At 52.8% G+C, this 416,827-nt stretch carries 449 protein-coding genes, 8 tRNA genes, 2 rRNA genes, 4 riboswitches and 2 other annotated features (2 of these 465 cut by a window edge); of the genes, 317 read left to right on the top strand and 142 right to left on the bottom strand.

The features are described from left to right. The 30 genes from AC13H5_RS14540 to AC13H5_RS14395 all read left to right on the top strand — a co-directional run. Nucleotides 1-1,264, top strand: a 23S ribosomal RNA gene (locus tag AC13H5_RS14540); it begins 1,650 nt to the left of the window's first position. A 96-nt stretch (nt 1,265-1,360) separates the two neighbouring features. After that, nucleotides 1,361-1,476, top strand: a 5S ribosomal RNA gene (gene rrf, locus AC13H5_RS14535). A gap of 8 nt (nt 1,477-1,484) precedes the next feature. Further along, nucleotides 1,485-1,559, top strand: a tRNA-Asn gene (locus AC13H5_RS14530). A gap of 6 nt (nt 1,560-1,565) precedes the next feature. Next, a tRNA-Glu gene (locus AC13H5_RS14525) sits at nt 1,566-1,640 on the top strand. Between the two features lie 3 nt (nt 1,641-1,643). Next, nucleotides 1,644-1,719: transfer RNA gene (locus AC13H5_RS14520), tRNA-Val, on the top strand. Nucleotides 1,720-1,747: 28 nt separating this feature from the next. After that, nucleotides 1,748-1,820 (top strand) — tRNA-Thr (locus AC13H5_RS14515). 6 nt (nt 1,821-1,826) lie between these two features. Next, a tRNA-Tyr gene (locus tag AC13H5_RS14510) sits at nt 1,827-1,910 on the top strand. Between the two features lie 5 nt (nt 1,911-1,915). Next, nucleotides 1,916-1,988, top strand: a tRNA-Lys gene (locus AC13H5_RS14505). 8 nt (nt 1,989-1,996) lie between these two features. Continuing rightward, nucleotides 1,997-2,071: transfer RNA gene (locus AC13H5_RS14500), tRNA-Gly, on the top strand. Between the two features lie 15 nt (nt 2,072-2,086). After that, a tRNA-Ala gene (locus tag AC13H5_RS14495) sits at nt 2,087-2,162 on the top strand. A 201-nt stretch (nt 2,163-2,363) separates the two neighbouring features. Beyond that, a complete protein-coding gene (gene rocF / locus AC13H5_RS14490; protein WP_052090198.1) occupies nt 2,364-3,266 on the top strand; it encodes an arginase in 903 nt (300 codons plus the stop codon). A 139-nt stretch (nt 3,267-3,405) separates the two neighbouring features. Continuing rightward, a complete protein-coding gene (sigW, locus tag AC13H5_RS14485) occupies nt 3,406-3,981 on the top strand; it encodes an RNA polymerase sigma factor SigW (protein WP_034779769.1) in 576 nt (191 codons plus the stop codon). Beyond that, nucleotides 3,978-4,613 (top strand): bactofilin family protein, encoded by a 636-nt coding sequence (locus tag AC13H5_RS14480; protein ID WP_034779766.1) that lies wholly within the window; start codon nt 3,978-3,980, stop codon nt 4,611-4,613. The genes sigW and AC13H5_RS14480 overlap by 4 nt, the downstream gene beginning before the upstream one ends. Before the next feature lie 135 nt (nt 4,614-4,748). Beyond that, a complete protein-coding gene (gene cdaA / locus AC13H5_RS14475) occupies nt 4,749-5,609 on the top strand; it encodes a diadenylate cyclase CdaA (RefSeq protein WP_034779763.1) in 861 nt (286 codons plus the stop codon). Further along, nucleotides 5,610-6,890, top strand: a complete 1,281-nt coding sequence (locus AC13H5_RS14470; RefSeq protein WP_483546099.1) for a CdaR family protein — start codon at nt 5,610-5,612, stop codon at nt 6,888-6,890. It abuts the gene before it with no gap. A 35-nt stretch (nt 6,891-6,925) separates the two neighbouring features. Next, nucleotides 6,926-8,284 (top strand): phosphoglucosamine mutase, encoded by a 1,359-nt coding sequence (glmM, locus tag AC13H5_RS14465; protein ID WP_034779759.1) that lies wholly within the window; start codon nt 6,926-6,928, stop codon nt 8,282-8,284. Nucleotides 8,285-8,642: 358 nt separating this feature from the next. Then, a complete protein-coding gene (gene glmS / locus AC13H5_RS14460) occupies nt 8,643-10,439 on the top strand; it encodes a glutamine--fructose-6-phosphate transaminase (isomerizing) (protein ID WP_214709088.1) in 1,797 nt (598 codons plus the stop codon). Nucleotides 10,440-10,656: 217 nt separating this feature from the next. Next, entirely contained in the window at nt 10,657-11,838 is a 1,182-nt protein-coding gene (locus AC13H5_RS14455) for an MFS transporter (protein WP_404583655.1), read from the top strand. 152 nt (nt 11,839-11,990) lie between these two features. Continuing rightward, nucleotides 11,991-12,551, top strand: coding sequence for a hypothetical protein (locus AC13H5_RS14450; RefSeq protein WP_214796435.1), 561 nt, complete (start codon nt 11,991-11,993; stop codon nt 12,549-12,551). Nucleotides 12,552-12,682: 131 nt separating this feature from the next. Beyond that, nucleotides 12,683-13,243, top strand: a complete 561-nt coding sequence (locus AC13H5_RS14445; protein WP_483546098.1) for a YdhK family protein — start codon at nt 12,683-12,685, stop codon at nt 13,241-13,243. A gap of 113 nt (nt 13,244-13,356) precedes the next feature. After that, nucleotides 13,357-13,836: a DUF2975 domain-containing protein gene (locus AC13H5_RS14440; RefSeq protein ID WP_483546097.1), complete on the top strand. Its 480-nt coding sequence runs from the start codon at nt 13,357-13,359 to the stop codon at nt 13,834-13,836. Nucleotides 13,837-13,846: 10 nt separating this feature from the next. Next, nucleotides 13,847-14,053, top strand: coding sequence for a helix-turn-helix domain-containing protein (locus AC13H5_RS14435; protein ID WP_255177522.1), 207 nt, complete (start codon nt 13,847-13,849; stop codon nt 14,051-14,053). A gap of 96 nt (nt 14,054-14,149) precedes the next feature. Further along, nucleotides 14,150-14,836 (top strand): DUF975 family protein, encoded by a 687-nt coding sequence (locus tag AC13H5_RS14430; protein WP_483546096.1) that lies wholly within the window; start codon nt 14,150-14,152, stop codon nt 14,834-14,836. A 68-nt stretch (nt 14,837-14,904) separates the two neighbouring features. Further along, nucleotides 14,905-15,837, top strand: coding sequence for an NAD(P)/FAD-dependent oxidoreductase (locus tag AC13H5_RS14425; protein WP_483546095.1), 933 nt, complete (start codon nt 14,905-14,907; stop codon nt 15,835-15,837). Between the two features lie 72 nt (nt 15,838-15,909). Then, nucleotides 15,910-16,383: a YfbM family protein gene (locus AC13H5_RS14420; protein ID WP_483546094.1), complete on the top strand. Its 474-nt coding sequence runs from the start codon at nt 15,910-15,912 to the stop codon at nt 16,381-16,383. Further along, the gene (locus tag AC13H5_RS14415) at nt 16,371-16,874 is read left to right on the top strand and encodes a GNAT family N-acetyltransferase (protein ID WP_483546093.1); all 504 of its coding nucleotides are present in this window, start codon (nt 16,371-16,373) and stop codon (nt 16,872-16,874) included. Before AC13H5_RS14420 ends, AC13H5_RS14415 begins: the two co-directional genes overlap by 13 nt. An 85-nt stretch (nt 16,875-16,959) precedes the next feature. Continuing rightward, nucleotides 16,960-17,403: a MarR family winged helix-turn-helix transcriptional regulator gene (locus tag AC13H5_RS14410; protein ID WP_021065862.1), complete on the top strand. Its 444-nt coding sequence runs from the start codon at nt 16,960-16,962 to the stop codon at nt 17,401-17,403. Between the two features lie 3 nt (nt 17,404-17,406). Further along, on the top strand, nt 17,407-20,061 hold the full coding sequence (locus tag AC13H5_RS14405) for an MMPL family transporter (RefSeq protein ID WP_483546092.1): 2,655 nt from the start codon (nt 17,407-17,409) through the stop codon (nt 20,059-20,061). Between the two features lie 102 nt (nt 20,062-20,163). Further along, nucleotides 20,164-20,448, top strand: a complete 285-nt coding sequence (locus tag AC13H5_RS14400) for a putative quinol monooxygenase (RefSeq protein WP_214796447.1) — start codon at nt 20,164-20,166, stop codon at nt 20,446-20,448. Nucleotides 20,449-20,462: 14 nt separating this feature from the next. Then, nucleotides 20,463-21,347, top strand: coding sequence for a VOC family protein (locus tag AC13H5_RS14395; RefSeq protein WP_483546091.1), 885 nt, complete (start codon nt 20,463-20,465; stop codon nt 21,345-21,347). A 19-nt stretch (nt 21,348-21,366) separates the two neighbouring features. Here the strand turns inward: AC13H5_RS14395 and AC13H5_RS14390 are convergent, their stop codons facing one another. The 6 genes from AC13H5_RS14390 to AC13H5_RS14365 all read right to left on the bottom strand — a co-directional run bounded on the left by AC13H5_RS14390 (nt 21,367) and on the right by AC13H5_RS14365 (nt 25,970). Then, nucleotides 21,367-23,196 (bottom strand): LTA synthase family protein, encoded by a 1,830-nt coding sequence (locus tag AC13H5_RS14390; protein ID WP_483546090.1) that lies wholly within the window; start codon nt 23,194-23,196, stop codon nt 21,367-21,369. A 113-nt stretch (nt 23,197-23,309) separates the two neighbouring features. After that, a complete protein-coding gene (locus tag AC13H5_RS14385) occupies nt 23,310-23,708 on the bottom strand; it encodes a VOC family protein (RefSeq protein WP_483546089.1) in 399 nt (132 codons plus the stop codon). Further along, nucleotides 23,705-24,130 carry a VOC family protein gene (locus tag AC13H5_RS14380; RefSeq protein ID WP_214796455.1) on the bottom strand — a complete coding sequence of 142 codons (426 nt, stop codon included), beginning with the start codon at nt 24,128-24,130 and terminating at the stop codon, nt 23,705-23,707. The genes AC13H5_RS14385 and AC13H5_RS14380 overlap by 4 nt, the downstream gene beginning before the upstream one ends. A 512-nt stretch (nt 24,131-24,642) precedes the next feature. Next, nucleotides 24,643-24,909: a hypothetical protein gene (locus tag AC13H5_RS14375; RefSeq protein ID WP_483546088.1), complete on the bottom strand. Its 267-nt coding sequence runs from the start codon at nt 24,907-24,909 to the stop codon at nt 24,643-24,645. A 64-nt stretch (nt 24,910-24,973) separates the two neighbouring features. Further along, nucleotides 24,974-25,462, bottom strand: coding sequence for an energy coupling factor transporter S component ThiW (thiW, locus tag AC13H5_RS14370; protein WP_034779720.1), 489 nt, complete (start codon nt 25,460-25,462; stop codon nt 24,974-24,976). 64 nt (nt 25,463-25,526) lie between these two features. Beyond that, a riboswitch (TPP riboswitch) is annotated at nt 25,527-25,625 on the bottom strand. Nucleotides 25,626-25,649: 24 nt separating this feature from the next. Further along, nucleotides 25,650-25,970 carry a hypothetical protein gene (locus AC13H5_RS14365; protein ID WP_214796461.1) on the bottom strand — a complete coding sequence of 107 codons (321 nt, stop codon included), beginning with the start codon at nt 25,968-25,970 and terminating at the stop codon, nt 25,650-25,652. A gap of 42 nt (nt 25,971-26,012) precedes the next feature. Between AC13H5_RS14365 and AC13H5_RS14360 the strand changes: the two genes are divergently transcribed. Beyond that, nucleotides 26,013-26,981: a phosphotransferase family protein gene (locus AC13H5_RS14360; protein WP_483546087.1), complete on the top strand. Its 969-nt coding sequence runs from the start codon at nt 26,013-26,015 to the stop codon at nt 26,979-26,981. Between the two features lies 1 nt (nt 26,982). On the opposite strand, the gene AC13H5_RS14355 is transcribed toward AC13H5_RS14360, so the two are convergent. Further along, nucleotides 26,983-27,729 carry a hypothetical protein gene (locus AC13H5_RS14355; RefSeq protein WP_483546086.1) on the bottom strand — a complete coding sequence of 249 codons (747 nt, stop codon included), beginning with the start codon at nt 27,727-27,729 and terminating at the stop codon, nt 26,983-26,985. A gap of 92 nt (nt 27,730-27,821) precedes the next feature. Next, nucleotides 27,822-28,514: a hypothetical protein gene (locus tag AC13H5_RS14350; protein ID WP_483546085.1), complete on the bottom strand. Its 693-nt coding sequence runs from the start codon at nt 28,512-28,514 to the stop codon at nt 27,822-27,824. A gap of 98 nt (nt 28,515-28,612) precedes the next feature. On the opposite strand from AC13H5_RS14350, the gene AC13H5_RS14345 reads away from it, so the two are divergent. From AC13H5_RS14345 to AC13H5_RS14300, 10 genes are all read left to right on the top strand, one after another. Next, entirely contained in the window at nt 28,613-29,533 is a 921-nt protein-coding gene (locus AC13H5_RS14345) for an AAA family ATPase (RefSeq protein ID WP_483546084.1), read from the top strand. Nucleotides 29,534-29,535: 2 nt separating this feature from the next. Beyond that, on the top strand, nt 29,536-30,588 hold the full coding sequence (locus tag AC13H5_RS14340; protein WP_483546083.1) for a DUF58 domain-containing protein: 1,053 nt from the start codon (nt 29,536-29,538) through the stop codon (nt 30,586-30,588). 64 nt (nt 30,589-30,652) lie between these two features. Then, nucleotides 30,653-31,192 carry a ribonuclease FAU-1 family protein gene (locus tag AC13H5_RS14335; protein ID WP_483546082.1) on the top strand — a complete coding sequence of 180 codons (540 nt, stop codon included), beginning with the start codon at nt 30,653-30,655 and terminating at the stop codon, nt 31,190-31,192. 48 nt (nt 31,193-31,240) lie between these two features. Then, a complete protein-coding gene (locus AC13H5_RS14330) occupies nt 31,241-32,368 on the top strand; it encodes a tetratricopeptide repeat protein (protein ID WP_483546081.1) in 1,128 nt (375 codons plus the stop codon). A gap of 136 nt (nt 32,369-32,504) precedes the next feature. After that, nucleotides 32,505-32,936 carry a MarR family winged helix-turn-helix transcriptional regulator gene (locus AC13H5_RS14325; RefSeq protein ID WP_034779705.1) on the top strand — a complete coding sequence of 144 codons (432 nt, stop codon included), beginning with the start codon at nt 32,505-32,507 and terminating at the stop codon, nt 32,934-32,936. Between the two features lie 40 nt (nt 32,937-32,976). Beyond that, nucleotides 32,977-33,969 carry a ring-cleaving dioxygenase gene (locus tag AC13H5_RS14320; protein ID WP_034779704.1) on the top strand — a complete coding sequence of 331 codons (993 nt, stop codon included), beginning with the start codon at nt 32,977-32,979 and terminating at the stop codon, nt 33,967-33,969. Continuing rightward, a complete protein-coding gene (locus AC13H5_RS14315) occupies nt 33,966-34,595 on the top strand; it encodes an NADPH-dependent FMN reductase (RefSeq protein WP_034779702.1) in 630 nt (209 codons plus the stop codon). Before AC13H5_RS14320 ends, AC13H5_RS14315 begins: the two co-directional genes overlap by 4 nt. Before the next feature lie 92 nt (nt 34,596-34,687). After that, a complete protein-coding gene (locus tag AC13H5_RS14310; RefSeq protein ID WP_483546080.1) occupies nt 34,688-35,164 on the top strand; it encodes a hypothetical protein in 477 nt (158 codons plus the stop codon). Nucleotides 35,165-35,224: 60 nt separating this feature from the next. After that, nucleotides 35,225-36,292, top strand: a complete 1,068-nt coding sequence (locus AC13H5_RS14305) for a saccharopine dehydrogenase family protein (RefSeq protein ID WP_483546079.1) — start codon at nt 35,225-35,227, stop codon at nt 36,290-36,292. A 67-nt stretch (nt 36,293-36,359) separates the two neighbouring features. After that, the gene (locus AC13H5_RS14300; protein WP_034779697.1) at nt 36,360-37,157 is read left to right on the top strand and encodes a GNAT family N-acetyltransferase; all 798 of its coding nucleotides are present in this window, start codon (nt 36,360-36,362) and stop codon (nt 37,155-37,157) included. 31 nt (nt 37,158-37,188) lie between these two features. Here the strand turns inward: AC13H5_RS14300 and AC13H5_RS14295 are convergent, their stop codons facing one another. Both AC13H5_RS14295 and AC13H5_RS14290 read right to left on the bottom strand, forming a co-directional pair. Then, entirely contained in the window at nt 37,189-37,974 is a 786-nt protein-coding gene (locus tag AC13H5_RS14295; protein ID WP_034779695.1) for an SDR family oxidoreductase, read from the bottom strand. A gap of 85 nt (nt 37,975-38,059) precedes the next feature. Next, a complete protein-coding gene (locus AC13H5_RS14290; protein WP_034779691.1) occupies nt 38,060-38,374 on the bottom strand; it encodes a hypothetical protein in 315 nt (104 codons plus the stop codon). A 147-nt stretch (nt 38,375-38,521) separates the two neighbouring features. On the opposite strand from AC13H5_RS14290, the gene AC13H5_RS14285 reads away from it, so the two are divergent. The 4 genes from AC13H5_RS14285 to AC13H5_RS14270 all read left to right on the top strand — a co-directional run bounded on the left by AC13H5_RS14285 (nt 38,522) and on the right by AC13H5_RS14270 (nt 41,191). Further along, entirely contained in the window at nt 38,522-38,827 is a 306-nt protein-coding gene (locus tag AC13H5_RS14285; RefSeq protein ID WP_483546078.1) for a hypothetical protein, read from the top strand. 66 nt (nt 38,828-38,893) lie between these two features. Beyond that, nucleotides 38,894-39,907 (top strand): S66 family peptidase, encoded by a 1,014-nt coding sequence (locus tag AC13H5_RS14280; RefSeq protein WP_483546077.1) that lies wholly within the window; start codon nt 38,894-38,896, stop codon nt 39,905-39,907. Next, on the top strand, nt 39,907-40,509 hold the full coding sequence (locus tag AC13H5_RS14275; RefSeq protein WP_483546076.1) for an NUDIX hydrolase: 603 nt from the start codon (nt 39,907-39,909) through the stop codon (nt 40,507-40,509). Before AC13H5_RS14280 ends, AC13H5_RS14275 begins: the two co-directional genes overlap by 1 nt. A 94-nt stretch (nt 40,510-40,603) precedes the next feature. Continuing rightward, nucleotides 40,604-41,191 carry a GNAT family N-acetyltransferase gene (locus tag AC13H5_RS14270; RefSeq protein WP_214753431.1) on the top strand — a complete coding sequence of 196 codons (588 nt, stop codon included), beginning with the start codon at nt 40,604-40,606 and terminating at the stop codon, nt 41,189-41,191. On the opposite strand, the gene AC13H5_RS14265 is transcribed toward AC13H5_RS14270, so the two are convergent. Beyond that, nucleotides 41,172-41,636, bottom strand: a complete 465-nt coding sequence (locus AC13H5_RS14265; RefSeq protein WP_034779680.1) for a GNAT family N-acetyltransferase — start codon at nt 41,634-41,636, stop codon at nt 41,172-41,174. The genes AC13H5_RS14270 and AC13H5_RS14265 overlap by 20 nt on opposite strands. 70 nt (nt 41,637-41,706) lie before the next feature. On the opposite strand from AC13H5_RS14265, the gene AC13H5_RS14260 reads away from it, so the two are divergent. From AC13H5_RS14260 to AC13H5_RS14250, 3 genes are all read left to right on the top strand, one after another. After that, nucleotides 41,707-42,507, top strand: coding sequence for a GNAT family N-acetyltransferase (locus tag AC13H5_RS14260; protein ID WP_483546075.1), 801 nt, complete (start codon nt 41,707-41,709; stop codon nt 42,505-42,507). Next, nucleotides 42,504-42,686: a hypothetical protein gene (locus AC13H5_RS14255; RefSeq protein WP_152567766.1), complete on the top strand. Its 183-nt coding sequence runs from the start codon at nt 42,504-42,506 to the stop codon at nt 42,684-42,686. Before AC13H5_RS14260 ends, AC13H5_RS14255 begins: the two co-directional genes overlap by 4 nt. A gap of 181 nt (nt 42,687-42,867) precedes the next feature. Next, nucleotides 42,868-43,860 (top strand): M23 family metallopeptidase, encoded by a 993-nt coding sequence (locus AC13H5_RS14250; protein WP_483546074.1) that lies wholly within the window; start codon nt 42,868-42,870, stop codon nt 43,858-43,860. A 39-nt stretch (nt 43,861-43,899) separates the two neighbouring features. On the opposite strand, the gene AC13H5_RS14245 is transcribed toward AC13H5_RS14250, so the two are convergent. Beyond that, on the bottom strand, nt 43,900-44,367 hold the full coding sequence (locus tag AC13H5_RS14245) for a helix-turn-helix transcriptional regulator (RefSeq protein ID WP_215189252.1): 468 nt from the start codon (nt 44,365-44,367) through the stop codon (nt 43,900-43,902). 139 nt (nt 44,368-44,506) lie between these two features. Further along, entirely contained in the window at nt 44,507-45,049 is a 543-nt protein-coding gene (locus AC13H5_RS14240) for a TraR/DksA C4-type zinc finger protein (RefSeq protein ID WP_034779670.1), read from the bottom strand. 155 nt (nt 45,050-45,204) lie between these two features. Here AC13H5_RS14240 and AC13H5_RS14235 point away from each other — a divergent pair, with 155 nt between their 5' ends. The 4 genes from AC13H5_RS14235 (at nt 45,205) to AC13H5_RS14220 (ending at nt 47,036) form a co-directional block, all read left to right on the top strand. Further along, entirely contained in the window at nt 45,205-45,729 is a 525-nt protein-coding gene (locus AC13H5_RS14235) for a GrpB family protein (RefSeq protein ID WP_214753434.1), read from the top strand. A gap of 55 nt (nt 45,730-45,784) precedes the next feature. Further along, entirely contained in the window at nt 45,785-46,102 is a 318-nt protein-coding gene (locus tag AC13H5_RS14230) for a hypothetical protein (protein WP_214753435.1), read from the top strand. Continuing rightward, entirely contained in the window at nt 46,099-46,563 is a 465-nt protein-coding gene (locus tag AC13H5_RS14225) for a GNAT family N-acetyltransferase (RefSeq protein WP_483546073.1), read from the top strand. Before AC13H5_RS14230 ends, AC13H5_RS14225 begins: the two co-directional genes overlap by 4 nt. A 170-nt stretch (nt 46,564-46,733) precedes the next feature. Next, nucleotides 46,734-47,036 (top strand): hypothetical protein, encoded by a 303-nt coding sequence (locus AC13H5_RS14220; RefSeq protein WP_034779662.1) that lies wholly within the window; start codon nt 46,734-46,736, stop codon nt 47,034-47,036. A gap of 24 nt (nt 47,037-47,060) precedes the next feature. On the opposite strand, the gene AC13H5_RS14215 is transcribed toward AC13H5_RS14220, so the two are convergent. The 3 genes from AC13H5_RS14215 to AC13H5_RS14205 all read right to left on the bottom strand — a co-directional run bounded on the left by AC13H5_RS14215 (nt 47,061) and on the right by AC13H5_RS14205 (nt 50,498). Next, nucleotides 47,061-47,918, bottom strand: a complete 858-nt coding sequence (locus AC13H5_RS14215; protein WP_483546072.1) for a pirin family protein — start codon at nt 47,916-47,918, stop codon at nt 47,061-47,063. Nucleotides 47,919-48,042: 124 nt separating this feature from the next. Further along, nucleotides 48,043-49,314, bottom strand: a complete 1,272-nt coding sequence (locus tag AC13H5_RS14210; protein WP_483546071.1) for a hypothetical protein — start codon at nt 49,312-49,314, stop codon at nt 48,043-48,045. A gap of 287 nt (nt 49,315-49,601) precedes the next feature. Beyond that, nucleotides 49,602-50,498: an aldo/keto reductase gene (locus AC13H5_RS14205; RefSeq protein WP_233004879.1), complete on the bottom strand. Its 897-nt coding sequence runs from the start codon at nt 50,496-50,498 to the stop codon at nt 49,602-49,604. Between the two features lie 153 nt (nt 50,499-50,651). Here AC13H5_RS14205 and AC13H5_RS14200 point away from each other — a divergent pair, with 153 nt between their 5' ends. From AC13H5_RS14200 to AC13H5_RS14185, 4 genes are all read left to right on the top strand, one after another. Further along, entirely contained in the window at nt 50,652-51,263 is a 612-nt protein-coding gene (locus tag AC13H5_RS14200) for a protein kinase family protein (protein ID WP_483546070.1), read from the top strand. A gap of 83 nt (nt 51,264-51,346) precedes the next feature. Continuing rightward, a complete protein-coding gene (locus AC13H5_RS14195; protein WP_034779654.1) occupies nt 51,347-51,676 on the top strand; it encodes a four-helix bundle copper-binding protein in 330 nt (109 codons plus the stop codon). Nucleotides 51,677-51,789: 113 nt separating this feature from the next. Next, entirely contained in the window at nt 51,790-52,302 is a 513-nt protein-coding gene (locus AC13H5_RS14190; protein ID WP_034779652.1) for a GNAT family N-acetyltransferase, read from the top strand. A 66-nt stretch (nt 52,303-52,368) separates the two neighbouring features. After that, on the top strand, nt 52,369-52,707 hold the full coding sequence (locus AC13H5_RS14185; protein ID WP_483546069.1) for a zinc ribbon domain-containing protein YjdM: 339 nt from the start codon (nt 52,369-52,371) through the stop codon (nt 52,705-52,707). A gap of 45 nt (nt 52,708-52,752) precedes the next feature. On the opposite strand, the gene AC13H5_RS14180 is transcribed toward AC13H5_RS14185, so the two are convergent. Next, nucleotides 52,753-54,210: an aldehyde dehydrogenase family protein gene (locus tag AC13H5_RS14180; protein WP_215189258.1), complete on the bottom strand. Its 1,458-nt coding sequence runs from the start codon at nt 54,208-54,210 to the stop codon at nt 52,753-52,755. Nucleotides 54,211-54,380: 170 nt separating this feature from the next. On the opposite strand from AC13H5_RS14180, the gene AC13H5_RS14175 reads away from it, so the two are divergent. The 4 genes from AC13H5_RS14175 to AC13H5_RS14160 all read left to right on the top strand — a co-directional run bounded on the left by AC13H5_RS14175 (nt 54,381) and on the right by AC13H5_RS14160 (nt 56,817). Then, the gene (locus tag AC13H5_RS14175; RefSeq protein WP_214709184.1) at nt 54,381-54,734 is read left to right on the top strand and encodes a PadR family transcriptional regulator; all 354 of its coding nucleotides are present in this window, start codon (nt 54,381-54,383) and stop codon (nt 54,732-54,734) included. Then, nucleotides 54,709-55,464: an HAAS domain-containing protein gene (locus AC13H5_RS14170; protein WP_483546068.1), complete on the top strand. Its 756-nt coding sequence runs from the start codon at nt 54,709-54,711 to the stop codon at nt 55,462-55,464. The genes AC13H5_RS14175 and AC13H5_RS14170 overlap by 26 nt, the downstream gene beginning before the upstream one ends. Before the next feature lie 112 nt (nt 55,465-55,576). Continuing rightward, entirely contained in the window at nt 55,577-55,807 is a 231-nt protein-coding gene (locus tag AC13H5_RS14165; protein ID WP_214753442.1) for a hypothetical protein, read from the top strand. Between the two features lie 59 nt (nt 55,808-55,866). Next, the gene (locus AC13H5_RS14160; protein WP_483546067.1) at nt 55,867-56,817 is read left to right on the top strand and encodes an alpha/beta hydrolase; all 951 of its coding nucleotides are present in this window, start codon (nt 55,867-55,869) and stop codon (nt 56,815-56,817) included. 30 nt (nt 56,818-56,847) lie between these two features. Here the strand turns inward: AC13H5_RS14160 and AC13H5_RS14155 are convergent, their stop codons facing one another. The 3 genes from AC13H5_RS14155 to AC13H5_RS14145 all read right to left on the bottom strand — a co-directional run bounded on the left by AC13H5_RS14155 (nt 56,848) and on the right by AC13H5_RS14145 (nt 59,110). Then, entirely contained in the window at nt 56,848-57,690 is an 843-nt protein-coding gene (locus AC13H5_RS14155) for an IS3 family transposase (protein WP_483546066.1), read from the bottom strand. Further along, entirely contained in the window at nt 57,687-58,196 is a 510-nt protein-coding gene (locus AC13H5_RS14150) for a helix-turn-helix domain-containing protein (protein ID WP_483546065.1), read from the bottom strand. Before AC13H5_RS14150 ends, AC13H5_RS14155 begins: the two co-directional genes overlap by 4 nt. A 71-nt stretch (nt 58,197-58,267) precedes the next feature. Further along, a complete protein-coding gene (locus AC13H5_RS14145) occupies nt 58,268-59,110 on the bottom strand; it encodes a GNAT family N-acetyltransferase (RefSeq protein WP_483546064.1) in 843 nt (280 codons plus the stop codon). Between the two features lie 72 nt (nt 59,111-59,182). Here AC13H5_RS14145 and AC13H5_RS14140 point away from each other — a divergent pair, with 72 nt between their 5' ends. Beyond that, a complete protein-coding gene (locus tag AC13H5_RS14140) occupies nt 59,183-59,893 on the top strand; it encodes a YjjG family noncanonical pyrimidine nucleotidase (RefSeq protein WP_034779634.1) in 711 nt (236 codons plus the stop codon). Here the strand turns inward: AC13H5_RS14140 and AC13H5_RS14135 are convergent. Beyond that, nucleotides 59,864-60,310: an NUDIX hydrolase gene (locus AC13H5_RS14135; RefSeq protein WP_021065918.1), complete on the bottom strand. Its 447-nt coding sequence runs from the start codon at nt 60,308-60,310 to the stop codon at nt 59,864-59,866. The two genes, AC13H5_RS14140 and AC13H5_RS14135, sit on opposite strands and share 30 nt — an antisense overlap. A 53-nt stretch (nt 60,311-60,363) precedes the next feature. On the opposite strand from AC13H5_RS14135, the gene AC13H5_RS14130 reads away from it, so the two are divergent. The 3 genes from AC13H5_RS14130 to AC13H5_RS14120 are packed head-to-tail and all read left to right on the top strand — an operon-like array spanning nt 60,364 to nt 62,003. Continuing rightward, on the top strand, nt 60,364-60,966 hold the full coding sequence (locus AC13H5_RS14130) for a pentapeptide repeat-containing protein (protein ID WP_483546063.1): 603 nt from the start codon (nt 60,364-60,366) through the stop codon (nt 60,964-60,966). Beyond that, nucleotides 60,963-61,802 (top strand): aminoglycoside 6-adenylyltransferase, encoded by an 840-nt coding sequence (locus AC13H5_RS14125; RefSeq protein ID WP_214753451.1) that lies wholly within the window; start codon nt 60,963-60,965, stop codon nt 61,800-61,802. The genes AC13H5_RS14130 and AC13H5_RS14125 overlap by 4 nt, the downstream gene beginning before the upstream one ends. Before the next feature lie 48 nt (nt 61,803-61,850). Then, a complete protein-coding gene (locus AC13H5_RS14120; protein ID WP_034779628.1) occupies nt 61,851-62,003 on the top strand; it encodes a hypothetical protein in 153 nt (50 codons plus the stop codon). A gap of 12 nt (nt 62,004-62,015) precedes the next feature. On the opposite strand, the gene AC13H5_RS14115 is transcribed toward AC13H5_RS14120, so the two are convergent. Next, nucleotides 62,016-62,417: an ion channel gene (locus tag AC13H5_RS14115; RefSeq protein ID WP_084592883.1), complete on the bottom strand. Its 402-nt coding sequence runs from the start codon at nt 62,415-62,417 to the stop codon at nt 62,016-62,018. Nucleotides 62,418-62,521: 104 nt separating this feature from the next. Here AC13H5_RS14115 and AC13H5_RS14110 point away from each other — a divergent pair, with 104 nt between their 5' ends. From AC13H5_RS14110 to AC13H5_RS14045, 14 genes are all read left to right on the top strand, one after another. After that, nucleotides 62,522-63,349, top strand: coding sequence for a glycoside hydrolase family 191 protein (locus AC13H5_RS14110; protein WP_235420226.1), 828 nt, complete (start codon nt 62,522-62,524; stop codon nt 63,347-63,349). 159 nt (nt 63,350-63,508) lie between these two features. Continuing rightward, nucleotides 63,509-64,678 carry a GAF domain-containing protein gene (locus tag AC13H5_RS14105; RefSeq protein WP_214753453.1) on the top strand — a complete coding sequence of 390 codons (1,170 nt, stop codon included), beginning with the start codon at nt 63,509-63,511 and terminating at the stop codon, nt 64,676-64,678. A gap of 4 nt (nt 64,679-64,682) precedes the next feature. Beyond that, on the top strand, nt 64,683-65,621 hold the full coding sequence (locus AC13H5_RS14100; protein ID WP_215189271.1) for a tetratricopeptide repeat protein: 939 nt from the start codon (nt 64,683-64,685) through the stop codon (nt 65,619-65,621). Next, a complete protein-coding gene (locus tag AC13H5_RS14095; RefSeq protein ID WP_483546062.1) occupies nt 65,603-67,450 on the top strand; it encodes a DUF2194 domain-containing protein in 1,848 nt (615 codons plus the stop codon). The genes AC13H5_RS14100 and AC13H5_RS14095 overlap by 19 nt, the downstream gene beginning before the upstream one ends. Further along, nucleotides 67,447-68,865 carry a GT4 family glycosyltransferase PelF gene (gene pelF / locus AC13H5_RS14090; RefSeq protein WP_483546061.1) on the top strand — a complete coding sequence of 473 codons (1,419 nt, stop codon included), beginning with the start codon at nt 67,447-67,449 and terminating at the stop codon, nt 68,863-68,865. The genes AC13H5_RS14095 and pelF overlap by 4 nt, the downstream gene beginning before the upstream one ends. Continuing rightward, nucleotides 68,846-70,294 (top strand): exopolysaccharide Pel transporter PelG, encoded by a 1,449-nt coding sequence (gene pelG / locus AC13H5_RS14085; protein ID WP_483546060.1) that lies wholly within the window; start codon nt 68,846-68,848, stop codon nt 70,292-70,294. Before pelF ends, pelG begins: the two co-directional genes overlap by 20 nt. 61 nt (nt 70,295-70,355) lie before the next feature. Beyond that, a riboswitch (TPP riboswitch) is annotated at nt 70,356-70,460 on the top strand. Between the two features lie 82 nt (nt 70,461-70,542). Beyond that, nucleotides 70,543-71,217 (top strand): thiaminase II, encoded by a 675-nt coding sequence (gene tenA, locus AC13H5_RS14080; protein WP_483546059.1) that lies wholly within the window; start codon nt 70,543-70,545, stop codon nt 71,215-71,217. Then, on the top strand, nt 71,214-72,002 hold the full coding sequence (gene thiM / locus AC13H5_RS14075) for a hydroxyethylthiazole kinase (protein WP_483546058.1): 789 nt from the start codon (nt 71,214-71,216) through the stop codon (nt 72,000-72,002). Before tenA ends, thiM begins: the two co-directional genes overlap by 4 nt. Next, nucleotides 72,002-72,838, top strand: coding sequence for a bifunctional hydroxymethylpyrimidine kinase/phosphomethylpyrimidine kinase (gene thiD, locus AC13H5_RS14070; RefSeq protein WP_214753467.1), 837 nt, complete (start codon nt 72,002-72,004; stop codon nt 72,836-72,838). The genes thiM and thiD overlap by 1 nt, the downstream gene beginning before the upstream one ends. After that, nucleotides 72,810-73,448 (top strand): thiamine phosphate synthase, encoded by a 639-nt coding sequence (gene thiE, locus AC13H5_RS14065; RefSeq protein WP_483546057.1) that lies wholly within the window; start codon nt 72,810-72,812, stop codon nt 73,446-73,448. Before thiD ends, thiE begins: the two co-directional genes overlap by 29 nt. Nucleotides 73,449-73,471: 23 nt before the next feature. Beyond that, nucleotides 73,472-74,104: an SDR family oxidoreductase gene (locus AC13H5_RS14060; protein ID WP_034779608.1), complete on the top strand. Its 633-nt coding sequence runs from the start codon at nt 73,472-73,474 to the stop codon at nt 74,102-74,104. Nucleotides 74,105-74,237: 133 nt separating this feature from the next. Then, nucleotides 74,238-75,803 (top strand): diguanylate cyclase domain-containing protein, encoded by a 1,566-nt coding sequence (locus AC13H5_RS14055; RefSeq protein ID WP_483546056.1) that lies wholly within the window; start codon nt 74,238-74,240, stop codon nt 75,801-75,803. A 45-nt stretch (nt 75,804-75,848) separates the two neighbouring features. Beyond that, nucleotides 75,849-76,298, top strand: a complete 450-nt coding sequence (locus AC13H5_RS14050; RefSeq protein ID WP_021065934.1) for an OsmC family protein — start codon at nt 75,849-75,851, stop codon at nt 76,296-76,298. 88 nt (nt 76,299-76,386) lie between these two features. Next, entirely contained in the window at nt 76,387-76,824 is a 438-nt protein-coding gene (locus AC13H5_RS14045; protein WP_483546055.1) for an N-acetyltransferase family protein, read from the top strand. Here AC13H5_RS14045 and AC13H5_RS14040 read toward each other — a convergent pair whose 3' ends face one another. Beyond that, entirely contained in the window at nt 76,825-77,271 is a 447-nt protein-coding gene (locus AC13H5_RS14040) for a DUF4385 domain-containing protein (protein WP_483546054.1), read from the bottom strand. A gap of 67 nt (nt 77,272-77,338) precedes the next feature. Between AC13H5_RS14040 and AC13H5_RS14035 the strand changes: the two genes are divergently transcribed. Then, on the top strand, nt 77,339-77,887 hold the full coding sequence (locus tag AC13H5_RS14035) for a GNAT family N-acetyltransferase (RefSeq protein WP_483546053.1): 549 nt from the start codon (nt 77,339-77,341) through the stop codon (nt 77,885-77,887). Nucleotides 77,888-77,928: 41 nt separating this feature from the next. On the opposite strand, the gene AC13H5_RS14030 is transcribed toward AC13H5_RS14035, so the two are convergent. Further along, entirely contained in the window at nt 77,929-79,326 is a 1,398-nt protein-coding gene (locus AC13H5_RS14030) for a 6-phospho-beta-glucosidase (protein WP_483546052.1), read from the bottom strand. Between the two features lie 204 nt (nt 79,327-79,530). Between AC13H5_RS14030 and AC13H5_RS14025 the strand changes: the two genes are divergently transcribed. Continuing rightward, nucleotides 79,531-80,400 (top strand): MurR/RpiR family transcriptional regulator, encoded by an 870-nt coding sequence (locus tag AC13H5_RS14025; protein ID WP_034779583.1) that lies wholly within the window; start codon nt 79,531-79,533, stop codon nt 80,398-80,400. 30 nt (nt 80,401-80,430) lie between these two features. Here the strand turns inward: AC13H5_RS14025 and kynB are convergent, their stop codons facing one another. The 4 genes from kynB to AC13H5_RS14005 all read right to left on the bottom strand — a co-directional run bounded on the left by kynB (nt 80,431) and on the right by AC13H5_RS14005 (nt 84,833). Next, a complete protein-coding gene (kynB, locus tag AC13H5_RS14020) occupies nt 80,431-81,054 on the bottom strand; it encodes an arylformamidase (RefSeq protein WP_483546051.1) in 624 nt (207 codons plus the stop codon). A gap of 14 nt (nt 81,055-81,068) precedes the next feature. After that, the gene (kynA, locus tag AC13H5_RS14015) at nt 81,069-81,908 is read right to left on the bottom strand and encodes a tryptophan 2,3-dioxygenase (protein ID WP_214753495.1); all 840 of its coding nucleotides are present in this window, start codon (nt 81,906-81,908) and stop codon (nt 81,069-81,071) included. Between the two features lie 11 nt (nt 81,909-81,919). Beyond that, nucleotides 81,920-83,197, bottom strand: coding sequence for a kynureninase (kynU, locus tag AC13H5_RS14010; protein WP_483546050.1), 1,278 nt, complete (start codon nt 83,195-83,197; stop codon nt 81,920-81,922). Nucleotides 83,198-83,318: 121 nt separating this feature from the next. Next, nucleotides 83,319-84,833: a BCCT family transporter gene (locus AC13H5_RS14005; RefSeq protein WP_034779574.1), complete on the bottom strand. Its 1,515-nt coding sequence runs from the start codon at nt 84,831-84,833 to the stop codon at nt 83,319-83,321. A gap of 164 nt (nt 84,834-84,997) precedes the next feature. Here AC13H5_RS14005 and AC13H5_RS14000 point away from each other — a divergent pair, with 164 nt between their 5' ends. Beyond that, complete coding sequence (locus AC13H5_RS14000) at nt 84,998-85,852, top strand: HAD family hydrolase (protein WP_138858645.1); 855 nt, start codon at nt 84,998-85,000, stop codon at nt 85,850-85,852. A 558-nt stretch (nt 85,853-86,410) separates the two neighbouring features. Here AC13H5_RS14000 and AC13H5_RS13995 read toward each other — a convergent pair. Continuing rightward, entirely contained in the window at nt 86,411-86,743 is a 333-nt protein-coding gene (locus tag AC13H5_RS13995; protein WP_214796541.1) for a hypothetical protein, read from the bottom strand. 97 nt (nt 86,744-86,840) lie between these two features. Here AC13H5_RS13995 and AC13H5_RS13990 point away from each other — a divergent pair, with 97 nt between their 5' ends. Next, nucleotides 86,841-87,002 carry a hypothetical protein gene (locus AC13H5_RS13990; protein WP_214803240.1) on the top strand — a complete coding sequence of 54 codons (162 nt, stop codon included), beginning with the start codon at nt 86,841-86,843 and terminating at the stop codon, nt 87,000-87,002. A gap of 15 nt (nt 87,003-87,017) precedes the next feature. On the opposite strand, the gene abc-f is transcribed toward AC13H5_RS13990, so the two are convergent. After that, nucleotides 87,018-88,856 carry a ribosomal protection-like ABC-F family protein gene (abc-f, locus tag AC13H5_RS13985; protein WP_483546049.1) on the bottom strand — a complete coding sequence of 613 codons (1,839 nt, stop codon included), beginning with the start codon at nt 88,854-88,856 and terminating at the stop codon, nt 87,018-87,020. 327 nt (nt 88,857-89,183) lie between these two features. On the opposite strand from abc-f, the gene AC13H5_RS13980 reads away from it, so the two are divergent. Further along, nucleotides 89,184-90,101, top strand: coding sequence for a DMT family transporter (locus tag AC13H5_RS13980; protein WP_214796545.1), 918 nt, complete (start codon nt 89,184-89,186; stop codon nt 90,099-90,101). Between the two features lie 37 nt (nt 90,102-90,138). On the opposite strand, the gene AC13H5_RS13975 is transcribed toward AC13H5_RS13980, so the two are convergent. The 5 genes from AC13H5_RS13975 to AC13H5_RS13955 all read right to left on the bottom strand — a co-directional run bounded on the left by AC13H5_RS13975 (nt 90,139) and on the right by AC13H5_RS13955 (nt 92,973). Further along, nucleotides 90,139-90,324 (bottom strand): hypothetical protein, encoded by a 186-nt coding sequence (locus AC13H5_RS13975; RefSeq protein ID WP_021065953.1) that lies wholly within the window; start codon nt 90,322-90,324, stop codon nt 90,139-90,141. A 15-nt stretch (nt 90,325-90,339) separates the two neighbouring features. Further along, the gene (locus tag AC13H5_RS13970; RefSeq protein ID WP_215189295.1) at nt 90,340-91,251 is read right to left on the bottom strand and encodes a Gfo/Idh/MocA family protein; all 912 of its coding nucleotides are present in this window, start codon (nt 91,249-91,251) and stop codon (nt 90,340-90,342) included. A gap of 84 nt (nt 91,252-91,335) precedes the next feature. Further along, nucleotides 91,336-92,049 carry an anti-sigma factor gene (locus tag AC13H5_RS13965; RefSeq protein ID WP_034779530.1) on the bottom strand — a complete coding sequence of 238 codons (714 nt, stop codon included), beginning with the start codon at nt 92,047-92,049 and terminating at the stop codon, nt 91,336-91,338. After that, complete coding sequence (locus AC13H5_RS13960) at nt 92,046-92,606, bottom strand: RNA polymerase sigma factor (RefSeq protein ID WP_214796550.1); 561 nt, start codon at nt 92,604-92,606, stop codon at nt 92,046-92,048. Before AC13H5_RS13960 ends, AC13H5_RS13965 begins: the two co-directional genes overlap by 4 nt. A 115-nt stretch (nt 92,607-92,721) precedes the next feature. Continuing rightward, nucleotides 92,722-92,973: a hypothetical protein gene (locus tag AC13H5_RS13955; RefSeq protein WP_029594531.1), complete on the bottom strand. Its 252-nt coding sequence runs from the start codon at nt 92,971-92,973 to the stop codon at nt 92,722-92,724. A 62-nt stretch (nt 92,974-93,035) separates the two neighbouring features. Here AC13H5_RS13955 and AC13H5_RS13950 point away from each other — a divergent pair, with 62 nt between their 5' ends. Beyond that, entirely contained in the window at nt 93,036-93,824 is a 789-nt protein-coding gene (locus AC13H5_RS13950) for an HAD family hydrolase (RefSeq protein ID WP_215192243.1), read from the top strand. A gap of 6 nt (nt 93,825-93,830) precedes the next feature. On the opposite strand, the gene AC13H5_RS13945 is transcribed toward AC13H5_RS13950, so the two are convergent. Together AC13H5_RS13945 and AC13H5_RS13940 are read right to left on the bottom strand one after the other, a co-directional pair. Next, nucleotides 93,831-94,103 carry a sigma factor gene (locus AC13H5_RS13945; protein ID WP_215192242.1) on the bottom strand — a complete coding sequence of 91 codons (273 nt, stop codon included), beginning with the start codon at nt 94,101-94,103 and terminating at the stop codon, nt 93,831-93,833. 164 nt (nt 94,104-94,267) lie between these two features. Continuing rightward, entirely contained in the window at nt 94,268-94,483 is a 216-nt protein-coding gene (locus AC13H5_RS13940) for a hypothetical protein (RefSeq protein WP_235420224.1), read from the bottom strand. A gap of 130 nt (nt 94,484-94,613) precedes the next feature. On the opposite strand from AC13H5_RS13940, the gene AC13H5_RS13935 reads away from it, so the two are divergent. The 4 genes from AC13H5_RS13935 (at nt 94,614) to AC13H5_RS13920 (ending at nt 97,101) form a co-directional block, all read left to right on the top strand. Further along, on the top strand, nt 94,614-94,847 hold the full coding sequence (locus AC13H5_RS13935; protein WP_029594535.1) for a hypothetical protein: 234 nt from the start codon (nt 94,614-94,616) through the stop codon (nt 94,845-94,847). Next, nucleotides 94,844-95,044, top strand: coding sequence for a helix-hairpin-helix domain-containing protein (locus tag AC13H5_RS13930; protein ID WP_029594536.1), 201 nt, complete (start codon nt 94,844-94,846; stop codon nt 95,042-95,044). The genes AC13H5_RS13935 and AC13H5_RS13930 overlap by 4 nt, the downstream gene beginning before the upstream one ends. Before the next feature lie 155 nt (nt 95,045-95,199). Beyond that, entirely contained in the window at nt 95,200-96,660 is a 1,461-nt protein-coding gene (locus AC13H5_RS13925) for a UDP-N-acetylmuramoyl-L-alanyl-D-glutamate--2,6-diaminopimelate ligase (RefSeq protein WP_214823393.1), read from the top strand. A gap of 96 nt (nt 96,661-96,756) precedes the next feature. Continuing rightward, nucleotides 96,757-97,101, top strand: a complete 345-nt coding sequence (locus tag AC13H5_RS13920; protein ID WP_034779525.1) for a YflT domain-containing protein — start codon at nt 96,757-96,759, stop codon at nt 97,099-97,101. Nucleotides 97,102-97,159: 58 nt separating this feature from the next. Here the strand turns inward: AC13H5_RS13920 and AC13H5_RS13915 are convergent, their stop codons facing one another. Further along, the gene (locus AC13H5_RS13915; protein ID WP_138858656.1) at nt 97,160-98,155 is read right to left on the bottom strand and encodes an MDR family oxidoreductase; all 996 of its coding nucleotides are present in this window, start codon (nt 98,153-98,155) and stop codon (nt 97,160-97,162) included. A gap of 146 nt (nt 98,156-98,301) precedes the next feature. Here AC13H5_RS13915 and AC13H5_RS13910 point away from each other — a divergent pair, with 146 nt between their 5' ends. Further along, the gene (locus AC13H5_RS13910) at nt 98,302-98,730 is read left to right on the top strand and encodes a hypothetical protein (protein ID WP_483546048.1); all 429 of its coding nucleotides are present in this window, start codon (nt 98,302-98,304) and stop codon (nt 98,728-98,730) included. A 22-nt stretch (nt 98,731-98,752) separates the two neighbouring features. Here AC13H5_RS13910 and AC13H5_RS13905 read toward each other — a convergent pair whose 3' ends face one another. The 6 genes from AC13H5_RS13905 to mgtE all read right to left on the bottom strand — a co-directional run bounded on the left by AC13H5_RS13905 (nt 98,753) and on the right by mgtE (nt 104,569). Next, complete coding sequence (locus AC13H5_RS13905; protein WP_034779520.1) at nt 98,753-98,959, bottom strand: hypothetical protein; 207 nt, start codon at nt 98,957-98,959, stop codon at nt 98,753-98,755. Nucleotides 98,960-99,047: 88 nt separating this feature from the next. Further along, on the bottom strand, nt 99,048-99,752 hold the full coding sequence (locus AC13H5_RS13900) for an SDR family NAD(P)-dependent oxidoreductase (protein ID WP_483546047.1): 705 nt from the start codon (nt 99,750-99,752) through the stop codon (nt 99,048-99,050). 11 nt (nt 99,753-99,763) lie between these two features. After that, a complete protein-coding gene (locus AC13H5_RS13895; RefSeq protein WP_214823390.1) occupies nt 99,764-100,150 on the bottom strand; it encodes a GNAT family N-acetyltransferase in 387 nt (128 codons plus the stop codon). Beyond that, a complete protein-coding gene (locus AC13H5_RS13890; protein ID WP_483546046.1) occupies nt 100,150-101,175 on the bottom strand; it encodes a serine hydrolase domain-containing protein in 1,026 nt (341 codons plus the stop codon). The genes AC13H5_RS13895 and AC13H5_RS13890 overlap by 1 nt, the downstream gene beginning before the upstream one ends. Nucleotides 101,176-101,282: 107 nt before the next feature. Continuing rightward, the gene (locus AC13H5_RS13885) at nt 101,283-103,067 is read right to left on the bottom strand and encodes a solute:sodium symporter family transporter (RefSeq protein WP_214823388.1); all 1,785 of its coding nucleotides are present in this window, start codon (nt 103,065-103,067) and stop codon (nt 101,283-101,285) included. A 143-nt stretch (nt 103,068-103,210) separates the two neighbouring features. Next, the gene (mgtE, locus tag AC13H5_RS13880; RefSeq protein WP_483546045.1) at nt 103,211-104,569 is read right to left on the bottom strand and encodes a magnesium transporter; all 1,359 of its coding nucleotides are present in this window, start codon (nt 104,567-104,569) and stop codon (nt 103,211-103,213) included. Between the two features lie 342 nt (nt 104,570-104,911). Between mgtE and arcA the strand changes: the two genes are divergently transcribed. The 8 genes from arcA to cydC all read left to right on the top strand — a co-directional run bounded on the left by arcA (nt 104,912) and on the right by cydC (nt 116,598). Then, the gene (gene arcA, locus AC13H5_RS13875) at nt 104,912-106,141 is read left to right on the top strand and encodes an arginine deiminase (RefSeq protein ID WP_034780161.1); all 1,230 of its coding nucleotides are present in this window, start codon (nt 104,912-104,914) and stop codon (nt 106,139-106,141) included. Between the two features lie 16 nt (nt 106,142-106,157). After that, on the top strand, nt 106,158-107,186 hold the full coding sequence (gene argF / locus AC13H5_RS13870) for an ornithine carbamoyltransferase (protein ID WP_214753539.1): 1,029 nt from the start codon (nt 106,158-106,160) through the stop codon (nt 107,184-107,186). A gap of 54 nt (nt 107,187-107,240) precedes the next feature. Continuing rightward, the gene (gene arcD, locus AC13H5_RS13865; protein ID WP_214753541.1) at nt 107,241-108,716 is read left to right on the top strand and encodes an arginine-ornithine antiporter; all 1,476 of its coding nucleotides are present in this window, start codon (nt 107,241-107,243) and stop codon (nt 108,714-108,716) included. Nucleotides 108,717-108,731: 15 nt separating this feature from the next. Further along, nucleotides 108,732-109,694, top strand: coding sequence for a carbamate kinase (arcC, locus tag AC13H5_RS13860; RefSeq protein ID WP_214753543.1), 963 nt, complete (start codon nt 108,732-108,734; stop codon nt 109,692-109,694). 179 nt (nt 109,695-109,873) lie between these two features. Beyond that, a complete protein-coding gene (locus AC13H5_RS13855) occupies nt 109,874-112,216 on the top strand; it encodes a glycoside hydrolase family 31 protein (protein ID WP_483546044.1) in 2,343 nt (780 codons plus the stop codon). 131 nt (nt 112,217-112,347) lie between these two features. Continuing rightward, nucleotides 112,348-113,037: a Crp/Fnr family transcriptional regulator gene (locus AC13H5_RS13850; protein ID WP_029594559.1), complete on the top strand. Its 690-nt coding sequence runs from the start codon at nt 112,348-112,350 to the stop codon at nt 113,035-113,037. 124 nt (nt 113,038-113,161) lie between these two features. Then, complete coding sequence (cydD, locus tag AC13H5_RS13845; protein ID WP_483546043.1) at nt 113,162-114,886, top strand: thiol reductant ABC exporter subunit CydD; 1,725 nt, start codon at nt 113,162-113,164, stop codon at nt 114,884-114,886. Next, the gene (cydC, locus tag AC13H5_RS13840) at nt 114,883-116,598 is read left to right on the top strand and encodes a thiol reductant ABC exporter subunit CydC (protein WP_483546042.1); all 1,716 of its coding nucleotides are present in this window, start codon (nt 114,883-114,885) and stop codon (nt 116,596-116,598) included. The genes cydD and cydC overlap by 4 nt, the downstream gene beginning before the upstream one ends. Before the next feature lie 247 nt (nt 116,599-116,845). Here the strand turns inward: cydC and AC13H5_RS13835 are convergent, their stop codons facing one another. The 3 genes from AC13H5_RS13835 to AC13H5_RS13825 all read right to left on the bottom strand — a co-directional run bounded on the left by AC13H5_RS13835 (nt 116,846) and on the right by AC13H5_RS13825 (nt 119,013). Continuing rightward, complete coding sequence (locus tag AC13H5_RS13835) at nt 116,846-117,370, bottom strand: hypothetical protein (RefSeq protein ID WP_138858668.1); 525 nt, start codon at nt 117,368-117,370, stop codon at nt 116,846-116,848. 146 nt (nt 117,371-117,516) lie between these two features. Beyond that, nucleotides 117,517-118,587, bottom strand: coding sequence for a GGDEF domain-containing protein (locus tag AC13H5_RS13830; protein WP_483546041.1), 1,071 nt, complete (start codon nt 118,585-118,587; stop codon nt 117,517-117,519). A 90-nt stretch (nt 118,588-118,677) separates the two neighbouring features. Next, complete coding sequence (locus AC13H5_RS13825) at nt 118,678-119,013, bottom strand: hypothetical protein (protein WP_029594566.1); 336 nt, start codon at nt 119,011-119,013, stop codon at nt 118,678-118,680. Between the two features lie 88 nt (nt 119,014-119,101). Here AC13H5_RS13825 and AC13H5_RS13820 point away from each other — a divergent pair, with 88 nt between their 5' ends. The 6 genes from AC13H5_RS13820 to AC13H5_RS13795 all read left to right on the top strand — a co-directional run bounded on the left by AC13H5_RS13820 (nt 119,102) and on the right by AC13H5_RS13795 (nt 123,218). Then, complete coding sequence (locus AC13H5_RS13820) at nt 119,102-119,284, top strand: hypothetical protein (RefSeq protein WP_029594567.1); 183 nt, start codon at nt 119,102-119,104, stop codon at nt 119,282-119,284. 81 nt (nt 119,285-119,365) lie between these two features. After that, complete coding sequence (msrA, locus tag AC13H5_RS13815; RefSeq protein ID WP_029594568.1) at nt 119,366-120,316, top strand: peptide-methionine (S)-S-oxide reductase MsrA; 951 nt, start codon at nt 119,366-119,368, stop codon at nt 120,314-120,316. Nucleotides 120,317-120,329: 13 nt separating this feature from the next. Next, a complete protein-coding gene (locus AC13H5_RS13810) occupies nt 120,330-121,625 on the top strand; it encodes a DUF2252 domain-containing protein (protein WP_483546040.1) in 1,296 nt (431 codons plus the stop codon). A gap of 68 nt (nt 121,626-121,693) precedes the next feature. After that, nucleotides 121,694-121,966, top strand: coding sequence for a DUF5327 family protein (locus tag AC13H5_RS13805; RefSeq protein ID WP_483546039.1), 273 nt, complete (start codon nt 121,694-121,696; stop codon nt 121,964-121,966). A gap of 104 nt (nt 121,967-122,070) precedes the next feature. Beyond that, nucleotides 122,071-122,436 carry a rhodanese-like domain-containing protein gene (locus AC13H5_RS13800; RefSeq protein ID WP_035385631.1) on the top strand — a complete coding sequence of 122 codons (366 nt, stop codon included), beginning with the start codon at nt 122,071-122,073 and terminating at the stop codon, nt 122,434-122,436. Nucleotides 122,437-122,585: 149 nt separating this feature from the next. After that, nucleotides 122,586-123,218: an HAD family hydrolase gene (locus AC13H5_RS13795; protein ID WP_215189326.1), complete on the top strand. Its 633-nt coding sequence runs from the start codon at nt 122,586-122,588 to the stop codon at nt 123,216-123,218. A gap of 37 nt (nt 123,219-123,255) precedes the next feature. Here the strand turns inward: AC13H5_RS13795 and AC13H5_RS13790 are convergent, their stop codons facing one another. Further along, entirely contained in the window at nt 123,256-124,668 is a 1,413-nt protein-coding gene (locus AC13H5_RS13790) for an NAD-dependent succinate-semialdehyde dehydrogenase (RefSeq protein ID WP_215189328.1), read from the bottom strand. Between the two features lie 88 nt (nt 124,669-124,756). Here AC13H5_RS13790 and AC13H5_RS13785 point away from each other — a divergent pair, with 88 nt between their 5' ends. Next, a complete protein-coding gene (locus tag AC13H5_RS13785; RefSeq protein ID WP_034779488.1) occupies nt 124,757-125,272 on the top strand; it encodes a glycerol-3-phosphate acyltransferase in 516 nt (171 codons plus the stop codon). Further along, nucleotides 125,265-126,857 (top strand): GNAT family N-acetyltransferase, encoded by a 1,593-nt coding sequence (locus AC13H5_RS13780; RefSeq protein ID WP_483546038.1) that lies wholly within the window; start codon nt 125,265-125,267, stop codon nt 126,855-126,857. Before AC13H5_RS13785 ends, AC13H5_RS13780 begins: the two co-directional genes overlap by 8 nt. Here the strand turns inward: AC13H5_RS13780 and AC13H5_RS13775 are convergent. Next, nucleotides 126,796-128,433, bottom strand: a complete 1,638-nt coding sequence (locus AC13H5_RS13775; RefSeq protein WP_034779485.1) for an ABC1 kinase family protein — start codon at nt 128,431-128,433, stop codon at nt 126,796-126,798. The two genes, AC13H5_RS13780 and AC13H5_RS13775, sit on opposite strands and share 62 nt — an antisense overlap. A 94-nt stretch (nt 128,434-128,527) precedes the next feature. On the opposite strand from AC13H5_RS13775, the gene AC13H5_RS13770 reads away from it, so the two are divergent. From AC13H5_RS13770 to AC13H5_RS13760, 3 genes are all read left to right on the top strand, one after another. Then, nucleotides 128,528-129,133 (top strand): trimeric intracellular cation channel family protein, encoded by a 606-nt coding sequence (locus AC13H5_RS13770; protein ID WP_034779483.1) that lies wholly within the window; start codon nt 128,528-128,530, stop codon nt 129,131-129,133. Nucleotides 129,134-129,146: 13 nt separating this feature from the next. Then, nucleotides 129,147-129,512, top strand: a complete 366-nt coding sequence (locus AC13H5_RS13765) for a DUF423 domain-containing protein (RefSeq protein WP_483546037.1) — start codon at nt 129,147-129,149, stop codon at nt 129,510-129,512. A 461-nt stretch (nt 129,513-129,973) separates the two neighbouring features. Continuing rightward, nucleotides 129,974-131,509, top strand: a complete 1,536-nt coding sequence (locus tag AC13H5_RS13760; protein WP_483546036.1) for a murein hydrolase activator EnvC family protein — start codon at nt 129,974-129,976, stop codon at nt 131,507-131,509. A gap of 95 nt (nt 131,510-131,604) precedes the next feature. On the opposite strand, the gene AC13H5_RS13755 is transcribed toward AC13H5_RS13760, so the two are convergent. Beyond that, the gene (locus tag AC13H5_RS13755) at nt 131,605-132,966 is read right to left on the bottom strand and encodes an amino acid permease (protein ID WP_483546035.1); all 1,362 of its coding nucleotides are present in this window, start codon (nt 132,964-132,966) and stop codon (nt 131,605-131,607) included. Between the two features lie 196 nt (nt 132,967-133,162). Beyond that, nucleotides 133,163-133,392, top strand: a binding site (T-box leader). Between the two features lie 50 nt (nt 133,393-133,442). Continuing rightward, nucleotides 133,443-133,667: a binding site (T-box leader), on the top strand. Nucleotides 133,668-133,723: 56 nt separating this feature from the next. Between AC13H5_RS13755 and trpD the strand changes: the two genes are divergently transcribed. Genes trpD through trpA form a run of 5 tightly spaced genes read left to right on the top strand, consistent with a single transcriptional unit; the run spans nt 133,724 to nt 137,958 of the window. After that, nucleotides 133,724-134,713 (top strand): anthranilate phosphoribosyltransferase, encoded by a 990-nt coding sequence (trpD, locus tag AC13H5_RS13750; protein ID WP_483546034.1) that lies wholly within the window; start codon nt 133,724-133,726, stop codon nt 134,711-134,713. Then, entirely contained in the window at nt 134,710-135,471 is a 762-nt protein-coding gene (trpC, locus tag AC13H5_RS13745; RefSeq protein WP_483546033.1) for an indole-3-glycerol phosphate synthase TrpC, read from the top strand. The genes trpD and trpC overlap by 4 nt, the downstream gene beginning before the upstream one ends. After that, nucleotides 135,447-136,019, top strand: coding sequence for a phosphoribosylanthranilate isomerase (locus AC13H5_RS13740; RefSeq protein WP_034779471.1), 573 nt, complete (start codon nt 135,447-135,449; stop codon nt 136,017-136,019). The genes trpC and AC13H5_RS13740 overlap by 25 nt, the downstream gene beginning before the upstream one ends. Beyond that, complete coding sequence (trpB, locus tag AC13H5_RS13735) at nt 136,001-137,182, top strand: tryptophan synthase subunit beta (protein WP_214753571.1); 1,182 nt, start codon at nt 136,001-136,003, stop codon at nt 137,180-137,182. Before AC13H5_RS13740 ends, trpB begins: the two co-directional genes overlap by 19 nt. Next, nucleotides 137,182-137,958: a tryptophan synthase subunit alpha gene (gene trpA / locus AC13H5_RS13730; RefSeq protein WP_214753825.1), complete on the top strand. Its 777-nt coding sequence runs from the start codon at nt 137,182-137,184 to the stop codon at nt 137,956-137,958. The genes trpB and trpA overlap by 1 nt, the downstream gene beginning before the upstream one ends. Before the next feature lie 26 nt (nt 137,959-137,984). On the opposite strand, the gene AC13H5_RS13725 is transcribed toward trpA, so the two are convergent. Together AC13H5_RS13725 and AC13H5_RS13720 are read right to left on the bottom strand one after the other, a co-directional pair. Beyond that, nucleotides 137,985-138,428 (bottom strand): Hsp20/alpha crystallin family protein, encoded by a 444-nt coding sequence (locus tag AC13H5_RS13725; RefSeq protein WP_483546032.1) that lies wholly within the window; start codon nt 138,426-138,428, stop codon nt 137,985-137,987. A 114-nt stretch (nt 138,429-138,542) separates the two neighbouring features. After that, nucleotides 138,543-140,039, bottom strand: a complete 1,497-nt coding sequence (locus tag AC13H5_RS13720; RefSeq protein WP_483546031.1) for a potassium/proton antiporter — start codon at nt 140,037-140,039, stop codon at nt 138,543-138,545. Nucleotides 140,040-140,194: 155 nt separating this feature from the next. Here AC13H5_RS13720 and AC13H5_RS13715 point away from each other — a divergent pair, with 155 nt between their 5' ends. Further along, on the top strand, nt 140,195-141,130 hold the full coding sequence (locus AC13H5_RS13715) for an ATP-grasp domain-containing protein (RefSeq protein WP_034779459.1): 936 nt from the start codon (nt 140,195-140,197) through the stop codon (nt 141,128-141,130). A 239-nt stretch (nt 141,131-141,369) separates the two neighbouring features. Here AC13H5_RS13715 and hemQ read toward each other — a convergent pair whose 3' ends face one another. Then, nucleotides 141,370-142,149: a hydrogen peroxide-dependent heme synthase gene (hemQ, locus tag AC13H5_RS13710; protein ID WP_034779456.1), complete on the bottom strand. Its 780-nt coding sequence runs from the start codon at nt 142,147-142,149 to the stop codon at nt 141,370-141,372. 338 nt (nt 142,150-142,487) lie between these two features. Between hemQ and pta the strand changes: the two genes are divergently transcribed. The 4 genes from pta (at nt 142,488) to AC13H5_RS13690 (ending at nt 144,774) form a co-directional block, all read left to right on the top strand. Further along, on the top strand, nt 142,488-143,477 hold the full coding sequence (pta, locus tag AC13H5_RS13705) for a phosphate acetyltransferase (RefSeq protein ID WP_034779454.1): 990 nt from the start codon (nt 142,488-142,490) through the stop codon (nt 143,475-143,477). A gap of 77 nt (nt 143,478-143,554) precedes the next feature. After that, nucleotides 143,555-144,274 (top strand): DUF2711 family protein, encoded by a 720-nt coding sequence (locus AC13H5_RS13700; RefSeq protein WP_215192831.1) that lies wholly within the window; start codon nt 143,555-143,557, stop codon nt 144,272-144,274. 36 nt (nt 144,275-144,310) lie between these two features. Further along, complete coding sequence (locus AC13H5_RS13695; RefSeq protein ID WP_215189344.1) at nt 144,311-144,610, top strand: rhodanese-like domain-containing protein; 300 nt, start codon at nt 144,311-144,313, stop codon at nt 144,608-144,610. After that, nucleotides 144,607-144,774, top strand: coding sequence for a hypothetical protein (locus AC13H5_RS13690; protein WP_200881507.1), 168 nt, complete (start codon nt 144,607-144,609; stop codon nt 144,772-144,774). The genes AC13H5_RS13695 and AC13H5_RS13690 overlap by 4 nt, the downstream gene beginning before the upstream one ends. Before the next feature lie 36 nt (nt 144,775-144,810). Here AC13H5_RS13690 and folE2 read toward each other — a convergent pair whose 3' ends face one another. After that, nucleotides 144,811-145,719 carry a GTP cyclohydrolase FolE2 gene (gene folE2 / locus AC13H5_RS13685; protein WP_021066012.1) on the bottom strand — a complete coding sequence of 303 codons (909 nt, stop codon included), beginning with the start codon at nt 145,717-145,719 and terminating at the stop codon, nt 144,811-144,813. A gap of 256 nt (nt 145,720-145,975) precedes the next feature. Here folE2 and AC13H5_RS13680 point away from each other — a divergent pair, with 256 nt between their 5' ends. Further along, entirely contained in the window at nt 145,976-146,809 is an 834-nt protein-coding gene (locus AC13H5_RS13680; protein WP_034779447.1) for a TerC family protein, read from the top strand. Nucleotides 146,810-146,845: 36 nt separating this feature from the next. On the opposite strand, the gene AC13H5_RS13675 is transcribed toward AC13H5_RS13680, so the two are convergent. From AC13H5_RS13675 to AC13H5_RS13660, 4 genes are read right to left on the bottom strand one after another with little or no spacing between them, the layout of a single operon-like run. After that, nucleotides 146,846-147,379 (bottom strand): 1,2-dihydroxy-3-keto-5-methylthiopentene dioxygenase, encoded by a 534-nt coding sequence (locus AC13H5_RS13675; protein ID WP_021066014.1) that lies wholly within the window; start codon nt 147,377-147,379, stop codon nt 146,846-146,848. Between the two features lie 13 nt (nt 147,380-147,392). Continuing rightward, entirely contained in the window at nt 147,393-148,010 is a 618-nt protein-coding gene (locus AC13H5_RS13670) for a methylthioribulose 1-phosphate dehydratase (protein ID WP_215192833.1), read from the bottom strand. Further along, nucleotides 148,007-148,657: a 2-hydroxy-3-keto-5-methylthiopentenyl-1-phosphate phosphatase gene (locus AC13H5_RS13665; protein WP_214753581.1), complete on the bottom strand. Its 651-nt coding sequence runs from the start codon at nt 148,655-148,657 to the stop codon at nt 148,007-148,009. The genes AC13H5_RS13670 and AC13H5_RS13665 overlap by 4 nt, the downstream gene beginning before the upstream one ends. Beyond that, nucleotides 148,654-149,811: a 2,3-diketo-5-methylthiopentyl-1-phosphate enolase gene (locus AC13H5_RS13660; RefSeq protein WP_483546030.1), complete on the bottom strand. Its 1,158-nt coding sequence runs from the start codon at nt 149,809-149,811 to the stop codon at nt 148,654-148,656. The genes AC13H5_RS13665 and AC13H5_RS13660 overlap by 4 nt, the downstream gene beginning before the upstream one ends. Nucleotides 149,812-149,881: 70 nt before the next feature. Beyond that, a riboswitch (SAM riboswitch) is annotated at nt 149,882-149,983 on the bottom strand. Between the two features lie 205 nt (nt 149,984-150,188). Further along, nucleotides 150,189-150,291: riboswitch (SAM riboswitch) on the top strand. Between the two features lie 81 nt (nt 150,292-150,372). On the opposite strand from AC13H5_RS13660, the gene mtnK reads away from it, so the two are divergent. The 5 genes from mtnK to AC13H5_RS13635 are packed head-to-tail and all read left to right on the top strand — an operon-like array spanning nt 150,373 to nt 156,003. Then, nucleotides 150,373-151,527, top strand: coding sequence for an S-methyl-5-thioribose kinase (gene mtnK / locus AC13H5_RS13655; protein WP_034779435.1), 1,155 nt, complete (start codon nt 150,373-150,375; stop codon nt 151,525-151,527). Next, nucleotides 151,524-152,558: an S-methyl-5-thioribose-1-phosphate isomerase gene (mtnA, locus tag AC13H5_RS13650; RefSeq protein WP_034779432.1), complete on the top strand. Its 1,035-nt coding sequence runs from the start codon at nt 151,524-151,526 to the stop codon at nt 152,556-152,558. Before mtnK ends, mtnA begins: the two co-directional genes overlap by 4 nt. Continuing rightward, nucleotides 152,551-153,627, top strand: a complete 1,077-nt coding sequence (locus AC13H5_RS13645; RefSeq protein WP_483546029.1) for a sugar ABC transporter substrate-binding protein — start codon at nt 152,551-152,553, stop codon at nt 153,625-153,627. Before mtnA ends, AC13H5_RS13645 begins: the two co-directional genes overlap by 8 nt. Continuing rightward, on the top strand, nt 153,627-155,000 hold the full coding sequence (locus AC13H5_RS13640; RefSeq protein WP_483546028.1) for a sugar ABC transporter ATP-binding protein: 1,374 nt from the start codon (nt 153,627-153,629) through the stop codon (nt 154,998-155,000). Before AC13H5_RS13645 ends, AC13H5_RS13640 begins: the two co-directional genes overlap by 1 nt. A gap of 1 nt (nt 155,001) precedes the next feature. Next, on the top strand, nt 155,002-156,003 hold the full coding sequence (locus tag AC13H5_RS13635) for an ABC transporter permease (protein WP_483546027.1): 1,002 nt from the start codon (nt 155,002-155,004) through the stop codon (nt 156,001-156,003). A gap of 9 nt (nt 156,004-156,012) precedes the next feature. Here the strand turns inward: AC13H5_RS13635 and AC13H5_RS13630 are convergent, their stop codons facing one another. Next, complete coding sequence (locus AC13H5_RS13630; protein WP_483546026.1) at nt 156,013-156,498, bottom strand: GNAT family N-acetyltransferase; 486 nt, start codon at nt 156,496-156,498, stop codon at nt 156,013-156,015. A gap of 79 nt (nt 156,499-156,577) precedes the next feature. Between AC13H5_RS13630 and AC13H5_RS13625 the strand changes: the two genes are divergently transcribed. After that, complete coding sequence (locus tag AC13H5_RS13625) at nt 156,578-156,958, top strand: VOC family protein (RefSeq protein ID WP_034779425.1); 381 nt, start codon at nt 156,578-156,580, stop codon at nt 156,956-156,958. Between the two features lie 28 nt (nt 156,959-156,986). Here the strand turns inward: AC13H5_RS13625 and AC13H5_RS13620 are convergent, their stop codons facing one another. After that, entirely contained in the window at nt 156,987-157,292 is a 306-nt protein-coding gene (locus AC13H5_RS13620) for a winged helix-turn-helix transcriptional regulator (RefSeq protein WP_138858700.1), read from the bottom strand. Between the two features lie 117 nt (nt 157,293-157,409). Here AC13H5_RS13620 and AC13H5_RS13615 point away from each other — a divergent pair, with 117 nt between their 5' ends. The 7 genes from AC13H5_RS13615 to AC13H5_RS13585 all read left to right on the top strand — a co-directional run bounded on the left by AC13H5_RS13615 (nt 157,410) and on the right by AC13H5_RS13585 (nt 162,589). Then, complete coding sequence (locus AC13H5_RS13615) at nt 157,410-157,901, top strand: lactoylglutathione lyase family protein (RefSeq protein WP_021066026.1); 492 nt, start codon at nt 157,410-157,412, stop codon at nt 157,899-157,901. A gap of 2 nt (nt 157,902-157,903) precedes the next feature. Next, nucleotides 157,904-158,884, top strand: a complete 981-nt coding sequence (locus tag AC13H5_RS13610) for a zinc-binding dehydrogenase (protein WP_483546025.1) — start codon at nt 157,904-157,906, stop codon at nt 158,882-158,884. A gap of 49 nt (nt 158,885-158,933) precedes the next feature. Beyond that, a complete protein-coding gene (locus AC13H5_RS13605) occupies nt 158,934-160,043 on the top strand; it encodes a threonine aldolase family protein (protein WP_483546024.1) in 1,110 nt (369 codons plus the stop codon). Between the two features lie 168 nt (nt 160,044-160,211). Beyond that, complete coding sequence (locus AC13H5_RS13600; protein ID WP_483546023.1) at nt 160,212-161,408, top strand: NAD(P)/FAD-dependent oxidoreductase; 1,197 nt, start codon at nt 160,212-160,214, stop codon at nt 161,406-161,408. 18 nt (nt 161,409-161,426) lie between these two features. Further along, the gene (locus tag AC13H5_RS13595) at nt 161,427-161,984 is read left to right on the top strand and encodes a hypothetical protein (protein WP_483546022.1); all 558 of its coding nucleotides are present in this window, start codon (nt 161,427-161,429) and stop codon (nt 161,982-161,984) included. A 79-nt stretch (nt 161,985-162,063) separates the two neighbouring features. Beyond that, complete coding sequence (locus tag AC13H5_RS13590) at nt 162,064-162,186, top strand: helix-turn-helix domain-containing protein (protein ID WP_256440861.1); 123 nt, start codon at nt 162,064-162,066, stop codon at nt 162,184-162,186. Between the two features lie 31 nt (nt 162,187-162,217). Beyond that, nucleotides 162,218-162,589, top strand: coding sequence for a YidH family protein (locus AC13H5_RS13585; RefSeq protein ID WP_021066029.1), 372 nt, complete (start codon nt 162,218-162,220; stop codon nt 162,587-162,589). 44 nt (nt 162,590-162,633) lie between these two features. On the opposite strand, the gene AC13H5_RS13580 is transcribed toward AC13H5_RS13585, so the two are convergent. The 5 genes from AC13H5_RS13580 to AC13H5_RS13560 form a co-directional block, all read right to left on the bottom strand. Further along, nucleotides 162,634-163,134, bottom strand: coding sequence for an SRPBCC family protein (locus AC13H5_RS13580; protein WP_214753603.1), 501 nt, complete (start codon nt 163,132-163,134; stop codon nt 162,634-162,636). Between the two features lie 77 nt (nt 163,135-163,211). Further along, nucleotides 163,212-165,503 carry a bifunctional glutamate--cysteine ligase GshA/glutathione synthetase GshB gene (gene gshAB, locus AC13H5_RS13575; RefSeq protein WP_483546021.1) on the bottom strand — a complete coding sequence of 764 codons (2,292 nt, stop codon included), beginning with the start codon at nt 165,501-165,503 and terminating at the stop codon, nt 163,212-163,214. Further along, nucleotides 165,487-166,836 (bottom strand): MATE family efflux transporter, encoded by a 1,350-nt coding sequence (locus tag AC13H5_RS13570; RefSeq protein WP_483546020.1) that lies wholly within the window; start codon nt 166,834-166,836, stop codon nt 165,487-165,489. The genes gshAB and AC13H5_RS13570 overlap by 17 nt, the downstream gene beginning before the upstream one ends. A gap of 112 nt (nt 166,837-166,948) precedes the next feature. Next, nucleotides 166,949-167,413, bottom strand: a complete 465-nt coding sequence (locus AC13H5_RS13565) for a hypothetical protein (protein ID WP_214753608.1) — start codon at nt 167,411-167,413, stop codon at nt 166,949-166,951. Next, nucleotides 167,410-167,619 (bottom strand): helix-turn-helix transcriptional regulator, encoded by a 210-nt coding sequence (locus tag AC13H5_RS13560; protein ID WP_021066034.1) that lies wholly within the window; start codon nt 167,617-167,619, stop codon nt 167,410-167,412. Before AC13H5_RS13560 ends, AC13H5_RS13565 begins: the two co-directional genes overlap by 4 nt. Nucleotides 167,620-167,738: 119 nt before the next feature. On the opposite strand from AC13H5_RS13560, the gene AC13H5_RS13555 reads away from it, so the two are divergent. Next, nucleotides 167,739-168,671, top strand: a complete 933-nt coding sequence (locus tag AC13H5_RS13555) for a ring-cleaving dioxygenase (protein ID WP_214753610.1) — start codon at nt 167,739-167,741, stop codon at nt 168,669-168,671. A gap of 22 nt (nt 168,672-168,693) precedes the next feature. Here AC13H5_RS13555 and AC13H5_RS13550 read toward each other — a convergent pair whose 3' ends face one another. Beyond that, a complete protein-coding gene (locus tag AC13H5_RS13550; protein ID WP_021066036.1) occupies nt 168,694-169,134 on the bottom strand; it encodes an RrF2 family transcriptional regulator in 441 nt (146 codons plus the stop codon). Between the two features lie 190 nt (nt 169,135-169,324). Here AC13H5_RS13550 and AC13H5_RS13545 point away from each other — a divergent pair, with 190 nt between their 5' ends. After that, on the top strand, nt 169,325-170,425 hold the full coding sequence (locus AC13H5_RS13545; protein ID WP_483546019.1) for a globin domain-containing protein: 1,101 nt from the start codon (nt 169,325-169,327) through the stop codon (nt 170,423-170,425). Nucleotides 170,426-170,481: 56 nt separating this feature from the next. Here AC13H5_RS13545 and AC13H5_RS13540 read toward each other — a convergent pair whose 3' ends face one another. The 5 genes from AC13H5_RS13540 to AC13H5_RS13520 form a co-directional block, all read right to left on the bottom strand. Next, nucleotides 170,482-170,991 carry a hypothetical protein gene (locus AC13H5_RS13540; protein ID WP_483546018.1) on the bottom strand — a complete coding sequence of 170 codons (510 nt, stop codon included), beginning with the start codon at nt 170,989-170,991 and terminating at the stop codon, nt 170,482-170,484. Between the two features lie 61 nt (nt 170,992-171,052). Beyond that, the gene (locus tag AC13H5_RS13535; RefSeq protein ID WP_021066039.1) at nt 171,053-171,466 is read right to left on the bottom strand and encodes a DUF350 domain-containing protein; all 414 of its coding nucleotides are present in this window, start codon (nt 171,464-171,466) and stop codon (nt 171,053-171,055) included. A gap of 3 nt (nt 171,467-171,469) precedes the next feature. Continuing rightward, nucleotides 171,470-172,693, bottom strand: coding sequence for a glutathionylspermidine synthase family protein (locus AC13H5_RS13530; RefSeq protein ID WP_483546017.1), 1,224 nt, complete (start codon nt 172,691-172,693; stop codon nt 171,470-171,472). After that, complete coding sequence (locus AC13H5_RS13525) at nt 172,690-173,055, bottom strand: hypothetical protein (protein ID WP_021066041.1); 366 nt, start codon at nt 173,053-173,055, stop codon at nt 172,690-172,692. Before AC13H5_RS13525 ends, AC13H5_RS13530 begins: the two co-directional genes overlap by 4 nt. Next, entirely contained in the window at nt 173,052-173,510 is a 459-nt protein-coding gene (locus tag AC13H5_RS13520) for a hypothetical protein (protein WP_021066042.1), read from the bottom strand. Before AC13H5_RS13520 ends, AC13H5_RS13525 begins: the two co-directional genes overlap by 4 nt. A gap of 103 nt (nt 173,511-173,613) precedes the next feature. Here AC13H5_RS13520 and AC13H5_RS13515 point away from each other — a divergent pair, with 103 nt between their 5' ends. The 5 genes from AC13H5_RS13515 to amyS all read left to right on the top strand — a co-directional run bounded on the left by AC13H5_RS13515 (nt 173,614) and on the right by amyS (nt 178,458). Then, nucleotides 173,614-174,645 carry an ion channel gene (locus AC13H5_RS13515; RefSeq protein WP_483546016.1) on the top strand — a complete coding sequence of 344 codons (1,032 nt, stop codon included), beginning with the start codon at nt 173,614-173,616 and terminating at the stop codon, nt 174,643-174,645. After that, nucleotides 174,645-175,772 (top strand): YfbR-like 5'-deoxynucleotidase, encoded by a 1,128-nt coding sequence (locus AC13H5_RS13510; protein ID WP_214753623.1) that lies wholly within the window; start codon nt 174,645-174,647, stop codon nt 175,770-175,772. The genes AC13H5_RS13515 and AC13H5_RS13510 overlap by 1 nt, the downstream gene beginning before the upstream one ends. A 113-nt stretch (nt 175,773-175,885) precedes the next feature. Beyond that, nucleotides 175,886-176,218 carry a PadR family transcriptional regulator gene (locus AC13H5_RS13505; protein ID WP_214796623.1) on the top strand — a complete coding sequence of 111 codons (333 nt, stop codon included), beginning with the start codon at nt 175,886-175,888 and terminating at the stop codon, nt 176,216-176,218. Continuing rightward, on the top strand, nt 176,215-176,742 hold the full coding sequence (locus AC13H5_RS13500; protein WP_214796625.1) for a DUF2812 domain-containing protein: 528 nt from the start codon (nt 176,215-176,217) through the stop codon (nt 176,740-176,742). The genes AC13H5_RS13505 and AC13H5_RS13500 overlap by 4 nt, the downstream gene beginning before the upstream one ends. Before the next feature lie 198 nt (nt 176,743-176,940). Next, nucleotides 176,941-178,458, top strand: coding sequence for an alpha-amylase (gene amyS / locus AC13H5_RS13495; RefSeq protein WP_251131319.1), 1,518 nt, complete (start codon nt 176,941-176,943; stop codon nt 178,456-178,458). Between the two features lie 27 nt (nt 178,459-178,485). Here the strand turns inward: amyS and AC13H5_RS13490 are convergent, their stop codons facing one another. Further along, nucleotides 178,486-179,316 (bottom strand): lipoate--protein ligase family protein, encoded by an 831-nt coding sequence (locus AC13H5_RS13490; protein ID WP_214796629.1) that lies wholly within the window; start codon nt 179,314-179,316, stop codon nt 178,486-178,488. Between the two features lie 18 nt (nt 179,317-179,334). Beyond that, on the bottom strand, nt 179,335-180,234 hold the full coding sequence (lipA, locus tag AC13H5_RS13485) for a lipoyl synthase (protein ID WP_371743440.1): 900 nt from the start codon (nt 180,232-180,234) through the stop codon (nt 179,335-179,337). Between the two features lie 327 nt (nt 180,235-180,561). Between lipA and AC13H5_RS13480 the strand changes: the two genes are divergently transcribed. Next, nucleotides 180,562-182,511, top strand: a complete 1,950-nt coding sequence (locus tag AC13H5_RS13480) for a glycoside hydrolase family 3 protein (RefSeq protein ID WP_483546015.1) — start codon at nt 180,562-180,564, stop codon at nt 182,509-182,511. 51 nt (nt 182,512-182,562) lie between these two features. Here the strand turns inward: AC13H5_RS13480 and AC13H5_RS13475 are convergent, their stop codons facing one another. Together AC13H5_RS13475 and AC13H5_RS13470 are read right to left on the bottom strand one after the other, a co-directional pair. Beyond that, a complete protein-coding gene (locus AC13H5_RS13475; protein WP_215189394.1) occupies nt 182,563-183,408 on the bottom strand; it encodes a DegV family protein in 846 nt (281 codons plus the stop codon). Nucleotides 183,409-183,412: 4 nt separating this feature from the next. Next, nucleotides 183,413-184,261 carry a lipoate--protein ligase family protein gene (locus AC13H5_RS13470; protein WP_214711072.1) on the bottom strand — a complete coding sequence of 283 codons (849 nt, stop codon included), beginning with the start codon at nt 184,259-184,261 and terminating at the stop codon, nt 183,413-183,415. A 100-nt stretch (nt 184,262-184,361) separates the two neighbouring features. Between AC13H5_RS13470 and AC13H5_RS13465 the strand changes: the two genes are divergently transcribed. The 3 genes from AC13H5_RS13465 to AC13H5_RS13455 all read left to right on the top strand — a co-directional run bounded on the left by AC13H5_RS13465 (nt 184,362) and on the right by AC13H5_RS13455 (nt 187,711). After that, complete coding sequence (locus tag AC13H5_RS13465; protein WP_138858727.1) at nt 184,362-185,657, top strand: HD domain-containing protein; 1,296 nt, start codon at nt 184,362-184,364, stop codon at nt 185,655-185,657. A gap of 23 nt (nt 185,658-185,680) precedes the next feature. Then, nucleotides 185,681-187,267: a Na/Pi cotransporter family protein gene (locus AC13H5_RS13460; protein ID WP_483546014.1), complete on the top strand. Its 1,587-nt coding sequence runs from the start codon at nt 185,681-185,683 to the stop codon at nt 187,265-187,267. Between the two features lie 132 nt (nt 187,268-187,399). Further along, entirely contained in the window at nt 187,400-187,711 is a 312-nt protein-coding gene (locus tag AC13H5_RS13455; RefSeq protein WP_138858729.1) for a hypothetical protein, read from the top strand. 52 nt (nt 187,712-187,763) lie between these two features. Here AC13H5_RS13455 and AC13H5_RS13450 read toward each other — a convergent pair whose 3' ends face one another. Further along, nucleotides 187,764-187,952, bottom strand: coding sequence for a 2-hydroxymuconate tautomerase (locus AC13H5_RS13450; protein ID WP_012727443.1), 189 nt, complete (start codon nt 187,950-187,952; stop codon nt 187,764-187,766). A gap of 164 nt (nt 187,953-188,116) precedes the next feature. On the opposite strand from AC13H5_RS13450, the gene ypfJ reads away from it, so the two are divergent. The 9 genes from ypfJ to AC13H5_RS13405 all read left to right on the top strand — a co-directional run bounded on the left by ypfJ (nt 188,117) and on the right by AC13H5_RS13405 (nt 196,481). Then, a complete protein-coding gene (ypfJ, locus tag AC13H5_RS13445) occupies nt 188,117-188,971 on the top strand; it encodes a KPN_02809 family neutral zinc metallopeptidase (protein WP_138858731.1) in 855 nt (284 codons plus the stop codon). Between the two features lie 107 nt (nt 188,972-189,078). Further along, nucleotides 189,079-189,927 carry a MurR/RpiR family transcriptional regulator gene (locus AC13H5_RS13440; RefSeq protein ID WP_034779356.1) on the top strand — a complete coding sequence of 283 codons (849 nt, stop codon included), beginning with the start codon at nt 189,079-189,081 and terminating at the stop codon, nt 189,925-189,927. Next, nucleotides 189,924-190,379: a GNAT family N-acetyltransferase gene (locus AC13H5_RS13435; protein ID WP_483546013.1), complete on the top strand. Its 456-nt coding sequence runs from the start codon at nt 189,924-189,926 to the stop codon at nt 190,377-190,379. The genes AC13H5_RS13440 and AC13H5_RS13435 overlap by 4 nt, the downstream gene beginning before the upstream one ends. Before the next feature lie 144 nt (nt 190,380-190,523). After that, the gene (gene murQ / locus AC13H5_RS13430) at nt 190,524-191,417 is read left to right on the top strand and encodes an N-acetylmuramic acid 6-phosphate etherase (RefSeq protein ID WP_483546012.1); all 894 of its coding nucleotides are present in this window, start codon (nt 190,524-190,526) and stop codon (nt 191,415-191,417) included. 12 nt (nt 191,418-191,429) lie between these two features. Next, nucleotides 191,430-192,803 carry a PTS transporter subunit EIIC gene (locus AC13H5_RS13425; RefSeq protein WP_034779348.1) on the top strand — a complete coding sequence of 458 codons (1,374 nt, stop codon included), beginning with the start codon at nt 191,430-191,432 and terminating at the stop codon, nt 192,801-192,803. 52 nt (nt 192,804-192,855) lie between these two features. Beyond that, complete coding sequence (locus tag AC13H5_RS13420; RefSeq protein WP_483546011.1) at nt 192,856-193,908, top strand: DUF871 domain-containing protein; 1,053 nt, start codon at nt 192,856-192,858, stop codon at nt 193,906-193,908. Between the two features lie 57 nt (nt 193,909-193,965). Continuing rightward, nucleotides 193,966-194,469, top strand: coding sequence for a YwhD family protein (locus AC13H5_RS13415; RefSeq protein ID WP_214753637.1), 504 nt, complete (start codon nt 193,966-193,968; stop codon nt 194,467-194,469). 157 nt (nt 194,470-194,626) lie between these two features. Further along, nucleotides 194,627-195,889: a dicarboxylate/amino acid:cation symporter gene (locus AC13H5_RS13410; protein WP_034779341.1), complete on the top strand. Its 1,263-nt coding sequence runs from the start codon at nt 194,627-194,629 to the stop codon at nt 195,887-195,889. A gap of 58 nt (nt 195,890-195,947) precedes the next feature. After that, entirely contained in the window at nt 195,948-196,481 is a 534-nt protein-coding gene (locus tag AC13H5_RS13405; RefSeq protein ID WP_483546010.1) for a TVP38/TMEM64 family protein, read from the top strand. On the opposite strand, the gene cls is transcribed toward AC13H5_RS13405, so the two are convergent. After that, nucleotides 196,457-197,986, bottom strand: a complete 1,530-nt coding sequence (cls, locus tag AC13H5_RS13400; RefSeq protein ID WP_483546009.1) for a cardiolipin synthase — start codon at nt 197,984-197,986, stop codon at nt 196,457-196,459. The genes AC13H5_RS13405 and cls overlap by 25 nt on opposite strands. Before the next feature lie 130 nt (nt 197,987-198,116). Here cls and AC13H5_RS13395 point away from each other — a divergent pair, with 130 nt between their 5' ends. Next, a complete protein-coding gene (locus tag AC13H5_RS13395; protein WP_214753641.1) occupies nt 198,117-198,263 on the top strand; it encodes a hypothetical protein in 147 nt (48 codons plus the stop codon). Between the two features lie 39 nt (nt 198,264-198,302). Here the strand turns inward: AC13H5_RS13395 and AC13H5_RS13390 are convergent, their stop codons facing one another. Beyond that, nucleotides 198,303-199,223 (bottom strand): EAL domain-containing protein, encoded by a 921-nt coding sequence (locus AC13H5_RS13390; RefSeq protein WP_251131287.1) that lies wholly within the window; start codon nt 199,221-199,223, stop codon nt 198,303-198,305. A gap of 205 nt (nt 199,224-199,428) precedes the next feature. On the opposite strand from AC13H5_RS13390, the gene speE reads away from it, so the two are divergent. The 4 genes from speE (at nt 199,429) to AC13H5_RS13370 (ending at nt 202,661) form a co-directional block, all read left to right on the top strand. After that, complete coding sequence (speE, locus tag AC13H5_RS13385; protein WP_138858739.1) at nt 199,429-200,268, top strand: polyamine aminopropyltransferase; 840 nt, start codon at nt 199,429-199,431, stop codon at nt 200,266-200,268. Next, complete coding sequence (speB, locus tag AC13H5_RS13380; RefSeq protein WP_483546008.1) at nt 200,265-201,146, top strand: agmatinase; 882 nt, start codon at nt 200,265-200,267, stop codon at nt 201,144-201,146. The genes speE and speB overlap by 4 nt, the downstream gene beginning before the upstream one ends. 2 nt (nt 201,147-201,148) lie before the next feature. Then, nucleotides 201,149-201,517: a Na-translocating system protein MpsC family protein gene (locus AC13H5_RS13375; protein WP_034779329.1), complete on the top strand. Its 369-nt coding sequence runs from the start codon at nt 201,149-201,151 to the stop codon at nt 201,515-201,517. Nucleotides 201,518-201,710: 193 nt separating this feature from the next. Continuing rightward, the gene (locus tag AC13H5_RS13370) at nt 201,711-202,661 is read left to right on the top strand and encodes a sodium-dependent bicarbonate transport family permease (RefSeq protein WP_483546007.1); all 951 of its coding nucleotides are present in this window, start codon (nt 201,711-201,713) and stop codon (nt 202,659-202,661) included. A 36-nt stretch (nt 202,662-202,697) separates the two neighbouring features. Here AC13H5_RS13370 and AC13H5_RS13365 read toward each other — a convergent pair whose 3' ends face one another. After that, nucleotides 202,698-203,450 (bottom strand): homing endonuclease associated repeat-containing protein, encoded by a 753-nt coding sequence (locus tag AC13H5_RS13365; protein WP_034779320.1) that lies wholly within the window; start codon nt 203,448-203,450, stop codon nt 202,698-202,700. Between the two features lie 418 nt (nt 203,451-203,868). On the opposite strand from AC13H5_RS13365, the gene AC13H5_RS13360 reads away from it, so the two are divergent. The 6 genes from AC13H5_RS13360 to AC13H5_RS13335 are packed head-to-tail and all read left to right on the top strand — an operon-like array spanning nt 203,869 to nt 210,116. Beyond that, nucleotides 203,869-205,788, top strand: a complete 1,920-nt coding sequence (locus AC13H5_RS13360) for a polysaccharide biosynthesis protein (RefSeq protein ID WP_483546006.1) — start codon at nt 203,869-203,871, stop codon at nt 205,786-205,788. Between the two features lie 27 nt (nt 205,789-205,815). Further along, a complete protein-coding gene (locus AC13H5_RS13355; RefSeq protein WP_138858742.1) occupies nt 205,816-206,670 on the top strand; it encodes an NAD-dependent epimerase/dehydratase family protein in 855 nt (284 codons plus the stop codon). Next, nucleotides 206,667-207,809 carry a DegT/DnrJ/EryC1/StrS family aminotransferase gene (locus AC13H5_RS13350; RefSeq protein ID WP_214711082.1) on the top strand — a complete coding sequence of 381 codons (1,143 nt, stop codon included), beginning with the start codon at nt 206,667-206,669 and terminating at the stop codon, nt 207,807-207,809. The genes AC13H5_RS13355 and AC13H5_RS13350 overlap by 4 nt, the downstream gene beginning before the upstream one ends. A 12-nt stretch (nt 207,810-207,821) precedes the next feature. Continuing rightward, nucleotides 207,822-208,406 carry a hypothetical protein gene (locus AC13H5_RS13345; RefSeq protein WP_034779310.1) on the top strand — a complete coding sequence of 195 codons (585 nt, stop codon included), beginning with the start codon at nt 207,822-207,824 and terminating at the stop codon, nt 208,404-208,406. Nucleotides 208,407-208,425: 19 nt separating this feature from the next. Beyond that, nucleotides 208,426-209,427, top strand: coding sequence for a polysaccharide deacetylase family protein (locus tag AC13H5_RS13340; protein ID WP_483546005.1), 1,002 nt, complete (start codon nt 208,426-208,428; stop codon nt 209,425-209,427). 35 nt (nt 209,428-209,462) lie between these two features. Then, complete coding sequence (locus tag AC13H5_RS13335; protein ID WP_483546004.1) at nt 209,463-210,116, top strand: hypothetical protein; 654 nt, start codon at nt 209,463-209,465, stop codon at nt 210,114-210,116. A gap of 26 nt (nt 210,117-210,142) precedes the next feature. On the opposite strand, the gene AC13H5_RS13330 is transcribed toward AC13H5_RS13335, so the two are convergent. After that, complete coding sequence (locus AC13H5_RS13330; protein WP_483546003.1) at nt 210,143-210,907, bottom strand: MerR family transcriptional regulator; 765 nt, start codon at nt 210,905-210,907, stop codon at nt 210,143-210,145. Nucleotides 210,908-210,954: 47 nt separating this feature from the next. After that, nucleotides 210,955-211,419, bottom strand: coding sequence for a GNAT family N-acetyltransferase (locus AC13H5_RS13325; protein ID WP_214753658.1), 465 nt, complete (start codon nt 211,417-211,419; stop codon nt 210,955-210,957). Nucleotides 211,420-211,633: 214 nt separating this feature from the next. Between AC13H5_RS13325 and AC13H5_RS13320 the strand changes: the two genes are divergently transcribed. The 6 genes from AC13H5_RS13320 (at nt 211,634) to AC13H5_RS13295 (ending at nt 217,820) form a co-directional block, all read left to right on the top strand. After that, complete coding sequence (locus tag AC13H5_RS13320; protein ID WP_285800903.1) at nt 211,634-213,343, top strand: glycoside hydrolase family 13 protein; 1,710 nt, start codon at nt 211,634-211,636, stop codon at nt 213,341-213,343. A gap of 127 nt (nt 213,344-213,470) precedes the next feature. Next, nucleotides 213,471-213,890 carry a YwiB family protein gene (locus AC13H5_RS13315; RefSeq protein ID WP_214796667.1) on the top strand — a complete coding sequence of 140 codons (420 nt, stop codon included), beginning with the start codon at nt 213,471-213,473 and terminating at the stop codon, nt 213,888-213,890. Beyond that, nucleotides 213,887-214,315, top strand: a complete 429-nt coding sequence (locus AC13H5_RS13310; protein ID WP_034779296.1) for a hypothetical protein — start codon at nt 213,887-213,889, stop codon at nt 214,313-214,315. Before AC13H5_RS13315 ends, AC13H5_RS13310 begins: the two co-directional genes overlap by 4 nt. Nucleotides 214,316-214,361: 46 nt before the next feature. Then, complete coding sequence (locus tag AC13H5_RS13305) at nt 214,362-214,877, top strand: GNAT family N-acetyltransferase (protein ID WP_214796669.1); 516 nt, start codon at nt 214,362-214,364, stop codon at nt 214,875-214,877. 6 nt (nt 214,878-214,883) lie between these two features. Beyond that, nucleotides 214,884-215,600: a hypothetical protein gene (locus AC13H5_RS13300; RefSeq protein WP_034779293.1), complete on the top strand. Its 717-nt coding sequence runs from the start codon at nt 214,884-214,886 to the stop codon at nt 215,598-215,600. A 90-nt stretch (nt 215,601-215,690) separates the two neighbouring features. Further along, nucleotides 215,691-217,820, top strand: a complete 2,130-nt coding sequence (locus tag AC13H5_RS13295; RefSeq protein WP_483546002.1) for a (Fe-S)-binding protein — start codon at nt 215,691-215,693, stop codon at nt 217,818-217,820. A gap of 40 nt (nt 217,821-217,860) precedes the next feature. Here the strand turns inward: AC13H5_RS13295 and AC13H5_RS13290 are convergent, their stop codons facing one another. Further along, nucleotides 217,861-219,159 carry a methyl-accepting chemotaxis protein gene (locus tag AC13H5_RS13290; RefSeq protein WP_483546001.1) on the bottom strand — a complete coding sequence of 433 codons (1,299 nt, stop codon included), beginning with the start codon at nt 219,157-219,159 and terminating at the stop codon, nt 217,861-217,863. A gap of 173 nt (nt 219,160-219,332) precedes the next feature. Here AC13H5_RS13290 and AC13H5_RS13285 point away from each other — a divergent pair, with 173 nt between their 5' ends. The 5 genes from AC13H5_RS13285 (at nt 219,333) to AC13H5_RS13265 (ending at nt 224,601) form a co-directional block, all read left to right on the top strand. Continuing rightward, entirely contained in the window at nt 219,333-220,652 is a 1,320-nt protein-coding gene (locus tag AC13H5_RS13285) for a hypothetical protein (protein WP_483546000.1), read from the top strand. An 80-nt stretch (nt 220,653-220,732) separates the two neighbouring features. After that, nucleotides 220,733-221,212, top strand: coding sequence for a DNA-directed RNA polymerase subunit delta (rpoE, locus tag AC13H5_RS13280; protein ID WP_021066088.1), 480 nt, complete (start codon nt 220,733-220,735; stop codon nt 221,210-221,212). 234 nt (nt 221,213-221,446) lie between these two features. Further along, nucleotides 221,447-223,042 carry a CTP synthase gene (locus tag AC13H5_RS13275; RefSeq protein ID WP_034779284.1) on the top strand — a complete coding sequence of 532 codons (1,596 nt, stop codon included), beginning with the start codon at nt 221,447-221,449 and terminating at the stop codon, nt 223,040-223,042. Between the two features lie 136 nt (nt 223,043-223,178). Further along, complete coding sequence (locus AC13H5_RS13270) at nt 223,179-224,009, top strand: TVP38/TMEM64 family protein (RefSeq protein ID WP_483545999.1); 831 nt, start codon at nt 223,179-223,181, stop codon at nt 224,007-224,009. Between the two features lie 43 nt (nt 224,010-224,052). Beyond that, on the top strand, nt 224,053-224,601 hold the full coding sequence (locus tag AC13H5_RS13265; RefSeq protein WP_483545998.1) for a GNAT family N-acetyltransferase: 549 nt from the start codon (nt 224,053-224,055) through the stop codon (nt 224,599-224,601). A 14-nt stretch (nt 224,602-224,615) separates the two neighbouring features. On the opposite strand, the gene AC13H5_RS13260 is transcribed toward AC13H5_RS13265, so the two are convergent. From AC13H5_RS13260 to AC13H5_RS13250, 3 genes are all read right to left on the bottom strand, one after another. Continuing rightward, entirely contained in the window at nt 224,616-225,284 is a 669-nt protein-coding gene (locus tag AC13H5_RS13260) for a helix-turn-helix transcriptional regulator (protein ID WP_214823354.1), read from the bottom strand. 114 nt (nt 225,285-225,398) lie between these two features. Continuing rightward, nucleotides 225,399-225,611, bottom strand: a complete 213-nt coding sequence (locus tag AC13H5_RS13255) for a hypothetical protein (RefSeq protein WP_034779277.1) — start codon at nt 225,609-225,611, stop codon at nt 225,399-225,401. Nucleotides 225,612-225,877: 266 nt separating this feature from the next. Then, nucleotides 225,878-226,993, bottom strand: coding sequence for an NADH-dependent flavin oxidoreductase (locus tag AC13H5_RS13250; protein ID WP_233004765.1), 1,116 nt, complete (start codon nt 226,991-226,993; stop codon nt 225,878-225,880). Between the two features lie 260 nt (nt 226,994-227,253). Between AC13H5_RS13250 and AC13H5_RS13245 the strand changes: the two genes are divergently transcribed. Beyond that, complete coding sequence (locus AC13H5_RS13245) at nt 227,254-228,909, top strand: glycerol-3-phosphate dehydrogenase/oxidase (protein ID WP_034779272.1); 1,656 nt, start codon at nt 227,254-227,256, stop codon at nt 228,907-228,909. A gap of 37 nt (nt 228,910-228,946) precedes the next feature. On the opposite strand, the gene AC13H5_RS13240 is transcribed toward AC13H5_RS13245, so the two are convergent. Beyond that, the gene (locus tag AC13H5_RS13240; RefSeq protein WP_483545997.1) at nt 228,947-229,369 is read right to left on the bottom strand and encodes a hypothetical protein; all 423 of its coding nucleotides are present in this window, start codon (nt 229,367-229,369) and stop codon (nt 228,947-228,949) included. Nucleotides 229,370-229,481: 112 nt separating this feature from the next. Here AC13H5_RS13240 and AC13H5_RS13235 point away from each other — a divergent pair, with 112 nt between their 5' ends. The 9 genes from AC13H5_RS13235 (at nt 229,482) to AC13H5_RS13195 (ending at nt 237,001) form a co-directional block, all read left to right on the top strand. Continuing rightward, nucleotides 229,482-229,832: a YxeA family protein gene (locus AC13H5_RS13235; protein ID WP_034779268.1), complete on the top strand. Its 351-nt coding sequence runs from the start codon at nt 229,482-229,484 to the stop codon at nt 229,830-229,832. 80 nt (nt 229,833-229,912) lie between these two features. Continuing rightward, nucleotides 229,913-230,272: a response regulator gene (locus tag AC13H5_RS13230; protein ID WP_034779266.1), complete on the top strand. Its 360-nt coding sequence runs from the start codon at nt 229,913-229,915 to the stop codon at nt 230,270-230,272. A gap of 160 nt (nt 230,273-230,432) precedes the next feature. Then, on the top strand, nt 230,433-231,287 hold the full coding sequence (fba, locus tag AC13H5_RS13225) for a class II fructose-1,6-bisphosphate aldolase (protein ID WP_021066099.1): 855 nt from the start codon (nt 230,433-230,435) through the stop codon (nt 231,285-231,287). Between the two features lie 98 nt (nt 231,288-231,385). Further along, nucleotides 231,386-232,216, top strand: a complete 831-nt coding sequence (locus tag AC13H5_RS13220; protein WP_034779264.1) for a hypothetical protein — start codon at nt 231,386-231,388, stop codon at nt 232,214-232,216. A 79-nt stretch (nt 232,217-232,295) separates the two neighbouring features. Then, nucleotides 232,296-232,946, top strand: a complete 651-nt coding sequence (gene fsa, locus AC13H5_RS13215; RefSeq protein WP_034779261.1) for a fructose-6-phosphate aldolase — start codon at nt 232,296-232,298, stop codon at nt 232,944-232,946. A gap of 26 nt (nt 232,947-232,972) precedes the next feature. Further along, nucleotides 232,973-234,226: a UDP-N-acetylglucosamine 1-carboxyvinyltransferase gene (gene murA, locus AC13H5_RS13210; RefSeq protein WP_483545996.1), complete on the top strand. Its 1,254-nt coding sequence runs from the start codon at nt 232,973-232,975 to the stop codon at nt 234,224-234,226. Between the two features lie 17 nt (nt 234,227-234,243). Further along, on the top strand, nt 234,244-235,212 hold the full coding sequence (gene glpX / locus AC13H5_RS13205) for a class II fructose-bisphosphatase (RefSeq protein WP_029594665.1): 969 nt from the start codon (nt 234,244-234,246) through the stop codon (nt 235,210-235,212). A gap of 102 nt (nt 235,213-235,314) precedes the next feature. Next, nucleotides 235,315-236,241: an ATP-binding cassette domain-containing protein gene (locus AC13H5_RS13200; RefSeq protein WP_483545995.1), complete on the top strand. Its 927-nt coding sequence runs from the start codon at nt 235,315-235,317 to the stop codon at nt 236,239-236,241. Next, nucleotides 236,231-237,001: an ABC transporter permease gene (locus AC13H5_RS13195; RefSeq protein ID WP_138858765.1), complete on the top strand. Its 771-nt coding sequence runs from the start codon at nt 236,231-236,233 to the stop codon at nt 236,999-237,001. Before AC13H5_RS13200 ends, AC13H5_RS13195 begins: the two co-directional genes overlap by 11 nt. A gap of 10 nt (nt 237,002-237,011) precedes the next feature. Here AC13H5_RS13195 and AC13H5_RS13190 read toward each other — a convergent pair whose 3' ends face one another. After that, on the bottom strand, nt 237,012-237,410 hold the full coding sequence (locus AC13H5_RS13190; RefSeq protein WP_214796689.1) for a hypothetical protein: 399 nt from the start codon (nt 237,408-237,410) through the stop codon (nt 237,012-237,014). A gap of 118 nt (nt 237,411-237,528) precedes the next feature. On the opposite strand from AC13H5_RS13190, the gene AC13H5_RS13185 reads away from it, so the two are divergent. After that, nucleotides 237,529-238,026 carry a DUF421 domain-containing protein gene (locus AC13H5_RS13185; RefSeq protein WP_483545994.1) on the top strand — a complete coding sequence of 166 codons (498 nt, stop codon included), beginning with the start codon at nt 237,529-237,531 and terminating at the stop codon, nt 238,024-238,026. Nucleotides 238,027-238,058: 32 nt separating this feature from the next. Here the strand turns inward: AC13H5_RS13185 and AC13H5_RS13180 are convergent, their stop codons facing one another. Beyond that, the gene (locus AC13H5_RS13180) at nt 238,059-238,760 is read right to left on the bottom strand and encodes a C40 family peptidase (protein ID WP_034779250.1); all 702 of its coding nucleotides are present in this window, start codon (nt 238,758-238,760) and stop codon (nt 238,059-238,061) included. Nucleotides 238,761-239,138: 378 nt separating this feature from the next. On the opposite strand from AC13H5_RS13180, the gene rho reads away from it, so the two are divergent. From rho to AC13H5_RS13130, 10 genes are all read left to right on the top strand, one after another. Then, complete coding sequence (rho, locus tag AC13H5_RS13175) at nt 239,139-240,479, top strand: transcription termination factor Rho (protein WP_214753683.1); 1,341 nt, start codon at nt 239,139-239,141, stop codon at nt 240,477-240,479. Between the two features lie 82 nt (nt 240,480-240,561). Next, entirely contained in the window at nt 240,562-240,804 is a 243-nt protein-coding gene (locus AC13H5_RS13170; protein WP_021066109.1) for a type B 50S ribosomal protein L31, read from the top strand. Between the two features lie 99 nt (nt 240,805-240,903). Next, nucleotides 240,904-242,127: a cation:proton antiporter gene (locus AC13H5_RS13165; RefSeq protein WP_034779247.1), complete on the top strand. Its 1,224-nt coding sequence runs from the start codon at nt 240,904-240,906 to the stop codon at nt 242,125-242,127. A 116-nt stretch (nt 242,128-242,243) separates the two neighbouring features. Next, the gene (locus AC13H5_RS13160; protein ID WP_483545993.1) at nt 242,244-242,855 is read left to right on the top strand and encodes a thymidine kinase; all 612 of its coding nucleotides are present in this window, start codon (nt 242,244-242,246) and stop codon (nt 242,853-242,855) included. Nucleotides 242,856-242,934: 79 nt separating this feature from the next. Further along, the gene (gene prfA, locus AC13H5_RS13155) at nt 242,935-244,005 is read left to right on the top strand and encodes a peptide chain release factor 1 (protein WP_034780138.1); all 1,071 of its coding nucleotides are present in this window, start codon (nt 242,935-242,937) and stop codon (nt 244,003-244,005) included. Beyond that, nucleotides 244,005-244,877 carry a peptide chain release factor N(5)-glutamine methyltransferase gene (gene prmC / locus AC13H5_RS13150; RefSeq protein ID WP_483545992.1) on the top strand — a complete coding sequence of 291 codons (873 nt, stop codon included), beginning with the start codon at nt 244,005-244,007 and terminating at the stop codon, nt 244,875-244,877. Before prfA ends, prmC begins: the two co-directional genes overlap by 1 nt. Continuing rightward, nucleotides 244,843-245,853 (top strand): L-threonylcarbamoyladenylate synthase, encoded by a 1,011-nt coding sequence (locus AC13H5_RS13145; protein ID WP_138858770.1) that lies wholly within the window; start codon nt 244,843-244,845, stop codon nt 245,851-245,853. The genes prmC and AC13H5_RS13145 overlap by 35 nt, the downstream gene beginning before the upstream one ends. 22 nt (nt 245,854-245,875) lie before the next feature. Continuing rightward, a complete protein-coding gene (locus tag AC13H5_RS13140) occupies nt 245,876-246,376 on the top strand; it encodes a low molecular weight protein arginine phosphatase (protein WP_034779240.1) in 501 nt (166 codons plus the stop codon). Between the two features lie 4 nt (nt 246,377-246,380). Continuing rightward, nucleotides 246,381-246,821 carry a ribose 5-phosphate isomerase B gene (rpiB, locus tag AC13H5_RS13135; RefSeq protein WP_021066115.1) on the top strand — a complete coding sequence of 147 codons (441 nt, stop codon included), beginning with the start codon at nt 246,381-246,383 and terminating at the stop codon, nt 246,819-246,821. Next, nucleotides 246,818-247,360, top strand: a complete 543-nt coding sequence (locus AC13H5_RS13130) for a TIGR01440 family protein (RefSeq protein ID WP_152567762.1) — start codon at nt 246,818-246,820, stop codon at nt 247,358-247,360. Before rpiB ends, AC13H5_RS13130 begins: the two co-directional genes overlap by 4 nt. A gap of 37 nt (nt 247,361-247,397) precedes the next feature. On the opposite strand, the gene AC13H5_RS13125 is transcribed toward AC13H5_RS13130, so the two are convergent. Continuing rightward, entirely contained in the window at nt 247,398-248,183 is a 786-nt protein-coding gene (locus AC13H5_RS13125; RefSeq protein ID WP_214708450.1) for an alpha/beta hydrolase, read from the bottom strand. 129 nt (nt 248,184-248,312) lie between these two features. Between AC13H5_RS13125 and glyA the strand changes: the two genes are divergently transcribed. From glyA to AC13H5_RS13075, 10 genes are all read left to right on the top strand, one after another. Then, the gene (glyA, locus tag AC13H5_RS13120) at nt 248,313-249,566 is read left to right on the top strand and encodes a serine hydroxymethyltransferase (RefSeq protein ID WP_214796696.1); all 1,254 of its coding nucleotides are present in this window, start codon (nt 248,313-248,315) and stop codon (nt 249,564-249,566) included. A 3-nt stretch (nt 249,567-249,569) separates the two neighbouring features. After that, the gene (locus AC13H5_RS13115; RefSeq protein ID WP_483545991.1) at nt 249,570-250,496 is read left to right on the top strand and encodes a hypothetical protein; all 927 of its coding nucleotides are present in this window, start codon (nt 249,570-249,572) and stop codon (nt 250,494-250,496) included. 146 nt (nt 250,497-250,642) lie between these two features. After that, nucleotides 250,643-250,879, top strand: a complete 237-nt coding sequence (locus tag AC13H5_RS13110) for a hypothetical protein (protein WP_034779230.1) — start codon at nt 250,643-250,645, stop codon at nt 250,877-250,879. A gap of 72 nt (nt 250,880-250,951) precedes the next feature. Beyond that, on the top strand, nt 250,952-251,629 hold the full coding sequence (locus AC13H5_RS13105) for a response regulator transcription factor (RefSeq protein ID WP_138858777.1): 678 nt from the start codon (nt 250,952-250,954) through the stop codon (nt 251,627-251,629). Nucleotide 251,630: 1 nt separating this feature from the next. Beyond that, complete coding sequence (locus AC13H5_RS13100; RefSeq protein WP_483545990.1) at nt 251,631-252,869, top strand: sensor histidine kinase; 1,239 nt, start codon at nt 251,631-251,633, stop codon at nt 252,867-252,869. 116 nt (nt 252,870-252,985) lie between these two features. After that, nucleotides 252,986-253,714, top strand: coding sequence for a hypothetical protein (locus AC13H5_RS13095; protein ID WP_483545989.1), 729 nt, complete (start codon nt 252,986-252,988; stop codon nt 253,712-253,714). Between the two features lie 128 nt (nt 253,715-253,842). Continuing rightward, complete coding sequence (locus AC13H5_RS13090) at nt 253,843-255,072, top strand: hypothetical protein (protein ID WP_483545988.1); 1,230 nt, start codon at nt 253,843-253,845, stop codon at nt 255,070-255,072. A gap of 362 nt (nt 255,073-255,434) precedes the next feature. Next, complete coding sequence (locus tag AC13H5_RS13085) at nt 255,435-256,829, top strand: glycoside hydrolase family 191 protein (protein ID WP_483545987.1); 1,395 nt, start codon at nt 255,435-255,437, stop codon at nt 256,827-256,829. A gap of 143 nt (nt 256,830-256,972) precedes the next feature. Next, nucleotides 256,973-257,602 (top strand): uracil phosphoribosyltransferase, encoded by a 630-nt coding sequence (upp, locus tag AC13H5_RS13080; RefSeq protein WP_021066126.1) that lies wholly within the window; start codon nt 256,973-256,975, stop codon nt 257,600-257,602. A 155-nt stretch (nt 257,603-257,757) separates the two neighbouring features. After that, nucleotides 257,758-258,909, top strand: a complete 1,152-nt coding sequence (locus AC13H5_RS13075) for a GGDEF domain-containing protein (RefSeq protein WP_483545986.1) — start codon at nt 257,758-257,760, stop codon at nt 258,907-258,909. A 60-nt stretch (nt 258,910-258,969) separates the two neighbouring features. On the opposite strand, the gene AC13H5_RS13070 is transcribed toward AC13H5_RS13075, so the two are convergent. From AC13H5_RS13070 to AC13H5_RS13055, 4 genes are all read right to left on the bottom strand, one after another. Further along, entirely contained in the window at nt 258,970-260,556 is a 1,587-nt protein-coding gene (locus tag AC13H5_RS13070) for an ABC transporter permease/substrate-binding protein (protein ID WP_483545985.1), read from the bottom strand. Then, nucleotides 260,553-261,677 carry an ABC transporter ATP-binding protein gene (locus AC13H5_RS13065; protein WP_483545984.1) on the bottom strand — a complete coding sequence of 375 codons (1,125 nt, stop codon included), beginning with the start codon at nt 261,675-261,677 and terminating at the stop codon, nt 260,553-260,555. The genes AC13H5_RS13070 and AC13H5_RS13065 overlap by 4 nt, the downstream gene beginning before the upstream one ends. A 187-nt stretch (nt 261,678-261,864) precedes the next feature. Further along, complete coding sequence (locus tag AC13H5_RS13060; RefSeq protein WP_483545983.1) at nt 261,865-263,187, bottom strand: (Fe-S)-binding protein; 1,323 nt, start codon at nt 263,185-263,187, stop codon at nt 261,865-261,867. Beyond that, nucleotides 263,184-264,584: an FAD-binding oxidoreductase gene (locus tag AC13H5_RS13055; protein ID WP_483546563.1), complete on the bottom strand. Its 1,401-nt coding sequence runs from the start codon at nt 264,582-264,584 to the stop codon at nt 263,184-263,186. The genes AC13H5_RS13060 and AC13H5_RS13055 overlap by 4 nt, the downstream gene beginning before the upstream one ends. Before the next feature lie 646 nt (nt 264,585-265,230). Here AC13H5_RS13055 and AC13H5_RS13050 point away from each other — a divergent pair. From AC13H5_RS13050 to AC13H5_RS12975, 16 genes are all read left to right on the top strand, one after another. Continuing rightward, the gene (locus AC13H5_RS13050) at nt 265,231-265,458 is read left to right on the top strand and encodes a hypothetical protein (protein WP_029594686.1); all 228 of its coding nucleotides are present in this window, start codon (nt 265,231-265,233) and stop codon (nt 265,456-265,458) included. After that, on the top strand, nt 265,455-265,868 hold the full coding sequence (locus AC13H5_RS13045; protein ID WP_029594687.1) for an ATP synthase subunit I: 414 nt from the start codon (nt 265,455-265,457) through the stop codon (nt 265,866-265,868). The genes AC13H5_RS13050 and AC13H5_RS13045 overlap by 4 nt, the downstream gene beginning before the upstream one ends. Beyond that, nucleotides 265,868-266,605 (top strand): F0F1 ATP synthase subunit A, encoded by a 738-nt coding sequence (atpB, locus tag AC13H5_RS13040; protein ID WP_021066134.1) that lies wholly within the window; start codon nt 265,868-265,870, stop codon nt 266,603-266,605. The genes AC13H5_RS13045 and atpB overlap by 1 nt, the downstream gene beginning before the upstream one ends. Before the next feature lie 78 nt (nt 266,606-266,683). Beyond that, entirely contained in the window at nt 266,684-266,896 is a 213-nt protein-coding gene (gene atpE / locus AC13H5_RS13035) for a F0F1 ATP synthase subunit C (RefSeq protein ID WP_024370837.1), read from the top strand. Nucleotides 266,897-266,967: 71 nt separating this feature from the next. Continuing rightward, nucleotides 266,968-267,495: a F0F1 ATP synthase subunit B gene (gene atpF, locus AC13H5_RS13030; protein WP_021066136.1), complete on the top strand. Its 528-nt coding sequence runs from the start codon at nt 266,968-266,970 to the stop codon at nt 267,493-267,495. Next, nucleotides 267,495-268,028, top strand: a complete 534-nt coding sequence (locus AC13H5_RS13025) for a F0F1 ATP synthase subunit delta (RefSeq protein ID WP_021066137.1) — start codon at nt 267,495-267,497, stop codon at nt 268,026-268,028. The genes atpF and AC13H5_RS13025 overlap by 1 nt, the downstream gene beginning before the upstream one ends. An 18-nt stretch (nt 268,029-268,046) precedes the next feature. Next, entirely contained in the window at nt 268,047-269,555 is a 1,509-nt protein-coding gene (atpA, locus tag AC13H5_RS13020; RefSeq protein WP_029594689.1) for a F0F1 ATP synthase subunit alpha, read from the top strand. Between the two features lie 36 nt (nt 269,556-269,591). Then, nucleotides 269,592-270,449: an ATP synthase F1 subunit gamma gene (gene atpG / locus AC13H5_RS13015; RefSeq protein WP_483545982.1), complete on the top strand. Its 858-nt coding sequence runs from the start codon at nt 269,592-269,594 to the stop codon at nt 270,447-270,449. Nucleotides 270,450-270,483: 34 nt separating this feature from the next. Then, on the top strand, nt 270,484-271,902 hold the full coding sequence (gene atpD / locus AC13H5_RS13010; RefSeq protein ID WP_021066140.1) for a F0F1 ATP synthase subunit beta: 1,419 nt from the start codon (nt 270,484-270,486) through the stop codon (nt 271,900-271,902). Between the two features lie 28 nt (nt 271,903-271,930). After that, nucleotides 271,931-272,341, top strand: a complete 411-nt coding sequence (locus AC13H5_RS13005) for a F0F1 ATP synthase subunit epsilon (protein WP_021066141.1) — start codon at nt 271,931-271,933, stop codon at nt 272,339-272,341. 174 nt (nt 272,342-272,515) lie between these two features. Continuing rightward, nucleotides 272,516-273,712, top strand: a complete 1,197-nt coding sequence (locus AC13H5_RS13000; RefSeq protein ID WP_483545981.1) for an EAL and HDOD domain-containing protein — start codon at nt 272,516-272,518, stop codon at nt 273,710-273,712. A 198-nt stretch (nt 273,713-273,910) separates the two neighbouring features. Further along, nucleotides 273,911-274,129 (top strand): DUF1146 family protein, encoded by a 219-nt coding sequence (locus AC13H5_RS12995; protein WP_021066143.1) that lies wholly within the window; start codon nt 273,911-273,913, stop codon nt 274,127-274,129. 244 nt (nt 274,130-274,373) lie between these two features. Next, nucleotides 274,374-275,675: a UDP-N-acetylglucosamine 1-carboxyvinyltransferase gene (gene murA, locus AC13H5_RS12990; protein WP_029594691.1), complete on the top strand. Its 1,302-nt coding sequence runs from the start codon at nt 274,374-274,376 to the stop codon at nt 275,673-275,675. Between the two features lie 77 nt (nt 275,676-275,752). Continuing rightward, nucleotides 275,753-276,739, top strand: a complete 987-nt coding sequence (gene mreB / locus AC13H5_RS12985) for a rod shape-determining protein (protein ID WP_021066145.1) — start codon at nt 275,753-275,755, stop codon at nt 276,737-276,739. A gap of 102 nt (nt 276,740-276,841) precedes the next feature. Then, on the top strand, nt 276,842-277,255 hold the full coding sequence (locus AC13H5_RS12980) for a DUF4275 family protein (RefSeq protein WP_483545980.1): 414 nt from the start codon (nt 276,842-276,844) through the stop codon (nt 277,253-277,255). Between the two features lie 20 nt (nt 277,256-277,275). After that, nucleotides 277,276-278,037, top strand: coding sequence for an SDR family oxidoreductase (locus AC13H5_RS12975; protein ID WP_483545979.1), 762 nt, complete (start codon nt 277,276-277,278; stop codon nt 278,035-278,037). 338 nt (nt 278,038-278,375) lie between these two features. Here the strand turns inward: AC13H5_RS12975 and AC13H5_RS12970 are convergent, their stop codons facing one another. Together AC13H5_RS12970 and AC13H5_RS12965 are read right to left on the bottom strand one after the other, a co-directional pair. Continuing rightward, nucleotides 278,376-279,155: a response regulator gene (locus tag AC13H5_RS12970; RefSeq protein ID WP_483545978.1), complete on the bottom strand. Its 780-nt coding sequence runs from the start codon at nt 279,153-279,155 to the stop codon at nt 278,376-278,378. After that, nucleotides 279,136-280,947 (bottom strand): sensor histidine kinase, encoded by a 1,812-nt coding sequence (locus AC13H5_RS12965; protein ID WP_483545977.1) that lies wholly within the window; start codon nt 280,945-280,947, stop codon nt 279,136-279,138. The genes AC13H5_RS12970 and AC13H5_RS12965 overlap by 20 nt, the downstream gene beginning before the upstream one ends. Before the next feature lie 181 nt (nt 280,948-281,128). Between AC13H5_RS12965 and AC13H5_RS12960 the strand changes: the two genes are divergently transcribed. From AC13H5_RS12960 to AC13H5_RS12945, 4 genes are all read left to right on the top strand, one after another. Continuing rightward, the gene (locus tag AC13H5_RS12960; protein WP_483545976.1) at nt 281,129-283,060 is read left to right on the top strand and encodes a sensor histidine kinase; all 1,932 of its coding nucleotides are present in this window, start codon (nt 281,129-281,131) and stop codon (nt 283,058-283,060) included. 121 nt (nt 283,061-283,181) lie between these two features. Continuing rightward, nucleotides 283,182-283,955, top strand: a complete 774-nt coding sequence (locus AC13H5_RS12955) for a flagellar hook-basal body protein (RefSeq protein ID WP_131471423.1) — start codon at nt 283,182-283,184, stop codon at nt 283,953-283,955. 11 nt (nt 283,956-283,966) lie between these two features. Next, a complete protein-coding gene (locus AC13H5_RS12950; RefSeq protein WP_483545975.1) occupies nt 283,967-284,746 on the top strand; it encodes a flagellar hook-basal body protein in 780 nt (259 codons plus the stop codon). A gap of 64 nt (nt 284,747-284,810) precedes the next feature. Beyond that, nucleotides 284,811-285,908, top strand: coding sequence for a glycerate kinase family protein (locus tag AC13H5_RS12945; protein WP_483545974.1), 1,098 nt, complete (start codon nt 284,811-284,813; stop codon nt 285,906-285,908). Between the two features lie 27 nt (nt 285,909-285,935). Here AC13H5_RS12945 and mscL read toward each other — a convergent pair whose 3' ends face one another. Beyond that, the gene (gene mscL, locus AC13H5_RS12940) at nt 285,936-286,313 is read right to left on the bottom strand and encodes a large-conductance mechanosensitive channel protein MscL (RefSeq protein ID WP_483545973.1); all 378 of its coding nucleotides are present in this window, start codon (nt 286,311-286,313) and stop codon (nt 285,936-285,938) included. A gap of 206 nt (nt 286,314-286,519) precedes the next feature. Here mscL and AC13H5_RS12935 point away from each other — a divergent pair, with 206 nt between their 5' ends. From AC13H5_RS12935 to AC13H5_RS12910, 6 genes are all read left to right on the top strand, one after another. After that, entirely contained in the window at nt 286,520-286,771 is a 252-nt protein-coding gene (locus AC13H5_RS12935; protein ID WP_029594701.1) for a DNA-directed RNA polymerase subunit beta, read from the top strand. A gap of 13 nt (nt 286,772-286,784) precedes the next feature. After that, the gene (gene fabZ, locus AC13H5_RS12930) at nt 286,785-287,207 is read left to right on the top strand and encodes a 3-hydroxyacyl-ACP dehydratase FabZ (protein WP_021066156.1); all 423 of its coding nucleotides are present in this window, start codon (nt 286,785-286,787) and stop codon (nt 287,205-287,207) included. 12 nt (nt 287,208-287,219) lie between these two features. After that, nucleotides 287,220-287,669, top strand: coding sequence for a hypothetical protein (locus AC13H5_RS12925; protein WP_034779196.1), 450 nt, complete (start codon nt 287,220-287,222; stop codon nt 287,667-287,669). Nucleotides 287,670-287,766: 97 nt separating this feature from the next. Then, nucleotides 287,767-289,506, top strand: a complete 1,740-nt coding sequence (locus tag AC13H5_RS12920; RefSeq protein WP_483545972.1) for a methyl-accepting chemotaxis protein — start codon at nt 287,767-287,769, stop codon at nt 289,504-289,506. Between the two features lie 63 nt (nt 289,507-289,569). After that, nucleotides 289,570-290,619, top strand: a complete 1,050-nt coding sequence (locus AC13H5_RS12915; protein ID WP_483545971.1) for a C45 family autoproteolytic acyltransferase/hydrolase — start codon at nt 289,570-289,572, stop codon at nt 290,617-290,619. 115 nt (nt 290,620-290,734) lie between these two features. Next, nucleotides 290,735-291,013, top strand: coding sequence for a hypothetical protein (locus AC13H5_RS12910; RefSeq protein ID WP_214708496.1), 279 nt, complete (start codon nt 290,735-290,737; stop codon nt 291,011-291,013). 2 nt (nt 291,014-291,015) lie between these two features. On the opposite strand, the gene AC13H5_RS12905 is transcribed toward AC13H5_RS12910, so the two are convergent. Continuing rightward, nucleotides 291,016-291,642: a class I SAM-dependent methyltransferase gene (locus tag AC13H5_RS12905; RefSeq protein ID WP_483545970.1), complete on the bottom strand. Its 627-nt coding sequence runs from the start codon at nt 291,640-291,642 to the stop codon at nt 291,016-291,018. Between the two features lie 74 nt (nt 291,643-291,716). On the opposite strand from AC13H5_RS12905, the gene AC13H5_RS12900 reads away from it, so the two are divergent. From AC13H5_RS12900 to AC13H5_RS12870, 7 genes are all read left to right on the top strand, one after another. Continuing rightward, nucleotides 291,717-293,204: a cryptochrome/photolyase family protein gene (locus AC13H5_RS12900; protein ID WP_483545969.1), complete on the top strand. Its 1,488-nt coding sequence runs from the start codon at nt 291,717-291,719 to the stop codon at nt 293,202-293,204. A 200-nt stretch (nt 293,205-293,404) separates the two neighbouring features. Beyond that, a complete protein-coding gene (locus AC13H5_RS12895) occupies nt 293,405-293,992 on the top strand; it encodes a glycerol-3-phosphate responsive antiterminator (RefSeq protein WP_483545968.1) in 588 nt (195 codons plus the stop codon). Then, nucleotides 293,989-295,080, top strand: coding sequence for an ABC transporter ATP-binding protein (locus AC13H5_RS12890; RefSeq protein WP_034779187.1), 1,092 nt, complete (start codon nt 293,989-293,991; stop codon nt 295,078-295,080). The genes AC13H5_RS12895 and AC13H5_RS12890 overlap by 4 nt, the downstream gene beginning before the upstream one ends. Continuing rightward, on the top strand, nt 295,077-295,982 hold the full coding sequence (locus tag AC13H5_RS12885; RefSeq protein WP_034779185.1) for a carbohydrate ABC transporter permease: 906 nt from the start codon (nt 295,077-295,079) through the stop codon (nt 295,980-295,982). The genes AC13H5_RS12890 and AC13H5_RS12885 overlap by 4 nt, the downstream gene beginning before the upstream one ends. Further along, a complete protein-coding gene (locus AC13H5_RS12880; protein WP_483545967.1) occupies nt 295,979-296,788 on the top strand; it encodes a carbohydrate ABC transporter permease in 810 nt (269 codons plus the stop codon). Before AC13H5_RS12885 ends, AC13H5_RS12880 begins: the two co-directional genes overlap by 4 nt. A gap of 15 nt (nt 296,789-296,803) precedes the next feature. Beyond that, nucleotides 296,804-298,111 (top strand): ABC transporter substrate-binding protein, encoded by a 1,308-nt coding sequence (locus tag AC13H5_RS12875; RefSeq protein ID WP_483545966.1) that lies wholly within the window; start codon nt 296,804-296,806, stop codon nt 298,109-298,111. 1 nt (nt 298,112) lies between these two features. After that, nucleotides 298,113-298,802 (top strand): glycerophosphodiester phosphodiesterase, encoded by a 690-nt coding sequence (locus AC13H5_RS12870; protein WP_214825262.1) that lies wholly within the window; start codon nt 298,113-298,115, stop codon nt 298,800-298,802. Between the two features lie 35 nt (nt 298,803-298,837). Here the strand turns inward: AC13H5_RS12870 and AC13H5_RS12865 are convergent, their stop codons facing one another. Further along, nucleotides 298,838-300,115, bottom strand: a complete 1,278-nt coding sequence (locus tag AC13H5_RS12865; protein ID WP_214825264.1) for a glycoside hydrolase family 32 protein — start codon at nt 300,113-300,115, stop codon at nt 298,838-298,840. Then, entirely contained in the window at nt 300,112-302,451 is a 2,340-nt protein-coding gene (locus AC13H5_RS12860) for a glycoside hydrolase family 65 protein (RefSeq protein ID WP_483546562.1), read from the bottom strand. Before AC13H5_RS12860 ends, AC13H5_RS12865 begins: the two co-directional genes overlap by 4 nt. Nucleotides 302,452-302,622: 171 nt before the next feature. Between AC13H5_RS12860 and AC13H5_RS12855 the strand changes: the two genes are divergently transcribed. Continuing rightward, entirely contained in the window at nt 302,623-303,336 is a 714-nt protein-coding gene (locus AC13H5_RS12855) for a DUF1189 domain-containing protein (protein ID WP_483545965.1), read from the top strand. On the opposite strand, the gene AC13H5_RS12850 is transcribed toward AC13H5_RS12855, so the two are convergent. Beyond that, complete coding sequence (locus AC13H5_RS12850) at nt 303,337-304,353, bottom strand: LacI family DNA-binding transcriptional regulator (RefSeq protein ID WP_034779173.1); 1,017 nt, start codon at nt 304,351-304,353, stop codon at nt 303,337-303,339. It abuts the gene before it with no gap. Nucleotides 304,354-304,583: 230 nt separating this feature from the next. Between AC13H5_RS12850 and AC13H5_RS12845 the strand changes: the two genes are divergently transcribed. The 5 genes from AC13H5_RS12845 to AC13H5_RS12825 are packed head-to-tail and all read left to right on the top strand — an operon-like array spanning nt 304,584 to nt 310,056. Then, on the top strand, nt 304,584-305,861 hold the full coding sequence (locus tag AC13H5_RS12845) for an ABC transporter substrate-binding protein (RefSeq protein WP_034779172.1): 1,278 nt from the start codon (nt 304,584-304,586) through the stop codon (nt 305,859-305,861). Nucleotides 305,862-305,921: 60 nt separating this feature from the next. Further along, entirely contained in the window at nt 305,922-306,887 is a 966-nt protein-coding gene (locus tag AC13H5_RS12840) for a carbohydrate ABC transporter permease (protein ID WP_034779170.1), read from the top strand. 12 nt (nt 306,888-306,899) lie between these two features. Beyond that, nucleotides 306,900-307,724, top strand: coding sequence for a carbohydrate ABC transporter permease (locus AC13H5_RS12835; protein ID WP_084592872.1), 825 nt, complete (start codon nt 306,900-306,902; stop codon nt 307,722-307,724). Nucleotides 307,725-307,735: 11 nt separating this feature from the next. Further along, nucleotides 307,736-308,386, top strand: coding sequence for a beta-phosphoglucomutase (gene pgmB / locus AC13H5_RS12830; protein WP_034779166.1), 651 nt, complete (start codon nt 307,736-307,738; stop codon nt 308,384-308,386). Between the two features lie 56 nt (nt 308,387-308,442). Then, a complete protein-coding gene (locus AC13H5_RS12825) occupies nt 308,443-310,056 on the top strand; it encodes an alpha,alpha-phosphotrehalase (RefSeq protein WP_034779164.1) in 1,614 nt (537 codons plus the stop codon). Nucleotides 310,057-310,067: 11 nt separating this feature from the next. On the opposite strand, the gene AC13H5_RS12820 is transcribed toward AC13H5_RS12825, so the two are convergent. Further along, nucleotides 310,068-310,220 (bottom strand): hypothetical protein, encoded by a 153-nt coding sequence (locus tag AC13H5_RS12820; RefSeq protein ID WP_198662218.1) that lies wholly within the window; start codon nt 310,218-310,220, stop codon nt 310,068-310,070. A 49-nt stretch (nt 310,221-310,269) separates the two neighbouring features. Next, nucleotides 310,270-310,416 carry a hypothetical protein gene (locus AC13H5_RS12815; RefSeq protein WP_167491745.1) on the bottom strand — a complete coding sequence of 49 codons (147 nt, stop codon included), beginning with the start codon at nt 310,414-310,416 and terminating at the stop codon, nt 310,270-310,272. 246 nt (nt 310,417-310,662) lie between these two features. Here AC13H5_RS12815 and AC13H5_RS12810 point away from each other — a divergent pair, with 246 nt between their 5' ends. After that, entirely contained in the window at nt 310,663-312,105 is a 1,443-nt protein-coding gene (locus AC13H5_RS12810; protein WP_483545964.1) for a carbon starvation CstA family protein, read from the top strand. Between the two features lie 30 nt (nt 312,106-312,135). On the opposite strand, the gene AC13H5_RS12805 is transcribed toward AC13H5_RS12810, so the two are convergent. The 4 genes from AC13H5_RS12805 to AC13H5_RS12790 form a co-directional block, all read right to left on the bottom strand. Next, nucleotides 312,136-313,311, bottom strand: a complete 1,176-nt coding sequence (locus AC13H5_RS12805; protein ID WP_483545963.1) for a sensor histidine kinase — start codon at nt 313,309-313,311, stop codon at nt 312,136-312,138. A gap of 204 nt (nt 313,312-313,515) precedes the next feature. After that, nucleotides 313,516-314,232 carry a peptidoglycan DD-metalloendopeptidase family protein gene (locus AC13H5_RS12800; RefSeq protein ID WP_483545962.1) on the bottom strand — a complete coding sequence of 239 codons (717 nt, stop codon included), beginning with the start codon at nt 314,230-314,232 and terminating at the stop codon, nt 313,516-313,518. Between the two features lie 436 nt (nt 314,233-314,668). Continuing rightward, on the bottom strand, nt 314,669-315,250 hold the full coding sequence (locus tag AC13H5_RS12795; RefSeq protein ID WP_483545961.1) for a YdhK family protein: 582 nt from the start codon (nt 315,248-315,250) through the stop codon (nt 314,669-314,671). 26 nt (nt 315,251-315,276) lie between these two features. Further along, a complete protein-coding gene (locus AC13H5_RS12790) occupies nt 315,277-316,776 on the bottom strand; it encodes a multicopper oxidase family protein (protein WP_483545960.1) in 1,500 nt (499 codons plus the stop codon). Nucleotides 316,777-317,059: 283 nt separating this feature from the next. On the opposite strand from AC13H5_RS12790, the gene AC13H5_RS12785 reads away from it, so the two are divergent. Together AC13H5_RS12785 and AC13H5_RS12780 are read left to right on the top strand one after the other, a co-directional pair. Further along, a complete protein-coding gene (locus AC13H5_RS12785; protein WP_483546561.1) occupies nt 317,060-318,916 on the top strand; it encodes a heavy metal translocating P-type ATPase in 1,857 nt (618 codons plus the stop codon). Between the two features lie 59 nt (nt 318,917-318,975). After that, on the top strand, nt 318,976-319,932 hold the full coding sequence (locus tag AC13H5_RS12780; RefSeq protein ID WP_483545959.1) for a F510_1955 family glycosylhydrolase: 957 nt from the start codon (nt 318,976-318,978) through the stop codon (nt 319,930-319,932). A 37-nt stretch (nt 319,933-319,969) separates the two neighbouring features. On the opposite strand, the gene AC13H5_RS12775 is transcribed toward AC13H5_RS12780, so the two are convergent. Genes AC13H5_RS12775 through AC13H5_RS12765 form a run of 3 tightly spaced genes read right to left on the bottom strand, consistent with a single transcriptional unit; the run spans nt 319,970 to nt 323,541 of the window. Continuing rightward, nucleotides 319,970-321,364: a sensor histidine kinase gene (locus AC13H5_RS12775; protein ID WP_483545958.1), complete on the bottom strand. Its 1,395-nt coding sequence runs from the start codon at nt 321,362-321,364 to the stop codon at nt 319,970-319,972. Beyond that, on the bottom strand, nt 321,361-322,038 hold the full coding sequence (locus tag AC13H5_RS12770; protein WP_483545957.1) for a response regulator transcription factor: 678 nt from the start codon (nt 322,036-322,038) through the stop codon (nt 321,361-321,363). Before AC13H5_RS12770 ends, AC13H5_RS12775 begins: the two co-directional genes overlap by 4 nt. 54 nt (nt 322,039-322,092) lie before the next feature. Then, nucleotides 322,093-323,541, bottom strand: coding sequence for a UDP-N-acetylmuramoyl-L-alanyl-D-glutamate--2,6-diaminopimelate ligase (locus tag AC13H5_RS12765; protein ID WP_483545956.1), 1,449 nt, complete (start codon nt 323,539-323,541; stop codon nt 322,093-322,095). A gap of 175 nt (nt 323,542-323,716) precedes the next feature. On the opposite strand from AC13H5_RS12765, the gene AC13H5_RS12760 reads away from it, so the two are divergent. Continuing rightward, nucleotides 323,717-324,220, top strand: a complete 504-nt coding sequence (locus tag AC13H5_RS12760; protein WP_052090174.1) for a DUF305 domain-containing protein — start codon at nt 323,717-323,719, stop codon at nt 324,218-324,220. Between the two features lie 13 nt (nt 324,221-324,233). Here AC13H5_RS12760 and AC13H5_RS12755 read toward each other — a convergent pair whose 3' ends face one another. The 3 genes from AC13H5_RS12755 to AC13H5_RS12745 all read right to left on the bottom strand — a co-directional run bounded on the left by AC13H5_RS12755 (nt 324,234) and on the right by AC13H5_RS12745 (nt 326,000). Beyond that, on the bottom strand, nt 324,234-324,437 hold the full coding sequence (locus tag AC13H5_RS12755; RefSeq protein ID WP_483545955.1) for a hypothetical protein: 204 nt from the start codon (nt 324,435-324,437) through the stop codon (nt 324,234-324,236). Nucleotides 324,438-324,760: 323 nt separating this feature from the next. After that, nucleotides 324,761-325,741, bottom strand: coding sequence for an aldo/keto reductase (locus AC13H5_RS12750; protein WP_483545954.1), 981 nt, complete (start codon nt 325,739-325,741; stop codon nt 324,761-324,763). Nucleotides 325,742-325,754: 13 nt separating this feature from the next. Then, nucleotides 325,755-326,000 carry a hypothetical protein gene (locus AC13H5_RS12745; RefSeq protein ID WP_483545953.1) on the bottom strand — a complete coding sequence of 82 codons (246 nt, stop codon included), beginning with the start codon at nt 325,998-326,000 and terminating at the stop codon, nt 325,755-325,757. Nucleotides 326,001-326,157: 157 nt separating this feature from the next. Between AC13H5_RS12745 and AC13H5_RS12740 the strand changes: the two genes are divergently transcribed. Together AC13H5_RS12740 and AC13H5_RS12735 are read left to right on the top strand one after the other, a co-directional pair. Further along, nucleotides 326,158-327,039, top strand: a complete 882-nt coding sequence (locus tag AC13H5_RS12740; protein WP_483545952.1) for an AraC family transcriptional regulator — start codon at nt 326,158-326,160, stop codon at nt 327,037-327,039. Nucleotides 327,040-327,184: 145 nt separating this feature from the next. Next, nucleotides 327,185-328,021 (top strand): Cof-type HAD-IIB family hydrolase, encoded by an 837-nt coding sequence (locus AC13H5_RS12735; RefSeq protein WP_214753766.1) that lies wholly within the window; start codon nt 327,185-327,187, stop codon nt 328,019-328,021. Nucleotides 328,022-328,042: 21 nt separating this feature from the next. Here AC13H5_RS12735 and AC13H5_RS12730 read toward each other — a convergent pair whose 3' ends face one another. Further along, on the bottom strand, nt 328,043-328,477 hold the full coding sequence (locus tag AC13H5_RS12730; protein ID WP_483545951.1) for an Rrf2 family transcriptional regulator: 435 nt from the start codon (nt 328,475-328,477) through the stop codon (nt 328,043-328,045). Nucleotides 328,478-328,624: 147 nt separating this feature from the next. Between AC13H5_RS12730 and AC13H5_RS12725 the strand changes: the two genes are divergently transcribed. Both AC13H5_RS12725 and AC13H5_RS12720 read left to right on the top strand, forming a co-directional pair. Beyond that, nucleotides 328,625-329,485, top strand: a complete 861-nt coding sequence (locus tag AC13H5_RS12725; protein ID WP_483545950.1) for an SDR family oxidoreductase — start codon at nt 328,625-328,627, stop codon at nt 329,483-329,485. 155 nt (nt 329,486-329,640) lie between these two features. After that, nucleotides 329,641-329,817, top strand: coding sequence for a hypothetical protein (locus tag AC13H5_RS12720; RefSeq protein ID WP_167491749.1), 177 nt, complete (start codon nt 329,641-329,643; stop codon nt 329,815-329,817). 36 nt (nt 329,818-329,853) lie between these two features. Here the strand turns inward: AC13H5_RS12720 and AC13H5_RS12715 are convergent, their stop codons facing one another. Further along, a complete protein-coding gene (locus AC13H5_RS12715) occupies nt 329,854-331,380 on the bottom strand; it encodes a methyl-accepting chemotaxis protein (protein WP_483545949.1) in 1,527 nt (508 codons plus the stop codon). Nucleotides 331,381-331,493: 113 nt separating this feature from the next. Further along, complete coding sequence (locus AC13H5_RS12710) at nt 331,494-332,168, bottom strand: TVP38/TMEM64 family protein (RefSeq protein ID WP_233004713.1); 675 nt, start codon at nt 332,166-332,168, stop codon at nt 331,494-331,496. A 179-nt stretch (nt 332,169-332,347) separates the two neighbouring features. On the opposite strand from AC13H5_RS12710, the gene AC13H5_RS12705 reads away from it, so the two are divergent. After that, complete coding sequence (locus AC13H5_RS12705) at nt 332,348-334,057, top strand: methyl-accepting chemotaxis protein (RefSeq protein ID WP_483545948.1); 1,710 nt, start codon at nt 332,348-332,350, stop codon at nt 334,055-334,057. Between the two features lie 40 nt (nt 334,058-334,097). Here AC13H5_RS12705 and AC13H5_RS12700 read toward each other — a convergent pair whose 3' ends face one another. Next, on the bottom strand, nt 334,098-334,520 hold the full coding sequence (locus tag AC13H5_RS12700) for a DUF1801 domain-containing protein (RefSeq protein WP_483545947.1): 423 nt from the start codon (nt 334,518-334,520) through the stop codon (nt 334,098-334,100). After that, nucleotides 334,520-334,876: a DUF2200 domain-containing protein gene (locus AC13H5_RS12695; protein WP_215189518.1), complete on the bottom strand. Its 357-nt coding sequence runs from the start codon at nt 334,874-334,876 to the stop codon at nt 334,520-334,522. Before AC13H5_RS12695 ends, AC13H5_RS12700 begins: the two co-directional genes overlap by 1 nt. 142 nt (nt 334,877-335,018) lie before the next feature. Between AC13H5_RS12695 and AC13H5_RS12690 the strand changes: the two genes are divergently transcribed. After that, nucleotides 335,019-335,471, top strand: coding sequence for a MarR family winged helix-turn-helix transcriptional regulator (locus tag AC13H5_RS12690; protein ID WP_483545946.1), 453 nt, complete (start codon nt 335,019-335,021; stop codon nt 335,469-335,471). Between the two features lie 11 nt (nt 335,472-335,482). Further along, nucleotides 335,483-336,001, top strand: a complete 519-nt coding sequence (gene paiA / locus AC13H5_RS12685) for a spermidine/spermine N(1)-acetyltransferase (RefSeq protein ID WP_483545945.1) — start codon at nt 335,483-335,485, stop codon at nt 335,999-336,001. On the opposite strand, the gene AC13H5_RS12680 is transcribed toward paiA, so the two are convergent. Continuing rightward, nucleotides 335,976-336,662 (bottom strand): haloacid dehalogenase type II, encoded by a 687-nt coding sequence (locus AC13H5_RS12680; RefSeq protein ID WP_483545944.1) that lies wholly within the window; start codon nt 336,660-336,662, stop codon nt 335,976-335,978. The genes paiA and AC13H5_RS12680 overlap by 26 nt on opposite strands. A gap of 10 nt (nt 336,663-336,672) precedes the next feature. Continuing rightward, on the bottom strand, nt 336,673-337,353 hold the full coding sequence (locus AC13H5_RS12675; RefSeq protein ID WP_483545943.1) for a Crp/Fnr family transcriptional regulator: 681 nt from the start codon (nt 337,351-337,353) through the stop codon (nt 336,673-336,675). A gap of 80 nt (nt 337,354-337,433) precedes the next feature. Here AC13H5_RS12675 and AC13H5_RS12670 point away from each other — a divergent pair, with 80 nt between their 5' ends. Then, entirely contained in the window at nt 337,434-337,661 is a 228-nt protein-coding gene (locus tag AC13H5_RS12670) for a glutaredoxin domain-containing protein (protein WP_483545942.1), read from the top strand. A gap of 36 nt (nt 337,662-337,697) precedes the next feature. Here the strand turns inward: AC13H5_RS12670 and AC13H5_RS12665 are convergent, their stop codons facing one another. From AC13H5_RS12665 to AC13H5_RS12655, 3 genes are all read right to left on the bottom strand, one after another. Then, entirely contained in the window at nt 337,698-338,018 is a 321-nt protein-coding gene (locus AC13H5_RS12665; RefSeq protein WP_483545941.1) for a thioredoxin family protein, read from the bottom strand. A 13-nt stretch (nt 338,019-338,031) separates the two neighbouring features. After that, on the bottom strand, nt 338,032-338,454 hold the full coding sequence (locus AC13H5_RS12660; protein WP_483545940.1) for a hypothetical protein: 423 nt from the start codon (nt 338,452-338,454) through the stop codon (nt 338,032-338,034). Between the two features lie 109 nt (nt 338,455-338,563). Beyond that, nucleotides 338,564-339,070, bottom strand: coding sequence for a peroxiredoxin family protein (locus AC13H5_RS12655; RefSeq protein ID WP_483545939.1), 507 nt, complete (start codon nt 339,068-339,070; stop codon nt 338,564-338,566). 96 nt (nt 339,071-339,166) lie between these two features. Here AC13H5_RS12655 and AC13H5_RS12650 point away from each other — a divergent pair, with 96 nt between their 5' ends. Further along, the gene (locus tag AC13H5_RS12650) at nt 339,167-339,763 is read left to right on the top strand and encodes an FMN-binding negative transcriptional regulator (RefSeq protein WP_483545938.1); all 597 of its coding nucleotides are present in this window, start codon (nt 339,167-339,169) and stop codon (nt 339,761-339,763) included. Nucleotides 339,764-339,812: 49 nt separating this feature from the next. On the opposite strand, the gene AC13H5_RS12645 is transcribed toward AC13H5_RS12650, so the two are convergent. Together AC13H5_RS12645 and AC13H5_RS12640 are read right to left on the bottom strand one after the other, a co-directional pair. Further along, nucleotides 339,813-340,433, bottom strand: coding sequence for a YesL family protein (locus AC13H5_RS12645; RefSeq protein WP_483545937.1), 621 nt, complete (start codon nt 340,431-340,433; stop codon nt 339,813-339,815). Between the two features lie 27 nt (nt 340,434-340,460). Further along, the gene (locus AC13H5_RS12640; RefSeq protein WP_483545936.1) at nt 340,461-341,585 is read right to left on the bottom strand and encodes a substrate-binding domain-containing protein; all 1,125 of its coding nucleotides are present in this window, start codon (nt 341,583-341,585) and stop codon (nt 340,461-340,463) included. 367 nt (nt 341,586-341,952) lie between these two features. Between AC13H5_RS12640 and AC13H5_RS12635 the strand changes: the two genes are divergently transcribed. From AC13H5_RS12635 to AC13H5_RS12535, 21 genes are all read left to right on the top strand, one after another. After that, nucleotides 341,953-343,302 (top strand): ABC transporter substrate-binding protein, encoded by a 1,350-nt coding sequence (locus AC13H5_RS12635; protein ID WP_483545935.1) that lies wholly within the window; start codon nt 341,953-341,955, stop codon nt 343,300-343,302. Between the two features lie 68 nt (nt 343,303-343,370). Further along, nucleotides 343,371-344,267, top strand: a complete 897-nt coding sequence (locus tag AC13H5_RS12630) for a carbohydrate ABC transporter permease (RefSeq protein ID WP_021066211.1) — start codon at nt 343,371-343,373, stop codon at nt 344,265-344,267. 72 nt (nt 344,268-344,339) lie between these two features. Next, the gene (locus tag AC13H5_RS12625) at nt 344,340-345,182 is read left to right on the top strand and encodes a carbohydrate ABC transporter permease (protein ID WP_031200025.1); all 843 of its coding nucleotides are present in this window, start codon (nt 344,340-344,342) and stop codon (nt 345,180-345,182) included. A gap of 68 nt (nt 345,183-345,250) precedes the next feature. After that, on the top strand, nt 345,251-346,651 hold the full coding sequence (locus tag AC13H5_RS12620) for a family 43 glycosylhydrolase (RefSeq protein ID WP_483545934.1): 1,401 nt from the start codon (nt 345,251-345,253) through the stop codon (nt 346,649-346,651). Between the two features lie 16 nt (nt 346,652-346,667). Next, nucleotides 346,668-347,978, top strand: a complete 1,311-nt coding sequence (locus AC13H5_RS12615; protein ID WP_483545933.1) for a family 43 glycosylhydrolase — start codon at nt 346,668-346,670, stop codon at nt 347,976-347,978. A gap of 280 nt (nt 347,979-348,258) precedes the next feature. Beyond that, nucleotides 348,259-349,956 (top strand): ribulokinase, encoded by a 1,698-nt coding sequence (gene araB / locus AC13H5_RS12610; RefSeq protein WP_483545932.1) that lies wholly within the window; start codon nt 348,259-348,261, stop codon nt 349,954-349,956. After that, nucleotides 349,950-350,648, top strand: coding sequence for an L-ribulose-5-phosphate 4-epimerase (gene araD / locus AC13H5_RS12605; RefSeq protein ID WP_483545931.1), 699 nt, complete (start codon nt 349,950-349,952; stop codon nt 350,646-350,648). The genes araB and araD overlap by 7 nt, the downstream gene beginning before the upstream one ends. A 34-nt stretch (nt 350,649-350,682) precedes the next feature. Further along, nucleotides 350,683-352,170 carry an L-arabinose isomerase gene (araA, locus tag AC13H5_RS12600; protein ID WP_483545930.1) on the top strand — a complete coding sequence of 496 codons (1,488 nt, stop codon included), beginning with the start codon at nt 350,683-350,685 and terminating at the stop codon, nt 352,168-352,170. Between the two features lie 44 nt (nt 352,171-352,214). Beyond that, nucleotides 352,215-353,738, top strand: a complete 1,524-nt coding sequence (locus AC13H5_RS12595) for an alpha-N-arabinofuranosidase (protein WP_483545929.1) — start codon at nt 352,215-352,217, stop codon at nt 353,736-353,738. 1 nt (nt 353,739) lies between these two features. Then, complete coding sequence (locus tag AC13H5_RS12590; RefSeq protein WP_483545928.1) at nt 353,740-353,979, top strand: DUF6171 family protein; 240 nt, start codon at nt 353,740-353,742, stop codon at nt 353,977-353,979. Between the two features lie 15 nt (nt 353,980-353,994). Further along, a complete protein-coding gene (locus tag AC13H5_RS12585) occupies nt 353,995-354,999 on the top strand; it encodes an aldose epimerase family protein (RefSeq protein WP_483545927.1) in 1,005 nt (334 codons plus the stop codon). Next, on the top strand, nt 354,996-356,165 hold the full coding sequence (locus AC13H5_RS12580; protein WP_483545926.1) for a sn-glycerol-1-phosphate dehydrogenase: 1,170 nt from the start codon (nt 354,996-354,998) through the stop codon (nt 356,163-356,165). Before AC13H5_RS12585 ends, AC13H5_RS12580 begins: the two co-directional genes overlap by 4 nt. After that, the gene (locus AC13H5_RS12575) at nt 356,162-357,109 is read left to right on the top strand and encodes a glycoside hydrolase family 43 protein (protein WP_483545925.1); all 948 of its coding nucleotides are present in this window, start codon (nt 356,162-356,164) and stop codon (nt 357,107-357,109) included. Before AC13H5_RS12580 ends, AC13H5_RS12575 begins: the two co-directional genes overlap by 4 nt. After that, complete coding sequence (locus AC13H5_RS12570) at nt 357,106-358,050, top strand: glycoside hydrolase family 43 protein (protein ID WP_483545924.1); 945 nt, start codon at nt 357,106-357,108, stop codon at nt 358,048-358,050. The genes AC13H5_RS12575 and AC13H5_RS12570 overlap by 4 nt, the downstream gene beginning before the upstream one ends. A 190-nt stretch (nt 358,051-358,240) precedes the next feature. Beyond that, nucleotides 358,241-359,221: a LacI family DNA-binding transcriptional regulator gene (locus tag AC13H5_RS12565; protein WP_214753788.1), complete on the top strand. Its 981-nt coding sequence runs from the start codon at nt 358,241-358,243 to the stop codon at nt 359,219-359,221. Between the two features lie 158 nt (nt 359,222-359,379). Continuing rightward, nucleotides 359,380-360,621, top strand: coding sequence for an MFS transporter (locus AC13H5_RS12560; RefSeq protein ID WP_058764688.1), 1,242 nt, complete (start codon nt 359,380-359,382; stop codon nt 360,619-360,621). 17 nt (nt 360,622-360,638) lie between these two features. After that, a complete protein-coding gene (locus AC13H5_RS12555; RefSeq protein ID WP_483545923.1) occupies nt 360,639-362,123 on the top strand; it encodes a glycoside hydrolase family 32 protein in 1,485 nt (494 codons plus the stop codon). 77 nt (nt 362,124-362,200) lie between these two features. Beyond that, a complete protein-coding gene (locus tag AC13H5_RS12550; RefSeq protein ID WP_483545922.1) occupies nt 362,201-363,178 on the top strand; it encodes a carbohydrate kinase family protein in 978 nt (325 codons plus the stop codon). Between the two features lie 135 nt (nt 363,179-363,313). Continuing rightward, entirely contained in the window at nt 363,314-364,351 is a 1,038-nt protein-coding gene (locus tag AC13H5_RS12545; RefSeq protein ID WP_483545921.1) for an iron-siderophore ABC transporter substrate-binding protein, read from the top strand. A 10-nt stretch (nt 364,352-364,361) separates the two neighbouring features. Then, a complete protein-coding gene (locus tag AC13H5_RS12540) occupies nt 364,362-365,375 on the top strand; it encodes a FecCD family ABC transporter permease (protein WP_470295451.1) in 1,014 nt (337 codons plus the stop codon). Beyond that, a complete protein-coding gene (locus AC13H5_RS12535; RefSeq protein WP_483545920.1) occupies nt 365,372-366,403 on the top strand; it encodes a FecCD family ABC transporter permease in 1,032 nt (343 codons plus the stop codon). The genes AC13H5_RS12540 and AC13H5_RS12535 overlap by 4 nt, the downstream gene beginning before the upstream one ends. 46 nt (nt 366,404-366,449) lie before the next feature. On the opposite strand, the gene AC13H5_RS12530 is transcribed toward AC13H5_RS12535, so the two are convergent. Beyond that, the gene (locus tag AC13H5_RS12530; RefSeq protein ID WP_058764679.1) at nt 366,450-367,199 is read right to left on the bottom strand and encodes an SDR family oxidoreductase; all 750 of its coding nucleotides are present in this window, start codon (nt 367,197-367,199) and stop codon (nt 366,450-366,452) included. A gap of 137 nt (nt 367,200-367,336) precedes the next feature. Between AC13H5_RS12530 and AC13H5_RS12525 the strand changes: the two genes are divergently transcribed. Beyond that, nucleotides 367,337-367,909, top strand: coding sequence for a TetR/AcrR family transcriptional regulator (locus AC13H5_RS12525; protein WP_483546560.1), 573 nt, complete (start codon nt 367,337-367,339; stop codon nt 367,907-367,909). On the opposite strand, the gene AC13H5_RS12520 is transcribed toward AC13H5_RS12525, so the two are convergent. Then, a complete protein-coding gene (locus AC13H5_RS12520; RefSeq protein ID WP_483545919.1) occupies nt 367,906-368,784 on the bottom strand; it encodes a LysR family transcriptional regulator in 879 nt (292 codons plus the stop codon). The two genes, AC13H5_RS12525 and AC13H5_RS12520, sit on opposite strands and share 4 nt — an antisense overlap. Before the next feature lie 104 nt (nt 368,785-368,888). On the opposite strand from AC13H5_RS12520, the gene AC13H5_RS12515 reads away from it, so the two are divergent. From AC13H5_RS12515 to AC13H5_RS12500, 4 genes are all read left to right on the top strand, one after another. Next, on the top strand, nt 368,889-369,620 hold the full coding sequence (locus AC13H5_RS12515) for an SDR family oxidoreductase (protein WP_483545918.1): 732 nt from the start codon (nt 368,889-368,891) through the stop codon (nt 369,618-369,620). Further along, the gene (locus AC13H5_RS12510; RefSeq protein ID WP_483545917.1) at nt 369,620-370,180 is read left to right on the top strand and encodes a sugar O-acetyltransferase; all 561 of its coding nucleotides are present in this window, start codon (nt 369,620-369,622) and stop codon (nt 370,178-370,180) included. Before AC13H5_RS12515 ends, AC13H5_RS12510 begins: the two co-directional genes overlap by 1 nt. Continuing rightward, nucleotides 370,177-370,608 carry a cyclophilin-like fold protein gene (locus AC13H5_RS12505; RefSeq protein WP_483545916.1) on the top strand — a complete coding sequence of 144 codons (432 nt, stop codon included), beginning with the start codon at nt 370,177-370,179 and terminating at the stop codon, nt 370,606-370,608. The genes AC13H5_RS12510 and AC13H5_RS12505 overlap by 4 nt, the downstream gene beginning before the upstream one ends. 133 nt (nt 370,609-370,741) lie before the next feature. Next, nucleotides 370,742-371,140 carry a cytidine deaminase gene (locus tag AC13H5_RS12500; RefSeq protein ID WP_483545915.1) on the top strand — a complete coding sequence of 133 codons (399 nt, stop codon included), beginning with the start codon at nt 370,742-370,744 and terminating at the stop codon, nt 371,138-371,140. A gap of 51 nt (nt 371,141-371,191) precedes the next feature. Here AC13H5_RS12500 and AC13H5_RS12495 read toward each other — a convergent pair whose 3' ends face one another. The 3 genes from AC13H5_RS12495 to AC13H5_RS12485 form a co-directional block, all read right to left on the bottom strand. Further along, nucleotides 371,192-372,130, bottom strand: a complete 939-nt coding sequence (locus tag AC13H5_RS12495; protein WP_483545914.1) for a M23 family metallopeptidase — start codon at nt 372,128-372,130, stop codon at nt 371,192-371,194. A 99-nt stretch (nt 372,131-372,229) separates the two neighbouring features. After that, complete coding sequence (locus tag AC13H5_RS12490; protein WP_483545913.1) at nt 372,230-372,946, bottom strand: polysaccharide deacetylase family protein; 717 nt, start codon at nt 372,944-372,946, stop codon at nt 372,230-372,232. A 129-nt stretch (nt 372,947-373,075) separates the two neighbouring features. Then, entirely contained in the window at nt 373,076-373,834 is a 759-nt protein-coding gene (locus tag AC13H5_RS12485) for an MBL fold metallo-hydrolase (protein ID WP_483545912.1), read from the bottom strand. Between the two features lie 118 nt (nt 373,835-373,952). On the opposite strand from AC13H5_RS12485, the gene AC13H5_RS12480 reads away from it, so the two are divergent. Further along, entirely contained in the window at nt 373,953-374,360 is a 408-nt protein-coding gene (locus tag AC13H5_RS12480; RefSeq protein ID WP_214753810.1) for an Lrp/AsnC family transcriptional regulator, read from the top strand. 38 nt (nt 374,361-374,398) lie between these two features. Here the strand turns inward: AC13H5_RS12480 and AC13H5_RS12475 are convergent, their stop codons facing one another. Next, entirely contained in the window at nt 374,399-375,118 is a 720-nt protein-coding gene (locus tag AC13H5_RS12475) for a GntR family transcriptional regulator (RefSeq protein WP_021066242.1), read from the bottom strand. 146 nt (nt 375,119-375,264) lie between these two features. Here AC13H5_RS12475 and AC13H5_RS12470 point away from each other — a divergent pair, with 146 nt between their 5' ends. Continuing rightward, nucleotides 375,265-376,614: a 6-phospho-alpha-glucosidase gene (locus tag AC13H5_RS12470; RefSeq protein ID WP_483545911.1), complete on the top strand. Its 1,350-nt coding sequence runs from the start codon at nt 375,265-375,267 to the stop codon at nt 376,612-376,614. A 71-nt stretch (nt 376,615-376,685) separates the two neighbouring features. Continuing rightward, complete coding sequence (locus tag AC13H5_RS12465; protein ID WP_483545910.1) at nt 376,686-378,239, top strand: PTS transporter subunit EIIC; 1,554 nt, start codon at nt 376,686-376,688, stop codon at nt 378,237-378,239. 51 nt (nt 378,240-378,290) lie between these two features. On the opposite strand, the gene AC13H5_RS12460 is transcribed toward AC13H5_RS12465, so the two are convergent. Together AC13H5_RS12460 and AC13H5_RS12455 are read right to left on the bottom strand one after the other, a co-directional pair. After that, the gene (locus AC13H5_RS12460; protein ID WP_034779086.1) at nt 378,291-378,560 is read right to left on the bottom strand and encodes a hypothetical protein; all 270 of its coding nucleotides are present in this window, start codon (nt 378,558-378,560) and stop codon (nt 378,291-378,293) included. Between the two features lie 84 nt (nt 378,561-378,644). Beyond that, a complete protein-coding gene (locus AC13H5_RS12455) occupies nt 378,645-379,535 on the bottom strand; it encodes a helix-turn-helix transcriptional regulator (protein ID WP_483545909.1) in 891 nt (296 codons plus the stop codon). A 75-nt stretch (nt 379,536-379,610) separates the two neighbouring features. Here AC13H5_RS12455 and AC13H5_RS12450 point away from each other — a divergent pair, with 75 nt between their 5' ends. Next, complete coding sequence (locus AC13H5_RS12450) at nt 379,611-380,129, top strand: dihydrofolate reductase family protein (protein ID WP_483545908.1); 519 nt, start codon at nt 379,611-379,613, stop codon at nt 380,127-380,129. A 36-nt stretch (nt 380,130-380,165) separates the two neighbouring features. Here AC13H5_RS12450 and gntK read toward each other — a convergent pair whose 3' ends face one another. The 3 genes from gntK to gnd (AC13H5_RS12435) form a co-directional block, all read right to left on the bottom strand. Beyond that, nucleotides 380,166-381,671 carry a gluconokinase gene (gntK, locus tag AC13H5_RS12445; RefSeq protein WP_483545907.1) on the bottom strand — a complete coding sequence of 502 codons (1,506 nt, stop codon included), beginning with the start codon at nt 381,669-381,671 and terminating at the stop codon, nt 380,166-380,168. Between the two features lie 11 nt (nt 381,672-381,682). Continuing rightward, nucleotides 381,683-383,026 (bottom strand): GntT/GntP/DsdX family permease, encoded by a 1,344-nt coding sequence (locus tag AC13H5_RS12440; protein WP_214792320.1) that lies wholly within the window; start codon nt 383,024-383,026, stop codon nt 381,683-381,685. A gap of 83 nt (nt 383,027-383,109) precedes the next feature. Next, nucleotides 383,110-383,994, bottom strand: a complete 885-nt coding sequence (gene gnd / locus AC13H5_RS12435; protein WP_483545906.1) for a phosphogluconate dehydrogenase (NAD(+)-dependent, decarboxylating) — start codon at nt 383,992-383,994, stop codon at nt 383,110-383,112. Between the two features lie 126 nt (nt 383,995-384,120). On the opposite strand from gnd (AC13H5_RS12435), the gene AC13H5_RS12430 reads away from it, so the two are divergent. Then, on the top strand, nt 384,121-384,969 hold the full coding sequence (locus AC13H5_RS12430; RefSeq protein WP_034779080.1) for a MurR/RpiR family transcriptional regulator: 849 nt from the start codon (nt 384,121-384,123) through the stop codon (nt 384,967-384,969). A gap of 29 nt (nt 384,970-384,998) precedes the next feature. Here AC13H5_RS12430 and AC13H5_RS12425 read toward each other — a convergent pair whose 3' ends face one another. Continuing rightward, entirely contained in the window at nt 384,999-385,877 is an 879-nt protein-coding gene (locus AC13H5_RS12425) for a manganese catalase (RefSeq protein WP_483545905.1), read from the bottom strand. 201 nt (nt 385,878-386,078) lie between these two features. On the opposite strand from AC13H5_RS12425, the gene AC13H5_RS12420 reads away from it, so the two are divergent. The 5 genes from AC13H5_RS12420 (at nt 386,079) to AC13H5_RS12400 (ending at nt 389,333) form a co-directional block, all read left to right on the top strand. Next, the gene (locus AC13H5_RS12420) at nt 386,079-386,474 is read left to right on the top strand and encodes a hypothetical protein (RefSeq protein WP_483545904.1); all 396 of its coding nucleotides are present in this window, start codon (nt 386,079-386,081) and stop codon (nt 386,472-386,474) included. A gap of 267 nt (nt 386,475-386,741) precedes the next feature. Next, entirely contained in the window at nt 386,742-387,128 is a 387-nt protein-coding gene (locus AC13H5_RS12415; RefSeq protein ID WP_215189567.1) for a DUF2512 family protein, read from the top strand. 14 nt (nt 387,129-387,142) lie between these two features. Continuing rightward, the gene (locus tag AC13H5_RS12410) at nt 387,143-387,343 is read left to right on the top strand and encodes a spore coat protein (RefSeq protein ID WP_214708958.1); all 201 of its coding nucleotides are present in this window, start codon (nt 387,143-387,145) and stop codon (nt 387,341-387,343) included. Between the two features lie 13 nt (nt 387,344-387,356). Then, a complete protein-coding gene (locus AC13H5_RS12405) occupies nt 387,357-387,653 on the top strand; it encodes a spore coat protein (RefSeq protein WP_483545903.1) in 297 nt (98 codons plus the stop codon). 87 nt (nt 387,654-387,740) lie between these two features. Further along, nucleotides 387,741-389,333, top strand: coding sequence for an FMN-binding glutamate synthase family protein (locus AC13H5_RS12400; protein ID WP_483545902.1), 1,593 nt, complete (start codon nt 387,741-387,743; stop codon nt 389,331-389,333). 18 nt (nt 389,334-389,351) lie between these two features. On the opposite strand, the gene AC13H5_RS12395 is transcribed toward AC13H5_RS12400, so the two are convergent. After that, complete coding sequence (locus AC13H5_RS12395; protein WP_483545901.1) at nt 389,352-390,338, bottom strand: metallophosphoesterase family protein; 987 nt, start codon at nt 390,336-390,338, stop codon at nt 389,352-389,354. Between the two features lie 119 nt (nt 390,339-390,457). Here AC13H5_RS12395 and AC13H5_RS12390 point away from each other — a divergent pair, with 119 nt between their 5' ends. Continuing rightward, nucleotides 390,458-391,072 carry a flavodoxin family protein gene (locus AC13H5_RS12390; protein ID WP_483545900.1) on the top strand — a complete coding sequence of 205 codons (615 nt, stop codon included), beginning with the start codon at nt 390,458-390,460 and terminating at the stop codon, nt 391,070-391,072. 31 nt (nt 391,073-391,103) lie between these two features. Here AC13H5_RS12390 and AC13H5_RS12385 read toward each other — a convergent pair whose 3' ends face one another. From AC13H5_RS12385 to AC13H5_RS12375, 3 genes are all read right to left on the bottom strand, one after another. Then, a complete protein-coding gene (locus AC13H5_RS12385; RefSeq protein WP_483545899.1) occupies nt 391,104-391,637 on the bottom strand; it encodes a hypothetical protein in 534 nt (177 codons plus the stop codon). 316 nt (nt 391,638-391,953) lie between these two features. Further along, complete coding sequence (gene gnd / locus AC13H5_RS12380; protein WP_483545898.1) at nt 391,954-392,835, bottom strand: phosphogluconate dehydrogenase (NAD(+)-dependent, decarboxylating); 882 nt, start codon at nt 392,833-392,835, stop codon at nt 391,954-391,956. A 61-nt stretch (nt 392,836-392,896) separates the two neighbouring features. Next, nucleotides 392,897-393,109, bottom strand: coding sequence for a hypothetical protein (locus AC13H5_RS12375; RefSeq protein ID WP_034779072.1), 213 nt, complete (start codon nt 393,107-393,109; stop codon nt 392,897-392,899). A 434-nt stretch (nt 393,110-393,543) separates the two neighbouring features. Here AC13H5_RS12375 and AC13H5_RS12370 point away from each other — a divergent pair, with 434 nt between their 5' ends. From AC13H5_RS12370 to AC13H5_RS12350, 5 genes are all read left to right on the top strand, one after another. Then, entirely contained in the window at nt 393,544-394,497 is a 954-nt protein-coding gene (locus AC13H5_RS12370) for an LCP family glycopolymer transferase (protein ID WP_483545897.1), read from the top strand. 70 nt (nt 394,498-394,567) lie between these two features. Next, nucleotides 394,568-395,413, top strand: coding sequence for a YihY/virulence factor BrkB family protein (locus tag AC13H5_RS12365; protein WP_483545896.1), 846 nt, complete (start codon nt 394,568-394,570; stop codon nt 395,411-395,413). Between the two features lie 103 nt (nt 395,414-395,516). Then, nucleotides 395,517-396,440, top strand: coding sequence for an LCP family glycopolymer transferase (locus tag AC13H5_RS12360; protein WP_483545895.1), 924 nt, complete (start codon nt 395,517-395,519; stop codon nt 396,438-396,440). An 81-nt stretch (nt 396,441-396,521) separates the two neighbouring features. Further along, entirely contained in the window at nt 396,522-397,721 is a 1,200-nt protein-coding gene (locus tag AC13H5_RS12355; RefSeq protein WP_483545894.1) for an alpha-amylase family glycosyl hydrolase, read from the top strand. A gap of 125 nt (nt 397,722-397,846) precedes the next feature. Beyond that, nucleotides 397,847-398,197 carry a hypothetical protein gene (locus tag AC13H5_RS12350; protein ID WP_214830334.1) on the top strand — a complete coding sequence of 117 codons (351 nt, stop codon included), beginning with the start codon at nt 397,847-397,849 and terminating at the stop codon, nt 398,195-398,197. 24 nt (nt 398,198-398,221) lie between these two features. Here AC13H5_RS12350 and galE read toward each other — a convergent pair whose 3' ends face one another. Continuing rightward, the gene (galE, locus tag AC13H5_RS12345; RefSeq protein ID WP_483545893.1) at nt 398,222-399,238 is read right to left on the bottom strand and encodes a UDP-glucose 4-epimerase GalE; all 1,017 of its coding nucleotides are present in this window, start codon (nt 399,236-399,238) and stop codon (nt 398,222-398,224) included. A 32-nt stretch (nt 399,239-399,270) separates the two neighbouring features. Then, a complete protein-coding gene (locus AC13H5_RS12340) occupies nt 399,271-400,503 on the bottom strand; it encodes a flagellar basal body-associated FliL family protein (protein WP_483545892.1) in 1,233 nt (410 codons plus the stop codon). A gap of 195 nt (nt 400,504-400,698) precedes the next feature. Between AC13H5_RS12340 and AC13H5_RS12335 the strand changes: the two genes are divergently transcribed. From AC13H5_RS12335 to AC13H5_RS12250, 18 genes are all read left to right on the top strand, one after another. Further along, nucleotides 400,699-401,424: a YveK family protein gene (locus AC13H5_RS12335; RefSeq protein ID WP_483545891.1), complete on the top strand. Its 726-nt coding sequence runs from the start codon at nt 400,699-400,701 to the stop codon at nt 401,422-401,424. After that, nucleotides 401,417-402,133: a CpsD/CapB family tyrosine-protein kinase gene (locus AC13H5_RS12330; protein WP_483545890.1), complete on the top strand. Its 717-nt coding sequence runs from the start codon at nt 401,417-401,419 to the stop codon at nt 402,131-402,133. The genes AC13H5_RS12335 and AC13H5_RS12330 overlap by 8 nt, the downstream gene beginning before the upstream one ends. Before the next feature lie 14 nt (nt 402,134-402,147). Then, a complete protein-coding gene (locus AC13H5_RS12325) occupies nt 402,148-402,915 on the top strand; it encodes a tyrosine-protein phosphatase (RefSeq protein WP_483545889.1) in 768 nt (255 codons plus the stop codon). Nucleotides 402,916-403,135: 220 nt separating this feature from the next. Further along, nucleotides 403,136-404,035, top strand: coding sequence for a UTP--glucose-1-phosphate uridylyltransferase GalU (gene galU / locus AC13H5_RS12320; protein WP_483545888.1), 900 nt, complete (start codon nt 403,136-403,138; stop codon nt 404,033-404,035). 15 nt (nt 404,036-404,050) lie between these two features. Beyond that, entirely contained in the window at nt 404,051-405,943 is a 1,893-nt protein-coding gene (locus AC13H5_RS12315; RefSeq protein ID WP_483545887.1) for a polysaccharide biosynthesis protein, read from the top strand. Nucleotides 405,944-405,960: 17 nt separating this feature from the next. Then, nucleotides 405,961-406,602, top strand: coding sequence for a sugar transferase (locus AC13H5_RS12310; protein WP_483545886.1), 642 nt, complete (start codon nt 405,961-405,963; stop codon nt 406,600-406,602). 72 nt (nt 406,603-406,674) lie between these two features. Beyond that, nucleotides 406,675-407,442 carry a glycosyltransferase family 2 protein gene (locus AC13H5_RS12305; protein WP_483545885.1) on the top strand — a complete coding sequence of 256 codons (768 nt, stop codon included), beginning with the start codon at nt 406,675-406,677 and terminating at the stop codon, nt 407,440-407,442. Nucleotides 407,443-407,495: 53 nt separating this feature from the next. Continuing rightward, nucleotides 407,496-408,104 (top strand): acyltransferase, encoded by a 609-nt coding sequence (locus tag AC13H5_RS12300; RefSeq protein WP_483545884.1) that lies wholly within the window; start codon nt 407,496-407,498, stop codon nt 408,102-408,104. Then, complete coding sequence (rfbF, locus tag AC13H5_RS12295) at nt 408,101-408,877, top strand: glucose-1-phosphate cytidylyltransferase (RefSeq protein WP_483545883.1); 777 nt, start codon at nt 408,101-408,103, stop codon at nt 408,875-408,877. The genes AC13H5_RS12300 and rfbF overlap by 4 nt, the downstream gene beginning before the upstream one ends. Before the next feature lies 1 nt (nt 408,878). Further along, complete coding sequence (rfbG, locus tag AC13H5_RS12290) at nt 408,879-409,937, top strand: CDP-glucose 4,6-dehydratase (protein WP_483545882.1); 1,059 nt, start codon at nt 408,879-408,881, stop codon at nt 409,935-409,937. Nucleotides 409,938-409,941: 4 nt separating this feature from the next. Then, entirely contained in the window at nt 409,942-410,886 is a 945-nt protein-coding gene (locus AC13H5_RS12285) for an NAD-dependent epimerase/dehydratase family protein (protein WP_483545881.1), read from the top strand. Further along, a complete protein-coding gene (rfbC, locus tag AC13H5_RS12280; RefSeq protein ID WP_483545880.1) occupies nt 410,876-411,466 on the top strand; it encodes a dTDP-4-dehydrorhamnose 3,5-epimerase in 591 nt (196 codons plus the stop codon). The genes AC13H5_RS12285 and rfbC overlap by 11 nt, the downstream gene beginning before the upstream one ends. Further along, nucleotides 411,456-412,277: a hypothetical protein gene (locus tag AC13H5_RS12275; protein WP_483545879.1), complete on the top strand. Its 822-nt coding sequence runs from the start codon at nt 411,456-411,458 to the stop codon at nt 412,275-412,277. The genes rfbC and AC13H5_RS12275 overlap by 11 nt, the downstream gene beginning before the upstream one ends. Nucleotides 412,278-412,291: 14 nt before the next feature. Beyond that, nucleotides 412,292-413,329, top strand: coding sequence for a glycosyltransferase family 4 protein (locus tag AC13H5_RS12270; protein ID WP_483545878.1), 1,038 nt, complete (start codon nt 412,292-412,294; stop codon nt 413,327-413,329). Nucleotides 413,330-413,344: 15 nt separating this feature from the next. Further along, entirely contained in the window at nt 413,345-414,265 is a 921-nt protein-coding gene (locus AC13H5_RS12265; protein ID WP_483545877.1) for a D-glucuronyl C5-epimerase family protein, read from the top strand. A 33-nt stretch (nt 414,266-414,298) separates the two neighbouring features. Beyond that, nucleotides 414,299-415,408 carry a glycosyltransferase family 1 protein gene (locus AC13H5_RS12260; RefSeq protein ID WP_483545876.1) on the top strand — a complete coding sequence of 370 codons (1,110 nt, stop codon included), beginning with the start codon at nt 414,299-414,301 and terminating at the stop codon, nt 415,406-415,408. Between the two features lie 29 nt (nt 415,409-415,437). After that, a complete protein-coding gene (locus tag AC13H5_RS12255; protein ID WP_483545875.1) occupies nt 415,438-416,691 on the top strand; it encodes an O-antigen ligase family protein in 1,254 nt (417 codons plus the stop codon). 7 nt (nt 416,692-416,698) lie between these two features. Next, nucleotides 416,699-416,827: the beginning of an acyltransferase gene (locus AC13H5_RS12250; protein WP_483545874.1), read on the top strand. 432 nt of this gene lie beyond the right edge of the window; 129 of the gene's 561 nt are visible here — the first part of the coding sequence; it begins with the start codon at nt 416,699-416,701; the stop codon falls past the right edge of the window.

Here is a 416,827-nt window from a genome sequence, read left to right as displayed (position 1 = left end):
AACCGACACAGGTAGGCGAGATGAGAATTCTAAGACGCGCGGGATAACTCTCGTTAAGGAACTCGGCAAAATGGTCCCGTAACTTCGGGAGAAGGGACGCTTATGGCAACATAAGCCGCAGTGAATAGGCCCAAACGACTGTTTAGCAAAAACACAGGTCTCTGCTAAATCGCAAGATGAAGTATAGGGGCTGACGCCTGCCCGGTGCTGGAAGGTTAAGGGGATGTGTCATCGCAAGAGAAGCACTGAACCGAAGCCCCAGTAAACGGCGGCCGTAACTATAACGGTCCTAAGGTAGCGAAATTCCTTGTCGGGTAAGTTCCGACCCGCACGAAAGGCGTAACGATTTGGGCACTGTCTCAACGAGAGACCCGGTGAAATCATAGTACCTGTGAAGATGCAGGTTACCCGCGACAGGACGGAAAGACCCCATGGAGCTTTACTACAGCCTGATATTGAGGCTTTGTACGCGATGTACAGGATAGGTGGGAGTTTGTGAAGCCGGAGCGCCAGCTTCGGTGGAGACACCCTTGGGATACCACCCTTTGCGTATAGAGTCTCTAACTCGCAGCCGTGATCCGGCTGGAGGACCGTGTCAGGTGGGTAGTTTGACTGGGGCGGTCGCCTCCTAAACAGTAACGGAGGCGCCCAAAGGTTCCCTCAGAATGGTTGGAAATCATTCGAAGAGTGCAAAGGCAGAAGGGAGCTTGACTGCGAGACCTACAAGTCGAGCAGGGACGAAAGTCGGGCTTAGTGATCCGGTGGTTCCGCATGGAAGGGCCATCGCTCAACGGATAAAAGCTACCCTGGGGATAACAGGCTGATCTCCCCCAAGAGTCCACATCGACGGGGAGGTTTGGCACCTCGATGTCGGCTCATCGCATCCTGGGGCTGGAGTAGGTCCCAAGGGTTGGGCTGTTCGCCCATTAAAGCGGTACGCGAGCTGGGTTCAGAACGTCGTGAGACAGTTCGGTCCCTATCCGTCGTGGGCGCAGGAAATTTGAGGAGAGCTGTCCTTAGTACGAGAGGACCGGGATGGACGCACCGCTGGTGTACCAGTTGTTCCGCCAGGAGCATCGCTGGGTAGCTACGTGCGGACGGGATAAGTGCTGAAAGCATCTAAGCATGAAGCCCCCTCCGAGATGAGATTTCCCTTTGAGCAATCAAGAAAGACCCCTCAGAGACGATGAGGTAGATAGGTCATGGGTGGAAGCACGGCGACGTGTGGAGCTGAATGATACTAATCGGTCGAGGCTTTGATCTAGTCTAACGGTTTGCATGAATTGATGAGTCTTCAGTTTTCAGGGAACAACCCTGAAATGGATTGACACGCCCTTGAGGCGATGTTAATATTCTTTTGTCTGGTGGCGATAGCGAAGCGGCCACACCCGTTCCCATGCCGAACACGGAAGTTAAGCGCTTCAGCGCCGAAAGTAGTTGGGGGTCTCCCCCTGTGAGGATAGGACGCTGCCAGGCAAAATCGTTCCGCAATAGCTCAGTGGTAGAGCAACCGGCTGTTAACCGGTAGGTCGTAGGTTCAAATCCTACTTGCGGAGCCATATTAAGGCCCGTTGGTCAAGCGGTTAAGACACCGCCCTTTCACGGCGGTAACACGGGTTCGAATCCCGTACGGGTCACCATTTGGAGGATTAGCTCAGCTGGGAGAGCACCTGCCTTACAAGCAGGGGGTCGGCGGTTCGATCCCGTCATCCTCCACCATTTAATTTTAACCAATCAAACCATATATGCCGGTGTAGCTCAGTTGGTAGAGCATCTGACTTGTAATCAGAGGGTCGAGGGTTCGAATCCTTTCGCCGGCACTCCTTGGGGGGGTAGCGAAGTGGCTAAACGCGGCGGACTGTAAATCCGCTCCCTCGGGTTCGGCGGTTCGAATCCGCCCCCCCCCACCAGGTTTGAGCCATTAGCTCAGTTGGTAGAGCATCTGACTTTTAATCAGAGGGTCGCAGGTTCGAGCCCTGCATGGCTCATTTTTTATGCGGAAGTAGTTCAGTGGTAGAATACGACCTTGCCAAGGTCGGGGTCGCGGGTTCGAATCCCGTCTTCCGCTCCATATTATTCCCTTTAAGGGGCCTTAGCTCAGCTGGGAGAGCGCCTGCCTTGCACGCAGGAGGTCAGCGGTTCGATCCCGCTAGGCTCCACCATTTGTTTTTTTCTTAAGTTACTTATGACTTAAGTTTTTTTTTGCCTAAATCCATGAACCATTCACTTGAGAGTACAGAGAAAGGCAGCCTGCCACCATTCAGGCTGCCTTTTTGTATGTTTATTCATCATGGTGTGAAGTTGAACCACGACTTTGGTAGCGTTTACAATGAAGGTATTAAACGTTCAAGGGGGAAATGGGGATGAATTGGTCATATATTGAAGTACCGCTTCGCTATGGACAGGGGAAACATGGCGTAGAGCAAGGTCCATCAAAGTTACGCACACTTGGATTGGAGACATTATTACCGGCCTCAACGAAGCAACAGACGATTCGAGTGTTACCTGAATCTGAAATGATCAACAGTGAAGAGCATTTGAAACGCGTAGACGGGGTGTTATACACGGTCCAAGAACTGGCAGAAGTCGTCGATATCGAGATACAGGCGAAACGATTCCCATTGATCGTTGGGGGCGATCACAGCATGGCAATCGGGACGCTGGCGGGTCTTGCCAAAACAGGACCGTACGGCGTCATCTGGGTCGACGCACATGCTGATTTGAATACGGGAGAAACGTCTCCATCGGGCAATATTCATGGCATGCCGCTTGCTGCGGCGATGGGAATGGGAGATATTCGCTTGACTGAAGTCGGCGGACGTGAACCCAAACTCGCGCCTGAGCACTTGGTCTATATGGCGCTTCGAGACATCGATGAAGGTGAGATTCGAGAAATCAATCGTCTTGGCATTAAAGTCATCACGGTCGAAGAAATTCGGACGCGGGGCGTCGACGTCATGATGGAAGAAGCACTCGCTTATTTGCGCGCACGTGTCGATCGCTTCTATCTCAGTTTCGACATGGACAGCTTGGACGCGAAACTTGTGCCAGGTACCGGGACGCCGGTCGATCAAGGTCTGACGGCCGCGGAAGGAAAAGCGATCTTGGCCGAAGCGATGAAGGCAGACGATCTGATTGCGATTGAGTTGGTTGAATTGAATCCGGCGCTTGACCATGAGGATACGACGGCCCAGTTGGCGTTTGAGTTGTGCGAGACGATTTTGAAATCCAAAGAAAACCTGTTATTGGAAGGTGAAACTGTCTGATGACCTTACAGTTTCCAAGTCCCTTTGCTACAATGGACTTGGAAACTTTTTTTGTTGTTACGATTTTTTTGAAACCTACATAGAAAACGATTCGTATAGAAAGATGACCGCATAGGTTGCGGAGAGGGGAAGTGGATTGATGGAACGGCTGACCACCCGTTTAGTAGACGAATTGAGGTCGGGGAATCATGATTCGTTTGCTGAGCTGGTAGAACTGTACAAGGATGGTGTCTTTGCTGTCGCTTATAAGATATTATATGATCGTGGCGAAGCGGAAGACGCAGCCCAGGAGACGTTCATTCGGGCGTATACCCGGATTGATACGTACGATCCTCAGTACAAGTTCAAGACGTGGCTCTATCGCATTGCGACGAATGTCGCAATCGATCGTCTCAGAAAACGAAAGCCGGAGTATTCGATGGATGCCGAGATTGCTGGCACCGACGGCTTGACCTATCAGGACCATTTGGCTGATGAAGCACCCCAACCCGATGCCCAAGTCGTTCATCGCGAAATTCGAGGCGAGATGCATGAAGCGATCAAGCAGTTGCCCGATAAGTATCGGATTCCGCTCCTGCTGAAGTACGTGGATGATTTATCGCTCAAAGAAATCAGCGTCATGATCGATATGCCGGTCGCTACGGTTAAAACAAGGATCTTCCGGGGAAGAGAAATGTTAAAGACAATCTTTCAAAACAGGGAGGGGTTCAATTGACTCCTGAAGAAAAAGTACAACAATATTTGGAAGATGGCATCCTGCCCGAAGAATCTGACGAACTACGTCACTTGTTGGAGGACGACGACTTATATGAAGCGTACCTTCAATACGAACGAATAGATGCCGAACTGAAGGCCTTACCACGGCCGAAACTATCCGATGATTTTACAGCCCGTGTGATGGCATCTCTACCGGACGCGAAAGCACGGGTCGAGGTCACACCGGTGACTCGATTTGAAGAAAAAGTCCAGACGAAACGCAAACCACCATCCAAATGGATGACGTGGTTCCGTAAGCATCCAGGACTGATGGCGGCCGCCTTATTCTTCAGTTTGATGTCGAGCGCGACACTCGGCCTATGGAACGAATCGACAGAGACGATGACGTACACGAAAGTGCCGGGCATCGTTGTCACGTCAAACGAGGTCGTTATCCCGGAAGGCGTTACCGTCGAGCGGGATATCACAGTCCAAGGCGGGGACCTTCGAATTGAAGGGACCGTCAATGGGAACGCGACGGCTGTAAATGGTCGGGCTTATCTGGCTAGCGCTGGAGAAGTCACGGGAGAACTTGAGCAGATCGATCGGATGTTTGAGTGGATGTGGTATTCGTTCAAACAAATCTTCTAACGGAGACGCCGGAGACGGCGTCTTTTTGTGTTCGTTTCAATCTGGTTTCGTTTTATTGTCTAGCGATGCGCGGTTTCGGAAATGTGATATAATGTAATTTGCACGAATTGGCTAGGTAGTTGAGGAGGGGAGCATTTGCCGCTACTTGAACAGGTATCATTCTTATCATTTTTTAGTCTTTCAGAGAACGTACATTGGTACGATTATTTGAATGACGTTTTAGATATTGTCGTCGTCACGTATGTCATCTATAAATTGATGATGATTGTACGTGGGACAAAAGCGGTCCAATTGATTAAAGGGATTTCCATCATCCTTGTCAGCTGGTTCCTCAGTGGGTTCTTTGGGTTGAAGACGTTACAGTTCTTATTGAATCAAATCATCACATATGGACTACTTGGGATCATTATCATCTTCCAACCAGAACTCCGAAGAGGACTCGAGCATTTAGGACGAACAAGTAATTTGTTCGGCCGAACGAGCACGAGCGATGAGGATAAGCAACGTCAAATGATCGAAGCGATCGTCAGTTCGGCGCAATACATGTCAAAACGTCGCATCGGCGCATTGATTGCGATTGAACGCGATACGGGCTTGAATGAGTACGTCGAGACCGGGATTCGCATGGATTCGCACATCACATCACAACTGATTATCAACCTGTTCATTCCGAACACCCCGCTGCATGACGGGGCGATGATTATCCAGGACGGGAAAATTGCGGCCGCGGCTTGTTATTTGCCGTTGTCCGAGAGCCCGCACATCGATAAAGCGTTAGGGACACGACACCGGGCCGCCATCGGGGTCAGTGAAGTGACTGATAGCGTGACCCTCACCGTCTCTGAAGAAACAGGCGCCGTGTCACTCGCGATTGCCGGTCGTCTGTATCGAGAGTTGGATGAGGAGGCACTTCGCAGTAAGTTGATCCAAGAACTCGTTATTGAAGAAAAAGAGACGACGCTCTCGTTCTTTAATAAAAAAGGGGGGGACAAGTAAGTGATTGATCAGTGGTTACAACATAAATGGTTTCTCCGCATCATCGCACTTGCTTTAGCCATCCTGCTTTATTTCATGGTCGCCGAAACGAGTTCGTCGACCAACTCCACGAATGCCCTCCCGATCGTCGGACAAAGTTCGATGACGCTCGACGTTCCCGTCGAAGTGTTCTTCGATGAGGTGCAGTACGTGGCATATAACGTTCCAGAAGAAATGAACGTTGAACTTCAAGGACCATCTAGCAGTTTAACGATGACGAAATTGGTGAAAGATTATCAAGTCTTCGTCGATTTAACGAATCTCGGGACCGGCTTCCACCGTGTTCCGGTTGAGGCACGCGGCTTTGGCGGAGACGTCAACGTCAAGCTCGAACGGGATACAGTAGAAATTTACATCGACCGTAAACAGACAATTGAAGTTCCCGTATCGGTCAACCTTTTGAACAAAGAGCAGTTGCCAGAAGGGAAAGTGGTCGGTGACGCCGATATTGAACCGGCAACGGTGAAAGTCTCGGGCGGTGCCAGTCGGATTCAAAACGTCAAAGAGATCACGTTGAACGTCGATGTCGCCAACCAAAGTCAAACGTTCACGCGAGAATTGACGCCGACGATTTTAGATGCGAACGGCAATCCGCTCAACGTGACTGTTGAACCGAACATCATCAGTGTGTCGGTCCCGGTCTACGAACAAAGTGCCGTCTTCCCGATCGAAGCAGTCACGACTGGTGAAGTGGCCGACGATTACAGACTGGTCGATACGTTGCTTGAAGAGACGGAAGTCCGTGTCTTTGCGCCACAAGACGTGCTCGATGCAATCGACACCGTGGAGACGGAGCCGATTGATTTAGACGGCATCGACAAGACCGAGAAAGTGACCGCGAATCTCGCTTTGCCAGAAGGCGCTTCATCGCTTGCGACAAAGCAAGTGGAAGTCCAATTGCTCGTCCGGGCTGCAGATGAGACGCGAGACGACACAGGCGAATTGACGGAACGGGTTCGCTTGACGGTCCCTGTGACCGTGCGGGGGTATGACCGGACCAACTTTACGCTCCAAGCTCCTGAAGTGATTGGAGTAACGTTGTCCGGGAAGCGATCCCTGTTGGAAAACATCACGTCGAACAGTGTGAGTGTGACCTTGGATTTGACAGGTCTCCCGAGCGGACTGCATGGGGTCGACGTCGATTATGAAGTACCAAAAGGTGTGACCGTCGTCTCACCGAAAACGATCGACATTGAGTTGACGAGTGTCGATGAACAAACCGAAACGTCCTCGATTCAATGAGGCGTTCAATCATACAAAAGTGAGGAATTGAATTCATGGGTAAATATTTTGGAACTGATGGAGTCCGCGGTGTCGCGAACTCAGAATTGACAGCAGAATTAGCATATCGTTTAGGGCGTGCGGGCGGTTACGTGTTATCGAAACACTTGCCAGCCGGCGAACAGCCAAAAGTTTTGATTGGCCGTGACACACGCATTTCAGGCCACATGCTTGAAGGTGCACTCATCGCGGGTCTCCTATCAATCGGAGCCGAAGTGATGCGTCTCGGCGTCATCTCGACGCCAGGTGTCGCTTATTTGACGAAGTCGCTTGATGCAACAGCCGGTGTCATGATCTCGGCATCGCACAACCCGGTCGCGGATAACGGCATCAAGTTCTTTGGTAGCGACGGCTTTAAGCTCGATGACGCGACAGAAGCGGAAATCGAAGCGATTTTGGATGCGGCGGAAGACACGTTGCCACGCCCGGTCGGGAAAGACCTCGGCTTTGTCTCGGATTACTATGAAGGTGCACAGAAGTACCTTCAAATGTTGAAACAGACGGTCGACGAAGATTTCGACGGTCTCCATATCGCCCTCGACTGCGCCCATGGTGCGACGAGCGGATTGGCAGCCCGTTTATTTGCTGACCTCGAAGCGAACGTCTCGACGATCGGGAACTCGCCGAACGGCTTGAACATTAACGAAGGTGTCGGTTCGACTCACCCAGAGCACTTGGCGCAATTCGTTCGTGATAAAGGAGCGGACATGGGTCTCGCTTTTGATGGCGATGGCGACCGCTTGATTGCGATTGATGAGAACGGCGATATCGTCGACGGCGATAAAATCATGTACATTTGCGGGAAGTACTTGAGCGAGAAAGGTCGTCTCAAAGACAACACGATCGTTGCGACGGTCATGAGTAACCTCGGATTCCATAAAGCTGTTGAAGATGCTGGTATGACGGCGCTTCAGACGGCAGTCGGTGACCGTTACGTCGTCGAAGAGATGAAAAAACACAACTACACACTCGGTGGCGAGCAGTCGGGTCACCTCATCTTTCTCGACCACTCGACGACAGGAGACGGTATGCTCTCTGGCGTTCAACTCGCCCAAATCGTGAAGACGACAGGCCGCAAGCTGTCAGAACTCGCGGCTGAGATGCCGGTCTATCCACAAAAACTCGTCAACATCCGTGTCACGGATAAGAATGAAGCGATGAACGGCGACCGTGTGCTCGCGACGATTCAAGAAGCGGAAGCAGAAATGAACGGCAACGGCCGTATCCTCGTCCGCGCCTCTGGTACGGAGCCGCTCGTACGCGTCATGGCGGAAGCACCAACTTCGGAAGAATGTGACCGTTATGTCGAACGAATCGCACAAGTTGTCCGCGAAGATTACGGCTTAGAAGGATAATTCTGTCGAAATAGGGAATAAAACAAGGGAATCCGTCCTCGGGTTCCCTTTTTGTTTCCGTTTTGTCACTGTGAAATTATGTGATTTTCTTGACGAATGGAGGTGTGATTTGTACTATTAAGAGCGTGACCTTAGAAACGGAAGGACACCCAGTACGAAACAAGCGCCAGAACTCTTCGGAGTTGACGAGGTTGGAGGTTATCGAGTTTTCGGCGGATGCCTCCTAGTCGCCTGTCACGACTACAAGCAAACCCTCAAAACGCCCGGGCGACCGGACGGCCAAAGGGGAGCGCGTTGACAGCTCTTAGAAAAAGCCCGTTTCCTTTTTCGAGAAATCGAATATAGAGGAGATTTTTGTATGTGTGGAATTGTAGGAATGATTGGGAATACCGGAGCGAAGGAAATCCTTCTCAAAGGTCTTGAAAAACTCGAGTACCGCGGTTACGACTCGGCAGGTCTTGCTTTGATGCATGATAACGTGAACGTGCATAAAGAAGTCGGCCGGATTGCTGCGCTACGCGAAGTCGTCCCAGCAGAAGTAGATGGCACGATTGGAATCGGCCACACACGATGGGCAACACACGGGGTGCCGAGCGTGCCGAACGCCCACCCGCACCAGAGCACGACGGGCCGCTTCACGCTCGTCCACAACGGTGTCATCGAGAACGACGAACAGATCAAGGCGACACTTGACGTGCCGTTCCTCTCGGAGACGGACACGGAAGTCATCGTCCAGTTGATGGAGAAGAACTTCGTCGAACTCGGCGACGTCGAGGCAGCGTTCCGCAAGACGTTGTCTGAGCTCCACGGCTCTTATGCGATCGCGATGATCGACTCGGAGGACAAAGAACGCCTCTATATCGGCAAGAACAAGTCACCACTCCTCGTCGGACTCGGCGACGGCACGTTCAACGTCGTGGCGTCTGACGCGATGGCGATGCTCCAAGTGACGGACCAGTACCTTGAGCTCCACGACGGCGAGATCGTCATCTTGACGCGCGAATCGGCGACGATCAAGACACTCGACGGCGACGTCCTCGAACGTGCCCCGTATACGGCCGAGATCGATGCGTCAGACATCGAGAAAGGCACGTACGCGCACTATATGTTGAAAGAGATGGACGAGCAACCGGCCGTCATCCGCAACATCATCCAGCACTACCAGAACGACGCCGGTGACATCGAGCTCACGGAAGGCGTGCGCTCGCTCGTCTCAGAAGCGGACCGCATCTATATCGTCGCTTGCGGTACGAGCTACCACGCTGGTCTCGTCGGCAAGCAATTGATCGAGCGCGTCGCAGGTGTGCCGACAGAAGTGCACGTCGCTTCAGAATTCGGTTACAACATGCCGCTCCTCACGGAGAAGCCGTTGTTCCTCTTCATCTCACAATCAGGTGAGACAGCGGACAGCCGGGCCGTCCTCGTCGAAGTGAAGAAGCGCGGCTACAAGGCGCTCACACTCACGAACGTTGCCGGTTCGACGCTCTCACGTGAAGCGAACGAGACGATGCTCCTCCACGCCGGCCCGGAGATCGCGGTCGCATCGACGAAAGCATACACGGCCCAAATCGCCGTGCTCGCCATCCTCGCCTACGACATCGCTCGTGCGAACGGCAAGAAGCTTCCGTTTGACCTCATGACAGAGCTCGCGCGTGTCGCGACGATCATGGACTCGGTCATGGCTCAAAAAGAAATCTTTGAGCAATTGGCAGACAAGTTCTTGAAAGAGTCACGCAACGCGTTCTTCCTCGGTCGCGGCATGGACTCATACGTCGGTCTCGAAGGTGCCCTCAAGCTCAAAGAGATCTCGTATATCCAAGCAGAAGGCTACCCAGGTGGTGAGCTCAAGCACGGACCGATCGCCTTGATCGAAGACGGCACACCGGTCATCACGCTCGTCTCGCAACCGAACACGCACCTCAACATCCGTGGAAACATCAAGGAAGTTGTCGCCCGTGGCGCCGTTGCTTGCACGATCTCGATGGAAGGCATGGAACACGAGAGTGATTCATTCGTCTTGCCGCGTGTCGAGCCACTGCTCACGCCGCTCGTGACGGTATTACCGCTTCAACTCATCTCGTATTACGCGGCTCTTGCGCGTGATTGCGATGTCGACAAGCCACGTAACTTGGCGAAATCAGTCACAGTCGAATAAACGGTAGGCCAAGATCTTTCGGGATCTTGGCTTTTTTTGTTGTGATTTACGTCATGCGAACCGGCTTGTATACTGAAGGTATAACGACTAAGGAGAGAACGCCATGCGAATCCAACTAGTTAACACATTCATCCTGCCGGAGGACGTGCGTTCATAAGTTGGCCACCTCCTCCGATGATTCACTGTATCGGAACAAACTATCGGAGGAACCATACAATTGAAGATTCAACAGCTTTACTATGCGGTCACGAGTTCGCGCTCGCTCATCATACAGATGGTGTTCACGTTGAACGCCATCTATTATGTGACGACCGCCGAGTTGAATGCGTTACAACTCGTCTTGATTGGAACGATTTTAGAAGTATCAATTTTACTATTCGAGCTGCCCACCGGTCTCGTCGCCGATTTATATGGACGGAAGCGGTCAATGGTCATCGGCATCGGTTTGATTGGACTGGCCCATTTGCTAGAAGGGGGCATCCCTGAATTTTGGGCCATCGCGGTCGCGTCAGCGCTATGGGGTATCGGCTGGACGTTCATCAGCGGGGCCGAACAGGCATGGATTGCCGATGAGATGGGGAATGACGGGTTAGAACAAGTGTTTTTGCGAGGCGCTCAATATAGTTCGCTCGGCCGCTTCGTCGGAATCGGGCTTGCCGTGCTCCTCGCCGAAGTCACGTCCGTCCAAACGACAATCGTGCTCGCCGGTGGGATGTTGGTCATGCTCGCGATCATCGCATGGCGCGTCTTGCCAGAGACGCGGTTCGAACCGATCACGCGGGCCGATACGTCGAACCTCGTGCAAGCAAAACGGACGGTTCGGGACGGATACACCCATATCCGTGGCAATTCGATTCTCGTCGGCTTGGCTGCCATCACGCTCGTCTGGGGTCTCGCTAGTGAAGGATTCGACCGGTTATGGGGCGCGCATTTGATTGAGACGTTCCAGTTGTCGGAACAGGCGGCCGTGTATTGGTTCGGCTTGTTCTATGCCGTCGCGTTTCTATTCAACATGCTGGTGTTGAAAGGTGTCGAGCTATACGTCAAAGGACGCTATGCGACGACCTTGTTTTGGTTCAATGTGCTGCTCATCGTTGCGATGCTTGCTTTCGCTTGGGTCGGACAGTTTTGGGTGGCCGTGTTGCTGTATTGGACGATTGCGGCACTGCGCAACGTGCACTACCCGCTCATGAGCGTCATGACGAACGAGCGGCTCCCGTCGAAAGGCCGGGCGACGATTTTGTCGATGTTCGGTCAGGTCGACGCGTTCGGTCAAGTCGCCGGGGGACCGTTGATTGGACTGCTCGCCCTGTACACGTCGATTCAAGGAGGGCTCGGGGCAGCGGCGCTCTTGCTCCTCCCGATGTTGGTTTTCTTGAGAAAAATCAAGCACCATTGAGGCAAAGACCGTCCCGTGATTCGTTCGGGGACGGTCTTTTTGTGACGATGTGAGGAATTCTACAGTCAAGCGCCATATTAAATGATAGAACTCGTTTGATTATTAGAAAAGTGGTCAATAGGATAGTAGAGCATATAAAGGGGATGAACATCATGAATATTGTTCATGGAGGTCACCGGACGCATTGGGCAATCGGGTTGTTGATCGGTTTAGGGTCGTTCCTGCTCAGCAGTTTCCTCTTCAGTCTCTTTATTGAAACCGGTGTGCTCGTCACGTTCCTCACCGGTGTCGTCGGCAGCGTCCTGTTGTTCTTATTGCTCGGTCACCGTGAACACTTGATTCGAAATGTCGGATTGAGCACGATTGGCATGGTCGCCGCCATCTTGCTCGGGTTTGCGGTCGGCGAAACGTTCACGGCCATCTTCCCATCACTCGGTGACACGTACGGAAACACGGCATTCCTGATTATGGTGACGACGGCCTTCGGTACGATGCTCGGTGTCATCGTGTACGGGAAGAAGGCACTCGGCTTCTTCCTATTGGCCAGCTTCGTCACGGCACTCGTGTTGACCGTTTTGATTGAAGTCACGAACGTGATGCAAGGCCAATTTTGGCAAGGGGTCGATTTGAATTACGTGCTCATCGTGACGACAATCGGAGCGGTGGCCGGTTTCGCGCTCGGACTATTCGAGGATGTGAAGCATGCGCATTAATTAGAAGATCGCCGCGAGGCGGTCTTTTAATGTGTCAAAGCGATAACAAATCATCGCATCGGTCTCAAAAACGTCTCATCACCTTGGTAGCAGGGTAACGTATACACATAAAGACGTAAGGGAGAGATTCGATGAGACAGAAAAAATGGATGACGGGTTTGAGCGCAATATTGCTCGCGACGACTTTGGCAGCTTGTGGGGATGCCGAGGAAGAACAGACGAACGATTCGACAGAAGAACATTCGGACCATTCGATGATGGACCATTCGGGATCAGGGGAGGTGCCGAGCGGGTTAAATGAAGCGACAGATCCGACGTTCCCGGTCGGGTCGACCGCGATGATGACGGCCGACCATATGCCGGGCATGGATGGCACCGAAGCGACAATCGTCGGTGCATATGACACGACCGTCTATTCGGTTTCTTATACCTCGACGGATGGGGGTGACCCGGTCGAAGATCATAAGTGGGTCATCCATGAAGAACTCGACAATCCAGGTGAGGCACCGTTAGAAGAAGGGGCCAAAGCCACTCTGGCCACGGACCACATGGACGGGATGGACGGCGCCGAGGCGACGATTGATTCGGCCGAACAGACGACGGTGTATATGGTCGACTTCACCACAAACGACGGGGAAGACGTCACGAACCATAAATGGGTCACAGAAGATGAACTCGAAGCCATGAACTAAGGATGAACCTCAGAGAAATCTGAGGTTTTTATTTATTTACGATGGTTATTTATTGATAAACGATAAAAGTGAGGTTATGATGAAGCTATCAAACGAAGTGAGGTGGCTTCATCATGAAACGAGAGACGTTTTTTTTACGGTTGGCCGTATTCGTTCTGGCTGTCCCGATTGTGGCGGCCTGCTTGTTTTTGCTTCCGTACATTTGGCGCGAGGCGGTCGAGAGCGGGAGTTGGATTGAGGACTCAATTCGCCCGATTGTGATTGGCATGTACGTATCGGCCATCCCGTTCTTCCTTGCGCTGTTCCAAGCGTTCATGTTGCTACGGTTGATTGACCGCGACGAAGGGTTCTCGTATCGGGCTGTCCAATCACTCCGCACAATCAAGTATTGTGCGTTGACGATCACGGCCGTTTATATCGGGACGCTCCCGTTCTTCTACTGGTTCGCCGAGCGAGATGATGCGCCTGGGTTCCTTCTCATCGGGCTCGTCTTTGTGTTTGCCGCGTTCGTCGTCGCCGTATTCGCGGAACTGTTACAGAAACTATTGAAGCGTGCCATCGACATGAAGCAAGAAAATGATTTGACGGTCTGAGGTGAGATAGATGGCGATTATCGTAAATCTTGACGTAATGTTGGCGAAACGAAAGATGAGTGTGACCGAGCTGTCTGAAAAAGTCGGTATCACGATGGCAAACTTGTCGATCTTAAAGACGGGCAAAGCGAAAGCGATTCGTTTCTCGACGCTTGAAGCAATCTGTCAGGCGCTCGCCTGTCAGCCGGGCGACATTTTAGAATATCGGGAAGAGTGATGGACAGGGCGATCGCCCTGTTTTTTTGTGGAGTTTGAAACATTTTCCATCACGTTGCGTATAAGACAGGAAAGAAGAACGAAAAGGGGAAACAAGATGATTCAGACATGGAATGAACGGGCGCACAAAGCGTTAAAAGGAAAGGCAGGGCTATTACTCATCTGGTCGTTCGCCTGCTCTGTGATGTTAGAATTGGGGTTGATGGCAGACCCGACTTATTACGGTTTGACGGTGGAGTCACTGCCGCTGACCGTGCTTAGTTTAGGTGGCATCTTAGTTTATATCGCCCTTTATCCGGTTAACGTCGGATACAACTGGCTCATCTTAAAGACGGTACGAGATCAGCCGATTCGCTGGAGTGATGTGTTCGACCCGTTTCGTCACCGCTATGGAAAACATTTGCTCGCAACAATTCTCGTCATATTGTTCCAAGTACTATGGACATTGTTGCTAGTCGTACCAGGAATCATAAAGTATTTCTCGTATGCGTTCACATACTTCATCTTACGCGACGAACCAGAACTGTCTGCTACAGAGGCAATCACAAAATCGAGAACGATGATGCGCGGACGAAAGTGGGATGCGTTCAAACTTATTTTGCCATTCGTTCCGATGTATCTTATCGGTTTGATTTTTTATATGCAACTTGATTTAGTCATCCTCGGGTCATGGATTTTCCTTGTCGCACTAGCACTCATCCGCCCGTTCATCGTCAGCCGTTTCGCCGTCATGTATGAAGACGCGCGTATCGAGTATGGCGAGCAGTGGAATCGCTCGGCGTGAAGCGCATCGGTTCCGGCGTATGACTCCTCGGCCATGATACAATCTTCCTGACAGAAGGGGGAATGGACATGAACATCGGTATTATTGGTGCCGGACTGAGCGGGATTGTCGCAGCACGCGACCTTGTGCGTCACGGCCATACAGTTGAATTGATTGAGAAGAGTCGGAGCGTCGGGGGACGCTTGGCGACGAGGCGGATCGGAGACGGCAAAGCCGATCACGGAGCTGTCTATTTCACCGTACGAGGGGAAGCGCTCAAACAAGATGTCGCCGACTGGCAGACGAGAGGGTGGGTGAACGTCTGGTACGCCGACCCGTATCCGCGCTACGTCGCCGTCGACGGGATGAACGCCCTGGCCAAACGGTTGGCTGACGGCTTGACCGTCCATTTGAACGAGCGGGTCGAGACGGTCACGACCCGAGATGGTCAGGTCAGTGTCAAGACGGATGTGACGACGCGACAGTATGACCGTCTCCTCATCACGTCGCCGCTCCCGCAGACGCTCGACTTGCTCGCAGATTTTCCGGTCGATGCGGCGTTACGTGAATTGACGTACGCCCCGACGTTTGTCGGCTTGTTCGAGTTCAGAAGCGAGATTAGCATCGGTCCGGACGGGATTCTCGATACAGACTTGGCGCCGGGTATCTTGAAAGTCATCAACAACCGCCAAAAAGGAATCTCGGCGACCGAACTCGTCAGCGTCTACATGGACGAGTCGTGGAGCGAGGAATGGTATGAACGAGCGGACGAAGACACGCTTCGTGAGATTGAGCGCCTGTTGCAAACGGTGACAGGTTCAGCCGTGATTCAATCGAGACAGTTGAAACGGTGGCGCTACGCGCAGGCGACCGACGTCTGGAACGGGCCTTACCATCGATTGCGTGACGAGCCGATTTTCTTGGCCGGTGACGTCTTCCTCGAACCGGATGACGCTTCAGGCCGGACTCGGTTCGAGAGCGCGTACGTCTCAGGACTCCGTGTCGCGGAAGCGATGCGCTAAACCTTCTTCGGAAGGTTTTTTTCATGACCGTGCCGAATAGTCAGACATATGAATTGGAGAGGGGAATCAGACATGGGGATGGTTGGCGCATACATGCGGGTATCGGCCGAAGAGTTGACAGCACTGCTTCAAGAGCCGGAGCGTTTCGAGCAACTGTTAGAAGATGAGGAACGACAGACCGATATCGATAAGGCGTGGCACGGCCTTTACTTTTTATTGACCGGGGCGACCGATTTGAACGAGATCGACCGTCATTCGCTCGGCAAGGCAGTCTTCGGAGGGAATGTCATCGACGAAGAGACGGGCATCGCCTATTTGATGCCGGGAGAAGTCGAGGACTTGTCGACCCGGCTTCAATACATCGAGCTGGAGGCGCTAGAAGCGCGTTACGATGTCACGACGATGAATGAGCAGGAACTGTATCCGTTTGAACGTGAGTGGGGACTCGAGGAAAAACAGTATTTATTGGACCAGTTCGATGAGTTGAAACGTGTCTTCGCCCAGGCGTCGAGACAGCGGGAGGCGCTCGTCACATGGATCGGGTAAACGTAAAGGCGTTGCGTCTTCAAGATGAGGCGTTGCTGTATGTGTTCGAGTGCGCGAATCGCATACATTTCGAACGCTCGGTCCCGAGCCGTGGCGACACCTACTATGAGCCGGAATCATTCCATCAGGCGTTGCAGCAACTATTGAGCGAGCAGACGAACGGGGACGGGTACTATTATTTGATGTGGCGCGACGACACAATCGTTGGGCGTCTGAACGTTCATCATACCGATGCCGACACTGGCGAGGTCGGTTACCGGGTCGGAGCGGAGCATGGGGGACGCGGGTATGCCACGGCGGCCCTGCGACAATTGCTGACGTTCGAGTTGCCTGGATTCAAACGATTGAGAGCCGAGACGACGAGCGACAACGTGGCGTCCCAGCGCGTATTAGTGCGTGCCGGCTTTATCCGTGACGGCGAGGCACGACAGCTGGAATGGGAAGGAAGAACGCTGACGTTTTATACATATGTGTATCCACTCGACCGGTGAAGGAACGACTTCATCGGTCGTTTTAGTTGACGGTTGATAGTTTAGGACATAAACTATCTTTATCTAGTTTAGGGGGTAAACCAAAATGAAAGAATTGATGCGGGAAGCCGTCCAGTTGTTCGAAGAGGTCATGTTCCAAGGTGCGGAGCATGTCATCGAGGCAATGGACGGGGACGTCTGGCATGATTATTCGCGGGAACAACTGCAGCTACTCAAGCTGCTCGAACAGTTCGGTCCGATTCAAGCCGGGCAATTGGCCCAAAAACAAGGAGTTCATAAGAGCGCCGTCTCCAACCGGTTAAAAAAGCTCGTCGACAAAGAGCTCGTCGTCAGTCGACGCGGGCATGACCAGCGCGAGCGGTTGATTGAGTTGACGGAAGCCGGACATCGCATCGTCGAAGAAGCGGATGCGGCCGTCTACCGTTACGTCGAATCGTTGCTCGACGGAAACATCGAAGAGACAGAAATCGAACAGTTCGTCCGGACGTTCCGGAAAATTAAACAGCTGCTTCGAATTGGGGAGGAATAACACGTGCATAAAATCATCCAATGGCGCTGGGGCATCTTAATCGGTCTCATCGTCTTGACGGCCGCCTTGTTTGTGGTGGCGCCGAACTTGACGAAGCAGGCCGAACAAGCCGGAAGCTTCCAATTATCCGAGGACATGGATTCGCAGCGGGCGCAGGACATCTTGAACGCCGCCGGGAAGAGCGATAAGACAATCTCGCTCGTCTATGAGTTCGAAACGCTCGGTGACGCCGAACGGGTCAATATTTCCCGCGTCATCGACGAGATGAAACAAAACGACACGGTCGTCAAAGACGTACTCGACCCGTTTGAAAGTGAAGAGACGGAAGCACAGCTCGTCTCGGAGGACGGCCGCATCGTGCTCGTCCCAATCACGGTCGAAGGGTCGATGGAAGACATCAACGCCTTCGCGGACGACGTGCGGGCGAACATCCTCCCGGAAGACGAGACCGTCTACATCACAGGTGAAGAAATCATCAACAACGATGTGAACTTGAGTGCGCAGGAAGGCTTGAAGAAGACGGAAATCATCACGGTCGTGCTCATTTTCGGACTGCTCCTGCTCGTGTTCCGCTCAATCGTGACGCCGTTCATCCCGCTCATCGCGGTCGGATTCACGTATTTATTGAGCCAATCGTTCGTCGCATTCTTCGTCGATTGGTTTGGCTTCCCGGTCTCGAACTACACGCAGATTTTCCTCGTGGCCATCTTGTTCGGGATTGGAACTGACTATTGTATTTTGCTGCTCAGCCGGTATAAAGAAGAGCTCGGCGCGGGCCACGCGATTGAAGATGCCATCGTCAACACGTACAAGACAGCAGGGCGGACAGTCCTCATCAGCGGTCTTGCCGTGTTCGTCGGCTTTGCGGCCATCGGTTTCGCCGATTTCCCAATCTTCAAATCAGCCGTCGCTGTCGCGGTCGGGATTGCCGTGCTCTTGCTCATTCTCTTCACGGTCGTGCCGTTCTTTATGGCGACGCTCAAGCATCGTTTGTTCTGGCCATCGAAGAAGGCGGGCGAACATCACGACAGCCGTCTCTGGGCCGGATTCAGCCGTCTGTCGGTCAATCGACCGTTCGTTTCGATTCTCGTCGTCGCGTTGATCACCGTACCGGTGTTGTTCACGTACGACGATGCCCGATCGTTCAATACGGTCGATGAGATTGGTGACGATTATGATTCCGTGCGCGGCCTCAACTTGATTTCAGAAGGATTCGGACAAGGGGAGTCGCTGCCGGTCCAAGTCATTTTGAAACAAGATGGCACGCTGTCCGAAACGGACATTCCGTACATCGAGAAGTTCTCGAGTGAACTTGAAAACGTCGACGGGGTGAGCGGCGTCCGTTCCGTGACGCGTCCGACCGGTGACGTCATCGATGACTTTTACGTCGACACCCAGCTCGAACAAGTGAGCGCAGGACTGACGGAAGCCGAGACTGGTCTCGGTGACGTTCAGGCCGGACTCGCGCAAGTCGAATCTGGGCTTAACGCCGTCGTTGGCCAATTACCGGCCGGTTCAACGAATGCCGGCGCCCCGCTCGCGGAAGCGGCAGCGGGACTTGGTCAATTGAACGCTCAGCTCGGTCTGATTGGCCAAGGACTCACGGCGACGCAAAATATTCCGGCGACGGTGGCACAACTGCAACAGGTGTCTGGTGGTCTCAGTCAGATTGAAGCAGGCATTACGGAAGCAGCGTCTACGTTGACGGCACAAGGCGCCCAAGCCGGAGAACTCGGAACGGGTCTCGGACAACTCGCCGCGGGTGTCGGTGAAGCGAACGCAGGGCTCGCTCAAATCGAGACCGGTATCAATGAAGCGGCGGCATTCCTATCAGACCTGAGTAGCTCGGACAGCCTGCGCGATACGGGCGTCTATCTACCGGAAGGGACGCTCACGTCAGAGGAGTTCGCTCCAGCTGTCGAACGCTACGTATTTGACGACGGGACGGCGACACAGCTCGAGGTCATCCTCGAGATGGACCCATATTCGCCGGAAGCGATTGACACGGTCGAGACCGTGAAAGCGACGATGGACCGGGTCGTCACCGATACGCCGTTCGCGGAGGCGACAATCGGATATGCCGGGATTTCGAGCATTAACAGCGACTTGAATGAGACGTCGACGAACGACTTCAATCGGACGGTCGCCATCATGCTCGTGACGCTGTTCATCGTCTTGACGATGTTGTTCCGTTCGATGGTCATGCCGCTCTATATGATCGGCTCGCTCTTACTGACGTATTACACGTCGGCGGCCATCACGGAGCTCATCTTCGTCGAAGGACTCGGTTATGACGGCATCAGTTGGGCCGTTCCGTTCTTCGGGTTCGTCATGTTAATCGCCCTCGGCATCGACTATTCGATTTTCCTGCTCGATCGGTTCCGCGAAGAGTCGATCAACGGGATGACGGTTCGCGATGCGCTCGTCCATTCGATGACGAAGATGGGGACGGTCATCATGACCGCGGCCGTCATCCTCGCCGGAACGTTCGGGGCGATGATCCCGTCTGGCGTGCTCAGTCTCGTCCAGATTGCGACGATCGTTATCACCGGACTGTTGTTATACGGATTGATTGTGTTGCCGCTGCTCATCCCTGCGATCACGGTATCGTTCGGGGACGGAGTATGGTGGCCGTTCAAACCGAAACAGAAGAAGTAAGCACAAGCGGGTGTCTCCTCATGAGACACTCGCTTTTTGGGATAGATCGGTTTCGTTTAGGGAACAGGTGAACGAATAGACTTTTAGAAGGAGGAATCGCATATGGCAATTACAATTACCGCTATCTTGAAGGCACATCCGGGGAAAGAAGACGAGTTACGGCAAGCGCTCGATGAGGTCATTCCTCCGTCGCGACAAGAGGAGGGGTGCCTGACGTATGTGCTCCATGAGTCAATCGATGCCCCGGGCACGTTCGTGTTCTATGAAAAGTACGAAGACGAGACGGCGCTTGACCATCACATCAACTCACCGCATTACCAAGCATACCGAAAGACAGCTGAGACGCTACTCGCCGTCCGTGACGTGTATCGTCTGCGTGAAGTCTGAAAGGAGAAAGGATTATGATTACTCAACCGATTATCCCGTGTATTTGGTTCGAAGGCGACGTCGAGGCGATTGCGGAGTGGTACGTGTCGAAATTTCCTGATTCATTCGTCGACTATACGACGAAACTGAGCGATACGCCTTCGGGTGAGACGACGGTTGTGACCGTCTCGCTGGCGGGACAATTCTTTCAACTGCTCGGGGCGGGTCCGTTGAAGGAGCGCAACCCGTCCATCTCGTACATGGTCACGTTTCCGACGTCGGAAGAAGTGGAGACGCTGTGGAACGAGCTTGTGGAGGGGGCAGAGGTGCTCATGCCGCTCGACACGTATGATTTTAGCGAGCGCTACGGCTGGTTAAAAGACAAACACGGTGTCTCTTGGCAAGTCATGCATAGCGGCGGGATGGACATCCAGACCGTGACCCCATGCTTTTTGTTCGTCGGGGACGTCTTCGGCCGCGCTGAGGCGGCGATGAATGACTGGATTTCTATCTTCCCGGATTCTTACGTGCTCGAAGACCATATGATTCGTTACGAGGCGACAGACGGTCCAGAGTTGGAAGGGAAGCTCAATTACGCCCGCTTCGTCTTGTCCGGACGCGAGTTCGTCGCCATGGACAGCGCGGAGAATCATCAATTCGCCTTCAATGAGATGCAGTCGCTGATCGCGTTTTGTGAGACGCAAGCCGAGATTGACGAGTACTGGGCCAAGCTGTCGGCCGTCCCGGAAGCGGAACAGTGCGGCTGGCTCCAAGACCGGTATGGTGTCTCCTGGCAAATCGTGCCTTGGGAGATGGAAGAGATGCTGACGACCGGTACAAAGGAGCAGCTGGCGCGCGTGACGCAAGCGTTCTTACCGATGAAGAAAATCGATGTCGCCGCGTTACGAAACGTCTACTGACCAAAACAAGCCGTCCCGATTATTTCGGGGCGGCTTGTTTGTCGTTTGGTGTGAAGTCGGACAGTGCGTCCTTCTCAATCATTGTATCGGATAACCGAAGCTGTTCGGCGGCCTCGTCAATGTATGGTTCACATGCTTGAAGCGGTAAGTCATCACCGGTCTCGACCGAATAACACATGCCGCTGCCGACCGGATCTGTCAAATCCGGGACGAAATAAAGGTCGTCGTAGCGGAACGAGCCGTTCCGGAACACGGTCAAATTGGGCTCATCGTCGAGAAGCGAACTTCCAAGCATGTACGTCGGTGTCATCCCGAGCAAATCGAGGATAGTCGGGGCCAAATCGACTTGACCGCCGCTCGTCTGCACCGTCTGACCTCGTTCGAGTCCGGCCGGTTTGATGAATAACGGGACGGAGCGATCGAGCTGGAACAAATCGACCGTGGAGTCGGCATCTGCATTTACGGCCATCTCGCCACCGGTAGCGGTCAATCCGCTGTCATGGTCGCCATAAAAGACGACCAAGGCGTCGTCCCACGTTCCGTTGGCTTTCAGTCGTTCAATCATGAGACCGACGGCGGCATCGGTGTAGTGGACGGTATGATAATAGTCTTGGAGGAGCGGGTCCTCGTATTCCGATAGATCCAACCGTTTCTCCTCGTCCGGAATCTCATACGGCGTATGGCTCGTCAACGCGACCATGAAGGAATAGAACGGCTCGTCCAACGTGTCCAAGTGGTCGACCGATGTCGTCAGGAACTCCTTGTCGCCGACGGCCATGCCGATGACCGGATCGGCCGGATAATCGTCTTGGTGGAAGAAGTGGTTGTAGCCAATCTGCTCGTAGAAGTTGGCGCGATTCCAAAACTCCTTGTCGAACGCATGCATCGCGGCCGTATCATAGCCGGCTCGTCGCAACTGTGCAGGCAACGCGTCAAACGTGTTCGTCGCATACTGCGTATACACCGAACCTGATTTGACGGGATAGAGCGAGGCGTTGACGGTAAATTCCGCATCGGACGTCCGGCCCTCGTGCGTCTGATGATAAAAATTCGGGAAATACAGCATCTCATCACGAAGCGCGTTCAAATTCGGCGTCAGTTCTTGCCCGCTGACCGTCTGGCCGATCACGGACGCTTGGAACGACTCGAGCTGGACGACGATGACGTTCGTATCGGCTGTGGCGTCAACCGGTTCGGTCGCTAACGCTTCGATTTGGCTGAGCTCTTGTTCTGTTAGGTCGCCACCGAGATGAAGGGCGTCCTGAATGCCGCGGAATGTATCGAGGCCGTGATAGCCCCAAAAGCCGAGCTGATAATACTCGCGCATATTTGAAATCGGGCTTTTCCGGTGATCTGTTTCGGCGTAATGAACAACGGTCGGGACGGTAAAGACGATGAAGCCGACAAGAAAACCGGTGACTGCCAAACGGCGACCGAGACGTTTCGGTTCCGTGATGGGGTGTCGCTTCATATAGAGGAGGACAGCCGCGTAGACGAGCAAGTCCGTGAACAAGATGAAGTCGGGCGCTTGAATCAGTGTCAGAAAGCCGCCCCCGACGTCTCCCATCTGGCCGATATCAGACAGTAGGGTGGCCGACAGCAAGTTACCGAAATAGCGGTAGTACCAGACGTCCGAGATGAGCAACGTGCTGTGCAGAAACAGCGACGTGAACAAAATCAAGCGGCGCGTCTGTTGTTTTATGAGTAGCGCCCAACTCGTCATCATCAAGATGGTCGCTAGATTGATGAACAAAAAGCGCAGGTCGAACGCGCTCGCCGTCAACAGACTGAATAGGAACAGCTTGGCGAGGGAGAGCGATAAGTAACTCCAATAATCGAGATATTTCATGAAAGACCTCCAAACGGTACGGACAAAGTGTGTTCTCTGTCATGTACCTGTTCGAAGACGGCGAAAAACATGAGGGTGTGCGATTTTGGCAATAAAAAAAGCGAGGCAGCGCCTCACTTGATTAAGAACGTGTCCCGGAGCTCGATAATCGTGCCTTCCGGAGCTTTTAATTTACTCAAATGACCGTCAACGACGAAGTAGATGTTCCCGCCGTGCTTTGGTAGGAACGTCACGCCAATGTCCTCAAGCCGCCTTACTTCCGCTTCGAGGTCATCGACATAAAGCGCGAAGTGGACCGGTCCGGCCACGTGCTTCGAATAAGGCGACAACGTCTCGTCGACTTTTGCCGTTTGAAGCTCGATATAAAAGTCACCGAGTTTGAGCCAGCTGTTGAACGCTCGGGTGTGGAAGTCGGGTGACTCTTGGACGAGCTCGAAGCCGAGCGCCTCATAGAATCGTTTGGACGCCTCGTAATCGGGCGTTTGGATGCAGAGATGGTGGATTTGTTTCATTGGGTCTGTCCTTTCAATTGTGCTTGTCTAATCTGGTCTCGATGGAAGGGCGAATCGGCTGATTCTGACGTCAGACTGATGACGTTGCCATCCGGGTCCAATACATCAAAACAACTCATCCCGCCAAAATCTTGAAGTCGGCCAGGTTTCAAGCCGGCGCGTTCAAATGTGTCATGGATGGATTGAATGTCGTCGCAGACGATGTTGAAGCTGACGTGTTCGTCACCGTTTCGGTCGCTGAACGTCGTCGAAGCAACGTTTTTCGTTTCAATCAATCCGAGTTGGGTCGCCCCGTCTGGGAAATGGACGCCGATGCCACCTTCCCAACGTCCGATTTCAGATATGTGAAAGTGGGTTTGATACCATTCCAATGATCGGATTAAATTTGTTACAGGAATAAAGATACTGCCGATACGAAACATCGCTTTGCCCCCCTTATTTTCTTTCAGTGTAGCGAACGGCTCACTGAAAATATAGGTGGGAAGAAACTTTTTGAGCTGTGATTTTTATGAACAAGGTAAGGAGATAATGATAATGCAAATTCACTAAAAATCGAAGGAAGACGACTAGACCCGGTTCAACTTACAACATCACTAACGTATTGAGTAGTAAGAAAAGAAGGAAACCAGCGCCTGAAAAGATTAATACGCCTAATAATATGTTCCCTTTTTCGTCTTTAAATTTTTTGACATACAGCACGGAAAAAATAAGCAGTACCGCCAACAGAGTGGTCAAAGAAAGAAAGAGCAATGTAATCGAGTGATTCGATATGATTCCAAAATTGAAAAAGAATTCAGAGATGAAGATGAATAGAAAAATTAAAGTCCCGACTAACAATGAGTAAAAATAAGGATTGCGATTAATGTCCATAACTAAACACTCCTTCTTCACTAGAGTTATAAAACCATCACATCACGTCAAACAGGGACAGCCGTCATAAATCGGCTGTCCCTGCTTTTGTGGACGTTGTATTTTGGACAGCACTGCCCGCTTTGAAAAAGAGAACGATCGCGGCCACTCCGAAAATCGAGATGAACACGTTTTGGAGCAGAATATCGACGAACATCGGCTCGCTGGAAAACGTGCCCGTCGCAATCTGAGCATTCCAGCGGGTGAACGTGGCGATGCGTTCAAGCGTATACAACAGACCGGACATGAACAGGCAAGCGGTGGCAGCCAGTAATAGCGTCAATCGATTCAAGAAATGACCTCCCAGTATGTGTTATCCTGATTTTACCATTTTTTTTAGCGGGGGGAACTCCTATTTATCGTTTCGCCGTGAGCGGTCGCAATTGTTTGACCCGAGCCAAAACAATCCAGCCGAGCACGGCCCCAGTCACACTCGAGGCAAGGAAGGCTGGGAAGAAGAACAGCGCCCCGAACTCGCTCCCCATCAACACCTTGGCGTACGGGACGGCGACGAGCGAAGCGATGAGGCCGGTCCCGATGACTTCACCAAATGCGGCGAAGGCTACGCGGTTCGTCTTCATATAGAAGACCCCGGCCAAAAGCGCCCCAATCATACCTCCGGGAAAGGCCAAGAGCGACCCGGTACCGGTCATGACACGGACGATTCCGGTCACGAACGCAACGAGAACGGCCCCGATCGGCCCGACGGTGACGGCGGCGATGACGTTCACCATATGTTGAATCGGATAGGCACGGGCGACACCGGTCGGAATCGAGATGAACAGGGAACCGATGACGGCGATGGCGATGAGCATCGCCATCCAAGTGAGTTGTTGAATACGCATAGATAGTCTCCTTTCAAAATGAAAACGCCACTTCTCCAAGTGGAAAAGTGGCGTGGAAAGACAGACGAATCCCACACCACTTCCCTACGCTGGTATGAGCCAGATCAGGTTCGAAGGGTCCGGCGCATGCCGTCTCAGCCCGAAGGCTCCCCTAGTGGTCGTTTATTAACATGAGTATAGCATACCGTCATTTGACGCGGTCGAGCTTTCGTGGTCGGAACGTGACATAGATGATGCCGACGAACAGACCGTACAACAAAAGGGAGAAGACGAGATTGATCAGCCACGGGAGTGTCCCCATGAACACGGCGACGGACGCGTTTTGAAACCAGACGAGCGAGAGCGACAGCCCGACAAAGCTGAGAACGAGCGTTGTCCAAAAGCCGACATCTCGGCGCTTGAACAGACGCCAAACGAGCAGCCCGATGATGAGACTGACGATGGCCGTCGCCCCTAAGTACATATACAAGATGGCATCGACCGGGTATGAGTAATATACAACGTCCATATCGTTTCCTCCTAGGAGATGATGAAAGAAAGGGTGAACAGGATGAGACAGGCAATCCCATGGCGTGACCGATCGTTTCGTGAACGGTTCGAACGATGGATTGAGGCAAACGTGCCGAATGCGAGGTGGCACGTGATCAAAGATACCGATTTGACGTACTTGCTTGTTGGCGCGCTCGATAAGGAACGTTACTACGCCAAAGCGGTGACCGATATCAGCCGCGGCGAGGCCGGATTGTCGGCGTTTCTGGCCGAGCGGCATCCTGATTTCGTGCCTGACGTCATCGCCATCGATTCAGCCCGGAACTGGTTGCTCATGCGAGACATCGACGGAGAGGCGCTACGTGAACGACCGGACGTGAGTCGATACGAAGCGGCGTTGCGTCAATACGCACAGCTGCAGCGACAGGAGATCGACCAGATCGAGACCTACTTGTCTTACGGCATCCCGGACCGCCGACCGGCCAAGTTGAAGGACGAAATCCGCACGTATTTACCTGAGCTCTGCGTCGGGCTCGAGCAATACAAAGCCGAGGCCATGCTCGCGCTTCAAGATGAATTGATCGCCATGTGCGATGAGCTGGCGACCGGGATGCCGATGAGTCTCGAGCACGGTGATTTGCACGGCGGCAACATCTTCTGGCGGGAACGGACGAATGATTTGTGTATCCTCGACTGGGGCGACGCGACCGTCACGCATCCGTTTTTCAGCGTGCGCGTGTTTTGGAACGCGCTGTACGACTTATTGCCGGAAGAAGACGAGGTCGCCTGGTATGAACAGATTCAAACGATGCGTACGGTTTACTTGGAAGCGTGGAGCGGCGTCGCACCCAAGGACGTACTTTGGCGTCATCTATTGATCGCCGAAGAGCTCGGTTGCGTCTATCGTGCCTTGTCGTGGCATGTGTATGTGACGAGGTACCGGTACGATGTAGCTGAGTCGAGCGATAAGCCGGCGCAATGGCTCAATTTGCTACTCGAGTACCGGGACTTGAAACGACGCTTCCCATAAGTCATTCATGTTTCTCGAGTAGGTTTTCATAATCCGTCTCGCTCCAAAACAGCGGAGCAATCGACTCCGGCCCTTTGAAGATCTCACCGTCCCGGTCATAGACGATGGCATAGCCACCCTCGACCTCAAAGACGATCAAATCGGCCTTCACTTCCTTGACCCCGTTCCCAGCGATGATGACGTTCTCGAGCGGGTCACGCGCGACTTGCACGCCCCATTCGTCGAGCTCGACGATGAGTGCGGACGTATAAGCGTGACGGTTATAGAGCGCCTGAAACTCGTCTTCGGTCAAAACGACGTCCGTCGGTGGGGCACTCGTCCCATATTTTCGTTTCTCGATTTCTTCGACGAATTGGAGGAACGACGCCTCTTGCCAAAACAGCGGCGCGACCGACTCGGGGCCGTTGGCGATGTCTCCGTTCGCGCTCTCATAGACGGTGGCGTACGTGCCGTCGTCAAGTTTGAACGGATGAATGTCGGCGTATGTATGATGGATGCCGTCGCCGGCGATGACGACGTGCTCGAACGTCTCGCGGAACGGGGTGAGTCCATCGTTCTCGAGTGCCGTCAAGAGCGGCGCTACTTTTTCGTATTGGTCGAAGACGTCCTTAAAATCTTCTCGCGTCCAAGCGGTGATGTCTTCGGACGACGGCTCATTTGTATCGGCTGGGACGATGGGTTGCTCAACGGAATCGGTGCACCCGGTCAATAAAAACACACTGAATCCGAGTAGGCCTAGGCGTTTCATCAATCAAACCTCCTAAGAAAGTTACATTTTTTTCCTGTTATCAATGAGCGTAGCATGTTTGCCAGTCATTGAGAACCCGGGTACTTTCTCGCTCAGGGTTGCCGCTTCAAGTAACGGTCGAGTGCCTCGTGAAATCGTTGTTGCTGCTCGAACGGGATGTCATGATCGGATGCGGGACCATAGCGAATCAGATGATAGAGCGAGGCGTCGATATCTGTCAGCTCGATGCGTTCGAACCAGTCGACGACCGTCTCATTCGTCCGAAGTTTTAACTCAGGGGCGAGCGACGCGTTGAACGTGATCAGCCAATCCCTCAGTTCGATATTCGTGAGCATCGGGAACGTCCGTGCCTCAATCGATGTGTCCGCGTTGAGAGACAGTGGCGCCAAGGCATTCTGTCTACTAGAGAACGTGAATCCTTTTCCCCGTCGACGACGCAGCCATCTACGCACGCCATAGACGGTCAACCCGATGGCGGCAAGGAAGGCGAACAATGTGCCGAGTCCGCCTGGGGCATCACCATTCCCGCGACCGAACTTGAATTTGAGCATCTTTTCCTTCGGGCGAGGGTCTCCCTCAAATTTGGGCCCTGTCGTTTTCCCCATATCGATGCCGCCTGTTTGCCGCTTATCCTCTTCTTCTCTGTTCACTTCCGTCACGTTAATTGGAGCAGGTGTATTGATTGTTTGGAACCAACTGAACGTCTCCTTGCTGATAAAGACGAACATCACTACGAGACAAGCTGTCACAACAAGGAACCCTATAAATCGAGATGACCACTTCATCCTTTCCCTCCTTATCGGAATGTTCAGACTATTTATTGTCTATATTACCATAAACAGGTAAACTTCGAATAAGACATCTACCAACGGAGGGGAACGAAATGGGAATCGAAGCGGTCATCAAACAGTTGAATGAAGTGTATTTGGGGAAAGGTGAAGTCGTCCGGCTCTGCTGCACGGCGCTTCTCGCCGAAGGGCACATCTTGCTCGAGGACGTACCTGGAACGGGGAAGACGTTGCTCGCCAAAGCGATTGCCGGCAGTTTGGACGGGTCATTCTCGCGCATCCAATTTACGGCCGATTTGCTCCCGTCCGACGTCATCGGGACCGACTACTTCAATATGCAGACGCAAGGATTTGACCATCGCCAAGGTCCGATTTTCGCGAACATCGTCCTGATTGATGAAATCAATCGAGCCGTCCCACGCACCCAGTCGGCGCTGCTCGAAGCGATGGAGGAACGACAAGTCTCAATCGGCGGGAAGACGTATCCGATGCCGAAACCGTTCTTTGTCATCGCGACGCAGAACCCGATTGAATCGGCCGGGACGTTCCCGCTCCCAGACGCGCAACTCGACCGGTTCCTCATCTCGATTCCGGTCGGCTATCCGGAAGCCGCCGAAGAGCGAGAACTGTTGTTGCAAGTGTTGACCGAGACCCGCAAACAAATCGAGGCCGTGACGTCACTCGCCTCGCTGCAAGAAGCGCAGGCTGAGACGAGACAAGTCGCGATTCAAGACGATGTCCTCGATTACATGCTCGGTCTCGTCCATGCGACCCGGGGGCATGCGTCCGTCGAGGTCGGAGTCAGCCCACGCGGCGCGATCGCATTGCTCCGTGCTTGTCAAAGCTATGCCTATTTGGCCGGCCGGCTGTATGTCATCCCAGAAGACGTCAAAGCCGTGGCGCCGTATGTGCTCGCCCATCGCATCATGTTAACACTTGAAGGCGGCATCAAGTCGACGAAAGCGAACGTCGTCGCGCACATTTTAGACACCGTCCCCGTACCGGTCGAGGGCTGACGATGACACTCTCCACACACGCATGGTTACAGCGACGGCTCCTGCCCGTATATATCGTGAGCGGAGTCATGCTCGTGTTTTTCCCGTACGTCTACGGATTCGGCTATCTATGTTTCATTGTCGCGAGTGCGATTTGGATGCTCGAGCGGACGCGGCAACAACTCGAGCGGCACATCGATCTCCAGTTCACGCAATACGAAGAACTGCTGTTTGTCGGGGACGAGAGTCGGCTCGTATTGGTTGTCGATGGGGTGGGCGAGTTGGACCGGCTCGGACTGCCACTTCGCATTCGTTTGAAGGCGAGCTCGGGAATCAGCTTTCCGGCGCATGACCGGATCCCGAGCGTGCTCGACTATGAGGTCGATGTCGGTCAGGCCCGACATGAATTGATTGTGCGCGCCGAGTATCGCGGTCCAGCTACGTTTGAGGAATGCGTCATCGCCGTCACGCTCCCGTTTCGACTAGGGACGTATTTGTATGAGCGGCCGGTTGATACGCAATGGACCGTCCTCCCGTCACTCCTCTTGCACCCACCGGTCGGGACGAAGCGGCTAGCGCTCGGGGAACGACCACTCTTGGCGTCACCGCTTCGAAATCCGTTGCAGCTGATTGGATCGAAACCGTATGAAGGGGAACCGGTCAAGGAGATCGACTGGTATGCGACGGCAAAACTCGGACGATTGCAGTCGAAAGTGTTTCAACAGACGACGCTCGATACGTTCACGTTCGCCGTGGATTTGAACGGACCATCCGGTTACACGCTCCATCATGATTTCGAATCGCTGATCAGCCAAGTCGCTTTCGTCACGTCACGTTTGTTGAAAGAGGACTGCAAGATTGAGTTATTCTTGAATCGTTTTGAAGAAGATGGGACGATGGTTCATATCCGGCTTCAAGAAGGCGAGCGCGGCATACGATTCATCTTGTTGCAGTTGGCGACCATTCACCCGGGCAATCGCTTCATTTCGACTGACGCCTTTACGCGGATGGTCGAACGGAAACGGTTGAAGCAAAGCCATCTCGTTTGGTTCAATCAGCATAATTTGTACGATTGAACAGGGGAATGTCGGATTTTGACGAACTCTATAGTTATGAACTGGGTCAAAAGGAGAGAGACATATGCCAAAACGGAAATTTGCCAATCGTCGAGACTGGGAACGGATCTTGCAACATCGCTACGCGCAAATGGAGGTACATGATGACCGTTTCTCCGGGACCGTCGCCTTGTTTCAAATCGACGCGGTCCGCGCACCGCAATATAAGATGCACAAGGGAGAGGAGTTCATCGTCGCCGACGCTGGCTACGCCTGGCTCCAATATTTCCCGGACGACGAGCCGTTCGGTGTGACTGTCATGTTCAATGACCAAGGCCACATCGTCCAATGGTACATCGATATCGTCGAAGCCATCGGATATGAGGATGAGATTCCGTACATGGACGACCTCTTGCTCGATATCCTCATCTTCCCGAATGGGGATGTCGTCCGTAAAGACGAGGATGAATTTGAGGAAGCGACAAAGGCTGGCGAACTGGCGCCGGAACTCGTCGAGAAAGGATGGCGAGATTTCAAAGAGACGCTCGATCGGATCGAACATCGTGACTTCGTCTACTTCGAGTTGGCGAACGAGCATTATACCGAATTGAAGCAAAAACTTTGAACGGCCTGTTCCCTTTGGTACAGTGAAAGAAAAAACAGGGGGACGAATATGAAAATTATCAATATCGAGACGTGGTCGCGCAAGAAGCACTATGAGTTCTTCAAGGCGTTCGACGCCCCGCATTTCAACGTGACGGCGAGCGTTGATGTGACGAAGTTACATACGCATGCCAAACGGACCGGTCAATCTTTTTTTAAGCTGTTCTTATACGGTGCCGTCAAGACGGCGAATGCCATCCCGGAGCTTCGCTACCGCATCCGCGGCGACGAGGTCATCGAGCATGACGTCGTGCATCCGTCCTTTACTGTCATGATGGACGATGACGTCTTCAATTTTTGCACGGCAACGTACAAAGACGCGTTCCCGGACTTCATGGAAGAAGTGACGGCCCGGATGAGCGGAGCGAAACGGGAAGTCGTCGTCGGTGATGATGAGCCGGACAGTCTGCTTTACATCACGAGCGTGCCTTGGGTCACGTTCACGAGCATCAGCCACCCGACACACGACCAACAGCATGATACGGTGCCGCGCATCGCCTGGGGCAAGTTCACGGAGACCGGTGACCGGATGACGATGCCGCTCTCGGTCCAAGCGCATCATGCCCTCGTCGATGGTGTCCATGTCGGTCGCTATTACGAGTTGTTGCAAGCGTGGCTTGACGACTTGAGTGACTTGCAAGTTCAAACCCCAGAGGAGAAGGGGCTCGACGAAGCGATTCGTCTCCGCGAGAACGGAGAGCTCGAACGGGCAAAGCAGCTGTTGCTCATGTTGCTCCGACAAGACGAGAAGAACCCACGCCTCCATGCCCATTGCGCCTGGTGTTATGACTCGCTCGGCGAAGAGCGGCAAGCCGTCCCGCATTATGAACGGGCAATCCGGCTCGGCCTCGCCGGCGAAGAGCTCCGGGAGACGTATATCGGACTCGGCAGCACGTATCGGGCGCTCGGCCGCTACGAGGACGCTGAGGCGTTGTTCGCCAAGGCGATTGAACAGTTCCCAGACATCGGGGCGCTCAAAGTATTTCAAGCGATGACCCATTATAATCTCGGGCGCCACACTGAAGCGACCGGTACGTTGCTCGAACTGCTCGCAAGCCCGGAGCCGGATGACAGCATTAAACGGTATCGTCGCGCCATCGCGTTTTATGCGCGTAACTTGGACGAGACGTATGACTGAAACGACAAGACGAGGCAACTCGTCTTTTTTTTGAGACGAATTGATTGACCCATCAAATTTAGCGTGTTATATTTATCTCGAATTAAAGATAATGAAATTTAAAGTATTGTTTTCTCTCAGCAGAGGAGGGGAACAGATGAAACAATCCAACACATTAAAAGCCATCACGGTGTTGCTTCGGGCCTCGCAATCGATTCAAGACGTGGTCAAGCATGAAGTCGCCGAGTACGGGCTGAATCCGACCGAGTTCTCGGTCCTGGAATTGCTGTACCATAAAGGCGACCAACCGATTCAAATGATCGGCAAAAAAGTATTACTGACGAGCGGGAGCATGACGTATATCGTCGACCGGCTCGAAGCGAAAGGTTACTTGATTCGCAAAGCGTGTCCGAGCGACCGTCGCGTCACGTATGCGGCACTGACTGAGGAAGGACAGACACTCATGTCATGCATCTTTCCAGCCCACGAAAAACGAATGGACGAGTTGTTCGATGGACTCGAACTAAATGAAACGATCACTCAATTGAAGACGATCGGCAAACGCGCCGAAGCGTCAAAAATTTTTTAATTAATTATCTCGAAATCAAGATTTTGAAGGAGCGATTTTAATGAACCATGTAAAAGGTATTCACCACGTGACGGCGATTACGAGCAGCGCCGAGAAGAACTATGACTTCTTCACGAACGTCCTTGGGATGCGTCTCGTCAAAAAGACGGTCAACCAAGACGACATTCAGACGTACCACTTATTTTTCGCCGATGACAAAGGCAGCGCTGGAACAGACATGACGTTCTTTGATTTCCCGGGCATCCCAAAAGGCGTGCACGGGACGAACGAGATCGCCAAGACGTCGTTCCGCGTCCCGACCGACGAGGCGCTCACGTATTGGGAACGTCGCTTCAATCGCCTCGGCGTGAAGCATGAAGGCATCACCGAGCAGTTCGGCAAGAAAACGCTCGCGTTCGTCGACTTTGACGAACAGGCGTACCAGCTCATCTCGGATGAGTTCAACGTCGGCGTCGCGTCAGGCGAACCGTGGCAAAACGGCCCGGTCCCGCTCGAGTACGCCATCACGGGCCTCGGTCCAATCTTCATCCGTATCGCGGACTTTACGTATTTCAAACAAGTGATGGAGCAAGTCATGTTGTTCGAAGAAATCGGGCAAGAAGGTGACGCGCATCTCTTTGAAGGAGGTGAGGGTGGAAACGGAGCGCAAGTCGTCGTCATTCATGACGAAACGTCACCAGTCGCGCGCCAAGGGTTCGGAACCGTGCATCACGTCGCTTTCCGTGTCGATGACCGCAGTGTCCTCGATGAATGGACGGCACGCTTGCAACAGTTCGGGTTACCGACGTCAGGCTATGTCGACCGCTTCTTCTTCGAATCGTCTTATGCACGAGTCGCGCCGCAAATCCTGTTCGAATGGGCAACGGACGGACCAGGATTCATGGGCGATGAACCGTATGAGACGGTCGGTGAAAAATTGTCACTCCCGCCGTTCTTAGAACCGAAGCGGGAACAGATTGAAGCGATGGTTCGACCGATTGATACGGTCAGAAGCACAAAAACGTTTGAGAAAGAATATGAGGGCATGAAATGAGCTTTTTAAATCGTTTGTTCGGTAAACAAGAGGAACCAACCAACTCACAAGGAGGAACTAACATGTTGAAAATTGGAATCGTACTCGGATCGACTCGTGAAGGACGTGTCAGCCCGCAAGTCGGAGAATGGGTGAAAGAACTCGCGGACAAACGCGGTGACGCCAACTATGAAATCATCGATATCGCAGACTATAGCCTCCCGCTTCTCGGCGAGCCAGGCGGCGACGCAACAGGTGCCGGCGCATGGTCTGAGAAAATCGCGGAGATGGACGGCTTCGTCTTCATCGTCCAAGAATACAACCACTCGATCACAGGTGCGCTCAAAAACGCCCTCGACTACTTACGCAACGAATGGCATAACAAAGCAGCCGGCATCGTCTCATACGGTTCGGTCGGCGGTGCGCGTGCGACGGAGCACTTACGCGGCGTGTTGAGCGAGCTCTTGATCGCCCACGTCCGTGTCCATCCAGCGCTCTCGCTCTTCACAGATTTCGAGAACGGCACACATTTCGCACCGAAAGACGTACAAGTCCAATCGGTCAACGACATGCTCGACCAGCTCGTCCCATGGACAGAAGCGATGCAGACGGTCCGCACGAAAGCGGCAGAAGCTGCGAACAACTAAAAGTATTTGGCCAGCCTTTAAACAGGCTGGTTTTTTTGTGCGCTTTTTTTACGGGTCATGTAAAGTTGGAGTAGAAGAAGGGGGGAATGAGCGTGTGGGCTCGGAAAATTGTCGCGGCGTCGCTCACGGCCCCGATTTATGCACTCTTGTTGGCGTGTTGGGTCGTCATCCCGCAATATCCGGACAGCGGTGGGGTGAGCGATACGGTGAATGGGCTATTGATGTTGACGGCCGCCTATCTGGCAGTTAGTTTCCCGGTCATCGTCACGTACGGCGTGTTCACGTCGGTGTTCAGCGATTGGGTGACACGCCGGATGTCGAAGCGGTTCGGGCCGCTCGTCTCGTTTGGGTTACATATCGGGTTCGGGCTCGTCTTGCACTGGCTCAGTTTAGGGGCGGCGCTATTATATTGGGCGATTGATCGCTACTTGACATATAAGGGCTGTCGGTTCGGGACAAGGCAGGTGTGGTCGAGTCTCGTCATCCCCGTCGGTGTCATAGTGACGGCTGTTGGCATCGTCTATTTGATTGGTGTGATGCAAGACGTGATGCATCGGTTACACGGGTGAAAGTTGGCAGGATAGGGAACAAAGAAAAGACATGTTTGTAGAGTTGAAGGAGGAATCGTGATGAAATGGATGATTTATGGGGCGAACGGATATACTGGTGAGTTGATTGCCCGGCAAGCAGTAAAAGAAGGGATGACACCTGTGCTCGCGGGTCGGCGTGCGGACGCGATTGCCAAGCTCGGGGAAGAGCTCGCGTGTGAGACGCGCGTCTTTAACATGTCGTTCGATAAGGCGACACGCCAATTGGAAGACATCGACCTCGTGTTACACTGTGCCGGACCGTTCGCCGATACGAGTCGGCCGATGGTCGAGGCGTGCCTCGCCACGAAGACGCATTACTTGGATATTACCGGGGAAATTGAAGTGTTCGAATACATCCACTCGAAGAAACGGGCCAAGCTTGCGCAAGAGGCGGGCGTGTTGCTTTGTTCGGGTGTCGGCTTCGACGTCATCCCGACCGACTGTGTGGCCCGCAAGTTGAAAGAGCTGATGCCGGACGCGACGAATCTAGCCCTTGGCTTCTCGGCGGCCGCCGGTATCTCACGCGGGACGCTGAAAACAGCCATCCGCGGACTCGGGTCGAGCAGTGCCGAACGGAAAGATGGCGAACTGACACCATTCCCGCTCGGGGCGAAACGCCGTCACATCGATTTCGGACGCGGCAAGAAAACGGCACTTGCGATTCCATGGGGGGATGTCTCGACCGCCTATTATACGACTGGTATCCCGAACATCACGACGTGGGTCCCGGTCCCGACGGCTTACGCTTACGGGGCGCGTCTCTTATCTTGGTTCGGCCCGATTCTTGGTAGCGACGCGGTGCAAGGAAAGCTGCTCCGTTACGTTGATGAGCACGTGAGCGGACCGGATGAGTCGGAGCGGGAGCAATCATCGACGTATGTCTGGGGCGAGGCGACGGACGCTTCGGGTCGCAAAGTGATCGTTCGCATCAAGACGGCGAGCACGTATGCCTTCACCGTGTACGGCGCACTTGAGGTCGTGAAGCGTCTTGTCGGATCGGGCCGGGTCATTCCAGGCAGCTTCACACCGGCGATGCTGTTCGGGTCGCACTTCATCGAAGAAATCGAAGGATCGTCGTCATTTGTCGTCGATGAGGTCCGGCTGTAACGGAATCACAATCTGTTCGCAATCGAAGTGTGGTAAACTCAGGGGAGATTAGTGGGGAGGGAACGAGATGAGACGCTTAGAACTAGCCAGGCGGATCGAACGCATCAAAGCGGAAGGGACGTCTGCCTATATTCGGCATCGTAAACAGACCCCTCCCTATGAAGGTTCGGAATTGATTGTCGAAAACAAGGGTCACGTCTTCCGGATGGGCAATACGAGTTTCGCGGTCGGCTTCGGGTTGAATCGACCGACCAGTTTTTACGATTTGCACCAGATGGAGAAGTGGGTGCGCGGGAAGAACGTGTCCCGCCTACATATCGAAGTCTGTCCACTCGCGGACATGTCGCTCCTTCGGTTGCTGCAAGAACGAAACTATACGCTCGACCACTTCCTCGACGTCTGGTTGCTCGACGTGAATGCGTTCGTGTTCCCATCAGATGAACCGGACGCGGTCGAACGGGTGAACGCCGATAACGTAAACGAATGGGCCCGGGCCATCGCGGCTGGCTTTGCCGAGACTGGGACGGTCATGCAAGAGACGATTGATACCGCGAAAGGTTTCTACGCGCTGCCCGAAAACCAGGCGTTTCTCGTCCGCGAAGGCGAGACGGCTGTCGCCGGCGGTATTCTTGCCATCCAGGACGGGATGGGGGAATTGTTTTTGACGAGCACAATCCCAGCTTACCGAAACAAAGGTTACCAGACACAGCTCATCTTGGAGCGGATCGCCGCCGCGAAAGCAGCGGGTTGTCAGTACGTGACCGTCACAACGAAAGTCGATACGGCCTCGGGCCGCAATATGGAGCGTTTAGGTTTTATCCCGTTCTATCAGAAAGCGGTCATGAAAAGCCCGATCCTCAAATAAACAGGTCGCCCCGCGGGGCGACCTGTTGTCGTTAAAGCAAAGATTCGGCGCCGTCGACGTACACCTCGGAACCGGTGACGTGGCTCGACATGTTGCTCGCGAAGAACAACACGACGTCCGCGACTTGTTTGGCCGTGCCTGACTTGCCGGCGAGCGGCTGATTCCCTTCCGGGTACTCAATCGGGATGACGACTTCCTCAAGCAAGGCGTCGTCTCGGTTCGTCGAGTCATCGATGTTCGTATCGATGGCGCCGGGACAAATCGAGTTGACGCGAATGCCGAACTGGGCGAGCTCGGCTGCAGCCATTTTGGCGAATCCGGTCTGTCCGGCTTTTGTCGTCGCATAGCCGCTGAAACCGAAGTTTTTGAAATAACGGTTCCCGTTGATGGATGACGTGATGATGATGCTGCCGCCTCGTTCCTTTAAGTAAGGGATGGCATGTTTCACCGTCAAGAACGTGCCCGTCAAGTTCGTCTCGACGACACCGTTCCAATCCTCGAGCGACAAATGCTCGATCGGCGTGATCGTCCCGTTACGACCCGCGTTCGCGAAGACAATGTCGACACGGCCGAAACGTTCGACTGTTTGTTCGTACGCCCGTTTCATCTCGTTTTCGTTCCCGACGTCGGCACTGATGCCGATGGCCCGTTCTTCTCCGATCAGACTCGCGAGTTGCTGGGCATCTTCCAATTTTAAGTCGATGATGGCGACTTTCGCCCCCGCCTGGACGAACCGGATGACGGCGGCGCGTCCGATTCCGGATGCCGCGCCTGTGATGAACGCGACTTTCCCCGATAACAATGTATTTGAAATCATTCAATTCGCTCCTTTCAGCTTCCTGTTCTCATATTCCACCGTTCTATGAAAACTATGCTCGTTTTCTGAAAAAAAGCCGTGTCGCTTAATCCGGTGTTACATGGATTGACACGGCAATCTTGAGTTTTGCGTCCCGGTCGAGCTCCACCGTGACGACTTGACCAACTCGGAGTTCTTGCACGTCGTCCGCACTCCCGGTTACTTCGGTCTGATCGTTGATTAAAATCGTCTGCAACTTCACCTCACTGCCTGAGACGTCACTCGGACCAATCATCAATTGCGGGATATCGATTTGCTCAATCCGTCCCTCGATTTGATGGTCGTCCCATGTACTAATCCAATACACTGCCACTAAACAAAGACCGATAAATGCCAGAGCAAAGATGAGTCGGGTTCTCATGGTGTTCCTCCTCTGTGTCATTCCGGTACGATGGTTTCCATTAGTTATTTACCCGGATTACAGGAATCCTATAGGGTTCTTTTGACAGGAATTTGAATCGGTGATGCGGAATAAAACAAGACAATTTGATGAGTGGAGGCGCTGACGATGATTCTAGTCGGGCTGGTTAGTTTGATCATTTCAGGATTGGTGGCGTTCGGATGGTGGACAATCGGTTTTCCGCGGCGACGCATATGGGGCGGACTGATGATGTTAGGTGTCGCATTCATCTGCTCGCCATTCTTGCTTGTCTTGAGCGGAGAACGGTTTGGATTCAATGGCATCATCGCGGGATTGGTCGGATTATTTTGTATCGTGGCGGGCGGATTCTTCTTTCTTGTGCTCGGTTGGATTGGTCGCCCGCAGAAAATTCGAAAGGTACGGACACTCTCGGAAGACCCTGATTTGTTTTAGGATAGGTTGTCAGCCGACTCTTGGAACCCGTACAGTGAATGAAACGAACGTGAGGGAGCGATGATGTTGGGGACAAGTAAACAACCGCTGGCGTTACGGGCAGGGGACATAATTGGAATCATCACGCCCTCGTTTCCGGCACCGGTCCGTTTTCCGGAACGGTATGCGCGAGGAATTGAACAGCTAAAGCGGATGGGATTTCTCGTTCGAGAAGGACGGTGCACGCACCGTTCAGAAGGATACCGCTCGGCCTCGATCCGAGAACGGGCCGAGGAGTTCAATGAACTGCTGCGTGATGATGACGTGAAAGCGATCATCAGCACGATTGGGGGAACGAACTCGAACTCACTCTTACCGTATATCGATTACGAGGCGTTGCGACAACATCCGAAAATTATCATGGGGTATAGCGATGTCACAGCACTCCTCCTCGCCTGCTATACGGAGACGGGCGTGACGACGTTCTACGGTCCAGCCATCGTCCCGTCGTTCGGGGAATACGAGACGATGTTTGCGGACGGGGAGCGCTACGTGCGAGAGGTACTCTGTTTGGAGCGGACGGCGCCTTACACACTCGACGTTCCCCGAGAGTGGACCGAGGAGATGATCGATTGGTCGACGCAGGACCGAGAGAAAAATTTCCGCCCGAATGATGGCTGGCTCACTCTTCGAGAAGGTCAGGCTCGTGGCAAGTTGATTGGTGGGAACATGAATACGATGACCGGCTTCTTGAAATCGGACTATTTCCCAGACTTGGACGGGGTCATCCTGTTTTTAGAAGACTCGTTCAAGACGATGGCAGACGAGGAACGTTCCCTCAGTATGCTCAAACTGGCCGGAGTGTTCAATCAAATCAATGGACTCATCATCGGGAAACATGAACATTTCGATGCGGCCGGCGCACCGTTCACGTTTGAGGAGCTGTTGCTCGAAGTGCTTGGAGACGTCGACTTCCCGATTTTGACGAACGTCGATATCGGGCATACGTTTCCGTCACACGTGTTCCCCATCGGCATCGATGTCGAACTCGATGCGACGTCAGGGACAATCACATTTTTAGAGGATGGAGTGACGCGATAATGGAATTCATCACGGTCGTAGACCACCGGCGGAAGAAAGTTGGCTTGAAGTCACGCGCCGATGTACACCGGGACGGGGACTGGCATGAGACGTTCCATTGTTGGATGACGGCCCACGACCGTCTCTTCCTGCAACTTCGAAGCGAACGGAAGGCAGATTTTCCCGGATTGTTCGATATCACGGCAGCCGGGCATTTGGCGGCCGGAGAGACCGTTCGGGACGGGGTGCGGGAGATTCATGAAGAGCTCGGGCTCGACCTGACGTTCGATCAACTGACTCCGCTCGGCGTCTTCGAAGACGTGATCGAGACAGGGACATTTTTGGATCGAGAGTTCGCCCATACATATGTCTACGCGTACGCGGGAGAACCGTTTACATTAGATGAGACGGAAGTGGGCGATGTCGTCACGGTCGATTTTGCGGCGTTCCGGTCGCTCTTGGCCGGGAAGCATGCGGAGGTTGAGTCGATCTCGGCAATCTCAGGGGAGACGCGGACCATGACGAAGCAAGATCTCGTGCCCCATCCGACAAGCTACTGGGAGCAAGTTTTGACAGGCCTTGAAGAGTTGACTTCAAGCGATCGAGGCGGGTCTCATGATTGATTTTATTTGGCAACTGCTGAACGTATTGCTCGTGCTCGGTTTAGGTAGTCTTTTGGTTTGGTGTTTTCGCAAGTGAAGAGGGGGGAATGACGAGATGAACGTTGAACGTACAGATACACCGCTCCAGATTGAGACCGGACGGTTATACTTGCGGGCACCTCGCGCCGGGGAAGATGCCCGTATCGTCAACGAGGCGATTCGGGAGTCGCATGATGAACTGAAGCGCTGGCTTCCGTTCGCGCAAGAAGTGCCGACGTTATCCGAGACAGAAGAAAACTTGAAGCGGGCACAGGAACTCTATGTAACAGGCGAGAGTTTTCGGTATCTCATCTTTTTACGGGAGACGGGGACGTTCGTCGGGACGGTCAGCCTGTTTGGGATTGACTGGGACGTACGGAAGGCTGCAGTCGGCTATTGGCTTCACACGGAACACACCGGCCACGGTTATATGAGCGAGGCGGTCGAGGCGATCGTCCGTTTCGGATTCGCCCACTTCAGCTTCCAGCGGATTGAAATCCAATGCGAGTCGACCAATGAAGGAAGTCGAATGATTCCGGAACGGCTCGGCTTTCAGTTGGAAGGCACGCTCCGAAACGAGGACTTGTCTGCTGACGGAAAACGCTTGACGGACACGGCCGTCTACAGCATCTTACCCGGCGAACTTATACCTGCAGCGACATGATGCGTTGGGGTCCGACCGGTCCGTCGATCAAGCGGCCGGTGTCGACGAAGCCGACAGTTTGATAGAGCGAGAAGGCCGGCTCATTTTTGAGATTGACTGACAGGACGACCTCGTGTTTATCGGTGAAGTGCTCCCGGACATAACTTGGCAAGAGACGGAGCGCCGCTTTGGCGTGGCCGTTTCCTTGAGCCGGATGATTGATGGAAAACATCGAGAGCAATAACGCATCTCGCGCCTCCGTGTAAGAGGCGACCCGTTCCGTGTCGTGTAGCAGAAAGAAGCCAACGGGCTCATCGGTCGTGATGACGACAGGGTACACCCCGTCTGGCAACTGCGAATCGAGATCTGTTGGGAGCGTCGTATACTTCTCTTGGTCGAGCGGTAGGGAAAATGTCTCCAAGACAGGCCAATGGGCGTCACGGAGTGGTTCGAGTTTGATTGACATCCGGATTCCTCCTCGGTGTAAGTTGACTCTTCTAGTATACTGAACTCTAACTCGAAAGGAACTGAACTCGATGGCAAGACCAGTCATTTCTTATATCCAAAATCCGCCGCTCGCAGATCTTTACCGTGCTTTCATGGATGGTTTTTCCGATTATATGATTCATTTTGACATGGATGAGACTCGATTTGAGGCGGTGTTCCTCGTCCGCGATCAAAACCAGCCATCCCGTTCCGTCGTCGCATATGCGGACGATCGTCCTGTTGCCGTTATGTTGAGCGGCGTGGCGCACCTGGCTTCGGGGTGGGTCACTCGTTGCGGTGGCTTGGCGGTCGCCCCTGGCTATCGACACCTCGGCATCGCGAACGAGTTGATGCGCCGCTTCGATGAACAAGCGATGGGCACACGCCTGCTTGAAGTCATCCAAGGGAACGAACCAGCGCTCACGCTTTATGAACGGCTCGGCTATGAAACAGTTCGAGAAATTATTTACTTCCAATCTGTACCGACCGAGACGGAGGCGTCGCTCGAACCGGAACCGATCACCGAGCTATTCGAGACGTATTATCCGTCTGCGACCCACCGACCGATTTGGCAAGTCGACGTTCGTACGACCCAACAACAAGCTGAGCTTGTGCGAGTCCGTGAGGGCGAGACGACAGGAGCCCTCCTTTTCCGAGGCGATTTGCTCCTTGATGTGTTTGGTCGGGATGAAGATGCGGAATGGTTGTTGCGAGCGGCAGCAGCGGCCGGTCCGATTAAACTGACGCTCACTTCGGATCGTCCGGCCTTGATCGAGGCAGCCCGCCGACTCGGATTCGTGCAGGACGCCATCGCTCAATTCGAGATGGTCAAACCGGGAGGTATCGTGTGATGCATCGTTTTTTGCCCGTCCTGATGGTGCTGCTGATTGTCGGGAATTTGTTCACAATCCTCGGACTGACGACGAACTTGTCGTCAGCCAGCACCCGGTTCTTTTTAATCGGTGGCCCGGCCTTGACCGTCTGCGCCGCCCTCAGTATTGTCATAATCGTATTGAAACGAAAACGATGACCGCGATAGGACATATGAAGTTTGAGTGAAGTTTGTGGAGGGTCGATTCACCGTTTTGACATGTTCGACATACAAATGAAATGCTTCATATATTGAACTTTTCAAACATGGATGCTATATTCGCACTTGTAGCTTTTTATATAGCTAGCGAATCATCCTATTTGGAGGTTTTTATCAATATATGTGGAAACAACTACTCGTAACCGTCGGTACAGGCGTCCTGATTTTTTCAGGGACTTCAGCCGTATCGGCGGATCAACTTACCCCGCAAGACCTCGTCAAGGCGACGAAATCGCTCGAACAGACCGAACAGCGGCTTCATACCTCAAAACAATCGGTCGTGAAAGCCAAACGCCGCGCTGAAGCGGTGGAAGCAAAAAAGAACGCGATTCAAAAGAAGATTGATCGTGCCAACGCGAAACTCGCGTCATACGAGACGGCGCTGAATCCCGAGACGGATGATCCATCCCTGTTCAAACAAGTGTTATCGACTGTGCTTCCGAGCGCGAAAGCGGAAGCGGCGGCATCTGAAAAGACCGAGGCTGACTTGAAAGAGAAACAAGCGGCGACGACTCGGTCGTTAGAAAAATTAGAGAACGAACAGGCCAAAGTGGACGCAGAGCACAAGAAAGCCCGCTCGACCCATTCAGCCGCCTACAAGCAATTGAAACATCGGGCCGCCGAGTTGAAAGATTTGAAACGACAAGCGGCAGCGTTAGCGCCTGAGAAGTTCATGATGCCGGCGACCGGTCGTCTGTCACAAGGCTACGGCGCTGCGAGCGGACAGTTCGGGTACACGTTCCATAACGGACTCGATATCGCCGCGAACGTCGGCACACCGATTTACGCGGCCGCGGCCGGAACGGTCACCGACGTCAAGTCAGGTGGTCCTTACGGCAAGCACGTCTTCATCGAGCACGAAATCGATGGTCAGAAATGGACCACGGTCTACGCGCACATGCATAAAATCGAAGTGAAAAAAGGACAGGCGTTGCTCCAAGGCGAAGGCATCGGCCAAATCGGCAACACCGGCAACTCGTCAGGTCCTCACCTCCATTTCGAAGTGCATAAAGGCGAATATGCCTATTCATCCAGTTCGGCCGGAAACACGGTCAACCCGATGGACGTCGCCGAAGTACTCGGTGGCGCGTCGCCCATTAAAGCCACTTATTGACGCAACGAAATTCGTTGCGTCATTTTTTGTGTCATTTCTTCAAGCCTGCTCATCATGTGTCGTTCGCAGTTCGAACAGCTTTTGAAACGCCTCGTCGCGGTCGAACGTGCTGAACCAGCGAAAGTCGTCGTGGTCGAGAATCCGGTAATGTTGACTGACCATATTCTGTTGAATCCGATATTTCCCTTGATGCTCGATCGTCGTCCACCAGACGTGTCCGCCCAACGTCTTCGTCGCCAACGTTGAATCGGTATGCGCGACGAGGCGAATGAACTCGATCGGTTGATCCCCAATCAACGAATGGAGATAAGAGCTTTGATTGAACAAGGCGCAGATGGCGACGGTCGTCGTCCAGTTCGCGTTCAGGCGTCGCTTCTCGATTTGAATCAATGTCTTTTTTGAGATACCGACGAGCGTACAGAGTTCTTCTTGGGATAATCCTTGTTCCGTCCGAATCAGTTTGAGTTTGCTGGAAATCAGCTCAGAAAACGTTTCTTTTGTATGCATAAATTCTCCTAAGATGTATTTTTACACATCGTATCATGTGGCTTGAAAACAGGGAAGATATAGGATGGGGAAAACAGCTGTTTATGGTCATGAAAAAGCGGAAGGAGATGGACTCCTTCCGCTCACGCAATAGCCTACGTTATTCTCGTGTCGGGTCGTGATTGCCTTCGCTATCAGCAATCGTATCCGAGCTCCCGAAATCCTCGACTTGACTGAACGCGTCGGTGCTTTGGCCAGGCTCATCCGTCCCATCGAGCTGTTTGCGGGCGGCTGTCTCGGACGGATTGAGCACGTCTTCTTCGACCGGGCGTTCACGGTCGGTCTGATGCTCGTCTTCTTCTTGTTCACGCGCATGCTTGATGCAGAGTGTCGCTTCCGGGATCACCTCTAGGCGGTCCAACTCGATGTCTTCCCCGCACACCTCACACTTTCCATACGTGCCTTTCTCGATGGCGAGCAGTGCCTTGTCAACATCGCTCAAAAAATCTTCATCGAGTTCCGTGAGCGCTTGGTCGCGTTCACGCAAAAAGAGCTCTTCCCCGGAATCGGCCGGGTGATTATCATAGTGCGACAGTTCCCCTTCGTCATATACCTCTTCCCGATTTTCCATATATCCTTCGGTCTTCGCTTTTTCTTTTAATAGACGCTCCTTGAACGTATCGATCTGCTTCTGTGTCAACATACGGTTCACTCTCCAGTTCTGTTTTCATTAGTATTAGCATTTCCCATTTTGAGTCGTGACAAACCTTCCCGTCGGCGGGGTCCGTTTCTAAACGATTCGGAAAACGGGTATGATGACAGAGAAGGAACGAATTAGGCGAAGGAGGAATTAGGACGATGAGAAAAGTAGAAGTCATCCCATATGACCCGATATGGGCGACGAAATTCGAAGAAGAGGCGGCCAAGCTCAAGCGATTGTTCGAAGACGAACTCGTCGCGATTCATCACATTGGCAGTACGTCGGTTCCCGGGCTCGACGCGAAGCCGATTATCGACATCATGCCGGTCGTGCGGCAAATCGAGCGAATCGACGACTGGATCGGTCATATGGAAGCGCTCGGTTATCGGAGTTTTGGCGAACACGGCATCCCGAGACGCCGTTTCTTTGCGAAAGGCGAGGAGGTTCGGACTTTCCACGTCCATATGTTCGAGGACGGGGATGACGGCGTCATCCGGCATCTCGCCTTTCGTGACTACTTGGTCACATTCCCGGACGTGCGGGACGAGTATGCGGCGCTCAAGCAGCAGTTGGCGAGCCAACATCCGGACGATATCGAAAGTTACATCCAAGGGAAACAAGACTGGGTATCGGCGACGGAGCGGGCGGCTACAATATGGTATGGATCCAGAAAACAAATTTGAAACCTTTTTCCATTTCCCCTCGTAAAGAATGGTAATTATTTAAGGGGGGAACGGAATGAAACAATTTCTTGGCAAGTGTATCGAGTACGCGTTCGTCGCCGTCGTGTTCGTGGGTTTGTTTTTCGGACTGCGTTACGGAGTCAGTCACTTCGTCTTAACAGCCGAGGAGTCTTATTTCTATGTCTTTCTCGGCACCGCGTTTATCGTCTTTCCGGCCTCGCTATTCGTAGGTTACTGGCTGGCCCGTCCCATTCAGCGCCGTTTGAGCGGAAGAGAGACCGTCAGTTCGAACCACACGTTGCGCGGGTATGAAAAACCGCACGGGGTCACTGAGACACGAGACTATGGGAACGAGGGATCGGGATCGTTATGATGCAGTTGAAACGAACCGGCGATGCGGCATTGATTGCGACGTTGAATCGTCCCATCCATGAGCATCATCTTCAACTCGCACCGGCTTTCTTTGCATCTTACGATCACGCGGCGATGGAAACGGCGTTTTCGGAGATGATGGCACGGGACGATTATCATTTCTTCACGGCAGAGGTCGATGCTGACGTCATCGGATACGTCTGTTTTCAAGAGCGGGTGAGTGAGGCGAACGCATTTCGGCAAGCAGTGCGCACGCTGTACGTGCATCAAATCAGTATTAACCCGGAAGCGAAGCGAAAAGGGTATGGACGTTTGATCATGGATGAATTGGAACGCTTTGCCATCACGCACGGGTTCCCATCTATCGAATTGGATTATTGGTCGGTGAACGAAGCGGCTGCGGCTTTTTATGAACAGGTCGGATTCCGAGCGAAACGTCAAGTCGTCGTGAAGCAGCTGTAGAACGGAGAGACCGGCCATCCTGTTCCACGGGACATTCGATTTCTTGAGCGCGGGAGATACGGTACCGGATTTTGTGCCAGCCATCTCATCGGCACTTTTGATTGGTCTCGTGCTCGTCTTGGCACGCCGCTATGATGCGCAATTTTTGAAAGTGGAATGAGGAGGATTTGATGGAGACAGTCATTTTAGTCATCGGTGTCATCGGGACGATTTCGCTCATGTTATTCATGTCGAACCAATGGTTGGGTTATGGCAAAGGCAACATCGTCATGACGCTAGACGAGCATTATACGAATCTGAATGAGTATGTGCCGGCAATCTTGACGAAACTGTATGAAGACGGGAAGTCGGCCCATTATCTCGGCGACCGGAAGTTTGAAGTGGACGGGAAACGCTACGTCCTCGTCGAGCGGACCGTCCCGATTGGTCGGGTTCCGACACAACAGACGGTGCTCATGCCGGACAAACAATAAGCCGCGCCTCAGGCGCGGCTTATTTTATTTGACGGCCGGGGGACCGAACACACCGGCGTGATAGTCGCGGAACGCTTGGCGAATCTCATCCTCGGTGTTCATGACGAACGGGCCGTGAGCGATATAGTCTTCTCGAATCGGTTTGCCTGAATAGACAAGCAGTTTCGTGCGTGACGTTGCTTTTATGCGGAGTCCGCTCTCACCCTCGGCCGTCTCGTCGAACGTGAGCGTCGCTACGTGCGTCTTCTCGAGCGGTGTCGCGGACGTCCCGAGTTCGACCGAACCGGCGAGCATATAGACGAAGGCGTTATGATTCACGGGGATGACGTGCTCATAGACTTCACCTTCCTTTAAGCTGACTTCACTCATCGTGATCGGGACAAGGCTGTCCATCGGGCCTGTCGCACCGGCGACCTCACCCGAATAGACACGGACTTGTCCACCGTCGATTGGCACGACCGGGGCGTCTTCGACGTACACGTTTTGATAAGACGTCGTCGTCGTTTTGAGCGCTTTCGGTAAATTGAGCCATAGTTGCAGCGTATGAATCAAGTCGTCGTCGACGGCCTCCTCGGCGTGTCGGGCCGCCCAGCCCGCGTTCATGTACTGGACGTCTCCGGCATCTAAAATCGAATGGCCGCCATGGTTGTCGATATGTTCGAGTCGTCCGTCAATCACGTAGGTGATCGTTTGGAAACCGCGATGCGGGTGGTCCGAGAACGTGCCGCGTTTGAACCAGTCCTCGGCCATCAAGATGAACGGGTCGAACTCGTTTTTTCGCTCAGGGGGCAAGACCCAACCTTGTTGTACGTGTGGATATCCAGGTTGCTTATAAGCGACGGGCCAATGTGTGGCGACGTCGCGCTCGAATCGTTTCGTCATCGAATCCTCTCCTTTACACCGTTTGCTGTCATTGTCGCATAGCGACCGATGGATGCTTTCTGATTTTGCCTAGAAAACGTGCAAAGACAGACCGGTTCATACCGGTCTGTCTTTAGGAAAGGGGTTAGCCCTGTTGCTTATTGAATAAGTCGTGCCAACGTTCGGCATCGGCGCGGAGCAGTTTGAAGTGTGACCCTGTCAACGTATTCGTCAAAAAGACATCGTCTCCGTTATAGCTGACATCGAACGTCTGCGCACAAATACCCTCGAAAACGGTCAAATAGGGAGTCGGGGCCGGGGTCCCGGCCGTGGCGACAGCTTTCGAACGATCGATCGCTTGGAACACGAATTGGACGGCCTCGGCATTGGCGTGATGCAAGAACGATGCGTCCTTGGATTCCGTTCCGAGCAGCGCCAAGTCATGTGTCACGACATGCCGGCGGTGGGCAAATTGTTGGCGCATCTTCGTTTTCAACCGATCGCCGCGAAGCAACGTTTCTTCTCGATAGGTGATTGAAACGACTTGTTTATGCGGTTTCCCGTCACGGATGAATGAAAAGCTGAACAAAGGATAACGCTCATTCGGGATGAGTGTCGTCGGGAGCGTGCTCGCTTGACGAGCGCCAAGCATGCGGTCGAACCTCGCGTCTTTCGGTCGAAGCACATCCCCATATAAGGTTTGATCAGATGACAAATGAAGCCCGTATTGTTTTGTATCTTGAGACACCTCGGTACCTAAGGCGAGAGAGAGGAAAGGTTGTCGCGATGCTTCGTTAATCGGCAACGTGACCGTCTCATATGCTTCTGGGGATTCGAACGTGAATTCGAAAGAGCCATTGAACGGCATCGTCACGTGAACGAGCGTCTGCTCAAGCCCGTTCCGTTTTGGATATGGTTCGTTGCCGACCGGTTTGGTCATCTCTTCTGTGAAATGGATCCGTTCGTGCGGTTGGGCGTTTCGTAGTTTTGACGTTGCCGAAGACGGGACAGCGTGGTCACGATACGCAATGAGACTGTTCGGCAACGTGTCGATTTGTTTCATATACGTGATCGCCTCGGCTTGGCACTGGACGTAGGCTTGATTGTCCACTTCAAAAAAAGTGGCGGTCGGAAAGACATCGGTCGAGGATGTCGTGATCAGCGGTTGGGTCAATGTGACCGTCCCGATCAAGTGACGTTCTCCGTCAGGAATACGGGATAGCGCGTCCTCTGGATAACAAGCATCGAGGACGTTCGTCCGATCGGACTCGGTCATTTCGATTTGTTGTCCTGATGGCAGGGTAGCGCGACCTTGATAGTACTCTGGAGCTGTATGTAAACGAAAGGCATGTTCTTCTTCACATCCAAAAAGGACGAACAACATGGCGAGCGTACAAAGAATCAAGTACTTTTTCACGGGGGTGCACTCCTTTGATGATTAACTTTCATCATTTTAGCACCATTTTTTTGTGACTTTAGTCTTAGGAAAATTAATGTGTTTTTTTAAAAAAAAATCAAAAAACCCGCTCAACTTGAACTGAGCGGGCTTGTTTTACACTTATGGATATGAAATGGAATTTCACTCTCGTGAACATGTCGATTTTTGACGAATGAACCGTTGAATGGCCACGTTCTTGAAAATGATGAAATTATTAAAAAAAACAAGGATGGAACTAATCAGGGTTTATTTGTTTATTTTTACCTTCAATCGACGTCGCGGCCGCGGGCTGCCTTCAAAATTTCGAACCATTCTTCACGGGTGAGCTCGATATCGAGCGCGCCGACGGCGGTCTTGACTCGGTCAATTTTCCCAGATCCGACGATCGGCATGATCTTGGCAGGGTGTTTCAAAAGCCATGCGTAAACGACTGCATCGATGCCGCTCGCTTCGTGGCGGTCACTAATGTCTTCGAGTTTCTCGCGAAGCGGCGCATACTGTGACTCGGTGAACAGTTGACCGCCGGCGAGCGGGCTCCACGCCATGAGCGGCATCCGCTTCTCGTGGCATAGGTCGACAGAACCATCTTCGAAGTGTTTCAGTTGCATCGGTGAAAGTTCGAGCTGATTCGTCACGAGCTGGAACGGCAAGCGTGACTGGAGCAACTGTTGGGTTGCCGGTACGTGGTTCGAGACACCGAACGTCCGGACTTTTCCACTTCGTTGTAACGTAATGAATGCCTCAGCGACTTCGTCCGGGTCCATGAGCGGATCGGGACGATGGATCAACAGCGTGTCAATCTGGTCGATGGCGAGCTCTTTGAGTGAACGCTCGGCTTGATGGATGATATGCTCTTTCGTCGTATCATAATGGTTGATTGTTTGGCCTGGGTTGAAAGAACCTGTCAGTTTAATGCCAGTCTTCGTCACAATCTCGATTTGATCGCGAAGTGAAGGATTGAGGCGAAGTGCTTCCCCGAATAGTCCTTCACACGTATAGCCACCGTATATATCGGCGTGGTCGAACGTCGTGATTCCAAGTTCGATACATTGCTCGATGAACGTGAGACGTTCCTGCGGGCTCATATCCCATTCAGCGAGACGCCACATGCCGTGGATGATCCGTGAGAATGATAAGTCTTCTGTCAGTTCGATACGTTGCATGATTGATTCCTCCTCATTGTCTGTCGCTTTCATTATAGAGATAATCGGGGGATGCGTCACTTATTGGGCGTATCGGACGGACGCGGACCGAGTCAAATGAAAGTGATTTCAGTTATGATAGGAAAGAGATGAACCGAAAAAGAGGAGTGCTCTATGAATCATTATGAACAATATGCGGGCGTCACGTTTGAGCGACACGGGCAAGACACGCGTGTGACCGCCTATCATCCTGACCTCGAACTGCACGGGATCGGGCGCAGTGCTGCCGTGTTCCGCATAAAATCTACACGACTCGTCATTAAAGTGTTTTTCCCTGGCTATACGCACATCGCGGCTGAGGAAGCCGTGATCTATCGGAAGCTCGAGGGATTGCCTCAATTCCCGGGTCTGTACGAAGCGGGTCCGAACTATATCGTCATCGACTATATCGAAGGGAAGACACTGTTTGAATGTTTGATTGAAGGCATTTGGATCGACCCCGCGTATATCAGGCAAGTCGATGAGGCGCTCATAGCGGCCCGGCGACTTGGGTTGACCCCGTCCGATGTCCATTTGCGCAACCTCATCCTCACGCCGGACGGCCGGCTCTATTTGATTGACTTGGCGCGATTCCGACAAGGGCAACAAGTCGATCACCAATGGGAAGATTTGAAGCGGATGTATCGGCTCTACCGCCTCCGTTTCATGCCGAAGCGGTATTCGGAGCGCTGGTTGAACGGTGTCGCCTACCTATATCGTACGTTCGTGAACGACCCGAGACGTTAGGCGACGGTCGTTTTTCTTTTGAAGATTAGGGAACAACAGTAACGTATTGTCGTTGTGTAGTCATTCAAAAGGAGGACGAATACATGGCTCATCGAATTTATGCGAACGAACTGGAAACGTTGCACGATTGCGTGGAGACGTGCAATTACTGTCTTGAATCTTGTCTCGAGGAACATGACGTGAAGATGATGGTCGACTGTATCCGACTCGATCGTGAGTGCGCTGCAATCTGTTCATTCCTCGCCGAGGCGATGACACGGGATTCGGCGTTCGTACCGGAACTGGCCCGGGCTTGTGCGGTCGTCTGTAAGGCGTGTGCCCAAGAGTGTGAGAAACATAAGCACGAACATTGTCAGGAATGTGCGCGCGTCTGTTTCGAGTGCGCATCGATGTGTGACCGTTTGGCAGCCTAAGGTAAAAAAGTCAGTCGAAACGGCTGACTTTTTTTGTGGCAGCAAATCGTTACGTGTATTTTGAAATTGAGATAAGTATAATAAAGAAAACTTATAGAAAGTATGGTGTCCTCATGATTCGCAACTGCCGTCGAGACGACCTTCAAGCCGTTTTACATATTTACAATGACGCAATCGTCAACAGTACAGCTGTTTACCATTACGAGCCGGTGACGCTTCAAAATCGCGTCGCTTGGTACGAAGACAAAAAAGCGTCCGGGCTCCCGATCATCGTATGGGAGGAAGGCGATGTCGTCATGGGCTTTGCCACGTTCGGCCCGTTCCGTCCATGGCCGGCCTATCAGTATACGGTCGAGCACTCGGTGTACGTGCATCCCGGCTATCGGGGGAAAGGGATCGGGAATAAATTGCTCCGTGAAATCATCCGCATCGGTGAAGAACGGGAAGTGAAGACGATGATTGGTGGGATCGATGCCGCCAATATCGCGAGCGTCAAAGCACATGAAAAGTTAGGGTTCGTCCATTCAGGCACGATTAAAAAAGCCGGCTACAAGTTTGGCAAATGGCTGGATTTATCGTTTTATCAGCTCGATTTGAAAGGCCCCGAGACTCCGCAAGAAGGCTGACCGCTAGCTGTCGAACTTCTAAAATTGCGGTATACTGGGAACAGTGTATCGAATGGAGGAATCAGTATGACAGAATTACCGAATTGCCCGAAGTGTCAATCGTCTTACGTGTATGAGGACGGGAGCTTGCTCGTCTGTCCGGAATGCGCCTACGAGTGGTCGCCGAGCGAGGTAGCCGAAGCGGAAGCAGACGCGCAAATCAAAGATGCGAACGGAAATGTGCTCCAAGACGGAGACACAGTCACGGTCATCAAAGATTTGAAGGTGAAAGGGACGTCGCTCGTCGTCAAACAAGGCACGAAAGTGAAAGGGATCCGTCTCGTCGACGGGGACCATGACATCGACTGCAAGATTGAGGGCTTTGGCGCGATGAAGCTCAAGTCGGAGTTCGTGAAGAAAATCTAAAAAAAGCGTGTTGATCCGTTCGCGGACCAACACGTTTTTTGCTGTTTATGAGAAAAATGGTTTGTATTCCCGGCGTTCGTGCATGACGGATACCCATTGGAGCGTCGTGAACTCCTCGAGCACCCACTCGCCGTTGAAGCGGCCAAGACCCGAATCTTTCTCTCCGCCGAACGGCAAGTGCGGTTCATCGTTCACCGATTGGTCGTTGACGTGAATCATCCCGGTCTCGACTTGGCGTGCGAACTCGGTCGCACGGTAAATCGAACCGTGGACGGCACCACTCAGTCCGTATGGCAACTCGTTCGAGAGTTTCAGCGCCTCGGCGTCGTCCTTGAACGACAGAATGACGGCGACCGGTCCGAAAATCTCATTTTTCGCAAGCGGCATGTCGTTCGTGACACCGCTCACGACGGTCGGCTCGAGCACGTTCCCGTCAGCGTTGCCGCCGACCTGGAGCGTCGCACCGGCGTCGACCGTCTGCTTGATTTGATCGAGGATGCGGTCGACTTGATCGTGATCGATGAGCGGCCCGACTTGTGTGTCTGATTCGTTCGGGTTGCCAAACTTCAAGGCACGGACTCGCTCAACGAATTTTTTGAGGAATTCATCGTGAATCGACTCGGCGACAAGGATTCGGTTCGTCGACATACAGATTTGCCCTTGGTGATAGAATTTCGAATAGACGGCCGATTCCACGGCACGGTCGATGTCGGCGTCGTCTAAGACGACGAAGACGTTATTCCCGCCGAGTTCGAGCGCTGTCTTTTTCAACAGGCGTCCGGCCTTCTCGGCGATCCCTTTGCCGACCTCGGTCGAACCGGTGAACGAGATGAGTTTTGGCACCGGGTGCTCGACGATGGCGTCCCCAATCTCCGAACCGCGACCGACGACGATGTTCAAGACGCCTTTCGGAAGACCCGCTTCTTCAAATAGCGAGGCGAAGAGGAGACCTCCTGTGACCGGTGTCGCCGTCGCTGGTTTGACGACGACGGTGTTCCCCGTCGCGAGGGCGGAGACGATTGAGCGGACCGCGAGGTGGAACGGGAAGTTCCATGGACTGATGACGCCGATGACGCCGAGCGGTTTCCGATAGACCCGGTTCTCTTTGTTCGGGACGATTGAAGGCTTGATGAGCCCGTCCATGCGGAACGGGAACGTCGCCGCTTCCTTGATGATCGCCATCGAGGCTAAAAATTCGCCTTCTGCTTTGATGCGCGTGCTGCCCGACTCTTTGACGAGCCAGTCGATGATGTCATCTTTATGCTGCAACGTCACTTCGGCGAACTTCTCAATCAAGGCCCGGCGATTTTGTGGCAGCATCGTCGCCCATTCGGTTTGTGCTTCTTTCGCAACGGCATAAGCCTTGTCGAGATCAGACTCGTCGGCCGACCGGATGGCGAACAATGTCTCATCCGTGAACGGGTTGGTGTTATCGATCGATTTGTCGCTTGACCCTTCGACCCATTGGCCATCAATGTACATCTTTGTAAAATCGGTATGCATATTCAAACACTCCTTTATCTTTTTGCTTCACCTTAAGAAGTATTCACCTGATTTGAAAAAATAAACCTCTCGATGCGCAACTAACTTGTTTTACAAAGTAGTTGCAATTGGTAGTGCCTTCCATTACTATTGTGTATAACAAGTTAGTTTAACGAAAGTGAGGTCACGCCATGGCGATGAGTCAAATGTTAAAAGGATTGCTCGAAGGTTGCCTGTTGGCCATCATCGATAAAGGAGAGACGTACGGCTATGAGATGTCGGAGAAGTTGCAAACGTATGGCTTCACGATGGTGAGCGAGGGCAGTATTTACCCGGTCCTGTTACGGATGAAGAAAGAAGGGTGGGTCGAGACGGTCCAAAAGGCGTTGCCATCAGGGGGACCGAAACGAAAATATTACATTTTGACGGAGGCGGGGCACCAAGAGTTGCTGGCCTTCAAACAACGTTGGGCGGAAGTGTCAAGCGGCGTCGACCGCGTACTCGGAGAGGGGAATGAAGATGGAACTTTCAAAAAAGAGTCGTGATTTTTTGGATGATTTAGCGGTATATCTCATGTCGAGCGGGAAGTCGGAAGGGGAAGTGCAAGACGTTGTCGCCGAGCTGAAAGACCACCTCGAGGAGGCGGAACGCGCAGGCAAAAGCGTGGACGATGTCGTCGGCCAGAGCCCGAAAGCCTACATGCAACACCTCGGAAGCGAGATGACGTTTGACGTGAAGGGATTCGTCAAAATTGTTACGATGATCATTCCGAACGTGTTCGCCTACATCATCATCGCCAACTTCATTCAAGGCGAGATGACATTCTCGACGGTCCAGTTGATTGGGTTCCCGCTCATCGCCGTCCTGTTCTTGCTGGCCGCCTCACAAGCGTTCCGCCACATGTCGGTCCGTTCGAAAGAAAGCAAATTTAAAAATGGGGCGACGTACATCACGCTCGCCGCGATGCCGATGACATTGTTCCTCGGACTGATGGTACTCGACATCTTCGTCGAGACCCCGACGATCGTGTTCGGTCCAACCGGTCAACTCGTTTTGCTCGGTCTCGCCGTCGTCACGTTGCTCACCGTCTCTGTGTGGACGAAGACATGGATCAATCTGATCATTCCGATTCTCTTATTTGGGCCGCAATACGCGTTCGCCCAGACAAGCTTGCCGCTCGAGCAACAACTGATTTTCTCGATGCTGATTCTGTTCGTCGGGATGGGGGTCTTCTTGTTCGTCTGGTGGAAAAAGAATCAACGGGGGCAAACCTGATGCTCGGACGAATCATCTTCGTCGCTCTTTTATGTCTGCCGTGGGTTTTTTTCGTGACAGCGGGGGCAATGCGCTTGGTTATCTCGTGATTCCGGCCGTGATGTGGTGGAGCGTGTGGCAATTTGGCCGGCGTGGATGGTTGCGTTGGATCATTTTTACGCTCATCATCTCGCACTTGATTTCCATGACCATGATCGGGTACATCGATGGGGCATGGGATTACTTTTTCAAGCCGTTCGGCCAATCCATCGTCATGAACATATGGACCGTCGTGTTCGCGAGTGGGGTCGTTGTAGTATGTGTGAACCGTTGGGCTTTCGAAAAAGCACGTGAATCTGCTTAAGGTCGAACGCGGCTGGGAATAGGCAACTGTACGCCTAAAAGAGAAAGAAGGGATTCCCGTTGCCAGTCAATCCGACGATTCAATTTTATTTGAACCAGTTTCAAAATCAAATCTCGACCACATATGACCAATTGGATCCGCTCGAATTAAGACGACAAGAAGACGCAATGATGACCCGGTTTCAACATAGAGAGCATGTATATCACGTCGAGAATCGCTCGATTATGCTTCCGAATCGCTCACTGCCAATCCGCGTCTATCGGTCGGGTCGAACGATCGCGCCAGCACTCGTCTATTTTCATGGTGGCGGATATGTCACGGGCAGTCTCGACACCCATGACGCGATATGTCGGACGATCGCGAACGAGGCCGACTGCACCGTCATCTCGGTCGGCTACCGACTCGCTCCGGAGCATAAGTTTCCGACAGCCGTCTACGATAGCTATGAGGCGCTCGTTTGGATTGCGGATCACGCCTCGGAACTTGAAATCGATGCCGAGCGCATCGCCGTCGGCGGAGACAGTGCCGGCGGGACACTCGCCACGGTCAGCGCCTTGATGGCGATTGAACGAGGTCGCCCCCTCGTCATGCATCAGCTGCTGTTTTACCCGGTTACCGGGACCGAGGAGAACTTGCCGCTGTCATTGATTGATTACGCGAACGGTTATCTGCTCGATGAAGGGCTCATCCGGTGGTTCCAGCAACAATATTTCCATGATGAGTCGGAATTGATGCATCCGTACGCCTCGCCGATTTTTTCGGACCACTTAGGGGACCTTCCCCCGACGACGTTGTTGACGGCCGAATACGACCCGCTCCGCGACCTCGGACGCGCATACGCCAACAAATTGATTAGCCTCGGTGTCCCGGTGACGTATCAAAATTACGATGGCTTGATTCACGGCTTCGTCAACTATTACACGTATGTCCCAGAAGCGAGACGAGCCGTCAAAGAAGCAGCACAGGCGCTCGGAACGGCATTCATAAAAAAAACTCGTCCATTGAACTGAACCGAAAAAGTTAGACACTAAATAGTTTCGTTAGGCGACCTTTAGAACCTGCGTCCGGTATTCCACCGGGCTCAGGTTTTTTAGTCGTTTCTTGATGCGACGATGATTGTAGTACTCGATGTATCGCTCGAGCTCCTGTTTGAAATGGGTCATATCTTCGAACTTCCTGAGATAAAGGAGCTCGGACTTGAGCACGGCGAAGAAACTCTCGATGGCCGCGTTGTCGAGACAGTTGCCCTTTCGGGACATACTCTGGGTGATGCCGTGTTCGCGCAGCTTCGCCGTGAACGCTCGGAACTGGTATTGCCAGCCCTGGTCAGAATGGAGGATTGGCCTTCCATCGCCGTCGAGTCTTGCGATGGCTTGGTCCAACATCTCGCCGACGAACGGATACCTAGGACTGTCTGACATCGAATAGGCGATGATTTCCCGGTTTGCCAGGTCCATCATCGGTGAGAGATAGAGTTTCTCCCCGAAAAGATGGAACTCGGTGACATCGGTCACCCACTTCTGGTTTAGGCCTGTGGCCTTAAAATCCCGTTCGAGGAGGTTCGGTGCGATTGTTCCGACCTCTCCCTTGTAGGACCGATATTTCTTCATGCGGACGAGGCACTTGAGACCGAGCTCGTCCATGAGACGCAATACGGTCTTCGGGTCGTGTCTGAAACCTCGGCGCTCGAGGAGCGCATGGATGCGACGATAGCCACAACGTCCTTCGTGTTCGTGGAAGAGGGCCTGGATCGCTTCCTTCACGTCCGCGTACTTGTCATCGGCCGTCAGGCGCGTCCGCCAATAGTAGTAGACGCTTCGAGCCATATCGAGCACCTGGAGGAGCCCCGGTACAGGATAGGTGGCCCGTAGCTCGTCGATCACTTGGGCCTTGATCCGGTTCGTCGCGCATCCTCTTCTTGAACCAAGGCTTTCAATTTTTTTAACGCGGCGTTCTCCATCTCGAGGTACTCGACCCGTTCCTTGAGTTTCTCAACTTCTGTCATCTCATCGGGATTCTTTTTCTTACGTTTCGCCATCGGGGCACGTCCTTTCGCTTTGGCTACCAGCCCCTCGACTCCTTTCCGTTCGTACGCGGACCGCCAATTGGAGATCATTCCGGGGGAGGAGATGCGGTACTTCAGGGCCGCATCCAAGTGGGACAGCCCATTGGTCGCCATGTCGTTTAGTACCTCCAGTTTAAACGCCGGCGAGTGGACTGTATAGGAAGGATCGAAGATTTCCTCCCCCCAACGCGCATAGAGATGCGACCAGGTACGCACCTGGCTATACGAGATCCCGAACTCCTGCGACAAAACTTCAAATCCGTCCCTTCCCGTGAAGTAGCGCTGGGCGATTTGGACTTTCAATGCCTTTGAATATTTGGTCATAAAAAACACCCCATAAAAGTTGGATTTTCATGTCCAACTTTTATGGGGCAGTTCACATGAGGCGAGTTTTTTTATGCTTTCGATAAGCTTGGGAAGCGACAGTCTTCCGGGAAGAGCTGTTCTTCATTCATGCGAATCATCCATTGCCCGTCCCGGGATGGGCGCTGTTCCACACCGTCCAGCTCAGGCGTGAATTCGAAGACGATCTCGGTGATGCCTTCGAAAGAGAGTCGGGCCACAACGTCACGCATGTCGACAGGCCGAGATGACAGTACCGCGAATAACTTCAGACGCGTGCCTTCAATCAAATAGATGACGTGCACATCGTCGGAGCGATAAACGTCTTTGTTCATGCCTTGATAGTAGTGGAACATCCAAATATGCATGTCGTCCGTCGCATAGAGGCGTGGCGAAAACGGGAGCGACTCCAGCTTGAAACGACGCCACTGCTCGGCATCGACATCGACACGTTCGAGTGGAGCCGCAGATCCCGATACTGAAACGAATAGCTCCGGTTCAAGTTGGACGGAGAACCCCTGTTGCTCGTAAAATGGTTCAACCCCTTCGTCACAAGCCAAAAAATAAGGCAAGCCATCGGCGTCATGCTGTTTGAACACATGCTTGAAAATACGGGTGGCAAGTCCTAGTCCTTGTCGGTCCTCGTCCGTCATGACTGTCCCAATCTGATACGCCTCGCGAGCGGTTCCGTCAGCCACGATCGTCATCCGGCTCATGCCGACGTTCGAGATGACATTCCGATAAAACGTCAATGAGTAACAACGATAGCGGTCGGTCCATTCGCCGGCCATGTACCATTCACCAAAATCGATGCCGAACATCTCATCGGCCAAATAGAAAAATGACGCGAATTCTTCCCCTGAATACTCGAGATTGCTGATAGGTCGTTTAGCCATATGACTCACTCCTTGTTTTGAACTTCTCGGTCCGTTCCTGTACATTAGAGGCAGAGAGGGGTAATACAGATTATGAAACGATATGAAGCTATTTTATTCGATGTCGACGATACGTTGCTCGACTTTAAACAGAGCGAGCACGTCGCCTTGGAGCAGTTGCTCGCGGCACACAACGTTCGGATGACGGATGAATTGAAACAACAGTATGTGACGATCAATAACGGATTATGGCGCGCGTTCGAGCGCGGCGAGGTCGGACGGGAAGACGTCTTGATGGGCCGGCACACGCAACTGTTCGACACGCTCGGCATCACGATCGATGCACATGAAGTCGAACAGCGTTATCGCGACCATTTGCACGCCGGGGTGCACATCATCGATGGGGCACTCGAACTCGTCCGTACGCTCAGTGAACAGTATCCGCTCTATATCGTCACGAACGGGGTGACGGAGACTCAGTTCAAGCGGCTCGAAGCCTCGGGACTGCTCCCTTACTTCCAAGACGTGTTCGTCTCGGACGCGACCGGTTCACAAAAGCCAATGAAACCATTTTTTGACTATGTATTTGACCGGGTTCCGAATGTGGCACCGGAACGCGGGCTCATCGTCGGTGACTCGCTGACGGCAGATATCGCCGGCGGGCGCATGTATGGGCTCGACACGTGCTGGTACAATCCGCACGAGATTGCGGCGTCGGTCGAGACGACGTATGAAATTCAAGACTTGCACGAATTGAAGTCGATTCTATCAAGCTCAGCGATCGATAAAGTGGGGCGGCAATGATTGCGGCAACGCATAGAGTGTCTCCGGGAAGAGTTTCAAGTCCCGGAGCGCGTCGAGCGGCTGCCAACGATAGATGAGGTGATCGCCTTCCGGTCCGTGGAAGTCTCCATGCCGGAGCGGGAGGTCACCCGATACATAAAAGTACATGCCAATCTCGTGGACCGTGCGTTCCAAATACGTGAAGAAATTTTCGGACACGAAAGCGAACGTCGTTCCCGTCAGTGTCGCTTCGAGTTCTTCTTGCAGTTCACGCGTCAAGGCAAGCTCGGCCTCTTCGCCGATGCCGACACGACCGCCCGGTAACGCCCAAAAGTCATCGTTCACGTTCCGATGAACGAGCAAATGACCGTCCTGGACCCAGATGCCGGCGACGCGATAATTGAACGTGCCGTGCTCGGTCGGAAATACGATATCCATCTTCATCACTCCATTCCTTAAGCTACATCAAGTATACGCCAAGGAGGCAGGTCATGTTTCAATCAAATGAGAGTTATAAAAGCGAGGACTTCCGCGACGAGACGCTCCGTGACATCCAACTCACGCAGACGACGTTCGAGAACTGTCGCTTCACCTATATCGATGCGACCGAGTTTGAGACCGAACAGTGTCGTTTCATCAACTGTGACTTCACCGATTCGAAGTGGAACGCCTCGCGCCACAGCGGCAGCTCATTCCTGAATTGTCAGTTCAACGGGGCGAATCTGTTTTTGAGCGAGTTCGATCAGTGCAAGATGACGGGTTCGTCGTTCGAGTCATGCACGTTTGAAGGGGTCGTCGTGCGTGAAGGAGATTGGTCGTTCGTCAATCTGCGTCACGCCCCGCTCCGGAAGATGGATTGGTCCGGTGTCCGGTTGACGGAGGCGGATTTATACGGTGCGGATTTGAAAGAATCACGCTGGACGAACGCCGTCTTGTCCCGCGCCGTGTTGCAACACGCGGATTGCACGGGGGCCGATTTTGTAGGGGCGGAGATGGATGGGGTCGATTTCTCGGACGTCATTCTGAAACAAGCGACGCTTGACGTCATGCAGGCCGTCCAAGTCGCCCGCTCGCTCGGGGCGAACGTCATATGACCAATGAGCAAGTGCTCGAGCACTTGACGGCCATGGCCGCGGAGCGGGAAGACGTCCGCGTCCTCGTCTTGAACGGGTCGCTCGTCAATCCGCACGTAAAACCAGACCGTTTTCAAGACGTCGATGTTACTTGTTTCGTCGAAGACGTGACCGCGTTCATCGAGGACCGTTCGTGGATGGCGCCGCTCGGGGACGTCTTGATTATGCAGACGCCGGACGAGGTGCCAGGAGGCGACGAATATGAGCGTTTCGCGTTTCTCGTCCAGTTTGCAGCCGGTCATCGCGTCGATTTGACCGTCCGTCCTATGCGTGACGTGCAGGAAGCGATTCACGCTGACTCACTCAGTCTCGTCCTCATTGATAAAGACGAGATTGCCGGTCAACCGATCCCATCTGATGACACGTACCGCATCAAACGACCGAGCCGATTCGACTATGAGCAGTGTTGGAACGAGTTTTGGTGGGTGTCGCTTTACGTCGTCAAAGGTATCAAGCGGGGTCAACTGTTATACGCTTTCGACCATGTGACGATCATGCGAACGATGCTCCGGCAGATGCTTGTATGGGACGTTGGCTTTGCGACAAACTTTACGGCGAACGGAGGAAAGTCCGGGGATGGGCTTGAGAAGCATCTGGCCCCTGAAGTATGGCAGGCTTATCTTGATACATACACTTTGGTCGAAGTGACAGCGATGGAAACGGCCCATGCGACGTTGGTGGAACAATTTGAACGTGTCAGTCGCCGCGTGGCCGACCAAGCCGGATATCCGTTTGCGGAGATGGAAGCCCGACGAATTCGTGACGCCTTTTCGACGCTTTGGTGTTCAAACGATTAGTTTTCGGTTGAGTCGGGAAAAGCCCCTCTATAGAAGGGGGAATGACGCTTGAATCCGTATACGACGTTCATCGCGCTCCTAGTGGGGAGTTTACTTTTATTTGTCGGCATCCGGACGAAAAAATGGCCGATTTTAGTCGTGGCCTTATTTCCGCTTGGACTTGTCGCCTTCAACATGTATTTGCTGATTACTGGACGTTAGAAGACTGTTTCTTCAGTCTTCTTTTTTGTATATCGATTTTACAAAAAATGCTGTCGGCAACAAAATCCCGATAGCCGCTTCGAGCAAGGCGAACAACCGGGCCGGACCGATTGGCAGCAGGTCGCCGAATCCGATAGACAGCAACGTGACCCCGCTGAAGTAAAGCAGATTGCGCCAGTTCGGATCGACCGCGTTCATCGTCTCGAGTGACGTCACCAATATGACGCCATCGCGTGAGAGCGCGTAGTAAATCAAGGCAAACCCGATCATGACGCCGAGTAGGCTGACGAACAAGTGGCTGAACAAGCGCATGTCGAAGCCGGTCTGTCTATACGTTTGGCGCCGAAAGAAGGTAAACACGTTCAAGCCGACGAATAATAGGGCAATCGTCAATAAAATGGTATTCACGCCCATTTCCCCCTTCTGTGACAGTCTATACTATGTTGTTTCCCTGATCGTTCACCGTCAAACGGACCGATTCACACCAAGACGGATTCATTCAACAAGGAGGTGTCCGAGTGCGACGATGTTTAGTGAGCGGCTTATTGTTCGTCTTCTTTTTAGGAGGATGTACGACGAAAGAGCCGTTTGATTTTGATGAGATCCATTCCTATAAGATTTTTTATAACATGCCGACCGAGGCGATCATTGAAGACATGGCCCGATACGACCTCGTCATCATCGAACCGATTTGGTATACGCCGGAACAGATTGAGACGATCCGCTCGAACGGGACGAAAGTGCTCGGCTATATTAACGTGATGGAAGCAGATACGTGGAATCGTGCGCTCATCGGCCAAATGGACAAAGACGATTTCTTCTATCGGGACGGGGAACGCATCTATTTCCCGAAATGGGATTCGTATTTGACGGATATCAGCTCGTCCGATTTCCGTAAAATTTTAATCCGTGAAATTCAAAAACAAGTCATCAATAAACATCTGGACGGAATTTTCCTCGACACGGTCGGTGATATCGATGACGTCCACCTCGATTATCCGGACGACTTAGAAGAACAGCTGGCTGGGCTCGAGGCCTTTTTACAAGCGATTGAAAAGGCATATCCGGGCGTCCCAGTCGTCCAAAACTGGGGCATCGAGACGCTTGAACGAACGAGTGCGCCTTACGTGGAAGGCTTCATGTGGGAAGGTTTTAACTACACGGAAATCACGTCCGACTCTTGGTCGATGGAGATGCTCGATCGAATGAACGCGATTCAAGACGAATACGGAATCGCTGTCCTCACCGTCTCAGACCAAGAAGAGGCGACAAGTCGGGATATGGCCGAAGCGAACGGATTCATCCATTATCACGAACCAACTTATTACAATACGTGGGATTTTTAGGGGGTAATTAGGGTAAGGGAAGATAAGGACTATGTATACCTGTCCGAGGGCAGGGGACCATCCCGCATTAAAAACTGAAGAGATGTTATCCATGAGGAGGGGATTATCATTCTGTACGCTCAAGACCGTCCATGGCTCAAATGGGTCGAGATTCTTGTCGTGTTCGCACTATTGATCGGAATCGATTTATTCTTCAGCCTAGGCACGATTCAAAATGAACTGAACTTGTTTTATGTGGCCGCCATCCTGTTCGCGCTCAGGTATGGAACGATTTTCGGCTTAATCAGTTTCGGCATTTTGCTCCTCTATAAAGTGTTATACACCGGCTTAATGGGAGGAGACATCTTCCTGTTGTTCTACGATACAAACTCACTTCTTACACTGTTTTACTACTTCGCCATCACTGTCATCGTCGGGTTGTTCAGCACCTCATTTCGAGAGCGTTACGAAATCAGCCAGTTCCGCAACGAAGAACTGAAAGATGAAAACACGTATTTGAAAGAGACCGTCGATTTACTCAACACTTCGCAAACCACACTTCGTCAAAAACTACTTCAATCCGAGTACAGCTTGAACCAATTGTATGAACTGGCCGTATCGCTTGATTTGCCGCATCCAGAATTGATTCGGAGCGAGACGATTCGTCTATTGAAAAAAACGTTCCTGGCGAGTGACGTCGCCATTTACCACGTCGACCGTTCCCAGAAGTCGATGCGCCTCTTGATTCGCCAAACGGACAAGAAAGAGTTTCCGCAAACGATTTTTCTCGATGAGGCATCGAGTATGTTCAAACGGTTCTTCCAAGTGCAAGAGACGACGCTCCGTCAACTCGACGACGAAGACACGGACCCGATGTTGCTCGCACCGATCATCGTGGACGGGATGACCCGAGAAGTCGTCGTCATCAAACGGTTGCCGCTTCGAAAATTGACGACCGATGACTTGCACGTTCTCAACATCCTCTTCTCGTGGATTGGCACACGCATTCAAAATGCCGAGAACCTGATTCGTAAAGAGCAGCACGAGAAGATGCATAAAGGCACCTCATTTTATAAGAAAGAAGCGTTCACAGAACTCGTCGCCATCCAAGAACAAAAGAAGATTCACCATGGACAGCCGTATATCGTCCTCGAATATCCGCTCGGGTATGAGCCTGTCTCACTCGAGAGTATCGAGGCCATCGTCCATTCATATTTACGGGAGATCGATGTCGTCGGGTACGACCCTGATGAGAACAAGCTGTTGCTCTTACTCCCAGGAACGAGTGAAGAACACCGTCAACGGATCTATGACCGGATCGAAGGGATTTTGATCCAGAAGGGAGTGTGACGAGATGGAGTCTACCATTCGTCTCGTATTGATCGGGATTTATGTCGTTCATGCACTGCTCGCCTTCGGATTATTGATCGCGTTGAAACGAAGAATGAAAGCGCCGGATTATGGCGTCGCGGTGGCGGCCCTCAGCTTCGGTCTGTTCTTACCGTTTTTGGCCGAACTTGCCGTCTATGCGGTGTATCGGCTTGCTGAACGGTTCGGTCGGAGCGGTCTGATTGAAGACTATGACGACTATATCGACTTCAAGGTCGTCAACTATGAACAGATTCGTCATGAAGCGAGCAGCAGCACCAATCTGTTACCGCTCACCGACGCCATCAACTCGAAAGATCCGGCTATCCGCAAACACTCGATTTTGACGCACGTCAACCAGTCGATTGACCAGCAAGGCAAGTATTTGCAGATGGGACTTGAGAGCACGGACAGCGAGACTGTCCACTACGCCGCGGCGACAATGAACATCTTGATCGATCAATATGAACAAGAATTGAAACACGCCAAACGCGAGTACGACTTAGGTAACCCAGACACGATTCGACGGCTTGCGACGATTTATAAACGCATGATCCATAGTGAACTCATCACCGAGGTCATGTTGAAGGACAAGCGAGGCGCATGGCTGGAAGAATTATTGAAAGCGAAGACGCTCTATCCGCCTTCGCCCTGGATTTACGAGGACTTGAACGAGATTTATCTCACGTTAGAGCGCCCCAAAGAGCAATTGAACATTTTAAAAGAGTACGTCCATCATTTCCCGGAACGCATCGAGGCTCATCTGATGCTTATCAATTACTATTATGAGCGCGAACGTTGGAACGAAGTGAAGGCGGTCATGTTTATGATGCAGACCCAATTCTCACTGGAGGACGTACCGTATGAGTACCGACTGTTGTTTGAAGAATGGAGTGACACGACATCATGGAAAAACGAACTGTAATCTCATTCTCGCTCTTCATCGTCTTATTTTTAGTCGTCGTCGGTGCGATTCAATACTTACGGATCCACTCGCTACACACGTTGTTGCCAAACGTCGCCGAGCAACAGATGAACATCGACCAGTTGAAGAGTGATGCCTCGGCAAAAGCGGGTGAGCATCAGCTTCAAGTTTATCTCGTCCGGGATGAAGGCGATTTGGCGGTCGAAACGGCAGACAACCTGCTGTACGGTCTGCAGTATGCGAAACTTGACGTTCGCGAAGTGAACCCAGGCGCCGTCGGGTCGATTGCGCCATCTCCATACACCATCATCATTTTCACGGGTGAAGATACGACAAGATGGCCGTTCGTGGAAATGAAACGTTATGTCGAACAAGGCGGGAACCTCGTCTTTGCGAATCGGTTTAAAGATCCGGCATGGAACGCGTTGACCGGCATCGAAGAAATCGGTGAGTACGTACCGGACGTGTATGGTCTAAATTTTGAAGAGACGATTTTCCCTGGGTACGTTGACTTGAACCCACCGGACGACTTATTTGTCCATAGCGTCGTCGATTTTGCGATTGCAGACGAGGCCAACGTCATGTTGTCGGCCGAAGGATTCCCGATCCTTTGGGAATACGGTGTCGGCGAAGGGAACGTCCTTTATTGGAATACGACGATCACCAACCAAAAGATGATCCGCGGTCTGTTCGTTCAGACGCTCGGCACGATGCCACCGGCGTTCGTCACGGCACAAGCAGCGATCAAGCTCATGTACATCGATGATTTCCCGGCACCGGTCATGGACGGAAAGATGAAAGACGTGTCCGCGACCCCGCTCGATAAATCGGTCAAAGATTTCTTCGCCGAGGATTGGTGGGAAGATATGGTCGATTTGGCGAAAGACGACGACTTGATTTACACGGGTGCCATGATTGGGACATATGAAGAGGAGATGGAGCTCGTCGACGAACAGTTGATCAAACGGGGTGAGTTCCCAATGCTCTACTTTGGTCGCAAACTGATCGCCCACGGTGGGGAAATCGGACTCCATGGCTATAACCACCAGTCGCTCGTCACGGCCGATGAACCGATTGACCCGACGTACGGGTATATCCCCTGGCAAGATAAAGACGAGATGAAACGGTCATTGCTTCAAGCCGAGTCCGTGTTTGCGAACTATTTCCCGGCCGAGACGCTCAAGTCATACGTCCCGCCGTCGAACGCGCTCAACCGGACTGGGGTCGATGCGATCGCCGAAGCGTTACCAGAACTGCGCACGATTGCTTCGCTCTACACGGGGGAGCCGGAGAGCGGGGACTTCGTCCAAGAATTCGAATTTGATGCGACGCATCCGAACTTGTACCATTTCCCGCGTGTGACAAGCGATTACGGGGAAGAGCGCGGATCGATTTTCCAAATGGTCGATGCAATCGCCAACTTCGGTGTGTTTTCCCACTTCATTCACCCGGATGATGTCATCGACCCAGACCGGGCCTTCGGGCGGGACTGGGATACGATGTACGCGAGCCTTCGCAAAATCGTCCATGACGTGAAAGATCAATATCCTCACCTCGAGGCGTATACGCAACATTATGCGACCGAAAAGATGATCACATACCAACAAGCTGATTTGAATGTCACTTTTGATGAGTCGACCGTCTATTTGGCTGGGGAAGGTCTCGTCAACCCCTCTCATTTCACGATTCGCCTCAAACCGGGCCAATCACTTGAGACGGGAGAGTTTGACTTTGGGACGGTTGAACAATGGGAAGCCGACCGTCCGCTCTATCTCATCAAACTGACATCGGCGAACGCTGAAATCGCCATCAAGGGGGAAGCGCAATGAGAATCGGACTCGTATTAGAGGGCAGTTATCCATACGTGAGCGGAGGCGTCTCAAGTTGGACGCAGACGTTGATTGAGGCGATGCCCGAAGTGTCGTTTGAAATCATTTCGATTCAACCGACAGAGAAGCGTCCGGAAGACATGAAATATGTGTTCCCGCCGAACGTTTCAGGGATCACTCACTTGTATTTGAGCGACGTGGGCGAGCGAGCGAAAGGGCGATTGAAGTGGGGCACTGAGGACGAACAGAACGTATCGGACTGGCTCATGTTGAAAAGTCCGAACCGGCAAGCGCTTCGTTTGCTTGGGAAAGAAGTGCCTTCAAGTCAGGCGTTTTTCGCAAGCGAGTTCTTTTGGAAAAATGTCAAGGCGGCTTACGCCGAGGAAATGAACGGAGGTTCGTTCATCGACTATTTCTGGATGTGGCAGAGTATGTACACTCCGATTTTACGGGTGCTCCATCAACCGCTCCCGAAAGTCGACCTCGTTCATTCCGTGTCAACGGGTTATGCCGGTGTGGTCGCGTCCTACATGAAGGAGACGCAAGGGATTCCGTTCATCTTGACGGAGCACGGCATCTACTCGCGGGAACGCGAAGAGGAGATTCTACAGTCGTATTGGATTCCAGCGCCGTATAAGCCGAGGTGGGTCCGTTTCTTTCACCATTTGTCGCGCGAGGCCTATAACGCGGCCGATGAGATCATCACCTTGTTCGAGCGAAATCGCGAATATCAAGAATGGATCGGCGCCCCGAGTGAGAAGACGAAAATCATCGCCAACGGCATCGCCGATCGACAAATCCAGGCGACGGTCGACCGTCCGGAGCACGATCTCTTTCAAATCGGGGCCATCGTCCGCTTGGTGCCAATCAAAGATTTGAAGACGATGATTTACGCCGCCAAGATTTTGCAGGAGCGGCATCGTCTGTTCAAGCTGACGATCATGGGACCGCTCGATGAGGATGAGGAATATGCGGAAGAGTGCCGGTTGCTCATCGAACAGAGCGGGCTGACCGATTATGTCGAGCTCGCTGGAAAGGTTGATGTCCAAGCCTATTTGCCGAAGTTTGATTTACTTCTGTTGACGAGTATCTCGGAAGGTCAACCGCTCGCGATTCTTGAAGGCATGGCAGCCGGCATCCCGTGGGTCGCGACCGATGTCGGGGCTTGTTCCGAGCTCCTGTATGGACGAGAAGACGACCCGTTCGGTCCAGCCGGGTTTATCGTGCCCCCGGTTCATCCGGAAGCGGTCGCGGACAAGGTCGAGTGGATGATGGATTATCCGCAGGAGCGGATGCGGTTCGGTAAGAACGGGCGGGAGCGGGTCCGCCAATACTATCGTCTCCAACAAGTCGTGGACCGCTACAAAGCCATCTATGAAACGAGGAGGGAACAGTATGGCGGGCATCGGGTTTAAGCTGCAGAAGTTGTTCCAAGAAGACTACTATTCGTCCAGGTTGAAGGCGTACACGTTCTCGGGCCTCGTCACATCCGGACCGTGGTTGATCGTCATCTTGGTCGTCGGGACGATTCAATGGTTGGCGTTCCAAATGCCGACGTTATCGCTCGCCGAACGGACGCTTTTCATGATCTCGGTCTCGTACGCGTTCATCTTCTCGCAAATCTTGTTCAGCTTCCAACAGCTCGTCGTCACCCGATATGTGGCGGACTTGTTTTACGAGAAGAAAGCGCATGAAATTTTCCCGGTCTTCACCGGGATGCTCAAAGTGACGATCCTCGCCGCGACGATTCTGTACAGTATCTTTTGGCTATTGTCGCCGCTCGATTTTCTGTACAAACTGACGTTGTTCGTTTTATTCATGACGATTAACGTCATCTGGGTCATGTTCTTGTTTTTAAGTGCCGCCAAGTATTATCAAGCGGTGGCCTATAGCTTCCTGCTCGGCGGACTCATCTCGGTCGGGAGCGTCTATGCGATTAGCCGTCTCATGGTCGACCCGTCGAGTCTCGAGCTGTTGCTCGGTTTCACGGTCGGGATGATTGTGACGTTGTTCGGGTTGTTCTTCGCGATGCTCCGGACGTTCCCGCTCCGTTACGCGGTGAAAGAGTTCTCGTACTTCAAGTACTTCGACCGCTATCCAGACTTGTTCGCCATCGGCGTGTTGTACGTGCTCGGGATTTGGGTCACGAATTTCATCATCTGGTTCGGTGAAGGACGTGTGATCATCGCGGACTCGTTCTTGTTCAACCCGTATTATGACACGGCCATCTTTTGGTCGTACTTGACGATCATCCCGACGCAACTCCTGTTCGTCGTCGCCGTCGAGACCCGGTTTTATGAGCGCTACCGTACGTTTTATGGATTGATTAACTACGGCGGGGCGCTCCATCAAATCGAGAAAGCGAAACAGACGATGACGTCGGTGCTGAAAAATGAGTTGATTCGACTCGCGCGGAGCCAAGGCGTCGTGACGTTGTTCGCCATCCTCATGGCAGGCGTGTTCGTCAGTTGGAGCGGCGTCCCGGATGAGATCGGTCAAATCTTTCGGATGACGACGCTCGCGGCGTTCGCGAACGCGATGATTCTCATCTTGACGTTGTTGTTGCTCTATTTCGAGGATCGACGCGGGGCATTGTTCGTCAATATCTCGTTCTTCACGTTGAATGCGTTGTTCACGCTCTTGCTCTTGCCGCGCGGCATCGATTGGTACGGCGTTGGCTTTGCTGTCAGCACGACAATCACGTTCTTCTTGGCCGGCCTGCGTTTGATCTATTACATGGGCAAAGTCGATTATTACGTGTTCGCGGCCTCGAATCGACGCAAGCTCGGTACCGAACGGTTCTCCCAAATGGGGACGTTGTTGAACCGTCGCTTCTCGCGATAAAGGGTTTTCAACATGGAAAAAGACTGATATGATGTGGTCGTAGACGACCGAATTTCATAATGTTTACCACTAGGGGAGTCGCGTGACGCGGCTGAGATGGACGAGGTCCAGACCCTTTGAACCTGATCTAGTTCACGCTAGCGTAGGGAAGTGGGCGAACCGATTGTTCTCGTACACTTTGTGTAAATCCGACGCCGCTTCCGTTATGGGAGGCGGCGTCTTTTTTGATCACAAAGGAGGATACATGAATGACATTCACCGCACATCTTCGACAAGAGGCAGATGCCTTGTTTCAAGCCAGCTTTGACCATCCGTTCGTCCGCGAGCTCGGAACAGGCGAACTCGACGAGGCGAAATTTAGGCATTACGTCATGCAAGATTCATACTATTTGAACCAGTTCTCCAAAGTACAGGCGAAAGGCGCGACCCTCGCCCCGAACATGGAAGTCGCGAGCCGCTTTTTGACGCATGCGCTCCATACCATCGAAGCAGAGCATGCGTTGCACCGTGAGTTTTTCACCTTGCTCAACGTGACGGAGGCGGAGTGTGCGACGTTTGAGCCGGCCCCGACGGCTTACGCCTATGCGCTCCATATGCAACAGGCCGGTCCGACGCTCGGTGATGTGCTCGCTTCGATTTTGCCGTGCTACTGGGTCTATTATGAGATCGGGGAGCGATTGAAAGATGCGACACCCGATCATCCGATCTATGCGACGTGGATTGCGACGTACGGTTCGGAATGGTTCCGCGATCTCGTCGAGGAACAGCTTGAACGGCTCGACGTGCTCGCCGGACAAGCGACAGCGGAAGAACGGGTCCGGTATGAACAGCTGTTCTTGAAGAGTTGTTATTATGAACATGCGTTTTGGGAAATGGCGTGGACGCTCGAGTCGTGGGATTTACCGGCGGGGGTGACACGATGAAGCGCGACTTATGGGACAAAGTCAGAGCCGAACGGCCACTCATCCATAACATTACGAATATCGTCGTCGCTAACTTTTCGGCGAACGGGTTGCTCGCCATCGGCGCTGCGCCGGTGATGGCGTCAGCCGTCGAAGAAGTCGCGGACATGGCGTCTGCGAGCGATGCGCTCGTACTCAATATCGGCACACTCGATGCGACGACGGAACGTACGATGATTCGAGCCGGACAGGCGGCGAATGAATCGAGCCGGCCGGTCGTCTTCGATCCGGTCGGTGTCGGGGCGACCGCGTTTCGACGCGACGTCGCTACATCCATTTTGCAACATGTCCGCGTGACGGTCATCCGAGGCAATGCCGGAGAAATTGCGACGTTGATGGATGTCGCTACAAATTCGCGCGGAGTGGACGCGGGTGATGAACGGAACGATTTGAATCAAATCGCACGCGCGGCGGCACGACGCTACAACTGTGTCGTTGCCGTGACCGGAGAGACGGATGTCGTCAGCGACGGGGACGCGACGATTGAAATCAAAGGCGGCACCGCAGCAATGGCCCGGACGACAGGGACCGGTTGTTTACTCAGTACGGTCGTCGGTGCGTTCCTTGCGGTCGAATCCGACGCGTTGACGGCCACGGCGACAGCGCTCGCCGGATATGCGCGGTGCGGCGAACTGGCTACCGCTTTGGCGGATGGACCGGGCGACTTCCCTGTTCATTTCTTGAATGAACTCGGCAAGATGACAGCCGTCGAGTTGCCGAGCGACCGCATTGAGGTGGTGTCATGATGCGGCCGCAAGTATTGACGATTGCCGGTTCGGACTCTGGCGGGGGAGCAGGAATCCAAGCCGATTTGAAGACGTTTCAAGAGCTAGAGGTGTTCGGGACGAGCGTTCTGACGGCCGTCACCGCTCAAAATACGCGCGGGGTGCATGGGGTCGAAGCGGTGTCGCCGGAACTCATCACGCAACAACTCGATGCAATCGGTTCGGACTTTTCGATCGCAGCATGTAAGACCGGGATGTTATTTGATGCGGCGCGCATCGAGGCAGTCGCTACCGGGGTGAAACGTCATGTCTTCAACCGACTCGTCGTCGACCCGGTCATGATTGCGAAAGGAGGGGCCCCGCTTTTACAGGACACGGCGGTCGATGCGCTCAAGACCTCCTTGTTGCCACTCGCGACAGTCGTCACGCCGAACGTGCCGGAAGCGGAAGTGCTGACCGGGTTGACGATTCGATCGTTTAATGATCGTCTCGAGGCGGCTCGGCGGATGTTAGCGTACGGCGTGCGCGCGGTTATTTTAAAAGGCGGCCATCTCGAAGGTGAAACTGCCGAAGACTTGATCATGATGGAGTCGGAAGTGTTCCTTCTCTCGGCCCCGCGCATCCAGACGAGCGATACGCACGGTACCGGTTGTACATTTTCGGCGGCGCTTACAGCGGAACTTGCCAAAGGTCGTTCTATCATGGAGGCGGCGGTGACGGCGAAGCGGTTCATTCAAAGCGCCATCACCCATGGCCTCGAGATCGGCGCCGGACACGGACCGACGAACCATTGGGCATATGTGGCGTATGGAGAGGAGGGTGTGACGATTGAATCCATCAAGGCGGGCACTCGCTGAACAGTTGCGGCTTTACTTCGTATGCGGGACACCGAACACGAAAGACATGTTACGGACGGTCGAAATGGCACTCCAATGTGGCGTGACATGTTTTCAATTTCGTGAAAAAGGTAAAGAGGCACTGTATGGGGATAAAAAAGAAGCGATGGCAAGGACCCTGCAAGCACTTTGTCGTTCGTACGACGTCCCGTTCATCATCAACGACGATGTCGAACTGGCGGCGCGCATTGATGCGGACGGCGTGCATATCGGACAAGACGATGCCGAGGCCGCAATCGTTCGGGAGCGGATTGGTCCAGATAAGTGGCTCGGTGTCTCGGTCCACACGCTCGAAGAAGTGGCAGCAGCCATCGAGCATGCGGATTATGTAGGTATTGGCCCAATTTACCCGACGACTTCGAAAGAAGATGCCGGGGCAGTGAACGGGACGACACTCATCCGCCAAGTCCGAGCCATGTACCGAGAGCTGCCAATCGTGGGGATTGGCGGCATTTTACCGGAACATGTCCCGATGATTCGGCAAGATGGGGCGGACGGCGTCGCCGTCATCTCAGCCATCGCTTCTGCACCGGATGTGGCCATAGCCACACGGCGTTTCGCTTGTCTCTGAATTCAAATCGAGGAGGAAGACAGATGAACGTATTTGTAATAGGCGCGAATGGACAGATTGGAAAACAGCTCGTGGAACGATTGCACGAGGAAGGGAAACACCAAGTCACGGCGATGGTTCGAAAACAAGAGCAACTCGATGACTTCACATCAAAAGGCTATCAGGCCGTCCTAGGCGACCTCGAAGGTGACGTCTCGTCACTTGAACAAGCAATGTCTGGCATGGACGTGGTCGTCTTCGCAGCCGGTTCAGGTGGTAGCACCGGAGCCGACAAGACGCTCCTGATCGACCTTGACGGCGCGGCGAAAAGCATTGAGGCTGCCAAGAACGGGAATGTGAAACAGTTCGTCATGGTGAGCGCATTGAAAGCAGAAGATCGTTCGGCATGGCCGGAAGAGATGAAACCATATTATGTGGCGAAGCACCATGCGGATCGTCTGCTCGAGGAGAGTGGGCTTACGTATACGATCGTCCGTCCGGGCGCTCTCACAGATGACGCCGGTACCGGCAAAGTGAAGACGGGCGACGTATCGACGGGTGAGATTCCGCGTGCAGACGTGGCGGCCTTCTTGGCACATCTCATTGGTCATGACGCAGCCCACAATCAAGCGATTGACCTCGTCAAAGGTGACACGGCGATTGAGGACACATTATAAACGAGATGACGACAGCGAGCGGACTTGGTTCCGCTCGCTTTTTGTATGGATGTGTCCGTGAAATCGACAAAGGAATCGCTTCGACCGATAGAGAAAGTAAGAGATGGATTTGTTAGAAGAAAGGGGTCTATCCATGACCGCATTATTTCTCTATATGGCCGTTTACTTGCTTCCGGCTTTTCTATTGAGTCACCTCGCTCTTGACGTATTGCTCCGCAACCCGCGCCAAGTCGAGCATCGGTTGCTCAGTCTGTTCGTGTTCGGTTATGCGATGCTGTTCTTGGCCGAGTTCGGGCGTCATTTGTCCCCGATCGAAGCGAGTCCGGCCTTCGTGACGTATTGGTTCGGTAACGCCGGAATTTTGATTTTCGTCTGTTCGGTCCACTTCATTGTCAAAGTGACGGGCGTCGGGGCGAAGTTACCGAGATGGATTTATCCGTATGCCATTTATTTGCCGCTCGTCCCGGTCGCCTTGACGTTCATCCGTCAAGAGAACATCTTGAACAGTCAGCGGTTCGACCAAGTCGGTGTCTGGATTTATCCTGAGTTCAACGCGTCTTATTTGACGACGATGACCGTCGGTAACGTGTTTCATTTTCTTGTGATCCTATTATTGATGTATGCCCTTAAGCGGTCCGAGCGCTTCGAGCATCAACGGGTGCTGCGCATGCTCATTTGGACGGCCGTCGCCGTTCTTGTCTGGGACATCGTCTTCGGATACGTCCAGCTCCGCGGAATCATGCCGCCTTACGCGTATATGTACGGTGGACTTGTCTGGGCGGTCGCGCTCGTCGTCGCGATGAATCGACTTGATTTCCTAGCGTCTTACGTCAAACGGTATGGCACGCTCTATAACTTGAACCCGTCGGCGATTCTGCTCGTCGATGATCAGGGACAGATTGAGAGTGCGAATCCGGCCGCGCGCACATTGTTTCATACGGTCCGTGTCGTCAATGAACGTTTTGTCGATTTGTTGCCCGAGAAAAAGCGGGACGAATGGAGTGCGCATTACGACCAACATTTCCATGCGCAAAAAAAGTTTCTCGAGTTCGAGACGAAGATTCAGACAAAATCAGGACAAGAACGGTACGTCGTCATCGATGGTGATTTCGTCTATATCGATCAAAAAATACACGGCATGATTTTGATTCGAGACGTCCATTCGTTCAAAGAAGCCGAACAGTCGATTCGCTTCTTCGCCTATCATGACCCGCTCACGAAACTCGCGAACCGTCGGGCGTTTTATGAGCAGGCCGACCAGGCATTACTGCAAGCGGACACGGTCGCGCTTGTCGTCATCGACCTCGACGGCTTTAAAGGAATCAACGACACGTACGGCCACCAAGTCGGCGATGATTTTCTCATTCATCTCGGTGAGTTGCTTGAGATGGCGACGCCGGAAGCGGGACTAGCCTCGCGCGTCGGCGGGGATGAGTTCTATATTTATGTGCCGAACGTCGATGCAGATGACATCGTTGCGTTCGTCGAGCGCTTGCAGTTGCTGCTGACGGAGCGGCCGTTCCGGCTCGGACGGGAGACGATTCCGATTCGAGCGAGCATCGGGGTCAGTGTCGCACCGGATCAAGGGGCGGACTTGGACACGCTCATTCATAAAGCTGATCAGGCGATGTATCAAATCAAGCAACACGGTAAAAACGACTATGCGATTTATGACGAAGTGTTACACGGACCGAAATAACGGGAACGAGAATGAAGATGGCAATTTGATAGAGGAGGAGACGAGATGACTGAAAAACCGTTAGTAACGATGCGAGCCGAAGGGGAAGCGACGAGTGTGAAGACGACGGTGCATGTGCGTGACCTCGAACCGTTCGTCGTCGATGAACCGGAACGTCTCGGTGGGACGGACGCCGGTCCGAACCCGCTCGAATATTTACTCGGAGCATTGTCGTCGTGTACGACGATCATGATTGCCTATGTGGCGCAAGATCAAGATTTCAACTATGACGGGGTGACGTTCGTGACCGAAGGAACGCTCGACCCGCGCGGCTTCCAAGGCGTTGAAGGAGTACGGACGTATTTTGAGAAAGTACACGTCAACATCGTCCTCGATACGACCGAATCGGATGAACGGATTGCGGCGCTCCAGAAAGGCGTCGAGGCTCGTTGTCCAATCCACAATTTAATGCATGCGGCCGACGTCGACATCACGGCGACGTGGACACGGAAGTGAGGATGGGGCGACCCATCCTTTTTTTGATGTAGACAGGAATGTTTGCCGATGAGCACGAACAAAAAGAGACGTGAGAAAGGAGGTTGTCATGGATATTCGCCCGATGACACAGCAAGACGCCCGCGCGATTCAAGCGTGGACGTACGAGGCACCGTATGATTTCTATAACCAAGAAGCTTCAGCGGAAGGGCTGGATGAACTGATGGCGTATCAGGCCGTCCATGACGAGGCGTTGATCGGTTTCTATTGTCTCGGCACGTATGCACAAGTGCCGAACGATACATACGTCTACGATGACACATGCGTCGACCTCGGGCTCGGCATGCATCCGGATCGAACGGGACGGGGACACGGGCGAACGTTCGTCCGGTTGGTGATGCAAGAAGCGGCACACGAAGGTAAACCGCTCCGGTTGACGGTGGCCGCGTTCAATGAGCGGGCCATCCATCTCTATGAGCAGCTCGGGTTTCAACAGGTCACTTCGTTTGAAAAAGGGGCGACCCGTTTTATCGTCATGACCCGATAATCAGCCGTACTGTTTCTGATGGGCTTTCTTTCGCTTCAAATAGTCCTCGTCCGCCCGAAGCTGATCCCATCGCTCTTTGAAGATGCGGGCCGATTCCGCTTTCTCCTCGTCGATTTGTCGGTCGTGGAGATCTCCGTCGTCCTTATATTTTCGTCCGCCTTTATAGTTGGCGTAACGTCTCGCCCGGGTATAGCCCATCTGGATGAATTTGCGGGCCATATCCATTCCGACGAAATCATCGTTGGCCCGGTATTTTTCGAATAGCTCCATGATCTCATCGGCGGACTGTTCGGCGATGTCAGGCGTCTTGAAGCGCCAATGGGGGAGAATCTCACTTTTATACGGTTCGACGAGCAGGACGCCTTGTTCACCTCGTCCGACCCGATACAGCTCCGGTTGTTTACGGAAATCAATCGTTTCAAAATCTAAATCATAATCAAATGGCATCGTGATCCCTCCTCATGGATTCATTCCCGGAACGAATCCGAGGGAAACGACAGAAAGGAAGAACAAGATGATTCAACTTGATACAGACCGGCTCCGGTTGCGGGCGTTTCAGCTCGAGGACGCTGAACAGATGTTTCACTATGCGAAAGACGAGCGGGTCGGACCGAAAGCAGGCTGGGCGCCGCACCAATCGGTCGAGGAGACGCGTGACGTCATCCGGCTGTTCCAGCAAGACCAAGACGTCTGGGCCATCACACTGAAAAAGACAGGTGAGGTGATCGGCAGCCTCGGGTTGCACGACCGCCGGCCGGACCCTGAGATTCAGCATGACCGGCAGCGCGAGATCGGGTATGTTCTCAGCCCGGACCATTGGGGGCAAGGGTACATCCCGGAAGCCGTCCACGAAGTGATGCGGCACGGTTTTGACGACCTCGGACTCGAACGCATCTGGTGCGGTCATTTCGACTTCAACGATCAGTCGCGCCGCGTCGTCGAAAAGACAGGCTTCACGTACGCGTTCACGACGTCTCAGCAGTTGACGCGCTTAGATGGGCGCACTGTGCAGAGCCTCATTTATGTCGTGACGAAAGAGGAGTACGAACGTGTTAAAGCGTGAAGAAAAGCCAGCGTGTCGATTTGCGACGCGCTGGCTTTTATTTATGCGTGCTCGACAGGTTGGAGCGCTTGAACGACTTCGTCTTTGATCGTGACGCCGCTCGCTTCGAGTTCGGCGATTTTATCGGCGAACTGAGGCAAGTAATCTTTATGGGCGATGAGCAGTTCATCGAGCACCCGTTTCGCAGTCTCGCCGCTCGGGATAAGCGGATTGATGATGAACGCTTGAAGGGCGAGCCCGTAGTCACCGGTCACGGCCGCTTCTTCGACGCACAGCTCCATGTTCTTCATAACTTGGAGCCATCCTTTTTCAGCCGGGGCGAGCGCGCCGAACGCGATTGGTTTCGCACCGGTCGCGCCGATATAGGCGGACACTTCGACGACATCGTCTGGAGCGAGGTCAGGGACGGCCCCGTTGTTCTTCGTCGAGACGACGATGTGTGTGTTCTTATTGGCGTAAATCGAGGCGATCGTCTCACACGCCGCGTCCGAATAGTGAGCACCGCCGCGTTTAGACAGTTGCTCCGGTTTATGGTCGAGGTTCGGGTCTTTGTACAGCTCGAATAGCTCCGCTTCCGTCTGCTTCACTTGCTCGGCCCGCGTGCCGACGGCCGGGTCCCGATATTCCTCGAGCATGTGGGCGAGCATTTCCTCGGCACGATAGTAATACCGGTGATAGCCGCAAGGGATCATGTTCATCTGTTGCAGTTGTTCTTGGAAGAACGGCATGTCGTGAATGTTGGCGGGAATCCCCGAATCGCCGTCGTACATCTTGTCGATGATGTCACGTGTCACGTCTTGTCCGCTCACGTCGTGGACGCGGTGCCAGTGGAAATGGTTCAACCCGGCGAACGAATAGATCAAGTCCTCTGGCTTCTTGCCGATCAGTTCCGGTTCAGCCATCATCGCATTGACCGGCACGTTGCACAGTCCGATAACTTTGTCCCATTTGCCGTAACGGATGACCGCGTCGGTCACCATTCCGCTCGGGTTCGTGAAGTTGACGAGCCAGGCGTCCGGACAGAGCTGTTTCATGTCTTCGACGATATCGAGGATGACAGGAATGGTACGGAACGCCTTCAAGATACCGCCGGCCCCGTTCGTCTCTTGGCCGACCATACCGTACGAGAGCGGAATCCGTTCGTCTTTGATGCGGGCGTCGAGCAAACCGACACGGAACTGTGTCGTGACAAAGTCGGCATCTTGTAACGCTTCTCGACGGTCGAGCGTCAGATGCACTTTAACGTCATACGGAGAAGCGTCCCACATCCGTTGCGCCATCTGTCCGACGATGTCGAGTTTGTCTTTCCCGGCCTCGATATCGACGAGCCAAATCTCACGAATCGGTAACTCTTCGTAACGCTTGATGAACCCTTCCATCAATTCTGGTGTGTAGCTGCTGCCGCCCCCGATGGTGACGAGCTTGATTCCGGTTGTCATTTCAATCTCCTCCTCATTTGTTCACAAAAAAAGTTCTGGATGTGTAAATATATTTGCTGGCTGAATGCAACTTCTCATGTCCATTTCAGTATAAAATAAAGAAAAATGAACACAATAGATTTGAAGATAACTCCGAAAGCGTTTACAAAAAGAAACATATAGACATTTATTTTTGTGAATTCAATTCACGAGAGGAGACCGGACATGCTATTGACCGAGAAAATGAAGCAAGACCTGTTCTCTAAATCAGAACGGGCCGTCATCGACTATTTGTTCGTCGAGCGGGAGCGGATCCACGACAAGACGATGAAACAAATCGCCGAGGCGACGTATACGCACCCATCGATGTTAAGTCGCATCGCCACGAAACTGGAGTTTGCGGGTTGGCTCGAGTTGAAGGAACAGTTTTTGGAGGAAATCGAGTATTTGAATCGTCACTTCTCGGATATCGATGCCAATGAGCCATTCTCGGCTAAGGATAACTTGATGGTTGTGGCGAACAAGCTGGCGGCCCTCAAACAGATGACGATCGAGGACACGCTGTCGTTGCTCGATCATGAGGCATACGAGCAAGCCGTAACGATGTTGAGTGAAGCGCGCCATATCAAGGTCTTTTCTGTCATCCATAATTTGTTGCTTTGTCACGACTTCAAGTCAAAGATGAACCGGATCGGCAAGCAAGTCAGCCTCTGTGAATTCGATGCCGAATTCGAGGCGGCCAACTCGGACGAAACGACGTGTGCGCTCCTGATCTCCTATACGGGAGAAAGTGATTATACGGTCGGACTTATTCCTTACTTAAAAAAACAACGTGTGCCGGTGCTCGCCTTGACGAGTCTAGGGGAGAATGCCATCTCGAACCAGGCGGATTGTACGCTCCGTTTGACGACCCGTGAACGCCTCTACTCGAAAATCGGGAGCTTCACGACGAACGATTCGATTCATTGCCTGCTCGACTTGTTGTACGCTGGTGTGTTCTCGACAGACTATGAGGCGAACATGGCTTACAAAGTGCAAATCTCGAAACGGTTCGACCATCGTAAAAGTTCGAGTGAGGTCATGCAGGAAGACTGAAAACACCCCTTCGAGCGAAGGGGTGTTTGTTCAATCGAGCGAACGCAAGAGAGCGCGCACCGGACTGCCGTCTCCTTTGACAATCGGGAGCGGCACGGCGTTCAATTCGTAATCACCAGGGGCGATATGGTCGAGGACGAGACCTTCGAGAATGTGGACCCCGTTGCGGGCGAGTGCATGATGCGCCGCCATCTCTTTACTGTCGATTGCGTCGACCGACGGCAAATCGAGACCGATCAAGTAAATCCCAAGTTCGCCGAGACGATCAGCAAGTGACGGCGTGAGTTCAGGGATGTGGCTCGGGAACTCCTGCTTGTTCGGCCAGCCGTCCGTCTTTAAAATCAATCGTTCGACGCCGGTCAAGTCAAAGTCGTCCAAGTCCGTCGCTTCGATCCGTTCGCGGGCAGGGAGATGAATGACTCGGGCCGGACCGATATAGAGCCCGGGATCAAGGTCGATGACGCGCTGTCCGGCGTCGTCGAAATGGAACGGGGCATCGATATGCGTCCCGGTATGCAGGCTCATCGTCACTTTCCCGACGTTGACCGAACCGCTGGCGGCCATCGGCCAAGCGATCTCGTAACAGAATGCCGTGTCGCCCGGCCATGTCGTGATCGTGTCTTCAAGCGGTTGCGAAACATCAATCCATGTCATCGTGTTCGTCCTCCTCACAGTTTTGTCCGGACGGTCCAAAGTTCAGGGAAGAAACGGTGGTCGAGGACGCGGCGCAAGTAATTGACGCCTGACGATCCACCCGTCCCCATCTTTTGACCGATAATCCGTTCGACGGTGCTCATATGGTTGAAGCGCCACATCTGCTGTTGGCTGCCGATATCGAGCAGTTTCTCACCGAGCTCATACAAGTCCCAATACTTGTCCACGTCCCGGTACACATCGGCCCAAGCCGCTTCGACGCTCTCGTTCCATTCCCAGTCTTTCGTGACGTCCCGGTTGAGCACGGCGTCATCGATGGCAAGGCCACGGCGGTGCATTTCGCGAACGGTCATGTCATAGATGCTCGGTGCCTGAAGCGACGACTCGAGAAGCGGATACAGTTTCTCGTCATGGGCGTAGACGCTAAGCGTGCGTGCGTTTTTAAAGCCGAGGGCGAACTCGATTTGGCGGTTCTGGTACGATTGAAATCCAGAAGACGAACCGAGTTTGTCGCGGAACTCCAAATACTCGGCCGGAGTCAACGTCGCGAGGACGCTCCACGACTGGATGAGCTGTTGTTGAATCTTCGAGACACGGGCGAGCATCTTGAACGAACGCTCGAGCTCTCCCGTCTCGATGGCGGTCACGGCTGCCGTCAGTTCATGCAAAATCAATTTCATCCACAGCTCACTCGTCTGATGGATGATGATGAACAGCATCTCGTCATGATGGTCCGATAAGCGGTGCTGACTCGATAAAATCGGGTCGAGTTGCAAATAGTCACCGTACGACATGTCTTTCGAAAAGTCTGTCTGAATCGATTGCTCGACTTTGTGTTCAATCCGTTCACTCATATTGTTTCTCCTTAGGCCACGACTTCGCGGACGTTCTCGAACGCCTCGTATTCTTTGTTTTCCATAATTGTCTGTAACGTCATCACGACATCATACACATCGGTGAACGTGTTGTAGAGCGCGACCGGTGCGAGTCGGATGATGTTCGGGGCCCGGAAGTCCGGGATGACGCGATGCTGTTTGAGCGCTTTACAAATGCGGGCCGCCTCAGGGTGTTCGAGACTCAAATGGGCACCACGCTGTGTCTCGTTGCGCGGACTGCCGATAACGAAGCCGTATGGTGCGAGCACTTCGTCAATCAGTGCGGTCATATACGTCGTCAAGGCGAGCGATTTTTCGCGGATGGCGTCCATCCCGATTTCGTTGAACATCTCGAGGGCACCAAGTTGCGGAGCCAGGCTCAAAACGTGCGGCGTCCCGATTTGGAACGCACCGGCGTCATCGGCCGGCGTCATCGTATGATCCATGTCGAACTGTTTATCTTTGCGTGAACCGAACCAACCGGCCAGGCCAGGCGTTGTCCCAAAGTGATGCTCGTGAACGAATAGACCGCCGACGCTGCCAGGTCCGCCATTCAAATGCTTATAGTTGCACCAGTAGGCAAAGTCGACACCCCAGTCGTGGAATGCGTGTGGGATGGCGCCGACCGAATGGCAGGCGTCCAAGCCGATCAAGATATCCCGTTCATGCGCCGCCTTGGCGAGACGGGCCATATCGAGGATTTGTCCGCTGCGATAGAGGACGGTCGGCAAGACGATCAAGGCGATGTCGTCTGTCATCGCTGCGATGATGTCTTCTTCCTTCAAGTAGCGTCCGTCCGGGCTCGAGACTTGGACCAAATGTTCGCTCGGGTCGAGTCCACGGAGCTCGAGTTGACTCTTCAAGGCGTAGATGTCAGATGGGAAGGTGAGCGTGTCGGCTAAAATCTTCGTCCGCTTGCCTTCCGGTTTAAAGAATGAGGCGACGAGTTGGTGCAAGTTGACCGTCGTCGACCCGGTGACCATCACTTCCTCGGCTCTGGCTCCGACGAGCGGGGCGTTAAGTGCGGCCAATTGTTCTGACAAGTTGAACCATGGGTGGCGTCCCGACATCCAGCCATCAATCCCGAGCTCTTTCCAATCGCTCAGTGATTCGAGTAACGTCCGTTCGGCCCGTTTCGATAACAGGCCAAGCGAGTTACCGTCCATATAAATACCGTCTTGCGGCAAATAAAATTCTCCCCGGTATGGTGCGAGCGAGTCGCTGGCGTCGCGTGTTTCCGCGTACGCCCGTGTGAAATCTTGAGCCATATCGTTTCCCCCTTTGACTTGCGTGTCATGCTGACAAAAGCGTAGCAATCGCCTTTGCACGTGTCAATATGGAGGGACGCATCCCCAAAAGAAAAGGCCGCCTTTGAGGCGACCCCAATTCCTATTTGATTTTACGGACATTTTCTTTGCGTAATAGACTGAACAGCGTGTACACCATCAGAATCAAGATGACGGTGAACGGGAGGGCGGAGATGAGTGAAGCGGTCTGCAATCCCTCGAGCCCGCTCGCGATCAATAGAACGGCGGCGATTCCGCCGAGCAAAATGCCCCAAACGATTCGGACAGTGAGCGGTGGATTCAAACTACCATTCGTCGTCATACTGCTGATGATGTACGTCGCCGAATCGGCTGACGTGATCAAGAAAGTAAGAATCAACAGAATCGACAAGACGGATAAAACAAAGCTGAACGGCAATTCGGCAAACGTGACGAACAAGGCACTCGTCACATCGGCATCGACCGCTTGCGCAATCGATGTTCCTTCGAATAGGTCGAGGTGAAGGGCCGTTCCGCCGAACACGGCAATCCATAAGAGCGCGATGAACGGTGGCACGATGAGCACCCCGACGATAAACTCACGAATCGTTCGGCCACGTGAGACGCGGGCGACGAATGCACCGACGAACGGCGACCAAGCGATGGCCCATGCCCAGTAGAAGATGGTCCAATCACGCACCCACGTCCCTTGCTGGTATGGCTGCAAACGAAGACTGTAGCGGATAAAGTTCTGTAAGTAATCCCCTAACCCAAGCGTGAACGTCTCTAAAATAAAGATGGTCGGGCCGGCAAAGAACACGAATACCATCAATACGAGCGCGGTCCCGAGGTTGATATTACTGAGCCATTTGATGCCGCGGTCGAGACCGGTCGTCGTCGAAGTCAAAAACAAGACGGTCAAAACAACGATAATCAATACTTGGACGAGCGCTGTGTTCGGCAACCCGAAGACACTGTTCAAACCACCGTTGATTTGGAGCACACCGAGACCGAGTGACGTGGCGACACCCATGACGGTCGCGATGACGGCTAAAATATCAATCGTTTGATTGAGCGGCTGTTTATAAGCCCGGTCTTTAATGAGCGGAGACAGACTCGTCGAAATAAGGCCGTCCGCATTTCGGCGGAACTGGAAATACGCGATAATCAAGCCGACGATGGCGAAGACGGACCATTGGCTGACGCCCCAATGGAAGAAGGAATATGCCATGGCCAATCGAGCTCCTTCGACGGTCAGCTCGGTCGTATCCGCATACGGAGGGGTGATGAAATGGCTCATCGGTTCGGCAACGCCCCAAAAGACGAGTCCGACCCCGAAACCAGCGGAGAACAGCATCCCGATCCAAGTAAAGAACGGGTATTGCGGACGGTCCTGGTCCGTCCCGAGCCGAATCTTCCCGTATTTACTGAACGCGAGGAAGACGAGGAAGACGACGAACAAAAAGACGGCAAGTAAGTAAAACCAACCGAACGAACGGGTCGTGAAGTTGAAGATGTTCCCGGCAATCGTCGCGAACAACGTCGGACGAATCGCGCCAAACAGGACGAGGAGAGCGATGAGACTCGCCGAAATGTAGAACACGCGATTCAAGCGTGGCTTTTCAGGTGAAGTGTTCATGAGGACTCCTTTCCAAACGCACAAATTATTATTTAGGACTAATAAATATTTCCCTATTTGCGTGAAAGGAAAACGCCTATATGCCAGAATGGTGTCTTCTTTGCGTTGAGATGGATGAATTCGGGGAATGGAATGATGAGACGTGTTTGAAAGGAGATTGGAACATGAAATTGATTGCCATCGATTTAGACGGGACGTTATTGTCTCGAACTGGTGTCATCACAGAAACGAACCAAGACGCAATCCGGCGTCGCCAAGCCGAGGGAGATTTGGTCGCCATCTCTTCGGGCCGATCGATTCACGATATCGAAGAGTTGCTGCGACGGAGCAGATTGACTTGTCCAATCTTGTCCGGGAACGGGGCGATCGCTTTCTATGAGAACGAACGCATTTATTACCACGCGCTCCCGAAAGACGTCGTACAGGAGTTATGGGATGTGGCCCATGAGCACGGAGCGTACGTCGAATTTTATACGAATGCCGGGGTGAAAGTACTCCGTTCGGGTACCGATTTACTGAAGGGCGAGTTGGATGAGGTGTTGCCGCACGACCAATCGTTCTCACGGGAATGGGGCGAGCGGGAGATTGAAATTCAAAACGAACAGTTCGGGCTGACATATGTTGATGCGATCGAGGACATCGACTTTGAGGCCGACGAAGTGTACAAAGTCTTTGTCTATTCGTTCGATCGGCGCAAACTGCACGAGCTCCGGAAACTGTATGAGCCTCGGACCGACATTTTGATCACGACGGCAGGCTGGACGAAAATCGAGATCGGTCATCCGAATGCGAGCAAAGGGATGGCCTTGACGCAGTTGGCAGAGCATCACGGCATTCCACAAGCGGATATTGTGGCCATCGGGGACAATTTGAACGACATCTCGATGTTCGAAGTGGCGGAAACGAGGATTGCGATGGGGAACGCCGTCGATCCGTTGAAAGACATCAGTACCCATATCACGAAGGATGTTGAGGATGATGGCGTCGCCTATGCGCTCGACCATTATATCGACGACTAAATTTTGGAGAAATGGTGAACAGGGATTCGATGTCACGTAAAACGGTTAATGTATTAGTGTAGTGCTCATTCAACGTGTTGAGCTGAAAGGGGGCAACGGATGAAACGAAGATTCAATCGTTGTTTGACTGAGGCCGGCTCGGTGAAACGAGAGACAAGTTGGTTGAAAGACCGGCGGACTAGGTGATCTCCTGATTCAAACTGTCGTCCACCTGACCTCGAGCGAGAGGTGAGGGGCAGACAAAAAGGATATGTGGGAGGCAAAACGTCTAGGAAGCTCGGTGTTTCAAAACAGGTGGGCATGATGAGGTTCATGATGGATTTCAACCTTATTACGTCGAAACGCAGTCATGGCCGTTTTGGAGGCAATGTCTCTGTGCAGGGCCAGATTGATGTTCAGACGAACGAACGCTCCGAAATCGCGTTCTGAACCGCGTCCATTTTCTAGCACGTATCGATTGATTGCATGGGACGGTCGGCCGGGAACTTTCTCGGTCGGGTGAAAGTCCGCTCTACTAGAAACGCTCACCGTTAAGCGCCACAGACGTGGCGCTTTTTCTTATGGGGCGAACGTGGCGACCCGGTCCGGTTGTTTGCCATCTGCTCGTTCAAACTTCACACGATGGCCGTCTGCGGCCTGTTCGACCTGAAACGTGTAAGCGGCGTCAGGTTCGTCTTCGAACGTCAAATCATAGACGTAGCCGCTTAAGGAAAGGGTACCGTCAATCGAATAGGTTTCCGCCGAAATGTTATAATGAGTCGCAAGATACTGCTCCAAAGCCCGCTCGCGTTCTTTAATTTCGGTCGAGTAGCGGACGTAGAGGAACGTAGCGGCCGTGATGGTGACGACGAGGGTGAATCGGAGAATCGTCTCCCAGTTTCGTTTTGGCATGAGCGCGTCTCCTTTCCATATCTGTAAATAAGAATTTCAAAATATTTTACGAAAAATTCTGACAAATTACAAGAAAAAATTGTAGAGGAGTGACGACATGCCGAAAATATATTGGCTCGGGACGTTCGTGAGCGGATTGATCCTCATAATGATGGGGGAAACGGGTGCTGTCCCACGTATCGTGCCCTATTTTTTGATGGCGCTTGGCGTGACGGGCTTTCTTGTCCAAGCTTGGTTCGAACAAAAACGACGCCGCTAAGGGCGTCGTTTTTGATTAAATCGATTCGAGCAACTGATTCAACAATGTGTCGATGTCTGCTTGGAGCGCATCGGCTTGTTGCTGCAACGTCATTAATTCTTCTAAATCGTTCGTCTCATTCATCTGGTGCAGGAGTGCTTGATGTGCTGCTTCGAGATCGGTCAGGCGAGCTTCATCAACTGAGGTGTCGTGAGTCGTTTCTTGCTTCGGTTTTACGAGTTTCGGTTTAGGAACGGCGACCTCTGTGGTCATTTCATGTTGCCGTTTCTCGAGCGCATACGACACGTTTCCCGGGAAATGTGTCGCTGTCCCATCAAGCCAATACGTGATCGGGAACAGCTTGTTCAAGAAGTAGCGGTCGTGTGAGACGGCGACGAGCGTGCCGGTAAAACGGTCGAGTGCGTCTTCGAGTGCCTCACGCGCTTCGATGTCGAGATGGTTCGTCGGTTCGTCTAACACGAGCACGTTGATGTCCTCGTGCATGAGGATGGCGAGCATGAGCCGCATCTTCTCACCGCCGCTCAAATCTTTGACCGGTTTGAAGACGCTCGCGCCATAGAAGAGGAATTGGGCCAGCAATTGACGGGCCTTCCCTTCATCGACAGCGATGCGGTCACGGAACGCCTCGATGAGCCGATGGGAGTCATCAAAGTCGATGTGTTGGGACAAGTAGCCGATTTGGGCCCGTTCCGCTCGTCGCACCTCGCCTGTCGCCGGTTCGAGGTGACCGAGCAATACTTTCAACAGGGTCGACTTGCCGCTCCCATTTGGGCCGACGATGGCGATGCGTTCGCCATGACCGGCGTAGAACGAGACGTGTTCGAAGACGGTCCGGTCGTAAGTGACCGTCACGTCGGTCGCCTCGAACACATCGCGTCCGGTCCGCCCCTGAGCCGTGAACTGAATGTCCGGTTGAACGGCCTCGAGTCGTGGCTTTTTGATCGTCTCGATGCGGGCGAGCGCTTTCTCCATCGATTTGGCGCGCCGATAAAACTTCTCGTTCGGTGGATTGCCTTCGTTCGCCCACTGTCTTAGCTGTCGAATCGTTTCCTTCATCTTCTTGATTTTCTTTTGTTGCTCCGTATAGGCATGGAATTGATCGAGCAACTTCTTTTCTTTTTGGGCGACGAACGCGCTGTAGTTGCCATCAAAACTACCCAACTCCCCGTCCTCACATTCGACGATGCGTGTGGCGACGGCGTCGAGAAACACGCGGTCGTGTGAGACGAGGAGAAGCGTGGACGGACTGTCACGCAGGAATGACTCGAGCCAAGTCATCGCTTCTAAATCGAGATGGTTCGTCGGTTCGTCGAGGATGAGCAGTTCCGGCTCTTGGAGCAACGCCAAGGCGAGCCCGACTTTGGTCCGTTCTCCGCCGCTGAGTGTGTCGAATGGGCGGTCGACGAAACTTGTGAGCCGTAATCCATCGATCATCGCATTCACTTTCGAATCGATGGCATAGCCGCCGCCGTTCTCATAGCGCATCTGCAGGGCGCCGTACGTCTCGAGGAGTGAGTCGATGTCGTCACTTGAGATCATCTGTTCCTCGAGTCGTCGCATCTCGTCACCGAGTCTCGTCAACTCGGCGAACGCGGTATAGAGTACGTCTCGCCCTGATTTACCGGGATGGGCAGGAATCTGGGCCAAATAGCCAATCGTCAGCCGTTGTTTTCGATAGATCGTCCCTTCGTCGGGCGAATCGGCGCCGACGATGAGGTGTAGGAGTGTCGTCTTGCCGCTCCCGTTCCGTCCGACGAGCCCGATTCGCTCGCCTGCGTTTACCTGAAGATTGGCATCGATTAAGACGGCGTGGCCGCCGAATTGTTTTTGAATATGTTGTAATTCGATTAACATAGATGGTTCCTCCTAAAGTAGAGGCCTATCAAAAAAAACCGAGCGCAAAGAAGCGCTCGGCAAGAAAGAGAGGCGCTTTGTCGTATTTCAGCAATGTCTAAAAAAGGACAGACGGGTCCTGTGGTTACGCGACATCGTGAAAAATCGCACGCAAAATGTACAAATGTTCTGTTGACCAATGCGTACGTCCGACAAAGTTCACCTTTCTCCCTCCTTTCAATCATCATTAGAGTTATTGTAAGCGATTTCGGTCAGTTCGACAACTAGAGAGACAGGAATTTCAGGAAACGGTGTCGTATTGTTTAGGCATCAGAAAGGAGAGACGCTATGCGCAAGGAATGGCTCGGTGCTATCAGTTTAACGCTCGCCGCCAGCATTTGGGGCGGGATGTACGTCGTCAGTAAGTATGCGCTCGGCTATATCGAACCGTTCACGCTCGTCTGGATGCGCTACGCCGTCGCCTTTGTCGTTCTGTTTATAATGTGGTGGGCATTCGGACGCGAGCAGATTACCAGGAGCGCCTGGAAGTGGATCGCGCTCGTCGGCGTCATCGGATACGTTGCCTCGATTTCGTTTCAGTTCATTGGCACGAAACTATCCGACGCCCATACGGGATCGCTTGTGACGGCGGCGACGCCGGCGTTCATGGTGATCTTCGCCCGGTTGATCTTGAAAGAGCGGCTCACACCTGTCAAAATCGGGTCACTTCTGTTGGCGACGCTCGGGGTCATCATCGTCGTCGGCTGGCACGTCGAAGGCACGTATTTCATCGGTAGCCTCGTCTTGGTCGGTGCCGCCATCACGTGGGCGCTCATGTCCATCTATGTGAAAATCGCTTCCGAGACGATGTCGTCGTTAACGATCACGACGTTCGCCATCGGCATCGCCTTCGTATTGATGACGCCGCTCATGGGAATGGAAGTGGCCGCATCCGGTTTGCCGGATATGACCACGGTGTTGTGGCTCAGTGTGTTATACGTTGGCATCATTTCGACGGCCGGGGCGTTCTTCTTTTGGAACAAAGGGATCGAACTCATGGATGCGAGCGTCGGGTCGCTGTTTTTCTTCTTCCAACCGCTCGTCGGGGGTTACCTCGGCTGGCTCGTCCTCGACGAACGGCTCGACCGCAACTTCTTCATCGGTGCCGCCTGCATCATCACGGCCGTCACCTGGTCGACACTCACCGAACGACGGCAAAAGCGTGTCCGCGAGACACGTCAAGCTGAGGAGCGCCATATCTTATAACCAAAGACGACCGACCCGCTCTGGGCCGATCGTCTTTTTAAAATCCGTGATGATCGAGTTTGTCTTCGTCGCGCTTCATCTCGAGTTCGAGCCGCTGAATCGCGAGTTTCTCTTGCTCGATTTTGAGTCGAAGTTCTTCTAAACGCGCCTTCCGTGTCTTGTTGAACGTGTCTGCGGCGATGGACACGACGACGATGACCATGATGTAGAAAAAGAAATCCATTTGATACGCCTCCTTTCAGTGTGAGCCGAACAAATCCGTCACCAGCTGTTGTGTGAGGAGCGCCTCACGACCGTCCGTCATGATGGCCGTATCCTCGGTTACTGCCGAGATAAAGTGGTCGATCGCCCCTTGGAAGCCTCGTTGGGTCAGGAGCGTGTCCCATGACCCGAACGTCTTCGTTGAATGGGCGCCGTGCTCGAACCGTTGAAGCGTCACCATCTCATCGACCGTCACGCGAAGTCCGTCCCGGATGGCACTCAGCCCTTCGTGATTGGTCCCGGCCTTGCGGTGCATCGATGTCGTGTGCAGTCCGTATTCGTCTTGCCAGATATGGCGCGCGAAGTGGAGACCGTTCGCCTCGGTCGTCGCGATTTGGCCCGTCACTAAGCGCAACTCGCTTCCGGCGAAGTACCGGAGCGTGTCGACGACATGCAAATAATCGTCGAGCAACGTGAACTGATAGTCGTGGCCGCGCAATCCGTCCCCGCGATGCTTGACGAAGTCGAGCGTGTGGAATGGGGCTGCTTCTTTCACGTGCTGATACATCGGGGCGAACCGGCGATTGAAGCCAACCATGAGCTTCCGGTTCGTCTGCTCGGCCAGCTCGACGAGACGTTCCGCCTGTTCGATTGTCGCAGCGAGTGGTTTATCGACATACACATCGACACCGTTTGCGAGCAGATAAGAGACGACGTCGAAATGCGTCTCGGTCGAACTGTGGACGAACGCCGCGTCGACGGCTGCCGCGAGCTCGGGCAGTCCCGTGAATGATTCCATCCGGTGGGCTCGACAGATCGCCTCACGTTTGGCGACGGTCGGGGAATAGGCACCGACGAGTTCGAACGACGTGCTGTTCGTTAAAATCGGTAAGTACGCTTTCTGAGCGATGCCGCCGAGACCGACGACACCAATTTTAGGCTGACGCATATGTACCACTCCTTTTCTATCATCATAACGAAAAAAGAACCGAATGACACGTACGCGCGGTGCGTCAGGTCATTCGGTCCTTGCTTATAGGCTGGCACTGAGCACGATGTCGCCCTCGGGTGCCGTGTTGCCCCGTTCGGGTTCTTTCGTGACAGCAACGGTATCCCAGTCCATCTCTGATTCGGTCGAATCGAGCGTATAGATGACGGTCCCGTTCCCTTTGTCGTCCGTAACGAACGCCCCGGTCGGAATCGGCGAGCCGTCTTTTAACAACCAAACTTGATACACTTCGTTCGCTTCGAGCGCATCGAGTCCGTTCGTCTGGACGATGAGCTGGCGCTGGCCGTCCTGTTCGGCGAGGTAAGCCACGCCTTCCGATTCGCCTTCGAGCGGGACGGTCTCGGTCAAGGCGATGCCGCTCGGGTCATCTTGGTTCAAGAGCAGGTAGCCGTTCCCGATCAAGGAGAGCATGAGTGCGGCTGCGAGAGCGAGCGCTCCCCATGGCGTCTTCTGGTTCTTCTTCGTGGCAGTGAACGGTGTGATCGGGGTCGGTTCGTCTGGTTTCGACGCTGTCTCCGTATCGTCTTCTGCGAACACGTTGTCGAGGATGCGTGCCTTCATCCCGCTCGGTGGTTCAGCCGGTTCAGAGAGGAACGCGACGCCGCCGACGAGGGCCTCGAGTTGTTCGAGCTCTTCTTGACACGATTGACATGTCGCGAGATGCGCTTCGAACCGGATGCGTTCGTCTTCCGTCAAATGCTGGTTGAAATAATCAATCAATTGGTCACAAGCGTTCATCGTTCCACCTCCTTATCGATCAAATCATGGGATAGATGCCTTCGTAACTGTTTCAACGCTAATCGAATCCTTCCTTTTACGGTGCCGAGCGGGATGCCACACGCATCGGCGATCTTTTGTTGGCTGAGCCCTTGGAAATACATGAGACGGACGACTTGTTGTTGCTCGACCGGAAGCTCGGCCATCGCCGTCTCGATTTGCGTTCGCTCTTCTTGCCATTCGACCTCGGTCTCGACGGACGGGGCCGGGGACGGGATGGCTTCAGCGTAAGACTCGTCTAGTTGCAGGTCGGGTTTTCGTTTGCGAATCAAGTCGATCGTGACGTGACGGCTCATCGTGAACAGCCACGATTTGAATTTTCCTTTTGAGTCATCATATACGCCGCCGCCGCGCCACAGCTTGATGAATACTTCCTGCATCGCTTCTTCGGCGAGGTCGCGGTCTTTCGTCAACTGCATGACAAAGGCATACAGGATTCGTTCATAGCGATCATAAAGTGCCTCGAGCGCTTGTTTGTCTTTTTGCCTGACGCGCTCGTACAATTCAATATCAGTCATGGCTGTCTCCTTTATCCATAAGGGAATCCCTTGTATTGATCTAACGGATGAAACCGTGAAATGGATGCCTATTTGAGGTGACTATTTTGTGAACGGTCGTTATGTAGTCCCGTGTTTAACGGGAGCATGTCGATGTCGCGTCGCCGAGTCGGTGAAAGAGTTTCAAATTCAAGGCACTGAGCAGTCGATACGTCACGTAACTAAACAGCATTGCTGTGAGGAATGTGATGAGAAGCGCAAATCCGTTCGGGAGCCATTGTTGCCAAAATGAATATGTCCGTATGCCGAACAAAAAGGCGAAGACAAGTCCGAACCCGATCACGATTCCGCTATACTGACAGTAGTAGCGGCTTAAACGATTTTTCATGTTGCACGTCCTTTCTCCTTTTACTATACGAGAAGGGGTATGGCGACACAAGGAGGATGACGATGAAACGATTTACAAAGGAAGGTCGGACGCTCATCTGTTTTGATTTCGACGAGACGTACTTCCCGCATGCTTGCTCTGTTGACCAGTTAATACGATTGCGCCAACTCGAAGATTTTCTCGATATGTACTCGCATCGCTTATCGACGATGTGGGTGACGGGGAGTTCGCTCGAGACGATTATGGAGAAAGTGAAGCGGGCCGAGATGCGTTACTTCCCACATCGAATCGCGGCGAGTCTCGGGACAGAGCTGTATCAAGTGACGGCGTCCGGGCAACTAGAGCTTGATCCCGGTTATTCGTCACGTTTTCCCGATGATTTTTCAGACCGCGTCACCCAAGTCGTCGACAGGCTAGGGCGAACACTCACGATTGAACCACAGACGAATCTTGGCACAAGCGGCTGGATGCACAATTATTATTACTTCGGCGAGAGCGAGGATGAGCTCGAGCATATTCGTTCGAGTGCCGGTGACTTCGGGATTGCGGTCAACATCAGTCGTTGCAACCCGCTCGCCGGGGATCCGGCAGACGCCTACGATATCGATTTCATCCCACGAGGGGCGGGGAAAGTCGCTGCAGTCGACTACGTGTGCGACCGATATACGTTTCAAACCGAGCACGCCTACGCGTTCGGGGACAGTGGGAACGATTTAGGAATGTTGAGGTATGTCGGCAACGGCTATGTGCTTGGTAACGGGACGGAAGAAGCCAAACGAGAACATGGTCGTGTCACCGAGGGCATGTATGCGGATGGGATTCTAGAAGTGTTGCATCGAGCGATGCGATAGACGAACTCAAGCGCTGGCGACTAGACGTAGCGCTGCGGTCTCCACCCGCTCGAACAAATGCGTTCTCAGCCGATAAGTCGTCAAATCGAGCGGCAGACGCCGTTTCCAAAGCTCGGTGAACACCTCGGATAGGACGGCCTCGGCCAAGTCGGCTCGCGTCGTCAAGCGGAGGGCGAGCGAATATAAGATGCGCTCATAACGGTCGTACAGCAGTTCGAGCGCGGAAGTGTCGCGGTTTACTATGTGTGCGTATAAATCGTGATCGGATATGAATGACATGGTGGACTCCTTTTGAAATGAGACTATCTCGGGTTAAGTTGCGGGAAAATGACGTAACCTTCTTATTTCACTTATAAGGTGAGCGTAAACGGTTACTTGCTGATTCGAGCACATTCAAAAAACACCCGAGGTCCGCGTCTAGCGGCCAGGCGGGTGTTTTTGGGTTAAAACGACGTATAACAGTGAGGGCATGTCTGGGTGTTCCCACCGGACCGTTTGAACGTTTTCTTACAGTTCGGACACGTGACGGTCTCGGTGTCTTGGCCGAACAGGCTGCCGCGGTTGAATAAGACATTTCGCAAATTTGGCAAGGCTTTGGCGGCATAAATCATGGAGATGAATAGGACGATGGCCAAAACGGCCAACATGACATATGTCATAACGGGCGTACCCCTTTCGCAAAAGATTCATTTCTTCTAGCATACGGCAAATCGCTCGAACGCACACCTCTAGACTGGAGTTACGAACAAATGTTCGATATAATAAAGGTAACAAAAGGAGGGAGATCAGATGAGGCAAGAGGTCATGCGTTGGATGCGGAACGGACAAGTCGTAGAAATGGTGTATATCGATCGGAACGGGGTCATTTCAAAGCGACGCGTCAAACTGATGAAGCTGCAAGGCGATCGACTTGTCGCGTGGGATATACGCAAGAAGGCCCGTCGGACATTTTGTATGGAACGTGTCCTCGCCTGTCTCCCGACGATCGAACGAGATTCAGGACGAGAGGAGGGAATTGGATGACACCACTTCCGAAATGTTCGGCGCCGGCCGAACGGGCGCTCAAGGCCGCCTATATCGATACGCTCGAACAGTTGGCCACGTATACGAAGCAAGAGATTGCGGCCTTACATGGGGTCGGGCCAAGTGTGCTACGAATCTTGGAAACCGCGCTTCATGAGCAAGGACTTCGGTTCACCGACAGCGAAATACATTCCTAGTCCCGTCCTGGACTAGGAATTTTTTGGTTGGGCGATTGCATTGCACGTAAAAAGGGAAGTAATATATTTGTCATCTCCATTACAGCCTAATATCTAGTACCATGACGATAAGGTTTGCGAACCTAGCGACACCCATGAGAAAGGAAGTACACAGCATGAGGACGAAACGTTTATCCGCCATTCTAGAAAATGAGATGGATGACATCGAACGCGATCCATGGGTGACCGGAATTGAGACAGATTCCAGAAAGGTCAGTCCAGGGAATTTATTTATCTGTATCCGCGGTTATACGGTGGACGGACATGAATTCGCTGAGGACGCCGTCTCCAAAGGAGCGGTTGCTGTCATCTCGGAATACCCGCTTGATCTTGAGGTGCCGAACCTTGTCGTCGCGGACACGAAGCGGACAGCCGGCGTGGTGGCCAGTGCCTTTTATGACCACCCCTCACATCGGATGCGTATTTACGGTGTCACCGGTACGAATGGCAAAACGACGACCGCGACATTGACATATGATCTATTTCGTCTGTCCGGACGGCCGGTCGGGATTGTCAGTACGATTGGAGCACGTTATAAAGATCAAACATTAAAAACACCAAATACGACGCCGGAAGCCGTCGTCTTACATCGTATTTTGGCCGAGATGGCGGATGCCGGCGTGACCGACTGTGTCGTCGAAGTCTCCTCGCATGCAATGATGGAAGGACGTGTCGAAGGCGTCCGATTTCACGCGGCGGCGTTCACGAACTTGACGCATGACCACTTGGATTACCATCGCTCAATGGACGAGTACGCCCGGGCCAAAGCCCGATTATTCGAACAAGTCGAAACGACAGACGGGGACGCCATTATTTTGAACGCCGAAGACCCGGCCAGTAAAACGATGGCCGCCTTTGCCCCGACCCGTCGACGTATCATGTATAGCACGCATGCGGACGTACCGGCCGATATCCAAGTCATTTGGCATGACCAAACGGTAGTCGTCAAAATGAACGCACTGACGATTGAGGCGCCGGTCCGCTTCATGGGCGCATTCAACGCCGCCAACCTGGCTGCGGCCATCGGTCTCGTCTCGACGTCGGAACTGATGTTGCGCTCCATCATCGCCAACGTGCCAGGACTCACGCTTCCAAAAGGTCGTCTCGAGCGACTTGATACGGAAGATGGCGAGATTTATATCGACTATGCCCATACGCCGGACGGACTCGAAAAATGTTTGTCGACGCTTCAGCAAGGTGAGCGAGAGCTCGTGGTCGTCTTGAGCGCGGCCGGAGACCGAGATCCGACGAAGCGGGCAGAGATGGGTCGAATCGCGAGCCGCTATTCAGACGATTTAATCGTGACGGTACATGACGTGCGGACGGAAGACCCGAGGCACATCATCGACGGATTGCTCGAAGGTGTTGATTCGAACACGCATTACGTGACGTTCGAGGAACGGCGAGATGCTTTGCGCCATGCAGCGCAACAAGCGCTCGTCGGGAAACGGATCGTCGTCGTCGGAAAAGGTCATGACCATGTCGAACGAGTCGGACAAGAGTCGATTCCATTCAACGAATCGGACATTTTGCTCGATGAATTAAAAAAATTAAAAGGCCAAGAACCGGCCGTTTAACGAAACGATGACAGCTGTCATCGTTTTTTAATGTGTAAATTTTGCAAAAGAAGGTAATTACTCTTACTGTAACGCTATCGAAGGAGGGAACTACACATGTCAGTTTTGTACAAAGAGTTTACAAATGATGAAGAAGTTGTGACCGCCATTCAATCGATGAAAGCGAAAGGGATTGAAGACAAGCACATTTATGTCATCACCCATGACGATGACCGGACCGATCGTGTGGCCGATAACGCCGACGCGAATACGGTGACGGCATCAGACGTCGGCCTGGGGACGGCCGCGAAAAATGTGTTCCGTAAAAAAGGGGACGAGCTTCGAGCCCAATTCGAACAGCTCGGCTTCTCATCGACCGAAGCGGATCAACTCGAGAAAAAATTAGACCAAGGCAAGGTGATCGTCGTCGTCAAAGACGCACCAGCCGGATTCACGTTATAATTCCACCACCATGGAGAATACAGAGACAGGGCTGAATCGATGGATTCAGCCCTGTTTGTTAGTCATGGATCCGAACGACGGTCCGGCCGCTCAGTTCGCCGCGCATCATCGCCTCAGCGTGGCGAGGGACGTCATGCAACGGAATCTCATGAATCATATGGTTGAGCACGTTAGAATCAAGCAGCTCATCCAGTCGTTCCCACGCCTTCAGGCGCCGTACGATGGGTTGCATGACCGAGTCGATGCCGATTAATTTGACGCCGCGCAAAATAAACGGATAAACAGTTGTTGGAAGGTCGGAACCGCCGACAAGTCCGCAAGCTGCAACGGCACCTTCATAACGCGTTTGACTCAAAATATTCGCAAGAGTGGCCCCGCCAATCGAATCGATTGCCGCGTCAAACCGCTGTCGAGCTAACGGACGAACCGCTCCCTCAAGCTCGTGTCGATCGATGACGGTGTCAACGCCAAGTGCTTGCAAGTAAGGGGAGTCTGTTTTTCCTGTGGATGCGATGACGTGATAGCCAAGTTTATGAAGTAAGATAATCGAAAAACTGCCTACGCCTCCAGTTGCACCTGTAACTAGCACTTCTTCCCCCGGTCGAACGCCAGCGGACTCAAGCGCATCGATTGAAAGCATAGCTGTCAATCCAGGTGTCCCGATCGTGATGGCATCACGCATGTCCATACCTTTAGGCAGTTTTACAAGCCAGTTTCCGGGAACTTGTGCAAATTGACTGAATCCGCCGAAATGTCGTTCGCCGATCCCGAAACCGGTGGCGATGACTTCATCGCCGGCTTTGAAGTCGAGATGATCGGACTCGACGACTTTGCCGACAAATTCACATCCAGGGATGAACGGGTATTGGTTAATAATTTTTCCGGGTTCGGTAAGACCGAGGGCGTCCTTATAATTGAGTGCGGAATAATGAACCTCGACGAGGACGTTACCGTCTTCTTCTTTTGGAAGCGCGTCGAGTTTGACGTCCGTCACCTTGGCGTGAAGATGGTCATCCGTCTTGTCGAGGACGAGTGCTTGAAATGATTCGTTCATGGTCAATTGGCCCCTTTCGCTGATACGTATTCTATTCCTTTGTTATGATTCCCTACCTGCCAAAATATATACACGAATGTTTCGTTCTAACAGGGAGTGGAATGGTACAATGAAAGAGATTCAACTAGAGTGAGGAGGAATGAAGCATGCGGCACGACGACTATGAGTTTGATGAAGAAGTAGAAGAAGGCGAATTGTTTAACGTATACGACATTCTGCCACCGGATGGTACCATTCTTGAGATGGCAACGGCCGAAGAGATGGTACGTGCGGCGGAACTCGAGGCGACACATAATGCGCTCGAGCGAATCCAAGACTCAAACTTTCAGTTGTCAGGGGTAACCTTTAAAGAGTTGCTGGCAGAGTTCGAACGATACGAGCAAGAATCGATGGAATTCTGGACAGGCGTTTATAGCCGATTGCGCATTCCATGGGCATGGACGATTCGAATCGATGTGGCCAACGGTCCGATTCACGTCGTCAATGACCGCGACATCTTTATCGATGAAGCGGACTTCGAAGAGTATGATTTCGAGGAATATGCTGATGATGATTACGAAGAAGAAGACAATTAATGAATCCAAAAACGTCTTTCCCTTATTCGGGGAAAGACGTTTTTTTGCTGTCGAGGAGAGCAACACGGATGCGCGTTACTTCTGTCGCTCCGAACCAAAGCCCGACGCTACATAAGATGGCGACACCGCTCACCATCGCTCCGACAATCGCCGTGTCCCCAATCATCGTGAACGACAATCCGAGACTGAACAAGCCGAAAAATAATAATCCTCCTGCAATCGTCTTCATGACTTAGCCACCCTTTCTCGTTTCATCTGTCTCTAGTGTAGGCGGTTGAGCCTAAAAAGGGTGGCTGAATTTTATACCAGGTGAAAAATCAGTCTAGGTCATACACCGAATACGTCTTGCCATTCTCGAACGGCTCGTCTAGCAAGTGTTTCGCCAAAATGTGAGCGACCGTCTCAGGGGTGCGCAATCGTCCTTCCGTCACATAGGAGCGGAACTGTTCAACGTCACGGAACGCGTCTTCTGACGAGGCCCGAATGCTTTCCTGCATCGCGGTGTCCATGACGCCTGGATTGAACAAGGCGACTTTGTCGTCCGTATCGGTCAATTCAAGGGCGACCGTCTCGGTGAAATGATCGAGCCCGGCTTTCGTCGCACAATAGGCACTCCAGCCCGAGATGGGGCGCTTGGCGGCCCCAGAGGTCACATGGATGAGCGAGACGGGCAAGTCGTATGCGAGCACCGCGTTCGTCAAGAGCATCGGGGCGAGCAAGTTGGCTTGGACGTGGGCGATAAGCTGCGCAGCATCCAATTGACCGGCCCGGTGAATCGGTTCAATCAACGCCGCATTTTGGACGACGAGCAAGGACGTCGCCGTCTCGATGAGCGGATTCATCTGTCCAATCGCGGCCAGTGTGCTTGTCGGATCAGCTAAGTCGACCTTGACGTGACGGAACGAGGCATCGGTCGCCTGCGTCCGTGAAAAATTGACGACCTCGTAATCACGCTTCAATAGTTCCTCGGCGATGGCACGGCCGAGGCCGCGCGATGCACCGGTCACAATAGCTAGTTTCATGGCAGTTCCTCCTATTCGTGAATCGTCTTCCGATATCCGTAAAACGGGCGGAAATTCAATTTCTCGTAGTACGTGTGGGATGAAGCGCTCGCGAGCATCTCGAGGCGCGTTTCGGGATAGAGCGCATGCACGTGTGACAACAACTGCTCGCCAATCCCGAGGCGACGGTGCGAGGCCGCGATGAGCAGTTCGCACACGTACAGGCTCACGGTTGTGTCGGTCAACCCACGCAAGTAGGCAATCACCAGTCCTTCTGACTCGACGACATAGGCGACGTTCGATTGCCGCCACGCCTGTTTCGTCAAGTCATGTTGTCGGACGAGTTGACTCCAACCTTCCGCTTCATTCAATGCTTGAATCTGTTCAAAATCGGCTTCTTCATAAGGACGAATGACCATCAACCTTCACCTACTTTCATTTCAATGGCTTTCATGAGGTCGAACGCACCATCTGACTCGTTCGAACAGACGACCGAGACGATGTCTGTGGCCGGATAGTACGCAGAATGAAAACTGACGCCGGGGTCATAGCCCATGACATGATATTTAAACACGTGTCGCTTCGCGTTCAGTTGAATCCACAGACCGTAGCCATAATGTGCGCCTTTATCGTTTACCTTCACATGAGGAGTCAGCAGTCGTGATGTCATCTCCTCATCAAGTAGGCGATGAGCGAGCAAGGCGCTCCAAAGTTTGGCCATATCTTGTGCTGTCACGAACGCGCCGCCGTCCGCTCCGCCTTTGACGGGAATCGAATAGTGGTTCGTCCGCCACGAGCCGTCCGCGTTGTCGATATACCCGAGCGCCGTATTCGCCGGCAAGGCATCGAGCGAGAAGTACCCCGAATCGTTCATGTCGGCCAGCTTGAACACGAATCGTTCGATATAGTCCGAGAACGTCAACCCGCTCGCTTGTTCGACGATGAGGCCGAGCAAGATATAACCGGCATTATTATATTGAAACACGCCTCGTTCTTGTCGCATCGGCTCGTGTTGGAACATCGGGAGAAAGTCACGTAGCTGCCGGATGTGATACATCGGTCGTTGCCGCCACAATTCCTCGAAATCGTCCATGACAGACTCGTCGAAATAGTCTGGGATCCCGGACGTGTGGGTGAGCAACTGTTCAACTGTCACACCAGGGTCAAATCGGGGGAAGTCGATGTCCAAACTCTCGCGGAGTGTCGACGTAAACGCCAATTTTCCTTGTTCGACGAACTGGCAGATGGCGATCGCTGTGAACAGCTTACAGCCTGAAGCGATGCCGAAGCGGGTCGACGTTTGATTTTCGATTTGTTCGGCCCGATTCGCGTATCCTTGCTGAAGTTCGAACAGGATGTCGTCTTGTCGCATGACGAGCGCCGACCCAGAAAAATCAGGTTTGATGGGAAGGTCAGTAAAGTGGTCGTCCAAAAGCTTGTTCATCGGGCACCTCCGGAGGATTGTCTAGTGTTTTTAGCATAGCACAAGGCCGATCAATCCCTAACCAGGCAAAAAAATGTCTCCTCTGCCACTGGCAAAGGAGACGCTGTTCATTCACCGATTGCTTCTTCTTCACGCTCGGTGTCTGTCGTATCGAGATTGTTCAAGTATGCCTCATAACGCGGCAACCAGTAGCGATACGATGTCCAGACGAGCCCGCTCGTCGTCGCGACCAAAGCGAGTGTCGCTGGCCAGAACCAGCTCGACACGATCCCGTCCGCATAGGCGAGACCGATTGGTGAGAAGACGAAGTAGACGAACACCATCGAAGCAATCAGGATGATTGACGTCGAGATGGCATGGCGCCAAGGTTTGACGCGACCGAGGTCGATGCGAATCGGATTGATGTGTTGCATCGGACGAACTTTCGCGAACACGAGCATGATGGCCGTCTCGAGGACGAACAAAATCCCGTAAATGTGAATGAAGTTAATGCCGAGGTCGAAGCCGAACCACTGCTCCGTTCCCCAAACGAGGAAGTAATACGTGACGACGTGGAAGCCGATGACGAGTTTCGCGGCGATCGGTGGCACCCGCTTCACGAGCATCCCGATTAAGACGATGACGAGAATCGGGATGTTGAAGAAGCCGGTGAAACGGCGAATCAAGTCCCAAAGGCCGTCCGGTGCATACATCAAGTTTGGAGCGACGAAGAACGAGACGAGCGCGACGAACGTCCCGAACCATTTACTGACCCGAATCAAGTCTTTGTCTGATGCGTCTGGTTTAAACTTCGGCTTGTAAATATCGAGCACGAATAAGGTAGCGATACTATTCAACAGCGAGTTGAACGAGCTGAACACGGCACCGAGCAAGACGGCGAGGAAAAAGCCCATGAGCCACATCGGCAACAAGTCGGCAATCAAGCTCGGATAAGCGAGGTCGGCCTTGTCGACGTTCGTGCCATACAAATGGAATGCGATAATCCCCGGCAGCAACATGAAAATCGGGACGAGCAATTTCAAATAGCCGGTGAAAAGCACTCCTTTTTGACCTTCGGCCAAGTTCTTCGCCCCGAGTGCCCGTTGGATGACATATTGGTTGAGTGCCCAATAAAATAAGTTCGCAAAAATCATCCCCGTGAAGATGGACAAGAACGGAACGGAATCGTTCTCTGAACCGATCGCGTTTAGTTTCTCCGGATTCTCGGTTGCGATCGTCTTCATCCCATCGACAAGATTGCCGTCACCGAGCGCGATAAAACCAAGCGTCGGGACGAGGAATCCGATGATAATCAAGCCAATTCCGTTCAACGTGTCAGAAACGGCAACCGCACGGAGGCCTCCGAAAATGGCATACACGGCACCGATAATCCCGATGAACCAAATGACCATCCAGAGTGATTGCTCGAAGCTGATCCCGAGCAGGGCTGGTACGTCAAACAGTTGCAGGACGGCCAAGCCGCCTGAATAGAGCATCGATGGAATCGTGACGCACATATAGCCGAACAAGAACAACAGGACCGTCAAGCGGCGGACGTCCTCGTCATACCGCTGGCTCAAAAACTCGGGAATCGTTGAAATTCCGATGCCGAGAAAACGTGGAAGTAAGAAGAGGGCCATGATGATGGCGGCGATGCCGGCCGTGACTTCCCATGCCATAGCGGACATATTGCCGGCAAACGATTGGCCGTTCAAGCCGATCAATTGCTCGGCCGACAAGTTGGTCAATAAAAGCGATCCGGCGATGAATAGACCGGTGAGACCACGTCCAGCCAAGAAATAATCGTCGGCACTCTCGACTTTTCCTTTCGTCATGCGGTATGACACGTATGCGACGAGACCCATGAAGAGAGCCCCTGTGATCAATATGTAAACAACTTGTTGAATGGTCAACGAATATCCCTCCCTCAATCTCTTCTTATTTATAAGTACTTTTCATGAATACCCGTCCTAAATCATGATTATTTCCCATTTTCTCTTTTGTAAAAGAACTGTAATAAATATCACGACAAAAAAGACACCTGAGATGTCAGGTGTCAGAAAAAGCGTAGCAACGAAGTCGCGACCGTGAAATAAATGATCAAGCCGAGGTTGTCGACGACCGTCGTGATGAACGGACCCGACGCCACGGCCGGATCAAGTTTCAATCGATTGATGAGGAGCGGCACGAGCGTCCCGACGATGGTCGCCACGCTGAGTGACGCAAAGATCGACAGACCGACGATCATCCCGATTAAGGCACTGTCATACAAAACGGTGATGACCCCAAAGATGACGACCATGCAGGCGAGACCGAGCAAGACGCCCGTCCCGAACTCACGGCGAATCATCTTCAACACGTTCTTTCGATTGATCGTCCCGAGTGCGATTGAACGGACGGCGACGACGAGGGACTGGGTGGCGGCGTTCCCGGCCGAACCCATGACGAGCGGCATGAAGACAGCGAGCAGGACGATCGCTTCGAGTGTATCCTCGAAGCCACCAATCGTCGACGCGGTGATCATCCCGAGAAACATGAGGCTGATAATCCAAGGGGCCCGTTTCATCGCCGCTTCGACCGGTCCCATGTTGATGTCGGACGATCCTTTTGTCGCTGACAGCTCCTCAAAGTCCTCGGTCGTCTCCCGTTCGATGACATCCATGACATCGTCGACCGTGATAATTCCGAGCAAGTGGTCCTCGCTGTCGATGACAGGCAGGGCCAATAGATCATATTTTTGAACGGTCCGCGCCAAGTCCTCTTGGTCGGCGAGGACGTGGGCCGATACGACGCGTCGGCCCATGATATCCGCAATTTGCACATCGAGCGGCGAGACAATCAAATCGCGTAGCGAGACGACGCCGACGAGCCGGCGATCGGTGTCGATGACATACAGGTAATAGATTGTCTCGGCTTCCGGTCCAAGTTCGCGCAAGTCTTCGAGCGTCGCACCGACGCTCTTGTCCGCTTTCAACACGATAAACTCGGTCGTCATGATGGCGCCGGCCGTATCGTCCGGATAGCGCATTAAGTCTTTGACTTCGGTCGCCTCGGTCTCGTCCATCAACTCGAACAGTTCGTTCATGAAATCGTCCGGGAGCTCGGTCATCAAGTCGGCGGCGTTATCCGAGAACATGTCGTTCAACACGCGTACGGCGAACGGACGTGGCATCTCTTGGATGAACTGTTCTTGTTCATCGAGTTCGAGCTTTTCAAATAGGTCGGTGAACGCTTCCGGGGACAAGGCATCGTAGACGAACTGGCGACCCGGTTGCTCGAGCTCAATGAAGAGGTCGGCTTGTTCGCCCGGATGGAGTGTGAGAAACACGTCGCGGAAATCGACCGGGTCCCCTTTTTGGATGAGCGCTGTCACTTGGGCTTCATGACGGGCGCGTTCTGTACGTTCGATTGCCATCGACTCACTTCCTTTTCACATCATTTGTCTATATTATGTCACGACTTTAGTCGGGCTCAAACAAAATCAAAAAAATGTTATGAATTTTTTTCACAATCTATACAGTGTGTATACGTCTCTCTCCTCCGATTTGAGGGGACGCACCGTTTCTCGAGTGGTTGTTCATTCATGCCACGTCATCATCTATGCACTTTAGTGTGGAATCCACCACAGTCCAAACGTCGGACTTGCCCACCTCGGAAATGGGTAAGTTGATAATGTAAGGGTAGAAACACACCCGAATCACAAGGAGGAAGCGAGATGATATCGATGACGGATCAACAAACCGCACGGGATACAACGCTGAAACATCCGATCCACGTGTATTCAGAAATTGGTGAACTTAGGACGGTACTATTGAAACGACCAGGACGTGAACTCGAAAATTTGACCCCAGAATATTTGGAACGACTCTTGTTCGACGACATTCCTCATCTTCCGGTCATTCAAAAAGAACATGACTACTTTGCGAGCGTGCTCCAAAATCGTGGCGTCGAAGTACTCTATCTAGAAAATTTGATGGCGGAAACGTTATCACTACCAGGGGTGCGCGAACGATTCGTCGCCGATATCTTGGCGGAGTCAAAATCGAATATCAACGGCTCGTACGAGACACTTAAAGAATATTTGCTCGCCTACGACAACGAAAAATTGATTGAAACCGTTATGGCCGGCATTCGCAAGTCTGAGATTAAGCCAGAGAAACGGCGCCACTTGCACGAGATGATTGAGGACACATACCCGTTCTATCTCGACCCGATGCCGAACTTATATTTCACTCGTGACCCATCGGCAGCCATCGGGAACGGGCTATCCATCAACCGGATGAAAGAGCCGGCTCGCCGCCGCGAATCGTTGTTCACGCAATATATTATGCGCTATCATCCGCGATTCGCGAAACACGACATCCCGATCTGGTCGGACCGCGACTACCGCTTCGCGATGGAAGGTGGAGATGAACTCGTTCTCTCGAAAGAAGTCGTCGCCATCGGAATTTCCGAGCGGACGACGGCCCAAGGGATTGAACGGGTCGCTCTCAACTTGTTGAAAAACGGCGGCACGTTCAAGAAAGTCATCGCCATCGAGATTCCGAAGTCGCGCGCGTTCATGCACCTCGATACGGTCTTCACGATGGTCGACCATGACAAGTTCACGATTCACCCGTTCATCCAAGGGCCAGGAGGCAAGATGAACATCTTTGAACTGACGTTGAACGCCGAGGGTGAACTTCACATCACCCAGCATACGGATCTGTTGAACGTGTTGAAAGCCGCACTCGGTCTCGATGAGATTGTCTTGATCCCATGTGGGGGCGGAGACCCGATCGCCGCTGCCCGCGAACAATGGAACGATGGGTCGAACACACTCGCGATTGCTCCAGGCGTCGTCGTCACGTACGACCGTAACTACGTCTCGAACGAGTTGCTTCGCTCAGAAGGCGTCGAAGTCATCGAGATCATGTCGAGTGAATTGTCGCGTGGCCGTGGGGGCCCACGCTGCATGAGCTGTCCGATTATCCGCAAAGACATTTAACGAGGAGGAAACGAGCATGTCTACAACGTACAACTTTGATTTGAAAGGCCGTCATTTTCTATCATTGAACGATTTTTCAGGGGATGAGTTGAACTATTTGATCGATTTATCGGCCGCCTTCAAACGTCAAAAGAAACAAGGCGTCCCGCATCGAATCTGTGAAGGAAAGAATGTGGCGCTGTTGTTTGAGAAACCTTCGACGCGGACGCGTTGTGCGTTCACTGTGGCGGCCATCGATCTAGGCATGCATCCGGAATACCTCGGGAAATCGGATATCCAGTTTGGCAAAAAAGAATCGGTGCGCGACACGGCGATCGTGCTCGGGCGTATGTTTGACGGCATCCAATTCCGCGGCTTCGCCCATGACACGGTCGAAGGGCTGGCCAAAGACGCCGGTGTCCCGGTATGGAACGGGTTGACGGATTTGTATCATCCAACGCAAATCTTGGCCGACTTCTTGACCGTCAAAGAACAGAAAGGCGAGTTGTCTGGCATTCGCTTCGTCTATGTCGGCGATGGACGCAACAATATGGGCAACACACTCTTGATTGGTGGTGCCAAAGTTGGGATGGACATGCGTATCTGTGCACCGAAATCGCTTTGGCCGTCGGATGAAGTCGTCGATTTTGCCCGCTCGGTCGCTGCTGAGACAGGGGCGAAGATCACGTTGACCGAAAGCATCGACGAAGCGGTCGCCGACGCCGACGTCATCTACACGGACGTCTGGGTGTCGATGGGCGAAGAGGCCGAGTTCGCCGAGCGCATCAAACTGCTTCACCCGTATCAAGTGAACATGGACATGCTCACGAAGACGAATAATCCGGACGTCATGTTCCTCCACTGTCTGCCTGCCTTCCACGACTTGGAGACCGAAGTCGGCCGGGCGATCCATGCGGAGTACGGATTGAGCGAGATGGAAGTCACGGATGAAGTGTTCCGGAGCCGTCACTCCTTCGTCTTTGACGAAGCCGAGAACCGGATGCATACGATTAAAGCGGTGATGGCCGCGACGCTCACCGACACGAACGAATGGCTTGAACGCTGACGGATGGGAGGGGATCTCCCCTCCGGCCCGTACTAAACGAAAGGGATGAGTTCAATGTCTACGAAAATAGCGCATGACTCAAGTGGAACGGCTGGCGTGCAACCAGAGAAGAAAGATCGACGTTTAGGGCTCGGGGCGCTGACGGCACTCGTCGTCGGTTCAATGATCGGCGGCGGCGCCTTCAACTTGGCGGCCGACTTGGCCCAAGGTGCGAACGCGGGAGCGATTTTGATTGGGTGGGTCATCACCGGAATCGGGATTATCGCCCTCGGACTCAGTTTTCAAAATTTGACGATGCGTCGTCCGGATCTCGATGGTGGTGTGTACAGTTATGCCCGTGCCGGCTTCGGTCAGTTTGTCGGGTTCAACTCGGCGTGGGGCTACTGGCTATCCGCGTGGCTCGGCAACGTCGCCTATGCGACGCTTCTGTTCAGTTCGGTCGGCTATTTCTTCCCAATCTTTGAAGGCGGTCAAAACATCGCTTCGATCATTGGTGCCTCGATTATGCTATGGCTCGTGCATTCGTTGATTTTACGTGGTATCCACGAAGCGTCGATGATTAACATCATCACGACGATTGCCAAACTCGTACCGATTTTTGCTTTCATCACCATCACCTTATTCTTCTTCAACCTCGATAATTTCACGTTCGATTTCTGGGGACAGGGTGGTTTCTCATGGGGTAGTGTGAGAGACCAGGTCGTCTCGACGATGCTCGTCACACTATGGGTGTTCATCGGGGTCGAAGGGGCGGTCGTCTTATCTGGACGGGCCCGCAAGCGCTCGGACGTCGGGAAAGCGACGGTCATCGGATTGCTCGGGACGCTCATCATCTATCTGCTCATCTCGGTCATGTCGCTCGGTCTCATGAATCCAGAGAACGTGGCGAACGCCTCGCAACCGGCGATGGCGTACTTGCTCGAGTCAGCGGTCGGACCGTGGGGCGCGATGCTCATCAATGGCGGTCTCGTCATATCAGTTCTCGGAGCATGGCTCGGCTGGACGTTGCTCGCCGCTGAGATCCCATTCGTAGCCGGGAAAGACGGCGTGTTCCCGAAATGGTTCACGAAAGAGAACAAAAACAATGCGCCGGCCAACGCGCTTTGGCTCACGAACGGGTTGATCCAGCTGTTCCTCTTCACGTTCCTGTTCTCGGATGCGGCGTATAATTTCGCGTTCTCGCTCGCCTCGAGCGCCATCTTGATCCCGTACGTCTTCTCGGCCTTCTATCAAGTCAAGGTCGCGAAGAACGGCATCGGCTACAATGCCGGTGAGCGTCGGACCCGCGACCTCATCATCGGAGCCGTCGCCTCGATTTACGGGATTTGGCTCATCTATGCGGCCGGAATCGACTATCTGCTCTTGACGACGTTACTGTACGCACCAGGTACGTTGCTCTACATCAAGGCGCAACGTGAGAACGGCATCAAGACGTTGACGAAGACGGAGTGGATCGTGGCCGGTGTCTTGACCGCGCTCGCCATCTTGGCCGTCGTGCGCATCGTCTCAGGAAATATCTCAGTCTTTTGATCGGGGGAAACCAATATGCGGAATAAACGAGTAGTCATCGCACTAGGTGGAAATGCGATTCAACAAGGTAAAGATGCGACGGCCGAGGCTCAAATTCGAGCCGTTGAGGCGACGGCGGAATCACTGGCCGCGCTTGTCGCCGAAGGGATTGAGGTCATCATCACCCATGGCAACGGGCCGCAAGTCGGAAATTTGATGTTGCAGCAGGCTGCGTCGGACAGTCCGGCGACGCCGGCCTTGCCGCTCGACGTTTGCGGGGCGATGACACAAGGGATGATTGGCTATTGGTTCGAGAACGCCCTCACGAAAGCACTGAGATCTCGTGGTTTGGAACGTTCGGTCGCACCGATCGTCACGCGGTCGGTCGTCGACCCGAACGATAGTGCCTTCAGTCACCCGACGAAGCCGATTGGTCCTTTCTATGACGAGGCGGAAGCGCAGCAGCTTGAACGGACGACCGGTTATGTGTTCAAAGAAGACGCCGGTCGCGGCTATCGCCGCGTGGTCCCGAGCCCGTTTCCAGTGGCGATTCTTGAGCACGCGGTCATCCGTGACCTCGTCGCCCATGAGCACATCGTCGTCGCCTCTGGCGGCGGGGGGATTCCTGTCATCGATACAGCCGATGGCTATATCGGCGTCGAGGCGGTCATCGATAAAGATTTTGCCGCTGCGAAACTCGCCGATCTCGTCGACGCCGACATGCTCCTCATCTTGACGGCCGTCGAGCACGTGTTCGTCGATTTCGGGACACCGTCGGCCCGGGCGCTCGAGGAGACGACGAAAGAACAACTCGAGACGTTTATCGCCGAAGGCCAGTTCGCACCGGGCAGCATGTTGCCGAAAGTTCGGGCCGCCCTTCAATTCGCCGAATCAGGACACGACCGGGTTGCCGTCATCACGTCGCTCGAACAAGCCCTTGCGGCGGTCCGAGGTGAGGTCGGGACGCGCGTCCGACTCGCCGCGACGCTCCAACAATAAGCTCAACGCCACAGACATCAGCGTCTGTGGCTTTTTTCCTGAATTGGCAGCTCGTCGTTTTTTATGGTCCGACATGGGGAAGGAATGTTGTATGTCGATTTAGACATTGTTATCATTTCGAGTGTAAACGTTTGCACAATTTAGAAGGGAAGTGACGAAGAGCGGCAACGCTCGAGCTTATGCGTCTATTTGAAGAGGAGAACGTCTATACGCAACAAATGAAACCGCAGGCAGATGATCGGGCAATCGTCCAAGGGAGCTGCTATCGCTTCACGGTACTGACGAGCCAACTGATTCGGATGGAGTATGCCGAGGATGGGGTGTTCGAAGACCGGCCGACCCAAGTCGTCTTTAACCGGGCGTTCGCAGTCCCAGAGTTTCGCGTGATTGAGGATGAGACGGAATTGCAAATCATCACGGAGCACGTCCACCTCTACTACACGAAAGGGCCGTTCGCGCCGAACACGCTTTACGTCGACGTGAAAGGGAACTTCAGTACGTATTATAGCCGCTATACGTTTAACGGACCGGAGCGGACGTTGAAAGGGACGGCGCGAACGCTCGACCACGTCGACGGGGCGACCGAACTCGGTGAAGGCATCGCCTCGAAACAAGGGTATGCCGTCATCGATGACTCTGATTCGTTCATCATGACCGAGGACCGTTTCGTCGAACCGCGGCGTAAACATATCCATGACTTGTACTACTTCGGGTATGGGCATGAGTATAAGCGCGCACTCCGTGACTTCTATCAATTGACCGGCCCGACGCCGCTGTTGCCACGAAAAGCGCTCGGCAACTGGTGGAGCCGCTATTGGCGCTACGACGAGACGGAATATAAAGAACTCATGCGTCGGTTTAAGACAGAAGACATCCCATTCTCGGTCAGCGTCATCGACATGGATTGGCACGTCACCGACGTCCCGGAAGAATACGGGAGCGGATGGACGGGCTACTCATGGAACAAGAACTTGTTCCCGGACCCGAAAGGATTCTTGACGTGGCTCAAGCAAGAAGGGTTGCTCGTCACGTTGAACTTGCATCCGGCGGATGGTGTGCGTGCCTTCGAAGACCAATATGTGGCGATGGCCGAGGCGATGGGCATCGATCCGTCCCAAGGCGACCGCATCCCGTTCGACTTTTCCGATAAACGCTTCATTCAAGCCTATTTCGAGCAGATGCATCATCCGCATGAAGACGATGGCGTCGATTTCTGGTGGATCGACTGGCAACAAGGCTCGACGTCGAAAATGGAAGGGCTCGACCCGCTCTGGATGCTGAACCACTATCATGCGGCCGACATCGCCCGGGATGGCGATCGACCAATCATCTTCTCCCGTTATTCGGGCCCGGGCAGTCACCGCTATCCGGTCGGTTTCTCGGGAGACACGTTGATTTCGTGGGCGTCGCTCGCGTTCCAGCCGTACTTTACGGCGACCGCTTCCAATATCGGCTATGGTTGGTGGAGTCACGATATCGGTGGCCATTACCGAGGCTCAAAAGACGATGAGCTCGCCGCACGATGGGTCGCGTTCGGTGTGTTCAGTCCAATCATGCGCCTGCACTCGACGTTCAGTACGTTCAACGGGAAAGAGCCGTGGCGCTTCGGTCTCGAGGCGGAGCGGTCGATGAAGACGTTCTTGCGTCTGCGCCATCAATTGATCCCGTACATCTATACGATGAACTGGCGGAACCACGCGGGTGCCTTGCCGCTCATCTTACCGATGTATTATGAACATCCGGACGAGGACGCGGCGTATGAGGTACCGAACGAATACTACTTCGGCAGTGAGCTCATCGTCTCTCCAATCGTCGAGCCGATGAATAAACAGCTCCACGTGGCGGCGACGAACGTCTGGCTACCGAAAGGCGACTGGTTCGACTTCTTCACGGGTCATCGCTACAGCGGAGACAAATCGGTTCGCATGTTCCGTGGGCTCGAAGATCAGGCGGTGTTCGCGAAAGCAGGGGCCATCATCCCGATGGCACGGCATTACTCGGGTCGTAACGATACAGATAACCCGGTCGAATTGGAAGTTCTCGTCTTCCCGGGCGCGTCGAATACGTTCACGCTCTATGAAGACAACGGGTCGGACCGTGACTATGAGACGGGTGCTTACGCTGAGACGACGTTCACGCTTGATTGGGAGGAACGGAAACTCCACATTCACGTTACAGGTGACCGGACCGTCTTGCCGTCTGACCGTAACGTCACGTTACTCCTCCGAGGTGTGACCGGTTCTGGTGAATACAATCGAGAGACCCAGACACTGCGCCTCGAACTCGGTCCGATTGATGAAGAGATGACGGTGTCTCTCCCGGTCGAACTGACGGCGAACGATCACCGGCTCGATCGTTTGTATCGTTTCTTGGACCGCGCCGAGATTTCTTATGATTTAAAAGACAAGTTGTATCGATCGGCGGCAGCGAAGACGCGGCTCGAGGCATGGCTGTTCGATTTGCACGCGCTTGAACTCGACCGTGACCTGCAAGATGCGATCATGGAGTTGATGCTCGATTGAATAACGTGCTGTGACGAAGAGGGTGAAAGCCCCTCTTTTTTTTTGTCAGAAAATCGTTGGATTTTGTAAGCGTTTTCAAATTGAATCCAACTATACTAAAAGGAGAGGCAAGATAGATTGGAGGGTTCAACATGAAACCGAAATGGACCGTAGACGACTTGCGGCAACTCGATGTATTCACCAAATGTACCGCCCGTGAGCTCGAGGCACTGTTGCCCCATGTCTATTGTCGAACGTACCGGAAAGGACAGCTCTTATTCATGGAAGGCGATCCTCGGGAGCGCGTCTACTTTTTAATCAGCGGTTACGTGAAGCTCGAGCGCAACAACGAGACGGCGACCCATCAATATACGGACTACTTGAAACCGAAGCAACTGTTCCCGTATCGCGGCTTGATGACGGAACCGTATTATCAACATTCGGCGGAGGCGTTGACCGATATCGAGGTCATCTATATGCCGACGGACCGATTCGAACAACTCGTCTCTCGGAACGCGTCGATGTTACTCCATATCGTCGGACAGATGAATCGGATTCTCGACTTGCACGAACGACGGGTGCAGGATATCATCACTCCGAGTGCGACCGAACGCGTGCTCAACACGATCCATTACTTGATTGAAGACCTCGGGGAACCGGAAGCAGAGGGGGTTCGCGTCCGGTGTCCGTTCACGACGATTGAAATCTCACGCTTATCCGGTACGTCACGGGAGACCGTGTCGAACATCTTATCGCGCTTACGAAAAGAAGAGGTGCTTCACTTCGATGCGCGTGAATTGATGATTGGCCATCCCGAATACTTTGAACAGTCGACGGTATGACGCCACGTGATATACGCGGCGTCTTTTGCATGTCTGGCTAAGCGAAGCGTTCGCCATGGTCGTGTGCATCAGTTATAATTAGTGAGAATCCTCACAAAGAAAAGTTTTGGATAGTATAGAAAGGATGAACGCAGTGAAACGACTGCAAGCTCTCGCTTTAGCTGAAAAACGCCATATCGTCGGACTCGTCATCGCCGCGGTGATGATCGGATTGTCGATTTTGGCGCAGGCGTATTTAATCGTCGATATCGTCGACCAGGTCTTTTTAAAAAATGCATCGTTTGAAAGCATCATCCCGGCGCTCGGCTGGCTCATTCTCGCCCTCGTCACGCGTGCTTTGTTCGGCTACATGTCAGGACGAATCGGAGCTAGTCTAGCGGAGAAAGCGAAACGGACACTCCGTTTGCAGTTGCTTGACCGTTATACATCGAATCCGATCGAGACATCTTTGTCCGGCCAGTCCGGAAAGAAAGTCAGCGTCTTCATGGACGCAGTCGATGAAGTCGACGCCTACTTCAGCCAATATTGGCCGCAAGTCATTCAAACGTCGATCATTCCGCTGCTCATTCTCGTCGTCGTCTTCAGCCAACATTGGATCTCGGGCATCATCATGATGGTGACGGCGCCGTTCATCCCAATCTTTTTCATTATCATCGGGATTGCGACGCAGAAAAAATCCGAACAACAGATGGAGAAGATGAACCAGTTCTCCGGAAAGTTCTTGGACGTGTTGCAAGGATTGACGACGTTGAAACTCTACGGTCGGACCGAGCGTGAGGCGCAAGCGATTGAAAAGAGCAGTCTCGACTTCCGCGACGCGACGATGGTCGTCTTGAAGACGGCGTTCTTGTCGGGTCTCATGCTCGAGTTCATCTCGATGCTCAGCACAGGGGTCGTGGCGCTCGAAGTGGCGCTGCAAATGGTCGTCTGGCAGAACTTGACGTTCTTCTCCGGCTTTTTGATTCTCGTTTTGGCTCCGGAATACTATTTGGCCATCAAAGACCTCGGCGGTGCGTTCCATACCGGACGCGGCAGCATGGGGGCGGCCGATCGTATTTTCGAGGCGCTCGACGCACCGGATGAACGTCTGCAGTGGGGCGACCGGACGTTGACGAGCCGGACACCCGACCTCGAGCTCGACGAAGCATCATTCGCCTATGAAGGGGGGCGTTTCACGCTCCAGCCTTTAAGCGGCGTGGTTCCTGCCGGTGCCCACGTGGCGCTCGTCGGGGCGAGCGGGTCCGGGAAGACAACCGTCTTGAACGTGTTATCAGGGCTCGTCAAACCTGACAGCGGACGTGTCCTCGTGGACGGTGCACCCCTCGAGACGTACACCGATACGTCATGGTATGACACGATTGGCTATATCTCACAAAACCCGTATTTGTTCGCCGGCACCGTCGCCGATAATATCGGCCTCGGTGAGGCGGCGGACGAAGCGAAGATTCTCGAGGCGGCGACGGCAGCCGGGTTGAACGATGTCATCGCTCAGTTGCCGAACGGTCTTCATACCGAACTCGGTGAAGGGGGTTACGGCTTATCCGGAGGCGAACGGCAGCGGCTCGCCTTGGCCCGGGCCTTCTTAAAACGTCCCGGCATCATCTTGTTCGATGAACCGACGACCGGACTTGATTTAGTGACCGAACAAATCGTTCGGCGCTCAATCGATGAGTTGTCACGTGAGTCAACGCTCGTCACGGTCGCGCATCGTCTGCATACGATCAAACAAGCCGATGCGATTTGGTTCATGGACGAAGGGCGTCTCGTCGCCCAAGGAACACATGACGAACTGCTCAGCGTTCCGCAATACGCTGACTTATTCACGCTACAGAAAGGGGTGAGAGGATGAATTCCCTTTGGACGATCACGAAATGGATGATGCGAGAGAAAAAGGATATCATCCTCTCGATCTTCTTTGGTTATGTCGCTGGCATCGCAGCCGTCGCTTTGTTCGCGGCGAGCGGATACCTCGTCTCACGGGCTGGGCTCGTGCCGCCGCTGTATGCGCTCATGGTGCCCGTCGTTTTGATTAAACTGTTCGGTGTGATTCGGGCGAGTGCTCGCTATCAGGAGCGTCTCGCCTCGCACCGGGCGACGTTCACGATTTTGAGCGAACTCCGGGTCCGATTTTATCGTCAACTCGAGCCGCTCGTCCCGAGCATCTTTGCCAAATATCGGAGTGGGGACTTGCTCGCTCGCGTCGTCGGTGACGTCGAGAGCTTGCAGAACTATTTTTTACGGGTGTTCTACCCGCCGATTATCTTGGTACTCGTCTTCTTGAGCACGATTTTCTTCGTCACATACTTCTCGGTCTGGGTCAGCGTTTGGATCTTGTTCGGCGTCTTCGTGACCGGTTTTTTGATCCCGGCCTTCTTCGCCCGTGTCCGTGCCAAGCATGACCGGGAACTCCGTACCTTGCGAGGAGACCTGTCGAGTGGGATGACGGAGATGATGTACGGCTATCGCGACCTGTTGTTGCACCATCGGCTTGGTCAAACGCGCAACGAACTGCTTGAACAGAGCGACCGCTACGCCGATGCCCAAAAACGAGATGTGACGAACCAGTTCTTCAACTCCTCGCTCGTCGTGGCGGCGTCCTTACTCGTCTCATGGGGTGTTTTGGCCATCGGGGCCTATCTTGTCGTCGACGGGGAATTAAATGGCCTCTTCTTGGCCATGCTCATCATGATGTCGCTCACCGCGTTTGAGAACGCGACACCGATGGCAGTCTTCCCAGGCCACTTTGCTGACAGCAAGCAAGCGGCCGATCGAATGCTCGAAGTGGTCGAGCCGAGTGAAGCGATTGTCGTTGCCGAGTCGGCCCGTACCGACGTAGCGCTCGAGACAGCACCTGACGTATCGTTCGAACGCGTGAGCTATCGCTACCCGGACACGTTCCGTGACGTGCTGAGCGGCGTCGACGTGACGTTAAGAGGCGGTTCAAAGACCGTTATCGTCGGACCGAGCGGCTCAGGGAAATCGACACTACTTCAACTGTTGCTCGCTTTTGTCAGACCTGAGTCTGGTGAGATCCGATTGAATGGACAGCGGTTGGACGATGTGACCCAAGCATCGGTCTGGCGTGAAGCCAGCGTCGTCCTTCAAGAGAACCACTTCTTCTTCGGGACGGTGCGAGAGAACCTGGAGCTCGCCGGTAATTTCTCGGACGCTGAGATGGAAGCGGCGCTCGCGAGTGTCCGCCTCGGTTTCTCGCTCGACGAGCCCGTCTTTGAGAAAGGGGCGAACTTATCGGGCGGCGAGCGGCAACGTCTTGCCATCGCCCGAGCCTTGTTGAAGAATGGATTGCTCTGGATACTTGACGAAGCGACATCGGCGCTCGATGCGCGGACCGAGGCGGACGTGTTCGCCGAGATTTTGCGTCAAGCCGATGAAGCGACGCTCGTCATGGTCAGCCATCGTCTGACTGGGCTCGAACGTTTCGATCACATCATCGTCATGGAGTCCGGACGCATCGTCGAGACCGGATCGTATGATGAACTGATGCACGCACACGGTGTGTTTTATGGATTGAAACAAATCGAACAAGATATCTTTGCATGAAAAAACGAGCGGCTCCGTCGGAGAGCCGCTCGTTTTTTTGGATGGCAAATTTGGGTGCAACAAATGGGGGTTGTCGCATTGCTTTCAAAAAGAGTGTCGTGGAGGGGAATCCACGTGACGTATTGGTTTGGGGAACGTTTACGTCAAGCTTTGGGAGCTACAACTAAAGTATAAGTGATAACGATTCTCATTGTCAATTAGTAGATTGTACAAAAAAACCGCAAACCAAACTGTTTGCGGATCGTTGTCAGCTCGACGGTACGCCCTTACGAAGCGTGAAGCGAAGTAAGCTGAACAAGTAACGAGTATAGAAGAGCGCGAACGCATAAAATACCGCGATGGCAGAAGCACCGAGTTCAACACCTGGAATGTTCATCAAGAACTCGAGGATGAGAATCGACAGCAAGAAAATATAAAGACCTGCATCAAGATAGAGCGGCATCAATTTTCCGCGTTGGTGCCAGAACGTCCGGACGAGTGGTGCGACGATCATCCCGATGATGCGTTCCGCGAACCCGATGCTGAGCACGGCAATCATGAAGGCGGCGACCGTCTCGAACGATACGAGTTCTGAGAAGGCGAACATGGAGATGAGTAGGAGCGGACCGATAAAAATCATCATCGAGAGGGACGTGCGTAAAAAGATAAACAAGTTCCGTTTCATCGTATCGACTCCCCCGAAGAGCGACTGCCGGAACGTCTTGCCACGTTGATAGTCGAGGATGAACGATCCCACAAACATCAAACCGAATAGTGATAACAATACTGTCATGAAATGTGTTTCCCCTTTTTCTGTCCAAATCTATGATCACTGTAAGGATAGTCGAATCAAAGTCTAGCCTAGTGTACCGATTCACTAGTTGAAAGTAAAGCGGGAAAACTGCGGGAAATCGCAATCTTTTGCGAACATGAGGCGCTTTACGACGCCAGAATGAATCGATTTCGTCCCGATTCCTTTGCGTGGTATAACGCTTCGTCGGCATGTTTCAACACGCTGTCGACTTCGATATCGTTCGAATGGCAGGCCCCGAGCGAAACGGTGATATGCAGCGTCCCCGCGCTCGTCTCGAACGGGAAAGTCGAGACTTTTTCTCGTATAGATTCAGCGAGGCGAGTCACTTCATCTCGATTGGCGTTCGGCATGATGATTAAAAATTCTTCTCCGCCGAAGCGGCCGACGAGATGACGCTCTTCACTCTCGGCGACGAGCAACATGCCGAGCTCCCGCAAGACGTCGTCCCCGACGTCATGACCGTACGTGTCGTTCACGCGCTTGAAGTGGTCGATGTCGACGAGGATCAAGGCGTATTCTTTGGCTTCGACGTTCAAGTTGGCCATCGCCTCGTTCAATAGACGCCGGTTGGCGATGCCGGTCAACGCGTCGGTCCGGGCGAGTTGTTGCTGATGTTGGACGTTCTCGAAGTGGCGACGCAACTCTTGGAGCAAACGATACGCGGCACAGGCGCCGCCGTACGCCATGACGATGTAGGCGAGAATGACAGGATAGAACAGTTCGAGCGGCAACGCATAATAGATGGCCGCACCGAAGACGGTGACACTGATCGTCGTGAAGACGAGTAACGTGTTGCGAGTGTTATCGAGTTTTAGCCGCAATAGACTGATGGGAAGGACGAGTCCGATCATCGTCAAGACCGCCAAATAAAAGCCGATGTACGCCCCGTCGGTCACCATGAAAAATCGGGCGGTCAGAAAGATGACGGCAGCGACAACCCCGCTGACCCACCCGCCGAACAAGACGGCAAGCGAGATGGGGATGGAGCGCAAGTCGATCAAAATCCCTTCGAGCGGCAGTGCGTTCGCGAGTAAAATCAAGGCGACGATCCCTGTCTGGACGCCAAGCAGGATTCGACCTTTCAACGGTGACTTCGGTGTCAGACGCGGACGATTGCGGAACGGAAGAAATGAGATCGTGAAGAGGGTGAATAGGATACACAAGTTCAGAAAAAACGAGTTGATGATGGTTAGCATGGCTGCATCCCCTTGCGTGAAATGGAAATAATTAGTTTCAGTTTAGCATATTCAAACAGCGTTGACTGCTTATGGAGGAGTGCAATGTGTTCACCAGTCACGCCATTCTTCCGTCACGTCTTCGTCAGTCTCATAACCGGCTAGAATCGCCCCGGCTTGAATGAAATCGTACAGTTCCTCACGCTCGACCGTCTCGATGAAATGGTCGTGCTCGGTATCGAGCTCGTTCAAGCGCAACACGACGTCGCGGACCGCTGCTAAGACGCTTGCTTCCGTTCCGTCTGCATGTGTCAATGCGGTCACGTACCGTCGGAGCGCGGCGTCAACGGCAAAGATGATCTCGACGGTATACACGTCATCGCCTTCATTCATCCGGTCTTCCCACATCAGTGTCGGGCGATTGGCCCATAACCGTTCAACCTCCATACTAAGTGCCTCCTTCGAAATGAAACATCATCTTCCTCTCTATCATAGCAAACAAATTTGGTATGATAGAAAGAAAGGGGGACTGTCCGTGCGGTATTGGGATCATTTTAAGCGAGCGTTTATTCCGATCGCGCTCATCTTGATCGGGTTGGCCATCTTTTATACATTATCGGCTCGAGGGAATATGGCGTTGACTATTCTCGGGGCGCTTATCGTCGGCGTCATCTTATTTTTAGTGATGCGGCACATGAATCAGGTCGAGGAAGACTAAGACGAGAACACGTTCGTGGTTCTCGTTTTTTGTTGTCGACGAGATTTTTTGGGTACACTACATAGTAAGGAGGGATTTATTATGGCAAAAGCTACATTTGCGGGAGGCTGTTTTTGGTGCATGGTCAAACCGTTTCATAAATACGAAGGGGTCGAGCGCGTCATTTCCGGTTACACGGGCGGGCACGTCGACAACCCGACCTATCAACAAGTCTGTTCGGAGACGACCGGTCACCTTGAGGCGATCGAGGTCACGTTTGACCCGGAAGTCATTTCATATGAGGAACTGTTGCGCATCTATTGGCGTCAAATCGACCCGACCGATGGCGGCGGACAATTCAACGACCGCGGTGAGTCTTATCGACCGGCCATCTTCTATCATTCGGAAGAACAGCGCGTGGCAGCGGAACGTTCAAAGCAAGAAATCGAGGACTCAGGTCGATTCGACCGACCGATTGAAGTCGAGATTCGTCCCGCGAAAACGTTTTGGGAAGCCGAAGACTATCATCAAGACTACTATAAGAAAAATCCGTTCCGCTACGAAATGTATCGGGTCGGTTCAGGCCGTGCCAAGTTTGTGAAAGAGGCGTGGAGCGACAAGAAAATTCAGAAAGAACTGAAAGACCGCTTGACGCCGATCCAATATAAAGTCACGCAAGAGAACGGGACCGAGCCCCCGTTTCAAAATGAGTATTGGGACGAGGAACGAGAAGGATTGTATGTCGACGTGATTGATGGTACGCCGCTCTTCACGTCGCGCGACAAGTTCCAGTCGAATTGCGGCTGGCCGAGCTTCGCCCGTCCAATCGAGGAAAAGCGTATCGACATGAACATGGACACGACGCACCATATGGTCCGGACTGAAGTCCGCTCGAAGGGAGCCGACAGTCACCTCGGTCACTTATTCGATGACGGCCCGAAAGAACTAGGGGGTCTGCGCTACTGCATCAACTCGGCAGCACTCCGTTTCATTCCAAAAGAAGAGTTAGAGTCTGCAGGTTATGGAGAGTACAAGCACTTATTCGATGCGTGAAGGGGAGAAGGTCATGTTCACATCCGTCAAACAACAGATCCGTCGTGAGACGCTCGCGACCGTCTTGGATTACTACGACAAATCGATTCGAAACTTGTCTGAAGCGGCTAGAGATGAGAAGTACAACAAGATGAGCGCGACCCCGTTCTCGTTTTTCCGGGGGAGCTCCCACTTGTTCTATTATGACTTTGCGAAAGTGCCGCTCGCGTTCGATACCGACGCGTCTCATCCGACGTTCATTCAAGGGGACTTGCATTTTGAAAACTTCGGTGTGTTCGAGGATGGGGCCGGAACCATCATTTATGACGTGAACGATTTTGACGAGGCGTATCTCGGGTCTTATTTGTTTGACGTCCTTCGCATGGCGATCTCGGTCGATTTGTTTGCCGCGGAGTCAGGATTTGATGCGAGACGAGCCATTGAGACGTATGCAGAGACATACGCGCTTGCGATGGAACGCTATGCGAATGGGAAGGATGAAGATGTCCAATTCACGAAAGCGAACACGTGCAAAGCAATCAAGAAAGTGATTAAAAAGGCAGAGAAGAAGAAAGACGCATTCATGGCGGAGCGAACGGAAGTCCGGGATGAGGAGCGTTACTTCGCGACAAGTGACGACCTCGTCCCGGTCAGCCCGAAGACTGCCAAACAAATCAAACAGGCATGGCCTGACTATTTGGCATCCTTGTCGGAAAAGCATCGTCACCACGCCGACCATTATGAGATTAAAGACATCGCCATCAAACGGGAGAGCGGTACCGCTTCAATCGGGCTCGAACGGTATTATATTTTGATTGAAGGTGCGGACGCTGAACATGACGAGGATATCATTCTCGAAATGAAGCAGGCGCAATCAGCTGTCCCGTCTCTCTTCTTGCCGACGCATCCATTGTTTGAGGACGGGCTGTCCCATCAAGGAGCCCGCGTCATCGCGGCCCAGCGTGCCATGGTGCACAGTCGTGACCCGTATCTCGGCTACTTGACGATGGACGGGAACGAGTATTACGTGCGGCAACGGTCACCTTATAAGCGGAAAGTGAAAGCGAAGCACATCAAGAATGAGGAATCGCTCATCGAGACGTTGAAAGTACAGGCGGAGATCACGGCCAAAATTCATGCGCGAGCGGATGCGGATGCGAACGTGCTCGACTACGAGGCGAGTGAACGGATTGCGGCTGCCATCGGGGCGTCGCGACCGCTATTCATTCGTCAAATCTCGCGTTGGTCCCAATTTTACGCCAATCAAGTCAGGTTCGACTTTGAGGCGTTCCAATCTTGGCTTAAGACGCGTGCGGAGACCCACGTCTGACGAGCATCGGACTTGCGGTCGGCCCCACGTTTGCCTCAGAATGGAACGGTAAAGGATGTGTGCGACGTATGATTACAGAACAACAGGTCATCATGCAAATGAAACAAGTGATGCGCCAAATTGAACAGTCGAGCGGAGAGACCCAGAAACGCCATTTGGCCAAACTGATGGGGTATTGCGAGCTGTTGCTCGCCGATTCGGCTCCAACGCAGTCCACTGCGGCTCCCGTGGCCCAACCGACCGAGGCGAAACCGCCGCTTGATCGGCAGATGGCAGCGTTTCTCGGGATTCCTTTAGAAGAGGAAGACAAACCGAAAACCGATTCATTGCTCGACTTCTAAGCTGTGCCCCGGGGCACAGCTTTTTTTGCGAGCGTTCGCGTTGACTTATATACCATAGGGGGTATAATGGGGTTAACTAAACTATACCTAACGGAGGCGTGACTATGCTTGATTTCTTGTTTGTCGCAGTAGTGATCGGATTGATTTATTTTTGGTGGACGAAGCGAAACAGCGTCAAAACAGTTTCGACGGATGAATTGAAACGGAAGATTGCCGAAGAGCGAAACATTCAACTGCTCGACGTTCGTGAACCACACGAATACCGGGGCGGGCATATCAAGCAAGCGAAAAATGTGCCGTTATCGGGATTCGGGAACGCGAGTGCCCAATATCCGAAAGATAAAGAACGTCCGGTCTACGTCATCTGTCAAAGCGGGATGCGAAGTCAACGGGCCGCGGCCATGTTGAAAAGCGCGGGTTATACGGACGTCTACTCGGTCAAAGGCGGTATGAGTTTCTGGCGCGGCTGACAGTTCTCGGTTGAACATTTGTTCAGCCGTTTTTTTATGGACTCTGAATTTCACTTTTAGAGGTGAGATTTGCGTGTGACGTTTCCGCTTTCGGAATTGAGGGGATTCTGCTACGGTAGGAGCATAGGAAAGAGAGAGGGGATACAGACATGGCAGTCATTTTATTTGATATCGATGGGACGCTCGTTGACACGACCGGACCGATGACGCAAGCAATCCACGAGGCGTTGGAGCAACTTCCACATTTACCGAAACCGAGCGAGGAAGCGGTCCGATCGGGATACGGATTGGCCGGTAACGCATTTTGGGAGCACGTCATCCCGGAGGCGACAATCGAGGAGATCCGCCAAATTCGCAAACTTCGTCATGAGACGCTCGAACGAGCGATGGAAGGCCAACACGTCTTGTTCGACGGGATTTACGAGATGCTCGAGGCGCTCCACGCGAAAGGGCACACGTTGACGACCGCGAGTAACTGCGGGGTCCATTATTTGAACCTCATGCTCGACTCGCAAAATATCCGCCAGTTTATGACGGCTCCAGAATGTCTTGAATCCGTGAGCGGGGAGAAGAAAGCCGACATTTTGACGGCGCATCGTCTCCGTCACGGCGATAACGACTATGTGATGGTCGGGGATCGTAAATCTGACGTCGAAGCGGCACGAGCGCATGACTTTCCGGTCGTCTTGACCGGTTTCGGCTTCGGCAACGAAGACGAGTGGGCGCTCGCCGATCATGTGATCGCGACGCCGAACGATTTGATCGCCTTGGTCGAAAAATAAAAAAACCGGTTGAACGCGCGACGTTCAACCGGTTTTTTTAGAGTCCAAGCGAAATATATTTTACTTCTAAAAACTCTTCGATGCCGTGGTGCCCACCTTCGCGGCCGAGACCGCTCTGTTTCCAGCCACCGAACGGGGCTTGCGGCGTTGAGGGGAGGCCGTCATTGACGCCGACGATGCCGTATTCGAGCGCTTCGGCCAAATAGAGGGCCTCGTTGATGTCTTGCGTGAATACATAGGCGGCAAGGCCGAACGGGGTCGCGTTCGCCCGTTCAATCACTTCCTCGAGCGAGTCAAACGACGCAATCGGGGCGACAGGACCGAACGTCTCCTCGTTCATGCACAGCATATCCTCATTCGCATAGCGGACGACTGCCGGCCGGACGAACAATCCGTCGAGCTGTTCGCCACCCGTGATTTCCCCGCCCCGGATTTGGGCGTCTTCCAAGTGCTTCATCACTTTCTCGACCGCGGCCTCGTCGATGAGCGGGCCGATATCCGTCCCTTCGTCGAGTCCGTTCCCGACTTCGAGCGCCGCGACGGCCTCAATGAATTTTTCAGAGAACGCATCGACGATGGATTGCTCGACATAAATCCGGTTGGCGCAGACACACGTCTGTCCGCCGTTACGGAATTTCGTCGCGACCGCTTGCGGGACAGCCTTGTCGAGATCTGCCTGTGCCGTGACGATGAGCGGGGCGTGACCACCGAGCTCGAGCGAGATTTTCTTCATCGTATCGGCGGCGCCGCGCATGAGCGTCTTGCCGACCTCGGTCGAACCGGTGAACGTCAATTTGCGGACACGGGGGTCGTGTTGCCACGTGTTCACGATGTCAGAAGCTTTCCCGGTGACAAGATTGATGACACCGGGTGGGAAGCCTGCTTTCTCAGCCAGTTTGACGAGTTCGATCGCCGTCAATGGTGTCGCTGATGCCGGTTTCAATACGACGGTACAACCTGCGGCAAGCGCCGGCGCCAATTTTCGGGTGATCATGGCGGCCGGGAAGTTCCATGGGGTGATGGCGGCGACGACGCCGACCGGTTGTTTAATGGCAAAGATGCGTTTCTTGTTTGACGATGCCGGAATCGTCTCGCCGTACACGCGCCGACCTTCCGCGGCGTACCACTCGATGAAGCCGTTCGCATAGCGGACTTCGCCGATCGCTTCTTGGAGCGGCTTGCCTTGCTCTTCGACCATCGTCCGAGCGATGGCTTCCGTATGTTCATCGATCAGGCGGTTCCATTCGAGCAGGAGGGCGCCTCGTTCTTCTGCCGTTTTCTCTTGCCAGTCCTTCAAGGCGTCGTGGGCGGCATCGACAGCCTGTTTCGCTTCGGCGGTGTCGCTCTTTGTCACCGTGGCCATAATGTTGCCGGTCGCGGGATTCCGCACCTCGATCGTGTCCGATGTATCAATCCATTCTCCGTTGATGAAATTGTTCTCCACTCGCATCTTGATTTCTCCTTTCGTCTAGGTGCACATTAAGAAGGTACCCGATTTCAAAAATCATACACAATTTTACAACGGGGGAGGGATCGCTATGTGGGTCATCATCTTGGGCTATGTCGTCGGCAGTATACTCGGCGGTCGTGTATACGGCAGGTGGAACGGTCAAGACTTGGCAACGAGTGGGTCGGGAAATACCGGTGCCCGCAATGCGTTACGGATCGGCGGGAAGCGAGCGTTCTTGTTCGTTTACGGATTCGACGTCTTGAAGACGGTACTCGTCTTGTCGATCAGCGGTCCATATTTTTTTGAGACCGGGCTCGCCTTGACGCTCGGGCACATTTATCCGATGTGGCATATTCGCACCGGTGGGAAGGGGTACGCCGTATTTTCTGGAATTATATTAGCGTACAGCCCGCTATGGTTTTTAGCAGGACTTGCCATGTTGCTCATTCTCATCAAACTGACGCGTAACTCGCGCGAGACGGGGCTCGTCATGCTCATGCTCTTGCCGCTCGCGGCCTGGGGGGACGCAACAGATGTCGGTGTGGCCAGTTTGACGATGATTTTGATCATGTACCATCATATAAGGGGGAAACAACGTGCTTGAATTTCGAAGAGCGACGCCGGGGGATGCGGAAGCGATTCATCGATTGAACTATGAGACGTTTGTCGAAGAAATCCCGCAACACCATCCGAACGCGGAGCGACGACTCGTCGATCGCTTCCATGATACGAATACATACTGGATTGGGTTGGCGGACGGACAGCTTGTCGCCATGTGTGCCATCCGTGACGAGCGACCGTTCTCACTCGAACAAAAAGGGGTGACGTTACCACCGGGGGAATGGATTGAAGTCCGGCTATTGGCGGTGACGCCCGCCTATCGGAACACGCGGACGTTTGCCGGTCTCATGCGTGGGATGCTCTTGGAAGCGACAGAGCGGGGCGTCGAAGGGATTGTCATCAGTGGCACCGTACGTGAACAGAAGTTGTATCGACGCTTCGGATTTACCCCGTTCGCAGAACCGGTCGGGACGGTGGAAGCGTTATACGTGCCGATGAAGCTGACCCGCTCTGGGTTTATGCAATCCGAGACCGCACGAACGTTGCGTCCGAAGCAACTCCTCGCCGGTCCTGTCGAACTGTCATCCCGCGTTCGCTCCGCCTTGGCCATGCAGCCGTTATCACACCGGTCAGTCGAGGCCAGCCGTTTGCTCCATTCGGTCCAGCTGAAGTTAAGCGCCCTCATCAAGTTACCTCATATTTACACGTTACTCGGGAGCGGGACGATCGCGAACGATGCAGTTGCCGCCCAGTTGACTGGACAAGGGATGATTCTCGATACAGGTGAGTTCGGTCGACGACTCATCGACCATGCCAACCGGGCCGGGCTTGAATTTGAGGTCTTGTCGCTCTCTGGGGGGCAGCGCATTGACGTCCAGCAACTCGAGCGGCAACGGCCGGATTGGATTTGGACGGTCCACTGCGAGACGTCGACGGGGAGAATGGTCGACTTGGAGGCGTTGCGTCACTATGCACGCAAGTGTGAAACGGTAATTGCGATTGATGCGATCAGCGCAGTCGGTACGCTTGAGACGGACTATGCCTTTGCGGACATGGTGACGTTCGTGTCGGGAAAGGCGCTTCGCAATGCACCGGGATTGGCGTTTGTCGCGATGAGACATCGAGCCGTCCCGAACCCGTCGATTTCACGCTATTTGGACTTGGCGGGCTATGACCCGATTGCCTTCACGCAATCGGTCCCGCTCATTCAAGCAATGGACATCGCGTTGGACGAACTGACAGACGCGGAGATTGGGACGCATCAATCAAAACTCGATGTGTTCGTGAATGAACTTTTGCGCCGAGGCGCACCGGTTAAAATCGGAGACGACCAAGCACCGGGTATTTTTTCGCTCACGTTACCGGAACATCTTTCCTCGCTTGAACTGGGGCGCCAGTTGATGTTCCAGGGCTATCAAGTGCAATATGAGAGCGCCTATTTACGGCGTGCGAACTGCCTCCAAGTCTCCACGATGGGATGGACGACCGAGCGGGATTTGCAGCAAGTCGCCGCCTATATCGGGACGTGGCTCCAGAAAAAAACCGCCACTCGAGAGAGTGACGGGGTCAAACACGGAAATCTTGGCGTGCCAAATGACGAATCTTACGACCGAGGCGTCTTGAGTTGAAGTAGGCGACGACGGCGACGACCCCACCTGACCAAAACAGCCACTCGTCAGGCCGGATATAGCCGAACAGGCCGACGACGAGGCCGAGGATGATGACCCCTGAGTTGAACGTCTGGCGGTGGAGCAGTTCTTTGGACTCGAGGTCGCGTTGGAACATCGCCTGCTCGGACAGGCGCTTCCGGGTCGGTTCTTTCAAATAGTTATCGAGCAGCGGCGGGACGTTCAGTAACTTCTTCCCGTAGTTGAGCGCCGTCATGACGTAACGGTTCTGAATCGTCGTCCCATCGGACTCGAGCCATTGGATCACGATCGGTTTACCGAGCGTGAACAAATCGATTTTCGGGTCGAGGATTTGCAGAATCCCGAGCAGCGTCGAAGCGGCCCGACCGAAGAAGGCGAACTCGGCCGGCAGTTGGATCGGCTCGTTTTTGACGAGCAGTTGGATATCTTGCAACACTTTTTCGATCAGCTTCGTATCGACCGTATCGATATCGGTCTCTAAATAGAACGTGACCGCTTTTTCAAGCGCTTGACGAATGTTGTGCTTGTTCGCCGTCGGCAACAGAAAACGCAAGTCTTCAAGACCGTCGACGACACCGTCATAATCGAGCGAGATGAACGCCTGCAAGATTTTACGGATCGTCGCCATGTCTTGGGCAGTCGATGACCCGACCATTCCGAAGTCGAGCAGGATGATCGTCCCGTCGGCCCGGATTTGGACGTTACCGGGGTGGGGGTCGGCGTGGAATTGCCCACCGAACAACAGTTGCTCGGCTGCCATCGTGAACAACCGTTCGGCAAGTGCGGAGCGGTCGATATTATTTTCTTTTAAGAAAGCGAGGTCGGTGATGCGGCGGGCTTCGACCCAATCCATCGTCAACACCCGATTCGTACAAAGGTGGTCATAATAGTCCGGGATGTACACGTCGGGGTTATCGGCGTATTTCGCTTTGAAATAATGGGCGTTCTTCAATTCGGTTTGGAAATTTAACTCGTCCCCGATGACAAAAATCATTTGGCGATATAAGCTATCTAAGTCGGTCGATTTTGCCAGCGATGTCCGCTTGAGCATCGTCGTGACGATTCGCATCGCTTTGAAGTCGGTCCGAATGATTTTTTCGATATCCGGACGTTGGATTTTCAGCGCGACACGCTTCCCGGTTTCCAGGAGTGTGGCGCCGTACACTTCCCCAATCGAGGCAGAGGCGACGGCGTCGATGCCGACGTCCTTCACGACTTGGGTGTACGGGACGCCCCATTCTGCTTCCAAGATGGCGCGAGACTTGTCCCAGCCCGATGTCGGGACGCGGTCGACAAGCTCGGATAACTCGTTCAATACGGACGGAGGCAACAAGTCGGCCCGAATCGATAGAAACTGCCCGAGCTTGATCAACAGCCCCTCGAGCCGGAGCGCGTTCCGTTTATACTCGCGGGCAAGGTTCAACATGAGCGCCTCGTACTCTTCGGTCGACGCGAGACCTTGCTGCTGTTTGCGGGAGAATGCATAAATTTTAATGATGAATCGGGCGAACATCGTGACGATAATCCATATGCGGAACAAGGCGATTCGTTTCATAAAAGTACCGACATCCTTTACAAGCAGTCGCTCGACTGATCTGATTTTTTGTATCTTAACTTTACCACAGAATGCTTTCAAGAAAGGGCAAGGGATGTTTATGGAGTGGGAATTACTCAACGTCGTCGGAACAATCGCATTCGCGGCGAGCGGTGCCATCATCGCGATGGACGAGAAATATGATATTTTTGGGGTGTGGTTGCTCGCTTTTACGACGGCTTTCGGTGGCGGTGCCATCCGAAACGTCTTGCTCGGGAACCCTGTCAGCTTGATTTGGCAACAAAACGATCTCTTCATCCTTTGTTTTCTTGTCGCGTTGCTCATCTTCCTGTTGCCGAGTGTCGTTTTGCCCCATTGGGAACGCTGGGGTGTCATCGTCGATGCCATCGGGCTCGTGGCTTTCGCGTTTCAAGGCGCACAAGTTGCCATCAAGCTGGATTTACCATTGTCGGCAGCGATTGCGGCTGCCGTCCTGACAGGTGTCGGTGGGGGGGTCGTCCGTGATTTATTGGCCGGCCGGAAACCGCTCGTCCTCCAGTCTGAAGTGTACGCGATGTGGGCGATCATCATCGCGGTCGTCACGTATTATTTTCGGCTTGAAGGGGGACTCCCCGTCTACACGTTACTCGTTGTCGTCGCGGCGCTTCGAGTGATATCCTACTATCGGAAGTGGAATTTACCTGCACGGAAAGTGCGATAAGGGGGAAATTAGTATGAAACTATTGCTCATCATCGGCGCCGCCTTAATGGCGCTCGGCGTCGCGCTCGGTGCGTTCGGGGCCCATGCTTTGAAAGAACGTCTGGCACCGAACATGCTCGCCAACTGGCAGACCGGCGTGCTCTACCATATGATTCACGCCATCGGCATCATCGCGTTAGCGAGCATCTTGATGAAAGTGAGCGTTAGCCAGTTCAACACAGCAGGCTGGCTCATGTTTGCGGGAATTCTCTTTTTCTCAGGCAGTCTATACGTCATGGCATTGACTGGAATTACGAAGCTCGGGGCGGTCACGCCAATTGGTGGCGTCTTGTTTATCGCAGCCTGGGTGTTCGTCATCATCGGTGCGCTCAAACTGTAATCAAACGTTAACGTGTGATTAACAGTCGTCGTGTAACATTCTAAGTGTGAGACCCCTCGTCTTCACACGACAACGAACAATTGGCCCGGTTGGCTTCTTCGCCTTGAGCGAGACACCAACCGGGCCCTTTTTTACGTTTTTTGGGAATGGTTAGACTTAGAAAAACGACTGGATAACGTTATTTAAATATAAGGTCAATGATTTCCTATTTTCAACTATTGTTACAAAAGTGTTTCGAGAAAAGAAAAGTGAAAAAATGTTGAAATATAAAGGAGTGGGGAGCTACATGAGGTCTTCGCATCATCAGTCGTAATAAAAGTGAAATATAACTTTAACAGGAAAACATTCGACACTTCGATATAATTAGTCGTGTTGAAACTAAAAAATTAATCGTTTTTGTTACATAGCAAAACGACTGACCTTAAATAGAACGTGAACGCCAACCCCTTAAACTAGAAAGGATGTCCCCATTGATCAATTGGAAACGCACCGTCTCGACACTTACGCTTAGCGCGCTTCTTCTTGGGACGCACTCGGTGGCTGATGCCTCGACGTCAATCAAGGAGAAACAAGAACAGCAGAAAAAAGTGCAAGAGCAACGAAATAACGTCAAACAGAACCAATCGAACACGTCTTCAAAAATCAAGCAAAACAAAAATGAAATCTCGAAAGTCCAAACGGAAGTCAACAAGATGGATGCCCAGCTTCAAGATATCATCAACGATGTCGCGGCAAAACGCCAAGAAATCAAGCGGACTGAATTGAAGATTGAAGACCTTGAGAAAGATATTAAAGGTTACGAGAAGAAGATGAAAGCCCAAGAAGAGATGATGAAAGAGCGCATGGCCACGATGCAAACGAACGGCGGCGGCTCAATCAACTGGGCGGAGTTTATCTTCGGTTCGAAAAACTTCTCGGACTTGATCACACGCATGATCACGGCCGGAACGATTCAACGGAGCGACCAAGAGTTGTTTGAAGATTACGAAGCGACGCGCCAATCGTTAAAAGAAGCGCAAGCCTCACTCAAAGAAGAGCGTGCTTCGCTCTTGAAACAACAAAAAGCGCTTGAAGTGCGCCAAGCTCAACTCGAGAAGAAGATGAAAGAGCGCGAAGCCCGCATCAAAGAGCTCGAGAAGAAGAATATTAAGTTTGAATCGCAAATCTTCGACCTTCAAGAAATCGAAGCGACGTTAATCGCCCAAGAAGAAGCGATTGCGGCTGAAATTGAAGCACAGCGTCGTGAGGAAGAAGAAGCACGTCGTCGCGCTGAAGAAGCGGCTCGTCAAGAAGCGGCACGCAAGGCTGAAGAAGCTCGTCAAGCGGAAGCGGCTCAAGCGGCAGCAGCAGCGCGTCAAGCAGAAGAAGCAAGAGCGGCAGCGGCTAAAGCCGAGGCAGAACGAGCAGCAGCTCAAAAACAGCAGAACAGTAACAATAATACCCAGTCATCTGCATCTTCAAACCAGACGACACAAAATAATACACCAGCGCCAAAGCCGGCAGCACCGAAACCAGCACCTGCACCAGCGCCAAAACCGAAACCAGCACCGACTGCACCGACGACATCAGCACCAGCACCATCTGGCGCGATGTTCATTCAACCGACAACGGGTCGTTTCTCACAAGGATGGGGACCGGCAAGCGGTCAATTCGGCTACTCGTTCCATAACGGTGTCGACATTGCAGGACCTGTCGAGACGCCAATCCGTGCCTCGGCAACCGGAACGGTCATCCGTGCCGGCTGGGGTGGAGCATATGGGAATCACGTCATGATCGCCCACGTCATCAACGGACAAGTATGGACAACGGTCTATGCTCACTTGAACTCGGTCTCAGTCAGTGCCGGTCAACGTGTGACGCAAGGATCAAACATCGGTGGACTTGGTAACACGGGTAACTCTTCAGGCCCGCACCTTCACTTCGAGATCCATCAAGGCAACTACTCGTACTCGGGAACGGACGCGGGAAGCACAGTTAACCCACGTCAGTTCTTCTGATGAATATACGAGGACCCGTCAATCGTGACAGGTCCTCGTTTTGTGCTCGATGAAACCAAAAACAAGCGCCTCTCCGCAATGGAGAGGCGCTTGTTTCAGTTGGCTTGTTCGATATCGTCTGATTGATTGTTCGCTTTACGGAACCGTTCACGGACAAGATAGATGATGGTCAATCCGACCAACCATGGAATCCCGAACTTGAGCAAAATGTTGAAATCGGTGAACCATGTCGTGATCATGAGGCTGAGCAACAGCCCGGCACCGAGTAACGGCAAGAACGGGTAACCGATCATGCGGACCGGTAATTTGCGCCCGGTCCATTTTTTGCGGAAGAACAAATGCGAGACGAACACCATGAACCATGTGAAAATCGCTCCGAACATCGAGATCCCCATGAGGAACGGATACGACGATTCCATGAACACTTGAAGCAGCGCCGCGAGAATGATTCCGCCTGTCGAGACGAGCAAGGCGGGCAATGGAATCCCGCTAGTGCTGACTTTTTTAAAGAGACGCGGAGCATCACCAGCTTCGGCGAGGGAATACATCATTCGCGTTGAAGCATAGAGCTGAGCGTTCATCGCTGACAAGGCAGCGATCAAGATGACAAAGTTTAAAATGCCGGCTGCGCCAGGCACGTCGAACTGCTGCATGACGAGAACGAATGGGCTTTGATCAATCCCGGCCTGCTGCCAAGGGATGAGCATGAGCATGATGCCAATCGTGATGAGATAAAAGAACGTCAAGCGGAACACGGTCGCGCGCAACGCTTTCGGGACGGCACGGTCCGGGTCTTTCGCTTCGCCGGCCGTGACGGCGACGAGCTCGGTCCCGAGGAAACTGAAGAGGGAGATGAAAATCGTCACCCACATCCCGTAAAACCCGAAGGCGAAGAAACCTTCATCACCGGTCGTGATCGATTCGATTGGTGAACCGGGTTGACCGAACAGCGTGGCTGCCCCGAGCACGATGAAGAGGATGATGGCGGTCACTTTGATGAACGATAACCAGTATTCGGTCGTCCCGAACGTATGGACGTGCCGGGCGTTCACATAGATGAGCAAACCGCCGAATACGGCGACCCAGACGAATCCGTTCACATCGGGGAACCAGTAGCGCATATAGATGGCGATCGCGCTCACTTCGACGCCGATGGCGAGGACGTTGGCGACCCAGTACGAGTAGCGGACCAAAAAGCCGGCGAGTGGATGGACATATCGCTCGGCAATCGTGCCGAATGAGCCTGAGGTCGGATGGGCGACCGTCATCTCGGCGAGACAGCCCATCAGTAAGAGGACGATGAACGCCCCGATGGCGTAACTGACGAGCACGCTCGGTCCTGCCGTTTGGATGGCGAGCCCGCTTCCGAGGAAGAGGCCCGTCCCGATGGCGCTACCGAGCGAAATCATCGTCAACTGCCGTGTAGACAGTTCACGTTTTAATTTGCTAGTTTCCAAAGTTGATTCTCCTTTAGTTGAGTGAAGTGTTGTTGGGGACGACTATAGCAGACAAAAAAATCGGGTGTCAACTCGCGAAATCGTAAAAAGCGGTATCGATTCGGCCGCACCTATAGAAGCAAAGTTTTTTTTGCACGCTTTTGTTTGACAGGAAGTTTCCTGCCCTGTATAGTACGAGTTAACTTAACTGAAACGAATAAAGGCGTCGACGAAGAGAAGTAACGACGGTCCCCGTATGACAGAGAGCTGATGGTTGGTGTGAATCAGTATGCGGGACGTCGCGAATGGACTTCCGAGCTCTAAACCGAAACTTTTAGTAGGCTTTAGCGGGTCACCCACCGTTACCATGGGAAAGCGGATGATTGTCCGTGAAGTGGGTTCTACGGAACCAACGAAGGTGGCACCACGGGGTTACTCGTCCTTCTCATAGCGCAAGCTATGAGTCGGGCGGGTAACCCTTTTTCGTTTCAACGCATAATAAATCAGTGATTGAGAAGAGTAGCGTGAACAAGTCTCGTCAAGAGAGCCGGGGGTGGTGGGATCCTGGCCGAGACATTTACGTGAATGGGCTCATGAGAGCATGGCTGAATCAAGTAGGTCATGACGGCTTCCCCCGTTATCGGGATACGATGTGATAGCATCGGAAAGTGGGATCAATCGATCCAACGAGAGGTGGCACCGCGGTCCATACCGTCCTCCATACGACAGACGTCGTATGGAGTTTTTTTATACCCAAAATGCTTGAGGAGGAACGGACATGTTAACACGACTATTGACGAACCCATTGACGACGAATGAAATGAAACGGGCGGCGGCCGAGTTGTTCCAAGCCGACGAAGCGCAAATCGCCGAGGTGTTACTCGCCATGAAAGCGCGCGGTGAGACGGCCGAGGAGATGGCCGGACTCGCTGACTACATCCGTGAGGCGGCAACGTTCCCCGAGACGGCGCTTCCTGTGCTCGACGTCTGTGGCACGGGCGGCGACGGGGCGAACACGTTCAATATCAGCTCGACGGTCGCGTTCGTCTTGGCGGGGCTCGATATCCCGGTCGCCAAACATGGGAATCGCAGCGTGTCGAGCCGGTCAGGCAGTGCCGACGTCCTCGAGTCATTGAATATCCCGATCGTCCAAAGTCATGAGGCGATGCTCGCCGACCTCGAGCGGACGAACTTGAGCTTCTTGTTCGCCCAACACATCCATCCGGTCATGAAACATGTCATGCCGGTCCGGAAACGACTCGCCACGGCGACCATCTTCAATCAAATCGGCCCGTTGACGAACCCGCTCAAGCCGAAGCGGCAATTGATCGGCGTGTACCATCCATCGCTCATCGAGAAGATGGCGACGGCGATGCGCCACCTCGGCGTCGAGCGCGGCATGGTCGTCCATGGGGCAGGCGGGCTGGATGAAGCGAGTCTCGCCGGCAGAAACGACGTCTTGTTCTTCAACGGCGACAAAGTGGCCCGTTACACCGTCGACCCGCGCGACGTCGGATTGATGCGAGCGCCGCTGTCGGCCTTGCAAGGCGGGACACCGGCTGAGAATGCCGAGACGCTCCTGGCCGTCTTGAACGGAGAGCAGGGACCGGCGCGCGACGTTGTCTTATTGAACGCCGCACTCGCCCTCTGTACGTACGGGACGGTCCAGACGCTTCGCGAAGGCGTCGCCGTCGCAATGGCAAGCATCGATGAAGGGCACGCCATCCGCGTACTCAAACAATTACAACGAACGGAGGTTGGCGCATGAGCTACTTGACGAAAATCATCGGAACGAAAATCGAAGAGGTCAATCAAATGGAAGACATCGAGGTGGCGAAGACGACACCGATCTCGCTACAGCGATTGATGGGGGAAGGGTTTCATGTCATCGCGGAGATTAAACGGGCTTCCCCGTCGAAAGGGTTGATTCGCGGCGAAATGGACGTCGCGAGCCGGGCCCGGACGTATGAACGGGCGGGAGCGACAATGATTTCCGTCTTGACGGACGCGACGTATTTTCAAGGTTCGTTCGACGACTTGCGCGACGTCGCGGCCGCCGTTGAAATCCCGGTCCTCTGTAAAGATTTCATCATCGACGAACGGCAACTCGACCGGGCCAAAGCGGCCGGGGCGAGTGCAGCACTGTTGATTGTCGCGGCGCTTCATCCGAGCCGGCTCCATACGTTAAAACAGTATGCGCGGTCCATCGGCCTCGACGTCCTCGTCGAAGTGCACGATGAGGCCGAGCTTCAGACGGCACTCGAACTCGGCGATGTGTTGATCGGCATCAATAATCGGAACTTGAAGACGTTCGAGGTATCGCTCGATACATCGGTCGACTTGATGACGAAGTATCCCGGTGTCGCGTTCGTCAGCGAGAGCGGTGTCAGCACAGGCGAGGCGGCCCGTCGGTTACAGACAGCCGGAGCCCGGGCGATTCTTGTCGGAGAGGCGCTCATGCGACAGGACGACCCGACAGCCTTGATCGAGGAGTTGACGTCATGTTCGTTAAAATATGTGGACTGACGACCGAGGCCAGTGTCGTCACGGCGGTAGAGGCGGGAGCGGACGCCATCGGGTTCGTGTTTGCGGATAGCCCGCGCCAAATCGATATCGCGACGGCGCAGCGGTTGCGACGGTTGATTCCAAATGAAGTTCGGGTCGTCGGCGTGTTTCTCGACCCGACAGTTGAAGAAGTCGAAGCTGCCGTCGCTTGTGGTTTGACCGACATTCAACTGCACCGTCGGACGCGTCCGCTTGAAGCGTTCCGTCAGTTCGAGCTTCCGCTCATCGAAGCGGATCACCAGTCGGAGGCTGACGTCATTTTACTCGACGCGCCGACACCGGGCAGTGGGCAGGCGCTCGATTGGGAGACGCTGGAACGTCCGGAGCGAACGTTTTGGCTCGCCGGTGGATTGACAGTCGACAATGTCGGCGCGGCGATTCGCGCCATGCGACCGGACGGCGTCGACGTCTCGAGCGGTGTGGAAACGAATGGACAGAAAGATCATGATAAAATTCGCGCGTTCATCGGACGCGCCAAGGAGGAAACACGATGTATACACAACCAGTGAACGGAAAGTTCGGCCCCTATGGAGGGAAATATATACCGGAGACGCTCATGCAAGCGGTCGAAGAGCTCGAAGTGGCGTACGAGGAAGCGAAACAAGACCCTGAGTTCCAGGAACGCTTCAACGATCTCCTCAGTGAGTATGTAGGACGGGAAACGCCACTCTATTATGCGGAGAACATGAGTCGCCGTCTTGGGACGAACGTCTATTTAAAACGAGAAGATTTGAACCATACCGGTGCCCATAAAATCAACAACACAATCGGTCAGGCACTCCTCGCCAAACGAATGGGCAAACGAAAAGTCGTCGCCGAGACAGGGGCCGGGCAGCATGGTGTCGCCACGGCGACGGTATGTGCGCTCCTCAATCTCGAATGTACGATTTTCATGGGTGAGGTCGACGTCGAACGTCAAGAATTGAACGTGTTTCGGATGGAGCTACTCGGTGCGACCGTCGTTCCCGTCAAGTCGGGGAGCCGAACGCTGAAAGATGCCGTCAACGAGGCGCTCCGTTACTGGGTCAAACACGTCGATGACACGCATTACGTGATGGGGTCGGTGCTCGGACCGCACCCGTTCCCGACGATGGTCCGCGATTTCCAAAGCGTCATCGGGACGGAGACGCGTCGCCAAGTACTCGAGAAGACAGGTCGTCTCCCTGACGCGGTCGTCGCTTGTGTCGGTGGCGGGAGCAACGCGATGGGCATGTTCTATCCGTTCTTGAATGACGAAACGGTCGCCTTATACGGTGTCGAGGCAGCAGGGAGCGGTGTCGATACGGACAAGCATGCGGCGACGCTCACGAAAGGTGAGGTCGGGGTGCTCCACGGGTCGCTCATGTACGTCTTGCAAGACGCGGCCGGACAAATCCAGGAAGCGCACTCGATCTCGGCCGGGCTCGATTATCCGGGCGTCGGACCAGAGCACAGCTTCTTAAAAGACATTGAGCGGGTTCGCTACGCGGCGGTAACGGACGCAGACGCACTCGCGGCCTGCATGACGCTCAGTCGCCAAGAAGGGATTATCCCGGCACTCGAGTCATCGCATGCGCTCGCCTATGCGGAAACGCTCGCCCAAACGATGGACGCGGATGACGTGCTCGTCATCTGTCTATCTGGTCGCGGGGATAAAGATGTTCATACGATTCGAGAAAGGGTGACACAATGATGCGATTAGATGAAGCGATTCGACAGCGGAGTGAAGGGACGGCGTTCGTCCCGTACATTATGGCCGGGGACGACGGTCTCGACAGCTTGATCCCGACGATCGAACGGTTGGAGGCGATGGGTGCGACGGCGATCGAGCTCGGTATCCCGTTTTCCGATCCGGTAGCGGACGGCCCCATCATTGAGGCGGCTGGAATGCGCGCCCTCGAACAAGGGGTGACGTTGACGGACGTGTTGGACCGTTTAATAGAAGGAACGGGTCGTTTTTCGGTCCCGATCGTCCTGATGACGTACTTGAATCCGGTGTTCCGGTTCGGGGTCGAGCGCTTCTTCGAGCGAGCGGCAGCGTCTGGGGTCAGCGGCGTCATCATTCCCGATTTGCCGTTTGAAGAGAGCCTCGATTTGTTCGCCGGCATCGATCGTCACGAGGTCGCGGTCGTACCGCTCGTCACGTTGACGAGCAGTCAGGCTCGCATCGACACGATTTTAAGCCAGGCGGAAGGATTCGTCTATGCGGTGACGCTCAAAGGGACGACCGGGAAAACGGACGTGTTCCCGGAGGAGTTACTCGACCACTTGCGTTCGTTGACGGAGCGGTCACCGGTACCGGTGCTCGCCGGATTCGGTGTCCATCGCGCCGATCAGGTTCGGACGCTCGGGGCAGCCTGTGACGGGGTCGTCGTCGGCAGTTTTATCGTCGAGGCGCTCCATGCGGGACGTGAACAAGACGTGGCCGCGTTGATTGCATCGGCGCGGACGGTCAGCGTAAAAAAATAAGGATCGTGCCTCGGCACGATCCTTATTCATTCCTCGATTTCGATGGTGCGGGTGCTCGAGCCGTCATCGGCTTTCGGTACGGTCAAGTGGAGCACGCCGTCTGACAGTTTCGCTTTGATGGCGTCTTCTTTCACGTTCGGCAGATAGAGTGAACGTTGCATCGACGTGACGCGGCGTTCCCGATAGACGTAGTCCTTGTCTTCTTCCTTCTCTTCACGTTGGTCGACCGAGAGGATGAGATAATCTTTGTCGTAGCGGATGTGAATATTATCTTTTTTGATACCTGGCATCTCGGCCTCGATGACGTATTGACCATCCTGGTCCCGGACGTCGAGTTTAAACGAGTCGAGGAACGACGTCGCCCCGTCTTTCGGGTCGAACAGATGATTCATCCGGTCAAAGACATCTCCGAACAAGTCTTTGCGCAATCGATCGAGTTCATTCTTTTGGAATGGCGTCAAATCGAACATACAAATTCCCCCTTCAAAAAAACGGACAGAGTAGAAGTGTTGTCACTTTTACTCTGTCCGTTTTTAGCTAAGGATAAACGTAATCGACGTGACAGTTCGATGAAGAAACGAGAGTCACAATTCGACGCGTTCTAACCCGTCCTCCCCGAATTTTCGGTCGAGTTGGTCATGGCGATACGTCGAGGCGAGGACGTACAACAAGTCACCGGGTTCGATTTTTGTCTGTCCCGTCGGTGGGATGAGATAGTCTTGACGGACGATCGCATTCACGACCGTGTTCGGTGGCAAGGTGATATCAGCGAGCGTCTTGCCAATCATCGAGGATTCCTCGGTCGCCACGTAAGGGACGAGCTGATGCTGCGACTGTTTGCTCGATACGAGAGCGATCGTATACGGCGAGCGGATTTTATCCGGCCCGAGCAAATTGAGTTTCGCCGCGAGCGGTGTCAACGTCGTTCCTTGAATCAAGGCGCTTGTCACGACAACGAAGAAGACGGCATTGAAGATAATCTGACTGTTGTCGATTCCGGCGATGAGCGGGAACGTGGCAAGGACGATCGGGACGGCGCCTTTCAGTCCGGCCCAAGAGATGAATAACTTCTCTTTGTTCGTAAAATCCATAGTGATCGTCGATAAATAAACGGCGATCGGCCGGGCGATGAACATGAGGATGAACGAAATCAACAAGCCTTTCCAGATGAGATCAGGGTCAAGCAACTGTCTCGGGAAGACGAGCAAGCCAAGAATGACGAACATGATGATTTGCATGATCCAGGCGAGCGCCTCGGAAAATTGAACGATCGTTACTTCGTGGGCCGTATGCGCATTTCCGACGATCATCGCGGCGAGGTAGACCGCGAGCAGACCGCTGCCCGCAAAGTAGGCAGCGACGCCGTACGTCATGAACGCCATCGAAATCATTAGGACCGCATGGAGACCACTCGACTCGAGTCGTAAGTGATTGAGCATGAGACGGGATAAGTTCCCGAGCATGTAACCGACGAACGCCCCGACGATAATCTGTAGGACGAACATCCAGAGACCGTCCCAAATCGTCGTGTCGGGTTTTAACATGAAATCGAGGGCGAGAATCGTCAAGAACATTGCCATTGGGTCATTCGTGCCGGACTCGGCTTCGAGTGTCGCGCCGACTTTCGGCGAGATATTCTTTCCTTTAAAGGCGGCGAAGACGGCAGCCGCATCGGTTGAACCGATGATCGCGCCGAACAGGAAAGATTCAATCCAGTCGAAACCAAATACGAAACGAACGGCCACGGCGATAAGTCCGGTCGTCAACAAGACGCCGATCGTGGCGAGCGAAGCGGACGGAGCAAGCACACTTCGAATCGACGACCATTTCGTTTGCAGTCCACCCTCGAACAAAATGACGACGAGTGCGGCAACACCGATCATTTGAGCGAGATTGGTGTCGTCGAAGAAAATCAGGCCGGTGATATCGCTACCCATCAGCATGCCAATGCCCATAAACAGGATCAAGGCAGGCAAGCCGAAACGAGTCGATACGCGTGTGGCTAACACGCCGGCGACAAGGAGCAGACCAAATAAAAGAATCAAAAAATCGGTACTCAAAATCGGTGCGGTCAAACACATCACTTCCTTCTTCACGTTAATAGTCGCATTGTATTATTAAGTTCATTATACCATGAAATGGTTATGAATTAAGAATCAACGCACTGTCGATTATGCAGATTGGAATAATCGGATATGGATGTGGTAAAGTAAGGACAATCAAAAGGGGGATTCACATGGCCAAAATTCACGTACTCCACGAAAACAACGAATGGACGGACCATCTCGTCCGACGACTCGAGGAATTATCACTTCCATATGAACTGTGGCATCTCGATCAAGGCATCATCGACATCGCGGCCGAGCCGCCCGAAGGCGTCTTCTATAACCGGATGAGTGCGTCGTCGCACACACGGGGGCATCGGTACGCGCCGGAGTTGACGGAAGGTGTGCTCGCTTGGCTCGAGGCGTACGGACGGACCGTCTTCAACGGCACACGCGCGATTCGGCTCGAAGTGAGCAAGGTCAATCAGTATACGGCGCTCCGCCAAGAGGGAATTCGGGTGCCGAAGACGATTGCGGCCGTCGGGAAAGCCCAAATCATCGAGGCGGCCGAGAAGCTCGGGATGACGCCATTCATCACGAAGCACAACCGGGCCGGTAAAGGGCTCGGGGTTCAGTTGTTTCATTCCGTTGATGCGTTGAAGGCATACGTGAACGGACCGACGTTCGAGGAATCGATTGACGGGATTACGCTCATCCAACAATATATCGAGGCGCCGAAACCATACATCACGCGCTGTGAGTTCATCGGTGGCAAGTTCGTTTACGCGGTGCGAGTCGATACGTCAGACGGTTTCGAACTCTGCCCGGCCGACGCCTGCTCGATTGAAGACCAGTTTTGCCCGGTCGGCGAGACGCCACCGGCGAAGTTCGAGATCGTCGCCGGTTTCGACGACCCGATTATCAAGCAGCTAGAGGCGTTTCTGAAGAACAATCACATTGCCGTTGCTGGAATTGAAATCATCGAAGACGAGGATGGAAACGTGTACGCGTATGACGTCAACACGAACACGAACTACAACTCGGACGCCGAAGCGAAAGCAGGGCAGTACGGGATGCTCGAACTCGCGACGTTCCTAGGGGACGCCTTGACGGTCACGACTAAATAAAGACAGAAGAAAGGGTCAGGCTTTTGCCTGACCCTTTCGCTGTGTATGTTGTAATTGCTGTTCAAATCGAAGTTGGACTAGTTCTGCCGTCGGTGCCATTCGTTCAATGAACGAATCTAAACGTTTCGCCGTGTCTCGATCTGATTCCTTGAACACGCGCATCGTTGTTCACCTCATTGATCATTGTAATGTTGCTTCTACAACAATGATTCCCGAGGGCGTGATGGCGTAAACCTCGTTCAGCCGAGGAATGTACCCAGTTCTTCTTTAGGAAGGATATTCCCGACGTAAAAGTCACCGAACTCGCCATATTTGGCACTGACTTCGTCAAAGCGCATCTCATAGACGATCTTCTTGAATTGGAGCGAGTCTTCAGCGAACAACGTGACGCCCCATTCCCAACCGTCGAAACCAGTCGAGCCGCCGATGAACTGTTGAATCTTACCGGCATAGCTGCGGCCGATCATGCTGTGGCGATACATGAGGTCTTTGCGCTCATCCATCGACAACGTATACCAGTTGTCCCCATCGCGACGAGCCTTGCTCATCGGGTAGAAGCAGATGTGGGCCGCTTTCGGGAGTGTCGGATAGAGGCGGGCCCGGATGTGAGGGTTCTCGTACGGGTCACCGTCTCCTGAACCACGGTACATGCCGAGTTCGATCACGGAAACGTATGAATAGCTTGGAATCATATAATCGTACAATTTCGTCTTGCGGAGGGCGAGTTCGACTTGCTCGAGCTCTTTGAACGTCGGACGAAGGACCATCAAGACGACGTCCGCCTTTTGGCCAAGGATTGAATAGAAGGCGTGGCTTCCTTCACCGCGTGTCTCGACATCTTCGAGTGAGCCGAGGAAGGCGACGAACTCGTCAATCATCTCTTGGCGGGCGGTTGGATCGACTGCTTTTAAACGAGTCCAATCGATGGATCGGAAATCATGGAGCGTATACCAACCGTCTAACGTGGCGGCTGCGTGTTGCGTATCGGTTGTCGGTGTTGGTGCTGGACGTTCTGACATTAAAAAAACTCCTTTCGAGACTAGGCTTCGCTGACTATTTTACCATACACGAATCACCGCCTGGCAAATTTGACGCCGTTGTGAGGGTAGTCACACTTCGAGCTGGGTAAAGAGGTAAAGAGCAGTTTTTATGAAAACGGCTTCACAACGGGCTGTATCAGTCGAAAACGACAAACTGTTCTATCCATATAATGATTGATTTCAAGCGATTTATGACGAAATGGGCAGAATAGTTTATTTTAAAAAACGTACTGTGTATAATAAAACTCGCATATGGACGAGAGCGTCCGAGAGAGAAAAAATCCGATTTCTTCTAATCGAAAAGGAGTTCATTCACTATGAAACTATTTGACACGTTGAAACAAAAAGTCAGCCCGATTCGCCCGACCATCGTCTTCCCAGAAGGCGTTGACGAGCGCGTCCTCGGCGCCGCTGTTCGTTTGAAGAATGACGGCATGGTCGAACCAATCGTCATCGGACCAAAAGCTGAGCTTGAAGCGGTCGCTGCGAAGCATGGCTTTGACATCTCAGGTTTGACGCAATACGACCCAGCGACGTACGAAGACATCGACACACTCGTCGAGTCGTTCGTCGAACGCCGTAAAGGTAAAGCGACACCGGAACAAGCACGTGAATTGTTGTCGTCAGACGTGAACTACTTCGGTACGATGCTCGTCCACACAGGAAAAGCAGAAGGTCTCGTCTCAGGCGCGATGCATGCGACAGCCGACACGGTTCGTCCGGCCCTTCAAATCATCAAGATGCAAACAGGCATCAAAAAGACGTCAGGCGTCTTCATCATGGTACGTGACGACGAGCAGTACGTCTTCTCGGACTGCGCGATCAACATCGCACCGGACGCGGCTGACCTCGCCGAAAACGCCTACTTGTCAGCGTTGACAGCGAAGACGTTCGGCATCGAGCCGCAAGTCGCGCTCCTCAGCTTCTCGACAAAAGGTTCAGCGAAGTCGCCAGAGACGGAGAAAGTCATCGAAGCGACACGTCTCGCCAAAGAGAAGGCACCGAACCTTCCAATCGACGGCGAACTTCAATTCGATGCGGCGTTCGTCCCGAGCGTGGCGGCGAAGAAAGCACCAGGCTCTGAAGTAGCCGGAAATGCGAACGTCTTCGTCTTCCCAAGCCTCGAAGCCGGAAACATCGGCTACAAGATGGTTCAACGTTTCGGCGGATTCGAAGCGATCGGACCGATCCTTCAAGGTCTCAACAAGCCAGTCAACGACTTGTCGCGTGGCTGTAACGAAGAGGACGTCTATAAATTGACGCTCATCACAGCGGCACAAGCGATCGACGAGCGCAACGAAGCGTAAGTCAAAAGCATCCTTCCTGAGCGGGGGATGCTTTTTTTGTGGTCCCATTGTAAACTATTGGAAAAGGGGGCGAGGAAATGGATGAAGTGGAAGGCATCATCACATTGCCGGAAGGGCATCGGTACGCCATGTTCGGTGGCGGAGATGATTATCCGATCAAAACGTATTACGAAGGGGTGTTCGAAACAGTATTCGTCGTGTTTCATCCGTTTCTAGTCCCGAAAGACGACCCGACCGCGGTTGACCGTTATGTCGAGATGGATAAAAACGAGGTCGAACAGCAATTTCGGGCCATCACATGGGCAGATATGCGTCGCCGACTTGGCTTCGATGACATCAAACGCATCGATCACGCGCTTCGGACGATGATTGGGGCGCTGAAACCGCACGCCGAAGATCAAGAAGGTGCGAATCGAATCATCGAATTTTGCGATAGCGAGAACGTAATTCCACCGGGCGAAGGGGAACTGTCTGATCTTTTAGAGAATCAGATGTTACGAGCACTTCTTGAGATGGGAGAAGAGTGGATGTGGAGCGGGGACGAGTTCTGCACGGAACGGCATCTTATCAACATTCGGGAGACGCTAACCTCCGATACGTGGGGGATGCGGCATCGGACGTTCTTTGGACATCAACATGATTGGCTCATCGTACCGCCTTGGGATAGCCATTTCACGTTGATTTGCGGCAGCCGAGCATGGGCCGAGCAGGTGGTCGAGCGGTGCGAACTCGAAGGGTTCTATTGTGATGAAAACACGACAATCAATTGGAGTTTGTTTCATCGAAAACTGAGGTAAACTAGTAAGGGACAACACTTTTAAGGGGGAACCACCATGCAAAACATCCACGCAACCGAATTACGTGAAAAACTCGAGAACGGCGAATCGCTCCACATCATCGACGTCCGCGAACAAGATGAGTACGATGCGGGTCATATCCCGAACGTACCGCTCTATCCGCTGTCTGAATTTCCTGGCGTGACGGACAAGCTCGCGAAAGACAACGTCTATCACGTCATCTGTCGCTCAGGCGGCCGCAGTGTGACAGCATGTGATTATTTGGAGTCAGCAGGCTACAAGGTCATCAACGTCGAGGGCGGCATGCTCGCTTGGGACGGTGACGTCGAAGCGTGATGCTCGACAATCCATGGGTCGTCATCCCGCTGTTGATCGCGCTCTACTTGACCGTCTACACGTTCGTCAAACGAGTCGATGGGGACAAGTGGCGGCTCGTCTGGGCGGTCTGGATCATCGTCATCGTCATGATGTTGACGATTCGACTCGTCCAAAGCCTATAGAAAAACGAGTGAAGCCCGCGTAGGCTTCACTCGTTTTTAGTTATCGCGCTTATCAAATGTGATCGAAGCGATCGCATCGTGTTGGTGAATCGACTCTTCGTTGCGGCATTCGACGAAGAAATTGACGACTTGTTTCATTTCGTACAAGTCAGCCGCGATCAAGCGGACCATGTCTTCAACGAAACGCGGGTTTTCGTACGCAATTTCTGTCGCACGTTTCTCGTCCGGACGTTTGAGGACAGGGTGAAGCGGGGCCGATGCGTTCGACTCAGCTGCCTCAAGAAGCGCGAGACGCCAGTCGAAACCGTCGAGCGATGCTTCATCGAGACCGGCTTCGATCGTGATGTAGCCGCGTTGGTTGTGGGCACTGTATTCACTGATTTCTTTCGAGCATGGGCAGAGCGTCGTCACGTTGATGACGAGACCGACCGTCACGCTCGCCATACCTGTCTCTAAGTTATACGTCACGTTGTGCATGACGTCCGCGTTCATAAGACCGCTGAGACCTGTCGCCGGGGCTTTGCGGCTAAAGAACCATGGGTAACGGACCGTCAATTGACCTTCCGTCTGTTCCATGCGCTCGGCGAGTTCTTGCGCGAACTCGATGAGCGAGCGGTTCGATAACGTCCAGCCTTGCGTATGGTACGCGTCGAGCTGTTCTGTGAGACGCGACATGTTGATGCCTTTACGGTCTTGGACGAGCGATGTCGTCAACTCGAATGTGGCGACCGTCGCTTGGATGCCGTCTGGCGTCTCGATGTTGACCGGGTGTTTGACGTTTGAGATGCCGACGCTGTCGAGCGCGAACAAGAAGTTTTTTGGTGTGTTTTGTAGATCGACCATTTTATCTTTTTCAGTTGGCTTCGTGCCTTTGATCGGCGGGACCGAACCGAATAATTTATGTCGTTCTGCTTTAGTAGGTAAAGCGACATGGCTTGTAGACATAATCGGATTCTCCTTTTTTGAGAGGGCAAATGACTGCCACTCGTTCTTGTTAGGATTTTATCACGAAATGTACATCGACCGGGTACCATTTTGCTCTTTGAACATGCTTTGAACGTGCTCACAAATGAAAAAACTTCAGCAATTGAAGAAAAGAAGATTGATTTCAATCTAAATGGGGAATAAAATGTTCCTGTGAACTTAAAATATAGATCACTGTTAAATATGAAGGAACACAACAGAAAAAGGGGATGTTTTAATGGATTGGCAGTTAATCCTGCAGTACGCCTGGATCATCGTCGTACTCGTCGGTCTTGAAGGGCTGCTTTCTGCAGACAACGCGCTCGTCTTGGCGGTCATGGTCAAGCACTTGCCACGGACAGAGCAGAAGAAGGCACTATTTTACGGATTACTCGGAGCGTTCGTTTTCCGCTTCATCGCTTTGTTCTTGATCTCGTTCTTGATCAACGTCTGGCAAGTCCAGGCGCTCGGTGCGCTTTATTTGATCGGGATGAGTGCGCGGCATCTGTATATGACCTATAAGGCCCGTAAGATGGATCCGAAACAAGACCTCGCCGCTGAGGCGAAAGAAGAGACGGCCATCACGGAGAAGCCGGTCACGAAGAAAGAGTTCTGGTGGACGGTTGCTAAAGTCGAGTTCGCCGATATCGCCTTCGCGGTCGATTCGATTCTCGCAGCAGTCGCGCTCGCGGTCAGCTTGCCGCCACTCGGGCTCGGTGAGATCGGCGGCATCGACTCTGGTCAGTTCTTCGTCGTCTTGACAGGTGGACTCATCGGGGTCATCTTGATGCGTTTCGCCGCACGTATTTTCGTCAAGTTGTTGCATCAACGCCCATCACTCGAAACAGCTGCTTTCATCATCGTCGGCTGGGTCGGCGTGAAGTTGACGGTGCTCGTCCTCGAACACCCTGGCTTCAAGAAATTGATTGCCGGCACACCGTTCGAATTCATGGGTCTTCCGGACGGATTCGTCCACTCGACGGCGTGGACCGTGTTCTTCTGGTCGGTCATGGTCGGGATTGCGGCATGGGGTTGGTTCTCTTCAAAACCGACAGCCGCTGCCAAACATTAAAAAATGGTCTCTCGCCTTTGGGCGAGAGACCATTTTTCATGCTGTCACGTCTTGTTTCTCGTAAATCGGCACCCATCCCTCGGTCGTCACAAAGATGCGGACGGCGACGACTTTGCGGTCGTCTTGGAGCGTGAAGTAGTGGCGTGTGTTCACCGGCACCGAGATGAGGTCACCCGGGTTAAGCTCGATGTTGAAGTAGCCGCGCTCGGCGTCATCGATGGCGAAGATGCCATGGCCACTGACGATGAAGCGGACCTCGTCATCTGTGTGATGATGTTCCTTTTGGAAGTTGACGAGCAGTTCGTCCAAGTTCGGCGTCGCATCCGACAACGAGATGACGTCTGCCGTCTCATAGCCACGGCGCTCCGACACGTCACGAATCTCGTCACGGAACGTCGACAAGATCGCTTGTTTGTCCTCGTCCGTCAACTGATAGTTCTCTTGCAGGTTTTCCGGGAGCTTTGTGATATCCCACTGCTCATATAAAATCCCGCGTGACTCTAAAAAGGCACTCACTTCAGTTTGATCGACGTAACGTTCTTCGGTTTGTTGGAAATAGACAGTTGCCATGGTTGGTTCCTCCTTATGAATGGACGCCTAGGGCGCGTAGTTTTAACGTATAGCTGAACAAGAACTCGTAAGCCTCTAAATAACGTTTGGCCGCGGCCGGGGTCTCGCCCCAGACGGTGATGCCGTGATTGCGGATGAGGACGGCGCCGGCGTTTGCCCGGATATGAGGGGCGAAGGCGGCTGCGAGCGTCGGGATGTCCGCATGGTTCTCGATAATCGGTACGCGGACGACCGCATCCTCGTCCCAGAAGCCGAGCGCCTTGATGATCTCTTGGCCGGTGAAGACGACTTCGCCGGTGGCGGCATGGAGCTCGGAGATGACATTATTGTCGACCGTATGGACGTGGAGCGAACACGTCGCGTCCGTCCGATTGAACACTTCGACGTGAAGCAGCGTCTCGGCGGATGGACGACCGTTCTGTTTGCCAATCAAGCGTCCGGCCGCATCGACGTGAACAAAGTCGTCCGGTGTTCGTTTTCGTTTATCGCGTCCGCTCGCCGTGACGAGAAATTCGAGCGGGTCATCGGAAACGCGAATCGCCAAATTCCCACTCGTTCCGGGGAACCAGTCGCGGGCGGCGAGTTCGTCTTTAATGTCGGCCAGTTCGAGCCAACGTGCGGCAAGGCTCATACGGCAACCTCCTTCAAGTGATGGGTGATGTCGTCAAACGTCTCGAACGGGGCGTAACGGATGCCTGCGTCTTCGCAGAGCGTGATGAGTTGACCTCGGGCGTAGACGAAGTCGGCACGCTTCGCGACCTCGAAGTCGGTCACCGAGTCGCCGATGACGATCAAGCGATCGGCGGGATTGACAAGGCGGCGAGCGAGCGTCGGCTTGCAACAGCCGCAATCGTTCGTACATTGTTCATCGCAAGCGTGCGGCCAAGCGACGGTGACCGTCTCAGCGGAGAAGTCGGCGACGTTGCAGTAGATATGCTCGGGGGCGACATGCCCGTCCAAGACCGGTTGCACGAAGAAGTCCATCCCGCCGCTGACGACGTCAAACTTCCAGCCATGGACCCGAACTTCTTCTAAAAATGCCGGGAACCCTTGGCGGAGCGTGATGCGCTCCAACAAATAATCACGGTAAGCCGGGGCGGCCTCGCTCGGCAACAGTCGAAACATTTGACCGACCCCGGATCGGATGGAAATCCGTTGCTCGAGGACCGCGTCTTTCAACTCGACCCAAGCCGGCGGGGCGAACGCCTTCATCAACGCGATGATATTGTCTTCCGCCGTAATCGTCCCGTCAAAGTCGCAGAGGATATGGGCCGTCATCGTGACGCCCACGCCTTCAACGCGGTATCGAGCTCGTCCGTCTGCCCTTCGGTTTGACCGAGTACGTGAGCGATGGCTTGTCGGAACGCACGAGCCCCGGCGGCTGCACCGTCCGGATGACCGTGAATGCCACCGCCGGCGTTGATGACGACATCCGTCCCGAAGTCCCGAATGATATCGGCGACGAGTCCCGGATGAATCCCCGCGGACGGGACCGGCAAAATCGGCTTCGACCAATGTGGTTCGGCACTCTGGTCACGAATCACGAACGTCTCGTCGCGCGGTGTCGCAAGTGAGCCGTACGGTGACGGGAAGAGCGTCAAATCGGCCCCGGCGAGGCGAGGGAGTTTACCGAGCAAAAGCGAATGACTGATTGATCCGGTCAAGGCGCCGGCAAAGGCCGGATGTGCCAAGATCGGGACGTGGATATCCGGATCGTTCGCGAGTTCGCGCAGTGCGTCGAGACCGTACGTATAGACGTTGAACAGGAGCGCCGTCGCACCGGCCTCGATGAGACGGAGCGCCTGGTCACGCAGACCGAACACGGGGCCGCTCAGCGTGATGGCGTACAGGACGCGTTTCCCGGTCGCCTCGAAGTGGGCTTGAATGACGTCCGCTCCGATCCGGGCCCGTTCAAGCGACGGGGTGAGCGGGTTGTCGTATAAAATCTCGTCGTCTTTGACGATATCGATGCCACCGGCGAACTGATCGCGGAGTTGCTGCTCGAGAAACGCGAGGTCACGGCCGATGACGCCTTTGAAGATGCTCATGACGAGCGGGCGATCCTGAACGCCGAGCAACTCACGAATCCCGTCGACACCGAACTTGGCGCCTTTGAAATCAGAGGCGAGCGTCTCCGGCAACGTCAAATCGATTAATCGGACCGAATCATCGAGGGACAGTTTCCCGAACGTCGTCGTCAAGATGGATGAAAAGTCAGGGCTGACATTATGTAACGGATAGCGGATCGTGAAGCGGCTCGTCGTGTCCGTATGTGTGGTTGATACGACCTCACCTCGGAACGCCTGTAACTGCTCTTGCTCTAAGTGAGGCAAGTCCGTCCATGTGCCGACGGTCAACTCGAGGGCGATCTTGTTGGCGACGGTCGCGACCGCGTCCGTCCGTTTGATTTCATATGTGGCAGTGATACTCATATGGTTCCTCCTTCCAGGCAAACAAAAATGACCCCATGCCGAGGCAAGAGGTCATCATAAAAAAAATGAACTCTTATCTCTCAGCTTACGCTGCAAGAATTAGCACCGTGCCATCTCTGGTCGGTTGCTGCGACATCATCGGGCTTGTCCCTCCGTCTGCTCTTGATAAGAATGTGATTTGAAGTTGTGAAATTTAATTGAATTTTTGCACAGAATCGTCACATCGTCAATTCCTTTTTTTCCAAAAAAAATATTTTGGAAAGTTGTTTCCATATATGCACAAAAAAAGACGAAGTTGCATCGGGAAATTGCCGTTGACAATCGTGACGTCGAGTCCGTAATATTCAGCACATAAGTTCACCGAATCGAATAAACCACTCTTATCGCGAGTTGGCAGAGGGAATTGGCCCGATGACGCCGCAGCAACCGACCACTAGGCACGGTGCTACATCCACCAGACGAATGTCTGACAGATGAGAGGAACAACCAGTTTGGCTGTGCCTCTTTCTCGCGGAGAAAGGGGCTTTTTTTGTGGGCAACGTACAGGAAGGGGAAAACATTATGTCATATCAACCATTTACAGAACAGACCGTCGTCGAGCATGTGAAAACGTTGGGGTTAATCGAAGACGGAGGCATCACGCATTGCGAGGAGATTGGGGACGGCAATTTGAACCTCGTTTTCCGCATCCGACAAGGCGAAACGAGTCTCATCGTCAAACAAGCGCTCCCATATGCGAAAGTCGTCGGCGAAAGTTGGCCGCTCACACTTGAACGGGCGTGGATCGAGCAGTTGGCGTTGCGCGAATTCGCCAACGTCGTCCCTCGTTTCGTGCCAGTCGTGCTTGGCAGTGACCGCCCGCTCGCCTACACGATTTTAGAGGACCTGTCAGATTTTGAGATTGTTCGGACTGGCTATTTGGAAGGGAAAACGTATCCTGAACTGGCCCGCCATGTCGGTGAATTTTTAGGCGAGACGCTGTTCGCGACGTCGGATTACGCGGCCGGGCCGATCGCGAAGAAGCGGATTGAACGTGACTATTACAACCCGGAACTGTGTGACATCACCGAGAAACTCATCTTCACCGACCCGTTCAAAGACGCGGAGTCGAACAACATCGAGACGGCGCTGCGAGAAGATGTCGAACGCCTTTGGCAAGACCAAGCGCTCAAAGTCGAGGTGACGAAACTGAAAGTCGGCTTTGTCACGAAACATGAGGCACTCCTGCATGGAGACTTACATACGGGCAGCATCTTCGCGACTCAACAAGAGACGAAAATCATCGATCCAGAGTTCGCGTTTTACGGACCGTTCGGCTTCGACCTCGGCCAAATCATCGCCCATTTGACGCTGTCGACGTTCCATGACCCGCTCAAACGCTTCGAGCGTTTCACGGACGTCTTGACGGTGTGGGAGACGTTCGAGAAGACGTTTCGGGCCAATTTTGAACGCGCCGTCGAGCCGTTCAACACGGACGGTTTCGTCGACGAGTTGTTGCGGACGATTTTCAGCGACACGATCGGCTACGCCGGTTGCGAACTCATTCGCCGTGCCGTCGGACTGGCCGGTGTCGCCGATCTCGAGACGTTGCCGGAAGCGACGCGGCTCGAACGAAAACGTGACGCGCTCGCCCTCGGGACGGCGCTCATTAAAGAACGCCACAGCGTCGAATCGATTGACGACTTGGTGACACTCCTGTCGGGGGTGCGCGTATGACGGTCCAAAACATCCGTTTCCATTCACAGACAGACGAACTCATCGTATTGGATCAGACGTTGTTGCCGCATGAAGAGCGGTACGTGACGATTGAGACGCTCGAACAGGCCGAACATGCCATCGAGACGCTCCAAGTCCGCGGCGCCCCGGCCATCGCATACTTCGGGGCGTTCGTCCTCGCCAAAGAGGCGGGCCGGTTAGTCGACGATCCGGACTTTACGCGTCGGCTCGACCTCGTCGGACGCCGCTTGATCGCGACCCGGCCGACGGCGGTCAATCTGCAAAACGTGATCGAATCGCTCCTTGATTTAAATGTCGGGGACGACTTCGAGGCGATTGCCGAGGAAATCAAACGCCGCGCCATCGCTTTGTACGACCGGGACGTCGATACGTACCGGGCCATCGGCGAGCATGCACTGACGGTGTTGCCGGCCGGGGGGAACGTGTTGACGATTTGCAACGCCGGTGCCATCGCGACATCGCGTTACGGGACGGCGCTCGCCCCGTTTTACGTTGGAAAAGAACGCGGTGTATCCTTCAACGTCTTCGCCTGTGAGACGCGGCCGCTCCTGCAAGGGGCACGCCTCACCGTCTGGGAGCTCGACCGGGCCGATATCGACGTGACGCTCATCACGGACAATATGGCGGCTTGGACGATTCAGTCGAAACGAGTCGATGCCATCATCGTCGGAGCCGACCGCATTACACGGACGGGGCACGTCGCCAATAAAATCGGGACGTTGCAGCTCGCCGTCCTCGCCAAGCATTACGGCATTCCGTTCTACGTCGCTGCGCCGCATTCGACGTTCGATTTGACGGCGGATGACACGATTGAAATCGAGGAGCGGAACCCGTCAGAAGTCACACATATCGGTGGTCAACCGACGGCGCCCGTCGGCATCACCGTCTTCAATCCGGCGTTCGACGTCACGACGCCCGATCTCATCACCGGACTCATCACCGAGGCGGGTGTGTTCGAACCGACAGAGGCCGCCATCACACATCATGTAGGGGGAACGATTCATGTCTAAAAAACTCTTGATTTTGTTATTCACATTCGTCTTGGCGCTCGTCGGTTGCACGAACGAGCAAGCGGCCCCATCGAAGCCGGCCGAGAAGACGGCAGAGACGAAACCCGTCTCGGTCTCGAACGGGACGTTGCCAAAAGATATCGATGTCGCCCTCATCATGCAGATGTCGATCGGGACGTTCTCGTCGCAGTATATCAATGGGGTGACGGAACAAGTCGAATCGTTCGGCGGCAACGTGAAAGTGTACAACGCCGACAACGATCTGTCGAAGATGGCGAGTTACGTCGACACGGCGACGACGCAAGGCGTCGATGTCATCTTGATTGACCATGGCCGCGCCGATGCATTGAAAGAACCGGTCCAACGCGCACTCGACAAAGGCATCAAAGTCGTCGCGTTCGACAATGATTTGACGAACGACGGGGTGACGGTCATCGACCAGGACGACTATTCGCTCGCTTGGCGTTCGCTCAAGGCACTGGCCGAAGATTTGGACGGCGAAGGCAAAATCGTCACGATTTGGGTCGGTGGCTTCACACCGATGGAACGACGCCACACGATTTATGATGCGTTCTTGAAACGCTACCCGGGCATCACGGAAGTCGCCAAGTTCGGTTCGGCGACGAACAATACGGCGCTCGACACACAGAGCCAGATGGAAGCGATCTTGAAGAAGTATCCGGAAGGCGAGATTGATGCCGTATTCGCGATGTGGGACGAGTTCGCCAAAGGGGCGAGCCGTGCCATCAAACAGGCCGGACGCGATGAAATCGCCGTCTATGGCATCGATTTGAGTGACGAAGACCTTCAACTCATGCAAGAGGACGGCAGCCCGTGGAAAGTGACGGCGGCGACGGATCCGGCTGAAATCGGACGGATCCAAGTCCGTTACGCGTATCAAAAACTGGCGGGTGAAGAGACGCCGTCGATTCATTCAGTCGATCCGTATCTCGTCGACCGTGACGTCTTGCGGGACGAAAAAGTGACGATGGACGACCTCGGCCAATACGTCCCGAACTGGGGCGTGTCAGACGCGGCCTGGTCGGACTGGATGAAAGGGACGGACTGATGTTACGGCTGGAACGCGTCACGAAACGTTATGGCGACGTCACCGTGCTCGACGATGTCAACTTCACGCTCCGACGTGGCGAGATTCATGGCTTGCTTGGATTGAACGGGGCCGGAAAGAGCACGCTCGTGAAGCTGTTGAGTGGCGCCATCACCCCCACATCCGGGACGATCGAGCTCGATGAGACACCGGTCACATTCACACCGGCCGAGGCGATACGCCGTGGGATCATCACGGTGTCGCAAGAAGTCGATGACGCCCTCTATCTCGATTTACCGATTTATGAAAACGTCGTGCCGTGGCAGGCGGTCGAACGGATTCGTCCTCGTGAGCTAAAACAGCGAGCGGCCACCTACTTGGAGCGCGTCGGACTGGATCTTGATGTGACCGAACCGGTCGGACGATTCCCGCTCAGCGTCAAGCAACGTGTCTTGATTGCCCGGGCGCTCGCGAGTGATGCGGCTTACCTCTTGCTCGACGAACCGACGGCCGCACTGTCGACAGATGATGCGACGTCACTGCTCAAATTACTGCAGTCGCTCGCAGAGGACGGTGTCGGCATTCTTCTCATCACGCACCGGTCGGACGAACTGTCGCGCGTCACCACGACGACGACGTTCCTCCGGGACGGGCGCATCGCTTACGAAGGGCCATTTCAGGCATTGTCAGAACAGGAGATCCATACGTATTTGAGCGGATCCGACATGGCAGAAGCGGTAGTGAAAGCCGTTCCGGAAACCGAGATGCGGATTCAGGCAGAGCTCACGTTACCGACGTTCGGGACGAAGCTTTCGTTCACGGCGTATAAAGGTGAAGTCGTCGGCATCGGCGGCGTCACTGGGAGCGGGAAGACGGAGTTGATCGAGGCGCTATTCGGTCTCTCCGGCGTTGAACAACAGATGACGTTGGAGGGGAAACCAATCAAGATTCGTGAACCACGTCAGGCGGTCCGGTCCGGGTTCGCCCTCGTACCGGAAGAACGCCGGAAACAGGGGCTTTTCCTCGACGATTCGATTGAACGGAACGTCCTCGCGATTGAAGGGAAGGCGAACGCAATCACACGCGTCTTGGCCTCGCTGCGAGTGAGATACGACCAGGTCGGGCAACCGGTCCGAGAGCTGAGCGGGGGGAATCAACAAAAAGTCGTCCTCAGCAAATGGCTCCTCGAGGACCGGGACGTCTATTTGCTAGACGAACCGACGAAAGGCGTCGACGTGACGGCGAAACGGGATATTTATGAACTAGTCACCCGCCTCGCGAAAAGTGGAAAGACTGTCATCTTTACGTCGAGTGAACCGCATGAACTAGAATTGATCGCCAACCGGACGCTTTGGCTCGACCGCGGCCGTTGGCAACAGAAAGGAGGGGTTTAACATGGCCCAACTCGTCATCAAACAACGCACGAAACGCTTCAGTGGCATCGGTCAATACGGGACGTTGTTCGCGATTCTCGCACTCATCGCCGTCTTCGGCGTGACGAACGACCAATTTTTGACGTACGCGAACTTCAGCGACATCATCAAGTCCGTGTCAATCGTCTCGCTGCTCGCCCTCGGGGTGACGTTCTCGCTCATCGTCGGCGGATTCGACTTATCGGTCGGCTCGACGGCGAGCCTCGCGACAATCGGGGCGGCGTCGAGTCTCGTGTTACATAGTCAAGAACTGCTCGTCGCTTTGCTCGTCCCGATTGTACTCGGCGTGCTCGTCGGGCTGTTGAACGCGCTCGTGACGATCAAGTTCCGGTTACCGGACTTGCTCGCGACGCTCGCCATCATGTACGTCATCAACGGGGTCCAATTGACGTATACGAAAGGTTTTTCAATCTACGACAACATGCCGATTGAAGGAGGGACGGCACCGGGACGTTTCATCCCGTCGTTCCTCTTCATCGGCCAAGGTTCGATCGGTCCTGTCCCGTTCGTCGCCATCTTGATGATTCTCTTCTTCGCCGGGGCCCATCTATTTTTGACGTATTCGAAGACGGGACGCGAATTTTATTACGTCGGCTCGAACGTGGAGGCGGCCCGCCGCTCCGGCATCGCCATCACGCGTATCAAGCTGTACGCGTACGTGTTGAGTGGTCTGTTCGCGGCCATCGGCGGCATCATCTTGGCGTCACGCATCGGTACCGGACAAGTATCGGCCGGGGCACCGCTGTTGATGGACGCCGTCGCGGCCGCCTATATCGGCTACGCCGTCTTCGGGACCGGACGACCGAACGTCGTCGGTACGTTGATCGGTGCCATCTTGATTGGGATTTTGCTGAACGGACTGACGATGTGGGACGTGCCATATTACGCCCAAGACATCGTCAAAGGCACAATTTTGATAGCGGCGCTCGGCTTGTCATACATCCAAAAGAAGCAGCTCACATAGGAAAAGTCCTCAGAACGGTTGGTTCTGAGGACTTTCTTGACGTTCCATTTGGATGAAGGTGAACGTGCTACCGTTCGTCGGTTGTTGAAACGAACCGGTCTGCGTGAACCCGCACGCCTCATAGACACGGATTGCCCGCACGTTGAAGGCGGCGACGGACAAGGTGATGCGATGAGGTGAGTACGTCGCTTTGACGAAGTCGAGAATCGATGTGACGAACGCTCGTCCGTTCCCGTTCCCGGTCAAATCGGGCTTCATGCCGAGCCCGATATCGACCGTCTCGGCATCCGCTTGCGCGACGCTCACGAAGCCGACCAATTCCTCGTCTGAGGTGATGGCGAACGCCGACTGTTCGCGCTGTTCGACGTCTAAAAATTCGGCCAAATCGTCCTGGTCGGCCTCCATATCATAAAACGCATAATCGCCTTCGTAATGCCACGTGTAGGCGATCGTTTCCGCCTGTGGCTGGGTCAGGACAGCGAATTGATGGGTCATTTGAATTTCCTCGTTTCACGAGCAGGATGTAGTGCTACACTCATCATAGCACCACCAACTTGGAAAATGAGGTGATTACATGGGAATCAAGCTAGATATGATTGGCATCGTCGTCGAAGACATGAAACGGGCGCTCGATTTTTACCGTTTGCTCGGCCTGTCGATCCCGGAAGCGATGGATGGGGAAGCGCACGTCGAAATCGATGACGGCGGTGTCCGGCTCGCCTTCGATACGGTCGAAGTGGCGGAGTCGGTGTATGGAGAATGGAAACCGGCGACGGGGCACCGGGTCGAACTTGCTTTCTTGTGCGATAGTCGGGATGAACTGGATGCGCGCTATGAAGCGATCGTCGGACAGGGCCATGCCTCGCACCGCGAACCGTGGGATGCGTTTTGGGGACAACGTTACGCCATCGTCATCGATCCGGACGGAAACCTGATCAGCCTATTCGCAGCATGACAAAACCCGCGCCGGATTCGGCGCGGGTTTATTCGTCGTGTGTCTCGCCCCAAGAGCAGAGCGCCTTCATGGCTGGTTGCAGGCTGAGTGCGTCCTCGGTGAGCGAGTATTCGACGTGAAGCTGTTTCTCGGTCGAATAGTCGATGCGGCGGACCATGCCAAGTTGTTCGAGTTCACGGAGTTGGTCGGTCAACACTTTACGGCTGACGTCGGGGATGGCGCGCTGAATCTCCGAGAAGCGGCGCGGGCCGTTCTCGAGCGTACAGTACACTTGAGGCCGCCATTTACCGCCGATGATATCGAGCGCCTTATTGACGGGGAACGGGGTCGTCATGTTCAATTCGCCTCGCTTTCGGGTAGTTACTTGAATGTGCGTACTATTTTTATTGCTTCGATGAAGGTATCGTATCGTTATCCAACAAATTGAGCAAACAAAAAGGAGCGGATGACAGTGACTTATCCACGTACATTCTCACATATCGGACTATCGGTCCCGAGTGTGACCGAAGCAGTGAAATTTTATGAGGACGTGATGGGCTGGTACACCATCATGCAACCATCAGACGTCGTCGAAGACGACTCGCCGATCGGTGTCATGTGCACGGACGTATTCGGACCGGGCTGGGGCAGCTTCAGAATCGCCCACATGTCGACGGGTGATAAGATTGGCATCGAGCTGTTCGAGTTCCCAAACAATGAGAAGCCGGAGAATAATTTCGAGTTTTGGAAGACGGGTATTTTCCACTATTGCGTCCAAGACCCGGACATCGAAGGACTCGTCGAGAAAATCGTCGCCCATGGCGGAAAACAACGGATGCCAATTCGGGAATATTACCCGGGCGATAAACCGTACCGGATGGTGTATTGTGAAGACCCGTTCGGCAACCTCGTCGAAATCTACTCGCATTCCTATGAACTGACGTATTCGGAAGGAGCGTATTGAGCATGAAGGCTTGGCTACTTGATCAACCTGGATTAGAACATCTACACATCGGTGAGGTGGAGCGGCCGACACCAGATGCGGGCGAACTGCTCATCAAAGTCGAAGCGGTCGCGTTGAACCCGGTCGACTATAAAGTCGGCACGAACGGCAACCCGAACTGGTCGTACCCACACATTCTCGGCGTCGACCTCGTCGGGGAAGTCGTCGAAGTCGGTTCGAGCATCGCCAATATCATTACCGGTTCACGTGTCGCCGTCCATACGAGTCTTGGAAACAACGGCGGCTTCGCCGAGTATGCGGTCGTCGATGCGCGTGCTTGCGCCGTCGTCCCGCCTGATGTAAGCGATGAGGCCGCTGCGGCCATCCTCTGTGCCGGCATGACAGCGTATGAGGCTATCATGCAGAAGTTGAACACGCGCGACAAAGAGACGATTCTCGTCCACGCCGGAGCGGGAGGAGTCGGTGGTTACGCGATTCAACTCGCCAAAAAACTTGGGCTTAAAGTGTTCACGACCGCATCGCCGGAAAACTTTGACTGGGTCACATCACTCGGTGCCGATGTCGCCATCGACTACAACGTCGAGGACGTGACGGAGAAAATCATGGAACTGACAGACGGTCGCGGTGTCGACCTGATTTTGAACACGGTCGGACGCGATGTGGCGACGGCCGATCTCGACCGGCTCGCATTCAGTGGACAGCTCGCTTATATCGCCGGTCCACCTGACATGTCGAACATGAAAGGGTTCACGCTGTCACCGTCGATTCATGAAGTCGCCCTTGGTGCGGCCCATGCGAGTGAGAACGAGCTGGCCATCCGTAACTTGTCGTATATGGCCGAAGAGATGATGAAGCTGCTCGAGGCGGGTGAATTGAACGACCTCGTCACGGATGTGTTGCCATTTGAGCAGTTAAAAGATGGTTTGGAACAGTTACAAACACGAAAAGTACGCGGCAAATTAATCGTCCGCATGCGCGGCTAACTGATGGCCTCCTGTCTATGGACAGGGGGCTTCTTGTGGAGGGGATGACATGGATTTACGGACATCGTATCAACAGACGTCACATCAGCTGAGTGGTCACGGTCGACGGACCGTCGGCGTGTTGCAACAGGCGTTCGCTGAGGTCGACCCGAATCAGGCGAGCGATCACTACGGGACGGGCGAGGTCATCATGCGGTTCGAGCAAAAAATGGCGCAAGAACTGGGCATGGAGGATGCGATTTTCTTCCCGAGCGGCACGATGGCACAACAAATCGCCTTACGGATTTGGGCGGACGAGACCGAAAATCGAAACGTCGCCTATCATCCGCTCTGTCACTTGGAGATTCACGAACAGGACGGGTTGAAGGAGTTGCATCACCTCGAACCGATTTTAATTGGGGACGACGACCGGTTGATGACGCTCGACGAAGTGAGGGCGTTACCGGACGTCGCTTGCCTGTTGATCGAGTTGCCGCAACGGGAACTCGGGGGCTATTTGCCCCCGTTTAAAGAGCTTGAGACAATCAGTCAGTATTGCCGGGAGCGGGGGATTCGTCTGCATCTCGACGGAGCACGCCTTCTCGAGACGCTCCCGTATTATGGGAAGACGGCGGAGGACGTATGCGCGCTGTTCGATAGCGTCTACGTCTCATTCTACAAAGGCATCGGCGGTATTGCAGGTGCCATCTTAGCGGGACCTAAACCATTCTGTGCCGAGGCGAGAATATGGAAGCGGCGTTACGGCGGTGATTTGATCGGACTATATCCATACATCATCCCGGCCGACTATTACTACGAGCTACGGAAAGACAAGATGGGGACGTATGTCGAACAAGCCAAAGCTCTCGCGCACCGGTTCAATGCGCTTGACGGGGTGTGGACGACACCGGACGTGCCAGTGACGAATATGTTCCATCTTCATATGAACGGCAGTACGGAAGCTGTTTCAAGTTGGATCGAACGTGTCCAGACGGAGACAGGCATCGGCATCACTGGTTATGTCGTGCCGCATGACGGATATTGTTCGACCGAGATCAGTATCGGTGACGGCTTTTTAGAGGTTGACACGGCGCGGCTCGACAGATTGTTCGAGGTACTTTCCATCAACAATAACAACCTCCCATCGAGGAACGATTTTTCGAGTACAGATAAAAAATAGAGAGGCAGAGTGAGAATCATTAACCCTATTATACCCCCTATGGTATAATAGGGTTAATCCATATCGTCCGTGGAAAGATTTATCTTATTAAATGTATACGCTTTCAATTCGGGTGAAGATGTGGGGGAATTCACTGGTTATCATTTATAGAAATGAAAGGGGAACTGCATGATGCGTACACATTATCGAGTCGTCATCGTCGGAGCCGGTACCGGAGGGATCAGCGTCGCCGCTCGCCTGCTTCGCGAAAAACATCATTTAGGCGATGAAGTTTTGTTGATTGATCCTGAAACGAAACACTACTATCAGCCGCTTTGGACGCTCGTCGGAGCAGGCGCAGTAGAAAAAGAAGAGTCGGAGCGGGACATGGCGACACTTATCCCAAAAGGTGCGAAGTGGCTTCAGGACAAGGTGGTCAGCTTCGACCCAGAAACCAATCAGGTCGAAACCGCCGTCAATGGGACGATTCACTACGATTACTTGGTCGTCGCGTCGGGGATTGAGATCGATTGGGGTCGAATCAAAGGGTTAGAAGCAGCGCTCGGCACGAAACAAGTATGCAGCAACTACTCGTATAAACACGTCGACTACACGTGGGATACCCTTAGGGGTTTTGAGGGCGGTACCGCGTTGTTCACGCACCCGGCATCACCCGTGAAGTGTGGCGGAGCCCCACAAAAAATCATGTACTTGGCAGAAGACTATTTTGTGAAAACAGGTGTCCGTGATCACAGTAAAATCGTCTTCGGGTCGGCCAACCCGGCCATCTTTGACGTTGTTAAGTATCGGGAGGCGCTCGAAAAAGTACTCGAACGAAAACGGATTGATACACATTTCCGCGTCAATCTAATCGAGATTCAAGCGGATGACAAACTGGCCGTCTTCGAGAATTTGGATAGTGGTGAAACGTTCGAAGTGCGCTATGACATGATTCATGTCACGCCACCGATGCAAGCACCGGCATTCATTCGAGAGAGCAAGCTTGCAGACGCGGGTGGATGGGTCGATGTCGATATGTACACGCTTCAACATAAACAATATAAAAACGTCTTCGGACTCGGCGACTGTACGAATTTACCAACGTCGAAGACAGGGGCTGCGATTCGGAAACAAGCGCCCGTCGTCGCTAAAAATGTGATTGATCTCATGTATGGTCAAGTCCCGGTCGCGTCGTATGATGGTTACTCGTCTTGTCCAATCGTCACAGGTTACAACAAGCTCATCTTGGCCGAATTCGATTATGAAAAAGTACCACAAGAATCGATGCCGTTCAATCAGGCGAAAGAACGGCACAGCATGTACATCTTGAAAAAAGACTTTCTTCCGGTCATGTATTGGAACGGGATGTTGAAAGGGACGATGTGAAAAAAGGGAGAGAAGACGATGGAACATACCACAACAAAAGATCAGACATTAGAATCTGTTTTGACGCGGCCGGACGTCGAGCAAGCGCTCGTCTCCCTCGTCGAACGGTTGCCCGAGATTGAAAAGTCGCTGCGCCGCCTCGAAGACGCCGTCGATTTCGGGATGGCGACGATGAACGACCGACACGTGAAAGACAAACTCGACACGCTCCTTGACTCGTCGAATTTACAGGTCGAGACGCTCGAGGCTGCGGTCAAGCTCGCTGAGAAGTTGCCGATGTTGCTTCAGGTGACGAATCAGCTTGAACAGGTGCTCGCTTTCGCACAAGACGTCTACGCGGACGAGCAGACACGAGAATTGATTGGTCAACGGGTCGATGAATATGTCGCACCGGTAAAAGAGAAAGCCGACGTCACGCGCGCGATGCTCACAGAAATCCGAACACGGGCCGAAAGCGACGACCGCAACATCACATTGTTCTCGCTCCTTCGTTGGTTGAAAGAGCCATCGGTCCAGCACGGGCTCAAGTATATGCAAGCGACGGTCGACGTATTGTCTGAACAAACAAAAAAATAATGAATTCGGCCGGACGTGGATGCATCACGTCCGGTTTGTGTATTCACAATAGTTGGCATCATTTACCCGCGGGGATATGATGGAAGAAGAAAGAGAACCGGAAGTGATACGTTTGACGATGCTCGGTTGCGGCAATATCGAGATTGGAGAGACACTTGGCATTAGTCTGAAGCCGATCGCGTTATGCTTAAAAAACGGTTGATCGACGATGACAGCTAGAAAGAGGGAGAGTTATGAAACTTGATTTAGAGAAGACGGTCGATTCGCAGTACATCCAGCAACATCTCGCCAACGAGCGGACGTTCCTCGCCTGGATTCGGACGGCCATCACGGTCATCGGAATCGGTTTTCTCGTGACGAACTTCCACTACTATCGAAGTGAAAATTTGAGCGGGGCCGAGCACCAATTGATTACGGCGATCGGCATCTTGTCGATTATTTTCGGCATTGCGACGATTCTCGTCGGGACCCGGTCGTATTTGAAAAAGGTGCATACGATCAACTCTCAGCAGTTCAAGTCAGCGAAGATGAGCCTCGTCGCGCTCGCCATCGGGATGGTGTTCATTTTCACGTTGATTTTGATTGTCAGTTACTTTTTATTTTGACGACAAACAAGCACCGCGCCTCGGATGAGGAGCGGTGCTTGTCGTTATCTGGAGACGATGGCGTCGAGCCGTTCGAGCTGCGAAGAAAAGCCTTCGACGGCCCCCATCTCGACGACTTGCTGGAGCGACTCGGCGTCCGTGAATTCGGAGCGGCTGATGAACAGCGTGCCGTTTGGGATATCGATGAACTCATTGGTAATTGTCATGACGGGAAGTTCTGGATTGACGTGCCCGTCTGCGTCCGAGAACGCATCCGTGTAGACGATTTTTCGATGCGAATCAATCTCGAGAAACGTCGATTTCCCCCAGGACTCCATACCGTAATAGTCGCCTTGATCCTTGTCGACACATGTCATTTTGTAATGCCACGTGCCTCCAGGTTCGAACTCGAACGTTCGAATCTCTGTCTTCCATCCGGCCGGCCCCCACCAGGATTCGAGGTGGGCCGGTGTCGAGAACGCCTCGAACACGAGCTCACGCGGTGCGTTGAAACTTCGTTCGACAACTAACGTGTTGCCTTCGACTTGAGATTTCACTTTTTCCATTGGAAAGACCCCTTTCTCGAGAAAGAAGATACATCTGTCTAATCAATGTAGTCTCTATTCCCGATTCGTGGACCTCTTCAACCTTTTCCGTCAAATAACAAATCGAGCACGGTCTCGCCGATTGGCCGTTCCTTGCCTTCGTACGGGAAGGCGTGGATATGGATGGCCGGATTGAAGTTCAGCTCGATGATGCCATAGTCGATATCTCCATCAAGTGAGGGAATCATCATATCGACGCCGCAAATCGTCGCGCCGATTGCTTTTGCTGAATCGACCGCAATCTGTTTATAGAAGTCGGCGATTCGGTCCGTATAGTCGATGCTGTCACCGCCTGTGCTGATGTTTGAGTTCTCACGCAAGAAGACGAGCTCACCATCGGCGAGGACACTGTCCGGTGTCTTGCCTTGAGAACGGAGGAAAGCCACGACGATGTCATCGATGTCGATTTTTTCGAGCGGTGTCTTATAACCTTTGCCCCGGAGAGGATCCTCATTTTTTTTGGCGACGAGCTCACGGATCGTCGACACATCGTCCCCGGTCACGTTCGCCGGGACGCGGTGTAAAATGCCTGCGACTTCGTCTCCGATGACGAGGAAACGATACTCTTTCCCGGGCAGGAACGTCTCGAGCAGGACGACGTCGTCAAACGTACGGGCGTGACGGAACGCCTCGAGCGTCTCGTCGAACGTCGTGCCGTCCTTGAAGATGTGGATGCCGATGCCAAAGTTCGTCGATTTCGGTTTCAAGACGATCGGCTGGTTCGCGAACGTAGACCAGGCGTCTTGTAAATCGACTTCACTCCGGAGTTCGACCCCGCTCGGCACCCGGATGCCCTGTTCGGCGAGTACGTGTTTCGTTACCGTTTTATTTTCCATCATGAGGACCGAGACATAGTTATCTTTCGACGTCTTCGTCGCTTGTTTCACGTACTCGGTCTGGTTGCCGTGACGGATGCGGAGAAATTGGTCATCGCGGTCAATCACCTCAACCGCATACCCACGTTTCAGGGCCGCCTTCATCAAAATCTGCGTCGACAGCTCCATATCCGTGTAGCCATGCACCCGGAACCGGTTGGCGTATGCATCTTGATAGAATAGTTCCGCTTGCCGGAGTGACCAGTCCGTATAGCCGTCTGTCATCATGGCGGAGGTGAGGCGTGACGCGTAAGTCGTCTCAACATGGTCGATCCGATCCCGGACAGAGGCAAAGACGTCGTCGAACCCGAGGGTGTATCGGTCATTGAACGCTTCAATCTCGTCGAGCAAATCGCGTGCGTATGTCTGAAGCGGCACCGCCTCGCCATCGCGGTACAGCAAGAGCGTTGGGGATAGGCCTTCTTTCGCCACGCGTTGCTGGTTGTGGAACGCCTCGGCTTGCCAGTCCGTAAATCGTGTCTCGTCTTTCAACGTCAAGTAGAGCAAGAAGACGTGCAGGAACTTCAAGTCGGACAGGGCGATGCCGGTCTTCTCGAACGGGTTGAGGTCGATGTTACGAATCTCGACGTAATCGATGCCGTTCGTCTCCAGTCGTTCCAAGTCATTGCCGCCCCGTGACGTTTTCAGCCGAATCGGAGAGTAGAGCTCGTTCGGGTTGGCGATGTCACCTTGGGCGATGAAGCGGCGCACGCTCGCGGTGTAGTCCGAGAGCGTTGAATAGTCCGGATAGAGTGGCTCGACATTCGTGTAGCCGCAGTCACTATTCCGGTACGACAACGCCGTCGTATTCGAATACACGTCCTCGCTGAGTGCCTGCATTTGACTGACGCAACGTTCTTCATAGCTCGTATGGACAGCCGGTGTCCCGCCTAACAGATAGACGACGAGCCAACGCGTCCGTAAATAGTTGCGGACGAGTTTTAAATAAAGGTCGTTCTTGAAACGGTCGTAGCGTTCCGGCGATCCTTCATAGAGGGCGGCAATCAACTCGTCTGCGAACGAGAAGTTGAAATGGATGCCCGAGATGAGCTGTTTTTTCGCCCCGTATTTTTGGAGCAGGTGTTCCCGATAGCGGCCGGCCTCGAGTCCTGAATTGCCGAAATCCGCGAGCGGGATGACCCCGCCGTCCGGAAGCGCGCACGGCATCGATTGCGGCCAAAGCCGTTCATCGCCGATGTTCAGTGCCGTGACGTCGTACAGTGTCTCTAAGAAATTGTGCGCCGCTTCGACGGTCGGAAACGTCGGGGTGATCAGTTCAATCTGACTTTCCGAGAAGTCGGTCGTAATATACGGGTGCGTCGCCTTGTCACCGAGTCCTGCCGGATGCTTCGTGACGGCGAGCGTCCCTTCAGGTGTCACGCGGAGCATCTCACGCTCGATGGCGAAACGCCCGTGCAACAGTTGTTTGCTTAGTTGATTAAATCGCTTCTGCAAGGGAAGTCACTTCCTTTTTCATTAGTCGGACATAGAGGACGGAGACGAGCCCTTTGACGATGCTTGAGATGGCGATGCTCCACCAAATGGCATCGAGACCGAGATAGGGCTCGAGGGCAAGCGCGAGCGGGATACGGGCGACGGTGAAGACGATCGAGATCGTGGCTGGGATTTTAGGGAGTCCGAGCCCTGAGAAATAACCGTTCCCGATCATCTCGAAGGAGGCGAAGATGAGCGAGATCCCGATGATCCGTAAATAACTCCCGCCGATTTCGATCGTTCTCGGATCATCGACGAACAGCCCGATCAGGACGTCCGGTACGAATAAAAACACGAGGGTGATCAGCCCGGTATACAAGACACCGAGCCGTGTCGTCACCCGGTAGCCTTCATGGACCCGGTCCACTTTGCGGGCGCCGAGATTTTGCCCCGTGTAACTCGCGATGGCACCGTTCAGTCCACCGATCATCATATAGGCGATCGACTCGATTTGAAGCCCGATGCGCTGGGCCGCGATCGCTTCGGTCCCGTATGAACCGATCATGCGGGCGAGGATAATGCTGATGACCGTGAACAAGACGCGCTGGGTCGCCATCGGGAAACCGAGGCGAAGAATTTCTTTATAGTCCGTGCGATTTGGTTCGACCGTCTCCTCCCAATCGAATAAAGCGCGGGCTCGGTGCCAGAAGAAACCGAACATGACGACGTTCGCGACGAGCGTCGCGAGACCGGCCCCGACGACGCCGAGTCCGAGCGGATAGATGAAGAGCGGTGACAGGATCATATTGAGGGTGACCCCGGTCGCGTTGATACGCATTGCCGTCGTCGTATTGCCATAGGCACTGAACAGACGGGCGAACAGCAAGTTGAAGAACGAGAACACGAGCATCGGTGCACTGACGAGCAAATAGCTGTAAGCCAATCGTTCGACAGCCGGTGCGTTCATGTTCAAAAAGCCGATGAGCGTCTGGCCGAGTACGGCGAGGAGGACGACGAACAACAGTCCGATCCCGAGGTTCATTCGCCTCCCAGCCCGGACGTAGCGCTGAATCAACTCTTGATCCCGCCGTCCGACGGCTTGCGACACTTTGATGCCGGCACCGACGACGATGAGCGATTGAATCGCCTGACCGAGCATGATATAAAAACTGGCCGCGCCGATGCTGGCGACGGCATCGCTGCCGAGCGCGCCGACCCAGAACATATCGACGAGACTATAGGTGAACTGTAAAAGCGAACTGCCGACGAGCGGAAGGGCGAGCGCCACGATGACGCGTTGAACCTGACCGGTCGTCAAATCGATGGTTTTCACGATGAAAGACTCCTTCAACACATTTAGTATATAACCATTTAGTTATATATAAGCACGACGTGACCGAATTCGCAATCGTAGGGAACGACTCGACGAAAAATCGACACAAAAAAAGGAATTCGATGTGAATTCCTTAATGGGTATAGGCGCGGATCCAAGTCGTCATGTAGACGAGTGTCGAGATGATCAGTGTCGAGGCGAGCGCGTAAATCGGATAGGCTGGGAGCGCATTCTCGAACAGCGGATAAAACATGAACGACGCCATGAGGAGCGGTACGGTGATCCCGAACGAGACGTAGGCCGCTTTCGTCGCTTTCGCCGTGATGATTTGTTCCCGCTCGTCGACTTCGCTAAATTCCGTCATCCGGACCGACCATTGGCCGAAGCTTAAATTTTGGTTCGGGCGCGTCTTGAACGAATAGACCGTCCAAACGATGAAGAAGCCGACTAACAGCAAGAGCGGTAACAGGTTAAACTCAATCTCGAATCGGTCGGTCTCGATGACAGTCGACACGTCAGATAAGAACGAACTGAACAGAAAAGCCATCAGGACGTACAAGATGATGCTGGAGATGGATTGGATGACGACGTGTTTCAATTTGTTTCCTCCTCGATTGTGAAAATAGATTCGACCGGTTCCTCGAACACGCGGGCGATTTGCATCGCCAGCAGAAGCGACGGGGTGTAGCTCCCTTTTTCGAGCGAGATGATCGTCTGTCTCGTCACACCGACCTTGGCTGCCAAGTCGCCTTGGGTCAATTGATGCCGGGCCCGCAACTCTTTGACGCGATTGATTAATGGCATGCCGCCACCTCATTTCTTATTTCTATCCTCAGTGTAAAATAAACTTTACTTAATGTAAAGCTAACTTTACTTATTTGTGGATGGTACAATATAATCAAAGTCGAAAGGGGAGAAGTTGGATGAAGGCGATTATAGGACAACATCACGTGTCGGCGATGACGGGGGACGCGTTGAAGAACTTGCGATTCTATACGGAAGTCCTCGGGATGCGGCTTGTCAAAAAGACGGTCAACCAAGACGATCCGTCGATGTACCACTTGTTTTACGCAGATGAATCGGGGACACCGGGGACGGATTTAACGTTCTTCGAGCTACCGTTTCTCGGACAGACGTATAAAGGATCGAGCAGCATCTCACGGACGGCGCTCCGGGTGCCGGAAGGGGCAATGTCGTACTGGCTTGAGCGATTTTCCGAATTCGGTGTACTTCATGATCCGGTAGAGGATGTACTAGGGCGGCCAACGCTCTACTTCGAAGATGAGGAAGGACAACGGCTCTGTCTCGTCGAGGGCGGGTCAGGGACGCCGTGGAAAAACGGACCGGTGCCGGCGGACGTCGCCGTCTTCGGCCTCGGATTTAGCGAGTGGACGGTGCGGCGAATTGAGAAGACGGAACGGGTGCTGACGGACGTGCTCGGATATCGCTTCGTGTCTGAGTTCGAGCGAAACGGTCAATCGGTTCGTGTGTTCGAGACGGGGGATGGCGGTGTGGCGACAGAGATTCATCTCGTCGACCGTCCCGATTTGCCATCGGAGCGCCCGGGCCGGGGTAGTGTCCACCACGTCGCAATCCGCGTCGAGGATGATTTGGAGATGGCGCGTTGGGTCGAGCGGCTCGATTCATTCGGCATCAGTCATTCAGGTCTGATCGACCGTTATTATTTCAAATCGATTTATTTCCGCGAACCGAGCGGGATTTTGGTGGAACTCGCGACGGACGGACCTGGTTTTACGACCGACGAATCCCTCGAGACGCTCGGAGAACGCTTGGCGCTGCCGCCGTTTCTCGAGCCACGACGAGCCGAGATCGAAGCCAAATTGAAGCCGCTATAACAGGAAAACCCGACAGACTATTTCAGTCCGTCGGGTTTTGTATGCCTAGCAACATGGCCAGTTCGTTCGTCCGGTTAGCGACGAGGTCGGCAATCGTGTAGCGGTCGAGCACGTGCAGGAAGGCGAGCATCGCCTCGTTCAAGACGCTCCGCAAATCGCATGCGGGCGCGATGACACATCGTCCCTCGCCGAAACATTCGACGAGCTCGAACGGTTCCATCGTCCGGACGACGTCGCCGACGTTGATGTCCTCCATCGGTCGGGCGAGTCGGAAACCGCCGCCACGGCCGCGCACCGATTCGAGATAACCGTGCTTGCCGAGCTCATAGACGACTTTCATGACGTGATTCTTTGAAATCTGATATTGATCCGCCACTTCTTGAATCGTCACGAGACGATGGGAGAACGTGGCGCTATACATGAGTGTTCGGAGTGCGTAATCGCACGTTTGCGTGAGCCGCATGATGTTTCACCTCTTCATCCGTTCATTGTACAAGACATCTGACGAAAGCGCGACGATGGAAGATGTGAAAAAAGCGTGGCGGATTCAAGGCGGAAATTTGAACTTGTGTCTAAACAAGTATTTTATATATTGCTTTTGAAGTGACTTACCTCACATAATGGACGTGTACTTTCAAAAAGGGGGAAACAATATGTTAGATCAACAAACCATGGATATCGTCAAAGCAACAGCACCGGTCTTGAAAGACCACGGTGTTGCCATCACGAGTCACTTCTATAAGCGCATGTTCGAAAACAACCCAGAAGTCCGCCACTTCTTCAACCATACGAACCAAAAACGCGGTCGTCAGCCAGAGGCGCTCGCCAACGCTGTCTACGCGGCAGCCGTCCATATCGATCGTCTCGAAGCGATTCTTCCGGCCATCCAACCGGCGCTTCATAAACATAAGAGCTTGAACATCCGTCCGGAACATTATCCGATTGTCGGCGAGAACTTACTCGGCGCGATTCAAGACGTGCTCGGTGAAGCAGCCACGCCGGACATCATTGACGCGTGGGCGAAAGCATATGGTGTCATCGCCGACGTCTTCATCTCACTCGAGAAACAGATGTATGCCGATGCGCCATGGATTGGTTTCAAACCGTTCACGGTCGCTGAAGTGATCGAAGACACGCCGGAAGTGAAACGATTCCGAATCAAAGCGAACGATGGCGTCGTCGGGACGGCCATCCCAGGTCAATACATCTCGGTCCAAGCTCGTATCGCTGGGGAAGACATCTTGCACCATCGTCAATATAGCGTCGTCGAGACGACAGAAGACGGCTACTGGATCGCTCCGAAAGCGGAAGGGCTCGTCTCAAACTGGCTCCACGAGCAGACGGTCGGCACGGAAATTCCAGTGAGCGCGCCGGCTGGTGAATTCGTGCTTGAAGACACGGACCGCCCGCTCACACTCGTCGCTGGCGGGATCGGTATCACACCGCTCTTCAACATGGCGAAAACGGCACTCGGCCAAGGGCGTTCAGTCACGTTGTTGCACGCGGTCCGTAGCACGAACCTCCGTCCGCTCGGTGAAGAGCTCGATGAACTCGTGAACGCTGGTCTTCAGCTCATCACGCACGTCGATGACGTATCAGGCTGTATGAGTGCAAAACAACTCGAAGCACTTGATGTCGAGGGACACGACGTCTACACGTGCGGTCCGACCGCGATGATGGAGACGGTCGTCCAAACGATTCCACAAGCCCGTTACGAGTTCTTCGGTCCATCGGCCGTACTTGCCCGCGCTTAAAAATGTTTAGGAATAGAGAATACAAAAACCGCAGACCAGCGTTGGTCTGCGGTTTTTCATAGGTCAATCGAGTCAATCACTTGACCGTTTTGGTCTAACGTTTGAATCGTCCAATCTTCTTGAGGGACGTTATGCAGTTTCAAGATATGGTATTTAGAAAACGCATCCTCTTCGGGACGATTGAGGACGTGTTCTCCTTGCATACGCTCTCCGATGATGCGGAGAGAAGCTACGTTTTGAGGGTTGTTGTTGAGACGCACCCCCCAATAATAAGTGTCTTCATGTTCAAACTCGATATAGTCGAACGGAGTTGCCTCGAGTGTCTCGACGGTCGCGGCACCATACCCGTCTCCACTCATCTCGGCGAGGCCGACAAGAGTCTCATCCTCGTTTGTGAAGAGGGCGAACGAGGATTCATCGAATTGATCATATGCATAGGCGTGAAAACCGTCATCAGCCAAACAGCGATCAAGCTTTCGATTCTCTAAAAATGTAGGTCCGTTTTGTATCAAGGCGATAAGTGCGATACAAGCCACTAAAATCAAAATGAATTTTTGTCTGAACATTTCTCTTTTCCTTTCTATGGAAACAGCCCATGCCTCAATCCTGAGCGCATGGGCTGTTTGATTAGTACGTCAAACTCGCGGCGACGATGATGCCGACGACGAGTGAGGCGGAGAAAAGGCTGATCCCGATGGCGAGGTTGCCGTTCTCGACTTCTTTCTCTAAGTTCACGCCTGGAGTCAGGACGTATTCAAACGTCCAGAAGGCGAGCACTTGAGCGAGAATCCCGACGAGTCCCCAGATGAAGGCATCGAGCAAGTTGACGCTGTTCGCCCACACCGTGTAGATGACGATGGCGAGACCGATTGCTTTCCCCCAAAGTTTAAGTGCGACGGCGACGTTGCCTTCTTTAATCAGTTTACGTTCCGAGTACTTCGTCGTAAGGGCAAAGACGACGAGTCCGGCTAGAATAAGTCCAAATCCCGTACCGAGGTGAGCCAGGAAGCTCAGGATTGAATCGAGCGTGATGAATGTCATGTGTTAGTCTCCTTCGTGAGTGGGTGTGCCGATCGCTAAATAATACGATTGGTTGTTCGTGATCATGCTCCCGGCGCGGACACCGAGTGCGGACGGGTGACCGTTCAAACAAAAACAGCCGACCATGTAATGTGTTTCAATCGGCCCGTTGACCGTGTTCGTCAGACGGGTCGGCAGTTCCAAGAACTGCTGATAGACGGCGGTCTCTTGTGCGTACGTCTGGAGCGTCTCTTTATGGAACGGGACGCCGTCTTGGTCATAGAGGATGACCGAGTCGCCTTCCCGGCCGAAAGCGGGCTTTTGCACGTATGCGCTCTGGCCGATAAACGGTTCGGCCTCGAGATACGTCGGTAAAAAATAAGTCGCAATGATGGAACGTTCCGCTTCGTCGAAATATGTATCGGCCTCATACAGTTCCCAAATGAGTGCTTGGACGCCTTTGGACTGCATGAGAAACGCCGAGAGCGGATTGAGCAGCGAGACGTGTTTGGCCGCGTTCAGTTCGAGCAGTCGGATGCCGATCAAATCACCATTGGGTGTCCGGTCGTCGACCAGATGCTCGATCGGGTAGGTCTGCCGATATAACACGTCGACTTTTTCCCCGGACGGTGTGAAGACGCCGTCCGCCTCGACGAGCAATCGGTCGAGCGGGACGAACTCGGACGGCAAATCGAGCGTCTCTTGAAGGAAACGCGTCGTCCATTTGTCCTCGATGTTGTCATCGTGGGCCGTGAAGACGATTTTCGGTGCCCCGTCCCGGTCGAGTCGTTGCCATGCTGCGATGATGGCTTTTCGCAGTTCGGCCTTGAGCTCTTCGGTCGACGCCGCGTTCGGGTCGTCGAGTTCGAATTCTGTCGTCACATAGCCGTTCACATCGAACAGTTCTTTGATGAACGTCGGTGTGTCGGCATTGAATTCCATCAGTTTAAGCGTGTCGTCTTTAACGATCCAGTCATAGCGACCGATAATCGTCTCTTGCGGGATCGCCTTCTCGCGCAGGAACGGCAGGCTCGCCTCAGGATAACCGAGCAGGCGGAGCGTATCGTCCGGGAGCGTCCGAAGCAGACGGTTCGTCTTGCGGAAAATCGCATCGACGTCACGCGTCGCCTCACGAATCTGCCTCACCACGTCATCCGACATGGCGAGACAGTCGTAAAGGGCGTACTCTTCGTCATTCAAGTCAGGCCAAAAGAAAGGGATTTGGCCAAACAGTGCGTCTCGCTTCATCCCCCAAAGCCGCCTTTTGAGCCGCTACCGAGTCCCGAGTTGGAGCCTGAGTTTGATTTGTTCGGGGTGATGCTGCTGGCGCCGCCGTTTGAGCGGTAATTTTTATACGCTGATGAGTTCTTCAATGCACTCTTTGAGTTAAAGAGGCTGCCGAGCAAGAAAAAGCTACCGAAGTGAGGCGATCGATCATCATCACAGTAATATGACTCCGTTTCATCATCCCAATCCCAATCGTCACACTCGTAGCCGGTCGGTTCTTCCGGTAACGTCGCTTGTTCTGTTTCGTCGGTGCCACAAGCCGCTAACGATGCGGTCAAGACAGCAGCCGACAGACCGCTCAAGATTTTTTTGCTTGTCTTCATGTTGATTCCTCCAATGTATAACCTGTAGGGGTAACGTAAATGACATAGACGCCACGATCTTCGTCCGTCTCGGCCGAGTCGCGTTCATACTCTTTGCCGGCGACGTACAAGTATTGACTGCCGAGCATGGCGAGTGCGTCGAGATGCCGATCGACGTAATACGCCTCGAGCATCGGGTTGTCGAACCGGTCGTCGAGCGTCCGAATTTCCACTTTAATGTCGGTCGTCTCGTGCTTGTCGACGGGCCCTTCCGTGTAGCGGTCGACGTAAATCAAGAAATATTGCTCGCCTTCGAGCGCCGATGAGCGCTGTTTGTAGGTCATGCCGTCCTTGACGAAAAATTCGCATTCGCGGCGGGCGAGTACTTCATCGAGGCCGAGCGATGTATAATGGTAGAGTGGCTCGAACGAAAGTTCATTTTTATAGAGTCGATATTCTAAAACGATTGAGTTCATGACGTCGTCCTTTCTTTTTTCTTTCTATACGAAACCGAACGTGAGGTGGTTTCGTAAATCAAGTAAGTTGTCTCTAGTATATAGGAAAAGGAGGGGTTTTTCTGTGCATATCTTTTTTCGTGTCTGGCGCGGATTATCGAAATTATCGTTTTTAAACGTCGTCTTGGCATCACTCGTCATCATCTTGACCGGTACCGTCCTCGGATTTGTGCTTGAACCGGAGACGTTCCCGTCGATGTTCGACTCATTCTGGTGGACGATGACGACGCTCACGACCGTCGGATATGGTGACTTTTTCCCGACATCGGTCGCGGGACGTTGGCTCGGGATTTTCTTGTTCCTGTTCGGGATTGGGATTATCGGGGCGTTGATTGGAAAACTCGTTGAAGTCGGTGCGACGTTTCAACGGTTAAAACGGGAGGGGAAGTTAGTGTATCGAGGAGAAGGGCATTACGTCTACATCGGCTGGTCGCCGAAGACAAAGAAAGCAATCGATGAAGTGCTCATCTATGAGCCAAAGGCTGAGATCGTCTTGATTGATCAGTTGAAGGAAGAACCGTACGACCACGATAACGTTCACTTCGTCCACGGTGACGCGTCGGATGAGACGGTACTCTTGCAGGCCAATATTTTAAAGGCGCGCCGCATCGCCATCTTCGCGGATGCCCGCATCACGGAGACACTCCTCGCCGACGGAAAATCATTGCTCATCGCGTCCGCGGTCGAAGCGCTATCGTCTGAACGCGGCGTCGATTTGCATACAGTCGTTGAGGTGTGCGAGGAACGGAACATCTCGAAATTCAAACACGTTCGGATTGACGACTTTATTCTCGCGAACGACTCGGTGTCACTCCTCATGGCGAAAGCGACGCTGCAACCGGGGACGACATCGATTTTCCGTCAGCTGCTTAGTAAACAGTCAGGCGGCAACATCCAGGCGCTCGCGCCGAAACCGGAATGGACGACCATCCGGGAGGCTGCGGAAAGCTTGTTGCATCAAGGCGTCACGTTAATCGCTGTCAACGACCGTCTCGATTACGCGACGGTGCTCGATACACCGCTTCAGGCGAGCGATATGCTTTACATCGTCTGTCACGATGACTCGTGGGAGCGACTGAACCAAGGAGGAATTTGATGTATAACGGAACGTTTATCCGCAAGATGACACGCATGCAGAACGTGCAACGATGGGACGAGTATGCACCGCATTATCATGACAACGCGGCAAGCCACAGTTTCCGCGTCGCTGTCTTCAGCTTGATTGCCGCATACTACGAAGAGAACAAAGGACAGGACGTCAACTTGCTCGACGTGCTTGGGAAGGCACTGTTCCATGATATGAACGAAGTGCAGACCGGACCGATCATGCACCGGACGAAAAAAGAACCGACGCTCAAAGAACATATCGAACGGATGGAGCGGACGGCGAGTCTCGGCCTCGTCGAGTTACTGTCGCAGTCGCTGCGGCCGCATTTCTATCGTTTTCTCGTCGAGGCGGAGGACGACTCATTCGAAGGACGGCTCGTCGACGGCATCGACTCGTTCGACGCGATGCTGTTCGTGCGGCGCGAAGTCGGACACGGCTCGCCCCATTTCGTCGCGAAGCTTGAAGAGATGAAAGCAGCCCTGCGCAATCATCCGCTCGAATCGGTCCGCTGGCTCTACGAACAAGTCGAGGCGGAGACCGACGTGGCGACGTTCATCGAGAACGTCATGCGGATGGACAGCGTAAGGCGTTGGAAAGGCCGTTTCAATACGATTGACGATAACGACGCCATCCATGGATTCCGGGCGGCCGCGCTCGGGCTGTTCAGCGGCTTGTTGGAGCGCGAGAAGTATGACGTCGACGTCGATGTCGCCGAACTGACGGCCCGTCTTCTCTGTCACGACCTCGTCGAAGGGGTGACCGGGGACGTGCTCGGCCCGGTGAAACATTCGACCGCGGAGACCGGTGCGGCGTTCGAAGCATACGAACGAGCCGAGAGCGAGGCGTTGTTGTCGCTCCTGCCGGACTACATGCAGCCGGCGTTCCGCCGCTATATGGCCGATTCGAAAGATGACACGTATGAAGGCATGCTCGTCGATATGATGGACAAGCTCGACGCGCTCATCAAGATGAACATGGAGCGGAAGATGAACGGGGCCGAGTACGAGGTCACGTATCGGGAGCAGCTCCGTAAAGTGCAGATGCGTTACGAGAACCCGAGCATGTTGTTTTTCTTGGCGTACATCTTGCATGATTTAGATTATGTCACCAGTTAACGAGGTCGCAGACGAACCGTCTGCGGCTTTTTTATATCATTCATTGACATATATCATTCAACGATATATAGTGAGGGTAAGATATATCAATGAATGATATAGGAGGTGGCGGGATGCCACGTAATGACACGATTGAACTCGGAGAATTGACCGACAGCATGTTCTACATTCTCCTCGCCTTGACCGAGGCGCGTCACGGCTACTTGATTATGCAGTTCGTCGAGGAGTTGACGAAGGGGCGAATCAAGATTGGCCCGGCGTCGATGTATACGATTATCAAAAAGCTCGTGAACGCACAGCTCATCGAGCCGCTCGACGGGGACGGGAAGAAGAAGAGTTATGTGATTACGACCCAAGGCCGCGCACTCGTGGCCGAGGATTTGAAACGACGGCAAGCAATCGTTGACGATGCACGCTTCATTTTGGAAGGGGAGGGACACCGATGAAACGGAAATATATGTCGAGTTGGGGACTGGCGTTCGCCGAAGAGCGGGAGATGAAAAAGCTAGGGGAGATGGCAGCTCGTGGCTGGCATTTAGAGAAGTTCGCACCGCTCGGCTATACGCTCGTCGAAGGAGAGCCGATGGATGTACGCTACAGTCTCGATTACCGCCAACGGCCGGACGAAGATTACTTCGAGCTGTTCGCCGCGAGCGGTTGGGAACACGTGACATCGACCGGTGATGAGATTCATGTGTTCAAAGGTCGTCCGGATGCCATACCGCTTTACACCGATCAAACGACAACGCATGACAAATATGCGCAAGTCGAGCGGCAAATGGGAAAAGCCGCGCTCGTGTGCCTGGTCATTTCAATCGGGCTGATGCTGTTGCTCCAATTAAGTTGGTCGGGTACGGCCGAGGCGATCATCTGGATTGTCCAAACCCTCGTGGTGATCGGACTCGTCTTCACCGGACTCCCGTATCTCGGTTTCCTCGTGAAGCGAAAACGTTTGGAACGGAATGAATGACTAGGCGGATGGCACAAGCCATCCGTTTTGCTTTGGTCGACTGAACTATTCAAGAAAAAAATAGTTAGGCGCAGAGAACTGTTTTATGGAAATCCTCTATTCAACCAAAATAGAATCGGGCATGATAATTAATGAAAGCGCTTGCATTCATTTTGAAGAGGAGGAACGGGCATGGGTAAAAGACGGAAAGGGTTAGCGATGACGGCTGGTGTCACCGCGATTGCACTGCTCGCCGGGCAACCGGTCGCACAGGCGGCGACGCCGCAAAACGGTACGATGATGCAGTACTTTGAATGGTATGTCCCGAACGACGGACTGCATTGGAACCGACTATCGAACGACTCGCAGCACTTGAAAGACATCGGGGTGACGACGGTGTGGATTCCGCCGGCGTATAAAGGCACGTCACAAAACGATGTCGGATACGGGGCGTACGATTTATACGATCTCGGTGAGTTCAACCAAAAAGGCACAATCCGGACGAAGTACGGCACGAAAGCCCAGCTCCAGACCGCTATCTCGAACTTGCGCGGCAAAGGCATCGGCGTCTACGGCGACGTCGTCATGAATCATAAGGGCGGGGCCGACTATACTGAAAGTGTCCAGGCGATCGAGGTCAATCCGTCGAACCGGAACCAAGAGACGTCCGGGGAGTACGGCATCTCGGCCTGGACCGGCTTCAATTTCGCGGGGCGCAACAATACATACTCGCCATTCAAATGGCGCTGGTACCATTTTGACGGGACCGATTGGGATCAGTCACGCAGCTTGAGCCGCATCTATAAGTTCAAGAGCACGGGCAAGGCGTGGGACACGGACGTGTCGAACGAGAACGGAAACTATGACTACCTCATGTACGCGGACGTTGACTTCGAACATCCCGAGGTCCGCCAAGAGATGAAGAACTGGGGCAAATGGTACGCCGACTCGCTCGGGCTCGACGGTTTCCGGTTGGATGCGGTCAAGCATATCAGCCACTCGTACTTGAAGGAGTGGGTGACGAGCGTGCGCCAGACGACCGGGAAAGAGATGTTCACGGTCGCCGAGTACTGGAAGAACGATCTCGGTGCCATCAACGACTATCTGTACAAGACGGGCTACACGCACTCCGTCTTCGATGTGCCGCTCCATTACAACTTCCAAGCGGCCGGTAACGGCGGTGGGTATTACGATATGCGCAACATCTTGAAAGGCACCGTCACCGAGCAGCATCCGTCGCTGTCCGTGACGATTGTCGATAACCACGATTCACAACCGGGCCAGTCGCTCGAGTCGACGGTCGCCAACTGGTTCAAACCGCTCGCCTACGCGACGATCATGACGCGCGCTCAAGGTTATCCGGCCCTCTTCTACGGGGACTATTATGGCACGAAAGGGACGACGAACCGTGAGATCCCGAACATGTCGGGCACGCTCCAACCGATTCTGAAGGCACGGAAAGACTTCGCCTACGGGACGCAACATGACTATCTCGATCATCAGGACGTCATCGGCTGGACACGTGAAGGGGTGACCGACCGCGCCAAATCGGGTCTCGCGACAATCCTATCGGACGGTCCGGGCGGCTCGAAGTGGATGTACGTCGGCAAACAGAACGCCGGCGAGGTATGGAAAGACATGACGAACAACAACGCCCGTCTCGTCACAATCAATGCTGACGGCTGGGGCCAGTTCTTCGTCAACGGAGGTTCGGTCTCCATCTATACGCAACAATAAGAAAAAACGAGTCGCGAGACTCGTTTTTTAACGTTTCCAGACCCATTCGTCACTCTCGTACTTAGTGACGAGCTCCTGAATCTCTTGTTGTTGCGCTTCGTTGAACGTCAGCGGCTCGAACGTCAAATCGAACGCGTCGCGAAATCCGTCCGTGAACGCCGCCGCGACCTCGTCGAAGGCGACCGGTCGGCCGAGTGTCTCGTTCAAGGAGACGGCCTTGTCACCAAATCGGGCTTTCGCCTCCGCCTTCGCATCGGCCTCGAGATTGAAGCAGTCGAACAGGACGTCATCGTCAATCGACAATGGGATTGACCCGTGTTGCAAGACGGCGCCTTGGTGGCGCACTTGGGCGCTCCCGGCAATCTTTTTCCCGCCGACGGCGAGCTCGTAGTACGAAGCGGCGTCGAAACAGACGGCCGACTTTGGTTTTCGGAGTGCCTCGCGGTCTGCCTCGGTCAATGGTACCGAGAATTCGGCCGGGACGCCGAGCGCGTGGTAGCCGCGGCGCACCCCTTCGGTCAAGAGACGATAGCTCTCGATGACGTTCGTCGGCAAAGACGGCATCGTCTCAGGGAGAATGACGCTATACGTCAGCTCATCCGCGTGCAAGACGGCCCGCCCACCGGTCAAACGACGGACGACCGGGATGCCATTCGAGGTGAGCGCCTCGCGGTCGAGGTCGCGCGTCGCTCGTTGGAAGCGCCCGACGCTGATGGCGTGCGGGGCCCAGGCGTAAAAACGGAGTGTCGGTTTCATGTCGCCGCGTGCGACCCAGCCGGCGATGGCCTCGTCGATGGCCATATTCTCGGCCGGGGACAGCGGGGCGGTGTGAAGCAAATGCCATGTCGTTCCAGTCATATGTGTCTCTTCTTTCTCTTAGTCGATTGGCAACATCGTATGACGACGCGCCTTGTGGACTTGTTCGTCCGCATGATATGAAGAACGGACGAGCGGTCCGGCTTCACAGTGGGAGAAGCCTTTCGCCAACGCGATCTCTTTCAACTCGGCGAACTCATCTGGATGGTAATAGCGCTCGACGTCGAGGTGCTTCTTCGTCGGCTGTAAGTATTGGCCAAGCGTGAGGATATCGACGTGGTGGGCCCGCAGGTCATCCATCGCCTCAATCAACTCTTCGCGTGTCTCGCCGAGTCCGACCATGATCGACGACTTCGTCGGGATGTCCGGGTTCAGCTCTTTCGACCGTTTCAAAAATTCGAGCGTCCGGTCGTACGTCGCTTTGGCGCGGACTCTCGGCGTCAAACGGCGGACCGTCTCCAAGTTATGGTTCATGATGTCCGGTCCGGCATCGATGAGCGTCTGGAGCGCCGAGAAGTCACCCATCATATCGGACGGGAGCACTTCGATTGACGTCTCCGGATTCATGCTACGGACAGCGCGGACTGTCTCGGCGAAGACGGTCGCCCCGTAATCGTTTAAGTCGTCGCGGGCGACGGCCGTGATGACGACGTGCTTCAAATTCATGAGACGGACCGATTCGGCGACGCGTTTCGGTTCTTCCCAGTCGAGCTCGTTCGGTTTGCCTGTCGTGACGGCGCAGAAGCGGCAAGCCCGCGTACAGATACTTCCGAGAATCATGAACGTCGCGGTGCGGCGGACGGCCCAACATTCGTGGATGTTCGGACATTTCGCCTCTTCACAGACGGTATGTAGATTTTTCTCGCGCATCATCTTTTTGAGACCGGTGTATGTCTCGTTCGTGTTCAGTTTAATCTTTAACCATTCCGGCTTTCGTTTCAGTTCCCCTCGTGCCAAGATGATTTCCCCCTTTTTGAAAGTTAACCCCTAACAAAAAGAGTTTACCAAAGATGAGGACGAATTCGAACCAGCGAAATTATTGGCTTTGCCAATACAGCTTGGATGTGTGTCAAAACAGAACATATATTTCAAAATGGTTACGCTTTCATGTGAAGTGTTGTTTCCCATTTTTTGAATTGCTATACTGACGTTGACCACCTGAATAAGGACCATATGTAACTGATACGATCAGGCATGGGGTGAACGAGCGTTGGTGAGGCAACGCTTCTTCCTCCATGCCTTTTTGTTTGGGGGTCGGGGAAACTTTCAAAAAGGAGTGGGGAAAACATGAACAAAGCACTGAACTGGACGGCGACACTGGGGCTAACGACAGCACTACTCGTCTCATCGGTCCCGATGGCGAACGCGGTCGTGGCAGAGGAGACGCCGGCCCCGTCGATTGAGCAGCGTGTCGACGCCAAGCTCGATTCGATGACGCTTGAACAAAAGCTCGGCCAAATGATCATGCCAGACTTCCGATTATGGAACGGGGCGAACCATACGGCACTCGCGACAGACGTAGCACGGGTCGTCGATCGGTTTGACCTCGGAGGTGTCATCTTGTTCGCGGAAAACGTGACCGAGACCGAACAGACGACGAAACTCGTCCACGACCTCCAAGAAGTCGTCAAACAAGACGAAAGCAACGACATACCGCTCTTCATCACAATCGACCAAGAGGGTGGGATCGTGACACGGCTTGGCACGGGCACGAACTTGCCGGGTAACATGGCGCTCGGGGCGACACGGAGCAGCCAGTACGCATACGACGCGGGGAATATTATCGGTTCGGAGTTGAACGCGCTCGGGGTGAACGTCAACTTCGGTCCGGTACTAGACGTCAACAACAACCCGGCCAACCCGGTCATCGGCGTCCGCTCGTTCTCGAGTGACCCAGAACTCGTCGGCGAGCTCGGCTCGGCGATGACGCAAGGGATTCAAGACCAAGGTGTCGCCGCGACGGCGAAGCATTTCCCGGGTCATGGTGACACGGCGGTCGACTCGCATTACGGACTTCCGATTGTTGACAAGTCGCTCGAAGACTTGCGTGGGCTCGAACTGTTACCGTTCAAACGGGCCATCACTGAAGGCATCGACATGATCATGACGGCACACATCGGCATGCCGCAAATCGAGGATGAGGTCGTCAACTCACCGCGCGGAACGTTCCCGCTCCCAGCGACGTTGTCGGACGATGTCATCACCGGCGTCTTGCGTGAAGAGATGGGCTATGAAGGCATCGTCGTCACGGACGCCTTGAACATGCAGGCGATCGCCGATAACTTCACGGAAGCCGAAGCGGTCATCAAGACGTTCGAGGCGGGCGTGGATATCGCCCTCATGCCGACGATCTTGCGGTCGAACGCGGACGTCGTGAAGCTCGAGACGATCTTTGACGACGTCATCGCGGCCGTCGAAGACGGACGCCTGTCAGAAGAGAAGATTGATGCAGCGGTCGAGCGGATTTTGACGCTCAAAGCGGAACGCGGCATTTGGCAAGAGTCGGTCGACACGACGACGCTCGAGGCGAAACTCGCCGAGGCGAAAGCGGTCGTCGGCAGTGCCGAGCATAAAGCGAAAGAACGTGAGATCGCCGAAGCGGCCGTCACGCTCGTGAAAAACGACGACAAGACGCTTCCGTTCAAACCGAAAAAAGGTGAGACGGTCCTCGTCTTGTCGCCGGCGAAAGACCAGACGGACAGCATGATCAAAACGATCAAGTCACTCGAGAAAAATGCCGGCAACATGAAAGACGTGAACGTCATCGCAGCGAACTATACGGCATCGACGAAGCACTTGGATCAAAACCCGGTATTGAAAGAAAAACTCGACGCGGCCGACTATATCATCGTCGGCTCGAACGTGAACAACAGCGCCAAGCTGAAATCGACGTCGGCGGACAACTACGTGCCGGCCGAAGTGTTCCGTTATGCGAACGAGACGGGCAAGAAGTCAGTCTTGCTCAGCCTGCGTAACCCGTACGATGTGGCGGTTCAACCGGATGCACCGGCCCAGCTCATCATCTACGGCTTCAAAGGTGACCCGAACGGACCGGATTCAGAGGCAGGCAATGCCAAATCGGCAGGACCGAACCTCCCGGCCGGCATTCGCGCCATCTTCGGTGAAGTGAAACCGACGGGCAAACTCCCAGTCGACGTACCGACGTTCGAGAACGGCGCGTTCGGTGACGACTTGCACCTCGAGTTTGGTGACGGATTCCGCAACTGGAACAAGTAAACAAAAACCGCGGGCGCCCCAGGAGGGTGCTCGCGGTTTTTCGTTTGCTCGTCATGCTTCAAAATAGCCGACGACGAGCAGGCCTGGGCCTGTATGTGCCCCGATGGCCGAACCGACGATCGTCTTCGTGACGCTCGCCGGGTTCATATGCTGCCGAAGCAACGCCTCGAACTGATCGGCTTTGACCGGGTCGTCCCCGTGACCGATGAAGACATGCCCACCCTCGACGAGCGGTTTCGACTCGGTCATCCACTCAGCGATGCGCCGCATCACCTTCTTGTGACCGCGAATCTTCTCGATCGGGACGAGCTTGCCGTCTTCGACCGTGAGGAGCGGTAAAATCGTCAACAAGTCACCGATGAATGCGCTCGTTTTTGAGACACGACCGCCGCGCATCAAATACTCGAGCGATTCGACCGTGAACAAATGACGGATTTTGCCGACGAGCGACGTCGCGTAGGCGACCGTCTCTTCATACGAGTGGTCCTGGCCATATTCAGCGACCGTTTTGACGAACAATCCTTGGCCGACCGAGGCGGCGCGCGTATCAAGAATATGGAACGTACTGTTCGGGTATTCTTCTTTAAGTAGGTTTCCGACCATGACGGCCGTCTGATAGGTGCCTGAGAGCTCACCGGAGAAAGCGAGATACAGGAACGGGATTTCCGATTCGAGATGTTGACGGAAACATTGTTCGAGGCGGGCCGCCTCGATTTGGAACGTCTTCGGCGTCTTCCCGGCACGCATCGCGTCGTACACGTCTTTCGGTTGAATCGTTTCACCGTCTAAAAATTCGTCGTTGTCGATGACGACACCGAGCGGTAGCATTTCGAGACCGTACTCGACGATCTGGTCTTGGGTCAAATCGGCGCCGGTATCGGTTATGATTTTAAACATGCGGTCACTCCTCTATTAATTGTTGTTCAATCTCACGGATCGGTTCATTGCGCTTCCACATCCGGTCGAGCTGGGTCACGAGCATCGCCTGCTCGTCTGCGTCGAGAGTGCCAGGTATGAGCCGGCTCACGTCACTGAGGACGGTGTAGGCGCGACGCAACACGTCATCGACAGTGAGCGGGATACCGAGCAAGTCCTCGAGTGACGCCATCGTCTCAGGGACGATGGCCGGGTAGGTGAACTTTGTCGCTTCGCCTTGGATGGCGCGCTCATAAAAATCACGGATGAGGGCGGCGCGTTCGCTCCCGCTCTTGCGGACGCTCAAATAAATTTGGACAGCGACACCGCCACGGACACGGCGCTGTGAGATGCCGGCGAACTTCTTGCCGCCGATGGATAAGTCGAAACTGCCGGGACAGTAAGATCCAACGATTTCGCCAGCGACAATGTCTGTCGTCACGTCTTGAAACATGAGTTGGATGAGCGACGTCATCGCCTCGTAGCCACTATCGATTTGAATTCCGTCTTTCTCAGGTAGAATCAGGGATAAGTTCAATACGTCTTCATCCAAGACGACGGCAAGCCCTCCTGAATTTCGCACGACGGGACGGAATCCATGTTCATGTAGAAAACGGATGCCGTCTGACAAGTGAGGCAGGCGGGCGTCTTGAATGCCGAGCACGACCGTGTTTAGATGAACCCAGGCCCTGAGGACGGCACCAGACGTTGCGGTCGAGGCACAGAGCGTGTCGTCCGTCGCGAACGATTGCTCGGCTTGAAACGCAGGACCGAGCGAGGACTGATCGATGACACGGTAGGTCGGTTGTTGTAATAATGGATGGGTCATATACATAATTCCTTTTCAATAAATAATTTCCTTCCCATTATAGCATGGGAGGAACCACGCGCTAGAAGTCGAATCCAATCATTAATGAAACGTAGGGGGCAACGTCATGTACACGTCACGAGGTCAATTATCGGGGTCGAAAGTGTTCAAAGATCCGGTTCACCGCTATATATATGTCTATGATCATCTCGTCTGGGAATTGATCAACACGAAAGAGTTTCAGCGCTTGCGGCGCATCAAACAGCTCGGGACGTCGTTTTTGACGTTCCATGGCGCCGAACATACCCGGTTCCATCATTCGCTCGGCGTCTATGAGATCGCTCGGCAGCTGATCGACCAATTCCACGAGTATCCAGAGTGGGACGACCGCAACCGGGAGCTGTTGCTCGCAGCGGCGCTCCTGCACGATGTCGGTCACGGTCCGTTTTCACACGCGTTCGAGCACGTCTTCGCCGTTCGCCACGAGGTATGGACCGAACGAATCATCCTCGGCGACACGGAAGTGAACAAAGTGCTGTCGGAGATGGGCGTTGGTTTCCCGGAAGAAGTGGCGGCCATCATCAATAAGACGCACCCGAACCGCTTGCTCGTCAATATACTGAGCTCGCAGCTCGATGTCGACCGGATGGACTATCTGCTTCGCGACGCCCATTTCGCTGGGGTCAGTTATGGGAAGTTCGACCTTGAGCGAATGCTTCGGGTGTTGCGTCCTGACGAGGACCAAGTCGTCGTCAAACAGTCGGGGATGCATACGATTGAGGACTATATCATGCGCCGCTATCAAATGTATTGGCAAGTCTACTTGCATCCGGCGACGCGATCGAGCGATTTATTGCTCAAAGCCGTGCTCGAACGGGCGCAAGAACTATACGAATCGGGTTATTCTTTCGAGATGACTCCAAAGCATTTCTTGCCGATTTTTAACCATGAAGACATGACGCTCGAGCATTATTTGAAGCTCGATGAGACGATCGTCTATTTCTATTTCCAGGAATGGATGGATGAGGCGGACCCGATTTTGGCCGACCTTGCGAGTCGCTTCGTCAACCGTCGTTTGTTGAAATATAAGAACTTCCCGGAAGCGAACCGCGTCCGCTATATGGACCGCTTGCGTTCAACGATGGAGGCAATCGGTTTACCGACCCGCTACTACTTGCTCGAGGATCAGCTCAGCCAATTGCCATACGATTTGTATAAAGGGCACGGGACATACGAAGGCATCTATCTCAAAATGAATGACGGCGACCGCCGGGAAATTTCGGAAGTGTCGATGCTCGTCCAATCGATTTTAAACTCACGACAGTCCGACGAGAAAATCTATTATCCGGAGGACGTACTGCTCAACTTGAAAGATCACGCATCAGAAAAAACATGGATGTTGTCAACGTTACGAGGCGATTGAATCGTTGAAAAGGAAGTGACACCATGGGAATCGGCACATTGGTCGGGGGAGTCGGCATCTTCCTACTCGGGATGATGCTGTTGACGGATACGTTGAAAAGCATGGCCGGGGAACGGCTCCGGCAACGATTGAATCGCTTGGCTGAAGGACCGGTTTCGGGTGCCTTTCTCGGGGCGACGATGACGACGTTGTTTCAGTCCTCGACCGTGACGACGCTCATGACAATCAGTTTTGTCAGTGCCGGCCTGCTGACGTTCACCCAAGCGCTCACACTCGTCATCGGAGCGAACGCGGGCAGCGCGACGACCGGATGGATCGTGGCGCTCTTAGGTTATAACGTCGATATCCGCGAGCTGTTGCTCCCGCTCATCGGGGTCGGCATGGCGCTGCGCTTGATCGGGCGGCGTGTCAAACGCATCGGCATGCTCATGGTCGGGCTCGGTCTGATTTTCGTTGGCATCGGGACACTTCAAGAGGCGATGCGCGACGTCGTCACGTTCTCATTCGCCGGTTGGGAAGCGGACACACCGTTGCATCAACTCGCACTGCTTGGGACAGGATTACTGATGACCGTCCTATTACAGTCCTCGAGCATTGGTCTCGTCTTGACGATGACGGCGCTCGCGACCGATACGGTGACGCTCGCCCAATCCTGTCTGCTCGTGCTTGGACAAAGCGCCGGGACGAGTCTCGTCGTCGCCATCGGGTCGATCGGAGGCTGGAAGTCGGCCCGCCGCATCGTCTTGGCGCACGTGCTCGTCCACGGCTCGATTTTACTTATCGGCTGGCTAACCTTCCCGCTCTTGTTCGGCGTCGTCAACGGTGTGGCCGACCGTCTCAATTGGAACGAACTGTTGCGGCTCGCCTTGTTCCACACGTCGTTCCATCTGCTTGGTGTGTTCACGTTTTTGCCGTTCCACGAGGCGTTCAGCCGTCGGTTGCTGAAGTGGGTCCCGAGCCGGGCGGAGAAGCTGACCCGGTTCTTGAACCCGAACATGGCCCGCATCCCGACGGTCGCGCTCGAAGCGGCCCGACGCTCGTTGATTGAAATCGAGCGCTATCTCGCCAAAGAGACGAAACTGTTACTAGCGGAAGGACGAAAGCGCGACGACGAGCTCCAACTCGTGGAGAAGACGCTCGGGGACGTGCGTGTCTTTTTGAGCACGATTCAATTGGAGGAAGGGCGGGGCCGCAATGACTATGGGCAACACTTGTCGCTGCTTCATACGATTGATCACTTGGAGCGGTGGCTGTTCGTCATGCGTGAAGTCGACCCGGTCGACGCCCTTCGGGATACAGACTTCCTAGTCGCGCGCCAGCTCGTCTTGCATGAACTCGACATGTTGGAGACGCTCAACCATCACACGCCCCCGGAAGAGTCTCGGCAGTGGAAGACGGCCTCGAAACAGCTCGCCGAATATCGAAAAGCGCACCGGGCCGAACTGCTCGAGGAGACGGCGGCCAATCAACTCGAGATGGACCAAACGATTCAAAAGGTGCAAGCTCTCCTCTGGCTCGACCGAATCGGCTATCACATTTGGCGTGCGACGCGTCATCTCATTAAACCGACCGTCCCGAGCGAGCGGTTTGAAGTGAATTTGGAAGACTGACCACATTTGTAAAATTACATCCAACATTTATTATGTAATTGAAAATATATACCAAAAAAATAAAAATCCAAACATCGTTAACATCTATATTTGTATAATGATTGTACATTAGACATTATGGGAGGATTTTTTATGCCATTTAGAAAACCTGTTTCAACAATGGGCGGATTGAATTTTTGGAGTAATGTTCAACAAAATGAGCACTTTGTGATGCAAAAACACAAAACTGGGCTCTGGCCATATAAATTCCGTATTTTAATGAGAGCAACGTCTAAAGAAATTGCCAATGCGAATGATTTAGAAACGATTCAATATGATTGGAGATTCCTTGAGACTAATGCGGTTCCACGGATTGATGAGAGCGGCTTTTTAGAAATCACTAAAGTCGAAACAATCGTAGAAGATTTGATTATGAAAACTATTTCTAATAAAATGCCGTTTTGAGGTAAAAAGAATGCCATGTCCACAACAGGGACATGGCATTCTTTTTACCTCATTACTTCTTGTCCGCGTGCATAACGCCGGCTTGACCGTAGTGCGTCGCGTCCATCTCTTCGATGAAGACGGTGATGTTTTCTTTCGGGGCGTTCGTCGTCTCCGAGACGGCGTCCGTCACTTTTTCAATCAAGGCACGTTTTTGTTCGACCGTGCGGCCTGGGAGCATTTTGACAGTTACGTATGGCATAACATTTCCTCCTTTTAGTTCGTTCCCTTTCATTCTAGTGAAAGGTGGGGCGGGTGGAAAGCAGAAAATCGATTGAACGGACGGTACAAAGAAAAAATGCAGGTGCGAAATATGTGAAAACGGGGTAAGGAACAAGACAGACTAGACGTAGGAGGAACAGGCGGATGAAATGGAAGGGTAGACAAGCAAGTCGTAACGTTGAAGATCGACGGGGACAACGTGTCGGAGGGAAAGGGATTGCCGGGATTGGCGGAGGCTTCGGTCTCATCTTGGTCATCGTCTTCACGTTGCTGAACGGGGGCAATCCGGCAGACATTGTCAACAACATCGGAATCGGCGAACCACAGTCGTCCGAGACGTATCAAGGTTCGGCACGAGAAGAAGAGATGGCAGACTTCGTGTCGGTCGTGCTAAGGGATACCGAGGAAGTATGGACCGATATATTCGCGGAGAACGGATTGACGTATCGGGAACCGACGCTCGTCTTGTATAAAGACCAGGTTGAATCTGCCTGCGGTATCGCGGGATCGGCTGTCGGACCGTTCTACTGTCCCGGTGACCAAAAGCTATACATTGATTTAAGTTTCTATGATGAACTCAGTCAACGTTTTAACGCACCGGGTGACTTCGCGATGGCGTATGTCGTCGCCCACGAAGTCGGCCACCACGTCCAGACGTTGCTCGGCACGACCGATGAGATCATGCCGCTCCGTAACGAGATGAGTGAGACGCAGTTCAATAAATATTTGGTCCGCTTCGAGCTTCAGGCCGATTATTATGCGGGCGTCTGGGCCCACCACGCCCAAGGCATGGGCTACCTCGAGGCCGGGGATGTCGAAGAGGCGATGAACGCGGCGCACCAAATCGGGGATGACACGCTTCAAAAACAGGCACGCGGCTATGTGACGCCAGACTCGTTCACCCATGGGACGTCCGAACAGCGGAAACGCTGGTTCGACAAAGGGTTCCAAAACGGGACGATTCAAGGCGGCGATACGTTTAATGCCAAAAACTTATAACGATCAGGTCAAGCTTCGGCTTGGCCTTTTTCATATCCAAGTTGGCTTGTGCAGAAAGAATCCGCTATCATGGAAACAGAAACTAGAAGTAGGAAGGGGATGACCCGATGGAATCCTTACTCAAAAAAATCGAACTCGCTAAAAGTGAGATGACGTCTGTCGAGAAGAAAATCGCAGACTATATTTTGACCCACTCGACGCTCGTTCCGAACATGACGACGAAAGAACTTGCTCAAAAGACGGATGTGTCAGAGGCGAGTATCGTCCGGTTCGCCCGCGTCGTCGGCATCGACAGCTTCAAGGCGTTCAAGCTCGCCCTCGTCAAAGACTTGGCCATCACCGAGACGACACTCACCGACTTCAACGTGTTACAGCAGAAAGACACACCGTACGATTCGTTTCAAAAAGTCATTCATGTGAACAAGATGGCGATCGAGGCGTGCGCCGAGGCGATGGACAAACGCGAGCTCGAGCATGCGATCGATACGTTCGCCCGAGCGAATCGGGTCGTGTTTTATGGGGTCGGCGGCTCGTCGACGGCGGCGTACGACGCCCAGTACAAATTCACGAAACTTGGCTATGCGGCCCAGACGTCGCAAGACTTCCATTACATGTTGTCACTCATCCCGCATCTCGGACCGAACGACGTCTTCGTCGCCATCAGCACGTCGGGTCGGACGAAAGACGTGCTCGAACTCGTCCGCTTTGCCAAGAAGAAAGGGGTGCCGGTCGTCGCCATCACGGACCTCGATAAATCTCCGCTCTATCGGGAGGCGGACGTCCGTCTTTGCACGCCGAGCGTCGAACGTGACTTCCGGATCGCGAGCATCGCGTCACGGATGACCCAGTTGACGATCATCGATACGCTCTATATGGGTCTGTTGCACCGAAAAGGCGAAAGTTTGATTGACCGTTACGCCGAGGCGCGTGACGAGATGGTGAAGTTGCGCCGATGATTCACGTTTATGATGCGACGTGGCGCGACAAGGTCGCGGCGTTCTTGTTGCGGCAGTCGGCGTTCGCAAGCTTGAACGGACAGACGCCTGAAGCGTTTCGAGACGAGAATTTGACCGACTTTGAAGCCGAAGGGACCGTCAGCCTCGTGTTTGAAGAAGGGGGCGTCATCGCGGTCGCTGATTTGTTGAAAGAACATCCAGTCGACGGATCGCTCTGGCTCGGCCTGTTCGTCGTCGACGAGCGATTTCATGGTACCGGTGTCGCGCAACGGCTGTATGAGCAACTTGAACAGGAATATATGCGCCCTTTCCAGACGGTGTTTCGGCTCGGAGTCTTGCCGCACAATGAACGGGCACATCACTTTTGGGAACGACAAGGTTATGTGTACGAAAAAGATTCCGTCACGGCACGGGGCGACCACGTCCACGTGATGAAGAAACTGGTCGAATGATGGGCTCGGTCCGATATGGGCTGGGCTTTTTCTATGGAATGGGTAACATCCTCATTTCTTTTATGAAATTTTACTTCCTTATTTTTTTAAATAAATTTGACTTTTAATTTCAAGTTAGTACAATGAAATCAGAGAGAAGAAAGGATGGTGGCGATGTTAGACAAACTGGCTACTGAAAGACGGAATGAACGAACGATGCACTTGGACGAGATGGCGGTCGAGGAGTTCCTCGCGGTGATGAACGAGGAAGATCAATCGGTCCCCCACGTCATTAAAGAAGAGCTATCGGTCATTGCCGAAGTGACGAAGCGTGCCATCGCATCCTTCAAACAAGGCGGGCGTTTGATTTATATCGGCGCAGGGACGAGCGGACGGCTCGGTATCTTGGATGCGGCAGAATGTGTGCCGACGTTCGGCGTATCACCGGACATGGTCGTCGGACTCATCGCCGGAGGCGAGCGCGCGCTCATCAAAGCCGTCGAGGGAGCAGAAGACAGCAAGGATTTGGCAGTCAGTGATTTGAAAGCGCTTCACTTGAACGGGAACGACACGGTCGTCGGAATCGCCGCGAGCGGCCGGACACCGTACGTCATCGGTGGGCTCGATTACGCCCGCGAAGTCGGGGCGACGACGGCTGCGTTATCATGTAACAAAGGATCAAAAATCAGCGACCACGCCGAGTATAAAATCGAGGTCGAGACGGGACCGGAAGTGTTGACCGGATCGACCCGATTGAAAGCAGGGACGGCGCAAAAACTCGTCCTCAATATGATTTCGACGGCGTCGATGATTGGGGTAGGGAAAGTGTATCAAAACCTGATGGTCGACGTGCAGCCGACGAACGAGAAGTTGGAAGTGCGAGCCAAACGGATGATTGCGGAAGCGACAGGGGTCGACGAACAGACGGCCGCGCGTTATTTTGATTCATCCGGTGGGCACGTCAAGACGGCGATCGTCATGATTTTAGCCGATGTCCCGCATGCGGAGGCAGTCGAGCGATTAGAGCGTGCGAACGGATTCGTCCGTGACGCATTATAAGGGGGATTCGAGATGAAGAAAGAAGAGGTTCTTGCGCATGCGATACTCGAGCATGTCGGGGGGAAAGACAACATTCGTCAACTCGCGCACTGTATGACACGTGTGCGTTTAGCGCTCAAAGATCCGACGAAAGCGGATCTTGCCGCCTTGAAACAAATCGATGGTGTCATGGGTGTCATCGATGATGAGACGTTGCAAATCGTCGTTGGCCCGGGGACGGTCAACCGCGTGGCGGATCACCTCAGCCGTGAGACGGGACTCGCCATCGGAGAAGAATCGGTCGACGCGAACTTGACTCCGGACGAACGGGCCGCCATCGAACGTCAAAAAGTGAAAGACAAACAGAAGTCGCCGTTCAAGCGCTTCTTGCGTCGCTTAGGGAATATTTTCATTCCACTCATTCCAGGACTTGTCGCTTCAGGTATCATTAACGGAGGAGCCAACTTCGCGAAGAACGCCGGGGTCGACCCGACGGAAACGTGGATGCAAATCCTCTTGTTGCTCGGTAGCACGGTATTCGCCTACCTCGCCATTCTCGTCGGTTGGAATACGGCAAAAGAGTTCGGCGGGACGCCGGTACTCGGTGCCATCGCCGGGGGGATCCTCTTCAACCCGGTGCTCGCGGACATCACCATTTATGGGGAACCGCTCGTCGTCGGGCGGGGTGGACTGTTCGGGGTCATCTTTGCCGCTTGGCTCATGACGTACATCGAGAAACATGTCCGTCGCTTCATGCCGACAGCGGTTGATATCATTTTCACACCGCTTCTCACGGTACTTGTCGTCGGTTTCACGGCGCTCTATGCGATCATGCCGGTCGCAGGCGTGTTGTCGGACGGTATCATGCAAGGTCTTAACGCTGTGCTCGAAGTCGGTGGACCGGTCGCAGGGGCTGTTCTTGCTGGATTCTTCTTGCCGCTCGTCATGGTCGGATTGCACCACGGACTCACACCGATTCACTTGGAGTTGCTCAACACGGTCGGTAACACGGCACTCTTGCCGATCTTGGCGATGGCCGGGGCCGGACAAGTCGGGGCAGCACTTGCCATCTTTGTGAAGACGCGCAACCAACGCCTCCGTAACATCATCAAAGGGGCGATCCCGGTCGGATTCCTTGGCATCGGTGAGCCGCTCCTCTACGGGGTCACGCTTCCGCTCGGTCGTCCGTTCTTGACGGCTTGTATGGGCGCAGCGGTCGGCGGCGCATTCCAAGCGACGATGAAGACGGCAGCACTCGGGATTGGGGTCTCGGGTCTCTCGCTCACACCGCTCATCGACAACGGCATGTACTTGACGTACATCGCAGGTCTTGTCATTTCGTACACGGCAGGCTTCGTCTTCACATATTTCTTCGGATTCAAAGAAGAGATGGCGGACGGAATTTAACAACCGAGGCGGCTCTTTGGAGTCGCCTTTTCATTTAAGAGGAGGTTTTCTGATGAAAGGATTATCGGTATATTTGAGCGAACCGCTCACGTCAAACTTCAAGGCATGGGTCGGACGCATGCGTGAGATTGGCTTTACGTCGATGTTCACATCCCTACATATTCCAGAGGACGACCCATCCGTTTATACGGAACGATTGCGACAGCTTGGCATGCTCGCAAGTGAACTCGACATGGAGCTGTTCGCCGATATCGCGCCAACGTCGCTTGCCGCGCTCGGCAAAACGTGGGATGATGCCCACACGCTCGTCGAGTGGGGTGTGACCGGACTGCGCGTCGATTACGGCGTGACCCCGAAACAAGTCGCCGACTTGTCGACGCGGATGACGGTCGCCTTGAACGCGAGCACGCTCACAGAAAGTGAGCTCGCGGAGATGAGGCGGCACGGTCTCGTGACGGACAACGTCGAGGCATGGCACAACTTCTATCCGCGCCCAGAGACGGGGCTTGATCGAAACTGGTTCGATGCCAAGAACGAATGGTTGAAACGCCAAGGATTGAGCGTTCAAGCGTTCATCCCGGGAGATGGGTCACTCCGCGGACCGCTGTTTGAACGGTTGCCGACGCTCGAAGACCATCGAACGTTATCGACGTTTGCTTGTTACTTGGACCTCGCCGATTCGGTCGATCGCATTTTAATCGGTGATCCGGGACTTGCTGACGAGACGATTGAACAGTTCGCTTCAAACGCCGACGGGATGCTCGTCCTCCGGGCCGAAGCAGAGACGACGATTGAGGCTGCTTTCTATCGCGTCCAGACGAACCGGATGGACCCGGCGCGTGACGTCGTCCGTTCGGTCGAGTCTCGGGCTTACGGCCGACCTGGGGACCGCTTGCTTGAACCGATGGATGCGAGACCGCGTCCGCTTGGGACGATCACGGTCGATAATGCGGATCACGGGCGCTATGCCGGCGAGATGCAAGTGACGAAACGGGATCTTCCGCCTGATGCACGAGTCAACGTTCTCGGCCGGGTCATCGAGGCAGACCGGCCGCTCATCCGTGCCATCGGACCGGGTACGACGTTTCGGATTGAATGGTGCTGACGTTCCGGATTGCCACATTCCCTCGTCTTTGTGTACAGTAGAGAGGGAGGGAAGTCTATGAAAGAGATTAATTTTAACATCGTCGCTGACGATTCGACCGATGGCCACGGCGGTTTTGGGGTCGGTTCGCTCAGTTTGAACAATATGTCTCCCGTCATCATCGATGTCGAGGCGGGGACCGCGGTCATCGATATGGGGGCCATGCATGCTAAATCGGCGATCGAGAAACGCATCAAGTTTTTGACGGATCCGGAAGCGGTGCCGAACGGCAAACCGTACTGGATCGTCTGGGTCACGGTCGGTCGAAAGCCGGAAGGGTTCTATTATGGCGGTGTCGCGGCCTGTGACATGTCGGTCGACCTTGAGGCACGGCGCGGATACAAGCTGTTGCCGTACCACGTCAACCAGATGGACAAATCGCTCAAAGGCCGTATTCTCATCGATATGATGGACGCACCGTCACGCAGCGTGCTAGCCGCGTTTTTGAAAGAACATCGTCCTGAGATTTGGGAGCAATCGACCGAACTTCAAACCGAACTTGCGCGTCTCGATGCCGAGTGAAAAGATTGGACCGTTTTGGTCTCCAATCTTTTTTGTTTTCGTTCAAGTGAAGATGGGAACATGAACTTGTTATGATGTTGTGATTTTACCGTAATTGTATGAATATTCAGCATTATGCTATACTAAACGCACTGTGCAAAAAAGAAAGGGTGACACGATGAGTGAAACGAAGAAAATTTTAATTGGCCTCGCCTTAGGGGTCCTTGTCGGGCTAGGGCTCGCCGGTCTGTCCGGTAACGTATATGACATCGTCAATACGTATATCCTTTCCCCAGTCGGTACCGTATTTTTGAACTTGATTAAAATGCTAGTCGTTCCGATCGTCTTCTTCTCGATCATTCTCGGCGTCATGGGTCTCGGGGACCCGAAAGAGCTCGGTCGGGTCGGATCGAAGGCACTTCTCTTCTTCTTGACGACGACAGCGCTCGCCATCATCTTGGCGATGGGTGTCGCTTCGGTCATCAAACCAGGAGAGCGTGGCGATTTCCAAACAGCAAACCTTGAATTCGAATCGGGTGCGGCTGAAGAGTCGTCAAACATCGTGCAGACATTCGTCAACATGATTCCGACGAACCCGATTCAAGCGCTCGCTGAAGGCAACATGCTTCAAATCATCGTGTTTGCGGCTCTCATCGGATTTGCGATGATCGCTCTCGGCGAACGGGCCAAAACGTGGCGCCGTTTCGTCAAACAAGGCGACCGCATCATGATGCACTTGATTCACTTGGTCATGAAGCTCGCCCCATACGGCGCGTTCGCTTTGATCGCCTCGGCCATCGGAGGTATCGGTTTCGATGCTGTCAAAGCGATGGCGTGGTATATGTTCGCGGTCGTCTTGACGCTATTTTTACACTCGGTACTCGTCTACGGCGGGGCGCTCGTCCTGCTCGGGAAGATGAGTCCGGTTTTCTTCTTTAAAAACTTCTACGAAGCGATCACGCTCGCGTTTTCGACGTCGTCTTCGAACGCGACGCTCCCTGTATCGATGGAACTCGCCCAGACGAAGCTCGGCGTGCCGCGTTCCATCTCCTCATTCGTTCAGCCGCTCGGCGCGACGGTGAACATGGACGGGACGGCGATCATGCAAGGGGTCGCGACGATTTTCATCGCCCAAGTATTCGCGGCTGATTTGACGATGACCGAACTCGTGACGGTCGTCATCACAGCGGTACTCGCCTCGATCGGGACGGCGGGTGTACCTGGTGTCGGGCTCATCATGCTCGCGCTCGTCTTGCAGTCGGTCAACTTACCGGTCGAAGGGATCGCCCTGATCATCGGTGTCGACCGTATCCTCGACATGCTCCGGACGTCGGTCAACATTACCGGCGACGCGACATGCGCGGTCGTTGTCTCGAAACTTGAAGAGAAACACCTTCCACCTGTCGACGAAGACGCGTGGGATGAAGTCGAAGCAAAATAAACAGAAGGCTGACCCGTCGTTGACGGGCCAGCCTTTTCACATGAAGTGAGGTTTTTATATGGAATGGGCAGCTTTGCCGATCCCGTTGTTTGTCGTGATCAGTATCTTGTTGAATACACTCATCGCCGTCGCCGGTATATTACCGAGCGCATTTTTGACGGCGTTGAACGTGCAACTGCTAGGATTTGGACCGGGCGTCACCGTCTCCATCATCGGCGAGGCCGTGGGTGCTGTGCTCAGTTTTATTCTCTATCGCAAAGCGCTCCACCGGTTCACCTCACCGGATGGGGGGCGTTTGAAACGGCTCCGCGAAGCGGATGGCGTTGAGGCATGGTTTCTCGTGCTCGGGCTGAGGCTGATGCCGTTCGTACCGTCCGGACTCGTCACACTGTCGGCCGCGTTCAGCCGAATGTCGCTCCCGTCGTTCGCCGTAGCGAGCACGATTGGGAAAGTGCCGGCATTGTTGATCGAGGCGCTCGCGGTCGCGGCGGTCTTACACGTGGCCGCGGGTTGGCAACTCGGTCTCATCGCGTTGCTCATCGTCCTGTATGCGGTTTGGCGCTTGTCTCAAAGGAGTGGCGAGAAGATATGACAGAACGCTTCGATGAAACGTTTGCCGCTCGATTTCTTGCGAAGCATTGACCAGTCGATGAGAATCGACTCATCAAAGTCTTTCAAGAACGCTTCTTGCAGCTGTTGGATGGATGACGTCTCATACTGGGCGATTGTCATCTCATGGTTCAAATACATGCTCCTAAAATCAAAGTTAGCCGTCCCGACGAGTGCAATCTTGCCATCGATGAGGACGGTTTTTGCATGGATGAAATGGCGATTGTATTTATAAATCCGAATGTTCCGTTTGAGCAGTTGTTCGAAATAATATTCGGTCGCATGGAAGCTGAACCATTCGTCTCCTTTTCCGGGGACGACGATTCGCACATCGATGCCACGCCGGCCGGCGACTTCTAACAGCGCGAGCAATTCGGGAGGCGGAATCAAATATGGTGTCGTGATCCAAATCGACTCCTTCGCCTCCATCAAAAGCGTAATGAGCCCGTCTCGGATTGTGACGTCTTTTCCAGGAGACGTGACGAGTAGCTGTGTCGCCCCGTTGTCCGGTTGCGGGTCGTCGATGAAGTATTCTGGCAAATGTTTGCTGTCGGCGAACAAGTCCCAGCGTTCTGTATCGTCTTCATGACCGGCATACAGCCAATTCTCGACGAACAAACGCTGGAGTTCCCGGACGAGCGGTCCTTCGAGGCGCAGATGGGTATCACGCCAAAATCCAAGTTTTTTATGTTTCCCGAGATATTCATCCCCGACGTTCAGTCCGCCGGTGTAAGCGATTCGCCCATCGATGACAATCAACTTTTGATGGTTGCGGAAGTTGGCGTTAAAGACGAGGAGCGGGTGGACGACCGGGTCGAACGCTTCGACGTGGACACGGGACTCGCGGAGCGGTTCGAGAAACGCTTCGCTAATCTCTTGACTGCCGAGGCCGTCATACAAAAAGCGGACGGTGACATTCTCGTTGGATCGTTTAATGAGAGCGTCACGAATCTTGAGCGAGATTTCATCGGTCCGGAATAGATAATACTGGACGTGGATATGATGGGTCGCTTGCTCGATATCTTTAATCACCGCATCGAATTTTTCCTCGCCGTTGACGAGCAGTTTCGTCGACGTGTGACCATCCGCACCGGTCGCGCCGAGCTTCTCGAGTGTGCGCGTGAGAGGAAAGCAATCCGACACGTCGTTTGCCGTCTCGATCCGTTCGGCCTCGATTGCTTGCCGGAACATCCGAATTTCGGTCGAGGTCCGTTTGATGCGTCGGTGTCGTCGAGGTGTTCGGCCGAACAGTACCCAGGCGAGGGCACCGAGGAACGGAATGAACAAGACGGCGAGCAGCCAGGCGAGCTTGGCCTGCGGTTGGACATGGTCAAATAAGATATGCCAGCCGACGATGAGTGGAATGAGAATGGCGGCCCCAATTAGGAACGGGATGAGCCCATCGATCGAGTAAAGCAAACCAAGAAGGAAGATGCCGAGTACAATCATGATGAGGAGTTGCCAGACGCGTCGTTTCAACAAGTACACCTTCTTTCTGTTCAGTTGTCATCACTAGATTCATTCCACCGTTTACACGTTCTTAACCTAAAAAAACGTTTCAGCATGAAGCGCGAGGGAATTAACCGTACTGTACGACACAACGTAAAAAGGGGTGTTCATGATGAAAAAGAAAGGTGCATTGGCCGCGTCGCTGTTGGCGACGGGCATCATCCTCGGGGCTTGCGGGGGAGCAGAGGAAGAACCGATGAACAATGAAGATACAGAGATGCAAGAAGACATGGACGAAGAGGAAGACGAGGATTAAAAAAACGGCCTAGAGCGGGTGCTCTAGGCCTTCATTGCGTCAAAGCGCATAAGGAGACGGTTTACCGAAATAATAGCCTTGGGCGAGGTCGAACCCGAGTTCGCGACAGACGTCGACTTCTTCGGGGCGTTCGATGCCCTCGGCGAGGATGGTGATGCCCATTGAGCGCGTCAATTGACGTACGTTTTTCAAGAACGCTCGTTTCTCGGCGTCTTGGTCGCAGAAGGAGATGTACGACCGGTCGATTTTGACATAGTCGGGCTCAAGTCGCTTCAACATATCGAGCGTCGAGAAGCCAGCGCCGACATCATCGAGGGCGACTTTCATACCACGCTTCTTATATGTAGAGAACACATGTTGCAAATGGGCGACATCTTGGACTTTCTCCGTCTCAACGACCTCGAAGATGAAACGATCGGGACTGAGTCCGTACCGGTCGATAATCTCGAACGTGTGTTGGAGACAATAGTCTGGGTTATAAATCGTCGAGGGCAAGAAGTTGATGAACGTCTTCTCGTGCGGCTCGACGGCGTGATACGTCGCTTTGATCGCTTCGGCGCGAGCACGTTGATCTAGCTTCGAGTGAAGCCCGAATCGGTTCGCGGCCCGGAACAGTTCGCCCGGTGAGACGTTGTTCTGGCTTCTGAGAAGAGCCTCGTAGCCGAACCGTTCTCCGGTGTCGAGATGGATGATCGGTTGCAAGTGGCTCTCGAAGTCACCGTGTTGAATCAATTCGATCGTGTCGCGGTTGGCGATTTGTTCGAGCAGGTCGCTCGCCGAGACGACGGCAGTCTGGCGTTTTGTGCCCGGGTCGACACAGTATACGTCTTCCTCGACGGCGGCGAGGTGTTCCGTCAATTCGTCAAACGAGTCGTACGGGTGGGGCTTGTCATTGACGACGACGAGGCCCCGTTCAAAAAATGGGATGGTCGTGGAGCAGGCGGTACAAGGAGACCACATAGGATCCCTCCTTTCAAATAATCGAAATACTCTCTAATCAGTTTATCGGACAAAACTCACCTAAAACTCACACATCGAGGTAAATAAATAAAAAAATCGTGCAAAATGGGTACAGTTTTTGTATACTTCCTATCGTATGAATAAGAAGCGCCTCAAAACGCCACTCGCATACGAACAACTTTTTGAACAGAAAGGGGTTCTATCGATGGACCAAAAATTAAAATTATGGTTTACGGAGCACCAAACAGAAGATTACGGAATCACGTTCCGTGTAAACCACGTTTATGAGAGCGAACAAACGGAGTTTCAACGACTAGAAATGGTCGAAACGGACGAGTTCGGAACAATGTTGTTGCTTGACGGAATGGTCATGACGACGGATAAGGACGAATTCGTCTATCACGAAATGGTGGCTCACGTTCCACTCTTCACACACCCGAATCCGAAGCATGTGCTCGTTGTCGGTGGCGGAGACGGCGGCGTCATCCGTGAGATTATGAAACACCCATCAGTCGAAAAAGCAGTTCTCGTCGACATCGACGGGAAAGTCATTGAATATTCGAAGAAATACTTACCAAATATCGCAGGCGAACTCGACAACCCGCGTGTTGAAGTCATCGTCGGTGACGGCTTCATGCATATCGCCGAATCAGAGAACGAGTATGACGTCATCATGGTCGACTCGACAGAACCGGTCGGCCCAGCGGCCAACTTGTTCACAAAAGGATTCTACGCCGGCATCTCGAGAGCGCTCAAAGACGACGGCATTTTCGTCGCGCAGACGGACAACCCATGGTTCACGCCAGAGCTCATCCAAACGGTTCAACGTGACGTGAAAGAGATTTTCCCAATCACGAAGCTCTACACGGCCAACGTACCGACGTATCCGAGCGGCATGTGGACGTTCACGATCGGCTCGAAACAGTACGACCCAGAACAAGTGCCGGCCGAGCGTTTCCATGACATCGAGACGAAGTACTACACGCCGAAGCTTCACAATGCGGCCTTCGTCCTTCCGAAATTTGTGGAGGACTTGACGAAATGATTAAACGTTTCGATGAAGCCTACTCAGGCAAAGTGTTTATCGCGAGCTTGCCGGAAGTGACGGACGCGAAGACGGTCCTTTACGGTATGCCGATGGACTGGACGGTCAGTTTCCGTCCAGGCTCACGCTTCGGTCCGAACCGAATCCGTGAAGTCTCGATCGGACTCGAAGAATATAGCCCTTATCTTGATAGTGATTTGACGGAAGCAGCCGTCTATGACGCCGGTGATATCCCGCTCCCGTTCGGGAATGCCCAGAAGTCACTCGACATGATCGAATCGTTCGTCAAAGACATCATCAAAGAAGGCAAGTTCCCACTCGGTATGGGGGGAGAACACCTCGTCACATGGCCGGTCATCAAGGCGATGCATGATGCGTACGGGGATGATTTCGTCATCTTGCACCTCGATGCGCACACGGACCTCCGTGACGACTATGAAGGTGAGCCGCTCTCGCACTCGACACCGCTCAAAAAAGCGGCCGAACTCATCGGACCGTCGAACTGCTACTCGTTCGGAATTCGTTCTGGGATGAAAGAAGAGTTCGACTGGGTCAAAGAAGTCGGCTATAACATGTATAAATATGAAGTGATTGAGCCGCTCAAACGCGTGTTGCCGACGCTTGTCGGGAAGAAAGTGTACGTCACGATCGACATCGACGTCCTCGACCCATCGGCGGCCCCGGGAACGGGTACGCAAGAAATCGGCGGCATCACGACGAAAGAGTTGCTCGAAGCAGTGCACGCCATCGCGAACGCCGACATCGACATCATCGGTGCCGATCTCGTCGAAGTGTCACCAGCATATGACCAATCGGACATGACGGCCATCGCCGCCGCGAAGATCCTTCGCGAGATGATGATCGGATTCGTGAAGTAACGATGCCGAAAAAAGGTCAGCTCGAAATGGAACTGAGTGCTCGCATCACCCAATGGGAGAAAGAGTATCTCGGGCGCGGCTCATTGACGTGTAAAGCAGACCTGCTCCGCGACTTGGCCATCGTGACGCTTCAGGGCGTCTTGACCCCGGCCGAGTACGAACTGGCCGCCAAGTCGGCCGGTCGTGAGCAATTGAAGAAATATCGCAATAACCTCGTCGAATCAGGGCGGGCCCAACTCGAGGCGATTTTACATGACGTGCTCGGTCGGCGTCTCGTCTCGCTTCACACGGATATCAGCACGAAGACAGGGGAACGCCTCATCGTCTTTCGACTTGATGCACCGTGGGATGGCGGGATTGACAAGCCGTGACGACATTTTTACACTAGAAGCAGAGACGGTTCAGGATTGGGAAGTGTCCGTGCGACATTCCCGTCGTCCTGTCCCGGAGCTGACGAACTAAATACCCGACAGTTGTCGGCTAGACGGAGCGAACGTGTTCGAGCCGTCGGCATGCAGCGCACACCTTTCTTTGGTGTGCGCTTTTGTCGTCCAGGAGGAAAAGATGGAACAATTGATGTTTTTATTGACGAGCGCCCCGGTGCTCCTATTCGTGACAGGTGTGATTGCCGCTCTCGGCAAATCGAATTTGAAGATTCCTGAGTCACTCAGCATCACGCTCAACCTATACTTACTGCTTGCCATCGGATTGAAAGGAGGGATGGGGCTCGCCTCGGTATCGATGGACGAGTTGGCGTTCCCGCTCGCCGTCACGCTCGTGCTTGGTCTCGTACTTCCGCTCATCGCGTTCGGCCTTGGAGCGTTCTTGAAGTTCACGTTCCCGGAACGCATTGCCATGGCCGCGACGTTCGGTTCGGTCTCGCTCGTGACGTATGTCGCCGCGACGGCCCAGCTCGAGCGTCTCGGCATCAGTTATGAGCCGTTCATGACAACGCTCGTCGTCGTCCTCGAGATTCCGGGTCTCGTCGTCGCGCTGTTGTTATACAATCAAAGCCGCGTCCTCGGCATCACGGCCGCACCGACCCAATCGCTCACCGTCATCCGTGACAGTCTGCTCTCGAAAAGCATCTTGCTTTTGTTGGCTGGTCTCATCGTCGGGCTGGTCACCCCGGATACGTCGGCATTAACCCCGTTTTTTGTCGATTTGTTCCCAGGCGTGTTGCTGTTGTTCTTGCTCAGCCTCGGCGTAAAGGTCGGTCATCAGCTGAAGACGCTACCGTCGTACGGGATGAAGTTTTTAGTCGTCGGGATGACGTTTCCGCTCGTCGGCGCGGCCATCGGTTTTCTCGCTGCCGGAATGGCTGGACTGTCTGATGGGGGAACGATTCTGCTCATGACGCTCGCGGCGAGCGGGTCGTACATCGCCGCACCGGCCATGCTCCAAGCATCGGTCCCGGAGGCGGAGCCGTCGTTTTATTTGACGCTCGCCCTCGCCGTCACGTTCCCGTTCAACTTGCTCATCGGCATCCCGCTATTCATTTCGATCGTCACTTGAACAAAAGCCCTGTCTCACGATGAGACAGGGCTTTTGTTATTGGGTGATCGTCTGTTCTTCCATGCATTTCAATGCGGCCGTCCAACTGCCGAAGAGGGCGTTGATGGTCGACGTGCTCGGCACGTTGCGTCCCTCGGCCCATTTCCGGTAATGGAGAATGCTGAAGTGTGACAATTCATGTTTCGCGACGCGGAGGGCTTCGATGACATCTTCTTCGTCCCATTTCCGTTTCGGCGGGGCGATGTCGAGGACGAACAAGGCGTAGCTCCAAGATCCATATTTCCGGGCGATCGTCGCGACTGTCGGATAACCGCGTTCTTGGGCCCAGATGGCGTAGTGCTGGGACGTGAGACGTTCGAGTTCTTCGGACGCTTCAATCAAGGCTTGGATGATGCGCTCTTCATTGTTTTTCGCGGCGGTCGTCTGAAGTTTCGCTTCCCGGAGCGCGTTCGACCAAGAACCGAAACGGCTGCTGATCAACGTGAGCGACGGTGAGCGTGTCACTTTCGACCATTCCCGATACGTTTGGCTCGTGAAGAGCGGTAACTCCTCGGCGGCTTGATTCAACGCGCGGAGGATGTCTTCATCCGAGTAGTAATGGAACGACATTTGGATTTGGGCAGCGGCGAGCGCCTCGCGCCAAGACCCGAACTGATGGATGACGGTGGAAAGGGACGGGACATTTTTGGTTTGCGACCATACACTATACCGTTTCGAATCGAGCTCGGCATGTTCTTGAGCAGCTAACTGCAACGCTTGTACGATTTGAGGGCGTGTCCATTTTTTCATCTTGGTGTCTCTCCTTTGGAGGGAGACGCAGCGAGCGTCTCGGAAGGTCTCTTGGTGTGAATGAACAGCATGTATTGGTTGAAGAGTCAACGAGCTAGTCAAAAAGGATGCTTACGATCGATTTCTACCTCCTTATGTGGCGTTTTAGCTAAGTTCAAAATAATGTAAACGATACCCAATTCGGGTTATATGTATTTCCATTTCCCGTTTGTCCGACAATTATTCATTATGTGAATGAAATCATGATAATAATTTCGTGAACTCCTTTTTCGCATCTATGTCGTTAATGAGAAAAAGCTCGTTTTATCTTTAAACTTGTTGAGGATAGTCGGGTAGTTTACTAGCATCGACGCATCTTTTGCGCATTCCAACTTACACCACGAACGAACAACTCAGACTCTTGGAGGTGCGAACTACCATGGCAACACTCGTGAACGTCTATCGGAAGAATCAACGCAATTTGCTCTTTTTATGTCTCGACATCTTGATCGTCTCGTTTGTATTGTACGCGACGTTTGAACTGATGTTCTCCACGATCACGTCGTACGCGGCACTCGAATCGAGCGAGATGTTGATGATGGTCGCCATTAAAATCGTCAGCTTCAGTCTCGTCGGGAGCGTCTTGAAGATTCATCGCATCGACTGGCGCTACGCCTCCATCCATGAGATGAAACAAGTCGCCGTCGCCTTACTGAGCAGTGACTTGGTGTTGTACGCCTACAACCAGTTCCACTTCGGGGCTGGCCTTGGGATGATCATCGCCGTACAAGGTTTGCTTGCATTCAACCTCATCTTGTTCACCCGCTTCTTAGCCCGCAACCATGTGTTTGACGTGTTCAAACCCCATTCGAACCATCCGGGACGAAAAGCACTCATCATCGGAGCCGGGGATTCCGGCCAGTTGATTGTCCGCGAGTTGAAGGAGCATCGGACGACCGTCCTCTGCGTCGTCGGTCTGCTCGACGACAACCCGCAACTGCAGGCACTCTACGTCCACGGCGTCCCGGTCCTCGGGATGACGGACGATTTGGAACGCATCATTCAAGAACATGGCATCGAAGTGGTTATTTTGGCCATTCCAAGCTTGCCTTATACACGGCGTCTCGCCTTGCTGAAACGAATCGAGAAGACAGGAGCCGAATCCCACGCCTTGCCGATGATTTCGGAACTAGCGACCGGAAAAGTCTCCATCAACGAGATTCGCGAAGTGAAAATCGAGGATTTGCTAGGACGTGAGCCGGTTCAATTGGACATATCTGGAATATCTCGCCATGTCGAAGGCGCGACCGTGCTCGTCACTGGCGCCGGCGGCTCCATCGGTTCGGAGTTGTGTCGCCAATTGATCAAATTCGCCCCGGCAGAAATGATTCTCCTCGGTCATGGGGAGAACAGCATTTACTTAATCGAGCGAGAGTTGCGTGGGCTCGGCACGGAGACAATCCTGCACCCGGTCATCGGGGATGTGCAAGACGAAGCTCGGCTCGAAGATGTGTTCCGCACGTACCAGCCGGACATCGTCTATCATGCCGCCGCTCATAAACATGTGCCGCTCATGGAAGACAATCCGCTCGAAGCCGTCAAAAACAATATTTACGGGACAAAACATATGGTCGATGTCGCGGCCCGGCATAACGTGAGCCGCTTCATCATGGTCTCGACCGACAAGGCGGTCAATCCGACGAACGTGATGGGCTCGACAAAACGAATCGCCGAGATGGTCGTCCAAGAGAAAGCCCGAACGAGCGAGACGATCTTCGCAGTCGTACGCTTCGGAAATGTCTTAGGCAGTCGCGGCTCGGTCGTACCGCTCTTTAAAGAACAGATTCTCCGGGGCGGACCGGTCACCGTCACCGACCCTGAGATGACCCGCTACTTCATGACCATCCCGGAAGCGAGCCGGCTCGTCATCCAAGCGAGCGTCTTGTCCAGAGGGGGAGAGATTTTCGTGCTCGACATGGGCGAGCCGGTCAAAATCATCGACTTGGCGAAAAAAATGATTGAGTTGAGTGGTTTTACGACCGAACAGATCGGCATTGAAGTCACCGGTATTCGTCCGGGTGAGAAGTTATATGAAGAATTGCTCGCCGCGAGCGAACTCGGTCCAGAAGCGAACGTCTTCCCCAAAATCTTTGTCGGCCGGACCCGTCCCTTCACGACCGTCGCTTCCGTGCTGCATCTGATTGAGACGTTACGAGACGACCAAGAGGCCCTGACCTACCTGTTGCTCTTTATCGCCAATAGTGACGACCTCGACCGAGACATCGATCGTCTCTTTACACATGGCGTGAAGCGAATGCGTCCTCATATCGCCGGGACACGCCTCGCTGACGGAAATTGAAGGTCATAACGAGTGAAGAGGGGGAGAATGATGGTCGATCAAACAGTTCTTATTGTCGGGGTAGCCAGTTTCCAAGGGTTTCATATCGCACGTCGGCTATTGCAGGAAGGGTTTGATGTCGTCGGGATTGACGATGAAGGGCGGCATAAGACGCGAATCGCCAAACAGCGGCTCTACGTTCTCACCCACCCGCAGTTCCATTTGATCCGTTCAACGCTCGCGAACAAGACAGTCATGCGCAGCGTCTTGAATCGACACGAACCGAGACACATCATCTTATGTTCGACCCGTCGCCATAACGGAAGTGAAGAGCCGCTGGAACGTTACGAGTTGATGAAACGCTACATCGCCATCCAAACGAAACGGGTCCCGGTTGAATCGTTCATCACGTTCGACTTGCCTGTAAAACAGGAAGACGGGGAACGTCCGGTGATCCATCTGTTCACAGAAGACGTCTTCGGACCTTGGGACGATGCCTCGACGCTAGTGTCAAAGGCCATTGTCGCCGTCGACCGCGGTGTCCGACTCTCAGGGTATTACGCGACGGATATCATCAACGTCTCTTATATCGATGATGTCGTCGAATCGGTCGTCCGCTTGCTTCGCTTGATTCAAACCGGGATGTCGCCAGTCGGATATTTCCAAATCCCGGCCTCCGACTACGTGAACGTCCAAACGTTACTGTCCGACATCGGACATATCCTCAACAAATCGGCGAAGACGTCGTTGCCGATGCGCGAGTCGGTACTCCGGCAGTCGGCCGTCCCGACGCTCGACACGCTGATCGGCTTCAGCCCGAGCACATCGCTGTTTGAAGGACTCGAGCAAGTCGTCGATTGGTATATCTCGTATAAAACCATGATGAAGGAGGGCATCAAATGAACATCCTATTATCGAAGCCCCATATGTCGGGCCGTGAGATGGCCTACATCGAAGAGGCGTTCGCGAGCAATTGGATCGCCCCGCTTGGGCCAAACGTCAACGCGTTTGAGGCGGAAGTCGCCGCTTACGCAGACCATCCGTACGCCTTGGCGACAAGCTCAGGGACGGCTGCCCTCCATTTGGCGCTACTTACGCTCGGCGTCGGGACAGGGGACACGGTCTTCTGTCAGTCACTCACGTTCGTCGCATCGGTCAATCCAATCCGTTACGTCGGCGCCATTCCGGTCTTTATCGACTCGGAAACGACGACGTGGAATATGTCGCCAGACGCGCTTCGGAAAGCGCTCGTCCAAGCCGCGACGAAAGGGAAACTTCCGAAAGCGGTCATCGTCGTCCACCTATACGGCGTCGTCGCGAAAATCGGTGAGATTCGCCACATCTGTCGTGAGTTCGGTGTCCCATTGATCGAGGACGCGGCCGAATCACTCGGCTCGACGTGGCACGGGCAAATGACGGGAACCATTGGGGACATCGGGTTTTATTCGTTCAACGGCAATAAAATCATCACGACATCAGGCGGCGGCATGCTCATGGTGCCGAATGAGGAAACGAGACAGTTGGCGCTCAAGTTGGCCACGCAAGCTCGGGAAGACGCACCGCATTATGAGCACGAACAAGTCGGCTATAACTATCGATTGAGCAACGTCTCGGCCGGGATCGGTCGGGGACAGCTCGAAGTGATTGAGCAGCGCGTTCAAGCACGACGTCGCGTGTTCGCTCGCTATGAGCATATGTTCCGTCAGCTCGGGACGACGTATCAGCAAGAAGTCCCACACTCACGGGCCAATCGTTGGCTGACCGCCATGCAGTTGGATCAGACAGACTTGCACCGAGACACGGTGATGGAGCGACTCGCCAGTGCCGGCATCGAATCCCGTCCTGTCTGGAAACCGATGCATCTGCAACCGGTGTATCGCGATGCCGAATATGTGACGGTCGATGGAGAAGATGTCAGTCGGCGTCTGTTCGAGAATGGGATTTGCCTTCCATCGGGATCCGACTTGACCCTCGGGGAACAACAGCAAGTCATCCAGACCGTGCTCGATACGCGCTCGATCGTCACGGAACAAAGTGTCTGAGGAGGACGAACGATGAACCGGGAAGCAGAGATCATTCAAGCGCTTCGAGCCGCTGCATCTCTGACTCCGACCCTCACGGTTAAACAATATCAGCTCTGGAGCCGAGACCGGGACGTCCCGACATTTCTCGACGTTCTCAATTTTTACGGGTCATGGACCGGCGCCTTGAAAGCAGCCGGCCTCTTAGAAGCCCGAAAGCACTATACCCAACAAGAACTCGTTGCAGCGCTTCGGCTCGCACTTGAACAGGAAGGGAAGTTGACGAGCACCCATTACCAACAATGGGTCAAAGATCATCCCGGTCCTTCCCTAGGTGATATTATTTCCCATTTCGGGTCTTGGAGTCTGGCCGTGAAAACGGTAGAGCGTCTAGAGGAGCTCCATTTTACCGTCCAGCCAGAACGTGAAAAAGCAGAAATCGTCCAATCGTTGCTAGAAGCAAGTCGGGTCGTCGTGCCATTCAACGCGATCACCTATCAAAAATGGGCGAAACAACATAGACGACCAAGTGTCGCCAAAGTATCCCGTCGATACGGCTCCTGGAAACGGGCGCTCGCCGAACTAGAGCTTCGTGAGTCGTGTGAAGGAAAGAAGTGAAGACAGAGGAGGGGTCTCGATGAACGGAGCGTTTGTCATCTCACTAGATTTTGAATTGAACTGGGGCACGTTTGACGGTACGACGATTGAGGCGTATGGCGAGAATCTACTCGGGGTCCGGCAAGTCGTGCCGAGCTTGCTCGACTTGTTTGCCGCGCACCAGATTCATGCGACTTGGGCGACGGTCGGATTCCTGTTCTATGAGACGAAAGCAGAGCTATTGAAAGACTTGCCGACGATTCAACCGGCGTATCGGCATCCCGAATATTCTTCATACAATTGGATGCAGCACGTCGGGGCGGACGAGGCGGTCGACCCGTATCACTTCGGGAAATCACTCGTCGATCAAATCGCGGCGACGCCTGGTCAAACCATCGGGACGCATACGTATTGTCATCTATCTTGTTTAGAAGAAGGAGTGACCATCGAGGCGTTCAAGGCCGATCTCGAGGCGGCGAAGCGGGTGGCCGCACGTCGCGACTTACCCATTCAGAGCATCGTCTATCCGCGCAATCAATCGAGCCCTGAGCATTTCCAAGCGGCGCAAGAAGTCGGAGTCGATGTCTATCGCGGCAATGAGACCCATTACATTTATCGGGCCGATGCGAGAGGGGATGAGGGCTTAGGACGACGGGCTCTTCGTCTGCTTGATGCCTACGTCAATTTGACGGGGCACCACACGGTCTCGTGGGCAGCCATTCGGCAATCATCTCCTTATAACGTCCCATCGAGCCGATTCCTTCGACCTTACGTGCCGGCGCTTCGCTTCCTCGACCGACTCAAAGTGCGGCGCATCAAACGGAGCATGACGCATGCGGCCAAACGGGGGGAAGTGTTCCATCTTTGGTGGCACCCGCACAACTTCGGCAAACATGTATCCGAAAACATGGCCTTGTTGGGTGAAATCATCGCCCATTATGAAACGTTGCATCAAACGTATCAATTTGAAAGTTTATCGATGGAAGAAGTGGCGGACCGTTGCCGCCCGGCCGTCGTCTCGACGCAGGAGCGACACGGATGAGAGGCGTTCGGAGGAAGAGAAAGGGGAGGGACAAAATGGGCCGACCGATCGTACTACTCATTGGAGAACACCGGACATCTGCCTACGTCTATCATGCGATCCGCAACTTAGGGGTGACCCATGTCATTCAGGAAGATGGACCGAGCGAGCATCGTCCGGAATCCATCAAGCATTGGCTGACGCATGTATACGTCCGGCTGACGTCGCCTGTCATGCGCCTTTCGAGCCGGGCGCGGATTCGAGAACTGAAAGGTCGCTATCCATTGAACGATGAGCCGATTCCGTTCCACCACATTCTACGTGTCACCTCATTGAACGATACGAAGACGACGATGTGGCTCGATCGTCTCGACCCGCAGCTCATCGTCACCCATGAGACGGGGCCGATTGACCCGAGCGTCCTCGCCCGATTCGACTGCCCGGTATTGACGGTCGCACCGATGATGGCAGAAGGACAACTCCAAGCGTACTGGGCGTTCCGAGCCAAACCGGACGTCTGTGAGGCACGAATCGAACAGTGGACCGAGCGGGGCTGGACTGTAGCAGACCGGGCTGTGCTCTACATCGGCGGGACGGATAATTTTGCCACGTATCCGTACTTGCAGCTCACGACGGCGCTCCCGCTCTTGAGACGTCAAATCGAGTTATTGCTAAAGGAAGATGTGTATGACCGTCGAACGGCAAAATAACGGCCAAAGCGCGATGCTTTGGCCGTTTAGCTTTGGGTGATGCAATAGTGTTGGATGGCGTCATTATAATAGATGGCCAATCCTGGCGCGTACTTGTCATAGAACGCGGTGAAACGTTCGTCCATGACGTACATCTGCCCGAGTCCGCTGAACATGTCGAGCGAGCAGTCATAAAACTGGTCATTGATGAACAGGTGGTTCGCCCGGACGGCCGCTTGGACACGCGGGTCTTCGACCGGGACGCCGGCCATGAACAAGTCGACGAGCGGCTTGACGAGATCGACTTGTTGTTGACTGAGCGCTTCCCAGTCCTCTTTCGATCGCTTGTCGGCGCGCGCACGTGACGTCTTGTACGCCTCGCTCTCGCCCCAACGTTCTTCTGTCTCCGCCTCGTGCTTCGCTTCATGGGCTTTCAGTTCGTCAAACGATAATCCCTTGAACAACGATTTGTCTTCCATTGGAATTCCTCCTCTCAGTGAGGTGAGCGTCGATTCCGCCGTCTCGGCGAGTGTCGCAAAATAGGCGGCTTTCGCGCGCAGGGCGGTCACTTGCTCTTCGAGGGCACGGGTCCGATCGAACGGTTCGGCTTCGAGTAAGCCTTGAATCGTCTCGAGCGGGAAGTCGAGCGAACGATACAGCAGAATCGTCTGCAACCGCTCGGCATCATGCGACGAGTAGCGCCGATAGCCGTTGACGTCACGTTCCGGGACGAGCAGACCGACGGCGTCATAATGACGCAACGTCCTTGTGGTCGTGCCAGAGAGTGTCGCGAGTTGTTGAATCGTGTACATGTCCTCACCTCCTTGAAGTCAGCGTACACGTTGACGTCGCGTCAAGGTCAAGCCTCTTTTTCGAACAAAGAGAATCCATCTCGTTCGCCGACATAATTGAAGCCGAAGCGGGGATAATAGGCGTTCAAGAAGTGATTCGTGGCGACGCAGTCGAGGCGAACTCGATCCGACGTCGCTGCAAGCGCATAACGCATCAACTGTTCACCGACTTGTCGGCCTTTCATCCGGTCATCGACGACGAGGCGATGTAAATAGACGGCCGCGTCAGGATCGTCCCACAAGTTTTCGTCCCAAGACGTCGGTGGGATCAAGCTGACCGACCCGGCGATGTCTCCGTTCACTTCGTATACATAGACGGTTCCGTTCGTGACGTCATGGGTCACAAAATCGGTCCGACTCGGCTCTAAATATTTTTGCCATTGCGTTTTTCCAGCGGCCCGAAACGATTGCGCTTTCGTTAAAATGAGTTGATCGATTGCCGAGAGATCGGCCTGTGTGGCCAAACGAATCATGTAAGTCGCCTCACTTTCATTTCATTTCAAATTCGTGTAGGGTACACGATGAGTAAGCTGTTGAAAACATCTTTGTGTCGTGGAATGATTTTTGGTAAGATAAACTTACTGCAATCGTGCAAACGATTGCGCTAACGAGATAAAGAGACAACAGCACTGATATTAGTATATAGGATGCGCAGTGAGTTTAGGGACAAGGGAGTATCATTGACACATGCAACTTTTACAACGTGACCAACACACACAAACGAAAACACTGAAACGAAACTGGTGGAAAGAAGCTGTCGCTTATCAAATCTACCCGCGCAGTTTTTATGATGCGAACGGGGACGGGATTGGCGATATTCAAGGCATCATCGACAAACTCGATTACTTGAAAGACCTCGGCGTCGACGTCATTTGGATTTGTCCGATGTACAAATCGCCGAATGATGACAACGGCTATGACATTAGCGACTATCAAGCCATCATGGACGAGTTCGGGACGATGGAAGATTTCGACCGTCTGTTGACGGAAGTCCATGCGCGCGGCATGAAATTGCTGTTAGACCTCGTCGTCAACCATACGTCGGATGAGCACCCATGGTTCATCGAATCGAAGAGCTCGAAAGACAATCCGAAGCGTGACTGGTACATTTGGCGTGACGGCAAACCCGACGGCTCGAAACCGAACAACTGGGAGTCAATTTTTGGCGGGTCGGCTTGGGAGTTTGACGAGACGACGGAACAATACTTCTTGCACGTCTTCTCGAAGAAACAGCCGGACCTGAACTGGGAGAACGCCGAGATGCGCCAGACGGTGTACAACATGATCAACTGGTGGCTCGACAAGGGGATTGACGGTTTCCGTGTCGATGCAATCAGCCACATCCGCAAACACCCGTCGTTCGGCGACTTGCCGAACCCGGAAGGCCTCGACTTCGTGCCATCGTTCGAGATGCATATGAACGTCGACGGGATTCACGGTTATTTAGAAGAACTTCGCGACGAGACGTTCAACAAGCACGACATCATGACGGTCGGCGAAGCGAACGGCGTCTCGCCTGACGATGCCCACCTTTGGGTCGGCGAGAAGGAAGGCAAGATGAACATGGTGTTCCAATTCGAACACATGGGTCTCTGGCGTGAAGACGCCGAGTCGAAGCTCGACGTCGTCCACTTGAAGAACGTCCTCACGAAATGGCAAAAAGGCCTCGAAGCGGACGGCTGGAACGCCCTTTACGTCGAGAACCATGACCAAACGCGGACCGTGTCATCATGGGGTGATGACGAGCGCTATTGGAAAGAAAGCGCCAAGTCGATTGCGATGATGTATTTCCTCATGCAAGGGACGCCGTTCATCTATCAAGGCCAAGAGATCGGCATGACGAACGTGAAGTTCGACTCGATTGACCAGTACGATGATATCGCGACGCGCAACCGGTATTACATCGGTCTCGAGAACGGCAAGAGCCATGACGAGATGATGGACATCACGTGGAACTCGTCACGTGATAACACGCGCACACCAATGCAGTGGAGCGATGCCCCGAACGCGGGCTTCACGTTCGCGGAGACGCCTTGGTTCGGCATCAACCCGAACTACACGGACATCAACGTCGGCGCCCAGCTCGAAGACGACGACTCGATTCTCAACTTCTATAAAGAGATGATTCGTCTTCGCAAACAAGATGAGACGTTCGTCTATGGAACGTATGACATCGTCTTGCCGGAGCACCCAGAGATTTACGCGTACACACGCACGCTTGGTGACTCGCAATACCTCGTCATGACGAATTTGACAGGAAAAGAAGCCATCTTTGCGACGGAGATCACGCTTCGCTCAGAAGACGTCGTCTTGAAAAACATGCCGCTCGAGCCGCATGACGAGACGACACTGCTTCATTTGAAGCCGTTCGAAGGTCGCGTCTATAAGCTAAGTTGATTCAAAGACAGGGGGAACCCTGTCTTTTTTGTAGTGTGAACGGTCCGCGAACCGGGAAAGAAAAAGTTACCGATTCCGGACCATTCGCGAGATATGGTACGATGGGACAGCGGAAAGGGGAATCACCATGGCAATTGAACCGAAACGCGTACGTGTGCGCCAAAAGACAATGATCAGTGAAATCGAGGAGCCGATTGAGCTGCAAGCCGACGGGCTCTATTATGAATTGAAGACCGGCTTCGTCTTGACGTTCGATCAAGAACGAGAAGACGGCGTCGTGCCGACAACGATCAAATATACGACGGGCCGGCTCGCACTCATCTGTAAAGGACCGATTGAGATGAATCATTCCTTTATTGAAGGGCGCTTGACCCAAAGCCTATATAAAAACCCATACATGTCGATGACGATGGCGACGACGACGGAGCGGCTCGATGTCGCGGACGGACGTTGTCGCTTCGCCTACGAGTTGTCGATGAACGATGACTTGGCAGGTAACTATGTAGTCGACGTCACGTGGACGTTTGAAGGAGGAGACGAAGCATGAACTTTGCAGAACGCGTGAGAAAGATTGAAGAGATGTTGAACGAGGATTGGTTCGAGATGCTCGAGACGAATGAGGACGAATATGAAGAGTGGCGCGGCCGCCTCGAGGACCACGCCGAACAGGTCGTCGGGCACTACGATAACGAGACCGGCGTCGATATGGACTCGGTCGATAAATTGCTCCAATTGAACGATGAGTTCCCGCTTCTTTATGGGGAAGACACGGTCCGGCTCTATATTGCCTTGATCGAGGCGCGACCGGAAGATAGATCGGTATACGACCGCTACATCGACTACTTGGCGGCGATCGGTGACGCGACGCACGAGGAGTTTTTACGGTTCCATACGCTCGTCGAAGCGGGCCGTCTTGACGAGGCACGTGAGCTCGCCCCGCAGATGCCAAAACGATTAGGACTCGAAGATTAAGGCCGCTTTGCGGTCTTTTCTATACATAAAAATAGGGGGAAGCGTTATGTTGCGACTAGTGAAGACATCCATGGAGCAGGAAGCGAACGTGCTCGATTTTTTAAAGGAATGGCGGGAACGCTCCGAGACGATCGTCCCAAACGCCGTCGACCGCGACGCGTCCGATTTTGCGACGTACGTCAAAGAAATTCGTGATAAAGAAGTACGGGTGAACAACGTCAGTTGGGTGCCGAGCACGACGTATTGGCTGACGGATGGGGACGAGTTGCTCGGGGCGGCGAATATCCGTCACGAATTGAATGACAACCTCCTCAACTTTGGGGGACACATCGGGTACGGCATCAAGCCGAGTGCCCGCGGACGTGGTCTCGCTACGAAACAGCTCGAGCTCGCACTCGAGAAAGCGAAAGAACTCGGGATCGAGCGGGCGTTGATTACGTGCGACCGGACGAACGAAGCGTCACGCCGAGTCATTTTGAACAATGGCGGCGTGCCGGACACGCCGTTCACAGCGGAAGGCGGGAAAATTGTCGAGCGGTTTTGGATTGAACTGAAGGGGTGACATGAGATGGCGAACTGGATCGTGGTCTATTTAGCGCTCATCAATTTTTTCGGAATTTATCTGTTTCCGCGAGACCGGGTGCCGTCTCAAAAATGGTTCTCGTTTTCGAGCGGGATCGCCATCACATACTTTTTCATGTATCTCTTGCCGTCCTTGAACAAGCGGCAAGACACGCTTCAAGTCGATTGGCTCGACCTGGCCTTGCCGTCGGAGATTTATGTCATCAGCCTGCTCGGTTTCACCGTCTTTTACGGGACGATGCGTGTCGTCCGAACGCCCCATTTCAAAGACGAGACGATTGACCAAAACGTGTCGTATTGGCTCCAAGTGACGCTGTTGACGGCATATATGTCGTTCTCGGCTTACGTCGTCACGGCGTCATCCGTCACGTTCGTCGCACGCAGCTTCTACGCGACGGCGCTCGGCGTCCACTTCCTCGCCGTCGGCCACGACTTGTATCGCCATTACGGGGAACGGTACATCCGGCAAGGGCGTTATTTGTTGAGCGGTGGGATTCTTGCCGGCGGTTTCTTCTCCCGCTTGATCGACCTCGCCTCGCACGTCGAGGCCATCTTGTTCGCGTTCGTCGCCGGGGCGATGATTCTGAATATCGTCAAGTTCGAGCTCCCCGCCGACCGCAACCTCCACTTCCGGACGTTCGTCCTCGCGGTCGTCGGGTATGGCGGCATCCTCTTATTCTTGAAGCATGTGCTCAATTTTTGACCCCTTCGATAAAAATGAATGACTGTTCATTCATTGTTTGATATACTGAACTCAAGATTGAATCCGTTTTCATAAGGGGGAGTTTTGGGGATGTCTACATTTTTAATCGTCAACTGGATTCTATTCTTGCTCGTCCTCGGCTATGGACTATATTTGTTCGCATCGTTGGTGTACCAGCGCTATACGTTCATCAAGCTCGGGAAAAAGGCAGAGTGGAGCCAAACGAATAAGGAACGGCTTGAACAGGTCATGATCAACGTGTTCGGCCAAAAGAAACTGTTGAAAGACAAGAAGAGCGGCATCATTCACGTCATGATGTTCTATGGGTTCATCCTCGTCCAGTTCGGGGCCATCGACTTCATCTGGAAAGGGCTGGCCGTCGGGACGCGTTTCCCGCACATCCCGCTCGGTCCGCTCTATCCGATTTTCACGTTCATGCAAGAAATCGTCATGCTCATGATTCTCGTCGCGGTCGTTTGGGGATTCTACCGCCGTTACGTCGAGAAACTCGTGCGTTTAAAACGAAACTTTCTGGCCGGTCTCGCCCTCATCTTCATCGGTGGGTTGATGGTATCGGTCTTGTTCGGGAACGGGTTCTATCTCGTCTATAAGGAAGAGCTCCCGATGTGGGGCGAACCGGTCGCGACACTCATCGGTTCGGCGTTCGCTTGGGTACCGGGAGGCGTCGCCTTCGCCTTGTTCGTCGTCTTCTGGTGGCTTCACCTCTTGTTCTTGCTCAGCTTCATGATCTATATCCCGCAAGGCAAGCACGCCCATTTGATTGCCGGGACGCTCAACGTCTGGCTCGGACGGACGCACCAAGTCGGTCGTCTCGCACCGGTCGACTTCTCAGCGATGGAAGAGGCCGAGGAGTCGGATGAAGAAATCGTCTTCGGCGTCAATAAGATCGAAGACTTCAATCAAAAACAACTCGTTGACTTGTATGCCTGTGTCGAATGCGGACGCTGTACGAACGTCTGCCCGGCGACCGGGACTGGTAAAATGTTGTCGCCGATGGATCTCATCGTCAAACTGCGCGACCACATGAACATGAAAGGAGCCGCCATCACGCGTAAATCGCCGTGGGCACCGGCGCTCATGTTCCAAAACACGCAAGGGGCCGAGATCGCGGCCGCGGCTCAAGACGGGCATATGCTCGTCGCCGACGAGTTGATTGGCAACGTCATCACCGAAGAAGAGATTTGGGCATGTACGACATGTCGCAACTGTGAGGACCAATGTCCGGTCATGAACGAGCACGTCGACAAGATCATCGACCTTCGTCGTTACCTCGTCATGATGGAAGGCAAGATGGATCCTGAGGCGCAACGTACGGTCGCGAACATCGAACGTCAAGGCAATCCGTGGGGGATGAACCGGAAAGAGCGCGAGAACTGGCGCAAAGACCGGGAAGAACTTGTCATCCCGACGGCGAAAGAGAAGAAAAAGGCCGGCGAAGAGTTCGAGTTCCTCTTCTGGGTCGGGGCGATGGGCTCATACGATAGCCGCAGCCAAAAAGTCGCCCAAAGCTTTGCGAGCGTCTTGAACAAGGCCGGCGTCTCGTTCGCCATCCTCGGGAACGAAGAGAAGAACTCAGGGGACACGCCACGCCGCATCGGGAACGAGCTGTTGTTCCAAGAGCTCGCCGAGGCGAACATCAAACTGTTCGAGAAGTATGGGGTCACGAAAATCGTCACGGTCGACCCGCACGCGTACAACACGTTCAAAAACGAGTATCCGGACTTCGGACTGAGCGGTGTGAAAGTATATCACCATACCGAGCTCCTCGCCGAGCTGCTCGATACGGGACGGGTCAAACCGGACTTCTCCGTGAACGAGCGTGTCGTCTATCACGACTCGTGCTACCTCGGGCGCTATAACGGTATTTACGACGCCCCACGTTTCGTCTTGGAACGCATCCCAGGTGTCGAACTCGTCGAGGCGGAGCGGAACCGTGAGAACGGCATGTGCTGCGGCGCCGGTGGCGGTCTCATGTGGCAAGAAGAGAAAGTCGGGACGCGCGTCAACGTGGCCCGGACCGAGCAGCTGCTCGAGACGAAGCCGACCGTCATCGGCTCGGCGTGTCCGTACTGCTTGACGATGCTCTCGGACGGGACGAAAGCGAAAGAAGTCGATGAGACGGTCGGCACGTTCGACGTCGTCGAATTGCTTGATCGCTCCCTCGCTCCGATTGAAGTACCAGAACCACTCGTTCAATAACAAACAAGGCACGGTCCGCGGACCGTGCCTTGTTTTGTCGTCAGTGCATTTCGGACGTAGCTAGTAAAGAAGACGTCAAGTGCGATAAGCCTTGCGTCGTCTCGTTGATGGCTGAAATCGTCTCGACCATTTGGCCGAGGTCTTGCTTGTTTCGTTCGAACGACAGGACGTAATTGCCCATCTCGTCTTTGACGGTCGAGAAGCCAGCTTTGACGGCACCGAGTTGACGCATCGCCTCGTCGTTCGTCCGATGCATGTGTCCCATCTGGTCGAGTAGGGCGGCGATGTTCGTCTCATTCTCATGGATGAGGACGTTGATTTGGCTGCTCAGCTGTTTCGCATTCTCGGCGAGCGTGCGCACTTCGGTCGCGACGACGGCGAAACCTTTACCGTGTTCACCGGCTCGGGCCGCTTCGATTGATGCGTTCAACGCTAACAAGTTCGTCTGGTTGGCGATCTGTTCGATGCTCCGGGTCATGCTGACGATGTCTTGTGAACCGTCCTTGAGGGCGGTGATCCGTTCGAGCGAGGCATCGACGTACGTCGCCGATTGCTTGAACTCGGTCTCCATCTGTTCGATTTGTTCGCCGTTCGTATGCGTCAAGTTCATCAAATGTCGGCTCATCTTCTCCGTCTGTTCGGTCTCGGACAAGACTTGATGGGCCCGCTTGCTCGTCTCGGACATGGCGTGACCGGTCTGTTCCATCGTCGTCGCGACTTCTGTGCTGACGCGGCTCACGTCATGAAGTAGCGCCGCCCGAGCGAAGTTCGCCGATTCGATTTCATCGAGGCGGGCGTCGACATATTGTTCGGTGACGATTTGAGCGTCCAAGTTCATCGCGTGAGACAAAGCGAGGAGCGACTCAGTCATCGTGGCCGGGTCGTGTTGATACGCCTCGACGATTTTTGGGATGAGCAACGTGTTGAAGGCGGAATACGTCGCGAGGAACCAGACGACCGGTACCGAGAAGTGATGATGCGTTTGCCCCATCCGCTTGCGCATGGCGAGGAACTTGTCATCGATCTTTCCGGTCAACAGGCTACGGAAGTAGTCGGCGAATACCTTTTTCAGACGCTCACGCGTCGATGAGGCGTTGGCGAGTTGGACCATCTCGGGTTGCAACATCAAGTGGTCGAGCACGTTTTCAAGGACGTCATCTAACACCGCTTCGACGAGCGGGGCCATGTTTTGAAGTTGTTTCACTTGCGACGCCGTATAGCCCATATAATGGGTGCGTCCGTTCAAATTTGGGTCGTTTGGTTGCGCGATCGTCGCCACATCGGGAAAGCCGATCGACGCGGCATAGGCGGCAGGTTTTGCTTTACGGAACAGTGCCATGATTCATTCTCCTTTTTCTCATACAGCTAAAATAGCGTTCTCCTTTATATCGGCAAACATGTGAAAAAACTGAGAAATCGATGTGCGATGAAGCTGGTTGTTTTCGCACTAGAAGCGGGAAAGAGGAGAAAGAGAGATGGATTCGGCCATTTTTGAGAAATGAGGTGTTCCGTTTGAAGAACACGGTCATGTTATTGACGATTGTCAGTGCCCTCAGCAGTCAAATTTTGCCCCAAATCCTATTTTTATCACTTATGGCAGTGGAAGAAGGCTCAGGACGATTGATCCCGTTCATGATTTTTTACGTGGCGAGTATGTCGGGACTGCTTCTATGGGTGTATATCATCGGTCGCCTTGGCTCAAAACAGACATTTTTACTGGCGCTGACCGTCTTGGTCGCGGGCCTTGTCTGCTTCTTGTGGCCGTTTGGCTGGGCCATCGAATTGAGCGCCTTTCTTGTCGGTGTCGGATCGATCGGTGTCGGGTCGATTATGACGACGATTTTGTCACAGCTAAAGGAACTGTCCACCGCAGACGAGGCGACGAATCAGAAAGGGAGTTCGCTCCCGCTCGTACTCGCTCTCGTTGCCTGGATCATCGTTTTCTCTTATGTGTTGAGTCGATCATATGACGAGGCTGTCATCCTCTTCCTCATCAGTCTGATCCTGCCGTGGCTGTTCGTGAGAAAGTTGCCGCTCGAGAAAACGGCGACGTGGACGTGGGAGACCGGGAAGTTCGTGCTTGCCTTCATCACCGTCACCGTGTTCACGTTGGTGAGCCGTCTCCTCAGCCTGTTGGAAGGGGCGAGCGGGTACGTGGAAATCTTTTTATTGATGATTATTCTGCTCGGGTACGTCGGATGGGTATTGTTCCAGGAGCGGACGAGAACGTATGTCAGTGCGACCAAAACACGGCAAGTCCAGTTGCTCGCGTTCGTCGTTGGATTGTTCGGCGGTTGGACGTTGATTGGCGCCGTATTCGTCAGTCTGGCCCTATATTCGTTTCAAGTGCTCTTCTTCTATGTGTTCATGCCGTTCTTGGCGGGCGTCATCGGCTGGATATTATTGAACCGTGTGTTCGACGTGGCGCGTCATCCGTATTACGTCCTGCTCGCCACGTCGTTGCTATTCTTCCTCGGATTCTTGGAGCCGCTCGTGTTCATCCCGGTCTTGTTTGTGAGTGGGTACGTCCAGACGATGTATGCGAGTGCGGGTCACGTCTATCTATATGCATCGTATGGGGGCAATAAAGAGTTTGCCTCGTTGCTGCTGCAGCTATGGAAACGGTTCGGGATGGTCGTCGCGTATTCCGCGCTCATGGTTGGATTGCTCGCCTACGGCCTATATACTGGCCAGTCCGTCAATGCGGAGTTGTCCTTCAAAGTCCCACGCGATTGGATGCTCGGGGTGCTCGGTTTGACGTGGATCTTCAACGTTGGATTGATTACGCTCTATTGGTTAAGCATCCAAAAAACCGTTGAAACTTCAAAATAATTTCCTCTAGCTTTTTCATATCGGTTTTGTTTATAATGAGGAGTGATGTTTAACTAGTGACGGAAAAGGAGTGTCCTTTAATGAATAAATCGTTGATCGATTTCGTTTACGAAATTCTTCAAAAGACTGGCGAGCAACCAGTGTCATTTGATGAGATCCGTGAGCTGATCAGACAAAACTATACGTTCGCAAGTGAAGAGGAAGAGCTCGAGAAAATCGCGCAACTCTACACGGACATGAACATCGACGGACTATTCGTCAACTTGGGAGCTAACCGTTGGGCGCTTCGTGTTTGGTATCCGTTCGATAAGTCAGACGAAGATCTCGTCATCGAAGCACGCCAACGCGGTGAGCTCGATGAGTTCGAAGAAGAGATCGATGAGACAGATGAAGGCATCGTCGACATTGAAGACGACCTTGACGTCTTTGCAAAAGGTGAAGATTTTGACGCATCTGAGTTCGATGCCGAGGATGAAGCCGAAAAAGTGGAAGGCCTTGACGAGTTCGAGGACGAAGACTTGGACGACGACCTCGACCTTGAAGACGAGGATGATTTATAAGAGACCGCAAAAAGCCGGGCATTTGTCCCGGCTAGGCGTGTCTCTTTTTCTTTTTGATAGTTGAAAAAAAGAAAAAATAATGACTTGACGACTGCATCGTCTCTGACGTAAATTAGTCATGGGCTAGTTTAGCACGTAACGATGCAGCAAAAGTGTCCTCCATTTCAGTGGGGGCACTTTTGCTTTTTTTGTTTTTTCGTTTCCCGTTGTGGCATTCAAGAGAGGAGAATGATGATGACAAAGTATATTTTCGTAACAGGTGGGGTAGTATCTTCACTCGGTAAAGGGATCACAGCCGCTTCGCTCGCACGTCTACTCAAAAACCGAGGTTTGAACGTGACGATTCAAAAGTTTGACCCATATATCAATATCGACCCAGGGACGATGAGCCCGTACCAGCACGGCGAGGTGTTCGTCACAGATGACGGCGCTGAGACGGACCTTGACCTCGGTCACTACGAGCGCTTCATCGACATCAACTTGTCGCAAAACGCCAACGTGACGTCAGGTCGCATCTACTCGACGGTCTTGAAAAAAGAACGCCGTGGCGATTATAACGGGGGTACGGTCCAAGTCATCCCGCACATCACGAACGAGATTAAAGACCGTGTCTTCCGCGCCGGTCGCGAGACGAATGCAGATGTCGTCATCACAGAGATTGGTGGAACAGTCGGGGACATCGAGTCGCTTCCGTTCATTGAGGCCATTCGTCAAGTGAAGAACGACATCGGCAAAGAGAACGTCATGTACGTCCACTGTACGCTCGTCCCTTACCTTCGTGCTGCCGGTGAGATGAAGACGAAACCGACGCAACACAGCGTCAAAGAGCTTCGCAGTTACGGGATTCAACCGGATATCATCGTCCTCCGTACCGAGCACGACATCCCGGAAGATATGCGTGAAAAGATCGCCTTGTTCTGTGACACGCGCAAAGAAGCGGTCATCGAGGCACAAGACGCATCAACCCTTTATGAAGTACCGCTCAACCTTCAAAAACAAGGGATGGACCAACTCGTCAACGACTACTTCGGCTTCAACACGCCAGCTGCGGATATGACGGCTTGGAAAGAACTCGTCCATACGGTCACGCACCTCGAGAAGAAAGTGAAAATCGCCCTCGTCGGGAAATACGTTGAACTTCGTGACGCGTACATCTCGGTCGCGGAATCGCTCAAACACGCCGGTTACGCCTTCAACGCGGACATCGATATCGATTGGGTCAACGCAGAAGACGTGACGGCGGAAAACGTCGAGACGATTCTCGGGGATGCTGATGGGATTCTCGTCCCAGGCGGATTCGGAGAACGCGGAATCGAAGGGAAAATCGAAGCGACACGTTATGCCCGTGAGAACAACGTCCCATTCTTCGGGATTTGTCTCGGCATGCAGCTTGCGACGGTCGAGTTCGCCCGCAACGTCTTGAAGCTCGATGGCGCCCATTCGGCGGAGATCGATCCGACGACGGACTACCCGATCATCGACCTTCTCCCAGAGCAAAAAGATATCGAGGACCTCGGCGGCACGCTCCGTCTCGGCCTTTATCCATGTAAGCTCGAGCCAGGTACGAAAGCACATGCGGCGTACAATCAAGAGCTCGTCTACGAGCGCCATCGTCACCGTTACGAGTTCAACAACGAGTACCGTGAGGCGTTCGAGGCGGAAGGGTTCAAGTTCTCAGGAACGAGCCCGGACGGCCGTCTCGTCGAAATCATCGAGATTCCAGAGCACAAGTGGTTCGTCGCGTCGCAGTTCCATCCAGAACTCATTTCGCGTCCGGAGCGTCCACAACGCTTGTTCCACGATTTCATCCAAGCTTCACTCGGCGAGTGAGTGTCAGGTCACAGTCTCATCAGACTGTGGCCTTTTTTCTCGGGCAAAAGGCTGATACATTCCGTAGCCCCAGATGGATACATCGAGGCAGGAATCCGGGTACACTAAGAGTAGAACGGGGAGAGGGCGATGCGACATGCAGAAACGAATGATGGTGTATATCGGATACGGAGGCGCGCTCGTCGCGCTCAGCCTGTTGCCGTTCGTCGTCTTGCCGACGCTATTGCTCCCATATCAACTTGGATGGACCGGGATCGTGTTGCTCGCACTGTCGATCGGTCTGTTGCGGTCGATTCGTGAAGGGTCGAATACGTACTTGAAACAGATGCTCAAAGTCACGTTCACGTTGTTCCTATTGTTCGTCTTCGTGTATTACGTCTCGTTCGGTCTCGTTTTATACGATTCTTACGGGCTCGAGCGTCTGCTCGAACAGTACGAGGACCAGGCGATGTGGTTGTTCGCCGCCTTCAGCTTCCTGCAACCGATCGCGCTCCCGGTCCCGGAGGCGGTCAGTGTCCCGATCGGCAGTGTCGCCCTTGGGCCGCTCCGAGCGGCCTTGATTGGAAGCGTCGCGACGACGCTCGGCATTCTCGTCATGTACGGACTTGCCCGGTTCGGACGAGAACGAATCATGCGTCTCATCGATGCCGACAAGCTCGCGACGTATGACCGGTACGTGGACAAATATGGTCTCGGTGTCTTACTTGTCTTGTTCATCATTCCGATCTTGCCTGACGAGATCATTTGTCTCGCGGCTGGGTTCAGCCGAGTACCGTTCCCTCGATTCGCGTTGATTGCGATTGGGGCGAAGCTCGTCACGTCGTTCGGTCTCGCCTATTCGGTCTCGCTCGGCGAATTGTTCATCACCGGTGCGAGTCCGTTCGCCATCGTCTCGGTGACGGCGAGTCTCTTGCTTCTCATCTTGGCGCTCGTCTGGCGGAAACGGAAAAAAGGGAATTCGAACTGACAGCTTGAAAGAGTATAGCAGCACAGATAGAGAGGACGAGGGTATGATTCGTGATGAGGAGTTACTGATTCGACCAATTGAAGTTCGCGACTTGGATCGGTTATGGGAATTGATGTATAGGGATGAGGCGCCAGAATTTAAAAAGTGGGACGCCCCGTATTTTGAACATCGGGCGCAAACGTATGAGGTGTATCGTGAGAGCGCCGACGAGCACGTCGGCCGTGACGACATGTGGGTCATCGAGGTCGATGGGACCGTCTACGGGACGGTTTCCTTCTATTATGAAGACGCCGGACAGAACTGGCTCGAGGTCGGGATCATCCTCCATCAAGCCGATCGCTGGAATCGGGGCATCGGGACGCGGGCGCTCAAGCTGTGGGTCGGCCATCTGTTTCAGACGTTGCCGACGGTCCGGGTCGGATTGACGACGTGGTCGGGCAATGAGCGGATGATGAAAGTAGCCACGAAGGTCGGCATGCGACTCGAAGGTCGGATTCGTCAGGTGCGCGTCGTCGACGACGTGCGTTACGACTCGATTCGCATGGGCATGTTGCGAGAAGAATGGATGACAGAAAGCGCTAAGTCTCGGTAGAGGCTTAGCGCTTTTCATATGTGGAACAGTTGGCGGTATTGGAGCGGGGTCATTTGTTTATATGTCTTGAACGTATTGATATAGGCCGTGCACGAGGCGAAACAATATTTCTCACCGATGGCACAAATCGGTAAGTTCGTCCCGAGCAAGTCGGCGATGGACGCGTCGATGCGTCGTCGTCGAATCCGTTCGGGCACACTCTCGCCGACCTCCTGTTTGAACAGAGCCGACAAGTAATTGTTCGACAACCCGGTTTGCTGGGCGATCCACGGGAGTGACAACGTCGGTTCTTTCAAGTGGTCTTCAATCAAATGGATGGCCGTCGTGACGTTCGGATTGGTCGAGACGGGAGGGGAGAGAAACGCCATCATTTTCGTCAAATGGTCGACAATGACGGGAATGGCGTAGAGAAAATCGAGCGTCGTCGTCAGTTCATCGATTAAGGTGAGAAGTGCGCTCGTGTAATTGAGTGCGGTCTGGACGTTCGGATTATCTACCGGGATCAAGCGGATGACGTGATAGACGAGACCGCGGTAATAGAAACGGACACTCATATATTCATCCGCGACCGGGAGTTTCAGCAGGTCGAGTGTTAGCGTCTCGAGCAGTTGCTCGGCCCGAATCGGGTGGGCGCTGCGGAGCGCGCTGACGATTTGTTGGTCGAGCGTATAAAAGTTATCCACATGCTGAAAATCATCGAACAAATTTTTGTCACGATGCAGGTGATTCAGAAATTGGCGCTTGATTTTGTTTTCCACCGGATGATTCACTTCTTTCGTCGTACAGTTCGGAACTGTTTATTTATCGCGTGGAACGTTCCGCTTGGTCGCTTGTTTCAACTCGGCGATTTCTCGTGCGAGCGTTTCTTCACGGGAACGAGTGGATGATTCGAGGTGGTGTTCGAGTTCCTTGCTTTTTTGTCGATACGTTTCAGCGATTTGTTTCGTCCGCTGTTGGTGTTGATTGAGCTGTTTGTTGTACGCATCGAGATCGATTGGCTTTTTTGTCATACATCATATGCCCCTTTCAAAAGACGGTCAAACAGACAGGCGTGGCGCAAGCGTGGCTTGTCCAGCAGTCTCATGGAGGAAACGGTTCCTGTCCTTAGCTTACGAAGGGGGAGAAGGCTTGCAAAGTTAGGTCAACACGAAAGGAGTGGTGAAAAAGATGAAAAATGTGACGGAATTGTGTCCGTGGCACATCTTATTTCTCACACCGCTCGATGGATTGGGTGGAAACAAAAAAATCCGCAGACGTGAAGTCTGCGGATCGTGGTTTATTTGACGGCTTGGTCTTTGATTGGGAACCAGCCGGCGCGTGTCGTGATGGCGTTCCAGAGCGGAGCCGGTACGGCGAGTTCGGCTTGCTTGTTCAAGTCGAGTTCGGTCTCGATTTCGTCTTCTCGGTCGTCTTTCACTTTCTCGAGCCAATCCGGGTCGATGATGAGTTCGCGGCCTAGCGCGGCGAGGTCGATGACGTTCAGTGCGTCTTCGACTTGACCTGGGCGCTGGAGCTGTCCGACTCCGATGAGCGGGATGGCACCGTTGATGCGTTTGGCGATGCGATCAATCGACCGCTCCGTCACGTTCTCGTTCCGCATTGAACCGATGTTGAAGTTCCAGAGCGAGGCGTGGAGGTAATCGAGGTTTTCTTCTAGCAACATATCGATCAATACGTCCGTATCGTCGAGCGTGATACCCGGCTCCTCGACTTCTTCCGGTGAGAAGCGGTAACCGATCAAGAAGTCGTCTGTGCCTTCGGCCGCACGTTTCACCGAGCGGATGACTTCACGCGGGAATGTGAGACGTGCGTTCACGTCGCCGCCGAAGCGGTCGTCGCGTCGGTTCGAGTGGGGTGAGAAGAACTGCTGAATCAAGTATGTGTTCGCCCCATGAATCTCGACACCGTCAAAGCCGGCCTCGATGGCACGACGTGTCGCATCGCCGAACGCCTCGATGATGGCTTCGACTTCCTCGGTCTCGAGGGCACGTGGAGTGGCGGCCCCTTCACGGACCGGTGCGACGGCACTTGCGCTTACCGGTTGTTCGTTCGGTACGAGTTCCGGAGGAGACATGCGTCCCGCATGGAAGATTTGGAGAATCGCTTTCGCGCCTTCCGCTTTTAGACTTTCGGCGAGCTGGCGCAGCCCTGGAATGAACTTGTCGTCGTTCACACCGAAAGCGTTCGGGAACCCTTTGCCGTCCTCGGTCACGTAAGCACATGCCGTGATGGCGAGTCCGACGTTCTTGGCCCGCTTCCGGTAGTAGGCGAGTTCGTGCTCTGACACTTCACCCGTCGGTTCAGACGAATAGTGCGTCATCGGCGCGAGTACGAGCCGGTTGTGGAGCTCGACGCCGTTTTTAAATTGGAAAGGTTGTAACATGCGTTTCATAAAAACTCCTCCTTGTTGGTGATACCTTGAAGTCTAGTCGTCTCTTTTCGAAATTGCGAGCAGGACGCTTTCTGAGGAGCACGTTGCACACTTGGTGAGCGGGTCGATGGTTGAAGACGTGAGAATAGGGTATAATACAGGAGAAAAGTTGATAACCGGTTGGAGACTACAGAGAGACCACGACATGGGGGGCGAAGCCTTGTTTTGTTGTGGTCTCTTTTCATATACATCTGACCGGATTCATTATAGGAGGGGACAAGATGGAAATCAGAAATTTCTCAGCGAAAGAACGTGCCAAACGATACGAACAATTGACGGGGGAACGCCATGATATTCTCGTCGTCGGCGGAGGCATCACTGGTGCCGGGATTGCGCTCGATGCCGCATCCCGTGGGATGAAGACGGCCGTACTCGAGATGCAAGACTTCGCGGCCGGAACGTCGAGCCGCTCGACGAAACTCGTCCACGGAGGTTTACGTTATTTGAAACAGTTCGAAGTCGCACTCGTCGCCGAAGTCGGTAAAGAGCGGGCAATCGTCTATGAGAACGGGCCACACGTCACGACACCGGAGCGCATGCTGTTGCCGATGCATAAGGGCGGCACGTTCGGACCACTTTCGACCGCGGTCGGCTTGATGGTGTACGACTTCTTGGCCGGCGTCAAACGCGCAGAGCGCCGCTTGATGTTGAAACCGGATGAAGTCATTCAAAAAGCACCGCTCGTCAAAAAAGACGGTCTTGTCGGTGGCGGATATTACGTCGAATATCGGACGGATGACGCTCGGATGACGATTGAAGTTGCGAAAGAGGCGGCCAATCACGGTGCCCTCTTAATGAACTACTCGAAAGTGACCGGTCTCATCTATGAACAAGGCAAAGTCGTCGGCGTGCACGTCGAGGACCAAATCGACGGTAAGACGTATGAGGTCTATGCGAAGAAAGTCATCAATGCGACCGGACCTTGGGTCGACGTGCTCCGCGAGCAGGACGGCTCGAACAAAGGGAAGATGCTCCGCTTGACGAAAGGGATTCACCTCGTCATCGACCAATCGAAATTCCCGCTCAAGCAAGCGATTTACTTCGATACACCGGACGGACGGATGGTATTCGCGATTCCACGTGACGGCAAGGCGTACGTCGGGACGACGGACACGTTCTTCGATAAGGATAAGGCTCACCCACGTATGACGACCGAGGATCGCGACTATATTTTAGAGGCGATCCACTATATGTTCCCAGATGTCAATGTGACGGCAGACGACGTCGAGTCGAGCTGGGCCGGGATTCGTCCGCTCATCTATGAAGAAGGCAAAGACCCGTCTGAGATTTCACGTAAAGATGAGGTCTGGCAGTCAGAGAGCGGTTTGATTACGATTGCCGGCGGGAAGTTGACGGGTTACCGCAAGATGTCAGAGACAGTCGTCGATTTAGTGGCGAAACTGCTCAAACAAGAAGAAGGTATCGTCTTCCTCGCCTCGCGTACGAAGCATATGCCGATGTCGGGCGGCCATGTCGGTGGCTCGAAAGGGTTCGATGACTTCTTGACGAAGAAGAAGGCTGAACTGAAAAACCTTGGTCTCGATGACGTCAAAGCCGAGCAGCTCGTTCGTCTATACGGATCGAACATCGATCGTGTCATCGAGCGGATGGACTCGAACGCGTACGACCTTCCAGAGTACGTCTATGCACAACTCATGTACGGCATTGAAGAAGAGTCGGTCGTTCGGGCCATCGACTTCCTCGTACGCCGGACCGGGGCGATGTTCTTCGACATCGATTTCGTCCGCGACTATAAAGACGGCGTGCTCCGTTGCATGGCTGATGTCTTCAAATGGTCGGACGCTCGTCTCGCCGAAGAACGGGCCGAAGTCGAGAAAGAGATTGATCTCGCCGTTGTCCCAGTGACCGTTGAATAATGAACCAAAAGGAACCTCGCCGCGGCGAGGTTCCTTTTCATATGCCCAGTTCTTCATAGTACGCCATGATGCGTTCGTCGAGCGCCTCGACGACGTCCGGTTCGCCGAGCAAATAAAGATAAAGATATATACCGTCCTCACGGTACACTTCTGTTTCGAGTGTCAGCGTGGTCGGTCGTCCTTCGAAGATCACATCGATTGTGCCGAGCGCGTGCACGTCCGCTTCGTCGAGGTCCGGGTTAGAAGCCAGCTTTTTGATGCGGGCGATGTCACTGTCTGCGATTGGCTCATCGAACGTCTCGGACAAGACGGCGAACGTCTCCGGCAATTCCTCGAGATTGGTCTCGATGGCCGCGGCGAGCGGTGTCTCTTCTTGGTCTTCCCCGAAGACGTTCACCACAAGTGCGACCATGCTTCCAAGCGCCAAGACGAACAACACGTATAACAAATATTGTTTCATGATTTAGCTCCTATTCGTTTCATGTGTTCAGTATATCAGCGTGCCGAGTGTTTAGAAATGGGGACACGATGGTATTGAACAAGATGGAAACGAGGAGAGTGGGGGATATGCGATGAAACGAGGACTTACGATTAGTGGCATCGTTCTCATCTTATTTCTCGGCTGGCAATTCGTCGACACGAATCGGCTCTTTGCCGACGTCTACTACGCGAAAGTACCGAGTGCGGAAGTGATCGACCGAGGAACGACATACACGTATGAGATGATCGGCTATGACGAAGATGGGAAAAAACGCCCGATTACGTTCCAGGACCCGACGCGCTTGGCTGAAGGTGATTTTTTGAAAGTATATGTCAAAGATGAGGGACGGGTGACCGCGTACGAACCGGTAGCCGAGTCGGAAGTGCCGGCCCAGCTGAAGGACGAACAGACCGATGAACCGGTAGCGATACCGTTGCCTTGATTTCAAAATAGTCGCGTCGCCAAATGAAATTGGATTTGGTATGGTTAGAGTATTGCAAAATATGGAGAGAAGGTAGATGGATGTCACGGATGTTGATCGCAGACGACCAAGACGGGATTCGGTTGATGTTGGCGCAGGTGTTCCAAAACCTCGGCATTGAGGTCGACACGGCGAATGACGGACTGAGCGCTTGGGAAAAGCTTGAACAGAACGGATATGATTTAGTATTGCTCGATATGAACATGCCGCGCATGTTCGGCCATGAGGTGCTTCGAAACATGCGTCAACGAGACATTGATACCCCGGTCATGATCATGACCGCGTTCGGCGAGAAATCGACACTCGAAGAAGTGCAACGCCTGGGCATCACCGCGCAATTTGAAAAGCCGTTCGATATTTATGGCATGATTGAAAAAGTGAAAGAAGTCCTAAAAATCTAGTGATTCGTCACGAAGATGACATATGTAAACGCTTGCGCAGAGCCATTTCTATGCCCGAATAGCATAGGCACACGTTTCGACGTGTGTTATAATGGGAACGAATTGCACGGGAGCACTTTTCCCATAGTGCACAATAGCGAACAGACAGGAGGATGTCATTATGCCATTAGTATCAATGACAGAAATGCTTAACAAAGCATTCGAAGGCAAGTATGCAGTCGGCCAATTCAACATCAACAACCTCGAGTGGACGCAAGCGATTCTTCGCGCTGCGGAAGACGAGAAATCACCAGTTATCCTCGGTGTATCAGAAGGTGCAGCGAAGTACATGGGTGGCTTCACAACAGTTGTTAAAATGACTGAAGGTCTCATGCACGACTACAACATCACTGTTCCAGTTGCAATCCACCTCGACCACGGTTCATCTTTCGACAAGTGTAAAGCAGCGATCGACGCTGGTTTCACGTCTGTTATGATCGACGGTTCACACCACCCGATCGAAGAGAACATCGAAATGACGAAACAAGTCGTTGAATATGCACACGCTAAAGGCGCTTCAGTTGAAGCGGAAGTCGGCACAGTCGGCGGCGAAGAAGACGGCGTTGTCGGCGGCGTACAATACGCTGACCTCGACGAGTGTGTACGTGTCGTTAAAGAAGCGAAAGTTGACGCTCTTGCGGCAGCACTCGGTTCTGTACACGGAGAATACCAAGGCGAGCCAAAACTCGGCTTCAAAGAGATGGAAGAAATCGCAGAAGCGACTAAAACTCCACTCGTTCTTCACGGCGGTTCAGGTATTCCTGAGCACCAAATCAAAAAAGCAATCGAGCTCGGTCACAGCAAAATCAACGTTAACACAGAGTGCCAACAAGAATGGACTCGTGCCGTACGTGAGAAGCTCAACACGGACTCGAAAGTATATGACCCACGTAAAGTCATCGGCCCTGGTGTCGAAGCGATCTACAACGTCGTTACTGGCAAAATGCGTGAGTTCGGTTCAAGCAACCAAGCATAATCCTGTCACATCAGTCGGTTCTCCCTGTGAGAACCGGCTTTTTTTATTGAAACGTAAGCGGTTAGGGTACCGTATATAGATGAAAAGGGGGAGTTTGCATGAAGTATCAAGAACGTTCGACAGAATCATTTTGGCGCATTTTTTATATCGTCGGTCCCATCATTATAATTGGTATAACGTTGGCCTTTGCCGCGCTGCCGGTCATTCTCATCCTCATGAATCCGAAACCGTGGTTGATTCCGCTGTTGTCACTCACTGCACTCGGCGGTTACGGCGTGTATCGGTTCTTGCAACTGTTTCGCCAGCTGTTCTGGAAAGAGCGGCACCAATCGCACTATCAAGTGACCGCGACACATATTGAGGGGACGACGTATCGGCACGAGCCAGGTGAGTCAGTCGAGCAATCGTTCCCGCTCGATGCGATCAAGCAAGTCGTCTTCTTCCCGGCCATCGTCCGAAAGACAGAAGCGGCCATGCCGCATCCCTATAGACGACGGACGATTGAGTTGTGCCCGATGCTCGCCATCATGACCGAGGAGGATTCAATGGAAATCTTGTTCGACCAACGCGATCTCGCCGCGTTCGAACAGTGGATTCAGTATTTTATCGGAGATAGCGTGCCAGTTTTCTATACACCGAAACGGCTCTACTGGATCGGGGCGAACATCGCGACACGGCGGGAGCGGTTCGACATGCTCCGTCGACCCGAAGAAATCATCCCGTTCACGTATACAGGCAACCTCGTGACCGACGAAGAGACCGCGGTCGGACTTTGGATCGAGACGCATGGATCGGAGCGCTTGAAGAAAGGGCCGTATCAAGAGTATGAGACAAAACAAAAAAACGTGAAACGATGGACGGCAGTGGGGACGCTTGTCGGCGTTGGTTTACTCATCGGATCGATGTTCGCCATCGCCGCATTGACGTAAAGGGTGTAGCAATTCCATGACAATTTCCTCATAATAAGAAGTGTAAGCGATCACAACACCATTCGAGGAGGAATTGTACATGCGTTTTTTCATTGATACGGCAAACGTGGAAGACATCAAGAAAGCTCATCAGATGGGCGTCATCGGGGGCGTGACGACGAATCCATCGCTCGTCGCCAAAGAAGGCGTCGATTTCCATACACGGCTACGCGAAATCTGTGAGATCGTCGGGGATCTCTCAGTCAGCGCGGAAGTTATTGCGCTCGACGCAGCGGGTATGGTGGAAGAAGGAAAGGAACTTGCGGCCATCGCGCCGAATATTACTGTCAAGGTACCGATGACGCCAGCAGGCATGGAAGCGGTCAATACGTTTTCACAGCTCGGCATCAAGACGAACGTGACACTCATCTTTAACGCCAACCAAGCGTTACTTGCGGCTCGGGCCGGCGCGTCATACGTCTCGCCATTCATCGGTCGTTTGGATGATATCGGTCAAGATGGCCTCGACCTTGTCGAGACGATTGCCAATATCTTTGCCATTCATGGGATCGAGACGGAAATCATCGCGGCTTCCGTTCGCCATCCGGTTCACGCGACGAAAGCAGCCCTTCTTGGCGCTGACATCGCCACGGTACCATATAAAGTCATCGAACAGATGATGAAACATCCGCTCACTGACAAAGGGATCGAGCAATTCTTAGCGGATTGGAACAACGCTCAATCCAAATAAGTTTGTCGCAGAAAGGTTTGATCATCGTGGAAATTCTCCATATCGTAGGACAGCAAAAGCTTGAAGGAACAGTCGACATTAGCGGTGCCAAACAGAGCGCCTTGCCTTGTCTCGTCGCAGCACTGTTGACGGAAGAACCGGTGACGATTGAAAACGTCCCCGTGATCGAGGACGTCGAAGTGATGCTCAGTCTATTACAAGAACTCGGGGTCGCGATTGAACGGGACGGGGAGCGGATGACGCTTCATGCGAAAGACGCTGTCGCCATGCCGCTACTCGGCTCAGAAACGCGTAAAGTCCGAGCCGCTGTCTATTTGCTCGGGGTGTTTGCGGCTCGTTTTGGGAAAGGGGCCGTCGGGCTTCCCGGTGGATATGCGATTGGTCCACGACCGATCGATTTACATTTGAAAGCACTCGAACGTCTCGGGATTAAAGTCGAGAACGAATCGGGACTCTATCATGTGAACGCTGAAAAGTTGGAAGGGAATCGGATTTATCTCGACCTTCGTTCGTTCGGGGCGACGGTGAGCGCTATGCTCGCGGCCGTACTCGCAGACGGGACGACCGTCATCGAGAACGCGGCCATCGACCCGGAAATTGTCGACGTCGCGACGATGCTCACTTCGATGGGGGCACATGTCATCGGGGCAGGGACCGACGAGATTCGCATTAAAGGGGTCGACAAATTACACGGCTGCACGCACACACTCATTCCTGACCGCTTAGAGGCCGGGACATTTATGATTTTTGGTGCGGTGGCAGGGGAAGTGACGGTTCGAAACGTCATCCCGACCCACTTAGAAGGTGTCATCCAAAAGTTGATGGATTACGGGGCTGAAGTCGAAGTGGGCGAGGAATCGATCACAGTACGGGCGAACGCCTTCCGTCCGATCGATATTCGCGTCTTCCACTATTCGGGATATCCGACCGACCTGCAACCAATCATGTCGGCCGCGCTGTTGAAAGCAGACGGGACGAGTGTCGTCACGGATAAACTGTACGCCCAACGCTTCCGCCATATCGCGGAAATGCGACGGATGAACGCACAGATCACGCTCGAGGACGCTTCGGCCGTCATCCGTGGTGGGTCGACGCTCGCCAATGCGGAGATGGAATGTGCGGACGCACGGAGCGGGGCGGCACTCGTCTTGGCAGGACTTCAGGCGAGTGGCGAATCCACGGTGATCCATGCGGAAAAATTGAACGATTCTTATGTCGATTTCGTCGGCAAACTAAAACAACTCGGCGCCCTCGCCTGGGTCGATGAGGTGTCCGAGTAACAAAGGGGAGAATTCGGGTGGAACGTAGTTTATCAATGGAATTGGTCCGGGTCACAGAAGCGGCAGCGCTGTCTTCGGCTCGCTGGATGGGTAAAGGCTTGAAAGAAGAAGCGGACGACGCGGCGACGACCGCGATGCGTGAAGTGTTCGATACGATCCCGATGAAAGGGGTCGTCGTCATCGGTGAAGGTGAGATGGATGAGGCGCCGATGCTCTATATCGGTGAGAAAGTCGGGAATGGATACGGCTCACGTCTCGACGTCGCCGTCGACCCGCTCGAAGGGACGAGCATCGTCGCGACCGGAACGTGGGGAGCGCTCGCCGTCCTCGCTGTCGCCGATGCCGGTGATTTGCTCCACGCGCCGGACATGTACATGGACAAGATTGCCGTAGGTCCGGAAGCGGCTGGATTGATCAGTCTCGATAATTCGATTGAAGAGAATATCGCCATCGTCGCCAAGGCGAAGAACAAGAACGTCGAAGACGTCGTCGTGACGATCTTACATCGTGACCGTCACGAAGAGATGATTCAACGCGTCCGGGCGACGGGTGCTCGCATCAAGTTGATTCCAGACGGTGACGTGGCCGCGGCCATCAACACGGCGTTCCCGAAAACGGGGGTCGATTTGTTGCTCGGTTCGGGCGGAGCGCCGGAAGGCGTCATCGCGGCCGTCGCGATGAAGTGCCTCGGCGGTGATTTCCAAGGCCGTCTGCTTCCTGAAGACGAAGCCCAAGAGAAGCGTTGCCAAGACATGGGCATCGCCGACACGGGCCGGATTTTGCTTCTAGACGACCTCGTCAAAGGTGAAGACTGCATCTTCGCGGCGACGGGCGTGACGGACGGGGAGTTGCTCCGCGGCGTACAGTTCACCGGACAGGGCGGTCAGACGCACTCGGTCGTCATGCGTGCCAAGTCAGGGACGGTCCGCTTCGTCGAAGGCATCCACTCCTTGAAGAAAAAACCAAAAATGGTCATGAAACCTTAATTCTCTCGAGTCGCGGACGTGATGTCCGCGGCTTTTTTGATGTGTTCCTACATATTTATAATGCACGCAGAACGGGAAAGGAAGGGCAGGAGGTGTGTGAGGATGATTGAAGTGGAGTCACTCGTCAAGACGTACGGAGATGTCCCTGCCGTCGATGGCATCTCGTTCTCGGTCCAGGAAGGGGAAATCTTCGCATTTTTAGGACCGAACGGGGCCGGGAAGTCGACGACCGTGCAAATGTTGACGACACTCGTCCGTCCGACCGAGGGTAAGGCGCGGGTGAACGGATTCGATGTCGTCAAACAAGAGAAAGACGTTCGCCTATCGATTGGGGTCGCCCTACAAGAGACCGGGATCGACAAAGTATTGACCGGGCGGGAACTGCTCGTCTTGCAAGGGCGGTTGTTCAAGATGACGAAACAAGAGGCGGAGACGCGCGCCGAGGAACTGCTCCGTGTCGTCTCGCTCACCGAGGCGGCCGACCGGAGAAGCGGCACGTATTCGGGCGGGATGCGGCGCCGTCTCGATTTGGCGCTCACGCTCGTCCATCGACCGACCGTCTTGTTTTTAGATGAACCGACGACCGGGCTCGATCCCGCGAGCCGCATCGAGATTTGGAACGAGGTTCGACGGCTCAACGAGGAGTTCGGCACGACGATTTTCTTGACGACCCAGTACTTAGAAGAAGCTGATGAACTGGCCGACCGGATCGCCATCATCAATCATGGGAAAATCGTCAGTGAAGGGACGGCCGAAGCGTTGAAACGACTCGTCGGCGGCGAGACGATTGCGATGACGTTTCACAGCAATCAAGAAGCGGCCGCAGCCGCTGCGCTGTTCGGTCATGCGGCGACCGGGCAACACGTGGCGTTCGAGCTCGTCGACCATACGTTGATGGAAGTCGTGCGCCAACTCGATGAGCGTTCGCTTCAACCGGAACGTTTGACCGTGAAGCAACCGTCGCTCGACGACGTCTTTTTGAAAGTGACCGGCGAGTCATACGAAGGAGGTGTGCCCGATGTGGACTGAGACATGGCTCTTCACGAAACGGAGTCTCGTCACGACGATTCGAAATCCGTTCTCATTCATCCCGAACTTGATCATCTCGGTGTTCTTCTTACTGGTTTACACGAGCGGACTGTCGAGTGTCGCTTCGCTTCCTCAGTTTGATGGGAGCGCCTATTTGAACTTCATCTTGCCCGTCTCCATCGTCTCAGGGGCGGTCGGTGGGGCCGGTGGGACGGGACAAGCGCTCGTCCGTGATATCGAGAGCGGGTACTTCGCCCGGTTGCTCCTCACGCCAGCGACGCGGACGGCAATCGTGCTCGGACCGATGATCGCCGGCATGTTGCAACTGCTGGTTCAGACACTCCTCATTTTCGGCGTCGCGTTCTTGCTCGGCTTGTCGATTCCGGTCGGTCTGCCTGGCTTTTTGTTCACGGTGTTGCTCGCCATCGGGTTCGGTCTTGGCTTTGCCGGGTATTCGGTCGGTGTCGCGCTGAAAACACGGAACGCTCAGGCTGCCCAGGCCGGGACGCTCTTGTTCTTCCCGCTCATCTTCTTGTCGACGACGTTCGTCCCGAAAGAGTTGATTGAGGCCGAGTGGCTGAAAGTGGCGGCGACGTTCAATCCGACGACGTATATTTTTGAAGGGATGCGTGCCGTCTTGACGCAACCAACGATCGATTGGAGCGCCTTATCGGCTGGACTTGCCGTCGCCGGGGCGATGAGCGTCATCATGGTCGTATTCGCAGCGACGAATGCGCGCGGCGCCTTAAAACAAAAATGACGAGCAGGGTTTAACCCCGCTCGTCCTGGTCGATCATAAACGTGACAATCAAAAACAGAATGAAACTGATCAATGAGACCGTGCCCCCGATAATGAAATAGACGAGGGTGACGGTCTCATTCCATTGGAACGGGTTCATCGTATAGAGCCACATTCCGCTCGTCAATCCGATTGATCCGATGACAGCCGTCCATCCGTGAATCGTGACGAGTAATTGGTTCCGGACCGCATACAAGCGATAGAAGACGCCCCAGGCGAAGACCGATAGCCAACCGGCGAGCAAGATATGGGCATGAATCGGACGAAAGGCATAACTGCCGGCACCGGACATATGCGACCCGAGCGCCGTCCCGATGACGCCGAACAGCGCAGCGAGGCGAATCAAACGAAGACTCCAAATCTTTTCCATGACGTAGAACAACTCCTTCAAGGTGATGGCTCCATCGTAGCGAATCCAGATGAACGGAAGATGAACAGGGATTGAATCGATGCGCTTCGTGGAACAGCAGTAGAGAAGGAGGGAGACGATGGACCAACTGCGAACGATGCTACAAATCATACTGACCGGGGTGGGAGCCTATTTGGCGATCATCCTCATCTTGCGCGTCTCCGGCAAGCGGACACTCGCCAAAATGAACGCTTTCGATTTTATCGTCACCGTGGCGCTCGGATCAATTTTGGCGACGACACTCACGAGTCGCCAGACGCCGCTGCTGAACGGACTGACCGCGTTTGCGACGCTTGTGTTCATGCAATACGTCATGGCCAAATTGGCGACCCGCTCGAAACGTGTGAATCAACTGATCAAGTCGACGCCGGCACTGCTTTACTATGACGGGGCATATTTAGAGGAAACGATGCGCCGGGAACGGGTGCTCGAGATCGAAGTGTTGCAGGCGATTCGATCGAGCGGGACGGATTTCGAACAAGTCGAGGCTGTCGTCTTGGAGACGGATGGGACGTTCTCGGTGTTGACGAGCACGGATACGGTATTACGAAACGTTGAGACGAAAAAAACGACCTAGTTCCTATGAACCGGGTCGTTTGATCGTTTGAATTAGAGGTACGTGCCTGCACCGACATAACGTGGTGCCCAGTAACCTGATGTGAAGCTCGCGTATTTCACGCCGCCAGTTTCAGAGTTGATCATTTGTGTTTTGCTGAGTGCCATTCCAACGTGTTGGATCGTGCGGCCGTTGTGTGAGAAGAACACGAGGTCGCCGGCTTGAATCGCTGACTTCGAAACTTTTTTCGAGTTTGCGTATTGCGAACGTGAATCACGTGGGATCGATTTGTTGATGGCTTTCTTGTAGACATGACCTGTGTAACCTGAGCAGTCAAATCCTGAAGTTGTCGTTCCGCCGTAACGGTAAGGTGTACCAAGGTACTTCTTCGACTCGGCGACGAGTTTCGTACGAGCGCTTGATGTAGAAGACGTTGTTACTTTCTTCGCAGTCGCTGTTTTCGTGTTTGGCTTCAAGTACGTATATGTCGATGAAGCTGAGATATAACGGTGAGACCCTTTGTAGTTGATTTTGTAGAACGAACCAACTTTACCGAGGTATGTATAGCGTTGGCCTTTGTTCATCGTTGTCGTGACTTTCGATTTGAGCGACGGTGCTGTGCGGATGTTCAAGCCGTTAACTTTCGAGTAAGCGAATGTTCCAGTAGCGGCTTCTGCTTGTTCACCTGTTGTGAAAGCAAGACCCGAGAAAGCGAGAGTGGCAGCGACAATGATAGATGCGAAACGCTTTAACATAATATAGTTCCCTCCGTTTTTTAAAATAAAACCCTAAGTGGCTGTATATGATCGATGTGTATAAACAAGATTAGAGCACAAGTTACGTATGTTACCCGGTTTCCTGTGCAAATAAACTATATCATGCGCAAGACCGATGGCATTTTTCAATCGCGAGACAAAAACGGTTTTCTTGTAACATATTTGAAACAATATGCGAGAATAGAGACTTGTTTGTTACATAGAAAGGAAAAAGACTGTTATGTTTTCAACAACAGGGGAATAGACTGTCATGAAGCCGTTTTTCAAACAGTGACGGCTCGACAAAATTGTGATTAGATGAATGAGGATTGAACGTTTATTTTTGAAATATAGAATCATGAAAGACAGGTGACTTGAATGAGTCAAGCGACAGAACCGGCTAAAAATTACACGCTTCGGGAACTCGAGACGAAGACGTTGAAAGAATTATATGAGATCGCGAAAGAAGTGAACGTGCCCCAATATCGAGAGGCGCGCAAGCGCGAGCTCATGTTTCGGATTTTAAAATCACAGGCTGAATCGAAAGATCTTTATTTCCTCGAAGGCATCCTTGAGATCATCCCGCCAAACCCGCAGTCCCAAAATGATGGAGGCTTCGGTTTCCTCCGACCGATCAACTACTCTCAATCGTCTGAAGACATCTACATCGCCGCCTCGCAAATCCGGCGCTTTAATCTTCGCAACGGGGACCTCGTGACGGGGAAAGTCCGGAAACCGAAAGAGAATGAACGGTTCCAAGGGCTGCTCAGTGTCGAAGCGGTCAACGGTGAGACGACCGACTCGACTCGGAATCGGGATTACTTCCCGGCGCTCACGCCGATTTACCCGGAACAGCAGATGGTGCTCGAGACAGAGCCGAATCACTTGTCGGTCCGCGTCATGGACATGATCGCGCCTGTCGGATTTGGACAGCGTGGGTTGATTGTCGCCCCGCCGAAAGCCGGGAAGACATCGCTTTTAAAAGAGATTGCCAACTCGATCACGACGAACCATCCGAACGTCGAGTTGATCATTCTCTTGATTGACGAGCGGCCAGAAGAAGTGACGGACATCCAGCGCTCGGTGCCGGGCGCAGATGTCGCCTACTCGACGTTTGATGAGACACCGGAGAACCACGCCCGGATTTCAGAGCTCGTCTTAGAGCGGGCGATGCGTCTCGTGGAACACAAGAAGGATGTCGTCATTCTGCTCGACTCGATCACGCGTCTGACACGAGCGTATAACTTGTCTGTCCCACCGAGCGGACGGACGCTTTCCGGCGGAATCGACCCGGCCGCGTTCCATAAACCGAAGAAGTTCTTCGGGGCGGCCCGTAACATCGAGGACGGCGGCAGTTTGACGATCCTCGGTACGGCGCTCGTTGACACAGGGTCACGCATGGACGACGTCATCTATGAAGAGTTCAAAGGGACGGGCAACATGGAGCTCCATCTCGACCGGAAGCTCGCGGAACGCCGAATCTTCCCGGCCATCGACATCCGTCGTTCGGGAACGCGCAAGGAAGAATTACTGCTCGGCAAAGGCGAGCTCGACTCGCTTTGGACGATTCGACGGACGATGAACGAGTCGCCAGATTTCGTCGATCAGTTCTTGCGGCGGGTCCGCGAAACGAAAACGAACCTCGACTTTTTTGCGGCGCTTGAGGCCGATAAGAAAAAGAGTCGACGCCCGGTGAAAAAAACGAAAACAGACTTGTAAATCCGTGAGCCGGGTGCTATTATATTCTAGTGAACTTTCTCTAGGTTGAAAGAATACTTAGGGCCGAAGGAGTTGAAAAGCAATGAAACAAGGAATCCACCCAGAATACCGTAAAGTCGTATTCATGGACTCGACGACTGAGTTCAAATTCATCTCTGGTTCGACTCGTTACTCTAACGAGACAATCACGATGGAAGATGGTAACGAATACCCACTCATCCGTGTCGATGTATCTTCTGACTCGCACCCGTTCTACACAGGTCGCCAGAAATTCGCATCTGCAGACGGTCGTATCGAGCGCTTCAACAAGAAGTACCAACGTTAATCGTCAACTTGTATGCACACCGCTTAGGGATTGCCCTTGGCGGTTTTTTGTTGTCTTCTGATGGGTAAAGAGACGAAAGACTGACGTGAGGGGGCTTTTATGGAATTCATACTGATTAGTATCAGTTTATTGATTGGCGTCGGTATTCTGTCACAATGGTTGGCCTGGCGCTATCAAATCCCGGCCATCATCGTCATGACGGTCGCCGGTGTACTGGCCGGGCCGATGCTCGGATTGTTCGACCCGCGAGAACTGCTCGGTGAACTGTATAGCCCGATCATTTCTTTTGCCGTCGCTATCATCTTGTTTGAAGGGAGCCTCGGCCTCCATTTCAGTGAAATCAATCAATTTCGCCGCTCCATCGTCCGCATCGTGACGATCGGGGTGACGCTGTCGTTCGTCGGGGCCTCACTGTTGATTCAATACGTCGGAGGTCTCCATTGGGTTGTCGCTTGGACGATGGGCGCACTTTTCGTCGTCACCGGTCCGACGGTCGTCATCCCGTTATTGCGCCAAGCGCATTTAAAGGATCGGGTCGGTGCCATTTTGAAATGGGAAGGAATCATCGTTGACCCGGTCGGCGCCCTGCTCGGCTTGTTCGTCATCCGCATCGGTTATATCGTCTATGAAGGAATGGACTTGTGGATGCAACTCTTGTTCGCGGGCGCTTGCCTCGTCGGCATCGGTCTCGGTTACTTGTTCGGGCACGTGTTGATGGGCTGGTTTGTCGGTGAGAAAATCCCTCGCTATCTCCGGGCCTCGGTCACGTTGACGGCCGTCTTGATCTTGTTCTCATTGAGTGAATTCATGATGCACGAAGTCGGTCTGCTCGCCGTGACGGCGATGGGAATGACGATGGCGAACACGAAACATCGGGATGAGGAAATCATCGAGGAGTTGCAATCATTTAAAGAGGACATCTCAATCTTGCTCATCTCGTCGGTGTTCATCCTGTTGACGGCGTCGTTATCACGCGATGAACTGCTCAACATCTTCCAATGGCCGCTTCTTTTGACGATTGCCGGCATTTTGTTTCTCGTTCGTCCGCTCGCGATTTATGGATCGACGATCGGCGTCGGGCTTCCGCTCAGCGAACGTGGTTTCATCGGATGGATTGCACCTCGTGGAATCGTCGCCATGACAGTCGCCGGTTTCTTCGCAGAAGAAGTGGCGCATCTCGGGATTGACGACGCGTCGCAAATGCTACCGCTCACAATCGGACTGGTCTTTATTTCTGTGACACTACACGGGCTGACGATTCGACCGCTCGCTCGAAAATTGCATTTGATTGATAATAAAAAAGAAGAAGCGGCAGACGAATGAAGCGAAATCGGGACGGGAGCATGCCGTTCCGATTTTTGTCAGAAGTCAACCCTTTTCCTGTGACCGAAAGATGGTTATAATCGGAAAGCGATTAACGAAGGAGAGGGCGAAGTAGAATGATGCATGTGACGAACCGTTACGGTTGGATAGAAGTGATTTGTGGGAGTATGTTTTCTGGGAAATCGGAGGAACTGATCCGCCGTGTCCGTCGGGCGCATTACGGGAAAATCCCTGTCCAAGTGTTCAAACCGGCGATTGACGACCGTTACCATGAGGAAAACGTCGTTTCCCACAGCGGCAATTCGGTCGTGGCCGTACCGATTCAATCGAGTCAAGATTTGTACGATGCGGTGCACGAAGAGACGCAAGTCATCGCCATCGACGAGGTTCAGTTCTTCGACGAAGGGATCGTCGATGTGATTGAGCAATTGGCGTCAGAAGACAAACGTGTCATCTGCGCTGGACTCGACATGGACTTCCGAGGCGAGCCGTTCACAATGATGCCGGAACTGTTGTCACGTGCCGAATTCGTCACGAAACTGCAGGCAATCTGTCTGTCATGCGGGGCGCCGGCTTCCCGGACGCAACGATTGATTGACGGGGAACCGGCCCGTTTCGAGGATCCGGTCATCTTGGTCGGTGCCTCGGAGTCGTATGAGCCGCGTTGCCGCCATTGTCATGACGTCCCGAATAAACCACGCCCAGTCCGCCATACAGTGGCCGACTGACGTCCACGGACCGCCCTCGGCGGTTCGTTTTTTGCTATAATGAAGACAGTTCGATTTGACGGAGAAAGGACGGATCATCATGTTTGACCGTTTGAGCGTATTAGAAGAACGCTATATGCAATTAAATGAGATGCTCGCTGACCCTGAAGTGCTCAGCGATGCGAATAAATTACGACAGTATTCAAAAGAACAGTCCCAACTCGAGGAGACGGTACAGGCATATCGCCACTATAAAGAAACGAGCACGGCGTATAAAGAAGCGAAACTCATGCTTGAAGACCGCACACTCGATGCCGACATGCGGGAGCTCGCCAAAGAAGAGATGGCGCTCCTCGAGCCGGAAGTGAAGGCGCTCGAGGCGAAACTTCGCGTCTTGCTGTTGCCGAAAGACCCGAACGACGACAAGAACGTCATCGTCGAGATTCGCGGAGCGGCCGGTGGGGACGAAGCGGCACTGTTCGCAGTCGACCTGTACAAGATGTACACGCGTTTCGCCGAGCGGCAGAACTGGAAGACCGAATTGATCGACGCCAACTATACAGAACTCGGCGGCTTCAAAGAAGTGACGTTCCTAATCAACGGGACCGGCGCCTACTCGAAATTGAAGTTCGAGAATGGGGCGCATCGGGTTCAACGCGTCCCATCGACCGAGTCGGGCGGACGCATCCATACATCGACGGCGACCGTCGCGGTATTGCCGGAAGCCGAAGACGTCGAAGTGCATATCGATATGAAAGACGTCCGTGTCGACACGTTCACGTCCTCCGGACCAGGGGGCCAGTCGGTCAACACGACCCAATCGGCCGTGCGGTTGACGCACATTCCCTCGGGACTCGTCGTCTCATGTCAGGATGAGAAGTCGCAACATAAGAATAAAGACAAAGCACTCAAAGTGCTCCGGGCTCGGCTCTATGACAAGATGCAGAGCGAACACCTCGAAGAACTGTCAGCGCAGCGCAAGTCTGCCGTCGGGACAGGGGACCGCTCGGAGCGGATTCGGACGTATAACTTCCCACAGAGCCGCGTGACCGATCACCGCATCGGACTCACGCTTCAAAAGCTCGACCGCGTCCTCGCTGGGGAACTCGAGGATATCATCGATGCCCTCGTCATGGACGAGCAGGCCCGTCTCATGGAGGACGTGGACTGATGCGAATCGCCGCGAGATTGAAGCAAGCGGAGCGGGAACTTCTTGACGCGGGGCGCGATGCCTCGACCGCGGAGTGGTGGCTCATGCACGTCCTTGACGTCGACCGGACGGGACTGCTCATCCGTTTATCCGACGAATTGACAGATGATGAGGAATCTAAATTCCGAACAGGATTCGAGCGCCTGCTCGCAGGCGAGCCGGTCCAGCATTTGATTGGTCACGCCCCGTTTTACGGGCGGATGTTCGAGGTCAATCGGGACGTCTTGATTCCGCGCCCGGAAACGGAAGAGTTGATCGAATGGGTCGTTGAGCACGTGACCGACGTGGCCGATGATGACATCGTCGATATCGGGACCGGCAGCGGGGCCATCGCCGTCACGCTAAGTCTCGAACTCGGTGTCCGCGTCCAGACGGTCGATATTTCCCGGGAAGCGATTGCTGTCGCCAAGCGGAACGCAACAGCGCTCGGGGCGGACGTGTCCTTCCATGAAGGTGATTGCCTCGCCCCGATTGCCGACGACTCGATTCGTGTGCTCGTCTCAAATCCGCCCTATATCGAGGCCGACGAACTGCTCGATGAGACGGTCGCAGGCTATGAGCCGCACCTCGCCTTGTTCGGAGGAGCAGACGGGCTCGATTTTTATCGGAAGATTATCGCCGACTCGATGCGCGTCTTGTGTGCCGATTGGCAATTGATTGCATTTGAAATCGGGTATAATCAAGGACAAGTTGTGAAATCGTACCTGTCCGAACGTTATCCTGAAGCAGAAACGGGTATTTTAAAAGATATAAACGGCAAAGACCGAATCGTCTACGCCGTGAGGGAAGGGATTGCGCATGGAAACGAAATGGATCAAGCCGACAGAAGTTGAGGAAGGGGTACGTCTCTTGCAGGCGGGCGAGGTGATCGCCATGCCGACGGAGACCGTCTACGGACTCGCCGGAGACGCGACGAACGACGTCGCCATCAAAAAGATTTTCGAGGCGAAAGGAAGACCGTCGGACAACCCGCTCATCGTCCACGTGGCCTCGGTCGAACAGGCCGAGCATTTCGCGCAAACCATCCCGCCGGTCGCCAGACGCTTGATGGAAGCGTTTTGGCCTGGTGCCTTGACCATCATCTTACCGTCGAACGGCCGAGCGTCTTCGTTCGTGACGGCTGGTCTTGATTCGATCGGACTCAGAATGCCGAATCATCCGGCCGCGCTGGAATTGATTCGTACGTCCGGTCTTGGACTGGCGGCACCGAGCGCGAACCGTTCTGGACGTCCATCACCGACGTCAGCCCGGCACGTGGCAGATGATTTGACTGGCCGGATCGCGGGTATTATGGATGGGGGACCGACAGGCATCGGTGTCGAATCGACCGTGATCGACTGCACGACGGAGCCGGCGATGATTTTACGTCCGGGCGGCGTGACGAAAGAAGCGATTGAGGCGGTCATCGGCCCGGTCATTCTCGATGCCAACTTGAGCGATGAAGCAGCTGCGCCACGATCACCAGGAATGAAGTACACCCATTACGCCCCGAGCGCCCCTCTTTATTTAGTCGAAGGAGGACGCGATGACCTCGTCCGTGTCATCACGACACGACAGGCGACGGGCAAGCGAGTTGGCGCACTCGTATTCGATGAAGCGACGACCCCGGCGGACGTCACTCTCTCCCTCGGTATTTCGATGGAGACAGCGGCCCAGCGTTTGTATGAGGCGTTGCGAAAGTTTGATGAGACGGATGTAGAAGAGATTTACGTGAATCGGATTGAACCGACGGGAGTCGCTCTTGCCGTATATAACCGCCTCTACAAGGCGGCAGGCGGTAAAGTCATCCGTCCACAGGAAGAGGCTTAAGGACATAGAGGAGGATCACGCGATGTCAATGAAACGCGTATTATTCATATGTAGTGGGAACACATGCCGAAGCCCGATGGCGATGGCCCTGCTCCGCTCGAAAGTGACGGGGGACGAGTTCGATATTCGTTCGGCCGGGCTGCGGACGATGCAAGGGTTCGACGCCTCAGAAAATGCACTCCAAGTGTTGCGTGAACGAGGAATTGAGCTCGATCACGTGACCCAGACATTCGACGACGTCCTCGGACGTTGGGCGGACGTCATCTTGACGATGACACGGGCGCATCGTGAACAGATTCGGGACACGTACCCGGATTTGGCCGACCGCACGTTCACGTTATACGAGTTCGTCACCGGACTCGAGCGCGACATCAATGACCCGTTCGGAGGGTCGATGAACGTCTACCGCCAAGTCCGAAACGAACTCGAACCACTCGTGAATCGACTTGTGCTAAAATTGACGAATGACGGGTCAAAGGTGACAAAACCACCGAGACGCCTACCAAAGAAGACGGGGGAATGAACGAATGAAAATCGCAATTGGCGCCGATCATGGCGGATTTAACTTGAAGAAAGACATCATCGGACTATTGGAAGAGCTTGGTCACGAGTATAAGGACTTCGGGACACACTCGGCCGAGTCAATCGATTATCCAGACGTGGCGATTCCGGTCGCTGAAGCCGTCGCGGCTGGTGAGTTCGACCGTGGCATCTTGATTTGCGGGACAGGGATCGGGATCGGCATTGCCGCCAACAAAGTGAAAGGCATCCGGGCGGCACTCGTCCATGACTCGTTCAGCGCGAAAGCGACACGTCAACACAACGACTCGAACATCATGACGATGGGCGAACGCGTCATCGGACCGGGTCTTGCACTCGATTTAGTGGCGACATGGCTCGATACAGATTTCGAGGGCGGACGCCACTCGAACCGTGTCGATAAGATGAGCGCTTACGAAACGAAGTGACGACGATGAAGGCGGAGCTTTTGAACTTATTGACGGAGTTGCACGAACGGTTTCCGTTAGATGAGGACAAGATTCTCGTCATCGGTTGTTCGACGAGCGAGGTCGTCGGTAAGACGATTGGGAAAGCGGGCTCGATTGATGTGGCGTCGGACTTCATCGAAGCGTTTCTGACGTTTCGCGACAAGACCGGCGTCCATCTCGCCTTTCAAGGCTGTGAACATATTAATCGGGCGCTCACGGTCGAACGACGGACGCAGAAACAGTTCGGTTTGACAGAAGTGACGGTCGTCCCTGTGCGTGCAGCGGGCGGGGCGATGGCGGAGAAAGCGTACGAAAGCTTCGATACGCCTTGCGTCGTCGAATCGATTCAAGCGGATGCAGGGATCGACATCGGGTCGACGCTGATCGGTATGCATTTGAAACCGGTCGCGATCCCGGTCCGCTTATCAGCGAAGCAGCTCGGTGAGGCGTATGTCACGTTCGCCGTCACGCGGCCGAAACTGATTGGCGGCCCCCGGGCCCACTATCCAGCGAAATAAACGAAAGCCGGTCGCGAGGACCGGCTTTTTTTGTATGTTATAACTCTTCACTGAACAAGTAGGAAAGGACCATCGGGAACCGTTCACGCCAAGCGAGCTCGTTATGCACGCCTTCCTCGATGACCTCGAAGCGGATGTGGTCGACTTTGTCGCGGAGGAGCGCATAGACACGTTCGCTCGACTCGAGATACATCTCGTTCGTCGGACCGTCCGCTGACGGTTGTTCGACTTCTTTCCGACCGACGTCCATATATAGACGTTCGACACCGCTCAAATCGCTCGACTCGATCAATTGCTCGAGCTCGGTCTGATTGAACCAGAACGCCGATGATAACGAGGCGACGCGTTTGAAGATGTCGGGATAGACACATGCGGCGTAAATCGAGATCAAGCCGCCCATCGAGCTGCCCATCATCGCCGTCTCGTCCGGATTCGTCCGATAGTTCGCATCAATCATCGGTTTTAACTCTTGGGCGATGTATTCGATGTAGGCTGACCCTTGGCCGCCGAGCGTCACATCTTGACCGAGCAGGCTCTCACCGATGTATGGGTTTTCCCACGGTCCGTATTCGTCGAGTCGCATCTCGCCGGGGGCACTGTCGATGCCGACGATAATCAAGTCGCGTTTCGAGGCGTCCACATACTCGCCGGCGCGCCAACTCATCTTATAGCTCGCGTCCTCGTCGGCGAACACGTTCTGGCCGTCATGCATATAGAGCACGGGATAACGTTTGTCCGTCGTGTCGTAATCCGCAGGTGTATAAATCCGAACCGTCCGCTCGCGTTCAAACGGGGTAATCGTGATCTGTTTTGTCTCAATCATAAACATCCTCCTCTGATCGTCTTCTTCATTATGATACCCAACTTGACCTCTGATTAGACGATACCCAAAAAAAGAAGCATATGTTACGATGGGGGTGTTGATTTTTAGACATTCAGAGGGGGTTTCAACATGGTAAACACGACGAAGTTGAAAGTACAGGATGCGGAATTGTTTGAAGCGATGCAACACGAGCTCGGTCGCCAACGCGAGAACATCGAACTCATTGCCTCGGAGAATTTTGTCTCAGAAGCAGTCATGGAAGCGCAAGGTGGCGTGCTCACGAACAAGTACGCGGAAGGTTATCCAGGCCGTCGCTACTACGGTGGTTGTGAGTTCGTCGACGTGGCCGAGAACTTGGCCCGCGACCGTGCGAAAGAGCTGTTCGGTGCAGAACATGCCAACGTGCAGCCGCATTCGGGTGCCCAAGCGAACATGGCCGTTTACTTTACAGTCCTTGAAGCCGGTGACACGGTGCTCGGCATGAACTTGTCGCACGGTGGCCATTTGACGCACGGAAGTCCGGTCAACTTCTCTGGCGTTCAATACAATTTCGTCGAATACGGTGTGGACAAAGAGACAGAACACATCGATTATGACGTTGTCGCAGCCCTCGCGAAAGAACATAAACCAAAACTCATCGTCGCTGGTGCCTCGGCTTACCCGCGGACAATCGACTTCGCCAAGTTCCGTGAGATCGCCGATAGCGTCGATGCTTACCTCATGGTCGACATGGCGCACATCGCCGGTCTCGTCGCGGCCGGGCTTCATCCGAACCCGGTCGAGCACGCGCACTTCGTGACGACGACGACACACAAGACGCTCCGCGGTCCACGCGGCGGCATGATCCTCTGTAAAGAGGAGTTCGCCAAGGCGATCGACAAGTCGATCTTCCCAGGGATTCAAGGCGGTCCGCTCATGCACGTCATCGCTGCGAAGGCAGTGGCGTTCGGAGAAGCGCTTCAACCTGAGTTCAAAGATTATCAGGCACAAGTCATCAAGAACGCACAAGTGCTCGCGCAAGGATTAGAAGAAGAGGGACTCCGTATCGTATCGGGCGGCACGGATAACCACCTTCTCCTCGTCGACCTCCGTGGCATCGATATCACCGGGAAAGCGGCCGAGCATGCGCTCGACGCGGCCGGCATCACCGTCAACAAGAACACGATCCCATTTGATCCGGCCTCACCGTTCGTGACGAGCGGGATTCGACTCGGGACGGCAGCGATGACGACACGTGGATTGAAAGAAGACGATATGCGTGAAGTCGCTCGCTTGATCGGACGCGTCTTGACGAATCATGAAGATGAGGCGGTGCTCACCGAAGCGCACGAAGCCGTGCGCGCGTTGACGGCGAAGTTCCCGCTCTATCCTGAACGAGGCTGACGAATGGACGTACGGACACTCGCAGATCGGGAACTCGCGGAACTACCGCTCATCGATATGACCGAATGGCTCGTCCGAAAAGGGGAGCACGACCCGACGTTTCGCCTCGTCGCGAACGAGTTCGAGGTCGTCACGACGCTGCTCAATCATGGCTATTATATCGAGGCAAGTGAACGGATCGTACCGCTTCTCGGGATGAAAGTGCCGGCGGCGTTTCATCGGCTCGGGCTCGCGCTCGAAGTGAAAGCGAACGGAAAGAAGGCGGCCAAGCGCCGCTTTCGTTCGTTCTCGCCGGCCGTCATCGGTCATGCGGACTTGTCAGATTGGAAGAACGCGTTCAAGTGGGACAAGACATGGCTCGGCCTGCCGCTCGTCGTCGGGCTCGGGCTGGTCGCGCTCATCTTTTGGCCGGACCCGGCGCCACCCCCAGTGACGCCGTCCGCTTCCGACGAGCGGGTCGTGACGGTGACGGAAGAGGAGGCACTCGCGAAACGGTTAGAAGAACTCGAGAAAGAAGTTGCCCGGCTTGAAAAAGCGAACGAGGCGCTCCAAACCGAGGACGAGACGACCGAGTCGCCTGAGGCACCGTCCGTCATCCCGCTCGCTAAAGTCGAGACACTCGTCTCGGACAAACGATACGAGGAAGCCGATGCGCTCCTCGTCGGCAAGGCGAAAGCCGGTCAAGAACAGGCGGTCGGATTTTATCGCTTGCTCGTCGACAACAAGCTCGGTGAAGCGGAGATCCAAGACTATGCCGCCTATGTCGAGACGTATCCCGAATCAGGGTATAAAGCGGACGTCTTATGGATGAAAGGCATCGCCGAGAAGAAGGCCGGGGACGACATGTACCGGACGACGCTCGCCGAAGTCGCTGCCATGGATGGAACGTATTGGGCGCCGATCGCCAAATCGGTGCTCGAGGAAGAATGAGGTCGCAGCGTGCTGTGGCCTCTTTTTCTCATCAAATTCTAATCTGTTTCACCGCTCTTTCTCAGCTCGCTCCCGTACAGTAAAGAAAGAAAATAGACAAGGGAGAGGGACATATGCGCTCAACTAGCAGAGGAAAGATTGGAAGAATGATTCGAAGAGTGGCCGTCGGTGCGCTCGCATTGACACTCATGGCGGCAGGGGTCGCCGGGTTCCTATTATTCACCTTGACCGGTAACGCTTGGCTCGACCAAATCGCTCAAGTCGGGACTGATTTGGCGTTTCAGGCGGAAGGGATTGAAACGACGTTTGACCGGATGGGCGATTCACTCGAATTGCGCATCGAACAAGCGATTCCAGAAGCAGTTCGTCCGTTTTTTGACTGAGGAATCCGGGAACACTTAGAATGATGCGTCGGGCGGACTGCTCGGCGTTTTTTTTAAGAAAGGATGAATGAAATGCCTACGATTCTCGTCGTTGAAGACGATGCTAAAATTGCCAGATTACTCGAACTTGAACTTATGCATGCCGGTTATCAAGTCGAGGTCGCTCATGACGGGCGGGCCGGGCTCGACCGGGCACTGACTGGAGGGATTGACCTCATGTTGCTCGATGTCATGCTGCCGCAGATGAGCGGACTTGAAGTCGTTCGCCGCGTCAAAGAAGAGCAGCCGCTTCTCCCGGTATTGATGGTGACGGCACGTGGGGACCGTTACGACAAAGTGAGCGGGCTCGACCTCGGGGCCGATGATTACATCACGAAACCGTTCGAGATGGAAGAGTTGCTCGCACGGATCCGGGCGTTCTTACGGATGCGGCAACACGTCCAAGTCGATACGAGTGAACGGGTCTTATCTTATGAAGGGCTGACCGTCGACGTCAATCGTCACGAAGTAATCTGCGAGGGGCAAAAAGTCGACCTGACCCGGAGAGAGTTCGATTTGCTCGTCTATCTGCTCGAACATTCGGAACGCGTGCTCACGCGCGACCAACTCGTCGAACACGTCTGGGGCTTTGACTATTACGGGGACACGAACGTCGTCGATGTGTACGTCCGCTATGTCCGCAAGAAACTCGGAGGCTCTTGGATTCAGACGGTCCGAGGCGTCGGCTATATGCTGAAGCGTGGTGAATAAGGTGAAGCTACGGACGAAGATTGCCTTGGCGATGGCAGGGTTCATGTTGTTCCTCCTGATCACCTCGTTCGGTGTCGCCTGGCTCGTCTCGCGTCAACAGATTGTCGACGCCCGCTATGACGTCTTGCGCCAGGCGCTCAGCTTGCTCGAGGAGGACGAGCGGAATCGCCAGGCCGTCTTGTCGTTGCACGAGGACAGTGTCGTGCTCGAGCGACAAGCGAACGGCGACTGGGGCATCATCGGCGGAGAGGCCGAGGAAGGATTGCGGTTTCCCGTCAATTTCGGCGAGCCGGCCCTCGTCGACGACTGGTTCGTCATCGCGACGTCGAACGGGCTCGGCTACGCGTTTCAAGACGCGGCCGTGAGTGAGACGCTCCAGACGCTCGCCACGATCTTTCTCATCATCTTTTTGATCGCCGTGGCGATGACGTTCATCGGCAGCCTTTGGATCGTCAGGCAAGGGCTCGACCCGCTCCGCCGGCTCGAGACGACGATGGAACGGATCACGGAATCGGGAACCCTTGAGACCATCGATGTCGGGACGAGCCAAGACGAAGTGTCGACACTTGCGACTGGCTTCAATCAAATGATTGGACGGGTCGAAGGGTCGATGGAGCAACAGCGTCGTTTCGTCGCCGATGTTTCACATGAACTGAAGACGCCGCTCACGGTCATCGAAGGGTACGCCAAACTGCTCCGGCGCTGGGGACAAAGCGACCCGGCCGTCCGTGACGAGGCGATCGACCATATTTTGACCGAATCCCGGCAAATGCGCGAAGACTTGATTGAACCGATGCTTGAACTGAGCCGCTTCTCCTCACTTGAAGAAATCGAGGCTGAAGCGATTGAATTAACCGAGCTCGCCGAACAATTGATCGAGCGGTTCGAGCGTTCGCATGGCGTCCGGGTTCCAATCGAGGCGACAGGAACGTGGTACGGGCACCGTGATTCGCTGCAACGGCTCGTCGTCATCTTCATCGACAACAGCTTGAAGTACGCGACTGATACGCACGTGACGATGACACCGAATCGGATTGAAGTGCGTGACCATGGGACGACGCTGAGCGATGACGCCAGGGCGCGTCTGTTCGACCGCTTTTATCGACTCGATGAGGCGCGGGACCGGAGCGGCAGCGGACTCGGTCTCGCCATCGCCAAGGAAGTGGCCGACATGAACGGTTGGTCGGTCGGCAGTTACGCGAACGCGCCGGACGGCAGCGTCTTTTTCGTCGCAAAATGACAAACCTTTCGCAGATTCTCATCATTTTCTAATGGAATCCTCGTGGTGCTCTAAGGTCACCGTTCTATGATGAAGATGTAGAACAAGTTCACCACATGAAACGAGGAGGAAACATCATGAAACTAATCGGATGGATTTTAGGCGTCGGCTTGGCAGTCCTCGCCGTCGCAGGGATCGGGTTGTATGTCGCGAACGACAACACGGACACGGTCATCGTCCCGCGGTCGGTCGACAGTGTGAACAGTGGGACGGATGATGCCGCAGATGACGCACAAGACGATGCGAACCAAGAAGCGGCCGCGTCGACAGAAGGAACAGCCTCGAGTGATACGCCGGTCCGCTCGGTCGATGACGATGATTATGAATTGTATGGTACCCTCGTCAACCTATCAGACCGGGACGTGACGATCAGCTTCAGCGGCAAGGAAGCGACGTATCCGCTCGCGGCCCGTCATGAGATTGATGACGACACACCGAAAGCCGGTGACCGCGTGAAATTGGAATTCAATCAAAACGAGGAAGTGAAGGAAGTTGACCGCGAGAGTGACGACTTTGACATCTACGGCACGTTCGTCAGCCTGTCGGACCGTGACGTGACCATCGAGCGTGACGGCAAGTCAGAGACGTTCAAACTCGCGAGCCGCTACGAGCTTGACGACGAGGCGCCAAAAGCCGGTGACCGCGTCAAACTCGAGTTGAACCTTCAACAGCAAGTGAAAGAGATTGAACGTGACGATGACCGGGATGACCAAGACGATCAAGATGATCAAAACGACGATCAAAATGATGACGACCAAGATGACGATCGGGACGATGACCAAGACGACGACCGAGATGACGACTAAAAAAGTGCCACGCAAGTGGCATTTTTTGTTTGTTCTTCTAACTATATAAGTAATTATTATTGTATGATAAAGTGAAAAAGAAAATTTTAGGTGATAGTACCCAAATAAATGTGAAAGGAGGGGGCGGAATGAAACACGTCTTATGGATGATAATCGGTGCCATCATCTTTTTAAGCGGATGTGGCGCAAACGAGACGAACGCGCTCAACTTGCGGTCATTGTCGACGTATGCGATTCACCAAGACCGAGACATCCCGTTGACGTCTGCGCTGAAGTCGCGATTATTGAACTACTGTGAGCAAAAACCGACGGACGTGTTGCCGATGCGGCGGGCTGAAGTGGCCTCCATTACATTCCGTCATCCTTTCTACGACGAATTAGGCAGCAAGACCGTCAAATATTGGCGGAGCGGGGAGTCGCACTACGTCTCGTGCTTGAACAGTGACGAGCAAAACGCACGGGTCTTCCGCACGGACAAGATCGCAGCGTTCGAGGCTGCCGTTACGGCGAATTCTGTTGAAATCGAAGTCGGAGATACGCTGTCGTTCATTCCTGAACCGAACGTCGAAAATGTGATACAGTCCTTCTCGGTCAATAAGGCACATGAAACGATCATCCCAGGATCGGTCTTCCGGTATGAGACACCGGACCGAGGGGCGCTCCACGTCACGTACCAAGTCTTTCAGGATGGGGCAGCAAAAGGGCAAATGATTGAGCCCGGATTGTTCGTCTTTGAGAGCGGAAAGAACGATGGGGTCGCCTTCTTGACTCAATTGGCCGACAATCGAATCACGTTACAGATGGGGAGGGAAGAAGCATGGGAACGTACCGTGCTACCGGCCGTCTTCACGGGCGAATATGTCGCCATCGACTCAACGGAAGCCGTTTTTGCATCAACTGCGAATGAGCGCAGGCTGTTGAAGCGGGTCGTCCTAGCGGATGTGCCCATCCGTGATTTCACTGAACGGGCATCGGTCGAGTTGTCGGAACGTTACGGGACCGTAATCGAGGTGTGGGGCACGGTGAAACGGCCTAGCGCCGGGGAATTGACGATTGTATCGGAGCCAAAAGAGACGATGCGTCTGGCGACGTATGAGACGGAGACGAAAATCGCCCATCTCGGTGGACCGAGTACGAGCGACCTATTTGAATTGTTATCCCACGTGAAGCCGAGTAGTGGACAGCCGACCGGGGAACGATGCGGGACGCTCGCGCTCTATGAACAGTTGACCGAACAACGGTTTGACGTCTGGATGGAGGAAGGGCAAGACACCCTTCAATTGATGGACGTCGAGACGGAACGAGTCTATTTGATTGATCGTCTCGAATTAGAGTCAACGCTAAATACTTACATATGACCAAATAACTTATTGTTTTACCCGTTTCATGACACTTTCATGTCGTGAAGCGGTTTTTTGTTGTCAAATTGACACTATGTTTTCGTGAAAAACTATCCTATAATTTTTTTTGCGAAGGTTCAACATTACATACACGAATCCGATACATCCATAAAACACACAGCACTAACCTTCTCGTCATTTGAATAGAAAGAAAAGGGGGAGCAACGAGACACAACTCCATTCAACCATCATCGTCCGTCACCACGTTTTGTCAGTCATCAGGAGAGGAATAGGTAGTGAAATTGAAAAAGTTAATTATGTCTCTAACGGTAGTGTTGTTAATTGTTAGTCTGAACATGTCTAAAACGGGGGCACAAACCATGAACCCACTCGACGGTGTGAAGAACTATCAAGTGTATTATGGCCATCCAACGGCAGCGATTCTAAAAGATATGCAGAACTACGATCTCGTCATCATTGAGCCGCTCCACTACACGAAAGCACAAGTGGAGCAAATCAAAGCACGCGGGACGAAAGTGCTCGGTTATATTAGCGTCATGGAAGTCGCGACATGGAACACCGGTCTCATGTCAAAACTTCAATCAGGTGACTTCTTTACGCGTAACGGACAACGTGTCCATTACTCAGAATGGGATTCGTACTTGACGAACATCGCCTCGCCGCACTTCCAAGGGTTACTCCTTACGGAAATCCAAAACCAAGTCATCGCCAAAGGCATCGATGGCGTGTTTATGGACACGGTCGGTGATATCGATAACGAACATTTGAACAACCCGACGGTGCTCAAGCAACAACGTGACGGCCTCGTCAACTTCTTGAAACAAGCACGGGCTCGCTATGGGGATATCGCCATGGTCCAAAACTGGGGTTTCGACACACTTGAAACATCGACGGCGCCATATGTCGACGGCATCATGTGGGAGAGCTTCAACGCCGACACGATCAAGAGTGACGCATGGTCACAAAACATGATCAAGAAACTACAAGCGGTCGACGCGAAGCACTCGGTCAAGACGCTCACGATTTCGACACGTCTTAGCGCGGACAGCCACAAGCTCGCCAAAGATTCTGGTTTCATCCACTTCCATGAAGCGGATGCTTACGTGAACTGGAACGCGGGACTTGTGACACGTACGAAAGACACGGCGCCGACACCAGCGCCAGTCGCGGTAGCACCGGCGACAAAGCCAGCTGAAACGACAACTACGACGAAACCGGCTACAACGACGACAACAAAGCCAGCCGAAACGACTACGACGAAGCCGGCTACAACGACAACGACGAAGCCAGCCGAAACGACTACAACAAAGCCGGCTACAACGGCAACAACAAAGCCAGCTGAAACAACAACAACAAAGCCAGCTGAAACAACAACAACGAAGCCAGCTGAAACGACAACAACGAAGCCAGCTGAAACAACTACGACAAAGCCGGCTACAACAACGAAGCCAGCCGCGACCAAACCTGCGACAGAAACGGCAACAACGCCAGTCGCTAAGCCAACGACAACGACGAAACCGGCTCCGTCGACGAATGACCAGACTGCGTCAAAAGAGAAGTCGACACAAAAGACAAAAGCCGAGTTGAAGCAAGAGAAGAAAGACAAGAAGAAGGCAAAAAAACTTGCAAAGAAGAATGCTAAAAAACATGCCGCCAAGCATGAAACGTCAAAACACCATCAGGTCGCCAAAGGCAAGATGTGTGGAAAAGTGAAACACAAGACGGCCGGTTTTCTGAATTTCTTCAAATTCTGATCGACGTGTCACCTGAAGCCCGAGGGATCGATTCCGTTCCTTCGGGTTTCGTCTGACCTCTTAGAAAACAGAAGTTGACCCTACCTTTCTCAGAAAAGTTAGGGTACAATGCTCAAGAGAGATTGAGAGAGGAGTGAAGCATGATGGGCAAAGTACACGTTTATGACCACCCATTGATTCAGCACAAGATGACGATTATGCGCAAAGTAGAGACGGGGACAAAGCAGTTCCGTGAACTCGTAGACGAGGTCTCGTCACTCATGGCATACGAAATTACACGCGACCTTCCGCTTACTGATGTAGAAATCGAGACACCGGTCTCTGTATCGACACAGAAGATGATCGCCGGCAAGAAATTGGGAATCGTCCCAATTTTACGGGCAGGCCTCGGCATGGTGGATGGCTTCCTCAAAATGATGCCGAACGTCAAAGTCGGTCACATCGGTCTATACCGTGACCCGGAGACGCTCGAGCCGCACGAATACTATCTCAAGTTGCCGACGGACGTCACAGAGCGTGACTTCATCGTCGTCGACCCGATGCTCGCAACTGGTGGTTCGGCCGCTGATGCGATTGCCGCGCTTAAAAAGCACGGTGCCAAGTCGATCAAGCTCGCTTGCCTCTGCGCAGCCCCTGAAGGTGTGGAACGTGTTCAAGCTGAACACCCAGACGTCGAAATCTATCTCGCCGCACTTGACGAGAAGTTGAACGACCATGGTTACATCGTCCCAGGACTCGGTGACGCGGGTGACCGTTTGTTCGGAACAAAATAAGCACGAACCCGTACAGAGAGGATCCGAGTGATCCTCTTTTTTTGTGGAATGTGCCGCGATCGATTCAAAATAGTTGAGGTGAAACGAGTCACGACCGATAGTAGAAAAGGAAGGGACCGTATGGCGGTCCGATCATGAAAAAGGGAAGAGACGCCGTGAAGACTAAATTCTCACTACTACAAAGATATTTGCTCATTTCTTTGATGGCGCTGTTTTTGACGAGCATCTGGAGCTATAGCGCGTTTCAAGATATCGAACGAGAGAACCGTCGCATCGTCGAAGAGGCGATCCCGATTGCGAACGCCGCCTCAGAGCTGCTCCGGTTGTTGCTCGATCAAGAGCTGTCGGTCCGAGGCTATACATATAATCAAGACACCCTGTCACTCGAACAGTATGAAGCGACGAAGCGCTCGTTGTCGGAGACGATTCACGTCATCCGAGAACTCGATCATCGTCACCCGATCATGCAGGAGTTGATTCAAGAAGAGGCGTTGCCGCTCATCCGACAGATGGAAGCGTTCCACGAATCGCAAATTGAGCTCGTCGAGGCCGGAGATATTGAAATGGCGAACGCGCGACGCTATAGTGGCATCGGCTACATCAATCGATTTAGGGACGTCGATGCGGCGATTCGTGAGGATATCGACAACATTATTCAACAGGCGTCAATCCGGAGTGATACCGCCTCGAGCTCGGCGAAGTGGGTGATCGTGATCGTCGTCGGGATCGCGTTGTTACTGTTGATGACGTTCATGCATACGTTCCGGCTCGAGCGCAGCAAACAAGCGCTCATCCATCGCTCGTTGCATGATGCGTTGACCGGTATTTGGAATCGACGCGCCTTCGATGAACGATTCGAGCGGATGTGGGATGAGGCTGCGGAGACCGGAGACGTGCTCGCACTCCTCTTGCTCGACATCGATGCGTTCAAGGTGTACAACGATACGTATGGTCATTTGGCCGGAGACGCTTGTCTCGAACGGGTGGCGAACGCGATCGACAAGGCGGTCGGGGGAGACGGGATGACCGCTCGCTACGGCGGAGAAGAGTTCGCGGTACTGCTCAAGCCACGTCACGCCCGCCAACCGAAAGAGATTGCTGAACGCATTCGACAAGCAGTGCTCAAACTGAACATCCCGCATGAAGGTTATCATCCGCTCCGGAAAGTAAGTGTCAGTATCGGTGTCGCCGAACAAGCACCTGCGCCGGGTAGCGAGAAAGGTGACTTGATTGAGGCGGCCGACCGGGCACTGTATCAGGCGAAGCAGAGCGGGCGCAATCGCGTCTCGGTCGGGAAAGCCGTTTGAATCAAGGAACGCCAAAAGACGACCATTCCGTTAGCTACGGGATGGTCGTCTTTCGTGTGCTTATTCTTCGATCAATCCTTCTCGGATGAGGAAGTCGCGGGCGACTTTCTCCGGACGTTGTTTTTCGACGTCGGCAAGGTAGTTGAGTTCTTGCATCGTCTCATCCGTGATTTTCCCGCTCAGCAAGTTCAATACGTCCGCGAGCTCAGGATGCTCGGCGAGCGTCTCTTCGCTGACGATCGGGACCGCATAGTACGGTGGGAAGAACTGTTTGTCGTCTTCGAGGACGGTCAAGTCGAAACGCTTGAGCAATCCATCGGTCGAGAAGCTGTCGATGGCGTTACTCTCATTGTTCATGAGTGCCGTGTAGCGCAGTCCGCCGTCGACCGGTTTCACGTCTTGGAAGTTGAACGGGTACGCCTCTTTCAATCCGAGGTAGCCGTCTTCCCGGTTCGAGAACTCGATCGTCGGACCGAAGACGAGCTCGTCACTCACTGCGGCGAGGTCAGAGACGGTCTTTAAGTCGTACGTGTCGACGTCTTCTTGTTTGACGGCGATGGCATACGTGTTATTGAAGCCGATCGGGTCGAGCGTCCGGATATCAAACCGCTCGTTCACTTGCTTCACGACTTTGTCGTAAACGACGTCGGGGTCGTTCTCGACTTCTTGCTTCAAGACGTCGACGAACAATGTGCCCGTATATTCGACATACGTGTCAATCTCTCCGGTGCGCAAGGCGCTGAAAGCGACCTGTGTGCCACCGAGGTTCAGTTGACGTTTCACATCGAGGTCGGTCTTGTCCTCAATCAAGTCGGCGACCATGTTCCCGAGAATCAATTGCTCGGTGAAGTTTTTCGAACCGACGACAATCGTATCGTCTTCACGGGTGAAGGCGTAAATCGAACCGGCGAGGAGAAGCGTGAACGCCGTCGCGATGACGATGAGCGGCTTCGTCACTTTCTTCGCAGAACGACGTGTTTTCTTCTTCATCCGTCCATCCGCGAGGACGATGCCGTTCGGGGCTACTTTATACTCGATGCGACTGACGATGAAGTCAATCAACAAGGCGAGCAGTCCGGCCGGGATGGCACCGGCGAGGATTTGATTGTTGTCGACGGTCTGAATCCCAGCGAAGACGAGGTAACCGAGACCACCTGCTCCGACGAACGCCGAAATCGTCATGAGCCCGACGGCCGTGACCGCCGAGATCCGAATCCCGGCCATGATGATTGGGAGTGCGAGCGGAAGCTGGATTTTACTCAAAATCTGGCGGTCGGTGAGCCCGATCCCTTTGGCCGACTCAAGCGTATCGCCCGGGATGCTCGATAGTCCCGTATACGTGTTTTTCACGATCGGGAGGAGCGAGTACAAGACGACCATGATGATGGCCGGGGTCGATCCGATTCCGATGAATGGGATCAAAAATCCGAGGAGCGCTAAACTCGGTACGGCTTGGACGACGCTCGTCAGACCGAGAATCGGCTTGGCGAGACGCGGAATCCGTAAGATGAGAATCCCGAGTGGTACCCCGAGTAAGACCGCGAGCGAGACGGCAAAGACCGTCAGCTGTAAGTGTTCGAGCAAGAGCGTCCCGATTTGGTCGGTGTTGCTCGTGAAGTAATTGAAAAACGATTGAATGGCATTCATATAGTTTCCTCCTCTTGCATGAATTGCTCACTGAGGACGGAAAGCAAACTGCTGCGTGTGATCAAACCGTGAAGCATCGAACCGTCGACGACCGGGAGATACCCTTGGTCGCTCGTGTTCATGACGTCTAAAATGTCGAGGAGCGAGTCCTCGATTGAGACGAAAGCATAATTCGTGTTCATGACTTCCTCGAGCCGCTTCGTCTTGTCTTGGATGCCGTGGACATCTTTCAATTTGATGAGTCCTTGAAGGACACGATCACGGTCCGTGATCAACAAGCTGTCGACCTTGCGGGAGCGCATGATTTCAATCGCTTGAAGCACCGTCCGCTTCCCGCTGATCGATACCGGGTCGGTGATCATGATGTCTTTCGCTTTAATGAATTCAGGGCTGTTCCAAATCCGATTCTTCCCGATGAACGACTCGACGTATTCGTCTTTCGGGTTCCGGAGAATTTGTTCCGGAGTATCGAATTGGACGATTTCCCCGTCGCGCATGATACAAATGCGATCGGCCAGCTTGATCGCCTCATCCATATCATGGGTGACGAACACAATCGTCTTTTTCACTTCTTCTTGAAGATTGAACAGCTCTTCTTGGAGATCGTTTCGAGTGACGGGGTCAAGGGCGCTGAACGGTTCATCCATCAAAATGACTTCCGGGTCGTTCATGAGGGCACGGGCGAAACCGATACGCTGCTGCTGACCGCCGCTCAATTCGCTCGGATAGCGATCGATGAATTGGTCCGGGTCGAGGCCGACCATGCGGAGGAGGTGTTCGGTGCGCGCATCCATGTCTTGCTCGGCGTGTCCTTCGAGACTGGCGATCAATTGAATGTTTTCACGAATCGTCATATGCGGAAAGAGGCCGGTCTGTTGAATGACGTAGCCCATCTGGCGACGCAGTTCAATCGGGTCCATCTTCCGGGTATCCTGTCCGTTGACGATGATCGTTCCTTCCGTCGGCTCGATCAAACGGTTGATCATTTTGAGTGATGTCGTCTTCCCGCAGCCGGATGGGCCGATAAAGACGACAAGTTCACCTTTGTTGATGGTGAGGTTCATCTCTTTCAAGACGGTCGTGTTCTTGAATGTTTTTTGCACTTGTTTAAATTCAATCATGCATTCACCCTTTTCAATAATTATTTTCACATAACCTTATATGCCCGTTGTCGAAGAATTGTAAACATTATTTTTGAAAAAAGCGTTTAAAGGTCGAACAAAGCGGGGATTATTATTTCTATTTTTTTATAAAAGGAGAAAAAAAGAGGAACAGCACCCGGATAAGCGGGCCGTTCCTCTTGATTGGTCAGGATGGCATCGCCTCGACGAGCAGGTCCGCCAAGTGGACGGCGCGCATCGATTCAGTCCCATGCTCTTGAATCCCGAGTTGCATTTGCATGTGGCAACCCGGATTTGACGTCACGATCGTTTGTGCTGCCGTGGCGTTCACGTGCCCCATCTTCATCTCGAGGATGTCGTTGGCGATATGGGGCTGCAGAATGTTGTACACACCGGCCGAGCCGCAGCAGTGGTCGGCGTGCTTCTGCTCGATATAGACGGCCCCTTCAATCGCCTGGAGCAATACCCGCGGGGCGAGTGCCCCTTTTTGCACGTTGCGAAGGTGACACGAGTCTTGGTACGTGATGAGTTGCGCCGGCAGCGTGAGCGGCACGCGGTCAAGGAAGGCGACCTCGAGTAAGATCGAGGCGAAGTCTTTGATCTTGGCCGTGAATCGTTCGGCGCGTTCGGCCCATTCCGGGTCGTGCTTCAACAGATGATCATAACCGACGAGGAACGCCCCGCAACCACCGGCGTTCGTGATGATGTAGTCGACGTCCTCGGCCTCGAACGCCGCGATGTTCTGTTTGGCGAGCGTGACGGCGCCCGCCTGTTCACCGGCATGTCCGTGAAGTGCCCCGCAGCACTGCTGCGCTTTCGGGATGACGATATCACACCCTGCCGCTTGGAGCAGTTTGATCGTGTTCGCGTTCGTCTCATAAAACATCGTGTCCATCAGACAGCCGCTGAAGAAGGCGACCCGGGCTGTCGTCGCACCCGTCGCTCGAATCCGCTCGGGACGACGTCTGCGCTCCGTCTTCGCCGGGACCGTCGGTAAGATCGTCTCCATCTTTTGGAGTTGGTCTGGGAACCAGTCGAGGATGCGGAGTTTATGGGTGAGCGTCTGGACGCCGGACTGTTGATAAAAGCGAAGGAAGCCCGTTGCCGTCTCCATCTTCGCTTTGTTTAAGAACAGCCCGTCAAAGACGACTTTCCGGACGAGCCGCTCGCGGACCGGCATCTGCCCGGTCGCGCGTTTATGCTCGGTGATGGCGGCGCGGGCGTCCTCGAGCAGAACGCTATAGCGCACCCCGGCCGGGCATGCTGGCTCACAGGCGAGACAACCGAGGCATTCGTTGAGCGTCTTTTCGACGCCCTCGTCCGGTTCGATCAACCCGTCGACGACACCTTTCATGATGGCGATACGCCCGCGCGGGGAGGCCGACTCGTCTTTCGAGCGGATATACGTCGGGCACGTCGGCAGGCAAAAGCCGCAGCGCATGCAGCCGAGCATCTCTTCATAGTCGAGTTGTTCGGTCATGCGGGTGGAAAGTTCGGTTCTTTGCTTCATGATTGGCCTCCTTGGACGATACGTTTCTTCGCCGCTTTGGCGAACATCTTCTGCGGGTTCATGATGCCGTGCGGGTCGAAGGCGAGCTTGATGCCTTTCATGACGTCTATCCCGGCCGGTCCGAGCTTCCATTCGAGATACGGGGCTTTCATCGCCCCGACCCCATGCTCGCCGGTGATCGTCCCGCCGAGATCGAGCGCGGAGGCGAAAATATCGGCGAACGCGGCCTCGACGCGCTCCATCTCTTCGTGGTTCCGGGCATCGGTCGCGACCGTCGGATGCAGGTTGCCGTCCCCGGCGTGGCCGAACGTGGCGATTTGAATATCGTACGCCCGCCCGATCGCTTCGATGCGCAGGACCATCTCGGCGATCTCGCTCCGTGGCACGGTCGCATCCTCTAAAATCGTCGTCGGGCTGAGGCGGGCCAGGGCGGATAAGGCGATGCGCCGCGCATAGCGCAACGTCTCGGCGTGCGCTTCGTCCCGGGCCACTTCGACCGACAAGGCCCCTTCCTCGAGACAAACAGCGTGCATCGCATCGATATCGCGCCGGACGACGTCACGCGGTCCGTCCTGTTCTAATAGAAGGAGAGCACCGACGTCTGTCGGCAGTCCGATGTTCGCATACGCCTCGACAACCTCGATTGTCTTCTTGTCCATGAACTCGAGCGTCGCCGGGATGATGCGGTTCTCGATGATGCGGCTCACCGTCCGGGCCGCGCTGTCCAAGTCCTCGAAATAGGCGAGCATCGTCTGTTTCGTCTCGGGGAGCGGGATGAGCTTGAGCGTCGCTTGCGTGATGACGGCGAGCGTCCCTTCCGAGCCGACGAGGACACGGGTCAAATCATAACCGGCGACGTCTTTCGCGAGCTTCCCGCCCGTACGGAGCACTTCGCCGTTCGGGAGCACCGCTTCGAGCGCGAGCACATAATCGGCCGTGACCCCGTATTTCAGCCCGCGCAAGCCGCCGGAGTTCTCACTGATGTTGCCGCCGATCGTCGAGATTTTCATCGAGCTCGGGTCCGGCGGATAAAACAGGCCTCTCGCCTCGACGGCTTGTGCCAAATGGGCGGTAATGCAGCCCGGTTCGACCGTCACCGTCAAATTCTTCTCGTCGATCTCGACAATGTTGTCCATATGACGGAAGTCCATGACGACACCACCGGAAAGCGGCGTCGTGCCGCCGGCAAGATTTGTCGCCGATCCGCGTGGGACGACGGGGATCCGGTGTTCGTGGCACAGCCGCAACACGGCCTGCACGTCCTCGGTCGAGCGGGGGGCGACGATCGCGTCTGGCATCGCTTGATAGTTCGGCGTCGCGTCAAATGAATAGGCGAGTCGGGTCGTCGGGTCCGTGAAGACGACATCGGCGCCGATCTCCTCGCGTAGTTGGGTCATCCAATCCATTCTAGTTCCTCCTCACACGCATCAACATGCATTCGATGCGGGCGTCGGTTTCGAAAGTCACAAAATCGACACATTTTTAGATAGCGCTTACATCGTAATCGTAGCCATTCGAACTGGTATTGTCCACCCATTTCGGGTTGATAGGAAGGGCTTTCCAGGCGATTGACCGCTCGGAAAAGGCGGTGTGATATTCATCACTACAAATTCGTCAGAACCCCTCGACATGACAAAAAGATAATCGGTATACTGATACAGGACGATGTAAACGATTTCAAAATCGGGTCAACGTTTGTTTCAAAACCTTTTGTGAACGTAAGCCGTTTTGCATTGTAATTTCCAAAACGTGAAGGTATAACTGAACTATTCTTCATCTGGTTCGTAATGTGAAATGTTATAAAGTCAACATTTTTATTTCACCGTTTCTTCATACTTTCTTAAAATTTGATGATTTTAATTTAGTTTGTGAACTGCGTAAAAGCCTTGATACGACTTGATTTAAAGCGCTTTTATAATTGTGAAATCAATTGACTTCTTATGCCATTTCCAGTACTCTGAACTTGTGTGACTTTTGATGGTCACGCGAGTGTGAATCCGATGGAGAAGATGCATGGCTTGGCAGCTCGAAAGGGGGATGGGGATGACGAAAAAAGATAATCGTTACCTATCTTATGCCTCGCTCGCCTCTCAAATCTCGACCGCGCTCGCTGGACCGATCGTCATCGGTTATCTCGTTGGCCAATACGGGGCGAGACGTGAAATTTGGGGCACGTTTGGTTGGAATGTGTCAGTGCTTCTCGGAATGGCTTTCGGGATCACGGCGCTAGTTCTCACCCTTCGAAGTTTACTGACAGGAGAGGACGAATGAACTTACAACAAGTGCAAGCAGACAGAAAAGCACAACAGCAGTTGATGAAACGCTATACGAAGTGGTTTATCGGATGGTTCGCCATTCTCCTCATCGGAGCGCTCATCGTCCCTATGTACAAACCGGTATTTCTCGGCTTGTTCTTAGGCGGGGTCGCCAGTCTCATCATTCTACATATGCAGAATCGAAGCGTCATTCGGATGTTTGACGTGATCGAACATGGACGACGCCCGAAGTCGCACGGGACTGTTTCAAGGATGGCAGTCGGTGCACTAGCCGTGATAGTCGGTCTCTTTTATGAGGATCGAGTATCGCTGATAGCGGTGGTAACTGGTCTAATCGCCGGCCACATCATACAATTTGGCGAGTTCACACTTGCCCAGCTCAGCAGGAAAAGAGGTGAATACTAATGGGTCATGAGTTTCCCACATATTCTCTACAACTCGGAGATTATACGTTATATGGGAGCTGGACGAACGTCATTACGGTGCTGATCGCATCACTACTCGTATTTACGTTTGCCGTTTGGGGAACGCGACGCTTGGCTATGAAGCCGACTGGTAAGCAGAACTTAATGGAATTCTTCGCAGAATTCACACGCGGGATTATCTCGAGTGCGATGGACTGGAAGACAGGTGGCCGTTTTATCGGGTTTGGAATGACGTTGATTTTGTTCATTCTCTTCTCAAACTTAATGGGTCTACCGTTTAACGTCATTTCTGGTCACTATCTATGGTTCAACTCACCGACGGCCGATCCTTACGTCACGTTGGCATTGTCGACACTCGTCGTTGCAATGTCGCACTATTACGGCGTGAAGCTACACGGTTTGAAGCACTACTCGGCGGAATTCGTGAAGCCGGTCTGGTTCTTATTGCCGATCAAGCTCATCGAGGAGTTCGCGAACACCTTGACGCTCGGTCTGCGTCTTTACGGTAACATCTTTGCCGGTGAAATCATGATTACCATCATCTTGGGACTCGCAATTACCGCAGAAGGGGCACTTAACCCGCTCGGTGCTGTGTTCGCAATTCTCCCAATGATTTTATGGCAAGGTTTCTCAATCTTTATCGGGGTTATCCAATCCTACATTTTCCTGACGCTTGCAATGGTGTATATCGGGCATAAAGCTTCTGCCGAGCATTAATTCGGGCAGGTCTCGCCAAAGCGTTGAACAAAAAAACTATTTACTTAACTTTTAGGAGGAATATACACAATGGAACAAATGAATCTTCTCGCAACAGCACTCGTTATCGGTCTTGGAGCACTCGCGGCTGGTATCGGTAACGGTCTCATCGTATACGGAACAGTACAAGGACAAGCACGTCAGCCAGAACTCAAAAACGAACTTCGTCAAACAATGTTCATCGGTATCGGTTTGGTTGAAGCCCTCCCGATCATCGGTGTGGCTGTCGGTTTCCTTCTCCTCAACTCTTGATTACGAGTTAACGAGAACAACGTAAGAGGGAGCGTGTCTCCCTCACTTATTTAGTCAAGAGGAGGGTATGCATGGATACGATGATGATTGCAGCTGGTGCTGGCGGCGAAGGCCTCCGCATCCTGGATATGATCTTTACACTTTTCACATTCCTCGTACTCTTGGCCCTGTTGAAGAAATTTGCTTGGGGACCACTCCTTGGAATGATGAGACAGCGTGAAGAGTATGTAGCGAACGAAATTGAGCTCGCTGAAAAGAGCCGCAAAGATGCGGAAACATATGTAGTCGAACAACGTGACGCGTTAAGCGCAGCACGTACAGAATCGAAAGAAATGCTTGATTCAAGCCGTCGTCAAGCAGAAGCGGAACAAGCACGCTTGGTGGAGCAGGCGCGTTTGGAAGCCGAACAAATCAAGATCGAGGCGGGTAAAGCGATCGAACGTGAGCGTGAGCTCGCGAAGCAATCGCTCCAGACCGAAGTCGTCACACAGGCGCTCTCGGCCGCACGCCACGTCCTTCAGTCAGACCTTAAAGGCGACGAAGTGAAACAACGTGCCCTCGTTACAGACTTCCTGTCTAAAGCGAAAGGTGCTAACTGATGAACACATCGTTAGCAAAACGCTATGCCAAAGCGCTCTTCGACTTAGCGCGGGAACAAGGCACGCTCGACCAAGTCGAAGCGGAAGTGCGTCTGCTCGATGAAGTGCTCCACGCGACTCCTGAACTCACGGATCTCTTAACGAATCCGGCGATCAGTGACAGCGAGCTTGCACAGCTTTTAACACATAGCTTTGGTGACATGACAGATATCGTGCTCAACACACTTCTCGTCATGGTCGAAAACGACCGTGCGAGCGAAGTTCGCGGCTTGTCGCGCTACGTCCTTGATTATATCAACGACTACCGTGGCATCGCCGAAGGGTTCGTCACGAGTGCTTACCCGTTGTCGGCAACAGAGTTGAAAGAAGTCGAACTCGTCTTCGGTCAGAAGATGAACAAGACGCTTCAATTGAAGAACGTCGTCGATGAAGACGTCATCGGTGGACTCCGTGTCCAGATCGGCTACACGACGTATGATGACACAATCGAAAACAAACTAACACGCCTCGAGCGTGAATTGTTGAATGCGTAAGAAATAGGGGTGAATTCAATGACGATCAAAGCTGAAGAAATCAGCGCCCTGCTAAAAGAGCGGATCGCTTCGTACGGTTCTGAAATCGAAGTCAGTGAGACAGGTACAGTCATTCAAGTAGGTGACGGTATCGCTCGTGCATACGGACTCGATAACGTTATGGCGGGGGAACTCGTAGAGTTCTCTAACGGCGTAATGGGCTTGGCGCAAAACTTAGAAGAAGGTAACGTCGGGATTATCATCCTTGGCGACTACAAAGGCATCAAAGAAGGCGACTCGGTGAAACGTACGGGCCGCATCATGGAAGTTCCAGTCGGTGAAGCGCTCCTCGGACGCGTCGTCAACCCGCTCGGACAACCAATCGACGGTCTCGGACCGATCGTGACGGACACATACAACCCGATCGAGCGTAAAGCTTACGGCGTTATGGCCCGTAAGTCAGTTCACGAACCGCTCCAAACTGGTATTAAGGCGATTGACGCCCTCGTACCAATCGGTCGCGGTCAGCGTGAGCTCATCATCGGTGACCGTCAAACTGGTAAGACTTCGATCGCAATCGATGCGATCATCAACCAAAAAGAAGAAAACATGGTCTGTATCTACGTCGCAATCGGTCAGAAAGAATCGACTGTCCGTGGCGTAGTTGAGACGCTCCGTCAAAACGGCGCCCTCGATTACACGATCGTTGTTTCGGCATCGGCTTCACAGCCAGCCCCACTTCTTTACCTCGCACCATTCGCTGGGGTATCGATGGGTGAGTACTTCATGGACCGCGGACAACACGTCCTCGTCGTGTATGATGACCTCTCGAAACAAGCGGCAGCTTATCGTGAGCTCTCGCTTCTTCTCCGTCGTCCTCCAGGCCGCGAAGCCTACCCAGGGGATGTCTTCTACCTCCACTCACGCCTTCTTGAGCGTGCGGCGAAGTTGAACGACGAACTCGGCGGTGGTTCATTGACAGCACTTCCGTTCATCGAGACACAAGCGTCGGATATCTCGGCTTACATCCCGACGAACGTAATCTCGATCACAGACGGTCAAATCTTCCTTCAGTCGGACCTCTTCTTCTCAGGGGTACGTCCAGCGATCAACGCCGGTCTCTCGGTATCGCGTGTTGGTGGTTCGGCTCAAGTGAAAGCGATGAAGAAAGTTGCCGGTACACTCCGTCTTGACCTCGCGTCATACCGTGAGCTCGAAGCGTTCGCCCAGTTCGGGTCGGACCTCGACAAAGCGACACAAGCGAAGCTCAACCGTGGACAACGGACTGTTGAAGTCTTGAAACAAGACTTGAACGCACCGCTTTCGGTCGACAAGCAAGTGATCATCATCTACGCTCTCACGAAAGGTCATCTCGATGACGTCCCAGTCGAAGACATCCGTCGTTTCGAAAAAGAAATGAACGCATGGCTCGACCAAAACCGTGCGGACCTCTGCCGTGAAATCCGTCAAACAGGAAACCTTCCTGCTGACGAGGCGATGGTCGATGCACTTACGGAATTCAAAAAGACGTTCTCGCCATCGGTTTAATCCGGTGACGAGCGTCTATTAAGGTGGTGAATCGAAATGGCATCATTACGTGAGATCCAGATGCGGATCACCTCGACCCAAAGCACGAAGCAAATCACGAAAGCGATGAACATGGTGTCGGCCTCGAAATTGAACCGCGCTCAAGGGAGCAACGCCAACTTCAAGCCGTACATGACCAAGTTGCAGGAAGTCATCTCGTCGATTGCCGGCGGTACTTCAGGCGCAACACACCCGATGCTTCAAGTCCGTCCCGTTAAACGGACCGGCTATATCGTCATCACGTCAGACCGCGGACTTGCTGGTGGATACAACGCCAGCGTCCTTCGTGACGTGTATCGCGAGTTGAAAGCCAAACACGGTTCAACAGACGAATACCGTCTGTACGTGATCGGGAAGGTCGGCGTTCAGTTCTTCAAGGCCCGTAACGTTCCGGTGTACAGTGCCATGACAGGACTCAACGACCAGCCATCATTCGTTGAAGTCGCAGAGATCGTCAAACAGACGGTCGGCGCGTTCAGTGAAGGCGAGATCGATGAATTGAAGCTTTGCTACAACTCATTCATCTCTGTCATCAGCCAAGAAGTGAAGATCGATCGATTGCTTCCGCTTGGGAATATCGAACAGACCGCATCTAATGTGATGTATGAATACGAACCAGAAGAAGAAACGATCTTAGCAGCGCTCCTCCCGCGTTACGCGGAAGGACTCATCTATGGCGCGCTCCTCGATGCGAAAGTATCGGAGCACGCGGCTCGGATGACGGCGATGTCGAACGCGACGGACAACGCGGATGAACTCATCCGTGGACTCAAGCTCAAGTTCAACCGCGCGCGTCAAGCGGCGATCACACAAGAAATCACAGAGATTGTCGGAGGTGCGGCTGCGCTTGAATAAGCGCACGCCCTCTAGATTGTAGGAGGCTAACACGATGAACGAATACGGCATGAAAGGCCGCGTAGTCGCAGTCATGGGCCCAGTTATCGACGTTAAGTTCGACAACCACTTACCGAACATCTACAACGCCCTCAAAGTCACGCATGTGGCTGAATCGGCGCAAGATGTCAGTGTCGACTTGACGCTCGAGGTGGCGATTCACCTTGGGGATGACACGGTCCGTACGATTGCGATGGACTCAACGGACGGCGTTCGCCGCGGCATGGAAGTACTTGACTTAGGTTCACCGATTTCAGTACCGGTCGGAGAAGAGACGCTCGGTCGTGTCTTCAACGTACTCGGTAACCCGATTGACGATAAAGAAGTATCACCGACTGTCCGTCGGTCACCGATCCACCGTCTCGCACCGACGTTCGATGAATTGTCGACAAAAGTTGAGATCTTGGAAACAGGGATCAAAGTCGTCGACCTTCTCGCACCTTACATCAAAGGTGGTAAAATCGGCCTCTTCGGTGGTGCCGGTGTAGGTAAAACCGTTCTCATCCAGGAACTTATCAACAACATCGCGCAAGAGCACAGCGGGATTTCTGTATTCGCAGGAGTCGGCGAGCGTACGCGTGAAGGAAATGACTTGTTCCACGAGATGACGGACTCAGGCGTTATCAAGCAAACGGCGATGGTCTTCGGTCAGATGAACGAGCCGCCGGGCGCGCGTCTTCGCGTAGCCTTGACGGGTCTTACAATGGCAGAATACTTCCGCGATGAGCAAGGACAAGACGTTCTTCTCTTCGTCGATAACATCTTCCGTTTCACACAGGCAGGTTCGGAAGTTTCGGCCCTTCTCGGTCGGATGCCATCTGCCGTAGGTTACCAACCGACACTCGCGACGGAAATGGGTATGCTTCAAGAGCGGATCACGTCAACAGCTAAAGGATCGGTTACATCGATTCAAGCCGTATACGTACCAGCCGATGACTATACTGACCCGGCTCCAGCGACAACGTTCGCTCACCTTGATGCAACGACTAACTTGGAGCGTCGTCTTTCGGAGATGGGGATTTACCCAGCCGTTGACCCGCTCGCATCGACTTCACGTGCCCTCTCGCCTGACATCGTCGGACCAGAGCACTACGAAGTAGCCCGTAACGTCCAGCAGACGCTTCAACGTTACAAAGAGCTTCAAGATATCATCGCAATCCTCGGTATGGACGAGTTGTCTGAAGACGATAAGCTCACGGTTCACCGTGCACGTCGCATTCAGTTCTTCTTGTCACAAAACTTCCACGTGGCTGAGCAGTTCACAGGCCAAAAAGGTTCGTACGTACCAGTTAAAGAGACAGTCCGCGGCTTCAAAGAGATCCTCGATGGTAAACACGATGATCTTCCAGAAGATGCATTCCGTCTCGTTGGTCCAATCGAAGACGTCATCGAAAAAGCGAAGACGTTGGTCTAAGACCTACACGGAAGGGGGAAACTAGACGATGAATACTCTTCACGTCAACGTCGTCACCCCGGATGGTGCAGCCTATGAGGGCGAGGCACGGATGGTCGTCGCAAAATCGGTGACTGGTGAACTCGGTATCTTACCGAAACACATCCCGATGGTGACACCGCTCGACATCTCAGTTCTCAAACTGCGCCACGAAGATGGTGGACGCACGCTGATCGCACTCAGCGGCGGTTTCATGGAGGTTCGTCCCGACACGGTGACGATCTTAGCTGAAACAGCCGAAATGGCGGATAAAATCGACTACGACCGCGCTTCTGCGGCGAAAGTTCGTGCCGAGCGTCGTCTCCAAGACACGAAGCTCTCGGACCTCGAATTCCGTCGCGCGGAGCTCGCGCTCAAAAAAGCGATCAACCGCTTGAGCATTCGCGATATCAAAGAATAACCAACATCTCTCCTGCAGCCGCAGGGGAGATTTTTTTGCGTCTAGACCGAATGGATTACATTCCTTCTATATATATAGGTCAAAAGCATCAGAAGTTTCACGCCCAAATAGTGGAAGGAAGGGGCGCCTTATCCGATAATATAGGTGGGAACTACGGTAAAGGAGCTAAAGGGAATGAAAGTTTATGTTGCGCGCCAACCGATCTTTGATCAGAAATTACGCGTCTGTGGCTATGAACTGTTATATCGCCGCAGCGAGAAAAATATATTTGAACAAGTCGATGACGCACTCGCGACCGCCGACGTGATTCATAACGCCTATCTCGTCTTCAACTTTCGGGAGTTGACGGAAGGGACGCGGGCGTTCATCAACTTTCCGCAAAATTTGATTGAGAGCGAAGTGCCGGCTTTGTTGCCACGGCAGACACTCGTCGTCGAAGTGCTCGAACACGTCGAGCCGACAGAGAAAGTGTTGGCCGCTTTGCGCTCCTTGCGCCGGAAAGGCTATACGATCGCGCTCGATGACTTCGTGTTCGAAGAGAAGTATCGACCGCTCATCGGGCTCGCCGATATCATTAAAATCGATTATCAAGCAACGCCGATCGACCAACAGAAGCGGTTGATTGATGCGCTCGGGCATCGCGTCGAATTTTTAGCGGAAAAGATTGAGACGCCGTTTGAATATGAGATCGCCAAAAAACTCGGCTATCACATGTTCCAAGGCTATTTCTTCAGCCGGCCGACGGTCGTCCACGGTGCCGAGGTTCATCCGCTCCGGCATACGCTCGTCGAAGTGTTGAAAGAGCTCGACAAGCCAGAGCCGAACTTCCGCCGCATCGCGAGCCAAATCGAACGCAGTGTGGATTTGTCGTATAAGATGTTGCGTTCGGTCAACACGGTCTATCAGAAAGGTCGTCATACGATTCAATCGATTGAGCAGGCCGTCGCACGAATCGGTCTCGATGAGATGCGACGCTGGTCGTACTTGATGCTGCTTCGGGAGCTGCAGACGTCCGAATCGAAAGAATTGATTAAACAGAGTGTGATCCGGGGCAAGATGATGGAGCTGATCGCCGCCGAGACGTTGCCGCAAGTGACGGCGTTCGATGCGTTCATCACCGGGATTTTCTCGTCGCTCGATGTGATTTTGGATGAGGAGATGCAGACGCTCGTCTCGGAGTTGCCGGTCGAACCAATCGTCAAGGCAGCGCTCCTCGGAGAAGACAACGAGTTGCGGGGTTTACTCGACACGGTCCTCGCCTACGAGCAGTTGACCGTGCCTGTCGAGGAGACAGCGCCTGACTTGTCACGTTACTATGTCGAGGCGATTCGATGGAGCCAAACCTATGATGGCGAAGTGAATAATGTTTGAAATGTTGAAGGGACGTCAATTACTGTACTAAGGCCATGCGCCGATTGACGTTCCTTTTTGTATGCGGTTTATGGAGAGAAAGCGAGTTGATCGGATGAACCCATTCCACCACTCACTTAAACGCTAAGTCTTTTTTTCTCTGACGTGACATGCTATGATTAAAAATGGTACGAATTTTTGAAAAGAGGGGAATCGTCGATGTTGAACACCGTGTTATCGCTCGTCATTTACGTCGTAGCGATCTACGTCGCTTGGTGGGCACTCATGCCGGTCAAATGGGACCGCTTGCTCAATCAAGTGAGGAGTCCGCAAGCAGCAGTCTTGCGTGTCCTCGTGGCCGTCGTCTTCGGTTCACTGATCGCCCAGTTCTTTTTGGAGTATATCCGATTGGCCCAGGCGCTCGCACCATTACAGTAGGCAGGGAAACGATTACTAAACTGTAATCCTGCTGTAACGTTTCTTATATGTTTATCGTGTAGGATAAATTCGTCTGACATGACGAATTTTTCATCAGAATTTTATGAGTGCTTTTATTATTATTTTTCTCTCTGATGAAGCGTCACGTGTTACAAACCATCGTAGTAATCGACATAACCACATCCGGTAGCGGATATCGACGTATAAAACAAAAAAACAACGAAGTTGGAGGACAAAGAGAGATATGAAGGATTTGATTGTAGTCCGTGGAGGACGTAAATTGTCAGGTACTGTGCGTGTTGAAGGAGCTAAAAACGCCGTACTCAAAACATTGGTTGCCACTCTTTTAGCAAGCGAAGGAAAGTCGGTACTTCAAAACGTGCCACGCCTCGCTGATGTGTACACGATTAACAAAGTACTTCGCCACCTCGGTGCAGAGGTTGCGTTTGACGAAGCAAATAACGAAGTCACTGTCGATGCGTCGGGCACAATCAAAGACGAGGCGCCGCTTGAGTACGTCCGCAAGATGCGTGCCTCGATCCTTGTCATGGGTCCTCTCCTTGCTCGTCTTGGGCATGCGCGTGTCGCAATGCCAGGCGGTTGCTCGATCGGGTCACGTCCGATTGACCTCCACTTAAAAGGCTTCGAGGCAATGGGCGCGAAGACGGTCATCGGCAACGGTTTCGTCGAAGCTTCGGTCGACGGTCGCTTGAAAGGTGCGAAGATCTACTTGGACTTCCCATCTGTCGGCGCGACAGAGAACATCATGATGGCGGCAGTCCTTGCTGAAGGAACAACGGTCATCGAAAACGTCGCCAAAGAACCTGAAATCGTCGACCTTGCCAACTTCTTGAACGGTATGGGCGCACACGTCCGCGGTGCCGGTACAGAAACGATTCGAATCGAAGGCGTGGAGAAACTCCATGGTGCCGAGCATTCAATCATCCCTGACCGCATCGAAGCCGGTACGTTCCTCGTTGCTGGAGCGATCACAGGTGGCGACATCGAAGTCATCGGCGCTGAGCGCGAGCACCTTCGCCCACTCATCTCGAAGATGGAAGAAATGGGCGTCAAGTTCGAGGATACGTCAGAAGGCATGCGTGTCATCGCACCGGATGTGTTGAAGCCGGTCGACGTGAAGACGATGCCACACCCTGGTTTCCCGACTGACATCCAAGCACAAATGATGGCGCTCGTCTTGAAAGCTGGCGGCACATCGGTCATCACCGAAACAGTGTTCGAGAACCGCTTCATGCACGTCGAAGAATTCCGCCGCATGAACGCAGACATTAAAATCGAAGGACGCTCGGCAATCATCAAAGGCGGCGTTCGCCTCCAAGGTGCTGAAGTCGTCTCGACTGACCTTCGTGCCGGAGCAGCCCTCGTCCTCGCGGGACTCATCGCGGACGAAGAGACACGCGTTGGCGATCTCTACCACATCGACCGTGGCTACGTCGACTTCCACAAGAAATTGCAAGCGCTTGGTGCTGATATCGAGCGGATTCAAGGGAACGTCGAAGTTGCCGAAGAAATGGTCAAGAACTAATTAATAGACTCATAGGAGCGAGGAGAGACTCTTCTCGCTCTTTTCAATGAAGTAACGAACGGAGGAACCTACACACCATGTTTTCAAAAGATATCGGGATTGATTTAGGAACAGCAAACGTCGTCATCCACGTCAAAGGTCGAGGCATCGTCCTCGACGAGCCATCCGTCGTTGCTATCAAGCGTTCGACAGGGAAAGTACTCGCTGTCGGAACGGAAGCGTATCAGATGGTCGGACGTACGCCAGGTGACATCGTCGCCATCCGTCCACTCCGTGATGGGGTCATCGCTGACTTCGCGACAACCGAAGAGATGCTTCGCCATTTCGTCGAGAAGATCCAAGTCCGCGGTTTCTTTGGCGGCATCCGCATGCTCATCTGTACACCGGCAAACGTGACACCGGTTGAAGCGAAAGCGATCCGTGAGGCGGCCGAGAAGGCCGGCGCGAAAGAAGTCTTCCTCGCCGTAGAACCGAAGGCAGCAGCGGTCGGTTCGGGCATGGACATCTGGAAGCCGGTCGGCCATATGATCGTCGACATCGGTGGCGGGACGACAGACGTTGCCATCCTCTCGATGGGCGATATCGTCTGCGGTGAAACGATTAAAATCGCCGGGGACCGTTTCGATACGGACATCCTCCGCGCCATCAAGGACAAGCATAAGCTCGTCATCGGTGAGCGGACGGCCGAGCAAATCAAGAAAGAGATTGCGACGGTCTTCCCAGGGGGACGTAACGAGACGATGGATATTCGCGGTCGTGACATGGTGCGTGGGCTTCCGCGTACGGTAACGATTACGTCGGAAGAACTCCGTGAAGCGATGGCCGAATCGGCGAATGAAATCGTCGAAGCGACGAAGCGCGTCCTCGAACAGACGCCTCCGGAACTTGCGGCCGATATCATCGACCGCGGCATCATCATGACAGGTGGCGGCTCGCTCCTCCACGGCATCGACCAGCTCGTGGCCGAGCGTGTCGGGTTGCCCGTCATGATCGCCGAAGAGCCGACGCTCAGCGTCGCACACGGCACGGGCATCATGCTCGAGCATTTAGATCGTTTGAAGTAATACGAGATAGAGGTACGACGTCTGCAGGCGTCGTGCCTTTTTTTGCATTCAAGACTGTCCGAATTTCCTGTAAATGGATAGACTAAAGGGGGAGGGGTGCAGATGAATCCATTGATTGAGCGATTGACGGCGAAAGGGGTCGAGGTCACAGAGGTTGAAGACCGGGGCCAAGAAGCGCGTCAGACATGGGTGGCACACTTCATACGACCAGAACAGCCGACACGGCTTTCTCCTTATTTGTGGGAGGATATCGTGGCAAGGACTGACAGCTATCTCGTCGGAACGGCTGCTGATCACGCGTTCGAACGGGCCGGAAAGTGGAAAGCGATCCTCTTTTTTCAACACTCGAACGATGTGCTCGAGCTCGATTTGACGCAAGCAAAACCACTCACTAGGAGAGACTTGATTGTCGAGACCATGGACTACGCGGATATCTATATCGTCGACCCGGCTTATACGTGGACGTATGTCATCCCGCACGAAGCGGACTGGGGACCGTATTTTCTCACCAATTAAGGAGTAAAGGGGATGATTGAATGACACGACCACTCACACTCATTACCGGTGTCAGCCGGACGCAAGGCATCGGGGCGGCCATCGCGCGAAAACTGGCTATGGCAGGCCACGACTTGTATATGACGCACTGGAGCCCGTTTGACGGCACGGAAGGCGTCGGAGCGGAACCAGACTTCATCGACGGCTTTGTCGACGAATTACGGGCCTCAGGGGCCCGTGTCGCACACGAGGCGTATGATTTGTCGTCTGGAGACGCAGAAGGGCTGCTCGACCGCGTCGAAGCGGCGCTCGGTACGCCGAGCCGTCTGATCAACAATGCGACGTATGAGCGGCACGTGAGTGTCGATACGTTCACGACCGAGACGCTCCGTCGCCATTATCTTGTCAATAACGAAGGGACGCTCGGCCTGACGTTCGCCTTCATCGAACGGTACAAACGAGCGGGGCATACGGACGGACGCATCCTGTTCATGGTGTCCGGCGGAGCGGATGCATCCAACCTGGCCTACATCGCCACAAAGGGCATGTTGATTGCCATCACGCCGGCACTGGCCAATGGGGTCGGGCAGTACGGAATCTCTGTGAATGCGCTCGACCCGGGCCCGACCGATTCGGGTTGGATTGGTGATGCGCTTCGTCAACAGCTCGTACCGCTGTTCCCGCATGGGCGTGTCGGGACACCCGAGGACACGGCCCGCTATATCGCGTTCCTCATGGGGCCGGACGGGGCGTGGGTCAACGGACAACATCTTCACGTCGACGGTGGCTTCGTCGGACGCTAAAAAGAGTTTGTCCTATAGATAGGGACAAGCTCGGGTTGTGAACGAACCGATTCGCCAAACAGCGAGTTGGTTCGTTTTGAATGGGGGCGACGGTGTATAGTTGCCGTCTCTTGTGTTCAATGATCGTTATGTGAATGAAGAGCGATAGACATGAAAAACGGCCGCCTGAAGGCGACCGTTTGCGTTGCTCGTCAAAGGCGCCCCGACTCCGACAGGAAAACAATCCGACGGAGACCCAGCAGCGACGTGAGTCGCGATGCGGCTCCGGGATTGCCTGCGGAAAGCGTGGGCGCCGAAAGGATGAGCGTATAAGATGATGTTGGTCGACAAGCTCTTTTTCAATGCCACGTATAGTCTTTGTCGACGAAGAGACGGGCGTTCAAATCTGCTTGTGGGAACGGTTTGTGCTTCGCGTCCAGCCAATCATGGTAATCGCATAGACAGACGTCGTCCAAGTGAAGCGAGTAGCCGTTATTGATCGTCTGGACCGAGATGCTCAAATCGTACTCGGCGAGCGTCTTCTTCAACCGATAGACGAGATTATAGACGTTGTGGAGCGCACGTTGCGGCTCGTCGATGTCCGGGTACAGCTTCTCGGCGATCAGCCACTTGTTGACGACTTTATCGCGATGGTAAATCAAGTAGGCGAACAGCTCCTCGGTCTTCTGTGTCGGCCATTTGACGAGGTCGCCGTCTTGCGTCTTGACCGAGAAGTGGTCGAGACATTGAATCGTACACGTCCGGTGATGCTCGATTGATAGTGTCTCCGCGTATCGCTTCGAGACGCGTGGAATCAAATCGTGAATCATCTGTTCGGTAATCGGCTTGAGCAGATAGTGCGTCGCCTGCAGGTTGAACGCATCGACCGCGTATTGGCTGTGCGCCGTCGTGAAGACGACTTGTGTCGTCTCGGGAAGGCGCTTGGCGAAATCGAGGCCGTTCATTTGGGGCATCTCGATATCGAGGAAGACAAGATCGACTTCCTGGTTTGCTAAAAATTCAAGCGCTTGGAACGGATCGTGGAACGACCCCATCCATTTCAAATTCGGTTCGGCTTGGATGAGGCGCTCCATCATCCTTAAAATATGGTGTTCATCTTCAATCAAAATCGTGCGCATGTTGCTCGTTCATCCTCTCTCGTTTTGGGAGTCGGATATGCACATGCGTGCCGACTCCTGGTTCAGAATTTAATTTAAATGTGGCGCCAGGCAAGAAGTCGATCCGATTCTTGACGTTCGAGATGCCGATTCCAGTCGATCGTCTCACGTGCGGACTCGGGTTGAAGCCAATCCCGTTGTCGGCAATCCGGATATCGATCGCATCATCTGAGGACTGGACCGACAACATGAGCCGTTTGATGCCTGATTGTTTCATCAACCCATGCTGGACCGCGTTCTCGACGAGCGGTTGCAATAACAGCGGTGGAATCGAGGCGTTGAGGACGGATTCGTCGATATCTTTCGTGATGGTGAACGCATCATTGAAACGAGTCTGCTCAATCATCAAATACGAGTCGATGACGTCGAGTTCTTGCTTGAGCGAGATGTCGTTCTCGGTGCGCCCGTTCTCGAAGATGAAGCGGACATATGTGCTCAAATGACTGAGCAAACGTGCCGCCTCGGTCGGTGCTGTGTAACAGAGGGCGATGACGTTACCGAACGTGTTATACAAGAAGTGCGGTTTGATTTGCGCGTTGAAGAACGAAATCTCACTTTGGTTGGCGAACGTCTGCACCTCACGCTTTTGCCGTTTATCCGTCGACAAGTGAATCGGGAGCAACGTGAACATGAGCAGGAAGTAAATGAGCGACATGACGCTCGTATACAGTTCTTGGTTCGGGTGGTCAATCAGAACGTTGATCAACTGGCCGACATAGCCGATGATGAGTGAGATCGTGAACACGAGAAATTCGAACGGATAGCCGTCGTTTTTTCGTTCGAACAGCCAATTGATGTTCAGCCCGGTCCAGAAAAACGTGATGAACAGGACATACACCCAAGGGAATTGGTCGAACGTCGCGTGCGCACCTTCTGGCAGCACCAAGGCGATCAGGCTGAACGCATAGAACGGGTAGGACGCGTATTTCAAAAAGTGCCGAAACGGGACGCGTTCGAGACGTAACGCAAAGTTGATTAACATCGCGACACTCAGTAATGCCGTAATCAAATTTAATTTATGGGCCAAAACGTAAGACATCATAGGGACGATTTCGAATACAATCATTTGATCACTCGTCATAAGCGAGACGCTGACGAGGAAAAAGAAAGCAGCCCCATATAAATAGAGCGATTCCTTACGATGGAACAGCCAAACGATTGCGTAGAATGAAAAAATGAGGAGCGAGATGAGGATAATCACGAACTCATAACTGAAGTATTGATTATGATAGGTCATCATATTGCTCGTTGGACCGATGAGCAGGCTATCGGAAATTCCAGTCGAGAGCTCATTCGTCTCAGCCGTTTGAATCGTCAGACGGAACGTCGGGGTATGCGTATCCAGAAGAACGAGGTAGGCATGCCGAAGGTCTTCATCTGTCGATGCGTAGACGGGTGAAACAGCTTCTCCATCAATGAGAAGGTTGACATGTGGGTGGTTACGCGGCACACGCAAAGCGTATTGTCCGGGAGGTAGTGAAATGTCAGCTTCATAAGTAGCCATCTTGTGTGGTGTCACATGCGGGAGTTGTCGATAAGACTCGCGGTCGACTCGCTCGAGCAGGCTCGATTGAAAGCGCCACGTCCCATCGAGACGCATGAGTTGTTCGGTCACACGAGAATCAGTCAAATCGGCCGTTCCTTGTGTGACGGTGACTGAATCGTCGATCGTCTGTCCGCGCGTCAAGGCGAAGCCGCCAACGAGCGCGAAGAAGACCATCAACACGACCAGCCCAATCGATTTAGGGGTCATCTGCATATTCCCTTCGTGGTTTGTGAGTTTCTTGTGAGAAACGAACGATATACTGACACTAATCGTTCACATATTAACGTGACGAATATTTTCTTATCGTACACGAAACTGACTTTTTTGAATAGCCGAACATACTGACTTATCCAATCCGATCAATCCCCGATATGAAAGAAGGCCACATATGAAGCGCTGGATCGAACAACGAATTAGCCGCCAAGTCCTCACTGTGTTTTACGTATTGATCGCCTTAATCACATTGACGTCACTCGGCACATACTTTTATACCCAACAGGCAATCCGCGAAACGACAGTCGAGCTCGAACGGATCAGTGAACAAAGATCGCGGGCGACCGATTTGTTTGAAACATGGCAGTCGATGCAATACGAGATGCGCGGTCACGTCTTGCTCGGAGAAGACGCGTTGCTAGCGGAAGTCAAGCAAGCCCAAGACCGAATCGACGACCAGACGAGCTGGTTCGAACAAAACGCTGCGACGAACGAAGAGACGACGTTCGCGGAAGAGGCACGCCTATTGTTCACAATCTATACATCTCGCGTCATGCCCGGACTTGAGCGTTACGTTGTCGCCAAAGCAAACGGGGAAGTCGATGAGCCGTTCTTACAGATGGCGACTGTCGGCCAACTCATGCCGAGCAACGCATCATCGAATCAGACGCGATTCAAATTTAATTCAAATAGTGCGGCCGATATGAGCGCGAGCATCGTCGATATGGAATCGGTGTTCACAGACTATCGGTCTGAGCTCGATTATCAAGAGACGGGCCTGCGTGAGCAACTATCCGAACAGCTCGCAAAAGCCCAATGGATGTGGCTGCTCATTCTACTCGGAGCTTTGTTTGTTCTGTTCATCAGCTTGCAACCGTATATCGTACGGTTGACGAGACAGCTCGAGGCGCTCATCACGAACAGTGAACGGCTCGCGGTCGACCCGCACGCCACGCTCATTCCAATCAAACCGCTCCAAAACGAGGTCGGTCAACTGTCGAAATCATTCACGGAGATGTCGAGCTCGTTGATTCACCAGCACGACGAACTCGAGAAAGAGCGCGAGAAGACGGCCCGGATTCTCCATACGATGCGCGACGCGATTGTCTTTGTCGAGGTGGACACAAATCAACGTTTCGCCAATGAGGCGCTGTTCGAACTGTATGAGCAGCCGTTCCCGTTCGGCGACCGTCAGAGCCTGTATCCGATTGATGCGTTCTATGAGCCGTTCATGGATCAAATCGATGACCAAGACGGCCTCAACCGGTTCACACACCGGGCGAAGAACTGTGGAATCTTCGATGAGACGTTTACGTATTCGATGCAAGGGGGAAGACGTATCATACGGATGTACGCCGAACCGATTGAACTGCAGGACGAACGTTTCGGCGTGATGTTTGTGTCACGGGACATTACGAAAGAGATTGAGATCGACCGCTTGAAGACGGAACTCGTCGCGACGGTGTCTCATGAACTTCGGACCCCGCTCACATCGATTCTCGGTTTTACCGAACTGCTTGAACATCGTCACGTCGACGAAGAGAAGCGGAAACGCTACTTGAGCATGATACACAGTGAGACGACCCGGCTCGAGCGGCTCGTCAGCAACTTGCTCGATGTTCAGAAGATGGAGGCCGGTAAAGCGGAGCAAGACTTCAAAGTCGAGAGTTTGTTCGAACTGTTGTCGGACGTTCTCGAGATTCATGCCGGTTCGACCGAGTTGCATGCGTTCCATTTCGATTGTGATGAAACGCTCCGTGTCTCAGGAGACCCGGCGCAACTGCGCCAAGTGTTCTCGAATATCTTGAACAACGCCATTAAATATTCACCCGACGGCGGTAATATCGCCGTTAACGTCTTGTGCGAGGACGATGTCATCCGGATCGCCATCGAAGACGAAGGCATGGGTGTGGCACCCGCAGATGCCGAACGACTGTTTGAGAAGTTTTACCGTGTCCAGAATGAGCAGAGTCGCAATATTGGAGGCACCGGCCTCGGACTCGCTATCTGTAAAGAGATCATTGAATCGCACGGCGGAACGATCAGTGTCCGTTCGGAACTTGGGAACGGGACGACGATGATGGTCGAACTCCCGATCGTCGCTTGATGCAAAACCACTTCATCATCGTGAAGTGGTTTTTTTACTTTTTTTCAAAAAACGGTGAATGAAACATTCATTTGGTACGATATACAGAGTGAAGACTTTGAACGATGAAAGGAAGACGACCATGCTACGCGGATTATATACGGCGGCGGGCGCGATGAACGCGCTCCAGCGCCAACAAGAGATTTTGAGCAATAACCTCGGTAACGTCCGGACACCAGGATTCAAGGCGTCCAACGGCGTCGTTCGCTCGTTCCCGGAAATGTTGCTCGCCCAAGTGAGCCACCCTGGGAATGCGCGCTCACGCGTCCAAGGTGAAGTTGGCACGTTATCGACAGGTGTCTACCTTCAAGAGACGATGCCTCGGTTCTCGAGCGGGAGCATCTCGGAGACGGGCAGCCCGACCGACGTATATATGAAGGTGCCGGCTGACGCGACGGGTGCCGCCATGTTCGCCGTCGAACAGAACGGCGAGACGCTCTATACGACGAACGGACGCTTCGCGGTCGATGAGGAGCGTTTCTTACGCTCGGCGGATGGCGGTTATATCCTCTCTGACGCAGGCGAGCGCATCCAGCTGCCATCAAGTGAGTTCACGCTGTCGGTCGATGGTCAAATCACGTCGCTCGGCGAGAATGTGGCGACACTCGGTGCCGTCCAAGTTAATGACTTAGCGACGCTCGAACAGGTCGGGAACGATTACCGGGTCAACGGAGACGCACCGCCAGCAGCGAACGTCCAGTTCCAACAAGGATTCATCGAAGAGGCGAACGTTGACCTCGATCGGACGATGGCCGACTTGATGACGACGTACCGCCAGTTCGAGGCGAACCAAAAAGTCGTTCAAGCGTATGACAAGAGTGCCGAGCGGGCCATTGAGATCGCTCGGATTCGTTAAGGAGGAAGCCCATGCAATCGATTTATAACTCGGTCTCGTCGCTCACCCAGCTTCAGCGTCAACTTGACGTGACGGGCCATAACATCGCCAACGTCGATACGGCCGGCTATAAGCGGGAACAGACCCACTTTGCCTCGCTCTTGTCGCAGGCGTATGACAATCAACCGCGTGCCGAACTTGAAGTCGGACGCGACACCCCGAATGGGATTCGCATCGGCGTTGGCGGCCACGTCGCTGACATCAGTCAACAGTTCAATATCGGCCAAATCCGGAAGACGGACCGTGGCCTTGATGTGTTCTTGAAAGCGAGCCGCCAGTTCTTCGCCGTCGAGACAGAGAACGGTGTCGGATTGACCCGGAGCGGGAACATGCAGCTCTCGGTCGGTGAACAAACGACGCTCGTCGACGTGAACGGGAACGCCCTTCTTGGTGCGGACGGCAATCCGATCGTCATGCCGAACGAGGCGACGGCGCACCGCGTCCGTCAAGACGGCACGGTCGTCGCCAGCGTGAACGGCGTCGAGCAAGAGTTCGGCCGCCTCGATATCGTCGAGGTGCGTAACACGTCGGCGCTCCGCCCACTCGGTGACAACGTCTATGCTGCCGACTTGGCGGTGGACGTCGATCGTCCGCTCGGCAATCTGTTGATTGAAGGCACGCTCGAATCATCGAACGTCGATTTGACGAAAGAGATGACCGACATGACGATCACACAGCGCGCGTATCAGATGAATTCACGGGCGTTGTCGATGAGTGATCAGATGATGGGACTCGTCACGTCACTCCGTTAATCACAGACCGTTCTTCCTCGGAAGGGCGGTTTTTGCGTTACACTGAATAGGAGGAGGGATGGACATGCGGATTGTCGTGGCGATGGATTCGTTCAAAGGGTCGCTGACGAGCGTGGAAGCGAATCGGGCGGTTTGTCGGGCACTCGCTGGACACGATGTCATCGAGGTGCCGATTTCAGACGGAGGCGAAGGATTTTTAGATGCGTGGCTCCTGACACATCCACATGCCGAGACCATCACGCAAGACGTCATGTCGCTTGACGGGACGATGCGACAAGCGCGGTACGGTTGGTTAGAACTGACGCGAGAAGCAGTCATCGAAGTCGCCGAGGCGTCCGGGCTCACACTCGTCGATACACTCGACCCGTGGCGCTACAGCTCCTATGGGACGGGGCTGCAAATTCGGCATGCGCTCGAGCGCGGGGCGACACGCATCACCGTCGGCCTCGGCGGGAGTGCGACCGTCGACGGGGGAAAAGGTTTGCTCGAGGCGATCGGTGTCCGCTTCTTCGATGAGTTTGGACATGTCATTGGACCGTTCCCGCATCATATCGAGCGCGTCAGTCGGATTGACTGGTCAGGGCTCCTCCCGGAAGCACGTCAAGTCGAGTGGCGGATCGCCTCGGACGTGACGAACCCGTTGCTCGGACCAATGGGAGCGGCCGCCGTGTTTGGACCGCAGAAAGGGTTGGCGCCAGAGGACGTCGTGCGCTATGACGAACTGCTTGCCGCGTACGCCCGTTGTTTCGAACGTGATTTGGCCACGCGGTCTGGGGCGGGCGCAGCCGGAGGCATCGGTTTCGCGCTCTATCAGCTCGGTGCCCGGTACGTGAGCGGCATTGAAGAAGTCATACGCTGGTCGAACCTGGAAGAGAAACTGCGCACGACCGACTGGTTGATCACGGGAGAAGGTCGCTTCGATGAGCAATCCCTTCATGGGAAAGCGCCTTACGGTTTGGCTTGCCTCGCCCACGCATATGGTGTCCCGACGCTCGTCTTCGCCGGGCAAACAGACGTAATCGCCGTCCCGGACGTCGGGATTCAGGCCGTCTTCCCGATCATTTCCCGGGTAATGACGCTCGCCGAGGCGATGCACCAGGCAGAACCGCTTCTCACGGACGCCGTCAGCCGAGTGATGTCGATTCTCGACAAAAACGCCTGAACCGACTTCGGTTCAGGCGTTACTACGTTATGGACGCTCTTTTAACAAGTCACGGATTTCAGATAGGAGCTGCTCTTCACGCGACAGTTCCGGTTCTGGTGTCTCTTCGACCGCTTTCTCACGTTTCAGACGGTTCAACACTTTGACCATCATGAACAAGGCGAAGGCGATGAGGAAAAACTTGACGATTTCTTGTAAGAAGTTGCCGTACGTCACGTTCACGCCGAGCACCGACACCGCGAGCGTCGAGAAGTCGATCCCGCCGATAACGATGCCGAGGAACGGCATGAAGATGTCATTGACGAGCGACGTGACGATGGCCGTGAAGGCGGCCCCGAGGATGAAGGCGACGGCGAGGTCAATTACATTGCCTTTGATTGCAAACTCTTTAAATTCTTTCCACATAAAAATAAACCCTCCTAAATGATGAATACTCTTACGGTAGCACAGCATAGGTGGAAGCGGGCAGTATTTTTCACAGAAGCGTCGCCCTTGCCCTAGGCCGGGCGCTTGTTCGACGTATGGTAGATACGTTACACTTATATAGAACTCATGCAACAGTTTTAATACCTGGTACTAATATGTTATAATTAATTCAGCTGAAAGGATGTATGGACGTGGCGAACGAAGAACAAAACGGCTCGGAACAGACCGAGTCTAAAGAGCGGACGGAGCGGAAACGATTATCGAACCATCGACGTTTCCCAATCTTGTTACGCGTCATCGTTGTCCTGTTGTTGGCTTTCGTGATGCTTGCGATTGGGGCCATCATCGGGTACAGCGTGATTGGCGGAGGCGAGTGGAAGGACGTGTTCAACATCGACACGTGGCGCCATATCACCGATTTTTGGCTAACATCATAAGGGTGGTGGAACCATGTACACGATTGAACAGATTAAAGAAGTGATCCCGCATCGGTACCCGTTTTTGCTCATCGACCGGATTCTTGAGGTCGAAGAAGGCAAACGGGCCGTTGGATTAAAGAATGTGACGGCGAACGAAGAGTTCTTCAATGGACATTTCCCAGACTATAACGTCATGCCTGGCGTGTTGATCGTCGAGGCGCTCGCGCAAGTCGGCGCGTTCGCGATGCTCAAGCAGGAGTCGAACCGCGGCAAGCTCGCGTTCTTCGCAGGTATCGATGGATGTCGCTTCAAACGTCAAGTCGTCCCGGGCGATCAATTGCGCCTCGAGGTCGAGATTTTGAAAGTGCGCGGACCAATCGGTAAAGGGCGCGCCGTGGCGACGGTCGATGGAGAAGTTGCTTGTGAAGCGGAACTCACTTTCGCCTTGAAGTGAGGAGAGAACGAGATGCGCGTATTGGTGATTGCCTTGATTCTCGGATTGGCGACCATCGTCGGTTGCCAACAAGTGCAAGATGACCCGGCCGAAGAGAACGTCGTGTTCGAGCAGGACGTCGAAGATGCGATGATTGAAAAACGGGCCGGTCAATCGGAATCGATTGCGGTCTCGCTCGAGCGGACGAACAGCTCGACGATGCTGTTCACGATTCGGATGCTCGAAGACCGTCGCCTCGATCCGACGACGATCATCAGTTATGAAGTCGATGGCACCCGTGTCCCAATCCCGTTCGGTGAACTCGTCGCGGAACGCGAAGGGGACGTCCGGACGTACGTCTATCAAGCGGATTTGAACCCTGACCTATTCGTTACCGAGACCCTCCCGCTCTTCCATATCGGAGAAGAAGGCGAGGCCGAGGTGTCGATGCCGCTCGAGGTTGTAGATTCGACAAATGAATGAACGAACGGATGATTTTTGTCGAAAATCATCCGTTTTTTTGTGGACTCTTCGCGACAGTCGTCCGATATAAGGAGTAAGGACGAATGGAGGGAATCACATGAAACGAAATAAACCACAGTCACTGCAGACACGGATTTTGGCGATGATGTTGGCATTCATCACGCTGCTCATCGTCATGTTCGGCGTGCTGCAGTACGTCAGCACGAAGCATACGGTACAGAGTTCGATGCAAGCGGTCCTGTTGGCGGATGGGGCCCGCATCAGCGAGGCAATCGACACGGAAGCGTATGCGGCCTTTTTACAGAACCCGACGAAAGATGAACGGTTCGAGCAGTTTCGGGAACAGCTCGACACGTATCGGACGCAAATCGGGGCCATGTATGTGTACACACTCGCAGCCGACGGCGAAGAGCTTCAAATCATCGTCGATGGGATGAGCGCGGCCGACGCGGTCGATATCGGAACGCCGACGACAGCGACGTCGTTTGCAGATGCGAGAGCGGCGTTTGAAGGTGGGACCGTCACGACACCGATTGTCGAGGATCCAGAGTACGGGGACTATATGACCGTGCTCGTTCCAATCAAACAAGGCGGGGACGTGATCGGTGTCCTTGGAATCGATAAAGGGGCGAGTGACGTCGCCGCGGTGACGGAAGACGTGTTGCAAGAGAGCTTGCCGCCGATTCTCATCGGACTCGTCATCTTGCTTGGGATCGCCTCGGTCATCATCTGGCGCTACCTTGGCTGGAAACTCCGACCGCTCCGTGAGCTCGAACGTGTCGCGACCCATATCGCGAGCGGCGACCTGGCGACAGCGGCCAGGGAGATGGACAACATCCAGTTGAAAGCGAACGATGAGATCAAGCGGCTCACCGCCTCGATGGATCAGATGACGAAAATGCTCCGCGACTTGATCTCGGGATTGCAGACGTCCGCTCAGACGGTACGTGACGAGAGCGGCAACGTGGCGAGTATCTCGGAAGAAGTGAACGATGCCTCGCGTCAAATCGCGTTCACGATGGAAGAAATCGCGGGCGGTGTCGAGAATCAGAGCGTGCTCACGATGAAACTGTACGGACACATGAACGAGTTCTCGGGACTCGTCGATCAGACGGCGCACGACGGGAACGGCGTGAGCGAGCAAGCGGAAGTCGTCAGTCGTGTGACGGCCGAAGGACTCGGACTGATGGAGGATGCCGTCGGCAAGATGACGAACATCCATCTGCAAGTGCGCGAGTCGCAAGGACAAGTGAAAGATTTCGAGCAACAGGCGGACGAAGTGACCGCACTCGTCACGATGATTCGTCAAATCTCGGAGCAGACGAACTTGCTCGCCTTGAACGCGGCCATCGAGGCGGCCCGTGCCGGGGAGCATGGAAAAGGCTTCGCCGTCGTCGCTTCTGAGATTCGCAAGTTATCCGACAGCGTCGCCCGATCGGTCAGTGAGATCTCGGAAATCGTTGGCAGCGTCAAACGAAACTCGATCGCGCTCGGCGAGACGTTCACGGACAGCATGCACGCTGCCGAGGACGGCAAGCGGACGCTCGAGGAGACGAAGCGCGCCTTCAATGAGATCGAGCAGAGCGTGCGGGAGATGCAGCGCCTGACGAACTCGATGCAAGGGCAGCTCGGACGCGTCAAGACGAACCAAGACGACATCAAACGTGGTCTATCGGATATCGCGTCCATCTCGGAAGAGAGTACGGCCGGCAACGAGGAAGTGGCCGCCTCGACCGAACAGATGTCGGCGACGAGCGAGACGATGAACCGGCTCGTCAAAGACTTGTCGCACACGGCTGAGGACATGCAACGCATGAGCCGCCAGTTCAAGTTGTGAACAGTCTCAAGTCAGACATACCTCCGTTGCGTCCGTTATACTAGGCGCAAGGGAGGTTTTTTCATGCAACGTGTCTCAAGTGAACTCACACAATTCCGCGGCAGTCACTATGACTTTGGCCGCTTTCAAGGTACTTATATTAAGCGCAGCAAGCTGCTCGAGAATCGGACCGACCAATGGAAGCTCCGCGTCCCGCGCTTTGAGATTGATGAGCGCGAGGCGAAGCAGGCGTTCGATCGATTCGCCCCAAAGATTTGGGAAGAACTGCTCGGTCTGCAGGACGAACTCGAGTTGACGCTCGCCGACACGCTCCTTCACTTCGGTCATTTCCGGGTCAATAACCCGGTCAGCGGCTGTTCGATTTTGACGGGGGACAACTTCCTCGTCCGCAACTATGACTACCATCCGATGACGTACGATGGACGCTATAACGTGTTCCAGCCAGATGAGGGTTACGCCGTCATCGGTCCCGTTTCGCGCGTCACCGGCCGGATGGACGGGATGAACGAGAAAGGGCTCGCCATGGGCTATAACTTCATCAACCGCCGCCGGCCTGGAGATGGGTTCGTCTGCCAGATGATCGGCCGAATGATTCTCGAGACGTGCGCCACGGTCGAGGAAGCGGTCGATCTGCTTCAAGAGATTCCGCACCGCGGCTCGTTCACGTATGTCGTCCACGACAAGTCGTCGAAGACACGCGTCATCGAAGCGACACCGCGCGATATTCGTGTCCGCGAGTCGAACATCTGCACGAACCATTTCGAGCTGTTGCAACACGAGAACCGTTACCATCTCGACGATTCAACACGTCGGATGATGGAAATCAAGATGTATCAACATATCGTCCAGGACGCCGAGAGTGCGTTCCGGCTCATGAACGACTCGGACAAGGGCGTCTTCTCGGAGCTGTATAAGAGCTGGGCCGGCACGATTCATACGGCCGCCTATTTCCCAGAGACGCTCGAGACGTGGTTCGCCCTCGGCGGCGACCGCGACCCGGTCATCTTCGATTTTCAAGCGTGGCTTGACGGCGAAGACTTTGACTTGCACGCCCTCGACGGGGAAATCGCGACCGATATCGAGTTCGCGAACACGGTCCAACTTTGGCGGTAACGAAAAACAAGCAGCGGCTCATAATGAGTCGCTGCTTGTTTTCGTTCGTCTAACGCACGTTAGCACGTACTGTTTTCTGTAAAACCGGGAATACTCATAGCAGGAGGGATTTATGATGAAACGAATCGGATTATTGGCCATCATGCTCAGTTTGATTGTCGTCCTCGGCGGCTGTGTGCCGGGCGACGGGACGTACACGACCGACCCGGCCGGCTTCTTTTGGGGGATTTGGCACGGTTGGATCGCACCGGTGTCACTCATCTTAGGCTTATTCAATGACACGTATCGCGTCTATGAAGTGAACAACACCGGCTGGTTCTATGATTTGGGGTTCTACATCGCCATCATCAGCGGGTTCGGCGGGATTGCGGTCACCCGGAAGAGTCGGAGTTGACGTTAGACGGGCTTTCGTCCGGACACGGCGACTGTATGATAATCACGCGAGTCAGGACCTCGTGTCTCGATGACGTCGGTCAGACCGAGAGCGGTAGCGGCGGGGATGAACTGTTCCCGCACGATAGACGCGATGCCATCCCACGTCACGTCAGCTTTCCCATCGCAGTAAGTGATGACGAATGACCCACCTGGTGCGAGAACGCGATCAATCTCGGCAAGCACCGCCGGCACGTCTTCCCAAAAGTAGAGTGTGTGGATGCTGAAGACGCGGTCAAACCGCGCGTCCGGAAACGGGAGCGTCCCGAGGTCGCCTTCGACGACTTCGGCTCGCCCAGCTTGCACGTCCATTCGATTTCGTCGAAGCGCCGAGCGGACGATGGTCGGGGAACGATCGAGTCCGGTCACATGCACGTGATTATAGCCACGTAGCATCTGCGCCAGTGCGTCGCCGGCCCCGCAACCGAGGTCGAGAACGCGATTATCGGGCTGAATATGAAGTTGCTCAATCGTCCAATCGACTTCGACCCGGTGTTGCCTGACCATCTTCTCACCGATATACGTGCCGACGATGCCGCGTGGATTCTCGTATTGACTGTCAATCCATGTTTGGAGACGCGTGAAGCGCATCGAACCATTCCTTTCCAAATAAAGTCGAGGTAGATTGAGTGTAGCATAACCATTTTGGGAGGGGAGTTGAATCGATGCGTTCCTTTTGGATCTTCGGCAATCAACTGTCGCATGAGCTCGAGCTGTTCAATCACATCGAGGAGGATGACGTCATCGTCATGATCGAGGCGACATCACGGGCGACGTGGCGGCCGTACCATAAACAGAAGCTCGTCCTCATCTTCTCGGCGATGCGTCACTTCGCTGAGGAACTGCGAGAAAATGGCTATACCGTCGACTATCACGAGGCGGACTCGTTCCATGATGCGTGGGACGACCACTTCAAACGGTACGAACCGGAAGAAATCCATTACACGGCCGTCACCGACGCTGCGATGGAGAAGAAGTTGCAACAGTTGGGTCAGAAGCACAAGCTCGTCGAACATTTGGACGTGCCGCTCTTCTATTTAACGAAGGAGGAAGCGGTTGACACGATTGGCAGCACGCCGTGGCGGATGGACCGCTTCTATCGCCAGATGCGGAAACGGTTCGATGTGTTGCTCGAGGACGGGAAGCCACGGGGTGGCAAGTGGTCGTTCGATGCGGACAACCGCCAGCCGCCGAAAGCAGGACTCACGTTCCCGCCACCGATCCATTTTCGACCGGACGCGATCACGAAAGACGTTATCCAAAAAGTCGAGACGGGCTTCGCCGACCACCCCGGAGACATCACCCCGTTCGTCTGGCCGGTGACGCGCAGTGAGGCACGCCGTGCGCTCGCTCGTTTCGTCGAAGCGCGTCTCGAGACGTTCGGTCCGTATCAGGACGCGATGCTGTCGGACAATCAAGACATGTCGCATAGCCTGTTGTCCGCGGCCATCAACATCGGGCTCCTGACACCGGATGAGGTCGTCCAGGCGGCGGTGGCGTCGGACGCGCCGCTCGCCTCGGTCGAAGGATTCGTCCGTCAACTCCTCGGCTGGCGCGAATATATGCGCGCCGTCTATGTGGCGTCGATGCCGGGTTATGAATCGGTCAACACGTTCAAGCATGAGCGCGATTTGCCGAGCTACTTCTGGGACGCTAAGACAGACCTGCACTGTGTCCATCAAAGTGTGAAGCCGGTCATCGAGCGGGCGCACAACCACCACATCCAGCGGCTCATGGTGCTCGGCAACTTCGCGACGCTGTTCGAAGTGTCGCCGCAACAGACGAGCGACTGGTTCAACGAGATGTATATCGATGCCTACGACTGGGTCGTGTTGCCGAACGTGCTCGGGATGGCGCTCCATGCCGATGGCGGGAGATTGGCGACGAAGCCGTATATCGCCTCGGGGAAGTATATCGACAAGATGAGCGACTATTGCAAAGGCTGCAAGTATAACCCGAAACATACGACCGAGGACGACGCCTGTCCGTTCAACGCTTTGTATTGGAACTTCATCGACAAGCACGAGGACCGGTTCGCGAAGAATCAGCGGATGAAGATGATGGTCCGTAACTGGCAAGGCCGGGATGATGCCGTCAAAGCCGACATCTTGGCGAAGGCGAGACAGACGCTCGACGACACCGACTCATTATGAGTCGTTTTTTTTACGTCGGCTTCACAAACTTTTGCACGAGCTTCACGGACGCTTTACATTCATCCGGTACGATATGACTTGTGAGACCCCTCATGCCAAGTGAATAGCAACTGGTAGAACATTCGAGAGACCAACAGAAGCCCGTACGTCGATGACGTCCTGTTTCTGTTGGTCCTTTTTTCTAGGGAAGGATGATTCAAGTGAATGAAACACTTCGCACAATCGGACAAGAGAAGATGATCGCCTCCATCAAATCACCGAAACAACTCGAGAAGTTCCTGCAGTCGGACGTGACGACGACGTTCCTCATGATGGGGACGCTCAGCACGCTCGACCGCTACGTCGCCCATTTGAAGCGTGAGAATCGGACCGTGTTCCTGCACGCCGAACGCATCAACGGCATCAGCCTCGACCGGGACGGCATCGACTATTTGGCGAAACGGGTCGGCGCCGACGGGGTTGTGACGACGAAGGCGTCTGTCATCCAACACGCCAAACGGGCCGGCCTGATGACGGTGCAGCGCCTGTTCCTCGTCGACTCGGACGCCATCACCTCAGGCATCAAGATGGCGAAAGACCAACAGCCGGACGCGCTCGAACTGATGCCGGGTCTCATCCCGAGTGTCATCGAGCACGTCGCGGAACACGTCTCGTTGCCGATTGTGACAGGCGGGATGATCCGGAAACCGATTCACGTGCATGAAGCCCTGTCCCACGGGGCGTTCGCCGTCTCGACCGGGGACGAGCGGCTTTGGGCGTCGCAAGGAATGAAGGAGGACATCATATGAAATCGATTCAACTGCAGAACATCAAAAAGTCATACGACGAGACGGAAGTCATCCGTGGCATCGACGTGACGATCGAGGCGGGTGAGTTCTTCGCCCTCGTCGGACCGTCGGGCTGTGGCAAGAGCACGATGCTCCGGATGATCGCCGGGCTCGAATCGATCACGAGCGGGACGCTCCGCATCGACGGCGTCGCCGCGAACGAACTGAAACCGAGCGAGCGGCAACTATCGATGGTATTCCAAAACTATGCGCTCTATCCGCACATGACCGTCGAGAAAAACATCACGTTCGGGTTACATACGAAAGGACTGACGAAGCTCGAGCAGCGTGAACGTTGCTTGGAAGCGGCCGATACGCTCGGACTGACCGACTATTTGAAGCGGAAGCCGCGCGAACTGTCGGGCGGGCAACGGCAACGGGTCGCACTGGCCCGGGCCATCGTGACCGAGTCGCCGATTTGCCTCATGGACGAGCCGCTCTCGAACTTGGACGCGAAACTTCGGGCCAAGATGCGCTCGGAGATCCGGCAGCTGCAACGCAAGCTCAAACTGACGATGATTTACGTCACGCACGACCAAGTTGAGGCGATGACGATGGCCGACCGGATGATGCTGTTGAACGATGGCCAGGTCCAACAAGTCGGTCAACCGCTCGATTTGTACAATAAGCCGGCGAACACGTTCGTCGCCTCGTTCATCGGGTCACCGCCGATGAATTTGACGTCGGTGCAACGGAGTGACAAGGGCTGGGTCGCCTCGGACGGGCGTCTATTCCACCCGAACACGCTGACGCGAGAAGATACGGCGACGCTCGGCATCCGGCCGGAACAAATCACGCCGGCGAAAGACGAGATCACGTTCTACGCCGAACTGAAAAATATCGAAGTGCTCGGCACGGAGACGATTCTCGCCTTTGACATGGGCGGCGTCGAGTGGCTCGCCAAATGGCCCGGACAATGGCCGCTCGCGATTGGGGAGAAGATTGCCTGTTACGTCGACCCGAAACAGATGTCACTGTTTGACGCGACGGGGAATCGCATCGAACCGCGGCAACCGAAACTGTTCGAGGCGTTGGAGGTGTTCCAATGACGGTCGCCCTTCCGAGACAACGCGTCCGGACCCGATTATCAGACGCGACGAGCGGACTCCTCTACTTGTCCCCGTCGATCGCGTTATTTGGGATCTTTCTCGTCTATCCGTTGTTCCGGACGATTTACTTGAGTTTCTTTCAAACGGACACACAAGGGACGCCGCTCAGTTACGTCGGCGGCGAGCATTACGCCAAACTGTTCACGAGCGCCTCGTTTTGGCAGAGCATCCAGGCGACGGTCGGCTTCGTTCTGTTGACCGTCCCGCTCACAATCATCATCGCGCTCGGGCTCGCGCTCCTCGCCAACGAGAAGCTGCGCGGGATTGGCATCTTCCGGACGGCATTCTCGGCGACGATGGGGATGAGCGTCGCAGCCTCGTCGGTCATTTGGATGTTCATGTACAACCCGTCCATCGGTATCTTCAATCGCTTCTTGGAAGCGGTTGGGGCAAGCGGGGTGCAGTGGCTCCTTGACCCGCAGTACGCGCTCTTATCCGTGTCGCTCGCGACCGTCTGGATGAATATCGGCTTCACGTTCTTGATTCTCCTCGGCGGGCTGCAAAACATCGACCGGACATTGTATGAGAGTGCGGACATCGCCGGAACCGGATATTGGACCCAGCTCCGGGCCATCACGATCCCGATGCTGTCCCCGACGCTCTTCTTCGTCGGCATCATCTCGCTCATCAATGCGTTCCAGACGTTCGGACAAATCGATTTGCTCACGAAAGGCGGACCGACGAACTCGACGAACGTCATCGTCTACGCCATCTATAAGGACGCGTTCATCAACTATAACGTCGGCGGGGCGAGTGCGCAGGCCGTGCTCTTGTTCTTGACGGTCCTCCTGTTGACGTGGCTCCAGTTCAAGCTCGTCGAAAGGAAGGTGCATTACCAATGACGCTCCGGAAAGTAGTCACGTATACGCTCCTCGTCTTGAGCGCCGTCGTCATGCTGTTCCCGATTGCCTACGCGTTCTCGATCAGCCTGATGGACGGGAGCGAAGTGTTGAAAGGGAACCTCATCCCGCGCGACGTCACATTCGACAACTATGTCGCCGCGTTCGAACGAATCCCGCTCATGACGTACTTATGGAACAGTCTCGTCGTCGCACTCCTCGTCATGGTCGGCCAAGTCGTCTTGTTGAGTCTTGCCGCCTTCGCGTTCGTCTTCATCGACTTCAAAGGAAAAGGGCTCATCTTCATGCTCTTCCTCGCGACGATGATGGTGCCATGGGAAGCGACGATGGTACCGAACTTCTTGACAATCCAGTCGCTCGGCTGGCTCAACTCGGTGTGGGGGCTGTCGGTGCCATTCTTCGCGCTCGCGTTCGGGACGTTCCTGCTCCGGCAACAGTTCAAGACGATTCCGTACGAGATGTACGAGGCATCACAAATCGCCGGCATCAGCCGTTTCCGTTTCTTTTGGAACGTCGTCTTGCCGGTCTCGAAGACACCGCTCGTCACGTTGTCGGTATATAGCTTCTTGACGACATGGAACATGTACTTATGGCCGCTCCTCGTGACAAACACGGAGCAGGCACGCACGGTGCAAATCGGGATTAAACAGATGCAGTCGAACGAGGTCGCCTCGGATTGGGGCGTCGTCATGGCGGCGGTCATCTTGATTATCATCCCGACGCTGATGCTGTTATTCGCAGGACAAAAGCAGTTACAAGAAGGTTTGACACAAGGCGCGATCAAATAATAGGGGGAATATACGATGAAGAAGAAAGCATTATTCGCAGGGTTGGCCAGTTCGGTATTGTTGCTCGGGGCATGTGGTAGCGAAGAGGCGGAACCGGCCGCTTCGGCGACGGAGGACGGGAAGACGGAAGTCGTATTTTGGCATGCGATGAGCGGGGACTTAGAGACCGCGCTCAACAACCAAGTCGACGCCTTCAACGAGTCGCAAGAAGAGTATGAAGTGAAACCGGTGTTCCAAGGCACGTATGAAGAGGCGCTCACGAAGTTCAACGCCGTCGCGGGGTCACCGGACGCACCGGCTATCATGCAGACGTTCGAGGTCGGCACGAAATATATGATCGACACGAATAAGATCACGCCGGTCCAAGAGTTCATCGACAAAGAAGACTTCGATACGGGCGTCTGGGAAGAGAACATCTTGAGCTATTACCAAGTCGACGGCAAGCAGTACTCGATGCCGTTCAACTCGTCGACACCGGTGCTCATCTACAACAAGGATGCGTTCGAAAAAGCGGGACTCGACCCGGAGAAAGCGCCGCGCACGTATGACGAACTGAAGCAGGCGGCGAAGGCACTGACGACCGATGGGCAGACCGGCTTCACGATGCTCAACTACGGTTGGTTCTTCGAACAGCTCGTCGCTGCGCAAGGCGGGCTCTACGTCGATAACGACAACGGGCGCAGCGGTGCGCCGACGAAAGCGGTATTCGATGGGGAAGAAGGACAGAACGCCTTCAACTTGATCAAAGAGATGTACGACGACAAGACGTTCATGAACGTCGGCCAAAACTGGGACGACATGCGCGCCGCCTTCCAATCAGGGAAAGTCGCCATGTATCTCGACTCGTCGGCCGGGATTCGCACCGTCGCGGATAATGCCGACTTCGAGGTCGGGGCATCATACTTGCCGGTGCCGAACGAAGCGGAGCGTGAAGGCGTCATCATCGGCGGGGCCTCGCTCTGGATGGGTGACGGCATCGCCGACGAGACGAAGCAAGGTGCATGGGAGTTCATGAAATATGCGGCGTCGAAAGAAGCGCAGGCCAAATGGCACGTCGAGACGGGCTACTTCGCCATCAATCCGGAGGCGTATGACGAGCCGATCGTCAAAGAGATGTGGGCCGAGTACCCGCAACTGAAAGTGACGGTCGATCAATTGAGTGAGACGACAGCCTCACCAGCGACACAAGGCGCGCTCATCTCGACGTTCCCGCAATCCCGTCAAAGCGTCGTCAACGCCATGGAGAGCCTATACCAAGGCGTATCGGTCGAAGAGGCGTTGAAGCGCGCGGCTGATGAGACGACTTCCACCTTGGGGCAGTGACATGTTGATTTACGCACATCGCGGCTATAGCGCCAAGTATCCCGAGAACACACTAAGCGCGTTCAAGGCGGCGTTACCACATGTCGACGGCATCGAGCTCGACGTCCAATTGACGCGCGACGGACGCCTCGTCGTCATCCATGACGAGACGGTCGACCGGACGACGAACGGGAGCGGTTTCGTCAAAGACATGACGCTCCGGCAGCTCCGCTTGCTACGGACGGAGAGCGGGGAACGGATCCCGACGCTCGAGGAAGTGCTCGTCTTGCTCGAACCGACCGACGTCACGCTCAACATCGAGCTGAAGACGGACCGGTTCGACTATGACGGGATCGAGTATCTGACGTGGCTCGCCGTCACCGAGTTCAAGTTAGAAGAGCGCGTCGTCTTCTCCTCGTTCAATCCGGACACGCTCGTCCGGTTACGGGATATCGCCCGCGAGGCGAGGATTGCCGTCCTGACAACTGATGGGCATCCGAATCTGGTTGAATTTGTGGAACGAGTCGGAGCCGAGGCCGTCCACGCCCAGCCGGAGTTTATGGGGACAAGAGACTGGATGACGCTCCGCGAACAAAATCGGTCACTTCGTCTCTACACAATCAATGTCCCGAGCGAGTTGCCGGACATGACTGGTGTCGACGCCATCATGACGGACGAGGTCGAGCGGTTTCAATCGATGTCGCGTCATTAAACAACACCCGAGACCAGTGTCTCGGGTGTTGTCGGTTAAAAACGGTGTAAGATTGCTTCTAAGTCACCACGTAGTTGATGGGTGCGTGAAGACGTTGGATAGACGCGGCTCGAGAAGACGAACTCGCCATCGTTCACGAATACCTCCATAGAAGACGCGTCGACGAAAATCCGGAACGTCGTGCCTGTTGCCTGTAGCCGGCGGACATCTGTGCCTCGTGTCAATTCGAGCCAATCGCCTGTTTTCGAGAAAGTAGCGGCGTTCCCGAAACAGTCGAATTGAAAATCGTTTTGCGTCTCGAAGGACAATTCGAACGCATCTCCTTCAAACTTCGGACCAGCCAACACATGACTTTGTTGTCGAAGCGAAATTATCTCTTCAATCGGTGTCATGTATAAACGATTATCCCGAAGCGACAGTTCACGTGGAATCGTCATCTGGTTCGTCCATCCCTCGGCTTGTTCAGGCCACTCGCATTCCCACATCGCATTCCATCCGATTAAAATACGCCGGCCGCGCTCGTCGAGGAACGTTTGAGCCGCGTAAAAGTCATGACCATAATCGAGTTCAGTGAAGGCACCATGCGTAAAATGCGGGAGTTCGAGATCGAGTGTACCCACGAAATACCCACATTGATGTAGGTTATGATACCGGTCACCGTCTGGCTCCATTCCTTGGGGTGATAGGAGCAATACGTCTTGACCGTCAAGCGAGAAGACGTCCGGGCATTCCCACATCCAACCGTGGCGTCCGGTTTTTCCGGCAATGACGCCACGCTCGGACCAATGGATGGCGTCGTCCGATCCATACAAGACGACTTTCCCGTCCGTCGCGTCACGCGTGCCGAGTACCATGTAGAAACGGCCGTCCGCTTCCCATACCTTTGGGTCCCGGACATGGGCGTTTCCCTGTTGCGGGATTTCAGAGATGATAGGATTCTGTGCGGACTTCACGAATGTCACTCCATCGGCGGAAGTGGCGAGACACTGGACTTGACGCAATGTCTCCCGTTTCTCGTCGAGCCATGTGTTGCCCGTGTAGTAGAGATGAAGTACCCCATCTTTCACTAAGGCGCTTCCGGAGAAGACGCCGTCGCGGTCATAGTCATGATCTGGCCGAAGTGCAATCGGTTTATGTTCCCAATGAAGGAGGTCGGTCGATGTGGCGTGTCCCCAGTGCATATCGTCCCACTCCACACCGAACGGATGATACTGATAAAACAAATGATAGACACCGTTGAACTGACAGAGTCCGTTCGGGTCGTTCATCCAACCGAAGGGCGGAGCGAAATGGTAACAGGGACGATAGCTCATACGGACAACACTTCACTTGTGAACGTATCCGTGATTTCTCGTTGTTCGCCATATACTTCGATGATGAGCGGTTCGGTCGATGGTGTTCGACGCGTGATGGTGACTTGCTCTTGTGACGCGTGAACGTCAAGCGTCTCACCTTTCCAATCGATCGAATACGCGAGGGCGTTCCATGCTTTCGGGAGCATTGGCGAGATGCGCAAGTTTCCGCCTGTCATCCGGACGCCGCCGAAACCGTTGACGACCGCTTGCCAAATCCCACCGAGCGACGCTGCGTGGATGCCTGCGTCGGATGTCTTCATGTTCGGCCCGAGATCGATTTCAGATGCGCGACGGAACAAGTCGTAGGCGAGTTCTTGATCGCCGAGATCAGAGGCGAGGACGCTATGTGTTGAGAGAGAGAGCGACGAGTCATGTAGTGTCTTCGGCTCATAGTACTCCCAGTTGACACGTTTGACGTCTGCTGGGAACAAGTCTTCGAGCAGGTACATCAAAATCATGACGTCTGCTTGTTTCGATACTTGAATCTCGTTCACTTGCTCAAGGTTGTAGTCGTAGAACATCGAGCCGACGTTTTCTTGATTTTTGTATTTCGTCAAATCGATGATTTCTTTCTGCAAATACGTATCATCTTGTGGCAAGACACCGTCTTCACGGACTTGTGGCAAGTAAATCAAATCGAGGACGTGGCGGAACCGTTCGTCGGCTGTCCTAAGATCTAGTTTTTCGTTCAACCGCTCGTATAGTTCTGGTTTCTCATTGCGGAGCAGTTCCACGTATTCAATCGCTGTTTGGATGTTCCAGTGCGCCGTATAGTTCGTGAACGCGTTGTTGTCGACATGTTCCTTATATTCATCGGGACCGACGACTTGATTGATTTCATAACGACCCTCTGCTTCATCCCACTCAAGTCGGCTCGCCCAGAACTTGGCCGTATCGATGAGCAATTCATAGCCGTAACTGTCCATGAAGTCTTGGTCACCCGTGACATGATAGTATTGCCAAGCCGCGAACGCGATGTCGGACGTGATATGTTGCTCGATAAAGCCAGACCATATTTTTGTGGCTTCCCCGGTCACGATGTCGGCTGCACCCCAGACCGGTGTCACTTCACCGTCGTCGAGCCATGCCGATTCCCAAGGGAACATCGCGCCTTCATATCCGTTCTCTTTCGCTTTTCGGTGCGCTCCTGGCAACGAGAGATAACGATATTCGAGCAAACTACGTGCGATTTTTGGGTTTGTGTACGTGTAGTAAGGCAAGATAAAGATTTCTGTGTCCCAGAATGTATGCCCTTTATAACCTTCACCTGATAAACCTTTCGCCGCGACGTTCATCCGATTGTCATGTTTCGGTGTCATGACTGCCAAATGATATTGGGCGAACCGAGCGGCCAACTGATCGAACATTTCTTCTGATTCGATGGTGATCGGTGCGTGCGACCAGACGAGATTGTCCCAAGCATTGACGTGATCGATAAACAAACGGTCATAGCCACGTGCTTCGACTTCGCGCGTCACGCTCAACGCATAGTTTGCAAGTTCTGCTGTTGTGTCCACTGGCAATTCTTGATCACGAGAAGTGAAAACAGTCGAGTATTTCTCGATTGTCAGCGTCTCGTTAGCCGGGATGACGATGTTTGAATAGTCGAAGAAAATTTGGCGACGGTCCATCTTGATGATGGATTTCGGTTCGAATAATTCATGTTGACTGAATCGGTGGACGCTATGGAAAGCAAAGTCGATGCCGGATTCTGTCGTCGTTTGGAGCTGTTGCATGAAACGGCCGTCATAGAGACGTTTGTCGCCTTCTAAAAAGTGTTGGACGCCACTGTTGGTCATTTGTCCATTAATGCCGGATGTCATCGTCAACACGCTCTCTTGCTTTGGTGTGACAGTGACGCGTTGGGCAATGACATGCAAGTTGGCCATCGACACGAAACGACGGAAGACGAGGTCATAGACGTCACCGTCAGGACTTTGCCACGTCACTTCACGTACCAGTTCAGCCTGTTTCAAGTTGAGTGTACGCCGATACGTGAGAATTGTACCTTGGGTGAGGTCAAACCGAATCCCGTTCAATGTAAACTCCATCCACAACACATCCGCCGCGTTCGGAAGTTCCGTCACTTCGTTATTAGCAAATTTATTGAATGTTCCAGCGACGAATAAATTTCGTTGCTCGTTGGCATAGTGTTCCTCCGTAACCGAACGAAGTCCCATATAGCCGTTTCCAAGTGAAAAGACGGCTTCTCCTTTACCGAGCCATTTTGTGCGGAACCCGTCCTCTGAGACGAGCCAATGTTCTAACTCTCCAGTACCAGTCGTATAGTTCATCAGTGTATTCGTCACCTTGTAACCTCCTGTATAATAAAGCGCTTTCTTGATTCGACCCCATTCTATCCGAAACGTTTCGGATATTCAATACCAATTTTCCTTTAATTTCTTTCCTTAGCTTCGAAAACGTGATTAAATGGGGTCAGAAACGTTTTAGAAAAGAGGTTTGACATGGAGCAGGTGATTGCTAGTCTGGGGTTTCAATTCGAAAAGGTACAAGCGTGGAGAAAACAATCAATCTGGAAGTCAATCTTCTATGTGATCATCGCGGTGATGTTGGCGAATGCGTTCGTATTTGGTTTAAGGTGGGTGAACCAATCAAACGAAACGCCAACGAATTTGCCGGCGTTTACAGTCACAGAGGACGGAATTCAATACGAAGAGCCATTCCTATTCAACATGGAAGTGCTGGATTTGGCAGTGATGGTAGGAGAGGAACGTGAAACGGATGCGTTGCAGACGCTCTTGTTGGATGATTCGGGCTGGGTATTCAAACGTAGCGGTGTCTCGACTGAGTTGAAGGAATACAGTAGCTTACTCGAATTTTTAGGCGAGACGGAATTAACGGAACGAGATGTCGCACGGATTCTCGACGATTTGGAATGGTTCTATCCGCTCTACATTTATGGGGCGATCGTGGTAGACGTATTGATTCATCTCGTCGTCATTTCCTTCCTCGCGCTCGCAGGACTCGGATTTCGTCGCTTCGTGCCGATTCGCTATAAAGAGGCGTGGACGATTACGGCTTATGGCATCACGGCACCTCTGTTAGTGCGAACGGTCATCGCTTTATTGCCGGTCACCGTGCCGATGCTAGCTGTTCTATATTGGGCGACCGTCGGCATCTTTGCGTTTATGACGATACGAAAAATCGGCGATGAATGATCATCGCCGATTTTTCGCGACCGATTCTCTTAGAATCAGCTCGTTATTGACGAACGCCTCGTGCGGCACGTCTTGTCCCTCGACGATATGGACGACCATCGAAGCTGCCTTACGGCCCATCTCATACGGCTGTTGGCCGACAGTGGTGAGGGGCGGGGACACATATTGAGACAATAAGATGTTATCGAACCCGATAATCGACAGGTCTTCCGGCACATTCAAGCCGAGTTCGCGTGTGGCCTGAAGGACACCGAGCGCCATCACGTCGGAAGCGCAGAAGAACGCGGTCACCTCGGGATGGTTCAGCAAAAACGGCAAGGCCGCGCTTTTTGAGGCGAGTTCTTCGAAATCACCGTTCAATACGTAATCGTCACGAAACTCGATCCCGTTCTCTTGAAGCACTTGACGATATGCGTCATATCGGACCGTCGAGACATACGCGTGGGCCGCACCGTTCATGAAGGCGATGTGACGGTGTCCGAGTCGAATCAAATAGCGGACGGCCTGCTTGGCGCTTTCGAGTTGGTTTGAAGTCACGTATCCGGTGTTCACACCTTCGACGGGAATGTCGACTAATACGCAAGGGACTGTGCTCTCGATGGCTTCAAGCAAGTACGGATCATCGCGTTTCAACCCTTGGATGACGACACCGTCAAGCTGGCGTTCGGCGCACATCTGGCCGTATGTCTTATTTTTTTGTTTAGAAGTCGTCGTCGAGAGGAGGACGAACTCGTAATCGAGCATGGACAGCTCGTCCGATACGCCACAGAGCGTCTCGAACAGAAAATTATCTTTCACACTCTCTCGTTTTAAGTCGGTGACGAGAAAACCGATCGTCTTCGATTGTTTCTTAACTAAGCTACGGGCCAGGATGTTTGGGCTGTAACCGAGCTCTTTCGCGACGCTCATAATTTTGTCCCGCGTCTCTTTGTTCACATCGTCATACCCGTTCAACGCCCGGGACACGGTCGTGACGGAAAAACCTGACGCTTTGGAGACATCTTTCAAAGTGGCCATGGTGGTAAACTCCTTCTCTATGAAAACGTTATGGGTAATGTTCGATTTATGATTTGATATCTATAGTCTAGACGGAGAGTGTAATGTCTGTAAACCTCTAAAAATAAGGGTTTTAAGCCTGTTTAAAAATAACACTTGATTTCCGAAACGTTTCGGGTATAAAATCAGGTTGTGAGTTGAAAGCGGTTACTTTAATTCGAGTTTGATCATCCATAAGGAGGAAATTACACATGAATAAAAAAGTATCAAAGCCATTATCTGTTTTCATGCTATCAGGTCTTGTGTTCACTGCCGCGTGCGGCGGAGAAGAGGAGGCGCAAGTTGCTTCAGACCCGTCTGAGCTTGAAGGGAAAGAAATCACGGTCGGGACGTGGAAAGGGACAGACGCTGAAGTCAAAGCGTTCGATGAATTGCTAGCGGCTTTCACGGACGAGACAGGCATCAAAGTGAAGAAGAAAGTTTATAACGATTATCAAACACAACTTCAAACTGACCTTGTCGGAGGAACGGCACCAGATGTCTTTTATGTCGATGCTTTTCTTGCCCCTGAACTTTCGAAGCAAGGCGTGCTCGAGCCACTCGATCAATATGTAGACCAAACTGAAAAAGATTTGGGCGACTTTTATGAGCCGGCCATCAATGCTTTTAAATCAGAAGATCAGTTGTTCGGGCTACCGAAAGACTATTCAACGCTCGGTCTCTATTATAACAAGAAGATGATTGAGGATGCCGGATTCACAGCGGACGATATTCCGACGGAGATGGAAGAACTTCCTGGGTTCTTGAAAGAGTTACAGGGGGAGCTCCCATCTGGTGTGACGCCAGCCATCACATCATCTGAGTTAGCGCGTCATATGTTCGTACTTCAGTCAGGTGGCACAGATATCGTCGATGGAGATGGGAAAGCGGTCTTGTCGCAACAAGATCAAATTGCTGCCTTGCAGCCACTTGTGGATGCCTACCAAGATAAACTTGTTCAACGTCCAGCTGACCTTGGTCAAGGTTGGGCCGGTGACTCGTTCGGGGCTGAAAAAGCTGCCATCATGATTGAAGGGAACTGGGCGATTTCACATATCCAGCAAAACTTCCCGGATGTCGAAATGGGAACGAAAGAAGTCCCGACAATCGGTGGCGATAGCGGTTCAATGATGTTCACTGTATCGTACTCACTCAATAGCGATTCGGAAGAGAAAGCCGCGGGTTGGGAGTTCATTGATTACGCAACATCGAAAGATGGTATGAAAATCTGGTCTGAAGGGGCAGGCGTCCTTCCGTCACTCAAATCAATTGCAGAAGAGCTTAACCTTCAAGACGATGAGTTGAAAGCACCGTTCGTTGCAGCTGGAGCGTATGCGACTCCTTGGCAAAAAGGGGACTCCCTCTCAATCGTTGCCCGTGAATACAACAACTTGTTGCCGGCAGCTCTAAAAGGCGACATGACGCTTGAAGAAGCGATGAAAAAAGCAGAAGAGACAGCGAATAAAGACATCGAGACGCAATTGCAATAAAGAAACAATTGGGCTCGCGTAACCGCGCGAGCCTCGTTGTGTTCGGAGAGGGAGGATCATATGGGCACACAGCTCGAAATCAATCGGCGTACGGATGCGGCATCGCAAGCACCACCGCCTAAAAAGAAAAAAGGTAGTGAGCGCAACCGTCGTGAATCGATGCAGGGCATCACGTTCATGTTGCCGACGCTGATCATCTTAGTGACATTCACGTTACTTCCGATTGCGTACTCGCTGTTCTTGTCGTTTACGCGCGTCAATTTATTTGGCGGCATCGATTTCCAATGGGTCGGCTTTGATAACTACGTCAACGCGTGGAACGATGACCGGGTCTGGACAGCGTTAAAGAACACGTTCCGATATGCGTTGTTCGTCGTCCCGATTCAAACGGCGATTGCCCTGTTGATGGCTGCCGTCCTTAATTCAGGGATTCGGTTCCAAAACACGTTCCGGACGATTTACTTTTTGCCGACACTCACATCGAGTTCGGCGCTCACGATGATTTTTATGTTCTTATTCAGTTTGAACGGTCCAATCAACAACGTCCTCGTCAGCCTTGGGTTTCTCGAGGCACCCGTCAACTTCATCAACGAGACCGACTTTGCGCTCACGACCATCATGGTCATGAACATCTGGTCGACGGTCCCATTCTTCATGACCATTTATTTGGCGGGACTGCAAGATATTCCATCGTCACTCTATGAAGCGGCGTCACTTGACGGGGCGAACGCATGGCAGAAATTGATGAAGATCACGGTGCCGAACTTGACGCCGGTCACAAACTACGTCTTATTGATGGGGATTATCGGTTGCTTCCAGTTGTTCGACCAGGCATATATCATCTCCGGAGGGACCGGGGGACCGAACAATGCGACGCTCACCTTCTCGCTCATCATCTATCAATATGCGTTCAAGACGATTGGGACGATGGGCTATGCGTCAGCGCTCGCAATCATCTTGACGGTCATCATCTTCACAGTGTCGATGCTTGCCCGTAAGTTGAACAAGGAAGAATCCAACTATTAAGGAGGAATGGATATGAAAAAGAAAAAATGGCCGCGTATCGTGATGTACGTCATTCTCATTTCCTACGCGCTCGTCACACTGTATCCATTCCTATGGGCAGTGCTCGCATCGTTCAAACCGTATAGTGAGATTGTGGCCGGGGGACTGACGCTTTGGCCGGAAAACCCGACACTCGCCAATTTTGAACATATCTTTACGAAAGATCCACTGTTCCCGCGATGGATCCTAAACTCGTTTTTAATTGCGACGGTCGGGACAATCGTGAACGTCATCTTCAACACGATGGCGGGTTATTCACTCGCGCGGCTTCGGTTCCCGGGACGGAACTACTTATTCCTCTTGATTCTCGCAGTCATGATGGTACCGGGACAGATTTTGCTCATCCCGAACTATTTGATTATGCGCTCGCTCGGGATTCTCGATACGTATTCTGCCTTGATTATTCCCGGGGCAATCAACTTCGCGTACATCTTCTTGATGCGACAGTTCTTCATCAACTTCCCGCGCGAAGTCGAAGAAGCGGCACAAGTCGATGGCCTTAACCGGTTTCAGACGTTTTGGCGCATCGTTTTCCCGATGGCGAAAGCCTCGGTCGCGACGCAAGCCGTCTTCGTATTCCTTGGCTTCTGGAACGAGTTCTTAAAACCGCTCCTCTACATCACGTCGCCCGAGAAATACACGCTTACGCTCGGACTACAGTCGTTCCAAAGTCAAAACGCGACACAGTGGAACTACATCATGGCGGCTTCAGTCGTCAGTATCATTCCAATCATCATTTTGTATATCCTACTGAATAAGTACTTCATGCAAGGGTTGCGAATCGGTGGGGACAAATAAGGAGAGTTACAATGAAAGCTTTTATTTTTGATTTAGACGGTGTGATCACCGATAGTGCCGAATATCATTATTTGGCTTGGAAGGCACTCGGCGAAGACCTCGGCATCCCATTTGACCGTGAGTTCAATGAGACGCTCAAAGGCGTCAGCCGGACCGAATCGCTCGAACGGATCCTTCGCCATGGAGGCCGAGAGAACGATTTTTCACCCGAAGAGAAGGAGCGACTCGCTACGAAAAAGAATGAACATTATGTCTCGCTCATCTCGAAGATTACGAGCGATGATATTCTGCCAGGAGTCGAGGCGTTTTTAAGCGAACTAAAAGAGGCAGGCTATAAGATTGGGATGGCGTCGGCGTCAAAGAACGCTCACATGGTGACACGCCAACTCGGTTTGCTCCATGCGTTTGATCATATCGTCGATGCGGCAACCGTCGTGGACTCGAAACCACATCCAGAAGTGTTCTTGAAAGCAGCCGAAGCGCTAGCTGTCGAGCCGAAGGACTGTGTCGGTGTGGAAGATGCGGTCGCGGGGGTTGAAGCGATCCATGCGGCTGGGATGTTTGCCGTCGGCATCGGAGATCCGGCCGTGTTGACCGAGGCCGATCTCGTTTTCACAGACACGACCGGTCTCACGCTCGACAACGTCTTGACACGGATTTAAAAAAACAAAGCCTCGAGTGGTGATGCTCGAGGCATTTTTGATGAGGAGGAGATCGAATGAAGCGAACATGGTGGAAAGAGGCCGTCGTGTATCAAGTGTACTGGCGTAGTTTCCTCGACACGAACGGGGATGGATACGGTGATTTAGAAGGGGTGCGCCGAAAGTTGCCGTACATCAAAGAACTCGGGGCAGACGTCGTGTGGCTGAACCCATTCTATGTCTCACCGGATAAAGACAACGGCTATGATATCGCCGACTACTACCAAGTCATGAACAAGGCGGGCACGATGAAGGACTTCGAGCTTTTGCTTCAGGAAGCACACGCCATCGGGCTCAAGGTCATTCTAGACCTCGTCGTCAATCATACATCTGATCAGCATGCATGGTTTTTAGAGGCGAAAGCATCGGTCGACTCACCAAAACGAGACTATTACATCTGGCATGACCCTGTAGACGGAAAAGCACCAAACAACTGGCGCTCGTACTTTGCGCCGTCGTGCTGGGAGTATCATGCGGAGAGCGGGCAATATTATTACCATTCATTCGCCGTCGAACAACCGGATTTGAACTGGGAAAACGCGGAGTTGCGACACGAGATTTATAAGATGATGCGCTTTTGGCTCGATCAAGGCATCGATGGGTTCCGGATGGACGTCATCAACTTGCTCGCGAAACGGAAAGATTTGTCGGATGTCGCTAATCCATATGACTTGAGTTACTTGGCGAATAATCCGGGCATCCACGAGTACCTTCAAGAGATGCATGAGGAAGTGTTGCGGCACTATGACTGCATGACAGTTGGTGAAATTCCATTCGTGACGCCAGCAGAAGGAGCACTCTATGTCGACGAGGCTCGCCATGAACTCGATACACTGTTCCATTTCCAAATCGCCGACGAAATGCCGACATGGGATATGTTGCGGTTCAAAGCGATTCAACGCGATTGGTATGAAGGGTTGAAAGGGCGGGGCTGGAACTCGCAGTTCTTGAACAACCACGATCACACGCGGCAAGTAACGCGTTACGGGAATGACGGGGAGCATCGTGTCGCCTCGGCCAAGCTACTTGCCACGCTCACGCATACACTCCCGGGCATGCCGTACATTTATCAAGGGGAAGAGATCGGGATGACCGGCGTCACGTTCGAATCGATTGACGATTACCAAGATATCGCCATGAAGAATCGTTATGTGGAAGAAGTAAGTAAAGGAAGAGAGGCAAAAGAGGTGTTGGCGAGCCTGCAACTGCTCAGCCGTGATAACTCCCGGACACCGATGCAGTGGAACGCCCAGTCCGAATCCGGTTTCACAGACGGCACCCCATGGATGACGGTTAACCCGAACTATGTCGAACTGAACGTCGAGGCGGACTTAGCGCGAGAAGATTCCGTCTTCCGTTACTATCAACAGCTGATTCAACTGCGAAAATCGCATGAGGCACTCGTGTATGGCGACTTTACAGACTTGCTCCCGCAAGACGAGTCGTTGCATCTGTATGAACGTACATTAGGGGACGAACGGTTCGTTATCGTCCTGAATCATTCGGATGATTCCCATGCACTTCCGATTACGACAGAGGGATACGACCTCGTGTTGCATAACCTCATCAATGACACTAATCAACTGTTGCCGCACGAGGCGCGGGTATACATGACAAAGCCCGCTCAATGAAGCGGGCTTTGTTATGTTTTCTTCGGCGAATCACTAAAAGCAAAATATATCCCGACGCCAATCGCGAGCCCGATCAAGTAGTTGTCGAGGGCGATGGCTAACGAGATACCGATTGCGAGTGCGAGCGGAAAAGCGTAGCTGCCGGTCGTCTGTTTGTTGGACATGGAGAATGCCTCCTTTGTCCAATAACTACGGGCGCCGCCTCAAAAAGTTTCAAGCCTTCTTCTTCGTCCCTTGGAACGCGAAGAACATCGCGATGCCGATCCCGAGTCCGAGCCACCAGTTATCGAACAACAAGCCGAAGATGAGGACAAAGGCGACGGCGACCGGGAGTGCTAAAAATCCACGTTGACGTTTCATAAAAATCATCCTTTCTACTTCTCTCTGTTCGACTGTTCCCGGTTTGGAATCGATTCATTCTAAAAGTAAACGTTTTCATAAAAACGGCTCAACGGCAACGTTTGTCTAAACGATGAACAGTTATATTTTCATGTGAAATTGTGAGCAAATTAATCTATTCAACAGACGAGGACCCTGCTATATTAATCATGTGATATATTTCACATGGAGAAATCATAAATCACTTATATATAGGAGGACCACCCGATGGTTACATTTTTCATTGCTTTAGGATTATTATTGCTCGGTTATCTCGTCTACGGCCGGTACGTCGAGAAGACGTTCGGGATCAAAGAAGAGCGAACGACGCCCGCCTATGCGTCACAGGACGGCGTCGACTACGTGCCGATGGGGACGAAGCGCAACTCGATGATTCAACTGTTGAACATCGCCGGTGTTGGTCCGATCTTCGGTCCGATCATGGGTGCCTTGTATGGCCCGGTCGCGTTCCTGTGGATCGTGCTCGGTTCGATCTTTGCCGGCGCGGTGCATGACTATTTGACTGGTATGATCTCGCTTCGCAACAACGGGGCGCACTTGCCGCAGCTCGCCGAGAAGTTCCTCGGTCGGTCGCTCCGTCACGTCGTCAACGGCTTTGCGCTACTCTTACTACTCTTAGTCGGGACCGTGTTCGTCACGTCACCGGCCAATATGATTAACAACTTGTTCGACGGCAACGGCTCGACGCTTGCCATCGTCACGTTCGGCATCTTTGCCTACTACATCTTGGCGACACTGCTCCCGGTCGATAAAATCATCGGGCGCATCTACCCGTTCTTCGGGGCGCTTCTGTTGTTGAGCGCCGTCGGCATCGCCGTCAGTCTATTCACGCAAGGCTATCAAATCCCGGAGATGACGTTGACGAACATGCATCCGGACGGCTTGCCGCTCTGGCCGCTCATCTTCTTCACCATCTCGTGCGGGGCACTGTCAGGCTTCCATGCCACGCAGTCGCCGATTATCTCACGGACGACGATGAAAGAGAGCAATGGTCGCAGCATCTTTTACGGCATGATGATCGTCGAAGCGATCATCGCCATGATCTGGGCGGCTGCCGCCATGGCCATCTTCGAGCCGGGTGAACTGCTCGCCATGATCAATGCCGGCACGCCGGCGCTCGTCGTCCAAGAAGTGGCGACGCTCATGCTCGGCAGCATCGGCGGCACGCTCGCCATCCTCGGTGTCATCGTCTTGCCGATCACGTCAGGCGACACGGCGTTCCGGAGTGCCCGCATGATCATCGCTGACTACTTGAACATCGTCCAGAAGAAGTTCACGTCACGGTTGTGGATCGCGCTCCCGCTCTTCGTCTTGTCGTTCATCTTGACGAAAGTCGACTTCCGTCTGTTGTGGCAATACTTCAACTGGGCCAACCAGACGACGGCGGTCATCGCTTTGTTCGTCGGTGCGACGTACTTGTATATCAAAGGACGGAACTACTGGATCGCCTTGTTGCCGGGGACGTTCATGTTGTATGTCGTCTGGTTCTACATTTTGACGGCACCGATTGGCTTCAAGATGGACGGGGTGCTCCCGTATATTTTGGCCACAATCGGCACGGTCACACTGTTCGGCTTGTTCTTCCGCCACGCGAAAGCGATGCGTGAACAAGGGCTCGAGTGCGACATATCAAGCGATCAAGCAGCATGACAAAAGGGTTTGGCCTCGGCCAAACCCTTTTTAGTCGGTTGTCTCTTGTTCCGTGAGCAGTGTCGTACTCGTTGTGCTGTGGGAATACAGATAGATGGAGAACGTCGTTCCTTCTCCGTACACCGAGTCGGCGTGAATGCCCCAACCGTGTGCCTCGGCGATCCGTTTGCATATGCGGAGGCCGAGCCCGGTCCCTTTGATCGGACGGTGGGCGTCCGAGTCGACGCGGTAGTATTCGTCGAACACGTACGGGATGGCGTCGCTCGGGATGCCGATCCCCGTGTCCCGTACCGACAGGACGTACGTGTCGCCCTCGGTCGTCATCTCGACATAGACCGTGCCGCCGTCCGGAGAGTACTTAATGGCGTTGCCAATCAAGTTGTGAAGCAACTGCAACAGTTTTTCCTCGTCGGCCTCGATCGTCACGTCGTCGGCTGACAAGATGACGTCGTGCTGGGGAGAAGTCGCCTTGTAGTGGGCGACGACGTCCTCGAGCACCGGTCGCAAGGCGAACGTCGACATCGATAACAGCTCTTCGGAATAGTTCACCCGCTGATAGTCGAGGAAGTTGTCCACGAGGCGCTCGAGCCGCTCGGCTTCCCGTTTGACGAGCGTCAACATCCCGTGCGTCTTGTCGTTGTCGCTATGCTGGTACATGAGCAGTTCGGCGTAGCCGTTGATGGCTGTGAGCGGGGAGCGGAACTCGTGGGACAGCTCGGCGAGGAAAGCATCCTTCTGCTCCTCGAACCGAATGGCGTCGGTGACGTCCCGCCACATGATGAAGACGCCACGCGGGGTGTGCGTGAAGTTCAAAATGACTTGCATCGTCCGCTCGCCGATGCGGAGCGACTTCGCATCCATGCTCGGGCAACAGCCGAACCGGTTCGTCAACAGCTCATCCCAAAACAGCGTCACGTCGGTCATATCGGCCCCGTTCCGCTCGAACGTCTCATAAAAGAAACGGGTCATATCGTCCATGCTTGGAAAGCGACGGGTCTCCATCGATGGACAGATGACGCGGAGCTGTTCATTCGAATACAGATGGTTCCGTGTGAAGTCGATATAGCAGACGGCGTCCTGCACCTCTTCGACGAGCGAGGCGATCGGGAAGGCGTGAGGGGAGCGGGCGCGCTTCGTCACGACGGATCGACTGCTCGCGGACCGTCCATGATTTCGCCGTGCCGGATAAAATGACTTTCGATTCATGAGAGAACCTCCTTTCCATCAAAGGTTATATTATGAAAGTAAGTAAGTGCGTAGCATTCCCATTCATTATACGATATTCCGGCTTAATTCCCTATACCACCCATGGGCCTAGCTAAAAACCGGTCATGATCGGGACACTTGGACGATTCGGTCTCGATTCTAGGAAAAAACGCCTCCCTCGAGGATGCGAGGAAGGCGTCAGGCTTAGAAGAACGTGTATGGGTTGACGCTATTGGCAGCCGTTGAGCTGCTATAGACGTATTTGTTTTTATGGACCTCGAAGTGGAGATGGTTCCCGAACGAGTTGCCGGTGTTGCCGACCGTACCGATTTTCCCACCCTTGGCGACCTTCTGTCCTTTGACGACGTTCAAGCGGTCCAAGTGGGCGTAGACGGTCGTATAGGCTTGACCGTTGATCGTGTGTGAAACCATGACGTGGTTGCCGTAGGCGCCGTAGTTCCGGGCGACGATGACTTGGCCGTATGCTGCCGATTGAGCCGTCGTGCCTTTGGCGGCCGCCAAATCGATGCCATTATGGAACGTGTAGCCATATTTTCCGCTCGCCGGGCCGTACCCTTGCGTCAACGTACCTTTTGTCGGCATGAGGAGCTTGCCCGCTGTCGCCGTTTGGAGTGATGTGCTGCTATATTTTTTTACATATGTACTCGAGACGTATTTTGTACTGCCGTTATAATTGATTTTCGTCCATGAACCGGTCGCGCCGAGATAGGTGAACGTTTGGCCGAGTTTGGCACTGCCGACTTTTTGGTAAGACGTCGATGGGCCGCTCCGCACGTTCAGGACATTCGTCGTGACTTTGACTTTATACGATGTAGCTGCCTCTACCGGTGTCGAAGCGGGAAGTGTCAAGCCGGAAACAAGAAGGGCGCCTAATGTAATCGTCATCAGTTGTTTTTTCATAGTATGGTAAATCCTTTCAATTATGTAACAATGCGACAGAACAATGATAATTACCTTACAAAAAAATTTTACCATCAAAAAATAGATTCTAATATGTCATTTATATTTCAAAAAAGTATAATCGTCATGAAAACGACAGTGTAGTGGGAAAAGTCGAGTTATACCAACGTAATTGAGACATACAACGTTTTGTTGGTAAAAGAATATATGCCTAATATTCAAAAAAACTCCGATTTCTCATAGTTTAGCTTTTGAAAAACAGGGTAATTTTAATTAGTTTGGCCTAAATAAAAAAGACCGATGAGAATCAGCCGCTTTTGTCAGTCCTTTCCTTGAAGTGCTTCCTCTATACATAAGAAAAACCGAGGCATGCGCCCCGGTTTAGCGTGTCTGCCCTTACGGAGAAGGCGTGATCACGTTCAGATGAATATTTCGATTATGGTGCCGACAGTTCTTCCTCGGTGACCCATTTATGATTGGTCACTTCTTCACCTGATTCTAACGTGAAGTCGACCATATAGACGGTCGTCTTTTCAGCCGAATCGACGGTTGCCGTCGTGCCGCCCATTCCTTCCATATGTTCAGCCTCGACATCGATCTCATCGCCGACCTCATATGGTTCGGTCGTGGCGTTTTTGACTTCTTCATGGATAATCCATTTATGGTCTTCGATACGTTCACCCCCATGCGTCGGATCATACGAGATGCTGTATACGACCGTGTCGTAAGCACCGACAATCGTCGCTTCGGCTCCTTCCATACCTGGCATATGGGCTTCTGTGATGATGGCCGTGTTACCGACCGCGAACGTCGGGTTCTCCGCTGACTTCAAGCCTTCGGGGACGTCACCAGACCCGGACATATCCATTCCTGAATGGTCGTTTCCGTCCATCGTCTCTTCCATCTGGTCATTCATGTTCGTGTCATTGTTCGTCGTTTCATCTTCGCCGCAAGCAACGAGCAAACCGCTCAGTGAGAGTGCCATCGTCATCATTCCAAGTTTTTTGTTTATCTTCATTCCTATTCCCTCCAATTAACGTGTGATTAGTTTACTTTCAACTGTCCCATCATCCCGTTTTCTTCATGTTCCAGGATGTGGCAGTGATACATGAACGTCCCTGTCTCCCGAAACGTCATTTCAATTTTTACTTTTTCGCCCGGTGCGACAGCGACCGTATCTTTCCAACCGCGTTCGTTGTCAGGCGGGGGTTGGCCGTCCCGTTCAAGTATCCGGAATTGGACGCCGTGGACGTGGAACGGGTGGGTCATCCCGCCCATCATGTCTTCTCGATTATAAATTTCCCATATCTCGGTCGAACCTTGTTGGACATTGATGTCGATTCGATCGGAGTCGAATTGTTTGCCGTCAATCGACACCATGTTGCCCATCCCGAACAACGTGAGGCGTCGGTCGGCAACGCTTGATTCGTTAGACGCAGACGTTCCGTCAAAGGCATCGCTCCATTCGCCGTCTTGATCGACCTCGTCACGCACCGTGAACGTCGTGAACGGAATCCCATCCGCTTGAAGAGCGAGATCGTCTCCGAGCGACAAGTCTGAGAAGTCGATTAATATCTCGGCACGTTCGCTAGGTGTGAGCGTCAACGTTTTGAGTGGTACGGGTTTGTCGAGCAACCCGCCGTCCGTCGCGATTTGAGTGAATGACGATCCGTTCGATAATGAGAAGTCGATGTTCCGAGCGTTAGAGCCGTTAACGAGACGGACGCGTAACGTGTTCGTGGTCACGTCGAACGTCGTATTGATGGCACCGTTCACAATCAACGTATCGCCGACCGTCCCATCGACGTTCATCTGGCGATCGTAATCGAGTTGTCCGTCGTCTGTGAAGAGACGGTCTTGGACGATGAGCGGAATGTCATCGACACCGTACTCGTTTGGCAACCCGTTCTCCGCTTGGTCCGTTACGTACAAGAGTCCGGCCAGACCAAGGTATACTTGTTCGGCCGTTGCGCCCATCGGATGCGGATGGAACCAAAGCGTGCCCGGTTCTTGGTCAATCTCGAGACGAACTTGTTTTTGCTCACCGGGGCCAATCAGGTGGTGCGGTCCGCCGTCTTCTTCTCCAGGGATGACGAGACCGTGCCAATGGAAAGAGGTCGGCTCGGCGAGCTGATTGATTGTGTCGATATACACGGTCTTCCCAGCCGGCAACTCAATCATCGGGCCGAGTAAAGTCCCGTTATAACCAAGCGTCTCGGTGTTGACGCCTTCGTCGAAGAAGCGATGCTCGCCACGTTCAGTGCGGACCGTATAATAAAGCGCCTCGTCTGTGACGCGGTCAGGTTGTAGCCGTTTCGGAATCGGAAGCGGTTGAGCTGGTTCGTCGGAGGTGATGAGGTCAATCGTGTTCCCACGTCCCATCCCACCATTGCCGTGCATCATGCCGCCATTGTCCCGATCTCCCATGAATGATCCGTTTCCCATCATCCAGCCTCCAGGAGCGAACGTGAACAACAGGAGGAGCAGTCCAATCACGATACTTACGATACCCATCCCGATAATCCATTTCATGACGCGGTTCATAAGGCATCATCCTTTCTAGTTAAAGCGAGAGCCTATTTAGTTATACCAACAACTTATGAAATTTTTGTTAAACGGGAAATTTAGTTTTTATATACTTCATAGGGGTATATGGTATACATAGGAGGTGGTCAACGTGGAACATTCACACCACGCGTCATCTCATCATGAACACGGAGAAGCGCATGACTCGCACGCCGGCGGACATGAAGGGATGATTGAAGAGTATAAGCGTCGATTCTTCGTCTCGTTAGGACTGACGATCCCGATTCTCATCTTGTCGGATATGATTCAAGAGTGGGCCGGGTTCGAACTTACGTTTCCTTATGAGAAGGAGACGCTATTCGTGTTGGCGACGATCGTGTACGTCTACGGGGGCTGGCCGTTTTTGAAAGGGAGCATCGATGAGCTGCGTCAACGAAATCCCGGGATGATGATGCTGATTGGACTTGCCATCAGCGTCGCGTACTTCTATAGTGTCGCCATCGTGTTCGGGTATGGACAGGGGCATGATTTCTTTTGGGAGTTGGCGACGTTGATTGTGATCATGTTGCTCGGGCATTGGATTGAGATGCGTTCCATCATGGGCGCCTCGAACGCGTTGCAACAGCTCGTTCGACTCTTGCCGAGTGTGGCGCACCGCATCAACGGGAGTGACATCGAAGACGTTCCCGTCTCGGCGCTCGCTGCGGGGGATTTGATTCTCGTCAAGCCGGGCGAGCAGATCCCTGTCGACGGGGAGTTGCTGAAAGGACGGACGACGGTCGATGAGTCGATGCTAACGGGTGAATCGATGCCTGTCGAGAAAGAAACGGGAGATGTCGTCATCGCCGGGTCGATCAACCAGGAGGGCAGTATGACGATCGCAACGACGAGCACGGGGGAGAGCACATACTTGTCGAAAGTCATCGACTTGGTCAAAGAAGCGCAGGAATCCAAATCGAAAACGCAAAATTTGGCCAATCGGGCCGCCAAGCTGTTGTTCTATATCGCCGTCGGGGCGGGTGTGCTGACGTTCGTCATTTGGCTCGCTCTCGGTTACCCGGTCAGTATGGCCATCGAGCGAATGGTCACCGTCATGGTCATCTCGTGTCCGCACGCGCTCGGTCTCGCATCTCCGCTCGTCGTGGCGGTCTCGACGGCACTTTCCGCGAAGCGAGGGCTATTGATTCGAAACCGGACCCAGTTCGAAGAGGCACGTCATCTCGATGCGGTCATCTTCGATAAGACGGGCACGCTGACGCAAGGCGATTTCGGGGTGACGGACATTGAAGCCGCATCCTCGTATACGAACGATGAAGTGTTGCGTCTGGCTGCCGCCGTCGAGACGGCGTCGCAACATCCGCTCGCACGAGGGATTCTTCGCGAAGCGGAAGAGCGAGGTTTGACGTTACCTGAGGTCGTCGATTTCGACTCCATCACCGGCGTCGGTCTAGAAGGTCGCGTGAATGGGGCACACGTTCAAGTCGTCAGTCCTCGTTTTATTCGCGAGCACGAGCTCTCGATCGATGAAGCGGCGTTCGATCAGTTGTCCGCCGCCGGCAAGACCGTCGTCTTCGCGCTTCGCGACGGAGAGTTGGTCGGCATGATCGCCTTGGCGGACATGGTTCGCGATGAAGCGAAAGAGACGGTCCGAGCGTTGAGAGAGCGCGGTGTGCGCTCGATCATGCTCACCGGAGATAATCGAAAAGTGGCTGCTTGGGTCGCGTCGCAACTTCACATCGATGAAGTGTACGCAGAAGTGCTACCGGATGATAAATCACGGCAAGTCCAAACCGTCCAAGCCGATGGCAGCAAAGTGGCGATGGTCGGGGACGGCATCAATGATGCACCGGCTTTGGCCCAAGCGGACGTCGGCATTGCCATCGGGAGCGGCACCGACGTCGCCATCGAGACGGCTGATATCGTCCTCGTCCGGAGCAACCCGAAAGACGTGCTATCGATTCTCGACTTGTCTCGCAACACGTACAACAAGATGATTCAAAATCTCTGGTGGGCCGCCGGCTACAACATCGTCGCCATTCCGCTCGCAGCGGGTGTGCTGGCACCGCTCGGCATTCTCTTGTCCCCGGCCGTCGGTGCCGTGCTCATGAGCCTCAGTACGGTCATCGTCGCGCTCAATGCCCGGACGCTCAAGCTTTAACAATTCTTTCATTTTTAGTCTCTATAATGAGTAGGATGCTAAAAATGGAGGGAACTAGAATGAAACGAAAGCTATTCGTACCGATGTTCGTGACGACCGTATTACTTGCCTCGTGCGGTGCGGATCCGACAGAGAATCAGACCACTGCACCGGTTGTTGAGAAAGAGAAATCGACAACCGAACAGACGACAGATCGCTGGGAAGCGACAGCAGCAGGCACCGCCGTTTCCCATATTCACGGTGCCGGTTTTTGGCAAGACGGACGCCCGGTCATCGCGACGCATACGGGACTGATGGAATTCAGGGAAGACGGCTGGTACGAGTTGTCGTCGAACCGGCATGACTATATGGGCTTTGAGCTCGTCGCGGACGGCTTTTACGCGAGCGGTCACCCGGCGCAGGATTCGCCGTATAAGAATCCGCTCGGCGTCGTCCGTGGAACCGAGAAAGGCGAGACGCTCGAAATTCGTTCGCTAGAGGGCGAGGCCGATTTTCACTATATGAGTGCGGGCTTCGAATCCGAGAGCCTTTACGTGTATTTAGAACAAGCGACAAAAGAGCTCGCGCCAGGTTTTTATCGTTCGCTCGACGGCGGTGTCTCGTTTGAGTCGATGAAGATGGACGGGATCGAAGGTCGTGGCATCGCCGGTATCACGGCCGATGCGAGCGAAGCGAAACGTGTCTTCGTCTATGGACCGGATGGCATCCTCGTTTCAGACGACGGGGGAGATACGTTCGAACCGTTCAATGATCAAGGGAATATCGTCACCATGACCGCGGCAAAAGGACGACTGGCGTATATCGCTAAAACAGGTACCTCGTTCGATCTTGTGGTCTCGGATTTGACCGACGAGACGGAGACGTCCGTCGACTTGCCGTCGATGAGCGCTGACAACGTCCCGATTGAACTCGTGATGGAAGCGGAACGATTGTTGCTGGCGACGTCGGACAACAGTGTGTACGTCTTCGAAGACGAGGGATGGACGCAACTGTTGAAAGCGGGGAAGGTGAACTGAAAAAATGGTCGGCGCCTGAGTCAGGGGCCGGCCATTTTTAGTGGAGTGGAAGCGTGATGGTAAACGTCGTCCCAGATTGGTCGGAGGCGACGGTCAACGTGCCGTCATGCAGACGAATGATTTGATGGGCGATGGCGAGTCCGAGGCCACTGCCTCCTGTCCGACGGGAACGTGATTTTTCGACCCGATACAGACGATCGAAGATGTAAGGCAGGTCCTCTTGTGGGATGCCTTTCCCGTCATCTTGAATGGTGAAATGAAGCGACTCATCCGCAAGCTGCATATCAAATCGGACGTGGCGTGCCTCGCTGTGTTCAATCGCATTGTGGGCGATGGAACGGAACACTTGTAAGATTCGACTTCGGTCCAACTGAAGGATGACGTCTGTTGCGCCGCAATCGGTCTGAGTTTTGAAGGCGATCGGCGTCACCCGGAACATCGTATCGAGCACTCTGCGTAAGTCTTCGCATAACTCACCTGCAGGCACGGTTTCGCGATGCAACGTGAACGTGTTCTCATCCAACTGGGCGAGTTGGAATGCATTTTCGACGAGTTCCGTCAGCGCTTGGCTCTCCTCAAGAATCGTTTGAATCGACTGTTCTTTTAACGGTCCTGGTGTTTGTGGTTTTGACGCGATCTCGGCATAGCCTTGCAGATACGTGAGCGGCGTCTTGATCTCATGGGCGAGGTCGGATAAAAATTGATTGCGCTCTTTACGAAGACGAACGAGTTCGAGCGACATCGCTTCAATCGAGCGGGCAAGTTCCCCGATCTCGTCTTCTCGAGTCGTCGGAAGCGTTAACGTTTCAGGATTCGTCAGTACGTTCTCGGTGGCTCGGCGCAACAGCTGGATCGGATTTGAAATCAAACGGCTCAGCAAAACGAACGTCAAAACGGTGATGACGAGCGCGATCCCTGTGATGTAGAGAAATCGGAGTTGGAGGCGATGGCTGATCTCGTGAATGATCTCGGTCGGGAGAAACATATACACATATCCGAAGCGGGTGTCGTCTTCCATGGCGTCAATCGGGGTCCGCACCGCGAGATACGGTTCGTTCTCCCAATCATTTTCGAGCACGATCGTTTCATTCATGTCCTCTCGGCTCGCTTCATCTTGAACGAGCGTCGCGAGCGGGTCGGGAAAGCGATTGGACGTCTGCAAAATCGAATGGTCGGGAGCGGTGATGGCGACTTTCGTATCGGTCTCACTTTCCATCGTCGCGACATGACCGATCGTCTCGGCATCAAAGCTCATCGAGAGTACGTTCGCATGACTCTCGGCCCGCGACTCGAGGCGATCGATTTCTTCGACGACGCGCTCACCGAGCAACGTGTGGTAAAGCAGTAAGAACAAGACACCTTCAATCAGCAATGTCGTCAACAAAAAAATCAGGCTGATTCGGAACGGGAGGCTGTTGCGTCGAAACGTCATGAGTCCGCCCGCTCCTCGCTCCAGCGATACCCGCGGCCCCACACCGTCTTCAAATAGTCGTCAATTGGGAAGCCGGCCTCGCCGAGTTTGTCACGGATCATACGGATATGGGCGTCGACCGTGCGCGGGTCCGATTCGGACGAATAAGGCCACACCAAGTCATATAAATCCATCCGGTTGTACAACCGGTTCGGATGTTGCAGAAACAACTTTAAGATGGCCGTCGCTTTTGGCGTCATGACGACTTCTTGCTCTTGATACAGGATGCGTCCGCTCGCTTCTTCATAGCGTAATTGTCCATAATTCACATTCGTGACGCGGCTCCGACGTAACACCGCACGAATCCGGGCCAACAACACGTTGCCTTCGAACGGTTTCGTGACATAGTCGTCAGCCCCGGCGTCCAATCCACGGATTGTCGTCTCGCTATCCGAGCGGGCCGTCAATAAGACGACGGGTAGTTCGGCGTCGAGCGCTTTGATTTGGCGACACAACGTGATCCCGTCGACACCGGGCATCATGATATCTAACATGACCAAGTCCGGACGTGCGGAAAGTAGCTCCATGGCTTCTCGTCCGTCCGCGGCCTCGATGCAAGTGTAGCCGTCCCCTTCGAGGAATAAGCGGAGGAGCCGTCTCATTTTCACTTCGTCATCGACAATCAAGATGTTCATCTGTTGTCCCCCTTTTGTTTTCGTCCATCGTTCCTACCAATTTCGAGAGTCGTGCTACGTTCTCCTTGTAAAGAACTGTCGGACAAGCTCCGATTCGTCGAACGGCACGAGGACGTCTTCGATGCGCTCGACGCGGTCATGTCCTTTCCCGAACAGGACGCCACAGTCATAGTCTACCATCCGCTCACAGAAGAAACGGATGGCTTCTTCGCGCTCGTCGAAACGGGCGAGTTCGGTAGACTGTCCATCCGCTAAATCGTCAAGGATTTGCTGGGGATCTTCATGGCGCGGGTCATGGACCGTCAAGATGAAGTCGGCGCCTGAAACAGCGACCACGTCGGTCATCATCCGACGTTTCATCCGGTCTCGCTCACCGGCAGCACTGAGCAACACGAGCACGCGAGCGTGACGGGCCGTTAGCGACGTCACGACTTTTTTTATGGCATCCGAGGTGTGCCCGTAGTCGATATAGACTGGTGTCGTGATGCCCGTCACTTTCTCGAGTCGACCGCTCGGCAAGCTCAAGTTCGAGAGGTGGGGGACAATCTCTTTTAATGAAACACCGGTTTGAAGAATGATACTGATCGCACATAACGTGTTGTCGAGGTTATAGTCTTCTTGGAACGGGAGTGCAGACAACGTCGTGTTTCCGTCCATACGAATCGCAAAATGGTCATCTTCTGTCTGACCGAATAAGTCGGCTGTAGACGAAGAACGACTAAACATGAACTGCCTCGCGTGAGGTGGTGCGACGGACCGCATAAGCCCGTGATACGGGTCGTCACCATTGACGATGCCACAACCCGCATCCGATAATTGCGCGAACAATTGGGCTTTCGTGTACGCATACGTCTCCATCGTGCCGTGGTAGTCCAAATGGTCGTGAGACAGATTGAGAAACGAGGTCGTCTTGAATGACAAGTTCGCGGTACGTCCCTCCGCAATGGCTTGTGACGAGACTTCGATCAGACAATCCGTCATGCCGGCCTCGACCATGGTGTGGAGGTGGCGGTGGATGGTTAGCGAATCGGGTGTCGTGTTCGGTGTCTCGAACGTCTGACCGGCATAGGTGATACCGAGTGTGCCAATCAAGCCGGCGGATATGCCGAGTCGGTCGAACAGTTGATGTGCCAGGGCGGTCGTCGTCGTTTTTCCGTTCGTCCCGGTGACGCCATGAAGACGAAGTTGCGTCGATGGATGGTCATAGAACGCACTGGCGAGTTCAGCTAAAGCGTGTTTCGTATCTTTACAGTAGATGACAGGTACTCGGGCCTCAATCGGACGTTCGGCGATGATGGCGACGGCCCCGTTGTGGATTGCCTCGTTCACGTAGTCATGGCCGTCATGTCGATACCCTGATATACAGATGAATAAAAAATTTTGTTTAATTTCTTTGGAGGAGAAGGAAATGCCTTCAATCATCGTTTCGGCAGGATTGTCTAAATACGTCCATGTCACAAGCTGTTTCAGCTCTGTCAACAGGTCTTGCAGGTTTTTTAACACGTCTTGATGTCTCCTTTGTCGGCAAAGTCCATTTTGACAGTATAGCCCCTGTTTGTGAAAAAGAAGTGAAATGGTAGGAACGCTCGCTCGACGAGATGGACCATAAGGTTTTAACGAAAAAAGAATAGGCAAAGGAATACGTAGAAGCAAATAAATAGAAAGGCAGGAGAGAACAATGAAACCTTATGCGAAATTCGGAGTGATGATTCTTGTGTCGACGTTCCTCATGTATTGGCTCATGTATTTGAACGTGTTCCAACTCGATCACATCTTCTTCAGTCAGACGCGTCTGTACATGGCGCTCATCATGGGCTCGGTCATGGCGTTCGTCATGCTGCTGTTCATGTGGGGCATGTACAAGAACAAGAAGCTGAACGCTGTCATCTTAGGGGTGAGCGCACTCGTGTTTGGACTCTCACTATGGCTCGTCCGAAGTCAGACGACGGTCGATGACGTCAGTTGGATGCGAGCGATGATCCCGCACCACTCGATTGCCATTTTGACGAGCGAACGAGCGGAGATCGAAGACCCGCGCGTGAAACAGTTATCAGAAGAGATCATCAAAGCGCAAGAACGAGAAATTGCCGAGATGAAGCGATTGATCGAAGAGCTAGAACAAGAAGAAGAGGAAGCGAAAGCGGCTGAAGAAGCCGAAGCGCAAACAAAAGCGGCCGAATGATCGGCCGCTTTTGTTATGTGTCGGTAGGGAGTTGTGTCTCAATCAAGTCGACGGCAATCGTCAACGCCTGAATGCGACGTTTGGCGAGCGTCAGTTGCGCCTTGTAACGGGCGGGTTCGTCTTTTGCTTCGAGCGTTTTTACCGTCTCGTTCAGTTTGTGGAGGATTGAATCGATTTGTCGTTTCGCTTCCGTTAGTTCTATTGCGGAATACTCCATGTGTCCTCCTTAAGGGTTTTCATCCAGTATACATAAGAAAAAACCGAGGCGTCAGCCCCGGCTTAGCGTGCTTGCGGTATATAATTTCTAGTACGGCGGTTTGTCGAGCGCGGAGCGACGAGTAAGAAAATTCCTAACATCACCCATACGGTCAAACATTCGTTACGACCTTTTTTGTTTGCTAGACGAGAGGTTCATTCACAATCGAGAAGTCATTCAGCTGGGAGGCTAGCGCGTCTACTTATGTTGTACGTCCTGAAATAGATTTGCTAAAACAGTCCGAGACAATCCGGAGTGTGAGAAGTGCATGTAGAAACAGCAAATCAAATCGCACCGACGACCGCATGCGGCACGTACGGTTCTTCGAGTGAAGCAATCTCGTCCGCCGTCAGCGTGACAGTCAAAGCACCGACGGCTTCGTCCAAATGACGTGCCTTCGTGGCGCCAATGATTGGAGACGTGATCGTGTCTTGTTGAAGGAGCCAGGCGAGGGCGACTTGGGTTCGGGTGATCCCCCGCGTCTCAGCGATGGCGGCGACCCGCTCGATGATGAGCCGATCGGCGTCCATCGTCGCGTCATACTTCGAACGTTGAATCACGTCCGTCTCAGAGCGGTGGGTCACGGTCAATAGGTCGCGGGTCAGGCGTCCCGAGGCGAGCGGACTGTACGGTGTGACCCCAATTTTCTCTTCCCGACAAAGCGGCAACATTTCACGCTCTTCTTCGCGATAAATCAAGTTCAAATGGTTCTGCATCGACACGAACCGGGTCCAGTTGTTTCGTTCCGCCACGTGGAGCGCTTTTTGGAACTGCCAGGCGTACATCGCCGATGCACCGATATAGCGGGCCTTCCCGGATTTTACGACGTCATGGAGCGCCTCCATCGTCTCTTCGATTGGTGTGTCATAGTCCCAACGGTGGATGATATACAGATCGACGTAATCGGTGCCGAGCCGTTTCAAGCTATGGTCGATTTCCGACAGAATCGCCTTCCTCGACAAGCCGCCACCGTTCGGACCGTCGTGCATTCGACCGTGAACTTTTGTTGCGAGTACGATCTCGTCCCGGTTCGCATAATCCCGAAGCGCACGTCCGACGTATTCCTCGCTCGTGCCTTTTGAGTAGATGTTTGCCGTGTCAAAAAAGTTGATACCGAGGTCGAGTGCTTGTTTGATGATTGGGCGAGTCGCCGCCTCATCGAGTACCCAGTCGTGAATCCATCGGTTCGCGTCGCCAAAGCCCATACAGCCAAGACAGAGCCTTGAGACATCAAGTCCCGTATTGCCAAGTTTTACGTATTCCATGAAAATGCCTCCTTCAAAGTTGATACGTGGAGAGGAATCGTTCGAACTCATCCACGGCGCTGTCGTCGTTGACGGTCAATCGTAATTCGGTATGTGTGCCGATCGGAAGCGCTAGCGCCTCGACAAGTGCCTCCGGCGTCGGTTCGAGTCGGAATGAATCGAGCCGAATCGCCACGTTATGGGCAAGTGCGAAATACGCACAACGGGTGAGCAATGTCGCGAAGCCACGTTCGACCGTCACGTGATACGTCTTTTCCATGTCGATTCCCCCTCCTTTGCCACCAGTATGACGCGAGATGTGGGTCGAGCGTTAGCGCGTTCATGTCGTGTTTTTGCCTAATCCTCTCAACAGGTTGGACAGGGCTCGTCCAAGAAAACAATCTACCGTATACTGAAGGGGAGAATACAGAGGGAGGGTGAACGACATCGAGACACGACTGCAACTGATTGACGTCATCACACGACACATACCGGGGGACGGGGTGCATCCGACGATCGTCCCGGCGATGACGTTCATCCATGAATCGATGGTGACCGAGCCGATCACTCGCGTCAATGAACCGTCATTTTGCCTAATCCTGCAGGGTGGGAAAGAGATGTTGTTCGGCGACGAGCGGCTCGTCTACGAAGGCGGGCATTACCTCGTCGCCTCGGTCGACTTGCCTGTGACGGGCCAAGTGACGAAAGCGAGCGCAGACGTCCCATACGTGGCGCTGAAACTCGAGTTGACGATTGACGACTTGATCGATGCCGTCGGGCACGTCGAGCTGACCGAACCGCGTGACGTGAGGCGGGGCATGTATATCGCCGATGCCGACGAGGCGTTGTTCGATGTCGCGCTCCGCCTCGCCCGTCTCGTCGACACACCGGATCATGTGGCACTCGCACCGCTCTATAAGCGCGAACTCCTGTATTGGGTGGCGCAAGGGTCGAACGGGGAGATACTGCGGCAGTTGGCGTTCGAGGGGAGTCAGGCGTTCCGGATCAAGCGCGTCATCGACCACATCATCGCGAACTTCAACGAGACGATTCGGAGTGAAGAGTTGGCCCGCGTCGCCAATATGAGCGTCTCGACGCTCCACCGTCATTTCAAGGAAGTCACGGCGATGAGCCCGCTCCAGTTCCAAAAGCAGTTACGGCTCCAAGAGGCGAGACGGTTGTTGCTCATGCAGGCGACGGACGTGGGCGAGGCGGCGTTCCAGGTCGGCTACGAGAGTCAATCGCAGTTCAGCCGCGAGTATGCCCGGTTGTTCGGGCTGTCACCACGGGCCGACGTGCGCCAACAACGACAGCTTTGACAAAGGAAATGCGCGAGCGGTATGCTTGAGGGGAAAATCGTATACATCAGGATTGTTACTGAATCATCAGGCAAAACCTAAACTGGGCGCACATGTTGCGTCTGGTTTAGGTTTTTCTTGTTTTCAGGACAAAAAGGAGGATATTATGCAACACATCATCTTTTTAGACGTCGACGGCACGCTCGTCGATGACCACGGCAACATCCCGGAATCGGCCAAAGAGGCCGTCCGGGAGGCGCGACAGAACGGCCATCTCGTCTTCTTATCGACCGGGCGCTCGAAGGCCGAGCTGTTCTCGGATATTCTCGACGTCGGCTTTGACGGCATCATCGGGGCAGCCGGGGGCTACATCGAGCTCGAGGAGGAAGTGCTGTATCATCAACAAGTCTCCGTCGATGATTTGAGTCACCTCATCTCCTTCTTCACGGAACACGGCATCGACTTCTATCTCGAGTCGAACGACGGTCTGTTCGCCGGCGGCAACGCCAAGGCACGGGTGGCGACGATGATTGACGAGTTGATGGCGAACAATCCGGAGGCAAGCGCGACAATCGAGCGCGGTTTAAAGCCGTTTCATGACGCGATGATGGAAGGGGTCGACCTCGTCCGTCCCGATGTGAACAAAATCTCGTTCCTCGGCTCATCCGTCCCGCTCGACGTCATCCAACAAGAGTTCGCATCTCGCTTCACCGTCATCCCGAGCACGGTCGCCGTATTCGGGGCCAACAGTGGGGAGCTGTCCATCCCGGGCGTAAACAAAGCGACGGCGATTGCGACGCTGCTCGAACATCTAGGTCTCGAGCGAGCGCAGACGTTCGCCTACGGGGACGGGTTGAATGACATCGAGATGCTCGAATATGTCAAGGTCGGTGTCGCCATGGGCAACGCCAAGCCCGAGGTCAAGCGCGTCGCCGACGACGTGACGGACGCGTGTGATCAAGACGGGCTTGCGAACAGTTTCAAAAAGTATCGACTCATCTAAAAAAAGCCAAGCAACCTCTCTTCAGGTTGCTTGGCTTTTCGTGGTGACATCGTTCACGACATCGGCGAGGGTCACATGCTTCAACACAGACTCCATCGCCGATTGGGCGTGGATAAAGATTGGTTCGATCGTGGCTTGGATATGTTGGCCGACGGGGCACGCTGGGTTCGGGTTGTCATGGATACTGAACAACTCGTTCTCCTCGACGACACTGACGGCGCGATAGACGTCATAGAGCGAAATCTCGGTCAAGTCTTTCGTCATTTTGGCTCCGGCGACGCCAGGCTTCACTTCAATCAAGTGGGCCTTCTTCAACATGGCCATGATTTTTCGAATCAAAGCCGGGTTCGTGTTCACACTGCCGGCCAAAAAGTCAGACGAGGTGACGCCGTCCTTGTTGACCTCGATCAACGTCAGGATGTGAATGCCGACCGCGAAACGGCTACTGATGGACATAGGCTACCACCTTTCTGCACAGTCGTGTAAGTGAATTGGTTACATCTTCAGTATAACAGGGAACAAACAATTGACAAACGAAGATGCTGTAACTATGATGATTACATGTAACCAATTCAATTACAGGCTAAAGGGAGGAAATGATTTATGAAATATTTAGTCACAGGTGCGACCGGAAAACTCGGTTCGAAAATTGTCGATGTGTTGCTCAAATCGGTACCCGCAAGTGAACTCGCGGTCAGTGTCCGCAACCCTGAAAAAGCAGAAGCACTGAAAGCGAAAGGGGTCGATGTACGACACGGCGACTTCGACAAGCCGGAGACGCTCGATGAAGCGTTCAAAGGTGTCGAACGATTGCTCATCATCTCGGCGGACGGCGACAACGACACGCGCATCCGTCAACATGCGAACGCCGTCGAGGCGGCCGAGCGCGCAGGAGTATCGTTCATCGCCTATACGAGTCTCGCCGATGCGACAGAGAGCCAAAACCTCATGGCACCGCCACACGTCGAGACGGAAGGCGCAATCGAACGGACGGGGATCCCGCATGCGTTTTTGCGCAACAACTGGTACTTAGAAAACGAACTTGGCAGCATCCAAGGCGTGCTCGCCGGTGCACCTTGGGTGACGGCTGCCCGTGACGGGAAGGTTGGTTGGGCGCTACAAGAAGATTACGCTGAAGCGATCGCGAACGTCCTGATGGCAGACGATTTCGAGCAAGACATCTTTGAATTGTCAGGTCCGCTCCATACGCAAGCCGAACTCGTCGAGGCGCTCAGTGAAGTGCTTGGCCGTGAAGTGACGCTCCAAGAAGTGAGTACTGACGCTTATGCTGGCGTCATGCGCGGCGCTGGTGTGCCGGAAGGAGCGATTCCAATCGTCGTCGGCATTCAAGACAGTATCCGCAACGGCTCGCTCGAAGTCGAGTCGAATGATTTCGAGTTGGTACTCGGTCGTCCGGTGACGCCGCTCAAAGAGGCGCTTCAAAAGCTCGTATCAACGTTATAAACGATAGTGACGTCACGTTTTCGAACATCGAGAACGTGACGTTTTTTGATGAGTATTAGTGATTTGTCTTCACATATTTGTGCACACGTCATCCCCCATCCGGTATACTAACAATAAATGGATAATCATAGATGTACATAGGAAGGATCGATTACATGAAAAATATGATGTTCTTAATCGGCGTTGTCCTCGGATTAGGATTATTGTTCGGGCTGAGATATGAATTCAATGTCATCGGGGATATGGGCTTTAGAATCGCAGCCATCCTCATGCTCGTATCGGTACTCATCATTCGGTCGACTGCAAAAATCTCTTTCTTTAGCCATTCATAAAAACAGATCGCGAATTCGAAATTCGCGGTCTGTTTTTTAGTTCGCTCGGGCTTCGAGCTGACCGGTCACGTCTTCTAACGTGCTCGCGGTCGAGGCGAGGCGGTCCGACATGTGGCTCAACTCTTTTTGGATGGCGACTTGTTCCTCGGTCGCGGCGGCGACGTGTTGAATCTGTTGCTGCAGTTCGCTCGCCGCTCGTTTTGTCGTCGCGAGGCGCGTCTCGAGTGTCTCCATTTGAGATGTCACGCGTTGACGCGTCTCTTGAATCGAACTGATTTGACCATCGATCTCGGAAACGTCCTCGGTCAAGCGGTGGAAGACCGCTGTCACGTCGGCCGAGACGATTTGACAGTTCTCGGTCGCACGTTTGAACAACTGTGCCGAATCGCGGACGACGATCGTGTCATCCATCAGTCCGCCGAGGACGCGTGTCATCTCGGCTGCATAATCTCTGGACTGGACGGCGAGCTTGCCGACCTCAGAAGCGACGACGGCGAAACCGCGCCCGGCATCACCGGCCCGTGCGGCTTCAATCGAGGCGTTCAAGGCGAGCATGTTCGTCTGGTCGCTGATTGTCTCGACGTGTTGCAGGATGGCTTGAATCTCGGTCGATCGGTTCGACATCGTCGCAACGACACGTTCGAGCCGCTCCGATTCGCTGATGATTTCTTCGACTTTCGTCTCCATCCGTTGCATGTCACTGTTCCCAGCGATGGCATCGGACGCGATGCGTGACGAGGCGGCAGCCGTCTGGGCCATCCGTTCTTGGATGAGAGCGGTAAGGGAGCGAATCGATTGAATCTCATCGGCCCCATGGTTCATCGACGTCTCTTGCTCGGTCGCGTGGGCGACAATCGGATCGACGGTGACGGCGATTTGTTCTCCAGACTCGAGCGACTGGTTGGCGGCCGTCTCGAGCTCGGTCGCATGGTTTTTGAGTGTCATGACGAGTTGACTCGCATCGGTGACGGCTTGCTTCAGCAAACGACGGGTCTCGTCTTCCTGTGCTTTGACACGCGACGACTCAAGGTTACGGAAGTGGATCTGCGCGATGAGCACGGCGCTCAGTAAGATGAGGTAGACCGCATGAACGAGCAACAAGCTGAACGGATAGTCGGCCGTCCCGCAGATGATCTCGGGGACCAAGAAATAGCCGGCGAGATGTTGTACGGCGAAGATGACGGTACTGTAGACGATTAAGTCGATACGACGCATGAACGACAGAATCGCCAAGACGACGAAAATCGAGAAGTGATATTCGACGAGCCCTTGCCCGCCGGCGACGGTCGAGATGCTCGAAAACGTGAGCGTGAGCATCATCAAGTGCGGGAACAGCTGTGGTTTCACACGTTGGCTGACGACCATGGCGATCAATAGCACAATCGGAACGGCGAACAGGACCCATGTCGCGATGGGATATGCGTAACCGACGGCACCGTTTCGGAGCACGGTGTACGTATAGGCAAAATCCGTGAAGCGGTGGAGCAGATGGACGGTGACAGACGTAAGGACGATAACGAACGTGGTGACGAGCATCAATTGATTGCGTTTTTCAGAACTCATTCAGATTCCTCCTGATAATAGGTCGATATAGCTACTCATTTATCGTCCGATTGGCCCGAATGTTTATCGTTTTTACACGCCGACATAAAAAAAAGAGAAGCGATTGCGCTTCTCTAGTCTGACGTGAGCCCGAGCCACCGTTTGACGGGTTCCCGGAAATAGTAGGTGACGCCGATCAACGTGACGAAGACGAGGGCGGCGATGACGACCAAGGTGATGCTTCCCGAGGCGAGACTCGCACCGAGAAAACTGTAAGCGAGTGTCCCGGGAATCATGCCGAGCACGGTCGCCAGGATAAACGACTTGAATTTGACTTTGGCAATCCCGCCGGCGTAACTGAGTAAATCGAAGCTGACGAGCGGGATGAGCCGCAAAACAAACACGTATAGAAAACCACGTTGCTCCATCTGCGTGAACAGCTTCTCCGACCACGGATAGCTCTCGACCTTGAGCACCGAACGGCCGAACAGTCGGGCCATGACGTACCCGGTCACGGCCGCCGCCGTCGCCCCGAACAAGATATAGAGGACGCCAGGCCACACCCCGAAGGCGAGACCGGCCCCAAGTGACAATACCGACGTCGGCAAGAAGATGATTGGGCCAATCGCATAGATGAGGAAGAAGACGACCGGACCCCACCAGCCGAACGACAAGACGACGTCACGGACGTCAGACGGGCGAAGCTCATAATGGAAGTGCGTGATATAGAAGATGCTCCCGAACACGGCGAGCATGAGACTGAGTTTGAGCCAGCGTGGCACGGGAATCATTCCTTTCGTATCGATCATTCTTTTATTTATCGTAGCGCATTTTTCGTCTGAATGAAGGTGAGCCAGCTTACAAATGGGTGCTGAATGTGCTGATAAGCAGGTAACGGCGCTGAAAATGGAAACTTAGGTCAACGCATGTGCGATCACGCTTCACGTGAACCTGCTTTCCTACGATAAAGCAGATAGGGGGGATGATCATGAAGAATTTAAATATGTCTAAAAAATTTACGGTACTTATCACCGTGTTCATCGCAACGCTCGTCATCATCGCGGCGCTCAGTCATGTCTTGATGGGACGGATGGCCGATGCGGGGGAAGAACTATATGAAGAGCGGTTGCTGCCGATTCGGGCGCTCGGTCAGATACGGACGGACAACCGTGCGCTTGAAGGTTATGTACTCGAGTTGATGTTGGCAACCGAAGAAAGTCGTAACGCGGAACTCCAAGAAAATATTACGGAGCGACGAGACAGCATGGTCGAGAATTTAAGGTTGTTCAATGAGAACTTCGCTTCGACAAATGTTGACATGCAACAACAGGTCGCAGATTTGAATACTTTGATTACGACGTATTTGGAACGGGTTGATATCGTCTTGCAACCGGCAATCAGAAACGAGAATACGGCAGCCTATCGCCAATATGTCAGCGAGCTACGCCCAATCCGCCTCGCGCTCGTCGAAACAGCCACGGTCGTCATGGATGGAATCAATCAAGAAGCGGAGACGGCCAGTCAGACGATGCAGGAAAATCGTTCTCAGTCGGTACTCGTCTTCTGGGTGCTCGTCGCCATCGGGGCGCTCGTCTCAATCGGGCTCGGAATCTACATTACGCGTCTCATCGTGCGACCGGTCCGTGAGTTAAATGGACTCATGAGCCGAGCCGGTGAAGGAGACTTGACGGTCGACAGCACCTACACGTCACGTGACGAGATCGGCTCGCTCGCGGTGTCGTTCAATCAGATGAAAGACAACCTGCGTGACTTGATCAGTAACGTCACGTCGACGGCGGGCCGCGTCGCGACGTCATCGGACGATTTGAAATCGAACGTCGAAGAGACGACGAAAGCGACGGAGATGGTCGCCGTCACGATGGAAGAGATTGCATCTGGATCGCTCCGTCAATTGACGCGGGTGAAAGAATCGAACAGCACATTGACCGAACTGACGAACGGGATTCATCACGTCTCGAATAGCGCCCAACATATGACGGAGTTGTCGGACGGGGCACTCCAAAAAGTCGGGACGGGCAATGAGTTGATTGAGACGCTCGAGTCCCAGCTCGAGGCGATGAACGAGAAAGTGAAAGCGTTGCAGACGGTCATCGGTCAACTCGACGTCCGCTCGCAAGAAATCGGCAGTATCACCGGTACAATCTCCGGTATCGCTGAACAGACGAACTTGCTCGCCTTGAACGCGGCCATCGAAGCGGCGCGGGCCGGCGACCACGGACGAGGCTTCGCTGTCGTCGCCTCAGAAGTGCGGAAGCTCGCCGAAGAGTCGGCGATCGCGACGAAACGGATCTCCGGTTTGATCGGGGACACGCAGACGGAGACGAAACAAGCCGTCCAGACGATGCACGTCGTCGAGAGCGAGATGGGCCATAGCGTCACGAACGTCCAACAAGCGGGCGATGCGTTCGAGGATATCAAGCGGGCAATCGAAGAAGTCGGACAAAAAGTCGAGGAAGTGTCGGGCGCCGTTCAAGAGATGGCAGCCGGGGCGACCGAGATTTTGACGTCCGTGAACGAGATCCAAGGCATCACCGAGACGACCGCGACCGAAACCGAGAACACCTCGGCGGCGACGGAAGAACAGATGGCGTCGATGGAAGAGATCACGGCCTCGGCCCAAGAACTGTCGAACATGGCAGATGAGATGCGTCAAATGACAAATAAATTTATCGTCTGACAAACGAAAGGCAGGTCGAGAAAAAATCGACCTGCCTTTTTTAGCGTGATTCGTACGTAGCAATCCATTGCTCCGGCGTCATCTTCGAGACGAGCTCGCCAATCAAGTCGTACGGGATATGCTTGACGTTGCCGAAGCGGATACAGCTCTTGCCCATGTTCAATTTCGTCGGCACTTGTGCGGCGTAGGACTCCTCGAACCAGCGGAGCAGTTCCGGGTCACTATAGACGCCCATATGATACACGGCGACATGGTTCTTCTGGGCGATGACGCTCAAGAACGGGAGTGGGGTGCCCGGCGTGACGTGATACCCGGACGGATACGTCGATAGCGGGACGACATAATGGATGCCGTTCCCGTCGGTCGTCTTCTCGAACCCGGCCGGTAAGTTCGTATCGATGACGTCAATTAAACGGATGAAAGCGTCGAGCCGCTTGTCATCGACGAGTGTCGTATAGTCCATCAGACGTCGCCTCCTCGTAAAATCTTCGCCATTGCCTTGCCTTTGGCGAGTTCATCGACGAGTTTGTCCAAGTAACGGATTTCGCGCATGAGCGGCTCCTCGACGTTCTCGACGCGGACGCCACAGACGACACCTTTAATCAAGGCGCGGTCCTCGTTCATCTTGGGTGCGGTGGCGAAGAATGTGTCGAAGTCGACCTCGGCTTCAAGTTGACTTTCAAGCCCGGCCTCGTCATAACCGGTCAACCAGCGGATGATCGTATCGACTTCGTCTTTCGTCCGGCCTTTCCGTTCGGCTTTCGCGACATAGAGCGGATAGACGCTCGCGAAGCTCGTCGTGTAGATGCGGTGTGCCATGAGATCCCCTCGTTTCGTGGAATGATACCTTTATTTTCTCACATAATCTAAGCTCATATCTAAAATACTTTTTGTTGCAAATGCAACTAAATGGATTATACTAAACGTAACATATTGTAAATACAACAATCAGGAGGATTGTATGAGAGACCAGTTGCGTGAAATCGGGATGATTGCCCGTGCCCTCGACTCGATCAGCAACATCGAGTTCAAAGAGCTCGAGCTGACGAAAGGGCAATATCTGTATTTGGTCCGGATTTGTGAAGAGCCGGGCATCATTCAAGAGAAGCTCGCCGAAATGATTAAAGTCGACCGGACGACGGCGGCGCGGGCGGTTCAAAAGTTGGAGACGAACGGGTTGATCACGAAGCAGGACGACCCGCACAACAAGAAAATCAAGCGGCTCGTCCCGACTGAACGGGGCAAGGCGCTGTACCCGGTCATCATCCGCGAGCATGAGCATTCGACTAACGTCGCGCTCGCCGGGCTGAGTGACCAGGAAGCCGAGCAGCTGCTCCGGCTATTGAAGCGGGTCCGCCACAATATCGAAGGGGACTGGGACGCGGTGAAGAAAGGAAAGAAACGAGACTACTAGGGGGAACGAACATGATCACCATCAAAGCTTGCACAATCGAAGACGTTGACGCACTTCGCACCATCAGTATCGAGACGTTCACGGAGACGTTCGAGGCCGAGAACGATCCGGCGCATCTGGCCGCGTATCTCGAGCGGGCGTACAACGTAGCGCAACTTAAAAAAGAGCTTTCGAATCCGGACTCACAGTTCTTCTTCGCCATACTTGACGGGGAAGTGGCTGGTTACTTAAAAGTGAACGCCAACAACGCCCAGACCGAGGCCATGGGCGAAGAGGCGTTCGAACTCGAACGGATTTATGTGCGACGCACCTTCCAAGGAAGCGGTGTCGGCAAGGCGTTGTACGACCAGGCCATCACGTGCGCAGGTGAACTGAACAAACGTGAAATCTGGCTCGGTGTCTGGGAACATAACCATAAGGCACTCGCCTTTTACCGAAAGCACGGCTTCGTCCAGACCGGGGCGCACACGTTTTATATGGGCGACGACGCCCAAGTCGATTTGATTATGGCCAAGCCGCTTCGTCCGTGACCCATTCCAGTATCCCGGACAAGTCCTCATAGACGGCGTCAGGGGCCAGGTCGGGCATATCGATCGGTTTGCCGTCGCGGTTGATCCAGGCCGTATGGAACCCGAAGTTCTTCGCACCGGCGATGTCCCATCCGTTCGAGGACAGGAACAGCACCTCGTCCCGCTTCAGCCCGCTGTTCTTGAACCAGTGCATGTAGGCGGCCGGGGACGGCTTGGCTTGTTTGATGCCGTCGATGCTGACGAGTTCATCGAACAGGTCGGTGAACCCGGCGTTGTGGATGAGCGCCTCGAGCATCGCATCCGTCCCATTCGAGAGAACGATGGTCTGTTTAGGTTGCAGCTGTTTCAACACGTCCTCGACTTCTTTGTACGGCGACAGCTCCGCATATGTCGCAATCAATGCGTCCTCGGTCTCGGTCGTCCATGTCACTTCGGCCGCCGACAAGGCATACCGGAGCGCGTCACGCGTGACGACAGAGAAGTCCTCATAGCGCCCCATGATGTGGCGGGTAAAGAAGTAGTCGAGCTGTTTCGTCCGCCACGCTTGGCTGATTTGGTCACCTTTTCCGGGGAACTGTTCGTCACACGCCGCCTTGACGGAATGGACGTCGAACAAGGTCCCATAGACATCGAACACGAACGCTTGAATCGTCGGTTTCATCAAATCCCTCCTAAAGGTCGTCTAGCGCCTGCTTCACTTTGTCTGCATGAATCGATAGGCGCAGTCCCTTTTTGATATACCCTTCTTTCTTCAAGTTAGACATGATGACGCTCGTCGTCTCCCGTGTCGTCCCGACCATGGCCGCGATATCGGCATGGGTCAGTTTGATGTTGATTGTCTGCCAATCCTTTTTGCGCACGCCGTTCTTCTCGCTCAACTTCAGAAGAAGGTAAAGGATGCGGTACTTCACGTCGGTCAAGGCGATCTTTTCACTGAGCGCGTATAAGTCTTTCAGCCGTTCGGAGAGGATGTTAATCAGTTTCAAGGCGATTTTCGGGTTCTTCTCGATGAACTGTTCAAACTCGTCAACCCCGATCGTGCACAAGTACGTGTCGGTCATCGCCTCGGCGTACAAATCGTCGTCGGTCAACGAGAGCGTCGCCGTCTCGCCGAAAATGTTGCCGCTCGTCAAAATATCGACGGTAAACTGCTTGCCATGTTGATTCATCCGATAGAGCCGGACCTGCCCCTCTTTCAACAAGAACAGCGCCGGGATTGGGGCATCCGGTGAGACGATGATCTTCCCTTTTTTGACCGGGCGCATTTGGCTCATCGCGTCGATCACTTTCAAATCTTGCATCGGCAGCTCCTCGAACAAGCTGATGTGCGAGAGCAATGTCAATTTGTCCATCGGTATCACCTCTCTCTTGTAATCTGTCTTACTGTCTCCTTTGATTGTAAACGATACGATATAGAAAAGGGGGGAGTCCCATGCTTCAACTGTATACGATCGACGGCTGTTCCCGTTGTTATCGGGCCAAGCAACGCCTGAACGAATTGGCCATCCCATTCATCGAGAAGAACCTATTCGAGGAGCCCCGTTATGTCGAGGAGCTGCTGCGTCTAAACGGTGAGCTCGTGACGCCGGTGCTCGTCGACGAGGCGCGCGTCTTCACCGGACAAGCGTTATGGGACGAGCTCGAGCTGATGACGTCATGAACGACCGAAAAAAGGGAGCGATGGGGCTCCCTTTTGTCATGACGTGACGAATGCGGCTAAGAACTCGGTGACTTCTCCTGGCGTCTTCGCATTGGCACTATGAAGATGTCCAACCTTTTCACCGTTCTTATACACGAGCAGACTCGGGATACCCATCACTTGCTCACGTTCGGACAGTGAGGGCAGCTCGTCCTTATTGAGCGTATAGAGCGGTACGTCACCAAGTATCGAGGTGACGTCCGGCATGAAGGCGTCGAGCCGTCTGCAGTCCGGGCACCAGTCCGTGTAGAATTTGACGATCGTATGGTCTTTCGATGAGACGAGTTGTTCGAATTGTTGCTCCGTTGTGATGTTCATATGTGTTCCTCCATTAGCGCACGGCTGCTTTCGGTGCGACTTGTTTTTCAGTGCGTAGTTTGAAGACGATGGCTAAGACGAATGAGAAGAATAGATGTGTGACGAGGCTCATCAATTGATCCGGCGCGAACGCGTTCGCGAGGTTTGTCCCCATGCCCATCATGAGTGGCATGACGACGAGCGGACCGACGATCCAAATGCCGATGCCGAACAAGACGGCGAGCGTCCAAAGGTTCGAGATGACCAAATGCCCGAGTCCGAACGTGACCCCGAAGATGACGCTGATCATCATATGAACGATCCAACCGACGACGAGGCTCTCACTGCCGACCATGCCCGCAATCATGCCAATCATGCCCATCATCTGCATGAATAGCCCGAACAAAATCCCGCCGATTAATCCACCAATCACGCCGTTGACCACGTACCGTTTCATCTTCCTCACTCCTTCTAGTTTGATACAATAAGCGTATATCGGATGGGTCGATATTTCTGTAACCGGTCTTACATTCCGAAAAAAATGACGCCTGATCGGCGCCATCTTGTCATTTGAGATTTTTCTTGATGTACTGGACGATTTTCCGGAGCTCGGTCGCAGTCGGTCGGCCAAATGGGCTCGTCTGGATCTGTTGATACAACAGGCGTCCACTCTCGTCGATGAGGAAGTAGGCCGGCTCCCCGTGCTCGCCGTGATCGGCATACGGGGCGTCGGTACCGTGATATTGGACACCAAAGTCGAGCAACGTCTCGAGCGACTCGTCTTGCAGGACCGGGAAGCTGAGCGCATTGTCGTCGGCCATCTGTTTCAAGTCCTCGGCGTTGTCGGTCGAGATTGTCACGAGTCGGATGCCTTTATTTTGGAAGTAGCCTTGCTGGCTCTCAATTTCTTTCAAGTCTTGGACACAGACCGGGCACCAGGCGCCGCGGAAGAAGATGATAAGGTGCCAACCGTCGTGCCGTTCAATCGAGTCCGAGAGCGAGAACGCATCTCCTGAAACGTCCGGCAACGTGAAGTCAGGTGCCTTGTCGAGTAAGTTGAATAATGTAGCCACTGGAATTCCTCCTCTATGTGTTCGGGTGAGGAATCCATCCTAACATGCCATCGCTCTCTTTGTTTGTAAGCCAGCTAACAAGACAGGAGGAATACGATGTACGTCCCAAAACTATACGCCGTGAATGATCCGAAAGAAGTCCATGCATTTTTGAAGGCCCATCCGTTCGGCACCGTCGTCACGCATGACGGACAGAAGCCGATTGCGACGCACGTACCGCTCCGGTTTCATGAAAAAGATGGCCATGCTTGGTTCACGACACACATTGCCAAAAACAATCCGCAATGGCAAACGATTGAAAACCAGACCGTTCTCTTGATCGTCCAAGGTCCGGACGCTTACGTCTCGGCGTCCTGGTACGGACATGAGGACGTATCGACGTGGAACTATCAGGCCGTTCATGCATACGGACAGGCGACCATCCTGAATGCGGACCAACTCGAGGAAGACTTGGCCGGACTGCTTCAAGACCATGAAGGGGACCGCGAGCACGCCGTCGTCTGGGAGGAACTGTCCGAGCCGGTGCAGCGACAGAAATATGGCGTCGTCGGGTTCCGTATCGACATCGAAGAGGTGCAGGCGGCGTTCAAGCTGAGTCAGAATCGAAACGAAACGGATTATATGCGTATCGTCTCCGAGCTCGAGCAAGCAGGGTGTCCAATGGCGGATGTGATGCGAGCACATAAAAAATAACCCTTTCCTCGTCTGCATGACCTAATCGCAGATGGGGGAAGGGTTTGTTTCATGAAGACTTGATGTCGACGTGGCGGCTCATGATGGCGCGGTCTAACTGGTGAAGATACAGTTTCGTCGTTAAAAACACGATGAACGAACAGCCGAACAACAAATAGAGCGGAGAGCGATACGCGAGCATACCAAGTGCTGTGAATAACAAGAGCGCGAGCGCGACAATATAGCCGTATCGCATGATGCTGAATAACGCCAACTTCAAGGCATCCATCGTCTTCATCTCGTAGTGCGTCAAAATCGGAAACAGGAATAACGACAGGGAGATGAAGACAAATCCAATCACGAACAGACCGGTGAAGAGAATCGTCTGCCCGGTGTCGATTTGACGAATGAGCAAAAAGTCGATCAATAAGACGAATACAAACAAGGTCCAGGCTATACCGAGCTTATAATGACGGCGCACTCCTTCATTAAAGAAGCGGAAGTAGGCGCGAAACACGCTGTAATCTTGGTTGACCGACCATTGCCGTGTGACGGCATGTAAAGCGTACAAGGCCGGGAACAACGTGATGACAGGCAGAATGCTCAGTAAGAAGACCACGTTCAGTTGCACCAGGCTGGTGACAAATTCGAGCGCTTGGAATAGCTTGTTGTGTTCATGTTTTAAATTCATGAGGACCTCCAAGAAGTTAGCAGAGAATCAGCCTAATTTAGATTCGAGACGATTATAGGGTGCAGTCGAGTTGCGGACGATCAATTCAGGTTCATACGTATGTGACGGTGGCGTGTCCTTTTTCTCGACGGCTGCGATAATCCACTCGGCTGCGGCACGACCCAATTCTTGCTTCGGGTGGATGATCGAAGTCAGTTTCACCTCTGTCGCGACGGCAAGCACCGAGTCGTCATATCCGACGAGTGAGACGTCTTGCGGGACAGAGAGGCGTAGATTTCTCAACTGGTCCAACACGTTAAGGGCGAGTTGGTCGTTATAACAGACGATTGCACTCGGCCGTTCGTCCGCGTTCTCGAACACTTGATGAATCACGTCATAAAAAGAAGGCACAAGTTCTTCTGTCGTATACGTTATAATTAATTCTGGCTCTAAGGGAAGATTGTATTCCCGGAACGCGCGTATAAAGCCGCGCATCCGATGTACCCCTTGAAGGTCATCTGTTTTGAAGAGTCCCATGATGCGCTCATGGCCAAGTTTAATGAGATGTTCGGCAGCCAAGAACCCACCCTTCTCGTCATCCATAATCAAATAAGGAGGCGTCAACTGCGAATAGTATTGGTTAATCATCAAATACGGCGTATGCTGTTGTTCGAGTTCTAAATAATATTTGATATTTGGATTGTAGCTACTGCTCTTCGTCGGCTCGACGATCAACCCATCAATTTGACGATCTAACATCATCTCGAGGCACTGCCGTTCTTTCTCGACGTTGTTATCCGTACAAGATAAGGTCAACGTGTATCCTTTTGAAGCCAAGTGAGATTCAATCCCCCGGATAATAGACGGGAAGATATAATCAGACATGTAGGTCGTGATGACCCCGATGTTTTTACCATTGCCTAAACGTTCGATCGTCTGGGGAGTCGAGGTCGGAAGGACCGGGGAACAATACGTGCCCGAGCCTTGTTCACGGTAAAGATAACCTTCGTTCACTAGTTCTCCTACAGCTTGTCGAATCGTATGACGGCTCACTCCAAATGATTGGACCAATTCATTTTCAGAAGGAATTTTTTCACCGGGTCTTACCGTTCCGTCTTTTATCCATTCAAGAATATAATCTTTGACCATATTGTACTTTGTGCGTTGTGCCATCTGGCGTCCCTGCTTTCTCTCATGTACGTCGAACAACTCATACGTACAAGATGTGATCTTACTTCCATATTAACAAACAAATGTACCGTTTACTATGAATAAGCAAAAAAAGCATCTGAATTTTCTATGAATATGTACGGATGAAATACAAAAATACATAAAAATCGAATTGACATGTCCGAACGTGTGTAATAGACTCGAATTGTACAGAAAACGCTTTCATTACCAATTATATCGGTTTATTGGCTAGTAAATGTATAGTGTCGTGTGGGCTTCATTATACAGTTTGCTTTTTTATTTAACTCAACATGTACGTACATCTTTATCATGCTTTGCACATGAATATAAATTGATGGAGGAATTCACAATGAATCGTAAATCGAAAAAAATGTTTGCGTTGACGATGTCAGCACTGATGACAACTTCTTTGGCGCTCGCCGGCTGTTCGGGAGACGAGGCAGGCGCGGATGGAAAAGTTGAACTGACATTTATGTTCCGTGGAAATCCAGAAGAGTTAAAAGCCTACCAAGCAACAGTAAAACGTTTTGAAGAAGCCAACAAAGATGTAAAAGTGACGATGGTCCAGACGGCGCCGGATCAGTACGATACAAAACTCAAATCGGCCATCGCGGGTCGCAAAATCCCGGACGTCTTCTTCTATAATCCTGCCCAAGTGAAAGCCTATGTAAACTCGGGTGTGCTACTCGACATCACCGAAGCGGTTGAAAATTCGGAAGACGTCAAGCTAGACGACATTTGGGAGAAGGGTGTCGATAAATATCGCTTCGATGGAGAGACGCTCGGGGAAGGGGCGATTTACGGACTACCGAAAGACTTAGGTCCGTTCGCACTCGGCTACAACAAGACGATGTTCGAAGATGCGGGCATCCCGCTTCCGGATAAAGACAAACCATATACATGGGATGAGTTCGTGGATGTGGCCAAACAGTTGACGAAAGACACGAACGGTGACGGGAAGATGGATCAGTACGGAACTGGCTTCAACGTAAACTGGGCTCTTCAACCGTTCGTCTGGAGTAATGGAGCGGACTGGATCAATGAAGATGGTACGAAAGTGACAATCGATGATCCGAAGTTCATCGAAGCGTTGCAATTCTTCGTCGATCAACAGTTGAAGCACGGTATTACACCGTCAATCGGCGAAACACAGACGCTCGACACGTACCAACGTTGGCTGAAAGGTCAGCTCGCCTTCTTCCCGGTCGGACCGTGGGATATGGCGGCATTTAAAGAACAGTTGAAATTCGAGTACGACTTACTCCCATGGCCAGCCGGTTCTACCGGTAAAGCGTCGGGATGGGTTGGATCGCTCGGGATTGGCGTCGGTTCGACGACGAAACATAAAGAGGAAGCGGCAGAGTTGGCCATGTACTTGTCTGCGGACCAAGAAGGACAACAAGCGCTCGTAGACGCGCAAGTCCAATTGCCGAACAGCATGGAAATCGCAGACAACTGGGCGGCTGATACGTCAATCAAACCAGAAAACAAACAAGAGTTCCTTGATTTAATCAACGATTATGGCCGCGGGTTCCCGGCTGAGAAAACATACACGGCAGAATGGTACGACGAGTTCTTCAAAAACATCCAGCCTGTCCTCGATGGTAAAACATCGGTCGAAGACTATGTGAAGACGGCGCAGCCGAAGATGCAGAAGTTGCTCGATGCGGCGATCGAACAAGAGAAACAGGCGAACTGATCAGAGAGTCGAAACGGGGTGGCGATGTTCGCCACCCGCGTCTCTGACGTTGAAAGGATGGAAGAACAATGAAAACAAAATCGATTTCAAAGTTATATCGAACTGAACAGCGGTACGCCTACTTGTTTGTTGCGGCACCGGTCATTGGGTTCTTCCTCTTCGCGTTCGTACCGTTGATGTATTCTGTTTACGGCGCCTTCACGAATTGGAACGGTCTCGGTCAAATGAAATTTATTGGGTTTGAGAACTTCGTCAATTTGTTCCAAGATGAATATTTTTATAAATCGATGTACAACACGCTCTTCATGATGATTGGGATTCCAATCGGCATCGTCCTCGCGCTTCTGCTCGCCCTCGCGTTGAATCGAAAGATTTTTGGGACGGACACGTTCCGCGTGATTTACTACATTCCCGTCATCTCGTCGATTGCCGCCGTCTCGATTTTGTGGCAATGGGCGTATAACGGGGACTACGGATTGGTGAACCAATTCCTGGCTTTAATCGGGATTGACGGGCCGAACTGGCTTCAAAACACCGATACCGTTAAACCCGCGCTCATCCTCATGGCGATCTGGAAAGGTCTCGGCTACACGATGCTCCTTTACTTGGCGGCGCTCCAAAGTGTCCCGAAATCATTTTATGAGGCAGCGAAACTCGATGGAGCCAACGCGTGGCAAAGCTTTTGGCACATCACGCTCCCGATGGTCAAACCGGTCACGTTCTTCATCATCGTGACGAACATCATCGGTGGAGCGCAAATCTTCACGGAAATTAATGTCATGACACCAACCGGGGGTCCGGAGTACTCGTCTGCCTCTGCGGTCTTCTACATTTGGCAAAAATCGTTCGGGAACTTCCAACTCGGTTACGCTTCGGCGATGGCGCTCGTCCTCGGGCTCTTCATTTTCATCGTCACGTTGCTCCAATTCCGGATGAATGAAAAATCATCGTTCGATCTTGATTGAGCGATACGCGTATAGGAAAGGAGAATGACCATGCAATTAGCTCTCTCACGGAAAAAAGAGAACGTGGAAACGATGTCGGTGAAGAAGAAGGACCGGATCACGGATTTCTTCATCTTTATCTTCCTGTCCATCGGAGCGGTCGTCATGATCGCGCCGCTGCTCTGGATGGTATCAACGTCGCTAAAATCAAAAGAGGATGTGTTCGCACTCCCGCCGGTATGGATCCCGACCGATATTTCGTTTAGCAAGTACACGGAAATTTGGAGCATGGGCCCGCTGTTGTCCGGGATATCGAACAGTTTGATCGTCGCGTTATCCGTCACGATCGTCGGGACGTTCACGTCGAGCTTGGCGGCGTTCGCCTTCGCGAAGTTGAACTTCAGAGGCAAGAATAAAATCTTCCTGCTCTTGTTCGCTTCCGTCATGATCCCATACCCGGTGCTCATGATTCCCCAGTTCATGATGTTCTCGAGCATCGGCTGGGTAGATACGCTGTTACCGTTGATCGTACCGGGACTGTTCGGGAACATTTTCATGATTTTCTTCTTGCGCCAATTTTTGAACAGCATCCCGAACTCGATTATCGAGGCGGCCAAGATTGATGGCTGCTCGTACTTCCAAATCTTCTACAAGATTATCTTCCCATTGATCAAACCGGCCGTAGCCGCGCAATTGATTCTTTGGTTCATGGCAATCTGGAACGACTATCTCGGACCGATTCTGTATTTGAACTCGCCGGAGAAACAGACGCTTCAACTTGTCATCGCGAACTTTAACGCATCGTATGCAATTCAAAGTGATTATCCGTTAATCATGGCCGCGTCCGTCGTGGCGTTACTCCCGATGTTAATCGTCTTCATGATCTTCCAAAAACAGATCATCGAGTCGATTGCAATTTCTGGTGTGAAGGGCTGAGGTGTGACAGGACAAAGGCACCCGTCTTTTTTAGGCGGGTGCCTTTTTGATGGAGAAAGGAGATTGACATGAAAAAAATGATGGTCTGGATGGCGTTGCTCATCGTCGCGGTCGGAGGTGTTTTCTTTTGGCAGACGACGAGTGCATCAATCGATGAGTTGCCACTCCCGAAAGCGCCGTTTGATCAAAAAGTGGAAGATGTGACGCCAGACGTGCTCAACAAAGAGAGCGAGTGGACGACGAACTTTACGCATGACGGGGCGATCTTTAAAGATGGTGACACGTACTACGTTTTCTCGACGGATTACATGGTGGGTAGTCCTCCGACGCCCGGCATTCAAATTCGTAAATCGACCGATCTCATTCACTGGGAGTTCGTCGGTCGTGTGTTCGATCAAGTGTCTGAAGAGGCGTTCGCTTGGGCCGGTGGGAATACGTTCTGGGCCCCGGCGATCACAAAAATCGGAGATCGGTTCCACTTGTACTATTCCGTATCAGGGGTCGGGAGCCGCACGTCGTACATCGGGCTAGCGACCGCGTCAACGATCGATGGGCCTTGGGAAGACGAGGGTGCCGTCGTGACGTCTAAAGATGGGGACGGGGGTGTCGCCAATGCGATTGACCCTCATGTGACGCAAGATGCGTCAGGCAAATGGTGGATGACGTATGGGTCGTACTTTGGTGGGATCTTTTTGACGGAGATTGATCCAGGCACCGGGAAGCGAGTGGACGAATCGTCAGAAGGAACGTTGCTTGCCAAACGGAAAGACATGTCGATGGGCATCGAAGGACCGGAAATCTTGTATAACGATGAGACAGGCTATTACTACTTGATGGTGTCGTATGGTTGGTTAGAAGATACGTACAACGTCCGAATCGGTCGCTCGAAGTCGATCGCGGGACCGTACGTCGACTCGCGTGGTCGCGACTTACGGGACGAATCGGATGAGTCGTTTGATACGGGCGTGAAAATCGTGGGTCCGTACCGTTTCGAAGGAGATGACGGATACGTCGGGACCGGGCACTCGGCATTCTTACAAGACGGGACCGACACGTTCGTGTTGCATCAGGCGCGACCGAGTGAGGACATCTATTGGTCACAGTTGCACGTCCGAAAAGTGTATTGGACGAAAGACGGTTGGCCGGTCGTCTCGCCCGAGCGCTATGCAGGTGAAGGAGACGTCGAGGTCGACGACGCCCATCTGGTCGGGGACTGGGACGTTATCACATTCCCGCGATTCGACGATGGACAGCAAGCCTCGAGCACGTTGACGTTGAAACGAGACGGGAAGCTCGAAAACGGGGACGGGTCTTGGCGATTGAACGGCTCGGTCCTCGAGGTCGAAGTCGGGCAAGAGACGTATGAGACGCAAGTCGGAGCGGCTTGGGACTGGGAGAATTGGCAACCGACGATCATCTTCACAGGTCTGAGCGAGGACGGCACCGCCGTATGGGGCAAAAAACGATAAAAGGAGAAACGGAAACATGCAAAAATTGAACGGTCCGAAACGAGAAGAACGTTATCTGCTAGAGCGATTGACGAACGAAACGATGTGGGGCACGCACAACGCCCACGATCCCGCCTCGATCAAAGTCGGGGACTGGTATTACGTGTTCTCGACGGATGCCGCCCACGGGCATCAAATCAACGGGGGGATTCAAGTGCGCCGCTCAAAGGATTTGATCCATTGGGAATACGTCGGCTTGGCGTTTGAAGAACTTCCGCACGAGGCTGTGGAATGGACGGGGGCGCCGGGGCTTTGGGCGCCGGAAGTTGTGTTCATGGGTGGTCGCTATGTCATGTACTATGCGGCTTCACAATTTGGACAGACGCAGTCGTATATCGGTGTCGCCAGTGCGGAAACGATAGACGGACCGTGGCAGGATCACGGGCTCGTCGTGAAGAGCGAGGCTGGGACGTCAGGACCGAACGCGATCGATCCGAATATTACGTTCGATGCGCATGGAGAACCTTGGCTCGTCTACGGCAGCTTCTTCGGTGGGCTGTATGTGTTCCCGGTCGATCCGGAGACCGGGAAGAAACGTCCGGGGAGTGAGGAGACGTTGATCGCGAAACGGCATCAACGTGTCGAAGGGGCAATCGAGGGACCGTATATCGTCTACCGGGAGGCGGATCGCCATTATTACTTGTTCGTCTCGTACGACTCCCTATTCAAGGACTATCACATCCGTGTGGCCCGCTCGACTTCAATCACCGGACCGTACGTCGATTTTGACGGGAACGTCATGACCGACCTCGAGATCGACCCGCAACAAGTCGGCATGAAGATTTTAGGGGGCTATCGGTTCGGGGCTGGGGAAGGTTGGGTCGGTCCCGGTCATAACTCCGTCTTGCATGACGGGGACAAGGATTATCTCGTCCATCACGTCAGAGGTGAGCAGGACCCGCACTGGCACGAACTGCATATCCGCAAAATTATCTGGACGGAATCGGGCTGGCCGCTCGTATCTCCGCAACGATATGCCGGGGAAGAAGAACGGCCCATCGAGATGGAGGAACTCGTCGGGGAGTGGGAGTGGATCTACATGGACCGGACGAAACATGACGTCCTGCCTTCAAGTAAGATTCAACTTCTAGCGGACGGGACGTTCGTGACAGAGTATGGCGAACGAGGTCATTTTGAGAAGCTGACAGATATGATTGTCAAACTCTTCGGGCCAGAGGAAATCACCTGGTACGTGTTACCGGGCTGGGACTGGGAGAATTGGCGAGAGACGCTCGTGTTCGCGGGATTGTCTGACCAAGGGCACGTCGTTATCGGCAAACGACTGTAAATATCCGTACAACTTATCGTGTTCGCTTTAAAGATACGTGTCACAGTTTTTTCAGAACTAACGCAAAAATGTTCGAATAAAATACTGAAAACAGTTGATTAATTTAAAATAGTTGATACAATCAAGGTGTAAGTTATACGTACAACTTGATTGTATTTTTTTGTTTTCTGTACGAGTCAGACGTGTTGTTTGAATAGTTGTACGGATGAAAAGACAAGAGTGCCCACACACTTTATTTTTTTCATCCTATATGTAAGCGCATTCTTTTGAAGGTAGGGTGATGAATATGGCCAACTATACAATCGGCGTCGACTACGGGACACAATCAGGACGTGCGGTCCTCGTCGACGTAGCGACAGGTCGAGAAGTGGCGACGGCGGTCAAACCGTACACACATGGCGTCATGGATGAATATTTACCGGACGGGGTGACCCGTCTCGAGCACGATTGGGCGCTCCAACATCCGCAAGACTATTTAGAAGTGTTAGAACTTACGATCCCGGCCGTCGTGAAAGAGGCGGGGATCACGCCGGACCAAGTCGTGGGAATCGGCATCGATTTCACAGCCTGCACGATCTTACCGATTGACGAACAAATGAACCCGCTTTGTTTCCGCGAGGAACATCAGCAAAATCCACACAGCTACGTGAAGCTTTGGAAACATCACGCCGCGCAAGACGAGGCGGACGAGTTGAACCGCATCGCAGCGGAGCGGGGCGAAGACTTCTTGAAACGATATGGCGGGAAAATCTCATCGGAATGGATGATCCCGAAAGTGTGGCAAATCCTGAACGAAGCACCGGCCATTTATGAAGCGGCGGATCAGATTCTAGAAGCGACGGATTGGGTCGTCTCCCAGATGACGGGACACGTCGTTCGGAACAGTTGCACGGCTGGATATAAAGCCATTTGGCATAAACAAGACGGCTACCCGTCAAACGAGTTCTTTAAAGCGCTCGATCCGCGGCTAGAGAATGTCGTCGAAGAGAAACTAACGCGCGACATCGCACCAATCGGGTCCAAGGCGGGTGAACTGACAGAGGCGTTCGCCGCGCGGATCGGACTCCTTCCAGGCACGGCCGTCGCGGTCGCGAACGTCGACGCCCACGTGGCGGTACCGGCTGTCGGAATCGCCGAACCGGGCAAGATGTTGATGGTCATGGGCACATCAACGTGCCATATCCTACTCGGTGAAGACGAACAAGTCGTCCCGGGCATGTGCGGTGTCGTCGAAGACGGCGTCATTCCAGGATTGATGGGCTATGAAGCTGGCCAATCGTGTGTCGGGGACCATTTTGAATGGTTCACCGAGACGTGTGTCCCAAGACATTACGTCGAAGAGGCCGCCTTGAAAGATATTGGCATCCATCAGTTGTTGACGGAGAAAGCAGCCCGGCAACGTGTTGGGGAGAGCGGTCTCGTCGCCCTCGACTGGTGGAACGGGAACCGATCGACGCTCGTCGATACGAATTTGACGGGTGTCCTGCTCGGAGCGACATTGCTCACGAAACCAGAAGATATTTACCGGGCATTGATTGAAGCGACAGCATACGGGACGCGGACGATCGTGGAAGCGTTCCGGAACAGCGGTGTCCCTGTGCATGAAGTATATGCAGCCGGTGGGATCGCCGAGAAGAACGCCCTCATGATGCAAATCTATGCGGACGTGTTGAACATGGAAATCAAAATCTCAGCCTCCTCGCAAACGCCTGCCCTCGGGTCGGCCATGTTCGGGGCGGTGGCGGCTGGTGCGGAGCGAGGCGGTTACGCCACGATCACGGAAGCGGCAGCGAAGATGGGCCGTGTCAAAGAAGAGACGTACAAGCCGATCCCGGAAAACGTCGCGACGTATGACGCTCTGTTCGCCGAATACACGAAACTATACGACTACTTCGGTCGCGGTGAAAACGATGTGATGAAACGCTTGAAAAAAATCAAAGCCGACGCGTCACGCGTGAAGGAGGAGCCGGTATGGTAAGTCGTCATTTGAAGGAAGCCGTGCTCGAAGCGAACTTGACCCTCCCGCAACACGGCTTGGTCACCTTCACATGGGGCAACGTCAGCGGCATCGACCGGAACGCCGGATTGGTCGTCATCAAGCCGAGCGGTGTCCCTTACGAACGATTGACCGTGGAAGACATGGTCGTCGTCGATTTGGAGGGTAACGTCGTCGAAGGCGAGCTTCGTCCCTCCTCAGATACACCGACCCATCTCGCGCTCTACCGGTCTCTCCCAGAGATCGGCGGAGTCGTGCACACGCATTCGCCATGGGCGACGAGCTGGGCCCAGGCGAAGCGGGCGATCCCGGCGTTCGGAACGACACACGCCGATTACTTTTATGGCGAGATTCCGTGCACTCGAGAATTGACAGACGAAGAGATCGCAACGGCGTATGAGCTCGAGACCGGACACGTCATTTTAGAGACGCTCGACGAGTTAATGCTCGAAGCGGTCGCCGTACCCGGTGTGCTCGTGGCCAACCACGCACCGTTCTGCTGGGGCAAAGACGCGAATGAGGCGGTCCACAATGCGGTCGTCCTCGAAGAAGTCGCGAAGATGGGACTTCACGCCTTGAACTTGAACCCGGGCCTGACACCGATTAAACAGAGCATCTTAGATAAACACTATTTGCGAAAACATGGGGCGAACGCATACTACGGCCAAAAATGACCGAGACTTCGCCCTCACATTAGGGGGACTTTGGATGTTGACAGCAAAAACATATGAATTTTGGTTCGTGACAGGAAGCCAAATGCTTTACGGCGAAGACGTGCTTCGACAAGTGGAGGATCATTCAAAAGAGATGGTGGCCGGACTCGATGCAGCCGACGTCTTCAGCGACCGGATCGTCTTCAAAGGCGTCGTCAAAAACGCAGAAGAGATCCGTCAGATGATGCTTCAGGCGAATGCGGACGACTCATGTGCGGGTGTGATCACTTGGATGCACACGTTCTCGCCATCGAAGATGTGGATCAGTGGCATGCGCGTCCTGCAAAAACCGCTGCTCCATTTCGGTACACAGTTCAACCGTGACATCCCGTGGGATGCGATCGATATGGACTTCATGAACTTGAACCAATCGGCGCATGGCGACCGAGAACACGGCTTCATCACGAGCCGGATGAACGTCAAACGCAAAGTGCTCGTCGGGCACTGGGAAGACGAGACGACACGCGGGAAGATGGCGAGCTGGATGAAAGTCGCTCATGCGTTGGCCGAAAGCAAAGTGTTAAAAGTGGCTCGTTTCGGTGACAACATGCGCAACGTCGCCGTGACGGAAGGTGATAAAGTCGAAGCGCAGATTCGCCTCGGTTGGACGGTGGACGGATATGGTGTCGGTGATCTCGTCGCATATATGGATGCCGTGACCGACACAGATCTCGACGCGCTGATGGACGAATACGCGTCTCGTTACGAGCTGACGAACAAAGGGATGGCCGAAGAGGAGTTCCTCGATTCGGTCCGTTACCAAGGCCGGATTGAACTCGGCATGAAAGCTTTCCTCGAGGCAGGCGGCTATACCGCATTCACGACGACGTTCGAAGATTTGCACGGCATGAAGCAGTTGCCGGGTCTCGCCGTCCAACGCTTGATGGAACAAGGCTATGGCTTTGCCGGAGAAGGTGACTGGAAAACGGCAGCGTTGGTCCGTCTCATGAAAATCATGTCGAACAACGAACGGACCTCGTTCATGGAAGATTACACGTACCACTTCGAGCCGGGCAACGAGATGGTGCTTGGCGCCCACATGTTGGAAATTTGTCCGACGATCGCGGTCGATCAACCAAGAATCGAAGTCCATCCGCTCGGTATCGGCGACCGGGAAGCACCGGCCCGAATCGTCTTTGAAGGACAGAGCGGCAAGGCGTTGAACGCGAGCATCATCGATCTTGGCCATCGCTTCCGTCTCCTCGTCAACACGGTCGAAGGCATTCAGCCGGAAGAGGCGATGCCGAACTTGCCGGTCGCACGCGTTCTTTGGAAAACAGAACCTTCGATGGCGCAAGCGGTCGAAAACTGGATTCAAGCCGGTGGGGCGCACCACACCTGTTATTCGTATGAAGTGACGACAGACCAACTGCGGGACTTCGCGGAACTGCTCGACGTTGAAATCGCGGTCATCGACGCCAAGACGGAGACGGTCCAATTCAACAACGAACTACGTTGGAACGAACTTTACTATCGACCATAATCTAAAGGGCCACTTCGTTGGCCCTTCTTCATGGAGGAGATACAATGAACAACCAACTCATCAAACCGACGCACGTGACGACAGGGACGACACAGCTCATCGTCAATGCCGACTTAACCAAAGGGACGATCAGCAAGCACATTTATGGTCACTTCGCCGAGCATTTGGGTCGTTGTATTTATGAAGGGCTCTGGGTCGGTCCTGAGTCGCCGATTCCAAACACGGATGGCATTCGCAACGACGTGCTCGCCGCCTTGAAGAAATTGAATATTCCGGTCCTCCGTTGGCCGGGCGGCTGTTTTGCCGACGAGTACCACTGGAAGGACGGGGTCGGTCCGAACGAGAACCGAAAACGGATGGTCAACACACATTGGGGCGGGGTCGTCGAAAACAACCACTTCGGCACCCATGAATTCATGCGCCTCTGTGAATTGCTCGAGTGTGAACCGTACATCTGTGGGAACGTCGGAAGCGGGACGGTGCAAGAGATGTCGGAATGGGTGGAGTACATGACGTTCGGTGGCGAGTCACCGATGTCGAACTGGCGACAAGAGAACGGCCGGAACGAGCCGTGGGAACTCACGTACTTCGGCGTCGGGAATGAGAACTGGGGCTGCGGCGGTAACATGCGCCCTGAATATTATGCGGACCTGTATCGCCGCTACCAGACGTACGTCCGCAACTACGACGGTAATAAACTTTATAAAATCGCCGGTGGGGCGAACATCGACGACTATAAATGGACAGAGGTCCTGATGCGGGAAGCAGGGACGATGATGGACGGGCTCAGCCTCCATTACTACACGATCCCAGGTGACTTCTGGTTGGGCAAAGGCTCGGCTCTCGATTTCACGGAGGACGAATGGTTCATCACGTTGAAGCGCGCCCTCCATATGGACGAGTTGATCACGAAGCACGGCCAGATCATGGACCAGTATGACCCAGAAAAACGTGTCGGCTTGATCGTCGACGAGTGGGGCACATGGTTCGATGTGGAGCCGGGGACGAACCCAGGTTTCTTGTATCAACAAAACTCGATTCGAGATGCACTCGTGGCTGCGGTCCACTTCAACATCTTCCATAACCATAACGACCGCGTTCATATGGCGAACATCGCTCAAATGGTCAACGTGTTGCAGGCGATGATTTTGACAGAAGGAGACCGATTCATCCTCACGCCGACATACCATGTGTTCGAGATGTACAGTGTCCACCAAGACGCCGAACGCGTCGAACTCGCCGCGCATACACGTAACTATGTGGCCAAAGATGAAGCCATCCCGGCCGTGAACGCCACCGCTTCGCGAAATGCGGATGGTGTGCTCCACATCAGCCTCTGCCAACTCGACCACGAGCAAGGCGATACGGTCGAAATCGATTTACGGGGAGTCGGCGCCATCTCTGGCGTGTCGGCCCGGATTTTGACGGCAGACCATTTAAACGCTCACAACACGTTCGAACAACCTGACCTCGTCTCACCACGGGACCATGACGTGACCGTCACGGAAGACGGCAAGCTCGTCCTCGACGTGCCGGCGATGAGCGTCATCACCATCGCGGTCCGCTGAGATGACGGTGGCGGAGACGCGGCGATGTCGGATCTGTCCACCGCAAGCGACAGACCAAGACTGGCTGTTGACCATCGATGCGGAAGTCATGGAGCAGGTGTCGGATACGGAATACGAGGCGCGCCTCACCCATTGCGCGGCTTGCCCGTTCCAGCAACAAGATACTTGCTTGAAGTGTGGGTGTTACGTCTCGTATCGGGCACGACTTGCGGTGAAGCACTGCCCAGTGAACGTTTGGTGAAAAGGAGTGGATGTCATGAAGCGGCAACTAGAAACAGCGATTGACGAGTCGACGATCACGCTCGAGAACGATGTGTATCGATTGAACATATTGACTTACGGAGCGACGTTGCAAGAATTTTCGATTCAGGACGATGGCTGGAAAAATATCGTCTTGTCGTACGACACAGTCGAGGCGTACATGCAGGACACGTATTATTTGGGTGCGACGATCGGACGGGTCGCCGGACGGATCGACCAGAGTACGTTCGACCTGGATGGTGTGACGTATCACGTGCCCGCAAATGAAGGTGTCCATCACCTTCACGGCGGAGAAGGATTGCACCGTCGCGTCTGGACGATCGAACAGAGAACATCCGGCCGTGTGACACTTCATTGCGTCAGCCCCGACGGAGAGAACGGATATCCCGGGACACTCGATGTCCGCGCCACGTTCGAACTGGTCGACCACGGCGTCACCATCACATACGAGGCGACCTCTGATCAAGATACGGTGTGTGATTTGACGAACCACACGTATTTCAACTTGAGCGGAGGCGAGCGGGACATCTTGAACCATGAGCTTACGTTGTCCGCCGACACGTTCGCTGAGCTGCGGGATGATTTGATTCCGACGGGTTGCTTGCTTGAAGTCGCTCAGACAGCGTTTGATTTCCGCTCTGGTCGTGTCTTGGCGGACGGTCTCGAGTCACCCCATCCACAAAACGAATTGGTCAACGGTTATGACCATCCGTTCGTCTTCGCGGAGCGACGGGAAGCGAGACTCTATGAGCGAGCGTCACAGCGAGAGTTGACGATCTCGACGACGGCCCCCGCCATCGTCCTCTATTCGGGCAATCAGATGAACGAGACGACTTCATTGCGTGAAGGGACGTCGAGACGTCACTACGGCGTCTGTCTGGAACCGCAACACCTCCCTGATGCGGTTCACCAGGAGACGTTCCCGTCGATTCGCTTGAAGGCGGGAGACACGTACCGTTGGCAAACGACATATCGTGTCGAGACAGGAGTCAGCCGATGAACCTCGAACAGATTAACGAACACGTACAAGCTTGTGATTGCGGGAATCCCCATCACGCGATTACGATTGAACGGATGGTCGCGTCTGAACACGTCTGGGTCGAATTGGCTGCGTTCGTCCACGAAAAAGAGTGGAGCCGTCTCCTCGTCGTCGCCGACACGAATACCGAACGCGTCGGGTTTCTCCCGCTACGAGAAGCCTTGATGGATATCGGAGTCGATGTGTCGCTCGTCTCGCTCCAAGCGGATGAGCAAGGCGACGTGTTGGCGGAGGAGCGCTCGGTCGTACAAGTATTGCTTCAGCAAGATGAAACCGTTGACGCGCTCATTGCGCTAGGGGCCGGCACGATTCATGACGTCACTCGGTTCTGTGCGGCTAAAACGAAAGTACCGTTCATCTCGGTGCCGACCGCTCCGTCAGTGGATGGCTTCACGTCGAAAGGGGCGCCTCTCATTGTGAGAGGCAAGAAAATCACGTACCAGCTCGTGTCCCCGATTGCCGTATTCGTCCCGAGTCAGGTGATTCGAAAGGCGCCGGACGCGTTGATCGCGGCCGGGGTCGGCGATATGCTCGGGAAATACACGTCCTTGTTGGACTGGCGGTTCGGAGCATTTGACGGCGGTGAACCGTTTTGTCCGGTCGCCGCATCGCTGACGGAACAGGCGTTACAATCGTGTGTGGACGCCTTGCCTGCCATCTATAAACGAGACGCGGACGGGTTGGATCAACTGATGGAGTCGCTATTGTTGTCCGGAGTCGCCATGTTGATTTTCGGTCATTCACACCCGGCTTCCGGTGGTGAGCATCACTTGTCCCACTACTGGGAGATGGACTTCATCGCCAACCATCGTCCGGCGGTCCTTCATGGAACGAAAGTCGCCATCGCCACGATGGAACTCATCGATTCCTATAAAACAATGATGCTTGAATGGTCCGACACGCCGGGCGCGCTACGAGCGTGGGCCGAGCAGATGCCGACGCGGCAAGAGCTCGAACACATCTTCCATGCGTTACAGGCACCGCTTCGTCCGGACGAGATCGGGGTCTCCTCGCTCCTGTTAGCGAGTAGCAAGAGAGAGGCGTACCGTTTGAGAGAACGACATACACTGTTAAAACATATGAGTTTGAACCGAACAGAATCTGAGATAGGGGAGCGTTCTTTATGAGAGAGACGATCACGAATCCGCTAGTGGAACAACGAGCGGACCCATGGATCATGCGCCACACAGATGGCTATTATTACTTCACGGCCTCGTTGCCGGACTTCACGGGCATCCCGCTCCGTCGGGCGAAGACGCTCGCGGCCTTGACCGAGGCGGAAGAACGAGTCGTCTGGACCAAACGTGGGACGGGCGTCATGAGTGCGAACATCTGGGCTCCGGAATTACATCACATCCAAGGGAAATGGTACCTCTATTTCGCGGCCGCGCGAGAAGATCACGTCTTCGATCATCGGATGTATGTGCTCGAGAACAGCTCGGCGAATCCGCTCGAAGGGGAATGGGTCGAAAAAGGACAGGTCCGGACTTGGTGCGAATCGTTCGCGCTTGATGCGACGACGTTCGAGCACGAGGGGCGCCTTTATTATGTGTGGGCCCAAAAAGACCCGGCCATCGATGGCAACTCGAACCTCTACATCTCGGAGATGGCGAACCCGTGGACACTCACGGGGCCACAGACGATGATTGCGACGCCGGAGTATGACTGGGAGAAGGTAGGGTTCCTCGTGAACGAAGGGCCGGCCGTGTTGAAGCGGAATGGTCACATCTATATCACGTTCTCTGCGAGTGCGACGGACCATCACTACTGCATGGGCCTTCTGCGCGCCGAAGAGACGAGCAATCTATTGGATGCGGCGAGTTGGACGAAGCATCCCGAACCGGTCTTCGGAACCGATGAAGCGGCCAGTCAATTCGGACCGGGTCACAACAGTTTTACGACGCTAGATGACGGGACGGACATGCTCGTCTATCATGCTCGTAACTATAAAGAAATCGTCGGGGACCCGCTCTGGGACCCGAATCGACATACGCGTGTCCAACCGTTCATGTGGGATGAAACTGGTCCGGTGTTCGGCCGACCGATTCGTGACGAGGAGGCTGTACGATGAAGCAAGTAGAAGATCGACATTTGATAGTAGAACAGCGGGCCGACCCGTGGGTATATTTGCATACGGACGGTTACTACTACTTCACGGCGTCGGTGCCTGAGTATGACTTGATCGAGCTACGCCGCGCCAAGTCGCTTCAAGCGCTTCGGACGGCCGAGCCGGTGACCGCATGGGTGAAGCACGAGACGGGTCCGATGAGCGACTTGATTTGGGCGCCTGAACTGCACCACATTCATGGCAAGTGGTATCTCTATTTTGCGGCCGCGAAATCGAGGGACATCGTCAACGGTCTGTTCGACCACCGCATGTTCGTGTTAGAGAACGAATCGGCTAATCCGCTCAAAGGGGAGTGGGTCGAAAAAGGGCAGGTCCAGACCGAATGGGATTCGTTCGCCCTCGACGCGACCGTGTTTGAGCATAAAGGGACTCACTATTTGGTGTGGGCCCAAAAAGACCCGTCTATCGACGGAAATTCAAATTTATACATCGCCGAGCTCGAAAACCCATGGACGATCAAATTGCCACAAGTCATGCTGACGATGCCTGAGTATGACTGGGAGACTCGCGGTTTCCTCGTCAATGAGGGGGCGGCCGTATTGAAGCGGAACGGCCACATCTTCATCACGTATTCGGCGAGTGCGACCGATGAGAACTACTGTATGGGTATGTTGTGCGCCTCGGAAGACGCTGATTTGTTGAACCCGGCATCGTGGTCGAAATCGTTCCGGCCGGTGTTCCAGACGAATGCCGACGTGAATCAATTCGGACCGGGTCACAATAGCTTTACCGTGAACGAGAAGGGAGAAGATGTTCTCATCTACCATGCTCGGACGTATACGGAAATCGAAGGGGATCCCCTCTACGACCCGAACCGTCATACGCGCGCACAAGTGTTCACGTGGAATGAAGAAGGGCGCCCGGAATTCGGGAAGCCGCTATAATCAATCAAAAACAGACGCCCACAACGTGTGAGCGTCTGTTTTTATGTAACGAGAGCGGACGTCACGAACTACGGTTGATCAGATGCACCACCCATTCTCTGATTTTTTCACTGAATCCACTCCAATCCTGCATCAACGCGCACAGTTTTGTATAATTGAAAGCGAGAGCTAGGAAGGGAGAAACGATTCGATGAAACCAAAAATTGAGGACGTAGCCAAGTTGGCTGGGGTTTCTCCGACAACCGTGTCACGTGTGTTGAACAATCGTGGCTATATCAGTGAAAAGACTAAAACAAAAGTTGAGGCGGCAATGCAAGAACTCAACTATTTTCCGAACGACGTGGCGCGGTCACTATTCAATAAGCGCTCGCACTTAATCGGCTTGATTTTACCGACAACGGCCAACCCGTTCTTCGGGGAGCTCACGTTCCATATTGAGAACTACTGTGCAGCGAACGGGTACAAAGTGCTCTTATGCAACAGTTTGAACCAAGTCGATAAAGAAGAGCGTTATTTGGAGATGTTGCTCCGAAACCAAGTCGATGGCATTATCGTCGGGACACATAACCGTGGGATTCTCGATTACCATAAACAAAATTTGGCGGTCGTGGCAATTGACCGTTACTTATCTGATACGATTCCGGTCGTTAGTTCGGATAATTATCAAGGGGGCAAACTGGCGACCGATTATTTGTGGACAAAAGGCTGTCGTCGCATCGCTTTGATCGATGGGGAAGGGTCACTCGAGACACCGGCCCGCCTCAGACGGCAAGCCTATCTCGACGTGATGAAAGCACACGGTCAAGAACCGATCGTGTACGAGGTCGAAGAAGTCTTTGATCGTACGAGTCAAGAAGCAGTCATGCAAAAGTTGATTGAAGAACAACCGGAGCTCGATGGGGTGTTCGCGACGAACGACTTGTTCGCGGCTTCCTTCATGCGCGTGATGAAAGCTTCTAAACACTCGTCACGAAAAATCGAAGTGGTCGGCTATGATGGGACCGAGGCAGTCCGCTCGCTCTTGCCAGAACTCGCGACCGTACAACAACCGATCGAAGAGATTGCGAAGACGGCCATCGATCTTCTGCTGAAAGAAATCGACGGAGAGTTTACGGACGAAGGTAGAGAAATTCAACTCCCCGTCCGTATGATTCAAGGCGCCGACGCTTAAAGATGGACCCGCTCTGTACAAGGAGCGGGTTTTTTCAATCCAAGAAAAAAAGTGACAACAATATGTCAACCGGTTGACATATGAAAGCGGTTGACATATTATGATTTTGAAAGTGCTTTCAATTTGTAGTTCATTCTATTTTTGAGGGAGACACCATCATGAAAACGTCAAAAATCTTGTATTGGAAACTCAGTGCCTATTTCTTCTTCTTCTTTTTCACTTGGTCGTCGAGTTATTCACTGTTCTCGATTTGGCTCGGTCAAGAGATGCAACTGACTGGCGCCCAGACTGGCTTGGTCTTTTCTGTAAACGCTATCTTTGCGCTATTGATGCAACCGCTCTATGGATTCATCTCCGATAAGATTGGTCTAAAGAAAAACATTTTGTTCTTCATCAGCATGCTACTCGTATTTGTCGGTCCGTTCTATATCTATGTATACGGACCACTCCTTCAGTACAACGTCATCATCGGTGCCGCTGTCGGGGGGCTCTATCTCGGGACGGCCTTCCTTGCCGGGATTGGTGCAATCGAGTCGTATATTGAAAAAGTAGGACGGAAATACGATTTTGAGTACGGGAAGACGAGAATGTGGGGTTCTCTCGGATGGGCTGCAGCGACGTTTTTCGCAGGGCAGTTGTTCAACATCAACCCAAACATCAACTTTTGGGTGGCGTCGGTCTCGGCCATTGTCTTGGTCGCGATTATCTTGTCAATCAAGGTAGAGGTCACGGACGTCGAGATGGAACGGGCGGCCTCGGTCACATTGAAAGACGTCGGTCATTTGTTCACATTGAAAGATTTTTGGTATTTGATGCTGTATGTGATTGGTGTCGCTTGTGTATATGGCGTGTATGACCAACAGTTCCCGGTCTATTACTCGTCGCTCTTCCCGACAGAGGCACAAGGGAATCAGGTGTTCGGCTACTTGAACTCACTTCAGGTATTCTTAGAAGCTGGGATGATGTTTGCCGCACCGTTTGTCGTCAATAAAATTGGCGCGAAAAATAGCTTGATTCTTGCCGGTTACTTAATGGCGTTCCGGATTGTCGGGTCGGGACTTGTCGAGGGACCGATTGGGATCTCTTCGATGAAATTGATTCATGCCTTGGAGTTGCCGATTATGCTCGTCGCAATCTTCAAATACTTGGCAGCCAATTTCGATACGCGTCTATCGTCGGTGCTGTATCTCGTCGGTTTCCAGTTCGCCAAACAGGTCGGGGAGTCAATCATGTCACCGGCTGCCGGATACTTCTATGACAGTATCGGATTTAGACAAACGTATTTAGCGATGGGAGCCATCGTTCTCGCGTTCACGGTCATCTCGATGTTCACGTTATTGAACGAGAAGAAGACCGATCTTCAAAAACCAACATCAAAAGATATGGGACAAGTCATTTAACTTAAAGGAGCGATCATATGTTAACGCACACAACACAGACAGAGGCAGACAAAGCGGTGGCCGAAGCGAAAGCGAAACTAGACACGACGTATCGGCTCGGCTATCACATTATGGCGCCGGCCAATTGGATCAATGATCCGAACGGACTGATTCACTACAAAGATGAGTATCATGTTTTCTATCAACACCATCCGTACGACGAGAATTGGGGACCGATGCATTGGGGACACGTGAAGAGTAAAGACCTCGTCCATTGGGAGCACCTCCCGATTGCGATCGCCCCGACAGAGGAATACGAGCGGGACGGTTGCTTCTCTGGGAGCGCGGTCGATGACAATGGTGTCCTCACATTGATTTATACGGGCAATCTCTTCATCGACAAGGAGAAAGACATTCTTGACCAATCTCAATGTATCGCCACGAGCACCGACGGCATCCACTTTGAGAAGCATCCTGGAAGTCCGGTCATCCCGACGCACCCGGAAGACGGTTCTGGTCATTTCCGTGATCCAAAAGTATGGAAGCACGAAGACGAATGGTACATGGTCCTCGGTACCCGAAAAGGTGACATCGGGAAGGCGATCCTCTACAAGTCGGCAGATTTGAAGGAATGGCAGTATCTCGGTGTGCTCGGAGAGAGTGATGGGACGGAAGGATACATGTGGGAATGTCCGGACTTCTTTGAACTCGACGGCGAGCACGTGCTCTTGTTCTCACCGCAAGGGATGGAACCAGAAGGTGACCGTTATCAAAACCTATTCCAGACCGGATACATGACGGGGTCGTTCGACTATGAGACGAACACATTCGACCGGGGCGCATTTAAAGAACTCGATTATGGACATGATTTTTATGCCGTGCAGACGTTGCTCGATGACAAAGGCCGGCGCATCGCCATCGGGTGGATGGACATGTGGGAATCGGAGATGCCGACGAAAGAACATGGCTGGGCCGGGGCGTTGACGTTACCACGTGTGCTGACGCGGATGGAGGACGGCCGCATCAAGATGGAGCCGGTCGAAGAGCTGACGGCCCTTCGTTCGAAACGATTTGACTTGAACCTATCGACCATCGAGGACACAGAGATCGTCACCGACGTCACAGAGGAGTTGCTCGAAGTAGAAGTTGAGTTTTCCTTATGTGATGTGACGGCGGAGACATTCGGCATCAAGTTGCGTCGCAGTGAGGACGGGGAGCAAGAGACGGTCATTCGATTCTCGACGAAGACGCAACAACTATCACTCGATCGGACGAAGTCAGGTGTGGGCGTCGATGGGGTGAGAACGGTCGAGGTCGAAGGGGAAGATGATGTGCTCAGTTTGCGTCTCTTCTTGGACCGCTCATCAGTAGAAGTATTCGCCAACGGTGGGACGACGGTGATGACGAGCCGAATTTATCCGGATCCGACAAGTCTCGGTCTATCGTTCTATGCCGAGGGGGGACGTGTCGACATCAAATCGTGCCGTGTTTGGAGTTTGAGCGATGTGTGGAACGAACAATAAACATGCAGAGCCAAGTATCCATCTTTCGAGGTGGGGCTTGGCCCTTTTTATGAAGATGAGAAAGGATGGAAATGAACATGAGACAACTTCATTGTATGGGTGAGGCGCTGATTGATTTGATTGCGCATACGAAAGGACAATCATTGGACCAAGTAACGACGTTTGAACGGGTCGCAGGAGGGGCCCCGGCAAATGTGGCTGCCGTCGTGGCTTCATTAGGAGGACAATCTTCATTGATCACAAAGTTAGGAAATGACGCGTTCGGGGATTATTTGGTTTCCACACTGAAAGCGAAAGGGGTTGGCGTCGAACACATCTTCCGGACGAGTGAAGCAAATACAGCGCTAGCGTTCGTCTCGGTAAAAGAGGACGGCGATCGAGATTTTTCGTTCTATCGAAATCCATCGGCTGATTTATTACTGAATGAGGATGAAGTGAAGAGAGAATGGTTCAATCAACAGGATATTTTTCATTTTGGGTCGGTCGACTTGGTCGAGAGTCCGATGAAATATGCCCATCGCCGTGCAATCGAATGGATGACACAAGCCGGTGGCATCATCAGTTTTGACCCGAATGTACGCACCTCACTTTGGAATGACTTAGACGTCTACAAACAGACGATTCAAGAGTTTCTGCCTTTCGCCCATATCCTCAAAGTGTCGGAAGAAGAGCTTGAATTCATCACGGGTATCCCCGAACAAAAACGAGCGATTGCTTCCTTGTTTAAAGGCAATGTGCGTATCGTGCTCTACACGAAAGGAGCGCGAGGAGCCACGATTTATACAAAAGATCACACCTGGGAGGTACCTGCGTTTCCAATCAAGGTCGCTGACACGACCGGTGCCGGCGACGCGTTTATGGGGGGATTTTTATATCAGTTGCTTGTGAATGAGGCGACCGTTTCTACGCTCGAACCATTCATAGGTCGTCATGGCGAAGAGGTCTTACGGTTTGCCAATGCGACTGGCGCACTCGTCGCATCGGTGAAAGGTGCGATTGACGTTTTACCGACGCAAACCCATGTCAATACGTTATTGGACACGCATAGCGTTTAAGGAAAAGCTGTTTCTTGTCCAAAATAGATGGAAGTTCACATTGACAACGTCAAGACATTCATCCTATACTCATAAATGATAATGATTATCAATGTCGGCGTAAAACGTTGTCATACAGAAAAAGGGGACTAGGACATGAACAGCTACAAGAAAATGCTACATATGTTCATCATCATGTCTGCTTTCGTGCTCGTGCTCGCAGGATGCGGCTCGAACAATGAAGATGCAGCCACGACAGATGAATCTGCTAAAACGGCAGAAGGCTATCCAATCACAATCAAACACGCGTTAGGCGAGACGGTCATCAACAAGAAGCCGGAACGTGTCGCAACGGTCGGTTGGTCGAACCAAGACGTGGCGCTCGCGCTTGACGTCGTACCAGTCGGTTTCTCGGCTGCGAACTACGGTGTCCAAGACGGCAGTGGCATGTTGCCGTGGACGGCTGACAAGTTGAAAGATCTCGGTGAAGAAAACCCGAACATCTATCAAGATACGGACGGTCTCGACTTCGAAGCGATTGCTGATTCACAGCCGGACGTCATTCTTGCTGCCTACTCAGGCATTACGCAAGAAGATTACGACACGTTGACAGAAATCGCACCGGTCGTCGCATACCAAGAGACGCCTTGGGTGTCATCATGGCAGGACACGGTTCGTTACGACTCAATGGCCATGGGCATGGAAGAAGAAGGCAAACAGTTGATTGAAGACACAGAGAAACTCATCGCTGACAAGGCAGCTGAAGTACCGGAGATGAAAGGGAAGAAAGCGGCATTCGTCGCGCTCAGCCCAGACGATCTCTCGAAGTTCTACATCTACACGACGGGTGACCCACGCGGTGCCTTCATCGAAGAGCTCGGCATGGAATATCCTGAGAACATCACAAGCCAAATCAAAGATGAGAACAGCTTCTACCTCGAGCTCAGCTCAGAGAACGCTGACATCTTGAACGACGTCGACATCTTCGTCGCCTACGGGAACGAAGAGACGTTGAAAGCACTTCAAGCTGACCCGCTCTACAGCAAAGTGCCGGCCATCAAACGCGGTTCGGTCGTCATGATCGAAGACAACACGCCACTCGCGGCTGCTGGGACACCATCACCACTCTCGATCGAATATACGATTGATGACTATGTGAAACTCGTGTCAGAAGCACTCGCGAAAGTCGAGTAATCAAATGAATATGCCGAAGAAGTTACACACGCCGAAACGGTTCGGGCTCCTCCTCGTAGGGTCGCTCGTCCTGCTCGTCGTCTGTATGCTCGCTTCGCTTGCTTTCGGCTCACGGACAGTCGGATGGGATGAACTGCTTGACGGTTTATTCCGTCCGGCTGTTCAGTCGTATGAAGCGGACATCGTCCGGCAGCGGGTCGTTCGGACGGTGTTCAGTTTCATGTGCGGGGCAGCACTCGGTGTCTCGGGCGCATTGATGCAGTCGGTGACGCGCAATCCGATCGCCGACCCGAGCATTCTCGGAGTCAACACGGGGGCGGCGCTGTTCGTCGTCGTCGGGATCGCCTTCTTCAACATCTCGACCGCGAGCGACTATATCTGGTTCGCGCTCGCAGGGGCGCTCTTGACGGCGGCGTTCGTGTTCGGGATCGGCTCGCTCGGGCGGGGCGGTTCGACGCCACTCAAACTTGTTTTGGCTGGCGCGGCGACGAGTGCGGCCTTGTCGTCACTCGTCATGGCCATCATGATTCCGCGCTCGAACGTCATGGACCAGTTCCGGTTCTGGCAAGTCGGTAGCGTCGGGGCCGGGACGATGGATTCGATCATGACGTTCCTGCCGTTCTTTATCGGCGGTATCATTATCGCCATCTTGGCGGCACCGTCCCTCAACATCTTGGCGCTCGGGGAAGAGCTCGCCACAGGTCTCGGTGTCCGCATCGGCACGTTGAAATTGATTGCCTCGTTCGCCGGTGTCATCTTGTGCGGGGCGGCGACGGCACTGGCCGGACCGATCGGCTTTATCGGTCTCTTGGCGCCGCATCTCGTCCGTTTGGTCATCGGAGCGGATGAAAGGTATATCATCCCGATGTCAGCACTCACCGGCGCGATTTTATTGACGTTCGCTGACGTGGCAGGGCGCTTGCTCGGTAGTCCCGGTGAACTCGAAGTCGGGATCGTCACGGCGTTCGTCGGGGCCCCGATTTTGATCGCCTTGACGATGAAAGTGAAGGTGCGGGGCGTATGACGAACCAATCGATTCAACCCATCATCCATAACAGTCGTAAGCGCCGGCAACGGACCGTCTTCGTGACGCTCGTCTTGTTCGCGCTGGCCCTTACGTTGAGCGCGACGATGCTCATGCTCGGTAACACCATTTATCCGGTCGCGGATGTCATCCGTGTCTTGTTCGGGGAACAAGTACCGGGTGCCTCGTTCGCCGTCGGCACGATCCGTCTGCCGCGCATGCTCGCCGGCGTCTTCGCCGGACTCGCGTTCGGGATCGCCGGGACTGTGTTCCAGACGATGCTTCGTAACCCGCTCGCCAACCCGAACGTCATCGGCATCACGACCGGGTCGAGTGCGGCGGCCGTGTTCGGTATCGTTGTCTTACAGGCGAGCGATACGTTCGTCTCCGTCATCTCGATCATCGGTGGGCTGTTGACCGTCCTCGCCATCTACTTCTTGTCGAAAGGCGCCGCCTTCTCGATCGGCCGGCTCGTCTTAGTCGGCATCGGGATTCAAGCGATGCTCACGGCGGTCATCAACTATTTACTGCTCATCAGCCGCCAAAACGATGTCGGGACGGCGATGCGCTGGTTGAGCGGTAGCTTGAACGGGGTGAAGATGGAGACGCTCCCGCCGCTCATGATTGCGGTTGCGCTCTGCCTCCCGGTCATCCTCCGACTCAGCCGACAGCTCCAGATTTTAGAGCTCGGGGAGATGACGGCAACATCGCTCGGAGTCAAGACGAACCAGACGCGCGTCCTGCTCATTATCGCCTCGGTGCTCATGCTGGCGCTCGCGACGGCGACGACCGGACCGATCGCCTTCGTCGCGTTCCTGGCGGGACCGATCGCGAAGCGGCTCGTCGGGGACGGTCGTTCGACGATCATCCCGGCGGCACTCGTCGGTGTCATCTTGGTGCTCGCAGCCGATCTCATCGGTCAGTTCGCCTTCACGGCCCGCTATCCGGTCGGTGTCATCACCGGCATGGTCGGGGCGCCGTATTTGATTTATCTCTTGATCCGGATGAACCGGAGAGGGGAGCTATAACGAAAAATGAGCCACATCCGGCGTCGGATATGGCTCATTTTTTGGTTTAATAGGCGGTCCAACCGCCGTCGATGGCGACGACTTGACCGTTGATGAAACTCGATTCGTCCGAGCCGAGGAAGAGGGCGAGCTGAGCGATCTCTTCTGGTTGTCCGATGCGTGGGTTGATGGCCATCCCGAGTTGCTGGCGACCGAACCCGGCTTGACTCATGTTCGTCATCGTCGAGCCGATATTCGTCGCGACCGCGCCCGGCGCGATCCCGTTACAGCGGATGTTTTGGTCGGCATACATGAACGCCGTGTTCTTCGTCAATCCGACGACGGCGTGTTTCGACGCCGTATAGGCCGCGCCGGCCCGAGCGCCGTACAAACCGCCGGCCGAGATGTTGTTGACGATGACGCCGTGCCCTTGCTTCGTGAACAAGTCGACGGCGATGCGCATCGATTTCATGACCGACACCGTGTTGACGGCGAAGATTTTCTCCCAACGCTCGTTCGAGATCTCACCGACCGGCTCCATCCCGTCCATGATGCCGGCGTTGTTGACGAGGATGTCGACTTGACCGAACGTCTTCACCGTCTCGTCGAACAACTGCTGCAACGCTTCTTCAGACGTGACGTCTGTTTGGATGGCGAACGCCTCGCCCGAAATCCCCTCGACGACGGCCTGCGCTCCGTCGAGATTCATATCCGAGACGACGACGCGGGCTCCTTCCTTCGCATATAGTTCCGCAATCGCTTTCCCCATTCCTGATGCTGCTCCTGTGACAATCGCCACTTTCCCCGATAACCGCATGACTGACTCCTCCTTTTATTGTACATGTGTTCAATAACTATTATAATGAACGTTAGAAAGCGCTTACAATAATCAAAAAATGAGGAACTGTTGAATAATCAACACTTTAGGCCATATCTGTTGAAAGGAATGTGTGAATCTTGAAGCCTGACTTGCGTGTCATCAAAACAAAACGAGCGCTCCATGAGGCGCTCGTCGAATTATTGAAGAATCGTTCGCTCGAACAAGTGACGATTTCGGAACTTTGTCGTGTGGCAAATGTCAATCGGGGCACGTTTTATTTGCATTACGCACGGGTCGAGGACGTATTCGAGGAGTACTTCCAAGAAATCACGGCCGACCTTGCCAAGTCGTATGAGGAGCCGTATCGACATGTGAAGTTGCTCAATCCGCGTGAGCTCGAGCCGTCGACAATCCGCATCTTTCACCACGTCCAGACGTACGTCGACTTCTATCGCATCGTCTTTTCGAAAAACGTACCGCTCGCGTACTATTACATGTTGTTCGACGAAGTGCGCAAGTTGCTCCTCCGCGACACGGCGGCGCACAAGCAAGACGAGATTGACCATGCGTTGTTCTGTTCGTATCAAGCGAACGCCATCGTCGGGATGATCATTCATTGGGCCGAACATGACTTCGCGGCCACCCCGGACGAGATGAACGAGCAGTTGGCGCACATATTGCGCCTCGATTCCGGCCGCCGTGTTTAGGTGGCCGTTTCCCGTTCATCGAACAGCTCTAAAAATGTGGAGGCGACGTTTGACAGACGACTCCCGCTCTTCCAAATCAAATGCACGGAAGACGTGAGCGGGGGATGGAGCGGGACGAACATCAACTCGGTCCCGTGCGTGTTGATGATCCCGTCGAGGCAGAGCGCGTGACCGATGCCTTCCCTGACGAGGAGCGAGGCGTTATAGAGCAAGTTATACGTCGCGACGACGTCCGCTTCAGTCAAATCGACGCCGAGCCGGGCCGACAAATGCCGGTCGACGAGCGACTGCTCCGACAAGATGAGCGGCAAGTCGAGAAGATCCCCGGTCTCGATGGCACGCTTTTGTCCGATCGGGCTGTCACGACGCGTCAAGATGCCCCAACGGTCGACGTGGGGGAGCTCGCGCGAGGTGTACGTGGCCAGATTAATCGGTTCGATGACGACCCCGAAGTCGAGGATGCCCCGGTCCAACTTGTCGATGACGTCGTCCCCGTTGCCGCTATACAGGCGTAATTTGACGTCGGGATGAAGCTGTTTCATCTGTCGGAACGTCTCGACGACCGAGGTGAGCGTCTCCGTTTCCCCACCGCCGATGTACAATTCTCCGCTGATGGGTGTCGCCGTGTTCAAGTTGACCGAGATCTTATCGGCCAGACGGACCATCTCTTTGGCGTGTTCGGCCAAATAGTAACCTCGTTCCGTCAGCGTGACCCCGCCTTGGCTCCGCTCGAACAACGGACCGCCGAGGCTGTCCTCGAGCTGATGGATTTGTCGGGACAGCGCCGGTTGCGACAGTCGTAAATGTTCGGCCGCGCGGGTGATGTTCTTCTCGCTCGCGACGGCGAGGAAGTAGCGTAGTTGTTGTAGCTCCATGTCATCCCTCCATGCGTTTTCGTTATGGTTCTTAATCAAATAGTAGCATTAGACATGATGCTTGTCCGTTCCTATACTGGAGTCAATCAAAGGAGGAATGGATTATGACCATCAATAAAGTTGTCATCATCATGGGGGCGTCGAGCGGGATTGGCGAAGCGACGGCCCATCTATTGGCCGAACGGGGCGCGAAACTCGTGCTCGCCGCCCGTCGTCTCGACCGGTTGGAAGCCATCCAAGCGCAGCATCCCGAGGCTGACATCGTCATCCGGCAAGCTGATGTCACGGACTACGGAGCCGTCGAGGCGGTCGTGAAGACGGCACTCGACACGTTCGGGACCATCGACGTCTTATTCAATAACGCCGGGATCATGCCGACAGCCCCGCTCGTCGACGGGCGCCGTGACGAATGGCAGGCCATGCTCGACGTGAACGTGACCGGGGTGTTGAACGGGATCGCCGCCGTGCTGCCGATCATGGAGCGCCAACAGTCGGGTCATATCATCGCGACCGATTCGGTGGCCGGGCACGTCGTCTATCCGGAGTCGGCCGTCTATTGCGGGACGAAGTTCGCGGTCCGCGCCATCATGGAAGGCTTGCGCCAAGAACAGCGGGAGAACAACGTCAAGTCGACGATTATCTCGCCGGGAGCCGTCCAGACCGAGCTGTACAACACGATCAGTGACAAACAAGCCGCCCAGGCGCTCCATGAGGCGCAAACCGAGTGGGGATTGACGAGCGAGGATGTGGCGGAAGCGGTCATCTACGCCATCGATACGCCGGACCGGGTCTCTGTCAGCAACCTCATCATCCGTCCGACGAAACAACAGGTGTGATGATGAGTAACGAATTGAGAGAACGCGTGTCCGGTCGAACAATTGCTGCGGGCGAAGCCGTCTTTGAAGAGATTCATCACATTCAACGAGCCATCGAGCCGACGCTCATGCGCCTGAATTATCAGTACTTGCCGAAAGACGAGTTCCAGCGGACGCTCTCGGAGCTACTCGGGCAAGACGTCGCGGACTCGGTCACAGTGCTGCCGCCGTTCTATACCGATTTCGGGAAACACATCACGCTCGGGACAAACATCTTCATCAACCGTGGCGTCATGTTCACCGATCTCGGCGGTATCGACATCGAGGACCACGTCTTGATCGGTCCGTTCGCCAAGCTGTTGACGGTCAATCATCCGACCGACCCGACCGAACGGCGCGGCTTGATCACGAAGCCGATTCGCGTGAAACGTAACGCCTGGATCGGGGCCGGGGCGACGATTTTGCCGGGTGTCACCATCGGCGAGAACGCCATCGTCGCGGCCAATGCGACGGTGACGAAAGACGTCCCGGACAATGTGACGGTCGCCGGGACACCGGCCCGTATCGTTCAGACGTCATGAACGTCATCCGCCTCGGATTGGTCGCTTCCATGTTGTTTCTCGCTGGGTGTGGGGACGACGCGGAAAGAAAGCCGGAGAGTCAGGAAGGAGTGACGTCACAAGTGGAAGAACTGAACGTCTCAATACGTTTCGAAACCAACCCGACAGCCGAGGCGCTCCAAGCCCGACTGCCACTCACGTTGTCGATGCAGGACTTGCATCAGAACGAGAAGTACTTCTATTTCGACGAACCGCTCCCGACGAACCCGGAACGTGTCGGCTCGATTCGAGCCGGGGATGTCATGCTGTATGGCGATGACTGTCTCGTCTTGTTTTATAAGGACGTCGAGACGAGTTATGCATATACGCGCATCGGTCGGGTCGAGGACTTCCCCACGCTTGCACCGCTGCTCGGGAGCGGGACGGTCGAGCTGACGTTTCAAAACTGATAAAAGATTGTGACCGCTTTCAAAAATTCATTGACTTCTCTATCGGTTGAGGTGTATGCTAAAAATCCTGCCCAAAAAAGAGAGGCCGGGAACTGGCATCAGTTCATTTCGAGTCAGAGAGGACCATGATCCCATGAACCAACAACAATTAGTCGAGCGTGCCCGCCAAGTGAAAGAGAACGCCTACTCGCCGTATTCGAACTTCCGTGTCGGAGCGGCGCTTCTCATGAAGGACGGAACGGTCATCGACGGCGTCAACGTCGAGAACGTCTCGTTCGGTGCGACGAACTGTGCCGAGCGTACGGCCATCTTCACAGCGGTCGCGCAAGGTTATAAAAAAGGTGACTTCGAAGCCGTCGCGGTGTCAGGTGACACGGTCGACTTCTTGCCGCCATGCAGCATCTGCCGCCAAGTGCTCGTCGAGTTCGGTGCCCCGGACTTCAAAGTGTTGCTCACGAACGGCAACGCCGACGTGAAAGAAGTGACGCTGGAAGAGCTCGTCCCGCTCGCGTTCACAGAGTTAGAGATGTAATAGCAATGTCCCCACATCCATCGATGCGGGGACATTTTTTGTAGTTAACGATTACCGCCAAAAGTTAAACAGGAGTCTAGGAACGGCGAGCGCGAGTTCGAATAAAAAGTCAGCGGCTAAGTTCGTGCGATCCAACGAGTTGGACTGTTTCGGTCTGACGATTTGACCACGAACCGGATTCTTTCTTCCTTTTAGACGAATCCGAATCGAGGTGGCGGATGCCAAGTCAGGACTGTCCATCACTTGGAAGTGGAGTTGCGGTTCAGACGAATCCCCCGAGTTCCCGCAGCGACCGATCAATTGGCGTGTCTTGACATGGTCCCCGACGTTGACGGCGATCGAGCCGGCCTCGAGGTGGGCGAGGAGACTGTACTCGCCATTGGCATGCTCGAGGATGACGTGATTACCAAAGGGATGGTTCGAATCCGAAACGTCCGGTACATCATCGACAACCACCACAACCGTCCCGTCCAATGGTGTGATGATCCGTTCCCCGAACGCATAAAACGAGTGGTTCCCGGACTTTGTCTTGTTGTATGACCAGTTGTTGTTCACTTTAATGAAGTCGTAGGCGTATCGTTGCGCGCGTTCCGGATAATGCCGATTTTCACCAGGATGTGTACCGCCTGATAGGACGAGCCAGTCATCCGTGAACGGAAGGTGGTATGTATGTTTCGTGAAGCGACGGTCGCCCCTCGAATCGGGTTGATATGGCGTCATGAGTAGTTCCTCGATGAGGTCGTCCTGATTGAACGTCGCGCTCAGCACACGTTCCTTCCGGTCATCCATCCAGACGAGGTGACGGCTACCGTTCAACTTCATGTCATTGACCACACGATAGCGGCGAACACCTTCATTGAATGAAGTGGCGAGCTGGTAGAACGTGTCGAGCGAGGTCTGTTGTTTGAATGAGTCGGTCGTCTGGCTATAAATCGAATCGAATTGACCATCGAGAAATGATTTAGGAAACGTTCGGACGTCGAGTTGCATGTGGGTTCCACCTTTGCTGGTTGTTCCTATTGTATACGGCGTAAAGAACATAAAGTTTCGAGCAAACAAAAAGCTGAGTCCACGTAGACTCAGCATGTGTCATTCGTTCGGTTCCCACGGATTGAAAAAGTTGTATGGGGGATGAACCCCTTCTAATGTCCGGAACTCATAGTCGCGTTCTTTCGCATAGTGGATAATCGTATCGAGCGCTTGCGGTGTCATCGAGTGATCGTGTGCCAAGATGATGGAAGCAATATTCATCTCGTAATTCGCCTCGAGCCGATTGAACACACGCTGCTCAATCGGAGCGTTGTCTTTCTTATAAATATGATCGAGACTGCCGACGTTCCAATCCCAAATCTCAAAACCGGCCTCGTCCATCGCTTGCCAGTGCGCAGGCGTCATGCCTGCGTCACTACCGTAAATCGTACGAGCCATATTCGTATGAATGCCTGTCACTTCATAAATGAGACGTTGCACGTCCTTCATCTGACGCACGGCCGTCATCGGCGATGCGTAAAACTCCTCGCGCACGTGTGTCATCCCATGCAAGGCGATGAGGTGGCCTTCGGCGACGATGCGTCGGATGAGGTGCTCATTCCCCTCGATGTTCTTCCCGAGGATGAAGAAGGTCGCTTTCACCCGATGCTTTTTCAAGACGTCGAGCAGCGCGCCCGTCTTCCGATTCGGCCCGTCATCGAGCGTCAAATAGATGAGACTGCGGTCGTTATAGGCTTTTGGTTTCGGGATTGCCGCCTGAGACAGGGAGCTGATTAACAAAAAGATGGACATGAGCAAAATGACGCGTTTCTTCATTCTCACAAAACTCCCTCGAGGCAAAAAACGGGTGACATGGCATCGGTATGAAGCATAGAATACCACAAACAGGAGTCAAAGATGAAGCTAAAAACGGCCCTGACGTGAAAGGTCAGGGCCGTTATTTCGTTAGCGTGAAATCGTGTCGCCGTCTTCTGGAACGATGAGTTGATCGGCGAAGTTGTGTGATGCCGCATAAGCACGTAAGTCAGGACGCGATAGCTTCCAATGATTGACCGCTTCCATATGGACCGCGATAATCGTCGCGGCTGGAGCCGCCTCATGCACATGGTGGACGTCCTCTTCGTTCATGACGAGCGACCCGCCTTCGACGAATTGGTTGTCCCCGGCGTTGACGACGATGACCGCTGGTTGATGCGTTTGAATCGTCTTGGCGACTTCGTCATACCAAACCGTGTCCCCGGCGACATAGAGCGTCTGTTCCGTAGGGTGGGTGAAGACGACACCGCACACGAGACCGGCCATTTCTAAAATCGGACCGCGACCGTGCTCCCCGGCTGTCTTCGTGAGGTTGATTCCTTCGAATGCTGTCGTGTCGCTCAACACGGTCACGTTCGTGAAGCCGTCGCCTTCGATGACAGTCAAATCGTCCTCGTTTTGCACGAACAGCGGGATCGCTTTCGGAAGAACTTGTTTGGCGACCTCGTCGTAGTGGTCGAGATGCAGGTGGGTCAAGATGACGGCGTCGATGCCTGTCAGAATGTCGTCGATCGCGATTGGCAGGTCGGCCAATGGATTAGCGTCTTGTCGTGCCGAGTTCGGGAACGGGGGATAGGCGCCTTTCTCCCCGAGGAACGGATCGATGAGGAACGTCTTTCCGGCGTATTCGACGCGGAGTGTGGCATTACGGATCAGTTGCACGTGCATAGAAAAATCTCTCCTTTTAGCTATAATGTATGTACAGTCTAACAAGCAGCCGTCGTTTCATACATAACACGAATCAAGTGTTTGGACGGATTGGCTTGAATCGTGAAAGGAGTCACCTATGCTCGATCCAACAGACCGCCTCATCATCGAGGCGCTACAGGCGAACAGCCGGATAACGATGAAAGAACTCGGGGCACACGTGCACTTGACCGGGCAGGCGACGGCGACGCGCGTCAAGAAGCTCGAAGACCTCGGCATCATCGAAGGATATACGATTCGCGTGAACGAGGACAAGCTCGGGTTACCGGTTCACACGATGATCACCATCTTTACGTCGAGCACGTTCCACGACCCGTATCTCATGTTCCTCGAGGAGCACCGGCCGTACGTCCGCAATAACTACAAGGTGAGCGGGGACGGCTGTTACGTCTTGGAATGCCGCTTCCCGTCGAACCAAGAGCTGAACGCCTTTTTGGACGGGCTCAGCAAGTACGTCAATTATAAGTTGTCGATCGTCATTAACTGACGAAGGACCTGTGAATCGCTGTGATTCACAGGTCCTTTTTAATGTCTTCGTCCGGCGCGGATGATGAAGCGGTATTCTTCACTCTTGAAATACGTTTCTGTGAACTCAAACCGACTGCCATCCATAAGAAACGAATAGAGTTCGACTTTGAGTACGGGCGTTCGTTCACTCACTCCGAGCATCTCGGCAATCTCTTTTGTCGGGAGCACCGGGATGAACTCTTGGACGCTGTCCGCAATCTTGAACTGTTTGACGTCTTCGATATAGGCGTACTTCGATTGCGACATCACTTCGTACGTCAAGTCGGGGAACAGCTTTAGCGGCAAGTATGTGTCCTCGACGATGAGCGGTTCGCCGTCTGCGAATCGTTGGCGCCTCACGTAGAAGACGAGCTCGCCATCTTCGAGTTCGAGTGCCTCTCGCACTTTCTCACTCGGTGGCTGCAACGTGAAGGTGAGCACTTTGTTCGTCACTTCTTTCCCTTCTCGTTTCATGTCTTCGGTGAAGCTTTTTAATTCGTACATGTTGTGTTCAATCTTTTCGGACTGGACGTATGTGCCGCTGCCCTGTCGTTTCCATAAGAGACCTTCCTCTTGGAGCAATTTGACCGCCTGGCGGACAGTCACTCGACTGACGCTGAACTCTTCGACGAGTTGAGCCTCGGTCGGGATCGCCTCACCGGGCGCCCACGTGCCGGACTCGATAAACGTGCGCATTTTGTGGGCGACTTGTTGGTAGAGCGGTGATTTTGCTTTCATGACTGACCCTCCGATTTCGACCTGAATTCATACTTCCAGTATACACAAAGTAAAACATTTTCAAAAATATTGTTGACGTTTAAAATAATATGTATTAAATTTGTATTGTAATCAATAAGATATGTATTCGAAAGGGGAACGCACACATGAAACAAGGACAACGCCTCGTCGTCGTCGGTGGCGGCAGCACGTACACAATCGGTATGATTATGAGCTTGATTGAAGAGAAAGCTCACTTCCCACTACGTTCAATCACGTTTTACGATACGGATGGTGAGCGCCAGGAGCGTGTCGCCAAAGCGACTGAAATCATCTTGCGTGAGCATTACCCAGAGCTCGAGCTGTTCGAGTATACGACGGACAAAGAATACGCCTTCCGCGACAAGGACTTCTTCTTCGTTCAAATTCGAACGGGCGGCCTGGAGATGCGCGAGAAAGATGAACAGATTCCGCTCCGTCACGGCGTGGTTGGACAAGAGACGTGTGGACCGGGTGGGATGTCGTACGGGATGCGGTCGATTGGGGACATGATTGATCTCGTCGCAGACATCCGCCAAGGCTCACCGGACGGTTGGATCTTAAATTATACGAACCCGGCCGCAATCGTCGCCGAGGCGTTGAAGCGTGCCTACCCGAATGACAAAAAGATTTTGAATATCTGTGACATGCCGGCCGCAATCATGGTGAGCTACGCGAAGATTCTTGGCAAAGAAATTTGGGATCTCGTGCCGGAATACTTCGGCCTCAACCACTTCGGTTGGTTCACAGGCATCTATGACAAAGAAGGCAACGAATTGACGGAAGACATCAAGCGCACCATCTTAGAGGACGGGTTTATCCCAGAAGACTCAGAGATCGCAAACGACCCATCTTGGATCAAGACGTTCAAGCAAGTCGAGAAGATGCTCACCGACTTCCCGGAATACTTGCCGAACACGTACCTTCAGTATTATTTGTATCCGTCCGACATGGCGGAGAAGGAAGACGTAGAGAACACGCGGGCCCGTCAAGTCATCAACGGCCGCCAACAACGTGTCTTCTCGATGTGCGATCAAATCATCGCTGACGACTCGCTAGAGAACGTGCATCTTGAAGTCGACATCCACGGTTGCTACATGATTCGCGTCGCAGCGTCACTCGCCTACAACAATGGCGACATCTTCATCGTCATGGTGAAGAACGACGGCATCATCGCTAACTTGCCGGATGATGCGATGGTCGAAGTGCCGGCGATGCTCACGAACCGTGGACCGAAACCGTTCGCTGTCGGACACATTTCTCGCTTCTACAAAGGGATGATTGAAGGACAGCTCGCCTACGAACAGCTCGTCGTCGACGCCTATTTCGAGAACAGCTATGAAAAGGCACTCCAGGCACTCACGCTCAACCGGACCGTCGTCGATGCGCCGGTCGCCCGTCAAATCCTTGACGATTTGATTAACGAGAACGAAAACTATTGGCCGGCCCTCAAACAACGGGAGACGGTCGCACGCTAAAGACGAAGGGGAGTCACTCCCCTTTGTTCGTTTTGAGAATTGATAACGCTTACACATGAGGAGTGAATCAAATGAGTCAATGGTTCGGGGTATTTCAAAAATTCGGGAAGGCGCTCATGGTACCAGTCGCGCTCTTGCCGGCGGCCGGTATTTTACTTGGTCTCGGCGCGGCGCTAACAGGTCCGCTTGCAGAAAGTTGGACGTTTTTACAGAACGGGACGGTCGAAGCGATCAGTGCCGGGATGCTTCAAATCGGGTTGAGTATCTTCGCCAACTTGCCAATCATCTTTGCGATTGGCGTCGCGGTTGGTCTGTCCGGCGGGTCGGGAATTGCGGCACTTGCCGCACTCGTCGGCTACTTCATCATGAATACGACGATCTCGATTGCCCTTGGGATCACACCGGAAATGGCGGCTGAGAGCGGGGAGTACGGCATGTTGCTCGGTATCCCGTCACTTGAGACGGGTGTGCTCGGTGGGATCGCGGTCGGCTTGCTTGCGGTCTGGGTGTATAAAAAATTCCACACGTTCAACCCGCCAGAGATGCTCGGCTTTTTCGCCGGAGATCGTTCGGTCGGTATCGTCATGGTATTCTTCTCCATCTTGCTCGGTTTCTTTATGATGCTCATTTGGCCGCCGATTCAGACCGGCCTCACAGCGATGGCGAACGTCATCGCGAGTGATGCGACGAATCCGGCTTACGTCGGGTTATACGGAATGCTCGAACGGTTATTGATTCCGACCGGATTACATCACATCTGGTACGCACCGTTCTTATGGACGTCACTTGGCGGCACGGCGACGGTTGGCGGTTCGATTGTGAGCGGGGACCAATATATTTTCCTCGCTCAAATCGCAGAAGGTGTCGACGTGACGGCCGGACGCTTTATGGCCGGCAAGTTCCCGATCGTCATGTTCGGTCTTCTTGGAGCGGCGTTCGCCATGTACCGTCAGGCCGACCCGGACAAGCGTCCCGTCGTGCGTGGCCTCTTGCTCGCAGCGGCAGGGACGGCGTTCTTGACCGGGATCACCGAACCGATCGAGTTCACGTTCTTATTCATTGCACCACTTCTTTACGTCGTGCATAGTGTGTTGACAGGGGTGTCGTTTGCGCTCATGTACGCTCTTGACGCCCATATCGGCTGGGCCGGTGGCTCGGGATTGATTGACTATGTCTTGGTGAATGTGTTGCCAGGGACGCCGCGCTGGTGGATGAACCTCGTCGTTGGGGCCGGATTCTTCTTCGTCTATTACGGCATCTTCACGTTCGCGATTAAAAAATGGAACTTGGCGACGCCGGGCCGAGGGGGACAAGAGACGAAACTGTTTACCCGCAAAGACTACAATGAAAAGAAATCAGGAAAGACATCAATCCAAACGACGGCACTTGCCATTCAAGAGGCGTTCGGTGGCCGTGACAACATCATCGATATCGATGCCTGTTTCACACGTCTTCGTGTCGAATTGAAAGATGTGTCCCAAATCGATGAGGACGAGTTGAAGGCACTCGGGGCAGCCGGGGTCGTGAAAGTGAAAAACAACATCCAGGCCATCTTTGGAGGACGCTCGGATTTGTACAAGAATGAGTTGCTCAAACTGCATAAAGAGATGGACCAAGCGAATTGAAAAAAGAGCTCAACCGATTTACGGTTGGGCTCTTTGTCCGAGATGAGAAGGTTAGTTCGTAACCGACGAGGCACGATAAAATTGAGCGCCTTTGATGAGTGTCGAAGCGACGAGACCGATAGCGAGCGGCAGCGTGATGACGCCAATCCCTTGCTCGGTGACGATCATGTTGCCTTCCTCATAATAGCCTTTCAAGTAGAACAGCCCTGAACCGATCGTCTCGTTCAGTTCGAGCGTCGAGACGTTAAGGTACACCATGATAGCGAACAATGAGATGACACTGATTGAGACAAATAATTTTGAAAACGATAGCTTGGTCATGCGAACGCTCCTTTACATGTAGCAATATGGACTCATATTACCATATAAAGACAATTCTTACATGAGGACAAAGCATCGATTTGATTAACGATACCGGTTCCATAACCGCTCCGCTTGCTCCCGCATCATTTCCCGTAATTCAATCGGCTCCACGACCTCGACTTCCGCTCCGGCCGCGAGCAATTGCCGCGACAAAAACGGGAGCTCGGCTTCCGGCACGTCCCACTCATTCTTTTCCACGATATCGGGTAATACGTCTTCAAGCAGACGACGGCCGAGTGAGGTGAGATTGAGCCGAACCGTCACGCCGGTTCGTTCGTCACTTGCCTCGAGAAGCGTCGCCAAGTCGTCCGCTTCGAACGTCTTATCAAGGAGACGCATCGCTTCAATTCGGTCGATGCGATATTGGCGCAGTCCATACTCAGAGAGGCCATACACATACCATTTCATATCGAGGAGCGCCATCCCGACCGGTGCGACGGTGAAGGTGCGTGATCCTTTCGTCGTCGCGTACGTCACCTCAATGTTGCGTCGTTGCTCGACCGCTTGAAACACGTCTTTCGTGAACGGCGCCGGTGGGACGGTCTTATTCCCGAGCCAGAGGATGTTGTTTTCGAGCCGGGCGATTTTCGTCTCGAGGTCGTGCGGCAATTCGTTCACGTACCAATCGGACAGTGTATCCCGCATGTCACCGAACGGCACGTCTGGAATCTGTTCCATCCATTTGAGGGTGAGGTAGAGCGCGACCGCTTCCTGTTCTCGGAGCTGGAGCGGTGGCAAGAGCCGATTCGGCAACATCTCATAACCGCCGCCCGTGCCGGGGACGCTCCAAATCGGATAGCCGAGTTCTTCGAGCGTCAACATGTCGCGCTGAATCGTCCGAACCGAGGCACCTGTCTCAAGAGCGAGTTCGTTCGCCGTGAACCGGCGCCCGCGATTCAATAGTCGAATCAAGTGAAGATGTCGCTTTTTCATCTCATCCATTCCCGTCATATTTTGTCGTGTTTACCAGTTAAGCTGAATGTATCACGAATCAAGGAGGAATTCATCATGGCAAACGTCGTCTTATATATCGCGACGAGTTTAGATGGAAAGATTGCCCGCACGAACGACCAGCTCGATTGGTTGTTCGCGGTCGAGGGAGAAGGGGACAACGGGTATGCCGACTTCTTCAAGACAGTCGGTGCGGTCATCATGGGACGGAAGACGTACGAGGAAGTGCTCGTGCTCGAGCCTGACGGTTATCCGTACGACAAGATTCCGAACTATATTCTGACGCGGAGTCCGGACCGGAAAGCCGAGCACGTCACGTTCACGGATGAGCCGATCGAACAGCTCATCGGACGGTTGAAGCAAGACGTCGACGGCGACATCTGGCTCGTCGGGGGAGGCGAGGTCATCAAGGCGGCGATGGCGCACGACTTGATCGATAGCTATGAGATTGCCATCGCCCCGGTCGTATTAGGAGAAGGGATTCCACTCTTCCCGGAAGGCACGAAAGAGACGAAGTTGAAACTGACGAGCCAACGCGCGTCCGGACAGTTCGTCATGGTGACGTATGAGCGGTAAACGAAAGACCAAGTTCGCAATGAACTTGGTCTTTTCTCATACATGCTTCCGTTGGAACGCGGCAATCGCTTCATACTCTTCCGCGAGATGACGAGAGAGTCGGATATAAATCGGCAGCAACTCCCGGTAAATCGTGGTCGCTTCATGGTTTGGCGCATGCTCATGCGTCACTTGCGGCACGGCCGTGAAGTCGTCGATGTCCCCGAACGCATACTCTCCGAGCATGACCGCACCTAAGCACGAGCTTTCATGGCTCTCCGGAACGACGACCGGCGTATCGAAAATGTCGGCCATCATCTGGCGCCACAGGCTTGACTGGGCGAACCCGCCCGTCGCGTGAATCCGGTTCGGCGCGCCCGTCAATTCGTCGAGTGCCAGCATGACCGTATACAAGTTGAAGATGACACCTTCGAGCACCGATCGGATGAAGTGCTCGCGCTTATGGTGAATGCTTAAGCCGAAGAACGAGCCGCGTGCGTTCGAGTCCCAGAGCGGGGCCCGTTCGCCCATCAAGTACGGGTGGAACAGGAGACCGTCCGAACCCGGTTTGACCGTCTCGGCGATGCGCGTCAACACATCGTACGCATCCATCCCGAGCCGTTTCGCCGTCTCGACCTCGCTCGCCGCGAACTCGTCGCGGAGCCAGCGCAAGATGATGCCGCCGTTATTGACCGGCCCGCCGATGACCCAATGCTTGTCGGTCAAGGCGTAACAGAAGATACGTCCTTTCGGATCCTCGACCGGTTCACGGACGACCGTGCGGATGGCACCGCTCGTGCCGATCGTGACGGCGACGACACCTGGTTCGAACGCCCCGACACCGAGATTGGATAACACTCCGTCACTCGCCCCGATGACGAGCGGGAAGTCCCAGCCGAGCGTCTCACCAACATCCGGTTTGAGCGTCACAATCTCCGTCGTCGGCACGAGATCGGACAATTGCTCTGGTGTGACACCGGCGACATCGAGCGCCTCCGCATCCCAGTCGCATTCTTTCAAATTGAACAGGCCCGTCGCCGAAGCGATCGAGTGGTCGATGACGAAACGACCGGTCAAGCGATAAAAGACGTACTCCTTGATCGAGACGAACTTGGCCGCCTGGTTGAACACGTCCGGATGCTCGGCTTTTAACCAACGCAGTTTCGACAGGGGCGCCATCGGATGGACCGGTGTGCCGGTGCGCATATGGAGCGCGCTCGCGTCGAAGTTCCGTTTGATCTCTTGCGTATACGGGTTGGCCCGGCTGTCGGCCCAGGTGATGCTGTGGGTGAGCGGGCGACCTGATGCGTCGAGCGCGATCAGGCTATGCATCGCCGAACTGAACGCGGCGAAGCGAATCGGGCCATCGGCTCTGGCACGGACGGCCGAGATCGCCTCGAGCACGGCCCCGTAGATGACGACCGGGTCTTGCTCGGCCGTCTCCGTGTCCGGGGTGAGGAGCGGGTACAACACGTTATGTACCGCGAGTTGTTGCTGGTTATGGAACAGGACGGCTTTCGTGCTCGTCGTCCCGATATCGACGCCAATCGTGTACACACACATCACTTCCTAACTTAAATAATGAACAAGCTGATCAAGAAGACGACCGCGAAGCCGGTCAATCCGATAATCGTTTCCATGACAGTCCACGACTTGAGTGTATCTTTCACGTCAAGCCCGAAGTAGCGGTTGACGAGCCAGAAGCCTGAGTCGTTGACGTGAGACAAGACGGTCGCACCTGAAGCGATCGCGATGACGATGAGGCCGAGCGCGGCACCGGTGATATTCTGGATTTCGAGAAGCGGGGTGATGAGTCCTGCCGCCGTGACCATCGAGACGGTCGCCGATCCTTGGGCGACACGGACGACGGTCGCGATCAAGAAGGCGAGCACGATCGCCGGCAGCGGTGACCCGGCCATCATTTCCCCGAGTACGTCACCGACACCTGAGTCGATCAACACTTGTTTGAACACGCCACCGGCACCGGTGACGAGAATGATGATCCCGGCCGGTTCGAGCGCTTTCGTCGCAATCTCTTGCACTTCGTCACGCGTATAGCCGCGGCGTGTTCCGAGGAAGATGAACGTGAGCAACGTCGCGAGCGTCAAGGCGACGAACGGGTGACCCATGAACGTGAAGAACGTGCGGATGCTGTTGCCTTCTTCTAATAAGACGGCAGACAACGTGTTCGCGAGAATCAAGACGAGCGGGATCGAGATGAGCGAGACGATCATCTTGAAGCTAGGCAGCTCTTTTGACGTGTCGATCTCTTCGAATTCCATATAGTCTGGAATGTTGACTTGAATCTTGTTCGCGATATATTTTCCGAAAACCGGACCGGCTAAAATCGCGGCCGGAATCCCGGCGATGACCCCAAACAAGATGACCCAGCCGAGCTCGGCCCCAATCAAGTTGGCGACGGCGATCGGACCTGGTGTCGGCGGGATGAAACTGTGCGTGACAGCGAGACCTGCAAGCAGCGGAATCCCGTAGTAGAGGAGCGAGCGGCCCGTCTTTTTGGCGAGACCGTAGACAATCGGCACGAGAATGATGAAACCGACGTCGAAGAAGACCGGCACGGCGACGATGAAGCCGGTGATGGCGAGCGCCCATTGCGCCTTGTCTTCGCCGAACTTATTGACGAGCGTCTGGGCGAGGCGTTCCGCGCCACCCGATACTTCTAACATCTTCCCGAACATGGCGCCGAGACCGACGACGACGGCGACGAAGCCGAGCGTGCCGCCCATCCCGTTCTGAATCGAGGCGATGACGTCCCCGAGCGGCATGCCGGCCGCGATCCCGACGAGTAGACTGACGAGGAGAAGTGAGACGAACGCGTGAAGCTTCGTCCGCATGACCAAGAATAAGAGCAAGAAAATCCCTGCGACTGCGATTAAAATGAGTGTCGAACCCGACATATGTATTTCCCCCTTTACCTTATGTGTAACCGTTTACAAATATTACCAAAGGAAAAGGCCACCCCTGACCTTTTCCTTGCGGGTTATTTCTTGACGACCGCGTGGCCTCCGAACTCGTTACGGAGTGCGGCGACGACTTTCCCTGAGAACGAGTCGTCCTCGAGCGAGCGATAGCGCATCATGAGCGACATGGCGATGACCGGAGCCGCCGCCTGCAACTCGAGCGCTGTCTCGACCGTCCATTTTCCTTCCCCTGAGGAATGCATGACGCCACGGATGTCGCCGAGTTTCGCGTCTTTCGAGAACGCGTTCTCAGTGAGTTCCATGAGCCATGAGCGGACGACCGATCCGTGGTTCCAGACGCGGGCGACTTGCTCGTAATCGTAATCGAACGGGCTCTTCTCCAAGATGTCGAACCCTTCGGCGATCGCCTGCATCATGCCGTACTCGATACCGTTGTGAATCATCTTCAGAAAGTGGCCGCTGCCGGCCGGTCCCGTGTACAAGTAGCCGTTCTCGACCGAGAGGTCTTTGAAGATCGGCTCAATCGTCGGCCAGGCGTCCGCGTCACCGCCGACCATCGTGCAGGCGCCGTTGCGGGCACCTTCCGTGCCGCCGCTCGTCCCGCAGTCGAAGAAAGCGATGCCTTTTTCGCTGAACTGTTCGGCGCGTGCGACCGACAGCTTGTAGTTCGAGTTCCCGCCGTCGATGACGATGTCACCCGGCTCGAGCTTCTCGAGCAGTTCTGCTAGCACGTTCTCGGTGATGTCACCGGCCGGCACCATCGCCCAGACGACGCGTGGCGTCTCGAGCGAGTTGATGACGTCTTCGAGCGTTGGTACGATCTCAAACTTCGATGTCGCCTCGACGTTCCCGGCGTCCGTCCCGACGACCGTGTGGCCATGGTCGCTCAAGTTGAGCGCCAAGTTGTATCCCATCTTGCCTAATCCAATCAAACCGATTTGCATATCGTCACCTCTAAATCGAATTTTTTTCCATCTCTCCACTATAATATCAAATTAAATTCGATTTTCAATAGAGATTGCGGAATTTTTTTCGAAAAGGTATCGTTAAAAGAAAAAAGGGTGAGACATATGGAATCGATGAACGGCCTGGCCCGGATCCGTGGGGCCTATACGACACTGAGCAAGAAAGAGCAACGTATCGCCGACTATATCTTGAAACAGCCCGAACGCATCATCCATCATACGATCAACCAAGTCGCTGACGACCTAGACGTCGCCGAGTCGACTGTGTTCCGCTTCTGTCAGCGCGTCGGTTTCAAAGGCTATCAGGCGCTGAAGATCGCACTCGCCACCGACGTCGTCGCGCCGCTCCAAGATATCCATGAAGACATCTCGAACGAAGACACGCCACATGAGATCGCCGAGAAGATTTTCACCTCGAACGTGAAGACGCTCGAGGCAACACGGCAAATCTTGGACGCGGCCTCGCTCGACAAGTCGGTCGCCCTGCTGCTGTCGGCCCGCCGCATCGAGTTCTTCGGGAGCGGCGGTTCGGCCGTCATCGCGCTCGACGCCTACCACAAGTTCGTCCGGAGCGGCCTGTTCGTCACGGCGAACCTTGAGTCGCACATGCAGCTCATGTCGGCGTCCCAGCTGACGAAAGACGATGTCGCCGTCCTCATCTCACACTCGGGTGCCTCGAAAGACACGCTCGATGTGGCGAAAGTGTTGAATGAGCGTGGCGTCCCGACGATTGCCATCACGAACTACGCGAAGTCACCGCTCTCGAAGCTGTGTGACGTCGCCCTCTATACGGTGTCGCAAGAGACGGAGTTCCGCTCCGAGGCGCTCGCCTCGCGAATCGCTGAGCTCAGCCTGATCGACGCCTTGTTCACCGTCGTCATGATGCGACGCGGGGAAGAGGGTAGAGAGTCGCTCCAGAAAATGCGCGAAGCCATCTCGCTCCGGCGCATGTGAAAAGGCTGACCCACGGGCCAGCCTTTTGGTTATTTGCCTTTGATTTGATCCGCGACCTTCTTGACGACTTTCTCGACACTGCCCGGGGCGTCCAAATCGTGATGGAGCGTCTTGTCCGGGATGTCCATGACCGGCTTTTGGCCTTGCGGGTCCGGGTCACTCAAGTAGACGAAGTCGCCGGAACCGTCCGGCGCGCTGCCGGTCGCCCATTTGCCTTGGCTCGACTCGTTGCCTTCCGATAAGTCCCAGAACTCAAGGCCGTGTTTTTCGGCTTCCAACTCGTCTTTCGCTGGGAAGCTCGCCGGCACGATGACGCCGTTCTTCTCTTCGAGCTCATCGATGGCGGCCATCCATTGATATTGGTGGTAGCGATCACGGGCAAGCATCTTGCGGAACACTTTCCGGACGCCTTCGTCTTTTGTCATATGGTAGAGACGGGCGACTTGGAGTCGGCCTTGCGTCTCGGCGTGTAAGTTCGAGCGCATGTCGGCGAGTAAATTCCCGCTCGCGACGATATACGACCCGTTCCAAGGCACCCCGTTCGAGTTCGTCGGCAGTCCGCCGAGCCCGCTGACGATTAGATGCTGTGGGTTCATCCCGCCAAGAATGGCCGCCGTCGCCGGGTCTTTCGCCGCCTCGGCTTGGTCGTCCGGTGACGCGCCGTCGAGCAGTTGCGAGATGAGGGCGCACAACATCTCGACGTGCCCAATTTCCTCGGTCCCGATGTCCATGAGCATGTCCTTATACTTTTCTTCTCCGCGGCAGTTGAAGCCTTGGAACAAGTACTGCATCATGACGGTCATTTCCCCGAACTGACCGCCGAGCACCTCTTGGATTTGACGGGCGAGCTGTGGGTCGGGCCGATCGACTTTCACTTCGAACTGCAATTCCTTCTGATGACGAAACATGGAACTCCTCCTTTTTTGAACAACTGGCGAATGAACGACAAGGATATAGTTCCACTATCAAAAAAAAAAAAACCTAAAATTTTGAAAAGATTTGGCAGATACAGGTGGGGGTATGAGCATCGTCAGAGGGTTATAAAGTGCAAAAGGGTGGAATTAGTATAAACAGATTGATTTTTGCTTACACAGAGAGGAACGACAGACATGAATAACCTTAACTTCTTGACGACCGAGCACTACGACGTGTTCAAACAGTTGGCCCAGCGCCTCATTAATCCCGGAGACGTCAAGAAAGAGTATTTCTCCGCCCTTTATGTGATCGCCGGGAATGAGCGGGTGCGGAATCTATTGTTGCCGTATATGGACCTCGAGCAAGGCAAAATCAGTACGGCCACCATCATCGACGACAACACGTTCGAGAAACAGGATTTCATTCTCGTCAAACTCGTCATCCATTTGTACAACAACAAGGAGTGGGTGCTCCCGACCGAGCTGATCACATTGCCGGAAGTGGACTACCAGCTTGCGATGCAAGCCATCACCCTTTGCCGTGACCAACAGTTCGATGAGATTGTCATCCCGAGCGACCAAGAGACCTGAGAAAGGTCTCTTTTTTTGTGGTCGATTTACCTTGTTCACAGCTCTCGCCACTGAAAGATGGACGTGATGTCATCGATTTGTAAATGTTTGTAGAAAATGTTCGCCGCAAAACGCTTGTCTTCGTTTAGAGGAAGCCAGGTCTTATCCTTGAAATGAAGAGTCAGGCAATCGCTATAGCATGATAAAAATGGAAAATTTTCTCGTTTTTGATTTGAACGGGAGGGAAACATAGTCTAAGACACGAGTGGTAGAAAGGAGGAGTCTCCGATGGAAGTGAATCATTTGAAGGCATTGACCGTGAAACACGTGGCGCTTCTCGTCGTCTTTCTCGCTGTCTTGACGTTCGGGTTCAACGTCCCATGGTATCACGCCGTGTGGATATCATTCATGGTCGCGATCATCGCCTATTGGTTGGGGGATCTGTTCGTATTACGGAAATTCGGTAACTTGATTGCGACAGCGGCCGATTTCGGCCTCGTCTTCTTCTTGACGTGGTTCTTCCTGTGGATTCTCGATTTCGATATCGGGACCGATACGAGTTTCGTGTTGCTCGCGCTGTACACGGCACTAGTGACCGCGGTCGTCGAGTTCGTGTTCCACGGTTGGCTGCTCAAGCATAAGCGCGAAGAAGCGCACATTCATTCGACACGCTAAAAGGAGGAACGGACATGGCTAAAAACAAACTCGCCATCCATGAAGTGTTAGAGATTCATGAGATGTTGACGCTGAAGCAAGCGGGGCTCGTCAAAGGATACGTGAGCGAACCGCTCATCAAAGACGAGAAGTTGCAGAAGATCGCACGCAAACATTTGAAGAACACCGAGCAAGCGATCAGTGAACTGAAACAACTGTTGCCGAAGAAAGCGTAAGGAGGAGAGACGGATGGGAATCACGGAAAACTTGAAACGGGCCAGCAAACAACGGGACGAATTGATCGCGACCGATCTGCTCATCACGGCGAAGTCGGCCGTCCGCGCCTATGCGGTGGCCGTGACCGAGACGGCGTCACCCGAGGTCCGGAAAGTGCTCATCAAACAATTGAACCAAGCGATCGAAGACCATGCCGAGATCGCCGACTACATGATCAAGAACGACATGTATATGGCGTACGATATCGAGAAGCAATTGAAACACGACAAAGAGAAAGTCGATAAAGCGAGCGAGTTGATCAAGAAGTAAGGGCCGACGGAAACGTCGGTTTTTTTCGTTTCATCAGGAAGGACCCGTGGTATCGGATAAGGACTATACGTGAGGGAGGAACCACTCATGTCCGTGAATACGACGTTGCTCGCCATCGTGCTCGTCCTGATGGTATCGACGATTGCCGCCCCGTTCCTGTTTATCTTGTACCTCTGGCGGAAGGACCGCCACCAGCGCGAGCATTCCGTACTCCGGAACTTCCCAATCCTCGGCAAGGTGCGCTACATCTTAGAGAAGGTCGGACCTGAGATGCGCCAATACTTGTTCTTGAACGACAACGAGTCAAAACCGTTCTCGCGGAACGACTACGAGGCGGCCGTGATTTCCGGAAAATATAAGTCGCGCATCATCGGATTCGGCTCGGAACGGGACTTCGAAGGCGGCGGCTTCTATCTGCAGAACGTGCTCTACCCGACGAACCGGGACGAGCTCCGCATCGACAACCGGGACACCGTGTCGACGCGGCTGTATCAAGTCGAGGAGGACAACCTGTTCACACGGAAAGAGCGGATCGTTGAACGCGACGTCGGTCCGTCTTTATTGATGGAAGAAGACAGCATCGTCATCGGAAAACAGACGTGCCGGGAACCGTTCCGGATTCGCAGCCTCGTCGGACAGTCGGCGATGAGTTTCGGCTCGCTCGGTGAGAACGCCATCACGGCGCTGTCGATCGGGCTCGGCCGGGCCAAAGGCACATGGATGAACACCGGGGAGGGTGGCCTATCGGACCATCACTTGAAAGGCGGTGTCGATCTCGTTTGTCAAATCGGGCCGGCGCTGTTCGGCGTCCGGACCGAGGACGGGGCGTTCTCGGAGGCGGCGTTCAAAGCGAAGAGTGACATCCCGCAAGTGCGCGCCTTCGAGTTGAAGCTCGCCCAAGGCGCGAAGACGAGGGGTGGCCATATCGAGGGCTCAAAAGTGACGGAAGAGATCGCCCGCATCCGGAGCGTCAAAGTCGGCGTGACGATCGATAGCCCGAACCGCTTCTCCGAGTTCAAGACGGACCGGGAACTGTTAGACTTCATCGAGCGTTTGCGCGACATCGGCGGCAAACCCGTCGGCATCAAACTCGTCGTCGGTCGGCTTTCAGACGTCGAGGCCCTCATTCAAGAGATGGCGTCATCGGGGAAACATCCTGACTTCATCACGGTCGATGGTGGGGAAGGTGGGACCGGGGCGACGTACCAAGAGCTCGCCGATACGGTCGGATTGCCCTTGAAGGCCGCGCTCCCGTATGTGCATCAATTACTCTTGCAATATGGGATTCGTGACCGGATCACTTTGTTCGCCTCCGGTAAGCTCGTGACGGCCGATAAGATTGCCGTCGCCCTCGCGCTTGGGGCCGACTGCGTCAATATCGCCCGTGGCCTCATGTTCAACGTCGGTTGCATCCAGGCGCAAGTGTGCCATACGAACCGATGCCCGGTCGGCGTCGCGACGACCGACCCGAAACTGCAGCACGCCCTCGTCGTCGACGAGAAGAGTTTCCGCGTGACGAACTACATCATCTCGCTCCGAGAAGGGCTCTACAACATGGCGGCCGCGGCCGGGCTCGATACGCCGACGAAGCTGTCGCTCGAGCATGTCGCCTACAAGTACCCGGACGGCCGGGTGAAGCGGGGCGAAGCATTATTCGATGGACAAGCGAAAGACGGATGACCGCGGTCATCCGTCTTTTTACTGTGTCGTCTTCGTCGCCTTAAAACTGCGGGCGAAAAATTCCTCGAATCGTTTATCGTCTTCCAACAACGTTCGCCCGGTCATCGACAGCCGGCGCGTCGGAAAACCTGTCGACCGGCTCGGTGTGACGAAATAATCATCAGGATAGGCGGTCAGCGTGGAGCGGACGAGCTCGCGTAACACCGTTTCGTCCTCTGCAATCCATTGTTCCGACGGGCCTTCGAGATTGTCGCGTGTGAGCAAGATGCATGACCCGTCCCGGATGAACGGATTGAAACTGAGCCGTCGCGTCTCTGGACCTGTGAATGGTCGAAACTCGTGTGTGATCCCTGAAGGAGTGACCTCCCCGATGACATAGCCGGTCGGCCACGCCTTGCCGCATCCGTCCCACACCGAGAAGACATGACCGGGATAGACGAGGTCGGTACCGCCACGTCGAGTGACCTCATAGCGATGATGATGACCGAGAGCGTAATAGCTGAACCCGAGCCGGGCGACGACGGATGCGGGAAATCGTTGTCGATCCCCGTGACCAAGGAAGATATTCGGGTACAGGTCGTCTCGCATCGGCGTCCTTGCGACATCCTCTTTCAACCCGGTCTGGTTCGTCTCACAGCTGAGCCCATAAATCGCGGCACCGAGCGCTTCATCGAAGACATAACCGGGTCGAAGGAAACTATGCACGTGCTCAATCTGACGCCAACAGTCGTCGTAAGCGAACCGATGGATATCATGGTCCCCGTATACCAAATAGACGGATGCACCGAGGGCGGTCCACGTCTTCAAATACGGGACGAAATCTTCCGGGTCGCTCACTTCGATGTCACCAGCGATGAGCACCGCCTTGATGTTTTCATGTCGAATGACTTCCGCGATCTGGGCGAGCTTCTCGGCTTGGATGGCAAAACTCGTCCGTTCAGTTGTGATGGCGTTCCCGGTATGTCTCGCATGGTGCAAATCAGCAATATGAATGAAACGTGTCATTGGCAAGTCCTCCTGAATCTGCTCTATCCTAATTTTCCCATGTGAAGGCAAGCGTGTCGACGAGATTAATCTTTCTACGGGCGGGGAACACCTAACTGTCTACTATAAGGAGGGATTCGATGAAAGCCTTATTCTTGAACTGTTCCTTGAAAGGCGGGGACACGACCTCGCATACGGAAGGATTGATGAAGGATATCATCCCGCACTTCGATAAGCTCGGGGTCGACTCGGAGATCGTCCGCGTCGCCGACTACAACGTCGCGTTCGGCGTGACCGAGGATGAAGGGGACGGGGACGCATGGCCCCAAATTTTTGAGAAAGTCAAAGCCGCCGACATCCTCATCATCGGGACACCGCTTTGGCTCGGCGAGAAGAGCAGCGTCGCCACGCAAGTCATCGAACGGTTGTATGGGGGCAGCGCCTTGACGAACGAGTTGGGTCAGGCCATCTACTACAACAAGGTCGGCGGTGTCGTCGTGACGGGGAACGAGGACGGGGCGAAGCACGCCTGTGCGTCAATCTTGTATGGCCTGTCCCATATCGGTTTCACCGTCCCACCGAACGTCGATGCCTACTGGGTCGGCGAGGCCGGCCCCGGTGACTCGTACATCGATGCCGGGCGCGACAACGCCTTCACGAAAAAGAATGGACGCGTCATGGCGTACAACTTGTACCATTTCGCGAACCTATTGAAGCAGACGCCGATCCCGGCCGAAGGCAATACAATGGAATGAGAAAGGCGGCCTCGGCCGCCTTTTTTGATGCTTATTCACCGAAGAATGGACGAGTGTCGCTTGGATGCACAGGCTTTCCGTAGCGTTTGATGCGTTTCTCGATCAACGTTTTCTGCTTCATCATATAATCGATGATGTGTTCAATGAAATGCTCGTTGATTAAGCAAGGCTCGAACTGGAGGACGTGTTGATAAGTATGCGGTCCGGCGCACAAAAAGCCAGGCGGTAACCAGGCTGTTTTCAAACGACTTATGTAATCCAATACACGAATGACAAAATAAGCCTCGTCTACTTCCTGTTGATACATCATTTGGAACGAGATCTCCCCACCATCCGGGAACGTGCGTGTTAATTTGAGTATGGTCATCGGTCCATACAGCATCGTCTCTCCTTCGAATTGAAAACGATGATCTTGTTCACTGATGCGAAGCGCTTGGTCGGCGATTCGATTGAAGGTGTAATCGACATCTCGCCAATCGTTCGTCTGTTGGCGATAAAGGATTTCCCTTGTGGCTTTGTGTAGATTTTTCGAGACGTTTAACGGATATTCATGAAGTTTCAACATGTTTTTCCACTCCTTGTTCAACACAAGATATAGTGCTCCTTTCATCATAAGCTAATTTTAAAGGTTAGAATTTTACAGATTATAGTATATTTAAGAGGTTAATCGCTGTACTTTCCATTAGTAGTAACATTTTCCTTGAAAATTATAAAAGAGACATTTGTCACAGTAGAAAATATTGCACAAAAAACAAAAAGATTTCAGTCGAATCGTTGACTGAGATCTTTTTTTACAATCAACAATTCAAACATAAAAAAGACGCTCGAAGGCGCCTTTAAAAGATTTGCTTACGATCAGAGCGAATACTAGTTTGATTTCACTATTTTTTCTCCACCGCATGCCCACCGAACTCGTTCCGCAACGCAGCGACGACTTTCCCGGAGAACGTGTCCTCTTCGAGCGAACGTTGCCGCATCATGAGCGACATCGCGATGACCGGAGCCGGCACGCCGTACTCGAGCGCCGTCTCGACTGTCCACTTGCCTTCCCCTGAGGCATGCATGACCCCTTTAATCTCGTCGAGCTTCGCGTCCTTATGGAACGCGCTCTCGGTCAGCTCCATCAGCCACGAGCGGACGACCGAGCCGTGGTTCCAGACGCGGGCGACTTGCTCGTGGTCATATTCGAACGGGCTCTTCTCAAGAATCTCGAACCCTTCGGCGATCGCTTGCATCATGCCGTACTCGATGCCGTTATGGATCATCTTCAAGAAGTGACCACTGCCGCTCGGTCCAGCGTACAAGTAACCGTTGTCCGTCGACACGTCGTGGAACAACTCCTCGATTTTGCCGAACGCCTCCAAATCCCCGCCGATCATCGTACAGGCGCCGTGTCGCGCCCCTTCCATGCCGCCACTCGTCCCGACGTCAAAGAAGTAGATGAGCTTGTCTTTGAACTGCTCGGCCCGTCGTATCGACTCTTTATAGTTCGAGTTCCCGCCGTCGATGACAATATCCCCTGGAGACAAGAGCGCGTGCAGGTCGTTCAAGACGTGCTCGGTCACGTCGCCGGCCGGCACCATCACCCAGATGGCGCGCGGCGCCTTCAGCCCTTCGACGACTTCTTCGAGCGACTGTTTTGTCTCGAACTGGCTTGTCGACACGTTGCCTGGGTCGTATCCGAGCACACGGTGTCCACTGTCCGTCAAGTTGAGCGCCAAGTTCAACCCCATCTTCCCAAGTCCGATCATCCCTAATTCCATATCGGTTCACCCCGTTCGTTGTAGTGGTTTCCTTATAAGGGTTACCCGAAATGGATGGACTTCAAAAGAGGGGCTTCACTTCATCGATGCGGTAGGCGAGGATCGACCCGACCTTCACTTGCTTCCCGTCACTCAAGTTGACGAAGTCATTCAAAGGACTCGCGACCTTTAACGTCTTCTCGAACGTGGATGATGCCTCATGAATCGAACCTCCATACACGATAAACGAACAAAGCTCATTTTTCTCTAAAAAGCACGTGACGACATAACGCATCTGCCGATTCCTCCGACCATTAAATGGATTTATTTTTACAGTTTTAATACGAACAATACAATTATTACAAAAAATCATCCATTTGTCCTATGATGCTTTTTAAATATAAGGAAACAGACCTAAAAAAACACACATTCGACTAAATATTGACATGAAATTGCAGAAGTCCTACTCCAAAAACAGGACCTTATACATATGAGTGAAAAGTGAGAACGGTTTCAGCTATACCAAGGCGTGGTACTCTTACAAAGGAATGTTGGCAGAAGACTAAACTATTTATGAGGGAAACCCGATATTAAAAAACGAACGAATATTTCGACACTTGCCGACAAACATTTACCTTTTTTACAAATTTCATAAAAAGTCGAAATTATTTGCATGATAAAATAAAACCTGGTCTTATTCATTAAAAGGTTCGAGAAAGGTGCTATGTCATGGAAGAGCAAAAGAAAAAGAGAGTCAAGAAACGCCGGAGAAAGAGTTCACCCGTAAAACGCATCGCGATCATCGCGGGAATCGTAGTAGGGCTGTTCCTGCTCATCGGAGTCGGGGTGGCTACATATCTATACAATCAAGTCGATTCGACCGTCGAACGGTTGAACGAGTCCACTGGGCTCAGCCCGGAACGGATGACGACGGAAGCAATCAAAGACAAGAAGCCGATCTCGGTCCTTCTCCTCGGCGTCGACCGTCGTGCCGACGAGCAAGGGCGCAGCGACTCGATTATCGTCATGACGCTCAACCCGAACACGGATCAAAGCGCGATGCTCAGCATCCCGCGTGACACGAAGACGGAGATCGTCGGTAAAGACACATCTGACAAAATCAACCACGCCTACGCGTTCGGAGGGGCCGAGATGGCGCTCGACACGGTCGAGAACTTGCTCGACATCCCGATCGATTACGTGGCAGAAGTCGACATGAAGGGCTTCCAAGACACGGTCGACCTCCTCGGCGGCGTCAACGTGACGAACAACTTGGCGTTCACGTCAGGTGAGCACACGTTTGAACCGGGCGCACTCACGCTCAATGGCCCGGAAGCGCTCGCGTATACACGCATGCGCTATGACGACCCGAGCGGGGACTTCGGTCGCCAAGAGCGTCAACGTGACGTCATCACGGCGCTCGTCAATAAAGGCAAAGATGATTTCTCGATCTCGAAGTTCAACAACATGCTCGACGTGCTCGGCAACAACGCCAAGACGAACATGACGTTTAAAGACATTCGGACGCTCTCGAGCGACTATATGGCTGCTTTCAAAAACCAGGACGTCCTTCGCCTCGAAGGAACGGGCGGGAAAGAAAGCGATGGCATCTATTACTGGAACCCGGACGCCGCTTCACTCGAAGACGTGAAGTCGTATCTCGGACAATTGATGGAACAGTGACGCATCGCCTCATCCAATCGGATGGGGCGTTTTGATTTGTGTCATAATAAATAAAAAAGGAGTGACCCGAGTGCTTGATCGCCTATTCCGCCTCGTCATCGACGTCCGCCATCGGTTCAAGGACCACCATATTAACGACTATAGCGCGACGCTCGCGTTCTTTTGGTTTCTCGCCATCTTCCCGACGTTCGTCCTCTTGTTCACCGTCATGGCGTGGCTCGGGATCGACGACGCCTTGTTGATCGAACAAATTGAGATCCTCATCCCGGGTTCGAGCGTGCGGGACATGCTGTCGATTGTCTATGACGTCAGCGGCAACATCAACGCCGGTCTCGTCTCGATCGGGGCCATCATCGCGGTCTGGTCGGCATCGAACGGGACGGCCCGCCTCGTCAAGCTGACCGTGTTCGCTTACGGGGAGACGGAAGCTCGGAGCTATGTCGTCCGTCGTTTGATCGGTTTGCTCACGCTCATCGCCTTCAGCGTCGGTGCAGTCATCTTGATCGTGTTCCATATCTTCGGCCGTGAGTTCGTCGAGCTCGTGTACACGTGGTTCCCACAGCTCGAGGATTTCGACCGATTGGCGACTTTAGCGCGCTACACGTTGTCGACCATCATCCTCATTTTCGCGTTCTCGCTGTTCTATAAGATCGCCCCGCAACAACACGTCAAATTCACAGAGACGCTCCCTGGTGCCGTCTTCGCGGTCATCTCTTGGCAGCTACTGTCGACGGGTTATAGCGTCTATGTCGACCAGTTCTCGATGTTCGGGGATACGTACGGGACGATCGGCATCGTCATCTTGCTCCAAATTTGGCTCTACTTGACGGCGGCGACGATGTTGCTCGGGGCTGAAATCAACGCGGCCTGGCCCGACCATATGCGGCGTGCCCGCTATAAGACACATTTCCCATGAAAATTGAAAAGATATGGTTAGCATTTTTTGACAACGTGCTATAATACAACACGTGAAGCGGGAATTATATCCATATCTAACGATTTTGAAAGCAGGTGCACGCATGGCGAGACATAAGAAGAAATCACGCTGGAAAAAAGTGTTGGCGATCACGCTCGGCGTCTTGACGGTCTTCCTCGTCGCTGGGGGCTTGTTCGTCTGGTCGATGTACCGGGACGTCAATGAGACGGTGACGAAAGTGAACGACAATTTGGAAATCAGCGAAGAACGGAAACAAGTCGAGACGATTGAACAGAAGGAGTCGGTATCGGTGTTACTGCTCGGGATTGACCGCCGTGACGGGGAGCAGGGACGGAGTGACTCGATCATCGTCATGACGCTCAACCCGACGACCGATGAAGGGGCGATGCTCAGCATCCCACGCGATACGAAGACGGAGATCGTCGGAAAGGACATGAATGATAAGATTAACCACGCCTACGCGTTCGGTGGGGCCGAGATGGCGATGGATTCGGTAGAAGCGCTCTTGGATATCCCGATTGACTACGTCGTCGAGGCGGACATGGAGGCGTTCACCGAGGTCGTTGACGCACTCGGCGGCATCACGGTGACGAACAACTTCGCGTTCTCGTCGGACGGCTACTCATATCCGGTCGGACAGGTCGACTTGAACGGTGCCTCGGCGTTGTCATACGCCCGGATGCGCTATGATGACCCGAACGGGGACTTCGGTCGCCAAGAGCGGCAACGCGCCGTCGTCGCGGCCATCGTCGAGAAGGGACGTTCTGACTTCTCGGTCGACAAAGTGACGAAGCTGCTCGACGTCGCCGGCAACCGGGCCAAGACGAACATCGAGTTCAACGAGCTCGTGGCGTTGTCGACGGACTATATGAAGGCGTTCCGCAACGCCAGCACGCTCCGCATCGAAGGAGCGGGCGGTCTGGAGTCGGACGGCATCTATTACTGGCATCCGAATGAAACCTCGCTCGCCGATGTCCAAGCCGAGCTACAGCGCTTGATGAACTGAGTCGTCCTTAGGGACGGCTTTTTTTGCGTTTGAAAATCGTGTATCGGTGGGAGTGATAAAGAGACACTGAGGAGGGATCACATGCTTTGGGAAACTGTTGAACCGATCATCAATCGATTAGAGGACGACCATACATCAGAGGACTGGCAAGAACTGTTCGCGAAGTGGGACGGTCATCATTGGCATGACGGGGAAGGTGTGAGCGAGAAGACGAGCGTGCTCATGATGGACGCGAATGCCGTCACGACGGATGGGAGTCCGGACTTGGACGCGCTCCATGACCTGTTGAAGGAACACGTCCAGGCGTCGATCAGCGACTTATATCTTGTCTCGCTGTTCCCGTACCCGGCCAAACCGACCGATACGGCCATCAATCCGCGCATCCGATTATATGAGGACCTCGGACGCTTCAAGCATGAGTTCGAGCTCATGTACGATACCGAACCTGACGTCTATAACGAGCTACAGTTCAATTTGCTCGAGGAAACGGACGCCTTCATCGAGCGGCTCGCCCAAGGCGCGACGAAGTTACGCGTCCACGTCCAGTCGTTCCGCGGCATGCCCGAGGAGAGCATCCAACGCGTCATTGAGCTCTGGCACGCGGTGCTCCATCATTATAAGCCGCATGGGCAGTTGATTCTTGCCTATGAAGGAGACGTTCAGGCACTCGGTTCATACATCAGCGTTGCCGATGCCATCTGTCACTTTGACCTCGCGTCGCACACGATGCTCGCTTTCGCACAAGGGGATGCCAAGAAGCTGTCCGACTGGGCGAATCGAATCGAGGCGCCAGGAGAAGGAAAGACGTACTTCAACTTCTTGTCGATTCATGAACGCGACCCGTTCGAGAAGAACTTGATTGAACCGAGCGTCGACATGATTCTCGCGGCCCACAGCATCTTGTTCTCGCTCCAAGGCATACCGGCTGTTGATTACCGGACACTGCTCGGTGTCCAGACACCGGTTGACCATGACGCGCTCATCCAGGAGCTGAAGACGGACCCGTATCGCCTGCAAGTGTTCTCGGGGATCATCAGCCAGTTGAACGTCAAACGGACGCACCCGGCGTTCTCGCCTTATGCCGAGCAGCGAATCGATACATCTGATAAGCGCGTCTTCACGGTCGAACGGAAGCGTGAAGGGGAGACGCTCCTGCTGTATACGAACGTCAGCAATGAGCCGGTGACCGTGCGGACAAAAGGGACGAACCTATTCACAGGTGAGCCGGTCGAGACGATTGACCTCGATGCGTATGGGTTTGTTTGGGTGAAATCTGAATAGGACTTTTGATTCAAAGTTGAATTGTGTGATTTAGGTGTATTGACTCATGATTCATTTGGTAGGAGAATGGATATAGAAGGAATTTCCATGACAAAATCCTACATACACCTAAGGAGCGAATTCCGATGAATCAGTCACTATTTATGCATGTCTTGAGTCTTACGTTCCATTCATTTTCGTATTGGATGTTCGCGACGTTGTTCATCGCATTAGCGGGCTTCGTATTTTTCTACATGTGGGACCGTGAGTTTGCGATCGAGTACCGGACGATTTGGCGCAAGTTTTACTACTTGATGTTCGCAGCGTTCGTCTTGTTCGGATTAATCGTCGGCGAGTTCACGTTCGACGCCGCGTGGGCACTCGCGGGCATCGCCATCGTGATTGCCGTCCTTGACTTTGGAGTGCTCGTCACACCAGGCAAAGAACCAGAAATCATTGAAGTCGACATGACAAAACGGCTGACAGAAGAACCTTAAGGGTTCTCGTGTCAGCCGTTTTTCTTATGCCCGGTAACCGTTCGGGTTGTTCGATTGCCAGTTCCAAGCGTCGCGGCACATGGCGCGGACGTCATGTTTCGCTTCCCAGCCGAGCACCTGTTTCGACTTCGATGGATCGGCGAAGCACATGGCGATATCGCCCGGTCGGCGTGGCGTTACTTTGTATGGAACAGCTTTACCACTCTCGGCCTCGAACGCATGGACGAGGTCGAGGACGCTATAGCCGGTCCCGGTCCCTAAGTTGAACGCTTCGGCCCCGGTATGGTCCATGACGTAGTCGAGTGCTTTCAAGTGACCTTCGGCCAAGTCGACGACGTGAATATAGTCACGGACGCCGGTCCCGTCCGGTGTGTCGTAATCGTCACCGAACACACTCAGTTCGTTCAAGCGGCCGACGGCGACTTGCGTGATGTACGGCATCAAATTGTTCGGGATATCGAACGGGTCTTCGCCGATTTGACCCGATTTGTGGGCGCCGATCGGATTAAAGTAACGCAATAGGGCGATGCTCCACGATGGGTCGGCGACAGCAAGGTCGCGCATGATGTCTTCAATCATCAGTTTCGTCCGTCCGTATGGATTTGTCGCGCTGAGCGGGAACGACTCGTCAATTGGTGTCCGTTCCGGCATGCCGTAGACGGTCGCCGATGAGCTGAAGACGATCCGTTTCACGTCGAACGCGTTCATTACTTCAAGTAATACGGTCGTGCCGACGACGTTGTTGTCGTAGTAGCGGAGCGGCTCCGATACCGATTCACCGACGGCTTTCAAGCCAGCAAAGTGAATGACGGCGTCAATCGTATGTGTCAAAAAGATTTGTTCGAGCAGTTCGCGGTCGAGAATGTCGCCTAGATAGAACGTGACCGTTTTCCCTGTCAACGCCTCGACGCGATTGAGCGCCTCGCGACGGCTGTTCGACAAGTTATCGACGACGATGACGTCGTGACCTGTTTCAAGCAATTGTAAGACGGTATGGGTACCGATATAACCGGCACCACCTGTGACTAAAATAGTGTTCATATGAATGACCCCTTCCAAAAATCCTCTATTGATTACTTCTCAGTTAAGCGCACCCGGGTCTGTCCGTTTGTGCCTTCAAATAAGCGAAGTGAATACGTCTTACTTTCATAAACCATTGCATCGTCTGTCTCGAGCACCGGTTCGCCAAGCGGGCTGAACACCTCGCGCGTCGTTTGTGTGTTCGTCCAGTCGATGGCGTGTACTTTGTCTTGTTGAATGACGAAGAACCCACCGTTATAGAACGCATAGGCGTTCAACGCATCCGTTTCCCGGCCGTACGGCGCGCCGATTGTCTCTGTGAGTGTTGCTTCGTTCATAGCGAAGAAGTCAGGAATCGATTCGCCGAGCCAATCGTTGTTCAAGTTCGTGTTCACCCAGTCGAGTAGGGCGCTATCGGTCAAGTCGCGTGTGGGCCAGTCGGTCGTGACCGAATCGAGGGGGACCCACGCTGTCGTCTCATCCAAATTCACTTCAACATGGTCATCTTGTTCCTTCACAATCTCGTAGCGATCGCCGATATCTCCTATATAGGTGACCGTCGTGCCGTTCGGTTCCGAGACGAGGTTGACGTTTTTCGAGGCGAGCCAGACATAGTTCGTTTCTGGTTCTTGGGCGACCGGATCAGGGTCCGGCTTCGGTGTTTCCTCGACGACTTTGGCTTCTTGTTTTGGCTCCAACAAGTCCATTACATATGGATACCCGATATAGCCACCTCCTATGAGTAAAGCGAGGAGGAAAAGGACACCAATCCATTTTCCGGATTTACGGCGTGGTCGGGCTGGTTCGATCGTTCGTTGATATTTGGCTCGTTCCGCGCGTGAGGGAACTGGAATTTCAGGTGTATAACGCGGTTTTGCGGCTGTGGCTCGTTCTTCCTGTTTTGGAGTTTCAACTACGGTTGGTTCAGGAGTGGATACCGATGCTTTGTCCGCAATCTGTGTTTCCTTGACGACTGTCTTGTCAATTGATCCAGATTGAGGTACCGTCGCTTCTTTGTTTAATACATTCTCATGCATCTCGAGTAAAGACACATAGTATGGAAGGAACATGGCATCTTTCTTGCCGTCTTTGATCCAAGCAGCGAAGTCAACCGCCGATTTTTCATCGGTCGAAAGCGTGATATTCGTCGTACCGGTCAATTCTTCAAAGGACATGGTTAACGATTTTCCGTCCCCTAAATTTTGTTTAATGACATCTTGTAGTTTTGTACGTGTTGTCGCATTCGTGTCTGCGTACAACTGGAGTAGGCGCTCACTAACGTGCACTATTGTCTCCTCCTTTTGTTAAGTTCTTCCTAACAAAGTTTATCAGATTTACATACCAAAAAACCCAAATTTTAAAAAATGGGTCATCAACTGTGAGGATTTTTGCTATAATGTTTTGGTATTGGCATTGTTAAATATTATCTGCGGAATTTTTCCAGTAGTGACTTTAAAGAACAGAGGAGAGAAAACACGAGCATGAAAGAAGAAACAATTTCCCTTGGAGAATTATTCTCCATCTTAAAACGGAGCAAATGGCTCATCGCAAGTTTAGCAATCATCGCGGCACTTATTGCCTTTTTAGTTAGCTCGTTCCTTATCAGTCCGACATACGAGGCATCGACGCAAGTATTGGTCGCTCCGAAAGAGACACAAAACAATATGATTGATAGCAGTCAAGTCCAGTCATCTGTCGCTCTAGTCAACACATATCGCGTCATCATCCAAAGCCCAGCGATTTTAGAACCAGTTCAAGAAAATGTGGTTGGTGCACCTGATAACATTAGTAACTTGATCACAGTCAACAGTGAACAAAACTCGCAAGTCATCAATATCAAAGTCCAACATACAAACCCTGTTCTTGCAGCAGATATCGCTAATGAAATTAGTACCGTATTTGCGGAAGAAGTGAGCGAATTGATGAGTGGTGTAGATAACGTCAAAGTTTTGTCAGACGCATCTGTCCCAATGACCCCTGTCAGTCCGAATATTTTACTCAATACAGCCATTGCAATCGCACTTGGATTGATGATTGGCGTCGCTATTGGATTCCTTAAAGTTGTGTTGGATCGTCGTATTAAGACAGAACAAGATGTCGAGAGTATTCTTGAGCTTCCAGTTCTCGGATCAATCCCTGTGATTGATAAAGTCGAAATGATGCAACAACGTAAAGCTAACGTGAAAGGTGAACAAGTCCATGTTTAAGTTCGGAAAAAAGAAGAGTAAACACATTAAATATGATAAAACAGGCCGTGATTTAATTACGGTTCATAAACCGAAATCGCCTATTTCGGAGCAATATCGGACAATTCGAACGAATTTAGAGTTTACGGCAGTCGATGACGACTTGCAAACGATGGTCATTACGTCAGCCTCGTCAGGTGAAGGGAAATCAACGACGTCATCGAACCTCGCCGTTGTCTATGCACAGCAAGGAAAGAAAGTGTTGTTAGTGGATTGTGACATGCGTCGCCCGACAGCCCACTTCACATTCCGTCTTTCAAACGGGATTGGTCTCTCAACTGTGTTGGCTAAGAAGACGACCGTTGAAAAGGCGACACATTCGACTCAAATCGAAAACCTTGACTTGATTGCAGCAGGCCCGATTCCACCAAACCCGTCAGAGCTGTTGTCTTCGAAAATGATGGATCGCGTGTTAGAAGAACTAAAAGCGAACTATGACATCATCATTTTAGATGCGCCTCCGATGATGCAAGTAGCCGATACACGCCTTTTAGCTCGCAAAGTTGACGGTGTAGTTCTTGTTGTCGGTTGTGATAAATCGGATCGTCAGATGGTTGTCAAAGCAAAAGAACAATTAACGCTAGCTGAAGCGCATATCCTGGGTGTTGTCTTGAACAAACGTGAGCCACAAGGCAGCGATGATTACTATTACTATTACGCATACGAATAAAAGGAGAGCGTGCCATGATTGATATCCACTGTCACTTATTGCCGGCCGTCGATGACGGACCGGAAACAGTCGAACAAGCGGTCGAGATGGCGAAGCGCGCCGTTAGTGAAGGGGTGACCGCAATCGTGGTCACCCCCCACGCGTTTCACCCGCAGTTTGATACAAGCCAGCTCGACGTAGCAAATGCTGTCACAAGGCTACAAAACTTTTTGCGGCAAGAAGGAATCGACCTCGATTTATATACTGGGCAAGAAATCCGAATTTTTGGAGACCTTGTTGAGTCGCTAGAGCAAGGAAAAGCGTTATCACTTGCTGGATCACGTTACGTTCTCGTGGAGTTCCCAAGTGACTCAGTGCCAGCCTATGCGGAACAACTCTTCTTTGGCCTTCAAACGGAAGGCTACACGCCCGTCATCGCTCACCCAGAACGTAACAAAGAATTCGCCACCAATCCGAAACGATTGATGGACTTCGTCTCATCTGGTGCGCTTTCGCAGATTACGACGAGTAGTTTAACCGGAGAATTCGGTCAGAACGTGAAGGAACTTTCATTCACTTTCCTTCGTAACGGTCTCAGCCATTTAATCGCATCAGACGCCCACAGTACAGGCCGTCGAACATTTTATTGGACGGAAGTCGAAAAGGTTGTCCGTGAAGAGCTTGGTCAAGAGAAGTGGGAGAATTACGTCGTCAATGCAGAAGCCGTTATGAAAGATGAGTTTGTGTTTATTGATCCCCCAACATTACCGACTAAAAATTGGCGAGGAAAATGGAAAAAATAATTCACTTGTTATTAAAGACTAATTATTGACAATTTATCTATAAATATGATTCTTTTGTCGACAACTGTCGAACGATTTTAGGTTTATTTTACTCCCCGTATGTTTTTATATTAGGTCGAAAGTGATACCCTTAATTTATAATTTTGAAAGGATGTAAGTTACATCCTTTTTTCTATGAATCAGACATATAATATATATTTATCCATAGAGGAGGAACATCATGGCAAGCAAAATAGTGAAAAAAGCTGTGATTCCAGCTGCAGGGTTAGGTACACGTTTTTTACCGGCAACGAAAGCAATGCCGAAAGAAATGTTACCAATTGTCGACAAACCGACGATTCAGTACATCATTGAAGAGGCTGTTGAATCTGGGATTGAAGATATTTTAATTGTAACTGGTAAAGGTAAACGAGCAATTGAAGATCACTTTGATTCGGTTCCAGAACTTGAGCAAATCTTAATTGAAAAAGGAAAATCTGAATTCTTAAAGTTGGTTGAAGAAACGACCAATATTAATATTCATTTCATTCGACAGTCAAAGCCGATGGGACTTGGTCATGCCGTTTTGCAGGCAAAAGCGTTTGTGGGGAATGAACCATTTGTCGTTATGCTTGGAGACGATATTGTTCAGGCGGAAACCCCCTGTACAAAACAACTGATTGAACAGTACAAGAAAACGGAGAGTTCAATTATTGGGGTACAACCAGTTTCGAGTGATGTAACTCACCGTTATGGGATTGTTGATCCACAAGCATCACTTGAAGGTGGTTTACATAAAGTTGAATCATTCGTGGAAAAACCAGCCCCAGGTACAGAACCTTCAAATTTAGCGATCCTAGGACGCTATTTGTTTACACCGCAAATTTTTAAATTTTTAGAGACGCAGGTACCTGGTGCGGGTGGCGAGATACAGTTGACCGATGCAATTACACGCTTAAATGAGGTCCAACGTGTCTTTGCATATGAATTTTCAGGAAAACGTTATGATGTTGGCGAGAAATTAGGTTTTATCCAGACTACGTTAGAATTCGCATTAGCTCGAGAAGATTTGCATGACGACGTGCTAAAGATGATTACACAACTAGTAGAAGAAAATACTTCTATGAATGTAGTCAACTAAAGGGAGGGAAAGTAATTGTCGATTCCTGAACTAGGTCGAAAATCATTTCGGACAAGTGTATTAGTAGTTCTTGATATTATTGCGATTTTATCTTCTATGTTCGTAACATATTTCTTTTTATATCCAATTGAATTTATTGAAAATGTGGATCGCAATCATTTTGTAGAGTCTGCTTTACTATATAGTGCATTATTCATTCTTATGGCTGGCATCAGTCGCCTTTATCGAGTCGCATGGCGATTCGCGAGTATGTCGGAAGCTATTCGTCTTGCGATAACTCTTTTGATGAGTACATTGACCTTATATGTTCTTCAATTTGCTGTTTACGGAGAAGCGATGGAAAGAATGCTATTCCTTAGTTTTTGTCTATCGCTTCTACTCTTAGGTGGCATTCGTTTAGGTTCAAGGATTTATGTGACGTGGAAACAGGATCGTCGCTTAATCCTAGGTGGAAGAAAGATGAAGCGTCGTAAATCTGAAAAGCGGACATTGATCGTGGGCGCCGGTCAAGCTGGCCGCATGCTCGTCCGCCAAATTAATCAATCCGATAATCACCGTATGAATCCAGTCGGGTTCATTGATGACAATAGTCACCTTCAAAATCTTACTGTGAATGGTGTCAGAGTATTGGGGACGCTTGAACAATTAGAAAGTGTTGTCGAGAGTCATGCGATTGATAAAATTGTGTTTGCTATTCCATCTATGAATTATCAGGACCGACTTGCCGTTATCAAACGGGCAAAAGCACTTTGTACAAATGTACATACGCTACCCATGATTGAGGAAGTGGCAGCGGGTAAAGTCGCTGTCAATCAAATGCGTCAAGTATCAATTGATGACTTGTTAGGCCGTGAACCGGTGGAGCTAGATATTTCAGGAATCCAGTCAGAAGTCGAAGGTAAAACGATTCTTGTAACGGGTGCAGGCGGTTCGATTGGATCAGAGATTTGTCGCCAAATTTTAAAGTTTAAGCCAGAGCGTCTGTTACTACTCGGACATGGTGAAAACAGTATTTATTTGATTGAGCGTGAGTTACGTGAGTTGAACTTAGATGTAGAAATTATTCCAGTGATCGCTGACGTTCAGGACGTTGAACGGTTGCGTAACGTCTTTATGACACATTCACCACATCTAGTTTTCCACGCAGCAGCACACAAACATGTTCCATTGATGGAAGCAAACCCGCACGAAGCGGTCAAAAACAACATTTATGGTACGAAAAATGTCGCTGAAATGGCGGATGAGTATGGAGCGGCGCGATTCGTCATGATTTCAACGGACAAAGCCGTTAACCCGACGAACGTGATGGGATCGACAAAACGAATCGCTGAAATGATTATTCAAAATTTGGCCAAGAAAAGCCGGACAAAATATGCAGTCGTTCGTTTTGGAAACGTACTAGGGAGTCGGGGCTCAGTCATTCCATTATTCAAGGAGCAGATTGAAAAAGGTGGGCCTGTTACGGTAACACATCCTGATATGACGCGATATTTCATGACGATTCCTGAAGCGAGTCGTCTCGTCATTCAAGCTGGTACTCTTGCGGACGGCGGGGAAGTATTTGTTCTCGATATGGGAGAACCCGTAAAAATTGTTGACCTTGCACGTAACATGATTAAATTGAGTGGTTTTTCAGAAGGTCAAATAGCAATTGCTTTCAGTGGGATTCGTCCAGGAGAAAAGATGTTTGAGGAGTTACTGAAAGAAGGCGAAGTTCACCCGGAAGCAGTTTATCCTAAAATTTTTACTGGTATTGTGACGGAAGAGACAAACATGGCTGAGAAACTAGAACGAATGAATGAATTGAAGACAAGTGAAGCACTTGGATTATACCTTGTTAACTGGGCAAACGATTGTCTGGATCTGAATGATCCAAACATAAACAAAGATGTACAAGAGACAGTCTAACAAATGGAGTGTGAATAATGAAGTATAGCGAACAAAAACGGAAATTGGACTTTATTCTTTCTTTAATCGGATTGATTGTGCTGTCACCATTATTTATCGGAATTATGATCGCGATCAAATTAGAATCAAAAGGTCCAGTTTTTTTTAAACAGAAACGTGTCGGAATTGATCAAACGCATTTCAAAATTTTAAAGTTTCGTACGATGCGAGTCGATGCGCCTAAAGATATGCCGACTCATCTATTAACAGATCCAGAGCGATACATTACCAAAACAGGTGTGTTCCTTCGTAAAACAAGTCTAGATGAGTTGCCTCAAATCATAAATATTTTAAAAGGTGATATGGCAGTGATTGGACCACGTCCAGCGCTTTGGAACCAATATGATTTGATTGAAGAACGTGAAAAGTATGGAGCGAATAACGTACTACCCGGTCTTACAGGATGGGCTCAAATCAATGGTCGTGATGAACTTCCTATAGAAATCAAGGCTAAGTTGGATGGTTACTATATTCAGAAGCTTTCATTTTGGATGGATTTTCGCTGTTTTATAGGGACACTTCTAAGTGTCGTTAAGAGTGAGGGTGTTTTAGAAGGTGGCACTGGAAAAATGGCTAAAGAGATTGCTATTACTAAACAGCCAGAAGATAAAGAAATATAGTATTAGTAATAATACACTCAAATAATTTAAGGCGGAAAATCATATGGGATTTTCTAAAGGTAGGTCATGAGGATGATACAAAATAATATAATGTCAGAAAATAAGGTTTCAATAATAATGCCTGCTTTTAATTCACAGGAATTTATAGTAGAGGCGATTGAGTCGGTTATAAATCAAACATATACTAACTGGGAATTAATAATAATTGACGATTGCTCACAAGATAGTACATTTGAAATAATTGAAAAATTTTCTTCTTTAGATTCTAGAATATCTATAATTAAAAATGTTAATAATTCAGGTGCAGCTATATCGAGAAACAAAGGAATTAATTATGCATCAGGCGATTATATTGCTTTTTTAGATAGTGATGATATTTGGTTTCCTGAGAAATTAGCTGTCCAAATTAGGTTTATGGAACGCTATGGACATAATTTCACATGCACAAGTTATAATAAGATTAATGAAAGAGGAGAATCACTAAATAAAACCATCCTAGCAAAAAAATATAGTGACCATTGGGGATTATTAAAAACTTGTCCAGGAAATTCTACGGTTATCTACAATGCTAAAGTATTAGGGAAATTTGAAATTCCAGATTTTAAAAAAAGAAATGATTATTTAATGTGGTTACAAATAATTAAAATAGAGAAAAAAATAATAGGGATTGAAAGAACGCTTACAAGCCATCGAATACGCATAAACTCAATTTCGAGTAATAAAGTCTCTTTATTAAACTATCATTGGAAAATTTATAGAGATATTGAAAAACTTTCATTCACAAAGTCTATGTATCTTTTAATTTATTGGGTTTTCATGACTTTTTTTAAATTGAGATAGAGTTTGATCTGATATAAATCATTGATGCAAGTAAAATGAGGAAGGTATTTTTAATGAGAAAAGAGCATAAGATGTTTTTAAAAAAGCTATTTATGATTGTAGTACAGACTAAATTATTACTAACTGCAAATGAAATTGGGAAAAATTGTTTTGTGGGAAAAAGACTCTCAATAAATAATGCAAGATACCTCACTCTAAAAGAGGGTGTTAGGATTGGAAATGATGCAAGAATAAGTTTTTATGAAAATTTTAATGGGCAAAAATTATATCCGGAATTAATGATTGGGGAAAACTCATATATTGGCAATCACTTCACAGTATTAAGTGCGGATAAAGTTAAAATCGGAAAAAATGTTCTTATCGCAAGTTACGTAATGATTAGTTCTGAGAATCATGGAATTGATCCAGAATCAGATTTAGGATATGGAAAACAGTCACTAATTACGAAGCCAGTAATTATAGACGACGGAGTGTGGATTGGTGAAAAAGTATCGATTTTGCCTGGTGTTACTATAGGTAAAAAATCTATCATTGGTACAGGAAGTGTGGTGACAAATAGCGTACCTCCTTACACAATAGTAGTGGGGATTCCTGCAAAAGTAATAAAAAAATATAATTTCCAAACTAAAAAATGGGAAAAAATAGGAGATGTTGAGAGATGAAAGTTGTTATTTTAGCTGGTGGTTTTGGTACAAGAATCAGTGAAGAAAGTCATTTAAAGCCAAAGCCAATGATTGAGTTAGATGGGAAGCCAATTCTATGGCACATTATGAAATATTATTCTTCCCATGGATATAATGAATTTATTATTTGTTGTGGATATAAGCAATATGTCATCAAAGAATTTTTTGCGAATTATTATTTACATATGGCGGATGTAACTTTTGATTTCTCATCGAAAAATGAAATGAGTGTCCACACTAATGGAACAGAACCTTGGAAAGTTACTTTAGTGGATACAGGTTTGCACACAATGACTGGGGGGCGCATAAAACGAGTTAAAGATTATATTGGTGATGAACCGTTTATGTTGACATATGGTGATGGAGTATCAAACGTTGATATTAATAAACTTGTAGAATTTCATGATTCCCATGGGAAAATGGTAACGTTAACTGCAATTCAACCTGGAAGTAGATTCGGAACTTTGGATATAGCTGAAAATGGTCAAATAAATAAATTCAAAGAAAAATCTAAAGAGGATGGCGGATGGATTAATGCTGGATTCATGGTCTTAAATCCTGACGTATTTAACTATATAGAAGGTGATGATACGGTATTTGAGCAACATCCTCTAGAGAGAATTGCTGAAGAAGGAAATTTAAAATCTTTTAAACATTCAGGTTTTTGGCAATGTATGGATACACTAAGAGATAAACAATTACTAGAAGAATTGTTAGAAAATAATGTCGCTCCATGGAAGGTATGGGAATAAAATGACTCAAGATATAAGGGAGTTTTTTAATAACAAGAAAGTACTCGTAACAGGGCATACAGGTTTCAAAGGAATCTGGTTGACTAAAGTTCTAGTGAGTTTTGGTGCGGATGTAGTAGGTTATTCTTTAGAAAATCATCCTACAATAAATTTGTATAACTCAAGTGGCATTTCAGAAAAAATTCAGTCTGTAATTGGGGATATTAGAGATTTCGATAAATTATATAAGGTTTTCCGTGAGACATCGCCTGAAATTGTTTTTCATTTAGCCGCTCAACCACTAGTCATCGAGTCATACAATAACCCTGTTAATACTTACGAAGTAAATGTAATGGGTACAGTGAATATCTTAGAATGCATCAGAAAGACTGAGAGTGTCAAATCATTTCTTAATGTAACAACAGACAAAGTATATGAGAACAATGAATGGGACTGGGGATATAGAGAGAATGATAGATTAAATGGGTTCGATCCGTATTCAAATAGCAAATCTTGTTCCGAGTTGATAACCGATAGCTATATAAAATCTTTTTTTAATGAAAGAGAAATAGCTATTTCTACAGCCAGAGCAGGAAATGTAATTGGGGGTGGGGATTTTTCTCCAAATCGAATAATACCTGATTGTATTAGAGCTGTTAGTAATAACGAAACAATTGTAGTTAGAAATCCTAGATCAATACGCCCTTACCAGCATGTACTTGATCCAATCTATGCATACATGTTGATTGCAATGAAGCAACATGATGATAGAAGTAATATGGGCTTTTATAACGTAGGACCAGATGATAAAGACTGTGTGACCACGGAAACTTTGGTTAACCTATTTTGTGATCGGTGGGGTCCGGAGGCCATCTGGATGTCTAAAAATATAGAAGGACCGCATGAAGCAAAATTTTTAAAACTAGATTGTTCAAAAATAAAAAACAAATTAGAATGGGAACCAAAGTTAAGTATTGATAATGCAGTTGCAATGTCGATAGAGTGGTCAAAAGCCTATGAAGCAAATGAAGATATAACTGAAATTATGGATAAGCAAATTAAAAATGTGTTTTCAAGGTGAGTCAATGATAAAAGCCGAAAAAATAAAAAGCGTAGTTATTACAGGAGCAAATGGATTTGTGGGCTCGTGGTTGTGTAAAAAATTTAGTGACAATAAAATTGATGTATTTGCAATTGTCAGAAATGAGAACTCTGATATTTCAAATATAGATAAGCTTCCTCAAGTTAAAGTAATATATTGTGACCTAGAAAATATTAAATTATTACCTCAACTGATTCCCGAAGAAAAGGTAGATTTATTCTACCATTTAGCTTGGGAAGGAGCAGGCGGGGATTTAAGGTCTAATTATTCTGTGCAACTAAATAATGTACGTTACACATGTGACTGTGTAGAGGTAGCAAGTAAATTAAAGTGTAAAAAAATATTAGTTTCAGGTACTGTTTCTGAACACATAGCAGCTAATTACAAAGAAATAAAGAATATATCACCAAATATAATTTATGGAGCATGCAAAAAATTTGCTTTGGAATTATTAGATATTCAATGTAAAAAGTATAATATCCCTTATGTATGGATGAGGATAGCTAACGTCTACGGACCAAATAGTAATAATGGAAATATCGTAGAATATACATTAAAAGCCTTTATGAATGAAGAAATTCCTAGCTACTCACCAGGTGATCAATATTACGATTTAATTTATATCGAAGATCTTGCAAACGCAATGTATTTATTGAGTATAAATTCTTTAACTAAAAATATCTATTATATTGGAAGTGGGGAACCCCAAAAATTAAAAGACTATATATTAAATATGAAAGATATATATGGAGGTAATTCAACTGTAGATTTGGGATCAAGACCAGATGACGGTGTAAAATACTCTAAAACCTGGTATGAAATTGAAGATTTATCTAACGAAACCGGTTTTGAAACAAGAACTTCATTCAAATCAGGAATTACTAGTACATTAAATTGGATGAAAAGGAGTAAAGAATATGGGATTTAATTTTTCGGAAACATCAATTAAAGGATTGGTATTAATTGAACCTCATTTTTTTATGGATGATAGAGGTTACTTTATAAAAGATTTTGAAGAAGAAGAATTCAGAAGAGCAAATTTGCCAATAGTATTTTCTGAGACAAATGAATCTAAATCTAAAAAAGGTACGCTCAGAGGTTTACACTTTCAAGAAAATAATCCTCAAGGAAAAATAGTGAGAGTAATAAAAGGTGCTGTGTACGATATTGTTGTAGATTTAAGAAAAGAATCAGAAAGCTTTGGAAAATGGGAAGGTTTCTATCTTACTGAAAGTAATAGAAAAATGCTTTATATTCCAGAAAATTTTGCACATGGTTTCTTAACTTTAGAGGACGATACAATTTTCAATTATAAATGTACTAGCAAATATATTCCTACAGATGACAGTGGGATACTTTGGAATGACGAAACACTTCAAATTAAATGGCCACTAAACTTAATAGGTGAAAATTTAATCATTTCAGATAAAGATCGAAAACTTCAAAAATTTAATGAATTTGTATATAAACAAAATAAAAAGTATCAGGAGGATAATTTTGGAATCTGAAAAGAATTTTAACAATATGGCTATAGTCATCGTGTCTTATGATGGCTATAGTGACCTATGGAACGATTTTTTTCAACTTCTTGAAGTAAATTGGCCAGATAATCCATTCAATGTTTATTTAATTAACAACGAAATGCAGCCTACCATTGACAATGTAAAGATTGTGAATACAGCTAAAAATGCTGAATGGAGTACTAGGGCTAGAATGGGTCTTGAAAAAATCGAAGAAAAATATATTTGTTTATTGCTTGAAGATTTTTATATTGGCTCTAAGATAAATACTCATCAAGTCATTGAAACTTTAAAATTCATAGAATCTAAAAAGGTAAATTATTATAAATTAAATAGCTTTTCCAATATTCGAAGTCGTAAATTTGAAAACAAGTCTCATATTCAAAAGATACCTTCAACTTTGCATTATGGAATTAGTTTACAGGCTGCAATTTGGAATAAGGAATTTCTCTTAGATAAAATTGGAGGAGGCAGTTATAATGCTTGGCAATTTGAAATTGATCGAATTGAAGAAGTGCCAAGTAATCAGGATAAATATTTAGAAAATTGTTTCTACGATAATAGAAACATTTTAAATATTTGTCATGTAGTTGTGCAGGGTAAGGTATTACCTTCGGCAGTCAAATACTTTAAGAGAAAAGGAATGAGTTTACATAGCAATCGTGAAGTCATGAAAAAAATCGATTATTATTTTTATAAATCTAAATTCTTTGGTGTTAATTACTTCCCTTTAAAATTTAGAAAAACGCTTAAATATTTTATGGTGAAATTTGGAGCAGATTTCGTAACTAAAAAGTGAATAGTGGTGAAGAAATGAAAATTGGCATAGTAGGTGTCTATGGAGAGGGTCAAGACTTCTCAGGAGGACAGCCTGTAAAAACTAATTTGATAATAGAAGGAATGCAAGAAATTTACGGTGTTGATAATGTAAGCACCGTTAATACATTTGAATTAAAGAAAAATAAATTTAAATTTTTAAAGGGAATATTTTTATTGGTTAGAAATTGTGAGAATATCTTAATTTTGCCAGCTAGAAATGGCATTCAAATTCTTGCTGTCATGTTATTGATTTTGAATCTATTTTATAAGCGAAAACTACATTATATAGTAATTGGAGGATGGATTGGAGAGCTATTATCTAATAAAAAAATTTTGATAAAAATGCTTGATGAATTTGTTGGTATTTATGTTGAGACAACAAAAATGAAAAAAGATTTAAATGAACTAGGACTAAATAATGTTCATGTTATGTACAATTATAAAGTTTTAGAAAGAGTACCTATTGAAGAGATAAACTACAATCTTGCTACGCCGTATCAGTTGTGTACATTTTCAAGAGTAGTAAAAGAAAAAGGCCTTGAAGATGCTATTGCTTCAGTAATGGAAGTGAATAGAACATTAGGCTACGAAGCATTTTGTTTAGACATATTTGGTTATATAGATTCTTCTTATAGAGATAGATTTTTTGAAATAATAAAAGGGGCGCCAAAGTATATCAGGTATTGTGGCACTAAAAAACCAACAGAGTCAGTTGAGGTTATTAAAAACTATTTTATGCTAGTTTTTCCTACACGCTATAAAACGGAAGGCATTCCTGGGACGATTATTGATAGTTATTTTGCTGGTGTGCCAGTCCTATCATCGAGGTGGGATAGTTTTTCAGATGTAATTGAAGAAGGCGTTACAGGATTAGGTTACAACTTCAAACAAAAAGAAGATCTTGTTTGTAAATTAATAGAAATCGAGAAAAACCCCCAAGAAGTAATGAAAATGAGATTAAATTGTAGGGAAATAGCCCAAAAATATACAAAAGAACATGTGTTAGAAAAATTTGTGGAAAACATACACTAATGAGGTTTACATCAAATGAAAAATATTAATATCTATAATTTAAAAAGATGGTACAAGATGTTTATTGGAAAGAGTATTTTTCATGTTCAACAGAACCGAGGATTAATATATTCAAAAAATGAAGTAAGAGGTTACTATAATGATTTGACTCAAAAAGTATTAGTGTTAGATAAGGAATTGGTTTCGAAAGTACCGACTATAAAACTAGAAGATAATAGCGAAATCATATTTCCGATTTCTGTGTTTCAACACGGTTTAGGTGCATACGATTTATATCTTTTAACACAAGAAAGAAAGTATTTACTTTCTTTTCAAACAATGGTGAAATGGGCAATTATGAATCAACAAGAAGATGGTTCATGGAATAATTTCTTCTATGTCTATCCAAAACACCCTTACTCATCTATGGCTCAAGGCGAAGGTGTATCTTTGTTAGTAAGAGCCTATGTTGAATTTGGAGAAGAAGAGTATTTGATAAAAGCAAAAAAAGCTTTAGATTTTATGTTACTATCTATAAAAAATGGTGGAACAACACTATATAGTGATGATCTTAATGATGTTTTTTTTATGGAATATACCCATAAACAACCTGTTCTAAATGGATGGATATTTTCTATCTTTGGATTACATGATTATTGGTTAGTCACGAAAGAAGAATCTTATTTAAAAATTTTAAAAAAATCGATGTTAACTTTGGAAAGAAATATTCATAAATTTGATAATGGGTATTGGAGTATGTACGATTTAGATTCACATGTAGCCAGTTCCTTTTATCATAATTTGCACATTGCACAATTAAAGGTACTCAATGACTTTTACAATTCTAGTGAAATTTTAAAATACTTAAATAAATGGACAGAATATCAAGTTTCAAAGAAAAATAAATATAAAGCTTTTATTATTAAGGCTTCCCAAAAAATATTAGAGCGTGACTAGAGGGTCATGCTTTTGAGAGGACAGTTCATTTAAATGACTAATAACCCAAAAAGGATTTTATGTATTGTGGGAAGTATGGATGCTGGTGGGGCGGAAACTTTTTTAATGAAACTATATAGAAGTTTCGATCGTACTCAAATCCAGTTTGACTTTTACGTATCTTCTCCACATAAAGGACTTTATGAAGATGAAATAGTTGAGATGGGAGGGAAGATATTTAGATCTTTTCCTAAGTCAAAAGGTGTTTTTAAGTCCTTAAACCGTTTGAAGCGTGTAGTTAAACAAGAAGAATATCACTATGTCATGAGGGTTTCACAACACTCATTATCCGCTTTAGATTTAATAGTGGCAAAGATGGGTGGGGCAAAACATTTAATTTATCGTTCTAGTAACTCAAAAACTGGTGGCGGATCAATCAATCAAATTTTGCATAAGGTTTTTAAGTTCCTTCCAATGTTCGTTCCTACATTAAGAATAGCACCTTCTACTGAAGCTGCGGAATTTATGTTCGGAAAAAGAATGGTGAAGAAAAATAAGGTTCATATTGTAAAAAATGGAATTCCGTTAGATATTTTTGATTTTAATTTAAACACAAGAATTCTTATGCGTAAAGAGTTAAATATAAACGACAGTACCCTTTTAATTGGTCATGTTGGTAGATTCGTAACTCAAAAAAATCATTTATTCTTAATCAAAATATTTGATGAAATTTTGAAAAAAAATGAGGATAGCATATTGATTTTAGTAGGTATAGGAGAATTAGAAACTAAGATTAAAGATACAGTAATTAAACATGGCTTAGAAAAGAAAGTCAGGTTTCTTGGAGTGAGAAAAGATGTTCCTGATTTAATGATGGCTATGGATTTATTCATATTTCCTTCTTTTTATGAGGGAATGCCTAATACTGTAATTGAATCTCAAGCTACAGGTTTGCCTTGTGTCATTTCTGATCAAATTACTAAAGAGGTTCAAATTACTCCACACATTAAATCTCTTTCTCTAAGTTCGCATCCTAAAAAGTGGGCTGAAGTCTCTATCTCACTGGCAGGAGACGAGAGTAGAAGTAATAGTAAAATTTACGTTGAAGAAAAAGGATATAGTATAAAAAAATCTGCTGACAAATTTAAAGAATTAGTTTTTTAAAGTGACTTCTGTGGACAAGGTGGGGAGATATGAAAGATATTAGAGTTGAAGAAGTGGTGTCTAAAAAGCAAAGTAATTTACAACGGAATTTTTATTTTTTGTTTACTGTATATGTTTCTTCGATTTATGTATTCTCTTTTAGAGCTGAATACAATACTATATCTAACGCTCTTTTCTTAGTTATATTAGGTTATTCGGTTTTGAAAATCATTCAATCTTTAACTATACATTTAGATAAATATTTTATTGCGTTAATTTCATTCGTTTTATATTCTTATATATCTATACTATGGACGCCTATACAAGCTAATGGAATAATTATAAGTAATACTCTCTCAACTCTTATGCTATTGAGTTTTTTAACTTTTCAAGGGTTCATTAACGTACAAAAAGGTCTTGAAAAGCTATTAATCTCTCTATATATTTCGGGTATGATAATGTGCGTATATACTATATTCCTATATAATCCTATAAACTTTTTAAACTCTATATTCAGTGGTCAACGTTTAGGTAGTGAAGTGAATCAGGCCAACATTTTAGGTATGTATGCGGCGTATACTACAGTTCTAAATGTGTATTTAGGAATTACGAAGAAGAACATTATAATTGCTGTACTTTCTATAGTGCCTTTTCTTGTAACAGTTTCAAGCGGGAGCAGGACAGGTATACTTATATGTTTACTAGGAATTGCTTTATTTTTGATATTAAAAGATGGAATGAAAGAGTTTTTCAAAGGTACAATATTTGGCGTATTTTCCCTTTTAATTATGTATGTGATAATTAATATGTCAATTTTCAGTAATATAACTTCTAGATTTCAGAATTTGTTTAATATTTTTGGAGATAGTTCTTATGTAGACTCCTCAACCAATATTAGGATTTTTATGATTCAATATGGATTGGATTTGTTTTTTGAAAAGCCGTTTATAGGATATGGTGCAAATAGTTCTCAACATTTGTTATCCTTAGTCTCAAGTTATAACTCATATTTACATAACAATTATGTAGAGTTGTTAGTCAACTACGGAGCAATTGGTTTTTTATTATTTTACTCTGTTTATATTTACGTATTTGTAAAAGCTATACCACTTTTGCAGATGAAAAATCCTCATTTGGCTGTAACAATTACTATACTATTAATGACTTTGATGGCTGATTTTGGAACAGTTTCTTATTATAGAAAACTTACATTTATTCTCTTAACATTAGGTGTTATAGCTGTGAATTATAAAACTAATGAATCTATAAGACGTGACTGTAATAAGAAATTACAAGGAGGATAACTATTGCATGAATATATTAAAAAGGGTTTACTTGAGTTTAATATTAAAATTTGCTTCACCTGTAAAAAGAGGTAGTTTAATAAAAAATAAAATATTAAAGGATACGAAAATCGGATCGAATTTTCAAGTGCATCAA

This window comes from Exiguobacterium sp. FD-YE-25-4 (assembly GCF_057004685.1).
This window is presented reverse-complemented; position numbering and strand designations above follow the sequence as displayed.

Excerpts from the sequence above, each read along its gene's own strand:
- rocF (WP_052090198.1), top strand. The coding sequence starts at position 2,364 with ATGAATTGGTCATATATTGAAGTACCGCTTCGCTATGGACAGGGGAAA.
- sigW (WP_034779769.1), top strand. The coding sequence starts at position 3,406 with ATGGAACGGCTGACCACCCGTTTAGTAGACGAATTGAGGTCGGGGAAT.
- glmM (WP_034779759.1), top strand. The coding sequence starts at position 6,926 with ATGGGTAAATATTTTGGAACTGATGGAGTCCGCGGTGTCGCGAACTCA.
- glmS (WP_214709088.1), top strand. The coding sequence starts at position 8,643 with ATGTGTGGAATTGTAGGAATGATTGGGAATACCGGAGCGAAGGAAATC.
- AC13H5_RS14450 (WP_214796435.1), top strand. The coding sequence starts at position 11,991 with ATGAATATTGTTCATGGAGGTCACCGGACGCATTGGGCAATCGGGTTG.
- AC13H5_RS14445 (WP_483546098.1), top strand. The coding sequence starts at position 12,683 with ATGAGACAGAAAAAATGGATGACGGGTTTGAGCGCAATATTGCTCGCG.
- AC13H5_RS14440 (WP_483546097.1), top strand. The coding sequence starts at position 13,357 with ATGAAACGAGAGACGTTTTTTTTACGGTTGGCCGTATTCGTTCTGGCT.
- AC13H5_RS14435 (WP_255177522.1), top strand. The coding sequence starts at position 13,847 with ATGGCGATTATCGTAAATCTTGACGTAATGTTGGCGAAACGAAAGATG.
- AC13H5_RS14430 (WP_483546096.1), top strand. The coding sequence starts at position 14,150 with ATGATTCAGACATGGAATGAACGGGCGCACAAAGCGTTAAAAGGAAAG.
- AC13H5_RS14425 (WP_483546095.1), top strand. The coding sequence starts at position 14,905 with ATGAACATCGGTATTATTGGTGCCGGACTGAGCGGGATTGTCGCAGCA.
- AC13H5_RS14420 (WP_483546094.1), top strand. The coding sequence starts at position 15,910 with ATGGGGATGGTTGGCGCATACATGCGGGTATCGGCCGAAGAGTTGACA.
- AC13H5_RS14415 (WP_483546093.1), top strand. The coding sequence starts at position 16,371 with ATGGATCGGGTAAACGTAAAGGCGTTGCGTCTTCAAGATGAGGCGTTG.
- AC13H5_RS14410 (WP_021065862.1), top strand. The coding sequence starts at position 16,960 with ATGAAAGAATTGATGCGGGAAGCCGTCCAGTTGTTCGAAGAGGTCATG.
- AC13H5_RS14400 (WP_214796447.1), top strand. The coding sequence starts at position 20,164 with ATGGCAATTACAATTACCGCTATCTTGAAGGCACATCCGGGGAAAGAA.
- AC13H5_RS14395 (WP_483546091.1), top strand. The coding sequence starts at position 20,463 with ATGATTACTCAACCGATTATCCCGTGTATTTGGTTCGAAGGCGACGTC.
- AC13H5_RS14390 (WP_483546090.1), bottom strand. The coding sequence starts at position 23,196 with ATGAAATATCTCGATTATTGGAGTTACTTATCGCTCTCCCTCGCCAAG.
- AC13H5_RS14385 (WP_483546089.1), bottom strand. The coding sequence starts at position 23,708 with ATGAAACAAATCCACCATCTCTGCATCCAAACGCCCGATTACGAGGCG.
- AC13H5_RS14380 (WP_214796455.1), bottom strand. The coding sequence starts at position 24,130 with ATGTTTCGTATCGGCAGTATCTTTATTCCTGTAACAAATTTAATCCGA.
- thiW (WP_034779720.1), bottom strand. The coding sequence starts at position 25,462 with ATGCGTATTCAACAACTCACTTGGATGGCGATGCTCATCGCCATCGCC.
- AC13H5_RS14365 (WP_214796461.1), bottom strand. The coding sequence starts at position 25,970 with ATGGACGTTGTATATTACTCATACCCGGTCGATGCCATCTTGTATATG.
- AC13H5_RS14360 (WP_483546087.1), top strand. The coding sequence starts at position 26,013 with ATGAGACAGGCAATCCCATGGCGTGACCGATCGTTTCGTGAACGGTTC.
- AC13H5_RS14355 (WP_483546086.1), bottom strand. The coding sequence starts at position 27,729 with ATGAAACGCCTAGGCCTACTCGGATTCAGTGTGTTTTTATTGACCGGG.
- AC13H5_RS14350 (WP_483546085.1), bottom strand. The coding sequence starts at position 28,514 with ATGAAGTGGTCATCTCGATTTATAGGGTTCCTTGTTGTGACAGCTTGT.
- AC13H5_RS14345 (WP_483546084.1), top strand. The coding sequence starts at position 28,613 with ATGGGAATCGAAGCGGTCATCAAACAGTTGAATGAAGTGTATTTGGGG.
- AC13H5_RS14340 (WP_483546083.1), top strand. The coding sequence starts at position 29,536 with ATGACACTCTCCACACACGCATGGTTACAGCGACGGCTCCTGCCCGTA.
- AC13H5_RS14335 (WP_483546082.1), top strand. The coding sequence starts at position 30,653 with ATGCCAAAACGGAAATTTGCCAATCGTCGAGACTGGGAACGGATCTTG.
- AC13H5_RS14330 (WP_483546081.1), top strand. The coding sequence starts at position 31,241 with ATGAAAATTATCAATATCGAGACGTGGTCGCGCAAGAAGCACTATGAG.
- AC13H5_RS14325 (WP_034779705.1), top strand. The coding sequence starts at position 32,505 with ATGAAACAATCCAACACATTAAAAGCCATCACGGTGTTGCTTCGGGCC.
- AC13H5_RS14320 (WP_034779704.1), top strand. The coding sequence starts at position 32,977 with ATGAACCATGTAAAAGGTATTCACCACGTGACGGCGATTACGAGCAGC.
- AC13H5_RS14315 (WP_034779702.1), top strand. The coding sequence starts at position 33,966 with ATGAGCTTTTTAAATCGTTTGTTCGGTAAACAAGAGGAACCAACCAAC.
- AC13H5_RS14305 (WP_483546079.1), top strand. The coding sequence starts at position 35,225 with ATGAAATGGATGATTTATGGGGCGAACGGATATACTGGTGAGTTGATT.
- AC13H5_RS14300 (WP_034779697.1), top strand. The coding sequence starts at position 36,360 with ATGAGACGCTTAGAACTAGCCAGGCGGATCGAACGCATCAAAGCGGAA.
- AC13H5_RS14295 (WP_034779695.1), bottom strand. The coding sequence starts at position 37,974 with ATGATTTCAAATACATTGTTATCGGGGAAAGTCGCGTTCATCACAGGC.
- AC13H5_RS14290 (WP_034779691.1), bottom strand. The coding sequence starts at position 38,374 with ATGAGAACCCGACTCATCTTTGCTCTGGCATTTATCGGTCTTTGTTTA.
- AC13H5_RS14285 (WP_483546078.1), top strand. The coding sequence starts at position 38,522 with ATGATTCTAGTCGGGCTGGTTAGTTTGATCATTTCAGGATTGGTGGCG.
- AC13H5_RS14275 (WP_483546076.1), top strand. The coding sequence starts at position 39,907 with ATGGAATTCATCACGGTCGTAGACCACCGGCGGAAGAAAGTTGGCTTG.
- AC13H5_RS14270 (WP_214753431.1), top strand. The coding sequence starts at position 40,604 with ATGAACGTTGAACGTACAGATACACCGCTCCAGATTGAGACCGGACGG.
- AC13H5_RS14265 (WP_034779680.1), bottom strand. The coding sequence starts at position 41,636 with ATGTCAATCAAACTCGAACCACTCCGTGACGCCCATTGGCCTGTCTTG.
- AC13H5_RS14260 (WP_483546075.1), top strand. The coding sequence starts at position 41,707 with ATGGCAAGACCAGTCATTTCTTATATCCAAAATCCGCCGCTCGCAGAT.
- AC13H5_RS14250 (WP_483546074.1), top strand. The coding sequence starts at position 42,868 with ATGTGGAAACAACTACTCGTAACCGTCGGTACAGGCGTCCTGATTTTT.
- AC13H5_RS14245 (WP_215189252.1), bottom strand. The coding sequence starts at position 44,367 with ATGCATACAAAAGAAACGTTTTCTGAGCTGATTTCCAGCAAACTCAAA.
- AC13H5_RS14240 (WP_034779670.1), bottom strand. The coding sequence starts at position 45,049 with ATGTTGACACAGAAGCAGATCGATACGTTCAAGGAGCGTCTATTAAAA.
- AC13H5_RS14235 (WP_214753434.1), top strand. The coding sequence starts at position 45,205 with ATGAGAAAAGTAGAAGTCATCCCATATGACCCGATATGGGCGACGAAA.
- AC13H5_RS14230 (WP_214753435.1), top strand. The coding sequence starts at position 45,785 with ATGAAACAATTTCTTGGCAAGTGTATCGAGTACGCGTTCGTCGCCGTC.
- AC13H5_RS14225 (WP_483546073.1), top strand. The coding sequence starts at position 46,099 with ATGATGCAGTTGAAACGAACCGGCGATGCGGCATTGATTGCGACGTTG.
- AC13H5_RS14220 (WP_034779662.1), top strand. The coding sequence starts at position 46,734 with ATGGAGACAGTCATTTTAGTCATCGGTGTCATCGGGACGATTTCGCTC.
- AC13H5_RS14215 (WP_483546072.1), bottom strand. The coding sequence starts at position 47,918 with ATGACGAAACGATTCGAGCGCGACGTCGCCACACATTGGCCCGTCGCT.
- AC13H5_RS14205 (WP_233004879.1), bottom strand. The coding sequence starts at position 50,498 with ATGCAACGTATCGAACTGACAGAAGACTTATCATTCTCACGGATCATC.
- AC13H5_RS14200 (WP_483546070.1), top strand. The coding sequence starts at position 50,652 with ATGAATCATTATGAACAATATGCGGGCGTCACGTTTGAGCGACACGGG.
- AC13H5_RS14195 (WP_034779654.1), top strand. The coding sequence starts at position 51,347 with ATGGCTCATCGAATTTATGCGAACGAACTGGAAACGTTGCACGATTGC.
- AC13H5_RS14190 (WP_034779652.1), top strand. The coding sequence starts at position 51,790 with ATGATTCGCAACTGCCGTCGAGACGACCTTCAAGCCGTTTTACATATT.
- AC13H5_RS14185 (WP_483546069.1), top strand. The coding sequence starts at position 52,369 with ATGACAGAATTACCGAATTGCCCGAAGTGTCAATCGTCTTACGTGTAT.
- AC13H5_RS14180 (WP_215189258.1), bottom strand. The coding sequence starts at position 54,210 with ATGCATACCGATTTTACAAAGATGTACATTGATGGCCAATGGGTCGAA.
- AC13H5_RS14175 (WP_214709184.1), top strand. The coding sequence starts at position 54,381 with ATGGCGATGAGTCAAATGTTAAAAGGATTGCTCGAAGGTTGCCTGTTG.
- AC13H5_RS14170 (WP_483546068.1), top strand. The coding sequence starts at position 54,709 with ATGGAACTTTCAAAAAAGAGTCGTGATTTTTTGGATGATTTAGCGGTA.
- AC13H5_RS14150 (WP_483546065.1), bottom strand. The coding sequence starts at position 58,196 with ATGACCAAATATTCAAAGGCATTGAAAGTCCAAATCGCCCAGCGCTAC.
- AC13H5_RS14145 (WP_483546064.1), bottom strand. The coding sequence starts at position 59,110 with ATGGCTAAACGACCTATCAGCAATCTCGAGTATTCAGGGGAAGAATTC.
- AC13H5_RS14140 (WP_034779634.1), top strand. The coding sequence starts at position 59,183 with ATGAAACGATATGAAGCTATTTTATTCGATGTCGACGATACGTTGCTC.
- AC13H5_RS14135 (WP_021065918.1), bottom strand. The coding sequence starts at position 60,310 with ATGGATATCGTATTTCCGACCGAGCACGGCACGTTCAATTATCGCGTC.
- AC13H5_RS14130 (WP_483546063.1), top strand. The coding sequence starts at position 60,364 with ATGTTTCAATCAAATGAGAGTTATAAAAGCGAGGACTTCCGCGACGAG.
- AC13H5_RS14125 (WP_214753451.1), top strand. The coding sequence starts at position 60,963 with ATGACCAATGAGCAAGTGCTCGAGCACTTGACGGCCATGGCCGCGGAG.
- AC13H5_RS14115 (WP_084592883.1), bottom strand. The coding sequence starts at position 62,417 with ATGGGCGTGAATACCATTTTATTGACGATTGCCCTATTATTCGTCGGC.
- AC13H5_RS14100 (WP_215189271.1), top strand. The coding sequence starts at position 64,683 with ATGGAGTCTACCATTCGTCTCGTATTGATCGGGATTTATGTCGTTCAT.
- AC13H5_RS14095 (WP_483546062.1), top strand. The coding sequence starts at position 65,603 with ATGGAAAAACGAACTGTAATCTCATTCTCGCTCTTCATCGTCTTATTT.
- pelF (WP_483546061.1), top strand. The coding sequence starts at position 67,447 with ATGAGAATCGGACTCGTATTAGAGGGCAGTTATCCATACGTGAGCGGA.
- pelG (WP_483546060.1), top strand. The coding sequence starts at position 68,846 with ATGGCGGGCATCGGGTTTAAGCTGCAGAAGTTGTTCCAAGAAGACTAC.
- tenA (WP_483546059.1), top strand. The coding sequence starts at position 70,543 with ATGACATTCACCGCACATCTTCGACAAGAGGCAGATGCCTTGTTTCAA.
- thiM (WP_483546058.1), top strand. The coding sequence starts at position 71,214 with ATGAAGCGCGACTTATGGGACAAAGTCAGAGCCGAACGGCCACTCATC.
- thiD (WP_214753467.1), top strand. The coding sequence starts at position 72,002 with ATGCGGCCGCAAGTATTGACGATTGCCGGTTCGGACTCTGGCGGGGGA.
- AC13H5_RS14060 (WP_034779608.1), top strand. The coding sequence starts at position 73,472 with ATGAACGTATTTGTAATAGGCGCGAATGGACAGATTGGAAAACAGCTC.
- AC13H5_RS14055 (WP_483546056.1), top strand. The coding sequence starts at position 74,238 with ATGACCGCATTATTTCTCTATATGGCCGTTTACTTGCTTCCGGCTTTT.
- AC13H5_RS14050 (WP_021065934.1), top strand. The coding sequence starts at position 75,849 with ATGACTGAAAAACCGTTAGTAACGATGCGAGCCGAAGGGGAAGCGACG.
- AC13H5_RS14045 (WP_483546055.1), top strand. The coding sequence starts at position 76,387 with ATGGATATTCGCCCGATGACACAGCAAGACGCCCGCGCGATTCAAGCG.
- AC13H5_RS14040 (WP_483546054.1), bottom strand. The coding sequence starts at position 77,271 with ATGCCATTTGATTATGATTTAGATTTTGAAACGATTGATTTCCGTAAA.
- AC13H5_RS14035 (WP_483546053.1), top strand. The coding sequence starts at position 77,339 with ATGATTCAACTTGATACAGACCGGCTCCGGTTGCGGGCGTTTCAGCTC.
- AC13H5_RS14030 (WP_483546052.1), bottom strand. The coding sequence starts at position 79,326 with ATGACAACCGGAATCAAGCTCGTCACCATCGGGGGCGGCAGCAGCTAC.
- AC13H5_RS14025 (WP_034779583.1), top strand. The coding sequence starts at position 79,531 with ATGCTATTGACCGAGAAAATGAAGCAAGACCTGTTCTCTAAATCAGAA.
- kynB (WP_483546051.1), bottom strand. The coding sequence starts at position 81,054 with ATGACATGGATTGATGTTTCGCAACCGCTTGAAGACACGATCACGACA.
- kynA (WP_214753495.1), bottom strand. The coding sequence starts at position 81,908 with ATGAGTGAACGGATTGAACACAAAGTCGAGCAATCGATTCAGACAGAC.
- kynU (WP_483546050.1), bottom strand. The coding sequence starts at position 83,197 with ATGGCTCAAGATTTCACACGGGCGTACGCGGAAACACGCGACGCCAGC.
- AC13H5_RS14005 (WP_034779574.1), bottom strand. The coding sequence starts at position 84,833 with ATGAACACTTCACCTGAAAAGCCACGCTTGAATCGCGTGTTCTACATT.
- AC13H5_RS14000 (WP_138858645.1), top strand. The coding sequence starts at position 84,998 with ATGAAATTGATTGCCATCGATTTAGACGGGACGTTATTGTCTCGAACT.
- AC13H5_RS13995 (WP_214796541.1), bottom strand. The coding sequence starts at position 86,743 with ATGCCAAAACGAAACTGGGAGACGATTCTCCGATTCACCCTCGTCGTC.
- AC13H5_RS13990 (WP_214803240.1), top strand. The coding sequence starts at position 86,841 with ATGCCGAAAATATATTGGCTCGGGACGTTCGTGAGCGGATTGATCCTC.
- abc-f (WP_483546049.1), bottom strand. The coding sequence starts at position 88,856 with ATGTTAATCGAATTACAACATATTCAAAAACAATTCGGCGGCCACGCC.
- AC13H5_RS13980 (WP_214796545.1), top strand. The coding sequence starts at position 89,184 with ATGCGCAAGGAATGGCTCGGTGCTATCAGTTTAACGCTCGCCGCCAGC.
- AC13H5_RS13975 (WP_021065953.1), bottom strand. The coding sequence starts at position 90,324 with ATGGATTTCTTTTTCTACATCATGGTCATCGTCGTCGTGTCCATCGCC.
- AC13H5_RS13970 (WP_215189295.1), bottom strand. The coding sequence starts at position 91,251 with ATGCGTCAGCCTAAAATTGGTGTCGTCGGTCTCGGCGGCATCGCTCAG.
- AC13H5_RS13965 (WP_034779530.1), bottom strand. The coding sequence starts at position 92,049 with ATGAACGCTTGTGACCAATTGATTGATTATTTCAACCAGCATTTGACG.
- AC13H5_RS13960 (WP_214796550.1), bottom strand. The coding sequence starts at position 92,606 with ATGACTGATATTGAATTGTACGAGCGCGTCAGGCAAAAAGACAAACAA.
- AC13H5_RS13955 (WP_029594531.1), bottom strand. The coding sequence starts at position 92,973 with ATGAAAAATCGTTTAAGCCGCTACTACTGTCAGTATAGCGGAATCGTG.
- AC13H5_RS13950 (WP_215192243.1), top strand. The coding sequence starts at position 93,036 with ATGAAACGATTTACAAAGGAAGGTCGGACGCTCATCTGTTTTGATTTC.
- AC13H5_RS13945 (WP_215192242.1), bottom strand. The coding sequence starts at position 94,103 with ATGTCATTCATATCCGATCACGATTTATACGCACACATAGTAAACCGC.
- AC13H5_RS13940 (WP_235420224.1), bottom strand. The coding sequence starts at position 94,483 with ATGACATATGTCATGTTGGCCGTTTTGGCCATCGTCCTATTCATCTCC.
- AC13H5_RS13935 (WP_029594535.1), top strand. The coding sequence starts at position 94,614 with ATGAGGCAAGAGGTCATGCGTTGGATGCGGAACGGACAAGTCGTAGAA.
- AC13H5_RS13930 (WP_029594536.1), top strand. The coding sequence starts at position 94,844 with ATGACACCACTTCCGAAATGTTCGGCGCCGGCCGAACGGGCGCTCAAG.
- AC13H5_RS13925 (WP_214823393.1), top strand. The coding sequence starts at position 95,200 with ATGAGGACGAAACGTTTATCCGCCATTCTAGAAAATGAGATGGATGAC.
- AC13H5_RS13920 (WP_034779525.1), top strand. The coding sequence starts at position 96,757 with ATGTCAGTTTTGTACAAAGAGTTTACAAATGATGAAGAAGTTGTGACC.
- AC13H5_RS13915 (WP_138858656.1), bottom strand. The coding sequence starts at position 98,155 with ATGAACGAATCATTTCAAGCACTCGTCCTCGACAAGACGGATGACCAT.
- AC13H5_RS13910 (WP_483546048.1), top strand. The coding sequence starts at position 98,302 with ATGCGGCACGACGACTATGAGTTTGATGAAGAAGTAGAAGAAGGCGAA.
- AC13H5_RS13905 (WP_034779520.1), bottom strand. The coding sequence starts at position 98,959 with ATGAAGACGATTGCAGGAGGATTATTATTTTTCGGCTTGTTCAGTCTC.
- AC13H5_RS13900 (WP_483546047.1), bottom strand. The coding sequence starts at position 99,752 with ATGAAACTAGCTATTGTGACCGGTGCATCGCGCGGCCTCGGCCGTGCC.
- AC13H5_RS13895 (WP_214823390.1), bottom strand. The coding sequence starts at position 100,150 with ATGGTCATTCGTCCTTATGAAGAAGCCGATTTTGAACAGATTCAAGCA.
- AC13H5_RS13890 (WP_483546046.1), bottom strand. The coding sequence starts at position 101,175 with ATGAACAAGCTTTTGGACGACCACTTTACTGACCTTCCCATCAAACCT.
- mgtE (WP_483546045.1), bottom strand. The coding sequence starts at position 104,569 with ATGGCAATCGAACGTACAGAACGCGCCCGTCATGAAGCCCAAGTGACA.
- argF (WP_214753539.1), top strand. The coding sequence starts at position 106,158 with ATGTCTACAACGTACAACTTTGATTTGAAAGGCCGTCATTTTCTATCA.
- arcD (WP_214753541.1), top strand. The coding sequence starts at position 107,241 with ATGTCTACGAAAATAGCGCATGACTCAAGTGGAACGGCTGGCGTGCAA.
- arcC (WP_214753543.1), top strand. The coding sequence starts at position 108,732 with ATGCGGAATAAACGAGTAGTCATCGCACTAGGTGGAAATGCGATTCAA.
- AC13H5_RS13855 (WP_483546044.1), top strand. The coding sequence starts at position 109,874 with ATGCGTCTATTTGAAGAGGAGAACGTCTATACGCAACAAATGAAACCG.
- AC13H5_RS13850 (WP_029594559.1), top strand. The coding sequence starts at position 112,348 with ATGAAACCGAAATGGACCGTAGACGACTTGCGGCAACTCGATGTATTC.
- cydD (WP_483546043.1), top strand. The coding sequence starts at position 113,162 with ATGAACGCAGTGAAACGACTGCAAGCTCTCGCTTTAGCTGAAAAACGC.
- cydC (WP_483546042.1), top strand. The coding sequence starts at position 114,883 with ATGAATTCCCTTTGGACGATCACGAAATGGATGATGCGAGAGAAAAAG.
- AC13H5_RS13835 (WP_138858668.1), bottom strand. The coding sequence starts at position 117,370 with ATGACAGTATTGTTATCACTATTCGGTTTGATGTTTGTGGGATCGTTC.
- AC13H5_RS13830 (WP_483546041.1), bottom strand. The coding sequence starts at position 118,587 with ATGCTAACCATCATCAACTCGTTTTTTCTGAACTTGTGTATCCTATTC.
- AC13H5_RS13825 (WP_029594566.1), bottom strand. The coding sequence starts at position 119,013 with ATGGAGGTTGAACGGTTATGGGCCAATCGCCCGACACTGATGTGGGAA.
- msrA (WP_029594568.1), top strand. The coding sequence starts at position 119,366 with ATGGCAAAAGCTACATTTGCGGGAGGCTGTTTTTGGTGCATGGTCAAA.
- AC13H5_RS13810 (WP_483546040.1), top strand. The coding sequence starts at position 120,330 with ATGTTCACATCCGTCAAACAACAGATCCGTCGTGAGACGCTCGCGACC.
- AC13H5_RS13805 (WP_483546039.1), top strand. The coding sequence starts at position 121,694 with ATGATTACAGAACAACAGGTCATCATGCAAATGAAACAAGTGATGCGC.
- AC13H5_RS13800 (WP_035385631.1), top strand. The coding sequence starts at position 122,071 with ATGCTTGATTTCTTGTTTGTCGCAGTAGTGATCGGATTGATTTATTTT.
- AC13H5_RS13795 (WP_215189326.1), top strand. The coding sequence starts at position 122,586 with ATGGCAGTCATTTTATTTGATATCGATGGGACGCTCGTTGACACGACC.
- AC13H5_RS13790 (WP_215189328.1), bottom strand. The coding sequence starts at position 124,668 with ATGCGAGTGGAGAACAATTTCATCAACGGAGAATGGATTGATACATCG.
- AC13H5_RS13785 (WP_034779488.1), top strand. The coding sequence starts at position 124,757 with ATGTGGGTCATCATCTTGGGCTATGTCGTCGGCAGTATACTCGGCGGT.
- AC13H5_RS13775 (WP_034779485.1), bottom strand. The coding sequence starts at position 128,433 with ATGAAACGAATCGCCTTGTTCCGCATATGGATTATCGTCACGATGTTC.
- AC13H5_RS13770 (WP_034779483.1), top strand. The coding sequence starts at position 128,528 with ATGTTTATGGAGTGGGAATTACTCAACGTCGTCGGAACAATCGCATTC.
- AC13H5_RS13765 (WP_483546037.1), top strand. The coding sequence starts at position 129,147 with ATGAAACTATTGCTCATCATCGGCGCCGCCTTAATGGCGCTCGGCGTC.
- AC13H5_RS13760 (WP_483546036.1), top strand. The coding sequence starts at position 129,974 with ATGTCCCCATTGATCAATTGGAAACGCACCGTCTCGACACTTACGCTT.
- trpD (WP_483546034.1), top strand. The coding sequence starts at position 133,724 with ATGTTAACACGACTATTGACGAACCCATTGACGACGAATGAAATGAAA.
- trpC (WP_483546033.1), top strand. The coding sequence starts at position 134,710 with ATGAGCTACTTGACGAAAATCATCGGAACGAAAATCGAAGAGGTCAAT.
- AC13H5_RS13740 (WP_034779471.1), top strand. The coding sequence starts at position 135,447 with ATGTTCGTTAAAATATGTGGACTGACGACCGAGGCCAGTGTCGTCACG.
- trpB (WP_214753571.1), top strand. The coding sequence starts at position 136,001 with ATGTATACACAACCAGTGAACGGAAAGTTCGGCCCCTATGGAGGGAAA.
- trpA (WP_214753825.1), top strand. The coding sequence starts at position 137,182 with ATGCGATTAGATGAAGCGATTCGACAGCGGAGTGAAGGGACGGCGTTC.
- AC13H5_RS13725 (WP_483546032.1), bottom strand. The coding sequence starts at position 138,428 with ATGTTCGATTTGACGCCATTCCAAAAGAATGAACTCGATCGATTGCGC.
- AC13H5_RS13720 (WP_483546031.1), bottom strand. The coding sequence starts at position 140,039 with ATGTGTTTGACCGCACCGATTTTGAGTACCGATTTTTTGATTCTTTTA.
- AC13H5_RS13715 (WP_034779459.1), top strand. The coding sequence starts at position 140,195 with ATGGCCAAAATTCACGTACTCCACGAAAACAACGAATGGACGGACCAT.
- hemQ (WP_034779456.1), bottom strand. The coding sequence starts at position 142,149 with ATGTCAGAACGTCCAGCACCAACACCGACAACCGATACGCAACACGCA.
- pta (WP_034779454.1), top strand. The coding sequence starts at position 142,488 with ATGAAACTATTTGACACGTTGAAACAAAAAGTCAGCCCGATTCGCCCG.
- AC13H5_RS13700 (WP_215192831.1), top strand. The coding sequence starts at position 143,555 with ATGGATGAAGTGGAAGGCATCATCACATTGCCGGAAGGGCATCGGTAC.
- AC13H5_RS13695 (WP_215189344.1), top strand. The coding sequence starts at position 144,311 with ATGCAAAACATCCACGCAACCGAATTACGTGAAAAACTCGAGAACGGC.
- folE2 (WP_021066012.1), bottom strand. The coding sequence starts at position 145,719 with ATGTCTACAAGCCATGTCGCTTTACCTACTAAAGCAGAACGACATAAA.
- AC13H5_RS13680 (WP_034779447.1), top strand. The coding sequence starts at position 145,976 with ATGGATTGGCAGTTAATCCTGCAGTACGCCTGGATCATCGTCGTACTC.
- AC13H5_RS13675 (WP_021066014.1), bottom strand. The coding sequence starts at position 147,379 with ATGGCAACTGTCTATTTCCAACAAACCGAAGAACGTTACGTCGATCAA.
- AC13H5_RS13670 (WP_215192833.1), bottom strand. The coding sequence starts at position 148,010 with ATGAGCCTTGCCGCACGTTGGCTCGAACTGGCCGACATTAAAGACGAA.
- AC13H5_RS13665 (WP_214753581.1), bottom strand. The coding sequence starts at position 148,657 with ATGACGGCCCATATCCTCTGCGACTTTGACGGGACGATTACGGCGGAA.
- AC13H5_RS13660 (WP_483546030.1), bottom strand. The coding sequence starts at position 149,811 with ATGAGTATCACTGCCACATATGAAATCAAACGGACGGACGCGGTCGCG.
- mtnK (WP_034779435.1), top strand. The coding sequence starts at position 150,373 with ATGTCATATCAACCATTTACAGAACAGACCGTCGTCGAGCATGTGAAA.
- mtnA (WP_034779432.1), top strand. The coding sequence starts at position 151,524 with ATGACGGTCCAAAACATCCGTTTCCATTCACAGACAGACGAACTCATC.
- AC13H5_RS13645 (WP_483546029.1), top strand. The coding sequence starts at position 152,551 with ATGTCTAAAAAACTCTTGATTTTGTTATTCACATTCGTCTTGGCGCTC.
- AC13H5_RS13640 (WP_483546028.1), top strand. The coding sequence starts at position 153,627 with ATGTTACGGCTGGAACGCGTCACGAAACGTTATGGCGACGTCACCGTG.
- AC13H5_RS13635 (WP_483546027.1), top strand. The coding sequence starts at position 155,002 with ATGGCCCAACTCGTCATCAAACAACGCACGAAACGCTTCAGTGGCATC.
- AC13H5_RS13630 (WP_483546026.1), bottom strand. The coding sequence starts at position 156,498 with ATGACCCATCAATTCGCTGTCCTGACCCAGCCACAGGCGGAAACGATC.
- AC13H5_RS13625 (WP_034779425.1), top strand. The coding sequence starts at position 156,578 with ATGGGAATCAAGCTAGATATGATTGGCATCGTCGTCGAAGACATGAAA.
- AC13H5_RS13620 (WP_138858700.1), bottom strand. The coding sequence starts at position 157,292 with ATGACGACCCCGTTCCCCGTCAATAAGGCGCTCGATATCATCGGCGGT.
- AC13H5_RS13610 (WP_483546025.1), top strand. The coding sequence starts at position 157,904 with ATGAAGGCTTGGCTACTTGATCAACCTGGATTAGAACATCTACACATC.
- AC13H5_RS13605 (WP_483546024.1), top strand. The coding sequence starts at position 158,934 with ATGGATTTACGGACATCGTATCAACAGACGTCACATCAGCTGAGTGGT.
- AC13H5_RS13600 (WP_483546023.1), top strand. The coding sequence starts at position 160,212 with ATGATGCGTACACATTATCGAGTCGTCATCGTCGGAGCCGGTACCGGA.
- AC13H5_RS13595 (WP_483546022.1), top strand. The coding sequence starts at position 161,427 with ATGGAACATACCACAACAAAAGATCAGACATTAGAATCTGTTTTGACG.
- AC13H5_RS13590 (WP_256440861.1), top strand. The coding sequence starts at position 162,064 with ATGGAAGAAGAAAGAGAACCGGAAGTGATACGTTTGACGATGCTCGGT.
- AC13H5_RS13585 (WP_021066029.1), top strand. The coding sequence starts at position 162,218 with ATGAAACTTGATTTAGAGAAGACGGTCGATTCGCAGTACATCCAGCAA.
- AC13H5_RS13580 (WP_214753603.1), bottom strand. The coding sequence starts at position 163,134 with ATGGAAAAAGTGAAATCTCAAGTCGAAGGCAACACGTTAGTTGTCGAA.
- AC13H5_RS13560 (WP_021066034.1), bottom strand. The coding sequence starts at position 167,619 with ATGCCATTAATCAATCGCGTCAAAGAGTTGCGGGCCCGGCATCAATTG.
- AC13H5_RS13555 (WP_214753610.1), top strand. The coding sequence starts at position 167,739 with ATGAAGGCGATTATAGGACAACATCACGTGTCGGCGATGACGGGGGAC.
- AC13H5_RS13550 (WP_021066036.1), bottom strand. The coding sequence starts at position 169,134 with ATGCGGCTCACGCAAACGTGCGATTACGCACTCCGAACACTCATGTAT.
- AC13H5_RS13545 (WP_483546019.1), top strand. The coding sequence starts at position 169,325 with ATGTTAGATCAACAAACCATGGATATCGTCAAAGCAACAGCACCGGTC.
- AC13H5_RS13540 (WP_483546018.1), bottom strand. The coding sequence starts at position 170,991 with ATGTTCAGACAAAAATTCATTTTGATTTTAGTGGCTTGTATCGCACTT.
- AC13H5_RS13535 (WP_021066039.1), bottom strand. The coding sequence starts at position 171,466 with ATGACATTCATCACGCTCGATTCAATCCTGAGCTTCCTGGCTCACCTC.
- AC13H5_RS13530 (WP_483546017.1), bottom strand. The coding sequence starts at position 172,693 with ATGAAGCGAGACGCACTGTTTGGCCAAATCCCTTTCTTTTGGCCTGAC.
- AC13H5_RS13525 (WP_021066041.1), bottom strand. The coding sequence starts at position 173,055 with ATGAAGACAAGCAAAAAAATCTTGAGCGGTCTGTCGGCTGCTGTCTTG.
- AC13H5_RS13520 (WP_021066042.1), bottom strand. The coding sequence starts at position 173,510 with ATGAACTCAATCGTTTTAGAATATCGACTCTATAAAAATGAACTTTCG.
- AC13H5_RS13510 (WP_214753623.1), top strand. The coding sequence starts at position 174,645 with ATGTATAACGGAACGTTTATCCGCAAGATGACACGCATGCAGAACGTG.
- AC13H5_RS13505 (WP_214796623.1), top strand. The coding sequence starts at position 175,886 with ATGCCACGTAATGACACGATTGAACTCGGAGAATTGACCGACAGCATG.
- AC13H5_RS13500 (WP_214796625.1), top strand. The coding sequence starts at position 176,215 with ATGAAACGGAAATATATGTCGAGTTGGGGACTGGCGTTCGCCGAAGAG.
- amyS (WP_251131319.1), top strand. The coding sequence starts at position 176,941 with ATGACGGCTGGTGTCACCGCGATTGCACTGCTCGCCGGGCAACCGGTC.
- AC13H5_RS13490 (WP_214796629.1), bottom strand. The coding sequence starts at position 179,316 with ATGACTGGAACGACATGGCATTTGCTTCACACCGCCCCGCTGTCCCCG.
- AC13H5_RS13480 (WP_483546015.1), top strand. The coding sequence starts at position 180,562 with ATGAACAAAGCACTGAACTGGACGGCGACACTGGGGCTAACGACAGCA.
- AC13H5_RS13475 (WP_215189394.1), bottom strand. The coding sequence starts at position 183,408 with ATGTTTAAAATCATAACCGATACCGGCGCCGATTTGACCCAAGACCAG.
- AC13H5_RS13470 (WP_214711072.1), bottom strand. The coding sequence starts at position 184,261 with ATGTATATGACCCATCCATTATTACAACAACCGACCTACCGTGTCATC.
- AC13H5_RS13465 (WP_138858727.1), top strand. The coding sequence starts at position 184,362 with ATGTACACGTCACGAGGTCAATTATCGGGGTCGAAAGTGTTCAAAGAT.
- AC13H5_RS13460 (WP_483546014.1), top strand. The coding sequence starts at position 185,681 with ATGGGAATCGGCACATTGGTCGGGGGAGTCGGCATCTTCCTACTCGGG.
- AC13H5_RS13455 (WP_138858729.1), top strand. The coding sequence starts at position 187,400 with ATGCCATTTAGAAAACCTGTTTCAACAATGGGCGGATTGAATTTTTGG.
- AC13H5_RS13450 (WP_012727443.1), bottom strand. The coding sequence starts at position 187,952 with ATGCCATACGTAACTGTCAAAATGCTCCCAGGCCGCACGGTCGAACAA.
- ypfJ (WP_138858731.1), top strand. The coding sequence starts at position 188,117 with ATGAAATGGAAGGGTAGACAAGCAAGTCGTAACGTTGAAGATCGACGG.
- AC13H5_RS13440 (WP_034779356.1), top strand. The coding sequence starts at position 189,079 with ATGGAATCCTTACTCAAAAAAATCGAACTCGCTAAAAGTGAGATGACG.
- AC13H5_RS13435 (WP_483546013.1), top strand. The coding sequence starts at position 189,924 with ATGATTCACGTTTATGATGCGACGTGGCGCGACAAGGTCGCGGCGTTC.
- murQ (WP_483546012.1), top strand. The coding sequence starts at position 190,524 with ATGGTGGCGATGTTAGACAAACTGGCTACTGAAAGACGGAATGAACGA.
- AC13H5_RS13425 (WP_034779348.1), top strand. The coding sequence starts at position 191,430 with ATGAAGAAAGAAGAGGTTCTTGCGCATGCGATACTCGAGCATGTCGGG.
- AC13H5_RS13420 (WP_483546011.1), top strand. The coding sequence starts at position 192,856 with ATGAAAGGATTATCGGTATATTTGAGCGAACCGCTCACGTCAAACTTC.
- AC13H5_RS13415 (WP_214753637.1), top strand. The coding sequence starts at position 193,966 with ATGAAAGAGATTAATTTTAACATCGTCGCTGACGATTCGACCGATGGC.
- AC13H5_RS13410 (WP_034779341.1), top strand. The coding sequence starts at position 194,627 with ATGAGTGAAACGAAGAAAATTTTAATTGGCCTCGCCTTAGGGGTCCTT.
- AC13H5_RS13405 (WP_483546010.1), top strand. The coding sequence starts at position 195,948 with ATGGAATGGGCAGCTTTGCCGATCCCGTTGTTTGTCGTGATCAGTATC.
- AC13H5_RS13395 (WP_214753641.1), top strand. The coding sequence starts at position 198,117 with ATGATGAAAAAGAAAGGTGCATTGGCCGCGTCGCTGTTGGCGACGGGC.
- AC13H5_RS13390 (WP_251131287.1), bottom strand. The coding sequence starts at position 199,223 with ATGTGGTCTCCTTGTACCGCCTGCTCCACGACCATCCCATTTTTTGAA.
- speE (WP_138858739.1), top strand. The coding sequence starts at position 199,429 with ATGGACCAAAAATTAAAATTATGGTTTACGGAGCACCAAACAGAAGAT.
- speB (WP_483546008.1), top strand. The coding sequence starts at position 200,265 with ATGATTAAACGTTTCGATGAAGCCTACTCAGGCAAAGTGTTTATCGCG.
- AC13H5_RS13375 (WP_034779329.1), top strand. The coding sequence starts at position 201,149 with ATGCCGAAAAAAGGTCAGCTCGAAATGGAACTGAGTGCTCGCATCACC.
- AC13H5_RS13370 (WP_483546007.1), top strand. The coding sequence starts at position 201,711 with ATGGAACAATTGATGTTTTTATTGACGAGCGCCCCGGTGCTCCTATTC.
- AC13H5_RS13365 (WP_034779320.1), bottom strand. The coding sequence starts at position 203,450 with ATGAAAAAATGGACACGCCCTCAAATCGTACAAGCGTTGCAGTTAGCT.
- AC13H5_RS13360 (WP_483546006.1), top strand. The coding sequence starts at position 203,869 with ATGGCAACACTCGTGAACGTCTATCGGAAGAATCAACGCAATTTGCTC.
- AC13H5_RS13355 (WP_138858742.1), top strand. The coding sequence starts at position 205,816 with ATGATGGTCGATCAAACAGTTCTTATTGTCGGGGTAGCCAGTTTCCAA.
- AC13H5_RS13350 (WP_214711082.1), top strand. The coding sequence starts at position 206,667 with ATGAACATCCTATTATCGAAGCCCCATATGTCGGGCCGTGAGATGGCC.
- AC13H5_RS13345 (WP_034779310.1), top strand. The coding sequence starts at position 207,822 with ATGAACCGGGAAGCAGAGATCATTCAAGCGCTTCGAGCCGCTGCATCT.
- AC13H5_RS13340 (WP_483546005.1), top strand. The coding sequence starts at position 208,426 with ATGAACGGAGCGTTTGTCATCTCACTAGATTTTGAATTGAACTGGGGC.
- AC13H5_RS13335 (WP_483546004.1), top strand. The coding sequence starts at position 209,463 with ATGGGCCGACCGATCGTACTACTCATTGGAGAACACCGGACATCTGCC.
- AC13H5_RS13330 (WP_483546003.1), bottom strand. The coding sequence starts at position 210,907 with ATGTACACGATTCAACAACTCGCGACACTCTCTGGCACGACCACAAGG.
- AC13H5_RS13325 (WP_214753658.1), bottom strand. The coding sequence starts at position 211,419 with ATGATTCGTTTGGCCACACAGGCCGATCTCTCGGCAATCGATCAACTC.
- AC13H5_RS13320 (WP_285800903.1), top strand. The coding sequence starts at position 211,634 with ATGCAACTTTTACAACGTGACCAACACACACAAACGAAAACACTGAAA.
- AC13H5_RS13315 (WP_214796667.1), top strand. The coding sequence starts at position 213,471 with ATGGCAATTGAACCGAAACGCGTACGTGTGCGCCAAAAGACAATGATC.
- AC13H5_RS13310 (WP_034779296.1), top strand. The coding sequence starts at position 213,887 with ATGAACTTTGCAGAACGCGTGAGAAAGATTGAAGAGATGTTGAACGAG.
- AC13H5_RS13305 (WP_214796669.1), top strand. The coding sequence starts at position 214,362 with ATGTTGCGACTAGTGAAGACATCCATGGAGCAGGAAGCGAACGTGCTC.
- AC13H5_RS13300 (WP_034779293.1), top strand. The coding sequence starts at position 214,884 with ATGGCGAACTGGATCGTGGTCTATTTAGCGCTCATCAATTTTTTCGGA.
- AC13H5_RS13295 (WP_483546002.1), top strand. The coding sequence starts at position 215,691 with ATGTCTACATTTTTAATCGTCAACTGGATTCTATTCTTGCTCGTCCTC.
- AC13H5_RS13290 (WP_483546001.1), bottom strand. The coding sequence starts at position 219,159 with ATGGCACTGTTCCGTAAAGCAAAACCTGCCGCCTATGCCGCGTCGATC.
- rpoE (WP_021066088.1), top strand. The coding sequence starts at position 220,733 with ATGAATAAATCGTTGATCGATTTCGTTTACGAAATTCTTCAAAAGACT.
- AC13H5_RS13275 (WP_034779284.1), top strand. The coding sequence starts at position 221,447 with ATGACAAAGTATATTTTCGTAACAGGTGGGGTAGTATCTTCACTCGGT.
- AC13H5_RS13270 (WP_483545999.1), top strand. The coding sequence starts at position 223,179 with ATGCAGAAACGAATGATGGTGTATATCGGATACGGAGGCGCGCTCGTC.
- AC13H5_RS13265 (WP_483545998.1), top strand. The coding sequence starts at position 224,053 with ATGATTCGTGATGAGGAGTTACTGATTCGACCAATTGAAGTTCGCGAC.
- AC13H5_RS13255 (WP_034779277.1), bottom strand. The coding sequence starts at position 225,611 with ATGACAAAAAAGCCAATCGATCTCGATGCGTACAACAAACAGCTCAAT.
- AC13H5_RS13250 (WP_233004765.1), bottom strand. The coding sequence starts at position 226,993 with ATGAAACGCATGTTACAACCTTTCCAATTTAAAAACGGCGTCGAGCTC.
- AC13H5_RS13245 (WP_034779272.1), top strand. The coding sequence starts at position 227,254 with ATGGAAATCAGAAATTTCTCAGCGAAAGAACGTGCCAAACGATACGAA.
- AC13H5_RS13240 (WP_483545997.1), bottom strand. The coding sequence starts at position 229,369 with ATGAAACAATATTTGTTATACGTGTTGTTCGTCTTGGCGCTTGGAAGC.
- AC13H5_RS13235 (WP_034779268.1), top strand. The coding sequence starts at position 229,482 with ATGAAACGAGGACTTACGATTAGTGGCATCGTTCTCATCTTATTTCTC.
- AC13H5_RS13230 (WP_034779266.1), top strand. The coding sequence starts at position 229,913 with ATGTCACGGATGTTGATCGCAGACGACCAAGACGGGATTCGGTTGATG.
- fba (WP_021066099.1), top strand. The coding sequence starts at position 230,433 with ATGCCATTAGTATCAATGACAGAAATGCTTAACAAAGCATTCGAAGGC.
- AC13H5_RS13220 (WP_034779264.1), top strand. The coding sequence starts at position 231,386 with ATGAAGTATCAAGAACGTTCGACAGAATCATTTTGGCGCATTTTTTAT.
- fsa (WP_034779261.1), top strand. The coding sequence starts at position 232,296 with ATGCGTTTTTTCATTGATACGGCAAACGTGGAAGACATCAAGAAAGCT.
- AC13H5_RS13200 (WP_483545995.1), top strand. The coding sequence starts at position 235,315 with ATGATTGAAGTGGAGTCACTCGTCAAGACGTACGGAGATGTCCCTGCC.
- AC13H5_RS13195 (WP_138858765.1), top strand. The coding sequence starts at position 236,231 with ATGTGGACTGAGACATGGCTCTTCACGAAACGGAGTCTCGTCACGACG.
- AC13H5_RS13190 (WP_214796689.1), bottom strand. The coding sequence starts at position 237,410 with ATGGAAAAGATTTGGAGTCTTCGTTTGATTCGCCTCGCTGCGCTGTTC.
- AC13H5_RS13185 (WP_483545994.1), top strand. The coding sequence starts at position 237,529 with ATGGACCAACTGCGAACGATGCTACAAATCATACTGACCGGGGTGGGA.
- AC13H5_RS13180 (WP_034779250.1), bottom strand. The coding sequence starts at position 238,760 with ATGTTAAAGCGTTTCGCATCTATCATTGTCGCTGCCACTCTCGCTTTC.
- rho (WP_214753683.1), top strand. The coding sequence starts at position 239,139 with ATGAGTCAAGCGACAGAACCGGCTAAAAATTACACGCTTCGGGAACTC.
- AC13H5_RS13170 (WP_021066109.1), top strand. The coding sequence starts at position 240,562 with ATGAAACAAGGAATCCACCCAGAATACCGTAAAGTCGTATTCATGGAC.
- AC13H5_RS13165 (WP_034779247.1), top strand. The coding sequence starts at position 240,904 with ATGGAATTCATACTGATTAGTATCAGTTTATTGATTGGCGTCGGTATT.
- AC13H5_RS13160 (WP_483545993.1), top strand. The coding sequence starts at position 242,244 with ATGATGCATGTGACGAACCGTTACGGTTGGATAGAAGTGATTTGTGGG.
- prfA (WP_034780138.1), top strand. The coding sequence starts at position 242,935 with ATGTTTGACCGTTTGAGCGTATTAGAAGAACGCTATATGCAATTAAAT.
- prmC (WP_483545992.1), top strand. The coding sequence starts at position 244,005 with ATGCGAATCGCCGCGAGATTGAAGCAAGCGGAGCGGGAACTTCTTGAC.
- AC13H5_RS13145 (WP_138858770.1), top strand. The coding sequence starts at position 244,843 with ATGGAAACGAAATGGATCAAGCCGACAGAAGTTGAGGAAGGGGTACGT.
- AC13H5_RS13140 (WP_034779240.1), top strand. The coding sequence starts at position 245,876 with ATGTCAATGAAACGCGTATTATTCATATGTAGTGGGAACACATGCCGA.
- rpiB (WP_021066115.1), top strand. The coding sequence starts at position 246,381 with ATGAAAATCGCAATTGGCGCCGATCATGGCGGATTTAACTTGAAGAAA.
- AC13H5_RS13125 (WP_214708450.1), bottom strand. The coding sequence starts at position 248,183 with ATGATTGAGACAAAACAGATCACGATTACCCCGTTTGAACGCGAGCGG.
- glyA (WP_214796696.1), top strand. The coding sequence starts at position 248,313 with ATGGTAAACACGACGAAGTTGAAAGTACAGGATGCGGAATTGTTTGAA.
- AC13H5_RS13115 (WP_483545991.1), top strand. The coding sequence starts at position 249,570 with ATGGACGTACGGACACTCGCAGATCGGGAACTCGCGGAACTACCGCTC.
- AC13H5_RS13110 (WP_034779230.1), top strand. The coding sequence starts at position 250,643 with ATGATTCGAAGAGTGGCCGTCGGTGCGCTCGCATTGACACTCATGGCG.
- AC13H5_RS13105 (WP_138858777.1), top strand. The coding sequence starts at position 250,952 with ATGCCTACGATTCTCGTCGTTGAAGACGATGCTAAAATTGCCAGATTA.
- AC13H5_RS13095 (WP_483545989.1), top strand. The coding sequence starts at position 252,986 with ATGAAACTAATCGGATGGATTTTAGGCGTCGGCTTGGCAGTCCTCGCC.
- AC13H5_RS13090 (WP_483545988.1), top strand. The coding sequence starts at position 253,843 with ATGAAACACGTCTTATGGATGATAATCGGTGCCATCATCTTTTTAAGC.
- AC13H5_RS13085 (WP_483545987.1), top strand. The coding sequence starts at position 255,435 with ATGAACCCACTCGACGGTGTGAAGAACTATCAAGTGTATTATGGCCAT.
- upp (WP_021066126.1), top strand. The coding sequence starts at position 256,973 with ATGGGCAAAGTACACGTTTATGACCACCCATTGATTCAGCACAAGATG.
- AC13H5_RS13070 (WP_483545985.1), bottom strand. The coding sequence starts at position 260,556 with ATGAATGCCATTCAATCGTTTTTCAATTACTTCACGAGCAACACCGAC.
- AC13H5_RS13065 (WP_483545984.1), bottom strand. The coding sequence starts at position 261,677 with ATGATTGAATTTAAACAAGTGCAAAAAACATTCAAGAACACGACCGTC.
- AC13H5_RS13060 (WP_483545983.1), bottom strand. The coding sequence starts at position 263,187 with ATGAAGCAAAGAACCGAACTTTCCACCCGCATGACCGAACAACTCGAC.
- AC13H5_RS13055 (WP_483546563.1), bottom strand. The coding sequence starts at position 264,584 with ATGACCCAACTACGCGAGGAGATCGGCGCCGATGTCGTCTTCACGGAC.
- AC13H5_RS13050 (WP_029594686.1), top strand. The coding sequence starts at position 265,231 with ATGACGAAAAAAGATAATCGTTACCTATCTTATGCCTCGCTCGCCTCT.
- AC13H5_RS13045 (WP_029594687.1), top strand. The coding sequence starts at position 265,455 with ATGAACTTACAACAAGTGCAAGCAGACAGAAAAGCACAACAGCAGTTG.
- atpB (WP_021066134.1), top strand. The coding sequence starts at position 265,868 with ATGGGTCATGAGTTTCCCACATATTCTCTACAACTCGGAGATTATACG.
- atpE (WP_024370837.1), top strand. The coding sequence starts at position 266,684 with ATGAATCTTCTCGCAACAGCACTCGTTATCGGTCTTGGAGCACTCGCG.
- atpF (WP_021066136.1), top strand. The coding sequence starts at position 266,968 with ATGGATACGATGATGATTGCAGCTGGTGCTGGCGGCGAAGGCCTCCGC.
- AC13H5_RS13025 (WP_021066137.1), top strand. The coding sequence starts at position 267,495 with ATGAACACATCGTTAGCAAAACGCTATGCCAAAGCGCTCTTCGACTTA.
- atpA (WP_029594689.1), top strand. The coding sequence starts at position 268,047 with ATGACGATCAAAGCTGAAGAAATCAGCGCCCTGCTAAAAGAGCGGATC.
- atpG (WP_483545982.1), top strand. The coding sequence starts at position 269,592 with ATGGCATCATTACGTGAGATCCAGATGCGGATCACCTCGACCCAAAGC.
- atpD (WP_021066140.1), top strand. The coding sequence starts at position 270,484 with ATGAACGAATACGGCATGAAAGGCCGCGTAGTCGCAGTCATGGGCCCA.
- AC13H5_RS13005 (WP_021066141.1), top strand. The coding sequence starts at position 271,931 with ATGAATACTCTTCACGTCAACGTCGTCACCCCGGATGGTGCAGCCTAT.
- AC13H5_RS13000 (WP_483545981.1), top strand. The coding sequence starts at position 272,516 with ATGAAAGTTTATGTTGCGCGCCAACCGATCTTTGATCAGAAATTACGC.
- AC13H5_RS12995 (WP_021066143.1), top strand. The coding sequence starts at position 273,911 with ATGTTGAACACCGTGTTATCGCTCGTCATTTACGTCGTAGCGATCTAC.
- murA (WP_029594691.1), top strand. The coding sequence starts at position 274,374 with ATGAAGGATTTGATTGTAGTCCGTGGAGGACGTAAATTGTCAGGTACT.
- mreB (WP_021066145.1), top strand. The coding sequence starts at position 275,753 with ATGTTTTCAAAAGATATCGGGATTGATTTAGGAACAGCAAACGTCGTC.
- AC13H5_RS12980 (WP_483545980.1), top strand. The coding sequence starts at position 276,842 with ATGAATCCATTGATTGAGCGATTGACGGCGAAAGGGGTCGAGGTCACA.
- AC13H5_RS12975 (WP_483545979.1), top strand. The coding sequence starts at position 277,276 with ATGACACGACCACTCACACTCATTACCGGTGTCAGCCGGACGCAAGGC.
- AC13H5_RS12970 (WP_483545978.1), bottom strand. The coding sequence starts at position 279,155 with ATGCGCACGATTTTGATTGAAGATGAACACCATATTTTAAGGATGATG.
- AC13H5_RS12965 (WP_483545977.1), bottom strand. The coding sequence starts at position 280,947 with ATGACCCCTAAATCGATTGGGCTGGTCGTGTTGATGGTCTTCTTCGCG.
- AC13H5_RS12960 (WP_483545976.1), top strand. The coding sequence starts at position 281,129 with ATGAAGCGCTGGATCGAACAACGAATTAGCCGCCAAGTCCTCACTGTG.
- AC13H5_RS12955 (WP_131471423.1), top strand. The coding sequence starts at position 283,182 with ATGCTACGCGGATTATATACGGCGGCGGGCGCGATGAACGCGCTCCAG.
- AC13H5_RS12950 (WP_483545975.1), top strand. The coding sequence starts at position 283,967 with ATGCAATCGATTTATAACTCGGTCTCGTCGCTCACCCAGCTTCAGCGT.
- AC13H5_RS12945 (WP_483545974.1), top strand. The coding sequence starts at position 284,811 with ATGCGGATTGTCGTGGCGATGGATTCGTTCAAAGGGTCGCTGACGAGC.
- mscL (WP_483545973.1), bottom strand. The coding sequence starts at position 286,313 with ATGTGGAAAGAATTTAAAGAGTTTGCAATCAAAGGCAATGTAATTGAC.
- AC13H5_RS12935 (WP_029594701.1), top strand. The coding sequence starts at position 286,520 with ATGGACGTGGCGAACGAAGAACAAAACGGCTCGGAACAGACCGAGTCT.
- fabZ (WP_021066156.1), top strand. The coding sequence starts at position 286,785 with ATGTACACGATTGAACAGATTAAAGAAGTGATCCCGCATCGGTACCCG.
- AC13H5_RS12925 (WP_034779196.1), top strand. The coding sequence starts at position 287,220 with ATGCGCGTATTGGTGATTGCCTTGATTCTCGGATTGGCGACCATCGTC.
- AC13H5_RS12920 (WP_483545972.1), top strand. The coding sequence starts at position 287,767 with ATGAAACGAAATAAACCACAGTCACTGCAGACACGGATTTTGGCGATG.
- AC13H5_RS12915 (WP_483545971.1), top strand. The coding sequence starts at position 289,570 with ATGCAACGTGTCTCAAGTGAACTCACACAATTCCGCGGCAGTCACTAT.
- AC13H5_RS12910 (WP_214708496.1), top strand. The coding sequence starts at position 290,735 with ATGAAACGAATCGGATTATTGGCCATCATGCTCAGTTTGATTGTCGTC.
- AC13H5_RS12905 (WP_483545970.1), bottom strand. The coding sequence starts at position 291,642 with ATGCGCTTCACGCGTCTCCAAACATGGATTGACAGTCAATACGAGAAT.
- AC13H5_RS12900 (WP_483545969.1), top strand. The coding sequence starts at position 291,717 with ATGCGTTCCTTTTGGATCTTCGGCAATCAACTGTCGCATGAGCTCGAG.
- AC13H5_RS12890 (WP_034779187.1), top strand. The coding sequence starts at position 293,989 with ATGAAATCGATTCAACTGCAGAACATCAAAAAGTCATACGACGAGACG.
- AC13H5_RS12885 (WP_034779185.1), top strand. The coding sequence starts at position 295,077 with ATGACGGTCGCCCTTCCGAGACAACGCGTCCGGACCCGATTATCAGAC.
- AC13H5_RS12880 (WP_483545967.1), top strand. The coding sequence starts at position 295,979 with ATGACGCTCCGGAAAGTAGTCACGTATACGCTCCTCGTCTTGAGCGCC.
- AC13H5_RS12875 (WP_483545966.1), top strand. The coding sequence starts at position 296,804 with ATGAAGAAGAAAGCATTATTCGCAGGGTTGGCCAGTTCGGTATTGTTG.
- AC13H5_RS12870 (WP_214825262.1), top strand. The coding sequence starts at position 298,113 with ATGTTGATTTACGCACATCGCGGCTATAGCGCCAAGTATCCCGAGAAC.
- AC13H5_RS12865 (WP_214825264.1), bottom strand. The coding sequence starts at position 300,115 with ATGAGCTATCGTCCCTGTTACCATTTCGCTCCGCCCTTCGGTTGGATG.
- AC13H5_RS12860 (WP_483546562.1), bottom strand. The coding sequence starts at position 302,451 with ATGAACTATACGACTGGTACTGGAGAGTTAGAACATTGGCTCGTCTCA.
- AC13H5_RS12855 (WP_483545965.1), top strand. The coding sequence starts at position 302,623 with ATGGAGCAGGTGATTGCTAGTCTGGGGTTTCAATTCGAAAAGGTACAA.
- AC13H5_RS12850 (WP_034779173.1), bottom strand. The coding sequence starts at position 304,353 with ATGGCCACTTTGAAAGATGTCTCCAAAGCGTCAGGTTTTTCCGTCACG.
- AC13H5_RS12845 (WP_034779172.1), top strand. The coding sequence starts at position 304,584 with ATGAATAAAAAAGTATCAAAGCCATTATCTGTTTTCATGCTATCAGGT.
- AC13H5_RS12840 (WP_034779170.1), top strand. The coding sequence starts at position 305,922 with ATGGGCACACAGCTCGAAATCAATCGGCGTACGGATGCGGCATCGCAA.
- AC13H5_RS12835 (WP_084592872.1), top strand. The coding sequence starts at position 306,900 with ATGAAAAAGAAAAAATGGCCGCGTATCGTGATGTACGTCATTCTCATT.
- pgmB (WP_034779166.1), top strand. The coding sequence starts at position 307,736 with ATGAAAGCTTTTATTTTTGATTTAGACGGTGTGATCACCGATAGTGCC.
- AC13H5_RS12825 (WP_034779164.1), top strand. The coding sequence starts at position 308,443 with ATGAAGCGAACATGGTGGAAAGAGGCCGTCGTGTATCAAGTGTACTGG.
- AC13H5_RS12820 (WP_198662218.1), bottom strand. The coding sequence starts at position 310,220 with ATGTCCAACAAACAGACGACCGGCAGCTACGCTTTTCCGCTCGCACTC.
- AC13H5_RS12815 (WP_167491745.1), bottom strand. The coding sequence starts at position 310,416 with ATGAAACGTCAACGTGGATTTTTAGCACTCCCGGTCGCCGTCGCCTTT.
- AC13H5_RS12810 (WP_483545964.1), top strand. The coding sequence starts at position 310,663 with ATGGTTACATTTTTCATTGCTTTAGGATTATTATTGCTCGGTTATCTC.
- AC13H5_RS12805 (WP_483545963.1), bottom strand. The coding sequence starts at position 313,311 with ATGAATCGAAAGTCATTTTATCCGGCACGGCGAAATCATGGACGGTCC.
- AC13H5_RS12800 (WP_483545962.1), bottom strand. The coding sequence starts at position 314,232 with ATGAAAAAACAACTGATGACGATTACATTAGGCGCCCTTCTTGTTTCC.
- AC13H5_RS12795 (WP_483545961.1), bottom strand. The coding sequence starts at position 315,250 with ATGAAGATAAACAAAAAACTTGGAATGATGACGATGGCACTCTCACTG.
- AC13H5_RS12790 (WP_483545960.1), bottom strand. The coding sequence starts at position 316,776 with ATGAACCGCGTCATGAAATGGATTATCGGGATGGGTATCGTAAGTATC.
- AC13H5_RS12785 (WP_483546561.1), top strand. The coding sequence starts at position 317,060 with ATGATTCAAGAGTGGGCCGGGTTCGAACTTACGTTTCCTTATGAGAAG.
- AC13H5_RS12780 (WP_483545959.1), top strand. The coding sequence starts at position 318,976 with ATGAAACGAAAGCTATTCGTACCGATGTTCGTGACGACCGTATTACTT.
- AC13H5_RS12775 (WP_483545958.1), bottom strand. The coding sequence starts at position 321,364 with ATGACGTTTCGACGCAACAGCCTCCCGTTCCGAATCAGCCTGATTTTT.
- AC13H5_RS12770 (WP_483545957.1), bottom strand. The coding sequence starts at position 322,038 with ATGAACATCTTGATTGTCGATGACGAAGTGAAAATGAGACGGCTCCTC.
- AC13H5_RS12760 (WP_052090174.1), top strand. The coding sequence starts at position 323,717 with ATGAAACCTTATGCGAAATTCGGAGTGATGATTCTTGTGTCGACGTTC.
- AC13H5_RS12755 (WP_483545955.1), bottom strand. The coding sequence starts at position 324,437 with ATGGAGTATTCCGCAATAGAACTAACGGAAGCGAAACGACAAATCGAT.
- AC13H5_RS12750 (WP_483545954.1), bottom strand. The coding sequence starts at position 325,741 with ATGGAATACGTAAAACTTGGCAATACGGGACTTGATGTCTCAAGGCTC.
- AC13H5_RS12745 (WP_483545953.1), bottom strand. The coding sequence starts at position 326,000 with ATGGAAAAGACGTATCACGTGACGGTCGAACGTGGCTTCGCGACATTG.
- AC13H5_RS12735 (WP_214753766.1), top strand. The coding sequence starts at position 327,185 with ATGCAACACATCATCTTTTTAGACGTCGACGGCACGCTCGTCGATGAC.
- AC13H5_RS12730 (WP_483545951.1), bottom strand. The coding sequence starts at position 328,477 with ATGTCCATCAGTAGCCGTTTCGCGGTCGGCATTCACATCCTGACGTTG.
- AC13H5_RS12725 (WP_483545950.1), top strand. The coding sequence starts at position 328,625 with ATGAAATATTTAGTCACAGGTGCGACCGGAAAACTCGGTTCGAAAATT.
- AC13H5_RS12720 (WP_167491749.1), top strand. The coding sequence starts at position 329,641 with ATGAAAAATATGATGTTCTTAATCGGCGTTGTCCTCGGATTAGGATTA.
- AC13H5_RS12715 (WP_483545949.1), bottom strand. The coding sequence starts at position 331,380 with ATGAGTTCTGAAAAACGCAATCAATTGATGCTCGTCACCACGTTCGTT.
- AC13H5_RS12710 (WP_233004713.1), bottom strand. The coding sequence starts at position 332,168 with ATGATCGATACGAAAGGAATGATTCCCGTGCCACGCTGGCTCAAACTC.
- AC13H5_RS12705 (WP_483545948.1), top strand. The coding sequence starts at position 332,348 with ATGAAGAATTTAAATATGTCTAAAAAATTTACGGTACTTATCACCGTG.
- AC13H5_RS12700 (WP_483545947.1), bottom strand. The coding sequence starts at position 334,520 with ATGGACTATACGACACTCGTCGATGACAAGCGGCTCGACGCTTTCATC.
- AC13H5_RS12695 (WP_215189518.1), bottom strand. The coding sequence starts at position 334,876 with ATGGCACACCGCATCTACACGACGAGCTTCGCGAGCGTCTATCCGCTC.
- AC13H5_RS12690 (WP_483545946.1), top strand. The coding sequence starts at position 335,019 with ATGAGAGACCAGTTGCGTGAAATCGGGATGATTGCCCGTGCCCTCGAC.
- paiA (WP_483545945.1), top strand. The coding sequence starts at position 335,483 with ATGATCACCATCAAAGCTTGCACAATCGAAGACGTTGACGCACTTCGC.
- AC13H5_RS12680 (WP_483545944.1), bottom strand. The coding sequence starts at position 336,662 with ATGAAACCGACGATTCAAGCGTTCGTGTTCGATGTCTATGGGACCTTG.
- AC13H5_RS12675 (WP_483545943.1), bottom strand. The coding sequence starts at position 337,353 with ATGGACAAATTGACATTGCTCTCGCACATCAGCTTGTTCGAGGAGCTG.
- AC13H5_RS12670 (WP_483545942.1), top strand. The coding sequence starts at position 337,434 with ATGCTTCAACTGTATACGATCGACGGCTGTTCCCGTTGTTATCGGGCC.
- AC13H5_RS12665 (WP_483545941.1), bottom strand. The coding sequence starts at position 338,018 with ATGAACATCACAACGGAGCAACAATTCGAACAACTCGTCTCATCGAAA.
- AC13H5_RS12660 (WP_483545940.1), bottom strand. The coding sequence starts at position 338,454 with ATGAAACGGTACGTGGTCAACGGCGTGATTGGTGGATTAATCGGCGGG.
- AC13H5_RS12650 (WP_483545938.1), top strand. The coding sequence starts at position 339,167 with ATGTACGTCCCAAAACTATACGCCGTGAATGATCCGAAAGAAGTCCAT.
- AC13H5_RS12645 (WP_483545937.1), bottom strand. The coding sequence starts at position 340,433 with ATGAATTTAAAACATGAACACAACAAGCTATTCCAAGCGCTCGAATTT.
- AC13H5_RS12640 (WP_483545936.1), bottom strand. The coding sequence starts at position 341,585 with ATGGCACAACGCACAAAGTACAATATGGTCAAAGATTATATTCTTGAA.
- AC13H5_RS12635 (WP_483545935.1), top strand. The coding sequence starts at position 341,953 with ATGAATCGTAAATCGAAAAAAATGTTTGCGTTGACGATGTCAGCACTG.
- AC13H5_RS12630 (WP_021066211.1), top strand. The coding sequence starts at position 343,371 with ATGAAAACAAAATCGATTTCAAAGTTATATCGAACTGAACAGCGGTAC.
- AC13H5_RS12625 (WP_031200025.1), top strand. The coding sequence starts at position 344,340 with ATGTCGGTGAAGAAGAAGGACCGGATCACGGATTTCTTCATCTTTATC.
- AC13H5_RS12620 (WP_483545934.1), top strand. The coding sequence starts at position 345,251 with ATGAAAAAAATGATGGTCTGGATGGCGTTGCTCATCGTCGCGGTCGGA.
- AC13H5_RS12615 (WP_483545933.1), top strand. The coding sequence starts at position 346,668 with ATGCAAAAATTGAACGGTCCGAAACGAGAAGAACGTTATCTGCTAGAG.
- araB (WP_483545932.1), top strand. The coding sequence starts at position 348,259 with ATGAATATGGCCAACTATACAATCGGCGTCGACTACGGGACACAATCA.
- araD (WP_483545931.1), top strand. The coding sequence starts at position 349,950 with ATGGTAAGTCGTCATTTGAAGGAAGCCGTGCTCGAAGCGAACTTGACC.
- araA (WP_483545930.1), top strand. The coding sequence starts at position 350,683 with ATGTTGACAGCAAAAACATATGAATTTTGGTTCGTGACAGGAAGCCAA.
- AC13H5_RS12595 (WP_483545929.1), top strand. The coding sequence starts at position 352,215 with ATGAACAACCAACTCATCAAACCGACGCACGTGACGACAGGGACGACA.
- AC13H5_RS12590 (WP_483545928.1), top strand. The coding sequence starts at position 353,740 with ATGACGGTGGCGGAGACGCGGCGATGTCGGATCTGTCCACCGCAAGCG.
- AC13H5_RS12585 (WP_483545927.1), top strand. The coding sequence starts at position 353,995 with ATGAAGCGGCAACTAGAAACAGCGATTGACGAGTCGACGATCACGCTC.
- AC13H5_RS12580 (WP_483545926.1), top strand. The coding sequence starts at position 354,996 with ATGAACCTCGAACAGATTAACGAACACGTACAAGCTTGTGATTGCGGG.
- AC13H5_RS12575 (WP_483545925.1), top strand. The coding sequence starts at position 356,162 with ATGAGAGAGACGATCACGAATCCGCTAGTGGAACAACGAGCGGACCCA.
- AC13H5_RS12570 (WP_483545924.1), top strand. The coding sequence starts at position 357,106 with ATGAAGCAAGTAGAAGATCGACATTTGATAGTAGAACAGCGGGCCGAC.
- AC13H5_RS12565 (WP_214753788.1), top strand. The coding sequence starts at position 358,241 with ATGAAACCAAAAATTGAGGACGTAGCCAAGTTGGCTGGGGTTTCTCCG.
- AC13H5_RS12560 (WP_058764688.1), top strand. The coding sequence starts at position 359,380 with ATGAAAACGTCAAAAATCTTGTATTGGAAACTCAGTGCCTATTTCTTC.
- AC13H5_RS12555 (WP_483545923.1), top strand. The coding sequence starts at position 360,639 with ATGTTAACGCACACAACACAGACAGAGGCAGACAAAGCGGTGGCCGAA.
- AC13H5_RS12550 (WP_483545922.1), top strand. The coding sequence starts at position 362,201 with ATGAGACAACTTCATTGTATGGGTGAGGCGCTGATTGATTTGATTGCG.
- AC13H5_RS12545 (WP_483545921.1), top strand. The coding sequence starts at position 363,314 with ATGAACAGCTACAAGAAAATGCTACATATGTTCATCATCATGTCTGCT.
- AC13H5_RS12540 (WP_470295451.1), top strand. The coding sequence starts at position 364,362 with ATGCCGAAGAAGTTACACACGCCGAAACGGTTCGGGCTCCTCCTCGTA.
- AC13H5_RS12535 (WP_483545920.1), top strand. The coding sequence starts at position 365,372 with ATGACGAACCAATCGATTCAACCCATCATCCATAACAGTCGTAAGCGC.
- AC13H5_RS12530 (WP_058764679.1), bottom strand. The coding sequence starts at position 367,199 with ATGCGGTTATCGGGGAAAGTGGCGATTGTCACAGGAGCAGCATCAGGA.
- AC13H5_RS12520 (WP_483545919.1), bottom strand. The coding sequence starts at position 368,784 with ATGGAGCTACAACAACTACGCTACTTCCTCGCCGTCGCGAGCGAGAAG.
- AC13H5_RS12515 (WP_483545918.1), top strand. The coding sequence starts at position 368,889 with ATGACCATCAATAAAGTTGTCATCATCATGGGGGCGTCGAGCGGGATT.
- AC13H5_RS12510 (WP_483545917.1), top strand. The coding sequence starts at position 369,620 with ATGATGAGTAACGAATTGAGAGAACGCGTGTCCGGTCGAACAATTGCT.
- AC13H5_RS12505 (WP_483545916.1), top strand. The coding sequence starts at position 370,177 with ATGAACGTCATCCGCCTCGGATTGGTCGCTTCCATGTTGTTTCTCGCT.
- AC13H5_RS12500 (WP_483545915.1), top strand. The coding sequence starts at position 370,742 with ATGAACCAACAACAATTAGTCGAGCGTGCCCGCCAAGTGAAAGAGAAC.
- AC13H5_RS12495 (WP_483545914.1), bottom strand. The coding sequence starts at position 372,130 with ATGCAACTCGACGTCCGAACGTTTCCTAAATCATTTCTCGATGGTCAA.
- AC13H5_RS12490 (WP_483545913.1), bottom strand. The coding sequence starts at position 372,946 with ATGAAGAAACGCGTCATTTTGCTCATGTCCATCTTTTTGTTAATCAGC.
- AC13H5_RS12485 (WP_483545912.1), bottom strand. The coding sequence starts at position 373,834 with ATGCACGTGCAACTGATCCGTAATGCCACACTCCGCGTCGAATACGCC.
- AC13H5_RS12480 (WP_214753810.1), top strand. The coding sequence starts at position 373,953 with ATGCTCGATCCAACAGACCGCCTCATCATCGAGGCGCTACAGGCGAAC.
- AC13H5_RS12475 (WP_021066242.1), bottom strand. The coding sequence starts at position 375,118 with ATGAAAGCAAAATCACCGCTCTACCAACAAGTCGCCCACAAAATGCGC.
- AC13H5_RS12470 (WP_483545911.1), top strand. The coding sequence starts at position 375,265 with ATGAAACAAGGACAACGCCTCGTCGTCGTCGGTGGCGGCAGCACGTAC.
- AC13H5_RS12465 (WP_483545910.1), top strand. The coding sequence starts at position 376,686 with ATGAGTCAATGGTTCGGGGTATTTCAAAAATTCGGGAAGGCGCTCATG.
- AC13H5_RS12460 (WP_034779086.1), bottom strand. The coding sequence starts at position 378,560 with ATGACCAAGCTATCGTTTTCAAAATTATTTGTCTCAATCAGTGTCATC.
- AC13H5_RS12455 (WP_483545909.1), bottom strand. The coding sequence starts at position 379,535 with ATGAAAAAGCGACATCTTCACTTGATTCGACTATTGAATCGCGGGCGC.
- AC13H5_RS12450 (WP_483545908.1), top strand. The coding sequence starts at position 379,611 with ATGGCAAACGTCGTCTTATATATCGCGACGAGTTTAGATGGAAAGATT.
- gntK (WP_483545907.1), bottom strand. The coding sequence starts at position 381,671 with ATGTGTGTGTACACGATTGGCGTCGATATCGGGACGACGAGCACGAAA.
- AC13H5_RS12440 (WP_214792320.1), bottom strand. The coding sequence starts at position 383,026 with ATGTCGGGTTCGACACTCATTTTAATCGCAGTCGCAGGGATTTTCTTG.
- gnd (WP_483545906.1), bottom strand. The coding sequence starts at position 383,994 with ATGCAAATCGGTTTGATTGGATTAGGCAAGATGGGATACAACTTGGCG.
- AC13H5_RS12430 (WP_034779080.1), top strand. The coding sequence starts at position 384,121 with ATGGAATCGATGAACGGCCTGGCCCGGATCCGTGGGGCCTATACGACA.
- AC13H5_RS12425 (WP_483545905.1), bottom strand. The coding sequence starts at position 385,877 with ATGTTTCGTCATCAGAAGGAATTGCAGTTCGAAGTGAAAGTCGATCGG.
- AC13H5_RS12420 (WP_483545904.1), top strand. The coding sequence starts at position 386,079 with ATGAATAACCTTAACTTCTTGACGACCGAGCACTACGACGTGTTCAAA.
- AC13H5_RS12415 (WP_215189567.1), top strand. The coding sequence starts at position 386,742 with ATGGAAGTGAATCATTTGAAGGCATTGACCGTGAAACACGTGGCGCTT.
- AC13H5_RS12410 (WP_214708958.1), top strand. The coding sequence starts at position 387,143 with ATGGCTAAAAACAAACTCGCCATCCATGAAGTGTTAGAGATTCATGAG.
- AC13H5_RS12405 (WP_483545903.1), top strand. The coding sequence starts at position 387,357 with ATGGGAATCACGGAAAACTTGAAACGGGCCAGCAAACAACGGGACGAA.
- AC13H5_RS12400 (WP_483545902.1), top strand. The coding sequence starts at position 387,741 with ATGTCCGTGAATACGACGTTGCTCGCCATCGTGCTCGTCCTGATGGTA.
- AC13H5_RS12395 (WP_483545901.1), bottom strand. The coding sequence starts at position 390,338 with ATGACACGTTTCATTCATATTGCTGATTTGCACCATGCGAGACATACC.
- AC13H5_RS12390 (WP_483545900.1), top strand. The coding sequence starts at position 390,458 with ATGAAAGCCTTATTCTTGAACTGTTCCTTGAAAGGCGGGGACACGACC.
- AC13H5_RS12385 (WP_483545899.1), bottom strand. The coding sequence starts at position 391,637 with ATGTTGAAACTTCATGAATATCCGTTAAACGTCTCGAAAAATCTACAC.
- gnd (WP_483545898.1), bottom strand. The coding sequence starts at position 392,835 with ATGGAATTAGGGATGATCGGACTTGGGAAGATGGGGTTGAACTTGGCG.
- AC13H5_RS12375 (WP_034779072.1), bottom strand. The coding sequence starts at position 393,109 with ATGCGTTATGTCGTCACGTGCTTTTTAGAGAAAAATGAGCTTTGTTCG.
- AC13H5_RS12370 (WP_483545897.1), top strand. The coding sequence starts at position 393,544 with ATGGAAGAGCAAAAGAAAAAGAGAGTCAAGAAACGCCGGAGAAAGAGT.
- AC13H5_RS12360 (WP_483545895.1), top strand. The coding sequence starts at position 395,517 with ATGGCGAGACATAAGAAGAAATCACGCTGGAAAAAAGTGTTGGCGATC.
- AC13H5_RS12355 (WP_483545894.1), top strand. The coding sequence starts at position 396,522 with ATGCTTTGGGAAACTGTTGAACCGATCATCAATCGATTAGAGGACGAC.
- AC13H5_RS12350 (WP_214830334.1), top strand. The coding sequence starts at position 397,847 with ATGAATCAGTCACTATTTATGCATGTCTTGAGTCTTACGTTCCATTCA.
- galE (WP_483545893.1), bottom strand. The coding sequence starts at position 399,238 with ATGAACACTATTTTAGTCACAGGTGGTGCCGGTTATATCGGTACCCAT.
- AC13H5_RS12335 (WP_483545891.1), top strand. The coding sequence starts at position 400,699 with ATGAAAGAAGAAACAATTTCCCTTGGAGAATTATTCTCCATCTTAAAA.
- AC13H5_RS12330 (WP_483545890.1), top strand. The coding sequence starts at position 401,417 with ATGTTTAAGTTCGGAAAAAAGAAGAGTAAACACATTAAATATGATAAA.
- AC13H5_RS12325 (WP_483545889.1), top strand. The coding sequence starts at position 402,148 with ATGATTGATATCCACTGTCACTTATTGCCGGCCGTCGATGACGGACCG.
- galU (WP_483545888.1), top strand. The coding sequence starts at position 403,136 with ATGGCAAGCAAAATAGTGAAAAAAGCTGTGATTCCAGCTGCAGGGTTA.
- AC13H5_RS12310 (WP_483545886.1), top strand. The coding sequence starts at position 405,961 with ATGAAGTATAGCGAACAAAAACGGAAATTGGACTTTATTCTTTCTTTA.
- AC13H5_RS12305 (WP_483545885.1), top strand. The coding sequence starts at position 406,675 with ATGATACAAAATAATATAATGTCAGAAAATAAGGTTTCAATAATAATG.
- AC13H5_RS12300 (WP_483545884.1), top strand. The coding sequence starts at position 407,496 with ATGAGAAAAGAGCATAAGATGTTTTTAAAAAAGCTATTTATGATTGTA.
- rfbF (WP_483545883.1), top strand. The coding sequence starts at position 408,101 with ATGAAAGTTGTTATTTTAGCTGGTGGTTTTGGTACAAGAATCAGTGAA.
- rfbG (WP_483545882.1), top strand. The coding sequence starts at position 408,879 with ATGACTCAAGATATAAGGGAGTTTTTTAATAACAAGAAAGTACTCGTA.
- AC13H5_RS12285 (WP_483545881.1), top strand. The coding sequence starts at position 409,942 with ATGATAAAAGCCGAAAAAATAAAAAGCGTAGTTATTACAGGAGCAAAT.
- rfbC (WP_483545880.1), top strand. The coding sequence starts at position 410,876 with ATGGGATTTAATTTTTCGGAAACATCAATTAAAGGATTGGTATTAATT.
- AC13H5_RS12270 (WP_483545878.1), top strand. The coding sequence starts at position 412,292 with ATGAAAATTGGCATAGTAGGTGTCTATGGAGAGGGTCAAGACTTCTCA.
- AC13H5_RS12265 (WP_483545877.1), top strand. The coding sequence starts at position 413,345 with ATGAAAAATATTAATATCTATAATTTAAAAAGATGGTACAAGATGTTT.
- AC13H5_RS12260 (WP_483545876.1), top strand. The coding sequence starts at position 414,299 with ATGACTAATAACCCAAAAAGGATTTTATGTATTGTGGGAAGTATGGAT.
- AC13H5_RS12255 (WP_483545875.1), top strand. The coding sequence starts at position 415,438 with ATGAAAGATATTAGAGTTGAAGAAGTGGTGTCTAAAAAGCAAAGTAAT.